430 protein-coding genes, 6 tRNA genes, 4 pseudogenes and 2 riboswitches (2 of these 442 cut by a window edge) are annotated in these 449,818 nt (G+C 65.0%); of the genes and pseudogenes, 200 read left to right on the plus strand and 240 right to left on the minus strand.

Annotated elements, in window-relative coordinates:
• Both G7079_RS04075 and G7079_RS04080 read left to right on the plus strand, forming a co-directional pair.
• On the plus strand, positions 1–432 hold the 3' end of the coding sequence (locus G7079_RS04075) for an MFS transporter (RefSeq protein WP_166055808.1). It extends 924 nt beyond the left edge of the window; the window shows 432 of its 1,356 coding nt (coding positions 925–1,356); the start codon falls outside the window, past its left edge; it ends in the stop codon at positions 430–432.
• An 8-nt stretch (positions 433–440) separates the two neighbouring features.
• Positions 441–1,313 carry a metallophosphoesterase gene (locus tag G7079_RS04080; protein WP_166055809.1) on the plus strand — a complete coding sequence of 291 codons (873 nt, stop codon included), beginning with the start codon at positions 441–443 and terminating at the stop codon, positions 1,311–1,313.
• 22 nt (positions 1,314–1,335) lie between these two features.
• Here G7079_RS04080 and G7079_RS04085 read toward each other — a convergent pair whose 3' ends face one another.
• From G7079_RS04085 to G7079_RS04095, 3 genes are read right to left on the minus strand one after another with little or no spacing between them, the layout of a single operon-like run.
• Positions 1,336–1,731: a hypothetical protein gene (locus G7079_RS04085; RefSeq protein WP_166055810.1), complete on the minus strand. Its 396-nt coding sequence runs from the start codon at positions 1,729–1,731 to the stop codon at positions 1,336–1,338.
• 48 nt (positions 1,732–1,779) lie between these two features.
• Positions 1,780–3,936, minus strand: a complete 2,157-nt coding sequence (locus G7079_RS04090) for a toll/interleukin-1 receptor domain-containing protein (RefSeq protein WP_166055812.1) — start codon at positions 3,934–3,936, stop codon at positions 1,780–1,782.
• A 21-nt stretch (positions 3,937–3,957) separates the two neighbouring features.
• Positions 3,958–5,730, minus strand: coding sequence for a hypothetical protein (locus G7079_RS04095; protein ID WP_166055814.1), 1,773 nt, complete (start codon positions 5,728–5,730; stop codon positions 3,958–3,960).
• A gap of 91 nt (positions 5,731–5,821) precedes the next feature.
• Here G7079_RS04095 and G7079_RS04100 point away from each other — a divergent pair, with 91 nt between their 5' ends.
• Entirely contained in the window at positions 5,822–6,172 is a 351-nt protein-coding gene (locus G7079_RS04100; RefSeq protein WP_166055816.1) for a DUF1304 domain-containing protein, read from the plus strand.
• Between the two features lie 13 nt (positions 6,173–6,185).
• Here G7079_RS04100 and G7079_RS04105 read toward each other — a convergent pair whose 3' ends face one another.
• Both G7079_RS04105 and G7079_RS04110 read right to left on the minus strand, forming a co-directional pair.
• Positions 6,186–6,659: a hotdog fold domain-containing protein gene (locus tag G7079_RS04105; protein WP_166055817.1), complete on the minus strand. Its 474-nt coding sequence runs from the start codon at positions 6,657–6,659 to the stop codon at positions 6,186–6,188.
• Positions 6,660–6,662: 3 nt separating this feature from the next.
• Complete coding sequence (locus G7079_RS04110) at positions 6,663–9,140, minus strand: acyl-CoA dehydrogenase (protein WP_166055819.1); 2,478 nt, start codon at positions 9,138–9,140, stop codon at positions 6,663–6,665.
• A 167-nt stretch (positions 9,141–9,307) separates the two neighbouring features.
• On the opposite strand from G7079_RS04110, the gene G7079_RS04115 reads away from it, so the two are divergent.
• From G7079_RS04115 to G7079_RS04150, 8 genes are all read left to right on the plus strand, one after another.
• Positions 9,308–9,883 (plus strand): TetR/AcrR family transcriptional regulator, encoded by a 576-nt coding sequence (locus G7079_RS04115; protein ID WP_166055821.1) that lies wholly within the window; start codon positions 9,308–9,310, stop codon positions 9,881–9,883.
• A 68-nt stretch (positions 9,884–9,951) separates the two neighbouring features.
• Positions 9,952–11,733 carry a phosphoenolpyruvate carboxykinase (GTP) gene (locus tag G7079_RS04120; protein ID WP_166055822.1) on the plus strand — a complete coding sequence of 594 codons (1,782 nt, stop codon included), beginning with the start codon at positions 9,952–9,954 and terminating at the stop codon, positions 11,731–11,733.
• A gap of 53 nt (positions 11,734–11,786) precedes the next feature.
• Positions 11,787–14,891, plus strand: a complete 3,105-nt coding sequence (locus G7079_RS04125; RefSeq protein ID WP_166055827.1) for a carboxypeptidase regulatory-like domain-containing protein — start codon at positions 11,787–11,789, stop codon at positions 14,889–14,891.
• Positions 14,892–15,017: 126 nt separating this feature from the next.
• Positions 15,018–16,493, plus strand: coding sequence for a sulfotransferase (locus G7079_RS04130; protein ID WP_166055829.1), 1,476 nt, complete (start codon positions 15,018–15,020; stop codon positions 16,491–16,493).
• A gap of 293 nt (positions 16,494–16,786) precedes the next feature.
• Entirely contained in the window at positions 16,787–19,834 is a 3,048-nt protein-coding gene (locus G7079_RS04135; protein WP_240906236.1) for a TonB-dependent receptor, read from the plus strand.
• 133 nt (positions 19,835–19,967) lie between these two features.
• Complete coding sequence (locus tag G7079_RS04140) at positions 19,968–20,540, plus strand: sigma-70 family RNA polymerase sigma factor (protein ID WP_240906237.1); 573 nt, start codon at positions 19,968–19,970, stop codon at positions 20,538–20,540.
• On the plus strand, positions 20,537–21,082 hold the full coding sequence (locus tag G7079_RS04145) for a hypothetical protein (RefSeq protein ID WP_166055835.1): 546 nt from the start codon (positions 20,537–20,539) through the stop codon (positions 21,080–21,082). Before G7079_RS04140 ends, G7079_RS04145 begins: the two co-directional genes overlap by 4 nt.
• Positions 21,083–21,107: 25 nt before the next feature.
• Entirely contained in the window at positions 21,108–21,986 is an 879-nt protein-coding gene (locus tag G7079_RS04150; RefSeq protein WP_166055836.1) for a DUF4097 family beta strand repeat-containing protein, read from the plus strand.
• 85 nt (positions 21,987–22,071) lie between these two features.
• Here G7079_RS04150 and G7079_RS04155 read toward each other — a convergent pair whose 3' ends face one another.
• Both G7079_RS04155 and G7079_RS04160 read right to left on the minus strand, forming a co-directional pair.
• The gene (locus G7079_RS04155; protein ID WP_166055838.1) at positions 22,072–22,929 is read right to left on the minus strand and encodes a hypothetical protein; all 858 of its coding nucleotides are present in this window, start codon (positions 22,927–22,929) and stop codon (positions 22,072–22,074) included.
• Between the two features lie 168 nt (positions 22,930–23,097).
• Complete coding sequence (locus tag G7079_RS04160; protein WP_166055840.1) at positions 23,098–23,997, minus strand: Hsp33 family molecular chaperone HslO; 900 nt, start codon at positions 23,995–23,997, stop codon at positions 23,098–23,100.
• A gap of 108 nt (positions 23,998–24,105) precedes the next feature.
• Here G7079_RS04160 and mtgA point away from each other — a divergent pair, with 108 nt between their 5' ends.
• Genes mtgA through G7079_RS04175 form a run of 3 tightly spaced genes read left to right on the plus strand, consistent with a single transcriptional unit; the run spans position 24,106 to position 26,318 of the window.
• Positions 24,106–24,870, plus strand: coding sequence for a monofunctional biosynthetic peptidoglycan transglycosylase (gene mtgA / locus G7079_RS04165; protein ID WP_166055842.1), 765 nt, complete (start codon positions 24,106–24,108; stop codon positions 24,868–24,870).
• A 19-nt stretch (positions 24,871–24,889) separates the two neighbouring features.
• Entirely contained in the window at positions 24,890–25,930 is a 1,041-nt protein-coding gene (locus G7079_RS04170) for a glycosyltransferase family 2 protein (protein ID WP_166055844.1), read from the plus strand.
• Complete coding sequence (locus G7079_RS04175) at positions 25,890–26,318, plus strand: CBS domain-containing protein (protein WP_166055846.1); 429 nt, start codon at positions 25,890–25,892, stop codon at positions 26,316–26,318. The genes G7079_RS04170 and G7079_RS04175 overlap by 41 nt, the downstream gene beginning before the upstream one ends.
• Positions 26,319–26,335: 17 nt before the next feature.
• On the opposite strand, the gene G7079_RS04180 is transcribed toward G7079_RS04175, so the two are convergent.
• The 3 genes from G7079_RS04180 to G7079_RS04190 all read right to left on the minus strand — a co-directional run bounded on the left by G7079_RS04180 (position 26,336) and on the right by G7079_RS04190 (position 29,485).
• Positions 26,336–26,995, minus strand: a complete 660-nt coding sequence (locus G7079_RS04180) for a hemolysin III family protein (protein ID WP_166055848.1) — start codon at positions 26,993–26,995, stop codon at positions 26,336–26,338.
• Between the two features lie 51 nt (positions 26,996–27,046).
• On the minus strand, positions 27,047–28,666 hold the full coding sequence (locus G7079_RS04185) for a peptide chain release factor 3 (protein ID WP_166055850.1): 1,620 nt from the start codon (positions 28,664–28,666) through the stop codon (positions 27,047–27,049).
• Between the two features lie 81 nt (positions 28,667–28,747).
• Positions 28,748–29,485 (minus strand): M23 family metallopeptidase, encoded by a 738-nt coding sequence (locus tag G7079_RS04190; RefSeq protein WP_166055852.1) that lies wholly within the window; start codon positions 29,483–29,485, stop codon positions 28,748–28,750.
• 184 nt (positions 29,486–29,669) lie between these two features.
• Positions 29,670–29,801, plus strand: a riboswitch (SAM riboswitch).
• A gap of 160 nt (positions 29,802–29,961) precedes the next feature.
• On the opposite strand from G7079_RS04190, the gene G7079_RS04195 reads away from it, so the two are divergent.
• The 3 genes from G7079_RS04195 to G7079_RS04205 are packed head-to-tail and all read left to right on the plus strand — an operon-like array spanning position 29,962 to position 33,292.
• Positions 29,962–30,996, plus strand: coding sequence for a homoserine O-succinyltransferase (locus tag G7079_RS04195; protein ID WP_166057829.1), 1,035 nt, complete (start codon positions 29,962–29,964; stop codon positions 30,994–30,996).
• A complete protein-coding gene (locus G7079_RS04200) occupies positions 30,993–32,207 on the plus strand; it encodes an O-succinylhomoserine (thiol)-lyase (protein WP_166055854.1) in 1,215 nt (404 codons plus the stop codon). Before G7079_RS04195 ends, G7079_RS04200 begins: the two co-directional genes overlap by 4 nt.
• A complete protein-coding gene (locus tag G7079_RS04205) occupies positions 32,204–33,292 on the plus strand; it encodes a homoserine dehydrogenase (RefSeq protein ID WP_166055856.1) in 1,089 nt (362 codons plus the stop codon). The genes G7079_RS04200 and G7079_RS04205 overlap by 4 nt, the downstream gene beginning before the upstream one ends.
• A 9-nt stretch (positions 33,293–33,301) precedes the next feature.
• Here G7079_RS04205 and G7079_RS04210 read toward each other — a convergent pair whose 3' ends face one another.
• Together G7079_RS04210 and G7079_RS04215 are read right to left on the minus strand one after the other, a co-directional pair.
• On the minus strand, positions 33,302–35,410 hold the full coding sequence (locus tag G7079_RS04210) for an EAL domain-containing protein (RefSeq protein ID WP_166055857.1): 2,109 nt from the start codon (positions 35,408–35,410) through the stop codon (positions 33,302–33,304).
• 158 nt (positions 35,411–35,568) lie between these two features.
• Entirely contained in the window at positions 35,569–36,951 is a 1,383-nt protein-coding gene (locus tag G7079_RS04215; protein ID WP_166055859.1) for an L-serine ammonia-lyase, read from the minus strand.
• A gap of 69 nt (positions 36,952–37,020) precedes the next feature.
• Between G7079_RS04215 and G7079_RS04220 the strand changes: the two genes are divergently transcribed.
• Positions 37,021–37,248 carry a glutaredoxin family protein gene (locus tag G7079_RS04220; protein ID WP_166055861.1) on the plus strand — a complete coding sequence of 76 codons (228 nt, stop codon included), beginning with the start codon at positions 37,021–37,023 and terminating at the stop codon, positions 37,246–37,248.
• A gap of 7 nt (positions 37,249–37,255) precedes the next feature.
• Here G7079_RS04220 and G7079_RS04225 read toward each other — a convergent pair whose 3' ends face one another.
• The 3 genes from G7079_RS04225 to G7079_RS04235 are packed head-to-tail and all read right to left on the minus strand — an operon-like array spanning position 37,256 to position 39,051.
• Positions 37,256–37,816 (minus strand): YceI family protein, encoded by a 561-nt coding sequence (locus G7079_RS04225; RefSeq protein ID WP_166055863.1) that lies wholly within the window; start codon positions 37,814–37,816, stop codon positions 37,256–37,258.
• The gene (locus G7079_RS04230) at positions 37,806–38,390 is read right to left on the minus strand and encodes a cytochrome b (RefSeq protein WP_166055865.1); all 585 of its coding nucleotides are present in this window, start codon (positions 38,388–38,390) and stop codon (positions 37,806–37,808) included. The genes G7079_RS04225 and G7079_RS04230 overlap by 11 nt, the downstream gene beginning before the upstream one ends.
• Positions 38,391–38,412: 22 nt before the next feature.
• On the minus strand, positions 38,413–39,051 hold the full coding sequence (locus tag G7079_RS04235; protein ID WP_166055867.1) for a YceI family protein: 639 nt from the start codon (positions 39,049–39,051) through the stop codon (positions 38,413–38,415).
• A gap of 82 nt (positions 39,052–39,133) precedes the next feature.
• Between G7079_RS04235 and G7079_RS04240 the strand changes: the two genes are divergently transcribed.
• Positions 39,134–42,640: a hybrid sensor histidine kinase/response regulator gene (locus tag G7079_RS04240; RefSeq protein ID WP_240906238.1), complete on the plus strand. Its 3,507-nt coding sequence runs from the start codon at positions 39,134–39,136 to the stop codon at positions 42,638–42,640.
• A 9-nt stretch (positions 42,641–42,649) separates the two neighbouring features.
• Here the strand turns inward: G7079_RS04240 and hemE are convergent, their stop codons facing one another.
• Genes hemE through G7079_RS04260 form a run of 4 tightly spaced genes read right to left on the minus strand, consistent with a single transcriptional unit; the run spans position 42,650 to position 45,638 of the window.
• Positions 42,650–43,699 carry a uroporphyrinogen decarboxylase gene (hemE, locus tag G7079_RS04245; RefSeq protein ID WP_166057830.1) on the minus strand — a complete coding sequence of 350 codons (1,050 nt, stop codon included), beginning with the start codon at positions 43,697–43,699 and terminating at the stop codon, positions 42,650–42,652.
• Positions 43,700–43,718: 19 nt separating this feature from the next.
• Complete coding sequence (locus G7079_RS04250; RefSeq protein WP_166055872.1) at positions 43,719–43,973, minus strand: WGR domain-containing protein; 255 nt, start codon at positions 43,971–43,973, stop codon at positions 43,719–43,721.
• A 34-nt stretch (positions 43,974–44,007) separates the two neighbouring features.
• Positions 44,008–45,096: a 3-dehydroquinate synthase gene (gene aroB, locus G7079_RS04255; protein ID WP_166055874.1), complete on the minus strand. Its 1,089-nt coding sequence runs from the start codon at positions 45,094–45,096 to the stop codon at positions 44,008–44,010.
• Positions 45,093–45,638 (minus strand): shikimate kinase, encoded by a 546-nt coding sequence (locus G7079_RS04260; RefSeq protein ID WP_166055876.1) that lies wholly within the window; start codon positions 45,636–45,638, stop codon positions 45,093–45,095. The genes aroB and G7079_RS04260 overlap by 4 nt, the downstream gene beginning before the upstream one ends.
• A 117-nt stretch (positions 45,639–45,755) precedes the next feature.
• On the opposite strand from G7079_RS04260, the gene G7079_RS04265 reads away from it, so the two are divergent.
• The 4 genes from G7079_RS04265 to G7079_RS04280 are packed head-to-tail and all read left to right on the plus strand — an operon-like array spanning position 45,756 to position 47,834.
• Positions 45,756–45,959, plus strand: coding sequence for a dodecin family protein (locus G7079_RS04265; protein WP_166055878.1), 204 nt, complete (start codon positions 45,756–45,758; stop codon positions 45,957–45,959).
• Between the two features lie 48 nt (positions 45,960–46,007).
• Entirely contained in the window at positions 46,008–46,601 is a 594-nt protein-coding gene (gene pdxH, locus G7079_RS04270; protein WP_166055880.1) for a pyridoxamine 5'-phosphate oxidase, read from the plus strand.
• A gap of 8 nt (positions 46,602–46,609) precedes the next feature.
• On the plus strand, positions 46,610–47,410 hold the full coding sequence (locus G7079_RS04275; protein ID WP_166057831.1) for a cobalamin-binding protein: 801 nt from the start codon (positions 46,610–46,612) through the stop codon (positions 47,408–47,410).
• Positions 47,411–47,438: 28 nt separating this feature from the next.
• Positions 47,439–47,834 (plus strand): DoxX family protein, encoded by a 396-nt coding sequence (locus G7079_RS04280; protein ID WP_166055882.1) that lies wholly within the window; start codon positions 47,439–47,441, stop codon positions 47,832–47,834.
• A 12-nt stretch (positions 47,835–47,846) separates the two neighbouring features.
• Here the strand turns inward: G7079_RS04280 and G7079_RS04285 are convergent, their stop codons facing one another.
• From G7079_RS04285 to G7079_RS04295, 3 genes are read right to left on the minus strand one after another with little or no spacing between them, the layout of a single operon-like run.
• The gene (locus tag G7079_RS04285) at positions 47,847–48,338 is read right to left on the minus strand and encodes a DUF4426 domain-containing protein (protein WP_166055885.1); all 492 of its coding nucleotides are present in this window, start codon (positions 48,336–48,338) and stop codon (positions 47,847–47,849) included.
• A 10-nt stretch (positions 48,339–48,348) separates the two neighbouring features.
• Positions 48,349–49,182: a pyrroline-5-carboxylate reductase gene (proC, locus tag G7079_RS04290; RefSeq protein ID WP_166055887.1), complete on the minus strand. Its 834-nt coding sequence runs from the start codon at positions 49,180–49,182 to the stop codon at positions 48,349–48,351.
• Between the two features lie 34 nt (positions 49,183–49,216).
• Positions 49,217–49,912, minus strand: a complete 696-nt coding sequence (locus G7079_RS04295; protein WP_166055889.1) for a YggS family pyridoxal phosphate-dependent enzyme — start codon at positions 49,910–49,912, stop codon at positions 49,217–49,219.
• A gap of 264 nt (positions 49,913–50,176) precedes the next feature.
• Between G7079_RS04295 and G7079_RS04300 the strand changes: the two genes are divergently transcribed.
• The 5 genes from G7079_RS04300 (at position 50,177) to G7079_RS04320 (ending at position 54,436) form a co-directional block, all read left to right on the plus strand.
• Positions 50,177–51,214, plus strand: a complete 1,038-nt coding sequence (locus G7079_RS04300; protein ID WP_166055891.1) for a type IV pilus twitching motility protein PilT — start codon at positions 50,177–50,179, stop codon at positions 51,212–51,214.
• A 46-nt stretch (positions 51,215–51,260) separates the two neighbouring features.
• Positions 51,261–52,391 carry a PilT/PilU family type 4a pilus ATPase gene (locus G7079_RS04305; RefSeq protein WP_166055893.1) on the plus strand — a complete coding sequence of 377 codons (1,131 nt, stop codon included), beginning with the start codon at positions 51,261–51,263 and terminating at the stop codon, positions 52,389–52,391.
• A gap of 61 nt (positions 52,392–52,452) precedes the next feature.
• Positions 52,453–53,019, plus strand: a complete 567-nt coding sequence (locus G7079_RS04310; protein WP_166055895.1) for a YqgE/AlgH family protein — start codon at positions 52,453–52,455, stop codon at positions 53,017–53,019.
• Entirely contained in the window at positions 53,016–53,495 is a 480-nt protein-coding gene (ruvX, locus tag G7079_RS04315) for a Holliday junction resolvase RuvX (RefSeq protein ID WP_166055897.1), read from the plus strand. Before G7079_RS04310 ends, ruvX begins: the two co-directional genes overlap by 4 nt.
• Positions 53,492–54,436, plus strand: coding sequence for an aspartate carbamoyltransferase catalytic subunit (locus tag G7079_RS04320; RefSeq protein WP_166055899.1), 945 nt, complete (start codon positions 53,492–53,494; stop codon positions 54,434–54,436). Before ruvX ends, G7079_RS04320 begins: the two co-directional genes overlap by 4 nt.
• Here G7079_RS04320 and mgtE read toward each other — a convergent pair.
• The 13 genes from mgtE to G7079_RS04385 all read right to left on the minus strand — a co-directional run bounded on the left by mgtE (position 54,433) and on the right by G7079_RS04385 (position 65,661).
• Complete coding sequence (gene mgtE / locus G7079_RS04325) at positions 54,433–55,794, minus strand: magnesium transporter (RefSeq protein ID WP_166055901.1); 1,362 nt, start codon at positions 55,792–55,794, stop codon at positions 54,433–54,435. The genes G7079_RS04320 and mgtE overlap by 4 nt on opposite strands.
• Before the next feature lie 110 nt (positions 55,795–55,904).
• On the minus strand, positions 55,905–57,635 hold the full coding sequence (gene ptsP, locus G7079_RS04330) for a phosphoenolpyruvate--protein phosphotransferase (RefSeq protein WP_166055903.1): 1,731 nt from the start codon (positions 57,633–57,635) through the stop codon (positions 55,905–55,907).
• On the minus strand, positions 57,635–57,904 hold the full coding sequence (locus tag G7079_RS04335; protein ID WP_166055905.1) for an HPr family phosphocarrier protein: 270 nt from the start codon (positions 57,902–57,904) through the stop codon (positions 57,635–57,637). Before G7079_RS04335 ends, ptsP begins: the two co-directional genes overlap by 1 nt.
• Before the next feature lie 39 nt (positions 57,905–57,943).
• A complete protein-coding gene (locus tag G7079_RS04340; RefSeq protein ID WP_166055907.1) occupies positions 57,944–58,336 on the minus strand; it encodes a PTS fructose IIA subunit family protein in 393 nt (130 codons plus the stop codon).
• 154 nt (positions 58,337–58,490) lie between these two features.
• Positions 58,491–59,366: an RNase adapter RapZ gene (gene rapZ / locus G7079_RS04345; protein ID WP_166055909.1), complete on the minus strand. Its 876-nt coding sequence runs from the start codon at positions 59,364–59,366 to the stop codon at positions 58,491–58,493.
• The gene (gene hprK, locus G7079_RS04350; protein WP_166055911.1) at positions 59,363–60,316 is read right to left on the minus strand and encodes an HPr(Ser) kinase/phosphatase; all 954 of its coding nucleotides are present in this window, start codon (positions 60,314–60,316) and stop codon (positions 59,363–59,365) included. The genes rapZ and hprK overlap by 4 nt, the downstream gene beginning before the upstream one ends.
• Before the next feature lie 30 nt (positions 60,317–60,346).
• Positions 60,347–60,673 carry a ribosome-associated translation inhibitor RaiA gene (gene raiA, locus G7079_RS04355; RefSeq protein ID WP_166055913.1) on the minus strand — a complete coding sequence of 109 codons (327 nt, stop codon included), beginning with the start codon at positions 60,671–60,673 and terminating at the stop codon, positions 60,347–60,349.
• A gap of 62 nt (positions 60,674–60,735) precedes the next feature.
• Complete coding sequence (locus G7079_RS04360; protein ID WP_166055915.1) at positions 60,736–62,172, minus strand: RNA polymerase factor sigma-54; 1,437 nt, start codon at positions 62,170–62,172, stop codon at positions 60,736–60,738.
• 167 nt (positions 62,173–62,339) lie between these two features.
• A complete protein-coding gene (gene lptB / locus G7079_RS04365) occupies positions 62,340–63,059 on the minus strand; it encodes an LPS export ABC transporter ATP-binding protein (protein WP_166055917.1) in 720 nt (239 codons plus the stop codon).
• Positions 63,059–63,586 (minus strand): lipopolysaccharide transport periplasmic protein LptA, encoded by a 528-nt coding sequence (lptA, locus tag G7079_RS04370; RefSeq protein WP_166055920.1) that lies wholly within the window; start codon positions 63,584–63,586, stop codon positions 63,059–63,061. Before lptA ends, lptB begins: the two co-directional genes overlap by 1 nt.
• A complete protein-coding gene (gene lptC, locus G7079_RS04375) occupies positions 63,567–64,121 on the minus strand; it encodes an LPS export ABC transporter periplasmic protein LptC (protein WP_166055922.1) in 555 nt (184 codons plus the stop codon). The genes lptA and lptC overlap by 20 nt, the downstream gene beginning before the upstream one ends.
• Complete coding sequence (locus G7079_RS04380) at positions 64,118–64,663, minus strand: HAD hydrolase family protein (RefSeq protein WP_166055924.1); 546 nt, start codon at positions 64,661–64,663, stop codon at positions 64,118–64,120. The genes lptC and G7079_RS04380 overlap by 4 nt, the downstream gene beginning before the upstream one ends.
• A complete protein-coding gene (locus G7079_RS04385) occupies positions 64,663–65,661 on the minus strand; it encodes a KpsF/GutQ family sugar-phosphate isomerase (protein WP_304940799.1) in 999 nt (332 codons plus the stop codon). Before G7079_RS04385 ends, G7079_RS04380 begins: the two co-directional genes overlap by 1 nt.
• 68 nt (positions 65,662–65,729) lie before the next feature.
• On the opposite strand from G7079_RS04385, the gene G7079_RS04390 reads away from it, so the two are divergent.
• The 3 genes from G7079_RS04390 to murA are packed head-to-tail and all read left to right on the plus strand — an operon-like array spanning position 65,730 to position 68,925.
• The gene (locus G7079_RS04390) at positions 65,730–65,963 is read left to right on the plus strand and encodes a BolA/IbaG family iron-sulfur metabolism protein (RefSeq protein ID WP_166055928.1); all 234 of its coding nucleotides are present in this window, start codon (positions 65,730–65,732) and stop codon (positions 65,961–65,963) included.
• 24 nt (positions 65,964–65,987) lie between these two features.
• A complete protein-coding gene (locus G7079_RS04395; protein ID WP_166055930.1) occupies positions 65,988–67,649 on the plus strand; it encodes a hypothetical protein in 1,662 nt (553 codons plus the stop codon).
• A gap of 19 nt (positions 67,650–67,668) precedes the next feature.
• Entirely contained in the window at positions 67,669–68,925 is a 1,257-nt protein-coding gene (gene murA, locus G7079_RS04400; RefSeq protein ID WP_166055932.1) for a UDP-N-acetylglucosamine 1-carboxyvinyltransferase, read from the plus strand.
• A 64-nt stretch (positions 68,926–68,989) separates the two neighbouring features.
• Here the strand turns inward: murA and G7079_RS04405 are convergent, their stop codons facing one another.
• Genes G7079_RS04405 through purM form a run of 3 tightly spaced genes read right to left on the minus strand, consistent with a single transcriptional unit; the run spans position 68,990 to position 71,387 of the window.
• A complete protein-coding gene (locus G7079_RS04405; RefSeq protein WP_166055934.1) occupies positions 68,990–69,664 on the minus strand; it encodes a DUF3108 domain-containing protein in 675 nt (224 codons plus the stop codon).
• Positions 69,665–69,707: 43 nt separating this feature from the next.
• Complete coding sequence (gene purN, locus G7079_RS04410; RefSeq protein WP_166055936.1) at positions 69,708–70,346, minus strand: phosphoribosylglycinamide formyltransferase; 639 nt, start codon at positions 70,344–70,346, stop codon at positions 69,708–69,710.
• 6 nt (positions 70,347–70,352) lie between these two features.
• Positions 70,353–71,387, minus strand: a complete 1,035-nt coding sequence (gene purM / locus G7079_RS04415; RefSeq protein ID WP_240906239.1) for a phosphoribosylformylglycinamidine cyclo-ligase — start codon at positions 71,385–71,387, stop codon at positions 70,353–70,355.
• A gap of 152 nt (positions 71,388–71,539) precedes the next feature.
• Here purM and G7079_RS04420 point away from each other — a divergent pair, with 152 nt between their 5' ends.
• From G7079_RS04420 to hda, 3 genes are read left to right on the plus strand one after another with little or no spacing between them, the layout of a single operon-like run.
• On the plus strand, positions 71,540–72,658 hold the full coding sequence (locus tag G7079_RS04420; protein ID WP_206203242.1) for a DUF2066 domain-containing protein: 1,119 nt from the start codon (positions 71,540–71,542) through the stop codon (positions 72,656–72,658).
• Between the two features lie 6 nt (positions 72,659–72,664).
• Positions 72,665–73,837, plus strand: a complete 1,173-nt coding sequence (locus G7079_RS04425; RefSeq protein ID WP_166055942.1) for an AI-2E family transporter — start codon at positions 72,665–72,667, stop codon at positions 73,835–73,837.
• Between the two features lie 2 nt (positions 73,838–73,839).
• Positions 73,840–74,547: a DnaA regulatory inactivator Hda gene (gene hda / locus G7079_RS04430; RefSeq protein WP_166055944.1), complete on the plus strand. Its 708-nt coding sequence runs from the start codon at positions 73,840–73,842 to the stop codon at positions 74,545–74,547.
• Here hda and murU read toward each other — a convergent pair.
• Positions 74,526–75,242 (minus strand): N-acetylmuramate alpha-1-phosphate uridylyltransferase MurU, encoded by a 717-nt coding sequence (gene murU / locus G7079_RS04435; RefSeq protein WP_166055947.1) that lies wholly within the window; start codon positions 75,240–75,242, stop codon positions 74,526–74,528. The genes hda and murU overlap by 22 nt on opposite strands.
• Positions 75,239–76,159 (minus strand): phosphotransferase, encoded by a 921-nt coding sequence (locus tag G7079_RS04440; protein ID WP_240906266.1) that lies wholly within the window; start codon positions 76,157–76,159, stop codon positions 75,239–75,241. The genes murU and G7079_RS04440 overlap by 4 nt, the downstream gene beginning before the upstream one ends.
• A gap of 141 nt (positions 76,160–76,300) precedes the next feature.
• On the opposite strand from G7079_RS04440, the gene G7079_RS04445 reads away from it, so the two are divergent.
• Positions 76,301–77,719, plus strand: coding sequence for a mannose-1-phosphate guanylyltransferase/mannose-6-phosphate isomerase (locus tag G7079_RS04445; RefSeq protein WP_166055950.1), 1,419 nt, complete (start codon positions 76,301–76,303; stop codon positions 77,717–77,719).
• A 131-nt stretch (positions 77,720–77,850) separates the two neighbouring features.
• On the opposite strand, the gene cysK is transcribed toward G7079_RS04445, so the two are convergent.
• Together cysK and cysG are read right to left on the minus strand one after the other, a co-directional pair.
• Entirely contained in the window at positions 77,851–78,810 is a 960-nt protein-coding gene (cysK, locus tag G7079_RS04450; RefSeq protein ID WP_166055952.1) for a cysteine synthase A, read from the minus strand.
• A 25-nt stretch (positions 78,811–78,835) separates the two neighbouring features.
• Complete coding sequence (cysG, locus tag G7079_RS04455) at positions 78,836–80,287, minus strand: siroheme synthase CysG (RefSeq protein ID WP_166055954.1); 1,452 nt, start codon at positions 80,285–80,287, stop codon at positions 78,836–78,838.
• Between the two features lie 152 nt (positions 80,288–80,439).
• Here cysG and G7079_RS04460 point away from each other — a divergent pair, with 152 nt between their 5' ends.
• The gene (locus G7079_RS04460; RefSeq protein WP_166057832.1) at positions 80,440–81,420 is read left to right on the plus strand and encodes a LysR family transcriptional regulator; all 981 of its coding nucleotides are present in this window, start codon (positions 80,440–80,442) and stop codon (positions 81,418–81,420) included.
• Positions 81,421–81,447: 27 nt separating this feature from the next.
• Here the strand turns inward: G7079_RS04460 and G7079_RS04465 are convergent, their stop codons facing one another.
• The 5 genes from G7079_RS04465 to G7079_RS04485 all read right to left on the minus strand — a co-directional run bounded on the left by G7079_RS04465 (position 81,448) and on the right by G7079_RS04485 (position 87,682).
• Complete coding sequence (locus G7079_RS04465; RefSeq protein ID WP_166055956.1) at positions 81,448–82,185, minus strand: phosphoadenylyl-sulfate reductase; 738 nt, start codon at positions 82,183–82,185, stop codon at positions 81,448–81,450.
• A complete protein-coding gene (cysI, locus tag G7079_RS04470; protein ID WP_166055958.1) occupies positions 82,182–83,885 on the minus strand; it encodes an assimilatory sulfite reductase (NADPH) hemoprotein subunit in 1,704 nt (567 codons plus the stop codon). The genes G7079_RS04465 and cysI overlap by 4 nt, the downstream gene beginning before the upstream one ends.
• 8 nt (positions 83,886–83,893) lie before the next feature.
• Positions 83,894–85,720 (minus strand): assimilatory sulfite reductase (NADPH) flavoprotein subunit, encoded by a 1,827-nt coding sequence (locus G7079_RS04475; RefSeq protein ID WP_166055960.1) that lies wholly within the window; start codon positions 85,718–85,720, stop codon positions 83,894–83,896.
• 141 nt (positions 85,721–85,861) lie between these two features.
• On the minus strand, positions 85,862–86,113 hold the full coding sequence (locus G7079_RS04480; RefSeq protein ID WP_166055961.1) for a GlsB/YeaQ/YmgE family stress response membrane protein: 252 nt from the start codon (positions 86,111–86,113) through the stop codon (positions 85,862–85,864).
• Between the two features lie 78 nt (positions 86,114–86,191).
• The gene (locus G7079_RS04485) at positions 86,192–87,682 is read right to left on the minus strand and encodes a M20 family metallopeptidase (protein ID WP_166055963.1); all 1,491 of its coding nucleotides are present in this window, start codon (positions 87,680–87,682) and stop codon (positions 86,192–86,194) included.
• Positions 87,683–87,879: 197 nt separating this feature from the next.
• Between G7079_RS04485 and G7079_RS04490 the strand changes: the two genes are divergently transcribed.
• Together G7079_RS04490 and G7079_RS04495 are read left to right on the plus strand one after the other, a co-directional pair.
• The gene (locus G7079_RS04490) at positions 87,880–88,218 is read left to right on the plus strand and encodes a helix-hairpin-helix domain-containing protein (protein WP_166055964.1); all 339 of its coding nucleotides are present in this window, start codon (positions 87,880–87,882) and stop codon (positions 88,216–88,218) included.
• A 31-nt stretch (positions 88,219–88,249) separates the two neighbouring features.
• A complete protein-coding gene (locus tag G7079_RS04495) occupies positions 88,250–88,867 on the plus strand; it encodes a HutD family protein (RefSeq protein WP_166055966.1) in 618 nt (205 codons plus the stop codon).
• Positions 88,868–88,879: 12 nt separating this feature from the next.
• Here G7079_RS04495 and G7079_RS04500 read toward each other — a convergent pair whose 3' ends face one another.
• From G7079_RS04500 to G7079_RS04545, 10 genes are all read right to left on the minus strand, one after another.
• Complete coding sequence (locus tag G7079_RS04500; RefSeq protein WP_166055968.1) at positions 88,880–89,512, minus strand: PepSY-associated TM helix domain-containing protein; 633 nt, start codon at positions 89,510–89,512, stop codon at positions 88,880–88,882.
• A gap of 7 nt (positions 89,513–89,519) precedes the next feature.
• Positions 89,520–91,673: a TonB-dependent siderophore receptor gene (locus G7079_RS04505; protein ID WP_166055970.1), complete on the minus strand. Its 2,154-nt coding sequence runs from the start codon at positions 91,671–91,673 to the stop codon at positions 89,520–89,522.
• A gap of 98 nt (positions 91,674–91,771) precedes the next feature.
• On the minus strand, positions 91,772–92,095 hold the full coding sequence (locus tag G7079_RS04510) for a non-heme iron oxygenase ferredoxin subunit (RefSeq protein ID WP_166055972.1): 324 nt from the start codon (positions 92,093–92,095) through the stop codon (positions 91,772–91,774).
• The gene (locus G7079_RS04515) at positions 92,088–92,624 is read right to left on the minus strand and encodes a GNAT family N-acetyltransferase (protein ID WP_166055974.1); all 537 of its coding nucleotides are present in this window, start codon (positions 92,622–92,624) and stop codon (positions 92,088–92,090) included. Before G7079_RS04515 ends, G7079_RS04510 begins: the two co-directional genes overlap by 8 nt.
• A complete protein-coding gene (locus G7079_RS04520; protein WP_166055976.1) occupies positions 92,621–93,847 on the minus strand; it encodes a cysteine desulfurase in 1,227 nt (408 codons plus the stop codon). The genes G7079_RS04515 and G7079_RS04520 overlap by 4 nt, the downstream gene beginning before the upstream one ends.
• A complete protein-coding gene (sufD, locus tag G7079_RS04525) occupies positions 93,844–95,100 on the minus strand; it encodes a Fe-S cluster assembly protein SufD (RefSeq protein ID WP_166055977.1) in 1,257 nt (418 codons plus the stop codon). Before sufD ends, G7079_RS04520 begins: the two co-directional genes overlap by 4 nt.
• A complete protein-coding gene (sufC, locus tag G7079_RS04530; protein WP_166057833.1) occupies positions 95,100–95,864 on the minus strand; it encodes a Fe-S cluster assembly ATPase SufC in 765 nt (254 codons plus the stop codon). Before sufC ends, sufD begins: the two co-directional genes overlap by 1 nt.
• 27 nt (positions 95,865–95,891) lie before the next feature.
• The gene (gene sufB, locus G7079_RS04535; RefSeq protein WP_166055979.1) at positions 95,892–97,349 is read right to left on the minus strand and encodes a Fe-S cluster assembly protein SufB; all 1,458 of its coding nucleotides are present in this window, start codon (positions 97,347–97,349) and stop codon (positions 95,892–95,894) included.
• 10 nt (positions 97,350–97,359) lie between these two features.
• Positions 97,360–97,809: an SUF system Fe-S cluster assembly regulator gene (locus tag G7079_RS04540; protein ID WP_166055981.1), complete on the minus strand. Its 450-nt coding sequence runs from the start codon at positions 97,807–97,809 to the stop codon at positions 97,360–97,362.
• Positions 97,810–97,895: 86 nt separating this feature from the next.
• Positions 97,896–98,795, minus strand: a complete 900-nt coding sequence (locus G7079_RS04545; protein ID WP_166055983.1) for an alpha/beta hydrolase — start codon at positions 98,793–98,795, stop codon at positions 97,896–97,898.
• Positions 98,796–98,936: 141 nt separating this feature from the next.
• On the opposite strand from G7079_RS04545, the gene G7079_RS04550 reads away from it, so the two are divergent.
• The gene (locus G7079_RS04550) at positions 98,937–99,401 is read left to right on the plus strand and encodes an SET domain-containing protein-lysine N-methyltransferase (protein WP_166057834.1); all 465 of its coding nucleotides are present in this window, start codon (positions 98,937–98,939) and stop codon (positions 99,399–99,401) included.
• Positions 99,402–99,549: 148 nt separating this feature from the next.
• Positions 99,550–101,817, plus strand: coding sequence for a DUF5916 domain-containing protein (locus G7079_RS04555; protein ID WP_166055985.1), 2,268 nt, complete (start codon positions 99,550–99,552; stop codon positions 101,815–101,817).
• 3 nt (positions 101,818–101,820) lie between these two features.
• On the opposite strand, the gene G7079_RS04560 is transcribed toward G7079_RS04555, so the two are convergent.
• The 5 genes from G7079_RS04560 to fusA form a co-directional block, all read right to left on the minus strand.
• Positions 101,821–102,543, minus strand: a complete 723-nt coding sequence (locus G7079_RS04560; protein WP_166055987.1) for a hypothetical protein — start codon at positions 102,541–102,543, stop codon at positions 101,821–101,823.
• Positions 102,540–103,181 (minus strand): hypothetical protein, encoded by a 642-nt coding sequence (locus G7079_RS04565; protein ID WP_166055989.1) that lies wholly within the window; start codon positions 103,179–103,181, stop codon positions 102,540–102,542. Before G7079_RS04565 ends, G7079_RS04560 begins: the two co-directional genes overlap by 4 nt.
• A 2-nt stretch (positions 103,182–103,183) precedes the next feature.
• A complete protein-coding gene (locus tag G7079_RS04570; RefSeq protein ID WP_166055991.1) occupies positions 103,184–103,741 on the minus strand; it encodes a DUF1439 domain-containing protein in 558 nt (185 codons plus the stop codon).
• 73 nt (positions 103,742–103,814) lie between these two features.
• Positions 103,815–104,366 (minus strand): M23 family metallopeptidase, encoded by a 552-nt coding sequence (locus tag G7079_RS04575; protein WP_206203243.1) that lies wholly within the window; start codon positions 104,364–104,366, stop codon positions 103,815–103,817.
• Positions 104,367–104,436: 70 nt separating this feature from the next.
• A complete protein-coding gene (fusA, locus tag G7079_RS04580) occupies positions 104,437–106,485 on the minus strand; it encodes an elongation factor G (protein WP_166055993.1) in 2,049 nt (682 codons plus the stop codon).
• Positions 106,486–106,696: 211 nt separating this feature from the next.
• On the opposite strand from fusA, the gene G7079_RS04585 reads away from it, so the two are divergent.
• Together G7079_RS04585 and G7079_RS04590 are read left to right on the plus strand one after the other, a co-directional pair.
• Complete coding sequence (locus G7079_RS04585) at positions 106,697–107,134, plus strand: OsmC family protein (RefSeq protein WP_166055995.1); 438 nt, start codon at positions 106,697–106,699, stop codon at positions 107,132–107,134.
• Between the two features lie 129 nt (positions 107,135–107,263).
• Positions 107,264–107,962: a glycine zipper 2TM domain-containing protein gene (locus G7079_RS04590; RefSeq protein WP_166055997.1), complete on the plus strand. Its 699-nt coding sequence runs from the start codon at positions 107,264–107,266 to the stop codon at positions 107,960–107,962.
• Between the two features lie 152 nt (positions 107,963–108,114).
• Here the strand turns inward: G7079_RS04590 and G7079_RS04595 are convergent, their stop codons facing one another.
• Positions 108,115–108,999 (minus strand): PhzF family phenazine biosynthesis protein, encoded by an 885-nt coding sequence (locus G7079_RS04595; RefSeq protein ID WP_166055999.1) that lies wholly within the window; start codon positions 108,997–108,999, stop codon positions 108,115–108,117.
• Between the two features lie 28 nt (positions 109,000–109,027).
• Positions 109,028–109,894, minus strand: coding sequence for a PhzF family phenazine biosynthesis protein (locus G7079_RS04600; RefSeq protein ID WP_166056001.1), 867 nt, complete (start codon positions 109,892–109,894; stop codon positions 109,028–109,030).
• A 95-nt stretch (positions 109,895–109,989) separates the two neighbouring features.
• On the opposite strand from G7079_RS04600, the gene G7079_RS04605 reads away from it, so the two are divergent.
• The 4 genes from G7079_RS04605 (at position 109,990) to G7079_RS04620 (ending at position 116,230) form a co-directional block, all read left to right on the plus strand.
• A complete protein-coding gene (locus tag G7079_RS04605; RefSeq protein WP_166056003.1) occupies positions 109,990–112,638 on the plus strand; it encodes a bifunctional aspartate kinase/diaminopimelate decarboxylase in 2,649 nt (882 codons plus the stop codon).
• The gene (gene murL / locus G7079_RS04610; protein ID WP_166056005.1) at positions 112,635–113,996 is read left to right on the plus strand and encodes a UDP-N-acetyl-alpha-D-muramoyl-L-alanyl-L-glutamate epimerase; all 1,362 of its coding nucleotides are present in this window, start codon (positions 112,635–112,637) and stop codon (positions 113,994–113,996) included. Before G7079_RS04605 ends, murL begins: the two co-directional genes overlap by 4 nt.
• The gene (gene murD, locus G7079_RS04615; protein ID WP_240906240.1) at positions 113,977–115,386 is read left to right on the plus strand and encodes a UDP-N-acetylmuramoyl-L-alanine--D-glutamate ligase; all 1,410 of its coding nucleotides are present in this window, start codon (positions 113,977–113,979) and stop codon (positions 115,384–115,386) included. Before murL ends, murD begins: the two co-directional genes overlap by 20 nt.
• A gap of 61 nt (positions 115,387–115,447) precedes the next feature.
• A complete protein-coding gene (locus G7079_RS04620) occupies positions 115,448–116,230 on the plus strand; it encodes a dienelactone hydrolase family protein (protein WP_166056009.1) in 783 nt (260 codons plus the stop codon).
• Positions 116,231–116,237: 7 nt separating this feature from the next.
• Here G7079_RS04620 and G7079_RS04625 read toward each other — a convergent pair whose 3' ends face one another.
• Positions 116,238–117,239, minus strand: coding sequence for a polyprenyl synthetase family protein (locus tag G7079_RS04625; RefSeq protein WP_166056011.1), 1,002 nt, complete (start codon positions 117,237–117,239; stop codon positions 116,238–116,240).
• Positions 117,240–117,409: 170 nt separating this feature from the next.
• Between G7079_RS04625 and ssb the strand changes: the two genes are divergently transcribed.
• The 5 genes from ssb to rfbD are packed head-to-tail and all read left to right on the plus strand — an operon-like array spanning position 117,410 to position 121,352.
• Positions 117,410–117,919 carry a single-stranded DNA-binding protein gene (gene ssb, locus G7079_RS04630; protein ID WP_166056013.1) on the plus strand — a complete coding sequence of 170 codons (510 nt, stop codon included), beginning with the start codon at positions 117,410–117,412 and terminating at the stop codon, positions 117,917–117,919.
• Positions 117,920–117,944: 25 nt separating this feature from the next.
• The gene (gene rfbB / locus G7079_RS04635) at positions 117,945–119,000 is read left to right on the plus strand and encodes a dTDP-glucose 4,6-dehydratase (protein WP_166056015.1); all 1,056 of its coding nucleotides are present in this window, start codon (positions 117,945–117,947) and stop codon (positions 118,998–119,000) included.
• Complete coding sequence (gene rfbA, locus G7079_RS04640; protein ID WP_166056017.1) at positions 118,997–119,890, plus strand: glucose-1-phosphate thymidylyltransferase RfbA; 894 nt, start codon at positions 118,997–118,999, stop codon at positions 119,888–119,890. The genes rfbB and rfbA overlap by 4 nt, the downstream gene beginning before the upstream one ends.
• Positions 119,887–120,450 (plus strand): dTDP-4-dehydrorhamnose 3,5-epimerase, encoded by a 564-nt coding sequence (gene rfbC / locus G7079_RS04645; RefSeq protein WP_166056019.1) that lies wholly within the window; start codon positions 119,887–119,889, stop codon positions 120,448–120,450. The genes rfbA and rfbC overlap by 4 nt, the downstream gene beginning before the upstream one ends.
• Complete coding sequence (gene rfbD, locus G7079_RS04650; protein ID WP_166056022.1) at positions 120,450–121,352, plus strand: dTDP-4-dehydrorhamnose reductase; 903 nt, start codon at positions 120,450–120,452, stop codon at positions 121,350–121,352. The genes rfbC and rfbD overlap by 1 nt, the downstream gene beginning before the upstream one ends.
• Before the next feature lie 52 nt (positions 121,353–121,404).
• Here the strand turns inward: rfbD and G7079_RS04655 are convergent, their stop codons facing one another.
• The 8 genes from G7079_RS04655 to G7079_RS04690 all read right to left on the minus strand — a co-directional run bounded on the left by G7079_RS04655 (position 121,405) and on the right by G7079_RS04690 (position 126,644).
• A complete protein-coding gene (locus G7079_RS04655) occupies positions 121,405–122,211 on the minus strand; it encodes a M15 family metallopeptidase (protein WP_166057836.1) in 807 nt (268 codons plus the stop codon).
• A gap of 34 nt (positions 122,212–122,245) precedes the next feature.
• Positions 122,246–122,431 carry a hypothetical protein gene (locus G7079_RS04660; protein ID WP_166056024.1) on the minus strand — a complete coding sequence of 62 codons (186 nt, stop codon included), beginning with the start codon at positions 122,429–122,431 and terminating at the stop codon, positions 122,246–122,248.
• Between the two features lie 24 nt (positions 122,432–122,455).
• Positions 122,456–122,992 (minus strand): hypothetical protein, encoded by a 537-nt coding sequence (locus tag G7079_RS04665; protein WP_166056025.1) that lies wholly within the window; start codon positions 122,990–122,992, stop codon positions 122,456–122,458.
• A gap of 3 nt (positions 122,993–122,995) precedes the next feature.
• The gene (locus G7079_RS04670) at positions 122,996–124,387 is read right to left on the minus strand and encodes an alpha/beta fold hydrolase (protein ID WP_240906241.1); all 1,392 of its coding nucleotides are present in this window, start codon (positions 124,385–124,387) and stop codon (positions 122,996–122,998) included.
• Position 124,388: 1 nt separating this feature from the next.
• The gene (locus G7079_RS04675) at positions 124,389–124,571 is read right to left on the minus strand and encodes a DUF4177 domain-containing protein (protein ID WP_166056027.1); all 183 of its coding nucleotides are present in this window, start codon (positions 124,569–124,571) and stop codon (positions 124,389–124,391) included.
• A complete protein-coding gene (locus G7079_RS04680) occupies positions 124,568–124,753 on the minus strand; it encodes an Arc family DNA binding domain-containing protein (RefSeq protein ID WP_166056029.1) in 186 nt (61 codons plus the stop codon). Before G7079_RS04680 ends, G7079_RS04675 begins: the two co-directional genes overlap by 4 nt.
• Positions 124,754–124,767: 14 nt before the next feature.
• Complete coding sequence (locus tag G7079_RS04685; protein ID WP_166056030.1) at positions 124,768–125,631, minus strand: SPFH domain-containing protein; 864 nt, start codon at positions 125,629–125,631, stop codon at positions 124,768–124,770.
• A gap of 101 nt (positions 125,632–125,732) precedes the next feature.
• Positions 125,733–126,644, minus strand: a complete 912-nt coding sequence (locus G7079_RS04690) for an SdiA-regulated domain-containing protein (protein WP_166056032.1) — start codon at positions 126,642–126,644, stop codon at positions 125,733–125,735.
• Positions 126,645–126,734: 90 nt separating this feature from the next.
• Between G7079_RS04690 and purT the strand changes: the two genes are divergently transcribed.
• Positions 126,735–127,925, plus strand: coding sequence for a formate-dependent phosphoribosylglycinamide formyltransferase (gene purT / locus G7079_RS04695; protein ID WP_166056034.1), 1,191 nt, complete (start codon positions 126,735–126,737; stop codon positions 127,923–127,925).
• A gap of 13 nt (positions 127,926–127,938) precedes the next feature.
• Positions 127,939–128,301, plus strand: a complete 363-nt coding sequence (locus G7079_RS04700; RefSeq protein WP_166056036.1) for a hypothetical protein — start codon at positions 127,939–127,941, stop codon at positions 128,299–128,301.
• Positions 128,302–128,303: 2 nt separating this feature from the next.
• Here the strand turns inward: G7079_RS04700 and G7079_RS04705 are convergent, their stop codons facing one another.
• A complete protein-coding gene (locus G7079_RS04705) occupies positions 128,304–129,023 on the minus strand; it encodes an arginyltransferase (protein ID WP_166056038.1) in 720 nt (239 codons plus the stop codon).
• Positions 129,024–129,141: 118 nt separating this feature from the next.
• On the opposite strand from G7079_RS04705, the gene G7079_RS04710 reads away from it, so the two are divergent.
• Entirely contained in the window at positions 129,142–129,762 is a 621-nt protein-coding gene (locus G7079_RS04710; RefSeq protein ID WP_166056040.1) for an EF-hand domain-containing protein, read from the plus strand.
• Between the two features lie 59 nt (positions 129,763–129,821).
• On the opposite strand, the gene G7079_RS04715 is transcribed toward G7079_RS04710, so the two are convergent.
• From G7079_RS04715 to G7079_RS04725, 3 genes are read right to left on the minus strand one after another with little or no spacing between them, the layout of a single operon-like run.
• The gene (locus G7079_RS04715; RefSeq protein WP_166056042.1) at positions 129,822–130,640 is read right to left on the minus strand and encodes a hypothetical protein; all 819 of its coding nucleotides are present in this window, start codon (positions 130,638–130,640) and stop codon (positions 129,822–129,824) included.
• A 1-nt stretch (position 130,641) separates the two neighbouring features.
• Entirely contained in the window at positions 130,642–131,547 is a 906-nt protein-coding gene (tesB, locus tag G7079_RS04720) for an acyl-CoA thioesterase II (protein ID WP_166056044.1), read from the minus strand.
• Between the two features lie 7 nt (positions 131,548–131,554).
• Positions 131,555–132,127, minus strand: coding sequence for an N-acetylmuramoyl-L-alanine amidase (locus tag G7079_RS04725; RefSeq protein WP_166056046.1), 573 nt, complete (start codon positions 132,125–132,127; stop codon positions 131,555–131,557).
• Between the two features lie 61 nt (positions 132,128–132,188).
• Between G7079_RS04725 and G7079_RS04730 the strand changes: the two genes are divergently transcribed.
• Genes G7079_RS04730 through G7079_RS04740 form a run of 3 tightly spaced genes read left to right on the plus strand, consistent with a single transcriptional unit; the run spans position 132,189 to position 135,508 of the window.
• On the plus strand, positions 132,189–132,713 hold the full coding sequence (locus tag G7079_RS04730) for an alpha/beta family hydrolase (protein ID WP_166056048.1): 525 nt from the start codon (positions 132,189–132,191) through the stop codon (positions 132,711–132,713).
• Between the two features lie 50 nt (positions 132,714–132,763).
• Positions 132,764–134,896 carry a bifunctional 23S rRNA (guanine(2069)-N(7))-methyltransferase RlmK/23S rRNA (guanine(2445)-N(2))-methyltransferase RlmL gene (gene rlmKL / locus G7079_RS04735; protein ID WP_166056050.1) on the plus strand — a complete coding sequence of 711 codons (2,133 nt, stop codon included), beginning with the start codon at positions 132,764–132,766 and terminating at the stop codon, positions 134,894–134,896.
• 18 nt (positions 134,897–134,914) lie between these two features.
• Positions 134,915–135,508, plus strand: coding sequence for a methyltransferase domain-containing protein (locus tag G7079_RS04740; RefSeq protein WP_166056052.1), 594 nt, complete (start codon positions 134,915–134,917; stop codon positions 135,506–135,508).
• A 72-nt stretch (positions 135,509–135,580) separates the two neighbouring features.
• On the opposite strand, the gene aqpZ is transcribed toward G7079_RS04740, so the two are convergent.
• The 7 genes from aqpZ to G7079_RS04775 form a co-directional block, all read right to left on the minus strand.
• Positions 135,581–136,315, minus strand: a complete 735-nt coding sequence (gene aqpZ / locus G7079_RS04745) for an aquaporin Z (protein WP_166056054.1) — start codon at positions 136,313–136,315, stop codon at positions 135,581–135,583.
• Positions 136,316–136,417: 102 nt separating this feature from the next.
• Complete coding sequence (locus G7079_RS04750) at positions 136,418–137,497, minus strand: hypothetical protein (RefSeq protein WP_166056056.1); 1,080 nt, start codon at positions 137,495–137,497, stop codon at positions 136,418–136,420.
• A 142-nt stretch (positions 137,498–137,639) separates the two neighbouring features.
• Positions 137,640–138,308, minus strand: coding sequence for an HNH endonuclease (locus tag G7079_RS04755; RefSeq protein WP_166056058.1), 669 nt, complete (start codon positions 138,306–138,308; stop codon positions 137,640–137,642).
• 76 nt (positions 138,309–138,384) lie between these two features.
• A complete protein-coding gene (locus tag G7079_RS04760; RefSeq protein WP_166056060.1) occupies positions 138,385–140,175 on the minus strand; it encodes an acyl-CoA dehydrogenase C-terminal domain-containing protein in 1,791 nt (596 codons plus the stop codon).
• Between the two features lie 99 nt (positions 140,176–140,274).
• Entirely contained in the window at positions 140,275–140,760 is a 486-nt protein-coding gene (locus G7079_RS04765) for a hypothetical protein (RefSeq protein ID WP_166056062.1), read from the minus strand.
• Between the two features lie 60 nt (positions 140,761–140,820).
• Positions 140,821–141,009 carry a hypothetical protein gene (locus G7079_RS04770; protein ID WP_166056064.1) on the minus strand — a complete coding sequence of 63 codons (189 nt, stop codon included), beginning with the start codon at positions 141,007–141,009 and terminating at the stop codon, positions 140,821–140,823.
• A gap of 116 nt (positions 141,010–141,125) precedes the next feature.
• Positions 141,126–141,201: transfer RNA gene (locus G7079_RS04775), tRNA-Phe, on the minus strand.
• 145 nt (positions 141,202–141,346) lie between these two features.
• On the opposite strand from G7079_RS04775, the gene G7079_RS04780 reads away from it, so the two are divergent.
• On the plus strand, positions 141,347–141,763 hold the full coding sequence (locus G7079_RS04780) for a DUF6491 family protein (RefSeq protein ID WP_166056066.1): 417 nt from the start codon (positions 141,347–141,349) through the stop codon (positions 141,761–141,763).
• On the opposite strand, the gene G7079_RS04785 is transcribed toward G7079_RS04780, so the two are convergent.
• The 4 genes from G7079_RS04785 to ftsY are packed head-to-tail and all read right to left on the minus strand — an operon-like array spanning position 141,742 to position 145,479.
• Positions 141,742–142,014 carry an oxidative damage protection protein gene (locus G7079_RS04785; protein WP_166056068.1) on the minus strand — a complete coding sequence of 91 codons (273 nt, stop codon included), beginning with the start codon at positions 142,012–142,014 and terminating at the stop codon, positions 141,742–141,744. The two genes, G7079_RS04780 and G7079_RS04785, sit on opposite strands and share 22 nt — an antisense overlap.
• A 2-nt stretch (positions 142,015–142,016) precedes the next feature.
• The gene (gene mutY / locus G7079_RS04790) at positions 142,017–143,063 is read right to left on the minus strand and encodes an A/G-specific adenine glycosylase (RefSeq protein WP_240906242.1); all 1,047 of its coding nucleotides are present in this window, start codon (positions 143,061–143,063) and stop codon (positions 142,017–142,019) included.
• Positions 143,060–144,346, minus strand: a complete 1,287-nt coding sequence (locus G7079_RS04795) for a hypothetical protein (RefSeq protein WP_166056070.1) — start codon at positions 144,344–144,346, stop codon at positions 143,060–143,062. The genes mutY and G7079_RS04795 overlap by 4 nt, the downstream gene beginning before the upstream one ends.
• Positions 144,343–145,479 (minus strand): signal recognition particle-docking protein FtsY, encoded by a 1,137-nt coding sequence (ftsY, locus tag G7079_RS04800; RefSeq protein ID WP_166056072.1) that lies wholly within the window; start codon positions 145,477–145,479, stop codon positions 144,343–144,345. The genes G7079_RS04795 and ftsY overlap by 4 nt, the downstream gene beginning before the upstream one ends.
• Positions 145,480–145,557: 78 nt before the next feature.
• Between ftsY and rsmD the strand changes: the two genes are divergently transcribed.
• The 6 genes and pseudogenes from rsmD (at position 145,558) to G7079_RS04830 (ending at position 150,201) form a co-directional block, all read left to right on the plus strand.
• The gene (rsmD, locus tag G7079_RS04805) at positions 145,558–146,205 is read left to right on the plus strand and encodes a 16S rRNA (guanine(966)-N(2))-methyltransferase RsmD (protein WP_166056074.1); all 648 of its coding nucleotides are present in this window, start codon (positions 145,558–145,560) and stop codon (positions 146,203–146,205) included.
• Positions 146,202–146,699 carry a pantetheine-phosphate adenylyltransferase gene (gene coaD, locus G7079_RS04810; protein WP_166056076.1) on the plus strand — a complete coding sequence of 166 codons (498 nt, stop codon included), beginning with the start codon at positions 146,202–146,204 and terminating at the stop codon, positions 146,697–146,699. Before rsmD ends, coaD begins: the two co-directional genes overlap by 4 nt.
• 51 nt (positions 146,700–146,750) lie before the next feature.
• Complete coding sequence (locus tag G7079_RS04815; protein ID WP_166056078.1) at positions 146,751–147,242, plus strand: hypothetical protein; 492 nt, start codon at positions 146,751–146,753, stop codon at positions 147,240–147,242.
• Between the two features lie 56 nt (positions 147,243–147,298).
• Entirely contained in the window at positions 147,299–147,553 is a 255-nt protein-coding gene (locus G7079_RS04820; RefSeq protein WP_166056080.1) for a YfhL family 4Fe-4S dicluster ferredoxin, read from the plus strand.
• 95 nt (positions 147,554–147,648) lie between these two features.
• A pseudogene (gene ggt, locus G7079_RS04825) lies at positions 147,649–149,286 on the plus strand (gamma-glutamyltransferase); the annotation flags it as partial.
• A gap of 24 nt (positions 149,287–149,310) precedes the next feature.
• Positions 149,311–150,201, plus strand: coding sequence for an MBL fold metallo-hydrolase (locus tag G7079_RS04830; protein WP_166056082.1), 891 nt, complete (start codon positions 149,311–149,313; stop codon positions 150,199–150,201).
• 123 nt (positions 150,202–150,324) lie between these two features.
• On the opposite strand, the gene upp is transcribed toward G7079_RS04830, so the two are convergent.
• Together upp and G7079_RS04840 are read right to left on the minus strand one after the other, a co-directional pair.
• Complete coding sequence (gene upp, locus G7079_RS04835; protein WP_166056084.1) at positions 150,325–150,957, minus strand: uracil phosphoribosyltransferase; 633 nt, start codon at positions 150,955–150,957, stop codon at positions 150,325–150,327.
• An 83-nt stretch (positions 150,958–151,040) separates the two neighbouring features.
• On the minus strand, positions 151,041–152,534 hold the full coding sequence (locus tag G7079_RS04840; RefSeq protein ID WP_166056086.1) for an aminotransferase class III-fold pyridoxal phosphate-dependent enzyme: 1,494 nt from the start codon (positions 152,532–152,534) through the stop codon (positions 151,041–151,043).
• A 126-nt stretch (positions 152,535–152,660) separates the two neighbouring features.
• Between G7079_RS04840 and G7079_RS04845 the strand changes: the two genes are divergently transcribed.
• From G7079_RS04845 to secF, 6 genes are all read left to right on the plus strand, one after another.
• Positions 152,661–153,092 (plus strand): Lrp/AsnC family transcriptional regulator, encoded by a 432-nt coding sequence (locus G7079_RS04845; protein ID WP_166056088.1) that lies wholly within the window; start codon positions 152,661–152,663, stop codon positions 153,090–153,092.
• Between the two features lie 43 nt (positions 153,093–153,135).
• Positions 153,136–154,188: a tRNA preQ1(34) S-adenosylmethionine ribosyltransferase-isomerase QueA gene (gene queA, locus G7079_RS04850; RefSeq protein WP_240906243.1), complete on the plus strand. Its 1,053-nt coding sequence runs from the start codon at positions 153,136–153,138 to the stop codon at positions 154,186–154,188.
• The gene (gene tgt, locus G7079_RS04855) at positions 154,185–155,309 is read left to right on the plus strand and encodes a tRNA guanosine(34) transglycosylase Tgt (protein WP_166056091.1); all 1,125 of its coding nucleotides are present in this window, start codon (positions 154,185–154,187) and stop codon (positions 155,307–155,309) included. Before queA ends, tgt begins: the two co-directional genes overlap by 4 nt.
• 65 nt (positions 155,310–155,374) lie before the next feature.
• The gene (gene yajC, locus G7079_RS04860) at positions 155,375–155,716 is read left to right on the plus strand and encodes a preprotein translocase subunit YajC (RefSeq protein WP_166056093.1); all 342 of its coding nucleotides are present in this window, start codon (positions 155,375–155,377) and stop codon (positions 155,714–155,716) included.
• A 54-nt stretch (positions 155,717–155,770) separates the two neighbouring features.
• Entirely contained in the window at positions 155,771–157,639 is a 1,869-nt protein-coding gene (secD, locus tag G7079_RS04865; protein WP_166056094.1) for a protein translocase subunit SecD, read from the plus strand.
• A gap of 12 nt (positions 157,640–157,651) precedes the next feature.
• Positions 157,652–158,614: a protein translocase subunit SecF gene (gene secF / locus G7079_RS04870; protein ID WP_166056096.1), complete on the plus strand. Its 963-nt coding sequence runs from the start codon at positions 157,652–157,654 to the stop codon at positions 158,612–158,614.
• Positions 158,615–158,683: 69 nt separating this feature from the next.
• Here the strand turns inward: secF and G7079_RS04875 are convergent, their stop codons facing one another.
• Positions 158,684–159,502, minus strand: coding sequence for an inositol monophosphatase family protein (locus G7079_RS04875; protein ID WP_166056098.1), 819 nt, complete (start codon positions 159,500–159,502; stop codon positions 158,684–158,686).
• A gap of 109 nt (positions 159,503–159,611) precedes the next feature.
• Between G7079_RS04875 and G7079_RS04880 the strand changes: the two genes are divergently transcribed.
• The 3 genes from G7079_RS04880 (at position 159,612) to G7079_RS04890 (ending at position 163,530) form a co-directional block, all read left to right on the plus strand.
• On the plus strand, positions 159,612–160,397 hold the full coding sequence (locus tag G7079_RS04880) for an RNA methyltransferase (protein ID WP_166056099.1): 786 nt from the start codon (positions 159,612–159,614) through the stop codon (positions 160,395–160,397).
• A 74-nt stretch (positions 160,398–160,471) separates the two neighbouring features.
• Positions 160,472–161,395 (plus strand): phosphate/phosphite/phosphonate ABC transporter substrate-binding protein, encoded by a 924-nt coding sequence (locus G7079_RS04885; protein WP_166056101.1) that lies wholly within the window; start codon positions 160,472–160,474, stop codon positions 161,393–161,395.
• Positions 161,392–163,530, plus strand: a complete 2,139-nt coding sequence (locus G7079_RS04890; protein ID WP_166056103.1) for an EAL domain-containing protein — start codon at positions 161,392–161,394, stop codon at positions 163,528–163,530. The genes G7079_RS04885 and G7079_RS04890 overlap by 4 nt, the downstream gene beginning before the upstream one ends.
• Positions 163,531–163,557: 27 nt before the next feature.
• Here the strand turns inward: G7079_RS04890 and G7079_RS04895 are convergent, their stop codons facing one another.
• Together G7079_RS04895 and G7079_RS04900 are read right to left on the minus strand one after the other, a co-directional pair.
• Positions 163,558–164,205 carry an exopolysaccharide biosynthesis protein gene (locus G7079_RS04895; protein WP_166056106.1) on the minus strand — a complete coding sequence of 216 codons (648 nt, stop codon included), beginning with the start codon at positions 164,203–164,205 and terminating at the stop codon, positions 163,558–163,560.
• Positions 164,189–165,517: a hemolysin family protein gene (locus G7079_RS04900; RefSeq protein ID WP_166056107.1), complete on the minus strand. Its 1,329-nt coding sequence runs from the start codon at positions 165,515–165,517 to the stop codon at positions 164,189–164,191. Before G7079_RS04900 ends, G7079_RS04895 begins: the two co-directional genes overlap by 17 nt.
• Positions 165,518–165,734: 217 nt before the next feature.
• On the opposite strand from G7079_RS04900, the gene G7079_RS04905 reads away from it, so the two are divergent.
• Together G7079_RS04905 and G7079_RS04910 are read left to right on the plus strand one after the other, a co-directional pair.
• Complete coding sequence (locus G7079_RS04905) at positions 165,735–166,361, plus strand: pit accessory protein (protein ID WP_166056109.1); 627 nt, start codon at positions 165,735–165,737, stop codon at positions 166,359–166,361.
• Between the two features lie 21 nt (positions 166,362–166,382).
• Positions 166,383–167,504, plus strand: a complete 1,122-nt coding sequence (locus G7079_RS04910) for an inorganic phosphate transporter (protein WP_166056112.1) — start codon at positions 166,383–166,385, stop codon at positions 167,502–167,504.
• 73 nt (positions 167,505–167,577) lie between these two features.
• Here the strand turns inward: G7079_RS04910 and G7079_RS04915 are convergent, their stop codons facing one another.
• Positions 167,578–167,988: a hypothetical protein gene (locus G7079_RS04915; protein WP_166056114.1), complete on the minus strand. Its 411-nt coding sequence runs from the start codon at positions 167,986–167,988 to the stop codon at positions 167,578–167,580.
• Between the two features lie 46 nt (positions 167,989–168,034).
• Between G7079_RS04915 and G7079_RS04920 the strand changes: the two genes are divergently transcribed.
• Together G7079_RS04920 and G7079_RS04925 are read left to right on the plus strand one after the other, a co-directional pair.
• Positions 168,035–168,379: an MGMT family protein gene (locus G7079_RS04920; protein ID WP_166056116.1), complete on the plus strand. Its 345-nt coding sequence runs from the start codon at positions 168,035–168,037 to the stop codon at positions 168,377–168,379.
• Between the two features lie 45 nt (positions 168,380–168,424).
• Positions 168,425–169,096, plus strand: a complete 672-nt coding sequence (locus G7079_RS04925; RefSeq protein ID WP_166056118.1) for a rhomboid family intramembrane serine protease — start codon at positions 168,425–168,427, stop codon at positions 169,094–169,096.
• Positions 169,097–169,126: 30 nt separating this feature from the next.
• On the opposite strand, the gene G7079_RS04930 is transcribed toward G7079_RS04925, so the two are convergent.
• Together G7079_RS04930 and G7079_RS04935 are read right to left on the minus strand one after the other, a co-directional pair.
• The gene (locus G7079_RS04930) at positions 169,127–171,139 is read right to left on the minus strand and encodes a M13 family metallopeptidase (protein ID WP_166056120.1); all 2,013 of its coding nucleotides are present in this window, start codon (positions 171,137–171,139) and stop codon (positions 169,127–169,129) included.
• Between the two features lie 85 nt (positions 171,140–171,224).
• Positions 171,225–172,952: a peptide MFS transporter gene (locus G7079_RS04935; protein WP_240906244.1), complete on the minus strand. Its 1,728-nt coding sequence runs from the start codon at positions 172,950–172,952 to the stop codon at positions 171,225–171,227.
• Positions 172,953–173,062: 110 nt separating this feature from the next.
• On the opposite strand from G7079_RS04935, the gene G7079_RS04940 reads away from it, so the two are divergent.
• From G7079_RS04940 to G7079_RS04950, 3 genes are read left to right on the plus strand one after another with little or no spacing between them, the layout of a single operon-like run.
• A complete protein-coding gene (locus G7079_RS04940) occupies positions 173,063–175,039 on the plus strand; it encodes an oligopeptide transporter, OPT family (RefSeq protein ID WP_166056124.1) in 1,977 nt (658 codons plus the stop codon).
• A 59-nt stretch (positions 175,040–175,098) separates the two neighbouring features.
• Positions 175,099–177,177: a S9 family peptidase gene (locus G7079_RS04945; protein ID WP_166056126.1), complete on the plus strand. Its 2,079-nt coding sequence runs from the start codon at positions 175,099–175,101 to the stop codon at positions 177,175–177,177.
• Positions 177,177–178,433, plus strand: coding sequence for a DUF819 family protein (locus G7079_RS04950; RefSeq protein WP_166056128.1), 1,257 nt, complete (start codon positions 177,177–177,179; stop codon positions 178,431–178,433). The genes G7079_RS04945 and G7079_RS04950 overlap by 1 nt, the downstream gene beginning before the upstream one ends.
• A 6-nt stretch (positions 178,434–178,439) precedes the next feature.
• Here G7079_RS04950 and corA read toward each other — a convergent pair whose 3' ends face one another.
• The 5 genes from corA to G7079_RS04975 all read right to left on the minus strand — a co-directional run bounded on the left by corA (position 178,440) and on the right by G7079_RS04975 (position 183,089).
• Positions 178,440–179,438, minus strand: a complete 999-nt coding sequence (gene corA, locus G7079_RS04955) for a magnesium/cobalt transporter CorA (RefSeq protein WP_166056131.1) — start codon at positions 179,436–179,438, stop codon at positions 178,440–178,442.
• A gap of 31 nt (positions 179,439–179,469) precedes the next feature.
• Positions 179,470–180,666 carry a DUF4105 domain-containing protein gene (locus tag G7079_RS04960; RefSeq protein ID WP_240906245.1) on the minus strand — a complete coding sequence of 399 codons (1,197 nt, stop codon included), beginning with the start codon at positions 180,664–180,666 and terminating at the stop codon, positions 179,470–179,472.
• A complete protein-coding gene (locus tag G7079_RS04965) occupies positions 180,653–181,534 on the minus strand; it encodes a transporter associated domain-containing protein (protein ID WP_166056135.1) in 882 nt (293 codons plus the stop codon). Before G7079_RS04965 ends, G7079_RS04960 begins: the two co-directional genes overlap by 14 nt.
• Before the next feature lie 73 nt (positions 181,535–181,607).
• On the minus strand, positions 181,608–182,090 hold the full coding sequence (gene ybeY / locus G7079_RS04970; protein ID WP_166056137.1) for an rRNA maturation RNase YbeY: 483 nt from the start codon (positions 182,088–182,090) through the stop codon (positions 181,608–181,610).
• A gap of 9 nt (positions 182,091–182,099) precedes the next feature.
• On the minus strand, positions 182,100–183,089 hold the full coding sequence (locus G7079_RS04975; protein WP_166056139.1) for a PhoH family protein: 990 nt from the start codon (positions 183,087–183,089) through the stop codon (positions 182,100–182,102).
• Between the two features lie 85 nt (positions 183,090–183,174).
• On the opposite strand from G7079_RS04975, the gene G7079_RS04980 reads away from it, so the two are divergent.
• Genes G7079_RS04980 through G7079_RS04995 form a run of 4 tightly spaced genes read left to right on the plus strand, consistent with a single transcriptional unit; the run spans position 183,175 to position 186,848 of the window.
• Positions 183,175–183,858: a TetR/AcrR family transcriptional regulator gene (locus G7079_RS04980; protein ID WP_166056141.1), complete on the plus strand. Its 684-nt coding sequence runs from the start codon at positions 183,175–183,177 to the stop codon at positions 183,856–183,858.
• On the plus strand, positions 183,855–184,820 hold the full coding sequence (locus G7079_RS04985) for an HlyD family efflux transporter periplasmic adaptor subunit (RefSeq protein ID WP_166056143.1): 966 nt from the start codon (positions 183,855–183,857) through the stop codon (positions 184,818–184,820). Before G7079_RS04980 ends, G7079_RS04985 begins: the two co-directional genes overlap by 4 nt.
• 19 nt (positions 184,821–184,839) lie before the next feature.
• On the plus strand, positions 184,840–185,757 hold the full coding sequence (locus tag G7079_RS04990) for an ABC transporter ATP-binding protein (RefSeq protein WP_166057840.1): 918 nt from the start codon (positions 184,840–184,842) through the stop codon (positions 185,755–185,757).
• Positions 185,754–186,848 (plus strand): ABC transporter permease, encoded by a 1,095-nt coding sequence (locus tag G7079_RS04995; RefSeq protein ID WP_166056145.1) that lies wholly within the window; start codon positions 185,754–185,756, stop codon positions 186,846–186,848. Before G7079_RS04990 ends, G7079_RS04995 begins: the two co-directional genes overlap by 4 nt.
• A gap of 7 nt (positions 186,849–186,855) precedes the next feature.
• Here the strand turns inward: G7079_RS04995 and G7079_RS05000 are convergent, their stop codons facing one another.
• Both G7079_RS05000 and miaB read right to left on the minus strand, forming a co-directional pair.
• A complete protein-coding gene (locus G7079_RS05000; protein ID WP_166056147.1) occupies positions 186,856–187,050 on the minus strand; it encodes a hypothetical protein in 195 nt (64 codons plus the stop codon).
• A 4-nt stretch (positions 187,051–187,054) separates the two neighbouring features.
• Positions 187,055–188,515, minus strand: a complete 1,461-nt coding sequence (miaB, locus tag G7079_RS05005; RefSeq protein ID WP_166056149.1) for a tRNA (N6-isopentenyl adenosine(37)-C2)-methylthiotransferase MiaB — start codon at positions 188,513–188,515, stop codon at positions 187,055–187,057.
• A gap of 87 nt (positions 188,516–188,602) precedes the next feature.
• Here miaB and G7079_RS05010 point away from each other — a divergent pair, with 87 nt between their 5' ends.
• From G7079_RS05010 to G7079_RS05035, 6 genes are all read left to right on the plus strand, one after another.
• Positions 188,603–189,514, plus strand: a complete 912-nt coding sequence (locus G7079_RS05010; RefSeq protein ID WP_166056151.1) for a lytic transglycosylase domain-containing protein — start codon at positions 188,603–188,605, stop codon at positions 189,512–189,514.
• A gap of 131 nt (positions 189,515–189,645) precedes the next feature.
• Positions 189,646–190,245 (plus strand): ubiquinol-cytochrome c reductase iron-sulfur subunit, encoded by a 600-nt coding sequence (petA, locus tag G7079_RS05015; RefSeq protein WP_166056153.1) that lies wholly within the window; start codon positions 189,646–189,648, stop codon positions 190,243–190,245.
• Positions 190,246–190,248: 3 nt separating this feature from the next.
• Complete coding sequence (locus G7079_RS05020) at positions 190,249–191,520, plus strand: cytochrome bc complex cytochrome b subunit (protein WP_166056155.1); 1,272 nt, start codon at positions 190,249–190,251, stop codon at positions 191,518–191,520.
• On the plus strand, positions 191,513–192,256 hold the full coding sequence (locus tag G7079_RS05025) for a cytochrome c1 (protein ID WP_166056157.1): 744 nt from the start codon (positions 191,513–191,515) through the stop codon (positions 192,254–192,256). The genes G7079_RS05020 and G7079_RS05025 overlap by 8 nt, the downstream gene beginning before the upstream one ends.
• A 109-nt stretch (positions 192,257–192,365) precedes the next feature.
• A complete protein-coding gene (locus G7079_RS05030) occupies positions 192,366–193,001 on the plus strand; it encodes a glutathione S-transferase N-terminal domain-containing protein (RefSeq protein WP_166056159.1) in 636 nt (211 codons plus the stop codon).
• Between the two features lie 51 nt (positions 193,002–193,052).
• Positions 193,053–193,496, plus strand: coding sequence for a ClpXP protease specificity-enhancing factor (locus G7079_RS05035; RefSeq protein WP_240906267.1), 444 nt, complete (start codon positions 193,053–193,055; stop codon positions 193,494–193,496).
• A gap of 17 nt (positions 193,497–193,513) precedes the next feature.
• Here the strand turns inward: G7079_RS05035 and G7079_RS05040 are convergent, their stop codons facing one another.
• Positions 193,514–193,852 (minus strand): DUF3301 domain-containing protein, encoded by a 339-nt coding sequence (locus tag G7079_RS05040; protein WP_166056163.1) that lies wholly within the window; start codon positions 193,850–193,852, stop codon positions 193,514–193,516.
• A 74-nt stretch (positions 193,853–193,926) separates the two neighbouring features.
• Between G7079_RS05040 and G7079_RS05045 the strand changes: the two genes are divergently transcribed.
• Positions 193,927–194,691, plus strand: a complete 765-nt coding sequence (locus G7079_RS05045) for an FHA domain-containing protein (RefSeq protein WP_166056165.1) — start codon at positions 193,927–193,929, stop codon at positions 194,689–194,691.
• 4 nt (positions 194,692–194,695) lie between these two features.
• On the opposite strand, the gene nadC is transcribed toward G7079_RS05045, so the two are convergent.
• Together nadC and G7079_RS05055 are read right to left on the minus strand one after the other, a co-directional pair.
• Entirely contained in the window at positions 194,696–195,571 is an 876-nt protein-coding gene (gene nadC / locus G7079_RS05050; protein ID WP_166056167.1) for a carboxylating nicotinate-nucleotide diphosphorylase, read from the minus strand.
• Positions 195,568–195,837 (minus strand): Trm112 family protein, encoded by a 270-nt coding sequence (locus G7079_RS05055; protein ID WP_166056169.1) that lies wholly within the window; start codon positions 195,835–195,837, stop codon positions 195,568–195,570. Before G7079_RS05055 ends, nadC begins: the two co-directional genes overlap by 4 nt.
• A gap of 71 nt (positions 195,838–195,908) precedes the next feature.
• Here G7079_RS05055 and purE point away from each other — a divergent pair, with 71 nt between their 5' ends.
• Positions 195,909–196,412, plus strand: a complete 504-nt coding sequence (purE, locus tag G7079_RS05060; protein ID WP_166056171.1) for a 5-(carboxyamino)imidazole ribonucleotide mutase — start codon at positions 195,909–195,911, stop codon at positions 196,410–196,412.
• The gene (locus tag G7079_RS05065) at positions 196,413–197,558 is read left to right on the plus strand and encodes a 5-(carboxyamino)imidazole ribonucleotide synthase (protein WP_166056173.1); all 1,146 of its coding nucleotides are present in this window, start codon (positions 196,413–196,415) and stop codon (positions 197,556–197,558) included.
• Here the strand turns inward: G7079_RS05065 and G7079_RS05070 are convergent.
• Both G7079_RS05070 and G7079_RS05075 read right to left on the minus strand, forming a co-directional pair.
• Positions 197,555–198,073, minus strand: coding sequence for a hypothetical protein (locus G7079_RS05070; protein WP_166056175.1), 519 nt, complete (start codon positions 198,071–198,073; stop codon positions 197,555–197,557). The genes G7079_RS05065 and G7079_RS05070 overlap by 4 nt on opposite strands.
• Before the next feature lie 138 nt (positions 198,074–198,211).
• Complete coding sequence (locus G7079_RS05075) at positions 198,212–198,790, minus strand: Fe-Mn family superoxide dismutase (RefSeq protein WP_166056177.1); 579 nt, start codon at positions 198,788–198,790, stop codon at positions 198,212–198,214.
• 151 nt (positions 198,791–198,941) lie between these two features.
• On the opposite strand from G7079_RS05075, the gene grxD reads away from it, so the two are divergent.
• The 5 genes from grxD to ppnN all read left to right on the plus strand — a co-directional run bounded on the left by grxD (position 198,942) and on the right by ppnN (position 205,591).
• Positions 198,942–199,265, plus strand: a complete 324-nt coding sequence (grxD, locus tag G7079_RS05080) for a Grx4 family monothiol glutaredoxin (protein ID WP_166056179.1) — start codon at positions 198,942–198,944, stop codon at positions 199,263–199,265.
• Positions 199,262–199,993, plus strand: a complete 732-nt coding sequence (locus G7079_RS05085) for an SDR family NAD(P)-dependent oxidoreductase (protein WP_240906246.1) — start codon at positions 199,262–199,264, stop codon at positions 199,991–199,993. The genes grxD and G7079_RS05085 overlap by 4 nt, the downstream gene beginning before the upstream one ends.
• Positions 199,994–200,003: 10 nt before the next feature.
• A complete protein-coding gene (locus tag G7079_RS05090) occupies positions 200,004–200,597 on the plus strand; it encodes a YhgN family NAAT transporter (protein WP_166056181.1) in 594 nt (197 codons plus the stop codon).
• 222 nt (positions 200,598–200,819) lie between these two features.
• On the plus strand, positions 200,820–204,080 hold the full coding sequence (locus tag G7079_RS05095; protein ID WP_166056183.1) for a TonB-dependent receptor: 3,261 nt from the start codon (positions 200,820–200,822) through the stop codon (positions 204,078–204,080).
• Positions 204,081–204,187: 107 nt separating this feature from the next.
• Positions 204,188–205,591 (plus strand): nucleotide 5'-monophosphate nucleosidase PpnN, encoded by a 1,404-nt coding sequence (gene ppnN / locus G7079_RS05100; RefSeq protein ID WP_166056185.1) that lies wholly within the window; start codon positions 204,188–204,190, stop codon positions 205,589–205,591.
• Here ppnN and G7079_RS05105 read toward each other — a convergent pair.
• Positions 205,573–206,619, minus strand: coding sequence for a histidine kinase (locus G7079_RS05105; protein WP_240906247.1), 1,047 nt, complete (start codon positions 206,617–206,619; stop codon positions 205,573–205,575). The two genes, ppnN and G7079_RS05105, sit on opposite strands and share 19 nt — an antisense overlap.
• A 150-nt stretch (positions 206,620–206,769) precedes the next feature.
• On the opposite strand from G7079_RS05105, the gene G7079_RS05110 reads away from it, so the two are divergent.
• From G7079_RS05110 to G7079_RS05135, 6 genes are read left to right on the plus strand one after another with little or no spacing between them, the layout of a single operon-like run.
• Positions 206,770–207,324: a GspH/FimT family pseudopilin gene (locus tag G7079_RS05110; protein WP_166056189.1), complete on the plus strand. Its 555-nt coding sequence runs from the start codon at positions 206,770–206,772 to the stop codon at positions 207,322–207,324.
• Between the two features lie 7 nt (positions 207,325–207,331).
• Positions 207,332–207,778 carry a type IV pilus modification protein PilV gene (pilV, locus tag G7079_RS05115; protein WP_166056190.1) on the plus strand — a complete coding sequence of 149 codons (447 nt, stop codon included), beginning with the start codon at positions 207,332–207,334 and terminating at the stop codon, positions 207,776–207,778.
• A gap of 17 nt (positions 207,779–207,795) precedes the next feature.
• Positions 207,796–208,827: a PilW family protein gene (locus G7079_RS05120; RefSeq protein WP_206203246.1), complete on the plus strand. Its 1,032-nt coding sequence runs from the start codon at positions 207,796–207,798 to the stop codon at positions 208,825–208,827.
• Positions 208,824–209,357, plus strand: a complete 534-nt coding sequence (locus tag G7079_RS05125; RefSeq protein ID WP_166056194.1) for a PilX N-terminal domain-containing pilus assembly protein — start codon at positions 208,824–208,826, stop codon at positions 209,355–209,357. The genes G7079_RS05120 and G7079_RS05125 overlap by 4 nt, the downstream gene beginning before the upstream one ends.
• An 11-nt stretch (positions 209,358–209,368) precedes the next feature.
• A complete protein-coding gene (locus G7079_RS05130) occupies positions 209,369–212,929 on the plus strand; it encodes a PilC/PilY family type IV pilus protein (protein ID WP_166056196.1) in 3,561 nt (1,186 codons plus the stop codon).
• Positions 212,926–213,336, plus strand: coding sequence for a type IV pilin protein (locus tag G7079_RS05135; protein ID WP_304940800.1), 411 nt, complete (start codon positions 212,926–212,928; stop codon positions 213,334–213,336). Before G7079_RS05130 ends, G7079_RS05135 begins: the two co-directional genes overlap by 4 nt.
• Positions 213,337–213,496: 160 nt before the next feature.
• Here G7079_RS05135 and G7079_RS05140 read toward each other — a convergent pair whose 3' ends face one another.
• Positions 213,497–213,868 (minus strand): PDZ domain-containing protein, encoded by a 372-nt coding sequence (locus G7079_RS05140; RefSeq protein WP_166056198.1) that lies wholly within the window; start codon positions 213,866–213,868, stop codon positions 213,497–213,499.
• Positions 213,869–213,926: 58 nt separating this feature from the next.
• Positions 213,927–214,697 carry a sel1 repeat family protein gene (locus G7079_RS05145; protein ID WP_166056200.1) on the minus strand — a complete coding sequence of 257 codons (771 nt, stop codon included), beginning with the start codon at positions 214,695–214,697 and terminating at the stop codon, positions 213,927–213,929.
• Positions 214,698–214,799: 102 nt separating this feature from the next.
• Here G7079_RS05145 and G7079_RS05150 point away from each other — a divergent pair, with 102 nt between their 5' ends.
• Positions 214,800–215,108, plus strand: a complete 309-nt coding sequence (locus G7079_RS05150) for a helix-turn-helix transcriptional regulator (protein ID WP_166056202.1) — start codon at positions 214,800–214,802, stop codon at positions 215,106–215,108.
• Here G7079_RS05150 and G7079_RS05155 read toward each other — a convergent pair.
• Both G7079_RS05155 and G7079_RS05160 read right to left on the minus strand, forming a co-directional pair.
• Positions 215,103–215,372, minus strand: a complete 270-nt coding sequence (locus G7079_RS05155; protein WP_166056204.1) for a hypothetical protein — start codon at positions 215,370–215,372, stop codon at positions 215,103–215,105. The genes G7079_RS05150 and G7079_RS05155 overlap by 6 nt on opposite strands.
• Before the next feature lie 97 nt (positions 215,373–215,469).
• Entirely contained in the window at positions 215,470–215,997 is a 528-nt protein-coding gene (locus tag G7079_RS05160) for a hypothetical protein (protein ID WP_166056206.1), read from the minus strand.
• Between the two features lie 303 nt (positions 215,998–216,300).
• Between G7079_RS05160 and G7079_RS05165 the strand changes: the two genes are divergently transcribed.
• Complete coding sequence (locus tag G7079_RS05165; RefSeq protein ID WP_166056208.1) at positions 216,301–217,719, plus strand: site-specific integrase; 1,419 nt, start codon at positions 216,301–216,303, stop codon at positions 217,717–217,719.
• Positions 217,720–217,742: 23 nt separating this feature from the next.
• Here the strand turns inward: G7079_RS05165 and G7079_RS05170 are convergent, their stop codons facing one another.
• Positions 217,743–218,171, minus strand: a complete 429-nt coding sequence (locus tag G7079_RS05170) for a helix-turn-helix domain-containing protein (protein WP_166056210.1) — start codon at positions 218,169–218,171, stop codon at positions 217,743–217,745.
• Between the two features lie 514 nt (positions 218,172–218,685).
• Between G7079_RS05170 and G7079_RS05175 the strand changes: the two genes are divergently transcribed.
• From G7079_RS05175 to G7079_RS05185, 3 genes are all read left to right on the plus strand, one after another.
• Positions 218,686–219,504 carry an AraC family transcriptional regulator gene (locus G7079_RS05175; RefSeq protein ID WP_166056212.1) on the plus strand — a complete coding sequence of 273 codons (819 nt, stop codon included), beginning with the start codon at positions 218,686–218,688 and terminating at the stop codon, positions 219,502–219,504.
• Between the two features lie 36 nt (positions 219,505–219,540).
• Entirely contained in the window at positions 219,541–220,584 is a 1,044-nt protein-coding gene (locus G7079_RS05180; RefSeq protein ID WP_166056214.1) for a serine hydrolase, read from the plus strand.
• Between the two features lie 177 nt (positions 220,585–220,761).
• Complete coding sequence (locus G7079_RS05185) at positions 220,762–221,538, plus strand: pirin family protein (RefSeq protein WP_166056216.1); 777 nt, start codon at positions 220,762–220,764, stop codon at positions 221,536–221,538.
• Positions 221,539–221,562: 24 nt separating this feature from the next.
• On the opposite strand, the gene G7079_RS05190 is transcribed toward G7079_RS05185, so the two are convergent.
• Positions 221,563–221,955, minus strand: coding sequence for a DoxX family protein (locus tag G7079_RS05190; RefSeq protein ID WP_166056218.1), 393 nt, complete (start codon positions 221,953–221,955; stop codon positions 221,563–221,565).
• A 45-nt stretch (positions 221,956–222,000) separates the two neighbouring features.
• Positions 222,001–224,265, minus strand: coding sequence for an FdhF/YdeP family oxidoreductase (locus G7079_RS05195; RefSeq protein WP_166056221.1), 2,265 nt, complete (start codon positions 224,263–224,265; stop codon positions 222,001–222,003).
• Between the two features lie 120 nt (positions 224,266–224,385).
• On the opposite strand from G7079_RS05195, the gene G7079_RS05200 reads away from it, so the two are divergent.
• Complete coding sequence (locus G7079_RS05200; RefSeq protein WP_166056223.1) at positions 224,386–225,282, plus strand: bestrophin family protein; 897 nt, start codon at positions 224,386–224,388, stop codon at positions 225,280–225,282.
• A gap of 94 nt (positions 225,283–225,376) precedes the next feature.
• Here the strand turns inward: G7079_RS05200 and G7079_RS05205 are convergent, their stop codons facing one another.
• Positions 225,377–226,363, minus strand: a complete 987-nt coding sequence (locus G7079_RS05205) for a cation diffusion facilitator family transporter (protein ID WP_166056225.1) — start codon at positions 226,361–226,363, stop codon at positions 225,377–225,379.
• A gap of 60 nt (positions 226,364–226,423) precedes the next feature.
• On the opposite strand from G7079_RS05205, the gene G7079_RS05210 reads away from it, so the two are divergent.
• The 4 genes from G7079_RS05210 to G7079_RS05225 are packed head-to-tail and all read left to right on the plus strand — an operon-like array spanning position 226,424 to position 229,156.
• Positions 226,424–226,975 carry a mechanosensitive ion channel domain-containing protein gene (locus G7079_RS05210; protein WP_166056227.1) on the plus strand — a complete coding sequence of 184 codons (552 nt, stop codon included), beginning with the start codon at positions 226,424–226,426 and terminating at the stop codon, positions 226,973–226,975.
• A complete protein-coding gene (locus tag G7079_RS05215) occupies positions 226,972–227,952 on the plus strand; it encodes a Dyp-type peroxidase (protein ID WP_166056229.1) in 981 nt (326 codons plus the stop codon). The genes G7079_RS05210 and G7079_RS05215 overlap by 4 nt, the downstream gene beginning before the upstream one ends.
• The gene (locus tag G7079_RS05220) at positions 227,949–228,854 is read left to right on the plus strand and encodes a DnaJ C-terminal domain-containing protein (RefSeq protein ID WP_166056231.1); all 906 of its coding nucleotides are present in this window, start codon (positions 227,949–227,951) and stop codon (positions 228,852–228,854) included. The genes G7079_RS05215 and G7079_RS05220 overlap by 4 nt, the downstream gene beginning before the upstream one ends.
• Positions 228,851–229,156, plus strand: coding sequence for a chaperone modulator CbpM (locus G7079_RS05225; RefSeq protein ID WP_166056232.1), 306 nt, complete (start codon positions 228,851–228,853; stop codon positions 229,154–229,156). Before G7079_RS05220 ends, G7079_RS05225 begins: the two co-directional genes overlap by 4 nt.
• 291 nt (positions 229,157–229,447) lie before the next feature.
• Here the strand turns inward: G7079_RS05225 and G7079_RS05230 are convergent, their stop codons facing one another.
• The 5 genes from G7079_RS05230 to G7079_RS05250 all read right to left on the minus strand — a co-directional run bounded on the left by G7079_RS05230 (position 229,448) and on the right by G7079_RS05250 (position 236,358).
• Positions 229,448–230,377, minus strand: coding sequence for a hypothetical protein (locus G7079_RS05230; protein WP_166056234.1), 930 nt, complete (start codon positions 230,375–230,377; stop codon positions 229,448–229,450).
• Positions 230,378–230,444: 67 nt separating this feature from the next.
• The gene (locus G7079_RS05235) at positions 230,445–231,035 is read right to left on the minus strand and encodes a hypothetical protein (RefSeq protein ID WP_166056236.1); all 591 of its coding nucleotides are present in this window, start codon (positions 231,033–231,035) and stop codon (positions 230,445–230,447) included.
• Positions 231,036–231,165: 130 nt separating this feature from the next.
• Positions 231,166–233,130: a tetratricopeptide repeat protein gene (locus G7079_RS05240; protein ID WP_166056238.1), complete on the minus strand. Its 1,965-nt coding sequence runs from the start codon at positions 233,128–233,130 to the stop codon at positions 231,166–231,168.
• A gap of 1,077 nt (positions 233,131–234,207) precedes the next feature.
• Entirely contained in the window at positions 234,208–235,368 is a 1,161-nt protein-coding gene (locus G7079_RS05245) for an IS30 family transposase (protein WP_166054920.1), read from the minus strand.
• A 72-nt stretch (positions 235,369–235,440) separates the two neighbouring features.
• Positions 235,441–236,358 carry an AraC family transcriptional regulator gene (locus tag G7079_RS05250; protein ID WP_166056240.1) on the minus strand — a complete coding sequence of 306 codons (918 nt, stop codon included), beginning with the start codon at positions 236,356–236,358 and terminating at the stop codon, positions 235,441–235,443.
• A 117-nt stretch (positions 236,359–236,475) separates the two neighbouring features.
• Here G7079_RS05250 and G7079_RS05255 point away from each other — a divergent pair, with 117 nt between their 5' ends.
• The 8 genes from G7079_RS05255 (at position 236,476) to G7079_RS05290 (ending at position 246,440) form a co-directional block, all read left to right on the plus strand.
• Positions 236,476–237,168 (plus strand): alpha/beta hydrolase, encoded by a 693-nt coding sequence (locus G7079_RS05255; RefSeq protein WP_166056242.1) that lies wholly within the window; start codon positions 236,476–236,478, stop codon positions 237,166–237,168.
• Between the two features lie 599 nt (positions 237,169–237,767).
• Positions 237,768–238,130, plus strand: a complete 363-nt coding sequence (locus G7079_RS05260) for a hypothetical protein (RefSeq protein WP_166056244.1) — start codon at positions 237,768–237,770, stop codon at positions 238,128–238,130.
• Positions 238,131–238,197: 67 nt separating this feature from the next.
• Positions 238,198–239,466 carry a TolC family protein gene (locus tag G7079_RS05265; RefSeq protein ID WP_166056246.1) on the plus strand — a complete coding sequence of 423 codons (1,269 nt, stop codon included), beginning with the start codon at positions 238,198–238,200 and terminating at the stop codon, positions 239,464–239,466.
• The gene (locus G7079_RS05270) at positions 239,463–240,701 is read left to right on the plus strand and encodes an efflux RND transporter periplasmic adaptor subunit (RefSeq protein ID WP_166056248.1); all 1,239 of its coding nucleotides are present in this window, start codon (positions 239,463–239,465) and stop codon (positions 240,699–240,701) included. Before G7079_RS05265 ends, G7079_RS05270 begins: the two co-directional genes overlap by 4 nt.
• Before the next feature lie 30 nt (positions 240,702–240,731).
• On the plus strand, positions 240,732–243,845 hold the full coding sequence (locus tag G7079_RS05275) for a CusA/CzcA family heavy metal efflux RND transporter (RefSeq protein ID WP_166056250.1): 3,114 nt from the start codon (positions 240,732–240,734) through the stop codon (positions 243,843–243,845).
• Positions 243,842–244,162 (plus strand): P-II family nitrogen regulator, encoded by a 321-nt coding sequence (locus G7079_RS05280; RefSeq protein WP_166056252.1) that lies wholly within the window; start codon positions 243,842–243,844, stop codon positions 244,160–244,162. Before G7079_RS05275 ends, G7079_RS05280 begins: the two co-directional genes overlap by 4 nt.
• 90 nt (positions 244,163–244,252) lie before the next feature.
• Positions 244,253–245,149 carry a cation diffusion facilitator family transporter gene (locus tag G7079_RS05285; RefSeq protein WP_166056253.1) on the plus strand — a complete coding sequence of 299 codons (897 nt, stop codon included), beginning with the start codon at positions 244,253–244,255 and terminating at the stop codon, positions 245,147–245,149.
• Between the two features lie 130 nt (positions 245,150–245,279).
• Positions 245,280–246,440 (plus strand): IS30 family transposase, encoded by a 1,161-nt coding sequence (locus tag G7079_RS05290; RefSeq protein ID WP_166054920.1) that lies wholly within the window; start codon positions 245,280–245,282, stop codon positions 246,438–246,440.
• A gap of 501 nt (positions 246,441–246,941) precedes the next feature.
• Here the strand turns inward: G7079_RS05290 and G7079_RS05300 are convergent.
• Both G7079_RS05300 and G7079_RS05305 read right to left on the minus strand, forming a co-directional pair.
• Complete coding sequence (locus tag G7079_RS05300) at positions 246,942–247,583, minus strand: DNA-binding protein (RefSeq protein ID WP_166056257.1); 642 nt, start codon at positions 247,581–247,583, stop codon at positions 246,942–246,944.
• A 49-nt stretch (positions 247,584–247,632) separates the two neighbouring features.
• Positions 247,633–247,947 (minus strand): hypothetical protein, encoded by a 315-nt coding sequence (locus tag G7079_RS05305; RefSeq protein ID WP_206203248.1) that lies wholly within the window; start codon positions 247,945–247,947, stop codon positions 247,633–247,635.
• A gap of 212 nt (positions 247,948–248,159) precedes the next feature.
• On the opposite strand from G7079_RS05305, the gene G7079_RS05310 reads away from it, so the two are divergent.
• Both G7079_RS05310 and G7079_RS05315 read left to right on the plus strand, forming a co-directional pair.
• A complete protein-coding gene (locus tag G7079_RS05310; protein ID WP_166056261.1) occupies positions 248,160–249,242 on the plus strand; it encodes an FRG domain-containing protein in 1,083 nt (360 codons plus the stop codon).
• 210 nt (positions 249,243–249,452) lie between these two features.
• Positions 249,453–251,177 (plus strand): reverse transcriptase family protein, encoded by a 1,725-nt coding sequence (locus G7079_RS05315; RefSeq protein ID WP_166056263.1) that lies wholly within the window; start codon positions 249,453–249,455, stop codon positions 251,175–251,177.
• 50 nt (positions 251,178–251,227) lie between these two features.
• Here G7079_RS05315 and G7079_RS05320 read toward each other — a convergent pair whose 3' ends face one another.
• The 3 genes from G7079_RS05320 to G7079_RS05330 all read right to left on the minus strand — a co-directional run bounded on the left by G7079_RS05320 (position 251,228) and on the right by G7079_RS05330 (position 253,367).
• The gene (locus tag G7079_RS05320; RefSeq protein WP_166056265.1) at positions 251,228–252,442 is read right to left on the minus strand and encodes an integrase arm-type DNA-binding domain-containing protein; all 1,215 of its coding nucleotides are present in this window, start codon (positions 252,440–252,442) and stop codon (positions 251,228–251,230) included.
• Between the two features lie 263 nt (positions 252,443–252,705).
• Positions 252,706–252,782: transfer RNA gene (locus G7079_RS05325), tRNA-Asn, on the minus strand.
• A gap of 54 nt (positions 252,783–252,836) precedes the next feature.
• Positions 252,837–253,367 (minus strand): GspH/FimT family pseudopilin, encoded by a 531-nt coding sequence (locus tag G7079_RS05330; RefSeq protein WP_166057843.1) that lies wholly within the window; start codon positions 253,365–253,367, stop codon positions 252,837–252,839.
• 158 nt (positions 253,368–253,525) lie between these two features.
• On the opposite strand from G7079_RS05330, the gene uvrB reads away from it, so the two are divergent.
• From uvrB to G7079_RS05345, 3 genes are all read left to right on the plus strand, one after another.
• Positions 253,526–255,568 (plus strand): excinuclease ABC subunit UvrB, encoded by a 2,043-nt coding sequence (uvrB, locus tag G7079_RS05335; RefSeq protein WP_166056267.1) that lies wholly within the window; start codon positions 253,526–253,528, stop codon positions 255,566–255,568.
• Between the two features lie 96 nt (positions 255,569–255,664).
• Positions 255,665–256,207, plus strand: coding sequence for a LysM and BON domain-containing protein (locus G7079_RS05340; protein WP_166056268.1), 543 nt, complete (start codon positions 255,665–255,667; stop codon positions 256,205–256,207).
• Between the two features lie 46 nt (positions 256,208–256,253).
• A tRNA-Val gene (locus G7079_RS05345) sits at positions 256,254–256,328 on the plus strand.
• A 66-nt stretch (positions 256,329–256,394) separates the two neighbouring features.
• Here the strand turns inward: G7079_RS05345 and G7079_RS05350 are convergent.
• The 3 genes from G7079_RS05350 to G7079_RS05360 all read right to left on the minus strand — a co-directional run bounded on the left by G7079_RS05350 (position 256,395) and on the right by G7079_RS05360 (position 258,501).
• The gene (locus tag G7079_RS05350) at positions 256,395–256,997 is read right to left on the minus strand and encodes a redoxin domain-containing protein (protein ID WP_240906249.1); all 603 of its coding nucleotides are present in this window, start codon (positions 256,995–256,997) and stop codon (positions 256,395–256,397) included.
• A gap of 12 nt (positions 256,998–257,009) precedes the next feature.
• Positions 257,010–257,768, minus strand: coding sequence for a hypothetical protein (locus tag G7079_RS05355; RefSeq protein ID WP_166056269.1), 759 nt, complete (start codon positions 257,766–257,768; stop codon positions 257,010–257,012).
• Positions 257,769–257,856: 88 nt separating this feature from the next.
• Positions 257,857–258,501, minus strand: a complete 645-nt coding sequence (locus G7079_RS05360; protein ID WP_166056270.1) for a MarR family transcriptional regulator — start codon at positions 258,499–258,501, stop codon at positions 257,857–257,859.
• Positions 258,502–258,832: 331 nt separating this feature from the next.
• Between G7079_RS05360 and thrS the strand changes: the two genes are divergently transcribed.
• The 10 genes from thrS (at position 258,833) to G7079_RS05410 (ending at position 267,646) form a co-directional block, all read left to right on the plus strand.
• A complete protein-coding gene (thrS, locus tag G7079_RS05365) occupies positions 258,833–260,734 on the plus strand; it encodes a threonine--tRNA ligase (RefSeq protein WP_166056271.1) in 1,902 nt (633 codons plus the stop codon).
• Positions 260,735–260,820: 86 nt separating this feature from the next.
• Positions 260,821–261,345 (plus strand): translation initiation factor IF-3, encoded by a 525-nt coding sequence (gene infC / locus G7079_RS05370; protein ID WP_166057845.1) that lies wholly within the window; start codon positions 260,821–260,823, stop codon positions 261,343–261,345.
• A gap of 279 nt (positions 261,346–261,624) precedes the next feature.
• A complete protein-coding gene (gene rpmI / locus G7079_RS05375) occupies positions 261,625–261,822 on the plus strand; it encodes a 50S ribosomal protein L35 (protein ID WP_027083463.1) in 198 nt (65 codons plus the stop codon).
• An 11-nt stretch (positions 261,823–261,833) separates the two neighbouring features.
• Positions 261,834–262,193: a 50S ribosomal protein L20 gene (rplT, locus tag G7079_RS05380; RefSeq protein WP_166056272.1), complete on the plus strand. Its 360-nt coding sequence runs from the start codon at positions 261,834–261,836 to the stop codon at positions 262,191–262,193.
• 115 nt (positions 262,194–262,308) lie between these two features.
• Positions 262,309–263,304, plus strand: a complete 996-nt coding sequence (gene pheS / locus G7079_RS05385) for a phenylalanine--tRNA ligase subunit alpha (RefSeq protein WP_166056273.1) — start codon at positions 262,309–262,311, stop codon at positions 263,302–263,304.
• Positions 263,301–265,670, plus strand: a complete 2,370-nt coding sequence (gene pheT / locus G7079_RS05390) for a phenylalanine--tRNA ligase subunit beta (protein ID WP_166056274.1) — start codon at positions 263,301–263,303, stop codon at positions 265,668–265,670. Before pheS ends, pheT begins: the two co-directional genes overlap by 4 nt.
• An 11-nt stretch (positions 265,671–265,681) precedes the next feature.
• Positions 265,682–265,984, plus strand: a complete 303-nt coding sequence (locus G7079_RS05395) for an integration host factor subunit alpha (protein WP_166056275.1) — start codon at positions 265,682–265,684, stop codon at positions 265,982–265,984.
• Positions 265,977–266,333, plus strand: coding sequence for a MerR family transcriptional regulator (locus tag G7079_RS05400; RefSeq protein WP_166056276.1), 357 nt, complete (start codon positions 265,977–265,979; stop codon positions 266,331–266,333). Before G7079_RS05395 ends, G7079_RS05400 begins: the two co-directional genes overlap by 8 nt.
• Before the next feature lie 48 nt (positions 266,334–266,381).
• A tRNA-Pro gene (locus tag G7079_RS05405) sits at positions 266,382–266,458 on the plus strand.
• 141 nt (positions 266,459–266,599) lie between these two features.
• The gene (locus tag G7079_RS05410; protein ID WP_166056277.1) at positions 266,600–267,646 is read left to right on the plus strand and encodes a TraB/GumN family protein; all 1,047 of its coding nucleotides are present in this window, start codon (positions 266,600–266,602) and stop codon (positions 267,644–267,646) included.
• A gap of 15 nt (positions 267,647–267,661) precedes the next feature.
• On the opposite strand, the gene dxs is transcribed toward G7079_RS05410, so the two are convergent.
• From dxs to G7079_RS05430, 4 genes are all read right to left on the minus strand, one after another.
• A complete protein-coding gene (gene dxs, locus G7079_RS05415; RefSeq protein WP_166056278.1) occupies positions 267,662–269,572 on the minus strand; it encodes a 1-deoxy-D-xylulose-5-phosphate synthase in 1,911 nt (636 codons plus the stop codon).
• 127 nt (positions 269,573–269,699) lie between these two features.
• The gene (locus tag G7079_RS05420; protein ID WP_166057846.1) at positions 269,700–271,775 is read right to left on the minus strand and encodes a M13-type metalloendopeptidase; all 2,076 of its coding nucleotides are present in this window, start codon (positions 271,773–271,775) and stop codon (positions 269,700–269,702) included.
• 150 nt (positions 271,776–271,925) lie between these two features.
• Positions 271,926–273,320, minus strand: coding sequence for a pitrilysin family protein (locus tag G7079_RS05425; RefSeq protein WP_166056279.1), 1,395 nt, complete (start codon positions 273,318–273,320; stop codon positions 271,926–271,928).
• Positions 273,317–274,705 (minus strand): pitrilysin family protein, encoded by a 1,389-nt coding sequence (locus tag G7079_RS05430; RefSeq protein ID WP_166056281.1) that lies wholly within the window; start codon positions 274,703–274,705, stop codon positions 273,317–273,319. Before G7079_RS05430 ends, G7079_RS05425 begins: the two co-directional genes overlap by 4 nt.
• A 113-nt stretch (positions 274,706–274,818) precedes the next feature.
• Between G7079_RS05430 and G7079_RS05435 the strand changes: the two genes are divergently transcribed.
• The gene (locus G7079_RS05435) at positions 274,819–276,204 is read left to right on the plus strand and encodes an MBL fold metallo-hydrolase (RefSeq protein WP_166056283.1); all 1,386 of its coding nucleotides are present in this window, start codon (positions 274,819–274,821) and stop codon (positions 276,202–276,204) included.
• A 10-nt stretch (positions 276,205–276,214) separates the two neighbouring features.
• Positions 276,215–276,634, plus strand: a complete 420-nt coding sequence (locus tag G7079_RS05440; protein ID WP_166056285.1) for a DUF1801 domain-containing protein — start codon at positions 276,215–276,217, stop codon at positions 276,632–276,634.
• 3 nt (positions 276,635–276,637) lie between these two features.
• On the opposite strand, the gene G7079_RS05445 is transcribed toward G7079_RS05440, so the two are convergent.
• On the minus strand, positions 276,638–277,816 hold the full coding sequence (locus tag G7079_RS05445) for a low temperature requirement protein A (RefSeq protein ID WP_206203249.1): 1,179 nt from the start codon (positions 277,814–277,816) through the stop codon (positions 276,638–276,640).
• A gap of 1 nt (position 277,817) precedes the next feature.
• Positions 277,818–278,165 (minus strand): hypothetical protein, encoded by a 348-nt coding sequence (locus G7079_RS05450; RefSeq protein ID WP_166056287.1) that lies wholly within the window; start codon positions 278,163–278,165, stop codon positions 277,818–277,820.
• Positions 278,166–278,527: 362 nt separating this feature from the next.
• Here G7079_RS05450 and G7079_RS05455 point away from each other — a divergent pair, with 362 nt between their 5' ends.
• A complete protein-coding gene (locus G7079_RS05455; RefSeq protein ID WP_166056290.1) occupies positions 278,528–279,859 on the plus strand; it encodes a DEAD/DEAH box helicase in 1,332 nt (443 codons plus the stop codon).
• Between the two features lie 61 nt (positions 279,860–279,920).
• Here the strand turns inward: G7079_RS05455 and G7079_RS05460 are convergent, their stop codons facing one another.
• Genes G7079_RS05460 through trxA form a run of 5 tightly spaced genes read right to left on the minus strand, consistent with a single transcriptional unit; the run spans position 279,921 to position 284,833 of the window.
• Complete coding sequence (locus G7079_RS05460; protein WP_166054341.1) at positions 279,921–280,691, minus strand: queuosine precursor transporter; 771 nt, start codon at positions 280,689–280,691, stop codon at positions 279,921–279,923.
• Complete coding sequence (locus tag G7079_RS05465; protein WP_166056292.1) at positions 280,688–281,392, minus strand: DUF502 domain-containing protein; 705 nt, start codon at positions 281,390–281,392, stop codon at positions 280,688–280,690. The genes G7079_RS05460 and G7079_RS05465 overlap by 4 nt, the downstream gene beginning before the upstream one ends.
• 25 nt (positions 281,393–281,417) lie before the next feature.
• Positions 281,418–283,391 (minus strand): bifunctional serine/threonine-protein kinase/formylglycine-generating enzyme family protein, encoded by a 1,974-nt coding sequence (locus tag G7079_RS05470; RefSeq protein WP_166056294.1) that lies wholly within the window; start codon positions 283,389–283,391, stop codon positions 281,418–281,420.
• Positions 283,392–283,451: 60 nt separating this feature from the next.
• The gene (locus tag G7079_RS05475) at positions 283,452–283,901 is read right to left on the minus strand and encodes a DUF4442 domain-containing protein (RefSeq protein WP_166056296.1); all 450 of its coding nucleotides are present in this window, start codon (positions 283,899–283,901) and stop codon (positions 283,452–283,454) included.
• A gap of 56 nt (positions 283,902–283,957) precedes the next feature.
• Positions 283,958–284,833: a thioredoxin gene (gene trxA, locus G7079_RS05480; RefSeq protein ID WP_166056298.1), complete on the minus strand. Its 876-nt coding sequence runs from the start codon at positions 284,831–284,833 to the stop codon at positions 283,958–283,960.
• Positions 284,834–284,968: 135 nt separating this feature from the next.
• Between trxA and G7079_RS05485 the strand changes: the two genes are divergently transcribed.
• From G7079_RS05485 to G7079_RS05505, 5 genes are read left to right on the plus strand one after another with little or no spacing between them, the layout of a single operon-like run.
• Positions 284,969–285,622 (plus strand): hypothetical protein, encoded by a 654-nt coding sequence (locus G7079_RS05485; protein ID WP_166056300.1) that lies wholly within the window; start codon positions 284,969–284,971, stop codon positions 285,620–285,622.
• Positions 285,623–285,648: 26 nt separating this feature from the next.
• The gene (locus G7079_RS05490; RefSeq protein WP_166056302.1) at positions 285,649–286,329 is read left to right on the plus strand and encodes a hypothetical protein; all 681 of its coding nucleotides are present in this window, start codon (positions 285,649–285,651) and stop codon (positions 286,327–286,329) included.
• Positions 286,326–286,544 (plus strand): helix-turn-helix transcriptional regulator, encoded by a 219-nt coding sequence (locus tag G7079_RS05495; RefSeq protein WP_166056305.1) that lies wholly within the window; start codon positions 286,326–286,328, stop codon positions 286,542–286,544. The genes G7079_RS05490 and G7079_RS05495 overlap by 4 nt, the downstream gene beginning before the upstream one ends.
• Complete coding sequence (locus G7079_RS05500) at positions 286,541–287,446, plus strand: alpha/beta fold hydrolase (RefSeq protein WP_166056307.1); 906 nt, start codon at positions 286,541–286,543, stop codon at positions 287,444–287,446. The genes G7079_RS05495 and G7079_RS05500 overlap by 4 nt, the downstream gene beginning before the upstream one ends.
• Complete coding sequence (locus tag G7079_RS05505; protein ID WP_166056309.1) at positions 287,443–288,066, plus strand: DUF998 domain-containing protein; 624 nt, start codon at positions 287,443–287,445, stop codon at positions 288,064–288,066. The genes G7079_RS05500 and G7079_RS05505 overlap by 4 nt, the downstream gene beginning before the upstream one ends.
• Here the strand turns inward: G7079_RS05505 and G7079_RS05510 are convergent.
• Positions 288,014–288,265 (minus strand): SemiSWEET transporter, encoded by a 252-nt coding sequence (locus G7079_RS05510; RefSeq protein WP_166056311.1) that lies wholly within the window; start codon positions 288,263–288,265, stop codon positions 288,014–288,016. The two genes, G7079_RS05505 and G7079_RS05510, sit on opposite strands and share 53 nt — an antisense overlap.
• Positions 288,262–289,554, minus strand: a complete 1,293-nt coding sequence (locus G7079_RS05515) for an amidohydrolase family protein (protein ID WP_166056313.1) — start codon at positions 289,552–289,554, stop codon at positions 288,262–288,264. The genes G7079_RS05510 and G7079_RS05515 overlap by 4 nt, the downstream gene beginning before the upstream one ends.
• A 106-nt stretch (positions 289,555–289,660) precedes the next feature.
• Between G7079_RS05515 and leuS the strand changes: the two genes are divergently transcribed.
• The 6 genes from leuS to rlmH are packed head-to-tail and all read left to right on the plus strand — an operon-like array spanning position 289,661 to position 295,608.
• Positions 289,661–292,402 carry a leucine--tRNA ligase gene (gene leuS / locus G7079_RS05520; protein WP_240906250.1) on the plus strand — a complete coding sequence of 914 codons (2,742 nt, stop codon included), beginning with the start codon at positions 289,661–289,663 and terminating at the stop codon, positions 292,400–292,402.
• A 17-nt stretch (positions 292,403–292,419) separates the two neighbouring features.
• Positions 292,420–292,932 (plus strand): LPS assembly lipoprotein LptE, encoded by a 513-nt coding sequence (gene lptE / locus G7079_RS05525; RefSeq protein WP_166056315.1) that lies wholly within the window; start codon positions 292,420–292,422, stop codon positions 292,930–292,932.
• A 21-nt stretch (positions 292,933–292,953) separates the two neighbouring features.
• Positions 292,954–294,003 carry a DNA polymerase III subunit delta gene (gene holA, locus G7079_RS05530; protein WP_166056317.1) on the plus strand — a complete coding sequence of 350 codons (1,050 nt, stop codon included), beginning with the start codon at positions 292,954–292,956 and terminating at the stop codon, positions 294,001–294,003.
• Entirely contained in the window at positions 294,000–294,704 is a 705-nt protein-coding gene (gene nadD, locus G7079_RS05535; protein ID WP_166056319.1) for a nicotinate-nucleotide adenylyltransferase, read from the plus strand. The genes holA and nadD overlap by 4 nt, the downstream gene beginning before the upstream one ends.
• Positions 294,705–294,713: 9 nt before the next feature.
• Positions 294,714–295,133, plus strand: coding sequence for a ribosome silencing factor (rsfS, locus tag G7079_RS05540; RefSeq protein ID WP_166056321.1), 420 nt, complete (start codon positions 294,714–294,716; stop codon positions 295,131–295,133).
• 4 nt (positions 295,134–295,137) lie between these two features.
• Entirely contained in the window at positions 295,138–295,608 is a 471-nt protein-coding gene (gene rlmH / locus G7079_RS05545; RefSeq protein WP_166056323.1) for a 23S rRNA (pseudouridine(1915)-N(3))-methyltransferase RlmH, read from the plus strand.
• A gap of 50 nt (positions 295,609–295,658) precedes the next feature.
• Here the strand turns inward: rlmH and G7079_RS05550 are convergent, their stop codons facing one another.
• Together G7079_RS05550 and G7079_RS05555 are read right to left on the minus strand one after the other, a co-directional pair.
• Entirely contained in the window at positions 295,659–296,363 is a 705-nt protein-coding gene (locus G7079_RS05550; RefSeq protein WP_166056325.1) for an energy transducer TonB, read from the minus strand.
• Positions 296,364–296,613: 250 nt separating this feature from the next.
• The gene (locus G7079_RS05555; protein WP_166056327.1) at positions 296,614–297,348 is read right to left on the minus strand and encodes an SIMPL domain-containing protein; all 735 of its coding nucleotides are present in this window, start codon (positions 297,346–297,348) and stop codon (positions 296,614–296,616) included.
• 152 nt (positions 297,349–297,500) lie between these two features.
• On the opposite strand from G7079_RS05555, the gene G7079_RS05560 reads away from it, so the two are divergent.
• Genes G7079_RS05560 through tldD form a run of 4 tightly spaced genes read left to right on the plus strand, consistent with a single transcriptional unit; the run spans position 297,501 to position 304,935 of the window.
• The gene (locus tag G7079_RS05560) at positions 297,501–298,070 is read left to right on the plus strand and encodes a Maf family nucleotide pyrophosphatase (protein WP_166056329.1); all 570 of its coding nucleotides are present in this window, start codon (positions 297,501–297,503) and stop codon (positions 298,068–298,070) included.
• Positions 298,067–299,560, plus strand: coding sequence for a ribonuclease G (gene rng / locus G7079_RS05565; protein WP_166056331.1), 1,494 nt, complete (start codon positions 298,067–298,069; stop codon positions 299,558–299,560). Before G7079_RS05560 ends, rng begins: the two co-directional genes overlap by 4 nt.
• 48 nt (positions 299,561–299,608) lie before the next feature.
• On the plus strand, positions 299,609–303,442 hold the full coding sequence (locus tag G7079_RS05570; protein ID WP_166056333.1) for a YhdP family protein: 3,834 nt from the start codon (positions 299,609–299,611) through the stop codon (positions 303,440–303,442).
• Between the two features lie 50 nt (positions 303,443–303,492).
• Positions 303,493–304,935, plus strand: coding sequence for a metalloprotease TldD (tldD, locus tag G7079_RS05575; protein ID WP_166056335.1), 1,443 nt, complete (start codon positions 303,493–303,495; stop codon positions 304,933–304,935).
• On the opposite strand, the gene yjgA is transcribed toward tldD, so the two are convergent.
• A complete protein-coding gene (gene yjgA, locus G7079_RS05580; protein ID WP_166056337.1) occupies positions 304,936–305,520 on the minus strand; it encodes a ribosome biogenesis factor YjgA in 585 nt (194 codons plus the stop codon). It lies immediately after the preceding gene.
• A gap of 17 nt (positions 305,521–305,537) precedes the next feature.
• Here yjgA and pmbA point away from each other — a divergent pair, with 17 nt between their 5' ends.
• The 3 genes from pmbA (at position 305,538) to G7079_RS05595 (ending at position 308,013) form a co-directional block, all read left to right on the plus strand.
• Positions 305,538–306,908: a metalloprotease PmbA gene (gene pmbA / locus G7079_RS05585; RefSeq protein ID WP_166056339.1), complete on the plus strand. Its 1,371-nt coding sequence runs from the start codon at positions 305,538–305,540 to the stop codon at positions 306,906–306,908.
• Positions 306,909–306,990: 82 nt separating this feature from the next.
• Positions 306,991–307,425 carry a DUF4870 domain-containing protein gene (locus G7079_RS05590; RefSeq protein ID WP_255453187.1) on the plus strand — a complete coding sequence of 145 codons (435 nt, stop codon included), beginning with the start codon at positions 306,991–306,993 and terminating at the stop codon, positions 307,423–307,425.
• A gap of 144 nt (positions 307,426–307,569) precedes the next feature.
• The gene (locus G7079_RS05595; RefSeq protein WP_166056341.1) at positions 307,570–308,013 is read left to right on the plus strand and encodes a DUF4870 domain-containing protein; all 444 of its coding nucleotides are present in this window, start codon (positions 307,570–307,572) and stop codon (positions 308,011–308,013) included.
• A 7-nt stretch (positions 308,014–308,020) separates the two neighbouring features.
• On the opposite strand, the gene G7079_RS05600 is transcribed toward G7079_RS05595, so the two are convergent.
• The 21 genes from G7079_RS05600 to rpsB form a co-directional block, all read right to left on the minus strand.
• Complete coding sequence (locus G7079_RS05600) at positions 308,021–308,974, minus strand: polyprenyl synthetase family protein (RefSeq protein ID WP_166056343.1); 954 nt, start codon at positions 308,972–308,974, stop codon at positions 308,021–308,023.
• A complete protein-coding gene (locus G7079_RS05605) occupies positions 308,967–309,221 on the minus strand; it encodes an exodeoxyribonuclease VII small subunit (protein WP_166056345.1) in 255 nt (84 codons plus the stop codon). The genes G7079_RS05600 and G7079_RS05605 overlap by 8 nt, the downstream gene beginning before the upstream one ends.
• Positions 309,222–309,230: 9 nt before the next feature.
• A complete protein-coding gene (gene tilS / locus G7079_RS05610) occupies positions 309,231–310,526 on the minus strand; it encodes a tRNA lysidine(34) synthetase TilS (RefSeq protein ID WP_166056347.1) in 1,296 nt (431 codons plus the stop codon).
• A 3-nt stretch (positions 310,527–310,529) separates the two neighbouring features.
• Complete coding sequence (locus G7079_RS05615) at positions 310,530–311,492, minus strand: acetyl-CoA carboxylase carboxyltransferase subunit alpha (protein WP_166056349.1); 963 nt, start codon at positions 311,490–311,492, stop codon at positions 310,530–310,532.
• Positions 311,493–311,540: 48 nt separating this feature from the next.
• Positions 311,541–315,062 (minus strand): DNA polymerase III subunit alpha, encoded by a 3,522-nt coding sequence (dnaE, locus tag G7079_RS05620; RefSeq protein WP_166056351.1) that lies wholly within the window; start codon positions 315,060–315,062, stop codon positions 311,541–311,543.
• Positions 315,063–315,168: 106 nt separating this feature from the next.
• On the minus strand, positions 315,169–315,798 hold the full coding sequence (locus G7079_RS05625) for a YkvA family protein (protein WP_166056352.1): 630 nt from the start codon (positions 315,796–315,798) through the stop codon (positions 315,169–315,171).
• 115 nt (positions 315,799–315,913) lie between these two features.
• Positions 315,914–316,525, minus strand: coding sequence for a ribonuclease HII (rnhB, locus tag G7079_RS05630; protein WP_166056355.1), 612 nt, complete (start codon positions 316,523–316,525; stop codon positions 315,914–315,916).
• Positions 316,522–317,664 carry a lipid-A-disaccharide synthase gene (gene lpxB / locus G7079_RS05635; RefSeq protein ID WP_166056357.1) on the minus strand — a complete coding sequence of 381 codons (1,143 nt, stop codon included), beginning with the start codon at positions 317,662–317,664 and terminating at the stop codon, positions 316,522–316,524. Before lpxB ends, rnhB begins: the two co-directional genes overlap by 4 nt.
• A 115-nt stretch (positions 317,665–317,779) precedes the next feature.
• On the minus strand, positions 317,780–318,574 hold the full coding sequence (gene lpxA / locus G7079_RS05640) for an acyl-ACP--UDP-N-acetylglucosamine O-acyltransferase (protein WP_166056359.1): 795 nt from the start codon (positions 318,572–318,574) through the stop codon (positions 317,780–317,782).
• Positions 318,575–318,578: 4 nt separating this feature from the next.
• Positions 318,579–319,046, minus strand: coding sequence for a 3-hydroxyacyl-ACP dehydratase FabZ (gene fabZ, locus G7079_RS05645; RefSeq protein ID WP_166056361.1), 468 nt, complete (start codon positions 319,044–319,046; stop codon positions 318,579–318,581).
• Positions 319,043–320,062 (minus strand): UDP-3-O-(3-hydroxymyristoyl)glucosamine N-acyltransferase, encoded by a 1,020-nt coding sequence (gene lpxD, locus G7079_RS05650; RefSeq protein ID WP_166056363.1) that lies wholly within the window; start codon positions 320,060–320,062, stop codon positions 319,043–319,045. The genes fabZ and lpxD overlap by 4 nt, the downstream gene beginning before the upstream one ends.
• 15 nt (positions 320,063–320,077) lie before the next feature.
• On the minus strand, positions 320,078–322,543 hold the full coding sequence (gene bamA / locus G7079_RS05655) for an outer membrane protein assembly factor BamA (RefSeq protein WP_166056365.1): 2,466 nt from the start codon (positions 322,541–322,543) through the stop codon (positions 320,078–320,080).
• A 67-nt stretch (positions 322,544–322,610) separates the two neighbouring features.
• Positions 322,611–323,984, minus strand: a complete 1,374-nt coding sequence (gene rseP / locus G7079_RS05660; RefSeq protein WP_166056367.1) for an RIP metalloprotease RseP — start codon at positions 323,982–323,984, stop codon at positions 322,611–322,613.
• A 9-nt stretch (positions 323,985–323,993) separates the two neighbouring features.
• Positions 323,994–325,175, minus strand: a complete 1,182-nt coding sequence (gene dxr, locus G7079_RS05665; protein ID WP_166056369.1) for a 1-deoxy-D-xylulose-5-phosphate reductoisomerase — start codon at positions 325,173–325,175, stop codon at positions 323,994–323,996.
• Positions 325,176–325,182: 7 nt separating this feature from the next.
• Positions 325,183–326,031, minus strand: coding sequence for a phosphatidate cytidylyltransferase (locus G7079_RS05670; protein ID WP_166056371.1), 849 nt, complete (start codon positions 326,029–326,031; stop codon positions 325,183–325,185).
• The gene (uppS, locus tag G7079_RS05675; protein ID WP_255453188.1) at positions 326,028–326,780 is read right to left on the minus strand and encodes a polyprenyl diphosphate synthase; all 753 of its coding nucleotides are present in this window, start codon (positions 326,778–326,780) and stop codon (positions 326,028–326,030) included. Before uppS ends, G7079_RS05670 begins: the two co-directional genes overlap by 4 nt.
• A gap of 22 nt (positions 326,781–326,802) precedes the next feature.
• Positions 326,803–327,360: a ribosome recycling factor gene (gene frr / locus G7079_RS05680; RefSeq protein ID WP_166056375.1), complete on the minus strand. Its 558-nt coding sequence runs from the start codon at positions 327,358–327,360 to the stop codon at positions 326,803–326,805.
• Between the two features lie 56 nt (positions 327,361–327,416).
• Complete coding sequence (locus tag G7079_RS05685) at positions 327,417–328,397, minus strand: cation diffusion facilitator family transporter (protein ID WP_166056377.1); 981 nt, start codon at positions 328,395–328,397, stop codon at positions 327,417–327,419.
• A gap of 49 nt (positions 328,398–328,446) precedes the next feature.
• Positions 328,447–329,169: a UMP kinase gene (gene pyrH, locus G7079_RS05690; RefSeq protein ID WP_166056379.1), complete on the minus strand. Its 723-nt coding sequence runs from the start codon at positions 329,167–329,169 to the stop codon at positions 328,447–328,449.
• A gap of 120 nt (positions 329,170–329,289) precedes the next feature.
• The gene (gene tsf / locus G7079_RS05695; RefSeq protein ID WP_166056381.1) at positions 329,290–330,168 is read right to left on the minus strand and encodes a translation elongation factor Ts; all 879 of its coding nucleotides are present in this window, start codon (positions 330,166–330,168) and stop codon (positions 329,290–329,292) included.
• A 109-nt stretch (positions 330,169–330,277) separates the two neighbouring features.
• On the minus strand, positions 330,278–331,072 hold the full coding sequence (rpsB, locus tag G7079_RS05700; protein WP_166056383.1) for a 30S ribosomal protein S2: 795 nt from the start codon (positions 331,070–331,072) through the stop codon (positions 330,278–330,280).
• A 249-nt stretch (positions 331,073–331,321) separates the two neighbouring features.
• Here rpsB and map point away from each other — a divergent pair, with 249 nt between their 5' ends.
• From map to asnB, 6 genes are all read left to right on the plus strand, one after another.
• Positions 331,322–332,098, plus strand: coding sequence for a type I methionyl aminopeptidase (gene map / locus G7079_RS05705; protein WP_166056385.1), 777 nt, complete (start codon positions 331,322–331,324; stop codon positions 332,096–332,098).
• Positions 332,099–332,139: 41 nt separating this feature from the next.
• On the plus strand, positions 332,140–334,743 hold the full coding sequence (gene glnD / locus G7079_RS05710) for a [protein-PII] uridylyltransferase (protein WP_240906268.1): 2,604 nt from the start codon (positions 332,140–332,142) through the stop codon (positions 334,741–334,743).
• A complete protein-coding gene (dapD, locus tag G7079_RS05715; protein WP_166056389.1) occupies positions 334,740–335,651 on the plus strand; it encodes a 2,3,4,5-tetrahydropyridine-2,6-dicarboxylate N-succinyltransferase in 912 nt (303 codons plus the stop codon). The genes glnD and dapD overlap by 4 nt, the downstream gene beginning before the upstream one ends.
• Entirely contained in the window at positions 335,651–336,013 is a 363-nt protein-coding gene (locus G7079_RS05720; protein WP_166056391.1) for a Spx/MgsR family RNA polymerase-binding regulatory protein, read from the plus strand. Before dapD ends, G7079_RS05720 begins: the two co-directional genes overlap by 1 nt.
• On the plus strand, positions 336,010–337,170 hold the full coding sequence (gene dapE / locus G7079_RS05725; RefSeq protein WP_166056393.1) for a succinyl-diaminopimelate desuccinylase: 1,161 nt from the start codon (positions 336,010–336,012) through the stop codon (positions 337,168–337,170). Before G7079_RS05720 ends, dapE begins: the two co-directional genes overlap by 4 nt.
• Before the next feature lie 167 nt (positions 337,171–337,337).
• On the plus strand, positions 337,338–339,023 hold the full coding sequence (asnB, locus tag G7079_RS05730) for an asparagine synthase B (protein WP_166056395.1): 1,686 nt from the start codon (positions 337,338–337,340) through the stop codon (positions 339,021–339,023).
• Here asnB and G7079_RS05735 read toward each other — a convergent pair.
• Entirely contained in the window at positions 339,020–339,673 is a 654-nt protein-coding gene (locus tag G7079_RS05735) for a thiopurine S-methyltransferase (protein ID WP_166056397.1), read from the minus strand. The two genes, asnB and G7079_RS05735, sit on opposite strands and share 4 nt — an antisense overlap.
• Positions 339,674–339,842: 169 nt before the next feature.
• On the minus strand, positions 339,843–342,092 hold the full coding sequence (gene parC / locus G7079_RS05740; protein ID WP_166056399.1) for a DNA topoisomerase IV subunit A: 2,250 nt from the start codon (positions 342,090–342,092) through the stop codon (positions 339,843–339,845).
• Between the two features lie 82 nt (positions 342,093–342,174).
• On the opposite strand from parC, the gene G7079_RS05745 reads away from it, so the two are divergent.
• Entirely contained in the window at positions 342,175–342,543 is a 369-nt protein-coding gene (locus tag G7079_RS05745; RefSeq protein WP_240906251.1) for a nuclear transport factor 2 family protein, read from the plus strand.
• 4 nt (positions 342,544–342,547) lie between these two features.
• On the opposite strand, the gene G7079_RS05750 is transcribed toward G7079_RS05745, so the two are convergent.
• The 10 genes from G7079_RS05750 to ccoN form a co-directional block, all read right to left on the minus strand.
• The gene (locus G7079_RS05750) at positions 342,548–343,273 is read right to left on the minus strand and encodes a sulfite exporter TauE/SafE family protein (protein ID WP_166056402.1); all 726 of its coding nucleotides are present in this window, start codon (positions 343,271–343,273) and stop codon (positions 342,548–342,550) included.
• A complete protein-coding gene (ccoS, locus tag G7079_RS05755) occupies positions 343,263–343,451 on the minus strand; it encodes a cbb3-type cytochrome oxidase assembly protein CcoS (protein WP_166056403.1) in 189 nt (62 codons plus the stop codon). Before ccoS ends, G7079_RS05750 begins: the two co-directional genes overlap by 11 nt.
• A complete protein-coding gene (locus G7079_RS05760; RefSeq protein WP_166056404.1) occupies positions 343,448–345,811 on the minus strand; it encodes a heavy metal translocating P-type ATPase in 2,364 nt (787 codons plus the stop codon). Before G7079_RS05760 ends, ccoS begins: the two co-directional genes overlap by 4 nt.
• Positions 345,812–345,824: 13 nt before the next feature.
• Positions 345,825–346,340: a FixH family protein gene (locus G7079_RS05765; RefSeq protein ID WP_166056405.1), complete on the minus strand. Its 516-nt coding sequence runs from the start codon at positions 346,338–346,340 to the stop codon at positions 345,825–345,827.
• A 66-nt stretch (positions 346,341–346,406) separates the two neighbouring features.
• Positions 346,407–347,957, minus strand: coding sequence for a 4Fe-4S dicluster domain-containing protein (locus G7079_RS05770; protein ID WP_166056406.1), 1,551 nt, complete (start codon positions 347,955–347,957; stop codon positions 346,407–346,409).
• 11 nt (positions 347,958–347,968) lie between these two features.
• The gene (locus G7079_RS05775; RefSeq protein WP_166056407.1) at positions 347,969–348,262 is read right to left on the minus strand and encodes a hypothetical protein; all 294 of its coding nucleotides are present in this window, start codon (positions 348,260–348,262) and stop codon (positions 347,969–347,971) included.
• Positions 348,259–349,194, minus strand: coding sequence for a cytochrome-c oxidase, cbb3-type subunit III (gene ccoP, locus G7079_RS05780; RefSeq protein ID WP_166056408.1), 936 nt, complete (start codon positions 349,192–349,194; stop codon positions 348,259–348,261). The genes G7079_RS05775 and ccoP overlap by 4 nt, the downstream gene beginning before the upstream one ends.
• The gene (locus tag G7079_RS05785; RefSeq protein WP_166056409.1) at positions 349,191–349,379 is read right to left on the minus strand and encodes a cbb3-type cytochrome c oxidase subunit 3; all 189 of its coding nucleotides are present in this window, start codon (positions 349,377–349,379) and stop codon (positions 349,191–349,193) included. Before G7079_RS05785 ends, ccoP begins: the two co-directional genes overlap by 4 nt.
• A gap of 4 nt (positions 349,380–349,383) precedes the next feature.
• Complete coding sequence (ccoO, locus tag G7079_RS05790) at positions 349,384–349,998, minus strand: cytochrome-c oxidase, cbb3-type subunit II (protein WP_166056410.1); 615 nt, start codon at positions 349,996–349,998, stop codon at positions 349,384–349,386.
• A 9-nt stretch (positions 349,999–350,007) separates the two neighbouring features.
• Positions 350,008–351,447 carry a cytochrome-c oxidase, cbb3-type subunit I gene (ccoN, locus tag G7079_RS05795; protein ID WP_166056411.1) on the minus strand — a complete coding sequence of 480 codons (1,440 nt, stop codon included), beginning with the start codon at positions 351,445–351,447 and terminating at the stop codon, positions 350,008–350,010.
• 126 nt (positions 351,448–351,573) lie between these two features.
• On the opposite strand from ccoN, the gene G7079_RS05800 reads away from it, so the two are divergent.
• Positions 351,574–352,356: a helix-turn-helix domain-containing protein gene (locus G7079_RS05800; protein WP_166056412.1), complete on the plus strand. Its 783-nt coding sequence runs from the start codon at positions 351,574–351,576 to the stop codon at positions 352,354–352,356.
• Between the two features lie 9 nt (positions 352,357–352,365).
• Here G7079_RS05800 and G7079_RS05805 read toward each other — a convergent pair whose 3' ends face one another.
• From G7079_RS05805 to nirK, 3 genes are read right to left on the minus strand one after another with little or no spacing between them, the layout of a single operon-like run.
• Complete coding sequence (locus tag G7079_RS05805) at positions 352,366–352,953, minus strand: SCO family protein (protein WP_166056413.1); 588 nt, start codon at positions 352,951–352,953, stop codon at positions 352,366–352,368.
• Complete coding sequence (locus tag G7079_RS05810; RefSeq protein WP_166056414.1) at positions 352,950–353,729, minus strand: formylglycine-generating enzyme family protein; 780 nt, start codon at positions 353,727–353,729, stop codon at positions 352,950–352,952. Before G7079_RS05810 ends, G7079_RS05805 begins: the two co-directional genes overlap by 4 nt.
• A 1-nt stretch (position 353,730) precedes the next feature.
• On the minus strand, positions 353,731–355,251 hold the full coding sequence (gene nirK, locus G7079_RS05815; RefSeq protein ID WP_166056415.1) for a copper-containing nitrite reductase: 1,521 nt from the start codon (positions 355,249–355,251) through the stop codon (positions 353,731–353,733).
• 200 nt (positions 355,252–355,451) lie between these two features.
• Between nirK and G7079_RS05820 the strand changes: the two genes are divergently transcribed.
• Complete coding sequence (locus G7079_RS05820; protein WP_166056416.1) at positions 355,452–356,666, plus strand: alginate export family protein; 1,215 nt, start codon at positions 355,452–355,454, stop codon at positions 356,664–356,666.
• A complete protein-coding gene (locus tag G7079_RS05825) occupies positions 356,663–357,022 on the plus strand; it encodes a DUF2249 domain-containing protein (RefSeq protein ID WP_240906252.1) in 360 nt (119 codons plus the stop codon). The genes G7079_RS05820 and G7079_RS05825 overlap by 4 nt, the downstream gene beginning before the upstream one ends.
• Before the next feature lie 31 nt (positions 357,023–357,053).
• Here G7079_RS05825 and G7079_RS05830 read toward each other — a convergent pair whose 3' ends face one another.
• The 8 genes from G7079_RS05830 to G7079_RS05865 all read right to left on the minus strand — a co-directional run bounded on the left by G7079_RS05830 (position 357,054) and on the right by G7079_RS05865 (position 366,685).
• Positions 357,054–358,145: a PLP-dependent cysteine synthase family protein gene (locus tag G7079_RS05830; RefSeq protein ID WP_166056417.1), complete on the minus strand. Its 1,092-nt coding sequence runs from the start codon at positions 358,143–358,145 to the stop codon at positions 357,054–357,056.
• Complete coding sequence (locus G7079_RS05835; RefSeq protein ID WP_166056418.1) at positions 358,142–360,067, minus strand: pyridoxal-dependent decarboxylase; 1,926 nt, start codon at positions 360,065–360,067, stop codon at positions 358,142–358,144. Before G7079_RS05835 ends, G7079_RS05830 begins: the two co-directional genes overlap by 4 nt.
• A complete protein-coding gene (locus tag G7079_RS05840) occupies positions 360,064–360,462 on the minus strand; it encodes a SirB2 family protein (protein ID WP_166056419.1) in 399 nt (132 codons plus the stop codon). Before G7079_RS05840 ends, G7079_RS05835 begins: the two co-directional genes overlap by 4 nt.
• Before the next feature lie 7 nt (positions 360,463–360,469).
• Positions 360,470–361,696, minus strand: coding sequence for an NnrS family protein (locus tag G7079_RS05845; RefSeq protein WP_166056420.1), 1,227 nt, complete (start codon positions 361,694–361,696; stop codon positions 360,470–360,472).
• 111 nt (positions 361,697–361,807) lie between these two features.
• On the minus strand, positions 361,808–364,096 hold the full coding sequence (locus G7079_RS05850; protein ID WP_166056421.1) for a nitric-oxide reductase large subunit: 2,289 nt from the start codon (positions 364,094–364,096) through the stop codon (positions 361,808–361,810).
• A 102-nt stretch (positions 364,097–364,198) separates the two neighbouring features.
• Positions 364,199–364,954, minus strand: a complete 756-nt coding sequence (locus G7079_RS05855) for a cyclic nucleotide-binding domain-containing protein (RefSeq protein ID WP_240906253.1) — start codon at positions 364,952–364,954, stop codon at positions 364,199–364,201.
• Between the two features lie 19 nt (positions 364,955–364,973).
• Complete coding sequence (gene hemN / locus G7079_RS05860) at positions 364,974–366,365, minus strand: oxygen-independent coproporphyrinogen III oxidase (protein WP_166056422.1); 1,392 nt, start codon at positions 366,363–366,365, stop codon at positions 364,974–364,976.
• A gap of 98 nt (positions 366,366–366,463) precedes the next feature.
• Positions 366,464–366,685, minus strand: coding sequence for a hypothetical protein (locus G7079_RS05865; protein WP_166056423.1), 222 nt, complete (start codon positions 366,683–366,685; stop codon positions 366,464–366,466).
• Positions 366,686–366,820: 135 nt separating this feature from the next.
• Between G7079_RS05865 and G7079_RS05870 the strand changes: the two genes are divergently transcribed.
• Entirely contained in the window at positions 366,821–367,225 is a 405-nt protein-coding gene (locus tag G7079_RS05870) for a ribonucleotide reductase subunit alpha (protein WP_166056424.1), read from the plus strand.
• A 59-nt stretch (positions 367,226–367,284) separates the two neighbouring features.
• Positions 367,285–368,091, plus strand: coding sequence for a TOBE domain-containing protein (locus tag G7079_RS05875; protein WP_166056425.1), 807 nt, complete (start codon positions 367,285–367,287; stop codon positions 368,089–368,091).
• Positions 368,092–368,112: 21 nt separating this feature from the next.
• On the opposite strand, the gene G7079_RS05880 is transcribed toward G7079_RS05875, so the two are convergent.
• The 22 genes from G7079_RS05880 to G7079_RS05985 form a co-directional block, all read right to left on the minus strand.
• Positions 368,113–370,176 (minus strand): TonB-dependent receptor, encoded by a 2,064-nt coding sequence (locus G7079_RS05880; RefSeq protein ID WP_166056426.1) that lies wholly within the window; start codon positions 370,174–370,176, stop codon positions 368,113–368,115.
• Between the two features lie 80 nt (positions 370,177–370,256).
• Complete coding sequence (locus G7079_RS05885) at positions 370,257–370,784, minus strand: molybdopterin-dependent oxidoreductase (protein WP_166056427.1); 528 nt, start codon at positions 370,782–370,784, stop codon at positions 370,257–370,259.
• A 175-nt stretch (positions 370,785–370,959) separates the two neighbouring features.
• Positions 370,960–372,033 carry a molybdenum ABC transporter ATP-binding protein gene (modC, locus tag G7079_RS05890; protein WP_166056428.1) on the minus strand — a complete coding sequence of 358 codons (1,074 nt, stop codon included), beginning with the start codon at positions 372,031–372,033 and terminating at the stop codon, positions 370,960–370,962.
• Positions 372,026–372,718 (minus strand): molybdate ABC transporter permease subunit, encoded by a 693-nt coding sequence (modB, locus tag G7079_RS05895; protein WP_166056429.1) that lies wholly within the window; start codon positions 372,716–372,718, stop codon positions 372,026–372,028. The genes modC and modB overlap by 8 nt, the downstream gene beginning before the upstream one ends.
• Positions 372,719–372,725: 7 nt before the next feature.
• Entirely contained in the window at positions 372,726–373,493 is a 768-nt protein-coding gene (modA, locus tag G7079_RS05900) for a molybdate ABC transporter substrate-binding protein (protein WP_166056430.1), read from the minus strand.
• 70 nt (positions 373,494–373,563) lie between these two features.
• Entirely contained in the window at positions 373,564–374,211 is a 648-nt protein-coding gene (locus G7079_RS05905; RefSeq protein WP_166056431.1) for a carbonic anhydrase, read from the minus strand.
• A 7-nt stretch (positions 374,212–374,218) separates the two neighbouring features.
• Positions 374,219–375,538 carry a nitrate/nitrite transporter gene (locus tag G7079_RS05910; RefSeq protein ID WP_166056432.1) on the minus strand — a complete coding sequence of 440 codons (1,320 nt, stop codon included), beginning with the start codon at positions 375,536–375,538 and terminating at the stop codon, positions 374,219–374,221.
• 28 nt (positions 375,539–375,566) lie between these two features.
• The gene (locus G7079_RS05915) at positions 375,567–376,928 is read right to left on the minus strand and encodes an MFS transporter (protein ID WP_166056433.1); all 1,362 of its coding nucleotides are present in this window, start codon (positions 376,926–376,928) and stop codon (positions 375,567–375,569) included.
• Between the two features lie 144 nt (positions 376,929–377,072).
• Positions 377,073–378,485: an FAD-binding oxidoreductase gene (locus G7079_RS05920; RefSeq protein ID WP_166056434.1), complete on the minus strand. Its 1,413-nt coding sequence runs from the start codon at positions 378,483–378,485 to the stop codon at positions 377,073–377,075.
• 58 nt (positions 378,486–378,543) lie between these two features.
• A complete protein-coding gene (locus G7079_RS05925; protein ID WP_166056435.1) occupies positions 378,544–379,419 on the minus strand; it encodes a peptidylprolyl isomerase in 876 nt (291 codons plus the stop codon).
• Positions 379,420–379,421: 2 nt separating this feature from the next.
• A complete protein-coding gene (gene narI / locus G7079_RS05930) occupies positions 379,422–380,123 on the minus strand; it encodes a respiratory nitrate reductase subunit gamma (protein ID WP_166056436.1) in 702 nt (233 codons plus the stop codon).
• Positions 380,120–380,806 (minus strand): nitrate reductase molybdenum cofactor assembly chaperone, encoded by a 687-nt coding sequence (gene narJ / locus G7079_RS05935; protein ID WP_166056437.1) that lies wholly within the window; start codon positions 380,804–380,806, stop codon positions 380,120–380,122. Before narJ ends, narI begins: the two co-directional genes overlap by 4 nt.
• Entirely contained in the window at positions 380,803–382,350 is a 1,548-nt protein-coding gene (gene narH / locus G7079_RS05940; protein WP_166056438.1) for a nitrate reductase subunit beta, read from the minus strand. The genes narJ and narH overlap by 4 nt, the downstream gene beginning before the upstream one ends.
• Positions 382,350–386,093, minus strand: a complete 3,744-nt coding sequence (locus tag G7079_RS05945; RefSeq protein ID WP_166056440.1) for a nitrate reductase subunit alpha — start codon at positions 386,091–386,093, stop codon at positions 382,350–382,352. Before G7079_RS05945 ends, narH begins: the two co-directional genes overlap by 1 nt.
• 68 nt (positions 386,094–386,161) lie before the next feature.
• The gene (locus G7079_RS05950; RefSeq protein WP_166056441.1) at positions 386,162–386,509 is read right to left on the minus strand and encodes a hypothetical protein; all 348 of its coding nucleotides are present in this window, start codon (positions 386,507–386,509) and stop codon (positions 386,162–386,164) included.
• Positions 386,506–387,024 carry a molybdenum cofactor biosynthesis protein MoaE gene (locus G7079_RS05955; RefSeq protein WP_166056442.1) on the minus strand — a complete coding sequence of 173 codons (519 nt, stop codon included), beginning with the start codon at positions 387,022–387,024 and terminating at the stop codon, positions 386,506–386,508. The genes G7079_RS05950 and G7079_RS05955 overlap by 4 nt, the downstream gene beginning before the upstream one ends.
• Position 387,025: 1 nt before the next feature.
• Positions 387,026–387,286, minus strand: coding sequence for a MoaD/ThiS family protein (locus G7079_RS05960; protein ID WP_166056443.1), 261 nt, complete (start codon positions 387,284–387,286; stop codon positions 387,026–387,028).
• Positions 387,283–388,542, minus strand: a complete 1,260-nt coding sequence (gene glp / locus G7079_RS05965) for a gephyrin-like molybdotransferase Glp (protein ID WP_166056444.1) — start codon at positions 388,540–388,542, stop codon at positions 387,283–387,285. Before glp ends, G7079_RS05960 begins: the two co-directional genes overlap by 4 nt.
• The gene (gene moaCB, locus G7079_RS05970; RefSeq protein ID WP_166056445.1) at positions 388,539–389,540 is read right to left on the minus strand and encodes a bifunctional molybdenum cofactor biosynthesis protein MoaC/MoaB; all 1,002 of its coding nucleotides are present in this window, start codon (positions 389,538–389,540) and stop codon (positions 388,539–388,541) included. Before moaCB ends, glp begins: the two co-directional genes overlap by 4 nt.
• Complete coding sequence (gene moaA, locus G7079_RS05975; RefSeq protein WP_166056446.1) at positions 389,541–390,524, minus strand: GTP 3',8-cyclase MoaA; 984 nt, start codon at positions 390,522–390,524, stop codon at positions 389,541–389,543.
• Positions 390,525–390,532: 8 nt separating this feature from the next.
• A riboswitch (molybdenum cofactor riboswitch) is annotated at positions 390,533–390,637 on the minus strand.
• 184 nt (positions 390,638–390,821) lie between these two features.
• Positions 390,822–391,163 carry a hypothetical protein gene (locus G7079_RS05980; protein ID WP_166056447.1) on the minus strand — a complete coding sequence of 114 codons (342 nt, stop codon included), beginning with the start codon at positions 391,161–391,163 and terminating at the stop codon, positions 390,822–390,824.
• A gap of 149 nt (positions 391,164–391,312) precedes the next feature.
• Positions 391,313–391,399: transfer RNA gene (locus G7079_RS05985), tRNA-Leu, on the minus strand.
• Between the two features lie 98 nt (positions 391,400–391,497).
• Between G7079_RS05985 and rnr the strand changes: the two genes are divergently transcribed.
• The 3 genes from rnr to G7079_RS06000 are packed head-to-tail and all read left to right on the plus strand — an operon-like array spanning position 391,498 to position 395,018.
• Positions 391,498–393,966, plus strand: a complete 2,469-nt coding sequence (gene rnr / locus G7079_RS05990) for a ribonuclease R (protein ID WP_343160885.1) — start codon at positions 391,498–391,500, stop codon at positions 393,964–393,966.
• A 24-nt stretch (positions 393,967–393,990) separates the two neighbouring features.
• Positions 393,991–394,734 (plus strand): 23S rRNA (guanosine(2251)-2'-O)-methyltransferase RlmB, encoded by a 744-nt coding sequence (gene rlmB / locus G7079_RS05995; RefSeq protein WP_166056449.1) that lies wholly within the window; start codon positions 393,991–393,993, stop codon positions 394,732–394,734.
• 17 nt (positions 394,735–394,751) lie between these two features.
• On the plus strand, positions 394,752–395,018 hold the full coding sequence (locus G7079_RS06000) for a hypothetical protein (protein ID WP_166056450.1): 267 nt from the start codon (positions 394,752–394,754) through the stop codon (positions 395,016–395,018).
• On the opposite strand, the gene rnt is transcribed toward G7079_RS06000, so the two are convergent.
• The 14 genes and pseudogenes from rnt to G7079_RS06065 all read right to left on the minus strand — a co-directional run bounded on the left by rnt (position 394,990) and on the right by G7079_RS06065 (position 406,986).
• Positions 394,990–395,631, minus strand: coding sequence for a ribonuclease T (gene rnt, locus G7079_RS13340; RefSeq protein WP_206203250.1), 642 nt, complete (start codon positions 395,629–395,631; stop codon positions 394,990–394,992). The two genes, G7079_RS06000 and rnt, sit on opposite strands and share 29 nt — an antisense overlap.
• Before the next feature lie 9 nt (positions 395,632–395,640).
• Positions 395,641–396,384 (minus strand): putative DNA-binding domain-containing protein, encoded by a 744-nt coding sequence (locus G7079_RS13345; protein ID WP_206203251.1) that lies wholly within the window; start codon positions 396,382–396,384, stop codon positions 395,641–395,643.
• Complete coding sequence (locus tag G7079_RS06010; protein WP_166056451.1) at positions 396,381–397,205, minus strand: DUF692 domain-containing protein; 825 nt, start codon at positions 397,203–397,205, stop codon at positions 396,381–396,383. The genes G7079_RS13345 and G7079_RS06010 overlap by 4 nt, the downstream gene beginning before the upstream one ends.
• A gap of 162 nt (positions 397,206–397,367) precedes the next feature.
• Positions 397,368–397,811: pseudogene (locus G7079_RS06015) on the minus strand (hypothetical protein); the annotation flags it as partial.
• Positions 397,812–397,927: 116 nt separating this feature from the next.
• Complete coding sequence (gene phoU, locus G7079_RS06020) at positions 397,928–398,629, minus strand: phosphate signaling complex protein PhoU (RefSeq protein WP_166056453.1); 702 nt, start codon at positions 398,627–398,629, stop codon at positions 397,928–397,930.
• Positions 398,629–399,441: a phosphate ABC transporter ATP-binding protein PstB gene (gene pstB, locus G7079_RS06025; RefSeq protein ID WP_166056454.1), complete on the minus strand. Its 813-nt coding sequence runs from the start codon at positions 399,439–399,441 to the stop codon at positions 398,629–398,631. The genes phoU and pstB overlap by 1 nt, the downstream gene beginning before the upstream one ends.
• A gap of 19 nt (positions 399,442–399,460) precedes the next feature.
• Positions 399,461–400,348 carry a phosphate ABC transporter permease PstA gene (pstA, locus tag G7079_RS06030; RefSeq protein WP_166056455.1) on the minus strand — a complete coding sequence of 296 codons (888 nt, stop codon included), beginning with the start codon at positions 400,346–400,348 and terminating at the stop codon, positions 399,461–399,463.
• A complete protein-coding gene (pstC, locus tag G7079_RS06035; protein ID WP_166056456.1) occupies positions 400,345–401,307 on the minus strand; it encodes a phosphate ABC transporter permease subunit PstC in 963 nt (320 codons plus the stop codon). The genes pstA and pstC overlap by 4 nt, the downstream gene beginning before the upstream one ends.
• 33 nt (positions 401,308–401,340) lie before the next feature.
• A complete protein-coding gene (pstS, locus tag G7079_RS06040; RefSeq protein WP_240906269.1) occupies positions 401,341–402,480 on the minus strand; it encodes a phosphate ABC transporter substrate-binding protein PstS in 1,140 nt (379 codons plus the stop codon).
• A 133-nt stretch (positions 402,481–402,613) separates the two neighbouring features.
• On the minus strand, positions 402,614–403,633 hold the full coding sequence (gene pstS / locus G7079_RS06045) for a phosphate ABC transporter substrate-binding protein PstS (protein WP_166056457.1): 1,020 nt from the start codon (positions 403,631–403,633) through the stop codon (positions 402,614–402,616).
• A gap of 188 nt (positions 403,634–403,821) precedes the next feature.
• Complete coding sequence (locus G7079_RS06050; protein WP_166056458.1) at positions 403,822–405,048, minus strand: OprO/OprP family phosphate-selective porin; 1,227 nt, start codon at positions 405,046–405,048, stop codon at positions 403,822–403,824.
• Positions 405,049–405,155: 107 nt separating this feature from the next.
• Positions 405,156–405,857 (minus strand): endonuclease III, encoded by a 702-nt coding sequence (gene nth / locus G7079_RS06055; RefSeq protein WP_166056459.1) that lies wholly within the window; start codon positions 405,855–405,857, stop codon positions 405,156–405,158.
• Positions 405,854–406,138, minus strand: coding sequence for a hypothetical protein (locus G7079_RS06060; protein ID WP_166057854.1), 285 nt, complete (start codon positions 406,136–406,138; stop codon positions 405,854–405,856). The genes nth and G7079_RS06060 overlap by 4 nt, the downstream gene beginning before the upstream one ends.
• Before the next feature lie 65 nt (positions 406,139–406,203).
• On the minus strand, positions 406,204–406,986 hold the full coding sequence (locus G7079_RS06065) for an enoyl-CoA hydratase-related protein (RefSeq protein WP_166056460.1): 783 nt from the start codon (positions 406,984–406,986) through the stop codon (positions 406,204–406,206).
• 221 nt (positions 406,987–407,207) lie between these two features.
• Between G7079_RS06065 and G7079_RS06070 the strand changes: the two genes are divergently transcribed.
• From G7079_RS06070 to arsC, 4 genes and pseudogenes are all read left to right on the plus strand, one after another.
• The gene (locus tag G7079_RS06070) at positions 407,208–407,933 is read left to right on the plus strand and encodes an FKBP-type peptidyl-prolyl cis-trans isomerase N-terminal domain-containing protein (protein ID WP_166056461.1); all 726 of its coding nucleotides are present in this window, start codon (positions 407,208–407,210) and stop codon (positions 407,931–407,933) included.
• Positions 407,934–408,002: 69 nt separating this feature from the next.
• Positions 408,003–408,820: pseudogene (locus G7079_RS06075) on the plus strand (CoA pyrophosphatase).
• A pseudogene (locus G7079_RS06080) lies at positions 408,820–409,682 on the plus strand (sulfurtransferase). Before G7079_RS06075 ends, G7079_RS06080 begins: the two co-directional pseudogenes overlap by 1 nt.
• An 8-nt stretch (positions 409,683–409,690) precedes the next feature.
• A complete protein-coding gene (arsC, locus tag G7079_RS06085) occupies positions 409,691–410,113 on the plus strand; it encodes an arsenate reductase (glutaredoxin) (protein WP_166057855.1) in 423 nt (140 codons plus the stop codon).
• Between the two features lie 14 nt (positions 410,114–410,127).
• On the opposite strand, the gene G7079_RS06090 is transcribed toward arsC, so the two are convergent.
• Positions 410,128–410,886 (minus strand): enoyl-CoA hydratase/isomerase family protein, encoded by a 759-nt coding sequence (locus G7079_RS06090; RefSeq protein ID WP_166056462.1) that lies wholly within the window; start codon positions 410,884–410,886, stop codon positions 410,128–410,130.
• Between the two features lie 38 nt (positions 410,887–410,924).
• On the opposite strand from G7079_RS06090, the gene G7079_RS06095 reads away from it, so the two are divergent.
• Positions 410,925–411,353, plus strand: a complete 429-nt coding sequence (locus G7079_RS06095) for a copper chaperone PCu(A)C (RefSeq protein WP_166056463.1) — start codon at positions 410,925–410,927, stop codon at positions 411,351–411,353.
• Between the two features lie 23 nt (positions 411,354–411,376).
• Here G7079_RS06095 and G7079_RS06100 read toward each other — a convergent pair whose 3' ends face one another.
• Both G7079_RS06100 and uvrA read right to left on the minus strand, forming a co-directional pair.
• Positions 411,377–411,805, minus strand: a complete 429-nt coding sequence (locus G7079_RS06100) for a thioesterase family protein (RefSeq protein ID WP_166056464.1) — start codon at positions 411,803–411,805, stop codon at positions 411,377–411,379.
• On the minus strand, positions 411,802–414,696 hold the full coding sequence (uvrA, locus tag G7079_RS06105) for an excinuclease ABC subunit UvrA (RefSeq protein WP_166056465.1): 2,895 nt from the start codon (positions 414,694–414,696) through the stop codon (positions 411,802–411,804). Before uvrA ends, G7079_RS06100 begins: the two co-directional genes overlap by 4 nt.
• 377 nt (positions 414,697–415,073) lie before the next feature.
• On the opposite strand from uvrA, the gene rplU reads away from it, so the two are divergent.
• The 3 genes from rplU (at position 415,074) to obgE (ending at position 416,861) form a co-directional block, all read left to right on the plus strand.
• Complete coding sequence (gene rplU / locus G7079_RS06110) at positions 415,074–415,391, plus strand: 50S ribosomal protein L21 (RefSeq protein WP_166056466.1); 318 nt, start codon at positions 415,074–415,076, stop codon at positions 415,389–415,391.
• A 12-nt stretch (positions 415,392–415,403) separates the two neighbouring features.
• Positions 415,404–415,664 (plus strand): 50S ribosomal protein L27, encoded by a 261-nt coding sequence (gene rpmA, locus G7079_RS06115; protein ID WP_166056467.1) that lies wholly within the window; start codon positions 415,404–415,406, stop codon positions 415,662–415,664.
• A gap of 102 nt (positions 415,665–415,766) precedes the next feature.
• Positions 415,767–416,861, plus strand: coding sequence for a GTPase ObgE (gene obgE / locus G7079_RS06120; RefSeq protein WP_166056468.1), 1,095 nt, complete (start codon positions 415,767–415,769; stop codon positions 416,859–416,861).
• 100 nt (positions 416,862–416,961) lie between these two features.
• Here the strand turns inward: obgE and rpsT are convergent, their stop codons facing one another.
• A complete protein-coding gene (rpsT, locus tag G7079_RS06125; protein ID WP_139717516.1) occupies positions 416,962–417,231 on the minus strand; it encodes a 30S ribosomal protein S20 in 270 nt (89 codons plus the stop codon).
• A gap of 194 nt (positions 417,232–417,425) precedes the next feature.
• On the opposite strand from rpsT, the gene murJ reads away from it, so the two are divergent.
• From murJ to radA, 9 genes are all read left to right on the plus strand, one after another.
• Positions 417,426–419,015 (plus strand): murein biosynthesis integral membrane protein MurJ, encoded by a 1,590-nt coding sequence (gene murJ, locus G7079_RS06130; RefSeq protein ID WP_166057856.1) that lies wholly within the window; start codon positions 417,426–417,428, stop codon positions 419,013–419,015.
• Positions 419,016–419,058: 43 nt separating this feature from the next.
• On the plus strand, positions 419,059–420,012 hold the full coding sequence (locus G7079_RS06135; protein WP_166056469.1) for a bifunctional riboflavin kinase/FAD synthetase: 954 nt from the start codon (positions 419,059–419,061) through the stop codon (positions 420,010–420,012).
• Positions 420,013–420,071: 59 nt separating this feature from the next.
• Entirely contained in the window at positions 420,072–422,861 is a 2,790-nt protein-coding gene (gene ileS / locus G7079_RS06140; protein ID WP_240906270.1) for an isoleucine--tRNA ligase, read from the plus strand.
• Positions 422,861–423,364, plus strand: coding sequence for a signal peptidase II (gene lspA / locus G7079_RS06145; protein WP_166056471.1), 504 nt, complete (start codon positions 422,861–422,863; stop codon positions 423,362–423,364). The genes ileS and lspA overlap by 1 nt, the downstream gene beginning before the upstream one ends.
• A gap of 7 nt (positions 423,365–423,371) precedes the next feature.
• Positions 423,372–424,325 carry a 4-hydroxy-3-methylbut-2-enyl diphosphate reductase gene (gene ispH / locus G7079_RS06150; protein ID WP_166056472.1) on the plus strand — a complete coding sequence of 318 codons (954 nt, stop codon included), beginning with the start codon at positions 423,372–423,374 and terminating at the stop codon, positions 424,323–424,325.
• A 302-nt stretch (positions 424,326–424,627) separates the two neighbouring features.
• Entirely contained in the window at positions 424,628–425,005 is a 378-nt protein-coding gene (locus G7079_RS06155) for a helix-turn-helix transcriptional regulator (RefSeq protein WP_255453194.1), read from the plus strand.
• 58 nt (positions 425,006–425,063) lie between these two features.
• A tRNA-Thr gene (locus G7079_RS06160) sits at positions 425,064–425,139 on the plus strand.
• A 6-nt stretch (positions 425,140–425,145) separates the two neighbouring features.
• A complete protein-coding gene (locus tag G7079_RS06165; RefSeq protein WP_206203254.1) occupies positions 425,146–426,552 on the plus strand; it encodes a PQQ-dependent sugar dehydrogenase in 1,407 nt (468 codons plus the stop codon).
• Between the two features lie 66 nt (positions 426,553–426,618).
• Positions 426,619–428,007, plus strand: a complete 1,389-nt coding sequence (gene radA / locus G7079_RS06170; protein ID WP_166056474.1) for a DNA repair protein RadA — start codon at positions 426,619–426,621, stop codon at positions 428,005–428,007.
• A 9-nt stretch (positions 428,008–428,016) separates the two neighbouring features.
• Here the strand turns inward: radA and G7079_RS06175 are convergent, their stop codons facing one another.
• The 6 genes from G7079_RS06175 to ccsA all read right to left on the minus strand — a co-directional run bounded on the left by G7079_RS06175 (position 428,017) and on the right by ccsA (position 434,753).
• On the minus strand, positions 428,017–428,994 hold the full coding sequence (locus tag G7079_RS06175; RefSeq protein ID WP_166056475.1) for a zinc-binding dehydrogenase: 978 nt from the start codon (positions 428,992–428,994) through the stop codon (positions 428,017–428,019).
• Positions 428,995–429,022: 28 nt separating this feature from the next.
• The gene (locus G7079_RS06180) at positions 429,023–430,615 is read right to left on the minus strand and encodes a DHA2 family efflux MFS transporter permease subunit (RefSeq protein ID WP_166056476.1); all 1,593 of its coding nucleotides are present in this window, start codon (positions 430,613–430,615) and stop codon (positions 429,023–429,025) included.
• A gap of 125 nt (positions 430,616–430,740) precedes the next feature.
• The gene (locus G7079_RS06185) at positions 430,741–431,961 is read right to left on the minus strand and encodes an efflux RND transporter periplasmic adaptor subunit (RefSeq protein ID WP_166056477.1); all 1,221 of its coding nucleotides are present in this window, start codon (positions 431,959–431,961) and stop codon (positions 430,741–430,743) included.
• 8 nt (positions 431,962–431,969) lie between these two features.
• Positions 431,970–433,421, minus strand: a complete 1,452-nt coding sequence (locus G7079_RS06190; protein WP_166056478.1) for an efflux transporter outer membrane subunit — start codon at positions 433,419–433,421, stop codon at positions 431,970–431,972.
• A 3-nt stretch (positions 433,422–433,424) separates the two neighbouring features.
• Complete coding sequence (locus tag G7079_RS06195; protein ID WP_166056479.1) at positions 433,425–433,883, minus strand: MarR family transcriptional regulator; 459 nt, start codon at positions 433,881–433,883, stop codon at positions 433,425–433,427.
• 78 nt (positions 433,884–433,961) lie between these two features.
• On the minus strand, positions 433,962–434,753 hold the full coding sequence (gene ccsA, locus G7079_RS06200; protein WP_166056480.1) for a cytochrome c biogenesis protein CcsA: 792 nt from the start codon (positions 434,751–434,753) through the stop codon (positions 433,962–433,964).
• An 82-nt stretch (positions 434,754–434,835) separates the two neighbouring features.
• Between ccsA and ffh the strand changes: the two genes are divergently transcribed.
• The 7 genes from ffh (at position 434,836) to G7079_RS13470 (ending at position 439,725) form a co-directional block, all read left to right on the plus strand.
• Entirely contained in the window at positions 434,836–436,206 is a 1,371-nt protein-coding gene (gene ffh, locus G7079_RS06205) for a signal recognition particle protein (protein ID WP_166057858.1), read from the plus strand.
• A 92-nt stretch (positions 436,207–436,298) separates the two neighbouring features.
• Positions 436,299–436,547, plus strand: a complete 249-nt coding sequence (rpsP, locus tag G7079_RS06210) for a 30S ribosomal protein S16 (RefSeq protein ID WP_166056481.1) — start codon at positions 436,299–436,301, stop codon at positions 436,545–436,547.
• Between the two features lie 37 nt (positions 436,548–436,584).
• Positions 436,585–437,106 carry a ribosome maturation factor RimM gene (gene rimM, locus G7079_RS06215; protein ID WP_166056482.1) on the plus strand — a complete coding sequence of 174 codons (522 nt, stop codon included), beginning with the start codon at positions 436,585–436,587 and terminating at the stop codon, positions 437,104–437,106.
• Between the two features lie 11 nt (positions 437,107–437,117).
• Complete coding sequence (gene trmD / locus G7079_RS06220; protein ID WP_166057859.1) at positions 437,118–437,888, plus strand: tRNA (guanosine(37)-N1)-methyltransferase TrmD; 771 nt, start codon at positions 437,118–437,120, stop codon at positions 437,886–437,888.
• 144 nt (positions 437,889–438,032) lie between these two features.
• A complete protein-coding gene (gene rplS / locus G7079_RS06225; RefSeq protein ID WP_166056484.1) occupies positions 438,033–438,458 on the plus strand; it encodes a 50S ribosomal protein L19 in 426 nt (141 codons plus the stop codon).
• Positions 438,459–438,532: 74 nt separating this feature from the next.
• Entirely contained in the window at positions 438,533–438,937 is a 405-nt protein-coding gene (locus G7079_RS06230; RefSeq protein WP_166057860.1) for a S4 domain-containing protein, read from the plus strand.
• A gap of 98 nt (positions 438,938–439,035) precedes the next feature.
• Positions 439,036–439,725 carry a peptidoglycan-binding protein gene (locus tag G7079_RS13470; protein ID WP_166056485.1) on the plus strand — a complete coding sequence of 230 codons (690 nt, stop codon included), beginning with the start codon at positions 439,036–439,038 and terminating at the stop codon, positions 439,723–439,725.
• 67 nt (positions 439,726–439,792) lie between these two features.
• Here G7079_RS13470 and katG read toward each other — a convergent pair whose 3' ends face one another.
• Together katG and G7079_RS06245 are read right to left on the minus strand one after the other, a co-directional pair.
• Positions 439,793–442,039 (minus strand): catalase/peroxidase HPI, encoded by a 2,247-nt coding sequence (katG, locus tag G7079_RS06240; protein ID WP_166056486.1) that lies wholly within the window; start codon positions 442,037–442,039, stop codon positions 439,793–439,795.
• Positions 442,040–442,220: 181 nt separating this feature from the next.
• The gene (locus G7079_RS06245) at positions 442,221–442,850 is read right to left on the minus strand and encodes a DUF937 domain-containing protein (RefSeq protein ID WP_166056487.1); all 630 of its coding nucleotides are present in this window, start codon (positions 442,848–442,850) and stop codon (positions 442,221–442,223) included.
• 148 nt (positions 442,851–442,998) lie between these two features.
• Here G7079_RS06245 and G7079_RS06250 point away from each other — a divergent pair, with 148 nt between their 5' ends.
• Both G7079_RS06250 and G7079_RS06255 read left to right on the plus strand, forming a co-directional pair.
• Positions 442,999–443,691, plus strand: coding sequence for a YafY family protein (locus G7079_RS06250; protein ID WP_166056488.1), 693 nt, complete (start codon positions 442,999–443,001; stop codon positions 443,689–443,691).
• Between the two features lie 65 nt (positions 443,692–443,756).
• Positions 443,757–444,374, plus strand: coding sequence for a glutathione S-transferase family protein (locus G7079_RS06255; RefSeq protein WP_166056489.1), 618 nt, complete (start codon positions 443,757–443,759; stop codon positions 444,372–444,374).
• Positions 444,375–444,512: 138 nt separating this feature from the next.
• Here G7079_RS06255 and G7079_RS06260 read toward each other — a convergent pair whose 3' ends face one another.
• Together G7079_RS06260 and mutS are read right to left on the minus strand one after the other, a co-directional pair.
• Positions 444,513–445,595, minus strand: a complete 1,083-nt coding sequence (locus G7079_RS06260) for a hypothetical protein (RefSeq protein ID WP_166056490.1) — start codon at positions 445,593–445,595, stop codon at positions 444,513–444,515.
• Positions 445,596–445,720: 125 nt separating this feature from the next.
• Positions 445,721–448,282: a DNA mismatch repair protein MutS gene (gene mutS, locus G7079_RS06265; RefSeq protein WP_166056491.1), complete on the minus strand. Its 2,562-nt coding sequence runs from the start codon at positions 448,280–448,282 to the stop codon at positions 445,721–445,723.
• A gap of 223 nt (positions 448,283–448,505) precedes the next feature.
• Between mutS and G7079_RS06270 the strand changes: the two genes are divergently transcribed.
• Positions 448,506–449,818 carry the 5' end (the start) of a TonB-dependent receptor gene (locus G7079_RS06270; RefSeq protein ID WP_240906257.1) on the plus strand. Its footprint extends 1,339 nt past the window's final position, so 1,313 of the gene's 2,652 nt are visible here — the first part of the coding sequence; it begins with the start codon at positions 448,506–448,508; the stop codon falls past the right edge of the window.

Genomic DNA, 449,818 nt, shown 5'->3' on the forward strand with positions numbered 1-449,818 from the left:
CAGATTTTCGTCACCCGCGCACTGCTGTCGCGCTTCGGCATCGGCCCCGCGCTGCTGATTCCGGGCGGCGCGATCATTCTGGGTTATGCCGCGCTGGCGGCATCGCCGCTGCCGCTGCTGGTGGCGGTGGTGCAGGTGGTGACCCGCGCCAGCGAGTTCTCGCTGGCCAAGCCCGCGCGCGAGACGATCTACACCCGCGTGCCGCGCGAATGGCGTTACAAGGCCGGCGCGGCCATCGATACGGTGATCTATCGCGGCGGCGACCTCACCTTCGTCTGGGTGCACAAATTCTTGGCCGCGTTCGGCTCGCAGGCGGTGTTCGGCGCTGGCCTGCTTGTCGCATGCGGCATGACCATGGGTGCATTCGGCGTGCTGCGCGAGGCGAAGAAATTGCCCGAGGCGCGCGCGCGCGGAGATGGCGCATCGGACTGATCAAGCATGTGTTGCGTTCGCGCCGGCAGCGCTGGGCGTGGGCGCTGTTCCTTGCCGTGCTGATGGTCGCGGTGTACGGCTTCGTCATCGAGCCCGGGCGATTGATACAGCGCGATTACATGCTGGCCTTGCGCGGCTGGCCGGCCGCCTGCGATGGCCTGCGCATCGACGTGGTGGCCGATACCCATACTGGCTCACCGCGCAACGGCGTCGAGCATCTGGATCGCTGGGTACAGGCACTGATCGACAGCGACGCGCCCATCGTGTTGATGGGCGGCGACTACGTGATCCTCAGCGTGCTGGCTGGTACCTACGTACCCGCAGACGTCATCGCCGAGCACTTGAAGCCGCTGACCGCGCGCAAGCAGGTGTATGGCGTGCTGGGCAACCACGATTGGTGGAAGAACGGCAAGGAAATTTCGCGCGCGTTCTCCGCGGCGGGCGTGAAGATGATCGACAACCGGGCACTGCCGGTGCAGGTTGGGGCCTGTCGCTTCTGGCTGGCCGGCCTGGGCGACAAGCTGGAAGGCCGGCCGGATGTGCCGGGCACGTTCGCGCGCATTCCTGCTGGCGCGCCGGTGATCGCGCTGACCCACGAGCCATCGCTATGGCCGCGATTGCCGTCGACAGCGGCGCTGACCGTGGCCGGGCATACCCATGGCGGGCAGATCAATCCGTTTGGCGTGTTCACGCCGCGTCGGTTTCGCGCGGACTCGCACGCATTGCGTGGTGTCTATGCCGAAGGCGGACACACGCTGTTCGTCACACCTGGTATCGGCACCAGCATCCTGCCGATGCGGTTGGGGGTGCCACCGGAGGTTTCGCGGTTGAGGTTGCGGGGGGATGCGGCCAGCGCGGCGACAAGGATACCGCCGCGCTGAATCTTGATGCGTCCACGGAAAATCAGTGGTTGATGATGATTGGATCCTTGACAGTGGCGGCGATGCTCGTTTCGGTGCAGTAGACCTTGTGGTTGTAGAGGACGCAGAGCCTGTAGACCCATCTTCCATCGCTGTCGCCATTGGAATGGGTGTCGGTGATCGACATGGAATTTCCATTCGAACCCCGTGCCGGTTCGCCGAATATCTCGCTGGATGGAGGCGGATCGGTGACCCATTGAAACCCCGGCTCCGGGTCGGACATGGGCACGAATTCGCCTCCGGTCAGCACGCCGTTCAGGTTCCAGGTGATGGTTTGCGGCTTGGTTTTCTTGTCGATGTGGATGTGTCCGTGGTCGTGCACGTCCAGGACGTTCGGGGTGACCGATGTATCCAGCGAGACATTGATGTTGTTGCTCATGGCGATCCTCGGGTTGTCGCATCCTGCGATGGCGCCGAACATCCGGGTTCAGCGTTTGGGGGAGGTCGTGGCCGCTGGGTACGCGGGCGTTGATGGAGGCGGCTTAAAGTCGTGATAACCGGCCGCTGACAGTGCCGTGGTGATCGGCTTCGCTTCATGCTTTCGGCCTAGTTGCGTCAACGCATCGGCCTTGAGTGCCAACAACCTGGGATCCTGGCGCGCGGAGGTCTGTACATCGATCGTTGCGAGCGCGCGTTCGGCCAGCGCTTTTCGCCGGCTTTCGGGGGACACGGAGGCCAAGCGCAGCCATGCATTAGCCGTGGCGAGCACGATGCCGCGATCCTGCTGGTTCTCTTTGAGCTGCGGTTCGAGGGTTTCGAGGGCGGAAGTCAGCTGGTTGTTCACCAGATCGGAATGCTTGCCCGAGGCGATGATCTGCTCGGCGCTTTCGGTCAGTGCGGCCGCATGTTCGCGTTGCCAAGCCGTTTGTTCAGGACTCGCCTTGATCATGGCTTCAAGCATTTCAAGCGACTGCCCAACTAGTTGCTTCGCGACCTCCGCTTGGCCACGTTGCCGTTCGATCTTGGCGAGCTGATAGGCATACAGTCCGATGTCGAATTGGTAGTTGGTACTGCCGGGTTCCATGACATTGAGTCGTTCGGCATCGTCCAGCGTTTGTCGAAGCAAGGCAGCGCCTTCGTCCAGCTGGCCGCCGAGCGCGAGCGTCCGTCCCAAGGTCGCTCGCGAAATCAGCAGTCGCTCGTGTTGCGCGTTGTTGCGCCGATCCCTGTCCAAGGAATGCTGCTGGATGACAAGATCGGCACGATAGCCGTTGATTGCCTTGGCAAGGTTTCCGCTCATCAGGGCCATCTTCGCCAAATTGTTGTGCGCCAGACCAAGCTGTCCCTGCCAGTCAAGGTTGTCCGGATCAAGAACCGCCAAGGGTTCCGCGGCAGCCAACATGCGCTCGTAGTTTTCCGCGGCTTCCTCGAAATGCCCGGTGGCTTCGAGGACGTGCCCATTGTTGTTGTCGACGTTCGTCAGTTGGTACAGCAGCCGTGGGTTGCCGGGGGCGTGCCGACGTGCCGCGGCAAGCACATTGTGGGTTGCATCGAAACCTTGTTGCGCGCCTTTCATGTCGCCCTGATACCAATGGGTCACCCCGATATAGGAAAGGATGTCGGCATAGGCGAGTTGTCGCGCCAGATCGGCGGGTCTTGCCCGGGCAAGCGGACCGGACAAGGCCGCTGCTGCCTTGAAGCTTTCCATCGCCTTCGGCAAGGCTCCCTGTTCGGAACGGACGATGCCGATCTTGACCAGCGCCTTGGCGCGCTGTTCCAGTGCCTCATCGGTGACATCTGTCTTCGGCAGCGACTGGAAGTACGCCATCGCCTTGTCGTTGACGGACGACAGGATGTCCAGGCGCCCCACTTCCGACAATTTGTCGTTGAGGTCGCCCAGCATGAAATCCACCAGCGTTTCCGCTTGCTTCTGCCGGCGCTCGGCGGCTTTTTTCGCCACCATCGCCTGCACCGCCAGCACGCTGGTCACCAGCATCACCACTACCGCCAACGCGGTGATCGCGGTCATGCGCAGGTGGCGGCGGCGCGCCTCGCGCTGGCGCAGGGTGTCCAGCGGCAGGCCGAACAGGCCAGCCAGCAGTTTCAACAGCGCGAGCGGTTTTCCGTCCTTGCCCGGGCGGGCATCGGCGGCGACGGGATTGGCCGGGGTGCTGTCGAGGTTGCCATCGGCATCCAGTTCATAGCGCAGGGCAGGCGGGAAGCATTCGTTCGCATCGCCGGAGTTCGGTTCGCCATCGACGATGAAGGCATAGATGCGATCGCCGCGACCCAGTCGCTTGAAGGTCAGGATTTCGGCATCGACATAAGTGGACTGCGCCGCGTTGGGCGAACACACCACCACCAGCGCTTCGGAATTTTCCAGTGCAGCCTGGATCTGCGGGCCCAGTTGGCCTGCGCTTGGCAGGTCATCACGGTCGCGGAAGATCGGACTCAGTCGTTCGGGCAACGGGCCATGCGTGCCCGTTGCGCCGCGCAGTCGCGACGGCAGGCGATACGCTTCCAGCCGGCGATGCAGCCAAGTGGCGTGGCGTGCGTCGGCGTGGCTGTAGCTGATGAAGGCGCGATAACGCAGACCCCACCTCCCGGGATCGCGCCGACGCCCCTGTTTCGCCGGCCAACCCAAGATGCAACGCGGTTGCTGCCGTTAACCGGACAATCCGCCGGCTTCCAGTGGGCGTTCGCGGTGGAGCAAAATCCATTCGGCGTGTTCTTCGAGGCAAGCGCAGCCGAGCGCGCGCAGCAGGTGGCGCGATTCGGCATCGTCGCGGGCGTTGTCCAGGCGCGCGCGGCAACTGTCGAACAATCGGCTCATGAAGCGGAATTGCTTGATCAGTTCCTTGTCCGCGTTCTTGTGGGAATACGCTTCGTGGATACCGGCCAACAGCGGCAACAGGCCCATCGAAACCAGCAATGTCTTCTGCCAGGCAGGGTTGATGTGTCCGCCTGCCAGCAGCAGCGCCACCGCACCCAGCACGCCGCCGGCCAACGCGATGTTGCCGAGCAATGCGGTGGTGCGATAGGCGCGCTCACGGCTTTGGCTGCCTGCATTGAAGTAGGCAAGTTGCCCACTGGAATCATTGTCGATTGCCGATCGCTCGCCGACCCAACGGCTGATCACCCAGCGCAGCCAATCCTGGTCTGGCCGGAAGTCCTCGCTGCGCAACAGTCCCGAGCTGCGCATCGCGTGCCGGATCCAGCTCAGGTCCACGTCCTGCTTCTGCAGGAAGCTGTCGTAGCCCAGGCTGCTGTTCGGAGGTGTTTCAACACCCGCCAGGCGCCAGTACAGCTGCACGCGCAGGCCTTCGGCCAGACCACGGTAATCCAGGTACTTGCGATGCCACTCGCGCCGTTCGCCGATCAAGCTGACCAACCACCCCAGCGCGAACAACACCAGGAAGGCCGCCACGTAACGGCGATCGCTGTCCACGTCGGAATACAGGATGAAGGACAGACCCATCGCCGCGGCCATGGCATGGGTGAGCAGCATGTTGCGCCGCACGCGGCGGCGGAAATGCACGGCCAGCCAATCCGCCGCGCCGAACAGTTTGTCCACTTCGCGCACCGGTGCTGGGGCCGGCGTTGGCATGCCGGCATCGAGCAACGAGCGCACTTCGCTTGCCATCGCGTTCGCGTGGCGTTGCGTGTCGCGATTGAAGGCCTGCATCTGGCCGAACACATGGCAGTACTGTGCGGGCACCTTCGAACTGCCGGGCAGGTGGCCTTCGACCGTCACCCAGCGCGGATCGCGCAGGTGCTCGATCGGCTCGCCGGGGCCGTCCTCCGGGTGCGGAAGACGGCGCGGGCAGTACAGGTGGTAGACGAGGTCGCTTTCGTCATCGGCCAGCAGGTTCGGCGCCACGTCTTCAGCACTGAAGCCCGGCATTGCATTGCGCAGGTGGTAATCGACGACCTGCGCGGTGCCGCCAGTCGCTTCGCTGGCCTTGCCATCCCACAGCGCCAGCAGGATCTGGCAATGCGAGGACACGAACATCCCGAGCTGCGCGTACTGGCGGTTGCGCGCCGGGCCGCGTTGCTGGATCTCTTCCGGCGTGTTGCCGGGCGCCATCGGCAGCGTGCGCACCTGCGCCTGCGCAAGCAACCCGCGGAAGCGTTCGAGCGAGCCTTCGCGTTCGAAATCGCGTTCGTATTCCGCCTGCGGCATCGGCAGTGGCACGACCAGTTCGATGCCGAGCGCCAATGCTTCCTCGGCCACCAACTGGTCGCCGCCTTCGGCGAGCGCGGAGATCAGCCGCAACGGCAGGTCTGGGAATTCGCCGCGCACGCGCAGGAAGAAATCGCGCACTTCACTGCGCAGCCGCGGGGTCTCTTCGGTGATGAGGTCGCGGTGCGCGGTCAGCCCGATGTTCAGGCGGATTCGCGCCGGCGTGGTGCTGGCGTTTGCGAGGCTGTCCGGCATCGAAACTGTCCCCTTGCCCATGGCGTCGTCGCCCCCGGTTGCGCCATGGTGGCACGCATGCGAACGTCACCCCATCAAACGGAGTCTGGCGATGTCGACGGTCGCATTGTTGTTGCTGGTCGTGGTGGCCCTGCTGCACCTGTATTTCCTGGTGCTGGAAATGTTCCTGTGGACCAAGCCGCTGGGGCTGAAGACCTTCCGCAACACGCCGGAGAGGGCCGAAACCACCCGCGTATTGGCCGCCAACCAGGGCCTGTACAACGGCTTCCTGGCCGCCGGCCTGCTGTATGCGGCGGTCACCGGCTCGCGCGAGTTCGCGGTGTTCTTCCTGCTGTGCGTGGTCGTGGCCGGTGCCTACGGGGCGTACAGCGTCAACAAGCGGATCTTCTTCGTGCAGGCGTTGCCGGCCCTGCTGGCGCTGGCCGCGGTGTGCTGCTTCTGATCGAACGCTTGGTTCAGCGCGTCGTTTTCGGCGAGATCCACATGGCGATCGTCGCGGTCAGCACGGCGTCGCCCTGCGGATCCTGGATGGTCACGTCGAACGGCAATTCGTAGCCTTCATCCGCGACATGCGCCGGGAATGCCGGCACCGCGGTGGCACGCATCCGCCCGACTGCCTTCTTCAGGTACTTCACGTCCATGCCCTTGGGGATCCAGCGCATGCCGTGCGGGATGCTGACTTCGCAGGTCAGGCCGCCGACGAACTCGGCCAGGTTGCACAGCGCGATCGCATGCACGGTGCCGATGTGGTTGCTGACCTTGCGCCGGTGCGCGATGGACGCGATCCCGCGCCCCGGCTCCAGCGATTCGATGCGCGGCACGATGCTGGCGAAGTAGGGCGCTTTCCAGCACACCAGTTTCGAGAACAACCAACGTCCGCCCGGCCAGCGGGTCAGGCGTCGGTACACATCCAGCATCGGCGTTGCCATGGGTCAGGCCGCCTCGCGTCCAGTGGCTCCCGGCGCATCGAACACGGCATAGCCGGCCGAACGCAGTTCCCAGGATTCGAAGTCATCGACCATGATCGCGTCCAGGGTCATCGCGCGCAGTTCTTCCAACTGCTTGCGCTCGTCCGCGGTGATCCAGCCTTCGCGCACGCCTTCGTCGAGCTGCGCAACGAACTCCAGCGCTTCGATGTCGCTGTTCTTCAGCGCCTTGAGGAACTTGCGTTCCACCGGTTCGGCCATCACCACCTTCGGCAGGTAGCTGATGATGCGGCCAGCCGGGTTGTTTTCGCACGGCGTGGTGAACACGCCGTTGGCCATGCGCTCGCGTGCATCGCAGGGCGTCATCAGCAGGCTGGCGACCTTGTGGCCCAGGCGGTCGCTCGGCGCCTGCGCGCGGCGGCCCCAGGGGAAGATCACCAACCACAGCAACCAGCCGACCGGACGGATCGGGAAGTTGCGCAGCGCGCCGGACAGCGCGGTCTCGATCTTGTTGACGGCATCGTGGAAGGCATAGGCCAGCAGCGGCTGGTCGCCGGCCGGGCTGCCCGCATCCTGGTGGCGCTTGAGCATGGCGCTGGTGATGTACAGCTGGCTGAGCACGTCGCCCAGGCGGCCGCTCAGTGATTCCTTGAACTTCAGCTTGCCGCCGAGCAGCAGCATCGAGGTATCCGCCATCACCGCCAGCGCGGCGGAATAGCGATTGAGCTTGCGGAAGTAACGGCGGGTGTCGTCATCGCCCGGGGCGACGCCGATCTTGCTGCCGGTCAGGCCATACCACCAGCTGCGCACCGCATTGGAAATCGCGAAACCGATGTGGCCGAACAATGCGGCATCGAACTTGTCGATGCGCTCGACCGGATCGGCCAGTTGCGCCGCCTTCATTTCCTTCATCACCCACGGATGGCAGAGGATCGCGCCTTGGCCGAAGATCATCAGGCTGCGGGTCATGATGTTCGCGCCTTCCACCGTGATGGCGATCGGCGATGCCTGCCACGCGCGGCCGGCGAAATTGCGCGGCCCCAGGATGATGCCCTTGCCGCCGAGGATGTCCATGCTGTCCATGGCCGCCTTGCGGCCCATCTCGGTGCAGTGGTACTTGGCAATGGTGGACGGCACGGCGGGGTTTTCGCCGCGCGCCACCGCCGCTGCCGTCGCTTCGCTCAACGCACTGCAGGCATAGGCATTGCCGGCGATGCGGGCGAGGGCTTCTTCCACGCCTTCGAAGCGGCCGACCGACAGGCCGAACTGCTTGCGGATGCGTGCATAGCTGCCCACCGCGACCGCGCCCATCTTCGAGCCGCCGCTGGCGGTCGAGGGCAGGGTGATCGAACGGCCGATCGACAGGCATTCCATCAGCATGCGCCAGCCCTGGCCGGCATAGTCTTCACCACCAATCAGCTGCGACAGCGGCACGAACAGGTCCTTGCCGTGGATCGGGCCGTTCTGGAACGGCGAGTTGAGCGGGAAGTGGCGGCGGCCGATGTCCAGACCGGGTGTGTCGCGCGGCACCAGCGCCAGGCTGATGCCGATGTCGCGCTTGTCGCCCAGCAGGCCGTCCGGGTCGTACATGCGGAACGCGACGCCGATCAGCGTGGCCACCGGCGCCAACGTGATGTAGCGCTTGTCCATGGTCAGGCGGATGCCCAGCACCTTGGCGCCGTTCCATTCGCCTTCGCAGACGATGCCGTAGTCCGGGATCGAGGTGGCGTCGGAGCCGGCGAACGGGCCGGTCAGTGCGAAGCAGGGCACTTCACGGCCGTCGGCCAGACGCGGTAGGTAGTCGCGCTTCTGCTCGTCGGTACCGTAGTGCATCAGCAGTTCGGCCGGGCCCAGCGAGTTCGGCACGCCCACGGTGGAGCTGAGTACGGTGCTGATCGAGGCCAGCTTCTGGATGACCTTGTGGTTCATCAGCGCGGAGAAGCCCAGACCGCCGTATTCCTTCGGAATGTTCAGGCCGAAGAACTTGTTGCGCTTGACGTACTCCCAGATCTCCGGCGGCAGGTCGGCGCGGACGTGGCAGATGTCCCAGTCGTCAGCCATCCGGCACAGTTCTTCGCAGGGGCCATCCAGGAAGGCCTGTTCCTCGGCGGTCAGTTCCGGCTTCGGCAGCTTCAACAGCTGATCCCAGTCCGGCTTGCCGGAGAACAGCTGGCCTTCGAAACCGACCGTGCCGGATTCAAGCGCAGTGCGCTCGGTATCGGACAGTGGCGGCAGCAGCTTGGTGTAGAACTTCAGCAGCGGCGCGGTGATGAACGGCTTGCGTATCTGCGGGATCAGCAGCGGCACCGCGATCAAGGCCACGATGACCGCGGCGGTGATGGTTGCCGCCAGGTTCGCGCCCAGCAGCCAGCAGGCCACCAGTAAGGTGCCGGTCAACGCGGCCCAGACCGCCAGGCGCAGGCGGTGATAGGCGGCGAACGCGCCGGCGACGAGGAAGGCAAGGAAGGGAAGCAGGACGCTCATGACGGGGCTCCGGATACCGCGGATCTCAACGAACAGCGTTGCATACGTTTGCAGCGCCGCTTACCATACGGATAAGTATGGCGCTCGTGCTTTCGCTGTCAATCGGCAAAAGCGAGTAAAAACTCAGCATACTCTGCAAAACGCAAGCGTATGGAAGCCCCGACACAATGACCGAAGCATCACCCCGTAGCGGGCGCCTTAGCGCCGATGATTGGGCCCGCGAAGCGCTTGAGCAGATCGCGGATGCCGGCGTTTCCTCCGTGGCGGTGGAGCCATTGGCGCGCCGGCTTGGCGTGACCAAAGGCAGCTTCTACTGGCATTTTCCCTCCCGCGATGCCCTCTTGCAGGCTGCGCTGGAGCGCTGGGAGCGCGATGAACAAAACGCCTACGGCGCGCTGGAATCGATCACCGATGCCACCGAACGGCTGCGCGCGCTGTTCCACCTGATCGCGCACCACAACAAGACCCACATCATTTATTCCGAACTATTGAAGGCAAGCGACCACGCTGCAGTGCAGGCGGTGCTGGCGCATGTGCTGGAACGCCGGGTCGGCTTCCTGTTCGGTTCCTTCCGGCAAGCTGGCCTGAGCCAGAAAGATGCATTGAACCGCGCGCGTATGACCTATGCGGTGTACGTCGGCTTCCTGCAGCTTGAACTGCCGAAATTCCAGGCACGCCAGCCCATCGACGGTTTCGACGGCTACATCGAACACATGATGGCGACCCTGATCCCGAAACCCTGATTCGACAATCCTGATCGCGGAGCGCGCGCTCCCTTTCCACCGGTGCCCGTCCGGGCCGAAGGCCATGCATGAACGCACATTTGAAAGACATCGCATCCACCGCCAGCAAACTGGCTGCGCTGAATGACTGGGTTGCCGGCATCGCCCTGCTCACCAAGCCCGCCGCGATCCACTGGTGCGACGGCAGCGACGGCGAGAACGCCGCCCTCATCGCGCAGATGCAGGCCGATGGCACCCTGATCAAGCTCAACGAGCAGACCCATCCGGACAGCTGGCTGCATCGTTCGCATCCCGACGATGTTGCGCGCGTCGAACACCTGACCTTTGTCTGCACGCCCGAGCAGGACGAAGCCGGCCCGAACAACCACTGGATGTCGCCTGCCGATGGCCACGCCAAGATGGACGCGCTGTTCGACGGCTGCATGGAAGGGCGCACCATGTACGTGATCCCGTACTGCATGGGGCCGATCGATTCGCCGCTGTCGCGTTGCGGCGTGGAGATCACCGATTCGCCTTACGTGGTCGCCAACATGCGGATCATGACCCGCATGGGTGCCGCCGCGCTGGCGCGCATCGAACGCGAAGGCACGTTCGTGAAAGGCCTGCACTCCACCGGCGAGCTCGATCCGAACCGCCGCTACATCATGCATTTCCCGGAAGAACTGACGATCAAGTCGTACGGCTCCGGTTATGGCGGTAACGCGCTGCTCGGCAAGAAATGCCATGCGCTGCGCATCGCATCGCACCAGGCGCGCAAGGAAGGCTGGCTGGCCGAACACATGCTGATCCTGGGACTGGAGAACCCGCAAGGCGAAACGCACTACATCGCCGCCGCGTTCCCCAGCGCCTGTGGCAAGACGAACCTTGCGATGCTGATTCCGCCGGAAGGCTATCGCCGCGACGGCTGGAAGGTATGGACCATCGGTGACGACATCTGCTGGATGCGCCCCGGTGCCGACGGCCGCCTGTACGCGATCAACCCCGAAGCAGGCTTCTTCGGCGTGGCGCCGGGCACCTCGGAGAAATCCAACCCCAATGCGCTGGCTTCGATCCAGTCCGACACCATCTTCACCAATGTCGGCACCACTGCCGACAACCAGCCGTGGTGGGAAGGCATCGACAACGGCCAGCAGCCCGCCACCGACTGGCGCGGTGAAGCCTATGATCCGGCCAAACGGCCTGCCGCCCATCCGAACTCGCGCTTCACCGTCAGCGCCAAGCAGTGTCCGAGCTATTCGCCGATGGCCGAAGACGCGCAAGGCGTGCCGATCAGCGCCATCGTGTTCGGTGGCCGCCGCGCGTCACTGGTGCCGCTGGTATTCGAGGCCCGCGACTGGACGCATGGCGTGCTGGTCGGTGCCGCAATGGGTTCTGAGACCACGGCGGCGGCCACCGGTGCGGTCGGCGTGATGCGCCGCGACCCGATGGCGATGAAACCGTTCTGCGGCTACAACTTCGCCGACTACTTCGCCCACTGGCTGTCGTTCGATCAGCCCAGTGCGAAGCTGCCGAAAATCTTCCACGTCAATTGGTTCCGCAAAGGCGACGACGGCAAGTTCCTGTGGCCCGGCTTCGGCGACAACCTGCGCGTGCTGGAGTGGATGATCAAGCGCGTCGAGGACAAGGCGGATGCGGTGGAGACCCCGATCGGGCATCTGCCTTCGCAAACCGATCTCAACCTCGATGGCATCGAGCTGTCCGATGAAGCACGAACCAGGCTGTTCGGCTACGACAAGGCGGGGTGGCAAGCCGAGTTCGCCAGCATCGGCGAGTATCTAGATGAATACGGGCCGCGGATGCCCGAAGCGTTGAAAGTGGAGCAGAGACGCGTCGCAGATGCGCTTCGATAAAAAATTCGCAGCTTTAGTGAACTAGGCGCCGGCGAGTGCATAAGGAACTATGAATGCGAGGACTCTGGCGAATAGGCACAAAGTCACTTGTTAATGATTCGTTCGCCGTTCTATATTTGAGGGGGTCAGGCCGCTTGAGGCCGGATATGCATTCCCCAAAACCCCATGGGAGTTTCCAAAAAATGGCTTCAAATAATTTCATTGCCAATGGCCTGAAGCGGAGCGCGTTGACCGTTGCTCTGGGTCTGTGCTTCATCGGCGGCGTCCAGGCTCAGACCAATACCGCAGGCGCGGTCACGGGCCACGCTGCATCCGGTGACACCATTACCATCGCCAATCCGTCGACCGGCTTCAGCCGCACGGTGACCGTTGGTGCGGATGGCAACTATCGCTTCTCGCAGTTGCCGACCGGTCAATACCAGATCACTCACAATGGCTCTGCACCGCGTAACGTGACGGTTAATGTCGGTACTTCCGCGAATATCGACTTTGTGACCTCTGGCGGTAATGCCACCACGCTCGATACCGTCACCGTTGTGGGTAGCGGCGCGGTCAACCCGATCGATGTCTCGTCCGTCGAATCGAGCACCATCCTGACTGAAGCGCAGATCGACCGGCTGCCGGTGCAGCGCAACACGACCGCGGTTGCTTTGCTGGCGCCGGGTACCGTGCGCGGCGACAGCCGTTTCGGCAACCTCGCATCGTTCGGTGGCGCTTCAGTTGCCGAGAACGTGTACTACATCAATGGTTTCAACGTCACCAACATCGTGACGGGCACTGCATTCAGCCAGTTGCCCTTCGAGGCGTTGGCAGAGCAGCAGGTCAAGACGGGCGGTTACGGCGCCGAGTTCGGCCGTTCGCTGGGTGGCGTGGTGAACATGATCACCAAGCGCGGCACCAATGACTGGAAGTTCGGCGGCAACATCATCTGGTCGCCGGACAGCCTCAATGAAGGTGCCCGTTTTACCTATGACCCGGATCGCGATGGAAACTACACGGTCGAGCGTGGCGCAAAGGAAGATTCGCTGGTCTATAACTTGTACGCCAGTGGCCCGCTGATCAAGGATCGCCTGTTCATTTTCGGCTTGTACCAGGGCGAAAAACTCCAGACTGATGATCGTTTCGAGAGCGGCAGCAGCGCTGCCGAGCGCAAGTCGCCGCAAGGCTTGATCAAGCTGGACTGGAACATCACGGACAACCATCTGCTTGAATTCACCGCGTTCCGCGACCGCCGCGAAGAACACACCCAGTTTTACCAGCGTACCCCTGGCGACTTGACCATTGGCGGCGGTACTCCGCTTGGCACGCTTGACACGACGAGGGGTGGCGACAACTACGTCCTGCGCTGGACGGGCTATCTGACCGACAGCTTCACTCTGTCCGCGCTGTATGGCCGCGGCGAGTACTCACGCGGCAGCGAGGATTCCAATTCGCTGAGCTGCCCGATCGTTCAGGACGCTCGTACCACTGCAACCGTAGGTCCGCTTGGCGTCCAGGGTTGCTGGGTGACCGGTGTGGTCGGCATTCCCGATGCTGGCGATGTCCGCAAGTCTTGGCGCGTGGATGGCGAGTGGGCGCTGGGCGATCACGTGATCCGCTTCGGTCTTGACCGCGAGGAGTTCGATACCCACGACGGTTCGTCCTATTCCGGCAACGGTCGTTGGAACTATGCCAACACCACGCCGGGCACCGAGTTGACGAATGGTGCGATCGTCCCCGCTGGCGTGACGGAAATGGTGCGTTTCCGCCATTTCGACAACGGTGGCGACTTCCTCACCAAGAATTCCGCTTGGTACCTCGAGGACACCTGGCAGATCACCGACAACTTCATGTTGTACGGCGGCATTCGAAACGAGGCGTTCCAGAATTACAATTCGCTGGGCGGCGTTTTCATCGACGTGAAGAACACCTGGGCGCCGCGCTTCGGCTTCTCGTGGGACGTCAAGGGTGATTCCACGATGAAGGTGTTCGGCAACATCGGCCGTTACTACATTCCGGTGTACGCCAATACCAACGTCCGCCTTGCTGGCGCGGAGAGCGACTACTTCGACTGGTACACCTTTACCTCGATCGACCCTGTCACCGGCATTCCGGGCGGCTTGGTCAAGGTGGGCGATACCCATGTCACCAGTGGTGGCGGCGTGCCCGACCCGAAGACCGTTGTCGACAACAACATCTCGCCGCTGTACCAGGACGAATACATCCTCGGTATGCAGGTTCAGCTGAACGAAAAGTGGTCGCTGGGTGTGCGTGGCATCCATCGTGACCTGAAGTCGGGCATGGACGATATTTGCCCGTACGACGAGCCGTACAACTGGGCGATCAGCGAGGGTTACTCGGAAGATGAGGCCGATGCCATCGGCTCGGCCGTGAATCACTGCTTCCTGACCAACCCGGGCAAGGATCTGTCGATGAACGTCGATTTGGACGGCAGCGGCAACTTGACCACCATCGTCATCCCGGCCGAGGCGCTTGGGATGCCGCTGGCGAAGCGCAAGTATCAGGCGTTGGAAGTGTTCTTCGAGCGCGCTTGGGACGACAAGTGGTTCCTGCAGGGTTCCTACACCTTCGCCAAGAGCATCGGCAACACCGAAGGCTATGTGAAGTCGGACAATGGCCAGGACGACGCCGGCATCACCCAGGACTTTGACTACCCGGGTTTGATGGACGGAGCATACGGCTATCTGCCGAATGATCGTCGCCACAGCCTGAAACTGTTCGGCGCATACCAGATCAACGACGAATGGCGCGTAGGTGCCAATTTGTTGATGCAGAGCGGCCGTCCGTACAACTGCTTCGGCGTTTACCCGGCGGATGGTCCTGACACTGGCGCACCGGGGTATGGTGCGGCGTCGTTCTATTGCGGTACGAACGTAACGCAGGCCTATCCGGGCACACTGCATCCGCGTGGAACAAGCGGGCGCATTCCATGGGCGCAAACTGTCGACCTGAACCTGACCTATGAACCGCAATGGGCGAAGGGACTTCTGTTGGGCGTCAATGTGAACAATCTGCTCGACAGCGGTGACTACTACCGCGTGCAGGATGTTTACGAGGACGATTCCCGCGAACCGCTTTCCACCTATCGCCAACCACGCGGTTTTGTCGCTCCTCGTTCCGTGCAGTTCACCGTGCAGTACGATTTCGGCACCAAGTAATCCCTAAATCGATGTTGTAACGTAGAACCGCCGGTGGAGACTCCGGCGGTTCTTTTTTTGGCGTCGAGAATCGCCGCGAATTCTTGACAGACTTGGTCGTACAGAGAGGGTGTTTCGGGGTTGCCGATGACTGTCTTGATCAATCAATCGGAGCTCCTGCGCCTCTCATCGGTCGAGTCGTCGGCGGGTAACTACCGTGCGGCGCGTGAATATGTCTTGCGTGCCAGCGCTCACACGATCCGTAATCCGGTCGTTGCTAGGCAAATCATCGAACGTCTTCGCGTGTTCAATGAAGTCGAAGCGCTCAAGCGCTATCTCCACTTGCTTGGCCCCATCGAATGCATGCCGATTCCTCTGCTGCTGTCGTGCGCGGCTCAATTTGTCTATCTTGGCGAGTTGGACAATGCGTTGCGGTATATCGATGAAGCCAGGCGCGGTGATCCCGAATTCCCTCCGACGTTACTCGCACGTGGCCAGACGCTCATGTATCACGGGCGATTTGACGAGGCCAGGGCGGAGGTAATGCATTGCCTGAAACGCGCACCGGAACTTGCGCATGGTTGGTGGCTGCTTTCTCGGATCGACCGGCAAACCGAGCAATCAAATCATGTCGCAGGGATCAGGGCGCAATTGCATAGACCGGGCCGTCGCAACGACGAGATCGCACTGCTGCAATACGCCCTGCACAAGGAACTTGATGACCTCGGCGACTATGACGGGGCTTGGCGTGCGCTGGAGCAGGCCTGTCGCAGGAAGCGCGAAACAGCGCAGTATGACGTGGAGGACAACCGTAGGCTGTTCGATGACTTGATCGCATTCCCAGTGGCGCAATCGATCGCTGGCCATCCTCGCGGCGCAGGGGCAACACCGCTGTTCATTGTCGGCATGCATCGTTCCGGTACCACCCTGCTGGAACAGTTGTTGGATGGCAGTCCGAACGTGAAGGGTATTGGCGAGGTGTACGACTTCGCCAGTGCGATGCGTTACGCAACAAATCGATTCAGCAGGGGGGTAACCGATCGCGCCATTGTAGAAAGGGCGAAGGGGATTGACTTCACTGAAGTCGGCAAGCGCTATCAAGACAGTATGGCGTGGCGATTGGGCGACGAGCAGTTCTTCACCGACAAGCTACCCTCGAATTTCCTCAACATCGGCTTCATTTGCCGTGCGCTGCCGCACGCCAAGATGCTGCATATGGTGCGCGATCCGGTCGAGACCTGTTTCTCCAATCTACGCGAGCTGTTCTCCGATGCGAATCCATACTCATACAGCCAGATGGAGTTGGCGGAGTATTACCTGCAATACCATCGTCTGATGGCGCATTGGCATGGCGCATATCCAGGGCGGATATTGGATGTGCAGTACGCCGATCTCGCCCGCGATCCTGAAACCGTGATGCGTAAGGTGGCGGATTTCTGCGGGGTGGACTTTGTCCCGGAGATGGCCGACTCCCGCAGTAGCACGCGAGCGGTCGCCACGGCCAGCTCGGTGCAGGTGCGTCAGAGCGTGACACGGCGTGACACGCCCCGCTACGTGCCCTATCTGCATCAGATGCAGCCGCTAATCGAGGCCCTTCGAGGAGGTCTGTCGGGCGACGCCTAGTTTCAGGCGCAGGGCGGCACCGAATGTGCCCTAGATGCCAATTACCGGCCAATTCGAACAATTGCCGCCCAATTTGAAACTGAATACGGGGATGTTGACTTGAATGCGTGCTGACTGGCTTGTTAAAGATTCGTTTCTTGTTTTATAGTCGGGAGGTCAGGCCACTTCAGGCCAGACGTACATCTTGGTCACTTTGTCCCAATGGGGGTTTCACAATGGCTTCTAAATACATTACTAAAGGCCTGAAGCGGAGCGCGCTTACCGTCGCTCTGGGTCTTTGCTTTGCTGGCGGCGTGCAAGCGCAGAGCACCAGCGGCTCGATTTTCGGCAAGGCCGACGCCGGCCAGACCGTCACCATCGTCAGCGAAACGGGGCTGACCCGCAACGTGACCGTGGATGCGAGTGGTTCCTACAATGTCGTGTCGCTGCCGGCAGGCAGTTACAAGGTCACGTCGGGCGGAAGCACCCGTGACGTGGTCGTCAGGGTCGGCAGCGGTGCGCAGGTCGATTTCGGCGGCGCGACCAATCTGGATGCCGTTGTCGTGGTCGGTTCCCAGACCATGGACGTCGACGTTTCCCAGACCGATACACGTACCGTGTTCACGGCCGAGGATCTGAAAAAATTCGCGTTGCCGCGTGATGTCAACGCCGTGGCCTTGCTGGCCCCGGGCGTCATCAACAGTACGAGTTACAACTTCGCCCAGTCCAACATCGGCAGCTTTGGCGGCTCGGCGGCTTCTGAGAATGCCTACTACATCAACGGCTTCCCGGTCACCAATCCGCTGACCAATCTGGGTGCGACCACATTGGGCTTCGACTCCATTGCCCAGCAGCAGGTGCTGACCGGCGGTTATGGCGCCGAGTACGGTCGTTCCACGGGTGGCGTGGTCAGCCTGATCACCAAGAGGGGCACCAACGAATGGCATGGTGGCGTTTACGCCATCTACTCGCCGGATTCGCTGCGATCCTCGGCGAAGGACATCTTTTACCCGGATACCGGCCATTACAGCGCGGCTAGCCACTATGCCGCTGACAATACCCGGCCGCAGGCTTGGACGGACAACAAGTTGTTCGACTACAACCGCGGCAACAAGTCGGAAAGCCTGACCTACGGTCTGTGGGCGGCCGGTCCGATCTGGAAGGATCGCCTGTTCGTGTATGCGAACGTCGAGCGCACCGAAATCGACCAGGAAACGTCTCGCGTCACGGGCAACCTGCAAGGCAAGACTTCGACGGGCGCGTCGGCAATCTCCGCGACCAACCGCGCCCAGGCTTATGGTGTGTACAACTACACCTATCCGCGCTGGACAGCGAAGGCCGACTGGAACATCACCGATGACCACATCCTGGAATTGACCGCTGTTCAAGACAACGGCAAGACCGACTACGAATACTTCGGTTTCGACTACGACACCTTCACGCGCAATGACGTGAGTTACAACGGTCCGCATTCCACCGAAGACAACTCGCGCCTGTACATTGGCAAGTACACCGGCTACCTGACGGACAACCTGACCATCTCTGCCCAGTACGGCGAGCAGACAGTCGACCACGTTCCGGATGCATTGAGTGGCTATGACGCGAGCAAGACGTACATCAACGCGCTCAGCGCCACCACCGTGCCGACACAGTTCGCCGGCATCACCAATCCGCAGCCGTACCTGACGGTTGTCGACCCGAGCCAGGACAAGACCAAGGGTTATCGTTTCGACGTCACCTATCAGCTCGGCGACCATGAACTCCGCGCGGGTCTGGATCAGTTCGAAGCCGTGTCCTACATCGGCGACCGTTACACCGGTCCCGGCTACATCTGGTCGTACGGCAAGCTCGCCAATCCGAACGAAGCCATCAGCGGCAGTGACGGCGTGGGCTCCCCGGCCAGCGGTGGCGGCTACGGCACCGATGGTTACTACGTGTCGAAGAATTATTCGTCGCATGGTGGCTCGGTATCCACCAAGCAAAAGGCTTGGTACATCGAAGACCGTTGGCAGGTGACCGACAACCTGTTGCTGTCGTTGGGCTTGCGCAATGACAGCTTCACCAACTACAACGGCGACCATCTGGCCTACGTCGAGCAGAAGAACAACTGGGCGCCGCGCCTGGGCTTCAGCTGGGACGTGAACGGTGATTCCTCGTTCAAGGTATTCGGTAACGCGGGCCGTTACCACTTGGCCCTGCCAAACAACGTGGCCATCCGTGGCGCCAACGCATCGACGAACACGCAGCAGTACTTCACCTATACCGGCATCGCGGCTGATGGCACGCCGATCGGTACGAATGCGATTCCGTTGTTGAATACCAGCAAGCAATGCGCCAACGGCGGCGTTTCGACCAATCTGGAATGCGGTACCGCGCCGGATCCGGCCACCGTTGCCATCAAGGACCTGAAGGCGCACTACCAGGATGAGTTCATCCTCGGCATGCAGCGTGTTGAAAGCGATGTGCTCTCGTGGGGCGCCAAGTTGACCTATCGTGACCTCAAGAGCGCGATTGACGATACCTGCCCGAGCGAGTGCCGAATCTTCAACCCGGGTGAGGCAGCGACCTTCCTGATCCCGAACGGCGATGGCACCTACACCGAACAAAGCTACACCGCCGAAGAGTTGGGCTTCCCGAAACTGAAGCGCAAGTACTTCGCTCTGGATCTGTACGCGCAGTACGTGCAGGACGACTTGTTCGCCAAGATCGAATACACCCTGTCGAAGAACTGGGGTAACGCCGAAGGCCAGTTGAACTCCTCGCTCGATACCGGTAACGGTGGCCAGGCCGACGTCTCCGTGACCTCGGACTGGGATTTGCCTGAACTGGCGTTTGGTGCCGATGGTCTGCTGCCGAACCACCGCAAGCATCAGGTGAAGCTGTTTGGCTCGGTGAAGCTGAGCGACCAGTTCCGCGTGGGTGGTTCTGCCATCGTTCAGAGCGGCCGTCCGAAGGACTGCAAGAGCTACTGGCCGTATGCGAAGACCGGTCTGTACAACAACGGCTTCTACTACTTCTACTGCGGCGTGCCGGGCAACAACCCGCCTCCGGGTGCTGTGGCAGGTGTGGACTACTCGGGTGCCATCCTTCCGGCTTCCCCGGACTACAGGTTCTCCCCGCGTGGCAGCGCAGGTACGGGTCCGTTGACCGCTACCTTCAACGTGAACTTCACTTATACCCCGAACTGGCTGGAAGGCTTGACGGCTTCGGTGGACGTGCTCAACCTGTTCGACACGCAGACGGCGACCGCGTTCAACCCGCGCTCGGCCAACTCGCGTAGTACGGTTGATCCGACCTTCAACAAGGTGTCGTACTACACAGCTCCGCGCACTGTCCGCTTCACCGTTCGCTACGATTTCTAATCGTTGAGCAACGTCTTGTAGTCGGCCGGCCCCAGTGATGGGGCCGGTTTTTTTTTGTGCAAGATACGGTGCCTGGTTAAACCCATTGTCTTGACGCCGCATCGTACTGAGTATGCTGATGCAGACCATGCCGATGCCATCCACTGCCGATAGCGAGATCGCCCCGTTCGATGCGGGCGAGGACGTGGTGCTGGCGCGTCGTGCGGCGGCTGCGGACATGGCTGCGTTCGAATTGCTGTACCGGCGCCACCACCGGCGGGTGCACGGGGTGATCGTGCGGCTGGTCGGGCAGGCCGGGGCACGCGCAGAGGACCTGACCCAGGAAGCATTCGTGCGCGCCTGGCAGGCGCTGCCTGGCTTCCGCTTCGAAAGCGCGATCTCGACTTGGCTGCATCGGCTGGCGGTGAATACCGCGCTGATGGAGTTGCGCGCGCGCCGCAGCCGGCCACTGGCGGACGATGACGAGGACGCGCTGGAATCCCTGTCGACGCCGGATACCGCCGGTCGCGCCGCGCTCGGTCGCGATCTTGCGCGTGCGGTGGCGACCCTACCGCCGCGGGCGCGGGCGGTGCTGGTGCTGCATGACGTCGAAGGCTGGAAGCACGAGGAGATCGCCGAGGAACTAGGCATGGCGGTCGGCAGTTCCAAGGCGCAGTTGCACCGCGCACGCGGCTTGCTGCGTACGCGGATCGGAGAAATGGCATGAACGAACGCATCGACGAAAAGCGATCTTCCATCGGCGAAGCCGAGCTTCGCCTGGCACTGCGTGGCCTGCGCCAGGGAACAGAACCCGCCGCCGATTTGTGGCCCGGCATCGCGGCTCGCATCGCCGCCTTGCCGCAACACGCACCGACCACGAGTCCGCGACCGCACCAGCGGTGGCTGTGGCCATTGGCCACGGCGGCTTCGCTGCTCCTCGTGGTCGGGGTGACTTGGAAGATGCAGCCTGTCGGCCCGGTGTCCGTCATGTCCGCTACGCCGATTGCAAACGGCCCGCAAACGGCGAGGATGCCGCTCGTGCAGCGCGAAGCCGAAACCCTGACCGTGCAATATCAGGCCGCGCTACGTGAACTCGATGCGCATGCCACCCCCGCCGGGTGGCAGCCGGGCCTGGATGCGCTGGATCGCAGTGCTGCTGAAATCCGCGATGCGTTGCAACGCGATCCGAACTCGCGCCTGTTGCTGCAGCGCTTGCGCGATACCTATACCCGCCGGCTCGCGCTGTCGCGCCGTGCGCTCTACGCCTGAGGAGTCGAAGACGATGTCACTGTCCATGAAAGCCGCGATCTTGACGATCGCCTGCGTCGCCGCATTCCCGGCGCTGGCCGCCACTCCGATCAACCAATCCCATCCGCTGGATCCCCGCGGCCGCGTCGAGATCGACAACCTGAAGGGGCGCGTGGAAGTACGCGCCTGGGATCGGTCGGAAGTGAAGATCACCGGCAGCCTGGGTGCCGGCGTGCAGAAATTCTCGGTAGAAGGCGACAAGGGCGCGCTGCATATCGAAGTGAAGTACCCGAACCGCGCCAACAACACCGAGCCGACCATTTTGATCGTGCAGGTGCCGCTGCAGGCCGAGCTCGAGGTGAACACCGTCTCGGCGGATATCGATGTGCACGGCGTGGCCCCACGCGAATTGTCGCTGGAGTCGGTAAGCGGCGATATCGTCGCCAACGGCGCGCCGCGCCGCGCTTCGGTGGAGTCGGTGAGTGGCGATGTGACGCTGACCTTCAACAGCGGCGACGTGAGCGCCAGTGCGGTCAGCGGTGACCTGACCCTCAACGGTCGCCTCAATGGTGAGGTCTCGGTGGAAACCGTGTCCGGCAACCTGCACGTGGACAACCGTGGCGAACGCCTGCGCAAACTGTCGGCCAGCACGGTGTCCGGCGATGTCGAAGTGACGCTGGCATTGGCCGCCGATGGCGAGATCAGCATGGAAAGCGTGAGCGGCGACTTGACCCTGATCGCGCCACGCGACTTGTCGGCGGAAGTCTCCGGCGAAAGTTTCAGCGGTGATCTAAGCGCCCCCGGTGCGAAGATCCAGCGCGAGGAATTCGGCCCCGGTTCCAGCTTCCGTACCCGCTATGGCGCGGGCAAGGGCGAGGTGCGGATGGAGACGTTCTCCGGCGACGCCAGCTTGCGCCTGCAATAGTCCGGCGATTCGATTCCCGGAAACGCGAAGGCCGCATCCATGATGCGGCCTTTCGTTGTTGCGCGCGTCACCGAACCGATCCCGGTTACAGATCCTGCTGGTAGCGCACGTAGGGTACCGTGCCTTCGTCGCCCTGGTTGCCGGCCGAGAACGGGTTCTTGCCGCGCGTCACCACGTTGTCGGCGCCAACACTGAGCTGGCCGCTCCACGGCGTGTGCCAGGTCAGGCCCAGGCCCAGGCCCTTCCAGACGTTGCTTTCGCCGGGGACATTGACCACGCGGCCGACGATATTGGCGGTGAATGCGCCGAAGCCGCCGCCGACGCTCAGGCTGCGGGTGTTCCATTGGTCTGCGTACTGCGGGACATCGGCCACAGGCACCAAGGTGGCGCGGGCGACGGTACCGCCAACGCTGACCACGCCTTTGCGGCCGATCTGTTTTTCGGCCATCAGCGAGAAATCGCTGGACTCGACTTTGCCAGACGACTGGTTCGGCGACAGCCATGCGGGCAGGATGTCGCGACCATTGCCAATCGACACGCCCAACTTGCTGCCACCGCGGCTGATGTTGGCGCCGACGCTGCTGTGGCGGCTGGCATTGCCGGCCATGTTGCCGTTCAAGGTTGCCATCACGCAGTTGTCCGCGAGTTGGCCGATGGCGGAGGCGATGCCGCTCTGGCGATCGCAGACCAACGCCAGCGAATCGCCGGCCTGAACGCCGTAAGTCGCTTCCAGGGTCGTGCTGCCGAAGCGCCAGCGCGCACCCGCGCCGGTGCCGGTGGTGGCCGGTTCCAGCAGCAGCACGGCTTCCAGCTTGCCGCTGTCCTTGTTCAACACCGGCACCACGGCGGAATCGCGCTTGGCTTTGGATTGCGCGTGCACGGCACCGCTGGCGAAGGCCAGAGCGAGTGCGGCAGCGGCAATGGGCGTCAGGCGCGTAAGCATGTGTTTGATGGACAAACCGTTAGCGACGAAGTTCCTTCTCCACGTCACCCGAGTCTAGTCGATTTATGATTCCTTAACAATACGCCGCAAGGGGTGGATGAATACGCCGCAAGGGGTGGATGCATCTCTGGGGGTGCGTACAGAAGGCAACGTCCGTCTGCCTGGTGGTCACTGGATGCCCGGTGCGGCCGGCAATTGGGCCGCGGCTTCGCGGAACAGGCTGGCGATCTCGTCCTCGCCGAAGCGGTAGTCCTGCCCGCAGAATTCGCAGCGCACTTGCGCCTCACCACCGCCGGATTCGACGGCCGCCGCGGCTTCGTCGGTGCCGAGCGAGACCAGCATCGCCGCCACCCGCTCGCGCGAGCAGGAACAGGCGAATCGCAAAGGCTTCTCGCCCATCGCTTCGGGTGATTCCTCGTGGAACAGGCGGTGGATGAGCTCGGCCGGCGGCAGCGCCAGCAATTCCTCGCTGCCCAGGGTTTCGAACAAGGCGCTCGCTCGGTTCCAGCCGTCATCGTCGCCACCATCGCCCGGCAGCTTCTGCAGCATCAACCCGGCCGAGCGCTTGCCATCGCAGGCCAGCAGCAGGCGGGTAGGCAATTGCTCGGACTGGCGGAAATAGCCTTCGAAGGCTTCGCCGAGGTTGTCGGCATCCAGTTCGACCAGGCCCTGGTAGCGGATCGGGTCGCGGCCGCCTAGCGATGGGTTTTCGATGGTGATGGCCAGCATGGCGTCCGCGCCGAGTGCGCGCAGGTCGCGTGATGGCGCCGGCGCGTCTTCGTCGAACTGGGCGATGCCACGCAGCGTCCCGACAGCGGTGCATTCGGCGAACAAAGTGCGCAGGGCACCTTGGCTGCGCAGTTGCACCGACAGGCGGCCATCGATCTTGGCGTGGCCAGTGAACAGCGCGGCGGCGGCGGTGGCTTCGCCCAGTAGTTCGGCCACCGCCGGCGGATAGAGCGCGCGCGCGGCCATGGTTTGCCAGGTGTCGTCCAATCGCACCGCAACGCCGCGCACGCCGGCGGTGGGCAACAGGAATCGAAGCTGGGTGTCGTGGGTCTGGGTCATATCGAATACCGTAAGTCGCCCGGCCTGCGGATAATGTGCTGCGAGGGCTGAGATGGGGATGATCGACGATATGGGGCGTAACGGGATGGTTCGCAAGGCGATGCACGCATGAACGAAGTCGTGGCGCCGCCACGCCGCCGGCGCTGGCGCACGTGGCTGTGGAAGGTGCCGCTGGCCTTCGTTGTTTTCAGCGTGTTGCAGGTGTTGGTGTTGCGTTTCATCGACCCGCCCTTTTCGATGTTCATGGCCGCGCGCCAGCTGGACGCGGCGATGGATGGCGACTTCAAGTTCCGGATTGCCCACGATTGGCGCGACCTCGACAAGATCTCACCGAATCTGCCGTTGGCGCTGGTGGCGTCCGAAGACCAGAACTTCGCGAAACACAACGGCTTCGATTTCGCCGCCATCGAGAAGGCGCAGGCGCATAACGAGAAGATGATCGAGCGCGCCGAAAAGCGCGGCAAGCCGGTCCGCCGGCTGCGCGGGGCCAGCACCATCAGCCAGCAGACCGCCAAGAACCTGTTCCTGTGGCAGGGTAGCGGCGTCACCCGTTGGGCGCGCAAGGGGCTGGAGGTCTGGTACACCGCGCTGATCGAAGTGCTGTGGCCGAAACGACGCATCATCGAGGTGTACGCCAACATCGCCGAGTTCGGCGATGGTATCTACGGTGCGCAGGCGGCGGCACGCAGCTTCTTCCGCAAGGATGCATCGAACCTCTCGGCTGTCGAAGCGGCGCGATTGGCGGCGGTGCTGCCCAGTCCGAAACGCTACAACGCGGCACGCCCCGGTCCGTACGTGCAACGCCGCACCAATGCGATCCAGCGACAGATGCGCTACATGGGTGGCGACGCCTACCTGCGCAGCCTGGACTAAGCTGGCTTACCATCCCCACATGCATCGCACCGCGCCGGAACACGACTGCCTGACCCTGGTGATCGCCGCCTACAACGAGGCAGACGCGTTGCCGGCCCTGCAGCCACGCATCACGGCCGCGCTGGACCTTGCCGAGGGCGAAGGTCTGCAAGCGCGCGTGCTCTATGTCGATGATGGCAGCCGCGACGGGACTTGGGATGTGTTGCGTGGACTCGCCGCGCGCGATCCACGCATTGGTCTGCTGCGCTTGTCGCGCAATTTCGGCAAGGAGGCCGCGCTCACCGCCGGGCTGGATCGCATCGAGCGTGGCGCGGCCTTGATCCTGGATGCCGATGGCCAGGACCCGCCGGAGCTGCTGCCGCAGTTCATCGCCAAGTGGCGCGAGGGTTTCGATGACGTGCATGGCACCCGCCTCGAACGCGATGGCGAGGGCTGGCTCAAGCGCGCTACCGCGCACGGCTTCTATCGGGTGATGGGCCGCTTGTCGAAGACGCCGATCCCGCGCGATACCGGTGATTTCCGCCTGCTTTCGCCGCGCGCACTGGCGGCATTGCGCGAGCTGCGCGAACGCCACCGTTTCATGAAGGGGCTGTTTGGCTGGATCGGTTTCAACCAGGTGGCGATCCCTTATCACCGCGAACCGCGCCTGGCCGGGCGCAGCAAGTTCGGTTTCTGGAAGTTGTGGAACTTCGCGCTGGAAGGCGTGACCAGCTTCAGTACCGCGCCGCTGCGTGCGGCGACTTACCTCGGCGTGCTCACCGCCTTCGTCGCCTTCCTCTATGGCGCGTGGATCATCACCAAGGCCTTGCTGTGGGGCGATCCGGTGGCCGGCTGGCCCACCATGATGGCGGTGATCCTGTTCCTGGGCGGCACGCAACTGGTTGCGCTGGGCCTGATCGGCGAATACCTCGGCCGGCTCTACGAGGAATCCAAGCAGCGGCCGCTGTACCTCGTCGACAGCTGGCAGCCCGCGACCGGAGTATCCTCGGCACAGCAATCGAACCTGCAAGGAGCAAGCCATGCGCACGGTGCGGCAACTGCTGGAAACCAAGTCCGCTGACGTTTTCTCGATCGTGCCCGACGCGCCGGTGATCGACGCGATCCGGCTGATGGCGGAGCGCCGCATCGGCGCATTGCTGGTGATGGAAGGCCCGCGTCTGGCCGGCATCCTGTCCGAACGGGATTACGCGCGGAAGGTCGTGCTGCAGGGGCGTTCGTCGAAGGACACGCCGGTGCGCGACATCATGACCGCGGAGGTCATCAGCGTCGGCCCGCAGGATTCCACCGAACACTGTATGCAACTGGTCACCGATGGACGTATCCGCCATTTGCCGGTGGTCGAAGGCGGGCAGGTAATCGGCGTGGTGTCGATCGGCGACCTGGTGAAGGCGGTGATCGCGGAGCAGAAGCAGGAACTCGACCACCTGCAGCGCTATATCGCGTCCTGACTGGTTGCGTCGCGGGCTCAGTGCCGCGGCAACACCTGCGCCATCACCGCGATGTAGTGGCAGAGGCTGCCGCCGAGCACGAACAGATGCCAGACCGCGTGCGAGTAGCGCATCTGCGGGCGGTGGTAGAACACGGTGCCCAGCGTGTAGAACAGGCCGCCGGCCAGCAGCCAACCTAGCGTCCACGCGTCGAGTGCGGCCAGCATCGGCTTGGCCGCGACCACGATCAGCCAACCCATCGCCACGTAGATCAGCGTCGACAGGCGCTTGAATCGCCCGGTGTAGAACAGCTTGAACACCACGCCACCCAGCGCCAGCACCCAGATCGCGGCGAACAGCCACCAGCCCACCGGCCCGCGCAGGCCGACCAGGGTGAAGGGCGTATAGGTGCCGGCGATCAAGACGTAGATCGCGCAATGATCGAAGACCTTGAGCCGGCCCTTGGCGACCGGATGCTGGATCGAGTGGTACAGGGTGGATGCGACGTAGAGCATCAAGAGGGCGATGCCGAACACGATCGCCCCGGCCAATTGCCAGCCGTCGCCATACAACGCCGCCAGCGTGATCAGCACCGCGCCCCCGGCCAGCGCCGCGGTCGCGCCCAGCCCATGGGTCAATGCGCTGGCGAGTTCTTCGCGCAGGTCGATGACTGGTGCTGCGGGCGCGGGGTCAGGCATGCCCGCAGCATCGCCGTGGCGGGTGGAGCAAATGCTCTCGATCCGGCCTGGTCAAGAAATGTCCACCGCCTGCGCATGCTCGCGGGTGGCAAGGAACTCCACACCCGGCGAACGCTCCTGCGCCAGCTGCAGGTTGACGCGGGTGGGCGCCAGGTAGACCAGGTGGCCGGCGGCATCCAGCGCCAGGTTCATCGCGTTCTTTTCGCGGAACTCTTCCAGCTTCTTGGCGTCGTCGCACTTGATCCAGCGCGCGGTGGCCACGGCGACTTGTTCGAACGTGGCTTCCACGCCGTATTCGTCCTTCAGGCGGTAGGCGACCACGTCGAACTGCAGCACGCCGACCGCGCCCAGGATCAGGTCGTTGCTCATCAGCGGGCGGAAGAACTGCGTGGCGCCTTCTTCGCTGAGCTGCGCCAGGCCCTTCTGCAATTGCTTGAGCTTGAGCGGATCGCGCAGGCGCGCGCGGCGGAACAGTTCCGGGGCGAAGTTGGGGATGCCGGTGAAGCTGATCTTCTCGCCTTCGGTGAAGGTGTCGCCGATCGAAATGGTGCCGTGGTTGTGGATGCCAATGACGTCGCCGGGATACGCGGACTCCGCAATCTCGCGGTCGCTGGCCATGAAGGTCAGCGCGTTCGCCAGCTTCAATTCCTTGCCGGTGCGCGGGTGGTAGGCCTTCATGCCGGCCTCGAACTTGCCGGAGCACACGCGCATGAACGCCACGCGGTCGCGGTGCATCGGATCCATGTTGGCCTGGATCTTGAACACGAAGCCGGTGAGCTTGGCTTCGTCGGCTTCCACTTCGCGCGTGGTGGTCGCATGCGCGCGCGGCGGGGGCGCGTGCTCGACGAAGAAATCCAGCAGTGGCTGTACGCCGAAGTTGTTGACGCCGGAGCCGAAGAACACCGGCGACTGCTGGCCGGCGAGGTAGGCCTCGCGATCGAACGGATGGCTGGCGCCCTGCACCAGTTCCAGCTGGTCGCGCAGTTCGGCCAGCATGTCCGCGCCGATGCGTTCCTCCACGCCGGGGGCATCCAGCGAGGGGAAGATCGTCGAATCCTGGCGGGTGAAGTTGCGGCCGGGTTCGTACAGGTGCACTTCACCGGTGACGAGGTGGACGACGCCCTTCAATCGCTGGCCCATGCCGATCGGCCAGGTCACCGGCGCGCACTGGATATTCAGCACGGACTCGATTTCGTCCAGCAGTTCGATCGGATCCTTGCCTTCGCGATCCAGCTTGTTGATGAAGGTCATGATCGGCGTGTCGCGCAGGCGGCACACTTCCATCAGCTTGATCGTGCGTTCCTCGACGCCCTTGGCGACGTCGATCACCATCAGTGCGCTATCCACCGCGGTCAGCACGCGGTAGGTGTCCTCGCCGAAGTCGGCGTGGCCGGGCGTATCCAGCAGGTTGACGATGCGGTCCTCGTACGGGAACTGCATCACCGAGGACGTGACCGAGATGCCGCGTTCCTTTTCCAGCGCCATCCAGTCGGAGGTGGCGTGTCGCGCGGCCTTGCGTCCCTTCACCGAACCGGCCATCTGGATCGCGCCACCGAACAGCAGAAGCTTTTCGGTCAGCGTGGTCTTGCCGGCGTCGGGGTGGGAAATGATGGCGAAGGTGCGGCGGCGCGCGGCTTCGAGGGAAACGTCTTGGCTGGGAGCAACGGACATGGGGGCGCCGCGCTGATGCGCGTCATCGGGTCGAAGGGAAGGGGGAATTATACCGGCGCGCCGGCGCCGCCGCGTCCCGGGCTACCGCTTCGGCATCGCCACACCGCGCATGCGGAACGGAATCGAAACCAGGTGCATGCCGCGGTTCACCTGCACGGAAAAATGCAGGTGCGGGCCGGTGCTGAAGCCGGTGTTGCCGGACAGGCCGATCTGTTGGCCGGCCTCGACCTGCTGGCCGCTGCGCACTTGCACGCCATCAGTCTTGAGGTGCGCATAAACCGCCATGCTGCCGTCGTCGTGCAGGATGCGCACGAAGTTGGCGCGGTGGCCAAAGCCATCGCGTTGCTGCCCGGAACCGAGGAACCCGGATTCGGTCTGCATGATGATGCCGGCCCGTGCCGCCAGTACTGGCGTGTCGACGTCCGCCGCGAAATCCAGCGCGTACCGGTTCTCTTCATCGTCATGGCTGAAAGCGCCGGTGAACCCTTGGTCGATGCGGACACCAGGCTGGCGCAGCGGCAGTTGGTATTCCACGTCCCGCGGGCGGGCGCCCGGGTGCCCCGGGATCACGGTCAGGCTCAATTGCATGGTGCCGATACCGCCGCTAGGTGGGCGCAAACGTGCGACCAGGGTGCTGTCGTACGCAAGCACCGTGGCCCGGGCCGGCAGCGGTGGATCGCTGGCGATGCCGGGTTGCCGCGCGCGCAACAGCACTTCGATGGGGCCGGCAAGGCGGTTGTCGGCATAGGCCAGGTACTCGCCGTCGGCGGGCTCGATCCGCAGTCGCGCGCCGTCATGGCTTGCCTCCGAGGCGGTCAAGGCGCTGGTGGCCAGGAGAAGTGTGAGCAGGGTTGCCCTGCAAAGCCAATGACGGACAGCGGATGCGTGCATCGCAGGAGTATCACCGAAGCGGGCCGTTGCCAGCCTCATGACGATTGGTTATTTAATCGCTTCATCCGGATAAAGCGATTGACATAACGGGGACGCATGCGCAGACTCGCTGCATCCATCGAGACCGGCTGAGGGACAGGCCCGAAGACGCCGGGGCAACCTGATGGAGCGCGCTGCGAACGCAGCCTGCTCCCTCGCGGTGCCAAATCCTGCGGGGACCTGGGCGTCCACCGGAAGATGGTTGCGATCCTGCGCGGCGTGCAGGCTTCGCATCCGCCGACGCGAGTCGGCCTTTCCGGCATCCCCGCAAGAACCGATGGCACTGCCCCCATCGGAGCCCTGCCGTGAGCCTTGCCGAACGCACCGAAGCCGCCTTTCCATTCCCTCCCCATGCCGGGAAGGCGATGCGTGGTGGGCAAACGGTCGGCTCCGATGCGGATCATGCACGTCGCGGCAGTATCGATGCCGTGCTCGCCACCCGCCACGCCGGCACCCGCAAGCTGCGCCTGAACTACGAACTGGTCGGTTCCCCCGATGCGCCGGTGGTGTTCGTCGCCGGCGGGATTTCGGCGCACAAGCACCTCGCCGCGAATGCGCTTGATGGCGGCAATGGCTGGGCCGAAGGCCTGATCGGCGACGCGCGCACGCTGGATCCATCTAAGCTGCGCATCCTCGCCTTCGATTACGTCGGCGCTTGTGGCGGCATCGATGCGCCGATCGACACCGCAGACCAGGCCGATGCGGTGGCACTGCTGCTGGATGCGCTCGGCATCGACGCGCTGGAAGCCTTCGTCGGCTATTCGTACGGCGCGCTGGTCGGCTTGCAATTGGCCGCGCGGCATCCGCAGCGTTTGCGCAAATTGGTTGCGGTGAGTGGCGTGCATCGCCCGCATCCGTATGCGTCCGCGTGGCGCGCGCTGCAGCGCAAGGCGGTTGCGCTGGGCCAGCTGCAATGCGCGGACGAACAGGGGCTGTCGCTAGCGCGCCAGTTCGCGATGCTGAGCTACCGAACGCCGGAGGAATTCGGCGAGCGCTTCGCCACCGCGCCGACCTTGAACAACGGTCACGTACGCGTTGCCGCCGAAGACTACCTCGACGCCGCCGGCGCCAAGTTCGTCGCCCGCATTCCCGCCACCGCCTGGTTGCGCCTGTCCGAATCGATCGACCTGCACGAAGTCGATCCGGTGCATGTCGCGGTGCCGACGCTGGTGATCGCAGTCGAAGGCGACCGCCTGGTGCCGCTGTCCGATGCGGTCTCGCTGGTCGAAGGGCTTGGCCTCAACGGCCGCCTGCGCGTGTTGCGTTCGCAGTACGGCCACGACGCCTTCCTCAAGGAAACCGACCGCATCGATGCCTTCCTCGCCGCCGAGCTTCGCCCGAAGGCAGCACCCGAATTTCCTCTCAATTTCAGCACCGACACTATTGGAGTTTCCGTATGAGCCTGGCCCCGAACGAATCCGCCGTCAGCCACCGCGCGACGCGCGCCGTCAGGGCCGGCATCGACCGCGATACCGCCTTCGGTGCGGTGACGCCACCACTGGTGCTGTCGAGCAACTTCAGCTTCACCGGGTTTGCCGAGAAGCGCCAATACGACTACACGCGAAGCGGCAATCCCACCCGCGACCTGCTTGGCGAAGCGCTGGCAGATCTGGAAGGCGGTGCCGGCGGCGTGATCACCTCCACCGGCATGGCCGCGATCACCCTGGTGTTGAACGCGCTGCTGCAGCCCGGCGACAAGCTGGTGGTGCCGCACGATTGCTATGGCGGCAGCTGGCGGTTGTTCAACGCATTGGCGAAGAAGAACGCCTTCGACCTGATCACTTGCGACCTCACCGATCCGCGTGCGCTGGCGGAGGCGCTGGAGCATGCGCCGACGCTGGTGTGGATCGAGACCCCTTCGAATCCGCTGCTGCGCATCACCGACCTGCGCTTCGTGATCGAGGCTGCGCACAAGGCCGGCGCGCTGGCGCTGGTCGACAACACCTTCCTGTCGCCGGCGCTGCAGCGCCCGATCGCCGATTTCGATGCCGATATCGTGGTGCATTCCACCACCAAGTACATCAACGGCCACAGCGACGTGGTCGGCGGCGCGGTGATCGCCAAGGACGCGGTGCAGCACGAGCTGCTGGCGTGGTGGGCGAATTGCCTGGGCATCACCGGTTCGCCGTTCGACAGCTTCCTCACCTTGCGCGGCCTGCGCACGCTGGACGCGCGCCTGCGCGTGCACCAGGAAAACACGCAGGCGCTGGTCGAGCTGCTCGACGGTCATCCGGCGGTGCGCGCATTGCACTACCCGGGGTTGGCGTCGCATCCGGGCCACGCGCTGGCTGCGCGCCAGCAGCATGGCTTCGGCGCGATGCTCAGCGTGGAGCTGGAAGGCGGCGAAGCGGAAGTTCGCGCCTTCGTCGAAGGCCTGCAGTACTTCACCCTGGCCGAATCGCTGGGTGGCGTGGAAAGCCTGGTGGCGCATCCGGCAACCATGACCCATGCAGCGATGAGCCCCGAGGCGCGCGCCGCCGCCGGCATCTCCGACGGCCTGCTGCGGCTGTCGGTGGGTATCGAACATGCCGACGACCTGGTCGCCGACCTGCGCGCTGCGTTGCAACGTGCGCAGGATGTTGAAAGCTGTCCGCGCAAGGTCGTGCGATGAGTGCGTGCATTACTCCGCTGCGAGGCTACGGCCAGCGCCAGGCACGGGTGGCGCTGCTCGGCACCGGCACCGTCGGCAGCGCCGTTTGGGCGCGGCTGGCATCTTGGGCAGACACGCCGCTCCACGGCCGATTGTCGCTGGTGCACGTGGCGAATTCGCGCTTCGCGATCAGCAACCACAATGGTATTCCGGCTGATACGCGCGATCTGCTGCTATGGAATTCGCCAGACGAGAGCTCGCTGGATGCGGTGGATGACGTCCTGTCTGGCGCGGGTACGCGTATCGTGATCGATGCCACTGCCTCCGAAGTGGTGGCGGAGCGTCATGCGCAGTGGCTAGCCGGCGGGATCCACGTGGTGACTGCCTGCAAGCTGGGGCAGGGCGAATCCCTTGCGCGTTGGCGCGGGATCCAGTTTTCGCGCGTGCGCGGCAATACGCACTATGGCGATAGTGCCACTGTTGGTGCGGGATTGCCGTTACTGCGCACCCTGCACGAATTGCAAGCGGGTGGAGATCGCATCCATGCCATCGCTGGCGTGCTCTCCGGTTCATTGGCGTGGTTGTTCAACCACTACGATGGCAAGCGCCGGTTTTCCACGTTCGTTCGTGCCGCGCGCGATGCCGGCTACACCGAGCCGGATCCGCGCGACGATCTTTCCGGTGCAGATGTCCGCCGCAAACTGTTGATCCTGTCGCGCGCGGCTGGTCATATGCTGGAAACCGATTCCGTGCAGGTCGATTCGCTGGTGCCGCCCGCGCTCGCCGCGCTTGCACAGGACGACGTCGACGAGGCGCTGCCATCGCTGGACGCACCGCTGCGGGAGCGCTATGCGGCGGCATACAAGAATGGCGAGAAGTTGCGCTTCATTGCGCGATTACAAGCTGGAGGACTGGCTACGGTGGGGCTTGAATCGTTGGCCGCCGATCACCCGTTGGCCGGTGGTACCGGCACCGACAATCGGGTGGCAATCTGGTCGGATCGCTACAGCGTACAGCCTTTGGTGATCCAGGGGCCTGGTGCAGGGGCTGGCGTCACCGCAGCCGCGCTGCTGGACGATGCCTTGCGCATCACGCGTGGGGCCTGAGGATTTTCTTCAGGAGAAGAAATCCTCGATCGGCCGCGGCCGCTGGAAGACGTAGCCCTGTGCGTAGTCCACGCCGATATCGCGCAGCTGGCGCAGCTGCAACTCGGTTTCGGCCTGCTCGGCGACGGCGCGCTTGCCCAGCACGTGCGCGATCTCGGTAATCGAACGCACCACCGATTCCGACAGCCCGGCATTGTCTAGGTCGCGCACGAAGCTGCCGTCGATCTTCAGGTAGTCCACGTCGAGGTCGCGCAGGTAGCCGAACGAACAGAAACCGGTGCCGAAGTCGTCCAGCGCGAAGCGGCAACCAAGATCGCGCATGCGGCCGATGAAGCCGCGCGCGCGGGTCATGTCGCGCACTACGCTGGTTTCGGTGATTTCCAGGCACAGCTGCTCGGCGCGCAACGGGCTGCGGCGCAGGCGTGCGGAGACGTAATCGCCGAAGTCCTCGTCGACCAGTGTGGTGCCGCCGACGTTGATACTGCATTGCTCGACCCGCGCGGCGGCTTCCGGGTGCTGTTCCAGCCATTCCAGCGTGGCATCCAGCACGTAGCGATCCAGCCGCGGGCCGAGCCGGTAGCGTTCGGCGGCGGCGACCAGTTCCGCGGGCGGACGCAGCTTTCCGTCGGTATCGAACCAGCGTACCAGCACTTCGAAATGCGACTGTCGCGGCCCGGGGTCGCGCAGGTCGACGATCGGTTGGCACCACAGCGCGAAGCGGCGCTGGTCCAGGGCCTCGCGCGCGGCGTTGGCGGTATGCATCGCGCGCGTGCGCTGGCGGATTTCGTCCGGATTGGATGCAGCAGCGAACGAGCGATTGCCGCCGAGTTCCTTTGCCGCGAAGCAGGCGGCGTCGGTCTGCGACAGCAATTCGTCGAAAGCCTGGTGCGGTGGCTGGCTGGTCGCCATGCCGATGCTCGCCGTGGTTCCCAAATTCTGCCCCTGCCAGGCCACGCGCAGTTTTTCGATGGCTGCCAGCAAGCGTCGTGCGCGGGTACTGGCGGCGCGTTCGTCGAGCGTCGCCAGCACCGCGAATTCGTCGCCGCCGGTGCGCGCGATCAAGGCGCCGCCGCCGAACTCCTCGCGGAACAGTGCCGCCACGCCGCGGATCATTTCGTCGCCGGCCACGTGGCTGGCGGAGTCGTTGACCAGCTTGAAGTGGTCGAGATCGACGTAGAGTAGGGTCAGCGTGGCTTTGCCCTCGGCCAGCAGCGTGCGCGCCTGTTCCTCGAAGGCGTCGCGGTTGAGCAGTCCGGTCAGGGTGTCCTGGGTCGCGCGCTGGTGCAGCGCCGCAGTGGCGTACTCGTGCTCGTGCCTGGAAGCCAGCAGCAACACGGGGATGATCGAATACATCACCAGCATCGCCATCAGCAGCACGCCGTCATGCACGGTTTGCGGGCGATCCAGGCCGCCGACGCCCAGTCCCGTCATTGCGCTGACGCAGATGATCACGAGCGACGTGCCGACCAGGGTGATCAGCGGCGGATATCGCACCGCAGACCACAGCAGCAGACCCAGCGGCAGGCTGGCCAGGGCGAGCGGATACTGGCTGCCCAGTTTGCCGGTCAGGTAGACCAGCCCCAGCATCAACACCACCAACACGCACCAGGCGAGCAGTTCGAGACGGTTGACGATCCTGGTCGTGGGAATGTCCTGCTTCTGGTAGAGCAGGTAGATCAGCAGCGGTTCAAGACAGGTCACGCCCAGCAGGTCGCCCAGCGCCCATTGCACGAACACCCGCGGGATGTCGGCAGACGGGGTCATCCCGGAATGAAGCATGCCGACGCTGCCGAGCGTTGCGCTGACCAGGCTCAGCAGCACGCCACCGCGCAGCAGCATGAAGCCGTCGCTGGTACGCAAGTGGATGCGGCGCTCGTGCTGGCGGCTGCGACGCACGTACCAGCCAGCCACCAGCGTAGCCAGGGTGTTGCTGACCAGCGAATAGGCCAGGAAGAGCGGTGGTACCGGCAGCACGAACAGGTGCAGCAGCAATAACGCCGCCGGGATGATCAGCACCTCCACCAGTCCGTAGCGGATGACTGCAGCGAAGCCGATGCCGGCGGCTGGCCAGAACAGGGTGACGTCGGTCGGGGTACGCAGGTAAAACACCGCGATCACCTAAAACACCGCGATCACCGCCCCGGCGAAATACAGGCCGGTCAGCAGTGCCCCCCGTAGCACGCTCGCCAAGACGGCTTGCATGCCCGCAGTCTAAGCGCAGAACCGTATCGGGTGAAACCGTTCGGCTGCTCGGAGGCACCGCCCGCCGGCGACCGTCAACATTCGATGACGTTCACTGCCAGCCCGCCTCGGCTGGTTTCCTTGTACTTGTCCTGCATGTCGCGGCCGGTATCGCGCATGGTCTTGATCACCTTGTCCAGGCTGACCTTGTGCTTGCCGTCGCCACGCAGGGCCATCCGACTGGCGTTGATCGCCTTGACCGCGCCCATCGCGTTGCGCTCGATGCACGGAATCTGCACCAGTCCGCCGATCGGATCGCAGGTCAGGCCCAGGTTGTGCTCCATGCCGATCTCGGCGGCATTCTCGATCTGCCCGGGGCTGCCGCCAAGCGCGGCGGTCAGGCCGGCCGCCGCCATCGAACAGGCCACGCCAACTTCGCCCTGGCACCCGACTTCCGCGCCACTGATGCTGGCGTTTTCCTTGTAGAGGATGCCGACCGCCGCCGCGGTGAGCAGGAAATCGAACACGCCCTGTTCGCTGGCGCCGGGGCAGAAGCGGTCGTAGTAATGCAACACCGCCGGGATGATGCCGGCCGCGCCGTTGGTTGGCGCCGTGACCACGCGGCCGCCGGCGGCGTTTTCCTCGTTCACCGCGAGCGCGTACAGATTGACCCAGTCGAGGACGGTCAGCGGATCGCGCATCGCCGCTTCCGGCTTGGCCGACAATTCTGCGTGCAGCGATGGTGCGCGCCGTGTCACGTGCAAGCCGCCGGGCAGGGTGCCGTGCTCGCGGATGCCGCGCGCCATGCAATCCTGCATCGCCTGCCACAGCTCGCGCAGGCCGGCGTGGATCTCGGTTTCGCTGCGCCAGGCCTTCTCGTTCGCGAACATCAGCCGGGCGATCGACAAGCCACTGCGCTCGCATTGCTCCAGCAATTCGTTGCCGGTATGGAACGGCCACGCCAGTTCGGTGGTGTCGGCGACGATGCGATCCTCGGCCGCTTCGTCCTGGTTGACCACGAAGCCGCCGCCCACCGAGTAATAGTCGCGGGAGGCGATCTCGCCGCCGTCCGCGTCGAAGGCGATGAAGCGCATGCCGTTGGTGTGGAACGGTAACTTCTGCCGCTTGTTCATCACCAGGTCGCTTTTTTCGTTGAAGGCGATCTCATGCTGGCCGTGCAGGCGGAGTTTTTTCTCGCCGCGGATGCGCTCCAGCGCGGTAGGGATGATGTCCGGATCGATCTGGTTCGGCCAATGGCCCTCCAGTCCCATCAATACCGCCTTGTCGGTGCCATGGCCGCGTCCGGTCAGTGCCAGCGAGCCGAACACCTCGGCACGGATGCGTGCCACGTCCTGCAGCCGGCCGGCTTCCGTGAGGTGGTGTTCGACGAAGCGCGCGGCGGCGCGCATCGGCCCGACCGTATGCGAGGAGCTCGGGCCGATGCCGATCTTGTAGAGGTCGAACGTGGAAACGGCCATGCGGCGAAGCCCGGATACTCGATGACGATTATTCTAGGCCGACTACGAACATCAGGCGCACGCAGGCGTATGGCCCTTATCCTCTACCAGCGCGACACCTGCCACCTGTGCGACCTGGCGCTGGAGGTGCTGGCACAGGTGCGTGCACCGGAGTTCGAAAGCGTGTTCATCGACGACGACGACACGCTGGAGGAGCGCTACGGCGTGCGCGTGCCGGTGCTGCGCGACGACTCGCGTGGCATCGAACTGGATTGGCCGTTCGATGCCGCGCAGTTGCAGGCGCTGTTCGCGCGCTGAACCGAAGTCACTTCGCCGGGGCGAATACCACCTTGGTGCTGATCGCGATGGCGTCCGGAATCAGCGTGGTGTCGGCCCAGTCGCCGCCGCCCACGCCGAAGTCCAGCCGCTTCACCGTGGCCTTGCCGCTGAGCACGGGCTTGGCGCCGGGCGTCCAGGTGAACTCGAGCGTCACCGGCTTGTTCACGCCACGCAGCGACAACGTGCCGTCCGCGGCGTATCGACCGCCACCCAGGGCACGGAATTTCGTGGCGACGTACTTTGCATGCGGGAATGCCGCGCTGTTGAAGAACGCATTGCCGCGCAGCTCGCCGTCGTAGTCGGCGTTGCCGGTGCTGGCGGTGGCCAACGGGATCGCCACCTCCAGCTTCGAGCCTGCCAGTTGCTTCGGATCGAATGAAAACCGGGTATTGAAGCCGGGGAATTTCCCGATGAAGACCTCGCCTTGGTACCTGCCGGCGAAGGCCAGGCTGGAGCCGGGCGCTTGTGCGTAGTCCGCGGCGAAGACCGGGGCCGACAGCAAGACCGACAGCAAGGCCGGTACGATCAGGCGGCTTTCATGCGGCATCGTGGTTCTCCGTTGCATCGGTGCGCGGCCGGCCGGCCGGCAGCATGCGGGCGAGGGTGGCGTCGCGCTGGAACAGGTGGTGGTAGAAGGCCGCCGCTGCATGCAGCACGGCCACGGTCGCCATTGCCCAGAACAGCAGTTCGTGCATTTCTTCGGTCAGTTCGTGCAGGTCGTGATCCTTGCCTGCGATGGCGGGCAGGTTGAACAGCCCGAACCACTGCAGGGGGAAACCCGCCGCTGAATTCATCACCCAGCCGCTGACCGGGACCGCGAACAGCAAGGCGTACAGCGCCCAGTGCGTGAGCGTGGCAATGCGTTCCTGCCAGCGCGGTGTGCCAGGCACTGGATCCGGCGCACCCGCGTAAAGGCGCCACAGCAGGCGTAAGGCCATCAGTGCGAGGATGCTGATGCCGATCGACTTGTGCAGCGCGTACCGGGCGATCTTGTCCGGACCATTCGGCATGTCGCCCATGGTCAGGCCCAGCCACGCCATCGCCAGGATCAGTGCCACGACCAGCCAATGCAGCGTCTTGCTGACCGTGCCCCATTGATCCCTGGTGTTTTTCAGCGGCATGTCGTGCGTCCTGGTTGTTTGGTCAATGGGCGTTGGGTTCGACGGCGATGGCGGGCGCGTCGCCGGCTTGCCGCGTCAGCTCGGCTTCGATGCGCAGCTCGACGCTATCGCCGACCAGCGACTGCCAGGAGGTCATCCCGAAGTCGCTGCGCTTGAGCGTGGCGGTGGCGGAGAAGCCTGCGGTGCGCCGGAACGGCGGCAAGGGATAGCGCGCGATGCGATTGAGGGTCAGCGCCATGCACAGCGGGCGGGTCACGCCATGCAGCGTCAGCTCGCCGCAGACCGAGCCGCGGTTGCCCTCCAGCTGTTTCACTTCGGAAGAGACGAAACGCGCTTGTGGGTAATGCTTCACGTCGAGGAAACGTGGCGCGAACACCGCCATGGCCCAGTTCGCGTCGCCCATGTCCAGACGCTGCATCGGTACCGCCACGTCCAGCTTTGCGGTGCTCCAGTCTTCGGCATCGAACAGCAGGCTGCCCTCGCTGCCCGACACGGTACCGATCGCCTTGGAAAAACCGGCGTGGTCGATCTCGAACATGACCCGCGTATGCACCGGGTCGATGGCGTAACGCACCGGTTCGCCTGCCCTGGCCGCGGTGCAGGCGCACAGCACCGCGATGAAGGTGGTGGCGTAAGTGCGCGGGCTCGGTGCGTCGTGCATGGCGCGATTCTAGGCCTGACCGGGGCGCATGCGGCGCTTGCATCCGCAACGTTGCGTTGCCAGCATGGCCCAAGGGGGAGTCATGTTGCTAAGGATCGGCACCATCCTGTGGTTGTGGCTGGCCTGCGCCTGTGCGTTCGCGGCGGTGCCGGAGCGGCCGAGGTTCCGCATCGTCGGCGCCGAACAGGGATTGCCTTCGACCGACATCAAGGCGCTGGCGCGCGACCGCGACGGCTACCTGTGGATCGCCACGGCCGACGGTCTGGCGCGCTACGACGGCGTCGGTATCCGAGTCTGGCAGCACCAGCCCGGCAACCTGCAAGGCCTGCCGGGCAACAACGTGCAGGCATTGATGGTGGATGCCGGCAACCGCGTGTGGGCGGCGACCGAAGGCGGCGGAATCAGCGTGCTGGACGCGCAGCGGCAGGCGTTCGTCCATTACCGCAAGGCCACGCATCCGCAGATGGGCAGCGACGATGTCTGGGCCTTCGCGAATCAGGGCGATACGGTGTGGTTCGGCACCTATGACGGCGGCCTGCACCGGATGGATGCGCAAGGCCGCATCCGTCGCTACACCGCCAAGCGCGACGGCCTACCGTCCGACACGGTGCTGGCGTTGGCGGTACAGGCCGATGGCAGCGTATGGATCGGTACCGATCATGGGCTGGCGCGCATGCGCGACGGCCGCATCGAAGGCGTGCGCCTGACCGGAACCGACGAGGTGCCGCTGGTGTTTTCACTGACCCAACAGGCCGATGGCCTGTGGGTGGGTACCTCGGCCGGCGTGTGGCGATTGGATGCGCAAGGCAAATGGTCGCAACCGGCATGGTCGCCGATGTTCCATCGCCCGAACGCAATGAACGTCATCGTCCGCGACGGCGATGGCGGTCTCTGGATCGCCAGCCAGCGCGGCCTGTGGCGGCAAGCCGGCGACGAACCGCCGGTGCCGGTGCGACTGGCCGGGCCGGACATGCCGCGCGGCATCAATGCGCTGCTGCTCGATCCGGAAGGCGGCCTGTGGGTGCCGGTTGCGGGCCTGGGCCTGGGGTACTTGCGCGCCGACTGGCGGCAGCTGGCGCAATACGCCGGCGCTGCCGACGGTCTGCAGGGCGCGATGTACCGCGCATTGGCGCCATCGCGCGACGGCGGGTTCTTGCTGGGCGGTTTCAACGGCATGGTCGAGCAGCTGTCCGCGGACGGCAGCCTTCGCACGCTGGACGAAGACGGCATCGCCCGCCTGCGCGGGATCAAGGTGTTGTCCATCGCGGAGGACCGCGGCGGGCGTCTGTGGCTGGGGCATCGCAACGGGCTGATACGCGTGGGCAGTGATGGCGCCATCGATGAATGGCGCGTCGGCGACGGACTCGATGCAACGCCGCGCGGGCAAATCGACCAGCTGCAGGTCACGGCCGATGGCAGCCTCTGGCTGTCCGCACCCGGCGGCGGCGTGCAGCAGCGCGACCCCGCGAGCGGCCATGTGCTGCGCGATATTCCCGCGGACGCCGCGCATGGCTTGGCGACTGGCGATATCGAGGCGTTGGCGCTGTCGCCGCATGGCGAGGTCTGGGTGGCCGGTGCGGACGGCATGGCGATGCTGGATGCTGTCGGCAACGAATTCCACCCATTGCCCGAGTTTGGTGCCGAGCGCGTGTACGCACTGGCATTCGATGGCGATGCCACGCTGTGGTTGCAGCGCCAGTCCGGACTCGTGCAATACCGCCGCGATGGCGGTGCATGGCGCATCGGCGAGCAAGCCGATACCGCCCACGGCGTGCCGGCAGTGGGCGCATCCGGCGTGCAGGTGGACCGCCACCACCGGGTCTGGTTGTCGACGTCGCGCGGGCTTTACCGCTACGACCCGGCCAACCGCAACCTGCGCCGCCATGGCGTGCGCGATGGCACCACCAGCCAGGAATACCTGGATCGTGCGCTGGCGATGAGCACGCAAGGCGTGCTGGCGGCCGCCACTGCCGATGGCGGCATCGTGCTGGTGGATACCAATGCGGCCGATCCCGTGTCGTCGCGCCCATCGCTGCGCTTCGACCAGCTCTCGGTACGCCGCAACGGCGAATGGCGGGACATGCCGATGCCGGTGGGATTGCTGCGGCTCGCGAGCGGCGAACGCGAGTTCCGCATCCGTGCGCGCCTGCTGGCATATGCGGATCCCGAATCCAACCGCTACTGGTCGAAGCTGGACGGGTTCGACCACGATTGGGTGGCGCTTGGCGCGAACGGCGAGCGCGTGTTCACCGGACTTGCGCCCGGCCGTTACACGTTGCGTATCCGCGCGCGAGATGCCGCCGGAAACGCGGCGAAGGAGCAGCAGCTGGTATTCGATGTGCCCCCGCCGTGGTGGCGCAGTTGGTGGGCGATGGGGTTGTACGCGCTGTTGGCGTTGCTTGCGATGCTCGCCGCGGCCGCGTCCTACCGTGCCAGGCTGAAGCGCCGCCATGCGATGCAACTCAACGAGGAAAAGCGCGCATTGGCCGAACAGGCCTCCGATGCGAAATCGCGTTTCCTCGCCACGCTCGGCCACGAGGTGCGCACGCCGATGACCGGCGTACTGGGCATGAGCGAGCTGTTGCGCGGCAGCCGGCTGGACGAGAAGCAGCGCAGCCAGGTGGATGCGATCCATCGCGCCGGCGAGCACCTGTTGCGGCTGGTCAACGATGCATTGGATCTTGCCCGTATCGAAGCCGGTAAGTTGGAACTCGCGAATGCGGATTTCGCACTGCGCCCGCTGCTGGATGAAGTGGCCGGGCTGATGGCGCCGGTGGCCGAGCGCAAGGGACTGGCGTTCCTCGACGCGATGGCGGGAGACGTACCGGCTGCCGTGCATGGCGACCGTACCCGCATCCAGCAGATCCTGCTCAACCTGCTCGGCAATGCGATCAAGTTCACCGAAACCGGTCACGTGGCGTTGGAAACCACCGCGCTGTCGCCGCAAGGCGTGCGCTTCAAGGTGACCGACAGTGGCCCGGGGCTCAGCATCGAGCAACAATCGCGGCTGTTCCGCCGTTTCGAACAGGCCGAAGGCGCGCGCACTGCATCGCGTTATGGCGGCAGTGGGCTGGGGCTCGCAATCAGCCAGGAGCTCGCCGCGGCGATGGGCGGCCGCATCGCGGTGGGCAGCGAACCGGGGCGTGGCACCCGCTTCATCGTCGAGTTGCCGCTGGCATCCACCGGGACCGTGCCGCAGGCAACATCGCCGGCGCCGCTTGCAGACAGCGGCGCGTTGCATCTATTGCTGGTCGAAGACGATCCGATCGTCGTCGAGGTAATGCTGGAGCTGTTGCGCGAACAGGGCCATGCAGTGGTGCATGCCGCGCACGGATTGGCGGCGTTGTCGGAAGCCGCCACGCGCCGTTTCGATGCGGCCCTGCTCGATCTCGACCTGCCGGGGCTGGATGGCCTTGCGCTGGCGCGGATGTTGCGCGCGCAGGGTTTCGCGGCGCCGCTGCTGGCGGTGACCGCGCGTTCCGATGCGGAGGCGGAAACCCAGGCACGTGCGGCCGGTTTCGACGATTTCCTGCGCAAGCCGGTCAGCGGTGCGGTGCTCGCGCAGGCGCTGGGTGCGGCCCTGCGCTGAGTCGTTGCCTCAGCGCGCGCTGAGCGTGTGTACCGCCTCGACCAGCACCGCCACGTGGTCGGGGTTCATGTCCGGCGACATGCCGTGGCCGAGGTTGAACACATGGCCTTCGCGCGAGCCGCCATTGCCGGCGGCATAGCTGTCTAGCGTGGATTGCACCTGCCCGCGGATGGCGGCCGGGCTGCCGTACAGGATCGCCGGATCGAGGTTGCCCTGCAGTGCCACACGGCCGTTGGCGCGGCGTGCCGCGTCCTCCAGCGTCACCGTCCAGTCCACGCCGATGGCATCGGCGCCGCTGGTGAACAGGTCGTCCAGGTGCGGCGCATTGCCCTTGCCGAACAGGATCACCGGCGCGCCGATATCCTTCAGCTCACGTGCGATGCGGGTCAGGTACGGCAACGAGAATTCGCGGTACATCGCCGGGCCAAGCGTGCCGCCCCAGGTATCGAATACCTGCAGCGCCTGCGCGCCGGCCGCATGCTGCGCGGATAGATAGGCGATGACGGAATCGGTCACCACGCCCAGCAGCTTGTGCATCGCTGCCGGTTCGTTCAGCGCCAGCGCCTTGACCTTGCCCCAGTCCTTGCTGCCGCCGCCTTCGACCATGTAGCAGGCCAGCGTCCACGGGCTGCCGGAGAAGCCGATCAGCGGCACCGAGCCGTCGAGTTCGCGTCGGATCGTGCGCACCGCGTCCATCACGTAGCGCAGTTCGGTTTCCATGTCCGGCACGGCGAGTTTTTCGATGTCGGCCGGCGTGCGCAGCGGACGTTCGAACTTCGGGCCTTCGCCTTCGACGAAATACAGGCCCAGGCCCATCGCGTCCGGCACGGTGAGGATGTCGGAGAACAGGATCGCAGCGTCCAGCGGGAAGCGGCGCAGCGGCTGCAGGGTGACCTCGCAGGCCAGCTCCGGGTTCTTGGCCATTGCCAGGAAGCTGCCGGCCGCCTTGCGGGTGGCGCGGTATTCCGGCAGGTAACGGCCGGCCTGGCGCATCAGCCAGACAGGCGTGTAGTCCACGGGCTCGCGGCGCAGCGCGCGAAGGAAGCGATCGTTCTTCAAGGTCACAGGTGAATTCCGGTTAGCGGGGTGCGTCCGCGCCCTGCGCGAACATCAACTGGAAGCCGCGCTTGAGCTGCGCATCGCGCGCAGATTCCAGCGCGGCCAACGCGCTGGCCTGGTCGACGTACAGCTCGCGCCTGAGCGTGCTGCGGCCGCCGATCTGCCCGGTTTCGCGCAGCAGTGTCCAACCGCCCAGCAGGTCGGGCTGGAGCTGGAGCTGGACGAAACGCGGGGCTTCGCGGCCGTCGGGGCGTTGTTGCAGCAGCAGGCGCATCTGCGAATTGTAAGGCCTGCGCCCGTTTTCGGGCTCAGCCGCGCAGCGCGTCCAGCACCTGCGGCTCGCCGACATCGGCCACCACCCGCGCCTTGCCCGCGCCGTCCCACAGCACGAAGCGCAAGCCGGAGCCCTGCGCCTTCTTGTCCAGCCGCATCCGTGCGACCAGTGCCGCCGGATCGAGTCCCGCCGGCACTTCGGTCGGCAGTCCGTAGCGTTGCAGCAGGTCGCGCAGACGCTGCCCGTCGGCGGCATCGGCCAGGCCGAGTGCGGTCGACAGCCGCGCCGCCAGCACCATGCCGACTGCCACCGCCTCGCCGTGGTTGAGGCCACCGTAGCCTTGCTCGGTCTCGATGGCGTGGCCGAAGGTGTGGCCGAAGTTGAGCAGGGCGCGCTCGCCGCGTTCGAACGGGTCGCGTTCGGTGATCGCCGCCTTGTGCCGGCAGCTGCGGGCGATCGCCTCGGCCAGCAGTGCGTCGCCGGCCAGCAGGTCTTCGGCATTCGCGTCCATCCAGTCGAGGAAGGGGGCATCGACGATCGCGCCGTACTTGATCACCTCGGCGAAGCCCGCGCGCAGTTCGCGCGGCGGCAGCGTGCGCAAGGTCGCGGTGTCGGCGATCACCGCGCGTGGCGGATGGAACGCGCCGACCAGGTTCTTGCCCTGCGCGATGTCGACCGCAGTCTTGCCGCCGACCGAGGAATCCACCATCGCCAGCAACGTCGTCGGCAGCTGCACGCAGTCGATGCCGCGCATCCAGCAGGCCGCGGCGAAGCCGGCCAGGTCGCCGACCACGCCGCCGCCGAGTGCATAGATGCAGGCATCGCGCGTGGCGCCGAGTGCGGCCAGCGCGTCGATCACGCCGGAAAAATTCGCCAACGTCTTGCTGGCTTCGCCGGCCTCGAACACGTGCAGCGCGATCTTTGCCTCGGGTCGCGCGGTGGCCAGCGCTGCCTGCACGCGTTGCGCATAAAGCGGCGCGACCTGCGAATCGCTGACGATCAGCGCATGCCGACCGCGCAGGTGCGAGGCGAGTAGAGCGCCGTCGTCGAGCAAGTTCGGGGCGATGTCGATGCGATAGGGCAGGGCACCGCCGACCTCGACCTGCTGCAGCGATGCGCTCATGCGTGGATTTCCTCGTCGCGTGCGATCAGCGCCGCGAGAGCCTCGGCGACGCGCTCGGGAGATTGGTGGGCGGTGTCGAACAGCAGGTTGGCCACCTCGCGATACAGCGGTTCGCGCAAGGCCTGCAGTTCGGCCAGGCGTTGCGCGCGGTCGGCGACGTCGAGCAACGGGCGGCCGGTGTCGCCGGCCAATCGACGTAGTTGTTCTTGAAGTTCGACCTGCAGGTAGACCACCTTCGATGCGGTGCGCATCGCCGTGCGATTGCCGGCATCGAGAACCGCGCCGCCGCCAGTGGCGATGACCTGGCCCGCCTGCGCCAGCGTGCCCGCCAGCATCCGCGATTCGCGTACGCGGAACCCGGCTTCGCCTTCGGAAGCGAAGATCGCCGGGATCGGCATGCCGGCATCGGCTTCGATTCGCGCATCGACATCGACGAACGCCAGCCCCAGCCGCGTCGCCAGCAGGCGGCCGACATGGCTCTTGCCCGAGCCCATCGGGCCGACCAGGACGATGTTCCTGCGGTTGGCGGCGGTATTGCGCATCGCAACATGCTAGCAGTGGCGGATGGCGTGAACGCCATGACTGCGCGGAATTAACGCATGACCGGCAAGGCTGCGGGTTCGGCAATCCCGCCGGCCACCCCGCTAAGGAGCAAATCCATGTCCGTCGCCAAGATCATCGAACTCAATGCCGCCTCCAAGACCAGCATGGAAGATGCGGTCAAGCATGGCCTGAAGAAGTGTTCCGAGTCGGTCAAGAACATCAAGGGCGCCTGGGTCAACGAAATCAAGGTCGTCACCGACGACGACGGCAACGTGCAGGAGTGGCGGGTCAACCTGCGGGTCAGCTTCATCGTCAACTGACGCCCCCTCGAGGGTGCGCCGATCCGGCATGCGCGCGACAATGCGCGCATGACCACCATTGCCCCCGAGATGCTCGATACCTTCGACACCCTGTTCGCCGAGGCCCTGGCCGCTGGCGAACCCGACCGCACCGCGATGACGGTGGCCACGGCCGTCGATGGCCGGCCGTCGGCGCGGGTCGTGCTGCTGAAGGCGCACGACACGCGCGGGTTCGTGTTCTACACGCACCTGGACGGACGCAAGGGCCGCGAGTTGCAGGCCAACCCGCAGGCCGCGCTGCTGTTCCATTGGCCGAAAGTGCGCGAGGGCGTGCAGGTACGGATCGAGGGCGATGTCGAAATCGTGGCCGATGGCGAAGCCGACGCCTATTTCGCCAGCCGCCCGCGCGGCAGCCAGGTCGGTGCCTGGGCCTCGCACCAGTCCGAGACGCTGGACGGCCGCGAAACCTTCGAGGCACGCATCGCCCGTTTCGAGGCTGAATTCGAAGGCCGCGATGTACCGCGCCCGCCGCGCTGGGGTGGTTTCCGCGTCGTGCCGCGCAACGTGGAGTTCTGGTACGGCGCGCAATACCGCCTGCACGAACGCTGGCTGTACGAGTGCAGCACCTCCGGCACATGGTCGAAGCGGATGCTGTATCCGTGAGCAGTCCGATGATCGGCCCGCGCCGGATCGTCTGCCTGACCGAAGAACCCACCGAAGTCCTGTATGCGCTGGGTGAGCAGGATCGCATCGTCGGCATCAGCGGCTTCACCGTGCGCCCGGCCATCGCGCGCAAGCAGAAACCCAAGGTCAGCGCGTTCACCAGTGCCAAGATCGACGAGATCCTCAAGCTGCGTCCCGACTTCGTGGTCGGCTTCTCCGACATCCAGGCCGATATCGCCGCCGCGCTGATCCGCCATGGCGTGGAGGTGTGGATCAGCAACCATCGCAGCGTTGCGGAGATCCTGGACTACATCCGCCGGCTGGGCGCCTTGGTCGGTGCCGTCGGCAAGGCGAACGCGTATGCCGATGGACTGCAACGCGGCCTTGAAGCCATCGAGCGTGAAGCGGCATCGCTGTCGCAGCGACCGAAGGTGTATTTCGAGGAATGGGATGAACCACCGATCACCGGCATCCGGTGGGTCGCCGAGTTGATCCGCATCGCCGGCGGCGACGACATCTTCCCCGAACGCGCGCTGGAGCCGTTGGCGAAGGCGCGCATCCTTGAGGATTCGGATGAAGTGATACGACGCGCACCGGACATCATCATCGGCAGCTGGTGTGGCAAGAAGTTCCGCCCGGAGAAAGTGGCGGCGCGCCCGGGTTGGGATGCGATTCCCGCCGTACGCGATGGCCAATTGCACGAGATCAAGTCGCCGCTGATCCTGCAGCCGGGCCCGGCGGCGTTGAGCGATGGCGTGGCCGAGCTTGCAAGGATCGTGCGCGAATGGGCGGCCCGCAGGACGCTATGATCGCAGCCAATCCAGGGGGAGCGAAGCGATGAAACAAACGACGATGGACGACCTGGCCAAGCTGGTGCTACGTGTCGCACTGGGACTGTTGATCCTGCTGCACGGCATCGCCAAGTTGCGGCACGGGCTTGGACCGATCGAACAGATGGTGGTCACCCATGGCATGCCGTCGTTCCTCGCCTACGGCGTGTTGGTTGGCGAGGTGCTGGCACCGATCATGCTGTTGCTGGGCGTGTATGCGCGCATCGGCGCGGCGCTGATCGCAATCAACATGCTGTTCGCCTTCGCGTTGGTGCACATGGGCCAACTCGGGCAGCTCAACGACCAGGGCGGCTGGGCGCTGGAACTGCAGGGCATGTACCTGGTGACGGCATTGGCGATCACCTTGCTGGGCCCGGGGCGTTACGCCATCAACCAGCGCTGAGCAGGGTGTGACTCAGCGCGGATAAAGTTCGGCCGTGGTGGCGATGTCCGCGCGCGCGCCGCTGCGCGTGGCGGTCATCCTGAACTGCACGCTGGCCGGTGGCGTTGCATGCAGCACGCCGATGTAGTCGGTCATGCCTTCGGTGTGGATCGCGCGCAGTTCCAGCGGCTTCGGTGGCTCCGGCAAAACGCTGACGGTTGCGCTCAACTGCAGGTCGCCGGGATCGGCGGCGTCGCCGACGGCATCACGCACGGTGACCAGCAGCAACAAGCCTTCCTGCATGCGGTCGATGCCGTAACGCGCGGCAACCGTTTCGTTGATGTCGGCGACGGCGACGGTCGAGGTCTGCAGGGTGACGCCGCCGACCGTGGTGGCGGCGATGGCGGATTGGCCTGCCGTGTCGGATGCGGGGACGGGCTGGGCCGCACCTGTGGTCTCGTTGCGACTGCAGGCGGTGATGGCGGCGAGGGATAGCAGTGCAAGGGCGATGATGGCGTTGCGCATGGCGGAGCCTCTAATCGTTGGCGGCGGATAATTCCTGTCCGCGGACGCGTGCGGCATGGATGGCGCTGCCGACAAGTGCGCGCAGGCCACCGGCTTCGAAGGCCTCGACTGCAGCCTGGGTGGTGCCATTCGGCGAAGTCACCCGTCGCCGCAATTCGGCCGCGTCGACATCGGATTCGGTCAGCATGCGCGCCGCCCCGAGAACAGTCTGCAGCGCCAGCGTGCGAGCGGCGTCGGGTGGCAGGCCTTCGGCGATGCCGGCCTCGATCATCGCTTCGGCCAGCAGGAAGATGTAGGCCGGGCCGCTGCCGGAAACTGCGGTCACCGCATCCATCTGCGCTTCATCGTCGATCCACACGGTCTTGCCGGCGGCCGAGAGCAGGTCTTGCGCGAAGCCCCGTCCCGCAGCATCGACCTGTTCGCTGGCATACAGACCGGTCATGCCGGCGCCGAGCAGCGCGGGCGTGTTCGGCATGGTGCGCACGACCGCGAGATCGCCGCCCAGCCAACGCTCGATCTGGGTGGCGGTGATGCCCGCTGCGATGGAGACCACCAGCGGGCGTTCGCCTTGCGCTTGCTCCGCCAATCCTTCGCAAACGGCACGCAGTACCTGCGGCTTGGTCGCCAGTACCCAGGTGCCTGCGCCGATGACGGCCTGCGCGGCTTGTTCGAATACCGCCACGCCGAAATCTTCGCGCAGCGCGTCGCCCAGTGGCGGTACCGGTTCGGCGACGCGGATGCCGGCCGGGTTTCGGCCCTGTGCCACCAGTCCGCCGATCAGGCTGCGTGCCATGTTACCGCCGCCGATGAAGGCAATGCTTTGATGGGTGATGTCGTCGTTCATCGAGAAACATCCGTCTTGGGTGGGCGCGCGCTGGTCATCCGGTTTCTTTTTTGGCGCGAGCGCCAAAGAGTGCGCTGCCGATACGCACCATGGTCGCACCTTCCTCGATCGCGGGCACGAAATCCTCGCTCATGCCCATCGACAGCGTGTCGATGCCGGGGTGTCGCACCTGCAAGCCATCGAAGAGTTTTCGCATCGCATGGAACGCGTCTCGGCGACGCGCCATGTCCGCGTGCGGTGCGGGTATCGCCATCAGTCCGCGCAGGTGCAGCCGGGATTCCGCTGCGACGGCATCGGCCAACGCATCGAGGTCTTGCGGTCGGCAGCCGTGCTTGCTGGTTTCATCGTCGATGTTCACTTGCAGCAACACGTTGAGAGGCGGCAGCCCCGCAGGGCGATGACGGGCGAGGGTCGCGACCAGCTTGGGACGGTCGACCGATTGCACCCAGTCGAAGGCACGCGCGGCGGCATCGGCCTTGTTCGATTGCAGGTGACCGATCAGGTGCCACTCCAGCCCCCGGTCGCGCAGGGCTTCGATCTTGGGCAGGGCTTCCTGCACGTAGTTCTCGCCGAACGCATCCTGACCGGCCCCCGCCAATGCGGCGATTTCTTCCGGGGTGCGGGTTTTCGAGACCGCTAGCAAGCGGCCGGCATTTGGCCGGCCGGCCGCACGGCTTGCGTTATCCACTGCAAGCAGGATGCCGGCGAACGCTTCACGGTACGGGTTCATGGGGCCATTGTCGGTCACTGCGGGAGGCATATACTGCCCACGGCCCCCTGTCTTGGGACAGCGGGTTCAAGGGCGCTGCAGGGAAGCTGCGCCCGCCGGGCTCTGCCGCTACGGCGTCGGGGTGCTGGCACGCGAGGACGGGACTGCTCCTGAACGGGGCAGGCCCGGAACTCGAAGCGTCGCGGCAGGGCTGGAACGCCCTGATGCGGTTACGACGACTTGCGCGGCAGGGGAGTGCCGCGCACCACGGGGAGTAGTGCCAACATGGATATCGCTGAACTGCTGGCGTTTTCGGTCAAGAACAAGGCTTCCGACTTGCACCTGTCGGCGGGATTGCCGCCGATGATCCGCGTCGACGGTGACGTACGCCGTATCAACATCCCGGCCTTCGACCACAAGCAGGTGCATGCGCTGGTCTACGACATCATGTCGGACAAGCAGCGCCGCGACTACGAGGAATTCCTCGAGGTCGACTTCAGCTTCGAGATTCCCGGCTTGGCGCGTTTCCGCGTCAATGCGTTCAACCAGAACCGCGGTGCTGGCGCGGTGTTCCGCACGATTCCATCGCAAGTGTTGACCCTGGAAGACCTGGGTTGCCCGCGCATCTTCAAGGAACTGATCGAGCAGCCGCAGGGGTTGATCCTGGTCACCGGCCCGACCGGCTCCGGCAAGTCGACCACGCTGGCGGCGATGATCGACCACATCAACAAGAACGAATACGGCCACATCCTCTCGGTCGAGGATCCGATCGAATTCGTGCACACCTCGCAGAAGTGCCTGATCAACCAGCGCGAGGTGCATCGTGATACCCACGGCTTCAACGAAGCCCTGCGAAGCGCGCTACGCGAAGATCCGGACATCATCCTGGTGGGCGAGTTGCGCGACCTGGAGACCATCCGCCTGGCGTTGACCGCGGCGGAAACGGGCCACCTGGTGTTCGCGACCTTGCATACATCGAGTGCGGCCAAGACCATCGACCGCATCATCGACGTGTTCCCCGCCGGCGAGAAGCCGATGGTGCGTTCGATGCTGTCCGAATCACTCCGTGCGGTGATTTCCCAGGCGTTGCTGAAGAAAACCGGCGGTGGCCGCACCGCGGCGTGGGAGATCATGGTCGGCACCCCGGCGATCCGCAACCTGATCCGCGAGGACAAGGTGGCGCAGATGTATTCGGCGATCCAGACCGGGCAGAACGCCGGCATGATGACCCTCGACCAGCATCTGCAGGATCTGGTCAAGCGCGGCATGGTGCCCAGGCAGCAGGCGCGCGAATACGCCAAGGACAAGCGCCTGTTCGAATGAACGGGATCATGACGAACGGATACGTCGCCGAACAGGAGTCGCACGGATGAGCAGCATCGATTTCACCTCGTTCCTCAAGCTGATGGCGCACCAGAAGGCATCGGACCTGTTCATCACCGCCGGCATGCCGCCGTCGATGAAAGTGCATGGCAAGCTGAGTCCGGTCACCCAGGCGCCATTAACACCGCAGCAGTCCAAGGACCTGGTGCTGAACGTGATGACGCCGCAGCAGCGCGAGGAGTTCGAGAAGACCCACGAATGCAATTTCGCGATCGGCGTGTCCGGCGTCGGCCGCTTCCGCGTCAGCTGCTTCTACCAGCGCAACCAGGTAGGCATGGTGTTGCGCCGGATCGAAACGCGCATCCCGACCGTGGAAGAACTGAACCTGCCGCCGATCATCAAGACGTTGGCGATGACCAAGCGCGGCATCATCATCTTCGTGGGCGCCACCGGTACCGGTAAATCGACCTCGCTGGCGGCGATGATCGGTTATCGGAACCAGAACTCGACCGGGCACATCATCACCATCGAGGATCCGATCGAATTCGTGCACAAGCACGATGGCTGCATCATCACCCAGCGTGAGGTCGGCATCGACACCGACAGCTGGGAAAACGCGCTGAAGAACACCTTGCGCCAGGCCCCGGACGTGATCATGATCGGCGAGGTGCGCACCCGCGAGGGCATGGATCACGCCATCGCCTTCGCCGAGACCGGCCACTTGGTGCTGTGCACGCTGCATGCGAACAACGCCAACCAGGCGATGGATCGCATCATCAACTTCTTCCCGGAAGATCGCCGCAACCAGCTGCTGATGGACTTGTCGTTGAACCTGAAGGGTGTGGTCGCCCAGCAGTTGATTCCAACGCCGGACGGCAAGGCGCGACGTGTGGCGATGGAGATCCTACTGGGCACGCCGTTGGTGCAGGACTACATCCGCGACGGTGAGATCCACAAGATCAAGGAAGTGATGAAGGAATCCGTCCAACTGGGCATGAAGACCTTCGACCAGAGCCTGTTCGAGCTGTACCAGGCCGGCGAGATCAGCTACGAGGATGCGCTGCGCTTCGCCGATTCCTCCAACGAGGTGCGGCTGCGCATCAAGCTGGCACAGGGCGGCGATGCGTCCACGCTGGCCCAGGGCCTGGATGGCGTCGAGGTTGCGGAAGCGCGCTGACCTTCGCGTGCCGCGGCGGTGCCGACGTGCGCCGCCGCACATGGCTCGCTAGAATTGCGGCATGTCGATCGAGTCTTCGCCGCTGTCCAACAACCTGCTGGTGGCGTTGCCGTCGCTGCATGATCCACATTTTTCGCGCAGCGTGGCGCTGGTCTGCCAGCATGACGGTGACGGCGCCATGGGTGTGGTGGTCAATCGCGCGTCCGAATACACCCTGGGCGAGGTGTTGCAGCAGATGGGCATCGCCAGCGACAGCGATGCGCTGCAGTCGCGGGTCGTGCTGGCCGGCGGCCCGGTGCATCCGGAACGCGGCTTCGTCCTGCACGATGGCGATCGCGAATGGGATTCCACGCTGGCGGTCGGCGACGGCCTGTACCTGACCACCTCACGAGACGTGCTGGAAGCGTTGGCGCGTGGCGATGGTCCGGCGCAGGCGGTGGTCGCGCTGGGTTGCGCCGGCTGGGGCGCGGGCCAGCTTGAGCAGGAATTGGTCGAGGACAGCTGGTTGATGGTGCCGAACCGTCGCGAGGTGTTGTTCGAACTGCCGCTGGAACAGCGCTGGCAGGCCGCTGCCGGCAGCATTGGCGTCGACCTGGTCAATTTCGCCAGCCATAGCGGCCACGCATGAACGAGGCCGCCGACGCGCAACCCGCGATCCGTCGCGACGGCACCGTACTCGGCTTCGATGTCGGTGCGCGCCGGATCGGCGTAGCGGTGGGCAGCGCGTTCGGTAGCGGTGCGCGCGCGGTAGCGGTAGTCGATGTGCATGCCGGCGGCCCTGACTGGAGCCGGATCGAAGCGTTGCGCCGCGAATGGCGCCCGGACGGCATGGTGGTCGGCGACCCGATGCGCCTGGACGGCGGCGACCAACCGATCCGCAAGTTCGCGCAAGCCTTCGCCCGCGAGCTGCGACAACGCACGCGGCTGCCGGTGGTGATGGTCGACGAACGCAACAGCTCGCAGGAGGCGGCGCGCCGCTTCGCCGAGGATCGCGCCGACGGCAAGCGCAAGCGGCGTGACGCCGAATTGCTGGATGCAGTGGCGGCGGCGATCATCGTCGAACGCTGGCTGGCCTCGCCACAGGATGCAACGGTGATTCCATGACGCTCCAACTCGACGGCGACGGCACACTGCGTCACCTGCTCACCCTCGACGGGTTGCCGCGCGAGACGATCGAGAACCTGTTGGTGCGTGCGCAATCGATGACCGCGGACGCCTATGGCGGCACCGCATTGCGCGGCGTGCTGGCCGGCAAGGCGGTATGCACGCTGTTCTTCGAGCCGTCCACGCGCACCCGTTCCAGCTTTTCGCTGGCCGCGCAGCGGCTCGGTGCCGACCTGCTGAATTTCGATGCCTCCACCGCCTCCACCACCAAGGGCGAGGCCGACCTCGACACGCTGAAGACGCTGGAAGCGATGGGCGTGCACGCCTTCGTGATGCGCCACAAGCGCGATGGCGCAGTCGCCGAGCTGGCTGCGGCCGCGCAGCCGGGCACCGTGCTGCTCAATGCCGGCGACGGCCGCAGCAACCATCCTACCCAGGGGCTGCTGGACATGCTCACCCTGCGCCAGGCCAAGGGCGAGGATTTCTCGAAACTGAAGGTTGTGATCGTCGGCGACGTGAAGCACTCGCGCGTGGCGCGCAGCGACCTGCACGCGTTGCGCGCGCTGGGCTGCGGCGAGATCCGCGTATGCGGTCCAGCCTCGCTGTTGCCGGACGACGGCACGCTGGATGGCTGCATCGTCGGCGACGATTTCGACGCGATGATCGAAGGCGTGGATGCGGCGATGATGCTGCGCCTGCAGCGCGAACGCATGGCCGAAGGTCTGGTCGATTCGTTGGAGGACTACCACCGCGACTATGGCCTCGACGCCGTGCGCCTGCGCCATGCCAAGGCGGACGCCATCGTCATGCATCCCGGGCCGATGAATCGCGGCGTCGAGATCGCCAGCGACGTCGCCGACGGTCCGCAATCGCGCGTGTTGCGCCAGGTGGCTAACGGCGTAGCGGTACGGATGGCGGTGCTGGAAGCGTTGCTGGCTTAGCGCAACAGCACCAGCGTCGCCAACCCAAGGAAGGTCAGGAACCCCATCACATCGGTGATGGTGGTGAGGATCACGCCGCCGGCCAGCGCGGGGTCGAAGCCCATGCGTTTCAGCGTCACCGGCACGAACACGCCGCCCAACGCGGCGAAGCACAGGTTCGCGGTCAGCGCGATGGCGATCACCGCCGCCAGCGCCGGGTTGCGGAACCACAACAGCACCACGATGCCGAGCAGGGTGCCCAGCACCAGGCCGTTGATCATCGCCACTCGCACTTCCTTCCACACCAGCGTCGGTACGTTGGACGCGCCGATCTGGCCCAGCGCCAGGCCGCGTACCATCAGCGCCAATACCTGGGTGCCGGCGTTGCCGCCCATGCCGGCGACGATCGGCATCAGCACGGCGAGCGCGGCGAGTTTCTCGATCGAGCCGGCGAAGCGGTCCACCACGGATGCGGCCAGGAACGCGGTGCACAGGTTCACGCTGAGCCAGATCAGGCGGTTGCGGAATGCGCGGCGCACCGGCGAGAACAGGTCCTCGTCCTCGTCCAGGCCGGCGGCGCCGAGGGCCTGGTGCTCGGCCTGCTCGCGGATGATGTCGACCACGTCGTCGATGGTGATGCGGCCGAGCAGCACGTTGCCTTCATCGACCACGGGTGCGGACACCCAGTCGTGGTCGGAGAACTGGCGGGCCACCGCGTCGGCGGAATCGTTGACGTGGATCGAGGTCAGCGTGTCGTCGATGAGGCGGTTGATCGGCGTGCCCGGGTCGTGGGTGACCAGATCCTGCAGGGCGACCCAGCCGATCAGGTGATGGCGGCGATTGACCACGTACAGATGGTCGGTGTGGTCTGGCAGTTCGCCGCGCAGGCGCAGGTAGCGCAGCACCACGTCCACTGTGGTATCGGCGCGCACGGTCACCACGTCCGGGTTCATCAGGCGGCCGGCGCTGTCTTCCTCATAGGACAGCACCTGCTCCAGGCGTTCGCGGTTCTCGCGGTCCATCGACTTCAGCACTTCGTCGATGACGGTGTCCGGCAGGTCTTCGACCAGGTCGGCGAGATCGTCGATGTCGAGGTCTTCGACCGCGGCGACCAGTTCGTCCGGATCCATGTCCGCGATCAGGCCTTCGCGCACCTCGTCGCCGACGTGGACCAGCACCTCGCCATCGTCCTCCGGATCGACCAGGCCCCAGACCACGGTGCGCTTACCTGGCGGCAGCGATTCCAGCAGGTTGCCGATCTCCGCCGGTGACAGCGTGTTGACCAGCCGCCGCACCGGCCCCAAACGACCGCTGTCGAGCGCATCTGAAAGCAGACGCAGCTGACGCGCAGTCTTGTCGTGGCGGACGGCTTCGGCCATTGCGGCTTCCGGTGGGCGGCGTCGCGGCACGAGGTGCGCGACAGGATCAGGCGTTCATAGTGCGCGCATTATCGCCCGCGGACTCGCGGATGCCCACCCCATGCAATGATTCAGTGCATGGCCCGTGTATTCGACGCCAGCCATTGTTCGATACCGGCGCGATCGCGTGCGCGCATCAATGCGGCGGCTTCGTTGCGCAAGGCCGAGAGGTCGCTGGCGCGGATCGCGCGGCGGACTTCAAGCAGTGTCGCCGGGTGCAGGCTGAGTTCGGTCAGGCCAAGCGCAAGCAGCAGTGGCACGAAGGCGGCATCGCCGGCAATTTCGCCACACACCGCCACTGGCCGCCCGCGCCTGTGCGCGGTGCGCACCACGTCTCGCAGCAAGCGGATCAGTGCTGGGTGCAATGGCGTGTACAAATCGCCTAGTGCCTCGTTGTTGCGGTCGGCGGCGAGCAAGTACTGCACCAGGTCGTTGGTGCCGATCGACAGGAAATCGCAGGCACCGATGAAACCGGTCAGCGACAAGGCCGCGGACGGCACCTCGATCATCGCGCCGAGCGGCAACTGCGCGGCGGTCTCGTGGCCTTCGCGATGCACTTCGGCCAGCGCCTTGTGCAGCATCGCCCGCACGGTGCGCATTTCTTCGGCGCCACTGATCATCGGCACCAGCACGCGAACCGGCCCGTAGCCGGATGCGCGGGCAATCGCCCGTAGCTGCGTGTGCAACAGGCCATCGCGGGCCAACGACAGGCGGACGCCGCGCAGGCCCAGTGCGGGATTGGGTTCGTCGCGCAGCGCCAGCCCGGTCTTGTCGGCCTTGTCGGCGCCAAGGTCGAGGGTGCGGATGGTCACCGTGCGCCCGGTCATGCCCAGCACGGCATCGCGATAGGCGCGGAACTGCGTGTCTTCGTCCGGGATCTCGCGGCTGCCCATGAACAGGAATTCGGTGCGGTACAGGCCCACACCGGCCGCACCCAATGCATGCGCCTCGGCCACGTCTTCGCGCGATTCGGCGTTCGCCCACAGCTTGATGTCGATGCCGTCCAGGGTACGGCTCGGTTCCCGGCGCAGGCGGTTGAGCTGCTTGCGCTCGCGCTTGACTTCCTCCACGCGCTTGCGATGTTCGCGCAGATCCTCGGCGTCCGGTTCAAGCACCACCAGGCCAGTGCCGCCATCCATCACCAGCACGTCACCGTCATTGACCTTCTGCAATGCCTGCGCCGCTCCCACCACCAGCGGCAAATGCAGGCTGCGGGCAAGGATGGCGCTGTGCGAGAGCGCGCTGCCGCCAGCGGTGATCACGCCCATCACGCCTTGCGCCTGCAGCTGCGCGAGTTCGGTGGGCGCGATGTTGTCGGTGACCAGGATCTCGCCGGCCACGCCTTGCAGATCGGCCTCGCGACGGTGCAGCGCGGCATGCAGGCGGCCGATCACCTGGTCGATGTCGTCGATGCGGCTGCGCAGGTAGGGGTCGTCGATCCCGTCGAACACCGCGGCGATGCGGTCGCGCTGCAGGCGCAGGGCATAGTCGGCGGTGTACAGGCCGGTGCGGATCAGCGCATCGATGCCCTGCAGCAATTCTGGGTCGTCCAGCAGCAATGCGTGCAGGTCGAGGAATTCGCCGACTTCGTGCGCAAGCGCGCCGTGCAGGCGTTCGCGCAGGGCGTGCATCTCGGCGCGCACGGTGTCGACCGCGGCGTGGATGCGTTCGAGTTCGGCATCGACCTCGTCCGCGGCGATGCGGGCCTCGTCGACGTCAAGCGCGTGCGGCAGGCGCACGCGTGCCCGTCCAAGCGCGCTGCCACGTGCGGCGGCGGTGCCGGACAGGACGTGCCGCGTCATCAGCTGTCCTCGTCGAAGCGGCGTTCGAATAGCGCGGCGACTGCGTCGGCGGCTGCCTGTTCGTCTTCGCCGTCCACCCGCAGCACCACGGTGGATCCCGTTCCGGCGGCCAACAGCATCACGCCCATGATGCTCTTGGCGTTGACCTCGCGACCGCGCGCTTCGAGGGTGGCCTGGCAGCGGAAGGTGGACAGCAGTTGCACCAGCTTGGCGGTGGCGCGCGCATGCAGGCCTAGGCGGTTGACGATGATCAGGTCGCGTTGGATCACGGCATCGCCCTCGTGGCTGTCGGTTGCGTGGTGGTCATGTCATGCGTCATCAATGATGGCACCGTTGCGTGCGCCAGCGGCGGCGACCGCCGGCAATTCGTCCAGGTCCAGGTCGGCATAGTTCATCACCCGCAGCAGCATCGGCAGGCTCAGCGCGGAGACGCGGCGTACCGGTGTGCCGAGGCGGGCGAGCTTCGTGGCGATATTGCTGGGGGTCGCGCCGTACAGGTCGGTCAGCACCAACACGCCCTGGCCGCCATCGACGCGACGCAGCGCAGCGCTGGCCTGCGGCAGCAGCGCGTCGACATCGCCATCGAACGGGACTTCGAACGCTGCGGTCGTCAGCGGCAACTGGCGCAGAAGGCGCGTGGCCACCGCGATCAGCGCGTTGCCAATGCCTTCATGGGTGATGAGCAGGATGCCGACGGACATGCATGCAAGTTAACAGACGGGAATGACAGTGCGAAAGCGATTCCGAGTTCGATGGGGCCTGCGGGCGGGGTTCGCTACGTGACTCGATATGTCGCTGTGCAGGCTTCGCACCGCAGGTGCCATCGAACTGTTCCGCGTGCCGAGGATGGTTGGATCAATCCAGCTCGCGATGGTGCACCGCGACTTCCGCCCAGCCGGCTTCGCGGCAATGCCGGGCCAGGCGTTCGGCCAGGTAGACCGAACGATGGCGGCCGCCGCTGCAGCCGAAGGCGACGGTAACGTAGCTACGGGTTTCCGAACGCAGCTTGGGCAACCAGGTATCAAGGAAGCCTTCCACCTGCGCAACGTAGGTCGCCACTTCCGGTTGTTCTTCCAGGTAGTCGCGTACATCGGCATCGCGGCCGGACAGCGGGCGCAGGCGTGCGTCCCAATGCGGGTTGGGCAGTACCCGCGCATCCAGCACGAAATCGGCCTCCGGCGGCAGGCCGCGCCGGTAGGCGAAGGATTCGAACAGCAACGACAAGCCGGCGCCGCTGAGGCCGTACTCGGTCAGGATGTGGCGGCGCATCTGGTGGATGTTGAGGTCGCTGGTGTCCAGCACGCTGTCGGCGATCCGGCGCAGCGGTTTCAGCGCCTGCCGTTCCAGCGAGATCGCATCCGCCAGCACCAGCCCGAGATGACTGAGCGGATGCCGGCGGCGGGTATCCGCGTAGCGGCGCACCAGCACGTCATCGCGAGTGTCGAAGAACAGCAGCTTGGGGTCGAGGCCCAGTGCGCCGACTTGCGACAGCGCCTCCGGCACGTCGGCCAGGTCGCCCAAGCTGCGTGCATCGATGCCGACCGCGATCTTTTCCGGCGCGTTGTCGCCAGCCAGCATGCGGCGCACGAATTCGGGCAGCAGTTCAGCGGGTAGGTTGTCGACGCAGTAGTAGCCGAGGTCCTCGAAGGTGTTCAGTGCCACCGACTTGCCGGAGCCGGACATGCCGCTGACGATGACGAGCGGCGGCGTTGGATGGTTTTGCGCGGTCACTGCGAACGCTCCAGGAAATGGCTGTGGCGGGCCATGAACGCGGCCGCCGGATCTACGCCCTTGCTGCGCAACAGGTGCATGCGGGTGGCGGCTTCGGTGAGCACTGCCAGGTTGCGGCCGGCCATCACCGGCAGGGTGATCATCGGCACGTCGAGATCGAGCAGGCGGCGGCTGCCGATGTCGCCGGTCAATCGTTCCATGCCGCCCGGCTTGGCGTCGAGCGAGGGCTTGCTGAGGTGCACGATCATGCGCAGGTATTTGTTCCGCTTGACCGCGGTGTCGCCGAACATCTGGCGGATGTTGAGCACGCCCAGGCCGCGCAGTTCCAGCATGTCTTGCAGCAGTTCCGGGCAGGCACCGTCGAGCACGTCCGGCGCGATCTGGGTGAATTCGGGCGCGTCGTCCGCGACCAGGCGATGCCCGCGCGTCACCAGTTCCAGCGCGAGTTCGCTCTTGCCGGAACCGGATTCGCCGGTGATCAGCACGCCGATCGAATAGATCTCCATGAACACGCCGTGCAAGGTGACCCGCGGCGCCAGCGTGCGGGCAAGTTTGTACTGCAGATGGTTGAGCAGTTCATGCCCGCGGCGCGGCGAACTCCACAGGGGCGTTTCGCTTTCCTCGGCGGCGATGCGCAGGTCTTCCGGGCAGGATTGGTTCTTGCTGATGACCAGCGCCAGCGGGCGGAAACCGATGATCTTCTGGATCGTTTCCCAACGCTGGCGCGAATCCAGCCCGTCCATCCAGGCCAGTTCCTCGGTGCCGAGGATCTGCACCTTGTTCGGATAGATGATGTTGAGGTAGCCGGCCAGCGATGGGCGCCGCGCCACGGTTTCCACGGCTTCCAGGACGCGCGTATCGGAACCACGCTGGCCGGCGAGCCAGCGTAGCTCCATGCGTTCGGCCTGTTGCTCGAACAGTTCCGCGGCGGTGATGCGGGCGGCGTTCAAGTGTGTGCTCTCCGCCGCGGGATGGACGGATCAGCCAAGCGCGCCGCTTTGCGCGAGGCTCTCGCCGCGGTGGTGGTCGACCATGCGTTCCTTCTGCTTCATCAGCAGGCGATCGAGCTTGTCCGACAGCAGGTCGATCGCGGCGTACATGTCCTGACCGTTGGCATCGGCGTGCAAGGTGCGACCGGACAGGTTGATCGTTGCTTCGGCCTTGTGCTCGGGTTTGTCCAGGCCAAGTTGCACGCGGATCTGGCAAGGGTGTTCGAAGTGTCGTGCGAGTCGTTCGAAGCGTGTTTCCACGTAGTCGCGCAGGGCCGGGGTGACTTCCATCTGATGGCCATGGGTTTCGATTTGCATCTGAACCTCCTTCGACTGTGGATACTGCGGGGTGGAACGATTTTTGGCTTGCACGCGCCGCGTCAACCGATGCGCACGCGCTCGTGCGATGCGGGAATCTGCAGGGCCTCACGATACTTGGCGACGGTACGCCGCGCCACCGGCACGCCGCCCGATTTCAGGGTGTCGGCGAGGCGCGCGTCGGATAGCGGCTTGCGCGGATCCTCGGCCTCGACCAGCTTGCGGATCATGTCCTGGATGGCGGTGCTGGAAGCGCTGCCGCCGCCTTCGGTTTCGATCCCGGAGGCGAAGAAATCGCGCAGCGGGATGGTGCCGCGCGGGGTGCGCACGTACTTGCGGGCGATCGCGCGGGAGACCGTGGATTCGTGCAAGCCGAGTTCGGCGGCCACGCTGCGCAGGGTCAATGGGTGCAGCGCCTGGTCGCCGAATTCGAGGAAGCCGGCCTGCTCGCGCACCAGGCAGCGCACCACGCGCAACAGGGTGTCGGCACGCGATTCCAGGCCCTTCAACAGCCAACGCGCTTCCTGCAGCCGGCCACGCAGGTATTCGGCATCGGCCGCGCCGGCGTGGCGGATCATCTGTTCGTAGTCGCGCTGGATGGTGATGCGCGGGGTGGCGCCGGCGGCCAGCGCCACTCGCCACAGGCCCTGCTGGCGCCAGATAACGCAATCCGGAGTGACATAGGTTCCGGCTGGCAGGTCGCCGTGCTGGGTGCCAGGACGCGGATCCAGGCTGCGCAGCAGGTGCACCGCTTCCTCGGCCTCGGCGCGCTTGCAGTCCAGTTCGCGGCACAATCCGTCGATGCCGATCTTCGGCAGCCGCGCCAATGCGCCGGCAGCCACCGCCATCGCCAGGTCGCGGCCAGGGCTGTCTTCGGCCAACGTACGCAATTGCAGACGCAGGCATTCACCGAGGTCGCGTGCGCCCACGCCGACCGGGTCGAACTGCTGGATGCGGTGCAGGACTTGCAGCACCTCGTCGTGTTCTGCGTCGATTTCCGGCTTGAGGCCGTCGGCGATGGCATCGAGCTCTTCGCGCAGGTAGCCGTCGTCGTCGATGGCGTCGATCAGCGCCACGCCGATGCCGAGGTCGCGTTGGCTGAAGTGGCCGAGGTGCAATTGCCAGAGCAGGTGGTCGCGCAGGGTTTCCGCACTGGCCGCGCGGTCACCGGCGAAGTCCTCGCCGCCATCCGATGCCGGGCCGATCCGCTCCTGCCAGGGCTCGCTTTCGCGATCCCAGTGCTCGTCCACGCGTTCGTCCACATGTTCGTGTCCCTGCGTCGCCGCGTCGTGCGCGCCATCGGCATCGCGCACCTCGTGCGCATCCGCTGGGCCTGCTTCGCCCGCTTCGGCCCAGTCGAGCAGCGGGTTGCTGGCCACCGCCTCGGCGATTTCCGCTTCGAGTTCGATCGTGGACAGCTGCAACAGGCGGATCGCCTGGCGCAGCTGCGGCGTCAGGATCAATTGCTGGTGCAGCCCGGGGGAAAGGCGCGGTTTCATCCGCACTCAGGATATATCCGACTGCGGATAAAAAAACGTTATCGGTGCGCAAATGGATTCGTCATTCCGGCGAAAGCCGGCCGTGTCTGACAGGCGCATGTCTGTTTTCAGGCGCGCGATCCAGGGCGGATCCCGGTTTGCGCCGGAACGGCAACCCTGGAAGTGGTTCAGAGCCGGAACGTATCGCCCAGGTACACCCGACGCACGTCCGGGCTCTCCAGCAGGGCTTCGGGCGCGCCCTGTGCCAGCACGGCGCCATCGGCCAGGATGTAGGCGCGGTCGCAGATGCCCAGGGTCTCGCGGACGTTGTGGTCGGTGATCAGCACGCCGATCCCGCGATCCTTGAGGTGGGTAACGATGCGTTGGATCTCGTTGACCGAGATCGGATCGACGCCGGCGAATGGCTCGTCCAGCAGGATCAGGCGCGGCTTGCCGGCCAACGCGCGGGCGATTTCCACCCGCCGCCGTTCACCGCCGGACAGGCTGGCGCCCATCTGTTCGGCGACATGGCCGATCTGCAACTCGTCCAGCAGGCCTTCCAGCTCGCGTTCGCGGCCGTCCTCGTCGAGGTCTTGGCGCAATTCCAGAACCAGGCGAAGGTTGTCCGCCACGCTGAGCTTGCGGAACACCGAGGGTTCCTGCGGCAGGTAGCCGACGCCGCGCTTGGCGCGTTCGTACATCGGATCAAGAGTGATGTCGATGCCGTCGAGCACGATGCTGCCGGCATCGGCCGGTACCAGGCCCACGATCATGTAGAAGCAGGTGGTCTTGCCGGCACCATTCGGGCCGAGCAGGCCGACCACTTCGCCCGCCTCGAGGGTCAGGCTGAAGTCGCGCACGACCTCGCGCGATTTGTAGCGCTTGCGTAGTCCCTTGGCGACCAACATCAGTTCGAGGCCTTCGCCGGTGCCGGCTGCGCGCCCTTGGGCAGGATGCGCATCTTGACCCGGCCGTTGCCAGCGCCGCCGCTGTCCACCTGCCCGGTCTTCATGTTGTAGACCACGCGCTGGCCGTTGAGGGTGCCGCGTTGTTGGGTGATGGTCACGTTGCCGGTGAACACTACCACCTCGGTCTTGAGGTTGTAGTCCACGTTGCTGGCAGTGGCATTGATCGGGTTGCCGTCGTCGAGGGTCTGGCGCAGGGTCACGCCACCGCTAAGCAGGGCGCGGCTGGGATCGCCGTTGCTTTGCTCGATGATCGCCTTGGCCGCCACCACGTTCAGGCTGCCCTGGGTCATGGTCACGTTGCCGGTCAGGGTACAACTGTCGTTGGCGCCGAGGCTGCAGGTGCTGTGCGCGGCCTCGATGTCCATCGGCTGGGTGCGGTCCGAACTGCGCGCATTCGCACCGGCCGCGAAAACGGCGGCGAACAGGGCAAGCGCGGCAGCCGCGAGGTCAGCGGTTCGTCGGGACATAGTGGTATCGCACATCCGAGAGAAGTGAGACCTGCCGATCGAAATCCGCCTGCAGGCCGCGACCGCGCATTGTAAGGCCGGGGCGGGTGAGGGTCACGATCGCCGCCGAGGTCGCGCGATTCTCGTTGGGGAAGATGTTCAGTTCCTCGGTCTCGATCCGGGTCGGCGGCGGTACCTGCGTGGGACTGGTGGCGACGACCTGTCCGCGTAATTGCAACTGCTGGCCATCGTCTGGTACCCGTCCGAGCTGTGCTTTCACGTCCCAGTAAGCGCCGTTGCGGTCGGGCACCAGGAACTTCGGGGTATCCAGTGTCATCGACTTCGCGCCTGGGTCGCGTTGCAGGCGCGGGCCGCGCAGGGTGAACGACTCCTTGCCCTGCGAATCCAGCGAGACCAGTTCGTAATCGTGCAGCACGTATTCCGAACGGACGGCTGCCATGGTTTCGGCATTGCCGCCGGATTGGTGCCACACCGACCAGCCGCTGGCGATTGCGGCGAGCAGCAGGACGATGGTCAGGCCGGCACGCCAGCTCACGGGTGTTCCCCATGGGCCAGGATGGCCTCGACCTTGCCCTGTGCCTGCAGCAGCAGGTCGCATGCGTCGCGTGCCGCACCGTTGCCACCATAGCGCGGGGTCACCCAATGCACGGCCGGCAATACCCAGTGGTGCGCATCGGCGGGTGCGATGGCAAGGCCTACGCCGCGCAGGGTGGCGAGATCCGGGAGGTCGTCGCCCATGAAGGCCACCTCGTCCATGCCGATGCCCATTTCAGCCGCGACGCGTTGCATGCAGGCCAGCTTGCTGCGTTCGCCGATGTGGACATGCGCGATCTTCAGCTCCTTGCCGCGCGCCGCGGCGACCGGGCTGTTGCGCGCGGTCACCAGCGCGGTTTCGATCCCGGCATGGCGCAGCAGGGTGATGCCCATGCCGTCCTGCACGTAAAAGGCCTTGGCGTCGGCGTCGTTGCTGGCGTACAGCAGGCGGCCATCGGTCAGGGTGCCGTCCACGTCGAAGCCGATCAGCTTGATCTTCGCGGCGCGCGCAAGCACATCGGCGGGGTAGTTGATCGTTGTCATCACACCACCCGTGCACGCAGCAAGTCGTGGATGTTCAGCGCGCCGACCACGCGTCGATCCGCGTCGATGACCAGCAGCGCGTTGATCTTGTGCGTTTCCATCAGCTGCGCGGCTTCCACCGCCAGCGCGTCGGCACCGATGGTGCGCGGTGCGCGGGTCATCACCGCATCGATGCGGGTGTTGCGTAGGTCGATTGCGTCGTCGTCCAGGCTGCGGCGCAGGTCGCCGTCGGTGTACAGGCCGAGCAGGCGGCCGTCGTCATCGACGATCGCGGTCATGCCCAGACGCTTGCGGCTCATCTCCACCAGCGCTTCGCTGATGCTGGCATCGGGGCCGATCCGCGGCACGTCGTCGCCCGCGTGCATCACGTCGGTGATGTGCAGCAACAGGCGTCGGCCCAGCGCGCCAGCCGGGTGCGAGCGGGCGAAATCGTCGGCGGTGAAGCCGCGCGCTTCCAGCAGGGCGACGGCCAGCGCATCGCCCATCGCCAGGCTGGCGGTGGTGCTTGCGGTCGGCGCCAGCGCCAGCGGGCAGGCTTCGGCCGGCACGCTGATGTCGAGGTGGATATCGGCTTCACGGGCCAAGGTGGATGCCTCGCGGCCGGTCATCGCGATCACCGCGTTGCCCTGCCGCTTGAGCGCCGGCAACAGCAGCAGGATCTCGTCGCTCTCGCCGGAATAGGACAGCGCCAGCACGATGTCGGCATCGGTGACCATGCCCAGGTCGCCGTGGGCGGCCTCGCCCGGGTGCACGTAGAAGGCCGGGGTGCCGGTGCTGGCCAAGGTGGCGGCAATCTTGCGCGCGACGTGCCCGGACTTGCCCATGCCGGTGCAGACCACCCGGCCGCGGCTGGCTAGGATCGCGCGGCAGGCGGCGCTAAACGCGCCGTCGATCCGCGCGGCGACTGCGGACAGGCCGTCGCGTTCGATGTCGAACACACGCTGTCCGCTGGCGGCGAAGTCGAAGCTGTCCGTGCTGGCGGGCGGGGTTGGGGGCACGCGCATCTTCCCTGAGGGTGTTCCGTTAGACTTACTCGTTCAGTTTACGCGAGTCCACCTGCCAGCCCATGAACGCCGACACCATCCGCCAGATGATCGAAACCGGCCTGCCCGGCGCCCGCGCCACCGTGCAGGGGGAGGACGGCGTGCATTTCGAGGCGACCGTGGTCTGCGCCGCGTTCGCCGGCAAGCTGCCGCTGGCCCGGCACCGAATGGTCTACGCCACGCTTGGCGAAAAAATGGGCGGTGAGATTCATGCCCTGCAACTGAAGACCTTGACGCCGGAAGAGGCTGGCACCTGACCAGCCATTCCGAGGGGAAGCGAGATGCGCAAATGGAAATTCGCGGCTGTTGCCGCTTGGATGGCGTCGCTGGCATTGCCGGTGTTGGCGGTTGAGGCGCCGCCGATTCCCGAACTGCGGAACCCGAAGGCCTACGAATCCGTTCCGTTGCCATGGCGCGACTACCTGATCCAGGCGCGCGCCGCCGAACGCATTGCCGACCCACTGCAGCGCTGCTTGGCCTTCCCGGACCTGCCGGGCAACAAATGGCCGAAAGGGCATTCGGCGGCGCATTGCCTACTCCATCATGAAAAGGGCATTCCCACCGTGGCCGAGATCGGTGGGATGCTGGATCGCGGTGAAATGACGCAGTTGGAAGCGGCGATGCAGAAGCTGCTCGACCGGCATTTTTCCGAAATCGATTACAGCGAAGGGATCCATGAGCTTTTCAACTATAGATTCACGGACCATAGCCAGCTGGAGCTGATCGATCGCGTCACATCGGAATGGTTGCGGAAGGCACCGGAGAGCGCTTTCGCGAGCATGGCCAGGGGCTCCTATTACAGCGGCGCAGCGGGGAAAGCGCGTGGCGAGGACTATGCGTCCAAGACGCCCCGGGAAGACATGCGCTACATGAGCGAACTTGTCGGGAAGGCGATCCCGTATCTCGAGAAAGCCATTTCGATCAATCCGAGGTTGATGCCTGCATACACCGGCATGATCGCCCTGGGGCGAATGGATTCCAGATCCGAGCTCGAATCGGCCGAGATGCACGGGGCGCAGAAGATCGACCCCGCGTGTCCTGAACTGGCACTCCAGGTGCTCTACTCGCTGCAGCCCCGCTGGGGCGGCGATTATGACCAGATGTTGGCCTACACCAATACTCTGTCCGCTTACGTAGCGCGCAGGCCGCAACTGGCCGTGGAAATGGCAATGCCGTACAGCGATCGCGGTCATATGCTGCTTGTCGACGAGCAATACACGCGTGAAGCGCTTGATGTGCTCGAAATCGCCATCGGTATTGGTAGTGACGAGAGCGCGTTCCAGGACGCTGCGGATGTTGCATTGGAGGTTCTGGGTGAAGGGCTCGGCGAAGGACGTGGTGGGATCAAGCGGCTTGCATATCTGCTGCAGGAATCCCGTTTCAAGGAGTTGAATGCGTGGGGAAATTCAGTGATCGCGGGCTACCTCAACGGCCTCGATCCCCTCGCAGAACCGGAGTGGAGCTTGAAATATGCCTTGCGTGCGGCTGATCTGAACCTTGACGACATGTCTGTGCGTTACAACGTCGGCGCTGCGTACCAGAACATGAATAGGTTTGATGACGCCGAGCGGGAATTTCTTGTCGTCATGGAAGGTCCGGACGCGCGCCTACGGCGAGGTGCGTTGCGCTCCGTTGCGGAGTTCAGGCTGTGGGGCGGTGATACCCGAAAACCTGAAGTACGCAAGGCAAAGGCTTCCAAGGCTAAGCCCTACATCGACCGACTGGTCGAAGAGTATCCGGATGACGGGCGCGGTTGGATCATGAGGGTGTTTCAACATGGGTTCATGGATTCGCGCATGGACGCGGCGGTCATTGGCGAAATTCGTGCCGCCGTGAAGAAGGCTGATCGCTCCGATCCGTGGCAAGTGAGTAAAGTGGAGTGGCTCGAGACGATGCTGAAAAAGATCGAGGATTCCAAGCCACAACCACGGTCACGCAAGTAAGCATATTCCAGGAAACCATATGCAGAAAATCATCGTCACCGGCGGTGCCCGCCTTGAAGGCGAGGTCCGCATTTCCGGCGCCAAGAACGCGGTGCTGCCGATTTTGTGCGCAACCTTGCTCGCCGATGAGCCTGTGCGCATCACCAATGTGCCGCGCCTGCACGACGTGCTGACCACCGCCAAGCTGCTGGCCGGGCTGGGTGCGGGCGTTCAGCATGAAGGCGATGCGATGACAGTGGATCCGCGCAGCGTCAACAGCCATGTCGCGCCGTATGAACTGGTCAAGACCATGCGCGCCTCGGTGCTGGTACTGGGCCCGTTGCTGGCGAAATACGGTGATGCCGAAGTCTCGCTACCGGGCGGCTGCGCGATCGGTTCGCGCCCGGTCGACCTGCACATCAAGGGCCTGCAGGCGCTGGGTGCGGAGATCACCGTCGACCACGGCTTCATCAAGGCGCGCAGCAATGGCCGGCTGAAAGGCGCACGACATGTATTCGAGTTGGTCAGCGTGGGCGCTACCGAGAACGTGTTGATGGCCGCCGCTCTGGCCGAAGGCATCACTGTGCTCGAGAATGCGGCGATGGAGCCGGAGATCGTCGACCTGGCCGAATGCCTGATCGCGATGGGCGCGAAGATCGACGGCGCCGGCACCCACAAGATCACCATCGAGGGCGTGGAGAAGCTGCACGGCTGCGAACACGCCGTGGTGGCCGACCGCATCGAGGCCGGTACTTTCCTGGTCGCCGCGGCGCTGACCGGTGGCCGCGTCACTGCGACGCATGCACGCCCGGACACGATGGATGCGGTCCTGGACAAACTGCGCGAAGCCGGCGCGGACATCGCCATCGACGGCGATCGCATCACCTTGGACATGCATGGCAAGCGCCCGCGTGCGGTGAACATCACCACCGCGCCGCATCCCGCGTTCCCGACCGACATGCAGGCGCAATTCATGGCGATGAACTGCATCGCCGACGGCGTGGGCGTGATCAACGAAACGATCTTCGAGAACCGCTTCATGCACGTCAACGAATTGCTGCGCCTGGGCGCGGACATTCGCGTGGACGGGCATACGGCTGTCGTGCGCGGCGTCGAGGCGCTCAGCGGTGCGCCGGTGATGGCGACCGACCTGCGTGCCTCGGCATCGCTGATCTTGGCCGGGTTGGTGGCCGATGGCGACACCCTGATCGACCGCATCTACCACCTCGATCGCGGCTACGAGAACATCGAGGCCAAGCTGTCGGCGCTGGGCGCGAGTATCCGCAGGGTTGACTGAGCTGGATCGACAATCCAACAAAAAGCCCCGCGATGCGGGGCTTTTTCATTGCGGGGGGAACCGTTCAGTGCACCGATTTCAGCACCAGATCCAATTCGTCCTTGCCATCCTTTTTTTGCAGGATGCGCGCCGGTACCGGCAGTCCGTCGACCACCCACACGATCACCTGCTTGTTGTCGCTGCTGCGGCTGACTTTGGTCGCGCTGCGCGGCTTGCCGGCCACGGTGACCGTGTCCTTGCCCAGGTTCTGGTAGGACTGTTCGCGCACCACGCCGTTGTCGACCATGCGGTAGTTGAGCGGCTTGCCGGCGGCCACGTCGCGGACGAGCGCCAGGTTGAGCAGCATCGCGTCCAGGTCGCCGTTCTGCAGCTTCACCGGGCCCATCCGGTCGTCCTTGACGTCGCCGCTCCAGCGCGCTTCACCCTTGCTCCAGTCGTAACTGGCGTTCTTCTGCGATTTCTTGAACACCATCTTGCTGAAGTCGTTGCCGGAGATCGGGCGCCAGTTGCCGTCGCGATCCTCGAACACGGTGGTCTGGCGCAGGGTGGCGATCGGGCTGTTCACGCTGAGCACGTAATTCCAACGGTCCCCACCCGCGGAGGCCAACGTCATCTGCGCGTCGGCCGAGACGCTGCCCATCACGTTGGCCTGGTAGTCGGCCGTGAATGGCTTGACCGCCCAGGCGGGGGCGGTGGTGAGCAGGATGCTGAGCAAGACGGTGGTGCGCAGGGATTTCATCGGCAACTGCTTGAATATAAAGGGAGAAATGACCGGTTTCCGGTTACGTCGTGGCGAACTCTAGCCGCAGTGGCGTAAACAGGGGCTGACCATCCACTATGGCCCGGCCGCTTTGTTCATCTATGCGGCCGGCAGCGGTCATTTGCAACACGGCCAGCAGCAAGGGATGTTCCACCTGCAGGACGCGCGCGGCCAGCGATTCCGCCGTATCGTCGGTCAGCACCGGCACCGGTGCGTATGCGATCACCGCACCGGCATCCAGTTCCGGGATCACGAAATGCACGCTAGCCCCGTGCTCGGCATCACTAGCCGCGAGCGCGCGTGCATGGGTGTGCAGGCCGCGATATTTCGGCAGCAACGACGGATGGATGTTCAGGATCCGTCCGCGAAAGCGCTGGACGAAGGCATCACCCAGGATGCGCATGTAGCCGGCGCAGACCACCCAGTCCGGTTGCGATGCCGCGACGGCATCGGCCAGTTCGGTACCGAATGCGCCACGATCTGCGTAGTCCTTCGCCTTGCGTGACCAACGCAGCGGTTCCGGTACGCGTTGCAAGGCTGGTGCGGTGGGTTTGTCGGAAAACACACCGACGACCCGCGCTTCCAGTGCGCCGGTCGCGATGGCATCGAGGATCGCCTGCAGGTTGCTGCCGCGGCCGGAGGCAAGGACGGCAAGGCGCATGGCGGGTCAGCGGATGTGCAGGCGCTCGCCGTCACCGGCGGGCGTCACCTGGCCGATCTGCCAATGGGCAAGGCCGAGGCGATCAAGGTGTGCACTGATTGTGGCGGCATCGCCAGGGGCGACCATCAGCACGTAGCCGATGCCGCAGTTGAAGGTGCGCCACATTTCCTCGCGGGCGACATTGCCTTCGCGCTGTAGCCAGTCGAACACGGCCGGCAGCGGCCATGACGAGGTGTCGATCTCCAGGCCGAAGTCCTTCGGCACCACGCGGATGATCTTCTCCACCAGTGCGCCGCCGGTGACATGCGCCATCGCGTGGATGTCGTGCTTGGCCAGCAGTTCCAGCACCGGCTTGACGTAGATGCGGGTGGGTTCCATCAGCGCATCGGCCAGCGTAACGCCGCCGATATCGAGGTCGAGTGGGTTGCCGGCACGCGCCAGGATCTTGCGCACCAGCGAGTAGCCATTCGAATGGGGGCCGCTGGAGGCGATGCCGATCAGCACGTCGCCGGCGCGCACCTTGCTGCTGTCGATCAGCCTGGATTTTTCCACCGCGCCGACGGTGAAGCCGGCCAGGTCGTATTCGCCCGGCGGATACATGTCCGGCATTTCCGCGGTCTCGCCGCCGATCAGCGCGCAGCCGGCGATCTCGCAGCCTTTGGCAATCCCGGCGACTACGTCCACCGTGGTCTGCACATCGAGCTTGCCGGTGGCGAAATAGTCGAGGAAGAACAGCGGTTCGGCGCCCTGCACCAGCACGTCGTTCACGCACATCGCCACCAGATCCTGGCCGATGCTGTCGTGGCGGTTCAGCTGTTTGGCCAGGATCAACTTGGTGCCGACGCCATCGGTGCCGGAGACCAGCACCGGTTCCTTGTAGCGGTTCGAGAGGTCGAACAGACCGCCGAACAGGCCCACGCCGCCCAGCACTTCCGGCCGCATCGTGCGCCGTACCAAGGGTTTGATGCGTTCGACGACTTCGTTGCCCGCGTCGATGTCGACGCCGGCATCGCGGTAGGTGAGGGGGGTGGACTGCGTCACGGGAGGCCTCGGCGCGCTGGCGCGAACGCGCCTGGGAGGTCGCCATTTTAACGTGACGGCCGCCTTCACGTGGACGCGCCCGCGCTGCTGCGGCACCATTTCACCTAGGCCGGGCGCATTGCCGGGCAAGGATGGGCGTGCTGATGCAAGGGATGCAGCGGAAATCCTGGGTGTGGATGCTGGCGAGCGCGCTGCTCATCTTCGGCGGCCATGCCCATGCGCAACGCACCGAAGGCGACCGTGCCGCGGCCAGCGGCCCGTACGAGGCTGAAGTGGCGGTGCGCAACCAGGCCGACAGCGAACGCAACGCCGCGTTCGGTCGCGCACTGGCGGTGGTGCTGGGCAAGGTCACCGGCGACCGCGGTGCGGCGCAGCGTCCCGGTGTGCGTGACGAGCTCGGCAAAGCCAAGGATTACGTGGCGGGTTACGACTACCGCCAGGATGAAGGCGTTTCCTCCAGCGGCGCGCCGAGCTTCCAGACCACACTGGTGACGCGCTTCAAGCGCGATGACGTCGACCAGCTGATCCAGATGCTGGGTTTGCCGAACTGGCCGCAGCCGCGCCCGAAGCCGGTGCTGTGGCTGGCGATCAATGACGGCAGTGGCCCGCGCCTGGTCGGGTTGGGCCAGGTCAATGCCGCACGCGCCATTCTCGACCAGGCCAAGGCGCGCGGCTACGCGCTGGGCCTGCCGGGCGGCAATGCGGCGGAACAGGCCGCGGTGGGTGCCATCTGGCGCGGCGATACCGCTGCCATCGCCGGCCTGTCGCGCAAGTACAGCCCGCCGATGCAACTGATCGGCAAGTTGCAACGCGGCGCCGGCGGCTGGGTCGCGGACTGGATCTTCGTCGACAAGGGCAAGGCCCTGTCCACCTGGCAGACCAAACATGCCGATGCGCGACGGGCGATGGCGGGCGGCGCCGATGGCGCGGCCGACGCCTTGTTCAAGCGTTACGCCAAGGCAGGCAGTGGCGGGCCAGCGGGTACCTATCGCGTGCGCATCCTCGGCGTGGACAGCGCCGACAGCTACATGCAGTTGATCGGCTATCTTGGCGATGTGTCCATCGTGAAGCGGATCAGCCCGGTCGCGGCCATGCCGGGCGAACTGCAGCTCGACCTGGACCTTGCCACGGGCATATCCGGCTTCGCACGCCTGGTTGATCGCGGCGGCGTGCTGTCCACGGTTTCGGTTGGCGGCAACGATACCGGTGACGACAAGGATGGCGATGCCGAATCCACGTCGCGCGTCGCTACCTTCCGCCTGGGTGGCTGACCGACGATGAGCGACGACCGCGACCTGGCTACCATCGCCATGTTCTACCGCCGCGTGCAGTGGGCGGCACTATCGCTTGGCGTGCTGTGGATCGTGTGGCTGCTGGCACCGATCCTCAGTCCCTTCGTGTTCGCCGCCTTGCTGGGCTGGCTGGGCGATCCGCTGGTGGATCGACTCGAGCGCAGCGGTCGTTCGCGCAACACCGCCGTGATACTGGTGTTCAGCGTGATGAGCCTGATCCTGCTGCTGGCGCTGATCCTGCTGGTGCCGCTGCTGGAGAAGCAGGTGATCACCTTGGTCGAATCCCTGCCGCATTACCGAGACTGGTTCGTCGGTACCGCGTTGCCGTGGATCGAACAGCGCACAGGCCTGCAGATCCTGTCCTGGCTGGATCCGGAGCGCTTGTTCAACCTGATCCGCGAACATTGGGAACGTGCCGGTGGCATCGCGGCGACGGTGCTGGGCTATGTGTCGCGTTCCGGCTTCGCCTTGCTGGGCATGATCGCCAACCTGGTGCTGTTGCCGGTGCTGGCCTTCTTCTTCCTGCGCGACTGGGATCTGCTGGTCGATCGTGTTGGCGCGCTGGTTCCGCGCGACCAGTACCAGACCGTCAACAAGCTGGCCAGGGAATCGGATGCGGTGCTTGGCGGCTTCCTGCGCGGGCAACTGCTGGTGATGCTGATCTTGGGTGTGCTGTACGCCATCGGGCTGTGGGCAGTGGGACTGGATCTCGGCATCCTGATCGGCATCGTCGCAGGCCTGTTGACCTTCGTGCCCTACCTTGGGCCAGCCTCGATCGTGGTGTTCGGCGGTATCGCCGCGCTGGTGCAGTTCGGCGATTGGCAGCATTTGATCGGGGTGGCAGTGGTGTTCGGCGTCGGCCAGGTCATCGAAAGCTACTGGCTGACCCCGAAACTGGTCGGCGATCGCATCGGCCTGCATCCGATGGCGGTGATCTTCTCGGTAATGGCGGGTGGCACGCTGTTCGGATTCCTCGGCATGCTGCTGGCCTTGCCGGTGGCCGCCGTCATCAATGTGCTGTTGCGCTATGCGCATGAGCGCTACACGCACAGCCGCCTGTACGCGGGCGAGCACCCCGCCATCGTGCTCGACGGATACGTGGGCGATGCAAGCGCGCCGCCAGCGCCGCCGTCTGACGGCACGCCGCCGACGGCCTGAGCATGACGCAGCAGGATCGCCTGGGGCCGCAGCTGCCGTTGGCGCTGCGCTACCCGCCCGAACAACGCTTTGAAGCCTGGGTGGGCGCACCACTGGCACTGGCCCGGTTGCAGGCGTTTGCCAACGGCGAAAGCCTCGACGCGTTGTACCTGCAAGGTGGCAATGGCAGCGGCAAGACCCATCTGTTGCTTGCGGCCTGCGCGGCAGCGGAAGCCGCAGGTCGTCGTGCCAACTACTTGTCGTTGGCACGCGCCCACGGCCATGCACGGGATGCCTTGCAGGGCGTTGAACAGACCGATCTGGTGGCGTTGGACGATCTCGATGCGATCGCTGGTCATCGCGAAGACGAAGTCGCGCTGTTCGACCTGCACAACCGCGTGCGCGATGCCGGCGTTGGCCTGGTCTATGCCGCACGCGACGTGCCGGCGGCGCTGCCGTTGGTGTTGCCTGACCTTCGTTCGCGCCTCGCGCAATGCAGCCTGGTCGCCTTGCGCGCGCTGGACGATGACGGCCGCGCCGAGGTCCTGCGGCAACGCGCGGCCTCGCGCGGATTGGTGTTCGACGAGGCGGCACTGGAGTGGCTGCTGCGCCGCCACAGTCGCGACCTGTCCGATCTCGGCGCGCTGTTCGAGCGCCTGGATCGCGCCTCGCTGGCTGCGCAACGTCGACTGACTGTGCCGTTCCTGCGTCAGGTGCTGGGCGCGGATTGAGCCGTCAGTTCGGCGTCCAGCTGCGCCAATCGCTGCGGCGTGCCGACATCCGTCCAGCGGCCACGATGGTGTTCGCCGCGGATCAGGCCTTCGCCCATGTGCGCGCGCAGGATCGGTGCCAGCTGGAATTTCGGTTTGCCGTCGACGGCGTGTCTGGCGTCAACCGCGTGTTGCCAGCCATCCAGCAGTTGCGGGCGATACACGCCGAGTCCCGAGTAGGTCAGGCGATCCTCGCCGTCCGCGCGGACAGAGCCATCGCCGTCGAGCGCGAAATCGCCATGGGTCGCTTGCGGCGGGCGATCGACCATCACCAGGTGCGCCAACCCCTCCGGTTCGCGCGGCAGGCGGGCGAAATCGAAATCCGTCCACACGTCGCCATTGACCAGCAAGAAGGGGGCATCGCCCAGTAGTGGCAGTGCGTTCCACATGCCGCCGCCGGTTTCCAGCGGCGTATCGCCTTCGTAGGAATAGGCGATACGCAGGCCCCAACGCGCGCCGTCGCCCAGTGTGGCCGGGAACTGCTCGGCCAGCCAGGAGGTGTTGATCACCACGTCCTCGATGCCGAGCACCGCCAGTTTTTCCAGATGCCATTCGATCAAGCGCTTGCCGCCGACGGCGAGTAGCGGCTTGGGCGTGGTGTCGGTGAGCGGGCGCATGCGCTCGCCCAGCCCGGCGGCGAAGATGAGTGCCTTCATTCGCGGACGATGGCGGCGAGCCGTGCGATGGCCGGCTTCACCTTGTGCTCGATGAAACCCTGCAGGCCGGCGAGTTCCGGGTATTTCGGCAACACCGCGTCTAGATAGACGAAGAAGCGCGGCACGTCGGCCAAGTATTTCGGCTTGCCGTCGCGATGGTTGAGGCGGGCGAAGATGCCGATGATCTTCAGGTGCCGCTGCACGCCGATCATGTCCGCATCGCGGCGGAAACGTGTGAGTTCCGGTACCGGCAAGCTGGCTTCGATGGCGCGTGCGTGATAGCGATCCAGCCACGCGGCCACGCGCTCTTGCGGCCAGCTCAAGAAGGCATCCTTGAACAGGCTGAGCGCGTCGTAGGCGATGGGGCCACGCACCGCATCCTGGAAATCCAGCACCGCCGGGCCATCGGCCGCAGGCATCAGGTTGCGCGGCATGAAGTCGCGATGCACCAGTACTTGCGGTTGCGCCAACGCGGCATCGATCAGCACGCGATAGGCGCCGTCCAATGTGTCCATGTCGCCGCAGTCCAGCGTCATGCCCAGGTGGTGGCCGCAGAACCATTCGTCGAACAGGCGCAGCTCGCGCGCCAGCAGTTCCTCGTCGAACACCGGCAGTTCGGCGGGCGGCGCGATCGCCTGGATCTTCAGCAGTTGCGTCACTGCATCGTCGAACAGCGCATCGGCGTTATCGCCATTGATGACATGCAGATAAGTGTCGGCGCCCAGGTCTTCCAGCAGCAGGAAGCCGGCATCGACATCCTGTGCCAGTACCCGCGGCACGCGCACCCCGCCAGCCTCAAGCAGGTCGCGCACCTGCAACCAAGGCCGCACGTCTTCCTTGTCCGGCGGCGAATCCATCACGATGCGGCTGCCATTGGCAGACTGCACGCGCCAATAGCTGCGGAAGCCGGCATCCATCGAAGCGCGTACGGGCTCGGCGTTGTCATCGCGCAATATCGCGCGCGTCCAGGCGGTGCGCGCGGTGGCGCGGGGATCGGAATGGTCGGGTTGGGTCATGCGCACAGGGTAAACTGCCGCATCGATTCCAGCGAGACGCGCATGGCACCGACCTCAAAAGCGAAGCTGCAGCCAGTCCTGTTGTCCGGCGGTTCCGGCACGCGCTTGTGGCCGCTCTCGCGCGAGGCCTATCCCAAGCAATTCCTGGCCCTGGCCGGCGAGGACACCATGCTGCAGGCGACCTGGCTGCGCGTGGCAGAGATTGCCGATGCCGCGCCGATCATTGTTGCGGGCGAAGAACACCGGTTTCTGGTGGCCGAGCAGCTGCGCCAGATCGGTGCCCCAACCCCGGCGATCCTGCTGGAGCCGGTGGGCCGTAATACTGCGCCGGCGATTGCCGCAGCCGCGATGCAGGCGCTGCGCGATGGCGACGATCCGTTGCTGCTGGTGCTGCCCTCCGACCACGTGGTGCGCGATGCCGAGGCCTTCCGCGCCGCAGTGCGGAAGGCGATGCCGGCGGCGGAGCAGGGTGCATTGGTCACGTTCGGCATCGTCCCCGATGCGCCGGAAATCGGTTTTGGCTACATCCAGGCAGCAGGCGGCGATGGCGTGCAGCGCGTGCTGCGTTTCGTCGAGAAACCCGATGCCGCCACCGCACAGGCCTACCTCAATGCCGGCGGCTATTACTGGAACAGCGGCATGTTCCTGCTACGCGCCTCACGCTATCTGGAAGAACTGCGCAAGTTCCGCCCGGACATCGTGGCCGGCACGCAGGCCGCGTTCGATGCCGCCCAACGCGACGGCGATTTCATCCGCCTCGACAAGGCCGCGTTCGCGACGTGTCCGTCCGATTCCATCGACTATGCGGTGATGGAGAAGACCGATGCGGCGATGGTGCTGCCGGTGGACATCGGCTGGAACGATGTCGGCTCATGGTCGGCGCTGTGGGAGGTGAGCGAACAGGATGCCGATGGCAATGCGCACCATGGCGACGTGATTTCCATCGGTAGTCGCAACAGCTATGCCTATGCGCGGCGGCTGGTGGCGTTGGTGGGCGTCGAGGATCTGGTCGTCGTCGAAACCGACGACGCGGTGCTGGTGGCGCGTAAAGACCGCGTGCAACAAGTCAAGGATGTGGTGGCGCAGCTGAAGGCGGAACAGCGCACGCAGGCGGCGCTGCACCGCGAAGTGCACCGCCCTTGGGGCAGCTACGATTCCATCGACATGGCCGAAGGTTTCCAGGTCAAGCGGATCAAGGTGAAGCCGGGCGCGCGATTGTCATTGCAGTCGCATACGCGCCGCGCCGAGCACTGGATCGTGGTGCGCGGCATCGCCCGGGTCACCCGCGACAACGACGTGTTCGAGCTGTTCGCCAACCAGAGTGCCTACATCCCGATCAGCGCCAAGCACCGGCTGGAAAATCCCGGCAGCGAGATGCTGGAACTGATCGAAGTGCAGTCCGGCGATTATCTCGGCGAGGACGATATCGTCCGCTACGAGGACGTGTACGGGCGATCGTGAGCGCTTGCGATTAGCCGGGGGCTGATCGCGCTCACGAGAGCGCCCGGCCATGGAAGGCCGGGCAGGGGTTGGTCGAAGCGATGATCCAGCGCCATGGATGGCGACGACTCACCTGACGAAGTTGGAGCCGCTCACCCCAAACTCGCCAACCACTCGTCGTCCGAACCTTCGTTGATATCGGCGAACAGCGGCGTCGAGAAATAGCGTTCGCCGGTATCCGGCAACATCGCCAACAGCACCGAGCCTTGTGGCGCGGTTTCCGCCACCTTCAGTGCCGTGGCGACGGTTGCGCCTGCAGAGATGCCGACGAAGATGCCTTCCTCCGCCGCAAGTTTGCGCGAGGTGGCGATGGCTTCGTCGTCGGTGATCGACAACAGCTCGTCGTAGGCCTTGCGGTCCAGCACTTCCGGCACGAAGTCCGGGGTCCAGCCCTGGATCTTGTGCGGCTTCCACTCATCGCCCTTGAGCAGGGCGGCGCCGGCCGGTTCGGTGGCGATGATCTTGATCTCCGGGCGCGCCACGCGGAGCACGTCGCTGACGCCGGTCAGGGTGCCGCCGGTGCCCCAGCCGGTGACGAAGTAATCCAGCCGCTTGCCGGCGAAATCGCGCAGGATTTCCGGTGCGGTGGTGTTGCGGTGGTAGGCGGGATTGGCCGGATTGGCGAACTGGCTGGCAAGGAACCAGCCGTGCTTGTCCGCGAGTTCCTTGGCCTTGCGCACCATGCCGCTACCGCGTTCTGCGGCGGGGGTCAGGATCACCTTCGCGCCATACGCGCGCATCAGCTTGCGGCGTTCGATCGAGAAGGTTTCCGCCATCGTCGCCACGAACTTGTAGCCACGCGCGGCGGCGACCATCGCCAGCGCCACGCCGGTGTTGCCGGAGGTGGCTTCGACAATGGTGTCGCCGGGCTTCAGCAGGCCCTTGGCTTCGGCATCGAGGACGATGGCCAGCGCCAACCGATCCTTGACCGAGCCGCCGGGATTGAAGGATTCGACCTTCGCGTACAGGCTCACGTGCTTCGGTGCGATGCGCTGCAGTTTGACGATGGGCGTGTTGCCGATGGTGTCGAGGATGTTGTCGTAGAGGGCCATGAGGGGATCCGGAAGGGGAAAGGATTCAGGCGGCGGCAGCCAGCGAGGGCGATGCTGCATCCGTGCGTGTTAAGGGCTCGCGACCGAACCAGTGCAGGCTATTCGCGAAGGCGGCGACCTCGCCGACCACCAGCAGGGCGGGCGCGCGTACCTCGTGCAAACGGGCTAGTGCGGGCAGGTCGGCCAAGCTGCCGGTCACCACCCGCTGTTCGGGACGGCTGCCGTTTTCGACCAGGGCGAATGGCGTGGTCGCTGCCAATCCATGCGAGGTCAGGCGTTCGCGGATGCGCTCCAGCCCGGCCACGCCCATGTAGAACGCCAGCGTCTGCCGGCCGCGCGCCAGTGAGGTCCAGTCGAGCGTGTCCAGATCCTCTTTTCCGTGCGCAGTGACGATGCGCAGCGATTGCGCATGTTCGCGATGGGTGAGCGGAATGCCGGCGTAGGCGCCACAGGCCACCGCTGCGGTGATGCCGGGCACGACTTCGTAATCGATGCCGTGCGTGCGCAGCGCTTGCAGTTCCTCGCCACCACGGCCGAACACGAAGGGATCGCCGCCCTTCAGCCGCACCACGCGTTTGCCGGTTTGCGCGAGTTTGACCAGCAAGGCGTTGATGTCGGCCTGCGAATGCCCGCCATCGCCGGCCAGCTTGCCGACGCTGATCCGCTCCGCATCGCGGCGCGCGAGTTGCAGGATCTCGTCGCTGACCAGACGGTCGTGCAGGATCACGTCGGCTTCGTTCAAGACGCGTAGCGCGCGCAGGGTGAGCAGGCCGGGATCGCCGGGACCGGCGCCGACCAGCGCGACCGAACCCGTCGTCGAATCCGTTTCGTGTTCGCGCAGCGCTGCATCGAACGCGCGTTCCGCTGCCAGATGCTGGCGCTTGCGCAGCAGTCCTTGCAACGGGCTGGACAGCAATTTGGCGAAACCGTGCCGGCGTGCGCCGATGTCGGGCCAGCGCGTACGGATGCGTTCGCGATGGCGTGTCAGCAGTTCGGCCAATGCACCAATGCTTTCATCGAAGCGGGTTTCCAGTTCCTCGCGCACCAGCCGCGCCAGCATCGGCGCGCCGCCGCCGCTGGAAATCGCGATCTGCAGCGGGCCACGTTCGACCCGCGCGGGCACGTGGAAGCGCGACAGTTCGGCATCGTCCACCGCATTGGCGAAGATGCGCCGCGCATCGGCGGCTTCGACCACCGCGCGATTGATCGTGGCCTCGTCGGTGGCAGCGATCACCAGCCAGGCGTCATCGAGCCAATGTGCCGCGAACGGGCCGTCGATGAATTCGATGCGCGCCTGCGTGTTCCATTCCGCCAGTGCGGGTTCCAGCGCGGGAGCGCCGACCACCACATCAGCACCGGCACTGAGCAGGGCTTCGACCTTGCGGCGCGCGACCGCGCCGCCGCCGACCACCAGCACGCGGCGGCCGCGCAGGTCGGCGAACAGGGGAAAAAGCTTGGGGGCGGCATCGGAGGACATGCGGTCACGCTAGGGTTCCGGCCGTGCGTCGAAAAATGGTGGCACTGCCTATGCTTATGCCCTGATGGCATAAAGTGCGTCTGGACAGGCGTGCAGCCTGTCGATATATTCATCGCTCAATACGTATATAGCGATAAATGATCGCTACCGCCATGACCCTGACCCAGCTGCGCTACCTCGTCGCCATCGCCGATTCCGGCCTGAACATCACCCAGGCGGCCGAGCGCGTGCATGCCACCCAGCCCGGGCTATCCAAGCAGCTCAAGCAGCTGGAGGACGAACTCGGCTTCCAGCTGTTCACCCGCAAGGGCCGCAGCCTGGAGAGCATCGCGCCGGCTGGCGTGCGGGTGATCGAGCATGCGCGCAAGGTGTTGGCAGAAGTGGCCAATATCCGCAGCTACGCGGCCAATGAACGCGGTGAGTACAGCGGCCGCCTGCTGCTGGCGACCACCCATACCCAGGCGCGCTACGTGCTGCCGCCCGCCATCGCCGCGATCAAACGCGAATTCCCGCAGGTCAGCGTGGATCTGCTCGCGGCGGGCGATTCGGAAGTGCTGGGGCGACTGGACGAGGCCGACCTGGCCCTGATCAGCACCGCCGGCAGCGTGCCGCAGGGTGGGCTGGCGATACCGCTGTTCCGCTGGCGGCGCGTGTTATTGGTGCAGAACGCGCATCCGCTGGTGGCCTTGCAGCGTGCACCGACGCTGGCCGAGCTGGCCCAGCACGCATTGATCAGTTACGAAAGTTCGACGCGCGCGGATTCCTCGCTGCAGCGCGCGTTCGCCGGTGCGGGGGTGACGCCGCAGATCGCGATGACCGCGCGTGATGCCAACCTGATCAAGACCTATGTGCGCGCCGGGCTCGGCACCGGCCTGCTGGCGGAAATGGCGATCGGCACCCGCGAAGATGCCGACCTGCGCATCATCAAGGCACCCGCGGAAATCCCGGAATGCATTACCTGGGCGGTGATCCCGCGTGGCCGCGTGCTGCGCGATTACGCGCTGAGCCTGTTGCACTGGCTGGCCCCGCAGCTCGACCGCCGCGACTTGCGGCGGGTGCTGGAAGGCAACCAGGAGTCGAACTGGCCGCAGCCGCCGGAATGGGCCGAATTGATCCAGTCGGCCGCGCTGTGAAAACCGCGGAGTGAAGCAGGTCGCGGCTCAGGCCGCGACGCTATTCGGGGTGTCGAAATGCAGCCCGCATTCGCGAGTCAGTCCGAAGAAGCGCGTCTTCGCCACGTCACCATCGCGCAGCGGTGCGGTCGTGTGCACGTCGCCCACCGAGACATAGCCCTGCTGCGACAGCGGGTGTTCCGGCAGATCGTGCTGCAGCGCGTACGAAGCGATATCCAGATCGTCCCAGTCGGCGATCGGGTGCAGCTTCCAGCGGCCGTCGCGCAGTTCCAGGAATTCGATATTGGCGCGGGTGACGGATTGCGCGCGGCGCAGCCCGGCGAACCAGCTGCGGATGCCGAGTTCCTTCATCGCGCGCTGCATCGGTTCCACCTTGCGCAGGTGGTTGTAGCGCTGCAGGCCGTCGCTGCCGTTTTCCCACAACTTGCCGAAGCGCGCTTCCATCCACGCGATGCCGATCTGCGGGCGGTATACCTTGAGGTTCAGGCCGAAGCGCTGGGTCAGTTCGTCGGCGTAGCGATAGGTTTCCGGGAACAGGTAGCCGGTATCGACCAGGATCACCGGGATGTCCGGCTTCGCCTGCGTGAGCAGGTGCAGCGATATCGCCGATTGCACGCCGAAGCTGGTGGACAGCGCATGCGGGCCGGCCAGGCTTTCGAACGCCCAGGCGATGCGTTCCTGCGCCGACATCCCGGCCAGCCAGCGGTTCAACGCGGACAGCGCCTGCGGCGATTCGGCAGCGGTGATGGGATCGGGCGGGCTCATGGAATCACCTCGATGGCGATGCCGGACTTCGGCGTAACGGGAGGGGGCGAAATGATGTTAGCGGCGACCAGGAAGTCGCCGAAATGTTGGTTCGTCATGCGCTCATGCGCATAGCGCGCGAACAGCGCGTCGAGTTCGGACAGGATCGTGGTTTCGTCGATGTTCTCGCGATGCAGCGTGTTCAAGCGCTGGCCGCGGTGGTCGGCGCCGAGCATCAGGTTGTAGCGGCCGGGCGCCTTGCCGACCAAGGCGATCTCGCCGAGGTAGGGCCGCGAGCAGCCGTTCGGGCAGCCGCTGATGCGCAGGTGGATTGGTGCATCGAGCAGGTCGTGCTTCGCCTGCAGCACTTCCACCTTGTCGAGCAGGTCGGGCAGATAGCGTTCGGCTTCGGCCATCGCCAATGCGCAAGTGGGCAGGGCCACGCAGGCGATGGCGTTCAGGCGCAGGCCGCTGGCGCGTGCGTGCGTGTCCAGCGCGTACTCGCGCACCAGTGCATCGATGCGTTCGCGCTGCCCGGCGGGAACGCCCGCGATGATCAAGTTCTGGTTGCAGGTCAGGCGGAACTCACCAACGTGCACCTTTGCGATTTCGCGCAGGCCGCTGAGTTGCGGCGCGGCTTCGGTGTCGGTGATGCGGCCCGCGGGAATGCGCAGAGTCAGGTGCGTGCGCCCGTCTTCGCCCTCGCTCCAGCCGAAGCGGTCACCGTTGTGGTCGAAACGGAACTCGCGCGCGGGTTGCAGCTTGAAGCCGGCGCGTTCCTCCATCTTCGCGACGACGACGTCGAGCCCCAGGTCATCGATGGTGTATTTGAATCGCGCATGCTTGCGTTCCTCCCGGTCGCCGAAATCACGCTGAACGGTGATCGCGGCTTCGGTGATCGCGAGCACCTGTTCCGGCGCGACGAAACCGATCACGTTGCCGATGCGCGGATAGGTCTTGGCATCGCCATGCGTCGCACCCATGCCGCCGCCAATGGCCACATTGAAGCCGGCAAGATGGCCACCGTCGTCGATGATGGCGATCAGCCCGAAGTCGTTGGCGAACACGTCCACGTCGTTCAGTGGCGGCACCGCCACCGCCATCTTGAACTTGCGCGGCAGGTACGCCTTGCCGTACAGCGGATCGGCTTCCTCGCCACTGTCGGCAAGCTTTTCTCCGTCCAGCCAGATCTCATGGTAGGCGCGCGTCTTCGGCAGGAACGCTTCGGATAGGCGTTGCGCCCAGTCGTGCACTTGCGCGTGCAGGCGCGATTGCAGCGGGTTGCTGCTGCCCAGCACATTGCGGTTGACGTCGCCGCAGGCGGAAATGGTGTCCAGCGCGGCGGCGTTGATGGCCTGCATGGTCGCCTTCAGTTCGCGCTTGATCACGCCGTGGAACTGGAAGGTCTGGCGGGTGGTGATGCGCAGCGAATGGTTCGTGTAGGTCGTCGCGATGGCGTCAAGTTGCAGCCACTGCTGCGGTGTGAAAACGCCACCCGGCGCGCGGATGCGGATCATGAACTGGTGCGCGGGTTCCAGTTTCTGCCGGCGGCGCTCGTCGCGGAGGTCGCGGTCGTCCTGCTGGTAGCTGCCGTGGAACTTGATCAGGCGCTGGTCTTCGAAACTCAGTGAACCGGTGATCGCATCGGCAAGGCCCGGCAGCAAGGTGCCACGCAGGTTGCGGCTGTCCAGTTTGATTTTTTCGACGGAAGGGTGGCTCATGGCGTGGCTCAATACACATCGCGTGCATAGCGGCCTTCGCGTTGCAGCGAAGACAGGTAATCGGAAGCGGCATCGGCCTCACCGCCGTTGTGCGCGGCGACGATGTCCAGCAGCGCGGCATGCACGTCCTTGCCCATCGCGATGGCGCCGCAGACATACAAGTGCGCGCCGTTCTGCAGCCAGTCGAAGACCTCGCGGCCGGCTTCGCGCAGGCGCTGCTGCACGTGGATCCGTTCGGCTTGGTCGCGCGAGAACGCAAGGTCGAGCCGGTGCAGTTCGCCCTTCTTCAGCGCGTCCTGCCATTCGGCCTGGTAGAGGAAGCCGGTGTTGAAATGGCGTGCGCCGAAGAACAGCCAGTTGCGGCCCGGTGCGCCGGTTTCCGCGCGTTCCTGCACGAAGCCGCGGAACGGTGCGATGCCGGTGCCGGGGCCGATCATCAGGATGTCGCGCGCGGCATCCGCCGGCACGCGGAAGCGCTCGTTCGGTTCGATGTAGACCGGGACGCTGTCGCCTTCCTCCAGCGTGGCGAGGAAACCGCTGGCCGCGCCGAAGTGGTCGAATCCGTGCGCGTGGTAGCGCAGCGCATCCACGGCCAGGTGCGCTTCCTCGCCCACGCGCTTGCGGCTGGACGCGATGGAATACAGGCGTTGTGCCTGCGGGCGCAGCGCAGCGACCAGTGTCTCCGCATCCCACTCCGCGGGCCAGCGGCGCAGCACGTCGATCAGTTGGTATGTATCGAACAGCGCGGCAAGTTCGGTCTTGCTGTCCGACTCAAGCAAGCTGGCAAGGTCGGCATGCGCACCGCGTTCGACCACGCGGGCTAGCAACGGGCGACCGATGCGGGTCAGTTCGCGCTTGTCGCGCAGCCACGTCGCAAGCGTGAAAGCTTCCTCACCATGCGCGACGTCGGCATCGCCATCCAGTCCCGTCGTGGCGAGCACCGCATCGACCAGCGCATCGGGATTGCGATGGCGGATGCCCAGCGCGTCGCCGGGTTCGTAGGCCAGACCGCTGCCTTGCAGCGACAGTTCAAGGTGGCGCACGTCCTTGTCGATGCCGCCGTACTTGCGGAAGCCGGTATTGCGGAACTCGCGCCCGGTGATGCGCTGGTTCGCCAGTACTTCGGCCGCAAATGGCTTGCCTTGCGACCACGTGGGTAGTGCATGCGGGCGCAGCGGAGTGACCGTGGCCAAGTGCGTGGCGGGCGCAGGCTTCAGCAACTCGCGGGCGTGGCCGAGCGCCTGTTCGCGCCACGGCACGGCGATGGTGTCGATGTCGAGGTCGGCCTCGCCGAGCGCCTGCACGCGGCTGCCGCCCAGTTCGGCCAGGCGTGTGTCCAGCTTGCGGGCGATGCCGCAGAACTCCGCGTAGCTGGTATCACCCAGCCCCAACACGGCGAACTTCAATTGCGGCAGCTTCGGCGCGCGCTTGCCCAGCAGGAATTCGGTGAAGCCGATGGCATCGTCCGGGGGATCGCCTTCGCCCTGGGTACTGATGACGAGATAGAGCAGCCGCTCGTTCGCCAGTTCGCGGGTGGGGTAGGCATCGGCGCGCAACAGGCGTGCTGGCAGGCCGGCGGTTTCCAGCGTGGCGTGCAGGGCTTCGGCGGCGCGTCGGGCGTTGCCGGTCTGGCTGCCGTAGAGCACGGTCGCGGGGGTGGCCGTGATGGCAGGAGTCGGCACGTAGGCCGGCGCTTGGAGCGAGCGCGCGAGTCCGGCCAGATAGCCGGAAGCCCAGAGCAGGCCGGTCGTGTCGGTGCTCGCGGCGAACTGCGCCAGCAGGGCGCTGTGTTCGCTGGAAAGCGGGGTGGGCAGGGCAAGCGCGGCGGTGGACATGGCGGCACGGGGAAGGAACCTGCATGCAGGCTAGGCCCGCACCGCTGCGTGGAGAAAGGAAGGCTGGTTATGCGCTTATGCAAGGGCCAGAACGACGACGCCCCGCGCGTGGCGGGGCGTCGGGTGCCGCATTCGGAAAGATCAGGCCTTCTTCTTGCGCACCGCTTCATACACGAACAACAGGACGATGGCGGAGATGATCGCGATCGCCCATTGCACCAGCGTGTTGCTGACGTTGAGCATGGTCGACAGCTGGCCGCCGATCACCGCACCGACGATGCCGAGCACGATGGTGAGGATCCAGCCCATCGGATCCGCGCCGGGCTTCAGGAAACGCGCCAGCACGCCGATGATCGCACCGCCGATGATGTAGCCGATGATTCCACTGAACATGAACCCCTCCCGGGTTGTTGTGGGTAACGCCGGGGCATCCTAGCAGCAGTTGCCGGTCCGTCGCGTTGCAGTGCAGCGTTAGCAGCAGCCGTGGTCGCCGTGCGCTTCGCCGCCGGCCACCGCGGCCACGCCGGCGGTCTCCCCGCGCTGGCTGGCCAGGTTGTGTTCGGCGATGACCCGCGCCACGCAGGCGGTCACGCCCTTGCCCATCGGGATGTGCAGGAACTCGTTGGGGCCGTGCGCGTTGGAATGCGGGCCCAGCACGCCGGTGATCATGAATTGCGCGCCGGGGAATTTTTCGCCCAGCATGCCCATGAACGGGATGGTGCCGCCTTCGCCCATGTACATCGCCGGCTTGCCGAAGAACTCCTGGCTGGACTGGTCGATGGCGTTTTCCAGCCACGGCGACAGTGCCGGTGCGTTCCAGCCGGTGCTGGCCTTCTCCAGCTTCAGGCTGACTTGCGCGCCGTTCGGCGGATCTTTCAGCAACACGTCCTGCAGCAGTTCGCCGCCGCGCTTGCCGTCCAGGGTCGGAGGCAGGCGCAGGCTGAGCTTGAGCGAGGTGTACGGGCGCAGCACGTTGCCGGCCGAGGCCAGTGGCGGAATGCCGTCTTCGCCGGTGATCGACAACGCCGGCCGCCAGGTGCGGTTGAGCACCAGTTCGGTGAGGTCACTGTTCATCGGGGTCATGCCCGGCAGGAACGGGAATTTGTCCCAGACCTCGGTGCCCAGTACGCCGGCCACCTTGGCTGCCTGCGCCTTACGTTCTTCGGGAATCTCGACATGCAGTTCATCGACCAGCACGCGGCCGGTCTTCTCGTCCTCCAGCCGCGACAGCAGTTGGCGGATGATGCGGAAGCTGGACGGCACGATGCCGGACGCATCGCCCGAGTGCACGCCTTCCTCCAGCACCTTCACCGTGAGGTTGCCGCCGGCCAGGCCGCGCAGCGAGGTGGTGCACCACAGCTGGTCGTAATTGCCGCAGCCCGAATCCAGGCAGACCACCAGCGAGGGCTTGCCGATGCGATCCGCAAGATGATCGACATAGGCGGGGAGGTCGTAGCTGCCGGATTCCTCGCAGGCTTCGATCAGCACCACGCAGCGCGCATGCGCCACGCCCTGCGCCTGCAGCGCCATGATCGCGGTCAGCGAGCCGAAGATCGCATAGCCGTCGTCCGCGCCGCCGCGGCCGTAAAGGCGGTCGCCTTCCAGCACCGGCACCCATGGGCCCTTGTCGTCGTCCCAGCCGGTCATCTCCGGCTGCTTGTCCAGGTGGCCGTACAGCAGCACGCAATCCTCGTCGCTGCCGCCGTTGGCGGCCGGGATGTCGAGGAAGATCAGTGGCGTGCGGCCTTCAAGCTGCACCACTTCCAGCTGCATGCCCGGGATGGACTGCGCGCGAGCCCAAGCTTCCATCAACGCCACCGCGCGGTCCATGTGGCCGTTCTTCACCCAGTCGGCGTCGAACATCGGCGACTTGTTGGGGATGCGGATGTACTCGACGAGCTGCGGGACGATCTCGCTGTCCCATTTGGCATCGACGAAGGCTTTGATCTTGCTGGCATCCATGGGGGTACGGCCTTGCGGGTGAAAACGCAATTCTACCGCCGGTGCGTGATGGCGGACTTCTCCTACCGACGGATGGGGGGAAGCTGGGGGCTGTCATGCGGCGGCGGCCGATACAGGCCAGGAAGGCGCGCCGGCAACCTGTGTCTACCGGATCGCAGCCTGCGGTCGCGGATCAAAACCACCCTCAGGAGCCTGCCATGAAGACCTTCAAGACCCTGTTCTCCTCGTTGATCCTTTCGCTGGCGCTGGCCGGCGCCGCCATCGCCGGCGAGACCGTCAACATCAACACTGCCGATGCCGCCACCATCGATCGCGTACTGGTCAACGTGGGTCCAGCCAAGGCCGATGCCATCGTCGCCTACCGCAAGGCCAACGGCGCGTTCCGCAGCGCCGAACAACTGGCCCTGGTCAAGGGCATTGGCCTGAAGACCGTGGAAAAGAACCGCGACCGCATCGCACTCGGCGGCGCACGTCCGGCTGCGGCGGGTGCCAAGGTCGCGGCCAAGCCGATCCCGAAGCAGGTTGCCCGCCGCTGATCGGCAGGCATCACGGCGATACACTGCGGCGATGGATCGATCATCGCCGCAGTCGTCGTTTGTCCTGCGCGCCAGCGGCTATGCGCGCATGCGCTGGAAGAACGGCGCCGGCTGGACATCGGAAATCCTTAAAGTCCACGGCAGCGGCGAGCGCGACACCAATGACTGGCTGTGGCGCCTGTCGATCGCCGAGATCGATGCCGACGCGCCGTTCTCCGCCTTTCCCGGCGTGGAACGCGAACTGGTGTTGTTGAGCGGCAACGGCCTGCGCCTGCGTTTCGACGATGGCGAAACCCACGAACTGTTGCCGCCGCACGACAAGCTGCGCTTCGCCGGCGAACGCACGGCCTTCGGCGAATTGCTCGATGGGCCCACCCGCGACTTCAACCTGATGTGGAAGCGCGATGCGGTCGACGCACAGCTATGGCATCGGCCGCTGGTGGGGACGATGGTGCTGTTCGTCGAGCCCGGCGACACTTGGGCCGTGCACATGCTGGCCGGTCACGCGCGCTTTGCGGATGGCTCCGAACTTGGCGAGATCGCGATCGGCGACACCGCCGTGCTGGAGGCCGGAAACGCGCGCCGCCGTCACGTATTGGACGGCGGCGGCGAGGTGTTGCTGATTCGCGTCATCCCACGAGGAGCTTGAACGCTTGGGGTTCTAGAGCAATGCCAGCCCGACCACGGCGCAGAAGACCAGGGTCGATAACCCCATCACGCTGAGCAGCATCTCCTTCGCGCTGCGGCCGCGCGCCCACATCCAGATTCCGGACAGGCCGAGCAGGATCATGCCGATCGCGAAACTGTCGGCCAGCAGGATCCACCAGCCGCCACCGCCCACCGCCTTGTGCAGGCGGTTCAACGCGGCCAGCGTGCTGTGACTGCTGCGCTTGAGGTCGGCGGTGTCGCTGCCCGGCGCGTATTCCAGCGACCAGGAGTCGCTGGCGGTGCCGCCGCTGAGGGTCCACTTCGGCGGTTGCTTGGCATCGCCACCGCGGCCGCCCGGTGCGCCCTTGCGGATCACCTGCGCATCGAGCTGCTGGGCATCGCGCAGCCACAGCGAGAGCTGCTCGGGGGTGGTGCGCACTTCGGCGGGGATGGCCAGCGAGGTCTTGCCGATCTCATTGCTGTCGCCCTGTGGCCACGCACCATCGCCGAAGCGGTGGTTCATCACCAGTCCGGTGATGCCGTACAGGATCGCGGCAAGCGCGCCCCAGGCACCGATCCACAGGTGGAACTGACGGATCCAGCGATAGGTGGTGGCGGAGCGGCGTGCGGCGGAAGCGGTCTGCATCGTGGCCTCAGAAACGGTAGTTAAGGCTGACCCAGGCGCTGCGCGGTGCGCCGGGGCTGATGTTGTTGTTGCTGTGGGCGCTGGCGAAGTAACGCTTGTCGCCCAGGTTCTCGATATTGACCTGCAACTGCATCGCCGGGTTGAGTGTCCAGTACACGGCGGCGTCGAAGCGGGTGAACGCAGGCAGGGTCACGGCATTGTCCACGTTGGCGAAGATCGCGCCGCGATGGATGATGCCCAGGCCAACGCCAACCGTCTGGTTGAAATCGTAACGGTTCCACAGCGAAGCCGAATGCTTCGGCAACTGGGCCAGTCGGTTGCCGGCCACCGTGCTCGACGACTGCGTGGTGGTGATTTCGCCGGTCTGGTAGGCATAGCCACCCATCAGCTGCCAAGCCTCGGTGATGCGCCCGGCAACACCCAGTTCAACGCCCTTGGCGGTCTGGCCGTCGACCAGGATCATGCGGGTGGCATCGGCCGGATCGGTGACCGCCACGTTGCCGCGATCCAGCTGGTATACGGCGATGCTCGCCTGCAGCTCGGGGCGGATATCCCACTTCGCGCCGATCTCGCGATTGCGGAAGGTTTCCGGGTCCAGCGCGGCATTGCTGGCGCTGAGCGAGGCAAGCTGGTCGCCGGCACGCGGCTGGTAGGCCTTGCTGTAGCTGGCGTACAGCGAGACATCGTCGATCGGCTTGAACACCAGCCCGGCGCGCGGGGAGAGCAGGCCATCGTCGCTGCGGAAGTCCGTGCCGTTGCGGTTGTTGTGCAGATCCACGCGGAAATCGTCGTAGCGCAATCCAAGGATCGCCTGCCAGCGCGGCGAGAGCTCGATCTGGTCCTGCAGGTAGACCGCCGCGACCTTCGCCACGCCGTGGTTGCTTGCATCAGTCGCGCTGGGACGGAATTCAACTGGCGTGGTAGTGGTTGGATTCGCCAGCGGCACGTTGACGCTGGTGGTGGTGCTGCCGGGCGCGCCGAAGTAGCCGGTCATGCGCAGGTTGTCGGTTTCCTGGCGGCCGAACTCGGCGCCGGCCAACACGGTGTGTTGCATGCCGCCGGCAGTCGTCTTCCACACCAGGTCGGTCTGGTTGAACAGGTTCTTGCGCGTGGTGACGTTGTTGTAAGCGGCGATCGACACCGTTTGCGCGGTGGCGTTGACCGCGCCCGGGAACACGTTCTGGTAGAACTTGTCGTAATCCGCCCAGCGCAGGTGGTTGCGCAGCTGCAGGCCGTTGCCGAAGTCGTGTTCGAGCACCGCATCGAACGCATCCACGGTCGCCTCGACCGGGCTCTGCGCGGCGTTGCCGAAGAAGGTGGACGGATCGACATCGAGCGGACGCCCGTTGAGCGAGGGCACGCCGCGATCGGCCACGCGCTCGTCGTGGAAACGCTCGTAGGACAGGTTGAGGCGGGTGTTGGCGCCCAGGTCCGTGCCGAAGGTCGGGTTGATGCCGTAGCGCTTCAGTTCGAAGCCGTCGCGGAAGCTTTCGGAATCTTCGTAGAGGGCATTGACGCGGAAGCCGGCGTTGTTGCCGCCATCGCCGATGCCGGTGCCGAAATCCAGGGTGCCGCGCTTGCGGCTGTCCGAGCCGAACTGCACGCTGCCGCTGCGGTGGCTCGCGCCATCGGCTTGGCGGGTGACGCGATTGATCACGCCGCCGGTGCCGCCGCGACCGAAGATCATCGCGTTCGGGCCCTTCAGCGCCTCGACGCGCTCCACGTTGTAAGTGTCGCGGATGTACTGAACGTCGTCGCGCACGCCATCGACGAAGAAATCGCCGGTGGTGCTGTTGCCGCGCATCACCGGGGTGTCGCGGTTGCCTTCACCCTGGGCGACGCCGACACCGGGCATGTAGCGCAAGGTATCGGTCAGGCCGGTCATGGCCTGGTCCGCGATCAGCTTGTCGGTCACCACGGTCACCGCCTGCGGCACGTCCAGCAGCGGGGTATCGGTCTTGGTAGCGCTGCGGGTCTTGCGCGCGCTGTAGTCGGGCAGGTAGCGCTGGCCGACCACGGTGACGCCGTCCAGGTTCTTGGCCTGGTCTTTCGCCGCCTCGCCGTCGTCGGCGGCGAATGCGGGCGTGGAGAGCGCGACCAGCAGCGCAATGGTCAGGGGGGATTGCGCCAGGACGCGCGGGGTGGGGAGGGCAGAGTGCATTGGATCCTCATCGACAGGGCACGCGGCGCTTGTTGGCCGCTTCAGGTAGCCATGTTAATGAGAACTATTCGCAAACGCAATCGATTCTCGAGAGAGAATCACTCTCGGTCGTCGCGGGTCCAGATGCCGGTGTCGTTGATCTTGACCGGGAACTTCGCGACCGGCTCATAGGCGGGTGCACACAGGGCGCGGCCATCGCGCACGTCGAAACGCGCGCCGTGCAGCACACATTCGATGCTGGCGGTCGCCGGGTCGAACGTACCGGCGGAAAGCTCGAAGTCCTCGTGGGAGCATCGATCCTCCAGCGCGTAAATCTCGCCGTCGTAATTGAACACGGCGATGGCGGTATCGCCGTCCCAGGCGGTAGTCATTTCGCCGGGCAGCAGTTGCGACGTCGCGCAGACGAACACCCATTCACCCATGGTGCAATTCCTTTTCCAACACTTCGAAGCGCAGGTCGTCGCGCGTGGGCAGGCCGAAGCGCGCGTCTCCGTAAGGGAATGGCTTGGTGATGCCGGTGCGCCGGTAGCCGCGGCGCTCATAGAAGGCGATCAGCTCGTCGCGGATATCGATCACTGTCATCCGCATCGCCGGCAGCTGCCATTCGTCGCGGGCGATGCGTTCGCATTCGGCCAGCACGTGCTTGCCAATGCCGCCGCCTTGCAAATCCGGCTTGACCGAGAACATGCCGAAATAACCGGCGCCGTCTTCTTCCGCGACATGTGCGCAGGCGAGCAGTTGCCCATCGCGTTCGGCCAGCACGATGCGGCTGTGCTCGCGTTCGAGGCAGGCGATCACGTCGTCGGCGCCGGTGCGGCGGCCGTCGAGGAAATCGGCTTCGGTGGTCCAGCCCTGTCTGCTGACATCGCCGCGATAGGCGGATTCGACCAGTGCCACGATGGCATCGATATCCGCCGCGTTGGCGGCGCGGAACTGCAGTGCTTGGTTCATGCGAGCAACGTCCTCACCTTGCGTAGCGCAGCCACGAAGGCATCGACTTCCTCGTGCGTGTTGTAGAACGCGAACGAGGCGCGGCAGGTCGCCGGCACGCCGTAGAACTGCATCAGCGGATGCGCACAATGATGGCCGGAGCGCACCGCCACGCCTTCCAGATCAAGCAGGGTGGCGAGGTCATGCGCATGCGCGCCATCGACCAGGAAGCTGATCACCGCCGCCTTGTGCGGGGCGGTGCCGATGATGCGCAGGCCGTCGATCTTCAGCAGTTCTTCGGTGGCGTGCCGCAACAGTTCGGTTTCGCGCGCGGCGATCTGCGGCATGCCGATGCCGCGCAGGTAATCCGTTGCCGTGCCCAGCCCGACATGGCCGGCGATGTTCGGCGTACCGGCTTCGAAGCGATGCGGCGGATCGTTGAAGATCGTGCCGGTGAAGCGCACTTCCTTGATCATCTCGCCGCCGCCCAGGAACGGCGGCATCGCCTGCAGGTGCTCGCGCCGCGCCCACAGCGCGCCGGTGCCGGTCGGTCCGCACATCTTGTGGCCGGTGACCGCGTAGAAATCGCAGCCCAGCGACGGGATGTCCAGTTGCAGGTGCGGCGCGGCCTGCGAGCCATCGACCACGCTGACGATGCCGCGCTTGCGCGCTTCACGGCAGATTTCGGCGATCGGGTTGATCGTGCCCAGCACGTTGCTGACATGGGTGATGCCGAGCAGTTTCACTTCCGGCGTCATCGCTGCGCGCAGCGCGTCCATGTCCAGCGTGCCGTCTTCGTGGATCTCGGCGACCTTGATCACCGCGCCGCTGCGCTGGGCGACCAACTGCCAGGGCACGATGTTGGCGTGGTGCTCCATCCGCGAGAGCAGGATCGCGTCGCCCGGCTTGAGCTGCGGCAGTGCCCACGAATACGCCACCAGGTTGATCGCGAAGGTGGTGCCGCTGCACAGCACCAGTTCGTCGTGATGCACGCCCAGGAACTGCGCGAGTTTTCGGCGCGATGCCTCGTAGGCTTCGGTGGCCTCGCTGCCCAGCGCATGCACGGCGCGGCTGACGTTGGCGTTGTGCTGGCGATAGAAATCGTCCACCGCCGCGATCACCGCTTCCGGCTTCTGGCTGGTATTGGCCGAATCCAGGTAGATCAGCGGCTTGCCGTGGACTTCGCGGCGCAACAGTGGAAAGTCGGCACGCACCGCGCTCCAGTCGATGGCAGCCTGGCTCATGCGCCCAGCCTCGCCAGTGCGCGATCCAGCGCCGCATCGCACAGCGTGCGGGTCGCATCGTCGTCGATGCCGGCGACCACTTCGCGGCAGAACGCCGCGGTCAGCAGGCGTCGCGCATCCGCTTCGGTCAGCCCGCGCGAACGCAGGTAGAACAGCGCGGTCGGGTCGAGCTGGCCGACGGTCGCGCCATGCGCGGCCTTCACTTCGTCGGCATGGATCTCCAGCACCGGCTGGGTGTCGATTTCGGCGTCGCTCGACAGCAACAGGTTCTTGTTCGAGAGATTCGCTTCGCTGCCGTCGGCGCCGGCGGCAATCGTGATGCCGCCATGGAACACCGCCTTGCCGCGTTGGCCGGCAAGACCACGCCAGGTCAAAGAGCACGACGTGTCACGGGCGAGGTGATCGATACCGAGGCGGGTATCGACATGCCGGCGGCCATCGGCCAGCAGCACGCCGTCGGCGCGCAGCGTGGCGCCTTCGCCTTCGAGGCGGACATTCAATTCATGTCGCGACAGCGCTGCGCCGAGTTCGAGGTCGACGCGCTCGTACACGGCCTCGCGGGCCAGCACTGCATCGGTGCGCGCGAACTGGGTGGCGCGTGCTGCCTCGTCCTGCAGGCGTACATGGCGCAGGCGTGCGCCTGCGGCGACATGCACATGGGCGATGCCGTTGCCGAGGTGGGCGTGTTCGCCGGCGGCGAGGTGGTGTTCGACCACGGTCGCGTTCGCGCCGCGACGCAGTTCGATGAACTGGCGCAGGTGCCAGGCGGCATCAGGCGCGGCTGCGCCGACGAAGACCAGGTGAATCGGCGCGACAACCTGCACGCCATCCTCGATCCGCAGTACCGCGCCCTCGCGGGCGAGGGCGGCATTGAGGCGCGCGAAGGGTTCATCGCTGCGCTCGTAGCGGCGCTGCAGGAAGTTGGTGGCGCGGGTTTCGCCTTCGACCAGCAACTGCGAAAGCGGCTGCAGCGAGACTCCCTCGGGCAAATCGTGCAGCGCGCTCAGCGCGGCATCGAAACGGCCATTGACGAAGACGATTCGCGGTGACGGAATCGCGGCCAGCACTTCGGGGTCAATCGTGGTGGCTTCGGCTGTCGCGAAACTGCGCCGCTCAAGCGCACGTAGCGGCGTGTACTTCCACGCTTCCGCGCGTGCATGCGGCAGGCCGTCGCGCAGCAACGCGTCCAGCATGTCGCGTCGTTCGGCATCGCCATCGAATGGCGCCGCCAGCGAGTCGAGCAATGCGCTCATCAGGCGATCGCTTCGGGCGCGACCCGATCCTTGAGCCAGGCATACCCGTGCGCTTCCAGCTCGAGCGCCAGTTCCGGGCCGCCGCTTTCGACGATGCGACCATCGGCCAGCACGTGCACGAAATCCGGCTGGATGTAATCGAGCAGGCGCTGGTAGTGGGTGATGACCAGGAAGCTGCGCCCGGCATCGCGCAGCGCGTTGACGCCGTCGGCGACCGACTTCAGTGCATCGATGTCGAGGCCGGAATCGGTTTCGTCGAGGATCGCCAGCTTCGGCTCGAGCAGGGCGAGCTGGAAGATCTCGTTGCGCTTCTTCTCGCCGCCGGAAAACCCTTCATTCACGCCGCGATGCAGCAGTTCGTCCTTCAGGTGCAGCACGGCGAGTTTCTCGCGCACGCGCTTGAGGAACTGCATCGAATCCAGTTCCGGCTCACCGCGTGCCTTGCGTTGCGCATTGAGCGCGGTGCGCAGGAAGTAGGTGTTGTTCACGCCCGGGATTTCCACCGGGTACTGGAAGGCCAGGAACACGCCGGCAGCGGCACGTTGTTCGGGCTCCAATGCCAGCAAGTCGAGTCCTTCGAATTCGACCGAGCCTTCGGTGACCTCATAGCCGTCACGCCCGGCCAGGATGTTGCCCAGGGTGGATTTGCCGGCGCCGTTGGGGCCCATGATGGCGTGCACTTCGCCGGACTTCACGTCCAGAGAAAGGCCCTTGAGGATTTCGCGACCGGCGACGGTGGCGTGGAGGTTGTCGATCTTCAACATTGATGCGTTTTCCATGATGCGGCGCCGTCAGCCGACGGAGCCTTCAAGCGAGACATCCAGCAATTTCTTGGCTTCCACCGCGAATTCCATCGGCAGTTCGCGGAACACCGACTTGCAGAAACCGTCCACGATCAGCGAAACCGCGTCTTCCTGGCCGATGCCGCGCGAACGGCAATAGAACAGCTGGTCGTCGCTGATCTTGCTGGTGGTGGCTTCGTGCTCGACGGTGGCGCTGGGGTTCTTCACCTCGATGTAGGGGAAGGTATGCGCGCCGCATTTCTTGCCGATCAGCAGCGAGTCGCATTGAGTGTGGTTGCGCGCGCCTTCGGCGCTTGCGGCCACTTTCACCAGCCCGCGATAGCTGTTCTGGCCATGGCCGGCGCTGATGCCCTTGCTCACGATCTTGCTCTTGGTGCGCTTGCCGACGTGGATCATCTTGGTGCCGGTATCGGCCTGCTGGCGGTGGTGGGTGAGCGCCACGCTGTGGAATTCGCCCACGCTGTCGTCGCCCAGCAGCACGCAGCTCGGGTATTTCCAGGTGATCGCCGAACCGGTTTCCACCTGCGTCCAGGTCACCTTGCTGCGCGCGCCACGGCATTCGGCGCGCTTGGTGACGAAGTTGTAGATACCGCCCACGCCGTTCTCGTCACCGGGGTACCAGTTCTGTACGGTCGAATACTTGATCTCGGCATCGTCCAGCGCGACCAGCTCCACCACAGCGGCATGCAGCTGGTTCTCGTCGCGCATCGGCGCGGTGCAGCCCTCGAGGTACGACACGTAGGCCGATTCCTCGCACACGATCAGGGTGCGTTCGAACTGGCCGGTATGGCCGGCATTGATGCGGAAGTAGGTGCTCAGTTCCATCGGGCAACGCACGCCCTTGGGGATGAACACGAAACTGCCGTCGGAAAACACCGCCGAATTCAACGCGGCGAAATAGTTGTCGCCGGTCGGCACCACGGTGCCCAGGTATTTCTGCACCAGTTCGGGATGCTCGCGCACGGCTTCCGACATCGAGCAGAAGATCACGCCCTTTTCGGCGAGTTCCTTGCGATAGGTCGTTCCCACGCTGACCGAATCGAACACTGCATCCACTGCCACGCCGGCCAGCTTGGCACGTTCGTGCAGCGGCACGCCGAGCTTGTCGTAGGTGTCCAGCAATTCCTGCGGCACTTCATCGAGCGAGGCGTACTTGGCCTTCGGCGCGCTGTAGTAACTCAGCGTCTGCAGGTCGATCGGGCCGATCTTCAGCTTCGCCCAATCCGGCATCGGCATGGTCAGGAAGTGCCGGTAGGCGGCCAGCCGCCAGTCGGTCATCCATTCCGGCTCGTCCTTCTTCGCCGACAGCGCGCGGATGATGTCCTCGGACAGTCCGGGCGGCAGCGAATCGGATTCGATCTCGGTGATGAAGCCGGCCTCGTACTTGCGGCCGAGCTGGGCGTGGATTTGCTCGTTTTGAATCGGTGCGTTCTGTTGTTCGCTCATGGCTGCGTCCTCACGCATTCGCCAGCTGCACGGGAATGCCTTTGCGCGGTGCGGGCGGCAGCGGACCCAGCATCTGCGCCAGGGAGACGCCGCGCAGCGCGTCGGCGACCACGTCGTTGATCCGCCGCCAGTTGGCGCGGACACCACAGGAATCCTCGATGCCGCATTGGCCGGCATGCACGCTGCATTCGGTCATGCCCAGCGGGCCTTCCATCGCTTCGACGATCTCGACCAGCGAAATCTCGGCGGCGTCGCGCGCCAGCCGGTAGCCGCCGTTGGCACCGCGGAAGCCGTCCACCAGGCCGGCCTGGGCCAGCGGTTTCAACACCTTGGCCACGGTGGGCACTTCCAGTCCGGCCAGTTCGGCCAGATCGGGGGCGCTGAGCACATCGCCCGGGCGCGCGGCGAGCGCGGTCAGGACGACGGTGGCGTAGTCGGTGAGTTTGGTGACGCGGAGCATGGCTTGCGATGGCTGGCCAGGAGGAAAGGATTAAAACGTACCGGAATTGTACGATTTAAGGCGGTCGCAGCCAAGCAAGGCCGGCATCAATCTGCCAAACGGTCGATCCAGGCCGTCACGGCGCGGGTATGGGCCGATGGTGCGCCGAGGCTGCTGTTGACCTCGCCATGGCTGAGGTCTTCCGGCAGCACTTGCATCGGCACGCCCAGGTTGCGCGCCTTGTCCGCCAGCGTGCGGCCCTGCGGGCAGGAATCCGACCGCTGGCTGGAACAGACGATCAGCATCGGCAGGCTACGCCGGGTCAACTGGTCGTAGGGGGAGGCGGCGGCCCAGAATCGTGGATCGGTGCCGAATGCGTTGCGATAGAGTTCCGGCAGCCTCGGTTTGTCCATCAGCTCCGGCACATTCATGGCCGCGCTGTCCAGCGAGACTACGCCCAGCGGACGCGATGCGCCGGCTTGCAGCAGCAACGATGGTGACGCGCCGAGCAGGGCGACCAGGTGCGCGCCAGCCGAGTGCCCCATCAACACCAGCCGCTGCGGGTCTGCGCGCCACTGTCGCGCGCGCTTCTGCACGGATGCCACGGCGGCCGCGACATCGTGCGCCTGCTGCAGCGGATCGGCATCCGGCAACAGGCGGTAGTCGACCGACACGAACACGTAGCCCTTCGCCAGCCAGTGCGCAGCCTTCCCGCCCACCACGCCCGGACTGGCCTTGTCGCCGCGGCGCCACCCGCCGCCATGCACCATCAACAGGATCGGCGCGCCCGGTTTCGCGTTCGTGGGCAGGTAGACGTCGTAGCGTTGCTCGGGGTGCGTGCCGTAGGCGATGTCGTGCTCGACGCGGGTGCCGGCGGGCAATGCCGTGGTCGCGCGTGCTTCGCGGCGTTGTTCAAGCAATTGACGCAAGCGCTGCTGCGCATGGCCGGGGGTCGAGAGCGTGGCGAACGCCACGAGGGCGGCGATCGCGATGGTCGGCAGGCGCATGTCGGGACTCCGTCGGGCTTGTCGAGTCAACGTGCCGATCAGGCCGGGGTTGACCGATGACGAAGTGCCGCTTCAGGTAACTGCATGGCGCGCGGCGCTCCGGCTCGGCACAATGGCGGCCCCGCCGTGCAACGCAAGCCCATGCCGAAGAAGATCGAGACCCGCAAATCCGCCATCCACGGCAACGGCATGTTCGCCATCGCCCCGATCAAGAAAGGCGAGCGCCTGATCGAATACAAGGGCCGCCGCCGCACCCACGAAGAAGTGGACGAGGGCGAGAGCGGCGATGTCGACAGCGGCCATACCTTCCTGTTCACCCTCAATGACGAGTGGGTGATCGATGCGAATTTCGAAGGCAACGATGCGCGCTGGATCAACCACAGCTGCGATCCGAACTGCGAGGCGATCCTCGACGAGAACGAGGACGACCCGAAGCAGTCGCGGGTGTTCATCGAATCGATCCGCGCGATCAAGCCGGGCGAAGAGCTGACCTACGATTACGGCATCACCCTGGCCGAGCGCCATACCCCGCGCTTGAAGAAGATATGGGCCTGCCGTTGTGGCGCGAAGAACTGCACCGGGACGATGTTGCGGCCGAAGCGCTAACGCGGGTTCGTGCTGGTTCCGGCCAGCATCAAGGGCCGGGATGCCGGATCCCTGTCGAAGGTTTACATGACTTGTGCCAGTCGGTAACGGTTAACGGAATCGTTACCGTACACGTCATCGCAGCAATGGCTGCCCTTCGACGACGCCCATGCGCCTGTCCCCGAAATTCTCGTTGTTGACCCTTGCCGTCCTGTCCGCCTTGTCGGTGCCCGCGTTCGCGCAGGTGAAGGTGGATGGCGTGATCGATCCCGCCGAATGGCAGGGCGCGCGCCACGTCACCGATTTCAGGATGGTGCAGCCGTTTACCCAGGCGGCGAGCCGCCACCCGACCGAAGCCTGGATCCTGGCCACGCCGGATGGCCTGGCGGTGGCGTTCCGCAACACCAAGCTCGCCGGTGTCGAAACCCCGCGCCAACGCAGTGCGCGCGACCAGGACGTGGCGATCGATCGCGTCAACCTGATGCTGGATTTCGATGGCGATGGCCGCAGCGGCTACGACTTCACCCTGAGCGCCAGCGATGGCGTGCAGGACTCCACCATCACCAGCGGCGGCAACTTCAGCACCGATTGGGATGGCAGCTGGCAGCACGCGGTGGTCGATGGCGAGGGCGAATGGACGGCCGAGCTGCTGATCCCCTGGCATACCGCGCCGATGAAGAAAGCCGCTGGCGACAAGCGCACGGTGGCGGTGTACCTGGATCGCGTGATCGGCAGCATCAACGAGCGCATGGCCTGGCCGGCGGTGAGCTTCGAGCGGCCGCAGTTCCTCAACCAGTTCGAGAAGATCGAGATCCCGGCGTATTCGCAATCGCTGCTGGCAGTCACGCCCTACGTGGTGGGCCTGCACGACCTGGTGGCGAAGGACAACAGCTTCGATGCCGGCGCCGACGTGTTCTGGAAGCCGAACAGCCAGTTCCAGCTCAGCGCGACCATCAATCCCGACTTCGGCCAGGTCGAAAGCGATTCGCTGGTGGTGAATTTCAGTGCGCAGGAAAGCTTCTTCGGCGACAAGCGCCCGTTCTTCACCGAGAACCAGGGCTTCTTCGACTTCGGCATGTTGCTGGACAACAGCCAGCTGCTGTACACCCGCCGCGTCGGTGCTATGGCGGACGACGGCAGCGGCGCGGGCGACATCCTGGGCGCGGCCAAATTCAACGGCAGTATCGGCGGTACCCAATACGGCGCGTTTCTCGCCGACGAACGCGGCGATGCCGGTCGTCGTTTCAGCGCGTTGCGCCTGCAGCGTTCGTTCGGTACGCAGAACCTGGGGGTGATGCTGACCAATGTGGATCGCCCCTTCCTGGATCGCAGCGCGACCGTGCTGGGCTTCGACCATCGCTGGCAGCCCGACCCAAGTTTGACCGTGTCCAGCACATTGGTTGGCAGCGATGTGGACGTGGCCGGCCAACACACCCGCGATTTCGGTTTCACCAGCATCGCGCAGAAGACCCTGGACAAGGGCTGGACGCTGACCGGTCTGCTGATCCATTACGGCGAGGATTTCCAGATCAACGATGCCGGTTATCTGGGCCGTAATGACCTCAACTACGGTCAGTTCGAAGTGGGCAAGCGCATCACTGCACTCCCCGAAGGTTCTGCGTATTCCTCGCACAACATCCGCTCGCGCATCGAAGGCCTGCAGAACAACGATGGCCTGTGGCTGCAGCGGCAGTTCCGCTTCTACGTCAACAGCCAACGCAAGGACGGTGGTTTCCTGGGCTGGAATTTCCAGCTGCGCACCGCCGCGTACGACGACGAAATCACTCGCGGCCACAACCCGATGCATGTGCGCAACGGCGGCAGCGCCTACATCGAGCGCAACCTGCCGCGGATCGGCAACTGGAAATTCGGGGCGGATGCCAGCATCGGCGTGGCCGGTGGCCTGCGCGAGGACACGCCGTACTCGTGGAGCGTGTCGGCCAACGGCACCTACTACATCAGCGATGCGCTCAACATCGAACTGTGGGTCGGGCACGTGATGGATCAGGAGATGCTGATCTGGCAGGGCGGCGACCTGGGACCTGGCTACGAGAACGTGGTCGCCGGTTTCCACATGAACCGCTATGACATGAGCGCCAGCCTGAACTGGAACATCGGCACGAAACAGGAACTGCGGGTGAAGCTGGAGGCGTTGGGCTTCGATGCCGCTGATCCGACCGCATGGCGAATCCGCGCGGATGGCCGCGGCCTGCGCAGCAATGATCCGGTGCAAGGATTCAGCCTGCGCAACATGGGCTTCCAGGTGCGCTATCGCTACGAACTGGCACCGTTGTCGAACCTGTACGTGGTGTACGGCCGCGGCGGCTTCGGTTACGACGCTTTCGCCGATGGTGCGTTCAATCAGTTCAACAATGCCTTCAGCCTGCGCAACGACGAGCAGCTGGTGGTCAAGTTGGCCTACCGCTTCGAACTGTAGTGGTCATTCGTCGCCGTCGTTGGGCCAGCTGATGCCGAGCTCGGCGACGACCAAATCCTTGCCGATACCGGGCCACTTGCCATCGTCGCTGCGGAAAACGGTGTCGCCCGATGGCAAGGCGGCATCCCCTGCGCCTGCGCGCGCCGACAGGGTGACCCGGTGAAACAGCGGGTTGTCGACGGCGTTCGCGAGTTTGCCGCCATGCCAGTCCTGCACAGTGCCGCCGTAGTCCCAGTCCAGTCCGTAGAAGCTGACGGGTGCGTCGTTGAGCGCCGCCAGCTCCGCCAGCGTCATCCCCGTGCGCAGGCCCGATGCGTCATGCCAGAGCGAATCGGCGGAGGCCACGCGCAATTCGCGGATCGGCGCGTCGGGATCGTTCGCGTCCAGCACCAGTTCCAGCCGCTTGCGTGGATCGTCCGGGAATACGACCAGCGCGGGATAGCTGCCGATGCCTTCGGCACCATCGAAGGTTTCCTCGCGCATATTCGCCTTGCCGAAACGCGTCTCAAGTTGCAGTCGCGTAGTCAGCGGCCCGATGTCGCCGGGTAGCAGCCAGGTTTCTGCTGGGGTGGCGGGGACTTCAATCGGCGTCGGCGATGCTGCCGGCGGTGGTACGGGGCTCGATGTCGTGTCGTCATGCTTCGCCGCCGTTGACGGCGACTGCGGCGTCGGTGTGCAGGCGCCAAGCGCGGCGGCCAGTCCAACGGCCAGCACCCACCGATTCATTGCACGATGGCGCGCAGGTCGGCCGACGCGATGTGCCAGCTCTGTTGCGCTGGTGTGGCGCCGTCGACCACGCTGCGGCGAAGGGTGTAAGTGCCGGCGTAGCGGCGCAGGCTGCCGTCGGCCTGGCGGGTCTCCAACGTGAGCGGAATCTCGATATAGCGCGAGCCGGCGGCGCCTTCGATACGGCCGGGCGTGCCCAGCTCCATCGATACGCCGCTCGTGGCGGAGAAGCCGGCCGCGAACTGTTGCGGTGTTTGTCCGCTGGCGCGCCCACCGTCGCCCCAGAGCGCATAGGCGGTGGCAAGATCGCGTGCGTTGATCGCCGCGTAATAGTTTCGCAGCACGGACATCGCTTGTTGCGCGTCGTCGGCTTGGTCGATTGGCGCGGTGGCATCGCTGTTTTCTATCGGTGACTCGTTCGTTGCCGGGGGTTGTTCGGCAACAGGTACCTGTGCGGAATCGGCGGCGGGATGGGCAACCGCCACACCCGGGTTCGGCATGCCGGTCACCGAGCCACTGGCGGCGGCGGGTTTCGGCAGGCCATCTTCGCCCGATGCGCCGCCGGCAGCGGACTTGTCGCCGCCGCAGGCGGCAAGCAGGCAGCAGCAAAGCAGGAATGCGGAACGGTATGCGCGCATGGTCAATCCAGTTGCAGGGTGATGATGCCGCTGTCGATGTTCACCCGCTCGATCCGGCGCGAGGCGATGCGGCCGAAGGTGGTGTCGTCGAGGCGATAGACCGGTTCTTCGCGCGCATAGTCCAGCAGCCAGCTGTTGAGCATGGAACGCGCGGAATCGTTCATCACCCCACCGAGTGCGGGCACGTCGACCGACACGATCTCGGGATTGTCCAGGTGCAGGCCGCGGGTGCCGGCATCGAAGCGCAACCCGCTTTCCAGCGCGAAATGCCCGGATGGACTGCGTGCAGTGTTGCCCATGCCGGCCAAGCCGATGTCGAAATCCAGTTTCAGCCGGCCGCCACCGGGCAGGCTGAGGCGTGGATTGAGTAGGCTGACGCTGACCAGTCCGCCAAGCTTCCTGTAGTCGCGCGGGAACTTGCGATCCAGCTGCGATTGCAGCTGCGGCGCGGTGAAACTGATGTCGCGGCCGAACAGGGCCGCCGCGCCATCCAGCGTGGAGCACGCCGCGACCAGCAGCGTGGCGGCGGCAAGGACGAAGATCGCGGCAATTCGGCGCATGACGGCATCCATCCGGAAACTGCGCGCACATTAACCCGTCGCGATGAATCCCGCATGGCTGCATGGGCGATGTTCAGCGTGCCGGGGCATCGTGAAGGCGAGGGTATGGATTCGTCGCGCCGCGCGTACCGTAGATGCCGTAATGCAGATGCGGAGGGGTGCCACGGGCGTTGCCGGTATCGCCGACGAAGCCCAGAAAATCCCCTGCACGAACGACTCGGTATTGGCGCAGGCCCGGTGCCCATCCATCCAGGTGCGCGTAGTAGTGGCGTTCTCCACCAGGGCCGAGCACCCAGACATGCTTGCCGCCGATCCCGTAATCGCCAATGCGTACCACGATGCCGCGGGTGGCGCTGGTCACCGGCGTACCGCGCTTGGCGAAGATGTCGGTACCCTCGTGCCGGCGACCGCCGCTGCGCGCGCCGCCCCAAGTATCGGCAATACGCTTGGCGCGCACGCCTTGTACGGGAACGGGCAACTCCATGACTGCCGGCATCCGCCAGATGCGCACTGCTTCGGGCAGGGCGCGCAGCATGGCCGAACCGTTCGCCAGCCAAAGCGAAACCGCCAGCAATGCAAGCAGGCACAACGACATCGCGATGGTGCGTTGTGCGCGATGGGTCATGGCGTGGCGGCATCGCAGGCGTGGTGCCCACGATGCCGCATCCGGGTGAAGCCGATGTGTCGCGCCGGCTTCAGTCTTCTTCGTGGTGCGGCTTGTACGACTCGACCAGCTTCTGCTGCACCTGCGCCGGCACCGGTTCGTAGTGCGAGAAGTCCAGCGCGTAACGGCCACGGCCAGCGGTCACCGACTTCAGTTCCGCCGCATAGCCCTCCAGTTCCGACAACGGCACCTGCGCCTTGACCACGATCTCGCCGCCGCGCACGGAATCGGTACCGCTGATCCGTGCGCGTTTCGATGACAGTCCGCCGCTGATATCGCCCATGTGCTGCTCGGGCGCGGTCACTTCAAGCTCCGCGATCGGTTCCAGCACCTGCGGCCGCGCCTTGCCGATGGCATCGAGGAAGGCCTTCTTGCCGGCGGCAACGAAGGCGACTTCCTTGGAATCCACCGGATGGTGCTTGCCGTCGTACACGATCACCCGCACGTCCTGCATCGGATAGCCGGCCACCGCGCCGCCGGACAGCACTTGGCGCACGCCTTTTTCCACTGCCGGCAGGAATTGGCCGGGGATGGTGCCGCCCTTCACTTCGTCGACGAACTCGAAGCCGCCGCCGCGCGGCAGCGGCTCGATGCGCAGGAACACTTCGCCGAACTGGCCGGCGCCGCCGGTCTGCTTCTTGTGGCGATGGTGGCCTTCGGCCTTGGCGCCGATGGTTTCCCGATAGGCGATGCGTGGCGGGCGCGCGTCGACTTCGACTCCATAGCGATCCTTCAGTCGCTCGAGGTTCACCCGCAGGTGCAGGTCGGACAGGCCACGGATCACGGTTTCGTTGGTTTCCAGTTCGTGTTCGACGTGGAAGCAGGGATCTTCCTCGGCCAACCGATGCAGGGCGATGGCCAGCTTCTGTTCCTGGCCCTTGCGGGTGACATCCAGGGCCAGGCCGAACATCGGCTTGGGGAAGGCCAGCGGCGCCAGGTGGATGTGATCCTCGTCGTGGCTGTCGTGCAGCACCGCATCGAAATGCAGTTCGTCGATCTTGGCGACCGCAGCGATATCGCCCGGGATCGCCTGCGCGACTTCCACGTGATCCTTGCCCTTGAGCTTGAACAGGTGAGCGACCTTGAACGGTTTCTTGCCGTCGTCGACGAACAGCTGGGTGTCCTTCTTCACCGTGCCCTGGTAGACGCGGAAGATGCCGAGCTTGCCGACGAAGGGGTCGTTGACGATCTTGAACACGTCGGCGATCACATGCGCATTCGGATCGGGATTGGCGATGATCGGCTGCGCGTCCTCGCCACTGCCTTTCACGAACGGCGGCGGGTTGGCTTCACCTGGATGCGGGAACAGTTTTTCGGCGATATCCAGCAGCTCGCGCACGCCGGCGCCGCTGCGCGCGGATACGAAGCACACCGGCACCAGGTGGCCCTCGCGCAAGCATTGTTCGAAGGCGTCGTGCAGTTCCTGTCCGGACAGGCCGTCCTCGCCGACATCCAAGTAGTGATCCATCACCGTTTCGTTGATCTCGACCACCTGGTCGATGATCTTCTGGTGCCAGTCGGCAACCGGGCCCAGGTTGCTGGTGCCGGTGGATTGCCAGAAGCAATTGACCACCGATTTGCCGCCTTCTGCGGGCAGGTTGAGCGGCAGCACTTCGGGGCCGAAGGTCTCGCGCAGATTGTCGAGTAGTGCGCCGAGCTTGGCGCCCGGATGATCGATCTTGTTGACCACGATCACCCGGCACAGACCGCGCGCCTTGGCGTGCTCCAACATCCGCTGGGTGCCGTAGCTGATGCCGGTGTCGGCATCGACCACCACCGCCACGGTTTCCACCGCGGCCAGCGCGGACAGTGTGGGGCCACGGAAATCCGGATAGCCGGGCGTGTCGATCAGGTTGAGATGGATGCCGGCATGGTCGGTGCTGCCGATGGCGGCATCGATCGAGTGGCCGCGTTGTTTTTCCATCGGATCGAAATCGGAGACCGTGCTGCCGCGTTCGATGGTGCCTGCCGTCTGTATCGCGCCACCGGCATGCAGCAGGGCTTCGAACAAGGTGGTTTTGCCGGCGCCGGGGTGGCCCGCCAGGGCCACGTTGCGGATCTGCTGTGTGCTGTAGGACATGAGTCCGTCTCTCCCTTGGTGGGTTGAAAGGACGTCATGGCTGTCCGCGCTTCGCGCCGGAGCGGGTGCGCTCGGCGGGCGGTCATGGCGGACATGCACCTTAGCGCGGAACCCCGCTGCGCGGAATCGCGGGCTGTCTTGCAGTGCAACATGCACGTGGCGGTAACGAGCAAGCAGTAAGCTCGGCAGTCCAAATTCGCGGAGAACGACCATGGCTTTCAAGCGCTATGCCGATGCGGTGTGGAATGGCGACCTGCAGTACGGCAAGGGCAGCATGAGCACGCCGCAAAGCGGGCTGTTCGCGGAACAGAACTACTCATTCAAGACTCGTTTCGGAGACGATAAGGGCACCAATCCCGAGGAGTTGCTGGCTGCTGCGCATGCAGGATGTTTCTCGATGGCGTTGTCGGCGGTGCTTGGCAAGGAAGGCTTCGTCCCGGACAACATCGAAACCCGCGCCGAGGCGACGATGGAGCCGGGCATGGATCCCGGCCCGACCATCACCGGCGTGAACCTGATCGTCAAGGCGAAGGTGCCGGGCATCGACGCCGCGCAGTTCCAGCAGATCGCCGAAGCGGCCAAGGCTGGTTGCGTGATCTCGCGTGCGTTGGCAGTGCCGGTGAGCTTGCAGGCCACCCTGGAAAGCTAAGGCAGGGCAAGCTGTCGCCGCGCTAAATGGTTTTGGCGAAGCCGGTGGCATTCAGCTTCGCGTCAACCGCGTGGCCGCAGTGTTGGCATCGCGCCGGACAACCCACTTTCCCGGCGACGGGGATTCACCATGAAGCGCCTTTCCGCAGCACTGCTTGCCATCGGCCTTGTTTCCAGCAGCGCCGCTTTCGCGCAGTCGGGTTACGACCCGTCGCGCAGCGGCTATGGCAATGGCTATGAGCAGGGTGATAGCTATACCGACTACGCGCGTGTGATCCGCGTGGATCCGGTGCTCGATGGTCGGTATTCCTCGACTTCGAGCTACAACCGGAACGGCCAACGCTGCTACCAGAACACCACGGCGGGCAGTTACGAGCGCGATGGCGACTACGGCAACAACGGCTATCGCAACGATGGGTATCGTGATGATGGCTACTACCGCGACCAGTACGGCAACCCGCAGTACGGCAGCGGTGCCGGTCGCAACATCGCCACCGTGGTCGGCGGCATCGCCGGCGCGGTGCTGGGCAGCAAGGTCGGCAGCGGTACCGGCAGCTATGTCGGCACCGCGGTTGGCTCGATGGTGGGTGGCATGGCCGGCCGCCAGATCTACGACCAGACCCAGCGCAACCGCTACGTGCGCCCGAGCACCGTGCGTGTCTGCGATCCGGAACCGGTACGCGATGGTTACGACAGCTATCGCACCAACGATAGCCGTGCCAATGCCTACGACGTGACCTACGAATACAACGGTCGCCGTTATACCCGCCGCATGGATCACCACCCGGGTGATCGCGTGCGTGTGCGCGTGGATGTGTCGCCGCAGTAAGCGGATAGCGTCATGCAATGAACGAAGGGGCCGCATGGCCCCTTCGTTGTTTGTGCGATATCGATTGCGGATTCGGCAGGCGTGGCGGCCATTCGCTTCGCGACTCGAAATGTCGCTGCGCGAATGGCCGCCACGCCTGCCGAATCATCTCGTCATCCAGGCCAATCCAACATGCCGGTCACCACAGCGACCGCACGTCCACCCGACCACACATCGCCATCGGCATCGATGCTGAGTTCGATGATCGCGTCATGCCCGACTTCGCGGCCCTGGCTGACCCGGTAGAAGCTGCCCGGAAGATCGGGCAGGGCATCGCGTTCGGCCAGCCAGGCGGCCAGCGTCGCATTGGCCGCGCCGGAGGCCGCGTCTTCGAACTGCGCCGGCGCACCGACGAAGGCGCGTACCGCGTAGTAATAGACCGGATCGTCGCTGCGCGCGTAGGCGAACAGGCCCATGCTTTCGGTGGCATTGGCCAACGCGACGATGGCGTTCCAGTTCGGGGTCGCCTCGCGAAGTTCGGTTTCGTTGGCCAGTTCGGCCAACCACCAGCGGCGGCCGCCGTCCATCAACACCGGCGGCAGTGCGCCCAGTTTCAATCCGGCCAGGGCATCACGCAATCGCGGATCGTCTGGCGTCGCGATCTCCTGCACTCGTGCACGCGGCGTGCGCACGGCGATGGTGCGTTCGCTGCCTTCGCCACTCACTTTCAACGGCAACTTGCCGGCGATGCCGTCCTGCACCAGGAACCCGTCGCGCGGCGCGACCAGCCCCGCATCGAGCACGGCATGTGCGGTGCCCACGCTGGGATGGCCGGCGAACGGCACTTCGCGTCGCGGGCTGAAAATGCGGATGCGGTAGCTGGCATCGTCGGACACGGCCGGGAACACGAAGGTGGTTTCCGGCAGCCGCGTCCACTTGGCGATGGCCTGCATCTGCGCATCGTCCAGGCCTTCGGCATCCAGCACCACCGCCAGCGGATTGCCGGCACCGGCGCGCGAGGCGAACACATCGAGTTGCACGTAGCGGCGCTGGTTCATGGGCATGCCGGTGTGAGGGGCGGGCAGCTTACCAATCCAGTGTGCCTTCGATGACCTGTTGCACCTCGCCGCCGATCCACACCTCGCCGTCGGCATCGACCTGCAGCGTGACCTTGCCGTCGCGGCCGAGTTCGCGGCCTTGGCTCGCGATATAGCCACCGTCGGAGCCGGGTAGTCGCCCTTCGCGATGCAGGCGTGCTGCGATCAGCGCATTGGCGCTGCCGGTCACCGGATCTTCCGGCACGTTCACCGCATCGCCCGGGCAGAACGCACGCACGGCCAGCTGGTGATCCTGCGATGGCTCGAAGGCGAACACGGCGACGCCCGTCGCTGCAGTCGCATTCGTCCACGCCGTGATCGCACCGAAATCGGGCTGCAGGCGGCGCAGATCTTCGGCGGAAGCGGCTTCGAGCAGCCACCACGATGGGCCGTTGTTCCACAGTTCGATGGGCTGGTCGCTGTGCGCGATGGCGGTCAGTCCGGCAGGAACCGAACCCGGCGCGGCATCGAGCAAACGCCCGCGCGGACTGCGCAGACTGATGTTTGGTCGCTGCGGGTCGCCGTGCACGTCGGCCGGCAACAGGCCGGCTTCGCACTGCTGGATCAGGCGGCCATCGCGCGGCGTGGCCAGCCCATGGGTCGCCGCCAGCCACGCGGCACCCACGCTGGGATGGCCGGCGAAGGGCAGCTCGGTACCGGGGGTGAAGATGCGGATGCGGTAATCAGCACCGGCATCGGGCGGCAGGAAGAAGATGGTTTCCGAGAGGTTGAGCCAGGCGGCCAGCGCCTGCATCGCGGCGCTGTCCATGCCTTCGGCATCGAGCACCGCCCCGAGCGGATTGCCGGTGCCGGGCCGGGATGCGAAGACATCCAGTTGCACATAACGTCTTGGCATTGAAGTGGCGCCCGGCGTGGCCCTGTGGCCCGCTAGAATGCACCACTGTCCGCGCAGCGGGCATTCCCCACCTCATTCCCATTCCGAAAGGGCTTATGTCCATCGCCACCGCGTCCGACGCCTCCGCTTCCGCCCAGCCCACGCCTGCCGAGCGCTGGCTGGTGCTGAAATTCGGCGGAACCTCGGTGTCCAAACGCGAGCGTTGGGACACCATCGGTCGCCTGGCCGACGAACGCGCGAGCATCGAGAACGCCCGCGTCCTGGTGGTGGTGTCGGCGCTGTCCGGCGTCACCAACGAATTGCAGGCGATCGCCAATGGCGAGGACATCGGCGGCCGTATCGCCGCGCTGGTTGCGCGTCATCGCAGTTTTTGCGCGGATGAACTCGGCGTCGATCCGGATGCCGCCCTCGGCGAACGCCTGCGCGCGCTGGAAGCGCTGCGCGACGATCCACGTGCCGCGACACGTGCGCTGGACTGGCAGGCCGAGGTGCTGGGGCAGGGCGAGCTGCTGTCGTCCTCGCTTGGTGCCGCTTACCTGCGTGCGCAGGGACTGGATTTCGGCTGGTGCGATGCGCGCGAATGGCTGGATGCTGTCTCGCTGCCCAATGCCAGCGAGTGGGCGCAGCGCCTCTCGGTCAATTGCCGCTTCGATGCCGATGCCGCGATGCGTGCACGTTTTGCCGCGCAACCCGCGCGCCTGCTGCTGACCCAGGGCTTCATCGCACGGCATGCCGATGGCGGCACCGCGATCCTCGGTCGCGGCGGTTCGGATACCTCTGCGGCGTATTTCGGCGCCTTGCTCGGTGCGCAACGCGTCGAAATCTGGACGGATGTGCCCGGCATGTTCAGCGCCAATCCGCGCGAGGTGCCGGATGCACGCCTGCTGACCCGGCTGGACTATGCCGAAGCACAGGAAATCGCCACCACCGGCGCCAAGGTGCTGCACCCGCGTTCGATCAAGCCCTGCCGCGATGTCGGCGTGCCGATGCGCATCCTCGACACCAGCCGTCCGCAACTGCCGGGCACGCGAATCGAAGGCAGCGTGGCCGCAGTGCCGGGCGTCAAGGCGATCAGCCGCCGCAACGGCATCGTGCTGGTGTCGATGGAAAGCATCGGCATGTGGCAGGAGGTCGGCTTCCTGGCCGATGTGTTCGAGCGCTTCAAGCGTCACGGCCTGTCGGTCGACTTGATCGGTTCCTCGGAAACCAACGTCACCGTCTCGCTGGATCCGTCGGAAAACCTGGTGAGCACCGACGTGCTCGGCCGCCTCTCCGAAGACCTGGCGCAGGTCTGCCGGGTCAAGGTGATCGTGCCCTGCGCGGCGATCACCCTGGTCGGGCGCGGCATGCGTTCGCTGCTGCACAAATTGTCCGAAGTCTGGGAGATGTTCGGGCGCGAACGCGTGCACCTGATCTCGCAGTCGTCCAACGACCTCAACCTGACCTTCGTGGTGGACGAGGCGGTGGCCGATGGCATGCTGCACAAGCTGCACGCCGAACTGATCGACAGCGGGGCGATGCCGGTCTACGAGACCCAGGTATTCGGCCCACGCTGGCGCGAGATCAACGGCAGCATTCGTCCACGTCCGCCCGCATGGTGGCGCGAGCCGCACGAACGCACGCGCTTGCTCGAACTCGCCCGCCACGGCACGCCGCGTTACGTCTACCACCTGCCCACCGTGCGCGAACGCGCCCGCCAATTGCAGGCGATCGACGCCATCGACCGCCGCTACTACGCGATCAAGGCGAACTCGCATCCGGCGATCCTGCGTGCGCTGGCGGCCGAAGGCTTCGGCCTGGAATGCGTGTCGTCGGGCGAAGTCGAGCGCGTGTTCGAAACGCTGCCCGATTTCGATCCGGCACGCGTGCTGTTCACCCCGAGCTTCGCACCCATCCACGAGTACGAAGCCGCATTGGCACGCGGCATCACCGTGACCGTGGACAGCGTGGAGCTGCTGCAGCGTTGGCCTGAGACGTTCCGCGGCCGCTCGTTATGGCTGCGCATCGACCTGGGCCACGGCGATGGTCATCACGCCAAGGTCAATACCGGCGGCAAGGAATCGAAGTTCGGCCTGTCGGCGCAGCGGGTGGAGGAGTTCGTCGAAGTCGCGCGTGCGCTGGACGTGCGCATTACCGGCGTGCACGCGCACCTGGGCAGCGGCATCGACAACAGCGCGCATTGGAAAGTGATGGTGGACGAGCTGGCCGGCTTCGCGCGGCGGATCGGCAGCGTGGAAGTGATCGACATCGGCGGCGGCCTGCCGATTGCCTACAGCGATGACGATGAACCCTTCGATCTCGATGCCTGGGCGATTGGCCTGTCTGCGATCAAGGCCCTGCATCCGGCGTTCAAGCTGGCGATCGAGCCCGGCCGTTTCCTGGTCGCCGAAGCCGGCGTGCTGCTGGCGCATGCGACGCAAGTGATCGAGAAGGACGGCGTGCAGCGGGTGGGTCTGGATGCCGGCATGAACGCGCTGATCCGGCCCGCGCTGTACGACGCCTGGCACGACATCGTGAACCTGTCGCAGTTGGAGGCCGCCTGCGATGTCGACTTCGACGTGGTCGGCCCGATCTGCGAATCCAGCGACGTGTTCGGCCAACGGGTCAAACTGCCCGCGCAGACCGCGCCGGGCGACGTGATGCTTGTGGCCGATGCCGGCGCGTATGGCTACAGCATGTCCAACGAATACAACCTGCGCGCGTTGCCCGCGGAGGACCTGCTTGAACAAGGTGTGTCTGAATGAATGATTGGGTGTTCCAGCGCGATGCGATCCGCACGTTCCGTTTCGTGCGCTGCGGTTTCGATGCGCAGACCGGTATCGCGCAATTGGTGTATGCCTTCGATGACAGCCCGGAGCTGATCGAAACCGTCAGCGTGCCCGGTGCGCCGTTCGAATTGGACGATGTGCGCGCGGCGGCGGCGGAGCAGGCATTGCGCCTGCTGCACCTGATCGCGGGCGTGAGTTACTACAAGGCGGCGGTGCCGGAAGAGATCCGCATCGAGTGGTATGCCATCGATGCCGATACCGCGGCCTTCCTTGAAACCGTTTATCTCAATGGACTCGGCGAATTCGCCTATCGCAACGGACTCAACCTGCACGGCCGGATCAAGTTCCCTGTTGGCGCGGCTGAACGTGCACCAGCACCTGCCTTGGGCCTGCGCGAACATGCGCTGGTCGCCATCGGCGGCGGCAAGGATTCACTGGTCAGCATCGAGGCGCTGCGCAGTGCGGGTGTCGAACAGACGGTGACCTGGATCGGCGGCTCGCAATTGATCGCCGCCTGCGCGGCGCATACCGGCTTGCCCACGCTCAACCTCGGCCGCCAGTTGTCGTCGCTGTTGTTCGAGTACAACCGCCAGGGCGCGTGGAACGGCCACATCCCGGTGACTGCGGTGAACTCCGCGATCATGGCGTTCGCGGCGGTGCTTCTGGGCGTGGATCAGGTGGTGTTCTCCAACGAGCGCTCCGCAAGCTATGGCTCGATCATCCCGGGCACCGGCGAAGTGAACCACCAGTGGTCGAAGGGCTGGGCATTCGAATCCGCGCTGGGCAATTGGTTGCAGATGCATGTCGCCGCCGACCTGCATTACTACTCGCTGCTGCGGCCGATGAGCGAGTTGGCGGTGGCGCGGCAGTTCGCCAAGGTCAGCCGCTACGACGCGCATTTCTCCAGCTGCAACCGCAACTTCCACATCCTCGGCGAACGCCCGACCAGTCGCTGGTGCGGGGTCTGCCCGAAGTGCCATTTCGTGTTCCTGGCGCTGGCACCGTTCATGCCGAAGACCCGCCTGGTCGGCATCATCGGCCGCAACCTGCTGGACGATATCGACCAGACCGCGGGCTTCGACGCCTTGCTGGAATACCAGGATCACAAGCCGTTCGAGTGCGTGGGCGAGGGCCGCGAATCGCGCGCAGCGATGGCCGCATTGGCCGAACGCCCCGAGTGGCGCGAAGACGCATTGGTCGAACGCTTCCGTCGCGAGATCGCGCCGCAGCTCGATACTTCCGAATTGCGCGTCGAACCCTTGCTGGTGATCGATGACGAGCACCGCATCCCGCCTGCGCTGTGGCAGAAGTTGCGTGCCCAGTTTGCCGCTTGATTTTGCATCGCTTGCTGACAAGCGCATCGCCCTGTGGGGTTGGGGCCGCGAAGGCCGTGCTGCCTACAACGCATTGCGCACGCGCATGCCGCAGCAAGCACTGACCCTGTTTTGCAGCGACGCCGAAGCCGCCGATGCGGCGGCCTTCGGCGATGCGCTGCTCGCCATCGAACACGAGGTCAGCGGCGAGCACCTCGCGGCCTTCGACATCGTGGTGAAGTCGCCCGGCATCAGCCCCAACAAGCCGGAAGCGTTGTTCGCTACGGAGCGTGGCACGCGCTTCATCGGCGGCACCGCGCTGTGGTTCGGCGAACATGCGAACGACGGCACCATGGCGCGCACGCTGTGCGTGACCGGTACCAAGGGCAAGAGCACCACCTCATCGCTACTCGCGCATCTGCTGCGTGCGGCGGGGCTGCGCACCGCGCTGGCCGGCAATATCGGCTTGCCGTTGCTGGAACTGATCGATGAAACAGCGGACGCGTGGGCGGTCGAACTGTCGAGCTACCAAACGCGCGATGTAGCGGTGTCCAGTGCGCGACCCGCCGTCGCCATCGTCACCAATCTGTTCCCGGAACACCTGGACTGGCACGGCAGCGAAGCGCGTTACATCGAGGACAAACTGGCGCTGGTGACCGAAGCCAGGCCGCATATCGCCGTGCTCAATGCCGCCGATCCACGCTTGGCTGCGCTGCAATTGCCGGATAGCGAAATCCGCTGGTACGGCGATGCGCGTGGCTGGCATTTGCGCGGTGATGCGCTGCATCGCGGCGATGCCTTCGTGATGGATACGGCTTCGCTACCGCTGCCGGGCCGGCACAACCGCAGCAACCTGTGCGCGGTGCTGACCGCGCTGGAAGCGTTCGGGTTGGACGCGATGGTATTGGCACCGCACGCAGCGACGTTCCAGCCATTGCCGAATCGCCTACAGCCGATGGGCACCCGCGACGGATACCTGTACGTCAACGATTCGATCAGCACCACGCCGCATGCGACGTTGGCGGCACTGGAGCTTTATCGTGATCGGCCGGTGGCGGTGCTGGTTGGTGGTCATGATCGCGGCCTGCCGTGGGACGAGTTCACCGAAGCGATGCGTACGCAGGCGCCGCGCGCGATCGTGACCATGGGCCAGAACGGGCCGCGCATCCATGCGTTGCTGGAACCCATCGCCGCGGCTGCGGGTTTCTCGCTGCAACCGGCGGACGATCTTGCCGAGGCTATGGACAAGGCGCGCGCGGCGCTGCCCGAAGGCGGCGTGATCCTGTTGTCGCCTGGCGCGCCAAGCTTCGGTTCCTACAAGGATTACGTAGCGCGTGGCCGGCATTTCGCGCAGCTGGCCGGCTTCGATCCCGAAGCGATTTCGGGTATCGCAGGCATGGGAATTGCCTGAAGTTCACGCCCATTCAACCTGCGCTGCGTAGCGTAGGGGCATTGCTTCTGAGGAGATCGTCATGCGCCGCATCGTGTTCGCCATTGGATTGCTGCTCGCCACCACGCCCGCCTTCGCGAAGATGCAGGCGAAGCCCGTCGAATGGAGCGCGGGCAAGGATCGTTTCAGCGGCTACGTGGTCTATGACGATGCCTCCGAACTGAAGCGTCCGGGTTTGCTGATGGTGCCGGACTGGTATGGGGTGACGCCCGCAGCGCTGGACAAGGCGAAACAGCAGGCCGGTGACGACTACGTGGTGTTCGTGGTCGACATGTATGGCAAGGGCATCCGTCCGGCCGATGACGCCCAGGCCCTGTTGCAGGTGAAGACGCTGTACCCGAAGCCGGCGTTGATGCGCGCGCGGATGCAGGCGGCGCTGGATGCATTCAAGGTGCAAGCGAAGGACGTGCCGCTGGATGCGACCCGGATCGGCGCATTCGGATTCTGCTTCGGCGGTTCATCGGTGCTGGAACTGGCCCGCACCGGCGTGAAACTGGCCGGCATCGTCACCTTCCATGGCGGCTTGCACTCCGAGATGCCCGCCGCCGCGGATTCGATCAAGTCCCCAGTCCTGGTGTTGAACGGCGCGGCCGACGAAAGCCAGAAAGCGGCGATCGTGCCGTTCGAAGAGGAAATGGACCGCGCCGGCGCCGACTGGCAGTTCGTCAACTTCGGTGGCGCGGTGCACTGCTTTGCGCTGGAAACCGCCGACAAGCCCGGCTGCAAATACGATCCGCGCGCGGCACGGCGCGCCTACGCGATGATGCATGCATTTTTTGCCGGGCGATTCGCGATCCGCGAGTGAGCCGCGCTCAGTGGTCGCGGTTGACCGAATACTGGGCAAGGCCGCGCAACGCGGCGACGAACTCGTTGTCGCCAAGACCGGATAGAGAGGCTTCCGCATCCCGCGCGTACTGCAACGCGCGTTCGCGGCTGTAGTCCAGGCTGCCGCAGGCGTGGATCGCGGCCAGCACTTGCGGCAGCGCATCGGTATCGCCCTGTTCGATTGCGTTGCGCAGCACTTCCTGGGTGGCCGCGTCGCTGTGCTGCATGGCGTGGATCAGTGGCAGCGTGGCCTTGCCCTCGGCTAGGTCGTCGCCCAGGTTCTTGCCCAGCGTGGCGGCATCGGACGCATAGTCGAGCACGTCATCGGCGATCTGGAAGGCGTAGCCCAGCGCCATGCCGTAACGGTGCAGCGCATCGCAAGTGGTTGCGTCCGCACCCGCCAGCAGCGCGCCGAGGCGGGTGGCGGCAGCGAACAGCACCGCCGTCTTGCGTTCGATGACGCGCAGGTAGGCGGCTTCGTCGGTGTCCGGATTGCGCACGTGCAGCAGTTGCAGCACCTCGCCTTCGGCAATCGTGTTGGTGGTATCGGCAAGGATGCGCATGACTTCCAAGCGGTCGAGTTCGACCATCAGCTGGAAGCTGCGCGAGTACAGGAAATCGCCGACCAGCACGCTGGCGGCATTGCCCCAGACCGCGTTGGCGGTCTTGCGGCCGCGGCGCAGGTCGGATTCGTCGACCACGTCGTCGTGCAGCAGGGTTGCGGTGTGGATGAATTCGACCACTGCAGCCAGCTGGTGCGCATCCGGCCCGCGATGGCCCAGCGCGCCTGCGGTCAGCAGCAGCAGCATGGGGCGCAGCCGCTTGCCGCCGGCGCCGATGATGTATTCGGCCACCTGGTTGATCAGCACCACGTCGGAGGCCAGCCGCCGGCGGATCAGGGCGTCCATTGCCGCCATCTCGGGCGCGGCCAGGGCCTGGATCGCGGGCAGATCGAGCCCGGGGGCGAGGGAAACGGCGGTCTCTGGCATGGGGCAGGCGGTCAGGGGAATGCCGAATTATAGGCTGTGCGCGATTTCCGGCCCGGGGCGGGGAGTCCCCCGACCTTGCCGTCCGGTGCAATCCGGCTGCCCGCAGGGGCGCTGGTATCATCTACTGCTGGTCGTCCGCTCCGGACGATGCGAAAGAAACGAGGAACGACATGGCACGCGGCGTGAACAAGGTGATCCTGCTCGGCAACCTGGGCAATGACCCGGACGTGAAGTACACCCAGGGCGGCATGGCCATCGCCACGCTCAGCGTGGCCACGACGTACTCGCGCAAGGACAAGGACGGCCAGTTCCAGGAAAAGACCGAGTGGCACCGGGTCAAACTGTTCGGCAAGACCGCGGAAGTCGCCGGCGAATACCTGAAGAAGGGTCGCCAGGTCTATATCGAGGGTCGCATCGAGTACGGCTCCTACGAGAAGGACGGCATCAAGCACTACACCACCGACATCATCGGCGAAGACATGCAGATGCTCGGCGGCGGTGACGGCCAGCGTGGTGGCGGCGAGGGTGGCGGTTACCAGCAGCGCAGCAGCGGCGGTGGTGGCAACTACGGCAGCGGCGGCGATCGCCAGCAGCGCGCTCCGGCGCAGCGCCGAGATCCGGCCCCGGCCAAGCCGGCCAATTTCGACGACGTGCCGTTCGACGACGACATCCCTTTTTGATCGCTCCATGCAAGGAAGCTCAAATATGACGACCTGGTTGGTCACTGGCGGCGCCGGCTTTATTGGCGGTAATTTCGTGCTGCGTGCGGTGGACGACGGCATCAAGGTGGTGAACCTGGATGCGTTGACCTATGCCGGCAACCGCGACACCTTGGCCTCGCTGGAGGGCGATGCGAACCATGCGTTCGTGCATGGCGATATCGGCGACCGTGCGCTGGTCGCGCAGTTGCTGGCCGAGCACCGCCCGGATGCGGTGATCAATTTCGCTGCCGAAAGCCATGTGGATCGTTCCATCGATGGGCCTGCAGCCTTCGTGCAGACGAATGTCGTTGGCACCCTAGGCTTGCTGGAAGCGGTGCGCGACCACTGGAAGTCGCTGGAAGGCGCGGCGAAGGACGCATTCCGCTTCCTGCACGTCTCCACCGACGAGGTGTACGGCACGCTGGGCGAGACCGGCAAGTTCAGCGAGACCACACCTTACGCGCCGAACTCGCCGTATTCGGCATCGAAAGCCGCCTCCGATCACCTGGTGCGCGCGTTCCATCACACCTATGGGCTGCCGGTGCTGACCACCAATTGCAGCAACAACTACGGCCCGTACCACTTTCCGGAAAAGCTCATCCCGCTGGTGATCGCCAAGGCACTGGCCGGCGAACCGTTGCCGGTGTACGGCGACGGCAAGCAGGTGCGCGACTGGCTGTTCGTCAGTGACCACTGCAACGCGATCCGCGCCGTGTTGGCGAAGGGACGCGTGGGCGAGACCTACAACGTTGGCGGTAATGCCGAGATGCAGAACATCGAGGTAGTGCACGCGATTTGCGCGCTGCTTGATCAACGCCGCCCACGCGAAGACGGACGGCCGCGCGCATCGCAGATCAGTTACGTGGCAGATCGCCCCGGACACGACCGTCGTTACGCGATCGACGCCTCGAAACTGCGCGATGAGCTGGGCTGGGAGCCGGAGTACACCTTCGAGCGCGGCATCGCGGAAACCATCGACTGGTATCTCGACAATCAGGCCTGGGTGCAGCGCGTGCTGGATGGCAGCTATCGCCTCGAACGGATCGGGGCCGGCGCATGAGCACGACGCAACGCAAGGGCATCATCCTCGCCGGTGGCTCCGGCACCCGGCTGTATCCGATCACCCAGGCGATCAGCAAGCAGCTGCTGCCGGTGTACGACAAGCCGATGATCTATTACCCGCTCAGCGTGTTGATGCTGGCGGGCATTCGCGAAGTCCTCATCATCAACACCCCGCACGAACAGGCGCTGTTCAAGCATTTGTTGGGTGATGGTTCGCAGTGGGGCATGAAGATCGAATATGCCGCGCAGCCCAGTCCGGACGGCTTGGCACAGGCCTTCCTAATCGGTCGTGACTTCCTTGCCGGCGGCCCGAGTTGCCTAGTGCTTGGCGACAACATCTTCTACGGCCACGGCTTGACCGAACTGCTGCAACGCGCGAACGCGCGCGAGCAGGGCGCCACCGTATTCGGCTACTGGGTGCGCGATCCGGAGCGCTACGGCGTGGCGGAATTCGATGCGTCCGGCAAGGTGGTCGGCCTCGAGGAAAAGCCATCGAAGCCGAAGTCGAACTACGCGGTCACCGGCCTGTATTTCTACGATGGCCGAGCCAGCGATTTTGCTGCGTCACTGAAGCCATCGCCGCGCGGCGAGCTAGAGATCACCGACCTCAACCGCTGCTACCTAGCTGATGGTTCGCTGCAGCTCGAGAAGATGGGTCGCGGCTACGCGTGGCTGGACACCGGTACGCACGAATCGCTGGTCGAGGCATCGACCTACATCGAGACCATCGAGAAGCGGCAGGGGTTGCGCGTGTGCTGCCCGGAGGAGATTGCCTTTCACAACGGCTGGATCGATGCAGGCCGGTTGCGTTCTCTGGCGGCGCCGCTGGCCAAGAACGGTTACGGCCAATATCTGCTAAGCCTGCTGGAGCACGGCCGGGTCGAATGAAGATCATCGAGACAAAACTGTCGGGCTGCGTCGTCATCGAGCCCGCCGTGTTCGGCGACGAGCGCGGCTATTTCTACGAAGGCTGGAATGCCGCGCGCTTCGCGGAGCATCATGGCCTGCCCACCCAATTCGTGCAGCACAACGTCTCACGCTCGCAGCACGGCGTGCTGCGCGGCCTGCATTACCAGTGGCCGGGCAATGTGCAGGGCAAGCTGGTCAGTGTGCTGGAGGGCGAGGTGTACGACGTGGCTGTCGATATCCGCCGCGGCTCGCCGACCTTCGGCCGGCATGCGGCGGCAATCCTGAGTGCGGACAACAAGCGCCATTTCTGGATCCCGGAAGGCTTCGCCCACGGCTTCCTGGTGCTGAGCGACACAGCCACTTTCACCTACCTGTGCACCGCGCCCTACGACCGCGACAGCGACAACTCGTTGCGCTGGGACGACCCGCAGTTGGCCGTCGACTGGCCGCTGGCGGAAGTCTCGTTGTCGCCGAAGGATGCCACTGCGCCGTTGCTGGCAGACATGCCCGCCGAACGCCTGCCGCTCTACGTCGCGTAGTGAAGATCCTGTTGCTCGGCGGCAATGGGCAGGTCGGCCGCGAGTTGCGGTGCAGCCTCGCGCCGCTCGGCGAGTTGGTTGTCGCCACGCGTGAAGGCAGCAATGCGGATGCAATCGCGGATTTCGATGCGCCGGAATCGCTGGTCGCATTGATCGCGCAGTTCGCACCGGATGTGGTGGTGAATGCCGCGGCCTATACGGCTGTCGACAAGGCCGAAACCGACGCCGAAGCCGCGTTCCGCATCAATACCGAAGCGCCTGCGGCAATTGCCAATGCATGCGCAGCATCCGGCGCATTGCTGGTGCATTACTCGACCGATTATGTGTTCGATGGCAGCGCCACGCGACCGTATCGCGAGGACGATGCCACCGCACCGCTTGGCGTATATGGCGCAAGCAAATTGGCGGGCGAAGATGCCATTCGTGCCAGCGGTGCACGCCATGCCATCCTGCGCACGGCTTGGGTGTACGCGGCACACAGCAGGAATTTCCTGCTGACGATGCTCAGGCTGGCGGCGGAGCGCGACGAACTTCGCGTGGTCGCCGACCAGACCGGCGCGCCAACCCCGGCGGTATGGATCGCCGATGCCACGGCGGCGCTGATCCATCATGGTGTCGATCGATCCGGCATCTGGCACCTGACCGCCGGAGGCGAGACCAGTTGGCATTGCTTCGCCGAAGCGATCGTCGATGGCGCGCAGGCGCTCGCGCTGGTTGCGAACAAACCGCGCGTCGTTGCCCTTTCGACAGCGGACTATCCGACGCAGGCGCGGCGCCCCGCGTATTCAGTGCTGGACACGACGCGTTTGCGTCACGATTTCGGCATCGTGCCGCCGGATTGGCGCGAGGGGCTGCAACGCACGTTGGACGAACTGGTGGTTTCCCGTGAGGGGCGCTCCTAGCCGTAGCGCTGGTTGCCGGCCCTTTTTTGTGTGGGCTTTCGTCTCTAGGACATCATGCGGCGGAAAATCGCCAATGCCACGGTTCGTAGACGATGCCGTGCGGGTTGTCGCGCGGGTAGCTCATTTCGAAGCCGAATTCGTCGGCATGCGTGCGCAACCAGGCGAATGCAGGCGTGTCCTCGAAGTTTTCCTCGGCTGGCGGTTCTTCCGGGGTGCCGATATCCAGTGCCAGCCCCGAATGGTGTTCGCTGAAGCCGGGTGCGGCGTTGACCGCAAGGATCTCCGCGACCGATAGACCGCGGGCGCGCTTCCTGTCGAAGATGCCCAGCTGGTAGTCGTGGCTGCGATAGCCGGAGATCGCTTCCAGCACCACGTCATCGTGCATCGCGTGGTCGCGCATGCGCAGCCAGGCACGTGCGGCATCCACCTGCAGCCAGAGTGGCCGTCGATAGCGGTCGAAGCCGGCGAATGCCAGCCAGTCCGGTTCCGCGACCAGCTGCAGCCCGGTACGTTCGGCATAGGCGGCTTCGTCGAGTCCGAGCGTATCCAGGCGTTCATGCAGACGATGCAGCGGCAGTTCGCCGACGTGCTCAAGCCCGCTGCGTGCGTGCAACGGCCATGCGTCGAGCGTATCCAGCGCGGCGTCCAGGCCAGGCTCCCTGCGCAGGTTCGGCACCAGCGGCAGCAAACCCTCGGTCAGGTCGGCGGCCAGGTAGGCGCCATCGCGCTTGCGTCGCAGCACGCGCCGGGCGCGCGACAGGGCACGGGCATCGTGGTTGCCGCGCGCGCGCAGCAGACCGGCCGGCCAGAGTTCGATCTCCGGGGTGTTGAGTAGCGCAAGCTTCAGCGGAATCGGCAGTGGCATGCGTGCAGCTTAGCGCAGGTGCATCGGCTCACATCCGCCCTTCGCGCCACAACATGACGGCAAGCAGGCCGGCCAGCACGGCGAACACTGCGCTGGTCCAGGTCGGCACGGAATAACCGTCGATGTTCACCGGCCAGCCGGACAGGACGCGGACTGCCTGCAGTACGGCGACCGCGGCGAGTAGCAGGGCGGCGATCCTGGTGAATGGTTTCATCGCGGCACCTTACTCGTTGCGCGGTCAGTCGGCACGCAATGCGTCCAGCATGGCTTGCGGTTGCGCGAGGCTGAGCAGCAATTGCGACGTTCCGTTGCGTTCCGGCAACCACAGCACGCGGTGGCGGTCGGTGAGCAGGCAGAACGCCTTGCCGAATTTATGGCGAAGTCGGAAGTTGCCGGCATCGAAGCCGATGATCGACATGCCGCCGGTCTTGAGCACGGGGCGCAACTCGGTACGTTCGCGGAGGTCGACGACACGCGCGTTTGCCAGATCCAGTTCGGATACGGCGACCCGATGGCGGAACAAGGCGGCGCGCACGTCCAGCACGCCATCGCGCAACTCCACCGAGCGGCGCTTCATCGCCAACAGGAGCAGGGCCAGCACCAGTGGGACGATCACCAGCGCCGTGGCCACGCCTGACAACTGCGCCTGTTGGCCGGAAAACCAGAGCGCACCAATGATGCCAAGCGGCAGCACACCGCCCAGCGCGACCAACAGCATCCACGCATGCGCCGGCGGCGGACTGACGGCGAAGCTTTGCGATGCCCGTGTCTTCATGACTCAGTGCGCCTTGATCCAGACGGCCACGTCGTCGATCAATTGCGGATCGACATGGCCCGGTGCGTTGTATTCGGCCAGGTTGCCGTCGCCTTCACCGGCGATGCCGAGGTGGTTGAGCTTGTCGTACAGCTTGAACGCGACCTTGGGATTGTCGTGGAACGCACCGCGCCAGCGGCCCCAGTCGGCATCGACCACCTGGATGTCGCGTGCGCCCTGCAGCACCAGCATCGGCAGCGCCACCGACTGCGACTCGGCAACCGCATCCACCGCGTCGATGCTGCGCCAGTAGCCAACTGCCTGGCCCAGCACGGTCTTGGTGGCGGGATCGGTGAGTGGATCACGGGTGATGCGTACCTGGTCGATGATCTGGTTGATCGCGTCGCGTTCCACGTCGCTAGTCTTGCCGTCGTCCAGCACCGCCATCCGCCGGTTCTGTTCGATCACGATGTCCAGCAATGGTCGCGCTGGTGCCGCCAGCAACACGAGGCCGGCGACATGCCCGGACACCGCGGCGATGCGCGGCGCCATCATCCCACCCTGGCTGTGGCCGAGCACGAACACGCGCTTGCCGTCGATGCCTTCGGCCTTGCGCAGCGCATCCACCGCGAGCACCGCATCGTTGGTGGTTTCGTCGTCGATGCCGAACGCACCACCGGAGAAATCCTGCGGGCGTGCCTTGCTGCGCTTCTCGTAGCGCAGCACCGCGATGCCCTGCGCGGCCAGGCCACGGGCGATGTCGAGGAAGGGCTTGTTCGGGCCGATGGTTTCGTCGCGATCATGCGGGCCGGAGCCGTGCACCAGCACGACTGCAGGGAATGGTCCGCCGCCCTTGGGCATTGCCAGCGTGCCGGGCAGGGCGCGTTCGCCTTCACCAACGCTGAAATCGCGTTCGCTGAAATTCGCGTCATCGGCAACCGGCGCAACGGCCGCAGGCGTTTCCGCCGGCTGGATCAGGAAGCCAACGATCTTGCCATCCGCGTTGATCGCCAGCTTCGCCACCAGTTCGGCCTTGGCGTAGTGAAGCGGCGTTTTCACCAGCGTCGCTTCGCCCTGCTGCATCGTTGCGGCTTCGCCGCGGCCCTTCGCTTCGCCTGCTTGCGCGGGCAGCGATTCCCATACTGCTTTCAGCTTGTCGGCGGGAACGGCCTTTGCCATCTCGGCACCGAACATCGCCTCGGCCTGCGCGTATTCGCCGGCATCCAGATGATCAAGCAGGCGGGTGGCGATGCGTGCACCGTCGATGGATGCGTCCTGCGCGGCAACGCGGCCGGACAGCAGCAGTCCCATGCCAAGCATCAGCAGCAAAGCGGAGGCCAGTAGCACGCGCAGGCCGTTATGCGAAGCGTGTTGCGTGCTGAAGCGGCGTTCAAGCAAGTGGATGAGGTGCAACATCTCAGGCCTCCTTCTTGAAGATCAGCGTGGGCGAAGACACGGTGGGCGTAGCATGCAGGATATTGACCAACTCCCAGCCAGCGCGGCCCTGCTTGTCAAGTTCTTCCTGCAGGGCTTCGAGCTTGAAGCCGCCCATCAGGCCGGTCTTCAGCTCCACCACCAGATAGTTCCAACGGTTGCTCATTTCGATTCCTCGTTGTCTTTTCCTGCGGCTATCTTCGGCAGCCGCCCGGCCTTGCGCAGCGACTCGCGCAGCACATACTCGATCTGCGCGTTGAGGCTGCGGAGTTCATCGTCGGCCCAGCGCTGCGCTGCCGCCAGGACTTCGGCGTTGATGCGCAGCGGATAGGCCTTCTTCTCGCTCACGGTCGGCGCCGGGCTCAGTACAGCGTGCCGGCGTTGACGATCGGCTGGGTGCTGCGCTCGCCGCAGAGCACGACCAGCAGGTTGCTGACCATCTGCGCCTTGCGCTCTTCATCCAGTTGGACGACGCCGTTTTTCTGCAGTTCGGCCAGTGCCATCTCGACCATGCCGACCGCGCCGGCGACGATGCGGGTGCGCGCGGCGATGATCGCGTTCGCCTGCTGGCGCTGCAGCATGGCCTGGGCGATTTCCGGCGCGTAGGCGAGATGGGTGATGCGCGCGTCGAGGATGCTGACACCGGCGTCTGCCAGGCGCTCGGCTAATTCGTCCTTGAGGTGCTGGCTGATCTCGGAAGCGTGGCTGCGCAGTGCGACCTGGCCGTCCTCATGCTGGTCGTAGGGATAGCTGGTGGCCATCGTGCGCAGCGCGGATTCGGACTGGATATGGACGAAGCTCTCGTAGTCGTCGACGTTGTAGACGGCTTCGGCCGAGTCCACCACTTGCCACACGATCACCGCGGCGATCTCGATCGGGCTGCCGTCCAGTTCGTTGACCTTGAGCTTGCTGCTCTCGAAATTGCGTACGCGCTGGCTGACCTTTTTCTTGGCGAAGAAGGGGTTGTTCCAGCGCAGGCCGTTGTCCTTGACCGTGCCCACATACTTGCCGAACAAGCTGATCACCGCAGACTGGTTGGGTTCGATCATGTACAGACCCAGCAGGCAGAACGCGGCGATGGCACCCAGCACGATGCCGGCGACGACCTGCGTCGGCGATCCGATCTTCACGCCGGAAATCGTCATCCACCCGCAGATGGCGATTGCGGCGAACAAGGCCAACAACATGGGGATGCCGGGAAGGGAGCGGATGGGGGTTTCTTTCATGGCGATTCTCGGAACTGCCCGGAATGGGCGTGCGAGATATTGATATCAAAATGATATCGATTTGCCAAGCGTGATCCGACGGGCGGCCGACATATCGCCTGTCAGCGATTGGGGCTGAGATAGAAGATCGGCGCTGGGGAGAACTCCCCGCTCGCATACAGGCCACCCCCGCCCTTGCTCCAAGCCAGGGCTTCGGCTTGGGGGATCAGTGGTACGTCATGCGCCTCCGGTGGTCGCGCCACGGCTTCGCCCCAGTCTTCCCCGGGCTTGCGGCGATAGAACAGGACGCTGCCATAGGTCAGCACGGCCAGCGTCTGCCCGTCGGGCGACAAGTCGGCGGCGGTGACCATCGGCGAGAGCCTGGCCAGCTTCGGGTCGCTGCGCTGCAGGTCGGCATCGGCCTCGGGCACGCCTTCGAGACGGCCGATCCGTCGCGCTTCCTGCCATTCCCCATGCGTATCGGCCAGCGGCAGGGCGAACAGCTCCGGCGGTTTGCGCTTCTTCGAGATCAGGAACACCTTGCCGGCGGTGGCATCCACCGCCACCGCCTCGCAATCGCGCGGGCCATCGGCCCAGCGCGCGCGAATTGACCACGCGGGCTTCAACGTACCGTTCTGCAGCGTCTTCGGTTCTTCGAACACATGCAGGACGAAGTCGCGGCGCTGGCCGCCGTTGTCGCCGGTATCGGCCACCATCAGGTAGTGCTTGCCGTCCAGGTCGAAGCTGGCCAGGTCTTCCCAGTCGGTGTTCTTCGCGCCTTCGACCTTGTAGCGGGCGATGACCCGGCCGCGTCGCGACAGCGCATACAGGCGCGCGGGGTTGCCGCTGTCCTCGATCGCCCACAGCACGTCCTCATGCACATGCGATGCGGCCAGACCGCTGACTTCGTCCAGGTCGCCGTTGGTGATCAGGCCTGCCAGCCGCGCGAACGGCAGCGACGGCGGCGCGCAAGCCGTCGCGCACAGGAGCAGCGCGGCCAATGCGGACAGCCGCAGTCGGGGATGGATCGGCATGCATGGGAGGATGGCATGGACGCACGTCGCGGCACAGTCCCGCTTGCCGCCTCCGTTAAAATCGCGGTTTTCTTGCGCCCGGATGTCCAGATGACCCGTATCGGTACGCCGCTTTCGCCCCACGCCCTGCGCGTGCTCCTGCTGGGTTCCGGCGAACTGGGCAAGGAAGTCGCCATCGAGCTGCAGCGTTTCGGGGTGGAAGTGATCGCCGCCGACCGCTACGCGAACGCGCCGGCGATGCAGGTCGCGCATCGCAGCCATGTGCTGGACATGCTCGATGGCGCAGCGATCCGCGCGCTAGTCGCGCTTGAGAAACCGCACCTGGTCGTGCCGGAGATCGAGGCGATCAGCACCCAGACGCTGGTGGAACTGGAGGCGGAGCAGGGCCAGCGCGTGATCCCGACTGCGCGCGCCGCGCGCCTGACCATGGATCGCGAAGGCATCCGTCGCCTCGCCGCGGAAACATTGGGGCTGCCGACCTCGCCGTATCACTTCGTCGATACCGTGGAGGATTACCGCGCTGCCGTCATCGCGCTCGGCATTCCCTGCGTGGTGAAGCCGGTGATGTCATCCTCCGGACATGGCCAGTCGCTGGTGCGCAGCGAAGCCGACCTCGATGCCGCATGGGACTACGCGCAGACCGGCGGTCGCGCCGGCGCTGGGCGCGTGATCGTCGAGGGCTTCATCGACTTCGATTACGAAATCACCCTCCTCACCGTGCGCCATGCCGGCGGCACCAGTTTCTGTGAGCCGATCGGCCATCTGCAGGAGGACGGCGACTACCGCGAGAGCTGGCAGCCGCAGCCGATGTCGGCGCTCGCCCTGCAGCGTTCGCGGGACATTGCACGTGCGATCACCGACGATCTGGGCGGTTGGGGCGTGTTCGGCGTGGAGCTCTTCATCAAGGGCGACGAAGTCTGGTTCAGCGAAGTCAGCCCGCGCCCGCACGACACCGGCCTGGTCACCCTGGTTTCGCAGGAGCTCAGTCAGTTCGCCCTGCATGCTCGCGCGATCCTCGGCCTGCCGATTCCGGTCATCCGCCAGCTCGGTGCGTCGTCATCTTGTGCGGTGTTGGCGCATGGCCATGGCGTGCCGGTCTTCGGCGATGTCGATGGCGCACTTGCGCAGCCGGACACGCAGTTGCGATTGTTCGGCAAGCCGAGGGTCGCGGGGCATCGCCGGGTGGCGGTGACGCTGGCGCGTGGTAGCGACATCGAACAGGCCCGCGCCATCGCCCGTGATGCCGCCGCGGCATTGACGCTGGACTTGCTGCAGGAATGAGAGACTAGGCCACATGAACGATTCCGCCGGTTACGCCGTGTTCTTCTTCCCGCCCGCGTTGGAAGCCTTGGGCGATGCGATCAAACCCTACCTGCAGGACGGCCCCGCCGGTCCGCACGTGCCCTGTCGTGAAATCGACACCGCCGGCGCTTTCATCGAGCTGACGCTCGAAGGCCGCGCGCCTGATGGCCGCGAAGTGGCGCTGGAATTGATGGTGCCCGGCAACATGGTGCGCATGATCGTGTCCGCGCACAGCGATGGGGAATTCGGTTTCTACGACCGCAGCAAGCCGATGGCGGCGCCCGTATTGCCCGCGTCGCCGGCCGAACCTGCCGTTGCCGACGCCCCCCCGCAGGATGCCAAGCCCGCCACTTGAACTCAGCCCTGCAATCGCGCCCAACCCCGCCCGTTGAAGCCTTCCAGCGGCTGGAACCGGCGTTTGTAGTCCATCTTGGCATGGCCTGAGATCCAGTAACCCAGGTACAGGTGCTGGTGGCCGTCGCGCGCAGCCCATTCCAGTTGTTTGAGCACCGCCAGCGTGCCCAGTCCGCGCGCGGATTCGCACGGATCGTAGAAAGTGTAGACCGCAGACAGCGCGGCATCGATCAGGTCGGTCACCGCCACCGCCAGCAGCCGATGCGTACCGCGCTCACGCAACTCCAGGAAGCGGCCTTCGTTCCACGAGCCGATCAGGAACTGTTCGAATTCCGGCGCGCCGTGCTCGTCCATGCCACCGCCGCGATGCCGCGTGTGCAGGTATTTGCGATACAGCGCCAGATGCTCCTCGGTTCGTACGGATGCGACGATGCGCGCATCGACATCCGCATTGCGCTTCAGGCAGCGGCGCTGACTGCGGTCGGGCCGGAACGTCGCCACCGGCACCCGTACCGCCACGCAGGCGTGGCAGCCGATGCAGCTTGGCCGGTACACGATGTCACCGGAGCGGCGAAAACCCCAGTCCAGCGCCATCGGATACAGCTGCGGCAGGCGCGGGTCGCGCGGATCCAGCACCAGGTCGCGCGCCTCGCGGTCGGCCCAGTAGCCGCACGGATGCGTGCCGGTACGGAACATGCGCACGTTGTCGGCATCGGTGCCCATGCGCGGAGCATAACGCCGCCGTCATTCAGCTGCGCGCAGGGTTTTGCTGTCAACCGTCGTCGCGGCAGGGCGTTTTCTTTTCCAAGTCCGGCCGCTGCCGGTTCAACAGAGGAATCCCATGAAGCACACGAAGTTCCTGGTTGTCGCAGTGACGGTCGCGCTGGCGTCCGCCACGGCATACGCGCAGACCGCGACCATCGCACCGGCCGCCGGCAACGCGCGGATGCAACTCGATACCAACAAGGACGGTGCCATCGATCGCGCCGAAGCCGCCAAAGCACCGAAGCTGGCCGAGAAGTTCGACCAGTTGGACACGAACAAGGATGGCAAGCTCAGCGCCGACGAACGCATGCAAATGCGCGGCATGCGTCATCGCGGCGGTGACCGTGGCGGTCGCGGCGATGCAGGCGGCCTGCGTGCGGCGGACACCGACAAGGACGGCCGCATCAGCCGCGCCGAAGCGGATGCGGCGAATGCCAAAGCGGGCGAGCGCTTCGCACAGATGGACGTCAACAAGGACGGCTACCTGGACCGCAGCGACATGCAGGCACGGATGGCCCAGCGCCGCGGCGAATGCTTCGCCAAGGCCGATGTCGACAAGAACGGCCAGCTAAGCCGTGCCGAGTTCGACAAGATGCACGAGGCCTGTGGGCCGATGCGTGGCGGGATGCAAGGCGGCGTTGCCAAGCGCTTGCCGCAGAACAATCCGAACCCGGGGCCATTCCCGCCGAAGAAGTAATCGCAGTACCCGCCCGAAAAAAACGGCCCGCATCGCCGCGGGCCGTTTTTTTTCATGGTTCATCGCATCCGCAACACGCGCCAGGCTTCGCCGTTGCGTTCCACCTCGACAGCCTGCGCAGCGTCGGCATCGCGCGCCAGCTGCACCGTGCCTCGCCCGGAACCATCGGTCATGTATTCGTGCACGTCGATGTCCAATGCGCCGTCGCCGGGGCATGCCGATGCCGGGGACAGCGCGGTCTTCGCGGCGTGCTGCAACCCTTGCATGAACGCCGCGGGCGGATCCTTGCCGTCGATGGCGATGCAGGCCTGTGCCGGCGTGCGTTCGGCGAGTTCGCGTTCGACCAACAGTTTGGCCAGGGCGGTCGGCACCTTGGCGCGATAGACCGGGACGTCCTCGACCGACTGGGGGGTGATCGTCGGTACGGGATTCTGCGGCGGCGCGGTGGCTCGAGTCGGCGCGGGCAATGCCGGTTCATGCTTGCGCAAGCCGAACACCATCAGCCCGATCACCGCCAGGATCGCCACCAGCAGGCCCAGCTTGATCCGCATCGCGCGGCCGGCCTTGCTTGAAGCCTGCGTGTCCTTGTCGTGATCCAGCACGCTCAACGGAAGATAGCTGCTCTCGCCGATGCGGGAACTGTCCAACAGGCCGGCTTCGCGCAGCAGTTGCCGGCCACGCGGCTGGTCATCGGCGCGGACGATCCACACGGCAGGCTGCGGCCCGGATTCCTCGCCTGCGCGATAGCTGAAGTTGCCGCGCCGATTGCCGCGATAGGAACGCCCTTCGGTGATCTTCACCTCGATGTCGGCTTCGCGCAGCAGGGCGGCGACCGCTTCGACATTTTCAAGGCGCGGGCTGGTGAAGACTTGCCTCATCTCAACCCTTGGCGTGCAGTGGCGTGCCGGCCTTGTCGGCCGGCACCACCCGGATCAGGCCTTCCTGCGCGGTGCTGGCCACCAGCCGGCCGTTGCGGTCGAATACTTGGCCACGTGCCAGCCCGCGCCCACCTTGCGCACTGGGGCTGTCGATCGAATACAGCAGCCAGTCGTCGGCGCGGAACGGGCGGTGGAACCACAGCGCATGGTCGAGCGAGGCCATCTGCACGTTCGGCTGGTAGTAGCTGATGCCGTGCGGGAAGGTGGCAGTGCCGAGCAAGTGGAAATCGCTGGCGTAGGCGAGCAGGGCACGGTGCAGTTCCGGCGCATCGCCCACTTTCTCGCTGAGGCGGAACCACACCTGCTGGAACGGCGGGCGTTTTGGCGGGTTCAGTTCGTCGCGCGGATACACGTGGCGGAACTCGAATGGCCCGCGCCGTGCCAGCCAGCGCTGCACTTTGCTTGGCAACTTGGCCAGTTCTTCCGGCGGCAGCGAGGGCGCTTCATGCAAGTCCTCGGGCTTGGGCACTTCGGGCATCGACAGCTGGTGCTCGGCGCCGGCTTCGTATTGCTGGAAGGATGCGGCCAGGAAGAAGATCGGCTGGCCGTGCTGGATCGCGGTCACCCGGCGCACCGAGAAGCTGCCACCGTCGCGCGTGCGGTCGACGTTGTAGACGATCGGCGCCTCGATGTCGCCGGCGCGCAGGAAATAGGCGTGCAGCGAGTGCGCGTCGCGAGGTTCGCCTGCCGAATCCATGGTCGCTTGCGCGGCGGACAGCGCCTGCCCCAGCACCTGCCCGCCGAAGACGTACTTGGTGCCGATGTCGCGGCTCTGGCCGCGGAAGAGGTTGTCTTCGAGCCGCTCCAGCGAGAGCAGTTCGATCAGTTCGGAGACGGCGGAATTCATCCGTGGATTATAGGGGGCCGTGCGCGCCGATCCGCTGCAGTGGCACTTCGGCCAGCAGCCGCCGCCACGGGAAATGCGGGCCGGGATCACGCTTGCGGCGCACCTTGATCGCGGGGTCGTCGCTGGCTTCGACCTCGTCCAGATCCAGGTCTTCGTGGCCGGCGATCAGCGCGAGCGAGGGAATCTGCGCCCGCAGCCCATCCAGCAAGGCGACCAGCGCATCGATCTGCGCCTCGGTATAGGGCTCGTCCATCGCCTGGTGGCGCGAATCGAGCCAGTCGGGATAGCGGCCGGTATTGACCAGCTCGATGCCGATGCTGCGCGGGTTGTAGCCCCGCGTGTGATGGGCGACGCGCGCCGGCTCGACGTATTCGACGATGCGGCCATCGCGGTCGATGTAGTAATGCCCGCTGTTGCCGGTGCCGCTGGCGTACAACACGCGCTCGCCGTACTCGCGGGCCATTGCCAGGTCGGGTAGCTCGGTGCAGTGGATCACCACCAGGTTGATGTCGACCAAATCGCGCGCGGTCAACGCCTCGGCGTACGGCAATGGCTTGCACTGGGTCAGGGGCTCTGGCATGCGGCGATGCTAGCATTCGCACCCGGGCGCATTTCCTGCGCGGCATCAAGGACCCAGCAGCATGCGCGGCCACTGCATTCTCTCGCACGGCTTCGAAAGCGGGCCGGACGCAACCAAGGTCACTGCGTTGGCGGATGCTGCCGAGCGACTGGGCTGGAGCCACGAACGCCCGGACTACAGCGACCTCGATGCGAAGCGCGAGGTCAGCCCGCTGGGCGATGTGATGGCGCGCCTGCAGCGCCTGCAGCAGATCGCGCACGCGGCCTCGACTCATGGCCCGCTGGTGCTGGCCGGTTCCAGCCTGGGCGCATGGATTTCGGCACGGGTTTCACTGGAGGTGCCGGTACATGGCCTCTTCCTGATGGCGCCACCGATCGAGATGCGGCCAGCACCGATGATGGAAGCGGCCAGCGTGCCGGTCTCGATCATCCACGGCTGGCACGACGAGCTGATCCCTGCACAACAGGTGGTCGACTGGGCTTCCTCCCGCAATGCGCGCCTGCTGCTGGTGGACGACTCGCACCGGCTGTCCGATCACGTGCAGGCGAGTGCGGACGCATTCGCCCAACTGCTGGCAACGCTATGACCGCTCTCCCGGCATTCGCCGGGATGAGCGCAAAAAACGATGAGGTCTCTTTGAAATTCTTCGCTTCCTGCGGCAAGGGCCTGGAATACCTGCTGGCCGACGAACTCGTCGCGCTGGGCTGTACGCGAGCGACTGCGGCGATCGCCGGTGCCAACGCCGAAGGCGAGCTGGTCGACGCGCAGCGTGCGGTGCTGTGGTCGCGGCTGGCCAGCCGCGTGCTGTGGCCGATCGCCGAATTCCCCTGCGCCGACGAACACGCGCTGTATGCCGGCGTGGCGGCCATTGACTGGACCCAGCATCTCGATGCGTCGCACACCATCGCGGTCGACGCGCACGTGTCCGGTGACGCGCTCACCCATGCGCGCTATGCCGCGCAGCGGGTGAAGGACGGCATCGTCGATACCTTGCGCGCAAAGACCGGCGCGCGGCCGGACGTGGATGTCGAATCGCCCGACGTGCGCATCAACCTCGTCGTGCGCAAGGGCCAGGCGACGCTGTCCATCGACCTTGGCGGCGGTTCGCTGCATCGTCGCGGCTGGCGGCGGGCGCAGGGCGAGGCACCGTTGAAGGAAAACCTGGCCGCGGCGGTGTTGCTGCGCGGCGGTTGGCCGCAGGCGTATGCCGATGGCGGCGACCTGCTCGATCCGATGTGCGGCAGCGGCACCCTGCTGATCGAAGGTGCGCTGATGGCGGCTGATGTCGCGCCTGGCCTGATGCGGCTGGGCGATACCTTGCCGACGCGCTGGGCCGGCTTCGATGTCGAAACCTGGAAGGCGCTGCACATCGATGCCATCGAACGCGAAGCGAAGGGGCGCGCGTCGTTGCGGCCAAGCTTCACCGGCAGCGACCTCGATCCGCATGCGATCCGCTCCGCGCGCGAAAACGCGCAGGCTGCGGGCGTGGACGATGCGATTTCATTCGCCGTGCGCGATGTCGTGGACTTGCCGGTGCAGGACAACCCACGCGGCGTGGTCGCCTGCAATCCACCCTACGATGCGCGGCTTGCCGCGGATCCGGCGCTGTACCGCGCGCTGGGCGATGCATTGAAACGGGCCACGCCGAACTGGTGCGCAAGTCTGTTGTGCGGTGATTTCGAACTTGCCCGCGCCACCGGCCTGCGCGCACAGAAGCGCTACCAGGTCTTCAATGGCCCGATCGAATGCAGCCTGATCGTCTGCGATCCGATTGCGTTGCCAGCCCGCGATGAAACGCAGAAGCGCGAACTCGGCGAAGGCGCGCAGATGGTCGCGAACCGTCTGCGCAAGAACCTGAAGGCGTTGCGCGGATGGCGCGAACGCGATGGCGTGAGCTGCTTCCGCGCGTACGATGCCGACATTCCCGAATACGCCTGCGCAGTGGACGTGTACACCACCACCGGCGATGAAACCTGGCTGCACGTGCAGGAATACGCCGCGCCCGCGGATATCCCCGAAGCCACCACGCGCAAGCGGCTCAACGAGCTGCTGGCTGGCGTACGCGACGTGTTCGAGGTGCCGAAAGAGCGGGTGGCGGTGAAGACCCGCAGCACCGGCAAGGGTGGCTCCAAATACGGACGTTTCGACCAGCGCAGCGAATTCCTGCACGTCACCGAAGGCGCGGCGACCTTGCTGGTCAACCTGTTCGATTACCTCGATACCGGCCTGTTCCTCGACCATCGCCCGCTGCGCGCGCGGATGGCGCTGGAAGCACGCGGCAAGCATTTCCTCAACCTGTTCTGCTACACCGGCGTGGCCACGGTGCAGGCGGCGGTGCAGGGCGCGGTACAGACTACCAGCGTGGATCTGTCGGCCACGTATCTGGAATGGCTGGCCGACAACCTGCGCGAAAACGGCATCGGCGGCACGCGCCACCGTATCGCCCAGGCGGACGCGCTCAAGTGGCTAGAGGCCGACACCGGCGCGTACGACGTGATCTTCTGCGATCCGCCCACCTTCTCCAATTCCAAGCGCGCCGACGATTTCGACGTGCAGCGCGACCAGGTACGCCTGCTGCGCGCGGCGGTCGAGCGCCTAGCCGAGGGCGGCGTGCTGTACTTCAGCAACAACTTCCGGCGATTCAAGTTGGACGAAGCCGCGTTGGGCGAATTCGCCCACGTCGAGGACATCAGCGCATCCACCATCCCGCCGGACTTCGCGCGCAACCCGCGCATCCATCGCGCATGGCGGCTGACCCGCCGCAGTTGAACCAAGGCAAGGAGTCCCATGCGCCATCGTCGTTCGGACAAACTGCGTTTCATCGGACAGTGGTTGCGCAACCCGCGCCAAACCGCGGCCGTCGCGCCGTCCAGTCCCGAGCTTGCGTCAGCGATGCTGGGCGAATTGCCGGCGAATGCGCGGCGGGTGGTCGAACTCGGCGGCGGTACCGGTGCGATCACCCGCGCGCTGGTGGATGGCGGCATATCCGGCGAGGCGCTGCTGGTGCTGGAATTGAACGAGGAACTGCATGCGCACTTACGCCGTCGTTTCCCGGACGAGGTGCTGGTGCTGGGCGATGCCGTGGAGCTGCCGCGGCTCGCATCCGAAGCGGGCTTCCTGGATGCTGGGCCTGCGGATGCGGTGATCTCCGGCTTGGGCCTGCTGGCGATGGATCGCGAACTGGTGACGAACATCCTGCGCAGTGCGTTCGCCTGCCTGCGCCCGGATGGACGCTTCATCCAGTTCACCTACGGGCCGGTTTCGCCCGTGCACGAATCGGTACTGGACGCGCTGGGCTTGCGCATGCGTCGCGGGGCATTCGTGCTGCGCAACGTGCCGCCGGCGACGGTGTACGTCTACGAGCGCGCGACCGACAACTGATCCGCGCTTTCCGATGCAAAAGAAAAAGGCCGCGGATCACCGCGGCCTTTTCGTTGGAACGTGTCGATGCGATCAGCCGTTGCCGACCACGTCCGGGCGATCCGGGCCCAGCCAGCGATAGACCGCGCCGCCCAGCATCGCACCCAGGATCGGTGCCACCCAGAACAGCCACAGCTGCGACAGCGGGGTGCCGCCGACCAGCAGCGCCACGCCGGTGGAACGCGCCGGGTTCACCGAGGTATTGGTGACCGGGATGCTGATCAGGTGGATCAGGGTCAGGCCCAGGCCGATCGCGATCGGCGCGAAGCCGGCCGGCGCATTGCGATGGGTTGCGCCCATGATGATCACCAGGAACATCGCGGTCATCACCACTTCGCACAGGAAGGCCGCGGCCATGCTGTAGCCGCCGGGCGAATGATCGCCAAAGCCATTGGTGGCGAATGCGCCGGCGGCATTGGGATCGACGGCGAAGCTCGCGGTGCCGCTGGCGATCTGGAACAGGATCCACGCCGCGAAGATCGCGCCGAGCACCTGGGCGACGACATAGGGCAGCAGATCCTTGGCCGGGAAGCGGCCGCCGGCCCACAGGCCGAAGCTCACTGCTGGATTGAAATGGCCGCCCGAGATGTGCCCAAGCGCATACGCGCCGGTCAGCACGGTCAGGCCGAAGGCCAGCGCCACGCCGACGAAACCAATCCCCAGCGGATTGCCGTCACCGCCGAAGTTCGCCGCCAACACCGCGCTGCCGCAACCACCCAACACCAGCCAGAACGTGCCGATGAACTCGGCACCAAGTCGTTTGATCATTGCTAGCTCCCCATGCGAATTAGTTGTGCGTGGCATGCGCGCCCACGCACCGTAATGGATCGGCGTTAAGCCGGCGTGGTTATGCGTTGAATCGCCGCGTGATCAACGGCCACGGATGCGCCCGAACAGGCCGCCGGTTGGCTTGGGTGTCATCGTTTCCGGCTCAGGTGCATGGGGTGGCACGAATTCGGCATAGCCGGTAGCCAGGTTCGCATTGACGAAATCGGCCACTTCCTCTCGTGCCACGCCGCTGGCTTCCGCCACTTCGGCAATGGTTGCCGGCCCCTTCATCATCGCGGTCGCGATGCGGAAATGCTTGGGATATTCGCGCTCGGTCTGCGGCCACTTGGTCAGCCGGTAGTTGCCGTCCACGTCATTGCCGGGCAGCAGGTGGCCGTGTCCGCTCAACAAGCCGCCCAGCCATTGCAGGCGCGCAAGTGGCTGCGCCGCGCCGAGCGAAGCGGCTTCGCTTTCCCATGCCACGGCATCCGGCGTTTCGAAATCTTCGATCAACAAGGTACCGCCGAAATATCCGGTCAGTGGCTTGAGCGTGGCCGGGCCATGCCAGACCGCGCTGCGCGGATCGATCAACAGCACCGGATCGCTGCCGCGCTGCAGGCGTACCCGGCGTTCCAAGCCATTGCGGCCCAGCCAACTGGCCAGTGATCGATCCGGTGCCAATTCGACCACGGGTTCCGGTTCTGGTTCCGGCGCTGGTGGCTCGGGTTCGACCACGACTGCCGTCGCCCTCGCAACGGGTTCCGCCGGTGTTTGCACGATCTCGTCGACCGTGGCTGCTGCTTGTGCGGGCGGCAATTGGCCTGAAGGTGCAGGGGTGGATGCCACGGGTGGCGGTTCAGGCGCGGTTGCACGCGGCGCGTCGCCGGCGATCTCGCTCAGCAGCACGGCGAAGTCATTGGCGGTGACTGGCCGCGGCAGGCGGTAATCGGTCTGGTTGCGATCCACCGAAGTCAGGCCGATCACCTTGCGGCCGGCAGCGTGCAGGCGCAGCCAGCTCATCGGCCCGTACAGGCTGTCCATGTCGATGACCACATAGTCGGCGCTTTCGTCGCCGGCCAACGCCCATGTATTGCCGAGTTCGGCGTTCGCAGCCCTGAAGGCCGCCTGCACTTCGGCTTCCGTGGTGCTGTCCATGCCGGTGATGCCGAGGGTCAGAGCCATGAGCGATGCCTGCTGCGGAAACCCCAAGTGTTGCCAACCCGGCATGCCCCGTCAACGCGCGCTGTTCGTCACATTGCGGCAGTTCACGCTTGCGGGTATCCGTACGCTAGCGCATTGCGCGAGCCGGTCGTCAGGGCGATCTTCACGCGAAGATGCGTGTTTTCTTCGGCAACTGAGCCTTCAGGAAGGCCATTTGGTCGGCAAGAATATTGCGGTTGGACAGGATCAAATGTTCGATCCAACTGGGTCGGAACGGCACCGCCAACAACGGCATGCCGGCCTGCTGCGGGGTACGGTTGCCCTTGCGCGAATTGCAGTGGAAGCAGGCGGACACCACGTTTTCCCAGATGTCGCGGCCGCCCTTGGAGACGGGTTGGACGTGGTCACGGGTCAGCGAGCCACGATGGAATTCGCGGCCGCAATACAGGCACAGGCCTTGGTCGCGTGCGAACAGCGCGGGATTGGTCAGCGCGGGCGTTGGATCCAGCGCATGCGGGCGGGCGTGGCCGCGTGCGGCGATGATCGGATGCAGCTGGACGATGCTCTGTTCGCCACTGGCGCGGCAGATGCCGCCATGGATTTCCAGGCAAGGCTCGCCCAGCGTCCAGGCGACGGCACCGCGTGCGTACAGGCAGGTGGCGTCCTGCCAACTCATCCAGTCCAGCGCGCGGCCGTGCGCATCAAGCCCCAGTAGGCGCAGGCCGGGGAAGCGGACAACAGAAGAAGCGGAGGGCAGGAACCCGTCCGCATCAGCTACCGCGGTTCGGGTTCCGGCAAGGACCGGGCGTAGCGTTGCGCTATCGGTCTCCATCGGAAACCGAGCTTATACCCATTCGGTGACGATTTGTGTACAGCCGGCGGATTGGCCGCCGGCTGGAGACGAGCCGTCAGTCGCCGAACAACTCCGCCGGCATCGTCATCAACGGAGCTGCGCCGCTATCGATGGCCGCCTTGTGCGACAGCGTGCGCGGCAACAGGCGGGCGAAGTAGAAACGTGCGGTTTCGCGCTTGGCGTCCTTGAATGCCTGCGAGCGATCCGAAGCATCGGCGGCAGCCACGCTGCGTGCCCACCAGTACGCCAGCACCACGTAGCCCGAGTAGAACAGGTAGTCGTAACTGGCCGCACCGAGTTCTTCCGGGTTGGAAGCGGCGCGCTGCAGGATCTCGAGGGTCAGCTTGCCCCATTCGCCGGCCTTGGCGCGCAGCGGGCCGATGAACTCGGCCAGTGCCTCGTCGCCTTCGTGTTGCTTGGCGAATTCTTCGATCATCGCCAGGAACAGCTTCAGGCCGGCGCCTTGCGATGCGGCCGTCTTGCGGCCGATCAGGTCCAGCGCCTGGATGCCGGTGGTGCCTTCGTACAGGGTGGTGATGCGCGCATCGCGGGCGTACTGCTCCATGCCGTGCTCATGGATATAGCCGTGGCCACCGAAGCATTGGATGGCGTTGTAGGTGTTCTCGATGCTCCATTCGGTCTGGCAGGCCTTGGAGATCGGGGTGAGGAAGCTCACCAGCGTGTGCGCATGTTCGCGTGCAACCGCGTCGGCTTCGCGCTCGGCGGCATCCAGCAGCGAATAGGCGTGCAGCGACAACAGGCGGCCGCCTTCGACGAGTGCCTTCTGCGACAACAGCATGCGGCGCACGTCCGGCTGCACGATGATCGGATCGGCTGGCTTGTCCGGGGATTTCGGGCCAGACAGCGAACGCGACTGCAGGCGCTCGCGCGAGTAGCGCAGCGCGTTCTGGTAGGCGCGTTCGGACAGGCCCAGGCCCTGCACACCGACGCCCAGGCGCGCGGAGTTCATCATCACGAACATTGCCTGCAGGCCCTTGTGCGGCTCGCCGACCAGGTAGCCCTGCGCGCCGTCGAAGTTCATCACGCAGGTGGCCGAGCCGTGGATGCCCATCTTGTGTTCGATCGAGCCGCAGCGCAGCGCGTTGCGTTCGCCGATGGTGCCGTCCTGCGCGACCTTGAACTTCGGGGTCACGAACAGCGAAATGCCCTTGGCGCCGGGCGGTGCGTCCGGCAGCTTGGCCAGCACCAGGTGCACGATGTTGCCGGACATGTCGTGCTCGCCGGCGGTGATGAAGATCTTGGTGCCGGTGATCGCGTAGCTGCCGTCGTCGTTCGGGATCGCCTTGGTCTTCAGCAGGCCGAGGTCGGTGCCGCAATGCGGTTCGGTCAGGCACATGGTGCCGGTCCAGGTGCCGGCCACCAGCGGCTTCAGGAACACTTCCTTCTGCCAGTCCTCACCATAAGTCTCCAGCGCCTGCACCGCGCCGTGCGACAGCATCGGGAAGTTGCCCCAGGCCAGGTTGGCGCTATCGACCATTTCAGTCAGTACGCCACCGAGGGCCGCGGGCATGCCCTGGCCGCCGTGTTCCGGCTGGTTGGTCAGGCCGGTCCAGCCGCCTTCGACGAATTGGTCGAAGGCCTGCTTGAAGCCCGGTGGTACCGCCACATCGCCAGTGGCGGCGTCGAACTTGCAGCCGATCTCGTCGCCGACCTTGTTCAGCGGCGCCAGCACGGTTTCGGTGAAGCGCGCGGCTTCATCGATCACCGCATCGACCAATTCGCGGTTGGCGTCGGCGAAACCGAGCCTGGCGAACGTGGCCTCGCTGTCCAGCACATCGAACAGGGCGAAGCGGATGTCTTCAAGCGGTGCCTTGTAGCTGCTCATGGGGCGTTCCCGTGCGATCGTGCGGTCCGCCGTCCGGCCCGCGGAACACAAAGCATACTACGGCGTATGGTCAGCGCATGTTGCGACGCGTCGCCTGCTTCAGCGCAGTACGCCCGGCAGCCCCGGGACCGGAGTCAGCGCGCTGCTGAGCTTGATCTTGTAGCTGCGCGACTTGCCGTCTTCGGGGCCGGCGTCCACCGTGCCGCCCAGCGTGTAGTTGAGGCTGCGGCCGTCGGCCAATGTGGTGGCGATGCGTGCACGACCTTCCGGCAGCGGTACCGTCGTGGTGGTGAACACGTCGGCGGATTCCGGGCCGATGGCGATCTGCGGCTGCGCCTGGAGTGTGGCCGCGGCGCCGTTGTCGAACGCAACCTGGATATTGGTGGCGGTGAAGCGCATCGGCACGCTGCTGAAATTGTTCAGCCGTACTTGCACGTCCCAGTTTCCATCCGCGCGAACCGTCAATTGCTGGATGCTGGCAGCAGGTTCGGAGATGCGGCGCACCGGACCGCTACTGCAACCGGCCAGCAGCAGGAGCAGGGCGCCGATCCAGGTGGCATTCCGATGGAAGCGGGTTGCGGTCATGGCGGCGTCCTGATGCGGGAAAGCCCGAGCATAGCCCGCACGCCGCACCTGGCGCATCGCTCAGAAGCCGGTGTCGACTTCGGGTACCGGTTGTTCGCGAATCCAGGCGTCCTTGGCCGCGATGAAGGCCTCGGCACAGCGGTAGGCTTCGCGGCCCAACGCCATCCTGCTTTCGTCGCTGGTTCCGGCAAGGTCCTGCCTGCCCACCAACTGGGTGTAGAGGTTCAGGGCGATATCGTGGATGTCCATGTTCGCGGCTCCGTGGCGTAGGGCGCGAACATACACCGGCTATGCGATCTGCGTGCAGCGGAAAGCAAAAACCCCGCAATGCTGGGCATGCGGGGTTTCCTGTCTCGCCATTCCGATGGTGGCCGGGGAGGGAATCGAACCCCCGACACGGGGATTTTCAATCCCCTGCTCTACCAACTGAGCTACCCGGCCGATCGACCGGAATAGCGAGCCGCGCATGATACGGATCGAGCGCGGACAGGGCAAGCAGGGCGATGGCTGGACGCATCCGGGTGCGTAAAGCACCGGTTACGAGAGCGGGGAGCAAGATGATTCGAAACCACCGCCGGAGAGCGCCATGAAAGCCCTGATGATTCCGTTGCTCGTGACCCTTGGACTGGCTGCCTGCGCGACCAACCGCCCAAGCGATGCCGACCGGTTGGCGATGTACCAGGCGCATGCCGGTGCGCCCGTGAAGCAAATCCGGAACGATGACCCGATCAGCTGGGATCGCATCGACGACCAACATGTCCTGCTCACCACGCGCCCCAGCGAAGCCTGGTTGCTGACGGTGTCCGGTTCGTGCCTGGATTGGGGCAGTGCATCACCCGTCATGGTGTTGAGTTCGACCGGTCCGTACGTGACCAAATTCGATCACATCACCATCCCAGGTTCACCGATGAGTTGCCAAATCCGGGAAATGCAGCCGATCGACGTAAAGGCGGTGCGCGCCGCCGAAGCCGAACTGCGCGCTCAGGCATCCGCCGGCACGTAACCCGCGGGCTTTACCGCGCCGCCGCCGAACAGGAACTTCAGCATCTCGCCTTCCAGGTAGGCGCGGTGCTCCGGGTTCAGCGGCGACAGTCGGTTCTCGTTGATCAGCATGGTCTGGTGCGCCAGCCAGCGCTGCCAGGCGGGCTTGCCCACACCCGCGAACACGCGCTTGCCAGCCTCGCCGGGCCAAGGGGAGAAATCCAGGCCTTCGGTTTCGACCTGGTCCACTTCGCAGAACACCATTCGCGCCATCGTCATTCCTTTTCGATCAATCGCCGCACCGGCGCGGGCAGGCCGATGGCCTGCAGGTCCGCGCGCGCTGCCCAGCGCAAGCCATCATTATCGCCGACCACGTCGCGCGGTCGCACATTGGCGATGTGGTGCGGATGAATTCGTAGCCGGTAATGACTGAAACCGTGAGTGATCGCGTCGCCGCTTCGCGCGGCATCGAAATCGCCATGCGCATGCTGTTCGAACCATGTGCGGGAAGCGGCGATATCCGCATGTTCCGGCAAAGACCATAGCGATGCCCACACGCCGGTTGGTGGCCGGCGTTGCAGCAGCAGGCGGCCGGAATCGTCTTCGATGACCAGCATGTGCGCGATGCGTTCCGGTAGCGGCTTGCCCGGTTTCGGCGAAGGCAGCTCAGCAACGCGCTCCTCGCGCAGGGCGATGCATGCGTCCTGCAAAGGGCAGGTCGCGCAGGCGGGATCCGCGCGCGAGCACAAGGTGGCACCGAAATCCATTTGCGCCTGGGTGTAATCGGCGAGCCTTGCCTGCGGAAGCAGTGTTGCAGCGATGCCCCACAATTTCTTCTCGACCGCAGGTGTGCCCGGCCAGCCTTCGATGCCGAACAGTCGGCACAGCACGCGCTTCACGTTGCCGTCCAGGATCGGTGCCGCATCGCCCCAGGCTTGCGACAGGATCGCGCCTGCGGTGCTGCGACCGATGCCGGGCAGCGCGATCAGCGCGTCTAGATCGCGCGGCAGGTCGCCGCCATGGAATTCCATGCAGCGTTTCGCCGCGGCATGCAGGTTGCGCGCACGGGCGTAGTAGCCCAGGCCCGACCACAGCGCCAGCACTTCATCCTGCGATGCGTTCGCGAGCGAGGGTAGGTTGGGCAACGCGTTGATGAAGCGCTCGAAATACGGGATGACGACCGCGACCTGGGTTTGCTGCAGCATGATCTCGCTGAGCCAGACCCGGTACGGCGTGCGCGGATGCTGCCAAGGCAGGTCGTGGCGGCCATGCCGATCGAACCAGGCCAGCAGGCGCGTGGCGTATTCGGTTTCGATGTTCACGGCGTGGCTGGCGATGGCGCGGTGCCGGGGTCGTCGAATTCGACCTCAACGCCCTCCAGCCGCGCGCCGGCGATCTCCACGCGCGGCGTGCGTAACCTGCCTTGCAGCGGCGGTAGTGGCGATCCACCCGCGTCCGCATTGATCCAGTCGAGCACGACCGGCAACTGGAAGCGCGCATCGAACAAGGTCTGGTCGCGGCGTACCTGCAGCGCGGCGATGTCGCTGAAATCCACGCGGCCGGCATAGTCCAGCGCGAACGGCATGGAGGATTTCGATGAAGACAACGGTGGCGGCAACACCGGCCAAGCTTGTGGCCATGCGGCAATGATGCCGTTCAAACGCAACACCAGCCTGCGTCCGAGTGCGATGGCGCCACGCGCGCTCGCATCCGGAATACTGCCTTCGCCGCGCAGCACCAGCGATGCCGGGTCAAGCGACCACACGCCTTCATCGAACAGCAGCGGGCCGTATGCGCCAAGCACGAACGGCATTTGCGAGGTGCCCGAGACATAGCGCGCGGACATGCCGATCTTCGCGGGGGACATGCGCACCTGGTCGTCGCCGAGGTGCAATGGCCCGGACAGGCGCACCTGCGCCGGCAGCGTCCAGCCATCGCCTTCGATGGTCATGCCGCCGATGGCCGCGATGCCGGCATCGTTCTCGGGTTTGGTGAGGGCGATGTCGAGGTCGAACGGAATCCGCGTCGGCGGGTCGAGATAACGGCCGCGCAACTTCGCGTTGACTGGTGTGGTCGGTGATAGCGAAGGCAGTTCGACATCGATGCCGTCGATGCGCCAGTCGTCGTTGTCGATGCGCCCACGCACGATGTGCAGGCCGTCGCGCAGTGTGGGGATGCGGGTTTCGCTGGGCGGACGCGTGGCCTGCCAACGCTGCAGTGCCGGCACGTCCAGCACTGGCGCATCCAGTTCCACGCGCTGCACGGTCAGGTCGTCGCCGCGCGCGCGGATCGTGCTCCAAGGCAACGAGACGAGCACGCGCTCGGCGCGCAGCAGTGCGCTGGCATCGCCCGGGCGTTGCGCGAGCACGTCGTGCAATACCAGTTGCGGCGTGCCACGCAGTCGGTACTCGACCATGCCCGATGCGGTGATGCGCAAACCCAGCGCATCGCCGATTCGGTTCAGCAGGAATCCGGTCGCGCGCGGCGGCTGCATCAACCACGCAAGCAGGGCGACCAGCAGTACCAGCACGATGCCGGCGACAGCAGTGATCCGCAGCAGGCGGCGAGGGGCCGGGGTTGTCGGCGCCGTCGCGTTGGTATTCACCCGCCCAGGTTCTCCGGGAGCATGGCATCCACGAAAGCCTCGGCATCGAACACGCGCAGGTCTTCCGGGCGTTCGCCGATGCCGGCGTAGCGGATCGGGATGCCGAATTCGCGGGCCAGCGCGAACACCACGCCGCCCTTGGCAGTGCCATCCAGCTTGGTGACCACCAGGCCCGTCACCTTCACCGCGGCATTGAACTGGCGCACTTGCGAGATGGCGTTCTGGCCGGTGGTGCCGTCGATCACCATCAACACTTCGTGCGGCGCGTCCGCATCCAGCTTGCCGAGCACCCGGCGGATCTTGCCGAGTTCCGCCATCAGCCCTTGTTGGGTGTGCAGGCGGCCGGCGGTGTCGGCGATCAGGATTTCGGTGCCGCGCGCTTTTGCAGCCTGCAGCGCATCGAAGGCGACCGAAGCAGGATCCGCGTCTTGCCCCTGCGCAACCACGGCCACGCCATTGCGCTCGCCCCAGGCCTGCAACTGCGCGACTGCGGCGGCACGGAAGGTGTCGCCGGCGGCCAGCATCAGGCTGCGGCCTTCATCCTTGTAGCGGCGCGCCAGCTTGCCGATGGTGGTGGTCTTGCCGACGCCGTTGACGCCGACGGTGAGGATCACGAAAGGTTTGCGGCTTGCGTCGATCTGCAGCGGCTTAGCGACAGGCGCCAGCATCGCGATCAATTCGGCACGCAATGCACGCAGCATGGCGTGGGCATCGGCGAACTCGCGCGCCTTCATCCGCTTGCGCAGGTTTTCGACCAGTTGCGTGCTGGCGGTGACGCCGACATCGGCGGTGATCAGCGCGGTCTCGACCTCGTCCAGCAGGTCGTCGTCGAGGACAGGATTGCGTCCGAACAGTTCGGCGATGTCGCGGGTCAGGATGCTGCCGATCCGCTGGCGCCAGCCGAGCTTGCCGGCCGGTGCGGCCGCGGTTTGCGGTTCGGGCTGTTGCGCCACTTCGGACGGGACGAGCGAGGGGCTGTCCTCCATCGCCGCGGCAATCACTTCATCGGGGATTGGCGGTTCGGCGCGCGCCGGAGCGGCTTCCGGCGGCGGGAAAGCGGCCGCAAGGTCTTCGGTGCTGAGGCGGCGCTCGGGTTCGGCGTCGGGTTTCTTGCGGCGGAACCAGCTGACCATGCGGGGGAGCGCGCTCGGCGGCGCCGATGAATGAGCGAGAATGGCGCGCATGGTAGCACTCGCCCTGTATCGCCCCGGATGAACAAACCGCCCCGTTCCGGTCGCAAACCGTCCACCGCTGCGGCGGCTTCCGGCAGTGTGCGCATCATCGGCGGGCGCTGGCGCGGCACCCGCCTGCAGGTACCGCTCAAGCCGGGATTGCGGCCTACTTCGGACCGCGTGCGCGAAACCTTGTTCAACTGGCTGATGCCGGCCTTGTCGGGCGCGAGGGTGCTGGATCTGTTCGCGGGGAGTGGGGCGCTAGGGCTGGAGGCGGTATCGCGCGGGGCGGCATCGGCGACGCTGGTGGAAACCGATCCACAGCTGGCGCAGGCGCTGGAGGCCACGGCCACTCGCCTGGATGCCACCGGACAGGTGCGCGTGCATCGCGGCGATGCGCTGGCCTGGCTGCGCGATGGCGCGAGGCGTGACGATGGAGCTTTCGACATCGCCTTCATCGATCCGCCGTTCGACGCCGATTTGTGGGCCGCGGTGCTCGAATGGTTGCCGTCGATGCTGGCTGCGGACGCTTGGCTGTACCTCGAAAGCCCGGCCGACCATACGCCCGCCGTGTCTGCGGAATGGGTGCTGCATCGCGAAAGCGCCACCCGCGAGGTGCGCTATGCCCTGTACCGGCGCGTTACACTTGCGGGAGTCCTTCACGGCGGCGATCCAGCCACGACATGAGCGCCACGCGCATTGCGGTCTACCCGGGCACCTTCGACCCGATCACCAATGGCCATGTGGACCTTGTCGAACGCGCATCGCCGCTGTTCGAGAAATTGATCGTCGGCGTGGCGGTCAGCCCGTCCAAGGGGCCGTCGTTGCCGCTCGACTTGCGCGTGCAGCTGGCGCGCGAAGCCTTGGTGCGCTGCCCGAACGTGGAAGTGCTCGGCTTCGATTCGCTGCTGGCGCATTTCGTGCGCGAATGCGGTGCCGGCGTGTTGCTGCGCGGCCTGCGCGCGGTCTCCGACTTCGAATACGAATTCCAGATGGCGAGCATGAACCGCCACCTGATCCCGGAGGTCGAGACCCTGTTCCTGACCCCGGCCGAGCAGTACGGCTTCATTTCGTCGTCGCTGGTGCGCGAGATCTCGCGCCTCGGCGGCGACGTGTCCGGCTTCGTGCCTGCCGCGGTCGCGGCGGCGCTCGAGGCGCAATGGCGTGGCAGGGAAAGCTGACCGCGCATCCACCGCAACACCGCACACCACCGTAGAACGAGGGGAAAGCCCATGAACACGATGTCCCGATTGCTTGTGATCGCCTGCCTGGCCCTGCCGTTCGCCGCGTGCAAGAAGGAGGAAGCGCCGAAGGTCGAAGCCGTGGCGGCGCCGCTGACCGCGCCCACCTCCGACGACGTCAGCGCCTGGCGCACCTACGTCACCGACGTGGCCAAGCGCAACATGGACGGCGTCAACAACAGCCCGTACGTCTACTTCCTGCCCAGCGAGGGCAGCGAAGGCTTCGGCGGCCAGTACGAGCGCCTGTTGGAAAAGGTCGAGGGCGACCTGAGCCGCGGCATTATCGAAGGCAACATGCTGGTCTTCGCATCGCCGGCCTCGACCAAGATCGCCGAGCTGGCGGTGACCGGCTTCGGCCAGGTCGGCACGGGCACGATGAAGGGCGTCAAGGTCGTCTTCATCGGCAAGCCGGAAGACGGCGAGAAGGTCAAGGCCGCGGCTGAGCCCGCCGGCGTCAAGTACGTCTTCGTCGAAGCGAAGTAAGCGCGACAACGCCCGTCCTTCGCCATGAAGGACGGGCGGCGCGACGCATCCCCACGATGTCGCTGAAAATCAACGAACTATGCGTCAATTGCGACGTCTGCGAGCCGGTCTGCCCGAACAAGGCGATCTCGATGGGCGCGGACATCTACGTGATCGATCCGGCGCTGTGCACCGAATGCGTCGGCCACTACGACGAACCGCAATGCGTGGTCGTCTGCCCGGTGGAATGCATCGATCCCGATCCGGAGCATCCGGAAACGGAAGCGCAATTGCTGGCGAAGCTGGCCGACCTGCAAGGGAGCACGGCATGAATGCCTGTAGCACGAAATCCGCAGCATCCTGCCTGTTCGCCATGTTGCTTGCGCCGTTGCTGGCCTTCGCGCAGTCGCAGCAGGTTTCGCCGCAGCACCCGCCGGGCGCGGCAGTCGCATCGGCGCATGCGCTGGCCACGGATGCCGGCATCGAAACCCTAAAGCAGGGCGGCAATGCGTTCGACGCCGCGGTGACGGTCTCGTCCGTGCTGTCGGTGGTGGAGCCGATCAGTTCCGGCCTCGGCGGCGGCGGCTTCTTCCTGTTGCACGACGCGAAAACCGGGCGCGACGTGTTCATCGATGCGCGCGAGACCGCGCCGGCCGCCGCTACGTCGCAAGCCTACCTCGACAAGAACGGCGATCTCGACCGCGACCGCGCCGAGAACGGGCCGTGGTCGGCCGGCATTCCCGGCTTGCCGGCTGCGCTGGTGCATGTGGCCGAACGCTACGGCCGATTGCCGCTGTCGAAGACGCTGCAACCTGCGATCCGCATCGCCCGCGACGGCTTTCCGGTCTACGGTCGTTTCGCGCGCGGTTATGCCGAACGCCGCGAGGTGATGGAGCGCTACCCCGGCACCCGCGAAGTTTTCCTGCGCAATGGCGAGGCGCCGATGGAAGGCGATCTGTTCCGTCAGCCGGAGCTGGCCGTCACGCTGGAGCGGTTGGCTGCGAAGGGTTTCGACGGGTTCTATCGTGGCGTCACTGCCAAGCGCTTGATCGCCGGCGTGAACCGCGAAGGCGGGCGCTGGACGGCGGCAGAACTGGCCGGCTACCGGGTCAAGGAACGCGAACCGCTGCGTTTCGAATACGACGGCTGGGAGATCGTGACCGCGCCGCCGCCATCATCGGGCGGCATTGCGCTGGCGGAAATGCTGCAGATCCTCGAGCCGTGGGACTTGCAGAAGCTGCCGCAGGCGCAGCGCGTGCACCTGGTTGTCGAGGCCATGCGTCGCGCCTTCCGCGACCGCACCTTCTACCTGGGCGATCCGGACTTCGTGAAGATCCCGGTCAAGACCCTGATGGATCCCGATTATGCCGCCGGCTTGCGCGCGACTATCCATCCGTCCAAGGCCACGCCAAGTGCCCTGCTGTCCGGCGATCCAACCCCGCTTGAGGACGAGGAAACCACGCATTTCTCGATCATCGACGGCGAAGGCAACCGCGCGGCGGTGACGCAGACGGTGAACCTGCTGTTCGGTTCAGGGCTGATCCCGCCCGGTACCGGCGTGCTGTTGAACAACGAGATGGACGATTTCGCGCTCAAGCCGGGTACGCCGAACGCGTTCGGCGTCATGGGTTACGAAGCGAACGCGCCGAAGCCCGGCAAGCGCATGCTCAGCTCGATGACGCCCAGCTTCATGTCGAATGCAGACAAGGATGTGGTGATCGGTACGCCAGGCGGCACCCGCATCATCACCATGGTCCTGCTGGGCATGCTGGGCTATGCGGATGGCCTCGATGCGCCACAGGTCGCCGCGCTACCGCGTTACCATCATCAATGGTGGCCGGACACGATCGGCATCGAGCGCGATGCGCTGCCGAAGGATGTGATCGCCGCGTTGCGGGCCATGGGTCATCAGCTGACGGTGCCGGGCGAGGAAAACGACGGGCGCCGTTCCAGCGATGCCTGGGGCAATATGAATACCGTGCTCTGGGACAAGCGCAGCAACACGCTCAGCGCCGGCAACGACCCGCGCAATCCCGTCGGCAAGGCCGAGGTCGCCTCGCCATAACGCAACGAAACATGGACTCGCCTCATGAAACTCTGGTCGATCCTAGGCAACTCGCAGAAACTCGATGGCGGCGCGATGTTCGGCAATGCGCCGAAGGCGTTGTGGGAGCGATGGGCCAGCGTGGATGATGAAAACCGCATCGACCTGGCCTGCCGTGCCTTGTTGGCCAGCCCGCTGAATGGCAAGACCGTGTTGTTCGAGACCGGGATCGGCGCGTTCTTCGAACCCAAGCTTCGCGAACGTTACGGCGTGCAGGAGCCGCAGCACGTGCTACTCGAGTCGCTGCGCGCGGCGGGTTTCGAGCATGAAGACATCGACGTGGTAGTGCTCTCGCATCTGCACTTCGACCATGCCGGCGGCTTGCTCGCGGCATGGGAAGAAGGCGCGGCGGCACGATTGCTCTTCCCGAATGCCACTTTCGTCGTCGGTGCGCAGCATTGGCAGCGGGCGCGCGATCCGCATCCGCGCGATCGCGCCAGCTTTATCGCCGAACTACCCGGTTTGCTGGAGGCCAGTGGGCGACTGGAGTTGGTCGATGGCGATTGGTCGCAGGCCTTGGGCAACAGTGTGCGTTTTCACCATAGCGATGGGCACACGCCGGGACTGATGTTGGCAGAGATCGTCGGCCCCGAAATTGTCGATGGCGAGGCGCATGGCGGCGTGGTGTTCTGCGCGGACCTGATCCCGGGTCGACCATGGGTGCATGTGCCGATCACCATGGGTTACGACCGCAACGCGGAACTGCTGATCGACGAGAAACGCGTGTTCCTGGACGACAAGCTGGCGCGCAACGTGCATCTGTTCTTTACCCACGATCCGGGCTGTGCGCTGGCGCAGGTCACCCGCGATGAGAAAGGCAGGTTCGGCACCACTCACGAGCACGCGGAGTTGCATGCGCGCGCATTGGTGGCTTGATGTTTCCTGGCAAGGACGGCCAGGCAGCGATGGGTCGAAAGGCGAGTGTGGCGGGTGTTCGCGCAGCGGCATTTCGAGCCGCGTAGCGAATGCCCGCCACGCTCGCCTTGAGCATGCTGCGAATCAGTCCACCGGCGTGCCGAACAGCCGGTCGCCGGCATCTCCCAGACCGGGCAGGATGTAGGCGTCTTCGTTGAGGCGCTCGTCGATCGCGGCCACGTAGACCTCGATGTCCGGATGCGCGGCTTCAAGCGCGGCCAGGCCTTCCGGCGCGGCGACCAGGAACAGGCATTTGACCTGCTTGCAGCCGGCAGCCTTGAGCATGTCGATCGCCGCGAGTGCGCTGCCGCCGGTGGCCAGCATCGGGTCGATCAGCATCGCTGTGCGTTCGCCCATGTTGTCGGCCAGCCGCTCGTAATAGGTTTCCGGTTGGTGCGTGGTCTCGTTGCGGCGCAGGCCGATCACGCTGACCGCGGCGGACGGCAGCATTGCCTGCACGCCGGGCAGGAAGCCGAGGCCCGCGCGCAGGATCGGCACCAGCGTGACTTTCTCGCCGCGCACGTGTGCCACATCCAATGGCCCGGCCCAGGTCTGCACGCTGCGGGTTTCCACCGGCATGTCGCGGGTAGCCTCGTAGGCGAGCATCGCGGCGATTTCGCCGGCCAGTTGGCGGAACAGCACCGGATCGGTGCCGATATCGCGCAGCTTGCCGAGCTTGTGCCGGATGAGGGGATGCTGGACTTCGACGGTCTTCATCCGTGCAGGCTAGCGCAGCCGGGCCCCAAAACAGAACAGGGCAGCCGATTGCCGCCCTGTTCGTTGCAACCCGATGGAGGAAATCAGGCCGCGGCGGCTTGCTCCACGCGCGGGCCTTCCAGCAGGGCGCGCTTGACCATCGCCACCACCAGCTTCAGCTCGTCTTCGTTCACCGCGAAATGCGGGGTGAAGCGCAGCGAGTTCTCGCCACCGTGGATCACGCCGATGCCCTGTTCGCGCATCCATTCCTCGGTGGAGCCGGTGCCGTAGCCCTTGTAGCCGGCGGCCAGTTCGCAGGAGAACAGCAGGCCGGTGCCCTGTACCTTGGTAATGCGGCCGCCGAGTTCGCCCTTCAGCGTCTCCAGCAGCTCCAGAACCTGCGTGCCACGCTGCTGGATGTTGTTGCGCAGTTCCGGGGTGATCGCGCCCAGTACCGCGCAGGCCACGTCGAGCGCGCGCGGGTTGGCGGTCATGGTGTTGCCGTACAGGCCGCGCTTGTAGATGGCGGCAGTCGGCTCGGTTACCGCCAGTACCGACAGTGGGTACTGGCCGGCGTTGAGCGCCTTGGAATAGGTTTCCATGTCCGGCGCTTCGGCCTGTTCGAAGCCGGGGTAATCGACGATCGACAGATAGCCGGTGGCACGCAGGCCGGCCTGGATCGAATCGACCAACAGCAGGCTGCCGTGGCCGCGGGTGAGCTCGCGCGCCAGGTTGTAGAAGTCCACCGGTACGCTGCGACCCGGGTCGCCTTCGCCCATCACCGGCTCCAGGAACATCGCCTCGATGAACCAGTCGTTGGCGTCGGCATCGGCGAACACTTTGCGCAGGGCGTCGGCATCGTACGGCGGGATCGTGATCACGGACGTTTCGCCGCGATAGCTGGCCAGGTACTGCACATAGGTCTTGCGGGTGGAGTCCGAATACAGCGCCGGCTTGTCGGTGCGGCCGTGGAAGCTGCCCTTCACCACCACGCGCTTGATGGTCTTGCCGGCGTGGCGGGCGCCGTCGTCGGTCATGGTCTTGGCGTTGGCATCGACGATGCGCGCCGCAAGCGAGACCGATTCCGAACCCGAGTTCAGGCACAGGAACGCGGCGTAGGGCGAGCCGCCGCGGGTCTGGCCGATCTCCTTGCGCATCGCGTTGGCGAAGCGCAGCTGGGAGACGTTCGGGGTCATGATGTTGGCCATCGACTGCGGCTTGGCCATCGCCTCGATCACGGCGGCCGGCGCATGGCCCAGGCCGAGCATGCCGTAGCCGCCGGTGTCGTAGATCACCGCGCCCTTCAGAGTGACGATCCACGGGCCGCGCGCGGTCAGCGCCACGTACGGGTTGGCGTTGTCCTGCGAATAGAAATTGACGAAGCCGGCCTGCACGTCCGCGCGCTGCGCGTCTTCGTCCAGTTCCAGCAGGTAGGGGAATTCGGCGCGGATCTGCGCGTACTCGGCGGCGGCGGCATTGATGGCCTCGACCAGTTGCGCGTCGCGCGCGGCGAATTCGAGGATGGTCGCATCGTCCAGGCCGGTGGTGCGGATCTTGCCGTGGGCGCGCAGCGGGGCGAGGGTGTCGAGCAGGGTCATGGCGGCCTCCTGATTGCAGGCACAAATGCGGAAACAAGCATTATCGCCGGATCTGCGCCATTCGATAGGCCCGATCCGGCCGAATAACGGGGTAATCCGGGCGAATCGACGGTATGATTCGTCGATATGCGAATTACCCCTGCCGACGAACTGCTGCTGGCCGTGCTCCGCGAGGACGCGCGCGCCTCCACCGCCGATATCGCCCGCAAGCTGGGGCTGTCGCGCACCACCGTGCAGAACCGCATCGCCCGGCTGGAAGCGCAGGGGGTGATCCAGGGCTACACCGTGCGCGTGCACGACGACTACGCGCGCAGCCGCATCCATGCGCACATCCTGATCACCTTGAGGCCCAAGCAGATGCCGTCGGTGGTCAAGTCGCTGCAGGCGATGCCGGAAGTGCGGGTGCTGTATTCGATCAGCGGCGGCTTCGACCTGATCGCGCTGGCGGTAGCTGGCTCGGTGGGGGAGATGGACGTGCTGACCGATGCCATCGGTGCGATCGACGGCGTGGAGCGCACCACCACCTCGATCATCCTGTCCACCAAGTTCGAGCGCTGAGGCGGGCCGCTACAATGCGCGCCCCGCTTGCGTTCCGTCTCTCTTGAAGAAGTCCGATTTCCATTTCGAGTTGCCGGCCGAACTGATCGCGCAGGCGCCGCTGCCAGAACGCTCCGCCAGCCGCCTGCTGCTGGTGCCGTCGGGCGATGCCGCCTTCGCGGATCTCGGCGTACGCGACCTGCCGTCGCTGTTGCAGCCCGGCGACCTGCTGGTGTTCAACGACACCCGGGTGATCCCGGCAAGGTTGTTTGGCAACAAGGCGACCGGCGGACGGGTGGAATTCCTGATCGAACGCCTGCTGCCAGGCAACGAAGCGCGCGCGCAACTGGGCGTTAGCAAGCCGCCGCAGATCGGCAGCCGCATCGCGCTGGATGCCGGCGGCGAAGCGGAAGTGCTGGCGCGCGACGCGGCCGGCTTCTGGCACCTGCGCTTCCACGTCTCGGAACCGCTGGAAAACTGGCTGCTGCATGCCGGTCGCCTGCCGTTGCCGCCGTATATCCAGCGTGAGCCGGGTGCAGACGACGTCGAGCGCTACCAGACGGTGTTCGCGCGTGAAATCGGTGCGGTTGCCGCGCCGACCGCCGGCCTGCATTTCGACGATGCGCTGCTGGCGGCCTTGCGCGAACGTGGCATCGAATTCGGCCACGTCACCCTGCACGTCGGTGCCGGCACCTTCCAGCCGATGCGGGTGGACGATATCCGCGAGCACCGCATGCACAGCGAGTGGATCAATGTCGGCGCCGAGCTGGTGCAGCAGGTGCGACGCACGCGCGAGGCGGGCGGACGGGTGATCGCGGTCGGCACCACCGTGCTGCGCGCGCTGGAAAGCGCGACACATTTGAATGAAGCAGGCGATGGTGAACTGCACCCGTTCGCCGGCGAAACCAATATCTTCATTTTCCCCGGCTACCGCATCCGCAGCATCGATGCGCTGCTGACAAACTTCCATCTGCCGGAAAGCACGCTGCTGATGCTGGTCTCCGCGTTTGCCGGCAGGGAGCGCGTGTTTGCCGCCTACGAACATGCGGTGCGCGAACGCTATCGCTTCTTCAGTTATGGCGATGCGATGTTGCTGTTCCCGCAGGAGCACGCATGAGTCGCATGGACTTCGAATTGCTGGGAACCGACGGTGCCGCCCGCCGCGGCCGCATCACCTTCCCGCGCGGCACCATCGAAACCCCGGCATTCATGCCGGTCGGCACCTATGGTTCGGTCAAGGGCGTGCTGCCGGAGCAGGTCGAGGACTTGGGTGCGGAGATCATCCTCGGCAACACCTTCCATCTGTTCCTGCGCCCCGGTCTCGATGTCATCGAAGCCCACGGCGGCCTGCATGGCTTCGCTCGCTGGGACAAGCCGATCCTTACCGACTCTGGTGGTTTCCAGGTGTTCTCGCTGGCGCATCGCCGCAAGATCACCGAGGAAGGCGTGACCTTCGCCGCGCCCACCGATGGCAGCAAAGTGTTCCTCGGACCCGAGGAATCCATGCACATCCAGAAGGTGCTGGGCAGCGACATCGTGATGATCTTCGACGAGTGCCCGCCGGTGACGGTGGACGGCAAGCCGGTCGACAAGCGCGTGATCGAACGTTCGATGGAGCTGTCGTTGCGCTGGGCGGCGCGTTCGAAGAAAGCGCATGAGGGCAACGACGCGGCGCTGTTCGGCATCGTCCAGGGCGGCGTGCACCATGACCTGCGCTCGCGTTCGGCCGAAGGACTGCGCGGGATCGGTTTCGACGGCTATGCCATCGGCGGCCTCGCGGTGGGCGAGACCGAGGCCGAGCGCAACGCCATGCTCGACCACACCGCGCCGCAGTTGCCGGAAGACCGCCCGCGCTACCTGATGGGCGTGGGCCGGCCCGAGGACCTGGTGGAGGCGGTGGCGCGCGGGGTGGACATGTTCGATTGCGTGATGCCGACCCGCAATGCCCGCAACGGCCACTTCTTCACCTCGACCGGCACCATCCGCATCCGCAACGCCCAGTACGAGCGCGACCTGCGCCCGATCGAGGAAGGTTGCGACTGCTATTCCTGCGCCAATGGCTTCAGCCGCAGCTACCTGCGCCACCTGGACCGCTGCAATGAAATGCTGGCGCCGATGCTGGGCACCCTGCACAACCTGCGCTACTACCAGCGGCTGATGGCACAAATGCGCCAAGCCATCGAAACGGGAACCTTTTCGGTCTTCCGCGAGTCTTTCTACGCGGCCCGCAAGGCTTGAAAGGCCGGATTCCGGCCTACATGGCATAATTCCCGGCTACCTCGCCAGATCTCAACGGATTCCCGATGAACCCGCTCGACTTCCTGATCCCCGTCGCCCATGCCCAGGCCGCCGGCGCTGCCGCCGCCCCCAGCATGATGTCCACCCTGCTGTTCCCGATCATCCTGATCGCGATCATGTACTTCCTGATGATCCGTCCGCAGATGAAGCGCCAGAAGGAACACCGGGCCATGCTGGACAAGCTCGGCAAGGGCGACGAAGTGATCACCAATGGCGGCATCGCCGGCACCGTGACCGACATCGGCGACAGCTTCATCACCGTCGAGATCGCCGCTGGCGTGCAGGTGCGCCTGCAGAAGGGCGCCATTGCCAACGTGTTGCCGAAAGGCACGTTGAAGTCGGCCTGATCCATCCATTGACGTAAGCAAGCGCCGGCCAGTGGCCGTGCGCGGGGTTTTGCGATGCTTGAATATTCCCGCTGGAAATACCTGATCATCCTGCTGGTGCTGGCACTGAGCGTGCTGTACGCCGTACCCAACGCATTCCCGCAGGATCCCGCCGTGCAGGTCACCGCAAACCGCGGCGCCAAGGTCGATGCCGTCCTGCAGCAACGGGTGGATGCGGCGCTGAAGAAGGCCGCGGTGCCGTTCAAGTCCAGCGCTATCGAGAAGGACGGCAACCTGCTGGTGCGCACCAGCAGCGACGACGCCCAGTCGAAGGCCGCGGAAGTGATCCGCGACGAGCTTGGCAGCAGTTACGTAACCGCACTCAATCAGGCGTCCACCGTACCGGGCTGGATGCAGGCGGTCGGCGCCAAGTCGATGTCGCTGGGCCTCGATTTGCGCGGCGGCGTGTATTTCCTGATGCAGGTGGATCGGCAGGCGGCGCTGTCCAAGCAATTCGAGGCCACCGCCGAAGACATCCGCAGCACGCTGCGCGATAACCGCATCCGCTATACCTCGGTGGAGTCGATGGGCGGCGGCAGCGTGGTGGCCAAGCTTGGCATCGGGCAGGACAACGCCAAGGCGCGCCAATTGATCAGCCGCGACATGCCGACCTACCAGGTCGATGCGGTCGGCGAGACCATCACGGTACGCATCCCGCAGGCCGAGCTGGACAAGATCCTGACCGATGCGGTGCAGCAGAACATCGGCACCCTGAGCAACCGCATCAACGAACTCGGCGTGGCCGAGCCGATCATCCAGCGCCAGGGCGCGGATCGGGTGGCGGTGCAGCTGCCGGGCGTACAGGACACCGCGCAGGCCAAGCGCATCCTGGGCGCCACCGCGACCCTGGAATATCGCGGCGTGATCGATGGCAATGCCATCGAGGCGCGCGACTCCGGCAACATCCCGCCGGAAGCGAAGCTATACGACAGCAAGGACATCGGCCCGGATGGCAAGCCGCTGCCGGTGCTGCTCAACAAGCGCGTGATCACCTCGGGTGAGCAATTGCAGACCGCGTCCGCGTTCTTCGACTCGCAGAGCGGCACACCGGCGGTGCGCGTGCGCTTGAACAACATCGGCGGCCAGCGCATGTTCGATTATTCCAGCGAACACGTCGGCAAGCGGATGGCGGTGGTCTACATCGAGCGCGTCCCCGAAGTGAAGATGGTCGATGGCAAGGAAGTGCGGAGCACCCGCACCAGCGAGCAGGTGATCTCGGTCGCCGTTATCCAGAGCACGTTGGGCAAGGAATTCCAGACCACCGGCCTGGACAGCATGAAGGAAGCCTCCGACCTGGCACTGCTGCTGCGTGCCGGTGCGCTGGCGGCGCCGATGGATTTCATCGACGAACGCACCATCGGCCCGAGCCTGGGCAAAGAAAATATCCAGCGCGGCCTGACCGCAGTCGCAGCGTCGTTCGGGTTCGCCCTGCTGTTCTTCCTGGTCTACTACCGGATGTTCGGCCTGATCACCTGCCTTGCGCTGCTGATCAACCTGTTGATGGTGTTCGCGCTGATGTCGGTGCTGGGGGCGACCATGAGCCTGCCCGGCCTTGCCGGCATCGCGCTGACCGTGGGTATGTCGGTGGACGCCAACGTGCTGATCAACGAACGAATACGCGAGGAGTTGCGGTTGGGACTGCCGCCGCAGAAGGCCATCGCCGAAGGCTACGACCGTGCCTCGGGCACGATCTTGGACGCCAACGTCACCGCGTTCCTGGCTGGCCTTGCGATGGCGGCGTTCGGTACCGGCCCGCTGCGTGGCTTCGGCATCACCACGATGCTCGGCATCGCGACCTCGGCCTATACCGCGGTCTCGGTTTCGCGCGGCATCGCCACGCTGATCTATGGCGGCAAGCGCAAGCTGAAGTCGGTTGCGATCTAAGGAGCACGCAAGATGAAACCGTTCAATGTGTTCCCGTACGACAGCAATATCGATTTCATGCGCTTGCGCTGGATCTCGCTGTCGGTGGCTTTCCTGCTGATGGTGGTGGCGTTGGGAGGCATGGCCGTCCGCGGCTTCAACTTCTCGCTGGACTTCACCGGCGGCATCGGCGTGGAGTTGCGTTACGACAAGACGCCGGACGTGGACAGGGTGCGCGAGCAGCTCGACGCCGCCGGTTTCCACGGCGCGCAGGTGCAGAACTTCGGCGCTGGCAACGACTTGCTGGTACGCCTGCAGGCCGAGGGCAAGCAGGAAGGCGACGCTGACAAGGCGAGCAGCATCGGCGATGCGGTGGCGAAGGCGGCGTCGCTGGCAGGCAACCCGGCCGAGAAGCGCAGCAGCTCGGTGATCAGCGCGCAGGTCGGCAAGGACCTGGCGTTGAAGGGCGTCTACGCGGTGCTATTCGTGATCATCGGCTTCCTGGGCTATATCTCGCTGCGCTTCGAGAAGAAGTTCGCGGTGGCGGCGATCATCACCACCTTGCACGACGTGTTGATCTGCGCCGGCTGGTTCGCACTCAGCGGGCACGAGTTCGACCTCAACGTGCTGGCGGGCATCCTGTCGGTGATGGGCTTCTCGATCAACGACACCATCGTGGTGTTCGACCGCGTCCGCGAGAATTTCCGCGGCATGCGCGCCGACCCGGTGACGGTGCTGAACAAGTCGGTCAACCAGACGCTGTCGCGTACGGTGATCACCTCGTTCGTGGCCTTCCTGACCGTGCTGGCGCTGTACATCTACGGCGGCGATTCGCTGCGCGGCATGGCCGAATCGCAGATGATCGGCATCGTGATCGGTACGGTGTCCTCGATCTTCGTGGCCTGCCCGTTGCTGACCATGGGCTTCCTGAAGGTCACCAAGCAGGACCTGATGCCGAAGGCGCGCGACGAGGAAGCGCTGGCGCGTCGTCCCTGACGGCGGAGCATGCCGGCCAACAAAAAACCCGCGCATCGCGCGGGTTTTTTGTTGGCCGGCAGTCGCGGTTTACTTGAACGCCGCAGCGTAACCGGACTGCACGATGCTTTTCTGCAGGGCATCGCTGAGCTTGAGGTTGCCGGCGACCAGTTGACGGCCCACCAGGCCACGTGCATCCAGCGGGCCGGTGGCGGCACCACGGAAATCGCAGACGCGACCGCCGGCTTCGCGCACCAGCAGCACGCCGGCGGCGATGTCCCAAGGCTTCACCCCGGCTTCGAAATAACCGTCGGCGCGTCCGCAGGCCACGTAAGCCAGGTCGAGCGCGGCGGAGCCGGTGCGGCGGATGTCCTCGGCATCGCGCAGCAGTTCGCGGATACATTCCAGTTGCGCCGGTGCGCGTTCGCGCTCGCGCGGCGGGAAGCCGGTGGCCAGCACCGCGCCGGCCAGCTCCTTGCGCTCGGAGACGCGGATGCGCTTGTCGTTGAGCACCGCGCCGCTGCCGCGGCTGGCGGTGAACAGCTCGTTGCGCAGCGGATCGAAGATCACCCCGTGCTGCACTTCGCCGCCCTCGACCAGGGCGATCGACACGCACCAGTGGGGGAAACCGCGCAAGTAGTTGCTGGTGCCGTCCAGCGGATCGATCACGAAGACCGAATGGCCCTTGCCCTGCACGCCGCTTTCTTCGCCGAGGATGGCGAAATCCGGGTGGGCGCGGCGAAGTTCCTTGATCGCGGCTTTCTCCGCCTCTTCGTCCATGTCGCTGGCGAAGTCCATGCGGTCTTTCTCGACCACGTTGATCGCATCAAGCTTGTGCATGCCGCGCAGGAGCACGTTACCGGCCGCGCGGGCTGCCTTGACCATGACATTGACCACGGGTTTCTGCATGGCGGAGCGCCTCGTAAGTGATGAGGTGTGCTGTTCTGGAGCACGACGGCAACGGGGGTAAAGAGCGAACCCGGCGCGGGGGCCGGGGCGCGCAGTTTACCATTCGCGGATGGAGACTCGGCTCGAATCCGCTGCAAACAACCTGCGCATCGTCCTGGTGGGCACCCAGCACCCCGGCAATATTGGCTCGGCGGCGCGGGCGATGAAGACCATGGGTTTGTCCCGATTGGTGCTGGTGGCGCCGGAAAAGGCGCCGGATCGCGATACCCATGCGATGGCCGCAGGCGCCGACGACCTGGTGGAGACCGCGCCGGTGTTCGCCACACTGGCCGAAGCGGTGGCCGATTGCCGCTGGGTATTGGGCGCCACCGCGCGCAATCGCCGCATCCAGCTCGAGCCCCTGCACCCGCGGGATGCGGCGCAACGGGCCGTCGCTGCTACCACTAGCGGTCCGGTGGCCTTGGTGTTCGGGCGCGAACGGACGGGCCTGACCAATGAGGAGCTGCAGCTCTGCCATGCAGCAGTGCACATTCCGTCCGATCCGGCGTTCAGTTCCTTGAACCTGGCCGCCGCAGTGCAGGTGCTCAGCTACGAACTGCGTTGCTCACTGCTGGGCGATGCAGTGGCAGAGGCGTCTGCTGCGGTGCGTACCGCTCCCCCGGTTGAAGGCGTGGCCAGCCATGCGGAACTGGAGGGGTTCTTCGCCCAGTTGGGCGAGGCACTGGAGCAGATCGATTTCCACAAGGGCCGCGCGCCGGAATCCGCCATGCGCAAGTTGCGCCGGTTGTACCTGCGCGCCAATCTGGATAGCGCCGACGTGCGTCTGTTGCGCGGCGTCCTAGCGGATACCCAACGCATGGCGCGATTGGCCGGGCAGGCGGGTTCCGCAACGTGAAAAATCGGGTAGGCTCCGCACGGGGATCTGGGAAGTCCATCACATTGTCCTTCTTCTCGAAGCGAAGCCTGCGGATGCTGTTGGCCTGTCTGTTGGCGGGGTGGCTGCCATCGGCTCCGGCGCAGGACACCCTGCCGGCACAATCGGTAGAAGACGATGCCAGCGTGCTGGTGCTTGGCCGGGTCAGCGATGATCCGAAATCCCATTACGACCAGCTCAAGCCGCTGCTCGAATACGTCGTGCCGCGCATGGCCAATGTGGGCATCCGCAGCGGCCGCATCCTGATGGCCAAGGACCTGCAGCAGATGACCAGTTACCTGCGCCGCGGCCAGGTCGACTGGATCAACGAAACCGCCGGCAATGCCGCCCTGCTCGAACGTCGCGGCGTGGCCCGTTCCTTCCTTGTCACCGAACGCGACGGCGCCACCCGCTACCACAGCGTGTTTTTCGTCCGCCGCGACAGCCCGGTGCGCACGCTGGCCGACCTGGCCGGGCGCAGCGTCGCCTTCCAGAATCCGTATTCGACCAGTGCCTACTACCTGCCGGCGGCGAAGTTGCTCGATGCGGGCATGAAGCTGGAAGTGTTGCTGTCGCCGATGGACAAGCCGGCGCCGGGCGCGGTGGGTTACTTGTTCGCGCGTACCGAACTCAACATCACCACCTGGGTGCACAAGCGCCTGGTCGATGCCGGCGTCTTCAGCAACCTCGATTGGGCCAATCCGCAGCGCATGCCGCCCTCGTTCGCGCAGGACTTCCGCATCGTGGCGGCGACCGACGACGTGCCGCGCGCGCTGATGCTGATGCGCAACGGCATGGACCCGAAGGTCGAGGCACGCCTGCGCGAAGTGCTGATGGAGGCCTCCACGGATCCCGACGCGGGCGAAGTGCTGCGCCGTTTCATCGGCACCTCGCGCTTCGTCCCGGTCAGCAGTGAAGACCGCATCGCGCTCGACAAGCTGGGCAACGGCGTGGCGCGCGTGCGTCTGGAGGTCGAGTGAAGCGGCCACGGCTTGGCCTGCAATCGCGGTTCATCGCCGCGATCATCGGCCTGCTCGCGATCGTGGTGATGGTGATGCTGCTGCTGTGGCAGCGCCAGCAGGCCAGCCAGCATGAAGTCAGCGACGTGACCCGGCAAGCGATGCACGGCCTGTTGTCGGAACAGGTACGCGTGGACGGCGAGGCGGAAGTGCGCCAACTCGCCGAGGCGTTGACCAACCCCTTGTATTACTTCGACCTGGACGCGATCGGCACGCTGGCGCGCGCGGCGTTGCGCGAATCCGACGTCGAATATGTGCTGGTCTACGACCCGCAGGGCCGCATCCTGCACGACGGCTCCGGCGACATCGCCGCCTACGGGCAGCCGATGGGCGATGCGCTGGCGAAGGAAGTGATTGCCGCCAACGGCCCGCATACGCGTGCGGTCGGACAGGTGCTGGACGTGTCCAGCCCGATCCTGGTTGGCGACCAGCGGCTCGGCGGCGTGCGCATCGGCTATTCGATGGCGGGCATGGCGCGCGCCGAAGACCTGGCCATGCGCGGCCTGCGCGGACGCATCGACGAGGTTGGGCGCCGCAATTTCGTCTGGTTGCTGCTGCTTTGCGTGGCGCTGGGCGGGGTGGGCCTGGCGGCGGCGGTGCTGGTGCAGCGGGTGCTTGTGCGGCCGATCAAGCAGCTCGGCGATGCCGCGCGCGAGATCGAAGTGGGCAACTTCTCGCTACCGGTGCCGCAGACCGAGCGCGACGACGAACTCGGCGATCTGGTACGCACCTTCGACCGCATGCGCGAAAGCGTGGCCAAGCACGACCGCGACATCCGCCGCGTGGCCTACAGCGATGCGCTGACCGGCTTGTCGAACCGACTGGCGTTCCGCGAATCGCTCGACCAGCGTTTGCGTTCGTTGCAGGGCGCGGGCCGGCAGCTGGCCTTGCTGTTCGCCGACCTCGACGATTTCAAACGGGTCAACGACACGCTCGGACATGAGGCGGGCGATGAAGTGCTGCTGCAGGTCGCGGGGCGCATCGACCGTGCGGTGAAGTCGATCGAAGGCGCCGATGCGATGGTGGCGCGTTTCGGTGGCGACGAATTCGTGATCCTGCTGCAGTCCAGCGACGACGAGCCGAATGGCGACGTGCGCGACATGGTCACCCAACTGGCGAAGGTGCTGGTGGCCGATCTCGGTGAGCCATTGATCCTGCATGGCCGCCAGGTGTTCCTGGGCTCGTCGGTCGGCGTGGCGCTGTTCCCGGACGACGCGGAGAGCGCTTCGCTGCTGATGAAGAACGGCGACATCGCGATGTACCAGGCCAAGGTGGCCGGCAAGAACTGCTACCGCTTCTACAGCCGCACCATGGATCAGGCGGTGGAACGGCGGATGCGGATGGAACACGAACTGCGCGGCGCCTGGGGTCGTGGTGAACTCAGCCTGGCCTACCAGCCGATTTACCGCACCCGCGACCGCGTGCTGGTCGGCGCCGAAGCATTGCTGCGCTGGAACCATCCGGAGGATGGCGCGATCTCGCCGGCGGTGTTCATCGAGGTGGCGGAGCAGAGCGGCCTGATCGAATCGATCGGCCCGGAAGTCATGCGTGCCGCCTGCCAGGAAGCTGCGCGCTGGCGCACGCCAGACGGCGCCGGCGAGCCGCCGTTCGTATCGGTCAATGTCTCCTCGCGGCAGTTGCGCAGTACCGACCTGGTGCAGCAGATCGGCAGCGCGCTGCAGGAGGCGGCATTGGCACCGGAACGCCTGCACGTGGAACTCACCGAGACGGCGGTGATCAGCGACGAAGCCAACGCCACCGCCTTGCTGGCCCGCCTGCGCGATGCCGGTGTACGGGTCTGGCTGGACGATTTCGGCACCGGCTATTCCAGCCTGAGCCACTTGCGCCGCGTGCAGGTCGACGGCCTGAAGATCGACCGCAGCTTCATCACCGACCTGTTGCGTGATCCGGACGACCTTGCGTTGACCAGCGCGATCATCGCGATGGCGCATTCGATGGGAATCGTTGTTGTCGCCGAGGGCGTGGAAAAGCAGGGCCAGTACGACCTGCTGCGCGAGCGCGATTGCGACCTGGTGCAGGGTTACTGGCTGGGCCACCCGGTTCCGGCCGCCGAGTTCGTCAAACTGCTCGGCTGAGCGGGTGCCGGCGCGCTTGCGTCCTGCCTAGAAAAGTCGGTCGATCCAGGGCTGGACCAGCGCGATCAATCCGCCCGACAGCGCGCCGGTGGTGGTCAACGCAACCAGGCCGATACCCCAGGCCGCCAGCATCAGCAGGCCATCGCGTTCCAGCAACGCCAGCGCATAGACCAGGATGATCGCGCCGAGCAGGTAGTTGGTGAACGGGATCGGCAGCGACAGCAATATGCCGAGCAACAGCAGGAGCAACCCGGTGAACGCCGAGGCGATGCGGTAATCGAGGATCGCGGGGAGGCGCGGGCGCACCACGCGTTCCAGCCGTCGCAACCACGGATCGACGATGCGCTCGAAACGCGCCAGTGCCTGCCGCTTCGGACCACGGGTGGCGATGAACCGCGGCAGCCACGGCCGGCGCAGGCCGACCAGCAATTGCGCGGCGATCAACACCACCAGTGGGCCGCTGAGCGCGCCGCCGATCGGTATCGGGATGAATGCCGGCAGCGTGGCGACGAACAGCAACATGCCGAACGCGCGCCGGCCCAGCCCGGCCATCAATGCATTGAAGTCGAGTGTCTGCTCGCGGTCGCCATCGAGCAATGCGTCCAGGATCGCGCGGGTGCCGGCTTCGCGCGACTTGCGTGCGCCGTTGCCGGCCGGCTCAGGCGTCGTCGTCATCGGCGCCGCCCCGGGCGTCGGGCATGCGCTGCAGCAGCAGCTTGTCGATCCGGGGCCCGTCCAGGTCCACTACTTCCACCCGCCACAGGCCCAGCTGAAAATGCTCGCCGACATGCGGAATACGACCGAAATGGGCAATCACCAGTCCGGCGGCGGTGTGATAGTCGTGCTCTTCGCTGTCCGGCAGGCGCTCGCCGGTGAGTTCGCGCAATTCGTCGATGTGCAGGCCGCCATCGACCAGCAGCGAACCGTCGTGGCGTTCGACCACCAATGCTTCCTCGTCGTGCTCTTCGCCCGCCTGCAGGCGGCCGAGCACCACGCCCATCACGTCGCTGATGGTGACCAGGCCCTGGATATCGCCGTATTCGTCGACCACCAACGCCAGCGATTGCTGTTCCTCGCGGAGGATTTCCAGCAGTTTCAGCGCGTGGGTGGAATCCGACACGAACAGCGGCTTGCGCAGTTCGCGGAACAGGTCGGGCTGGCGCAGTTCGAGCTGGTCGAGCAGGTGCTTGACCTCCAGGATGCCCATCACGTCGCTGTCGTCGCCGCGATAGACCGGATAGCGCGAGAACGGGGTTTCGCGCATCGCGTCCATGTTCTCCTGGAAGCCGGCGGCCGCGTCCAGCCAGGTGATGTCGGTGCGCGGGGTCATCATGCTGGCCGCGGTGCGGTCGCCCAGGCGCATCACCCGGTTCATCATGTTGCGCTCGTCCAGGTCGATCACGCCCTGCTCGTGGCTTTCGCTCACCAGCAGGTGGATCTCCTCTTCGGTGATCGCGCTGCGCGCATCGTTGCGGATGCCCAGCATGCGCAGCACGCCGCGGTTGATCGCGCCCAGCACGAACACGATGGGTTTCGCCGCCCGCGACAACGCATCCAGCGGGATCGCCACCCGGCTGGCGATCGCCTCCGGGTTGGTCAGCGCCAGCCGCTTGGGGATGAGTTCGCCGAAGATCACCGAACAGGCGGTGATCAGCGCCACCGCGGTGCCGATGCCGATCGGATGCGCGTATTGGCCCAGGGCGGACCAGGTGCGTTCCAGCCAGGTCGCGATCTTGTCGCCCAGGGCATCGCCGCCCAGCACACCGGTCAGGATGGTGATCAGGGTGATGCCGACTTGCACGGTCGACAGCAGGTTGTCCGGGTGCTCGGCCAGCGCCAGCGCCTTGCGCGCGCCGCGGCTGGGGTTGTCCGGGTCTTCGGCCAGCTGCTTCAGGCGCAGCTTGCGCGAGGTCATCAGCGCCATTTCCGAGATCGCGAAAAAGGCGTTGAGCACGATCAGGGCGGCAACCACCAGCAACTCAGCCATGGAAGCGGGCGGCCTTCTGGGCAAGGGGGTTGGCGTGCCAAGCCGGCGCGGCCCGGTGGCGGGAACGGTGGGTCAACGGCGGTGGTCGGGGGGATTCGTCCATGGCATGCGCCGAGGCGCGTCAGGATGATAGCAGGGCGGAAATGCGCGCCAGCTGCGCAAATGGTCATCGAGCGGTCATAATTCCGCCCCTACGTCACCCGACCGGCAGGCCGCCATGTTTTCGTTGCAGACCATTTTCGGCCAGGGCAAGCAGTTCTATGCCCTGTTCAACGAAGCGGCCGATGCCGCCTACGACAGCACCAAGGCCCTGCACGCGATGCTGAGGGATCGCGAGCGGCAGCCGTCGATGGAGCCGTTCAAGCACGCCCGCCAGCGCGAACGCGTGGCCAGCGACAAGATCAGCCAGGCGTTGCTGGACAGCTTCATCACGCCGTTCGAACGCGAGGACATTGAGGCGTTGGGTTCCGCGTTGTACAAGATCCCAAAGCAGGTCGAACGCTTCGCCGATCGCTACGCGCTGGCCCAGCACCGGCTGACCGGCATCGATTTCGCCCCGCGCGCGGCCATGCTGGAGCAGGCCGCCGGCGTGGTGGTGGAGATGGTGCGCGAGCTGCACAGCCTGCGCCTGGAGCCGATGAAGGCGCTGAACGACCGCTTGCGGGTGATCGAGATGGAAGCCGACCGGCTGATCCTGGAACTGCACCGCGAGATCTATTCCGGCAATCTCGATGCCGGCGAGATGTTCCTCCTCAAGGAGTTCTTCGAGATCATGGAAAAGGCCATCGACCGCTGCCGCGAGGCGGGCGTGGTGGCCTACGAGATCGTGCTGAAGAATTCCTGATCCGGCGACCGGAGACGCAAGATGCTGACCCTGTTGCTGCTGGTGATCCTGTTCGCGCTCATCTTCGAGTTCATCAACGGGTTCCACGACACCGCCAACTCCATCGCCACCGTGGTCGCGACCAAGGTGCTGTCGCCCGGGCAAGCGGTGATGCTGGCGGCCTCGATGAACCTGGTCGGTGCCTTTGCCGGCACCGCGGTGGCCAAGACCATTTCGTCCGGCCTGATCGACACCGAAGTGGTCACGGTGACTTCGCAGGTGCTGATCTGCGCGCTGGCCGGCGGCATCACCTGGAACCTGATCACCTGGTGGCTGGGCCTGCCGTCCTCATCCTCGCACGCGCTGATTGGCGGCCTGTGCGGCGCGGCGCTGGCCGCCTCGCACAACAACTGGCATGCATTGATCTGGTCGAAGCTGGGCGATGCCGGCTGGACGACCAACAAGGGCCTGTTGTGGAAGGTGGCGGTGCCGATGGTCAGTTCACCGATCGCCGGTTTCACCCTGGGCGTGCTGATCCTGGGGTTGCTGTACGCGATCATCTGGGCGATGGGCAAGGCCGGGGGCACGCTGGCGCGGATGGCGCGGCCGCGCTGGGTCAACGCCTTCTTCGGCAAGGCGCAGATCTTCTCCGCCGGTTACATGGGGTTCGCCCACGGCAAGCAGGATGCGCAGAAGACCATGGGCATCATCGCCCTGGCGATCTTCACTGCGCAGGAAGCTGGCACCCTGGACAACCTGCCGACGTGGCTGCAGTTCATCCACCCGGGCGGCGGCAAGGACGATATCGATGCCTGGATCATCGCCACCTGCGCGCTGGTGATGGCGGCCGGTACCGCGATGGGTGGTTGGCGGATCATCAAGACGTTGGGACACAAGATGGTCAAGCTGCAGCCGATCGACGGTTTCGCCGCCGAAACTGCGTCAGCCACCATCCTGGTCACCGCGTCCAGCTTCGGCATGCCGGTCTCGACCACCCACAGCATCTCCACCGCGATCATGGGCGTGGGCTTCGGCAAGAACCCGCGCAAGCTCAAGTTCACCGTGATCGAGCGCATCGTCTGGGCATGGATCCTCACCATCCCGGCTGCGGGCGGGATCGCCTACGGCTTGTTGCGGCTGGCCGAGGCACTGGGCTGGAGCTGAGTGGTTGGATCGTTGCGAAACGAAAAGGCCCGCGTCAGCGGGCCTTTTCGTTTCGGGGAATATCCGGCTGCGTTCAGAGCAAATCGCCGCCTGCTGACATGCGTCGTTCCATCTCGTCGCCGGTTCCGCCGATTTCGAGCACCAAGCGGTCGATCTCGGCGGCGTCCAGGCAGTCGTAGGGGCGGTTCTCGCACAATTGCAGGTAGGGCACGCCGTCGAGTTCGCCGATCGCCAGGTAGCCCACCCGGCTTCCCCAGTTGAAGGCCAGTGCACGACGTGCGTCCAAGCCGGTGGTCGGCGCGATCGCGGTGCTGACGCGCAGGAAATTGCGATTGTCGTCGTCCTGCATTTCCGACAGGAAGATCGCCTGGTGGCGCTTGCCTTGCGCCAGCGACAGTTCCACGCACAGCACGAAGGGCTCCAGCAGGGTCAACTTGTAGCCGGAGGCGAGCAGGTGGCTGCGGATCTGTTCGAAGTTGTTCATAAGCTGCGCGGCGGACATGTCGGGGGAAGCGACTATGCTAACCCGGATGCCGAAACCTCCCGCGCCCAAGCCCTCCGCTGCCGATGCGATCCTGGCCGCGATCCGCGCGGTGCCACGCGGGCAGGTGGCCGGCTACGGAATGATCGCGCAACGCGCCGGCTTGCCCGGACGCGCGCGGTTGGTGGCGCGGGTGCTGAGCCAGAACGACGACCGCAGCTTGCCGTGGCACCGCATCCTGCGTTCGGACGGGCGCATCGCGATGCCGGCGGATTCGCCCGGCTTCGCCGAGCAGAGCCAGCGCTTGCGTGCCGAAGGCGTGGACGTGCGCAACGGTCGCGTGCGCATGCCACGCGAGGACTCGCTGGACGCGGCGATCTGGTCGCCGCGCTGAAAGCCTGCGTATGATGCGCTGCAACGAAACACGGGTCGCGCACGGATGCCGTTCAACCTGCCACGCATCACCAAATTCCTGCTGATCGCCAACATCGTCGGTTTCGTTTTGCAGTGGTTGCTGGGCGATGGACGCCTGCTGGCGTTCATGCTGTGGCCGTTGGGTGGAGGCGTCTACGATCCAACGGGTGCGGTGCCGTCGTTCATGCCGTGGCAGTTGCTGACGTACGGCTTCATGCACGATTCGGGCAACATCTTCCATATCGCCTTCAACATGTTGGCACTGGTGATGTTCGGTGCGCCGCTGGAATACACCTGGGGCGAGCGTCGTTACCTCACCTACTACCTGGTTTGCGTGGTCGGCGCCGGGTTGTGCCAGTTGCTGGTCGGTTCTTACGCAGTGTCGCAAGGGGCGATGCCATATCCGACCATCGGTGCTTCCGGCGGCGTGTTCGGCTTGTTGTTGGCCTACGGCATGCTGTTCCCGAACCAGCGGGTGATGCTGTTGTTTCCGCCGATCCCGATGAAGGCGCGAACGCTGGTGATCGTCTATGGCCTGTTCGAACTGAGCATGGGATTGACCGGCCGGCAACCGGGCGTGGCCCATTTCGCCCATCTTGGCGGGATGCTGTTCGGCTGGCTGCTGATCCGCTACTGGCGCGGGCAGCCGCCGTTCGGCGGCGGCAAGCCGAAACCGCGGATGCGGATCGTTCCGTAGCACGGACGGATAGGCGCCCGCCGCATCGGATCAGTGGGCGATGCTCACCCGGTCCGCCGGCTTGGGTTGCATCGGCGTGCCGGCCTTGCAGCCGAATGCGGTGCCGAATTCGCCCTGCTGCATGATCGGCGCATTGCTGCGCCACAGCCCCGGTGCGCGCACGTCCTGCAGGTTACGGCGCTGCGCTTCGTCCGCGGTCACCTGCTGCGCCCAGACCTGCGCCCAACCACGGTAGAAGGTCTTGCCTGCCTCGCTGCCGCCGTTGGGTTGCGTGGCGAACAATGCGGCACGGGCCAACTCCAACCCGGCGATATCGGCGATGTTCTCGTCGCGGGTGATGCGGCCGTTGACCTTGACGCCCTTCAGTTGCGGATAGGGGAACCCGTCGTACAGGACGACCACGCGCTGCGCCATCGCATCCCAGGCGGCCGCTTCGGTGCTGCTCCACCAGTCGCGCAGGTTGCCGCCGGCATCGACCATGCGGCCACGAGAATCCACTGCGTGGCTGAGTTCATGCCCGACCAGCGCACCGTAGGCACCGTATTGCGCAGCCAGCGGCATCGCGGCATCGAGCACCGGCGCCTGCAACATCGCCGCAGTCACGATCAGGCGGTTCTGCGCCAGGTCGTAGGCCAGCGCCGGCTGCTGCGGTAGCACGTCCCAGCGGCGGTCGGCGTTGCCGCGCCCGATCCGCTTCATTTCCTCGCGATGCCGCCATGTCGAGGCGATCAGCATGTTGCCGCCGAAGCTGCCGCGGCCCATCGGCTGCACGCTGTAGTCCAGGTCGCGGCGCGGCGTGCCGACTTCGATGCGCAGCTTGCCGAGCTTGGCGCGCGCTTCCGCCTTCGCCGCTTCGTTCATCCAGGTGCTGTTGTCGATGTTGCGCAGCAACGCGTCTCGCACCTGGTCGGCGATGTTCGCGGCTTGTTGCTTGGTCGCCCCGGGCAGGTAGCGTGCCGCATATTCGCGGCCCAGCATCGGGCCGGCGGCCAGGTTGATCGCATCCAGCACCTGCTGCCAGCGCGGTGCGGGCGCGGTCTCGCCGCCCAGCACCTTGCCGCGGAAGTCGAACGACGCATCCCGCCATGGCTTGGCCAGGTAGGGCGCCATCGCATCGCCCACCCGCCAGCGCAGGTAGGTCTTCCACTGTGCGGGCTTGAGGCCGCCGACCAGCGCATCGAGTTGGGCGAACATCGCAGGATTGGCGATCGACACGGTGTCGTCGTTGACGCCCTGCACTTTCAGGAACGCATCCAGCTGCAGGTTCTTGTACTGCTTGCCCAGGCCGGCGGTCGCCACCGGTGCGAAGTTGGCGCGCGGATCGCGCAGTTCGACCAGCGGACGTGCGCTGGTGGCGATGCGCTTTTCAAGATCGAGCACCAATGCGGTCTCGCGCTCCAGATCCTTGGCCTGCACGCCGGTCAGGGTCAGGATCTTGCGGATGTAGTCGGCATAGCGCGCCACCAGTGCCCGGGTGTCGGCGTCGCTGCGTGTGTAATAGGCGGGGTCGGGCAGGCCCAGGCCGCCCTGTGCGAAGTAGCCGAGGTGGCGGTCAAGCTCGCGCAGGTCGACATCGGCGCTGAAGTTGAACAAGGCGGGGATGCCGACCTGGTGCAGTGCGGCGATTGCTGGGGCCACGTCGCCGGTCTTGCGGATGCCGTCGATGCGCTTCAGTAGCGGCGCGACCGGATTGGCGCCGTCGCGCTCCACCGCGGCCTCGTCCAGGCCGCTGGCCCAGAAATCGCCCAGCAGCTTCTGCACATTGCCCTGCGGCGAGGCCATCGATGCATCCAACAGGTCGCGCTGCTGTTGCTGCGCGCGCGCGGTCAGCTGGCCGAGTGAGGAGATCGCGCCGCTTTCCGGCATCGGGTTGGCCTTCAGCCAGTCCGCGTTCGCAACCGCATAGAAATCCGAACATGTCGCCGAAACCGCAGGCGCCTTGGCCTTTTTCGCCGGCTTCTTTGCGGCAGACGCATCAGGCGCGGCAATGCCAGCGGCGAGGGCGAGAATCAGGGCAAGGGCGAGCGGGCGCGGCGTCGGCATGCGTCGTTTCCGGAATGATCGAGCGGCCGAGTGTAGCAGCGGTGCGAACGCCGTCATTCGGCGTGAATTCAGCTGCCGGCGGGGCTTATTTCACCCCATGCATCATCCGTCGCAGCAGCGGTGCCAGCAGCAGGAACAACAGCGCCGAACCCAGCCCGATCCACATCAGCAGCTGGAACAAGTCGCCGTATTTGGCAGCGGCTTCGGCAACGTTGATCGTGCCGCCTTCCGGGATATCCAGCGAGGCCAGCTTGCCGAATTGCGCAGCGAGCATTTCCGAGTAGGCCGTCGCCAGCCAGAAGCCGCCCATCATCAGCCCGACCACGCGCGCGACCGACAGTTGCGTGACCGCCGACAGGCCGATCGGCGACAGGCACATCTCGCCGATTTCGAGGATGAAATAGGCCAGTACCAGCCACCACACGCTGGCCATCGTGCCAGCTCCGGCAATCTTCGCCGCAGCGATGAGTGGCAGGAACGAGAGCGCGGCGAACAACAGGCCGATCGCGCTTTTCATCGGTTTGCCGGGATTGCGCCCGCGCGCCTCCAGCCACGGCCACAGCCAGGCGAACAGTGGCGACAGCAGCACGATGAAGAACGAACCGAGGAAGGTCAGCGAGCCCGCGGTCTGCGGCACCAGCACCACGTCGCGGAAGCAGGCGACGGCCATGCCCGCGACCAGCAACACGATCAGCCAGCGCGCCAACGCACGATTGCCGTGGTCGCTCGCCCGCAAGGCCAGGACCATCAGCGGCACGCTGGCAAACATCACGAACAGCGACCAGGGCAGGGTGCCGCTGGCATCGCTGACCAGCGACGGGAACATGTCCTTGGTCATCAGGCGGTCGGTGAAGGTCAACCATGAGCCGTAGGTCTGCTCGTACAAGGTGAAGAACACCAGCACGCCGAGGATCGTGACCAGCAGCGCGATCATCTGCTCGCGTTCGACCTTGTTGCACTGGCGCAGCAGGAACCACACGAACCAGCTGACGAAGGCCAGCGCAACCAGGTGCATCGCGCCTTGCACCGTCCAGGTGCGTTGGATCAGCTGCCAGACGATGGCGACGCCGCCGAATGCGCACAGGTAGATCCACCATTCGCGCGACAACGGCCCGATGCGTTGTCGCAGTGCGGCGGGATCGCGTGGTTCGGCGTGGCCTTGCAGGTATTTCTGACCCCACAGGAACATGCCAAGGCCGGCCAGCATGCCGATGCCGGCGGCACCGAAGCCGTATTTCCAGCCGTAGGTTTCGCCGAGGAAGGCACAGATCAAGCCGGCGAACAGGCCACCGACATTGATGCCGGCATAGAACAGAGTGAAGCCGGAATCGCGGCGTGGGTCGTCCTGCGCGTACAGCTTGCCGACGATGGTGGAGATGTTCGGCTTCAGGAAACCCACGCCCATGATGATCAGCGCCAGCGACAGGTAGAACACCTGCAGCGCGCCTTCATCGCGCACCACCACGCCATTCACCACGCGCGCATCCGCGCCTTCCACCGCCATGCCCAGATGCCCGAGGCACAACAATATGCCGCCCAGCACCACCGCCTTGCGCATGCCCAACCAACGATCCGCGACCAGTCCGCCGATCACGGGCACGGCGTACACCAGCCCGCCATACGCGCCGATCAGGTCGTAGCCCATGTCGTCGCTGAAACGATGGTGCTTCAGTAGGTACAGCAGCAGCAACGCCTTCATCCCGTAGAACGAGAAGCGCTCCCACATCTCGGTGAAGAAGCAGACGAACAGGCCCTTGGGCTGGCCCAGGAAGTCGTCGCGCGCGGCATCGCCGGCATGGGGCATAGTGTTCATGGATGGCATCCGCGCGAGGTCGGCGAAGTATAGCCAGCGGCTTTTCGCACTGGACTTGGCTTGCCGCAGCCGCTAGGTTTCGTCGATTGCATGCCTTGGGAGTGGGGACGATGTCGAATTCAGGTTCGGGGACGCCGCAGCTGACGTTCCGCGCGGTGGTGTTGGCGGTGATACTGGCGATGATCCTGTCCGCCGCGAACGCATACCTGGGCCTGTTCGCCGGCCTGACCATCGCCACCGCGATTCCTGCGGCAGTGGTGTCGATGGGCGTGCTGCGCCTGCTGGGCGGCGGCACCATCCTCGAAAACAACATCGTGCAGACCGGCGCGTCGGCCGGTTCATCGATCGCGGCCGGCGTGATCTTCACGATTCCCGCATTGATCATCCTGGGCTATTGGCAGGACTTCAAATATTCCTGGGTGCTCGCCATTGCCGGCCTCGGTGGCCTGCTTGGCGTGTTGTTCTCGGTGCCGCTGCGGCGCTCGATGATCGTCGAAGACCCGCTGCCGTTCCCGGAAGGCAAGGCGGCGGCGGAAGTGCTGAAGGCGGGCGAAAATCCCGGCCCGGGCCTGAAGATCCTGGCGTTCTCTGCCGCATTGGGTGCGTTGATCAAGGCCGCTGCCGCCAGCGGCATGCGCCTGATCCCGGATACGGCGGCTGGCGCCGGCTTCTTCGGCAAATACCTGGGCTATATGGGCACCAACCTGTCGCCGGCATTGCTGGGCGTGGGTTACATCGTCGGCCTCAATATCGGGATAGTCGTTGTATCCGGCTCGATCTTGTCCTGGCATATCGCGATCCCGATCTACCACGCGTTCTTCATGGGCACCGATCCTGCGTTGGCACAGAGCATCGCCGGTGCGGATGCGGAAAACATCGCCGGGGCGATCTGGTCGGCCAAGATCCGTTACCTCGGCGTGGGCGCGATGTTGATCGGCGGCGCCTGGACCTTGTTCTCGTTGCGCAACTCCTTGCTGTCCGGCGTGAAGAGCGGCATCGCCGCCGCGCGCAAGGGCAACGATGAAACCGTCGCCGAAACCGAACGCGACCTGCCGATGAAGTGGATGCTGGTCGCGCTGGTGGCGTTCGTGATCCCGCTGCTGCTGCTGTACCAGGCCATCGTCGGCATGTGGCACGTCAGCATTCCGATGGCGATCATCATGATCGTGGCCGGCTTCCTGTTCGTGTCGGTGTCGGCCTACCTGGCGGGCCTGGTCGGTTCCTCCAACAACCCGGTCTCCGGCATCACCATCGCCACCATCCTGTTCGCCTCGGTGGTGTTGCTGGTGCTGCTGGGCGAAAGCGGACGCACGGCAGTGGGCGCGGGCGGCGCGCCGTTGGGTGCGGTCGCCGCGATCATGATCGGCGCGGTGGTGTGCTGCGCGGCGGCCGTGGGCGGCGACAACCTGCAGGATTTGAAAGCGGGCTACATCGTCGGCGCCACGCCGTGGAAACAGCAGTTGATGCTCGGCATCGGCGCGTTCTCCTGTGCGCTGATCATGGCGCCGGTGCTGAACCTGCTGGCGCAGGCGTATGGCATCGGCGCGCCCACCGCGGAACATCCGAACTCGTTGTCCGCGCCGCAGGCTACCTTGATGGCTTCGGTCGCTGGCGGCATGTTTGGCGGCAAGGATTTGCCCTGGGGCATCATCGCCATCGGTGCCGGCGTCGGCGCGGTGATCATCGCCCTCGACGAATGGCTGAAGTCGCGCAAATCCAGCTTCCGCGTGCCGGTGCTGGCCGCGGCCATCGGCATCTACCTGCCGTTGGAACTGATGGTGCCGATCTTCCTCGGCGGCCTGATCGCCTACCTGGTGGAGAAGCGCCACGGCATGGTCGGCAGCCACGACGAATCGGCGCGCGATCGCCTGCATCGTCCGGGCACGCTGTTCGCCGCGGGCCTGATCACCGGCGAGGCGCTGATGGGCATCCTGATCGCGATCCCGATCGTGGTTTCCGGCCGCGCCGACGTGATTGCCGTGCCTGAGCAGTTCCAGTTCGGCAAGTACGTCGGCCTGCTGGTGCTGGCGGTCGTGGCTTGGCTGCTGTACCGCACCGGCGCGAAGGCCAATCCGAACGCCGTCTGATCCACCCACGCCCGCGCGCTGTCGCGGGCGTTTCTTTCTTCGAAATACGGAACACCGCCATGAAACTTCGCCACGCCATCCTTCCGCTCGCCCTTGCGCTGTCGCTGCCTGCCGTCGCCGATGCGGCGCGCGGCTTCACCGTGCAGGACATGGCCTACCTCGACCGCTATTCCTCGCCGACGCTGTCCCCGGAAGGCCGCGTGCTGGTGTTCGCCAAGCGGGTGGTGGACAAGCAGACCAACAAGTCCAGCACCTCGCTGTGGACGCGCAACCTGGTGGCGCGCGACATGCGCCCGCCGCAGCGGCTCACGCCGGAAGGCTGGAACGTGAATTCGCCGGCGTTCTCGGCGGATGGCAAGAGTGTGTATTTCATGAGCGCGAAGTCGGGCTCGATGCAGCTGTATTCGATCGCGGCCAGCGGCGGTGAACCGAAGCAGCTCACCGATACAGTGCTCGATGTCGACGGCTACAAGCTGTCACCGGATGGCAGCAATGTCGCGCTGGCGTTCGCGGTGTTCCCGGACTGCAAGGGCGACCTCGACTGCACCAAGAAGAAGCTGGACGACGCCGAAGCGGCGAAGGCCAGCGGCAAGATCTTCGACCGCATGTTCATCCGCCACTGGGACACCTGGGCCGATGGCCGACTGAATCGCGTGTTCGCGGCGAAGTTGGGCGGCGAGGGCATGATCAAGGTGGCGACCTTGCTGAGTGGCGATGTCACGGGTGACATTCCGTCGAAACCCTTTGGCGATCTGTCCGATTTCGCGTGGTCGGCCGATGGCAAGCAGGTCGCGATGAGCGTGCGCCAGGCCAATCGCGAAGAACCGTGGAGCACCAATTTTGACCTCTGGCTGGTCAATGCGGACGGCAGCGGCGCGCGCAACCTCACTGCAAGCAATCCTGCGTGGGACGCCGGCCCGGTGTTCAGCGCCGATGGCAAGACCCTGTACTACCGCGCGATGAAGCGCCCCGGTTTCGAGGCCGACCGCTTCGCGCTGATGGCGATGGATCTTGCTTCCGGCAAGTCGCATGAGATCGCGCCGAACTGGGACAGCAGCGCCGACGGCATCACCCTGTCCGCCGACGGCAAGTCGATCTACACCACCGCACAGGACATGGGTCAGCATCCGCTGTTCGTGGTCGATATCACCAGCGGCAAGGCCAGCAAGCTGATCGGTGGCGGCAGCATTTCCAGCTTCGATATCGCCGGCGACACGCTGGCGTTCTCGCGTAATTCTCTGAAGAGCGGCGACGTGATCGCCACCACCAGCGCGGATGGCAAGGCACCGCTGCGCGCGATCACGCCAAGTGCCGGCGAGATGGTGAAAGACGCGGCGTTCGGCGACTTCGAACAGTTCAACTTCAAGGGCTGGAACAAGGAGACCGTGCACGGTTACGTGGTCAAGCCGTGGAACTATGAGCCGGGCAAGAAGTATCCGGTCGCGTTCCTGATCCACGGCGGTCCGCAGGGTAGCTTCGGCGATGGCTGGAGCTACCGCTGGAACCCGCAGACGTACGCGGGCCAGGGCTATGCGGTGGTGATGATCGACTTCCACGGCAGCACCGGTTACGGACAGAAATTCACCGATTCGATCAGCGGCGACTGGGGCGGCAAGCCGCTGGAAGACCTGCAGAAGGGCTGGGCTGCGGCGCAGCAGAAGTACGCCTTCCTCGACGGCGACAAGGCCTGCGCATTGGGCGCGAGCTACGGCGGCTTCATGGTCAACTGGATCGAAGGCAACTGGTACGACAAGGACGGCAAGTCGCCGTTCAAGTGCCTGGTGTCGCATGATGGCGTGTTTGAGAACAACGCGATGGGCTACGCCACCGAAGAGCTGTGGTTCAGCGAGTGGGAAAACGGCGGCACGCCGTACGACAACCCGCAGGGCTACCAGAAGTTCAACCCGGCCAACCACGTCGCCAACTTCAAAGTGCCGATGCTGGTGATCCACGGCCAGCTGGATTACCGCATCCCGGTGGAGCAGGGCATCGCCTTGTTCAGCGCGTTGCAGCGCAAGGGCGTGGAGTCGAAGTTCCTGTACTTCCCGGACGAGAACCACTGGGTACTGAAGCCGCAGAACAGCGTGCTCTGGCACGACACGGTGAACGGCTGGCTCAAGCAGCACATCGGGCAGTAATGGTGGAGCCCGTCGCGCGTACCGCATTGATCGGCAACGATGCCGCCGTCCTCGGGCTGCTGGCCATCATCCTGGGCTTCGTGTTCTGGGGCGCTGCGCGCGAGCAAGGCTTCTGGAAGAAGTTCTACGCGGTGGTACCAGCGATCCTGCCGTGCTACTTGCTGCCGGCGATCGCCAACAGCACCGGCTTGATCGACGGTGCAGGTTCTGGCCTGTACCCGATGGCGCGCGATTACCTGTTGCCGGCTTCGCTGGTGCTGTTCTGCGTGTCGATGGACGTCGGTGCAGTGTTGCGGCTTGGGCCGAAGGCGTTGGTGATGTTCCTGGCCGGCACGGTAGGCGTCATGGTCGGTGCGCTGGTGGCGTTCGAGGCGATGAAGGTCATCCATCCGGAGACGGTGGCCGGCGACACCTGGCGCGGGATGACCACGATTACCGGTAGCTGGATCGGCGGTGGTGCGAACCAGGCGGCGATGAAGGAAGTGTTTAGCGTCGATGCCACGCTGTTCGGGCAGTTCGCCGCGGTGGACGTGATCGTGGCCTATGTGTGGATGGCCACCCTGCTGTTCATGGCTGCACGTGCGCCGGCGATCGACCGCTGGTTGCGCGCCGATACGCGCGCGATCGTCGACCTGCAGGAGCGCATGGCGAGTTTCCAGGCGCAGCATGCGCGGATCGCCACCACCACCGACCTGATGCTGATCTTCGCGTTGGCCTTCGGCGCGGTAGGCCTGTCGCACTTCCTGGCCGATCCGATGGTGGCGTGGATCAAGTCGCTACCGGCGGCCTGGCGGCTGCAGGATTACAGCCTGGATTCGCGGTTCTTCTGGCTGGTGATCTTCGCGACCACCTTCGGCGTGTTGATCAGTTTCACCCGCGCACGCAGTCTTGAGGGTGCCGGCGCGTCGAAGATCGGTTCGGTACTGCTGTACATCCTGATCGCCACCATCGGCATGCAGATGGACTTGGGCGAGTTGGCCAACCGGCCGATGCTGTTGCTGCTCGGCTTCATCTGGATGGCGGTGCATGCCAGCTTGATGCTGGTCGTCGCACGTGCGATCCGTGCGCCACTGTTCTTCATGGCGGTGGGATCGCAGGCCAATATCGGTGGCGCGGCTTCCGCGCCGGTGGTCGCCAGCGCGTTCCATCCGGCGTTGGCGCCGGTCGGCGTGCTGTTGTCCGTGCTTGGCTATGCCTTGGGCACTTATTGCGCCTACATCACCGGGTTGGCGCTCAGGGCATTGGCGGGCGGTTGATTGCGACTACAGCCAGCGCACCTTGCGCAGGTAGCGGTGCAACAACAGGCAGAACAGGATCACCAGGCCGATCAGCACGAAATAGCTGTGGCGCCCGTGAAGCTCCGGCATGTGCTCGAAGTTCATGCCGTACCAGCTGGCGATCAGGGTGGGCGCGGCCAGCAAGCCGGCCCAGCCGGCCAGTTTCTTGACGATCTCGCCCTGCGCCACGGTGACCAGCGACAGATTCACGTTCATCGCGGCGGAGACCATCTCGCGCAGGGTGTCGATGGTGTCGCCAACGCGCGCGGCATGGTCGAGCACGTCGCGGAAATAGGGTTTGACCTCTTCCGGGAAGTTCAGCGCTGGCGTGCGCATCAGTTGCGACAGGATGTCTTGCATCGGTGCCACCGCAAGCCGCATCCGGGTCAGTTCCTTGCGCAGCTCATATAGGCGCTTGATCGTGCCGCGTTTGTAGGCCTCGGCGAACACATCCTGCTCCAGCGCGTCCAGCTCCTCCTCGAAATCGGAGACGATGGGCTGGTAGTTGTCGACCACGAAATCGAGCACGGCATGCAGGGCGACGCTGGGGCCATAGGCCAGGATTTCCGGTTCGCGTTCCAGGCGTTGCCTGACCGAGGCATAGCTGAGCGAGGCGCCGTGGCGCACGGTGACCAGGAAGCGCGGGCCGGCGAACAGGTGGGTCTCGCCGAAGCGCACGTGGTCGTCGATCTTCTGCGCGGTGTGCACGGCGATGAACAGGCTGTTGCCGTAGGCCTCGATCTTCGGTCGCTGGTGCGCGTTCTGTGCGTCCTCGACGGCCAGGTCATGCAGGCCGAACTCTTCCTGCAATTTGTCGAGCAGGGCGTCCTCGGGTTCGTACAGGCCGACCCAGACGAAGCTGCCGTCGTCCACGGAGAGGGCATCGCTGATCGCGTCCAGGCTGATGTCGCGGCGCTGGCCGGCGCGGTCATAGACCGCGCAGTTCACGACGCAGGCAGGTGTGGCGGTGCCGGGTGCATTCATTGCCGCATCCTGCATCGGTGGGGCATCGTCATCAAGCCTTGCGTTTGGCCCAGGCCAAGGCGAATGCGGCATGGGCAGACAGCAGCAGTGCGATCCAGTTGCCATTGCGTTGCGGCAGCGCCTGTAGCCACAGGGGCAGCAAGGCCAGTGCAGCGAGCGCCGCGACCACGACAAGCAATATCCTGAAACGTGCGGATGGGTCGCGCCCGCGCAGCAGGGCCCATGCGCCGGGCAACAGCAGCAGGCAAAGCGGGTTGAACAGCAGCAGGTTACGGTTTGCCCACAGTGCGCGGTGATCGGTGAACCCCCAGGCGAAGGCGAGTACCAGGCCAAGCACGCTGCACAGCAACCAGAATCCGAGTGCGAAGCCGGCTGTCGCTCGTGGCGCACGACGGGCGAACGCCAGTATCGACACGGCGAGTACCAGCCCGGCCAACAACCACGGCCACAGGCGGCGCGGCAGCTCAGTGGGCTCCGCGGCTTGCCGTTGCGGTAGCAATGGTTCCTCGGTGATGACCAGCGGGCGGCCATCGGCGAGTGTCACCTCGCGCAGGTCGTCGGCCAATCGGCGCGGCAGGAAGGCCTGTTCCCAGCGCGACAGCGGACGGTCGCCGTACGGTCCCAGGGCGATGTCGAAGCCCAGCCGCATCCACGCGGCCGGCGAGGCCAGGCGTACTGATTCGCTGCGGTAGGTATCGCCAGTGGAACGCCCGTTCATTTGCCGCTGCAATGCCCCGCCAAGCACGCGATTCAGCGCATCGCGCACGCGGGTGCTGCAGTTGTCGGTGTAGTAGTCGTAGTGGTAACGCGCGTTCTCGGGTTTCGCGTTTTCCGCCAGTGCGTCGGCGAGTTGCCGTGCCTGCACGGGCGTCAGGTCAAGCCATTGCAGGGTCGCGCCGCGCCCGACCTCGCGGTAGTACTGCATGTCCTGTTCGAGCGGCAGCGCCACCAGCATGTACTGCATTTCGCCGCGCACGAAGCGGCCGATGAAGCCGTCTTCGGCCAGGTCGAAGAAGCCGAAGTTGTAGGAGATCGGCTCGCCGCGCGCCGGATCGTCGACCACGATGGCGTCATGGCCGAAGCGTTCCCAGAAGATCTCGCCCGGGCCCATGGTGACCACGCCGATGCGCGGTTCCGGGACCGGGCTTGTTGACTGCGCCTGTGCAAAGCCCGCAACCAGTGCGAGCAACAGCGCAATGGCGAAGCGCACCGTCTCAGTGATCCGCATGCACGCCCACGTGCAGGGCCAGCAGGCGACGCGCATCGGCGCGGGCGACGCGGAACACGAAGCGGCCGAGCGTGAGTTCCTCGCCGGCTTCCGGCAGATGGCCGATCGCATTGGTGACCAGGCCGCCGATGGTGTCGTATTCGTCGTCGTTGAAATCGGCGCCGAAGCGTTCGTTGAAGTCCGCAATCGGGGTCAGCGCATCGACCACGTACTGGCCGTCGGCTTGTGCGGCGATATGCCCGGGATCGCCTTCGTCCTCGTCGTGCTCGTCGTCGATCTCGCCGACGATTTCCTCCAGCACGTCCTCGATGGTGACCAGCCCGGCCACGCCGCCGTATTCGTCGATCACGATCGCCATGTGGTTGCGCGATTGGCGGAACTCGCGCAGCAACACGTTGAGTTTCTTCGATTCGGGGATCAGCACCGCCGGGCGCAGAAGTTCGCGCACGCTGCCCGGGCCACCATCGGCGACCACACCGCGCAGCAGGTCCTTGGCCAGCAGGATGCCGAGGATCTCGTCCTTGTCCTCGCCATGCACGGGGAAGCGCGAATGGCCGGATTCCACCACCGCCTTCATCAGGTCCAGGAATTTGGCATCGACGGGCAAGGCCACCATTTGCGCACGCGACACCATCACGTCGCCCACGGTCATGTCTGACACGGCGATCGCGCCTTCCATCATGCGCAGGGTGTCGGGGCCGATCAGGCCGTCGACCTGTACGTCGCGCAACAGTTCGATCAGGTCTTCGCGGGTAGTGGGCTCGCCGGACAGCGCGGAACTGATGCGATCCAGCCACGAACGGCGCGGTTTCTCCGCGGGGCGATCCGTCGAATCGGCGGTGTCGTGACGACTGTCGTCCTCTGACATGGTCTTGCGGGGGCCTGTGGCGCGTGAAGAAGGGAAGTCTAGCGAAGTCGCGTGGCGAAGCGGTGAAACAGCGTTATCGCTCTGTATACGGATCCGGCAGGCCCAGACCGGCCAGGATCTCGCGCTCCAACTGCTCCATGCATTCCGCTTCGCGGGTATCTTCGTGATCCCAGCCGAGCAGGTGCAGGGCGCCGTGCACGGTGAGGTGCGCGTAATGCGCGGCCAGCGGCTTGCCTTGTTCCTTGGCTTCGCGGGCGATCACCGGCGCGCACAGCACCAGGTCGCCCAGCAGTGGCAGCTTCACGCCCTTCGGCAGGCCTTCCGGCAATTCCGCCGGGAAGCTGAGCACATTGGTGGCGTAGTCCTTGCCGCGGTAGTGCTTGTTCAGCGCTCGGCCTTCCTTGCTGCCGACGATGCGGATGGCGAGGTCGGCCTCGCGGATTCGGCCTTCCAGCGCCGCCGTCACCCACTTGCGGAAACTCACCGCAGCCGGAATACCGGCGCGCGGCACGGCGTAACCGACGGCAACATCGAGGCGAACAGGGCCCTTGGTCATGCGCGCAGTTTACGCCGTTCCGGTCTGCGCATCGTTGGCATCGCGCGCCTCGTAGGCGTTGACGATGCGCGCCACCAGCGGGTGGCGGACCACGTCGCGCGACTCGAAGAAAGTGAAGCTCACGCCTTCCACCCCGCGCAGCACCTCCACTGCATCCTTCAGGCCGGATTTCACGTGGCGCGGCAGGTCGATCTGGGTCATGTCGCCGGTGATCACTGCGGTGCTGCCGAAGCCCAGCCGGGTCAGGAACATCTTCATCTGTTCGATGGTGGTGTTCTGCGCCTCGTCCAGGATCACGAAGGCGTCGTTGAGCGTGCGTCCGCGCATGTAGGCCAGCGGTGCGATTTCGATGACGCTTTTCTCCAGCAGTCGTGCAACTTTTTCCACGCCCAGCATTTCGTACAGCGCGTCGTACAACGGACGCAGGTACGGATCGACCTTCTGGCTGAGGTCGCCGGGAAGGAAGCCGAGTTTCTCGCCGGCTTCCACCGCCGGACGCACCAGGATCACCCGCTGCACGCGCGACTGGTTCAGCGCATCCACCGCCATCGCCACCGCGAGGAACGTCTTGCCGGTGCCGGCCGGCCCCACGCCGAAATTGATGTCGTGGGTGGCGATCTCGTGCAGGTATTTACGCTGGTTGTCGCCGCGTCCGCGCAGGGTGCCGCGCTTGACCCGCACCGCGATCTCCTGTGGCACGTAATCGTTGTTGGTCGATGTCGCTGCGTCATCGCCAGCGAACGCGCCCAGCCGCAGGTGGATGGCGTGCTCGTCCAGGGTTTCCGCTGTGGCATCGTCATATAGCTCGCGCAAGACGCGCTCGGTGCGCGCGACCGCGTCGGCATCGCGTCCGCTGACGCGGAACACGTTGCCGCGATTGGCGATCTGCACGCCCATCCGAAGTTCGATCATGCGCAGATGGGCATCGAACGGGCCGGACAGGTTGGCCAGGCGCTCGATGTCGTCGGGTTCGAGGGTGAAATCACGTTGGGTTTGCATGGCGCAAAGGGTAGCGCGGCAGGATGACAGCGACGAGCGCGGGGTCCTATTGACTTTTAATTAAACATTGAATTAAATATTGCGCATGAACACGATCAAGCCTCCCCGCAAGAAAAAGCCCGTCGCCACCAAGCCGCGCAAACGCGCACCTGGCCGCCCAGGTGCCGACGCACCGGACCAGCGCGCCAGCCTGCTGGACGCAGCCTTGGCCTGCTTCGTGCGGCAGGGCATCGCCGCCACGTCCTTGCGCGACATCGCGAAGGAAGCGGTGGTGACCCCGGCGCTGCTGCATTACTACTTCGGCGACAAGGCGCAGCTGGTGGAGGCGGTGGTGGCCGAACGCGCGATGCCGGCCTTCGACATCGTGCGCGAACGGGTGGCGCAGTCGGGCGACGACATTGCCGACATCGTCGCCGGCTTCGTCGGCGGAGTGATGGATGTGGTCACCCGCTACCCGTGGTGGCCGCAGCTGTGGGTGCGCGAGGTGTTGTGCGAAGGCGGTGCGCTGCGCGACCTGCTGCTGGCCAAGGCGGCGCCGGAGGTCACGCGCCTGCTGCTTGCGCGCTTCGAGCGGGCGCAGGCCGATGGCCAGCTGAATCCCGACCTGGATCCGCGCCTGCTGCTGCCGACCTTGGTCGGGCTGACCCTGCTGCCCGCCGCCGGCGCGCCGATCTGGCGGGAGGTCTTCAAGGCAGACGATATGGGGATGGACGATGTGCGCCGGCATGCGCTGGTGTTACTGGATCGTGGATTGGAGTTGAATCGATGAACGTCTCGATATTGCGCGCATTCGCGCTGCTGTCCTTGTTGTCGCTGGCCGGCTGCAGCGAGGCACCGCCGCAGGTGCTGGGCACGCTGGAATGGGACCGGATCACGTTGCCGGCGCCGGTGGCGGAGAAGATCGTCCGCATCGATGTGCGCGAGGGCCAACAGGTCGCAGCCGGCGCGCCGCTGCTGCAGCTGGAACTGACCCGCAGCAAGTCGCAGCTGGATGCCGCGCAGGCGCAGGCGCAGCAGAGCCGCGACGCACTGGCCGAACTGCAGGCCGGGCCGCGCCGCGAACAGATCGCCCAGGCCCGTGCCACGCTGTCCTCCGCGCAAGCGCAGGCCGCCGATGCGCGCGCCTACTACAACCGCCTGAGCCCACTGGGCCAACGCAAGCTGATCGCCGCCGCCGATGTCGACCGCGCCCGCGCCGCCGCCGGCAATGCCGATGGCCAGGTGCGTGCCGCGCAGGCGGCCTTGGCGGAACTGCTCAACGGGACGCGGTCGGAGCGCATCGCGCAGGGACAGGCCGCCGCCGCCGCTGCGCAGGCGCAGGCGGCAGTGCAGTCGGTCTCGCTGGACAAACTCAACGTGGTCGCGCCGCGTGCGGGCAGGGTGGACAGCCTGCCGTACAAACTCGGCGACCAGGCACCGGTCGGCGCGGCGCTGGCGATCCTGCTGGTGGGCGAGGCACCGCATGCGCGCGTCTACGTGCCGGAGCGCCTGCGTGCGAACGTGAAACCCGGGATGGCGGCGCAGGTGTTCGTCGATGGCCGCGAAGGCAGCCTGGCCGGGCATGTGCGGATGGTGCGCAGTGAGCCCAGCTTCACCCCGTATTACGCATTGGCGGGCGACGACGCCGAGCGCTTGAGCTACCTTGCCGAGATCGTGCTGGATCAGCCGGCCGACCTGCCGGCGGGCATCCCGGTGCGGGTGGAATTCGTGGGCGCGGCCAATGGCAAGTGAGATCGCCAACGACATCGCCATTTGCGCGCGCGGCCTGAGCAAGCGTTTCGGCCAACTGCTGGCGGTGGATCATGTCGACCTCACCGTGCCGCGCGCCAGCGTGTACGGCTTCCTGGGGCCGAACGGTTCCGGCAAGTCGACGACCATCCGCATGTTGTGCGGCTTGTTACTGCCGAGTGCAGGCCAGATCGAAGTGCTGGGCCTGCGCATTCCCGAACAGGCCGAGGCCCTGCGCAAGCGGATCGGCTACATGACCCAGAAATTCTCCCTGTACGAAGACCTCAGTGTGCGCGAGAACCTGGAGTTCCTGGCCAGCGTGCAGGGCTTGCCACGGCAGTTGCGCCGCGCGCGCGTCGACGAATTGCTGCAGACCTACAACCTGGCCGATCGCGCGGACCAGCTGGCCGGCACCATGAGCGGCGGGCAGAAGCAGCGGCTGGCGCTAGCCGGCGCGGTGGTACACAAGCCCGAATTGCTGTTCCTGGACGAGCCCACCAGTGCGGTGGACCCGGAATCCCGCCGCGACTTCTGGGAAAAGCTCTTCGATCTCGCCGATGCCGGCACCACCATCCTGGTCTCCACCCACTACATGGACGAAGCCGAGCGTTGCCATCGTATCGCCATCCTTGACAGCGGACGGTTGGTGGCAGATGGCACCCCGGGCCAGCTCACCGGCGAACTCGCGGGCCGCACGCTGGGCGTGCGGTCGCGCACGCCGCGTCGCGCGCAGGCAGCGTTGCATGCGGTGCCCGGCGTGCTCAGCGTGGCCCAGGTGGGCAACGAGCTGCGCGTGCTGTGCGCGGCCAATGGCGATGCCACCGCGCGACTGCGCGGCGCATTGCAAGCAGGCGGCATCGACGCTGAAGTGACCGCCATTGAACCCAACCTGGAGGACGTGTTCGTCGCGGCTACCCAAGGCAGGGAGGATGCCGCATGAAACCTGCGCAGATCTTCGCGGTGATGCTGAAGGAAATCCGCCAGATGGGGCGCGACCGGATGACGGTGGCGATGATGATCGGCATCCCCGCCCTGCAGTTGCTGCTGTTCGGTTACGCGATCAATACCGATGTACGCAACCTGCCGGCGGCCGTGGCCGACATGGCCGATACCGCCGGCTCGCGCGCGTTGGTGCAGGACATGTTCGCCACCGGCATTGTGCAGCCGGTGGCCGGAGCGCGCACGCCGCAGGAACTGCAGGTGCTGCTGCGCGAAGGCAGGATCAAGATCGGTGTGCTGGTGCCTCCGGACTTCGAGCGTCGTCGCATCGATGGGCGCGAGGCAGTGCAGGTGCTGGTCGACGGCAGCGATACCGCAGTGCAGGCCACCGCGCGGCAACTGGCGCAGCTGCCGCTGGATGGCGGCAGCGGCTGGACGGCCAAGGCGGCGCAAACGCCGATCGCGGTGCTGCCGCTGTACAACCCGCAGCGAGTGTCGTCGACCAACGTGGTGCCCGGCCTGATCGGCGTCATCCTCACGATGACGATGGTGATGTTCACCGCGATGGCGATCGTGCGCGAACGCGAACGCGGCAACCTGGAATTGCTGATCACCACGCCGGTGTCCAGCGGCGAACTGATGGTTGGCAAGGTGCTGCCCTACGTCGTGGTGGGGCTGGTGCAAGTGACCTTGGTGCTGCTGCTCGGTGCCTGGCTGTTCGCGGTGCCGATCCGTGGCACGCTCGCCGCGGTGTATGGCGCGTCGCTGCTGCTGATCGTCGCCAACCTGGCGCTGGGGCTGCTGGTCTCCACGCTGTCGAAGAGCCAGTTCCAGGCCATGCAGATGGCGTTCTTCCTGTTCCTGCCGTCGATCCTGCTGTCCGGCTTCATGTTCCCGTTCGACGGCATGCCGAAGGCCGCACAGTGGATCGCCGAAGCGCTGCCGATGACCCATTTCGTGCGCCTGATCCGCGGGGTAATGCTGCGTGGGGCGGCACTGACCGACATGTGGCCCAGCGTGCTGGCGCTGGCTGCGTTCACCGTGGCGATGATGACGCTGGCGATGCTGCGGTTCCGCAAGCGGCTGGATTGATGCGGAGCTAGTCGCGCGGCGCGTGCATCGTTCGCAAGAAGACGGCCAGTGCGACCACGGCGCAGGCCAGGCTGCCGGCAAGCCAGAGCCACACGCTGATGGGCGCGTCTTGCCCGGCCAGCTCGTGCCATGCCCGCCAGAAGCGCAGCAGGCCCAGTGCGGCCAGCCCGGCGAACCACAGCGCAAGCGCGTGACGCGACATTGCGTCAGGCGTCGCTTGCATCCGAGTCGCTCATCGCCATTCGCCCGCGCAGCGAATTTGGTAATGCCTCGGTGATCACCACGTCAACGAACTGGCCGATCAATCGCGCAGGTCCGGCGAAATTCACCTGGCGCATGTTCTCGGTCTTGCCGGTGAGTTCGTTGTCGTCCTTGCGCGAGGTGCCGGTGACCAGCACGCGCTGGGTGCTGCCCACCATCGCCTTCGACAGTTCGAAGCTGTGGGCGTTGATATGCGTCTGCAGGCGCGACAGACGCGCGTGTTTTTCGGCATCGCTGACGTCATCGGGCAGGTCGGCGGCCGGCGTGCCCGGGCGACGCGAGTAGATGAAGCTGAAGCTTTGGTCGAATCCCACGTCTTCGATCAGCTTCATGGTCTTCTCGAAGTCGGCCTCGGTCTCGCCGGGGAAGCCGACGATGAAGTCCGAGCTGATCGAGATATCCGACCGCACCGCGCGCAGCTTGCGGATCTTCTGCTTGAACTCGATGGCGGTGTAACCGCGCTTCATCGCAGCAAGGATGCGGTCGCTGCCGGCCTGCACCGGCAGGTGCAGGTAGTTGGCGAGCTTTGGCACGTCGCGGTAGGCCTCGATCAGCGAGTCGGAAAACTCCAGCGGATGCGAGGTGGTGAAGCGGATGCGGCCGATGCCGTCGATTTCGGCGATGGCGCGGATCAGCAGGCCGAGGTCGGCGATTTCGCCCTCGCCGAACGGTCCACGATAAGCATTGACGTTCTGGCCCAGTAGGTTGATCTCGCGCACGCCCTGTGCGGCGAGGTCGGCCACTTCGACCAGCACGTCTTCGAACGGGCGGCTGATCTCGGTGCCGCGGGTGTAGGGCACCACGCAGAAACTGCAGTACTTGCTGCAGCCTTCCATGATCGAGACGAAGGCGCTGGGGCCGTCCGCGCGCGGCTCGGGCAGGCGGTCGAACTTCTCGATCTCGGGGAAGCTGATGTCCACCTGTGGCTGGCCGGAGCTGCGGCGCTCGCGGATCAGTTCCGGCAGGCGGTGCAGGGTCTGCGGGCCGAACACCAGGTCCACGTAGGGCGCGCGTTTGACGATGTTCTCGCCTTCCTGCGACGCCACGCAGCCGCCCACGCCGATCAGCACCGGCTTGCCGTCCTTTTTCAGCTTGTTCCAGCGGCCCAGTCGGCTGAACACTTTCTCCTGGGCTTTTTCGCGGATCGAGCAGGTATTGACCAGGATCACGTCGGCATCTTCGACGTTCGTGGTCAGCTCAAGGCCTTCCTCGGCGGCCAGTACATCGGCCATCTTGGCCGAGTCGTACTCGTTCATCTGGCAGCCGTGGGTTTCGATGAAGAGCTTGCCACGCGGGGTGGCACCAGCGTCGGCAGCGGTGTCGGCCCGAGTGGCAGCGGGTAGGGGATGCAGGTCACTCAATGTCGTCTCCGGGGGCGCGGTGGGTAATCCGGGCCGGGCGCGCATTCTAGCGGCGATGGCCCGTTCCAGGTGCATCCCCCGTTCCCAATCAATGACTTGTAATGATTGCGTGAAGGGGAGAGACTGCCGGTCATGAAGGCGAGCGCCGCATTCCTGTTGCTGTTGTCCGCGCTGGCGCTGCCGGTGGTGGCCGGCAATGTCTATCGCTGCGACGCCGGCGATGGCGTTACGTCCTATACGAACAAGCGGGTTGCTGGTGCGAACTGCAAGCTGGTCGGCAGTTACAAGCCGCAGCGGGCAGCGAGGCCCAAGGCCAGTCCGGTGTCGCCCGTTGTTACGGCCGATGCGGCTCCGTCGAAGCGCGTGGTCGTGAGCAGTGGGGGCGTTCCGCCCGCCACCATCGTCAGCCAGCCGGTCGCGGCCAGCGCGCCGCCGCCCAAGGCCGGCTACAACGCACCACGGCTGGTGCGTGGTCAGGTCTATGCCTACGTCGGCAAGGACGGCGTGCGCAACTACACCAGCGTGCGTCCGCGCGGGGTGTCCGCCAGCGCGATGCGCACGATCAAGTACAGCTACATGGAAACCTGTTACGCCTGCGGGGCCAAGCCTGGGCTCAATTTCGGCACATTGCGCCTGAATACGGTGGCCTACCAGGCCGAAATTGCCGCTGCAGCGCGCGAGCATGGGGTAGACGAGGCCATTGTCCGCGCCATCATCCATGCGGAATCGGCCTATAACCCGCTGGCGCTGTCGCGCGTCGGTGCACAGGGCCTGATGCAGCTGATGCCGGCTACCGCGCGCCGGTTCGGGGTGAGTGACTCCTTCAACGCCCAGCAAAACATCCAGGGCGGGGTGAAATACCTGGCCTGGCTGCTCAAACGCTTCAATGGCAACCTGACCCTGGCTGCGGCCGGTTACAACGCCGGCGAGGGCGCCGTGGACAAGTACAAGGGCGTCCCGCCGTACAGTGAGACCCGCCGTTACGTGGACCGGGTGGGCGTGCTGGCCGAGCGTTACCGCGGCAATCTGGCCGCCTCGCGCTGACCGAATCCACAGACGGATTGTCGGTTCGTTAAGCGTTCCGTTACACTTCCCCGTCTTTTGCGGCAGGCCAGCGCGCGCCAGCGCGCCGCGAGTCACCGCAACCGTTGTTTTGATATTTTTCGGAGTGCGGGATGACCAACGAAGAGGTCAACACTGGCCGGCGCAGGTTTCTGACCGCGACCACGGCTGTGGTCGGGGCGGTTGGAGCCGGGTTCGCGGCGGTGCCTTTCATCAAGTCCTGGAGCCCCAGTGCGCGGGCCCGTTTCGCCGGTGCGCCGGTGACCCAGGACATCAGTGCCTTGACGGAAGGTGCGCAGATCGTGATCAACTGGCGCGGCCAGCCGATCTACATCGCGCGCCGCTCCAAGGCGATGCTGGACGTCATGAAGTCGCTGGACGGGATCTTGGCCGATCCGAATTCGACCAATGCCGACCAGCAGCCGAAGTACGCGCAGAACGCCACCCGCTCGATCAAGCCGGAAATCGCCGTGCTGGTCGGTGTGTGCACCCACCTGGGTTGTGCGCCGGAGCACCTCCCGGAGGTCAAGCCCGAGCCGTTCGATCCCGACTGGAAGGGTGGCTATTTCTGCCCCTGCCACAAGTCGCGATACGACCTGGCTGGCCGCGTGTTGAAGGCGCAGCCGGCCCCGGCCAACCTGCCGGTGCCGCCTTACCACTTCATCGACGACAACACGATCGAGATCGGCGTCGATCCGAAGGGAGCCGCGTAAGCCATGGCGAACATCCTCACCCGTACCGCCGACACCGTGATGGACTGGGTCAACGAGCGTGCGCCCGGCATGATGCCGTTCTACCGCAAGCACATGACCGAGTACTTCGCGCCGAAGAACTTCAACATCTGGTACATCTTCGGCGTGCTGTCGATGGTAGTGCTGGTCAACCAGATCCTGACCGGCATCTTCCTGACCATGCACTTCAAGCCGAGCGCGGCGGAAGCCTTCGCCTCGGTCGAATACATCATGCGCGACGTAGAGTGGGGCTGGCTGATCCGCTACATGCACAGCACCGGCGCCTCGCTGTTCTTCATCGTGATCTACCTGCACATGTTCCGCGGCCTGATGTACGGCTCGTACAAGAAGCCGCGAGAACTGGTCTGGCTGCTGGGCATGGTGATCTACCTGGTGCTGATGGCCGAGGCGTTCCTGGGCTACGTGCTGCCCTGGGGCCAGATGTCCTACTGGGGTGCCAAGGTGATCATCTCGCTGTTCGGCGCGATCCCGGTGGTCGGCACCGGCCTGACCGAATGGATCATGGGCGATTTCAACCCAGGCGATGCCACGTTGAACCGCTTCTTCGCCCTGCACGTGATCGCGCTGCCGCTGGTGCTGCTGTTGCTGGTGGTGCTGCATATCGGTGCGCTGCACGAAGTGGGTTCCAACAACCCGGATGGCGTGGAGATCAAGAAGGGGCCGAAGGGCAATCGCTGGTCAGAGGCCGCGCCGGCCGACGGCATCCCGTTCCACCCGTACTACACGGTGAAGGACACCTTCTACGTCGGCTGCTTCCTGATCATCGCGGCGTTCATCATCTTCTTCGCCCCCGCCTTCGGCGGCCTGTTCCTGGAGCATGACAACTTCACCCAGGCCAATCCGCTGGTGACCCCGGAGCACATCAAGCCGGTGTGGTACTTCACCCCGTATTACGCGATGTTGCGCGTGATTCCCTCGTTCTTCGGCATCAAGCTGTGGGGCGTGCTGGTGATGTTCGGCGCGATCGTGATGCTGTTCCTGGTGCCGTGGCTGGACAAGTCGAAGGTCAAGTCGTACCGCTATCGCGGCTTGCTCAGCTGGACGATGCTGCTGATGTTCGTGGTGTGCTTCGTGTGGCTGGCCAAGATCGGCGGCGGCCCGGGTACCGACCCGACGGAAGCCATCATCGGCCGCGTGCTGACCTTCCTGTATTTCGCCTTCTTCATCACCATGCCGGTGTGGACGAAGCTCGACAAGACCAAGCCGGTGCCGGAACGGGTGACGATGCATGACTAAGAATTTTGCCTCCCGCGCCGCGGTGTTCGCGGCAGGCCTGCTGATTTCCGTGACCGCGTTCGCCAGCGGCGGCGGCAACCTGCAGCAGTCGGGCACCGACCTCGACGACAAGGCTTCGCTGCAGCGCGGCGCGGCGTTGTACATGAACTATTGCAGCGGCTGCCATTCGCTGCAGTACCTGCGCTATGCCCGCATCGGCGAGGATCTTGGTTTGACCGAGGACGAGGTGCAGCAGAACCTCAACCTCAACGGCGGCAAGATCGGCGACCACGTGATCTCGCCGATGAACGCCGACATGGGCAAGGCTGCGTTTGGCAAGGCGCCGCCGGATCTGTCGCTGATCGCGCGCGTGCGCGGCAGCGACTGGATCTACACCTACCTGAAGTCGTTCTACCTGGACGAGTCGCGTCCGGTCGGTTGGAACAACAAGCTGTTCGCGAATGCCTCGATGCCGAACCCGTTGTGGGAACTGCAGGGCTTGCAGCAGCCGGTGTACGGCAAGAAGACGGCGACCGGCGAAATGCCGGTCGAGGGTTTCACCATCAGCCAGCCGGGTTCGCAGAACGCGCAGCAGTACGACCAGACCGTGCGCGATATCACCGCCTTCCTGGAATACGCAGGCGAGCCGGCGGCGATCAAGCGGCAAGGCATGGGTGTTTGGGTGATCCTGTTCCTGGTGTTCTTCACCTTCCTGGCATGGATGCTGAAGACGGAATACTGGCGGGACGTTCACTGACGCAGCGGCAGCACGCGCAGCACGGCGAACGACGCTTGGCGGCCGCCCGCATCGTGCGGGCGGCGCGTGTGCGACCGGCAGGGTCCGGTCGCGGGGGGTGGTTCTGATGATGGCTGTGAGTCCGCGCATGCGTAATGCCCTGACCTTGTTTTCCTCGGTCGACGATGTCCTCTGCCACCGCGTGCGCCTTGTGCTGGCGGCGAAAGGCGTCACCTACGACCTGATCCCGGTCGATCCGCAGAACCCGCCGGAAGACCTGATCGACCTAAACCCGTACCACTCGGTGCCGACCCTGGTCGAACGCGACCTGGTGCTGTACGCCGCGAGCGTGGTCAGCGAATACCTGGACGAACGCTATCCGCACCCGCCGCTGATGCCGGTCGATCCGCTCTCCCGCGCACGCCTGCGCCTGGCCATGCTGCGCATCGAGCACGATTGGGTGCCGCAGGTTCAGGCCATCCAGCTGGGCAATAAGCAGCAGGCCGATGCCGGCCGCAAGCGCCTCAAGGAACTGCTGACCGCCTCGGTGCCGCTGTTCAAGGCCAGCAAGTTCTTCCTCAATCCGGAAATGAGCCTGGCCGATTGCGCGATGGCGCCGATCATCTGGCGCCTGCCGTCGCTGGACATTCCGCTGCCGAAGGACGGCAAGGCGATCGAGGATTACGGCAACCGCATCTTCCGCAACCCAGGGTTCGTGCGCAGCCTGACCGAGAAGGAAAAGAACCTTCGCGACATGCCGCTGTGACGAACGCCGCCCTGACGACCAAAGCCTGAGATGGGCGACGACGCCACGCAAATGACCAGCCACCGCCCGTACCTGTTGCGGGCGCTGTACGAGTGGATCGTCGACAACGGCATGACCCCGCACGTGCTGGTCGATGCCGGCTTGCCCGGCGTGCGCGTGCCCATGCAGTCGGTGAAGGATGGTCGCATCGTGCTCAACATCGCCGAGCGCGCCGTGGGCGGCTTGCGCATGGACAATGACGCGCTGCGTTTTTCCGCGCGTTTTGGCGGTGTCAGCCAGTCGGTGCTGGTGCCGCTGGAAGCAGTGATCGCGGTTTACGCACGCGAAACCGGGCAGGGCATGGCATTGCCGGACGATCCACGTGGCGCGGCGGCACCAATGGCGGCCGAGCCCGCCGCCACGCCGGAAACAGACGTTCCGACCACCGACGATGGTGATCCGGATGGCCCGGGCGGGCCGCCCAAGCGCGGCGCGCACCTGCGCATCGTCAAGTAATGTTCCGCAAACGCGGTTCAGTGCAGGGGAAAGCTCCGCACCACCGCCTGCGCTGCGCGGCTCGGACCGCTGAAGCCGACCAGTTTTTCGCCCAGCAGTACGACGCGGCCGATATGGCGATCCTGCCCGTCTTCGGAATATTCGAAACGGAAGCTGCGCTCAACCCCCAGCCAGCCGTCGTCGCGGCGACGCAGGCGCATGCCGGTGGCGTGCACCGACTGATCCAGCCATTGCACGCCCGCCGCCTGGCAGGCATCGCGACCGATTTCGGCCGCGCGTTCGGCCGCTGCGCGCGCGGCGGTGAAGATGAACAACGCCGCGACGCCCGCGACCATTAGAATCAGCAAGGTTGGCATCGCCCTAATGTGGTGGTGCCGGGTCGGAAGCGCAAGCGCGCGATCAAAACGAACAAGGGCGACACAAAACGCGCATGATGATGAAACTGGTATTCCCGGCCGGCGACCGCCCGCAGATGCTGCTCGATCAGGGCGTTTACCGGATCGGTTCCGCCGCGGATGCGGACGTGGCCCTGGCCGCGGACGGGATCGAGCCCCTGCATTGCGAATTGCAGGTCGGCACGCAGGGCGTGCAAGTGCGGGTGCCGAACGGCATCCGGGTGCTGGTCAACGAGCGCCCGGTCGCCGGCCTGATCGCACTGCGCACGGACGATACCCTGGGCCTCGCCTCCACCCGGATTCGGCTGCTCGATGCTGCCGCCGAGGCGGTACCTGCCGCGCAGCCCTCGCGCAATGCGAATGCCGGCGACGTCAATGCCACGATGGTGCGACCGGTAATGCCCAGGTTCGCCTTGCGCGGATTATCCGGCGAACAGTTCGGCCGCAGTTTTCCGCTGCACGCCAGCCTCAATGTCGGCCGCGCCGACGATGCCGGATTGCGCATCCCACTGGACAGCATTTCGCGGCTGCATGCGCGGCTGACCCCAGCTGGCGATGAAGTGCTGCTCGAGGACATGGGGTCGGCCAACGGCACCTGGCTCAACGGCAAGCGCATCACCCGCGCGCAGGCGGTGCATGGCGACGAGATCCGTTTCGACACCCAGCGTTTCCAGTTGCTGATGCCGGGGCAGCCTTTACAGACACAGGTCTCCGCCACGTCGTCGCGTCGTCGTTGGCCGTGGCTGGCGGCACTCGCGCTGGCCGTTGCGGCGGGCGTGGCATTCTGGCTGTCGCGCTGAACGATCAACCGCCCGGCGGCGGCCCCAGCTTCAGCGAAAAATCGATGGCGTGCACATGCTTGGTCAGGCCGCCGATCGAGATGCAGTCCACGCCATCCTCGGCGATGCCGCGCAGCGTGCTCATGTCCACGCCACCCGACACTTCCAGCGGGATGCGCCCGTCGTAGGGTGCGGACTTGGCGATGCGCACCGCTTCGCGGCGGGTGGCGGCATCGAAATCGTCTACCAGGATGCGCGTGCAACCGGTGTCCAGCGCTTCGCCCAGTTGCGCCAGGGTTTCCACTTCCACGATCAGCGGTAGTTCCGGATGCAAGGCGCGCGCGCGTTCGATGGCCGCCGCGACCGAACCGAAGGCGCGGATATGGTTTTCCTTCAGCATCACCGCGTCGTAGAGCGCGATCCGGTGGTTGACGCCGCCACCCACGCGTACCGCGTATTTCTGCGCCTGGCGCAGGCCTGGGATGGTCTTGCGGGTGTCCAGGATCTGCGTGCCGGTACCGCGTACGGCGTCGACGTACTGCGCGGTGACGGTAGCGGTGCCGCTCAGCGTCTGCAGGAAATTCAGCGAAGTGCGTTCCGCCGTGACCAGCGCGCGGTTATGGCCTTGCAGGGTGGCGATGACCGTGCCCTTGGCGATGCGGTCGCCTTCGTTGCAGCGCCAGTCGATGCGTACATCCGGATCCAGCGTCCGGTGGGTGGCATCGAACCACGGCCGCCCGGCGACCACGCAGTCTTCCTTGCACAGCAGGTACGCGCTGTCCGGCGCGTCATCCAGCAGGGACGCGGTGGCATCACCGGGGCCGATGTCCTCGGCCAATGCAGCGACGACATTGGCCTCGACGATCTCCGCGGCCGGTGGATCGAAGCGCGCGCTGTTCACTGTTTCGGGAAACCTTCGACCTGCGCGGTCGCGATGCCGTCTTCGACCAGCAATACCGGGATGCCGTCGTCGACGCGATAGACGGTCTTGCGGTCGCGGGTCACCAGGGCTTCGCGCAGCGCGTCGGCCTGCACGCCGTCGTCGTTGCGCTTGATGCCACCAGCGGCGATCGCGCGGTTCAGCGCCTCCAGGCCAGCCGCTTCCAGCAGCGCCAGTGGCTGGCGGGTGGCGGGGCAGACCAATATGTCGAGGAGTTTGCGATCCATGCCGATGCCGTGTTCTTGCGGGATCGGTAGAATACCGTTTTGCAGCAGGCGTTATGCCGCAGGACACCGAGATGGCAGCAGCAGGCGACGCACCCCTGGTCGGCATCGTGATGGGCTCCCGCTCCGATTGGGAGACCATGCAGCACGCCGCCGCCAAACTCGAGGCGCTGGGCGTGCCGCACGAAGTGCGCGTGGTCTCCGCGCACCGCACGCCGGACGTCTTGTTCGAATACGCGGATTCGGCGCAAGCGCGCGGATTGCGCGCGATCATCGCCGGCGCTGGTGGCGCGGCGCACTTGCCGGGCATGCTGGCGGCCAAGACCGCGGTGCCGGTGCTCGGCGTGCCGGTGCAGAGCAAGGCGCTGAACGGAATGGATTCGCTGCTGTCGATCGTGCAGATGCCGGCCGGCATTCCCGTGGCCACGTTCGCCATCGGCAATGCCGGTGCCGCCAATGCCGGGTTGTTCGCTGCCGCGCTGCTCGCGCATGAATATCCGGCGATTGCAGAAGCGTTGTCCGCGTTCCGCAGCAAGCAGACGGACGACGTCGCCAACAATGACGATCCGCGCAAGTAGATGACCACCGTCGGCATCCTCGGTGGCGGGCAGCTGGCCCGCATGATGGCTCTTTCCGGCGCGCCGCTGGGCCTGCGTTTCCGCGTGCTCGACAACGTGGCCGACGCCTGCGCCGGCCAGTTCGCGCCGATGATCGTTGGCGATTACACCGATCAAGCGGCGCTGGCCGAATTCGCTTCACAGGTGGACGTCGCCACCTTCGATTTCGAGAACGTGCCAGCCGAATCCGCGCAGTGGTTGGCCGAGCGCGTGCCGGTGTTTCCAAAACCTCGCGCGCTGGCGGTGGCGCAGGATCGACTGGCCGAGAAAACCCTGTTCCGCGAACTCGGCATCCCGGTGCCGGACTTCGCCGACATCACCTCGCGTGCTGCGCTGGAAGCCGCCGTTACGCAACTCGGCATGCCCTGCATCCTGAAGACGCGGCGGCTGGGCTACGACGGCAAGGGCCAGTTCCGGATCAAGACGGCGGCGGATATCGATGCGGCTTGGGAGTCGCTGGGCGCGCAGGCGGAAACCGTCGGCCTGATCCTGGAAGGCTTCGTGCATTTCCAGCGTGAATTGAGTGTGGTTGCGGTACGTGGTCGCGATGGCGAATTTCGCGCCTGGCCGCTGACCGAAAACTGGCATGTCGATGGCGTGCTGTCGGCAAGCTTGGCGCCTGCATCGGTCGATGACGCGACGCAAGCCACCGCGCTGTCGCATGCGCGCAAGCTGGCGGAAGCGCTGGATTACGTGGGCGTGTTCGCGCTGGAGTTGTTCTGCCGTGATGGCGAGCTACTTGCGAATGAGCTTGCGCCGCGCGTGCACAACTCCGGCCATTGGACGATCGAAGGCAGCGAGACCTCGCAGTTCCAGAACCACCTGCGCGCGGTGCTCGGATTGCCGTTGGGCGATACGCGGATGGTCGGCATCGCCTGCATGCTCAACTGGATCGGCGCGATGCCGGACGCGGATGCCGTGCTGCGCGAAGCCGGCGGCCATTGGCACGATTACGGCAAGGAGCCGCGTGCCGGCCGCAAGGTCGGGCATGCCACGTTGCGTGCGGATTCCGCATCGGAATTGGCAGCCACCTTGCAGCGCGTCGGCGATGCGTTGCGGCGCGAGGCGCAAGTCGCGCCGGTCGTGGCGGCCCTCGGCGTCGCCTAGCTGGCGTTCGACGGCGCGCGTGCCAACTGGCGCATGCGGCCCATCAGCAGGAACGAATACGACAGGTAGTAGCCGACCAGGGTGGCGGCGATGCCGAGCGTCAGCGGCGTGGCCTGCACCTGGCCCGCGCCCTGGGCGATGAATCCCGAGTGCAGCATCCGCCACGCCAGCCGGCCGACCAGCAACACGGCCAGCGCGCCGCCGATCCAGGGATTCGGCGTATACCAGCGCGCGTGTTGGTCGCCATCGATCGTGGTCAACGAGAGGCCGAGGAAACCGAGCACGACACCGGCGATCAGGCCCATGCCGATGGCGATGCGGATGCCGGTGCCAGGCAGGAAAACGGCAGCCGCCAGCAAGCCGGTGACGGCGAGGCAAAGGAAGCCCATGCGCAGCATCGTGCGTCGCGGCTGCCATGATTGCCGGCCGATATGGCGGCGGATGCGCCGGTAGTAGAGCCAGCCAAGGCCAAGGGTCATGGCGTACGGCATTGCGGCGGGCGAGATCAGGCTCATGGTGTTGGGTCGACCGGTGGGCGATGGAACATAGCCTAGCCCGAATGGGCGGTGGCGGCAGGTGCCGGAGGTCAGTTCCCTTAGATGCGAAAACGGCCGGATCGCCCGGCCGTTTTCGGTGTCGCGAACGTGCGCGGCTTACTTCATGTTGCTGGCCACGAAGTCCCAGTTCACCAGGCTCCAGAAGCCTTCCACGTACTTCGGCCGCAGGTTGCGGTAGTCGATGTAATAGGCGTGCTCCCACACGTCGCAGGTCAGCAGCGGGGTGTCTTCGCCGGTCAGCGGGGTGGCGGCGTTGGAGGTACTGGCCAGCGCCAGCGAGCCGTCGGGACGCTGCACCAGCCAGCCCCAACCGGAACCGAAGGTGCCGACCGAGGTCTTGGTGAACTCTTCCTTGAACTTCTCGAAGCTGCCGAATGCGGCGTTGATGGCATCGGCCAGCTTGCCGGTGGGTTCGCCACCGCCGTTCGGCGACATGCAGTTCCAGTAGAACGTGTGGTTCCACACCTGCGCGGCGTTGTTGAACATGCCGCCCTGCGACTTGCGGATGATGTCCTCCAGCGACATGTCGGCGAACTCGGTGCCGGCGATCATGTTGTTGAGGTTGGTCACGTAGGCCTGGTGGTGCTTGCCGTAGTGGAAGTCGATGGTCTCGCCGGAGATATGCGGTTCCAGGGCGGTGCGGTCGTAGGGCAGGGCGGGCAGTTCGATGGCCACGGCGTGACTCCTGTCAGGGCGGTGAGGGTGCGGCCAGGGCCGCGCGAAGACTTACAATAGGCAATTCTATCCCCACCGCCCGTTGCCGCACCGTCGACGCGCCATCAACTGCCGCCGGCGCAGCGGGCCACACTGTTCCAGGAGTTGCCATATGTCTTCCATCGAAGACCGCATCCGGGCCGAGATCGAAGGCCATCCCGTCGTCCTCTTCATGAAGGGCACCCAGCAATTCCCGATGTGCGGTTTTTCCAGTCGCGCGGTGCAGGCGTTGAAGGCTGCTGGCGCCGCCCAGTTGCATACCGTCAACGTGCTGGAGGAGCCGGAGATCCGCGCCAACCTGCCGCGTTATTCGGATTGGCCGACCTTCCCGCAGCTCTTCATCAATGGCGAGCTGATCGGCGGCTGCGACATCACCGTCGAACTGTCCGAATCTGGCGAGCTGGCGCGCATCGTCGCGGACGCGCAAAAGGCGTGAGCGGGACCAAGCTGCTACAGGATCGCGTGATCTTGGTCGCCGGCGCCGCCGGCGGTCTCGGCTCGGCCGCGTCTGTCGCCTGTGCGCAGGCCGGCGCCACGGTCGTGCTGCTCGGTCGCAAAGTCGCGCAACTCAATCGCGTCTACGATGCGGTGAAAGCCGTTGGTCCGGAGCCGTTGCTGTATCCGCTGGATCTGATCGGGGCATCGCCGGACGATTTCGATGAGCTCGCCCAGCGCATCGAGGCCGAGCTCGGCCATCTCGACGGCCTGCTGCACTGTGCCGCCGAGTTCAAAGGCCTGACCCCGTTGCTGCATACCGACCCGGCCGACTTCGCCCGGGCGATCCATGTCGACCTGACCGCGCGCTGGTGGCTCACCCAGGCCTGCCTGCCTTTGATCGCGAAGTCCGATGCCGGCGCAGTGGTGTTCACCATCGACGATCCCGAGCGCGCTGGCAGTAGCGCCTTCTGGGGCGGCTATGGCCTTGCCCAATCGGCGCAAGCGACATTGATTCCGATGCTGCAGGCGGAGCTCGGTGAACATGGCCCGCGTGTCAGTGGCCTGCGCCCGGGGCCGATGCGCACCGCGTTGCGCGGCAAGGCGTTCCAGCCGAATACCGACCTGAAGGCGAAGCCGCCGGCCGAATATGCCGCGGCTTGCGTCGAGCTGCTGTCGGTTGCCGGTGCTGGCCAACGCGGCAACATCGTGGACGCCATGCCGGCGTAACGGGATTCCCATGACCATCGCCTCGGCTGCCCTGTTGTTGTTCCTGATCCTGGATCCGCTGGGTAACATTCCGGTGTTCCTGAGCCTGCTCAAGGGCTTGCCGCCGGCACGCCAGCGGGTGGTGATCATGCGCGAGCTGCTGATTGCGCTGGCTGTGCTGATGCTGTTCCTGTGGGCCGGCCGCTACCTCTTGGAACTGATGCACCTGCGGCAGGAATCGGTCTCGATCGCCGGCGGCATCATCCTGTTCCTGATCGGCCTGCGGATGATCTTCCCGCCCGCCGAGGGGATCATGGGCGAACAGCCGGATGGCGAGCCCTTCATCGTGCCGATGGCGATCCCGATGATCGCCGGCCCCTCCGGGATGGCGGCGGTGATGCTGCTGGGCAGCCAGGAGCCCGGCCGAATGGGAGCGTGGAGCCTGGCACTTGCGATCGCATGGGCCGCCACCGCGATCATCCTGTTCTCCGCCACCTATCTCCAGAAGTGGCTCGGTACCCGCGTGCTGACTGCGATCGAGCGCCTGATGGGCATGGTCATCGTGGCCATTTCCGTGCAGATGCTGCTCGACGGTATCGCCAGCTATCTGCATGCAGGAAGCTGAACAGGGGCGGGCACTTATCGTGAAGTGACGACTGCCTTGCGGCTGTCATGATGCGGTCATCGAGCGCGCATACCGTGTTAAACTTTGGTAAACCCATGCGGCTTCGTATGGGCAGGGGTTCCGAAAATTCGCCGACAGCTGTCGCAAGACGGACGTGTCGGCTTGTGCCGTCAGTCGTCCGTCGTTGTTTCCAATCTAATTCGCTCATTTGAGGTTATCGATATGACTCACCCGAACCGCGTCCGGCTGTCGAAGCTGTCGCTGGGCCTGATGGTCGCGCTTGCCGCGGCTCCTGTTTTCGCGCAGAGCACCTCCGCCGGCGTTGGCGGCCAGGTCGTTGGTGCCGACGGCCAGCCGATTGCGGGCGCCGAAGTCACCATCACCCACGTCGATTCGGGTACGGTCAGCCGCGCCACCACCGATGCCGCCGGTCGCTACACCTCGCGCGGCCTGCGCGTCGGCGGCCCGTACACGATCACCGTCAACAAGGCCGGTGTCGGCACAGATACGGAAGAAAACGTTTACCTCGAGCTCAACAAGGTCAGCACCGTCGATGCCAACCTGGCGTCCGGTGGCGCTACTACCCTGGGCACCGTGACCGTCGTCGGTTCGGGTTCCACGAGCGTCTTCAGCTCGGACAACAAGGGCGTCGGTACCTCAGTGAGTGGCCGGCAGTTGGAGCTGGCCCCGCAGTCAAGTCGCTCGCTTGATGACGTTGCCCGCCTCGATCCGCGCATCAGCGTCACCGATCAGGCCACTGGCCGTATCTCGATGGCAGGTCTGAACAACCGTTACAACAACATCACCGTGGATGGCCTGGGACAGAACGATCCGTTTGGCCTGAACTCCAACGGCATGCCTTATACCGGCTCGCCGATCTCGACCGACACGATCGATGCCTACGACATCAAGGCTACCGATTATGACGTCGCCCAAGACACCATTGGTGCCAGCATCAATGCCGTCACCAAGTCCGGCACCAACGAGTTCCACGGGTCCGTGTACTACGCATTCAAGAATGCCAGCAACATGGTCGGCAAGCATCCGACGACCGATGCTGATTACAACCTGTTCGACAAGGACGAAACCAAGGGTTTGACCCTCGGCGGCCCCATCATCAAGGACAAGCTCTTCTTCTTCGGTTCTTATGAGAAGCAGGACGTTACGGAATTTGGTGGTGCGACCGCTGACGACGCCTTCGCGCGCGGCATCATCACCCAGGCCGATATCGATCGGGTTATCGCTGCTGCAAAGGGTTATGGCATCGATCCAGGCACCTACGGCGGCGCTTCTGGCGTCAACCTCAGCTTGAAGCGCTATTTGGGCAAAATCGATTGGAACATCAACGATTCGCACCGCGCCAGCTTGACCTATCAGCAGACCGAGGAGTCCCTGCCCCAGCCATATGATGGCGGCGCGGCAACGGTGATCCTGACCTCGCGCTGGTACCAGAAGAACAGCACCACCAAAAATACTTCGCTGCAACTGTTCAGTGACTGGACTGACAACTTCAGCACCGAAGCGAAGTTCAGTGTGCAGAAGTTCGACCAGATCGCCGGCAATCCCTTCAATGAGGGGCCGACCATCAACATCAGTGCCGGTGTCGGCAACTCGGCCACCAGTGGTCAGGGTATCCGCCTCGGCGAAGACCGTAACCGCCATGAAAACCAGATCAACACCAAGAAGTACACGGCGTCCATCTTCGGTACTTATTACCTGGGCGACCACGCCTTCAAGTTCGGTTTTGATTGGCTGAAGACTGATGCGCTGAACCTGTACGGCCGCGACCTGCATGGTGTTTACACCTTCGGCAGCATCGCGGATTTCGAGGCGGGCAAGTACAACTCGTACACCGTGCGTCGTCCGGCCGCTGGCTTCACCGAGGCCGACACCGCCGCTGCCGTCGGGATGAGTCAGTTCAGCCCATTTATCCAGGATACCTGGCAGGCGACGGACAATCTTTCGCTGGTCTACGGTGTGCGCGTCAATATCCCGAAGGGGGATAGCGAGGCACCGGTGAAGCCCGGCTTCGAGCAGGTGTTCGGCTATCCGAACAACTACAAGCTGGGATCGGACAACAAGGTTGTCATGCCGCGTTTTGCCTTCAACTACACGTTCAATACGGAACGTTATTCGCAATTGCGCGGCGGCATCGGCTTGTTCCAGACGGTTCCGCCCTACGTGTGGTTGGCGAATCCGTTCCAGAACAATGGCGTCAATGCCGTGTCGTTCAATTCCAACAATCCCGTGGCCTATCCGTTCAGCCCGGATCCCTACAACCAGCCGGTGCCGCCGAACCTGAGCACGACGGGTAGGGCACAAGTGGACAGCATCGATCCCAACTTCAAGATGCCTACCGCGTGGAAGCTGAGCTTGGGTTATGACGTGGAATTGCCGTGGGCAGGGCTGATCGGTACCGCAGAAATCCAGCATGTGCGGCACAAGGATGCGGTGTTCTACAAGGCGATCAACATTGGCGCGTACAACCCGACGACCGGTTTGTATGACGCGCCGACCGCGCGATTGCTGGACGGCCGCAACAGCTATTGGTGCACGCTCGGCTCGCTGTCCAGCTCGAACAAGAACTGCGGCAACAATCCGGGCTATACCAGCAGTGCTGCCAACGGCAGCGGTGGTTCGACGATGTTGAGTAACATCGATGCTGGTCGGTCGACTTCGTTCACCGTCAGCCTGAACAAGCCGCTGTCCAACGGCTGGTACGGCAACGTCAGCTACACCTTTACGGATGCAACGGAAGTCGGTTCCGATACCAGCTCGCAGGCTTGGTCCAGCTATCAGTTCGTCTCGCGTCTGAACCCGAATGATCGTGACGCCAAGACTGCGACTCAAGAGATCCGCAATGTGTTCAAGGCCACGCTGGGCTGGGAACATGCTTTCTTCGGCGACTACAAGACGAGCGTGTCCGCTTACTACAGCGGGCATAACGGGCTGCCCTACACTTGGATCATGAACGGCGACCAGAATGGCGACGGCATCTTCCAGGATCCGGCCTATATCCCGCTGATCAACGACCCGAAGGTCAGTTATGGCACGGCGACCGCTGCGCAGATTGCGGCATTCAATGACTTCATCGATAGCGACTCTTACCTGAGCCAGCATCGTGGCTCCATCGCGGAACGCAACGACAGTCGCCTTCCCTGGGTCAACCAGTTGGATGTGGGTATCCAGCAAGAGCTGCCGGGCTTCTTCAAGAGTCACAAGGCGGTGGTTCGCCTGGACTTCTACAATTTCTTGAATTTGCTGAACAAGGATTGGGGCATCACCAAGAGTGTGGGTGGCTTCGACACCCGCTATCTGGCGAGCTTGGGCGGTATCCGGCCAGACGGTGGTTATGTCTATAACCTCGGCAGTGCCACCACGCCGACCTGGCAGCAACTCTCGAACTATGACGCCAACAGCGCTTTCCCCTCGCGCGTGGTCTCCCGCTGGTCGGTGTTGATGACAGTGAAGTACGAGTTCTGATTCACCCGATTCACCCGCAACATCGAAACGGCCGGAGCAATCCGGCCGTTTCTTTTTTGCGACACGGGAACACCATGCGAGGCGGACTGCGCTAAAGTTCGTGGTCTATGACCGACAATCATCCCTCGCCGCAGGCAGCGGCCGTCCCTGCCCATAAACTCCCCACCGTCGATGCCCGCATCCACCCGCGCGGTGCGCTCGACGTGCTGTCCCGCGCCGAAGTCGCACGCCTGCGCGATGCTTCCGGCGGCGGCATGCACGACCTGCTGCGCCGCTGCGCGCTGGCGGTGCTGACCAGCGGCAGCGCTTCGGACGATCCGCGTGCCGCGCAGGAGCTGTATCCCGATTTCGACATCCAGGTACTGCAGCAGGATCGTGGCGTGCGCATCGACCTGCACAATGCGCCGGCCATGGCTTTCGTCGATGGGCAGATCATCCGCGGCGTCGCCGAACTGCTGTTCGCGGTGGTGCGTGACCTGGCCTGGACCGCGATCGAACTCGCGGAAGACGCCGACCTTGCCAGCAGCGATGGCATCACCGACGCCGTGTTCGGCCTGCTGCGCAACGCACGCGTGCTGCACCCGGCCGATCCCAACCTGGTGGTGTGCTGGGGTGGCCATTCGATCGGTCGCGAGGAGTACGTCTATACCAAGCAGGTCGGCTACGAGCTGGGTCTGCGTGGGCTGGACATCTGCACGGGTTGTGGCCCGGGCGCAATGAAGGGGCCGATGAAGGGCGCCACCATCGCCCATGCCAAGCAGCGCCGCCGCCGCACGCGTTACATCGGCATCACCGAGCCCGGCATCATCGCCGCCGAATCGCCGAACCCGATCGTCAACCACCTGGTGATCATGCCGGACATCGAGAAACGCCTCGAAGCCTTCGTCCGCATGGCCCACGGCATCATCGTGTTCCCCGGCGGTGTCGGCACCGCGGAGGAAATCCTCTACCTGCTCGGTATTCTCCTGCGCGAGGAAAATGCGGATCGCCGTTTCCCGGTGATCCTGACTGGCCCGACCGGCGCGGCGCCGTATTTCGAGCAGATCGACAAGTTCATCCGCCTCACCTTGGGCGATGAGGCCGCATCCCGCTACGAAATCATCGTCAACGATCCCGAAACCGTGGCCCGGCACATGGAAGCCGGCATTCGCAAGGTGCGCGAACAGCGCATCGAGCAAAAGGATTCCTTCTTCTTCAATTGGGCACTGCATGTGCCGCTGGAATTCCAGCAGCCGTTTTCACCCACGCATGAACTGATGGCCAGCCTGGATCTGCACCACGGCCGCAAGCCACACGAACTGGCTGCCGACCTGCGGCGCGCGTTCTCCGGCATCGTCGCCGGCAACGTCAAGGAAGACGGCATGCGCCGGATCGAGGCCCACGGCCCGTTCGAGATCCACGGTGATGCGGACATCATGCAGGCGCTTGATGCCCTGCTGCGCGCGTTCGTGGAGCAGCGTCGGATGAAGATCGCCGGGGATTACCGACCTTGTTACCGGGTGGTGGCCTGACCCGGGTTAGCCTGAGGGGGCTTGTTCGGGATCCGCAACACAGCCAGGTGTTTGCCTTCCGCAGCGTGTGTTTCGACATCGCCATGGCCATCGCTGAGTGCCCGGACGCGTTCGCGCGCGGAGTTCAGGCCGATGTTGTGGCCTTCGGCAGCACGGCTGCCATCGGTGGGCATGTCGTTCTCGACTTCGATGCTGATCCAACCCCCATCCTGCCGCAGGCGAATGTCGATATTGCCTCCCCCGGGCAGGCGTTCGATTCCGTGGCGGATCGCGTTTTCCGCAAGCGGTTGCAAGGACAAGGCGGGGATGTCCACGTCCGGCAGCAGGTCGGGCAATGACCACGACACTCGCAGGCGAGGGCCGAAACGAAGGGCTTCGATTTCGAGGTAACGCGTGGTGAGTTCGATTTCCCTCGACAGGGGAACCTGTTCCGGCTCGCGCAGGGCGGCGCGGAATAGATCCGCCAAGTCGAGCAAAACCCGCTCGGCCTCGTCCGGTTGGGCATGTACCAGTGCCGCGCCTGTATTCAAGGTGTTGAACAGGAAGTGCGGGCGGATCCTCGCGCGCAGGGATTCCAGTTCCAATTGCTTGGCGCGGACGGCAAGCTGGCGCGCGCGCCAGTAGTTGCCGTACGTCAGCAATGCAAGCAGGCCGACCACGAAGGCGATCGCGAGTATCCGCATCAGGAAGTCCGTCCGCGATCGTAGCTCGCCGATGGGTGCGAACAATTCCCAGCCCGCCAGGCCCACCAGCAGGCTCATTGTCAGCAATAGGCCAAGGCAGCACCACGCCAGCGCGGTTCGCGACAGCCCTATCAGCATGTGACGCAGCAGGTACAACGCGCATAGCGTGCCGATGGCGATCCATTGGATGCCAAGTGACGCCAGGCCGAACAGCGCAAGTCGCGCTGCCGGCGGCTCCGGTGCCAGTGCAAGCACCAGTGCCAGCGCTTCACCTGCCAGCAGCACGGCAATCAGGGCGGGGGGGCGGAACAGTGCATCCAGCGGGCGGTAGCTTGGGATGTCCACGCGATCGGAACCTGCAGGATTGGCTCCAGCCAGTGGAGCGATAATAACCACGGTACCGCCCATTCCGGGGAATGGGCCGCCTATCGGACATCGATAGCGCGCCCGGTGGGTGCTGCCTTAGGGTACGTGTGCCGAATTCCGGGGAGAGTCATGCTGCAACGCAGCCAAAAATACGCGGGTTGGAATGCCGTTCGGGGCTTCACCCTCATCGAGGTGGTGGTCACCGTGGCGATCATGGCCATTGTCGCGGCAATCGCCGTACCGAGTTTCACCAACCTGATCCGCGGCAGCCGGCTGACATCCTCAGCCAACGAGATGGTGACGATGTTGCAGACGGCACGCGTTTCCGCCATTAGCAAGCGTACCAGCGTCTCCGTATGCCCCAGTTCGAACGGTAGTAGCTGCGCTGCAGCAGTCGGTAGTCGTTGGATCGTCTTGTCGGTGAAGGAAGGTGTGCTTCGCGACAGCACCTTGAATTCCGACATCACGGTCAAGGCCAGTGCGAACCTTTCGGCGGCAAGCAACAAATTCACGTTCACGCCAAATGGGCTGTCGGCCGTCGGGGCGAGTGTCAGTGGGACGATTGGTCTGTGCTCGGCAAGCATGAGCGGCAAGAACGGTGCAGACGTCAGCGCAAGCACCGGCCGGATCAGTACCGCCCGGCGTTCAGCGGGGGGCGGTTGTTCCAGCCCTGCGGACAACTGAGGTCATCATGAAACCTGCATCGAAACTCGGACATTGGCGTTCGCAGAAGGGCATAGGCCTGATCGAGGTCATGGTCGCCGTACTGATCTTGGCGATCGGCATGCTCGGGATCGCGGCACTGCAGGCGGTGACCTTGAAGAACTCGGGTAGCTCGGCCAGCCGCACGCAGGCGGCGATCCAGATCTACTCGATGATGGACATCATCCGGGCGGATCGCGCCAACCTTGGTACTTACAACACCAATATCTATACCGCGGGCGACGGCAGCGGCCAGCCAGGCAACATGATGGGCTGGCTGGATGGCCTGAAGACTTCGGTCGCACCGGATGCAAAGGGCATCGTCGTCTGTGATGGAAACGCCATGCAGTGCAGCGTGGGCGTGCAATGGAGCGACGAGCGCGCCACTGGTGGCGAGGCCGAGCCGGTCGAAATCAACATCACGAGCCAACTATGATGCTTACGCCCTCCACGATGAAGTCCGCACAACGTGGTTTCACGCTGATCGAGCTGATGGTATCGCTTGTGCTGGGGCTGCTGGTGGTGGGGGCCGCCGGCAGTTTGTTTCTGTCGAACCGCAAGGTGTACGGCAATACCGAGAGCGTCAATCGCATTCAGGAGAATCAGCGGAGCGCGTACGAGATGCTGGCGCGCGATGTGCGCGAGGCAGGGGGAAATCCCTGCACACGCAATGTCGTCAACATGCTGGACACGTCCAAGCCTGGAGGCAGTTATTACACCGGCTGGCTTGATGGGATTTCGGGAGCGGACGGAACGGGCGCGAACGGTTCCGATGAGATCACCCTGAGCCAGGCGAATGGCGCTGCCATCAATGTGACGGGCAATGACACGCCGAGTGCGAATATTGACGTCACAAGTACCACGGGCTTGGCCGACAACGACATTGTCATGGTCTGCAATTCCGAAGTTGCGGCCATCTTCCAGGCCACGTCGCTCCCCTCTGGTTCGTCGATTCAACACAACAGCGGGTCAGGTACCCCCGGGAATTTGGCGAAACCTTTCCAGATCGACCAGAAGGCCTTCGATAACTCTGTGGGCGGTACGAATGCACCGGGCTATTGTTTCTTGCCTCCCGCAACCGGGGCCAATCCGAATTGTCTGAATCCACCCAGCGGTTCACCTGCGCAGGTCGTCAAGCCTTATGCCGTGCGCTGGTACTTGGCGGCGAACACGCGTGGTGGCACGTCGTTATACCGACAGGTTGTCACCAATGGCGGTGCCTCGGTGCAGACCGCCGGTGAAATCGCGGAAGGTGTCACCGGCATGCAGATTTCCTACAAGGTGGGCACTACGGCGAATTATGTTGATGCATCCGCCGTGACCGCCGCGCAGTGGAAGCTGGTGACGGCGGTGCGGGCGCAGTTGAGATTCCAGGCAGTGCAAGGCGCGTTGTCGAGCAACGATATCAAGGGTACTGACAACGCAAACCTGACCCGTACATTGGACGATTACATCGTCTTGCGAAACCACATGGATATCCAATGAAGTCCATTTCATTCATCGGCGGTGCGCGTGGGCATCAGTCGGGTGCGGCGTTGATCGTCGTCCTTCTGTTGCTGGTGATCGTGACCTTGCTGGGTATCGCGTCCCTGCGTGGTGCCATCATGCAGGAACGCATGGCCGCAAATACCATGGCGCGCAGCATGGCGTTCCAGGTGGCGGAAGCCGGTCTTCGGCAAGCGGAGATCATTGCGCGTGATGGCACCATCACGTTCCCGGCATCCGGTTGTAGCGCGGGGCGCTGCAAGGATGCAACGTGGATGGCGAACACCAGCTTTTGGAGCAGTGGCGGCTTCCAGCTGGGTTCTGCTGTCCCGATTTCGGACAGCGTCAACGTGTCTCCGAAATTCATCATTGAAGACTATGGCCGTACATCCGTGCTGGGCACGTCCAACTGCATCGACTTGTCAAAATCCTGCATGGCGGGTACATCGCAAAGCGTTTACCGCATCACTTCCTACGCCACGACGCCACTAGGCGCCGAGGTGATTCTCCAGTCCGTGTATCGGCGCTGATGAGGCACATCATGAAGACCAAGAACATCCAGCCCAGCAAGCCTGGCCGGCTCCAAACCGTGGGTGTTGCCGGTGTTGCCGCTCTGGCAACACTGCTGGGACTGCCGGTCAATGCGGCTACTACTTCGTTTCCGCAGAATCCGTTGTTGACGGGTGGCAATGCGATCCCGCCTAACATCCTGATGATTCTCGATGACTCGGGATCGATGGACGGTGCTTGGATGACGGCGGACAAGGATGGCACGGTCGATAAGGACAATTTGTCGGATAACGTTACCGATCGTTCGTACGTGAATAACACGTTGTATTACAACCCGCTGACGGTGTATCTGCCATGGCGCACGTCAAGCACGAATCTGAACGACCGCATGGCCAACGCGAATTTCAAGTCGGTAGCCAGCAGTGCCACGAGTCCCACTAACAACAATATCAATCTGACCAGTAGTTCGAATGAGGGCGAGACATATTTCTATGTCCCCAATACGACTAACCCGGGTACGACTGCAAGCAATTACGACAAATACCGGATTTCCAGCTCCAGCTCGGCTACCAATTACAACGGCGGCGCCGTCCAGAAGCGGAGTATCGGCGATATTCTCTCCGGCACGTTTTCCAGAATTAATGACGGCAATTGGTCGACATGTGTTGCTGTGCCTGTATCCGGCTACAGCCCAGTGACGATCACGGTAAGCGGGAGCTCTCGTGCTGAGTTGTATGTCTATAGTGCAAGTAATTGCTCATCAGGGACTTATGACCGTTACACCGGACGCGACGATCCCAAGAGTCTGACAATCACCCCGAATAGTGGGGCGACACATGTGTATTTCGACGTTTACGCAAATGGTCGAAATGTCAGTAACCTTAATTACGCTGCGGTTGGGACGAGTTGGGCCGACATGACTCCCAGTGGCAACACCAGCGCGCTGCAACAGGCGGAGCTACAGAACTTCGCCAACTGGTATCAATACCACCGTACCCGTAACAAGATGGCCAAAGCCGGCGCTTCTGAAGCGTTTGGGCGGTTGGGCAAGAACTACCGTGTGGGCTTCGACACGATCTGGAACCGCGGAGGGAGTTTCGCAAACACGAGCGGCTCCACCCCGGCATACCCGATCCCAGTAACAACCAATGGCGGGCTGTTCGAAGGAACGAACCGCACCGGGTTCTATTCCCGTCTGCAAGGCGCGGGTGCGAGTGATCGTACTCCGCTCAAAGGTGCCTTGCAGCGTGCTGCCCGGTACTACACGACGGACGATCCGTGGAAGGATTCCAACGGCAATCTGCTGACCTGCCGGCAGAACTACGCCATCCTTACAACGGATGGCTACTGGAACAGCGATTCCGGCTACAACGATGTAGGTAATGCAGACAATGTGTCCACTTGGGCCTATCGGGATGGGTACACCGACACGCTGGCCGATGTTGCCTACAAATACTGGAGCGAAGATATGCGCACCAGTATGGCCAACAATGTGCTGACCAGCGCGGCGGACTCGGCCAACTGGCAGCATATGGTGACCTTTGGCGTCTCCATCGGTCTGCAGGGTACGTTGAATCCGAATAATCCCCCGCCTTCTCCATGGAATGTGGATCCAACATCCGGCGGGGAAAGCGCCAAGCGCATCGATGATCTTTGGCATGCCGCCTTGAACGGGCATGGCAGTTTCGTGGTTGCGTCCAATAGCGACAAGTTTGCAAATGCATTGATCTCCGCGCTGGCTGCCATCGACTCGCGTAGTGCGTCGGGTTCCAATATCGCGTCGAGTTCCACCAAGACGGACACCAGCACGCTGACCTTCGTGGCCGGCTTCACGTCCAGCACCTGGTTGGGCGACCTGATCGCCAGCCCGTTCAACGCCGCGTTGACGGGAGTGTCCACCACGCCGGACTGGATCCTGTCCAAGACTTTCGGTACTGGCGGCGTGAATGCCAATTTCAAGAATCGCACCGTGTTGACCAGCAAGGGCGGCACGGCTGCGCTCTTCAATGCATCCGTTGCCAATGCCGGCGATTTCGGCGTGCGTACCGGGCAGGCGGACGAAGTCAGTGCTGCCGACAATATTGCCTATCTGAAGGGCGACCAGAGCAAGGAACTTGGTCAGACAACCGGCACCCTGCGCAAGCGCGCATATCCGATCGGCGACATCGTGGATTCGTCACCTGCCTACGTGGAGGATTCCAAGACGGTGTACATCGGGGCCAATGACGGCATGCTGCACGCCATCAATGCGGATAGCGCCAGTTCAACCCGCGGCAAGGTGTTGTTCTCCTATGTGCCGAAGGGTATCGACTTCGCGGCCATGGCCAACCTGAGTTCCACTGCTTACGACCATCGTTATTTCGTCGATGGGCAGATCGATGTCATCAGCAAGGCCAACCAGGGCAACAACAAGAACATCCTTGTCGGAGCCTTGGGGCGCGGTGGCCGCGGAGTGTTCGCACTGGATGTGACCAATCCATCCTCGATGGCCGCAAGCAACGTCGTATGGGACAACACGATCAACGGTAACGACATCACAACGGAGCCGAACATGGGCTACGTGCTGGGTGCGGTGCGTATTCGCAAGGGTAACGGAGGCAAGACCTTCGCCTTTGTCCCTAACGGCATCGACAGTCCAAACGGATCCGCGACGTTGTTCGTGTACCAGCTGGGCGCGAACGGAAACGTCGTCAGCACTTCAAGGCTGGTTGCAGATACCGGCGGGAATGGCCTGATGTCGCTGGGCATGGCCGACCTGAATGCCGATGGCACGGTGGACACGGTTTATGGTGGCGACTTGAAGGGCAATGTGTGGCGTTGGGACTTCAGCGATGCAACCGGGCTCGTGCCGACAAGCGCCGTCAAGCTGTTCCAGGCGGTGGATTCCATTGGTACGCCGCAACCCATCACGGGCGGTTTGGCCGTAAGTCGTGATGCTGGCGGCAGCATCTTCATCGGCTTCGGCACCGGGCGCTTCATCTCGAGCAATGACGTTCCTGGTGTGGCCACCCAACTGACGCAGAGCATCTACGGCATCAAGGACATCGGTAGCCTGATCAGCAGTCGTGCAAACCTGCAGGCGCGCACCATCCCGTACTCCGGGACGACCGCCTCGGGGGCGCAGGCTCGCGGATTCGAGGCGCATTCGGCATTGCCCGGAGGCAAGCAAGGTTGGTACATCGATCTGGCAACGCCAGAACGCGTGACATCCGCGCCGACGGTGTATGGAGCGGCAATGTTCGTGTCCTCCGTCATTCCTGCAACTGGCAGTGATTGCCAGGGTGCGACAGGCAGCGGATTCCTGAATGCCATCGATATCTTTACTGGCACAAGTGGCGAGTCGGGTAGTTATTTCAACACCACGGGCACTGTTACCAATGCAGGTGGGACCACCGGCATCCTGGGTAGCATCGCGATCACGGGTGGCATGCCGACTGAAGCGAATATCACCAGCTTGCTTGCAACCGTTGGCACCGGCGCCTTCAGCAGCGAGAACGGTGGCGCTGGCAACACCAACAGCACGCAGATCAAGCCACCCAGTGGCGGCGCCCCTAGTCGCGTCAAATGGCGCGAAATCGTGCCGCAGCAATGAGCATCGGAGGCGCAATGAAATCACGGAATACCGGGTTTACCTTGATCGAGCTGATGGTTGTAGTGGCCATCATCGCGATCCTTGCCAGCATTGCTTTTCCGGCTTACACAAACTACGTGGTGAAAACCCGGCGGGCTGCGGGTGCCGCCTGTTTGCTTGAGCAAGCGCAATTCATGGAGCGCTACTACAGCACCAACATGGGGTATTCCGGAGCCGTGCTCCCTGGCACCGCATGCACGACGGATCTAACCGCCCACTACACGATCGCCCTTGGAGCGTCCACAGCCTCCACATTCAGTTTGACCGCAACACCGAAGGGTGCCCAGGCAGCCAAGGACACATTGTGCGGCACGCTGGGTATCAACGAGAAAGGCGTGAAATCGCCGACGACGTCAGGGTGTTGGTAAGCATCGGTGCAAAGGCAATGACGCCTCACCAAGGAAAAACCCGCCGAAAGGCGGGTTTTTCTTGTCTGGCGCCCGAAGTTGACCTCGGAAGAATCGCCTAACCCTTGGATGTATCGAGAAATTCCGCCGTTGGAAAATTTTCCTCTACTCACACTTCTACTCACTCGCTAGGTGACTTTGCTGCAGCTGCGATCAGCTCTATGGAATGCAGTCCAGAACCGCTCCTTTGCACCTGCATCTTAAGGTGATCGCCCGGGCTAAAACTGCTCATCAACTCGCCGAGCGCCTTGGCAGAGCCACCAGGCACCTTGCGGCCATTGACCGCCATGACGATGTCGCCGACGCGGAGACCCGCTGCTTCCGCGGGCGATTTTGGATGAACCGCAGTGACCTTCACCAGCTTGACCTTCGGGCTCATGAAGAAGCCTTCCGTCTCGATCGAGGTGGCAAATCCAAAACTGGCCTTTCCTGCCAAGGCGGGTATGGCGATCAGGGTCAACGCAATCACAATCCAACGAAGGGTTGATTTCATCTTGGTTGTTATTTTGATGGCTATGAGGAATATCTCAGGGGACGAGAGAATTTCGGATCTAGTCCCCGGTAGGCGCTGCCCTGGCCTTCTTTAAATCGATTGTCTCTACGAATCCGACAACGCAACCTTCAGGCAAATAGACTGCGGTCCACCCATCATTGTAGTCGGCGACTTCCCAAGCCTCCTGGCCAACGCGAAGGTATGTGATCCCGCCTGCTTTTTTGTCTGCTCTCACACGAAACAGCACCGGCTCTTGCAGCGAAATTCTGGCGAATTCCGCATGTTCACCAGCTGTGCTGAATTCGAGATTCCTGCGAGCCGACTCATTGCCAGCTCGCTTTGCAACGCACTGGTGGTAAGCATACATTCCTGGATCTCGAGCGACTCCCTGACCAAAGCCGTACGCGAGTCCCAAACCGACGTTGGCATCGACATTGCCAAGTTCAACCGCGCGCTTTAGAAGGCGGAACCGGTATGCATATTGCTCGGGTTTATCCGGCCAAAGATCAGGCCAATTGAAGTAAAGAGCCCAATCCTCTAGACCCTCTGGATCTTCAAGTTCGGCGCTGCGTTTGAGTGCGCGAAGTGCCTTTTCCATGTTTGGCGGCTTGCTGTCCGTTTTCTTCGCATATTCCCTTTCCCAGATCTCGAACTGGCGACGCCCCTCCGAGGCCTGCAAGTTCTTGGATTTCCCACCATCGTCAGGTGCTGTCACAGCTTGTGTTTGCAAAGCGCTCAACCCCAGCACGACGGCAAGGCCAAGTTTCCCGGCTGAGGTCATCAAATTCTTTGCGGAGGGATTCCCGATCTGATTGGCCGAGTTAGGCATTGCCACTTCTCCCTTGATGGCGGCATGGTAGGTCGAATATCGGAACATCCGATATAGGAATATCACATATAGGGTTTCGGTCGCACTTGCCGATCGCGACCAATGCCGAAGACCCTCTACAGCGAGGAAGCCAAGCTCCTGCAGCGCCAATTGCGCGACGCCCGGGAGCAGGCAGGCATTACCCAGGCGTCCCTCTCCGAAGCAATGGGCCGGGGCCAGAGCTTCATCAGCGATATCGAGCGCGGTGTCCGCCGACTGGATGTCGTCGAGCTGTGGTTTCTGTGCAATGCGCTTGGCCTGGATCTGACCTCGTTTGTGGGCGAGTTCCAGAAGGCCGTGGAGAGCCGGCCAGGCAAGCGCATCAAGCGACTTCGACGCAATGACGAAAGCCTGCCGCGCAAGCGGTCATGATTCATTGCTGGCTGGGCCCGATGCGCCGATTAAGCGTGCCGCAACGCGGCACAGCACCGCTCGATGCGTGAGTGCGTCCTGGTCTTCACCCTGCTGCAGGCCTCTTGCGATTTCCAGGGTCAGATTGACGTCTCGACCTGCGAACCGCTGCGTAACATCGATGGTGACCAACAGATCTTGATCCTTGGTGGGCCATCCAGTCGCATTGGCCCATGCGATAGCCTCAAAAAGCGCCTGCCGAAACCTGGGGTCGATGCTGGTCATGGCGGTTCCTCACGGTGATGCCAGGTCAACCTGGCCCATTTGGAATACCTATTCGGTCCGTTGCGCTAATGGAGGAGGTATTTCGACTGTCTCATCGTCAGGACTTCAGGCTCCGCAGCAGCCAATGCTCTCCAAACACCAGCGCTGTCCAGCCACCAAACAGCAGCCAAATCGTGAGGACAGGCCACTGGGAGAAATACATCTCTAATGGTTGGCCGCTCCAAGTCAGCAGGATGGAAAGCGACAGAAGGTTGTAAGCGCCGACCACGCACCAAAGGCCCAGGCACGAAACGACATATCCGGATGCGACGCGTTTGAACCTCCGACCTTGCACATCTAGATATTGGGCAGGTCCGGCGCGCAGTCGCAATGCCGCGTGCGCGCAGATCGATTGGCCGATGCGAGGTGCAAGGCTGGTGGCTACAGCAGCAAGCACCAAGATCGCGACCATCAGAGACCGAATCGGGCCCACGTGCGCGATTCGCAGGCAAAAGAATACGGCGCAGCCCAGAAGCAGTGTGTCAGCCCAGGCTCGCATGGCGACGAGGAGCGGAATTGCGTTTGCCAGCCATCGCTGCTGCTCCGAAGTCGGTCGATGAACGAGGTCCTTTGTCAGAAAGATCATGGAAGCTCCGCGTCAGTGAATGAGCCTCCATCACACACGGGGATTTCAAAAACCTAAGGCAACGGGAAAACGGTCTTTTCGAGCCGTCCGCACATCACGGCTCCGGCGCCGAGTGCCGAGCCCGGGATGCCTTGGCCGATCGAGGTGTGTCTTCAAGGACCTGGTCCATGCTGGACGGACGAAGTCACTGCGTGACGTCGGGGACGGTGGTACCTGTGCCAAATCCCTCGGCGATTCGGCAGATGCGTTCAATCGGCAGTTTGGGAGCGCCGGACATTCCCGGTGCTTTCAAGGAACCATGCCATGAACCCCTTCACCACGAATGCCGCTTTGCAGGTCATGGGCCTGCCGCGGTTGTGCGTCGCGCAATACACCGCACTGGCCGAGCGGCCCGGCGAGCAGGCGTTCCTCGCCGCACTGCTTGACCTGGCCTTTCAAGGGCGCGTCCGCGAGGCGCAACACAGCCAGGCCATGCAGGCAGCCCATGAGTGTGGGCACGACTGGACCGGCGAGGACGAGGCGCATTGGCGTCAGCCGCTGCCGGCCGTGACGCTTCCTGAGCCTGACCTGTTGCGGGAGGCGGCGATCGAAGAAATCCGCCATGCCCGTAGTCCGGTGACGGCCCATCGCTGGCTCGCTGCGACCCTGGATGGGATCGCGCTTCGCACGCCGTGCACCGATCCGGTGATCGAGCGCGAGCAGCAGGGCGGCGCCCGCTGCTTCACCCTGCGGGTCGCGCAGCCCCAAGCGCGCATGAACGCGGTCATCGCTTTCCCGCCCCGGTCGGACAGCCTCGCGCTGTCCGACTTTGCCTGGGAGTGGTTCGAGGCGATGGCCGTTGCCTGGCGCCCCACCACCCGGGAAGCCGTGCAGGTCATCCTTCGGGCCCACCTGCTGCCTGTTTTCGCCGGCCGGCCCGTCGAGGCGTTCGGCCGCGTCGATGTCCTGAAGCTGCGTAAGGAGTTGGCGACGCAGCCGGGCCCGGCTGGCAAGGTGCGTGGGCCGCGGCGCATCAATCGGATTCTCGATGTGCTGGGGCAACTGCTGGACGAACGGGAACGGCAGTTGGGTACCGCCAATCCCTGTCGCGGCTTACGTCGCCTGCCGCAGCGTCGCACCACGATCCACCCGTTCGCCCTTCCGGAATTGTTGCGGCTGGCGAGTGCCGCGCCGGATCACTTGGGTGACTACGTCCTCGTTCGAGGCCTGACCGGGTTGCGCAGCGGCGAGGCGAACGGACTGCTGTGGGATCAGGTCGACTGGGAGGCCGGCACAATCACTATCTCGGCGGCGCGGGTGCGCGGGCAGCAGGTGCTGCCCAAGAACGAGTACTCCGAGCGGACGATTGCAATGCTGCCGTCGGTCGAGGCGGGGATGCGTCGGCAATCGGAGCGGACGGGCAGCGGCGGTGGGTTCGTGTTTCAGACCCGGCGCGGGTGCCCGATCGATACGTGCAATTTCGCGCAGCGCGATTGGCCCCGACTTCTGGAGGCGACCGGATTGGCGAGCCGTGCCCCCGAACACCTGCGCCACACGGCGGCTTCACTGATGCTGGCCGCGGGCGAAGCGCCAATGTTCGTGGCGGCGACGCTCGGCCATAGCGACTCCCGCATGCTCATGAGTACCTACGCGCGGTTCGTTCCCAATGCACTCGGCCAGAGAGATGGTACGGCGCTTGAGAAGATAGTTGCTTCGTCGCAAGCAATGGCCATTGCGGAATAGCGGCTCTAGTGGCGGCCGCTACGTTACTTGATCGCGGCAAGGCGTTTAGCTGCCTCGCGCTTCCCGATGCCACGGACAGCCGCCAAGGATGCCCGTTGTGATGCACGCGGCACTGCCTTACCTGTCTCCCACTTGTAGATCGATTGCCCACTGGCGCCTGCCAGGAGTCCGAACTCAGCGGCTGATAGGCCTAGCTTTGCTCGTAGGGACTTCAGACCCTTAGCCGAGAAACGAGTGCTATTGGAAGATGCCTCGTCAATTTCTGCCCGAGCCTTTGCCGGCTTCGAGGCCGCTTTCAGATCACGCCGTAGCGATACGACCAGCCGCTTTAGCTCTGCGACCTCCTTGCGATGAGCGGCGCTCGCCTTCCGAATCGGATCGATTGCCGCCTTGATCTCTTTGCGAGCGAGGCGGGTGATCTCGCCTTTGAGAATCGTGCTGAGGTTCGGCATGGTGCGCTCCATAACAACGTAAATATTTCACATCCTAACAGCGCAGGATGCCGGGGCGCCGGATATAGGTTTCGTGTTGCCACGTGCTCGCTTGCGTGTGAACGCTATGGGCCGCTTTCGGCCGAGGCTGTGTGAAAACTCTTGAGCAACTCTGCACTGATCAAAGAATGATCGTTTTGCGTCCCTCTCCGTGGATTCTGAGCATCCAACGTCTTGTCGAACCGCAGAATTCAAGCTCGTCGTGCGACCCGGGAGTTTTTACACAGCCTCGGCCAAAAGCAGTCAATGGGATTCATGCTAGGGGCTGAGCCAGCCTAACTTTTGGCACCGTCTTTTGCCGTTTCGTCGGCTGCCCATGGCTTTCATCTTCCAGCTCACTCGGTACAAATAGCGCGTCGCTAAGCTCCATCGCACCAGACCCATTGCCGGAAGGTTCCGTGCAGAACTGTCCTGTCCGCGCCCGGCAATCGCCATGACGGCCCTCGCAACTCCCCCCGTGACCGGAATCGGGGTGATGGGCTTCGCGCTGCACCAGCAGGCGACCCCCGACCTCGCCATCGCCTATCTGCGCCCGACGATTCCGGAACACGACATTCATCGCCACCAGCATGCCGACATGCACCTGGTGGTGGTGCTGGCCGGGCATTACGTCAGCGATGCCGCCGGCATGCCTTCGGTTTGCGCCGAACCTGCGGTCATCCTCAATCCCCCGGGCACCGAGCATCGGGACCGGTTCCGCTCGCGCGATGGCCTGTTCCTGACCCTGACGATGCCGTCGATCTCGCTCGAGCGCCTGTGCGACGGCCACGCGATCGGCGATCAACCCCGCCGCCTTCCGCGACGATCGCTGGCGCGCGCCATGCACTTGCTGTCCGAAGTCCGGCACTGGGAGCACGCGTCCCCGCTGGCAATCGAATCGATCTTCACGGAACTGATGGCGGATGCCCTGCTCCAGCCGATGCCCACCAACGGCGACAAGCTCCAGCGCGTGCTGGATCGCCTCGAGGCCGACCACGCACCGCCGCCCTCGCTCGGGGAACTCGCATCGATTGCAGACCTGCATCCTGTGTACCTCGCGCGGGCATTCCGAAAGCGCCATGGCATTGCGCCCAGCGAATACCTGCGCAAGCGCCGGCTGCACAAGGCGGTTTCGCTGATCGCCAGGCGGCGCACGCTGGCATGCGCCGCGTCGGAACTCGGCTTCGTCGACGAGAGCCACCTGCACCGCGCCTTCGTCGCGGAATTCGGCATGACGCCCGGGGCGTTCCGTCGACTGGCACTGAGCCGCGCCGAGGTTTCCCGGATACAAGATGCCCGCCTGCGCGGGCGCTAACGTCATCGGACACGAGAGCATCCACAAGGAACTTCCATGCACCGCGCATTACTCTGCTTCACGCTTGCCACGGCGTCCTTCGCTGCGACGGCACAGACCGGCCGATTCGACCAGGCCGAGAAGGCCGTCGAGCGAGGCGACTACAAGGCGATTACCAGCATCCTGGTCGCCCAGGACGGCAAGGTGGTGTACGAACACTACTTCGATGCTGCAGGCCTGGATGCGCGCCGCAACACCCGCTCGGCAACCAAGACGGTGGCCGGCATGCTGGCGGGACTGGCGGTTGCCGATGGGCGCATGTCGCGTGACTCCCGCATCTTCGACCTGCTGCCGCCGCAGCGTCGCGCGCGCATGCTCAACCCGGATCCGCGCAAGGACGCGATCACCGTCGAGGACTTGCTGACGATGTCCTCTCAGGTCGAATGCAACGACGAAAGCGAATTCTCACGCGGCAACGAAGAGCGCATGTACCTCATCGAAGACTGGGTGCAGTTCTATGCGGACCTGCCGGTGCAGGGATTCCCCGCATGGATGCCGAAGCCCGCCGACTCGCCGCACGGACGCAGCTTCCGCTATTGCACGGCGGGCGTGACCACGCTGGGCGAAGTCATCCAGAGCGCCGTGCACGAACCCTTGCAGGCCTATGCGCAACGCCGACTGTTCGATCCCCTGGGCATCCAGGCTCCCGAGTGGCAGTTTTCCCCGCTGGGGCTCGCCCAAGCCGGAGGCGGCCTGGGGCTGCGAACCCGCGACTTGTGGAAACTCGGCCAGTTGTACCTGGACGGCGGTCGTTACGGCGGCAAGCAACTCATTCCGGCCGAGTGGGTCCACCGTTCGATTACCGCACAGGCGATGGCGCGCGACGACGCCGACTATGGGTATCTATGGTGGCTAATGAAGATTCCGTCCGGCGACTCGACCATCACCAGCCCCATGATGGCCGGTACGGGAGGGAACGCGGTGTTCCTGCTGCCCGAAAAACGAGCCGTGGTCGTGATTACCACCGCCAACTACAACGAGCGGCAACCGCACCTGATGACGTTCAAACTCCTGACCCGCAACCTACTACCAGCGCTCTAAGTACGTCCCCAATGGGTCGAACCGAGCCGAACTGAAACTGCTGTGGTACCAACGATCATGCAAGACCAAAGCGACAGTGCTAGTTTCAAGACTGCAATGCACAACCCGGGGATTGCCGTGACTCTGCGCAGAATCCAAACCGCCTTACCTGAGGACCGCGTCATCGACGACGGCGACATGCTGCTGCGGCGTGCCCTGCCGGTGGAAGGCCAGCCCTCGCTCGGGCCGTTCGTGTTCCTCGACCATTACCGCCACCAAAGCCGGCGCGGGATCGGCGACAAGCCGCATCCGCATGCGGGCATCGAGGTGATCAGCTACTTGCTCGACGGCAGCGTGGAGCATCGCGACAGCGTCGGCTTCAGCGACCGCCTCGGCCCCGGCGACGCGCAATGGATCCGCGCTGGGCGCGGCATGCTGCATGCGGAGCAGCCGGCCGGCGGCCGCCACGGCCTGCAGTTGTGGACCAGCCTGCCGCCGTCGATGAAATTCGCCGAGCCGGACTACGCCTCGTTCCGCGCTGCCGACATTCCCGAGCTGAACCTGCCAGGCGCCCGCGTCCGCGTCATCGCCGGCAAGGTGGACGGCGTGGCCGGGCCGATGCGCAACGCGACACCGACGGTGTTCGTGCATGTGCAACTGGAGCCGGGCGCCGCGGTCGAGCTGGACGTCGATGCCGAGGAGCTCGGCTGCTACGTGCTGGAAGGCGCGCTCGCGGGGCCGGACGGCGAAACGCTGGCGCCGGGAACGCTGGTCGTGTTCGGCCCCGGCGCGCGGGTCGGATTGCAGGCCGCGGCCGGGCTGCCGGCCAATGTCGCCCTGCTCGGCGGCGCTCCGGTCGAAGGCGAGCTGATTTTCGACGGACCCTTCGTGATGGACACGCCGGAGCGCATCGTGCAGGCGAAGCGCGACTTCCTCGCCGGCAAGATGGGCAGGCTCGACGGCGTGCCGTTCTGACCGGCGGCCCGACCGTGAATTGAGCTACGGCAGGTAGGCGAACACGCCCGTCGGCGCTCCGCCGAACAGGGACATCGCCCCCGCGCCCACGATCGCCAGGACGAAGAAGCCGCCGGCCATGCCCACGTGCGCCAGCAACTGGTTGATGTCGTTCTTGTGGGCCGTGTAACCCGTCACCAGACACCACAGACCTAGCAGGACGCTGAACGTACGCGCGGGATAGCCAAGGCACACGCCCACGCCGCCGATGAGTTCGCAGAAACCCACCAGATAGGCCAGGGCCTTGGCATCCGGCAGGCCCATCGACGCAAGCACGGGCACCAGCTTGGCTTCGCCGCCACGCAGTTTCATCGTTCCCCAGAGGATGAATGGGACGCCCAGGAAAAGTCGGGCAACCAGTAGTGCTTCGTCATGCATCGGTGTTCTCCCCAGTGTGGAACCACCAGTTCGATAACGCAGGCCTCAGGCCACCACTCGCACCGGGATCGACTTCGCCGCGGGTGTGCCGCTCATGCGGTCGTAGTAATCCAGCGGGATCAGTGGGTTGAGTTCCGGGTAATAGCCGGCGATGGCGCCGCGCGGCATCGGGTAATCGAGCACGGTCAGGCCGTCGATGCGTCGCGGGATGCCGTCGTCGCTGAAGGCTTCCAGCGCGACCTTGTCGTATTCCTTCAGACCACGGTCGGCGATGTCCTGCGCGTTCATGAACAACACCATGCGGTCGTTGTACACGCCCCGGTAGCGATCGTTGTAACTGTAGATCGTGGTGTTGAATTGATCGTGCGAACGCACCGTGGCCAGGCGCAGCATGGCCGGATCGTCGATGGGGTCGTCGGGATACAGGCCGGGCATGACCAGGAAATTCGCCTTGCCGTTGGGCGTGGGCCACACGCGCCGGCGCGGCGGCACGTCCAGCAAGAAGCCCGCAGGATTGCGGATCTTCGTGTTGAAGTCGGTGTAGATCTGCGGATACACCTTGGCGATGAGGTCGCGGATCGCATCGTAGTCGTCGACATAGCGACCCCAATCGAGCTTGCTGTCGGGCAGCGCGGCCATCGCCATGCGGCAGACGATCTCCACTTCCGGTTTCGCGTCCGGACTGGCCGGATCCAGCACCCCGCGCGAGGCGGTGACCGTCGACATCGAATCCTCGATGGTCACGAACTGCTCGCCGTTGGCGGTTTCGATCCGTTCCGAGCGCGCCACCACCGGCAGGATCAACGCCTCCTTGCCGTGCACGAGGTGCCCGCGGTTGAGCTTGGTGGCAATGCCGACGGTGAGCTCGAGCTTGCGCATCGCCGCGTAGGCCTGCTCGGTGTCCGGCACCGCGCGCACGAAATTCCCGCCCATGCCGATGAACACCTTGGCCGTGCCCGCCTGCATCGCCATCACGCTCTCGATGGCGTGGTGGCCGTGTTCGCGCGGCGGCTCGAAGCCGAACACGTCGCGCACGCGATCCAAGTAGGCCTGCGAGGGCTTTTCGTCGATGCCGACGGTGCGGTCGCCCTGCACGTTGGAATGGCCGCGGATCGGGCTGATGCCGGCGCCCGGCTTGCCGTAGTTGCCCTTGAGCAGCAGCAGGTTCGACAGCTGCTGCAGCAGCTGCGATCCGTACTGGTGCTGGGTCAGTCCCATGCCGTAGCAGATGACGGTGGCATTGGAGCGGATGTAGATCTCCGCGCAGCGGCGGATCTGTTCCTCGGTGAGCCCGGAAATGGCCACGATCTGCGCCCAGTCCTGCGCCAGTGCGTCCTCGCGTACCGCGTCGATGCCGACGGTGTGTTCGCGGATGAAGTCGTGATCGAGCACCGTTTCGCCGGCGGCCTCGCGCTCGAACATCACCCGCATGATGCCCTTGAAGAAGGCCAGGTCGCCGCCGATCCTGATGTGCGCGAACTCGCTGCTGATCGGGGTGGAACCGAAGGTCGCCATCTGCACGATGTCCTGCGGCTCGGTGAAGCGGATCAGCGCGCGCTCCGGCATCGGGTTGACCGCGACGATGGGGATGCCGCGTTTCCGCGCCTCCACCAGGTTGGTCATCATCCGCGGCGAATTGGTACCGGTGTTCTGGCCGATCACGAAGATCGCCTCGGCGCGGTCGAAGTCCTCCAGGGTGACGGTGCCCTTGCCGACGCCGATCACCGGCGGCAGCCCGCGGCTGGTCGGCTCGTGGCACATGTTCGAGCAGTCGGGGAAATTGTTGGTGCCGAACTCGCGCACGAAGATCGAGTACAGGAACGCGGCCTCGTTCGGCGTGCGCCCCGAGGTGTAGAACTCCGCGTGGTGCGGGCTGTCCAGCGCACGCAGGTGGCGGCCGATCACCTCGAACGCTTCTTCCCAGCTGCATGGCACGTAGTGGTCGGTCGCCGCGTCGTAGCGCATCGGCTCGGTCAGGCGGCCCTGCATCTCCAGCCAATAGTCCGACTGCTCCATCAGCTCGGTGACGCTGTGCTGCGCGAAGAAATCGCGGGTGACGCGGAACTTGGTGGCCTCGTGCGCCAGCGCCTTGGCCCCGTTCTCGCAGAAATCGAAGATCTTCTCGCAGGCCTGGTCCGGGAAGGCGCAGCTCGGGCACTTGAAGCCGCCCGGTTTGTTCATCTTCAGCAGCGCTTCGGATCCCTTCACGATCACGCTCTGTTGCAGCAGCACTTTGGCGGTCGCCGCCGCGGCGCCCCAGCCGCCAGCCGGCGCGTTGTAGGTCTTGTAGCGGGGTTTGTGCTCGGCCATGGGGGCGTGCTCCAGCGCGTGGTTGCCATGGACGACTTTACGCCCATTCCCCACGCGTGGAAGATCAGGGCGCCGCCGGCATTTTCTCGCCGGACCCACCGCACCAGAGGCCCATCGAGAATGTTCGTCAGGCAACAACCCACGCTCCAGGACATCCTGTTCGCGATCAACGGCTCGATCCTGCCGCGGATCGCATTGCGGCTGGGGTTGATCGCCTTCGTCAGCGTGGTCGCGGTGTATGCGGCCGCGCACCATCCCGGCATCTTCGCGCGGATCAGCGCGGTACCGTTCACCCTGATCGGCATCGCGCTGTCGGTGTTCATGAGCTTCCGCAACAACGCCTGCTATGCGCGCTGGTGGGAAGGACGCCAGTTGTGGGGTGAATTGATCATCGCCTGTCGTTCGTTCGCGCGCGAGACGGCGACGCTGGACGAGCCCGAACGCCGCCGGCTCTTGCATGGCCTGTGCGGCTTTACCGCGGGTCTGGCGGCGCACCTGCGCCGCGAAGACGAAACAGCGGCGATCGCGAGTTGGCATGACCTCGGCAAGGCCGCGACCGGTCCAAATCCCACCGACGCTGTATTGCATGCGCTCGGCAAGGACTGCCTGGAACTGAAGCGGCATCAGCGCATCGATGCAATCCACTACTCGGTACTGGAAGCACAGCTGTCCCAACTCTCGCATGTGCAGGGTGGCTGCGAGCGCATCCTCAACACGCCGCTGCCCTTCGCCTATTCGCTGCTGCTGCACCGCACGGCGCTGGTGTTCTGCATCACCCTGCCGTTCGCGCTGGCCGGTTCGCTGGGCGGGTGGACGCTGCTGCCGGTGCTGTTGATTGCCTACACCTTCTTCGGTCTGGATGCACTGGGCCACCAGCTCGAGGATCCGTTCGCGCTGCAGCCGAACTCCCTGCCACTGCATGCGATGCAGCGCACCATCGAGCGTGAGATGCTGGCATCGCTCGGGGAAACTGAGCTACCGCCGCCACTCGCGCCGCAAAAATGGGTGCTGAACTGAGGCTGCCGTGAGGCGAGAAAAGCATGGCTCAGACGCATGAACTCGTCCGGCTCATGCATCCTCGGCTGCGCAGAAGAACCCGTGACGATCCTTTCTACAGCGGTGCGCCTGCGCCTTCACCACCGAAACGCTGTTCCACGGCTTCGCGGAACTGGGCCTCCGACTGTGGCTTCACGAACAACGCCACCACGGTCGGGAACGTCGCGCGCACGTCATGTTCGATCCCGGCCACGCAGTCCTCGATCTCACCGGTACACAAGGTATCGTCGAACTCGATGCTCAACGCCACCAGCGACTGGTCTGGTGCCAGCTGCGCGGTCAACGCGCTGTTCACCGCGCGCACGCCGGCATGCGCGGCGGCGATCCCGTGGATCGACTGCACCAAGGCCGGCGGGGCGCGTTCGCCGATCAGCAAGCTCTTGCTCTCGATCGCCAGCAGCACCGCAGTGGTGGCCAGCACCAGGCCGATCAGGATCGAGGCGATGCCGTCGAACACCGGCATGCCGGTGAGCTGGGAGGCGAGGATGCCGCCAATGGCCAGGATGATGCCGATCAACGCCGCACTGTCCTCGAACAGCACCATGAAGGTGGGCGGATCCTTGCTCTGCCGGAACGCGATCCAGAACGGGGTACTGCCGCGCGCCTCTGCGAAACTGCGCCAGGCCACCCGCCACGACACAGCCTCGAACAGGAATGACAGCCCCAACACGATGTAGCTAACGTAGGCGTGCTGAACCGGATGCGGATCCTGTACATGGCGCACGCCCTCGTACAGCGAGACGCCTGCGCCCAGACCGAATAACAGCAGGGCGACGATGAAGCTCCAGAAATACAGCTCGCGCCCGTAGCCAAATGGATGCACTGCATTCGGCCGCTGCCGTGAACGCCGCATGCCGTACAGCAGCAGCACTTCGTTGCCGCTGTCCACCACCGAATGCACCGCCTCACTGAACATTGCAGAGCTGCCGGTCGCCACAGCGGCGACCAGCTTGGTCGTCGCCACTGCAAGGTTGCCGGCCAGCGCGGCATGCACCACATGCCCGGCCTTGCGCTCGCCCTTCGCCGTCGTCGTGCCGTCCATTTGCGCCCCTCTGTGCCGGGTTGTCGCCATCATGCCGGTTTCCGTTAACCTTCCACGGACATGTTGCTCACCGCCATCATCCAGCACGACTTGTTCGATCCCGGCACGCCTGTCGGCGCGGCCTTCTACGCCGCGCTCGCCTTGGTCGTGGCCTCGATCGTCGCCGTGCTGATCCGTCGCTTCAGTCGCCGGTTGGAGAAGCGCCTGAGCGACGTCACTGTGTTGCGCTTCGTTACATTGTTCGCGCAGATGCTGGTTTACCTGGCCGCCCTTGTGCTGTATGCGCACCTTGTGCCGGCGCTGCGAACCGTCGGCACCGCCTTGCTAGCGGGCGCTGGCGTGCTTTCGGTAGTGGCGGGCTTGGCCGCGCAGGACACGCTGGGAAACCTGATCGCCGGTTTCTCGCTGGTGCTGTCCGGCACGATCCACGAAGGTGACACCATCCGGCTGTACACCCCCGTCGGCCTTATCACCGCGCGCGTGCATGCCATTTCGCTGGGTTTCACCGTGCTCATGGACGACGACAACAACGAGGTCGTGGTGCCCAACAGCGTGATCATGACGAGCGCCATCCTGCGCGTGTCGCACCCTCCATCGCCCCCATCGCTATGACCGACAGCCCTGTCCCGCAAGCCGTTGCCAGCCCACTGACCCGCGCGGCGATCTTCCTCGTCCTCACGGTGAAACCCGATGCCGTCAGCGAAGCTGCGGTGCGCGCCTTCCTGCCGGACCTATCCGGCTTCGTGCGCTCGGTCTGCTTCCGCGACCCCGAGCGCAGCCTGTCCTGCGTGCTCGGTATCGGCGCGACGGCGTGGGACCGGCTCACCGGGCTGCCGCGCCCACCCGGTCTGCACCTCTTCGTGGAGCTGCAGGCGGGCACGCGCCACGCGGTTTCCACACCCGGCGACCTGCTGCTGCACATCCGCGCCGACCATATCGACCTGTGCTTCGAACTGGCCCGGCAAATCCGCGCGCGCCTAGGCGATGCGGTCGCCGTGGTCGACGAGGTCCACGGCTTCCGTTACTTCGACGCGCGTGATCTTCTTGGCTTCGTCGACGGCACCGAGAATCCGTCCGGCAACGAGGCGGAACAGGCCGTGCTGGTCGGCGATGAAGACCGCGCACGCGCCGGATCGAGTTACGTGATCGTGCAGAAATACCTGCACGACCTGGCCAAGTGGGAAGCGATCCCGGTCGAAGTGCAGGAGAAGATCATCGGCCGCCGCAAGCTGGACGACATCGAATTCCCGGACTCCGCCAAGGCCAGCTACGCGCACAACGTGCTGACCAGCATCCAGGACGAGGACGGCCGCGACCTGAAGATCTTGCGCGACAACATGCCGTTCGGCCGCATCGACGGCGATGAATTCGGCACTTACTTCATCGGCTACGCACGCGCACCGTCCACCATCGAGCGGATGCTACGCAACATGTTCATCGGCCTGCCCGAAGGCAACTATGACCGCCTGCTGGACGTCAGCCACCCGGTCACCGGCAATCTGTTCTTCGTGCCGACCGCGACTTTCCTGGACGATTTCCCGATGCCGGCGGGCGCCGGCGACGCAAGCAGGGAGGCCAGCACGCCATGAGCGATCCCTATGCCGTGCTGGGTGTCTCCCGCGACGCCGGCCCCGACGAGATCAAGCAGGCCTATCGCCGACTCGCTCGCAAGCTGCATCCCGATCTCAACCCGGGCGACAAGTCCGGCGAGGAGCGCTTCAAGGACGTCAACAACGCCTACCAGTTGCTGGGCGACCCGGAAAAGCGCAAGCGCTTCGACGCCGGTGAGATCGACGAGACCGGCGCCGAGCGCCCGCGCCAGCAGTACTACCGCGACTACGCCGGCTCGCCGCAGGCTGAGCGCTATGCCAGCGATGCCGGCTACGCGGACTTCGACGACGGCGAGGATCCCTTCGCCGACCTGCTGCGCCAGGCGGCGCATGCGCGCGCCAACCGCCGGGGGCAGAACCTGCACTACCGCCTGCCGGTCACGCTGGCAGATGCGATCGAAGGCGGCACGCGACGGCTGACGTTGCCGACGGGTGGCACGCTGGACGTGGCCATCCCGGCGGGCGTGGTGGACGGCCAGGTATTGCGCTTGCGCGGCAAGGGCGCGCCCGGCGCCAGCGAAGGTGGCCCGGGCGATGCCCTGATCGAGATCGAGGTGCTGCCGGATCCGCGCTTCCAGCGCGACGGGGACGACATCGCCCTGGAATTGCCGGTGTCGCTGCACGAGGCCGTGCTCGGCGGCCGCATCCGCGTACCGACACCCACCGGCGCGGTGGAGATGGGCGTGCCTGCGGGCTCGAATAGCGGCACCACGCTGCGGCTGCGCGGCAAGGGTGCGCCGCGTCGCGGCGGCGGCCGTGGCGACCAGCTGGTCCGACTCAAGATCGTCCTGCCCAAGGCGCCCGACCCCGAACTCGAACGCTTCATTTCGGGATGGGAGGCCGGCAAGGTCTTCGACCCGCGCGCGGAGGCCACGCCATGAAGACCATCGACCTGCAGGCATTTCTGCTGGATTCGCGCATCGAGCGTGTGGTGCTGGAGCGCTGGATCGCGCGTCGCTGGGTCCTATCCATCGACGACGATGGACAACCCGTCCTGACCGATGCCGACGCGGCGCGCGCATGCTTCATCCGTGACCTCACCCGTGACTTCGGCGTCAACGACGAGGGCATCGACTTGGTACTGCACCTCGTGGACCAACTGCATGGCTTGCGCAGGATGCTGGCCGATGTGCGCGTGCAACTGGATACCGTCTCGCCGGGGCAGCGCGATTCGACCGGCTGACGCCACCTCGCTGCCTGGATCAAATTCGCGAGTTGCTAGGCAGAAACCGAATCTCCTCACTCTCGCGTCATGATTTCTGGGAATAGCGGCTGGATCGAGAGCCAGCGTGGGGTGTCCGCTTTGGGTCGAGGCTGTGTAAAAACTCCCGGGTCGCACGACGAGCTTGAATTCTGCGGTTCGAGCAAGACGTTGGATGCTCAGAATCCACGGAGAGGGACGCAAAACGATCATTCTTTGATCAGTGCAGAGTTGCTCAAGAGTTTTCACACAGCCTCGGTCGAAAGCGGTCTCTCAGTCCAATAGCAGACTGATACTCCCTGCTGTCTGGACAGGTCGGCGTTCGACCGTCTCGGTCACTGTCTGGCTTTCAGTCCTGCCATCCGACCTCTTGGTCGCCACTTTGGTCACCTTGGTCCGCCTCCATATGTTTCCGGCGGGGTCCGTCTCGAGAGTGACCGAAATGGTTCCAGATACATCCTCCTTCGCCCGCTCTTGCAGGGCCGCATCCAGCGTTACCGGCTTCTGCATTATTTCGCCGACAGCGACGTCGGATTCGGCGCGAGCGCGACGGACTGTGTCAGGATTGATCTCCAATACGACAGCAAACGTCGCGCCGTCTGGTCCAGTCGATTTCCTTGCCAGGATTCCGGGGCCACTTGCCTCAGCTTCCTGGTAAGAGGCTCCCTCCCGGATACCAGCGGACCTCAGATCGAACGGTTCAATTGCTTTGATCACCGATTCCGGGTCGCATTCGATACGAAACGCATTCCACGTGAAAATCCAGTGCCCACAGGTGGCACGAGTCCATCCGGCAGCCTTGAGCCAGCCGTCGATCCGCGCTTCGAGTTCGGGGCGGTTGAGCAACTGCATCGGTCCTTTTGTCGGACGGAAAACACGCGCAGGAAATTGCCAGTTGCGCGCTCTTTCTTCTGCCGTGGCTTCCTTCGGGAGGTCGAATTCCAGCTCCAAACCATCTTCGCGCACTCCGATCACGCGCTCGAAAATGGTGTCTCGACCGCTAGAACTTCCCGATGAGCCATCGCTGGTCTCTTCGATGGTCTTGTACCTCTTGCTGATTTCGTGTTCCTCTCCGACTCTCGGCGTCCCGCGCAGCGATTCGCTGCGTGCAGCGTTGGCCGGAAAGAGCAGTGCCGCAATCGTGATCGTGAACAGCACTAGCTGCAAAATGACGTGTACCTGGCGCTTGCTTGATGTGTCCATTTATCGAGATCGGTTGCTCTAGCAAGATTGAATATTCGCAATGGTCGGACGTGGCCACCTCACGCCGTTAGGCGGGGTCATTCGTTAACCGCCCTCTAAGGAACTTCCCGGCTGCACCCTTCAGTTCGCTCCTGTCAAAAAGCTTGCCTTGGAACTGGAAGTTCCGGTCAATGCGAACGATGAGTAGTTGTTCGAAGTCCCCCTGGTTTTTGACTAGTACATGATCGCTAGTCTTCTCGGGCGAGATGGTTTTCACCTCAACAAGCTTGCCCGCAATTGTCCCGTCTGACCCTGCCGTATGAGTCTCGTGACGCCGAAGTCCGAACTTGATCTCGGCGTAGATTTCCCCGAGTTCGCCCCAGACCTGTAAATACCTGCCCGTGTTCTCGAAATGACGTGCCGCGCAGTCAATCAGATCCTGGAAGATTTCCGTCTGTTCCAAGACGCTATAGGGATAACCATCCCGACTCTGAAACGGCGCCTGTGCTTCGATCGAATCGGCATTGTCTTCCTGGGTGCCTTCAAGTTGCGAGTCCACCCACTCTCGATCGATGTATTTCATCTGCCAAGGCGCCACTCCGCAACCGGCGGCGTCTGCAATCTCGTCCGCGCTGTAGCCGAGTTCGTGCATCTCGTACAGAAAATCCCAATCGCCCATGGCCCCTCCATGTCCGACCACTGGATGGCCGGATTCCGCGGCCGGTTATACGACGTAATCCACAACTCACCAAGGGCAGCACCCTAGGGCGCTCGCAAGGGGTATCCGGATTGCCAATGACCGGGGCGGCTCAGGCTTCGACGCGGTCGAGCCATGCAAGGCGCCGCGCGTCGCTCGTGCTTTTCCTGACGGCAGTCAGTCCTTCGGGTCGCCCATACGCATGCAGCAGCAGCGGTCCGAGATCAGCCAAGGGTGACTTGGCTGCCATCAGGTCGCGGAGCAAGGCGAATGACCGTTCTTCGAATTCTCCCAACACGGTCGATCGGTAGCGTGCCGCATGGCTCATGCCGGACAGATACATCGCCCTCGGCACGGCGTAGTTCGGCCAGTGCAGCGCCATACGCAACGGCCACTCGAGCATATTGCGCTCGCCCCACATGCCTTCCCTTGACACGACTTCGTTCGCCACCAGTCCAAGCATCAGGGACTGCCCCAGTGCATCGAGGTAGGGCGGCATCTGTTCCAGCGTCGGACGTGTGTAGATCCGGTCATGGGGTTTCGTCTGGGGGGCGCCGAACTGCGGCAGAAGTCTGCCTTCAAGATCGAGCACCGCCGCCGCGAGTCCGGCTCGGTCAGTCGAGGTCACTTCTGTGGCAACAAGATCGCCCTTGGTGGTATCCCGTACACGGAGAGTTACGGTCCAGGTGTCGTCCACAACGGCGATCGAGCCCAGCACGACCATGTCGGCGAGTTCGGCAACCCGGAGGGCCGTTTCCCGCTCACCCGCATCGTCGTGCGCGCCGAACACCACCGGGCCGCCACCCATCACGACGGTCACAAGGGACTGGGCATGGGCGGTCGTCCACTCATAGGCGCTTTCGGCCAGGTAGAGCGGAATGGCGCGGGTCATGCGTCCGATGTCGTCTTCACGCTGCTCCTCGGCTTGCAGAGTGCCGTCCATCGCCTTGCCGAGCATGAGGAAGATCACCTTTCGAGCATCCGCCGGTTTGTTCGGAAACAGCCAGTCGGGATCGCGAAGCCCATACATCCAGATCGGACGATCGAAGGGCACTTGACCAATTTCGAGAGCCTGCTCGCCGATCGGTCGGGGTGGCGTCGATGCGCGCCGACGCTCCTGGTATTGGCCGGCCATCTGGTCGAGGTATTGCTTGAATGGCGGCATATTCAGGGCGTAGAGCCGATCGAGCAGTGCTTCGCCTTGATCCAGCTGTCCGATCTGCAGGTAAGCCTGCAACAGGTTGAGGCCCGCTTGCGGCGCATGGACAGCCGGATCGTAGTGTGGTGCCACCAGCTCGACGAACTCTTCGACCCGCCCGGCGTTGCCCAAGTCGCCGGAGATGGTGATCAACGTATCTCGGTCGAAAGTACCCTGTTCAAGCACCCCTCGGAACAGGGCGATTGCACCGTTCGCATCCCCGGCTGCGAGCTTGTGCCGACCCAGCATCAAATTTGCCCGCCAGCTACCCGGCAAGCTGGCGGCCCGCTGTAGTGCGGCAACGTAGGCCGCATCGCCACCTCGTTCGCGCTCGCGTGCGGCCCACCAGCCCAAACCGTTTTCCTGGTTGGGATCGAGCGTGATTGCTTTCCAGAGGGTGGCATCGGCCAGCGCGGAGTCGCCGCGCGACTCCTGGACCTTCGCCAGATTGGTCAGAATCGTGCCGGTCTCGCCGACTTTTGCAATTGCATCCCGCAGGACGCGTTCCGCCTCATCGAGCCGCTCGAGCTTCATCAGGACGATCGCGCGGATAACGTGACCACGTTCCACGAGGGGATCAATGCCCGCCAACTGTGCGGACGCCGGCTCGATCTCCTGATCGAAGCCGTCATTGAGTCCATTGAGGATGAGCTGGTACAGCGCATCGGGTTCGTTCCACTGCGCCTTGAGTTGCGGCAGCAAGACGCTGTCACGCCAGTCGGCGCGCGCGATCTGCATCTCCCGACCGTGCACGTCGTAAGCCGTAATGGTGTCGGAAGGCGGTGCGCCGGCTGGTGGGGTCACCGTGTTCCGCGTGATCTTGGTGGACTCGCTGGTCGAGGTCTTGCCGGTCAGGCTCTGAATCAGGCGTTTGAACACAACACGTCCTTATGCGCGCAATGGATTGGATTGGCGAAGTCCGCTGCCTTGGAACACATGGATGTTCGTGATTCGCATCCAACGGCGCCAGTGCGCATGGCCAGCGCGCTGGCGCGGATCAGGATCACGTCTGTCCCTGTGCAACGACTTCCTCCTGCAAGCCCACACATTCTGCCTTGCAGGATGTGCCCTGAGCGCATCTGGGCATTAGCGAAAGGGAGAACGAGTGCAGACGGGCCCATCCCGAGGTCGTTCCTTGCCAGCGCCCGCGAGGGTCGGAACGCGGGAGCAGACGCTCGTGCACGTTCGGATCGCTTTTCCAGGTACATGTACCCGGAAAATCCATCTTTCCGGTATTTATTGGGAAAGTTGAAAATTCCTGTACTAATTACCCGGATTCTTGGCGAGAACGCCAATTTTCGCGAACTTTCCCAATAAATACCGGAAAGTTCAACTTTCCGGGTTAGATAGGTTTACATGGGTGAACCGCACAGAAGGCATGGCTATAGTTGAGTGGGAATACGTATCAACCGGCAAATTTCGATTCCGCTTCCAATGTAGTAGAACGTCGGGCCATGAAGGAGCGTTTGTCGGCGCCAGGAATGCGGTGTCCAACAGGCCTTGTCAAAAAAGTCGGCCATTGGGCTATCCAAAACCGGAAAAGACTCGTTGTACGAGCCTTTTCCGCGTTCAAAAAGTCGGCCATTGAGGCAGAAAAACAGCCATTTCTGCACATGCAAATGGACACGAACGATCACCCTGTCTTATTCGCCGAAAAAAGTCGGCCATTGGTGTTCAGGAATAGCGGAAAAGACTCGTTGTACGAGCACTTTTGCGATTTCTAAAAAGTCGGCCATTGCCATGCAGAGAGCGCTCGAGAGACGACCTCCACCATCAGGCCATGGGTGTGGTCGAACTGCACCCTTCCAGTAGCCTTCCAGGTTGTCGCGCTTGGCGTTGTTGGCGTCCCGAGTATTTCGCATCGTAGGTAGAAGGCTGGCTTCCTCTCACGCCCGTACTGGAACGAGTCGATAGCCTGCAGCAACGCTCCAGGGCCGTCTGTTTCCGACGGCGGTTTCAACCGGTCAACGCAACAGCCTGTCGGTAACGCTCAATTGGCGTCTCAAAGTTCAGCGTCTTGCGTGGCCGTTCGTTCAAGCGCCTAGCCACTTCATCGAGCTGGGTCTGGGTGAAGCCTGACACGTCGATTCCCTTCGGGAAGTACTGCCGCAGCAGGCCGTTGGTGTTCTCGTTCGACCCGCGCTGCCAAGGGCTCTGCGGATCGCAGAAGTAGACCTGGATGTCCGTGGCCAAGGTGAAGCGACGATGGTCGGCCAGCTCCTTGCCGCGATCCCACGTGAGCGACTGGTACAGCTGGTTCGGCAGCTGGCGCGCATGTTCGATCAGCGCGTCAACCACCGTCCTCGTGTCCTTACGATCGACCTTCACCAGCATCACGTAGCGCGTGCTGCGCTCAACCAGCGTGGCGATCTGGCTGTTGCCGCTGCCGAACAGCAAGTCGCCTTCCCAGTGCCCGGGAACGGCCCGATCCTCGACGTCGGCGGGCCGCTCGCGGATCGACACGGTGTCGCAGATTCGGCCGTGGTCTGCCGTCTTCTGGGTGTGGTGGCGGGAACGACGCATCGCCCGCGTCCGCCGCAGGTGCTCCAGGAGCTCTTTCTTCAGCGCGCCGCGCGACTGGATGAAGAGCGTGCGGTAGATCGTCTCGTGGGACACCTGGCAGGCCGCATCATTGGGGTAGGTGCGCATCAGCCAACCGGCGATCTGCTGGGGTGACCACTGCTGTTGCAGCTTGTCAGCCACCCGTTTCGCCAGCGCAGGATGCAGCGCCAGCTTACAAGTCTTCGGACGATGCGCCCGGTCCCACGCCGCCTGATCGGCGTGGCTGGCGCGGTACCGCTCGGCGCCGCCATTACGCAGGATCTCGCGGCTGATCGTCGACGGAGCCCGGCCAAGCGTCGTTGCAATCGAGCGGATCGAATGCCCAGCCACCAGCGCCCGCGACACATCTTCGCGCTCGGCTAGGGTTAAGGCGCGGACCGACCGGCAGCGAGCCGGCGGGCGGATACCACCAGTCGCAGCAAGAATCCCGCGCACCGACGTGTGGTGTCTGTCGAACAGCCTAGCGATCTGGTGGAGTGACTCGCCCTTCTGCCAGCGGTCCCACATCAGGCCCTTCTGGGTATCGGTGTATTGAATCCGGGTTCTTCGCTTCAACCGCAACACTCCCGCTGCCTGGGCAGCTAGCCATGTGTTGCATTGATCGTATGAAACCGCCACCCAAAGCGGTCATTTCAACCTTCCGGATCCGACGAGCTGCTTCGAGTTTCTACCTGTTTTTGCGATGCGGTAGTCGGTTGGTGTGGTTCCAAATTGCCTCTTGAAGGCACGGCTGAAGGCTGGTTCGGACCCATACCCCACGCGTTCCGCGACTAGGGAGATGCGCAGCTTCGATGAAACCAGCATCTCGGCCGCCAATTGCATGCGCCAGCGGGTGAGATAGCGCATGGGTGGCTCGCCCAGTGTTTCGACGAAACGTTGGGAAAGGTTTGAGCGCGACTGGTTCAACTCGGACGCCAAGCCATCGACGCTCCAATTCCTCGCCGGCTGCGCATGCAGTAGTACGAGCGCGTGGCTTAGAACGGAGTCGTCTAATGCGCGGGCTAGACTGGTGGCCTCCGGAGATGAGGTCATCAGCCAGTGTCGCAATGACCATACGAATAATAGATCGATCAGTCGCGATAGCATCACGACGCTTCCCAGCGATGGACGATCGGCCTCCTTCCGAATCGCCGCCAGTGTTACTGACAGCCATTCCCGTGGGCTATCCGGAAAAGAGGCGGATGGCTGTCCGGCGCCCGTTACGTGTAACAAAGCGGGTAATGCGCTGACCAATAATTTGCCTGCAGGACCCTCTAATCGAAAATCGCACGTCGTCACCTTTGCCTCTGCGGCGCCGTCACCCGTGTATTCAAGCTTATGCGAGCCTCCATGCGGTAGTACGACCAAGTCGCCGGTCTGCAAAAATAGACCTTGGCGATAGCCAGATATATGCAGGCGGCAGGGAGCGCCTTCAATGAAGTGGAAACAAGCGGATACTTGTGAGAACTCCAGCGGTTGACCCACTTGCAAGGTTTGGATGGCGGCGCCTCCACCCTTGACCCGCGCGGACTCGAAGACTTCGAAGAAGGCATCGGCATTGTGCATGGGTGACCTTATGGTCGAGCTCTGGCGTTTCAGCATGGCGTTCAGGTGTTTGGGTCAGTTAAGGGCAATTGGTTGGTGATAAGTTTCATGCTGCATTCCTCAATCAGGAGAATACCGATGAGCAAGCCCGCAGTGGTTCTGGTCCATGGTTTCTGGGGCGGAGCCGCCCACTGGACCAACGTCATCCTCGAACTGAACAAGCTCGGCTATAGCGACCTCCACGCCGTCGAAAACCCGCTGACGTCGCTTGCCGACGACGCCGAACGTACGCGCAAGATGGTCGCACAAGTACAGGGCCCGGTCGTGCTGGTCGGTCACTCCTACGGCGGCGCGGTGATCAGTGAAGCCGGCAACCTGCCCAACGTTGCTGCGCTGGTGTTCATCGCTGCATTCGCACCTGATGCAGGCGAGAGCCCGGGTGCGATTACGCAGCAGCATCTGCCAGTGGCCGCAGCCAACCTAGCGCCGGACAGCGACGGCTACTTATGGCTCAAGGTCGACAAGTTCCACGAAAGTTTCTGCCAAGATCTGACGGCAGACGAAGGCTACGTCATGGCAGTTACACAGAAGGCGCCGTTGGCATCAACGTTCGGTGATAACGTCATCGAACCGGCATGGAAACACAAGCCATGCTGGTATCAAATCTCCAGCCAGGACCGGATGATCGCCCCCGAGAACCAGACGCGGATGTCCGCGCGTATGAACCCGCGTAAAGCCATCACACTCGATGCAAGCCATGCCTCGCTCGCATCGCGAGCGAAGGAGGTCGCTGCATTAATCGATGAGGCAGCCAAAGCGACAGCAGCCTAAATCCACTGAAAGAGCGGAGCTCGATGAGAGCTTCGCTCTGCGTGGGCGGAGCGTCGCCTCTTTCGCATCCGCACGGGCCAAAGCGGATATCGAGGCGGCCAGCACAGCTACAGCATTTACACCAGAGCAATCGTTTCTGGCTTCTCAACGCCGCTCTGATCGAGCAGCGCAACAAGGTCGCCTAGGGGGGCGAGCATCAATACGGACCTGCTTTACAACGTGCTGTTCCCTCTCAGTTGCAACGCGTTCAATTACATCCTCGACCAAGACGCCGATAGCGCAAGCGAAGCTCAACCCTAATCGCGCGATAAAGCGTGATCCAGGCAGGGTGCAGCGCCGCTGAAGCCCACGCAGGTCCCACACCCGCATGCTAGGGGCGAACCGCCTCGTAAGCCCATCGAATGCGACACTTTGTAGGATTCCATGTCCGCTTCTGGCCGATAGCGCCAAGTCGGAATCCGACCCGAAGCAGACACTGGGGTGGTCCGCCGCATCGCAGCCTTGAAATTGTGTAACGGTCCAGGGCGCCGGTATCTTGGCGTCTCATGTTACGCCGCCCGACATTCCCGCACGCATTCGCGCGTATGGCTCTCCTGGCCATGCTGGCGCTGAGCTTTGTGCTGCAGCCTGTGTTGGCGGCCATTGGCGAGACACACGAACTGAGCCATGCCGCTGCGATGCAGGCCGACGGTCACGTTGTCGACCAGCATGACCATGACGAGCAGGTCTCGGGCTCGGAAGATCCGGGTTATCCGGGTGCGCCCACTGACCCCGGTGAAGGCGATTCTTCATGGCATGCCGCACTCCATTTCGCGCACTGCTGTGGCCAAGTGCCGTCCACGCTGACCTCCGCGCACCTGACTGTGTCCATGCAGTTCGGTGCTGCGGCTGTACCCCAGGCTTACTCCACTCTAAGGGTGGCCAGTAGCGCCTTCGAGCCACAACGCCCACCCATCCTCTGAGCATCCGCTTCCAGCGAGTTGCATCGCGCTTTGGCGCGATGTCCGACGTTCATTCGAGGATTTTCCAATGTCTATTCCCGACATCGCGCGGCGCGCATGCGCCGTTGCGTTGCTGTTGCCTCTTGCGGCCATTGCGCAGAGTGGGCCAACAGAGCCTTCCGGCCGTGCGCCGGAACCGCTGCGCGCTGCTGTTATATCCGCGTGGACGCAGCATCCAGCCCTCCGTGCCGCCGATGCACGGCGTGCCGCCGCCAGCGCCCGGCTCGATGCGGCGCGCCGGCCGCTCTACAACCCTTCGCTTGATCTCGCGTACGACCGTGAAGGGAGTGATCGAACCGATACCTTTGGCCTGAGCATGCCGGTGGACATCAACGGCAAGCGTCGTGCGCGTTCAGATGCCGCCACCAGCCGCGTAGTGCAGTCCAATGCCGAAGCCCACGTCACCCGGCGCAATTTCGTTAGAAGTTGGCTAGGGAACTGGGCCGAGTGGCAAACCGCTGACGCGCGGGTTCGTGTCGGCGAGCGTCGTCTACAACTGCTCGGACGCTTCCAGGATCTCGCCAAGACCCAGTTTGCGGCTGGTGACATCTCCGGACTCGAGCGAGACCTTGCACAGCTGTCGAGGGCCGAGGCTCAGGCGGAACAGGCCGGCCTGCTGGCTGAGCGCGCGCAGGCTGAGGCTGGCTTACGCGCCCTTGGAAGTAATCCGGAAGCCGTTGCAACCTTGGATGTCGCGGATATGGCTCTGCCTGCTGCCAAGCTCACTGATGCCGATGTCGACCGGCTACCGGATGTCCAAGCAGCTTATGCGGCAGCAGATGCGGCCGCTCGCGACATCGAGGTCGCCAAGCGGAACCGTCTCGGGGATCCGGTCGTCGGCTTCAACACCGGCCGACTTCGCCTGCCTGGCGGTGTGAGCGACACCGTGCTCGGTGTCTCGATCAGCATTCCGCTCAACATTCGCAATGGCTATCGCGCCGAAGTCCGCGCGGCTCAGGCCGAGGCTAACGTCGCTCGTGCCGAGGCCGATCAACTACGCCTTGCCGTCGTATCCAACCAGACACGTGCGGTCGAGAGCTATCGGGCAGCGAAGGCGGCGTGGGAGGCGTGGCAGGCGAGCCGAGGCACTGATGTCGAACGTCGTGCATTCCTTCTGGAACGCTCTTGGCGGGAAGGTGAGCTGTCGACGACGGACTACTTGCTGCAACTCAATCAGACCCTCGACACACAACAGGCCGGGGCTGCGCTGCAGGCGCAGGTCTGGAAGACGTACGTCGACTACTTGGATGCCGCCGGCCAGCTCGAGCGCTGGGTCGGCCTGGAGGCCAACCCGTGAACACAGATACGAATAAAGAAATTGGCACGACTGCAGCCGAACGACCTCTGGTCACAACCCCGCGGTCGATTGCCTTAGCGCTTGCGTTGTCCCTCGGGCTGTCCGCCTGCGGCAAGCAAGAAACGGGGAGCGAGCAAGGTACGGGCGGTTCGTCTGAGGCGGTTGCCAAGGTAGCTGGAGCAGAGGAACCAGAAGGTCGGCCCGAGGGAAGTGAGGAAGCGGCTGGGGAGCTGAAGCTCGACGCCGCGACCCTGACGCAGATGGGTGTCGAAGTGCAGCCAATCGGTTCGGGCTCGATCAGCGAAGAGCTGCGTGCACCTGGCGAGGTGATCGATAGTGCCTACGGCACCACGCTCGTGACGCCCCGCGTGGTATCGCTGGTGGTCCGCCGCCACGCGAAGTTGGGCGACGAAGTTCGCCGGGGCGCGCCCCTTGTCACTCTGTCGAGCGTCGACGTCGCCAACGCTCAGGCTGATTTGCGCATTGCCGAACAGGAATCGCGGCGTGTCTCCGCGCTCGGGCGCGAAGCCGTCTCGGGTCGTCGGATCAGCGAGGCCCAAGTTGCAGTTGACCGCGCCCGTGCCGTCGCGCGTGCCTACGGACTTCCCGGCACGGCGCCCGGTGGCGCGAATGGCGAGTTCACCCTGACGGCGCCGCACGCCGGACGCATTACCGAGGACGAGTTCGTAGTGGGCGAGCGCATCGAGCCGGGCAAGGCTCTGTTCCGTTTGGTCGACGAGTCGACCGTCTGGATCGACGCCAAGTTACCTGCAGGGAGCGTGTCCCGCATCAACCCCGGCAGCAATGCCACGGTGGTCTTCAATGGGCAGCGGTTGGACGCGAAGGTCCTGCGGTCGGCGCACCGCACCTCGGATGCGACCCGCAATGCATCGGTTCGGCTCGAGGTTCGCAACCGGGACGACGTGCTGCATGGCGGCGACTTCGTCGAAATCTTGTTCGATGCGCCAGCAGGGTCGCGAGACGCAAGTCCGGCAGCGACCCGCCTGTCCGTTCCCAGCGAAGCCCTAGTGCAGTTGCAGGGCGACACAATCGTCTTCCGTCGCGATGCCGATGGTGGCCTCGTGTCGGTGCCGGTGCGGACCGGCGAGGTCGTAGGGGGCCGCACGCAGATCCTAGACGGCTTGAAGCCGGGCGACCAGGTGGTGGTCAAAGGTGCCTTCGCCCTGAAGTCCCAACTCCTGAAGGAAGAGATGGGAGGCGGCCATGGGCATTGATCGCCCCGTAAGTCATGGGGGAGATATCCCATGTTGAATCGCCTCGTTGAAGTCTCACTACGCTACAAGTTCCTTGTCCTGATCGTGTTTCTGGTCATCGCGTTCCTCGGGATCAGCGCGGTTCGCTCGGTGCCCATCGACGCCTTTCCGGATGTCACGCCCGCCCAGGTCAACGTCTACACCGAATCCCCCGGTCTCGCGGCGGAGGACGTCGAGCAGTTGCTGACCACGCCGGTGGAGTCGGCGCTGGCCGGTTTGCCGAAGGTGCAGGAAATCCGTTCGGTCAGTCTGTTCGGCCTGTCCTACGTCTCGGTGTACTTCGAAGACGACATGGACATCTACTTCGCTCGACAACTCGTCAATGAACGCCTGCAGGAAATCGGCGATCGCCTGCCAGAGGGCTACGGCACCCCGAGCATGGGGCCCAATGCCTCGGGTCTCGGGCAGGTCTATTGGTACACCGTCGAACGCGCACCAGGCGTCAGCAAGGAGCAGGTTAGCGACATGGACCTGCGGACATGGCAGGAGTGGACTGTCCGGCTGATCCTGCGCACGGGCCAGGGCGTCGACGACGTCACATCCTGGGGTGGTGGCGAGCGCCAGTACCAAGTGCAGATCGATCCGCAGAAGCTCTACGCGCGCGGCCTCGGGTTCAAGGACGTCATCGAGGCATTGCCCGCGAACAACGGCCAGGTCGGTGGCAACACCATGGACGTGGGACGCGAGCAGTTCCTTGTCCGTGGTCTTGGATTGCTGAAGTCGACTGATGACATCGGTGAGATCGTGCTTAAGGCCGAGGATGGGGTGCCGGTCTACCTACGCGACGTCGCGACGGTGACAGAGGCCGCCGCGCCGCGTTTCGGAGCAGTGACGCATGATGGCGAGGAGGTCGTTCTCGGCATGGCACTCGCGCGCATCGGCGAGAACGCCAAGAACGTGGTTGAGGCGGTCAAGGCCAAGGTCGACACAGCGCGCGCGGCCTTGCCGGAGGGCATGGTGCTGAAGCCGGTCTACGAGCGCACCGACCTGGTCAATAAGGCGGTCGGCACCGCGACCCGCGCGCTGGTCGAGGGTTCAATCCTCGTGGCCATCGTCCTGTTCCTGTTCCTCGGCGAACTGCGCTCGGCGATCGTCGTGATCGTCACCTTGCCACTGGCGATGCTCATCGCGTTCATCGGCATGGGCCAGGCGGGGCTGTCAGCCAACCTCATGTCACTCGCGGGGCTGGCGATCGGTATCGGGATGATGGTGGACGGCGCGGTGGTGATGGTCGAGAACGCGTTCCGGATCATGGCCGAGCGCCTGGAGCATGGCGAGAAAGTCGACCGCACCAGCGCGGTGCTGGCCGCGGCCAAGGAAGTCGCGAACCCGATTGCCTTCGCGATCATCATCATCATCGTGGTGTTCCTGCCGCTGTTCTCGTTGGAAGGGCTCGAAGGCAAGATGTTCAAGCCGATGGCCTTCAACATCGCCTTCGCGATGGCGGGCTCGCTGATCCTGAGCTTGACGCTAATCCCGGTGCTCGCTTCGCTGATCCTGAAGCCGAAGCCGGAACGAGACACATGGCTCGTGGCGCGGGTGAAGCGCGTCTATCAGTCGTTGCTGCAAAAGGCCTTGGCGAGGAAGAAGGTCGTGGTGGTCACCGCCGTGACCGCGCTGGTGGCTGGCCTCGCCATCTTTCCATTCCTGGGCAAGGAGTTCATGCCGCAGTTGCAGGAAGGGTCGATTATGTGGCGCGTCACCGGGATTCCCTCTACTTCGCTCGACGAATCCATTCGCACCAGCAAGATCATCGCCGATGCCTTCAAGAAGTTCCCGGAGGTGGACAGCACGCTCGCGATGATCGGTCGCGCGGAGAAGGGCGAGACTGCTGACGTCAACTACATGGAGATTTATACCGCGCTCAAGCCGCAGGACGAGTGGTCGGGCGACCGCGACATCAAGCAGCTCGAGGAAGCCATGCAGGAGACGCTCGAAAAAGTCGTTCCGAACGTGGTCCCAGCCTACACCCAGCCGATCCAGATGCGGGTGGAGGAGCTGATCTCCGGTGTGCGGGCCACCCTGGCGCTCAAGTTGTATGGCACCGATCTTGGAGAACTGGATCGCCTCAGCACGGCATTGAAGGACGTACTCGGAAGCGTGCAGGGCGTGGCAGACCTGTCGCTGGAAGCCAACATCGGCAAGCCGCAGATCCGCATCTCGGTCAATCGCGACGAGATGGCCCGGCATGGGATGAATGCCGAGGACGTGCTGACCATCGTGCGCAACGGATTGGGCGGAGAGCCCGTGAGCGTCCTACTCGATGGCGTGCGGCGCTTCGACATCGCGGTGCGGCTGGATGACCAGGTGCGCACCAATGTCGAATCGCTGCGACGCATCCCGCTCAGGACCGCGACCGGTGCGATCGTGCCCTTGTCGGAGGTCGCCACCATCGAAGTGGGCGAAGGCTATTCATTCGTCCGACGCGAACAGTTGCAGCGCTATGCAGTGATCCAGATGGACGTTCGCGGACGCGACATCGACGGCTTCGTCCGCGATGCCAACGCTGCGATCGCCCAGAAGGTGAAGCTTCCGGCCGGCTACTGGATCGAATGGGGTGGCGCGTTCGAGAACCAGCAGCGCGCTCTCGCCAAGCTCGCGGTAATCGTCCCCATCACGATCTTCTTCATCTTCGTGCTGCTCTACACCGCCTTCAACTCGATCAAGTACGCGGCGCTGATCCTCGCCAATGTGCCCTTCGCCACGATTGGGGGCCTTGTCGCACTTGCCCTCACCGGGCAATACCTGTCGGTGCCGTCCGCCATCGGGTTCATCGCGGTGTTCGGTGTAGCGATGCTCAACGGCATCGTGCTGGTCAGCGTCCTCAACGAGCTGCGGGACAAGGGGCTGTCGGTGCGAGACGCCGTGGTGCAGGGGACGGCGCTGCGATTACGCCCGGTACTGATGACCGCGAGCGTAGCGATCCTGGGCCTGGTGCCGATGCTGCTGTCGAGCGGCGTGGGTGCTGAGACTCAGCGACCGCTTGCCACCGTCGTGGTGGGTGGCCTGATCAGCTCCACGCTGTTGACGCTGATCCTGCTGCCTGTTCTGTATGAGTGGCTCGAACTGCGGGCCGAACGCCAATCCAAGGAGTCGACACCATGAAGCAGATCAAGGCATTCGTGCACCGCACCCGAGTCGCCGACCTCATCCATGCCCTCGACGCCGCGGGCTTCGGTCGCGTCAGTCTGTTCGACGTCAAGGCCACGCTGCGCGCGCTCAGCGCGCGGGAGCAGGAGTATTCGGTCGAACTTGGCGACAAGGTGTTCAGCGAAGTTCAAGTGGAGGTGTTCTGCGACGCCGCCGACGTCAGCCGCGCCACCGACGTGATCCGCAAGGCCGGACGCTCAGGTCATCGCGATGATGGCTGGATCTACGTCAGTCCGATCGAACAAGCGATTCCGCTCACCCCAAGGCTGTAAGCGGAAGCCCCGGTCCGGCGCGCACTGGCGTCGCCGGGTCTGGAATCGAAACCACGCCGCGTCAATCGACGCGGCCACGAGGAGAGCAGCATGGGTGCGGGACACGATCACGGCACGAGCGAAATCCAGCACGAACGCCCGCTCTGGTGGGCACTCGGGCTGACGGCCACCTTCCTGGTCGCCGAAGTCATCGGCGGGTTGGTCACCAACAGCCTGGCATTGCTGTCCGATGCCGCACATATGATGACGGACGTCATCGCGCTCGGGGTTTCGCTGTTCGCCGTGAGGCTCAGCCGCCGGCCTGCCGATGCACGGCGGACCTACGGGTACGCACGAATGGAGGCCATTGGCGCGATCATAAACGGCGGCCTGCTGTTCCTGGTCGCCGGCTACATCCTCTGGGAGGCAGTCGGCCGGTTCCGCGAACCGCCGGAGGTCGCGTCGACCGGCATGTTGGTTGTAGCGGTCATCGGTCTGGTGGTGAACCTGATCTCCATGAAGCTGCTGAAGGCGGGAAGCGGAACGAGCCTCAACGTCAAGGGCGCATACCTCGAAGTGTGGGCCGATATGCTCGGGTCCATCGGCGTCATCGTCGGCGCGCTTGTGATCGGTTTCACCGGCTGGACCATCGCCGACCCGATCATTGCCGTGTTGATCGGGCTTTGGGTGCTGCCCCGCACGTGGACACTACTCCGGCAAGCGGGACACGTCCTGATGCAGGGTGTGCCGGATGGAATCGATCTCGATGAGATACGCAGCGCATTCCTGGGCCACGAGGGAGTGAAGGACGTGCATCACCTCCACGTCTGGGCACTTGCATCCAAGGAGGCGGTGCTCACAACCCATGTCGTGACCGGCGACGGCACGGCCGCGAATGGCGACTCGCTGCGCGCTGGGCTCGTTGCGATGCTGGACGAGCGCTTCGGGATCGAGCACTCAACGATCCAGGTGGAAGCTGAAGCGTGTCACGACCGTGAGCATAGGTAGCACCTATCTAGAGGCCGTAACCCGCTGGGTGGGCACGACGCTTCAGATACTCGAACGACCGCTTCTGGCGGCGGTTTCATACGATCAATGCAACACATGGCTAGCTGCCCAGGCAGCGGGAGTGTTGCGGTTGAAGCGAAGAACCCGGATTCAATACACCGATACCCAGAAGGGCCTGATGTGGGACCGCTGGCAGAAGGGCGAGTCACTCCACCAGATCGCTAGGCTGTTCGACAGACACCACACGTCGGTGCGCGGGATTCTTGCTGCGACTGGTGGTATCCGCCCGCCGGCTCGCTGCCGGTCGGTCCGCGCCTTAACCCTAGCCGAGCGCGAAGATGTGTCGCGGGCGCTGGTGGCTGGGCATTCGATCCGCTCGATTGCAACGACGCTTGGCCGGGCTCCGTCGACGATCAGCCGCGAGATCCTGCGTAATGGCGGCGCCGAGCGGTACCGCGCCAGCCACGCCGATCAGGCGGCGTGGGACCGGGCGCATCGTCCGAAGACTTGTAAGCTGGCGCTGCATCCTGCGCTGGCGAAACGGGTGGCTGACAAGCTGCAACAGCAGTGGTCACCCCAGCAGATCGCCGGTTGGCTGATGCGCACCTACCCCAATGATGCGGCCTGCCAGGTGTCCCACGAGACGATCTACCGCACGCTCTTCATCCAGTCGCGCGGCGCGCTGAAGAAAGAGCTCCTGGAGCACCTGCGGCGGACGCGGGCGATGCGTCGTTCCCGCCACCACACCCAGAAGACGGCAGACCACGGCCGAATCTGCGACACCGTGTCGATCCGCGAGCGGCCCGCCGACGTCGAGGATCGGGCCGTTCCCGGGCACTGGGAAGGCGACTTGCTGTTCGGCAGCGGCAACAGCCAGATCGCCACGCTGGTTGAGCGCAGCACGCGCTACGTGATGCTGGTGAAGGTCGATCGTAAGGACACGAGGACGGTGGTTGACGCGCTGATCGAACATGCGCGCCAGCTGCCGAACCAGCTGTACCAGTCGCTCACGTGGGATCGCGGCAAGGAGCTGGCCGACCATCGTCGCTTCACCTTGGCCACGGACATCCAGGTCTACTTCTGCGATCCGCAGAGCCCTTGGCAGCGCGGGTCGAACGAGAACACCAACGGCCTGCTGCGGCAGTACTTCCCGAAGGGAATCGACGTGTCAGGCTTCACCCAGACCCAGCTCGATGAAGTGGCTAGGCGCTTGAACGAACGGCCACGCAAGACGCTGAACTTTGAGACGCCAATTGAGCGTTACCGACAGGCTGTTGCGTTGACCGGTTGAAACCGCCGCCGTTAGCGGCCTTTATGGTTTGGTCGACGTGTGCGGGCTATGAGATTTCAGCCCTTGCACGAATGCTTCGATTTCATGCGAGTGCCAGCCAGACGCCCTCCCAGTCAATTTAACTGGGGGCGGGAAGTCGCCGCTTCTCACCATCTTATAGATGGTCGATCGCGCCAAACCCAGTTGCGCAGTGAGATCGTTCATCCGAAGGATCGTTGGCGATGTCATTGGATTACCTCCCTCATCTGTGACAACGAGCTTAGCTAAGTCTGACCGAACGAAATGCCGTATCGGTCGTCGAAAATCCCCATCGATCAGGGGTAAACACGGGGTAGCACGTTACGGGGAAGTCTCGTCCTTGCGGGACGATGCGCTATCGGCCGGAGGTTCAAAATGAGTGCAGATCAGCCATGTCTTCACTCAAATTTCTGCTCAGTATTCTCAACCCTGTCCAGTTCGGACGCGGGCATTCTGCCTAGAAACAGTTTTGATTGCGTTCTCTCAATTCCTTGTGGGCGCACATGATTTTCCAATTCGAGAAATCAACTCCGCATTCTGAGTCTCGAGTGTCTCCCGTCTCGCTATTAGATCCGCGACTTTTTCCATGGCCTGCTGCGTCGTTGTTCTGAGGGCATGCACCTCGTCCTTCAGTGCCATCATCCGCTGCTCGTTCTCAGCGCGTAGCGCCGTCTCGACCGCCAACTGTTTCTCAAGCTCGCCAGCCATCGATTGCCAACGCTGTTCATTCATCTTTAAGGTCGAGATCTCGCCGATGGAGCGCGCCAATTCTTGGTCCAGCCGGTCTGCCAGCGCCATGGCCTCAGCGACATCCGTCTCCAGATCGCGGCGAGCTTCAGCCAGTGCTTCGCGTTCCACAGCAATGCGTGCTTCCGCAGCGGACGACGCCGACGCCCATACTTCATTTCCGATTCGCGTAAGCGCCTGCACGACGACATCTGGCACCGGAGTCTTTGAACTAGTCGCGCTAACCGCTTTGTGATCCCGCCACTCCACAAGCCACTTCTGAATGGTGGAAAAGGATCCTTGGCCGATCTCACTTCGGATCGCTTCGTGTGTTGGCTTTCTGTCCTCCGCAACAAGCGAGTCAGCAGCCTGCCAAACCTGCTCTTTGGAAATGGCCACAGTCAAACTCCATTACGTAATTACGTAGGGCGCCATGCCAGGTCCGCGCTTAGGATCGTTCGAGAGCGCGGCGCGCGCGATTCAGCTGATTTGCGACCTTGCGGATCGCATCCTTCACGTCGATGCAAACGTGTGCATATTCAATCGAACGCACGGTGTGAAGGTGGGCCGCGTCAGACAGCCTTTCGCGGAAAATGGTGTACATCAGCCGGATAAAGATTTGTTCCTCGGCTTCTGATATGTCTTTCAAGGGGATCTCGAATACGCCGCCCCCGGATTCGACGGCACCTTCAATGAATACGACCTCGAAGCTGTCGTTGAAAGCATTGTTTCCCATTCGGTGGACAATCACTGCGGTCGACATTGCGCGCATGCATCGGTGTTGAGGTAGAGCTATTTTTCCAGCTTGCAACCGAAGCAACACACCCGAACCCTCGCTAAAATCGCTACCGATAGGGGGTAAAGCAGGGACTTCAAGCGGTGCGGCTCGAAATTAAAAGACAGGGCCGATTTGCAAGTGGACATCTTGGTCTGATTCTCCGCACTATTGGACGCAAGGGGCATCCCTAGACGCATTTGGCGATTGGCGAATCGATGGGAAACGGCGAAGCGATCAATTCGGTACAGCACTTCGACTCAATCGAAGACGTTTTGGTCGTACTTCAACGGGAAGTCGTTGCGGATGAGATGCGCAACCTCTTTAGGCTGGATGGTATTGAATATCTCTGGACATCGGACGGAACCATGATTCCGTCGATCACGTCTGATTTTGTCTCCCCTTATCTGTATCGAGGGCAGACGGCGCGCCATCGCCCGTGTCTGCCAAGCGTCTTTCGTGGCCTAAGCGCGGTTGACCATCCCCAAAAGCTGACGCCCGCGGAACGAGCCCGCTGCTTCGTGGATCGCGTCAAACTGGAGGAGTTCACGCTAGCGCTGGAAATGCATCCGGCCAGTCGCTATGCGCGTGAAATCGGCCTGCGGGTGCATCCGTATGCCTTGGCACAGCACTATGAGTTGCCGACGGACAGAATTGATCTCACGCAGGATCATGCCGTGGCCGCGTTTTTCGCCACGAACTCATGCAAGAACGGTGTCTGGCTCCCGGAGCGCGACGGCATAGGGATCGTGTATCGGCTCCATAGGAATTCATTCTCCGAACACTACCCGGACAATCTGGTGTGCATTGGAAAGCAGGCGCTGCCTAGGCCAGGCGAGCAGAAGGCATACGCCTTCACGTTGCCACTAGGCTTCGATTTCGAACGCTTTCCTATGGATATCTATACGTTCCAGCAGGTCGAATCCTGCGGACAACGCCTGAACGACCATTTCAAGGGCGGCGACTCATTGTTCCCTCCAGACGTAATGGCGGAGGTAGCAAATACGATTAAAGCGGCGACCACGCTTTCACGCCAGGTCGTAACTCGCATCCTAGGGCTCGATAAATCGCCACCCCTGCCTGCGACTAAGGCCCTTGAAATGAACGAGACATTCCTGAGGATGCATTCGTCCGTGCATGTGTCGGACAGAGAGCCCATTGCGATGAATTCCTCGCAGCGGAAGCGAGCGCAGGCCTCGGTCAAAAGGATGCGCAGAACCTTCCTGAAAGGTGTCGGGGCTCTCGCCGTGCGGAAGGTTAAGCCCGGCGAATTCGCCAGATAGCGAGCGGGCTAGCGATCCAGAGCGGACGCCTCCAAAGTGGGCGCCTAGGGTTGCTATTCCGTGTCAGTTTTCTTCAATTCCTTTTGCGGTCAGGTCTGATCTAGTATTGGGGTTGGGAGGGCGGCATCCGTTCATGGTGTTGGGGCGTGATTTCGCGTCCGCTGTAAAGTGACCACTCGCTTTCTGGACTGGGCTGCCCTCCCGCTTTCTATGACTACTGTGTCCATGCAGCCTTGCGCGCATTTTCGTCTTGCTGACGTCAGGACAGTTGACCAACTTGCACGTGCACTGGGCGTGCCCTTGCAGGTGTTTCACGAGGTCATTGCGTGCCAAGATCCGGGCTTGATCTATGCCATGCATAGCATCCCAAAGCGAAGTCAGAGAAACCCGGATGGCTTCCGCGTCGTGTGGGAAAGTCGCACCGAAGCTGTAGCAAGGTCTCATAAGGCAGCCGCTAGACGGCTCGACGATTTTGCAAGGCGCCAAGAAATTGGGTACCCCAATCCTGCTGTTCATGGCTATGTGCGCGGGGGATCCACGAGAAGCAATGCCTTACCGCACTGCGGTGCCCGTGTCGTGGTGCGGGCAGACATCGAGGACTTCTTTCAAACCATTACGTTGGAAAGGGTGGAGAGCGCGTTTCGCGCAATCGGAATTGCGCCAGAAACTGCGCACTCGCTGGCACTGTTCTCAACCATTAACGGGAAGTTGCCACTTGGTCTGCCGGAAAGCCCCGTTGTATCCAATCTTGTCTGCCTAGATCTCGATAGAGACCTGAAGGCACTAGCTGATCGGCACGGCGTCAAATACACGCGATACGCCGATGACATGACCTTTTCCGGCAATGAGAATCTGCCAAGTAGAGAGGAAATTCGCACTGTCCTGCTTCGACATGGATTCCGGTTGTCAGATCGAAAATTCAAGAAGTCAAAGCGCGGCCAAGCCCATTTCGTAACCGGACTCAGTGTGTCCGAGCGCGACTACCCTCATGTTCCAAGGAAGTTGAAGCGCATGCTTCGTTTGGAGCTTCATTTTTGCGAGAAGTATGGCCTAGCGACTCATGCGGAAAATAGGCGGGAAAGCGAGAGGAAGACATACCTGCGAATTGATGGGATGGTCAACTACGTATCCTTCATTGAACGTAGAAAATCAGCGGCCATAAAGGGACAATGGGATCGCATACGAAAAAAGCACCTCGGGTCGACTTTGTACGCCAGACTTGCCGGGAAGGAGATTGGTGATCGTTTTGTAGTAGCAGATGAAACAGAATTCGAAGTGGATGGCATTGGCTATCTTGCGATTTGTTTTGTTCGGCTCTCAAATCTTGAGGATGTTGAGAAGTCGCTCGATCTATTGTTGGGGGACTACCTCACCAAGCCAGGGGCAAAAGGCAATCTCGATGTGCTGAAAAAGGTCGGGATCCACTATGCCGATGCGCATTTTGATTTGCGAACGATGACTCTAGACCTGATGACGGAGTACCTGCAGTGGAGTGCATCGATCTGCTTTTCGCGGTTGCGGACATCTGACGACTACAAGGAAGCCTATCTCAGGATGTTTGCAGAGCTGGTCAAGCAGGAGTTCGTAACTTCAGATGGACTTCGTGTGGAGATGCTTGTCGAGAACAACGACAAGATCAAGCTTCCGGCATTGACGCAAGTTTGCGAGGCCGAGTATCGACGGTCTGAATCCGAAGATGGCCGCAGACCGATATCACTTCCTAGCATCCGGAGCGTGAAGAAGTCTGAGATTAGGTCGCTTACGCTTGCCGATTTCGTATTAGCCGCGTTTCGCGCATACGTTCTGCGTGCGCATGATGATCGAGTGTTGGACTTTGAGCGAATTCGCGACCGAGTTAGGTACGTGAGAGATTCGGATAGCGACAACTTCTACACCCGCAAGAAGCCCTTCCTTGGCATCGGCGACGTGACTTGAAGTGAAATCATTCCAAGCCTAAGTGTCTCCAGTCAGGAAGCAGCCTGCTACTAACAGTCTGACCGATCTTTACTCTGTGCGCCGACAAGTGCGTCAAGGTAGTCCGCCCACCTCTGCATGATTTCAATTCGCTTTCTCAGTTGCTTTGCTCGGTTATATGCCTTTTGCGTAGCGTCTCCCACGCTGTGTGCCAGCTGAGCTTCGAGCGCGTCAATGTCCACATCGAACTCCTCCCGCGCCCTGGTCCGAAAGCTCGCCCGAAACCCATGCGGGACGTGTATCCCGCGCAGACCGCTGTCACGCAACGCCTTGCTCAGCGTGTCCCGACTCATGTGAGGCGTGCCCCGTTCCGCGATTGCGGGGAACACCCAGTCCTTCTTGCTGCCGCCCCTACGCCAGCCCAACGCTTCTCGCAGGAGTTCGAGTGCCTGCTTGGGCAAGGGAACGTCGTGATCGACCTTGGTCTTCATTTCTGCGCCCGGAATCTTCCAGATTGCGCGCTCCAGATCGATTGCCGACCAGCGCGCCGAAACGACATTTATCGGTCGCAGCGCTGTATATGCGGCCAGCCGCAATGCCGCCCCGATCATCCGCTCGGGATACTTGGATACGACCCCCATCACTCGCTTGAGGGCTTCCTCTTCCACCGCGGCCGGCACGCTCTTGGCTTTCGGCAGCCGGACGGTTCCCTTCAACGTGAGCTTGCGCCCGTCCTCCCGGTGGCCCTTCCTGATCGCGAAATCGATGATTTGGTTGAGGTAGCTCTTGGCCTTCTGGGCCGTGTGCGGTGTGCGGGCGGCGATCTTCTCGATGGCAGCCGCAGCCTCCGGCGTTCCTAGCGTGCGGATATCTACCTTTCCGAGGGACGGGATCAGGTCCCCGTCCAGAATTGCTGTGATCTTGTCGACTGTCTTCTGGGCGAGCCCTTCCTGCTTCTCGATCCGCCACGCGCTAGCGACCGCCTCGAACAGGGCGGCATCGGCTGTCGCTTGGGCCTCCCTGGCGCTCCGACGGCTCGACCGGGGATCCGTGCCGGTCGACACCTTCCCACGGGCTTCCTGGGCCTTTTGGCGCGCCTCGGCGAGTCCGATGGCCGGATAGGGGCCCAAGGACATCATGGTGGCCTTTCCGGCCCACCTGAAGCGGTAGCGCCAGAGCTTTGACCCCGCCGGGGAGACCTCCAGGGCCAAGCCATCCCGATCGGCAACCCGATAGAGCTTGTCCTTGGGCTTGAAGGCCCGAATGCGGGTATCAGAGAGGGACATCTCCGACCTTCTACCGACCCGAAAAGGCTGGCAAAAGTGGACATGCGCAGGCGGTGCTTCGTTTGAGGAAGTTGTGCGCGGAAATTCGATCGTTGCAGCCCCGCCGGGGCGGCCGATTTCTACTCACAAATCTACTCACACCAAACGAAGATGCCCGCGGACGTCGGTGGACGTTCGCGGGCATCGAAAAGCGTGTAACTGCTTGTTTTACTGGATCTTTCGATCCGTCTATGGTCTCTAGGAGACGACCAGAGACACAACGGTGGCGCCCGAAGTTGGACTCGAACCAACGACCCCCTGATTAACAGTCAAGTGCTCTAACCGGCTGAGCTATTCGGGCGGGGAGCGCATTGTAGTCGGGCCGTTGGTGGTGAGCAAGCTACCCCGAGGCTGGTTAGCCCGGACATAGCGCGGGCGCTTTCGGCCGCTCGCTACGCGGCCGTCCCATATTGTTCACGATGACGGCGGCAAGCAGTTCGTTTTGTTGATTGCAAATAGACACGGTCAGGTTGGCGCCAGCGCTGCGCCCGTCCGGCAGGTAGCGCAGTTGCTGCCTGCCGACCGTACTGATGACGCGCAAATGGCGGCTGGTAGGCTCCAAGTCGGTACGGAGGATTTCCTCGCTGGTGTCCGGGATGCGGTTGCCGTCTTCGTCCAGGAACAGCATCCAGCCCCGGCTCCAGTCTGTCCCGGCAAGACAGGTGTTGCCATCCGCCGAGGGGCAGAGTATTGCTCGCCGGTTGTGGCTAATCGCAGCCATGCGTGCCAGGGCCATATGCGACATGAGTGAGCCAACGGCTGTCGATGCACGTTGCCGTTCAATCAACGCCGCCATCGAGGGGAGGGCGATCCCGGCACAGATCGCAACGACGGACAGGGTCGTGGCCAGTTCGATCAAGGTGAAACCGGCAGTGCGATGACGCATGGCGAGGCTCCTGATGGACTGGGCACAGTCTTCGCTGGCTTCGTGTCGCGCGTTATCGGTGAGGCGCCGGTTCGCGGGTAGGGAAACGCCGCGGGGAGTCATGGCCGGTTTTGCGGGGCGGCGTACACTCAACGGTTGGCCTTTGCACGTCTCCCCCCATGACCGAGCCTTCCGACCTCGACCTCACCACCAGCTCTGCCGGCTTCCAGCTGGTCTCGTCCTATCAGCCCGCCGGCGACCAGCCGCAGGCCATCGAAAAGCTGGTGGCCGGCTTCCAGAATGGCATCGCCAAGCAGGTGCTGTTGGGCGTGACCGGCTCGGGCAAGACCTACACTATCGCCAACATGATCCAGCAGGTGCAGAAGCCCACGCTGGTGATGGCGCACAACAAGACCCTGGCGGCGCAGCTGTACGGCGAGTTCAAGTCGTTCTTCCCGCGCAACGCGGTGGAGTACTTCGTCAGCTATTACGACTACTACCAGCCGGAAGCCTACGTCCCGTCCAGCGATACCTATATCGAGAAGGACAGCTCGATCAACGACCACATCGAGCAGATGCGTTTGGCGGCGACCAAGTCACTGCTATCGCGTCGGGACACGATCGTCGTCGCCACGGTCTCCGCGATCTACGGCCTTGGTGCGCCGGAAGATTACCTGTCGATGCGACTGATCCTGTCGCGCGGCGAACGCATCGACCAGCGCGAATTGCTGAGGCACCTGACCACGTTGCAATACACCCGCAACGAGCTGGTGCTGGATCGCGGCACGTTCCGCGTGCGCGGCGAAACCATCGACGTGTTCCCGGCCGAATCGGACTTGGAGGCCCTGCGCATCGAATTGTTCGATGGCGAAGTCGAGCAACTTTCGATGTTCGATCCGCTGACCGGCGAAATCCTGCGCAAGATGCCGCGTTATGTCGTGTATCCGAAGACGCATTACGCCACCCCGCGCGAACGTGTACTGACGGCAGTGGAGACGATCAAGGCAGAATTGCGCGAGCGTCAGGAACAGCTGTATGCGGCAAACAAGCTGGTGGAAGTGCAGCGACTATCGCAGCGCACCCAGTTCGACCTGGAGATGATGGCCGAGGTCGGTTACTGCAATGGCATCGAAAACTATTCGCGGCACCTGACCGGCAGCGCGCCCGGCGATCCGCCTCCGACCTTGTTCGACTACCTGCCGGCGGATTCGCTGCTGGTGGTCGACGAATCGCACGTCACCGTCCCTCAGATCGGCGCGATGTACAAGGGTGACCGCTCGCGCAAGGAGACCCTGGTCGAATTCGGCTTCCGCCTGCCGTCGGCGCTGGACAACCGTCCGCTGCGTTTCGAGGAGTGGGAAGAACGCGCGCCGCGTAGCGTGTTCGTATCGGCTACGCCGGGCCCGTACGAATTGCGCGAAGCGGGCGACGAAGTTGTCGAGCTGGTGGTGCGCCCGACCGGCCTGGTCGACCCGCCGGTGGAAATCCGCCCGGTTGCCACGCAAGTCGACGACCTGCTGGGCGAAATCCACGAACGCGTGGCGATGGGTGACCGCGTGCTGGTTACCACCCTGACCAAACGCATGGCCGAGAACCTGACCGAGTACCTGTCCGAGCACGGCGTGCGCGTCCGCTATCTGCACTCCGACGTGGACACGGTGGAGCGCGTGGAAATCATCCGCGACCTGCGACTGGGCATGTTCGACGTGCTGGTCGGCATCAACCTATTGCGCGAGGGCCTCGACATGCCGGAGGTCTCGCTGGTGGCGATCCTGGATGCCGACAAGGAAGGCTTCCTGCGTTCGACCAGTTCGCTGATACAGACCATCGGCCGCGCCGCGCGCAACCTGCGCGGCAAGGCGATCCTGTACGCCGACCGCATCACCAACTCGATGCAGAAGGCGCTGGACGAAACCGATCGTCGCCGCGCCAAGCAGGTGGAATACAACATCGCCCACGGCATCACCCCGCAATCCATCGTCCGCGCGGTGACGGACGTGATGGAAGGCGCGCGGCCGGAGCCGGGCGAGCTGAAGGGGCGGGGCAAGACGCGCCGCGTGGCTGAACCAGTGCAGGAGTATCTGCGCCTGAGTCCCGCGCAGCAGGCGGCGAAGGTCAAGGCGCTGGAACAGCAGATGCACCAGCATGCGCGCGACCTGGAGTTCGAGGATGCCGCCCGCGTGCGCGACCAGATCCGCAGGCTGCGGGAGGCGGCGCTGTAGGGCGGAAATCGTTAATCGGATCGTCACGCAAGGCGTGACACCCTGTGCGTCTGTATCGCAACGCAATCCAACTGCAACCAAGGAGAGGCAAGGCCCATGGGTATGTTCGATTTCATCAAGAACGCCGGCGAGAAGATCTTCAAGCCAGGCGAAGCGAAGAAAGAAGCCGCGATCAAGGAACACATGGACAGCTTCGGCGGCGACTATGCCGGCGTGAGCGTCGAAGTCGATGGCGACGTCGCCACCCTCAGCGGCAGCGTGTCCAGCACCACTGCGCGCGAGAAGGCCGTGCTGATCGCCGGCAACATCGAAGGCATCGACAAGGTCGACGACAAGCTGGTGGTGAATGCCCCGGCCGCGCCGGCTCCGGATTTCTCCAACGTCAGCGGCGGCGTGGCTAGCACCGAAGCGATTGCAGGTGCCGGTGCAGCGACCGGTGGGCTGGCTTCGGCTGGCGGTGGCGAAGCCGATTCGCAGTTCTACACCGTGAAGAAGGGCGACACCCTGTCCAAGATCGCCAAGGAGTTCTACGGCGAGGCCAGCAAGTACCCGCAGATCTTCGAGGCCAATAAGCCGATGCTGACGCATCCGGACAAGATCTACCCGGGCCAGATGCTGCGCATCCCGCCGGAAGCCTGATCAGTTGTAGCGAGGCCGCCGCCGGGCTAGAATGCGCGTCCCTTCGGGGCGGTTAGCTCAGCGGTAGAGCACTACCTTGACATGGTAGGGGTCACAGGTTCGAACCCTGTACCGCCCACCACTTTAAGTGGCGATACGGCGCACCTTCATCGGGTGCGCCGTTTTCGTTTGTGGCGGTCGGGTTGCGTCACCGAGCGGCGCTGCTGCCTGGAGCAGGCGCGGCGGAATCAATGGCGCAGCCTTCAGCCGTGCAGCTGGACGTAGCCGCATCGGAATACGGTTCGGCCAGCAACTCGGCAATTTGCGCCCCCAGGGCGAGATCGCCGACCTGGCCAAAGTGTTGATGGCGCAGGCGTCCGTTGCGGTCGATGAGTATCAGCGTGGGTGTGCCGCGCATCGCATAGGCGCGCATGGTCTGCGGAATCGGATCGAGTTCACCCGGTTGGTCGACGCCGACCGGAAACGGCACGCGATACTCGTGCAGGAAGGCTTGCAATGCGACCGGCGTCATCGCCGCATGATGCTCGAACACGGTATGCAGGCCGATCACGGTCACCTGTTCGTGCGCGAAGCTTGCGTGGATCCGCGTCGCCTGCGGCAACCCGTGCGAGACGCAGCCGGGGCAGAGCATCTGGAAGGCTTCCAGCACGACGACTTTTCCGCGCAACGCGTCGAGCGTGATCGGCGTGGTCGTGTTGAACCAGCGTTCCACCTGCAGGGCGGGCGCCATTGGATGCGGTGTATCGGTCATGGGGTCTCCCGCAACGCCCGCATCGGTGGATGCGGGCATTGGTATCGGTGGTCAGTGGTTGGGTTTGCCGGGCAGGCTGAGGTCGCCGGAGGCCACCTTGAACACGTTCAGCACGCACAGCAGTGGTGCGTGCACGGAGGCGTTGACTCGCAGGCCGGCGGTGACGCCGTCGAAGCTGCCGGCAGTGACGATGCCGATATCGTCGAACGGCACTTTCACCTCCACCGTTCCGGCATCCAGCGTCGGGCTCCAGCCCGGGCTGTCGAGCAGCAGCGGCAGGCCCGGCCAGGTCTTGGGCAGGCGCGGCTTCTGGCCTTCAGGAATATCGACCACGCCCAGCGCGCCGGGGCCGCAGGTTTCGGTTGGTTTCAGCACCACCCAATGGCTGTGCCACAGGTTGCCGTCGTTGTCGCGGCGGCCGTCGCCGTTTTCGTCGTACAGCGGGGTGTCGTCGAAATCCGGATGCGCGGTCACCGCCAGCGCCAGGATGCCGGCGCCATGCTCAAAGCCCACTTCGTAGGGATCGATAGTGGTCGGCCATACATAGGAAAACACCTCGCTGCCGGCCAGCTTGCCGGTGGCGGCGGGTTTGCTGTTGCCGGCCTTGCCGGACACCGCCATGTGGAAGGTGGCGACGTTGCCGTCGGTGCTGACCTTGGTGTGGACGATGTCGAAATCCGCGCGCACGGCGGGGTTGGTTTTGCTCTGGATGCCGTCCGCGTGTTTGGCGGCATCGTGCGCGTAGGCCATGCCTGTGCCGAGGCTGCAGGCGAGCGCGAGCGCGCTGATCGCTATGAGTTTCTGACGCATACTGGAATCTCCTCTTGCTTGCTCTTTCCGGGTGGGTGGAGGAACCGGGCGGCGGCCGATTGCAGTCGGTCGCCGCCCATCTTTTTCGCTAGGGTGGGGGGCGCCGCCGGAAGCGTTCGCGGTTGGCGGCCAGCAGGGCTTCATCGGCTGGAGCTTGTTCGGCGCAGTCGGCGCGCAGTTCGGCATCACCGAAGGCCTGGTCCAGAAAACCGCAGATATGCGGCTGGCGTGCATCGCTACTGGCGAACGGCTGGAAGTAGCGACAGCCCTGGCAAGTACGCAGGCCGGTGGCCATGCCCTGTTGCTGCGCTTGGCCGACCAGCAGTTGGGTAACCCGCAGCAGGGCGCCCACGTCGGCGGCATCCAGCCCCTGCAGCAGGGCAGCCATGCCACGTTCGGGATGATTGAGCCGCGCCGCCAGCGTGCGCCCCTGCTTGCTCAGGTGGAGCAGGGATGCGCGGCGGTCGTCAGCATCCACGCTGCGCAGGAGCCAGCCCTTGGCCTGCATCGCCTTCAGCGTATCGCTGAGACTGGCCGCCGAGACATCCAGCCGCGCGGCGATCTGCCCCGCGCGCAGGCCTTCATTCGATGCCGCCAGCATGCGCAGCACGGCCGCCTGGGTCGGCGGCAGGGCAGGCAGGCCGTCGCTGCGCCAGGCCTGCGCACGCACCAGTGCGGCCAACTGTTCCAGCCCGGCGGCAGCCTGTTCGCGGTGGTTTGGATCGTTGGGCATGCGATAATATAGGAGTCCTAATCATTAACGTCAATGCCGTCCGTCGGCGCGCGGCAAGTCCTTGAAGCACTTGGGCCTGCTCAGTAGACTGGCGGCATCGACAAGTGGCCTGCTGCTGAAGGTCGCCAAGCAATCCGGAAGAGGAAGGTGGCCTGCGGAAACGCCGGCCGAGCGTGCGACATGAGCACTACCAAGGCCCATCGCTGACCCGCCGACGCATTCGACCGCGCTCCCCGTGAGCCATCGAAAGGCGCTTCGGCGCCTTTTCCGTTTTCGACACTCCATGCAAATGCCCGGCCATCGCGGCCCGGCCTTCCAAGAAGCCATCCCCATGATCAACATCACCCTTCCCGACGGCTCCGTCCGCCAGTTCGATGCGCCAGTGACAGTGGGCGAAGTCGCCGCCTCCATCGGCGCGGGCCTGGCCAAGGCCACCCTGGCCGGCAAGGTCGACGACAAATTGGTCGATGCCGGCTTCCGCATCGACCACGACGCTGCGCTGTCCATCGTCACCGACAAATCGCCGGAGGCCTTGGACATCCTGCGCCACTCCACCGCGCACTTGCTGGCGCAGGCCGTGCAGCGCCTGTTCCCGGGCGCGCAGGTCACCATCGGCCCGGTCATCGACAACGGCTTCTATTACGACTTCGCCTACGAGCGCCCGTTCACCCCGGAAGACCTGCCGGCGATCGAGGCGGAGATGCAGAAGATCGTCAAGGAAGCGCATCCGGTCAGCCGCAGCGTGAAGTCGCGTGACGAGGCCGTGGCGTTCTTCAAGGACATGGGCGAGGCCTACAAGGCCGAGATCATCGAAAGCATTCCGGCCAACGAGGACCTGTCGCTGTATTCGCAGGGCGAGTTCACCGACCTGTGCCGTGGCCCGCACGTGCCCGGCACCGACAAGCTGCGCAGCTTCAAGCTGATGAAAGTCGCTGGCGCGTACTGGCGTGGCGACCACAACAACCAGATGCTCAGCCGCATCTACGGCACCGCCTGGTTGAACGACAAGGACCTCAAGGCCTACCTCACCCAGATCGAGGAAGCCGAGAAGCGCGACCATCGCAAGATCGGCAAGGCGCTGGACTTGTTCCATCTGCAGGAAGAAGGCCCGGGCCTGGTGTTCTGGCATCCGAAGGGCTGGAGCATCTGGCAGGTGGTCGAGCAGTACATGCGGAATGTCTATCGCAAGACCGGCTATGGCGAAGTGCGCTGCCCGCAGATCCTCGACGTGTCGCTGTGGCAGAAGTCCGGCCACTGGGACAACTACAAGGACAACATGTTCTTCACCGAGTCGGAGAAGCGCACCTATGCGCTGAAGCCGATGAACTGCCCGGGCCACGTGCAGGTGTTCAACCAGGGCCTGCACAGCTACCGCGACCTGCCGATCCGCTACGGCGAGTTCGGCGCCTGCCACCGCAACGAGCCCTCCGGCGCGCTGCACGGCATCCTGCGCGTGCGCGGCTTCACCCAGGACGATGGCCACATCTTCTGCACCGAAAACCAGATCGAGTCCGAAGTTCGCGATTTCCACGAGCAGGCGCTGAAGGTCTACGAAGACTTCGGCTTTTCCGACATCCAGATCAAGATCGCGCTGCGTCCGGACAGCCGCCTGGGCGATGACGCCACCTGGGACAAGGCCGAAGACGCCCTGCGCAATGCCCTGCGCGCCTCCGGCGTGCAATGGGAGGAGCTGCCGGGCGAGGGCGCGTTCTACGGCCCGAAGATCGAGTACCACCTGAAGGACGCCATCGGCCGCACCTGGCAGCTGGGCACCATGCAGGTCGATTTCATGATGCCGGGCCGCCTGGGCGCCGAATATGTCGATGAACACAGCCAGCGCAAGCATCCGGTGATGCTGCACCGGGCCATCGTGGGCTCGATGGAGCGCTTCATCGGCATCCTGATCGAGCACCACGCCGGCCAGTTCCCGGCTTGGCTGGCCCCGGTCCAGGCGATGGTCATGAACATCACCGATGCCCAGGCGGATTACGTCGAGGAGGTTCGGAAAACCCTTGCAAATCAAGGCTTCCGGGTCGACGCCGATTTGCGGAACGAGAAGATCGGCTATAAGATTCGCGAGCACACGCTGCAGCGCGTGCCGTACCTGCTGGTGGTCGGTGACCGCGAGAAGGAAAACGGCATGCTCTCGGTGCGCACGCGGGGTGGGGAAGACCTCGGTAACATGTCCGTCGCCGACTTCGCCTCGCGTTTGCGTCAGGAGCAGGCCGGCTAACGCTTGTTTGCTCGAAAAAACCGGCGGACGATTCCGGAATCGTCCGCCCATCGGCCCAACCCGGGCCTTCTTCTGGAGATTGCAATATCAGTACCACCGACTCGAAGCAGAACCGCAGGAATCAGGAAATCCGCGTCCCGCGCGTGCGCGTGATTGGCAGCGACGGCGAGATGATCGGCGTGCTTTCCCGCGATGAAGCCCTGCGCATGGCCGAGGACGAAGCCCTCGACCTGGTGGAAATCCAGCCGAACGCCGATCCGCCGGTCTGCAAGATCATGGACTTCGGCAAGTTCAAGTTCGAGCTGCAGAAGAAGGCCAACGAGGCCAAGAAGAAGACCAAGCAGGTCGAGATCAAGGAAGTGAAGTTCCGTCCGGTCACGGACGAGGGCGACTACCAGATCAAGCTGCGCAAGATGCGCGAGTTCCTCGAGGAAGGCGACAAGATCAAGGTCAACATCCGCTTCCGTGGCCGCGAAATGAGCCACCAGGAACTGGGCCGGCAGATGGCGGCGCGGATCGAGACCGACCTCGGCGAGGACATCGTCATCGAATCGCGCCCGCGCCTGGAAGGCCGGCAGATGGTGATGATGATCGCTCCGAAGAAGAAATAAATTCCCGCAAGGGGCTGATTTCGCAAGGAAAGATTGCAAACCCGGCAGGCGGCCGCCATAATGTGCGGCCCGGTTCGCCGGGTTTGTTGTTGAGTGGCACCCAGGACCCGCCTTGATCCCTTGAGGATCAAAGGCTTATCACCGGCTCAGGCAGGATGGAAAGCCCTGATTTTTGGGCTTCGCGACGTAGGAGCAAAGGCCGTAAGGCCTTGCTACGTAGTCGCAAAGACCAAAAAGAAGGCGCCTCGACCAGTTCAGTAGATTTCGCAAGGATTCCCAATGCCCAAGATCAAGACCAATCGGGCGGCGGCCAAGCGCTTCCGGAAGACCGCTTCCGGCAAGTACAAGTGCGGCCACGCCAACAAGAGCCACATCCTCACCAAGAAAGCGACCAAGCGGAAGCGCAACCTGCGGCAGACGAACCACGTTCGTGCCGAGGACGCGGGCCGTCTGGACCGCATGCTTCCGTATTTGTGAGGAGATAAAACATGGCACGAGTTAAACGTGGTGTTACGGCGCGAGCCCGTCACAAGAAAATCCTGAAGCAGGCGAAGGGCTACTACAACGCCCGTCGCAAGGTCTTCCGCGTCGCCAAGCAGGCCGTCACCAAGGCCCTGCAGTACGCGTACATCGGCCGCAAGCAGAAGAAGCGCCATTTCCGCACCCTGTGGATCGCGCGTATCAATGCTGCTTCGCGCGCCAACGGCATGAGCTACAGCCGCTTCATGAACGGCCTCCTGAAGGCCGGGATCACCCTGGACCGCAAGGTGCTGGCGGACATCGCCGTGCACGACGCGGCGGGCTTTACCGCCCTGACCGAAAAGGCCAAGGGCGCTTTGGCGGCGTAAGCCGTCACTCCACAGCAGTTGTAGCGGCGGCCTCGGTCGCCATCACGTGGGGAAGGGCGCAAGTCCTTCCCCACGTCTGTTTTACGGCATGCGGTTTATGGGATCCCAAAACGACATGAGCGACATCGATTCGTTGTCCACGCAGGCGCTGGCCGATATTGCCGCCGCTGCGACACCCGACGCGCTGGAAGCGTTGCGCGTGGGCCTGCTCGGCAAGAGCGGCAGCATCACCGCGCAGTTGAAGGCGCTGGGCGCGCTGCCGGGCGATCAGCGCAAGGCTGCGGGCGAAGCGATCAACCGCGCGCGCGACGCCATCGGCGAAGCGTTGTCCGCACGCAAGACCGCGCTGGACGATGCTGCGCTGGACGCGCGTCTGGCCGGCGAAGCCATCGACGTCACCCTGCCGGGCCGCGATGCCGCGCGCGGTGGTGTGCATCCGGTCAGCCGCACGCTGGAACGCATCACCGAAATCTTTGGCCGCCTTGGTTACGAGCTTGCCGATGGCCCGGAAATCGAGGACGACTGGCACAACTTCGAAGCGCTGAACTTCCCGCCGCACCATCCGGCGCGCGCGATGCACGACACCTTCTACTTCGGCGATGGCCGCCTGCTGCGCACGCACACTTCGGGTGTGCAGGTGCGCTACATGAAAGACCACCAGCCGCCGTTGCGCATGATCGCCGCCGGCAAGGTCTATCGCAGCGACAGCGACCAGACTCACACCCCGATGTTCCATCAGGTCGAAGGCCTGCTGGTCGACGAGCATGCGAGCTTCGCCGATCTGAAGGGCACGCTGGCCGAATTCGTGCGCGCGTTCTTCGAGCGCGATTTTCAGATGCGCTTCCGCCCGAGCTATTTCCCGTTCACCGAGCCATCCGCGGAAGTCGACATCGCCTGGCAGCAGGCCGATGGCAGCACGCGCTGGCTGGAAGTGCTGGGCTGCGGGATGGTGCATCCGAACGTGCTGCGCAATATCGGCATCGATCCCGAGAAATACACCGGCTTCGCCTTCGGCCTCGGCGTCGAGCGCTTCGCGATGCTGCGTTACGGCGTGGACGACCTGCGTTCCTTCTTCGACAACGATGTGCGCTTCCTGAGGCAGTTCGCATGAAGTTCTCCGAAAACTGGCTGCGCCAGCACGTCAAGACCAACGCAACGCGCGAGGAACTCGCCGCCACGCTGACTGCGATCGGTCTTGAAGTGGAAGAAATGACCGTAGTCGGCGATGCACTGAACGGCGTGGTCGTCGCCCGCATCGTGTCCGCCGAAAAACATCCGGAAGCCGACAAGCTGCAGGTCTGCCAGATCGATGCCGGCAATGGTTCGATGCTGCCGATCGTCTGCGGCGCGCCGAATGCGCGCCCGGGTTTGCTGGCACCGCTTGCGACCATCGGCACCAAGATCGGCGATCTCACCATCAAGGCCGCGAAGCTGCGTGGCGTCGAATCCAACGGCATGCTGTGCTCGGCGAAGGAGCTGGGCCTCGATGCCGATGCATCGGGTTTGTTGGAGTTGCCAGGCGATGCACCAGTCGGCATGCCGCTGGCCGAATACCTCGGCCTGCCGGATGCCAGCATCGAACTGAAGCTGACCCCGAACCGCGCCGACTGCTTCGGTGTGCGCGGCATCGCGTTCGATGTGGCCGCTGCGACTGGCAGCGAAGTCGAGCCGCTGGACGCGGTGCCGATGCCCGCACTGCACGATGCTGCCGTGCCGGTCGAATTGAACGCCGGTGCGGATGCGCCGCGCTTCCTCGGTCGCGTGATCGAAGGCGTGGATGCCTCCGTGACCACGCCGATCTGGATGGCCGAGCGCCTGCGTCGCAGCGGCGTGCGTCCGCTGAGCTTGCTGGTCGATGTCACCCAGTATGTGATGCTGGAACTCGGCCAGCCGATGCATGCCTATGATCGCGACTTGCTGAAGGGCCCGCTTGGCGTGCGCTTGGCGCGCGCTGGCGAAACGTTGAAACTGCTCAACGGTGACGAGGCCAAGCTGGATGCACAGTTTCTCGTCATCACCGACGCGGACCGCGTGGTCGGACTGGCCGGGATCATGGGCGGCAACGACACCAAGGTCGGCGATGCCACCCGCAACGTGTTGCTGGAAGCCGCGCATTTCGCCCCCGCTGCAATCATCGGCCGCAGCCGCAAGCTGGGCCTGCATACCGATGCCGGCCATCGCTTCGAGCGCGGCGTGGATCCGGAACTGCCGCGTATCGCCATCGAACACGCCACGCGCCTGATCGTGGAGATTGCTGGCGGTGCGCCGGGCCCGGTGGTCGAAGCCGTGTTGCCCGAATTCCTGCCGCAGCCGCAGGCCATCCCGCTGCGTCGTGCGCGTCTTGCACGCGTGCTGGGCACGCAGGTGGGCGACGCCGAAGTGGCGCGCATCCTCAATGCACTCGGCCTTGCCGTCGAAGTCATGGCCGATGGCTGGAGTGTCACCCCACCGGCACGTCGCTTCGACATCGCCATCGAGGAAGACTTGATCGAGGAAATCGCGCGCATCCACGGCTACGACGCGATCCCGACCACGCTGCCCGGCGGCGCCACCCGCCTGGTCAATCCCAGCGAAACCCGCAGCAGCGAGCACGATGCGCGCCGCCAGTTGGTCGCGCGCGATTATCTGGAAGCGATCAACTACGCCTTCGTCGATGCCGACCTGCTGGCCAAATGGCAGCTCGCCGATGGCGGCGTGGCGTTGGCCAATCCGCTCAGTGCGGAACTCGGCGTGATGCGTACGCGCCTGCTGCCGGGGCTGACGGCTGCACTCGCGCGCAATGCCGCGCGCCAGCAGTCGCGCGTGCGACTGTTCGAGATCGGCAAGACCTTCGCGGCATCGGGCGATGCGCCCATCGAGACCCGCCGCATCGCCGCCGTCGCCATGGGCGATGCAGCGGCGGAACAATGGGGCATTGCGGCGCGCAAGCTCGACTTCCATGATCTCAAGGGCGACCTCGACAGCCTGGCTGCGTTGTCCGGTGCCGAACTGGAATATCGCGCTTCGGCAGAGCCGTTCGCGCATCCGGGACGATCTGCCGATATCTATCGCGATGGCGTGCGCCTCGGTTGGATCGGCCAGCTGCATCCGCGCCTGCAGCAAGCACTCGACATCGACGCCGAGGTCTATGGCTTCGAGTTGGAACTCGATCCGCTGCTGGCGCGTTCATTGCCGCGTGCGCAGGCGCTGTCGAAGTATCCGTCCGTCCGCCGGGATCTTGCGTTCGTCGTGCCGGAAGCGGTGTCCTGGGATGCCATGCAGGCGACCGCAAAACAGGCCGCAGGCCCGTCGCTGCGCCAGCTGCGGCTGTTCGACCGCTATGCCGGCAAGGGTGTGGAAACCGGATTCAAGAGTCTCGCCATGGCCTTGATTTTGCAGGACGAAACGCGCACCCTGACCGACCGCGATGTGGAAGCGGTGGTGACCGAGGTGGTCGCCGCGCTGGAGCAAGACCACGGCGCGGTCATCCGGAGCTGAAGGGGACAGCAATGGCGTTGACCAAGGCGGAAATGGCCGAGCGTCTGTACGAAGACGTGGGCCTGAACAAGCGCGAGGCGAAGGAATTCGTCGATGCGTTCTTCGATGCATTGCGCGAAGCGCTGGAGCAGGGCCGCCAGGTCAAGCTGTCCGGCTTCGGCAATTTCGACCTGCGCCGCAAGAACCAGCGGCCCGGCCGCAACCCGAAGACCGGCGAGGAGATCCCGATCTCCGCGCGCACAGTGGTGACCTTCCGCCCCGGCCAGAAGCTGAAGGAACGCGTGGAAGCCTACGTCGGAGCCGCGCATGCTTGATCCGGGCAGTAACCGCGAACTTCCGCCGATCCCGGCCAAGCGCTACTTCACCATCGGCGAAGTCAGCGAGCTGTGCGACGTCAAGCCGCACGTGCTGCGCTACTGGGAAACCGAATTCCCCAGTCTCGAACCGGCCAAGCGCCGTGGCAACCGCCGCTACTACCAGCGCCACGACGTGCTGATGGTGCGCCAGATCCGCAGCCTGTTGTACGAACAGGGCTACACCATCGGCGGCGCGCGCCTGCGCCTGGAAGGCGAGGGCGCGAAGCAGGAATCCGCGCTCAGCAACCAGATTGCCAAGCAGGTGCGGGTAGAACTGGAAGAAGTCCTGCAATTGCTGCGCCGCTGAGCGCTACGAAGCAGCGACTCGACAGGTTACAATTCGTGTTCGCGAAGTCGGGGCGTAGCGCAGCCTGGTAGCGCATCTGCCTGGGGGGCAGAGGGTCGTCGGTTCGAATCCGGCCGTCCCGACCAATTCGCGGAACCTGAAGTGACAAGACACGCTCGAACGCCCGGCATCGTCCGGGCGTTTCGCTTTTCGCGGTTCACCCGGCAGTTGAACTTCAGGCGATGCGCTCGGTCACACTGCGCCGAATGGATCGATGGAGCGTACGGATGCGGATGACGATGCTGGCGGTTGCGTTGAGCTCGATGTTGCTGATGCCGCTGCAGGCGCAACAGGCGGCCCCGGTGCCCGTGAACGCGAACCCGTCTGCCCCCACCACGCAACAGGCCATGTCCGCCGATGGCATCCGCACAGAAGCCACTGTGGTGGTCACCGGCGAGCAACCGGGGCCTGGCTTGTGGCTGGTGCGCAATGGCAATCACGACCTGTGGATACTCGGCACGTTGAGTCCGTTGCCTGCGGGCATGCAGTGGCAGTCGAAGCAGTTGGATGAGATCGTCGCGAATGCGCAGGAAGTGATCTACGAGCCATCGTTGAACGTGAACTCCGACATCAGCAAGTTCCGTGCGTTGCTGTTGCTCCCTTCACTCATCGGGATCAAGAACAACCCGGATGGCAAGCGGCTGTCGGAGGTGTTGCCGCCGGTGACTTACGTGCGATGGAGCGCCTACCGCGATCGATTCCTCGATCGCGATGCCGACAAGTTGCGCCCCGCATTTGCTGCGGAAGCGCTGTGGAAGGCGGCGATCAAGCGCAGCGGCATGAGCGACAAGAACGTGGCGAAGACGACGGTCGCAGCGGCGGTCGAGCGCTACCACCCCAAGGTCACGCTGGTGCGGCAGACCATCACGGTGAAGGATCCGAAAGCCGTCCTCAAGCAGTTCAAGGCCTCGGAACTGGAAGATCGGATTTGCCTGGAACGCACCCTCGACCGACTGGGACAGGACATGGAAACTCTGCGCGCGCGCGCCAACGCATGGGCGATGGGGAACGTGGCGGCGATTCGCGCGCTGCCGCAGAACGACCAGTACCAAGCATGTATGGAAGCCATCACCGAAAGCGGCATCGGCCGCAAGCTGGGCATGGGCGATGTCGCTGCCCGCTTGCAGGCCGAATGGCTGGCGAAAGCAGAAGCGGCGCTTGCGACCAATACCACGACCCTGGCGATCCTGCCGATGCAGGAATTGTTGCGCGCAGGCGATGTGATGGATCAGCTCAAGGCCAAGGGCTACACCGTACTCGCGCCGGACGAATGAACCGGCGCGTATCGGTCAGGCGCTGCGCACCGCGCTGGTGGCTGGTTGCGCAAGTTGCGGCCAGCGCTTGATGATCGATGCGCGAATGCCGTCGGCATCCAGCCCAGCTTCGGCCAACAGATCCTCGCGGCTGGCGTGGTGCTGGAATTCATCCGGCAGGCCCAGGTGCAGGATCGGCATGGCGATGCCCTCCGCCGCCAGCAGTTCGGCTACGCCGCTGCCGGCACCACCGGCGACCACATTGTCTTCCAGCGTGACGAAACCTTCGTGCGTACTGGCCAGTTCCAGGATCAACGCGCGATCCAGCGGCTTCACGAAACGCATATTGACCACGGTGAGGCCGAGTCCTTCCCCGACTTTTTCTGCCGCCGGCACGAGTGCGCCGAAGGCGAGCAGGGCGATGCGTGATCCGCTGTGTCGCAGCTGCGCCTTGCCGATGGGGAGCGTGTCCAGCGATTGCGAAACCGCAACGCCAGGGCCGGTGCCGCGCGGATAGCGGACGGCGGCCGGGCCTTCGAATTCAAAGCCGGTGCTAAGCATCTGCCGGCATTCGTTTTCGTCGGCAGGCGCCATCACCACCATGTTCGGCACGCAGCGCAGGTAGCTGAGGTCCAGGTTGCCGGCGTGCGTCGCGCCGTCCGGGCCGACCACGCCGCCGCGGTCGATGGCGAACAGCACGTCGAGCTTCTGGATCGCCACGTCGTGCACCAGCTGGTCGTAGCCGCGTTGCAGGAAGGTCGAGTAGATCGCAACGACGGGCTTGGCACCTTCGCAAGCCATGCCGGCGGCCAACGTCACCGCGTGCTGCTCGGCGATGGCGACATCGAAATAGCGTTCCGGATATTCCTTGCTGAAACGCACCAGGCCGGAGCCTTCGCGCATCGCCGGGGTGATGGCAAGCAGCTTGTCATCGGCCGCCGCCATGTCGCATAGCCAGTCGCCGAACACGTCCGTGTAGGTGGGCTTCTTCGCGCCGCCGGCCTTCGCCACCACGCCTTGCGCGGGGTCGAACGGGCTGACCGCGTGGTAGCCGATCTGGTCGCCTTCGGCGAGTTCGTAGCCCTTGCCCTTGACCGTCATCACATGCAGTAGTTGCGGACCCTTCAGGCCTTGCAGGGTCTTGAGCACGCCGAGCAAGGCATCGGTGTCGTGGCCGTCGATCGGGCCGGTGTAGTGGAAGCCCATTTCCTCGAACAGGGTGGAGGGCACGAACATGCCCTTCCAGTGTTCTTCCCAGCGGCGCACGAATTTCGCCGGGCCGGCGTGTTTGTCGCCAAGCAGCTTCTTGCCGCCTTCGCGCAGCGCATTGAGCGTCTTGCTGCCGGTCATGCGGCCGAGCATCTTGGTCAGCCCGCCGACCGCTTCGCTGATCGACATCCGGTTGTCGTTGAGGATGACCAGCAGGTTGGGTTCCTGGTCCATGCCGCCGGCGTGGTTCAGTGCTTCATAGACCATGCCCGCGGTCATCGCGCCGTCGCCGATCACCGCGACGACTTTGCGGTCGTTGCCGGCACGCGCATTGGCGATCGCCATGCCCAACGCGGCGGAGATCGAGGTAGACGAATGGCCCACGCCAAAGGTGTCGTAGTCGGATTCCTCGCGCTTCGGGAATGGCGCCACGCCGTCCTTCTGCTTGACCGTGTGGATCTGGTCGCGGCGGCCGGTCAGGATCTTGTGCGGGTAGCACTGATGGCCCACGTCCCAGACGATGCGATCGTCCGGCGTGTTGTACAGGTAGTGCAGCACCGTGGTCAGTTCCACCACGCCGAGGCCGGCGCCGAAATGCCCGCCGGATTTGCCCACGGATTCGATCAGGTAGGCGCGCAGCTCGTCGGCGACGGCGCGCACATCGGATTCGGGAAGCTGGCGCAGCTCGGCCGGGCTGTCGATCTTCGACAGCAGGGGGTAGCGGGTGGCGTCGATCATGTGGGTATTGTCGCGCCGCAATGATGTGGGGGCAATGAAGTGCGCCTGTCCGTGACGAAGTGTGAACCCCAAAGACAAAGGCCCGGACTAGCCGGGCCTTTGCTGACGTCCCGCGGGGAGGTGCGGGTTACCAGATCACCACTTGCTTGTCGCCGGTGCGCACCATCGGGTCGCCGGCCTTGCAGCCGAACGCCGTGGCGAAGGCCGGCATGTTGGACGGGGCACCGATGGCGCGGTATTCGGCCAGGGCGTGTTCGTCGGTCTGCAGGCGCTTGTCCAGTTCCTGCGGGGTGAAGTTGCGACGCCACACCGTGGCCCAGCCGTAGAAGAAGCGCTGGTCGCGGGTCAGGCCGTCGATCATCGGATCGGGCTGGCCGGCAGTGGCCTTGAGCAGGGCGTCGTGGGCGGTGTTCAGGCCGCCCAGGTCGGCGATGTTCTCGCCCAGGGTGTGGTTGCCGTTGAGGTTCTTGCCGTTGCTGGCCTTGTAGCCGTCGAACTGGGCGACCAGCTTGCCGGTGCGGGCCTTGAAGCCTTCTGCGTCGGCCGGGGTCCACCAGTTCTCCATGTTGCCGCCGGGGCCGAACTTGCTGCCCTGGTCGTCGTAACCGTGGGTCATCTCGTGGCCGATCACCGCGACGATGCCGCCGTAGTTGAGCGCGTCGTCTGCCTTCGGGTCGAAGAACGGCGGCTGCAGGATCGCGGCCGGGAAGGTGATCTGGTTGGCCAGCGGGTTGTACTGCGCGTTGACCGTCTGCGGGCGCATGCCCCATTCGGTCTTGTCGACCGGCTTGCCGATCTTGCCGATGTCCCACTGGTAGTTGAACTTGCGCGCGGCCATCACGTTGCCGATATAGCTGTCGCGGCTGGTGGCCAGGCCATTCCATTCACGCCACTTGTCCGGATACCCCACGCGCGGCTGGAATGCAGCCCACTTCTCCAGCGCCTTCTTCTTGGTGTCCGCGCTCATCCAGGCGAGGTTCTCGATGCGGGCCTTCAACGCGTCGCCGAGGTTCTTGATCAACTCCTGCATCTTGGCCTTGGATTCGGCCGGGAACGCGACCTTCACGTACATCTGGCCCAGCGCCTCGCCGACCTGGCTGTCGATGGTGCCGAGCACGCGCTTGCCGCGCTCCTTCAACTCCTTCTGGCCGCCCAGGGTCTTGCCGTAGAACTCGAAGTTGGCCTGCACGAAGTCGCTCGACAGGTACGGGGCCGCGCCATCCAGCAGGTGGAAGCGCAGGTAGCTCTTCCACTGCGCCGCCGGCACGTCGGCCAGCATCTTGCTGACTTCGGCGTGGTAGGCCGGCACCGACAGCGAGAACATGGTCGGAACGGCGACGCCCTGCGACTCGAACAACTTGGAGAACGGGAAGTTCGGCGACAGCTTGTCGGCTTCGGCCGGGCTGACCGGGTTGTAGTACAGGCCGACGTCGCGCGAGAACTCCTCGCTCGACTTGCTGACCTTGGCCAGGCGGGTTTCGAAGGCCAGCACGTCCTTGGCCTGGGTCGCGGCATCGGCGGCCGGTACGCCGGACAGCTCCAGCAGCTTGGTGGCGTAGGCGACGTACGCGTCGCGGATCTTCTGGTATTCCGGCTTGCTGTAGTACGGCACGTCCGGCAGGCCCAGGCCGCCCTGTCCGGTGGCGGCGATGTTGATGTCGGAGTTCTTGAAGTCCGGCATCGAACCGATGCCGATCAGGTAGCCATTGCCCTCGGCGGCCGAGGCGCGCAGGAAGTCGGCGATGCTGGCGGTGTCGGTCAGCGCGTCGATCTTCGCGAGTTCGGGCTTCAGCGGTTCGATGCCCTGTGCGTTGACCTTCGCTTCGTCCATGCCGGTGGACCAGAAGTCGCCGACGATCTTGTCCACGCCGGTGCCATTGGCCTTGGCCGCGGCCTGGTCGGCCAGCTGGCGCTGCACGGCCTGCGAACGTTCGTCCAGCATCTCGAACGCGCCCCAGCTGCTGCGGTCGCCCGGGATCGGGTTGGCGGCCAGCCACTTGCCATTGACGTAGCCGGCGAAGTCCGTGCAGGCGTTCTTGGCGGCATCCAGGTCGGCCAGGGTGAACTGGTTGAACGGCGGCAGCTTGGATTCGTCCAATGTGTATGCAGCGGCCGCATCGGCCTTGGCGGCATCGCCCGTGGCCTTGTCAGCCGGCTTCTGGCAGCCGGCGAGCGCGGCCGCAATGGAGAGGGACAACAGCAGGGTCTTGGGCATTTTCACTGGAAGGCGGCTCCGTCGTGCGGAAGGGGTGGAAGGCGCGATGCGGCTTGGCGCAACGTCGCGCGACTGTAGCCGCTGGCGCGTGCGCCAGCGGGTGCCACAGGTCATGCCGGGGCGAACCCGGTTTGAGGGTCAGGGCGTGAAGCGCGGGTCGGTCAACTTCATTTCGGTCAGCGGGCCGTAGCCCTTCATGGTGTCGCGGATCTTGGCGGCATCGCCAATGGCGACGATCACCAGGTCCTTGCTGTCCGGGAACACCGCGCCGGCTTCCGCGATCTGCGCCGGGGTGGCGGCGGCGATCCTGCCGAGGTAGCCATCGATGGCATCGCGCGTATCGCCGTACAGCGTCATCTGCACCAGTTGCGCGGCCAGTTGCGGGGCGGTTTCAAGATCGGGTGCGAACTGGCCGGCGACGTAGTGCTTGGCGGAATCGATGGTGGTCGCGTCCAGGCCGTCCTTGTGCAGGCGGTCGAGGGTGGCGATGGCCAGGTCGATCGCCTGTTTGGTCGAATCGGTCTTGGTAAAGCTGCTGATCACCGATGCGCCCGGCTGCTGCGGCCGCTGCACTTGTGCGCTGGCGCCGTAGGTCAGGCCCGTCTTGATGCGCAGCTCGGTGTTGAGCATCGAGGTGAAGCGGCCACCGAACGCGGTCTGCACCAGGTCCTGCGCGGCTTCCGCCGGATCGCCGTGCTTGCTGCCGATGTTGGCCAGCGCGAAGTAGGTCTGGGTCGCACCCGGCTTGTCCACCAGCAACACGCGGCGGCCGCTTTCGCGCACCTTCGCTTCGACCTGCGGCAGCGTGCCGCTGGCCTTGGCCCAGCCGCCGAACGCCTGCTTCACCTGCGCGGTCACCGCCTTGGCATCGAAGTCGCCGGCGATGGCGATGACCAGGCGATCGCCGCCCATCTGCTGCTGGCGGAAGGCCTGCAGGTCGGCCAGCGAAATGGTGGCGAGGCTGGTTTCGTCGCCGCCGGTCGAACGCCCGTAAGGATGCCCGCGGAACAGCCAGCCACCGGAATACAGGCCGATCAGCTGGCGCGGGTCGGAGTCCTTGGCGTTGGCGATGCCGTCGATGGCGCGCTTGCGCAACTTGTCGAATTCCGCGGCCTCCATCTTCGGTCGCAGCAAGGCATCGGCGAGCAGCGACAGCATCAGCCCGCTGTCCTTGGACAGGAACTGCGCATTGGCGACGATCGCCTCGCGCGAGCTGCCGAAGCCGATGTTGCCGCCGGCACCATCCACGGTCTGCGCGAACTGCAGCGCGTCGCGTGAACCCGCGCCCTTCGACAACATTTCGCCCAGCAGGTCGGCGGTGCCTTCCTTGCCGGGCGCATCGGCCAATGCACCGCCGCGCACGGCGATATTGGCGGCGATCAACGGCACGTCCTTGCGCGGCATCAGCAGCACCGTTGCGCCGTTGTCGAGCGTCACAGTCTGGTAGTCGGGCAACTTGATGTCGGCTGCAGTGGCGGCGTTGAAAGCGAATGCCGCGACCAGCGCGATGGAAATAGTGCGGAAGTACTTCATTTCGCGGCCTCCTTGTTGTCCGCGCTGGGTGCGGCGGCGACCGGTTTGAGCAAGCCGGTGGTGCGGTTCTGCACGCGCAGGATCTTTTTCGCCAGCGCCTGGATATCGGCGGCGGTGACGGCGTCGTACGCGGCCGCGGTATCGAACAGCTTGTGGTAATCGCCCTTGAACACCTCGGTTGCGCCCAGTGCGCGCGCCTTGCCATTGATCGTGGCCATGCCACGCCAGAACGAGGCCGCTTTCAAGTTGCGCGCCTTGTCGAGTTCAGCGGCGGTCACGCCATTGCGCGCGACCTTCGCCAACTCGTCGTCCAGCAAGGTTTCGACCTTCGCCATGTCGCCGGCAACATCCTTGCTGGGCGGCAGCATCGCGTAGACAGTCAGCAACCCCGGATCGAAGCCCTGGTCGGCGAACGCGCCGGCCTGCACCGCGGCCTGCTCCTGTTCGACCAGGCGCTGGTTGAGGCGCGAGGAATCGCCCTGTGACAGGATCGTGGTCAACAGTTCCAGCGTCGGATAGTCCTTGCTGCCTGCGCCCAGTCCGGTATGGAAGGCGTAGGCGACGATCGGCGATTGCGCGTCGGCGCGCTCCACCACGATCCGGCGTTCGCCTTGCTGTTCGGGTTCGACGGTGGTGATCGGCGTCGGTTCCGGCTGTTTCTGCAGCGGTGCCAGGTATTTGTCGGCCAGCGCGAACACCTGCGCCGGGTCGACGTCGCCGGCGATCACCAGCACCGCATTGTTCGGCGCGTAATAGGTCTTGAAGAACTTCTTCAGGTCATCGGACTTCCAGTGCTCGATGTCGCTGGGCCAGCCGATGGTCGGGAACTGGTAGGGATGCGCGGTGAACGCAGTGGCTTGCATCTGCTCCAGCAGGGTGCCGAAGCTGTCGTTGTCCACGCTGGAGCGGCGCTCGCTGTAGACCACGCCGCGCTCGCTTTCCACCACCTTCGGGTCGAACGACAGGTTGGCCATGCGGTCGCCTTCCAGGTCGAAGATCGTTTCCAGCGCGCTGCTCGGGAACCAGTCGGTATAGATGGTCAGGTCGTTGCTGGTGCTGGCGTTGTTGCTGCCGCCGGCGGCTTCCATGGTGCGGTCGAATTCGCCGGGCGCGCGCCTGGTAGTGCCGTTGAACATCATGTGCTCGAAGAAATGCGCGAGCCCGGTGATGCCCGGATATTCGTTGCGGCTGCCGACCTTGTAGAAGGTGTAGTAGTTGGCGTTGGGGATGTCGTGGTCGGGCCAGACGATGATCTTCAGGCCGTTGGTCAGGGTCTTGCTGACAATGGCCTCGCTGCCGGGCACCTTGGCGGCGGGCGTGGCGGCGACGGCGGCGACGGAACTCAGGCCCAGCGCGATCGCGCAGGCCAGGGACAACAGGCGCATGGGGAATCCCCTGGGTGACGAATCCCGGCACCATGCCCGAAGTGGCTGGGGTCGTCACCTGCCGGAAGTCGTGGCACTGGTACGCTCGGGACTTTCGTGAACGGAGCGAATCGATGCGCGTGAAATTCCACGGCGCGGCCGGCGAGGTCACCGGCTCGTTGCACCTGGTCGAGGCCGGCAAACCCGGCGCCATCAAGCATGTCCTGCTGGATTGCGGGATGTCGCAGGGCAGCGCGGAAATGGAGGCCAGCAATGCCGATCCGTTTCCGTTCGACGTGGACAGCATCGATGCCTTGGTGGTCAGCCACGCGCACATCGACCATATCGGCCGCGTGCCGTTGTTGGTCAAGCGTGGTTTCCGCGGCGCGATCTGGGCGCAGGAGGCGACCGCAGAGCTGATGTCGATCATGCTGCTGGATTCGGCATCGCTCGCCGAAAGCGATGCGGAGCGTTTCAATCGTCGGCGCGAGCATGGCGAGGCGGAAATGCAACCGCTGTACACCAAGGACGATGTCGCCGATGCGATGGCGCAGGTGCGCACGCTGCCGTACGACACGCGCGAGGCGATCTTCGACGGCATCGAGATCGCCTTCCGCGATGCCGGCCACATCCTGGGTTCCAGCATCGTCGAGCTATGGGCCGATGGAAAGAAGCTGGTGTTCTCCGGCGACCTCGGCCCGAAGGGCACGCCGATCCTGCGCGATCCGACGCCGATCCGCGAAGCCGACCTCGTGCTGATGGAATCGACCTACGGCGACCGCAACCACAAGGATCGCGCCGAAACCATCGTCGAACTCGGCAACATCCTCGACGAAGCCTGGCGCGATGGCGGCAACGTGCTGATCCCGGCATTCGCGGTGGGGCGTTCGCAGGAACTGCTGTACTGGTTTGCCAAGCATTGGGACGAGTGGAACTTGTCGCGTTGGCAGGTCTTCCTGGATAGCCCGATGGCCGGCAAGGTGGTGCAGGTCTATGGCCATCACCATGAGCTGTTCGACGAGGAAGCGCAGGCGGTGTGGCGCGGAAAGCCGAATCCGTTCGCGTTGCCCAACCTGCACATCACCCAAGGTGCCGAGGAGTCGATGGCGATCAACCAGGTCGAACGCGGCGCGATCATCATCGCCGGCAGTGGCATGGCCAATGGCGGGCGAATCCTGCACCACCTCAAGCAGAACCTCGGACGGCGCGAGGCGCACCTGGTGTTCGTCGGTTACCAGGGCGCGGGAACGCTGGGACGCCGGCTGGTCGATGGCGCAAAATGGGTGCGCGTCCACGGCCGCGACTATCGGGTCAACCTGCAGGTACACACGGTGGGCGGGCTGTCGGCGCATGCCGACCAGCACGGGTTGCTGGAGTGGTACGGCCACTTCGAACCCAAGCCGGCGCTGGCGCTGGTGCATGGCGAAGACAAGGCGCGCGAGGCGCTGGCGGGCGAGATCGGCGAGCGCGACGGCATCGAGGCAGTATTGGTACGGCCCGGCATGACATTACAGGTGTGAGGAGCGGCGGATGAGCGAATCGAAGACACGCCCGACCACGGTGTCGGTTTCGGAATTCCTGGCGCAACAGACCGACGAGCGTCGCGTTGATTGCGAAGCCGTGGTGCAGATGATGGAAGCGTCCACCGGCGAGCGCGCCGAGATGTGGGGCGCGGCCATCGTCGGTTTCGGCCGCTATGCCTATACCAACAGCACGAAGAAGCCGCAGGAATGGCCGCTGGTCGGTTTCTCGCCGCGCAAGAACGACCTGACGCTGTACATCATGCCGGGCTTCGACGGCTTTACCGAGCTGATGGCGCAGTTGGGCAAGCACAAGACCGGCAAGAGCTGCCTGTACCTGAAGAAGCTTGCCGACGTGGATGCGAAAGTGCTGCACAAGCTGATCGACGGCTCGGTCAAGGCGATGGAGCCGCAGCGAATCCGGCGTTGAGCGCTATGCCTGCTTCCTGTGCAGCGAGAACCATTCCCATAGCGCCACCAGTACCAAGGTTGTGGTGGTGAGCCAGCCCAGCGCCAGCGCGCTGAACATGTGACCGAATGCCGGCACGGAAAGCGCAACCAATATGGCCAGGCCGGCCATGTGCGAAAACGGCGGGAAGCGGCGCGGGTTGGTCGCCCATTTGAACAGCATGTTGCCGAGCAGGTACAGGAATGGGCCGCCCAGGATGATGGCGATGCCCATGTTGTCTGCATGGTCCGGGTGCACCAGTACCAGTTCATCCGCAACCGCGCACAGGATGATGCCGGCGATGATCGGGATGTGCAGGTAGGTATAAGCCAGGCGCGCAACGGAGCCACGGTCCGCGGCATTTTCGAAGTGGTGCACGGCGCGCCCGGAGCCGGAATCGAAATAGAGCCACCACATCGCCACCGTGCCGAAGAATGCGGCCAGGAAACCCAGCATATGTGGCTGATCCCATTCCAGGCCGGAAAAGGTGGCGCCTGTGATCAGCAACGATTCGCCCAGCGCGATGATCACGAACAGGCCGCAGCGCTCGCCCATGTGATGCGGATCCACGTCCCAGTCGGCAGTCGTCGATGCGCCCAGGCCTGGCGCGCGGAAGAAGGCGATGGGGCCGAGGTATTCGATGCCGATCGCGATCGCCCACCACGCCAGCCGGGCCTCGGTGTCGGCCAGGCCGCCGAGTACCCAGAACACGCCGGAGGCCAGTAGCCAAAGGAAGACGCGGACGAAGTTGCGGCCGTGGCTGGTACGCGGGCTGAAGGCGCGGATCATGTACAGCGTGCGCACCAGGTGTTGTGCGACATAGGCCAGCGCGAATACCAGGCCACGATCGGCGAATGCACGCGGCAATGCCGCGGACATCAGGATTCCCAACAGCATCAATGCGAACAGCAGTTGCCTGACCGCGGTGGACGACGGGTTGAGCCAGTTGGTGCACCAGGTGGTGAAGATCCAGATCCACCACACGCCGAGGAACATCAGGCCGGTCTGCAGCGCGCCCTGCGGGGTCAAATGCTCGAGTAGCCCGTGCGAGAGCTGGGTGATCGCGAACACGAAGACCAGGTCGTAGAACAGCTCGACCATGCCGACATGGCTGCGTTGCTCGCCGGCCTGGCGCAGGACCGGCTCGCGCGACCAATTGATCATCTCAGCGCCTCTTGCCAGTGGCGACGCTGGCAAGCAGCAACAGGCCGCCGACGAAACCGATGTTCTTCATGAAATGCAGCAGCTGCGCGCCTTGTTCGGCACCTTTCAGTAGCCAGAATTTGTGCGACATGCCAGCGTCCACCAGCATCAGTGCGGCGGCGAGCAAGGCCATCAGCCGCAACCGCCAGCCGGCGGCGATCAGCACGCCCAGCACGAATTCCGCGGCACTGAAGCCCAGGGTGGCATTCGATGTGGGGGCGCCTTGCAAGGCCTGCCACAGGCGATAACCGCCCATCACGATGAACACACTGGCCATCAGCCATTGGGCAAGGCGGGTTTCGGGCTTCATGTCGTCACCATCCTGAAGATGGTGGCAAGAGTGTCACGCGGGCCGATTTGGCGGAAGAGCCTGAACGCCAGGCATTGGGTGTTGTTGCGTTGCAGCAGTCGGGCCGGTTTTCGCGTACTATGCGCGCTGTTCTGCGCACGGCTGATCTCCCCTGTTCCTTGATGGGGCGCGTTTTTCCTGATCAAGCCGGCCGCTCACGCGGCTTTCTTCCCGTACGCCTTTCGTCGCGCAGACACGGCCCGGATGTTCCGGCGTCGTGCCATCGTCGACTCGTTGCGCGGATTGGACTTGCTTGCAGGTCCAGCAGGAACGCTCGGGTTCGCCCACGCCTTGCGCGTGGGTTTGCAAAACCGGAGTTCCAAATGACGTTCGAAACCCTTGGCCTTGCGCCTGCTTTGCTGCGCGCGCTTGCCGACAACAACTACACCACCCCGACCCCGATCCAGGAACAGGCGATCCCGCTGATCCTGGCCGGCCACGACGTGCTGGGCGGCGCCCAGACCGGTACCGGCAAGACCGCCGCGTTCGCGCTGCCGGTGCTCAACCACCTGTCCAAGCTGACCCCGCCGGCCGGCCCGCGCAAGCCGCGCGCGCTGGTGCTGGTGCCCACCCGCGAACTGGCAGTGCAGGTGGCCGACAGCTTCAAGACCTACGGCCGCCACCTCAAGCTCAATGTCACCACCTTGTTCGGTGGCGTGGGCATGCAGCCGCAGATCGACCAGCTGCGTCGCGGCGTGGACGTGCTGGTGGCCTGCCCGGGTCGCCTGATCGACCACCTGGATCGCGGCAGCGTGAAGCTGGACGCTGTCGAAGTGCTGATCCTGGACGAAGCCGACCGCATGCTGGACATGGGCTTCCTGCCGGCGATCAAGCGAATCCTCAATCGCCTGCCGAAGCAGCGCCAGACCCTGCTGTTCTCGGCCACGTTCGAGGCGCAGATCAAGGCACTCGCGCTCGAGTTCATGAACAACCCGCAGCAGGTGCAGGTGGCGGCGCAGAACACGATTGCGCAAACCATCACCCACCGTGCGCATCCGGTCGACGGCTCGCGCAAGCGCGACCTGCTGATCCAGATCCTGTCGCAGCGCCACACCGACCAAGTGCTGGTGTTCGGCAAGACCAAGCACGGTTGCAACCGCCTGGCCGAGCAGCTGGAAGAAGCGGGCCTGCCGTCGGTCGCGATCCACGGCAACAAGAGCCAGGCCGCACGCCAGAAAGCGCTGAAGGACTTCAAGTCCGGCAAGGCGCGGATCCTGGTGGCGACCGATGTGGCCGCGCGTGGCTTGGATATCCCCGACCTGCCGCTGGTGATCAACCACGACCTGCCGATGGTCGCCGAAGACTATGTGCACCGCATCGGCCGCACCGGTCGCAACGGCGCGCAGGGCGAAGCGCTGTCGCTGGTGTCGCCGGAAGAGGGCGGCCTGCTGCGGCAGATCCAGCGCCTGCTGAAGGTCGATTTGACGATGGACGTGGTGCCCGGTTTCGCGCCGAGCAAGCCGATCCGCCTGGATACGCCGATCCCGAAGAACGGCGGTGGCGGTGGCCAGCGCCCGCCGGGTCGCCCGGCCGCGCGTCCGCACGCGCGTCCCGCAGCGCGTCCGACCACCCACGCCGGTCCGAAGCAGCACCGTGCGGGCGGGCAGGCCGCGTATGCCGGCAAGCGCAACGCGCCGCGTGGCACGCGCGCCTGATCGGCGAGTCACACTCGATGTGCAGAAGGGTCGGCATTGCCGGCCCTTTTGTTTCGCGGGATCAATCTTCGGACGCGTGCCGGCGCAGCTCCGCCGCGCGTTCCTTGCCGAGGTAGCGATGGATGCCGGCACGCGCCAGGTACAGCAGCGGGATCAGCGCGATCGCCGCCAGCATCTTGTATGCGTAGTTGAGCGTGCCGACCGCGAGGAACAGCGAGGTCGGCCAGTGCTGCGGGCCGATCACGAAGGCGATGTACAGCACCACGAAGCTGTCGACCAGTTGCGAGACCGCGGTGGAGCCGGTTGCACGTAGCCAGACATGGCGTTCGCCGGTAGCGCGCCGAATGCGGTGGAACACGTGCACGTCGATCAGCTGGCCGATGAGGAACGCGATCAACGACCCCCAGATCGTCCACAGGCCTTGCCCGAACACCGCGGCGAATGCCGCCTGGTAATCCGGCACGCCCTGGTCCTTGGCCACGCCGACCCACCAGGATGCGGGCGCAAGATGGATCGCCACGAAGGCGAACACGAAGCCGTACACGATGAGTGCCGCGGCCAACCAGCTGATCATGCGCACGCCGCGCTTGCCGAAATACTCGTTGACCGTGTCGGTCATGATGAACACGATCGGCCACAGCAGCGTGCCGGCGGTGAAGTTCAGCGAACCGCTCTGGCCGAACAGGTTCCACTGCAGCGGCGCGATGCCCAGCGTGTCTTCCAGCGCGAAGATCTTGACCCCGATGAACTCCGCCAGCACCGCGTTGACGCAGAAGAACGCGGCCAAGCCGATGAACAGCCGGGTGGCGCGGTCCTCGAGCAGCTTGATCACGGCTTGGCCGGTTCCGATGGTGGTGCCGGCGGCCGGTATGCCGGCGGCGAGAACGGAATGGCATCCGGCGCTACTGCGCCACCGCTGATGATGAAGCTCATCGCCTGGTCCACCGTCCATTCCGTGGGCGTGATCTTCTCCATCGGCACGATTTCAAGGTAGCCGGAGGTCGGGTTCGGCGTGGTCGGCACGTACACCGCCGCCAGTTCGCGCCCGGTGCCTTGTTCGCGCATCACGCGAGTGACGAAACCCAGCGTCTTCATCTCCGCATGCGGGAAGTCGATCAGCACCACGCGCTGGGTGCCATCGGGTTTGGTCTGCAGGATGTCGAGCAATTTACGCGCGCTGCCGTAGATCGTGTTCGCAAGCGGGATGCGCGCCACCAGCGCCTCGAACCACTTGAGCAGGCGCTGGCCGATGACCCGTCGCGCCAGCCAGCCGACCAGCAGGATGGTGAGTACCGTTGCGACCAGGCCGATTGCGCCCAGCACCCAAGGCTCCACCAACCAACCGAACGATTGCGGATTACGCGCGGCGATGCCTTGCAGCGAAGGCTCGATCAATGGCCGGCTGACATCGCTCAGCAGCATGAACACGAACTTCACCACCACCCACGTGAGCCACAGTGGCAGCAGGGTCAGCAGGCCGGTGAGGAACAGGCGTTGCAGGCGTTGGGCGAGTGGAGCGGGAGGTGTCGACATGCGCGCATTGTAGGCGCGATGGGGCTCAGCCCTCGCGTACCAGGCGGATGCCGATGTCGGCGTAGCCACGATTGGCGTCGAGCGCGCGCGGCTTGCCGCTGGCGATGCGTTTGCCACAGGTGCTGTCGCCGCACAGGGTGGTCCAGCCCGACACCGGCGTGGTTGCACTCGCCTTCATCTCACCGGGGCTAGGCAGTCGATAACGGCGTTTCTCGCGCTTGCCCAGCCAGACGGCATAGGCTTCCGCATCGACGGCAGAAACGCAGACCACTGGGGCTCCATCGCTGCCGACCTTGCTCCAGTCGCGCTTGGGGCCGAAAAAGCCGTTACGCCGTCCGCAATCGGCGGGTGTTCGGCCCGTGGCATTGGCGAAGGCCGCATAGTCGGCGCGGCTAACCACGCGGACACTGGTGTCCGTCGCTTGCGAGCCATTGCGTGCCGGAAGGGTTGCCGTTGCCGAGGCAGTCGAGGCAGGCAAGCGGGCGGCCTTGGCCTGCAGTGCCTGGCTGCGCGCAGCATCCAGGCCCAGCCAGCGCATGCCGGCGAGCAAAGCTTCGGTGCCGTTGCGATCCTGCTTCGTGACCAGCATGTCGACGCGCTCACCCAATGCGACATCCAGCCGCTTGCGTAGCAACACCATCGCGCTACCGCTGCCGCCACGGCGCACGTCGAGCTGGCGCGCGCGTTCGTAGGCGAGATGCGATGCGCCGGTGTCGCCATCGCGCAGGCCTTGTTCGGCCAATTCGCTCAATGCGTCGAACAGGCGTGCGGTCAGTACCTGGGTTTGCGGATGGGTCGCGTCGACCCGCCATGCGGCATCCAGGCTGTCCCAGGCGTTGCCGTTCGGTGGGGCGATGATGTGGCCTTCGCGCAATTGCTGCTCGGCGTTGGCGAGATAGGCGCCGATGCCGCCGGCATCCGCCCCCGGCGTCGTTTCGAACAGGCCAGTTTGCGCGTCCGAGGCGGGGGTGGGCAGGGCTTCGCCTGTGGTTGGCGCATCCGTGCCGACGATCTCTTGCGTGGCCGCAGGGCCGCCTCGACCGTCCATGAATTGGACGATGCCGAACGCCAGCGCCGCCACTGCGGCGGCGCCGAGGGTCCACGGTTTCCAGCCGGTGAAGCGTATGATTGGCGCATGTGCGGTGTCGTCTGCCGGCAGCGGGACTTCGACGACCCCGAAATTGCGGCCTGCGCGTTTTTCCAGTTCACCCAGCGCATCCAGCATGTCCTGCGCACTGGCGAAGCGATCGCCGGGTTGCTTGGCCAGTGACTTGTCGATGAAGCCCTGCCAATGCTTCAGCGCCGCGGGCATTCGCGGCACCGGATCCTGAACGTGCTTGAGCGCCATCGACAATGCATCGCCGGCGTTGTACGGCAGGCGTCCGTTGAGCATCTCCCACGTCAACACGCCGATGCTGTAGAGGTCTGCGCGGCGATCGACCTCGCCACCGCGCGCCTGTTCCGGCGGCATATAGGCGGTGCTGCCAACCGCAAGCCCGGTCGTGGTCAGGCGCGGATTGCTGCCGCGGCGCAAGGCGATGCCGAAGTCGGCCAGTTGCGGGCGGTCGGCATCGTCGAACAGCACGTTTTCCGCCTTGACGTCGCGATGCACCACGCCGCGTACATGCGCGTAGTCCAGTGCGGGCAGCAATGCACGCAGCACGGCCGCGACTTTCTGCTGGTCGCCGCGCAGGTTGCGCTGGGCTAGGTGGCCGCGCGCCAGGTAAGGCATCGAATAGAACGGCAGGCCGTCGGCGGTGCGCCCCACGTCGAAGATGCCGACGATGTTGGGGTGCTCCATCCGCGCGATGATGCGCGCCTCGTTCTCGAAGCGGCCGCGGCTGACTTCATCCGCCAGCGCCTCCGGCAGCATCACCTTCAGCGCGACCTTGCGGCCCAGCGAGGCCTGTTCGGCGAGGTACACGGTGGACATGCCGCCATGACCGATCACGCGCAGGATGCGATAACCGTCGATCTGCGGGTATTCGTTGCTGGACAAGGCGTCTTCCCCGGACGTTTCGGCCGAAGGATACGCCGCGTTCGTGTCACGAAGGAATGATCAGCGTCCCGGTTTGCGACGCACGTACAACTGCTTGCGCGTGCGCGCGACGACCTCGCCCCGTTCATCCACCACGTCGGCATCGAACCAACGCAGCACTTTTTCGCCGTCGGCAGTTGCGGCGCGCAGTTCGTCCAGCACGGCATCGTCCAGTTCGAACACGGCGTGCACGGTGCCGCGCCCGGGCTTCACGAATTCGATCTCGCCGGCCTTGTCCCAGACCATGTAGTCGCGGCCCAGGCACTGCAGCACCGGGATCATCCGGAACGGATCGGTCATCGCGAACAGGCTGCCGCCGAAGTGGGTCTTCACGTAGTTGCGATTCCACGGGCGCATGCGCAATTCGACGCGGACGCGACGCCAGTCCGGGGAAATCTCGGTGACGTGGATGCCGGAAAACAGGAAGGGTGGCCACAGGTTCATGCCGTGGCGAAGGACAGCTGGCTTCATGCGTTCAAGTGGGCTGCGATGTTGATGCAGCCTACCATACGCATGCGTACTGTATGTCAAACCAGAAGTAGCGACGACATCCTGCGCCGGTAGCGTCCGACCAGGTCTTCGTCCTCGACCACGCGGAAGGCGTCGATCAGCGATTTCTTCGCCAGTCCGTCGCCATAGGCACGGTCGCGTTGCAGCATTTCGATGAACTGCGAAAGTCCGGCTTCGGCATCGCCACCCACCAGCTTGCGTACGCCCAGCAGGTGGCGGGCGCGCAGGTCGGCCGGGTCGCTGGCGATGGCGGCTTCCAACACTTCGGCTGGCGGCGCGTCCTTCAGCAGGGCGGCAAAATCCAATCGCGCGCGTGCCTTGACCGTGCGTTCGTCCGTGGCCAGGTTGGCGGGCAGGGCGTCGAGCAGGTGTTCTGCTTCGGTCGCGGCGCCGGTTTGCAACAGGGCCAGGGCCAGGTCCAGCTTGAGTTCGGACTTGTCGGGTTCGGCTTCGATGGCCTTGCGCAGGCGCATCACTTCCTCGTGCGGATCGACCGGCGGCGCGGCGGTTTCTTCCGCGGCCTGTTCTTCCACCGCAGCTGCAGGTTCGATGCCGTGGTGCTTGAGGAATTCGCGCAGTTGGCCTTCCGGTAGCGCGCCGGGGAAGCCATCGAGCAACTGCCCGTCCTTGACCAGCATCACCGTGGGAACCGAACGGATCTGGAAGGCGGCGGCCAGCTCCTGTTCGGCATCGACGTCGACCTTGGCCAATTCGAAGGCGCCGTTGTAGTCGGCTGCGAGTTTTTCCAGCACCGGGCCAAGCGTCTTGCACGGGCCGCACCAGGTCGCCCAGAAATCCACCAGCACCGGGGTGTCCAGCGATTTGCGGATCACTGTGTCCTCGAAGGTCGCGGCGGTGGCGTCGAATACGTGCGGCTGGATGGCGTCGGTCATGGCGGGTCTGTTCTTTGCGATGGCATGAACATGGCGGCGTTGGGACGTGTTCACAAGGCGATGTAAAAAATACTTGACATCGGAAATATCGAATGTAAATTACACATTACATTACGTCTGGTGTGAGTTACATCGATGAAGGGCCTGTCCCCGCGCAATCAATTGACCATCTGCCTGCTGCTGGCAGGTGTCGGCTTGGCGTTGTTCTTCGGTGGCCAACATCGCGACATGGGCCTGCCGCTGGGCTGGGTGGGCACCCTGCTGTTCGTGGTGGCGGTGTGGTTCTGCGTGGATGCCGTGTACCGCGTCCCGCACAGCGAAGGCGAGGCCGTCATCGCCTATGGCGAATGGCAGGCGTGGATCGGGGTGGTCTTCGTCGGCGCGGTGATCGTGACCATGGTGCTGAGGTTGCATGTGTTCATGCCACACATTCCGATTGGCCAGAATCCGGACATCGACAGGGACGGCGGCGACAGCGGCAGCGGCAGCTTGTTCATCGCCTGGCTGGTGCTGGCCTACGTGTTGAAACGGCGCTGGGCCGGCAAGGTGCTGACGGACGAACGCGATACCCAGATCGACCTCATCGCCAGCCGCTGGGGGCGTGGCGCTACCACGATTTGCGTGATCGTCATTGCGGTGTTGCTGGGCTTTAGCGACACCGAACGCCTGCGCGAATTCAGCTATCCCCTCATCGCGCAGACGCTGATGCTGACCCTGCTGTGCGGGCTGTGGTTCGACCAGCTGGTGGCGGCGCTGTTGTATTGGCGGGATCGCCGGGCGGCGGCATGACGGACTGTGCTTTCGAAGGACAAGCCATGACCCGCATCCATCCAAGCAAACCAATCGAAAAGCAGGACGACGCTATGCAAGGCTCGATCAACAACAGACAGGCATGGTTTTGGGTGGCGTTCGCGCTGCTTGCCGTGATCGGCGTCATGGTGATGGCGGTGGGCGCGACGGAACCTGCGCTGCATCTGGTCTTTGGTGGCGCGATGCTGTTGCTGATCGCGGTGTCAGGCGCAGTGCAGATGCGTGCGCAGCGCCCGGGGCTGGACGGCGCGACGCCGTCGAATGCGGAAAAGGCCGCCTGGGCGCAGATCGGCATGGGCCTGGCCGCGATCATGGTGCTGGGCGGCGTGTCGCTGGGTTCGATGCGCGGCAGTTGGGCTGCCTACCTGTGGTTCGCGATGTACGCGGTGATCGTGGCCTTCTTCCCGCTGTTCCGCCGCCGCTTCATCGAAAGCAGCCGTGGTTACCGGGAAGTGGCGGAAGACGAGCGCGATCTCGCGATCCGTGCACAAGGCGATTACCTGGCCAAGCGTCTGCTGGAACTGGCGCTGGTGGCGCTTGGCCTCGTCTGGGTATTCCTGCCGGGTCTGATCCAGTCCGTGCGTGCGCCGCTGCAGGTGGCCTGTTTGCTGCTGTTGCCGATATTGGCGGCCAATGTGGCGGGCGAGGCGCGGGTGGCCTGGCTGCACTGGCGCGACAGGCAATGACTGGCACCACGATCAGCAACGACATCCGCCGCTTGCGCTTTGCGCGTGGCGAGATGACCCAGCAGGCGCTGGCCGACGCCTGCGGGGTGACCCGGCAAACCATCATCGCGCTGGAAGCGGGGCGTTACGCGCCGTCGCTGGAATTAGGGTTCCGCATCGCCGATGCACTGGGCGTGCGTATCGAAGACGTCTTCCACTGGAGCAAACCGGCATGAGCAAGGGGCCTGGCAAGGGGCTGCGTTTGGTCAAATGGACGCTGGGCGTGGTGGCCGCATTGATCCTGCTGCTGGCTGCGTACATGTGGTGGGTGGTCGAGCGCTTCGATACCGTGACGCTGCCGCAACGGCACGGACAGGTGGACGTGGAACTGTTCGCGCGCGAGGGCGACAAGCGTCCGTTGCTGGTCGGGTTTGGCGGCAGCGAGGGCGGCAATCCGTGGGCCAGCGAACGCTGGAAGAAGCAGCGCGAGCGTTTCCTCGACCAGGGCTACGCGATGCTCGCACTCGGCTATTTCGGCACGCCGAATTCGCCCGAACACCTGGATCGCATCTCGCTGGACGGCATACACGCGGCGATCATGAAAGCCGCGCAGGACCCGCGCGTGGACGGTCGCTGCATCGCGGTGATCGGCGGTTCGCGCGGCGGCGAACTCGCCTTGCTGCTGGCCAGTCACTATCCCGACATCAAGGCGGTAGTGGCGATCGTGCCCGGCAGCGCGGTGTTCCCGGCGCTGACCGATGCCATGACCACGCCTGGCTTCTCCTTCCACGACAAGCCGCTGCCGTTCGTGCCGATGACCTGGAGCGCCACGCCCGACCTGCTGGTGGGCAACCTGCGCGGCGCGTTCGAAACGATCATGCAGGACGACGCGGCGATGCAACGCGCGGCGATCGCGGTGGAGAACATCAACGGCCCGGTCTACTTCGTGTCCGCTTCGCAGGACGAGGGATGGCCGTCGAAGGAAATGAGCGATGCGATGATGCAGCGGCTGAAGGCGCATGGTTTCCGCCACACCGCCGAGCACCTGGTGGTGCAGGGCGGGCACAGCGAACCGCTGGACGAATTCCCGAAGATGGAAGCGTTCCTCGATACGCAGTTCAAGCAGACCTGTCGATGATCGCCATCGTCCGCCGCCCCGAATGGATCGCCGCCGCGCTGCTCGCGCTGGCCCTGGTGACCGCCAATCTCGGCGTGCCGGAGTATTCGCACCTGATCCACCCGTTGGCATTGCGCGGCAGCGCCGGCCTGCCTTGGGCGTTGGCCTTCAATGTATTGGCGTTCGTGCTGCCGGGTGCGCTACTGGTCTGCGCAGGTTTTCGCTTGCGCAGTGGGCTGGGCGATGCCGGCTGGTTGGCGCGCATCGGTATCGTGCTGGTGCAGTTGTCGGCGTTGGCATTCGCGGCGCAGGGGTTGCTTCCGCTGGATCCGATGGACACGGATTCAAGCGCAAGCCGCTTGCACGCGCTTGCGTGGATGCTGTGGTGGATCGCGTTCGTGCCCGGTGCGCTGCTGTTGGCAATTGGCGCCAGGGGCGGCATCGCCTTCGCGTTGGCCTGCGTGGCCGCCGCCGCGCTGGTGCCGCTGCTGGCAGTGCTCGCGCCGATCGGCCTGTGGGTCGGCATCGCCCAGCGCCTGGCCTTCGCGTTGTGGTTCGGCTGGTGGTTGCTGGCTTGCAGCAGCGTGGCTAGCCGTGTTTCAACTTCAAGCCGAGGATCGTCGAAGACAGCAGGAAGGTGATCGCGTTCGAGACGATCATTGGCCACGACTCCAGGAAGATGCCGTAACCGAACCAGCAGGCGATGCCGAAGGTGAACACCACGTACATCCACAGCGAGATGCCGGAGGTGTCGCGGCTGCGGATGGTCTTCACCGCCTGCGGCACGAAGGACAGGGTGGTACAGGTGGCGGCCACGTAGCCCATCCACTCAAGGCTCATCGCGCGAGCTCCTTGTAGACCACGCCGTCCTTCATCACGAAATCCACTTTCATGACGTTCTCGATGTCGGCCAGCGGGTCGCCCGGCATGGCGATGATATCGGCGCGCTTGCCGGCCTCGACCACGCCCTGGTCATCGACACCCAGCACTTCCGCCGCGAGCATCGTTGCCGATTGCAGCGCATACGCAGGCGGGATGCCGGCTTCGACCATGTAGAGGAATTCGCGCGCGTTGTCGCCGTGCGGGCCCACGCCCATGTCGGTGCCGAAGGCGATCTTCACCCCGTTTTTGTAGGCCTTTGCCGCAGTGCCCTGCAGCTGTGCCCCGATCCGCGCGGCCTTCGGCCGCACGATCTCCGGGTAGTAACCGTCGATCTTGGCTTTTTCGGCCACGAACCGGCCCGCATACAACGTCGGCACGTACCAGGTGCCTTTTTGTTTCATCAGCGCCATTACCCGGTCGCTCATGTAGCTGCCGTGCTCGATGCTGGTCACCCCGCCGGCCACCGCGCGATACATGCCTTCCTCGCCGTGTGCATGCGCGGCCACCTTGTAGCCGTAGTCGTTGGCGGTATCGACGATCGCCTTCACCTCATCCACGGTGAACTGCGGCGCATCGCCGGATTTGGCGTAGCTCAGGACGCCGCCGGTCGCGGTAATCTTCACCACGTCGCTGCCGTCCTTGTAGCGCTGGCGCACGGCCTGGCGGGCATCGTCGATGGAATTGATCACGCCCTCGGTGGGTCCGGGCGGGCCGAGCAGGTGCGATAGCTCGGAGTTCAGCCCATTGGTCGGGTCTGCGTGGCCGCCGGTGGTGGCGATGGATTTGCCCGCCGCCCAGATGCGAGGTCCTTTCACCAGTCCCTGGTTGATCGCATCGCGCAGGTGCGGCGTCACGTCGCCGCCCAGGTCTCGCACGCTGGTGAAGCCGGCCAGCAGGGTTTTTTCGGCATAGCCCACGCTGCGGAAGGCGAAGTCGACATCATCCAGGCGGAAGCCTTCGGAATAGCTCTGCGGACTGGACTGGCTGCCCAGGTGCACATGCAGGTCGGTCCAGCCGGCCATGCAGGTGCGATCGGTCAGGTCGATCGCGGTCGCATTGGCCACCGCTTCCGCGCGGCCGGCCAGCACCTCGGCCACCTTGCCGTTGCGGACCACCACGGTATGCGCGCCCAGCAGCTTGCCGCTGCGGCTGTCGAACAGCTTGCCGCAGTGCAGGGCGGTGTCTGCACCGAACGCGGGCAGGGCCAACGTGGACAGCAGGGCGGCAGCGAGCAGGCGATGGCGCATGGCGGTTCCCCCGGGGTGATTCCGGATGGTGCCACGCAACGCGCGCGCATGGCGGCGGATGCTGCGCTGCGGTAGGCTGTCCGGCCCGTTTCCAGCGTTGTTTGCCGTGTCCGCCGAACCCGTCGCCTACGATCCCCGCACCGTCGAATCCGCCGCCCAGTCGTTCTGGGCGAACACCCGCGCGTTCGAGGTGAACGAGCAGTCCGACAAGCCGAAGTACTACTGCCTGTCGATGCTGCCGTACCCGTCCGGCGCGTTGCATGTCGGCCACGTGCGCAACTACACCATCGGCGACGTGATCAGCCGCCACAAGCGGATGACCGGCCACAACGTGCTGCAGCCGATGGGTTGGGATGCCTTCGGCCTGCCGGCCGAGAACGCCGCGATCAAGAACAAGACCGCGCCGGCGAAGTGGACCTACGCCAACATCGAGCACATGCGCGGCCAGCTGAAGTCGCTGGGTTACGCGATCGACTGGAGCCGCGAGTTCGCCACCTGCAAGCCGGATTACTACATGCACGAGCAGCGCATGTTCGTGCGCTTGCTGAAGAAGGGCATCGCCTACCGCAAGAACTCGGTGGTCAATTGGGATCCGGTCGACCAGACCGTGCTGGCCAACGAACAGGTGATCGACGGCCGCGGCTGGCGCACCGGTGCGCTGGTGGAAAAGCGCGAGATCCCGCAGTGGTTCCTGCGCATCACCGATTACGCGCAGGCGTTGCTGGACGATCTCAACACGCTGGAGGGCTGGCCGGATTCGGTCAAGACCATGCAGCGCAACTGGATCGGCCGCAGCGAAGGCCTGGAAATCCAGTTCCGCGTCGATGGCGAAGCCGAACCGCTGACCGTGTTCACCACCCGCCCTGACACGCTCATGGGCGTGACCTTCATCAGCATCGCCGGCGAACATCCGCTGGCGCTGAAGGCCGCCGCCAACAATCCGGAACTGGCCGCATTCCTGGCCGACCTCAAGCAGGGCGGCGTGTCCGAAGCCGAGCTGGAGACGCAAGAAAAGCGCGGCATGGCCACCGGCCTGTGGGCGATCCACCCGGTTACAGGTGAAGACGTGCCGGTGTACGTCGCCAACTTCGTGCTGATGGGCTACGGCACCGGCGCAGTGATGGCGGTGCCGGCGCACGACCAACGCGACTGGGAATTCGCCAAGGCCTATGGCTTGCCGGTGCATCCGGTGATCGCGCCGTTGCAGGTGCGCGATGCGCTGGGCGAGATCACCGTCGACGTGCGCGACCACGCCGACCCGATGCAGGCCGCGCTGGGTGCGCATGCCGCCTTGGATGTGTACGACACCGATGCCGCCGTCGAAGTGGTGCGCGAGTACCTGCGCGGCATCGAGGAAGACGGCGCCTATACCGAGCGCGGTTTCCTGATCAATTCCGGCGACTACAACGGCATGGATTTCGATGCCGCGTTCAATGCGCTGGCGGCGAAGTTCGAAGCCGACGGCACCGGCGCACGCCGCGTCAATTTCCGCCTGCGCGACTGGGGCGTCAGCCGCCAGCGCTACTGGGGCTGCCCGATCCCGGTGATCTATTGCGCCAGTTGCGGTGCGGTGCCTGTGCCGGAAGACCAGTTGCCGGTGCTGTTGCCGGAAGACGTGGCCGATGCGTTCGCCTCCGGCGACGTGCATTCGCCGATCAAGTCCGATCCCGAATGGCGCAAGACCACCTGCCCGAGCTGCGGCGGCCCGGCCGAACGCGAAACCGACACCTTCGACACCTTCATGGAGTCGAGTTGGTACTACGCGCGGTACACCTCGCCGGGTGCGGCGGACATGGTGGACGGGCGCGCCAACTACTGGCTGCCGGTCGACCAGTACATCGGCGGCATCGAGCACGCGATCCTGCACCTGATGTACTTCCGTTTCTATCACAAGCTCCTGCGCGACGCGGGGCTGGTGGACAGCGACGAACCGGCCACGCGCCTGCTCACGCAGGGCATGGTGATCGCCGACACGTTCTATCGCGAAGACGAGCACGGCGCGAAGGAATGGATCAATCCGGCCGACGTCGAACTCGAACATGACGAGCGCATGCGCGTCACCGGCGCGAAGTCGCTCATCGACGGCTTGCCGGTGCTGATCGGCGGTACCGAGAAGATGTCGAAGTCGAAGAACAATGGCGTCGACCCGCAACTGCTGGTCGACAAGTACGGCGCCGACACCGTGCGCCTGTTCTCGATGTTCGCCGCGCCGCCGGAGCAGTCGCTGGAATGGAACGAATCCGGCGTGGAAGGCATGGCGCGCTTCCTGCGCCGGCTGTGGCGCGACGTGCATGCGCACGTGGCCCAGCCCGATCATCCGGAAGTGGATGCGAATGCGCTGGATGCCGCGCAGAAAACCCTGCGTCGCCATATCCACGAAGCCATCCAGAAGGTCAGTGACGATTACGCCCGCCGCCACAGCTTCAACACCGCGATCGCCGCGCTGATGGAACTGCTGAACCACGTCGGCAAGTTCAACGACATGTCCGACATGGGTCGCGCGGTGCGCCATGAGGCATTCGAGGCCATCGTCCTGTTGCTGAACCCGATCACTCCGCATATCAGCCACGCGCTGTGGCAGGCGCTGGGTCATCCGGAAACCCTGCTGGAAGATCTGCCGTTCCCACGGCACGATCCGGCCGCGCTGGTACGCGATGCGCTGACCCTGGCGGTACAAGTCAACGGCAAGCTGCGCGGCACGATTGAAGTCGCACCGGATACCGCGCGCGAAGCCGTCGAAGCCGCGGCACTGGCCGATGCGAACGTGGCGAGCTTCGTGGCGGGCAAGGAGATCAAGAAAGTGATCGTGGTGCCGGGCAAGATCGTGAATATCGTCGTGGCAGGTTGATGGCTTAGACTGCAGCCATGAAGAAATCTGCTTTCGTCCTCGTGCTTGCCGCCGCACTGCTCACCGGTTGCGGTTTCCACCTGCGCAACGCCCTGAACCTGCCGGCCAACCTGGGCCCGGTGCGGGTGCTGGCGGCGGATCCGTACAGCGCGCTGGCGGAAAACCTGGCCGATGGCCTGAAGCGTGCAGGTGCACAGGCCGCACCCGTCGACGCCACCGAAGGCGTCGCGACCTTGCAGGTGATTTCCGAACAATGGGCGGATACCCCGATCAGCCACGACCAGTTCGGCCGCGCGCAGGAATTCACCCTGCGCTATGCGGTGACTTTCAGCATGCGACGCGCCGACGACAGCGTGGTGGTGCCGCAACAGGCGGTGGAACTGGGTCGCGACTACCTCGCACCGGCGGTCGACTCGATCGGCAAGGCCAGCGAGCGCGAATTGCTGGTGCGCGAATTGCGCCGCGACATGGCGGCGGCGATCCTGCGCCGCGTCGATGCGGCCTCGAAGCCATCCGCTGCCGCACAGTGACGGCCGCGCGCGCTTGACGCGATGGAACTGAGCGTCGATCGCATCGCCTCGCAACTGGCCGGCGAACCGCTGCGCCCGGCCTACCTGGTTGCGGGGCCGGAAACATTGCTCGTCCTCGAAGCCGCCGATGCCGTACGCGCAGCGGCGCGCGCGCAGGGCATCGAAGAGCGCGAAGTACACGACATGGAAGGCCGCGATGCCGACTGGGATGGCCTGGCCGCTTCCATCCATGCGCCCAGCCTGTTCGCCAGCCGTCGCCTGATCGAAGTGCGCCTGCCCACCGGCAAGCCCGGCAATGACGGCAGCAAGCTGATCTGCGAGTTCTGCGCGGAGCCGCCGCAGGACGTGGTGTTGTTGGTGATCGCCGGCGACTGGTCGCGTTCGCATGCGGGCAAATGGAGTGAAGCCATCGGCCGCGTCGGCCATTCCTGCATCGCCTGGCAGGTCAAGCCGCATGAGCTCGGCGGCTGGATCGACCGTCGCCTGCGTAGCCGCGGGGTCAAGGCCACGCCGGATGCCGTGGCGCGGTTGACCCAGCGCATCGAAGGCAACCTGCTGGCCGCCGCGCAGGAAATCGACAAGCTCGCATTGCTGACCCGGAACAACGAGGGTGCCAGTACCTTGCTGGATGCGGAGGCGATGGACGCACTCGTCGCCGATTCCGCCCGCTTCGACGTGTTCCGTCTGGTCGATGCCTCGCTCAACGGCAATGCGCCGCAGGTCTCGCGCATGCTGGCCGGCCTGCGCGCGGAAGGCGAGGCTGTGCCGGCGCTGATGGGCATGGTGGTCAAGGAACTGCAGACCGTCGCCGCGCTGGCGCGGGCGCGCAATTTCGCCGCCGAGTGCAAGGCGCTGCGTATCTGGGATTCGAAGCAGGCGGTGTACAAACGCGCCATCTCAAAGCATCCGCCGGAACGCTGGCAGCGCTTCCTGGTCGAGGCCGGCCGGGTGGATCGCATCGCCAAGGGCCGCGTGCGCATCGGCGAGGAATCGCCGGATGCGTGGCTGCAGCTGGAACGCCTGCTGCTGGCGATGGCCGACAAGGGCGCGGCACGGCTGCTGGCCTCGTGAGCGCAGGTAAGTTGCTGGTCTGTTATGGCGGCACCTTCGACCCGGTGCATAACGGGCATCTGGCCGTCGCGCGCACGGCGCGCGATGCGCTGGACGCCGATGTCGCGCTGATCCCCGCGCACGATCCGCCGCACAAGGGCCCGACTCGCGCCGATGCCGAACAACGTGCAGAAATGCTCGATCTCGCGGTTGCGGGCGAAGCCGGCCTGTCAGTGGATCGGCGTGAGTTGCTGCGCGAAGGGCCGTCCTACACCTTCGACACACTCGGGGAGTTGCGTGCAGAACATGGCGATGCCGCGCCCATCGCCTGGCTGGTCGGTGCCGATTCCCTGCTGCAGCTGCACACCTGGCATCGCTGGCGCGAACTGTTCGGCCGCGCCCACATCGTGGCCGTGCAGCGGCCGGGTTCCGAAGTGGATGCCAGCCGCCTGCGCGAACATGCGCCGGAGGTGCTGGCCGAGATCGCCGACCGCTGGTTGCCGCCGGCCGATCTGGCCGCCACCGCAAGCGGCGGCTTCGCCCTGTTGCCGATGCCGACGCTGCGCCCGGAATCCTCCACCGAGCTGCGCCGCCGCATCCGCGAAGGCGGCGATTGGCAGGAATGGGTGCCGACGGCGGTGGCGGCCTATATCGCCAGTCAGGGGCTGTACCGCGACCCGGGCGCTATACTGACTGCGTCTCCACCATCCGCTCACCGCTGAGCCGCGCCCTTGACCACTACTGCCCACGTCATCAAGACCAGCCTGCCCAATCCGCCGCCGTCGGTGGAATCGCTCCTCAAGACCGTGCAGGCCGCGGTGGAAGAACTGAAAGCCAAGGACGTGATCGAGATCGACGTGCGCGGCAAGAGCAGCGTCTGCGATTACATGGTGATCGCCTCCGGCACCTCGACCCGCCACGTCAAGTCGATCGCCGACGAAGTGGTGAAGTTCGCCAAGAAGCTCGACGTGATGCCGCTGGGCGTGGAAGGCGAGCGCGAGGCCGAATGGGTGCTGGTCGACCTGGGCGATGTCATCGTGCACGTCATGCTGCCGCGCGTGCGCGAGTTCTACGCGCTGGAGCGCCTGTGGACGGTGGGCGACCAACCGCCGGAATACTTCGGCGAAACCGGCGCCGAATCGCAGCTCTGAGGCCTTGAAGGCCAGGCTGATCGCAGTCGGCGAACACGCACCCGCGTGGGTGGCGCAGGGCTTCTCCGAATACCAGAAGCGCCTGTCGCACTGGCTGCCGCTCGACCTCGTCGAAGTGGAGCCCGGCGTGCGCGGCAAGGGCCGCGACACGCAGCGCGCAATGTCCGACGAAGGCGCGCGCGTACTCGCCGCCTTGCCGAAGAACGCGCATGTGGTCGCGCTGGACGGGCGCGGCAAGATGCATTCGTCCGAACAACTCGCTGTTCGCCTGGAACACTGGCGTAGTCAGGGCCGCGACCTGGCGTTCCTGATCGGTGGCCCCGAAGGCCATGCACCCGACGTGCTGCAACATGCCGATGAAACCTGGTCGCTAGGCCCGCTGACATTGCCGCATATGCTGGTGCGGCTGGTGCTGGCCGAGCAGGTGTATCGCGCTGCTGCGCTGTTGGCGAATCATCCGTATCACCGTGCCTAAAAAAACGCCCGCATCGTTGATGCGGGCGTTTTGATCGACGCAGGGACGGCTCAGTTCTTCAGCGCGAACTCGATCGGCACCATGCCGATCGCCTGCACCGCCAGCCCGTTCTTCGTCGCCGGCTGGAAGCTCCAGCGCTTCAGCACCTGCGCGCGTGCGGCTTCGTCCAGCTCGCGATAGCCGCTGCTCTGCGCGACCTTGACCTCAAGCGGACGACCGTCGATGCCGACCAGTACTTCAAGCAGCACGGTGCCGGTCAGGTGCTGCAGCAGGGCGCGGCGTGGATATGTCGGTGCCGGTGCCATGCGGTATTGCAGTTGCATCGGTGATGGCGCGGCTTCGATCGCGCTGATCGATTCGGCCGGGCCGGCGGTGTCCGTCGCCGTCTCGGCGACGAACTCGGTGCCGCTGCTGGCGATGATTTCAGAGTTCGTCGTTTCCGCCGGCTTTTGAGTGGCTGCGCGTTGCTGGATGGGGTGCGTGACGGACGGCTTCGGCTTGTCCTTCACAATTTCGACGGTCTCCGGCTTGGGTTGTTCGCGCGGGATCCAGCGCGTCTGGTCACGGGGTTTTTCATCCGGCAAGGTGATCGGCGACGGCATCGACAGCGGCATCATCAGCAGTCCCATCGCCAGTACGTTGAGCGCGATGGTGCCGCTCAGGGTAAGGATCCGGGCGGAGTCGAGTTGCGGCTTGGAGGCGGGCTTCAGCAGGGCGAAGCCGGACGAATGGGGTAGGGCGTGGGCGCGAACCATGGTCAACCTCCTGTCAGGGTGCGATGTCGGGTGTGCGACTTCGAAAGAAGCACGAACCATGCAACGGACGGGTGGCGGCAATGGGGTTGATGGCCCGTCTACTGCACACCCCAACGCTGCTCCATGCGGCAGCGTATGGCAATCGTCAGGCGATAGTCGGCAAGCAGGCGCCGATCAGTGGTAATGAGTCGCATTCACATGAAACGACGCCCGCGCGAAGCGGGCGTCGTCGTAACCGACAGGGGCGGGTTCAGCGGCCGAGTTCGAACACCACTTCGATGTTCGCCGACAGCGTGCTCTCGCCCGGCGACACCGATGTTTCCTTGGCGAAACCGGCGTCCGCGGCCATCGCGCGCATCATCGGCATCGGCCGCGGGAAGCTCGCGCCGCCCTCGCTGATGCTGACGATCCGGCGCACCTTCAGGCCCAGCGCATCGGCATAGGTCTGCGCGCGCGCCTGCGCTTTCTTGATCGCGGCGATGCGCGCCTCGTCATAGGCCTCGTCCGGCTTGTCGACCTCGAAGCTAGGGCCGTTGATCTGGTTGGCGCCCTGTTCGACGAAGGTATCCAGCACCTTGCCGAGCTTGGACAGGTCGCGCACCTTCACGTTGACGTTGTTGCTGGCCTGGTAGCCAACGATGGCTGGCGGTGCGTTCTCCACGTATTTGTAGTTCGGGTTGAGGTTGATCCCGCTGGTCTGGATGTCGCGTTCGGCGATGCCGGCCTTGCGGATCGCGGCCATCACCTTGTCCATCTGCGCGGCATTGGCGCGCATCGCCGCATTGGCGTCGGCGGCCTGGGTGACCACGCCGGTGGAAATGGTGGCGACGTCCGGCACGCGCTTGGCGTCTGCGGATGCGGACACGGAGAGCAGGGTGCCGTCGGCGGGCATCGCGTAACCGGCAGGGGATTGGGGCTGGGCGCAGGCGGTCATGGGAATCCCGAGGGCAAGGACGGTGGCGAGGACGAGCGGGCGGAACATCATGGTGGACTCCTTGTCGATGCGGGGGATGGTAGCGGGCTGCCGAGTAGGCGGCAGGTGAACGCCACTGCGCGAGTGAACGCATGGTGAGTTGCAACGGGGTTGCATGCGGCCACCTGCACGGACTGCAGTCAGCCGCGGGTTAAACTTCGGGCATGCTGCATCTTGCCTCGCGCTCGCCGCGCCGCGCCGAACTGCTGGCCCGCCTGGGCCTCGATTTCGGCGTCATCGACCTCGACATCCCCGAACAACAGGGCGCGTCCGAAGCCGCCTTCGAATACGTGCGCCGAGTGGCGCGCGAAAAAGCCGGCGCCGGCCTGCTGGAGGTCGTCGCCGTGCCCGATGCCGCGGTGCTCGGGGCGGATACCGAAGTGATCCTCGACGGTCGCGTGTTCGGCAAGCCGGCCGATGCCGCCGCTGCGGTCGAGATGCTGCGCGCGCTGTCCGGCCGCACGCACGAAGTGATCACCGCGGTCTCGCTGGTCTCGGCCGGTCGTGAAGCCCAGGCGGTCTCCACCTCGCAGGTGAAAGTGACGTTACTGTCCGATGCCGAGATCGCCGCCTACATCGACAGTGGCGAGTGGGAGGGCAAGGCCGGCGCGTATGCGATCCAGGGCCGCTTCCAGGCCTATATCGAATACCTGTCCGGCAGCTACAGCGGAGTGATGGGCCTGCCGTTGTTCGAGACCTCGCGATTGTTGAAGCAGTTCGGGTTGCTCGCATGAGTGAGGAACTGCTGGTCAACGTGACCCCGCGCGAAACCCGCGTGGCGGTGGTCGAGAACGGCATGCTGCAGGAGCTGCACATCGAGCGCGGCAGCCAACGCGGCGTGGTCGGCAATATTTACAAGGGCAAGGTGCAGCGGGTGATGCCCGGCATGCAGGCGGCGTTCGTGGACATCGGCTTGGAACGTGCGGCCTTCCTGCATGCCAACGACATCTTCCGCAGTACCCAGCTGGATGCCGGCGAAAGCGACGACGCGCCGACCAGCGCACCGATGCAGGTACAGATCCCGATCACCGAATTGCTTCGCGATGGCGCCGAGATCGTGGTGCAGGTGGTCAAGGATCCGATCGGCAGCAAGGGCGCGCGGCTGACCACCCAGATCAGCATTCCCTCGCGCTACATGGTGCTGCTGCCGCGTTCGAAGGTGTTGGGTATTTCCGCGCGTATCGAGGACGAGGACGAACGCGCGCGGCTGAAGGCGCTGATGACCGAATTGGCACCGTCCGGCGGTACCCACGGCTACATCGTGCGCACCAACGCGGAAGGCCAGGCGGCCGAGGCCTTGGCCGAGGACATCGCCTACCTCGGTCGTGCGTGGAAGCTGGTCGAGGAAAATTCCGCCACGGCGAACGTCGGCAGCTGCGTGTACGAAGACCTGAGCCTGCCGCTGCGCGCGGTGCGCGACCTGATCCGCCGCGACGTGGAGAAGGTCAAGGTCGATTCGCGCGAAACCTGCGAGCGGTTGCGCGATTTCGCCGCGCAATACATGCCGGAACTGGCCGAGAAGATCGAGCATTACAGCGGCGCGCGCCCGATCTTCGACCTGTACGGGGTCGAGGACGAAATCGGCCGCGCGCTGGAAAAGGAAGTGCCGCTGAAATCCGGCGGCTACCTGGTGATCGACCAGACCGAGGCGATGACCACTGTCGACGTGAACACCGGCAGCTTCCTCGGCCAGCGCAACCTCGAGGAGACGGTATATCGCACCAACCTCGAGGCCGCGCAGGCGGTGGCGCGCCAGCTGCGGCTGCGCAACCTGGGCGGCATCATCATCATCGACTTCATCGACATGGTCGATGCCGAGCACCGCCGGCAGGTGCTGCGCACGCTGGAAAAACAACTTGCGCGCGACCACGCCAAGACCACGGTGTACGACTTCTCGCCGCTGGGCCTTGTCGAGATGACCCGCAAGCGCACGGTCGAATCGTTGCAACGCCAGCTCAGCGAGCCCTGCCACGAATGCAGCGGGCGCGGCACGGTCAAGACCGCGGAAACCGTCACCTACGAAATCTTCCGCGAGATCGTCCGCGCGGTGCGCCAGTTCGACGCGGCGCGGCTGCTGGTGATCGCCTCGCCGAAGGTGGTCGGGCGCATCACCGACGAAGAGTCGAACGCGGTCGCGGAGCTGGAGGAGTTCCTCGGCAAGTCGATCCGCTTCCAGGCGGACGCGCAATACATGCAGGAGCAGTTCGATGTCGTGCTGCTCTGACGTGATCGCGATGGACGCTGATCCGCTGGTGCCGGTGCGGCGAGAACCATGACCACCCCGCTGCGCCGTCGCCTGCGCCTGTGTCGCCGTGGTGCGTGGTACGCACTCGCCGCGTTGCTGGTGCTGCTTGCCATCGGCAACGGCATCGGCAGCCAGTTGCTGCCGATGGTGGAACGCAACCCGGACAAGATCGCAGACTGGCTGAGCCAGCGTGCGCAGCGCAAGGTCGCGTTCGACCATCTGGACACCGAATGGACGCGGCGCGGCCCGTTGCTGCGTCTGGACAACCTGCGCATCGGCGACGCCGCCAACCCGCTGCGCATCGGCGATGCGGAGATCCTGGTGGCGCAGTACGCCGGTCTGTTGCCTGGGCGCTCGTTCACCGAGCTGCGCGTGCGCGGCTTGGATCTCACCTTGCAGCGCGATGCGGCAGGTCGCTGGAATGTGCGCGGCCTGCCGGGGCAGCAACAAGCGGTAGGCGATCCATTCGCCACGCTGGAGCGGTTGGGCGAATTGCAGGTGTCGGAGGCCCGGCTGCATGTGCTGGCGCCCGAGCTGCGGATCGACATGACCTTGCCGCGCATCGACCTGCGCATGCGCGTGGACGGCCCGCGCATCCGCGGCGGCGCGCGTGCCTGGTTGCGCAAGGACACGACCCCGTTCGAGATGGCATTGGATTTCGACCGCGGCAGCGGCAACGGCCGCATGTATGCGGGGACACGCCGGGCGGATCTCGGTGAACTCGTGCAGACCGTGCGCGTTGCCGGCATTTCGCCCGTGTCCGGGCGCGGGCGCGTGCAGGCCTGGGCCGGACTGGAGGCGAACCGCGTGGTCAGCCTGCATGCCGACACGGCACTCGATGGCGTGGTGCTGCGTGGCACGGCATTGCCTGGCGATGCGGCGGCGCCAACATTGGATCTGGGCATCGTCAACATGGACGCGCGTTGGGCCGGCAACACCCGCCAATGGCAGGCCAGTGCTGGCCGCCTGCGCATCGGCAACGGCAAGCACGGACAAGTCCTCGATGGCATCGCCGTGGCCGGTGGCGAGCGTTACGGCCTGCGTGTGAAGCGCATCGATGCCTCGCCGTTGCTCGCGTTGCTTGCGTTGAGCGATCGCGTGTCGCCGCAGTTGCGTCACTGGCTGCATGCATCGTCCGCCGGCGTCGTGCTTGAGGACGTGGACGTGGCCGGTGCCCGCGGCGGCCGCTTGCGCGTCGGTGCTGGCCTGCGCGGCCTGCATTTCGCGCCGGTCGGCAACAGCCCCGGCTTGCGCGGCGTGGATGCGCAGCTGCAAGGCGATGCAGACGGCATGCGCCTGAAGTTCGATCCGCGTGCGACGGCGGCCTTCGACTGGCCGGCCGGCTTCGGCGTGGTGCACGAGGTCGCGCTGGATGGTGAGGTCGCGCTGTGGCGCGACGGCGCGGGCTGGAGCGTGCAGACGCCGGGCCTGTCCATCGTCGGCAAGCAGTTGGACGTGCAGGCGCGCGGCGGCATCGGTTTTTCGGATGATGGCGGTCGCCCGCGGCTCGATCTCGCCGCCGACATCGGCGAGGCGCCGGTCTCGCTCGCTCGGCAATTCTGGGTGCACCACCTGATGTCGAAAACCACGGTGGATTGGCTCAACGCGGCCTTGCAGGGTGGCCGCCTGCGCGATGTGCATGCGGTGGTGGCGGGCGATCTGGACGATTGGCCGTTCCGCACGGAGAACGGCCATGCCGGCGCCGGCAAGTTCAGGGTCGATGCGAAGATCGTCGATGGCCTGTTGAAATTCCAGCCCGACTGGCCACCGATGGCGGCAGTGGATGCCGATGTCCGCTTCGAAGCGGATGGTTTCACCATCGCCGGCAAGGGGCGTCTTGCTGGCGTGCCGGTCGCCATGTTCAAGGCCGGCATCCCGCGTTTCGGGCGCGCGGAATTGAGCGTGGATGCGGAGGCCGTCGGTAACGCCAAGGACTTCCTGGCGATGCTGCGCCAGAGTCCGTTGCACAAGGACTATGGCGAGACGCTGGACAACCTGCAGGTGGCGGGGCCTGCCAGCGCCGACTTCCATATGTTGTTGCCGTTCCATCACGATGCCGGCGCGCAGATGCACATGCACGGCAAGGTCGACCTGGCCGGCGCCAGCATGCGCGAGGAGCGCTGGAAGCTGGCGTTCGACAACGTGCGCGGGCAGGCGCGATATGACAACGGCGGATTCAGTGCCGACGGCCTGCAAGTGCAGCATGACGGCGCCCCAGGCGTGCTCTCGTTGCGCGCAGGGCCGCATGTGCGCGATCCGAAGCAGGCGTTCGAGGCCGAATTGCAGGCCAACATCGGCATCGATGCCTTGCTCGACAAGGCCGGCAACCTGGGCTGGCTGAAGCCATACCTGGGCGGGCGCTCGGCATGGACGGTGGCAGTGGCGATTCCGCGCGGTGCGGCGCAAACCACGCCACCCACGCGCCTGCGATTGCGCTCGAACCTGGCGGGCACGGCGATCGACTTGCCGGAGCCGGTACGCAAGCCGGCGGCGCAGGCGATGGCGGCAACGGTGGACGTGGACCTGCCGATGGATCGCGGCGAAGTGTCGGTGGAACTTGGCAACCTGCTCTCGCTGCGCAGTCGCAGCAATGGGCAACAGACCGGTGTCCGCGTGCAACTGGGCGGCGACACCGCGGCTGCGCCACCAGCCAGCGGACTGACGGTCGGCGGGCGAGTTGATCGGCTGGATGCGCTGGACTGGATCGGCGTGGTATCCGGCGGACATGGCGATACGTCGCTGCCGCTGCGCCGGATCGAGGTCGATGCGAAGCGGCTGCGCCTGCTCGGTTCCGATTTCGCCGATGCCAGGCTGGTCCTTGCGCCCGCCGCGCGCGGCACTGCGGTACAGGTGCAGGGTGCGGGTATCGCCGGTTCGCTGCTGGTGCCCAACCAGGACGGCGCCACCGTCGCAGGCCGCTTCGATCGGTTGTATTGGAAGTTCCCGGCCACATCGCCTGCCAGCGCGCAGCCGCAGGTGGCGAATGCGGGTGCAGCCGCATTCGATCCGGCCAACATTCCGCCAATGCTGTTCGAAGTTGGCGAGTTGCGCATCGGCGATGCGGTGCTCGGCAGCGCGCGCTTCCGCAGCACCCCCATCGCCGGTGGCATGCGCATGGATGAATTTGCGTCGAATGGGGCCAAGCAGCGGTTGAATGCCAGTGGCACATGGATCGGCAGCGGCAACGCCTCGCGCACCCAGTTGCGATTGGACGTGGATAGCGACGCATTCGGTGCGCTGCTCAGCGGACTGGGCTTTGGCGGGCAACTTGCCGGTGGCAAGGGCCGGCTCGACATGGATGCGACCTGGCGCGGCGGCCCGGAAGCGTTCGATCCGGTCGCAATGGAGGCCAGCGTGGTGCTGGATGCGCGTGATGGCCGCCTGCTGGAAATCGAGCCCGGTGCTGGCCGCGTACTCGGCTTGCTTGGCGTTGCCCAGCTGCCGCGCCGGCTGACGCTGGATTTCCGCGACATCTTCGACAAGGGTTTCGCTTTCGACAGCATCAAGGGCGATGTGAAGTTGGCGCAGGGCGTGGCGCGCACCGACAACCTGGCGATCAAGGGGCCGGCCGCCGACATCAAGGTGCGGGGCAGCGCCGACCTGCGCACCCAGCGCTTCGACCAGACCGTGGACGTGCTGCCGAAATCCGGTGGACTGCTGACCGCGGTCGGCGCGATTGCTGGTGGACCCGTCGGTGCCGCAGTCGGCGCGGTCGCCAATGCGGTGCTGGACAAGCCGCTGCAGGGCCTTGGTGCGAAGACCTACCGCGTCACCGGGCCATGGAGTTCACCCAAGGTCGAAGTCACCACCCGCAACCCGGCGACGCGGGACACGCCCGCGGATCCGCCACCACAGGGTTGATCCGCGCCGCTTCGCCGCCATCTCATCATCGAGCCGAACGAAACGACCCCATGACTGCACTCGCTATCGCCGAATCCCGCCTGCTGGCGCCTACCGGACTCGACCTGGACAGCCTGCAGCGCGCCTTCGGCAGCCTGCTGGGCCCCGGCATCGACTTCGGCGACCTGTATTTCCAGCATTCGCGCCGCGAGAGCTGGAGCATGGAGGACGGCATCGTCAAGGACGGCGCGCATGCCATCGAGCAAGGCGTGGGCGTGCGCGCAATCTCCGGCGAGAAGACCGGCTTCGCCTATTCGGATGACCTGGACGCGCAAGCGTTGATCGCTTCCGCGCACTCGGCGCGAGCGATTGCCCGCGATGGCCGCGAACATGGCGCACAAGCCCTGCAGCGCCGTGGCGGACGCCAGTTGTATCCGGCGCTGGATCCGGTCGATGCGCTTGGCAACGAAGCCAAGGTCGCGGTGCTGCGTCGCGTCGACGGGTTGCTGCGCGCACTGGATCCGCGCGTACAGCAGGTGATGGTGAGCTTGTCCGGTGCGGTGGACACAGTGCTGGTGGCGCGCACGGATGGCGTGCTGGCCGGCGACGTGCGCCCGCTGGTGCGGATGAACGTGCAGGTGATCGTGGAGCAGAACGGCCGCCGCGAATCCGGTTACGCGGGTTTTGGCGGACGCTATTCGTACGAAGAATTGCTGGCCGAAGACAAGCCGGAAAAATTCGCGCGCGAGGCGCTGCGCCAGGCGCTGGTGAACCTCGAGGCCATCGACGCGCCCGCAGGGGTAATGCCGGTGGTGCTGGGCGCGGGTTGGCCGGGCGTGCTGCTGCACGAGGCCGTCGGCCACGGGCTGGAAGGCGACTTCAACCGCAAGGGCACCAGCACCTATGCCGGCCGCATCGGCCAGCGGGTGGCGGCCAAGGGCGTGACGATTGTGGATGACGGCACGCTGGACGGCCGTCGCGGCTCGCTCAATATCGATGACGAAGGCACGCCGACCAACTGCACCACGTTGATCGAGGACGGCGTGCTGGTCGGCTACATGCAGGACACGCTCAACGCGCGGCTGATGGGGATGGCGCCGACTGGCAACGGCCGCCGTGAATCGTTCGCGCACCTGGTGATGCCGCGCATGACCAATACCTACATGCGCGCCGGCACGCACGATCCGCAGGAGATGATCCGTTCGGTGAAGCGCGGCCTATACGCGGTGAACTTCGGCGGCGGCCAGGTCGACATCACCAGCGGCAAGTACGTATTCAGCGCCACCGAGGCCTACCTGATCGAAGATGGCAAGATCACCGCGCCGGTGAAGGGCGCCACGTTGATCGGCAATGGCCCGGAGACCATGCAGAAGGTGGCGATGATCGGCTTTGATATGGCGCTGGACGATGGCGTGGGCGTCTGCGGCAAGGACGGGCAGTCGGTGCCGGTGGGCGTCGGGCAGCCTTCGCTGCTGATCTCGGAACTGACGGTCGGCGGAACGAAGGCGGGCTGATCAGCCGTGGTCTTCGTCGCCGTCGTCGAGACTGTCGTCTGCATCGTCGCCCGATGCGTCTTCGCCCTGCGCCATCAGTTCGCGCAGCTCGCGGAACAACTCGCGGAACGCGCGCGGCGGTTTGTTGCGCTTGCGTTCCTCGTGCACGTTGCGCACCAGCTGGCGCAGCTTCTGGCGGTCGGCGTCCGGATGCGCGGCCAGCAGGTCGGTCATCGCCGCGTCGCCGTCCTCGCCCAACAGGGTGTCGCGCAGCGCCTCGACGCGGTGCATCGCGGCGGTCTCGCGGCGGGTGGCGTCGCCGTCCTTGCTCATCGCATCGCGGATCGCGTCCAGCGCTTCGTCGTCCTGGCGACGCATCTGCTTGGCCAGGAACGCCAGCTGCCGCTTGCGCGCGCCGTAGGAAGTGATGCGCTGGGTCTCGCGGATATGCGGCATCAATTCGTCCGGAATCGGCAGCTTCGCCAGCTGCGCCGCACTCAGTGCCGCCAATTGTTCGCCCAGTTCCAGCACATCCAAGGCCGCGCGCCGTTGCTGGCTGCGGCTGGGGCTGAAGAATTCACCGGTTTCGTCGTCACGTCCTCGCATCGCTACAGGATAATCCATTGAACAGCTCCGCCATCGATATCGCCCCCGTTGCCGACGACAGCCAGGCCCGTCTGCAGCGCCTGTCCGGGATCGCCGAGCAACTGCTGGCACAGGCGCGTGCCGCCGGCGCCAGCCAGGCCGAAGTCAGCTGCAACGAGGACGCCGGTCTTGCGATCAACGTGCGCATGGGCGAGGTGGAGACGGTGGAAGCCACCCGCGACCGCGGGATCGCGGTGACCGTGTATTTCGGCCAGCGCAAGGGCAGTGCCAGCACCGCCGACCTGCGCGAGTCCAGCCTCGAAGCCACGGTGGCCCAAGCCTGCGCTATCGCAAAATTCACCGAGGATGATGCCGCCGCTGGTCTGGCCGATGCCGATTTGATGGCGACCACCCAGCGCGAATTCGACGGCTGGCATCCGTGGGATATCGATGCGCAGCAGGCCATCGACCTGGCCCTGGCCTGCGAGCAGGCCGGGCGCGACAGCGATGCGCGCATCGCCAATTCCGATGGCGCTTCAGTCAATACCAATGCTTCGATCAGCGTGTACGCCAATTCGCACGGCTTCCTCGGCGGCGAGCGCGGCACTTCGCACAGCATCGGTTGCGCGCTGATCGCCGGCGAAGGCGATGCCATGCAGCGCGACAGCTGGTACAGCGTGGCGCTTGCGCAGTCCGACCTGGAGCGGGCGGAAGCGATCGGTCGCAAAGCCGCGCAGCGCACGCTGGAACGGCTGGAGCCGCGCCAGCTGCCGACCGGCGAAGTGCCAGTGCTTTTCGCCGCGGAAATGGCGCGTTCGCTGGTCGGGCATTACCTCGGCGCGGTGTCCGGCGGTGCGTTGTATCGCAAGGCCAGCTTCCTGCTCGACAGTGCCGGCACTCGGGTGTTCCCGGAATGGTTCGGCATCGACGAGCTGCCGTTCCTGCCGCGCGGCTTCCGTTCCGCCGCGTTCGATGGCGAAGGCGTGGCCACCCGCGAATCGCCACTGGTGCGCGACGGTATCGTCCAGCGCTATGTGCTGGGTAGCTACTCGGCGCGCAAACTCGGGTTGCAGACCACCGCAAATGCGGGCGGTGTCCACAACCTGCAGGTGCATGCGAATGCGGGTGATCTTGAATCGATGCTGCGCGGCATGGGTCGCGGCCTGCTGGTCACCGAGTTGATGGGGCAGGGCGTGAATGCGATCACCGGCGATTATTCGCGCGGTGCCGCCGGGTTCTGGATCGAGGATGGGCGCATCGCCTATCCGGTGGACGGCATCACCATCGCCGGCAACCTGAAGCAGGTGTTCGGCGCTATTGAAGCCGTTGGCACCGATGTGGATCCGCGTTCGCATATCCGCACCGGTTCGATCCTGGTCGGCAGGATGACGGTGGCCGGCAGCGGTTGATCCCATCCTGCTGACCGCATGCGTCGTGGGTTGGCGTTATGCTCGGTAATACGGCGTCGCGCCGTCATACCGGGGAAACAGCATGGAACAGAACGAGACCACCACGCCACCGCCCGTGCCGCCGTCGGCACCCTCGTCTGGAATCCCGCAGGACGAGCGGCAATGGGCGATGTTCGCGCACCTGTCGGCCTTGCTGGGCGGCTTGTTGACATCAGGTTGGGCGGGCAGCGTCGGCTGCTTCATCGGCCCGCTGATCATCTGGCTGGTCAAGAAGGACACGATGCCCTTCGTCGACGACCAAGGCAAGGAAGCGCTGAATTTCAACATCACCGTCGGCATCGTGTTCCTGGTGTTGTTCCTGCTGTCAATCATGACGCTTGGTCTTGGCCTGATCATCACCGTGCCATTGATGGTCATCGTCGGCCTGGCATGGCTGGTCTTGACCATCATCGCCGCGGTGAAGGCGAACGAAGGCGTTGCGTATCGTTATCCGTTCACCCTGCGCTTGATCAAGTAAGGGTTCGTCGCCCGGGCCGACGTTTGGTCGCCGCTAGCGGCCATTCGTCGTCGCCAGCCTGTGCCAGGTCGGCTGCTGCCTTGCATGCCGGGCGTGCGCCCCCATCATCTGTGCAAGCCGGAATGCATCCGGTTGGAGCCGACGATGGAAGCCACCAACGTACAAATCCTGTCTCCCAGCCAGAGCGAACGCTTGTGGGCGGCGAGTGCGCATGTCGCGGCCTTGTTGGCCGCGTTGATGACCAGTTGGATCGCCGGCGTGGCCGGTGCGCTGGCCGCATTTGGCGTGTGGATGCTGGTGCGCGACAAGTCCGCATTTGCCGCCGAACACGCGAAGGAAGCGGTGAATTTCAACCTCAGCATGCTGATCTACGCCTGCATCGCGGCGCTGATCGGCGTCCTGCTGCTGGGCGCCACCGTGCTGACCCTGGGCATCGGCCTGCTGGTCACCGCGCCCGCCGGGTTGGTGCTGCTGCTCGTGGTCGCCGCGATCGCGGTCACCTGGTTCGTGTGCAGCGTCGTCGCCGCGTTCAAGGCCTATGACGGCCAGGCGTATCGCTACCCGCTGACGATCCGCCTGTTCAACTGAAGTGACATCAACGGTCGCGCTCGATGACCTTGCGTCCGAGCGCGGTCAGCGCGGTGGTGTCTGCCGGCAGTTGTTCCAATGCGGCGTCCATCACCGCCGCGAGTTCGGCCAGTCGCGCGCGACTGGCTTCGATGCCGAGCAGCGCCGGGAAGGTGACCTTGCCCTGTTCGATGTCCTTGCCTGCTGTCTTGCCGAGGGTGGCGGCATCGCCTTCGATGTCGAGCAGGTCGTCGCGGATCTGGAAGGCCAGGCCCAGCGCATCGGCGTAGCGGTCCAGTGCGATGCGATCGGCAGCACTCGCACCTGCGGCGATCGCGCCCAGACGCACCGCCGCGCGCAGCAATGCGCCGGTCTTCAGTGCGTGCAGGCGTTCGAGGTCGGCGAGCGAAACGGGGTCAGAGTCATGTTTTCGGTCGGGATGTGTCGCTTGATGACTCTGTTCGACCGAAAAATGACTCTGACCCCGTTTCGCTTTCCCGGTCGCATCGATGTCGAGTGCTTGACCACCGCACATGCCGCCGGCCCCCGAGGCGCGGGCCAGTTCGGCCAGCATCGCCACGCGGCGTTCTGCAGGTAGCGGCGCTTCGGCCAGCACCTCGAATGCCAGCGACTGCAGCGCATCGCCGGCCAGGATCGCGGTGGCTTCGTCGAAGGCGACATGCACGGTCGGCTGGCCGCGGCGCAGGGCGTCGTCGTCCATCGCCGGCAGGTCGTCGTGGATCAGCGAATAGCAGTGGATCAGTTCGACGGCGGTTGCCGCTGCATCCAATGCCTCGTCAGTCGCGCCGAACGCGTTGCCTGCGGCATAGGCCAGCAGTGGACGCATGCGCTTGCCGCCATTGAGCACGCCATGGCGCATCGCCGCATGCAGGCGTTGCGATGCGACATTGGTCGAGGGCAGCACACCGTCGAGCGCGGCTTCGACGCGTGCGCGCCAGGCCGCGAAGCCTGCGTCAGGCATCGTCGGTGGCAAAGGCTTGGGCGTCATCCGGCTTGGCCGGATCGCTGAGTTGGCGCACGCGCAGTTCGGCCTGCTCCAGCGCACTCTGGCAGCGGCGATACAGGCCGACGCCGCGTTCGTAGGCGGCCAGCGATTCCTCCAGCGTCATTTCGCCGGCTTCCATCTTGCCGACCAACTCTTCGAGCGACTGCATCGAGGTCTCGAAGTCGGCAACGGGCGAGGTCTCGGGAGCGGGTTTCTTTGCCATGCGCGCAGTTTACGCCAGCCGCGTCCAGCGCAGGCGCCCGTTGCGTGCCCGCAGCCAGGCATCCATGCGCGCGGAAAGCACGGCATCGCCCGCAGCCAGCAGGGTGCCGTCGGCATCCGACAACAACGGCAAGCGTTCGCGCCGCCACGGCGGCATCCGTGCTTCTTGCAGCACGTGCTTGAGCGCATGCGAGTGCCTGCGCTTCGGCAGCACGATGCGTTCGCCGCCTTGGCGCGTGTGCATTAGCACGGGCGCATCGAAGCCTTTCACGCCGACCAGTTCCAACGTGTCGCCCGTGGGCAAGACCAGCGGCGCGCGGCCGTCCCAATGCTGGCGCCAATCCGCAGGCAATGGGGCGAGGATGAAGCCCGCATGTAGCGTATTTCGCCAACATTGCACGCGCGCGCCAGCCCAGTCGAAGCGGGCCTCGGTATCTTCGCGTGCAGGAAGCAGTTCGCTTTCGATGCGTTCGATGCCGTTGCCTGGCAGCGGCGGCAGGCCCAGTCCTTCGATCCAGCGGCGCAGCACGCGTGCGCGGCGTTCGCGCGGGATCGCGCGCATTGCATCGATGTCGAGCGCATCGTCTTCGCGACGTACGACGGCCAATGCCTGTGCGTCTTCGGCCTCCAGCAGAACCGAGGCTTGCGCACTGAGCGCGGCGCTGCGGGCGAAATTATCCGAAGCATGCGGCCAACGCTCGCGCAGCAACGGCATCACCCGATTGCGCAGGAAGTTGCGATCGAAGTCCGAATCCGCATTGCTGGGGTCGTCGATCCAGCGCAGCGCGTTTTCCTGCGCGTACACCAGCAAGTCATCGCGCCGAACATCGAGCAATGGCCGCCATAGCCAACCACGCGCGTAGTTGCGCCACGGCTGCATCGCCGCCAATCCGTCCACGCCGGAGCCGCGCAAGGCGCGCAGCAGGAAGGTCTCGGCTTGGTCGTCGCGATGGTGGGCGAGGGCGAGGATTTCGTCATCGCCCAATGCTTCGGCGAATGCCCGATGGCGTGCCGTACGCGCCGCACCTTCAGGGCCCAATCCGGCATCGGTCTCGACATCGACGCGCACGACCTGCAAGGGAATCCCCAACGCCGCACACTCGCGTGCGCAATGCGCGGCCCAAGCATCCGCATCGGCATGCAGGCCGTGATGGACATGGATCGCGCGCAAGCCGTTGCGGCGTGCAGTGGCATCGTTCGCCAGCAGGTGCAGCAAGACGCTGGAATCCAGCCCGCCGCTGTAGCCGACCAACAGTGGCCGGCCATCGTCGCGTTTCACCGCCTCGCGCAGCGCGGCAGCAGGCATGACTCAGTTGGCGGTTTCGTAGGCGCCGTAGCCGCGCAGGCGCTGGTAGCGGCGTTCCAGCAGGGTATCGACCGGCACGTTGTCCAGTGCGTCGAGTTCGTTGAGCAGCACGGCCTTCAGGCGCTTGGCCATCTGCACCGGGTTGCGATGCGCGCCGCCGGTGGGCTCGCGCACGATCTTGTCGATCAGACCCAGGCCGTACAGGCGCTTGGCGGTGAGGCCAAGTTGCTCCGCCGCGTCCTTGGCCTTGCCGGCATCGCGCCACAGGATCGAGGCGCAGCCTTCCGGGGTGATCACCGAATAGGTGCTGTATTCCAGCATCAGGGTGCGGTCGCCGACGCCGATGGCGAGTGCGCCGCCGCTGCCGCCTTCGCCGATCACCGTGCAGATGATCGGCACCTTCAGCTCGGCCATTTCCATCAGGTTGCGGGCGATGGCTTCCGACTGACCGCGCTCCTCCGCATCGATGCCCGGCCAGGCGCCGGCGGTGTCGATGAAGGTCAGCAGCGGCAGGCCGAAGCGCTCGGCCATCTTCATCAGGCGCAGCGCCTTGCGGTAGCCCTCGGGCTTGGGCATACCGAAATTGCGGCGCACCTTGGCCTTGGTGTCGCGGCCTTTTTCATGGCCGATGACCATGACCGGGCGGCCGTCGATGCGGGCCAGGCCGCCGACGATGGCGTTGTCGTCGGCAAAGGCGCGGTCGCCGGCGAGTTCCTGGAATTCGTCGCAGATCACCCGGATGTAGTCGAGGGTGTACGGCCGCGACGGATGCCGTGCCAGTTGCGAAACCTGCCACGGGGTGAGGTCGCGGAAGATGGTGGCGGTGCGCTTGCGCAGCTTGTCCTGCAGCGCATGCACTTCGGCATCGATATTGACCGCCGGGCCGTTGCTGGCATGCCGCAGTTCCTGGATCTTGGCTTCCAGGTCGGCGATCGGCTGCTCGAAGTCGAGGTAGTTCGGATTCATCCGGACAGTCTAGCCCAGCAGGCCCGCCATACCGAGCCGTAGGTAGCCCTACTGCACCCAGGGCTTGCCCAGGTGCACGTTCACCGCCTGCACGCCGGGCAGGCTGCGCAGCAGGCCGGGTAGGGCCGCATCCATGCGCAGGCCGCGGCCGCCGTTGATGGTGAGCCGGCCTATACCTGACTCGGTGGTGGCTTCGATCAGCACGGGCGTGCTGCCGGTGTGGGTTTTCAGCACCTGCTCGAACTGCTGCAGCGCGCCGGGTGCGCGCAGGTCGAGGCGGATCGACAGCCGTTGCGCTTGCTGCCCGCAAAGTTGCGTGTAGTCCCAGGCGCGCTTGGCGCGCAGGGCGAAGCCGCCGCTGAATTCGTCCTCGCGCAGGTCGCCTTCGACTACCAGGATACGGTCGCGGGTCAGCAGCGGTGCGTATTCCTGCCATTCGTCGCCGAAGAAGGCGCATTCGATGCGGCCGCGGCCGTCCTCGAGTTGCACGAAGGCCTGTGAATCGCCGCGCTTGCGCATGCCGATCACTTGCCCCGCGACCACCGCTTGCATCTGCTGGCGCCAGCCCTTGCGTGCTTCCGCCGGTCGCGATTCCCACAGCGCATCCAGCGAGGCCAGGTCGTGGCCGACCAGCCGTTTCAGTTCCTCGCGATGCGGATCCAGCGGATGTCCGCTGAGGTAATGGCCCAGTGTCTCGCGTTCGCCCTGCAGCTTCTGCGCCAGCGGCCATTCGTCGCATTCGGGCAGGTCGATATGGATGTCCGGCGCACCGGTCGCATTGCCGAACATGTCGACCATGCCGGCCTCGCGGTTCTTGGCGATCTGGTCGGTGGCCTTCAGTACTTCCGGCAGCTGCAGCATCAGCGAAGCGCGGTTCTTCGCCAACGCGTCCATCGCGCCTGCATGGATCAGCGCTTCCAGCGTGCGCTTGTTGAGGCCGGACGCATCCACGCGCTTGCTGAAGTCGAGCAGGTCGGTGAACACGCCGCCTTCTTCGCGTGCGGCGACGATGGCTTCGCAGGCGCCACGGCCCACGCCCTTCACCGCGCCCAGGCCATAGCGAATGGTCTTCGGATCGGTGGCCTCGAACATGTAGGTCGAAGCGTTCACGTCAGGAGGTAGCACGGTCAGGCCGAGCGCACGCGCCTCGTCGAGGAAGCCGACCACCTTGTCGGTGTTGTCCATGTCGCTGGACAGCACCGCGGCCATGAATTCGGCCGGGTAATGCACCTTCAGCCACGCAGTCTGGTAGGCGACCAGCGCGTAGGCGGCGGAGTGCGACTTGTTGAAGCCGTACTCCGCGAATTTTTCCATCAGGTCGAAGATCTGCGTTGCCGTGCGCGGATCCACGCCGCGTTCGGCGGCACCGGCCTCGAACTTGGCGCGCTCCTTCGCCATTTCCTCGGCTTTCTTCTTGCCCATCGCGCGACGCAGCAGGTCGGCGCCGCCCAGCGAATAGCCGGCCAGCACCTGGGCGATCTGCATCACCTGTTCCTGGTACACAATCACGCCATAGGTCGGCGCCAGCACCGGCTCCAGCGCCGGATGCGGATAGCTGACCTCGGCGATACCGTGCTTGCGGTCGCACCATTCCTTGTCCATCCCGCTGCCCAGCGGGCCGGGGCGGAACAGCGCGGCCAGCGCGATGATGTCCTCGAAGGTGTCCGGTTTCGCCCGCTTCAGCAGCTCGCGCATGCCGCGCGATTCGAACTGGAACACCGCGACCGAATCGCCGCGTGCGAACAGCTCGTAGGCGGCCTTGTCGGTGAGCTCCAGTGCAGTGATGTCGAGCGCGTCCTGGCCTTCGCGCGCGCGCCGCACATTGATCGCCTTGACCGCCCAATCGATGATCGTGAGCGTGCGCAGGCCGAGGAAGTCGAACTTCACCAGGCCGATCGATTCGACGTCGTCCTTGTCGAACTGGGTGACCGGGTTGCGGCCAGCGCCATGGCCGTCGTGTTCGGCGAACAGCGGGCAGAAATCCTGCAACGGGCTGGGCGCGATTACCACGCCGCCGGCGTGCTTGCCGGCGTTGCGGGTCAGGTCTTCCAGCTGCAGCGCAAGATCGACCAGATCGCGAACATCGTCTTCGCTTTCGTAGCGTTCCTTGAACTCGGTGACGATGCGATCCGGCTGCTTCTGCGCGCGTTGACCGATGCCGATCGCGTCTTCCAGCGTCATCGGATCGGCGGGTTGCAGCGGAATGAGTTTCGCCAGGCCATCGACGAAGCCATACGGGAAGCCGAGCACGCGGCCGGCATCGCGCAGCACTGCTTTGGCCGCCATCGTGCCGTAAGTGATGATCTGCGATACGCGGTCGCGACCATATTTGCGCGCGACGTAATCGATCACCTCGTCGCGGCGATCCATGCAGAAGTCGATGTCGAAGTCCGGCATCGACACGCGTTCCGGATTCAGGAAGCGCTCGAACAGCAGGTCGTAGGGCAGCGGATCGAGGTCGGTGATGCCCAGCGCCCACGCGACCAGCGAGCCGGCGCCGGAACCGCGGCCGGGGCCGACCGGGATGCCGTGCTGCTTGGCCCAATTGATGAAGTCGGCCACGATCAGGAAGTAGCCGGGGAAGCCCATCTCGACGATGACGTCGAGCTCAAGCTCGAGGCGCGCGTCGTAGTCGGCGCGGGTCTTGCCGTCGGCCAGCGGGGCTTTCTGCAGGCGCTGCGCAAGGCCATCGCGCGATTGGCTGCGGATCCAGCTGTCCAGCGTCTCGTCGCTGGGTACCGGGAAGGCGGGCAGGTAGTAGGTGCCCAGCCGCAGTGCCAGGTTGCAGCGCTGCGCCAGCGCGACGCTGTTGTCCAGCGCGTCCGGCACATCGGAGAACAGCGCCGCCATTTCCTCGGGCGATTTCAGGTATTGCTGCGCGGTGTAGTCGTGCGGGCGGCGGGCGTCGTCGAGCACGCGACCGCTGGCGATGCACACGCGCGCCTCGTGCGCGTCGAAACCGTCGGCATCGAGGAAGCGCACATCATTGCTGGCGAGCACCGGAATGCCGCGCCGCGCCGACATGTCCAGCGCGAACGCATTGAAGGCGTCTTCGCCGGTGCGACCGGTGCGCAGCAGTTCCAGGTGCAGGCGTTCGCCGAACTTCGCTTGCAGGTCGGCCAGTGCCTGTTCGGCAAGATCATGACGGCCGGAAGCGAACAGCAGCCCGGGTTCCGACTGCGGCCCGGCGATGGCGAACAGCCCGGCGTTCTCCGCCAGCCACGCGGGGCGCGCGACCACGCCATCGACGCGATGGCCTTCCATCCATGCGCGGGTCAGCAGCTGCGACAGGCTGAGGTAGCCGTCGTTGTCGCGGCACAGCAGGGTCAGGCGCGATGGCGTGGCGGTGCCGTCGGCGACCAGCACGTCGGCACCGGCGATCGGTTTGATGCCGGCCTTTTCCGCTTCCTTGTAGAACTTGACCAGGGCGAACAGATTGTTCTGGTCGGTAACCGCGACTGCCGGTAAACCACGCGCCGCGCAGGCCGCGACGAGCTCCGGGATACGGATCGTCGAATCGACCAGCGAGTATTCGCTGTGCAGGTGCAAGGGGACGAAACGGGCGGACATCGCATTACCGCGTAACCAGCATGCAGGGTAGGCCGCGACCGCCGCCCGGGCAAGGCTTGACAGGCCGGTGAACCGGCCTGTTTCAGCCCGCCGCGGTCATTTGGCCTCAGGCCACCCGGAACGGGCGATTCGGGTGGCCGCCGTTCGCGTAGTGGCCGTCGTTCACCCGGTGATGGTGCTGGTACAGCGCCAGCGCATCCAGCCGATCACGGATCCATGCATCGCGGCGTTGCGCACCATCCCCATCAGGCGCTGTCGATGCGCGGTAGTCGCAGAAATCCGCATAGTCCTCGGCTTCGGTGGCTACTGCGGGCCAGGCCAGTTCCAGCAGGATCACGTCATCCAGCAGGCCGAGCAGAGGAATTTCGTCCGGTATCAGGTCGTGATCCTGGTCGAGATAGGCCAGTAGCTTGCGCACGCGTCGGCAGGCGCCTTCGCGGCGATCCCAATCGGCATCGTCGAGCATCGCGCGCAGTTGCTCGATGCGGGTCAGGCGCTCGTCCAGTACCGCGCGTGCGCGTGCAGCGGGCAGATCCTGCAACCAGCGCCCGAGCGTGGCGATGCGGTCGGCATCGACATGGCGCGCCTCGGGATGAATGTCGTGCAACAGGCGGTCGAAACGTGCCACGGCCGTGGCGTCAAGTTGGAAACCGCCGATGCTGTCGCGGTTGGCGTGACTGGGACGATCTTCCCAGGGCAGCGGTGTTTCGGCGGGAGCTGCGGTTCGCATGAGCATGGCGCACCTCGCGAAGCCGACGGCGGGGGATGGCTGCGTGCGAGCGTCGGCTTGCAGGCGCAAACAGCCGCATCGATGCGATGCAAGCGCACCTTGCGCCAGCGCATTCAATGCGTCATGTGCCGGAAGCGAGGTGCCTCAAGTCATGTTGCGCGCCTGCAGCCAGCGCGCGCTGAACGGGAGCGAAACTGCGGCGATGTTGTGGGCACGGTCCATGCTTCTGCAACGCATCCCGGTGCATCGCGCTGGGATAACCCTTGTGCCGATCGAAGCCGTATTGCGGATATTGCGCATGCAGTTCACGCATGCGCGCATCGCGCGCGACCTTGGCCAGGATCGATGCGGCCATGATCGAAGGTTCCGACGCATCGCCATCGATGATCGCGGTAGCAGCACAAGGCATGCCGTCGGGAATGCGGTTGCCGTCGATCAGTGCGTGTCCTGCCGCGGGCGAAAGCGCGCAGACGGCGCGGCGCATGCCGGTCATCGTGGCCTGCAGGATGTTGAGCGCGTCGATTTCGTCGGCTTCGACGAATTCGATGCGCCATGCCAGCGCATGTTCGATGATCAGCGGATACAGCGCCTCACGCTTGCGCTCGCTGAGTTGCTTGGAATCGTTCAATCCACCGATCGGGTGAGCTGGATCGAGGATCACTGCGGCCACGCACACCGGCCCGGCCAGCGGGCCGCGCCCGGCTTCGTCCACGCCGGCAACCAGCAGGCTCATGCGTGCGATGACAGTAGCGAAGCAACCGCGTCGGCCGCGCGTGCCGACGCGTCGCGGCGCAGGGTTTCATGGATGGCCAGGAATTGCGGTTGCAGCGCGGCGACGGCATCGGCATCGCGGAACCAGTGCAGCAGGGCCGCGTGCAGGTTTTGCGTGGTGCACTGATCCTGCAGCAGTTCGGGAACCAGCTGCTTGCCGGCCAGGATGTTGGGCAGGCTGACATGCGCGGATTTCAGCAGCCCGAACGCCTTGACGATGGCATAGGTCAGGCCGGAGATGCGATGGCCGATCACCATCGGCCGCTTGCACAGCATCGCTTCCAGCGCGGCGGTGCCGGAAGCAAGCAGCACGCAATCGCTGGCGATCATCGCGCGCTGCGCATCGCCGTCGAGGATGCGGATACCGGGTACATCGCGGGCGATGCGTTCGATCGCGCTACGGCACTGCGCATTGGCGGCGGGCACCAGCACGCGCAGGCCGGGAATGTCGCGTTGCAGGGTGGTTGCGGCTTCGACGAACACCGGCAGCATGCGTTCGATCTCGCCGAGCCGGCTGCCCGGCAAGAGCGCCAGGATCGGCACATCGGGCGATTCGCCGAATGCGTTGCGTGCGGCGGTGCGGTCGGGCTGCAGCGGGATCGCATCGGCCAGCGGGTGGCCGACGAATACCGCATCGACGCCATGTTTCGCGTAGATCGGTGGTTCCATCGGGAACAGGCAGAGCACGCGATCCGCGCTGGCGCCAATCTTCGCCGCACGGTTCTCGCGCCAGGCCCAGACCGACGGGCTCACGTAATGCACGGTGCGCACGCCGCGCTGCTTGAGCCAGCGCTCGACGCCGAGGTTGAAGTCAGGCGCGTCGATGCCGATGTACACGTCCGGCTTCCAGTCGAGAACGCGCTGGCGGAACGCCTTGCGCAGCTTGAGCAGGCGCGGCAGGTGGGCCAGCACTTCGGCCAAGCCCATCACCGCCAGTTCGCTGGCATCGAACCAGATATCCAGGCCGGCAGCGCGCATGCCATCACCGCCGATGCCGGCGAATTGCGCATCGGGGAAACGCTTGCGCAGTTCTGCGATCAGGCCTGCGCCGAGCTGGTCGCCGGAAGTTTCACCTGCGCAGAGGGCGATGCGAAGGCTCATTCCACCGCCCAATGAAAGCCTGCGTCGGGTCCGGCAGGGGGGTGTTTCCCAACAAAGCGAGTATCGGGTAGCGACTTGGGGAATACCCCCCTGCCGGGCCCGACATGCGAGATGCTCACCGCAGCAGCGGCCGCTCGCCGGCCTCGATGAAGTCGAGCATCTCGCGCACGTCGTTGCTGTTCGCGGCGATCTCGCCGAGTTCGGTCTTGGCCTCGTCCAGCTTTGCATCGCCCATGTACAGCGCACGATAAGCGCGCTTGATTGCGGCGATGCGCGTGGCATCGAAGCCGCGCCGCTTCAGGCCTTCGGCATTGATGCCGCGCGGCCGTGCGTATTTTTCCTGCGCCACCATCAGGAACGGCGGCACGTCGCCATTGACGAAGGCACCCATGCCGATGAAGGCGTGGTCACCGATCCGGCAGAACTGGTGCACGCCGGTGAAGCCGCTGAGGATGACCTGGTTGCCGACGCTGACATGGCCGGCGAGGGTGGTGTTGTTGGAGAACACGCAGTCGTCGCCGACGATGCAGTCGTGCGCGATATGCGAATAGGCGAGGATCCAGTTGCGGTTGCCGAGGCGGGTGATGCCGCCGCCATCGCCGGTGCCGCGATTGATGGTGACGAACTCGCGGATCACGTTGCCGTCGCCGATCACCAGTTCAACGCGCTCGCCACGGTACTTCTTGTCCTGCGGCTCGCCGCCGATCGCGGCCTGGCCGTGGAACACGTTGTCGCGGCCGATGCGGGTCGGGCCTTCGATCACGCAGTGCGGGCCGATGCGGGTGTTGTCGCCGATTTCGACTTCAGCGCCAATCACCACATAAGCGCCGACATGCACGCCCACGCCGAGCTTCGCGGATGGAGCGATGACCGCCGTCGTGTGGACTAGCGATGTGGAATCGCCGCGCATCGAATCAGTCCCGCGCCGCCGCGCAAAGGATCTCGGCGCACGCGACCTGCTCGCCGTCGACGCGGGCGATGCCCACGTATTGCGCCATGTTGCGGATGCGCCGCCGCAGCTCGACATCGAGTTCCAGCTTGTCGCCCGGCACCACCATGCGGCTGAATTTCGCGTTGTCCACCTTGACCAGGTAGAAGGTGTCCTTGCCGAGTTCGGCCGGATCGCGCGAGAGCTGGGTCAGCAGGCCGCCGGCCTGGGCCAGCGCTTCCACCACCAGCACGCCGGGCATCACCGGATGGCCGGGGAAATGGCCGGTGAAGAACGGCTCGTTGTTGGTGACGTTCTTGTAGGCCAGCACGCGCTTGTCCTTCTCGAACTCGACCACGCGGTCGACCAGCAGGAAGGGATAGCGGTGCGGCAGCAGGCGCTCGATCTCGGCGCTGTTCACCGGCAGGGTCACGCTGGAAGTGGCATCGGTCATTCGGTGTCCTTGTCGCCGGCCTTCGTGCGGCGGGCGATGTCGTCGAGTTGCTTGAAGCGCGCGGCACTCTTGCGCCAGCTGCGATTGTCCATCAATGGCGTGCCCGATGAATACTCGCCTGGCTCACGGATGGAGTGGGTGACCAGCGACATCGCGGTGATCACCACGCGGTCGCAGACCTCCAGGTGGCCGAGCACGCCGGCACCGCCGCCAACCAGGCAGTGGCGGCCGATGACTGCGCTGCCGGCCACCGCCGAGCAGCCCGCCATCGCGGTATGCGCACCGATCCGCACGTTGTGGCCGACCTGGATCTGGTTGTCCAGGCGCACGTCTTCTTCGAGCACAGTGTCGCCCAGCGCGCCGCGGTCGATGGTGGTGTTGGCACCGATCTCGCAATCGTCGCCGATGACCACGCCGCCGAGCTGCGGCACCTTGATCCAGTGGCCATGGTCCATCGCGATGCCGAAGCCCTCCGCACCGAGCACGGCGCCAGGATGCACGAGTACCCGTTTGCCCAGTCGCACTCGCGTCACCAGCGTGACCCGCGCGATCAATTCGCAATCGTCACCGACCTCGCAATCGTCGCCGATCACGCAACCGGGGCCGACAATTGCGCCGGCTTCGATCCGGCTACGCGCGCCGATGAAGGCATGTGGACCGATGCTGGCGGCGGGATCGACCGAAGCGGAAATGTCGACGACAGCGCTCGGATGGATGCCAGCAGCACGCACGGGTTTGCGTTCGAACAGGGCAGCGATCTTTGCGAACGCCGTGTACGGATCGCGAGCGACCAATGCCGTGCCGCTGCGGGCCTCGATGTCGTCCGCGCGCAAGACCACGACGCCAGCGGCGCTCTCCGCCAGCTGGCCGCGGTAACGTGGATTGGCGAGGAAGCTCAGCTGCTCCGGCGTGGCGCCCGAGAGCGTGCCGACGCCATGCACTTCGCGATCCTCGCCGTGCAGCTCAAGCTCGAAGCGGCGCGCCAGTTCCGAGGCGGCGAACACTGGCGCGTTCATGCCCGGGGGCGGCCGTTACAGCTGGCCGCCGAAGGTGAACTGCAACCGTTCGATCTGGTCGCCGTCCTTCTTGCGCAGGGGAATGGCGTAGCTGATCGACAGCGGACCCATCGGTGAACGCCAGAGCAGGGCGATACCGGTGGATGCGCGCAGTTCGCTGGCGCTGAAGTTGCCCCAGCCGTCGTAGACGTTGCCGAAGTCGAGGAATGCGGAAACGCGTGCGGCGGGGCTGTCGAACAGCTTGGGGAAGATCGCCTCGACGGAGCCGGCCAGCAGGAACGAACCACCCAGCGGCTGCCGATAGCCAAAACCGGACGTATAGGACGGGCCAAGGGTGTTGTCGGTGAAACCACGCACCTTGCCCTGCGCGGCGATGCCGCCGGCATAGAAATTTTCAAAGAACGGCAAGCCGCTGGCAGTCACCGTCTTGTCAAAATCAGAGGAAGTCGGCAGGCAGGGATCACTCGGCGCAATGCCAGGTACCTCAGTGTCGAGGATGCCATCACCGTTGGTATCGATATAGGTCGGCGCGGTGTAACAAAGATTCCGTCTGAAGTTCTTGCCGTAGGAATCGCCATAACCCACGTTGATGCCGGTACGTACCACCAGCGCCTGGTTCAGTGGCCAATATTTGCCGAAATCGTAGGACAGTTTGTAGTACTCGACGGTAGAGCCGGGCAAGGCGATTTCCGCCGATAGGTTCTGCGTGCTGCCGACAACGGGCATGAAATAGTCGTTGCGGGTATCGCGGCCCCAGCCAATCTGTCCACGCCACGCGTGGAAAGTACGGTTGCCCACGGCGCTGATATAGTCCAGCAGCGGTGGCGGCGTCGATCCCGGGTACGCAAGAATTTCATTGGTATCCACGCCGAACATGAGCGATACCGAGTCGTTTTCACTCAGCGGCAGGCTCATGAAGACCTGCGCTGCGCCGCTATTGGTCGAATACTGGGCGACGTTGTAGCTGGAGTAGTCGAACTCGCGCCACCACAGGTTGTAGCCGAGCGACAGCCCATCATCCGTGAAGTACGGATTCATGAAAGAGAAGTCGTAACGTTTCTGGTAGGCGCTGCGGGTAACGGCCATCGAGACTCGGTTGCCGCTACCGAGGAAGTTGTTCTCGGACAGCTGCAAGGAGAGGTTAACGCCGGAGAGTTGTGAATAACCGACGCCGGCCGCGATGCTGCCGGAAGTGGTTTCCTTTACGGTATAGGTCACATCGACTTGATCGTCAGTGCCCGCAACCGGCTCGTTCTCGACGTCCACTTCTTCGAAATAACCCAAGCGCTGCAGGCGTACCTTGCCTCGGTCGATCGCTGCCTGCGAATACCAACTGCCTTCGAATTGGCGCATTTCACGGCGGAGCACCGCATCGGCGGTGCGTGTGTTGCCCTTGAACACGATCCGGCGCACGTTGATGCGAGGCCCGGGTTGCACCTGAAAGTCGATAGCGACCGTGCGCTTGTCACGGTCGATCGCGGGAATCGGATTGACCTGGGCGAAGGCATAGCCGATGTTGGACAGGCGCGCCGTGATTGCATTGGTGGCCAGCTCAAGCAGGCCGCGAGAGAACGTACTGCCGGGACGGATGAAGGCAACAATCTGTTCGATTTCTGTCTTCGGCAGGATCGTGTCACCGGATACGGTGGCATTGGAGATGGTGTAGACCTCGCCCTCGCTGATGCCGGCAGTGAGGAACATGTCCTTCTTGTCCGAGCTGATCGCGACCTGAGTCGAATCCAGGCTGAAGTCGACATAGCCGCGGTTGAGGTACCAGGCATTGAGTTTTTCGATGTCGCCGGACAGCTTTTCGCGCGAATACTGGTCGTCGCGCTTGTACCAGCTCAGCCAATTGCTGGTATGCGATTCCCAGTCTTTGGTGATCTCCTCATCGGTGTACTTTTCGTTGCCGACCAGGTTGATATGGCGGATCTTGGCAGCCTTGCCTTCCTTGATGTTGATGGTCAGGTTGACGCGATTGCGATCCAGCCGTTCGACGCTTGGGGAGATTTCGACGCTGTACTTGCCACGATTGTTGTACTGACGGTTGAGTTCCTGGGTGACCTGGTCCAGGTTCAGCCGGTTGAAGGTCTCGCCTTCGGCCAGACCGATGTCCTTCAGGCCCTTGAGCAAATCTTCGGACTTCAGATCCTTGTTGCCGACCAGGGCCAGCTTGTTGATTGCCGGGCGTTCGACCACGGTGATCACCAGGATGCTGCCCTGGTGGTCCAGGCGCACGTCTTCGAAAAATCCGGTCTTGTACAGCGCGCGCAGGGCTTCGGCGGCCTTGGCGGCATCGAGGGTGTCGCCGCGCTCGACCGGGAGATAGGTGAACACGGTACCGGCGCCGATGCGCTGCAGGCCGTCGATGCGGATGTCGCTGACCGTGAACGGTGCGATCGCCGTCTGCGCCCATGCCGGCAGCGCGAGCGCCGAGGCCAGGGCAAGGGTGAGCAGGCGGCGGGACAAGGGTCGGGTCATTCGGGACATCCTGTTGCGGGGCATGTTGCTGGGCGCGTGTGGTGCGCCAGCGGCGGGGAGCGAAGCGTCACGACACCAGGCGCAGGATGTCGTTGTAGAACGCCAGTCCCGTCAGCCCCGCGATCAACGCGAGGCCGAGGTACTGGCCAACGGCCATCGCGCGATCGCCCAACGGGCGGCCCGTGACCAGCTCGATAAGGTAATACAGCAGGTGTCCACCGTCCAAGACGGGAATCGGCAGCAAGTTGAGGATGGCAAGGCTGACCGACAACAGGGCGAGGAAGTTCAGGAACCATGCGGTGCCACCGCTGGCATAGGCATTTGCGGCCTGGGCAATGGCGATCGGGCCCGAGACGGTGTTCTCCACCGAGACTCGGCCGCTGAACGCGCGCCCAATCATGGCGAACAATTGCTTCACCTGGTAGCTGGTTTCGTTGATGGCGGCCGGGATCGCCGCGATCGGGTTCAACCGCAGCACGGCGTCCGGGAGAGGCCTTGCTGATGCGGCATTGCCCACGCCGAGCAGCCAGGAACTGCTGCCGTCCGGATTGTTGCGCCGCATCGGAGCCAGTTCCAGCGCCAGCCGTTCACCATCGCGCTCGACTTCGATCATGCCGGGGCCGCCACGCTTGCCCAGCGCCTCCACCAACGGAGCGATGTCGTCGAAGCTGGCGATGGGCGAGGCGTCGATCGCGGTGATGCGATCGCCTTCGGCCAGCACGCCCCAGGCCGGCATGCCTTCGCTGACCGTGCCCACCACGGCCGGCACCAGTTCATGGCGGGCGGTTAGGCCCACCGCCCGCATCGCCCGCGATTCGTCGAAGGCGGCCGGCAGCTTGTCCAGCGGCAGGGTGTGTGTGCTGTCGCCGCCATCGGCCCGTGCGACGTCTACCTGCACAGGCTGTCGATCCAGCGCCGCCACGGTCAGGGCCATCAACGCCTCGCTCCAGGTCGGGGTGGCGCGGCCATCGACTGCGCGGATGGCATCGCCTTGCTGCAGGCCGGCTTGCGCGGCAATGCCTTCGCTCTTGCCCACGACCGGAGCGTAGTCCGGGCGGCCGATCACCAGCATCGCCCACAGCAGGGCGACCGCCAGCAACAGGTTGGCCAGTGGTCCGGCGATCACGATCGCGATGCGTTTCCACACGTTCTGGCGATTGAAGGCGCGGGCCAGGTCGGCGGCGGGGATGTCGCCCTCACGTTCGTCCAGCCTGGTTTCGTCAAGCATGCTGACGTAGCCGCCCAGCGGGATCATCGCGATCCGGTATTCGGTGCCGTCCTTGCCGATCCGCGACCACAGCGCACGGCCGAACCCCACCGAGAAGCGCAGCACCTTCACTCCGCAGCGGCGCGCGACCCAGAAATGGCCGAATTCGTGGAAGGTGACCAGCACGCCGATCGCGACCAGCATCCACCACAACGATCCGAAGAAGGTGCCCATGGAATGCGATCAGTTCTGGTTGGCGAGGTGGTCGATGCGCGTATGGGCCGCCGCGCGCGCGCGCGTATCCGCATCAAGCAACATGTCCAGTGAATCGGCGGGCTGGGGCGGCATGGCATCCATTGTCGCAGCGACAGTGTCGGGAATGGACAGGAAACCGATCCGGCCCTGAAGAAAGGCTGAAACCGCCTCCTCGTTGGCTGCATTCAGCACGGCGGGCGCGGTGCCGCCGGACTCCAATGCGCGCCAGGCCAACGCAAGGCAAGGGAAGGCGTCGAGGTCTGGGGCTTCGAATTCCAGCTTGCCGCCCTGCGTGAGCAAGTCCAGCGCGCCGACGCCGGAAGCGATCCTGCGCGGCGATCCCAAGCCCACGGCAAGCGCGGTGCGCATGTCCGGCAGGCCGAGCTGCGCCAGTGAGCTGCCGTCGACGAAATCGACGATGGCATGCACCAGCGACTGCGGATGCACCAGCACGCGGATGCGATCCGGGGCGAGGGCGAACAGGTGGTGGGCCTCGATGACCTCCAGCCCCTTGTTCATCAGCGTGGCCGAATCCACCGAGATCTTCGGGCCCATCGACCACTTTGGATGGGCGATGGCTTGCGCCGGCGTGACCGCCGCCAGGTCGGCGCGGCTGCGTCCACGGAATGGGCCGCCGGATGCGGTGAGCGTGACCCGAGTGATCGCCGCGGGGTCGTCGCAACCGGCGATGCACTGGAACACCGCGTTGTGTTCGCTGTCGATCGGCACGATGGTCGCGCCACCATCGCGCGCCGCCTGCATCAGCAGTTCGCCGGCCAGCACCAGCGATTCCTTGTTGGCCAGCAACAGGCGCTTGCCGGCGCGTGCGGCGGCGAGGGTGGACGAAAGGCCGGCTGCGCCAACGATGGCGGCAACCACACTGTCGCAGGCATCGCCCGCGGCCAAGGCATCCAGCGCGGCGGGCCCCGCGTGCGCCAGTGTCGGCAAGCCGGCCTCGCGCAGCCCATCGCGCAGCGCCAGGAAGCGGTTTTCATCGGCGATGACAGCGTGTTCCGGACGATGCCTGCGGCAGAGTGCGACGAGCTCGTTGACCTTGCTACCCGCGGCCAGCACGCTGGCACGCGTTCGTTCCGGGTGACGCGCGATCACGTCCAGCGCGGAGGTGCCGATCGAACCGGTGGCACCGAAGATTGCAACCCTGTGCATCATCGACGCCCTAGAAGCCCAGCCACAACTTTCCGAGTGCGAACACCGGCAGTGCGGCCAGCACGCTGTCCACGCGATCCAGCACGCCGCCGTGGCCGGGGATCAGGTCGCCCGAATCCTTCGCGCCCACGTGGCGCTTGAGCAGGCTTTCGAACAGGTCGCCGACGACCGAGAACATTGCAGTCGCCAGCGCCACCAGCGCGATGCCCGGCAGTTGGCCTGCGCGCACGCCGATCATTTCCGCGCCAACGATCGCTACCACCATCGCCAACACCAGGCCGCCAAGCAGTCCCTCGATGGTCTTGTTCGGGCTGATCCGCGGTGCCAGCTTGCGCTTGAAGAACCTGCCGCCGAAATGGCGGCCGGCGAAGTAGGCGCCGGTATCTGCTGCCCAGACCAGGAACAGCGCCAGCAGCAACCACTTGTGGCCGTTCGGCTGGCTGGCGTGGATCAGGCCCAGCGCGCACCAGGCCGGGATCACCGCCAGCGTGCCGGCCAGCAGCTTGAACGCGCGTGCATGCGAATCATGGTCTGAGGCGAAGTGGTAGTGGCGCATCCACAACAGCGCCAGCAACCACCAGCCCACGCCGATCACCACCACCAATTGCAGTAGCGCGAAGGATCCACCTTGTGCGGAACGCGAACCCCACACCAGCGCCACCATCACCGCCACGTTGCACAGCAGCAGCACCGTGCGGGCCAGGGTGTCGTCGACTTCGGCCAGCTTCAGCCATTCCCATAGCGCGATGAGGAACAGCACGGCGCTGAGTGCGGCCAGTACCGGCGTGGAGACGAACAGCACGCTGAGGATGGCGATCGGCGCCATGATCAGCGCGGCCAGCAGGCGTGTTTTGGTCACGAAGTTTCCCCGGTTGCGTGGCCGGCCACCTGCGCGCTGGTCAGCCCGAAGCGGCGTTCGCGCCCGGCGTAATCGTCCAGGGCGCGCCGCAGTGTGGCGGCATCCACGTCCGGCCACAACGTGTCGGTGAACCACAATTCGGTGTAGGCCAGCTGCCACAGCAGGAAATTGCTGATCCGCAGCTCGCCGCCGGTACGGATGAACAGGTCGGGCGCGGGCAGCTCCGCCAGCGCGACGCGCGTGGAGATCGCCTCTTCGTCGATCTGCTCCGGGCGCAGCCGGCCTGCGGCCACGTCCTCCGCCAGTGCGCGCGCGGCCTGGGCGATGTCCTGGCGGCCGCCGTAGCTGGCGGCGATGCTCAGTTGCAGTTTGGTGTTGCCGGCGGTCAGCGTTTCCGCCGCCTGCATGCGGGCCAGGATCTCCGGCGCGAAACGCGAGCGTTCGCCGATGAAGCGCAACCGCGCGCCAAGCCGGTGCAGCTCGTCGACTTCGCGTTCAAGCGCGCCCAGGAACAGCTTCATCAAGCCGCCGACCTCGTCCGTCGGCCGGTTCCAGTTCTCGCTGGAGAACGCGAACAGCGTGAGCGCTCCGACCCCATTGTCCAGGCAGAACTCAACGCAAGTCTTGACCGCGCGCGCGCCGGCGCGGTGGCCGATGATGCGCGGGCGATGGCGCTGCTGTGCCCAGCGGCCATTGCCATCCATGATGATGGCGATGTGGCGCGGAACGCGCGCTGCGGGAGCTATCACGTGGAAGCGTCGCGATGCCGGCTCAGACCGACATCAGCTCCGTTTCCTTGGTCTTGATCACTTCGTCCACGTCCTTGATCGCCGAGTCGGTGAGCTTCTGGATGTCCTGCTCGGTGCGCGCGCTGTCGTCCTCGGTGATCTGCTTGTCCTTCAGCAGTTCCTTGACTTGGTGGTTGGCGTCGCGGCGGATGTTGCGGATCGCCACCTTCGCGTCCTCGCCTTCGCTGTGCACGACCTTGGTCAGTTCCTTGCGGCGTTCCTCGGTCAGCGCCGGGATGTTCAGGCGGATCACGGTGCCGGCGGTATTCGGGGTCAGGCCCAGGTCGGAGGCCAGGATCGCCTTTTCGACCGCACCCACCATCTGTTTTTCCCACGGGGTGATGATGATCGAGCGCGCATCGCCCACCGCCACGCTGGCCACCTGCGACAGCGGCATGTCGGAGCCGTAGTAGTTCACCTTGATGCTGTCCACCAGACCGGTATTCGCGCGGCCCGTACGGACCTTGACCAGGTTGTGGCGCAGCGACTCGATGCTCTTGGCCATGCGGGCTTGGGCATCTTTCTTGATTTCGTTCAGCATCGCGTCGCTCCGGGGTCCTTGGGTAACCGCGGGATTATAAGCGAGGCCGCCGTTCTCTACGGATGATCGAACTCATCCCCGCCCGCATGCGCGCTGCGGGCGTGATCGTGACCATGCGTGTGTCCATGGTGCGTATCGACGACGTGGCCATGCGGTGCGCGGTCGTTGCAGTCGTGGCCGCTGCCGGTGCCGCGTTCGATCTGCAGGGTCGGGTGGTTGATGCCGAAGCGTTCGTCCAACCCGTCGTTGAGATGATCGATGAAGGCGTCGTGGTCGGCATCGTCCGCGCGGACCAGATGCGCGGTCATCGCGATCTCGCCAGCGCCCAGCGACCAGATATGCAGGTGGTGCACCGCGGACACACCCGATTGCTGCAGCAACCAGTCGCGCACGGCGGCCTGGTCGATGCCGCGCGGCACCGCGTCCATCGCGGCATTGAAGGCATCGCGCAGCAGGCCGAACGAACCCACGGCGACCACCACCGCTACCAGCAGGGCAGTGGCCGGATCCAGCCAGGCCCAGCCCAGCCACCAGATGCCGGCGCCGGCCAGCACCGCCACCAGCGATACCGCGGCATCCGCGATCAAATGGAGGAAGGCGCCGCGGCGGTTGAGGTCGTGGTCGTGGCCATCGCGCACGAACCAGGCCGCGCCGAGGTTGATGACGATGCCGATCGCCGCTACCACCATTACCGGCAGGCCCGGTACCTCCGGCGGCGCGTTGAAGCGGCGGATCGCCTCCCACGCGAGCGCGCCGGAGAACGCGACCAGCAACAGCGCGTTGGCCAACGGCGAGAGCAGGGTGGCGCGGCGCCAGCCGTAGGTATGGCGCTCGGTGGGCGGGCGTTTGGCGATGACGGCCGCGCCCCAGGCCAGGCCCAGGCCGAGCACGTCGCCGAAGTTGTGCAGCGCGTCCGACAGCAGCGCCAGCGAATTGGTGGCGAAGCCGTAACCGGCTTCCAGCACGGTATAGGCGAGGTTGATCAGGGTCACCCACGCGAATGCGCGGGTGCCGTTGTCGTGGGAATGGGCGTGCATCGGCAAAGCGTGACCGCGCGCTGGCGCGGACACAATTACGCGCGGGCGATCAGCTGCGACCCTGCACCAGGGTGCCGATCTTCTCGCCGCGCAGGATGCGCAGCAGCACGCCGGGCTGGGCCATGTCGAAGATGCGCAGCGGCAGGTCGGCGTCGCGGCACAGCGCGAACGCGGCGGTATCCATCACCTGCAGGTTGCGGGCGATCACCTCGTCGTAGCTCAGCGTGTCCAGCTTCACCGCGTCAGCGTGCTTCTTCGGATCCTTGTCGTACACGCCATCGACCTTGGTCGCCTTCAGCAGCAGGTCGGCGCCGATCTCGATCGCGCGCAACGCGGCGCCGGAATCGGTGGTGAAGAACGGGTTGCCGGTACCGGCGGCGAAGATCGCGATGCGGCCCTTTTCCAGGTGGCGCACGGCGCGGCGGCGGATGTAGTCCTCGCAGACGTCATTGATCTTGATCGCGCTCATCACCCGCGATTTGCCGCCGAGTTTTTCCAGCGCGTCCTGCATGGCGAGTGCGTTGATCACGGTGGCCAGCATGCCCATCTGGTCGCCGGTGACGCGGTCCATGCCGCCGGCGGCCAGGCCTGCGCCGCGGAAGATGTTGCCGCCGCCGATCACCAGCGCGATCTCCGCGCCGGCTTCGCGCACTTCCATCACTTCGCGCGCCAGTCGCCCGATCACCTTCGGGTCGATGCCGTAATCCTCGTCGCCCATCAGGGCTTCGCCGGAGAGCTTGAGCAGGACACGGCGATAGGCGAGGTTCGACATGTGCAGGCTCCGGTTGGGTAAACGGCGGAATTCTAGCCGATGCAGCAGGCGGTCTTTCGCGTGGCAACAAAAAACCCGCCGTTGCCGGCGGGTTTCTCGGTATTGCAATGGCGCGGTCGATCAGACCTGCATGGCCTTCGCCACTTCCGCGGCGTAGTCCTCGACCACCTTCTCGATGCCTTCGCCCACCGCCAGGCGGGTGAAGGACACAACGTCCGCGCCAGCGGCCTTGGCGGCCTGCTCGACGGTCTGGTCGGTGTTCAGCACGTAGGGCTGGCCGTACAGGCTGACTTCGTTGACGATCTTGGCGATCTTGCCGCCGATGATCTTCTCGAGGATTTCGGCCGGCTTCTGCTTGTCCTTCTCGGACATCTTGGCCAGTTCGATTTCCTTTTCCTTCGCCACGAACTCGGCCGGCACGTCGGCGGCCTTGTTGTGCGGCGGGTTCATCGCGGCCACGTGCATGGCCACGCCACGCGCGAAATCGGCGTCGCCACCGGCCACTTCGACCAGCACGCCGATCTTGCCGCCGTGCGAGTAGGCAGCCACGTTGTTGCTGCTGTTGATGGCGGACATGCGGCGCACCAGGATGTTCTCGCCCAGCTTGGCGATGGCGGCGGCGCGGGCTTCCTCGACGGTCTCGCCGTTCGGCAGCTTGGCGGACTTCAGCGCTTCCACGTCGGCGGCGCCGGAGGCCAGGGCGGCCTGGGCGACGGCGTCGGTGAAGGCGACGAAGTTCTCGTCCTTGGCGACGAAGTCGGTTTCGGAATTGATTTCGACCAGCACGGCCTTGCCGTTGGCCTGGGCGACCGCGATGCGGCCTTCGGCGGCCACGCGGCTGGCCTTCTTGTCGGCCTTGGCCAGGCCGGACTTGCGCAGGGCTTCGGCGGCGGCGTCGATGTCGCCGTTGCTTTCGGTGAGTGCCTTCTTGCACTCCATCATGCCGGCGCCAGTGCGCTCGCGCAGTTCCTTGACCAGGGAAGCGGTGATTTCAGCCATTGGATTGCTACCTCAAAAAAGGGCGTTGGGCGGGCCGTGGCCCGCCGATGTGATGCGGAATTCCATGCGACGCAGCCGCGCACTGTGGCGCGGCCACGTGACCGCAGGATTACTCGGCCTTCGGCGCGGCCTTCTTGGCCGGGGCGCGGCGGGCCGGCTTCTTGTCCTCGCCTTCGACGGCGGCGGCGAAGTCTTCCTCGCGAACGCTGGCGGCCGACGGCGCGGCAGCCTTGCCTTCCAGCACGGCGTCGGCGGCGGCACCGGCGTACAGCTGCACGGCACGGATGGCGTCGTCGTTGCCCGGGATGGCGTAATCGACCAGGTTGGGGTCGTAGTTGGTGTCGACCACCGCGATCACCGGGATGCCGAGCTTCTTGGCTTCCTTGATGGCGATGTCTTCATGGCCGATGTCGATCACGAACAGCGCGTCCGGCAGGCGGTTCATGTCCTTGATGCCGCCCAGGCTGGCTTCCAGCTTGTCGCGCTCGCGGCGCAGGCCCATCACTTCGTGCTTGACCAGCTTCTGGAAGGTGCCGTCGGTTTCCGCGGCTTCCAGTTCCTTCAGGCGGGCGACCGACTTCTTCACGGTGGCGAAGTTGGTCAGCGAGCCGCCCAGCCAGCGCTGGGTCATGTACGGCATGCCGCAACGGGTCGCTTCTTCCTTGATCGGGTCGCGCGCGCTGCGCTTGGTGCCCACGAACAGGATGGTGCCGCGCTTCTGCGCCACGCCGCTGATGAAGTTCATCGCGTCGTTGAACAGCGGGACGGTCTTCTCGAGGTTGATGATGTGGATCTTGCCGCGGGCGCCGAAGATGTACGGGCCCATCTTGGGGTTCCAGTAGCGGGTCTGGTGGCCGAAATGGACGCCGGCTTCCAGCATCTGGCGCATGGTGATCTGGGGCATTGCAGTAACTCCGATGGTTGGAACCCGCGCCGGAAATGGAGGCGCTGCGCCATTGAAGACGCTGGATCCCGGGGTTGGGCCTCCCTGCCGTCACTGCGTCCGAACTCCTTGCGGAGCACCCCGGCGCAGGGGTTGTCGACAGGTGTGGATTTGTCGGTGTCGCCCGACATGGCGGCGATAAAGCCTTGAAATTATGGCTGAATCCCGGGGCTAGCGCAATCCGGGGGGCGGATCGGCGATAATCCGGCCATGAGCATCGACCTGAAAACCGCCGCCGACCTCGAAAAGATGCGCGAAGCGGGCCGCCTGGCCGCCGAAGTGCTGCAGGTCGTCGCCCCGTTCGTGAAGCCGGGCGTGACCACCGAGGAACTGGACCGCATCTGCCACGACCATATCGTGAACGTGCAAAAGGCGATCCCGGCCAACGTCGGCTACCGCGGCTTCCCCAAGACCGTGTGCACCTCGGTCAACAACGTGATCTGCCACGGCATCCCCAGCGAGGCCAAGGTCCTCAAGGACGGCGACATCGTCAATATCGACGTCACCGTGATCAAGGATGGCTGGCACGGCGATACCAGCCGCATGTACTTCGTCGGCACGCCGTCGGTGATGGCCAAGCGCCTGGTCGACGTGACCCGCGAGGCCATGTTCCGTGGCATCCGCGCGGTCAAGCCCGGCGCAACCTTGGGCGATGTCGGCCATGCGATCCAGCAATACGCCGAGGCCGAACGCTTCAGCGTGGTGCGCGAGTACTGCGGCCACGGCATCGGCAAGGTCTACCACGACGATCCGCAGGTGCTGCATTACGGGCGCCCGGGCGAGGGCGTGGTGCTGAAGGAAGGCATGACCTTCACCATCGAGCCGATGATCAATGAAGGCGCGCGCCACACCAAGGTGTTGCCGGACGGTTGGACCGTGGTCACCAAGGACCGCAAGCTGTCCGCGCAGTGGGAGCACACGGTGGCAGTGACCGCCGATGGCGTGGAGATCCTGACCCGCCTGCCGGGCGACGACAACGATCTGTGAGCACGCAGGCGGCAGCCGATCCGCACGCGGTTCCGGCTGAGCTGCCCGCCGGCCCCGAAGGCGATGCCGACTGGGCCGCCGCAAGCCGCGCCTCTCTCGCACAGACCGATGCAAGGCTTGCGAGCCGTTTCGATGGCGGCGAAGCCGTCGACAAGCTCGTGGCCCTGCGCACGCGCGCGGCCGATGCACTGATCCTCGAGGCCTGGCAGCGCTGCATCACCACCGACGAAGGCGGGCCCGATGCCGGACTCGCCTTGTTCGCGGTGGGCGGTTACGGCCGTGGCGAATTGTTCCCGCATTCCGACATCGACCTGCTGGTACTGGCCGAAAGCGATGTGCAGCAGGCGCAGCAGCCCGCGTTGGCGCGCTTCCTTGCAGTGCTTTGGGATGCAGGCTTGCAGGCCAGCCAGGCGGTGCGTTCAGTCGCGCAATGCACGGAAGCCGCCGCCGACCAGACCGTGTTGACCGCGTTGATGGAAGCGCGTGCCCTGGTCGCGGATGAGGCCGCGCAAGGGCGGTTGCGCGATGCGATCTCGCCCGAACGCATCTGGTCGGCGCGCGCCTACTTCGAGGCGAAAGTGCAGGAGCAGGCGCAGCGCCACGCGCGCTTCGGCGATACCAGCGACAACCTGGAACCCAACCTCAAGGACGGCCCCGGCGGCCTGCGCGACCTGCAGATGCTGGGCTGGATGGCGCTGCGCAGTTTCGGCGTGCGCGAGCTGGATCCGTTGGTGGGTCTCGATCACCTCGGTGCCGATGAAGCCGTGGCGCTGGATCGCGAACGCCGCGCGCTTGGCCGCCTGCGCTTCGGCCTGCACCTGGTCGCCGGGCGGCGCGAAGAGCGGCTGCGTTTCGATTACCAGAAGCTGCTGGCCGAACGCCTCGGTTACCTCGACGATGCCGATTCGCTCGGCGTCGAGAAAATGATGCAGGGCTTCTACCGCAGCGCGGCGATCGTGCGGCGGGTCAACGATCGCTTGCTGCAGCGTTTCGAGGAGCATTTCGATGGCGCCGCCGAGCCGCAACTGCTCGACGGCAATCTGGAATTGCGCCGCGGCTATCTCTCCATCCGCAAGCCGGGTTGGTTGATCGAGGACGCCGCGCATGTGTTCGCGCTGTTCGCCGCCTGGGCGGCCGATCCCGGTTTGCGCGGCCTGCATTCGCAGACGGCGCGGGAACTCGCGCGCGCGTTGCCGGGTATCCCGCGCTACGCGAAGGCTACGCCGCAGTTGCGCGCGGACTTCATGCAATTGTTGCGCGGCCCGCAACCGGTGAAGACGCTGGAGCGGATGGCCCGGCTTGGCGTGCTTGGGCATTGGATTCCGGCCTTCGCGCAGGTCTCCGGGCGCATGCAATTCGACCTGTTCCACGTCTACACCGTCGACCAGCACACGCTGGCGGTGCTGCGCAACCTGGCGGCGTTCGCGTCCGGCGAGCCGAACGAACGATTCTCGGTCGCACACACCGTGTGGCCGTCGCTGCGCAAGCCGGAGTTGTTGCTGCTCGCCGGCCTGTTCCACGACATCGGCAAGGGTCGCGGCGGCGATCATTCGGAACTCGGTGCAGTGGATGCGCGCGAATTCTGCACGGCGATGGGCCTGTCCGAGGCCGATACCGCGTTGGTCGAATGGCTGGTGCGCAAGCACCTGCTGATGTCGGTGACCGCGCAGAAGCAGGACATCACCGATCCCGAGGTGATCCATCGCTTCGCGGCCATCGTCGAGGATCGTCAGCGCCTCGATTACCTCTACCTGCTGACTTGCGCGGACATCGCCGGCACCTCGCCAAAGCTGTGGAATGCGTGGAAGGATCGCCTGCTGGCCGATCTGCACACAGCCACGCGCCTCGCGTTGCGTCGCGGCCTAGAACATCCGGTCGCCGCCGATGAACGCATCGACGAGAACCGCGCCGCGGCACGCGCATTGCTGGTCGCCGAAGGCCACGACGACGATAGCGCCATCGACGCGATCTTCGCGCGCATGCCACGCGACAACTTCCTGCGCAGCCGGCCGGAGCAGATCGTCTGGCAGGCGAATGCCTTGCGCGATGCCGCTCACGGTGCGGTCGTCACCCATGCGCGGCAACTGCCCGGCGGTGGCCATGAAGTGCTGGTGCATGCGCCGGATCGCGATGGCCTGTTTGCGGCGATCGTGATTGCGCTCGACCGCGCCGGCCTGGCGATCCTGCAGGCGCGCGCGCTGGACGGTCCCGACGCGACGATTTTCGATACCTTCCACGTGTTGCCGAACGATCCGCGGCAAGCGCCGACGCCGGCGCAGATCGGAGCTGGCCTGCAGCGCATGCTTGCTGGCGACCTGCGTCGCATGCAGCCCACGCGGCGCAGCCAGCCGCGCCACCTGCGTCATTTCCGCATCGCGCCGCAGGTAGCATTCGCTGTTGCCGAAAACGGACGCACCCTGGTCAGCATCGTCGGCAACGACCGCCCCGGCTTGCTGGCCGACGTGGCGCGCGCATTGCGCGAACAACGCCTGCGCGTGCACGACGCGCGCATCGCCACCTTCGGCGAGCGTGCCGAGGACATGTTCCAGATCAGCGACGAGCACAATCGCCCGTTGCAAGACGACCACCAACGGCAAGCACTGCGCGACGCGCTGCTGGCCGCACTCGACGGAGATTCAAGATGAGCCCCGCCAAGCCAAAGAAGAAAGCCGCCGCCGAAGCGCCGGCAAAGCCGTCGCGCGACGCCGCGCGCGCGGCAGAGATGGAGACGCTGCGTTTCGAGATCGAAAGCGCGTGGGAGCGGCGTGCGACGTTGACGCCGGAAGAACTTGAAGGTGCAACGCGCCCGGCCGTCGAACGCGCCATCGAAGGGCTGGAGAAAGGCCAGCTGCGCGTTGCCGAACCGGATGGCAACGGCGGCTGGCAGGTCAACGAATGGCTGAAGAAGGCGGTGCTGCTGTATTTCCGCACCCAGGAAATGGAGCTGGTCGAAAGCTACCCGGCGCCGTTCTGGGACAAGGTGCCGGCGCGCTTTGCCGAGTTCGACGAGGCGGATTTCCGCAAGCTCGGCGTGCGCGTGGTGCCGGGTGCGATCGTCCGTGCGGGTAGCCATATCGGCAAGGACGTTGTGCTGATGCCGAGCTTCGTGAACATCGGTGCACATGTCGGCGAAGGCACCATGGTCGATACCTGGGCCACGGTCGGCAGTTGCGCGCAGATCGGCAAGCACTGCCATCTGTCCGGTGGCGCCGGCATCGGTGGCGTGCTGGAACCACTGCAGGCATCGCCGACGATCATCGAAGACCACTGCTTCATCGGCGCGCGTTCGGAAGTGGTGGAAGGTTTCGTGGTCGGCCATCACAGCGTGATCGGCATGGGCGTTTTCCTCGGCCAGAGCACGCGCGTCTACAACCGAGCCACTGGCGAGATCAGCTACGGCCGCGTGCCGCCATACAGCGTGGTCGTCTCCGGCCAGCTGCCCGCCGCCGATGGCAGTCATTCGCTGTACTGCGCGGTGATCGTCAAGCAAGTGGATGCAAAGACGCGCAGCAAGACCAGCATCAACGACCTGTTGCGTGGGTTGGCGGACTGATGGCGACAACCCTGTACGGCCTGAAGAACTGCGACACCTGCAAGAAGGCGCAGAACTGGCTGAAGCGTTTCGGTATCGAATACGCCTTCGTCGACTACCGCGACGAACGGCAATCGCCGGAGACGCTGGTGGCATGGAAGGACGCGGCCGGTGGTTGGGATGCGCTGATCAACAAATCGTCCACCACCTGGCGCCAGTTGCCGCCCAACCGCAAGACGCCGGGCAGCGATGCCGAATGGAAGCTGCTGCTCAAGGAATATCCGCAGCTGATCCGCCGGCCGGTGGTGGTGCTGGACGATGGCAGCGTGTCGCAGGGTTTCAGCGACAACGGCTTCAAGAAGCTTTTCGGGGTCGACAAGTGAGCGAAGTTCTCGCATTGACGAAGGAGTTGATCCTGCGCCCATCGGTGACGCCGGACGACGCCGGTTGTCAGGCGCTGATCGCCGATCGCCTGCAGCGCGCGGGCTTCAGCATCGAACAGCTGCGCTTCGGCGAGGTCGACAACCTGTGGGCAACGCACGGTAGCGGCGATGGCCCGGTGTTGGTGCTGCTCGGGCACACCGACGTGGTGCCGTCCGGCCCGCGAGAGGCCTGGGCCAGCGATCCGTTCGTGCCCGAGGTGCGCGATGGCGTGCTCTACGGGCGCGGCGCGGCGGACATGAAGGGCAGCGTGGCGGCGTTCGTCATCGCGCTGGAACGCTTCGTGGCCGCGCATCCACAACATGCGGGCACGGTGGCGTTGCTGCTGACGTCGGACGAAGAGGGCGATGCCATTGATGGCGTGCGCAAGGTCGCGGAGTTGTTCCGCGAGCGCGGCCAGCGCATCGACTGGTGCATCACCGGTGAACCGTCATCGAAGGTGAAACTAGGCGATCTGCTGCGCGTCGGTCGGCGTGGCACCTTGTCCGCCACGCTGACGGTGAAGGGTATCCAGGGCCATGTGGCGTATCCGGACAAGGCGCGCAACCCGATCCATCAGGCGCTGCCGGCATTGGCCGAGCTCGCATGGAAGCAGTGGGATGCGGGTTACGAAAGCTTCCCGCCAACCAGTCTGCAAATCAGTAATTTCAATGCCGGCACCGGCGCCAACAACGTGATCCCCGGCGAAGCGACGCTGCTGTTCAACCTGCGCTACAACCCGAATTGGACTGCCGCGCAGCTGGAAGCGGAGTGCGAAACCCTGCTGCGCGATTACGGGCTTGAATTCGACATCCGCTGGCATCGCGGCGGTGAACCGTTCTACACGCCGGAAGGCCCGCTGCGCGAGGCTGCACGCGAGGTGCTGACGCAGTTCTCCGGTGCGCCGCCGGAAGAAAGCACCGGCGGCGGCACCTCGGATGCGCGCTTCATCGCGCCGCTGGGCGCGCAATGCGTGGAGATCGGGCCGGTCAATGCCAGCATCCACAAGGTCGATGAGAACGTGAGCGTGGCTGATCTGGATGCCCTGCCGGATCTGTACCTGGCCCTGCTCGAACGGTTGCTGGCGCAACCGTTGCGCGATGCCGATGCGGCGGGTTAAGGTCGAGCCATGAGCTTCCAGCGTGCCAACAATAATCGCAACAACGCCAGCCCCCCGCGGGTCGGCGATTAGCGCGCGCGTCACACGCTGATCTTCCCGAGGCCCGCACTGCAAAGTGCGGGCCTTTTCGTTTTTCCCTCCGAAACATCCCCTCAAGGACTTCCACGATGTGCTCGATCCTCGGCGTCTTCGACCTCCGCCCCGGCGCGGACCTGCAACCCCTGCGGCCGCTGGCCTTGTCGCTGTCCGCGCGCCAGCGCCATCGCGGCCCGGACTGGAGCGGGGTGCACGTGGATGCGAATGCGCTGCTGGTGCACGAGCGCCTGGCCATCGTCGATCCCGCCGGCGGCGCGCAGCCGATCCATTCCGCCGACGGCACGCTGGCGCTGGCGGTGAACGGCGAGATCTACAACCATCGCGAGCTCGAACGTCGCCTGGCCAAGCCCTACGCGTTTCAGACCGGCTCCGATTGCGAGGTGGTCAACGCGCTGTACCGTGATGGCGAAGCCCCCGAAACCTGGCTGGGCCGGCTCAACGGCATCTTCGCTTTCGCCCTGTGGGATGCCGACGCCAAGCGCGTGCTGATCGCGCGCGACCACATGGGCATCTGCCCGCTGTACTGGGGCCACGATGCCGACGGCCGGCTGTGGGTGGCGTCGGAAATGAAGTCACTGGTGCGCGTCTGCGACGACGTGGCCGCATTCCCGCCCGGCCATGTCTATGACAGCGCGACAGGCGAGCTGATCCATTGGTACAAACGCGCCTGGCGCGATTACGACGCGGTGCAGGGTGTCTCTGCCGACAAGGCCGAACTGCGTGAGGCCTTCGAGCGCGCCGTGCATCGGCAGATGATGAGCGACGTGCCGTATGGCGTGCTGCTCTCGGGCGGGCTGGATTCCTCGCTGGTCGCCGCGTGCGCGGCCAAATTTGCGCGCAAGCGGGTAGAGGACGATGACAAGGGCGAAGCCTGGTGGCCGCGCCTGCACAGCTTCGCCATCGGACTGGACGGTTCGCCGGATCTTGCCGCCGCGCAGATCGCTGCGGATGCGCTGGGCACGGTGCATCACGGCTTCACCTACAGCTTCGCCGAGGGGTTGGACGCGCTACCGGAAGTGATTCGCCATATCGAGACCTACGACGTCACCACGATTCGCGCATCCACGCCGATGTTCCTGCTGGCGCGGCGGATCAAGGCGATGGGGGTGAAGATGGTGCTCAGCGGCGAGGGCAGCGACGAGCTGTTCGGCGGCTACCTCTACTTCCACAAGGCGCCGAACGCGCGTGAATTCCACGATGAGCTGGTGCGCAAGCTGGATGCGCTGCACAGCTACGATTGCCTGCGCGCCAACAAGTCGATGATGGCCTGGGGCGTGGAGCCGCGCGTGCCGTTCCTGGATGTCGAGTTCATGGACGTGGCGATGCGCATGGACGCCAAGCACAAGATGAGCGGCGGCGGGAAAATCGAAAAATCGGTGCTGCGCGAGGCCTTCGAGGGTTATCTGCCGCAGGAAATCCTGTGGCGGCAGAAGGAGCAGTTCAGCGATGGCGTGGGCTATGGCTGGATCGATGGCTTGAAGGCGCAGGCCGAAGCGCAGGTGAGCGATGCGGATTTCGCTGCAGCCAGTCAGCGTTTCCCGATCAACGCGCCGCAGACCAAGGAAGCGTATTTCTATCGCCGCATCTTCGAGGAGATTTTCCCCGGCGAGGCCTGCGCGAACACGGTGCCGGGCGGCAAGTCGATCGCGTGTTCTTCGCCCGCTGCGATTGCGTGGGATGCGGCTTTCGCGACGATGGCCGATCCATCCGGGCGTGCGGTGGCCGGTGTGCACAACGCGGCGGTGATGGCGCTCTAGCGCCGGCGCAGCACGTAGACCGCCGTGTCCAGCTGCGATACCCCGGCCACGTAGCCGGGGTGTTCCGGCGGAATCGGCCGGCGTTCCAGTAGCTCGATGTCCCAGTCGGCGGAATACAGCGACAACACTTCGTCCTGCAGCACCGAGAACGGCGGGCCGGCGCGTTCGGCCTGCGGGTATTCCAGGGTGATCAGCAGACCACGGCAGCCGGTGGGCAACTTCGCGTAGACCTCGCGGGCATAGCGCTGGCGCAGTTCCGGTGGCAGCGCTATCAGCGCGGCACGGTCGAACACCGCCGCGCAATCGCGCAAGGCCTGCGCATCCAGTGCGAAGGCGTCGCCGCAGATGAGTTCGATGCCATTCGCCGAGTAATGGCGGCCGTACTTCGATTCACGGATGTCCGGTTGCAGCCCGTGTTCAACGAAGAATTGTTCGATGGCGAGTTGCGAAAGTTCCACGCCCAGCACGCGATAGCCCTGTGCCGCGAACCAGACCATGTCCAGCGACTTGCCGGCCAGCGGCACGAACACTTGAGCACCGGCGGGGATGTCCAGCGCGGGCCAATGCTTGAGCAGTAGTGGCGTGGGCGTGTCTTGGTGGAAGCCGATCTGGTTGTCGGCCCAGCGCTGGTGCCAAAACTCGGGGTGCATGCGTGTCTCCTCGTTCGACGGCGCCTACCATCGGGGTAAGTGGGGCTTTCGAGCAGCGTACGCTGCGAGCCCACGAACGCCAGTCGGCATGCAGGCCGACTGGCAGGGGCTCCGCGGCTCAAAATGCCGCTACGCGAAACACCCGATGGTCTCGCCGTCGATGTGGCGGTTACGCCTCGACGGCCAAGGCATCGACCTTCTGCCAGCCACGCGGCAACAGCCCGCCACGCGAACCGCGCGCACCGACGTAATCGTCAAGTTCCTTGAACGAAAGCGTCATCGTGCGCGCACCGGATTTCACCTGCAGCTTGCCGGCAGGCGGCACCACGGCGACGGCGACGACCTTCTCGGTGCCGCGCTTGGCCTTGGGGATCTCGATGATCTTGTTGCCCTTGCCCTTGTCGAGTTCCGGCAGTTCGCTCAACGGGAAGACGAGCACATGGCCGGCGCTGGTGACCGCGACGATGCGATCCGCCGCGACATCGGCCACCGCGGCGGGTTGCAACACCAGCCCGCCTTCGGACAAGGAGAGCAGCGCCTTGCCGGCCTTGTTGCGGCTGGTGAGATTCTCGAAGCGGGTGACGAAGCCGTAGCCGTGGCTGGAGGCGATCACGAAGCGTGCATCGTTGTCGCCGCTGGCCAGCGCCTGGAAGCTCGCGCCTGGTGCGGGAGTGAAGCGGCCGGTCAGCGGCTCGCCGTTGCCACGCGCCGAGGGCAGTGTGTGCACGGCAGTCGAATAGCTGCGCCCCGCCGAATCGAGGAAGGCGACCTGCTGGTTGCTGCGTGCCTTCACTGCGGCGAGCAAGCCATCGCCTTCGCGATAGCTGAGTGCGGCGGCATCGATATCGTGGCCCTTGGCCGCGCGCACCCAGCCCTTGTCGCTGACCACCACGGTCATCGGTTCGCTGGCGACCAGTTCGGTTTCGTCCAGCGCCTGCGCGGCTACGCGCGCGACCAGCGGGCTGCGGCGTGCATCGCCGAATTTCTTGGCATCGGCCAGCAACTCATCCTTGATCAGCTTCTTCAGCTTGGCCTTGCTTTCCAACGTCGAGATCAGGCGATCGCGTTCTGCATCGAGTTCGTCCTGCTCGCCGCGAATCTTCATCTCTTCCAGCCGCGCCAGCTGGCGCAGCTTGGTATCGAGGATGTAATCCGTCTGGTCTTCGGACAGCGCAAAGCGTGCGATCAGCGCGGCCTTCGGTTCGTCCTCGGTGCGGATGATGCGGATGACTTCGTCGAGATTCAGGAACGCGACCAGCAAGCCTTCCAACAGGTGCAGGCGGCGCTCGACTTTCTCGAGTCGATGCTTGAGGCGACGGGTGACGGTATCGCTGCGGAATGCCAGCCACTCGCTGAGCAGCATCTTCAGGTTCTTGACCTGCGGACGGCCGTCCAGGCCGATCACGTTCATGTTGACTCGGTAACTCTTCTCGAGATCCGTGGTCGCGAACAGATGGCCCATCAGTTGTTCGGCATCGACGCGGTTGCTGCGCGGCACCAGCACGATGCGGGTGGGATTGGCGTGGTCGGATTCGTCGCGAATGTCTTCCAGCCACGGCAGTTTCTTTGCGCGCATTTGCGTCGCGATCTGCTCGATCACCTTGCTCGGGCTGACCTGATAGGGCAGCTCGGTGATGACGATATTGGTGTTCTCTTTCACGAACACGCCGCGTGCGCGCACCGAACCGTTGCCGGTTTCGTACATCGCCTGCAGGTCGGCGGTGGGGGTGATGATTTCCGCCGCAGTCGGGTAATCCGGGCCGCGCACGTGTTCGCACAGATCGCGCACGGTCGCGTCGGGATCGTCCAGCAGGCGTACGCAGGCGCTGACCACTTCGTTGAGGTTATGCGGCGGTACGTCGGTTGCCATGCCGACGGCGATGCCGGTGGTGCCGTTGAGCAGCAGGTGCGGCAGGCGCGCCGGCATCCACGTGGGTTCTTCCAGGGTGCCGTCGAAATTCGGGTCCCAGTCGACGGTGCCCTGGCCGAGTTCGCCCAGCAGCACTTCGGCGATGGGCGACAGCTTGGATTCGGTGTAACGCATCGCCGCAAACGACTTCGGATCGTCGGTGGAACCGAAATTGCCCTGTCCTTCGACCAGCGGATAGCGGTAGCTGAACGGCTGCGCCATCAGCACCATCGCTTCGTAGCAGGCGGAATCGCCGTGCGGGTGGTACTTGCCGATCACGTCGCCCACGGTACGCGCGGATTTCTTCGGCTTGGCCCCGGCATTGAGGCCGAGCTCGCTCATCGCATAGATGATCCGGCGCTGCACCGGTTTCAGGCCGTCGCCGATGAAGGGCAGGGCGCGGTCGAGCACCACGTACATCGAGTAGTCGAGGTAGGCGCGCTCGGCGTACTCGCGCAGGGGGATCTGTTCGAAGCCGTGGAAGGCGGTGCGGATGCTGTCGTCGGTCATGGGGCAATTCTACTGCCGCGGTGGATTCGGCAGTGCTTTGATAGTCTGCAGGCGTGGATTTTCATCAACCAGGATGTCTGCCATGAATCATGTCGAGATCGCCACCACCTTCCTGCGCATGTGCGCCCGTGGCGAGGTACGCGAAGCCTACGCACGCTTCGTGGCTGCGGATTTCGTCCATCACAACGCGTGGTTCCCCGGTGACCGGGAATCCTTGCTGCTGGCGATGGAACAGAGCGCGGCGGCCGAGCCGAACAAATCGTTCGAGCCGAAGCAGGTGATCGAAGGTGGCGATCGCGTGGCGGTGCTGTCGCACCTGCGCCGCGCGCAGGCGGAGTTGGAATATGCCGTCGTCCACATCGTGCGCTTCGCCGATGGCAGGATCGTCGAATTGTGGGATCTGGGGCAGGAGATCCCGAAGGATTCACCGAACGCGCTGGGGATGTTCTAGCGCATCATCTCGCTAGGCTGCGGCAGCCCAGCGCTTCCAGTACGCCGTGCAAGACCGGCACATGCATCAACCACGGCCCGGCAAGCGTGAGCAAGCCGGCAACGATCACCAGCCCGCCCGCCATGGTGCGCAAACCGCCACGCTGCAGGCGTTGGCCGATGCGCGCGCCGGCCCAGGTCAGCGGGATCATCAGCGGCAGGGTGCCTAGGCCGAATGCGGCCATGGTCAGTGCGCCATGCACGGCGCTGGCCTGCAGCCATGCCGCAGCGAGCAGGGTGGTGCTGAGGCCGCAGGGCATCCAGCCCCAGACCATGCCAAGCACCAGCCGTTTGCCGGCGGTGTCCGCCGGCCAGACGCGCGCGCGCAGCGGCGCCAGCCACTGCCACAGGCGGGAGCCGGCACCGCCACCGAAGTTCCGCAGGCGATGCCTGCGATCCAGCAGCCGCAGGCCGGCGATGACCAGCACGATGCCGACCATCGCGCGCATCGCGATCCCGAGTCCGGGCATGCGCGCGATGCCCAGCAGGCCTCCACCGAGTCCGCCGACGATGGCACCGGCCAACGCGTAGCCCAGCACGCGGCCGAGGTTGGGCAATGCCGCCATCCACACGCTGTCGCGTTGTCCGACGGAGAGGCTGGTGGCGATGCCGCCGCACATCGCCGCGCAATGCACGGTGCCGAGCAGGCCGCTGGCGAACGCGGCCAGCAGCACCAGTCCGTCAATCGGCATCGTCGCCTGCCTTCTCGCGTGGCGGCTGTGGAGCGGGTACGTCGTCGTCGCGGAGGATGTCGATGGCGGGCGTGTCGAGGTCGTCGAACTGGCCGTGTTTCACCGCCCATGCGAACAGTAGGGCGGCCGCGCCGATCATCACCAGGCTGATGGGGATCAGGAACAGCAGGATGTTCATCGCGAAGGAACCCTTGTCAGCCGCAGCGCGTTGGCGGTGACCGCCAGCGAAGACAATGCCATGCCCAGCGCCGCCAGCCACGGCGTCACCACGCCTGCGGCGGCCAGCGGCAGGGCGAGCAGGTTGTAGCCGACCGCCCAGGCCAGGTTTTGGCGGACGATGCGGCGAGTGCGGCGGGCGATGGCGATGGCGGCGGGTACATTGCCCAGCGCGCTGCCGGACAGCACCAGGTCGGCGGCGCGCTGGGCCAGTGCCGCGCCGTCGCCGATCGCCAGCGACACGTCGGCCCCGGCCAGCACCGGCGCATCGTTGAGGCCGTCGCCGACCATCGCCACGCTGCGGCCGTCGGCCTGCAGCGCACGCACCCGCGCCAATTTGTCTTCCGGCGACTGGCGCGCATACGCATCGCTGATGCCTACCGCCTCGGCGAAGCGCGCCACCGGTGCGGCGGCATCGCCGCTGGCCAGATGCAGCGCCAGTCCCTGTTCGCGCAAGCGCGCGACCGCGCGCGCGGCATCCGGCCGTTCGCGTTCGGCGAAGGCGAAGCGCGCGCGTGCCCCGGCAGCGTTGCCCAACCAGATCGCGCCATCGTCGTCCTGGCCGATGGCGAACGGCGCGGTGCCGATCCGCCAGCGCTGGCCATCGATCATGCCTTCCACGCCCTGTCCGGCCACTGCACGCAGGTTGGCGGCGGTGGGAACACCTGCAACGTGCGCGAAGGCGGCGGCCAGCGGGTGGCTGCTGTCGCGTTCCAGCGCGGCGGCGATGCACAGGGCTTTGTCGGCATCGATGCCGATGCAGGCATCCACGCCCTGCAGGTGCGGCTTGCCGTCGCCGAGGGTGCCGGTTTTGTCGAACACCACGTCGGTGACTCGCGCCAGTCGATCCAGTGCGTCCGGGCGTACCGACAGCACGCCGATCTTGGCGAGTGCGCCGTGCGCGGCGGCCAGTGCGGCGGGTACCGCGAGCGACAATGCGCAGGGGCAGCTGATCACCAGTAGCGCCAGCGTCACTTCGAAGGCGCGCGCCGGGTCGTGGGCGCGCCACCACAGGTAGACCGCGGTGGCCGCCAGCAGCAGGCCGGCCACGAACCAGCCGGCGATGCGTTCGGCGCCGCGCGCCAGCGCCGGGCGGTGCGCCTGCGCGGTTTCCACCAGCCGCGCCAGTTCGGCGAGGCGGGTGCCGGCGCCGACTTCGGTGATGCGCATCCTGGCGGCGTGTTCGCGGCAGGCGGTGCCGGCGTACACGGCATCGCCGGCATGTTTGCTGACCGGCGTGGATTCGCCGGTCAGCAGGGATTCCTCGAAGCGGGCGTCGTCGTCCAGCAGCACGCCGTCGGCCGGCACCGGTTCGCCCACTGCAACGCGCACGATGTCGTCCACCGCCAACGCATCCAGCGGCACCGATTCGCGGCTGCCGTCGGCCAGTTCGCGGGTGGCGAACGCGGGCCGTGCGCGCGCCAACGCATCGACCTGCGCGCTGGCGATGCCGCGCGCGCGCTGTTCCAGCTGACGCGCGACCAGCAGCAGGAACACGAACATCACCGCTGCGTCGTACCAGACGTGGACGCCGCCACGCACCGTTTCGATCGTGCTGGCCGCCCATGCCAGCAGGGTGGAGCCCGCGATCAGCACATCCATGCCCAGCCGTCGCCCGCGCAGTTCGTGCCAGGCGCCGACCAGGAACGGCCAGCCGGCCCAGAACACCACCGGCGTGGACACCATGAAGGTGATCCAGCGGAAGAAATCGCGGGTGGGCAGCGGCATTTCGCCGCGGGTATCCAGGTACAGCGCCTCGGCGAACATCATCGCCTGCATCGCGCCGATGCCGGCCAGACCGATCCGCAACAGGTCGCGGTTGCGTTCGCTGCGGCGGGCGCGCTCGCGTGCCTCGCCGGTGGCCAGGTACGGCCGGTAGCCGAGCGACGCCAACCGCGCCAACGGCTGCGACAGCGTGGTGAGCGCCGGGTTCCAGGCGATGCGGATGCGCCCTGTGATGGCGTTGGCAGTGGAATCCAGTACGCCCGATTCGCGCGCCAGCGCGCGGTCGATCAGCCAGGCGCAGGCGGCACAGCGCATGCCGTCGGTGAGCACGGTGATCTCGCGGCCACCTTCGACCGCGCGGGCGTGGCCGGCCAGCAGTTCCTCGCGATCCCAGGCCGCCAACGCGGGCGCGTCGGCGTCCACGCGGCCGGCCGGCACGCTGCGCAGGCGGTAGTAGTCGTCGAGGCGTGCATCCAGGATCCAGCGTGCGGCTGCCGCGCAGCCCTCGCAGCAGAAGCCGCGCGCGGCGCCATCGACATCGGCGCGCACCGCCGGCTGCAGCAGCGGTTCGCCGCAGTGGTGGCAGACCTCGGCCATCGCATCCACTGCGTCAGGGCTGGGCGTCGTCGCCCACGGATGGACGTAACTGTGCAGCGAGCTGGCCGCGCGGCATCCGCCCGCGCAGGCGCCACGCTTCGCCGTCGGCGGGCTTCAGCTGGAGCAGCCAGTCGTGGTCGATGGCGGGCTTGGCGTCGACACGCCAGCCGGTGTCGGTGGCGGCCAGTTCCAGCACCACGTCCTGTTCGGCGCGAGTCGGATGGTGCAGGCTCAATTTGAGCGGGGCCGCGCGGTCGAGTTCGCCGCTGACCGGCAAGACTTCGACGAAGCCGTGTTCGTCGTCGATGCGCACGATCGCGCCCAGCTTGCGCTGCGCGGCCACTGCATCTGGGCCGAGATCGGTCTGCTGGGTCTGCCCGGTGCGCTGCACCTTGTCCGGCACTGCGTCGATGCTGTCGCCGTTGGCGGCGACCTTGAGCAGCCAGACGCTGCCGATGACGGCGGCGCCGACCAACGCCACCATCAGCCAGACGATGGGCTGCCGCCAGGGCGACGATTCGCGTTCCATTCCGTATCTCCTGGGAGCCTGTCCGCGATCCGCCGCGGACGAGCGCGGAGGATCGCGATGTGGGGGTTAAGTGGGGCCGAAGAAGGTGCTGTCGACGCGCGCCTTCGCGCTGCCGTCGTCGGCCTCGATCACGAAGATCAGCGCATGGCGGCCGCGTAAATCGGCGGGCGCGCCGACTTCGATCGCCTGCGAGACCACCGCGCCGGCCTGCACCTGTACATCCAGCGGTGTGTCTTTCAGCACCAGTGGCGCATTGTCGGCCGGTTCGATGCGGATGCGATAGCGATGGTCGGCGTCGGTCTTGTTGATCAGCTTGAGCGTGTAGCCGTTGACGGTGCGGTCGCCCTGCTGCTGGTACAGCGCGTTGCGGTCGCGCAGCACGTCGGCGATCAGCGGGCTGCGGTGGAGCACGCCCCAGATCCAGCCGGCCACCAGCACGGCAAGCAGTGCGCCATACACGAAGATGCGCGGGCGCAGCACCCGCGATGGCTTGCCGTCAAGCGCCTGCTGGGTGGTGTAGCGGATCAGCCCGTGCGGCATGCCCATCTTGTCCATCACGTCGTCGCAGGCGTCGATGCAGGCGCCGCAGGCGATGCATTCGTACTGCAGGCCGTTGCGGATGTCGATGCCGACCGGGCAGACCTGCACGCACATCGTGCAGTCGATGCAGTCGCCCAGTTCCTCCTGCTGGAACTTCGGCAGCGGTGCGGCTTCTGCGCCGATATCGCCCAGCATCACCGTGCCAGCCGCCTGCAGACGCGCTTGCGCGGCGCTGGGGTGGCGGCTGGCGCGGAACACGTAGTCATAGGCGGCGGACACATCGAGCAGCCCACGCGCGCGTTGCAGCACGCTGGACAGGCCGCGCTTGCGCGGGCCGCGCGGTTCACCGCGCATCGGGTCGTAGGCGATGATCAGGGTATCGCGGTCGAACATCGCGCTCTGGAAGCGCGCGTAGGGGCACATGTACTTGCACACTTGCTCGCGCAGGATGCCGGCATTGCCCCAGGTGGCCAGCGCGTAGAACAGCACCCAGAAGGTTTCCCAGCCGTTCCAGTCGAACGGCCACAGGCGCGCGCCGAGGCTGGCGATCGGGGTGAAGAAGCCGACGAAGGTGAACCCGGTCCACAGCGCGAACAGCAGCCACAGGACATGCTTGGAGCCCTTGCGCAGGAGCTTCTCGCGGTTCCACGGGCCGGCGTCGAGCTTCATCCGCTTCTGGCGGTCGCCCTCGGTCCAGCGCTCCATCCACAGGAAGGTTTCGGTCCACACCGTCTGCGGGCAGGCGTAACCGCACCACAGCCGGCCGGCCAGCGCGGTAACGAAGAACAGGGTCAGCGCCAGAACGATCAGCAGGATCGCCAGCAGGCTGAAGTCCTGCGGCCAGAAGGTCAGCCCGAACACGTGGAACTTGCGCGCGGGCAGGTCGAACAGCACCGCCTGGCGGCCGTCCCATTTCAGCCACGGGAACAGGTAGTACATGCCCAGCAGCCAGAACACCGCCAGCTTGCGCAGGCGATCGAAGCGCCCGGACACGTCGCGCGGATAGACCTTGCGTTCGCTCACGTAGACGGAGTCGCCGCCGGAATCCAGCACGTCGATGTCGATGCGTTTGCTCACGGCCTTGCTTGCTACCTGATCCTGGGCCCGTTGAAGCGGCTGGAAGGCCGCAGCAGGATCCAGGTGAACAGGCTGGACGATGCGGTTGCCAGCCAGAAGGTGAAGAAACCGAGGGTGTAGCCCAGCCCGCGCGAGATCGACAGGTTCGGGAAGGTCAGGTCGCGCAGTTCCAGCGGGTCGATGAAGGCGAAGAACACCATCGTCGCCACCCCGGCCGCGAAGAAACTGGGCCACAGGATCGCCCCGATCCGCTGCGCCATCGGGCGCGGCGGATGGTCGAAGTCCGGGGTTGTGAAATCGGTCATCGCGGGGCGGGGGTGCCTGGCTTGGCCTGGTGCGAGAGCGACCAGACATAGGCCGCGACCAAGCGAGAACGGGTATCGCCCAGTATGTTACCCCACGCGGGCATCACGCCATGGCGTCCGTTGCCGATGGTTTCGCGCAGCGATTCGCGACCGTCGCCGTACAGCCAATAGCCGTCGGTGAGATCCGGTGCGCCGACGTTCGGATCGCCCTTGCCATCCTTGCCGTGGCAGGCCACGCACACGCCTTCGTACAGCGTCTTGCCGCGCGCCGCCGCGTAGTCGCTGCGATTGCCGCCGTCCGTCTCGCCAAGCTGGTGCAGATAGGCGATCACGTAGTCCACCGCATCCGGGCCGCCCATGCCTTCCAGTACCTTGCCCCATGGCGGCATCACGCCCTCGCGTCCGTCCTGCACGGTGTGCAGGATCTGGTCGGGGGTGCCGCCCCAGTGCCAGATGTCATCGGTCAGGTTGGGGTAGCCGACCGCGCCCTTCGCCGACGAGCCGTGGCAGGTGGCACAGGTGTTGGCGAAGATCGACTTGCCCAGCTTGACTGCCTGCGGGTCGCGCGCGAGTGCGTCGATGGCCTGGCCCTTGTACGGGGCAAAGGTTTCCTCCAGCTTCGCGTTCGCCACCTCGGCCTCGCGGTCGTGCTCGCCCTGCGAGCTCCACTTGCCGAGGCCCTGGTAGGTGCCGAAGCCGCCGTACCAGAACAGGTAGCCGAAGGCGAACACGATCGCGATGTAGAAGCCGTTGATCCACCAGCGCGGCATCGGCTTGTTGTACTCGGTGATGTCGCCGTCCCAGTAGTGGCTGATCTCTTCCGGCTTCGGGTCGCCGGGGCGGCGCTTGGCCGTCCACCACAGCAGCCAGGCAACACCCAGCAGGTTGAACAGCACCAGCGCGATGACGTACCAGTTCCAGGCAGTGGTCATGCGTTCGTCCTCGCGTTGTGGTTGGTGTCGCCGTCGCTGGCGATGGCCTCGCCGGCGGGCACGTCGTCGTCTACCGCCAGTCGCGCGGTGGCCTCGAAGCCGCTGCGCAGGCGGGGTTGCCAGGCCCAGGCCCACAGGCCGACGAACAGCAGCAACAGCAGCGTGGTCACGATTCCGGAAATCATCGGTTCAATTCCCCCGCGGTGCGTGCTTGCCCAGCCCTTGCAGGTAGGCCACCAGCGCATCCAGTTCGGTCTTGCCTTCGACGGCGGCGGGCGCGCCCGCGATGTCGGCGTCGGTGTAGGGATCGCCCAGGCGCTTGATCGCGCGCATGTGCGCTTGCACGGTGGCGCCGTCCAGCGTGTTCTTGGCCAGCCACGGGAAGGACGGCATGTTCGATTCCGGCACCACGTCGCGCGGATTGATCATGTGCACGCGGTGCCAGTCATCCGAGTAGCGGCCGCCGACGCGGGCCAGATCCGGGCCGGTGCGCTTGCTGCCCCACTGGAACGGGCGGTCGTAGACCGATTCGCCGGCCAGCGAATAGTGGCCGTAGCGCTCGGTTTCGAAGCGCAGGGTACGCACCATCTGCGAGTGGCAGTTGTAGCAGCCCTCGCGGATGTAGACGTCGCGTCCGGCCAGCTCCAGCGCCGGATAGGGCTTGACCCCCGGCAGTGGCTTGATCGCCTCGGCCTGGAACATCAGTGGGACGATCTCGGCCAGGCCGCCGAGGGACACGGCCACAGCCACCAGCACGGCCATCAGGCCGATGTTCTTTTCGAGTTTCTCGTGTGCGATTCCCATGTCTCGTCCTCAGGCCTGCGCTTCGGCGGCATCGGGTGCCATGACGGGGTGCTCGGCGACACCGCGTGCCTGTTTCCAGGTGCGCCACATGTTCCAGGCCATCAGGCACATGCCGGCCAGGATCAGCAGGCCGCCCATCAAGCGTCCCAGGTAGTACGGATAGGTGGCGACCAGCGATTCGACGAAGCTGTAGGTCAACGTGCCGTCGGCGTTGGTCGCGCGCCACATCAGGCCCTGGGTGATGCCGGCGATCCACATCGAGACGATGTAGAACACCACGCCGATGGTGTGCATCCAGAAGTGGGTGTCGATCAGTTTCGTCGAGTACATCGCCGGCAAGCCCAGCAGGCGCGGGTACAGCGAGTACAGCGAGCCGATCGAGATCATCGCCACCCAGCCCAGGGTGCCGGCGTGCACGTGGCCCACCGTCCAGTCGGTGTAGTGCGACAGCGAGTTGACCGTCTTGATCGACAGCATCGGGCCCTCGAAGGTGGCGATCATGTAGAAGCTGATCGCGACGATGAGGAACTTCAGGATCGGGTCGGTGCGCAGCTTGTACCACACGCCGGAGAGCGTGAGGATGCCGTTCATCGCGCCGCCCCAGCTCGGGGCCAGCAGGATCACCGAGAACACCATGCCCACCGATTGCGCCCAGTCGGGCAGCGCGGTGTAGTGCAGGTGGTGCGGGCCGGCCCACATGTAGATCGAGATCAGCGCCCAGAAGTGGACGATGGACAGGCGGTAGGAGTAGATCGGGCGCTGCGCCTGCTTGGGTACGAAGTAGTACATCATCGCCAGGTAGCCGACGGTCAGCAGGAACGCCACGCCGTTGTGGCCGTACCACCATTGCGCCATCGCATCGACCGAGCCGCTGTAGACCGAGTACGACTTCCACAGCCCGGCCGGCATCACCAGGTTGTTGACGATGTGCAGCAGCGCCACCGCGATCACGTAGGCGCCGTAGAACCAGTTGGCGACGTAGATGTGCTTGACCCGGCGCTTGACGATGGTGCCGAAGAACAGCCAGCCGTAAGCCACCCAGACGACCGCGATCAGCAGGTCCAGCGGCCATTCGAGTTCCGCGTATTCCTTGCTCTGGGTGATGCCCAGCGGCAGGGTGATGACTGCGCCCAGCATCGCCGCCTGCCAGCCCCAGAACACGAAGCTGGCGAGCTTGTCGGAGATCAGCCGCACATGGCAGGTACGTTGCACCACGTACAGCGAGGTGGCGAACAGCACCGAGCCGCCAAACGCAAAGATCATGCCGTTGGTGTGCAGCGGCCGGATCCGGCTGTAGGTCAGGTACGGGATGTCGAAATTGAGCGCCGGCCAGTAGAGTTGCGCGGCGCAGAGCACGCCGACGGCCATGCCGACGATGCCCCAGAACACGGTCGCAACCGCGAATTGGTGCACTACTTTGTCGTTATAGGTGCCGGTGATGGCTTGCATACGGGTCTCCGGAGGTTCCTGAATATGCTACCGGCTGCGGCATGAGGCCGCTTGATCTAGATCAAACCGATGTCGCGAGCGTCGTGGTTGCGGTATCTGCCGTGCGTATCGTCGATAATCGACGGCATGGCCGCCGAACCCTGCGCAGCGATCCCCCTGGACCTGGCCCGGCTGCGCCGCAGCTGCGCCGAATGCTCGTTGCACAGCCTGTGCCTGCCGGCGGGTGTCGATGGCATTGACCTTGGTCGGTTGGAGGCCGTGGTGCAGCGGCGCAAACCCCTGCGGCCCGGTGAATCGTTGTTCCGCTTGGGCGATCCGTTGGGGTCGGTCTACGTCGTCAACGAGGGTGCGTTCAAGACCATCGGCAACAACGAAGCCGGCGAGGAACACGTGCTGGGCTTCCACCTGCCGGGCGAACTGTTCGGGCTGGACGCAATCGGCAGCGGCCGCCATCGCTGCGCGGCGGTTGCGCTGACAGAGGCCCGCGTCTGCGAATTGCCCTTCGGCAGTTTGGCGATGGTGGCCAGCGAATTGCCCAGCCTGCAGCAGCAGTTGCTGCGGGTGATGGGGCAGAGCGCGGATCGCGACCACGATCATGTCGATGTGCTGTCCCGCCGCCAGGCCAGCGAGCGCATCGCCCTGTTCCTGCACAGCCTGGGCGAGCGTTACCGGCGGATCGGGCGTCCTGCCGATGCCTTCCAGTTGCCGATGAGCCGCCACGAGATCGCCCTCTACCTGGGATTGGCGCTGGAGACGGTGAGCCGCAGCTTCAGCCGTCTGCACGAGGATGGCGTGATCGATGTGCGGGGCCGCCAGATACGGGTGCTGGATACGAAACGGTTGCACGCAGCGGCCAGTGGTTGCGAGGCCGACAATGCGCGCGAGGCCATGCGCCGTTCGCGCGCCTGACCCCGGCGGCTATTCCACTGCCGTCGCACGCCTGACGGTGGCAACGAATTCCGGATCGGGCTGGGTGCCCATCTTCTCGCTGCGCGCAAGTACCCGGCCATCCGCGTCCAGCAGGATCATCGCGCTGCTGTGGTTGAACTCGCCATCGGCCAGCGCGCGGTAGCGCACGCCGAGCACGCCGGCGATGTCGCGCACGTCGTCCTTGCGTGGGGCCAACAGGCTCCAGTGCCGGGTATCGAGTTTGCGCTTGTCGACCACGGCCCGCAGCGCCTTCGGCGTATCGCGTGCGGGATCCATGCTGACCAGGGTGATGCCGAGGCGGTTGCGTTCGGCTGGGGTGAGCTGGTGTTCGACCGCCTTGCCGCTGTCCACGATCAATGGGCAGATGTATTGGCAGGAGGTATAGAACATCGCCACCAGTCGTGGCTTGCCGCGTAGTGCGCGCCACGCTTGCGAACGGCCATCCTGGTCGACCAGCTGCGCCTGCAATTGGTAGACCGAATCGGTGGGCAGTGGCGTGTCGCGCGCAGCGGCCGGAATCGTGCTCGATAGCAGTGCCGTCAGCAGAACCGTCTTCATCACCAGCGTTGTCTTCATGGTGCACTCCTCGCGCAACGGAATCCCAGGTTGGGGGTGACATCGGCGCCTTCCACCGAGGACAGCATCGCCACCCGCATCATCACCGCGTAGTTCTCGCGGTCGTCCATCGACAGTGCGCCTGCACCGCAGAACTTGGCCTTGTCCGGATCGCCCTGTGTGCGGTTGTCGCTTTCCATCAACAGGGACGAGGCGTCCTCGGTCCATTCCCATACCAGTCCGTGCAAGTCCTGCACGCCGTACGCATTCGGGGCCTGCAGGCCTGCCCGCGGCAATGCCGCATTGGACGGACGCGCATACCAGCCCAGGATGCGTTCCCGCCAGGCAGGATCCTTGCGTGCGTCGCGCCGTGTTTCATCGGCGGCGGCGGCGTACTCCCATTCGTTCCAGGTGGGCAGGCGCGCACCCAGCGATTCGCAATACGCACTGGCGGCGAACCAGCTGACCTGCACCACCGGCCGGTCGGGTAATGCGCTCGCGCCGAGCTGGGTGACGCTTGCCCAGTGCGAGAGATAGCGCTTTTCCGCGAATACCGCGGGGACTCGATCGCGGCGCCATTGCGGGTGGGTGTTCACGAAGTCCAGGAAGTCGGCATTGGTCACCGGCTTGCGCATCAGTGCGAACGGGGCGATGCGGACGCCGGACTTCGCATCCTCATAGCGCAGTACCGATTTGAACGTGCCGCCCGGCAAGCCGGCGTAACGCCCCACCACTGCACCGGCCGCAAGGCCGGTGAGTGGCAGGACGATGGCGAGCAGGGCGGCGAGGCGACGCATCTCAATGCCCGTCGGAGGCATTGCCGGGCTTGGCGGCGCGTGCGGCGGCGGCGTCAGCCTTGCTTACCTGGCCTCCGGGGTTGCCCCAGCTGTTGAGCACGTAGGTGCCGATGTTGGCCACTTCGTCGTCGGTCAGCTGGCTCATCGGCGGCATGTTGGAGTTGTAGTCCTTGCCGTTGACCTTCACCGGGCCGACCAGACCATGCAGGATGATTTCCGGCACGCGCTTCGGATTGGCCTTGATGTAGTCGGAACCCGCCAGCGGTGGGAACACGCCCTCCATGCCCTTGCCGTCCGGCTGGTGGCAGGTCGAGCAGGTGCCGGCGAACAACACCTTGCCGGCGGCGATCTGTTCTTCCTTGGTCAGGTTGCCGGTCTTGGCCGATGCCGCAGCCGCGGCGATCGGGGCGCGGCTGGTGCCGGCGGCCTGGTCGCCTAGGTACACCGCATCGACTTCCTTGCCCGAATAGATCGCCTTGTCCTCGGGGCCGTCGGCCTTGAGGATCGCCAGTGCGCCCTTGTTGAAGGCGCGGAAGATGCTGTGGTCGACCAGCACGTAGCTGCCCGGGACTTCCATGTGGAATTCCATCATTGCCGCGCCGCCGGCCGGGATCAGCGTGGTCTGTACGTTCTCCTGGAACTTGGTGCCGCCTTCGTACCAGACCTTGTCGAAGATCTCGCCGATCACGTGGAAGCTGGAGATCAGGTTGGGGCCGCCATTGCCGACGTACAGGCGTACCTTCTCGCCGGTTTTCGCGGTCAGCGCCTTGTCACCGGTCATCGAGCCTTCCATGCCGTTGAACAGCACGTAGGTCGGGTGCTCGTCGATCGCCTTCTCCATGGCGAAGCCCTGGTGACCTTTCTCGCGATACTTGCCGGTGGTGTAGAAGTCGCCCTGCATCACGTAGTACTCGCGGTCGACCTTCGGCAAACCCTCCGGCGGCTCGACCAGGATCAGCCCGTACATCCCGTTGGCGATATGCATGCCCACCGGCGCAGTCGCGCAGTGATAGACGTACAGGCCGGCGTTGAGCGCCTTGAAGCTGAAACGGCTGACGTGGCCGGGCGCGGTGAAACTGGACGCCGCGCCGCCGCCCGGGCCGGTCACGCCGTGCAGGTCGATGTTGTGCGGCATCTTGCTCTCGGGCATGTTGCGCAGGTGGAACTCCACCGTGTCACCCTGGCGCACGCGGATGAAGCTGCCGGGCACGGTGCCGCCGAACGTCCAGAAGGTGTAGCTCACGCCTTCGGAAATCTCCATGTCCTTTTCGATCACGTCCAGCGACACGATCACCTTGGCCGGTGCGGTGCGCCCGGTGGCCGGTGGCACATGCGGCGGTGAGGTCAGTACGGCTTCGATCGGAGCGCCCTGCGGCGGGCCGAAATCGCCTTTGGCAGAGCCGCCGGTGTCAGCTTCGGTCGTGGTGGCCGGTTTGGCATCGCCGGTGGCTTCCTGCTTGCACGCGGGAAGCGCCATGGCGATGGCGAGGCTGAGTGCGAGAAGCGGGAGTGCGCGTTTCATCGAGATTCCCCTTGCAGCAATGGATGCGCCATCGGCGCGTTTGAAGGCTCGATGCCAGCTTGAATTCGCCACCTCCTGCGCGCGTTGATTTAAATCAACCGTACGCAGGTTGGTGCATGGATGGCGGTGGCGATTGACTTGGATCAACGCGCAGCAGCCGGATGCTGCGGAGGCTGTGCGCATCGCCCCCGGAGCCGCTCATGTCCAAGCCATTCGATACCCGAATTCCGCTGTTGCTGCTGTGCGTGGCCGCGCTGCCGGCGCAGGCCCAGGCGCCCTCCGGGCTTTCACTGGAATGGGATCTGCGCGCCCGCCACGAGCAGGTCGATGACGATGCATTCGCCAACGCCGCGCGTGCGGACACGCTGCGCCTGCGCGCGGGCCTGCGCTTCGCGTTCGACAACGGCTGGAACGGCCTGCTGGAAGGCGAGGGCGTGGCCGGCAACAACCACTACAACAGCGGCGCCAATGGCCGCACCGACCTGCCGGCAGTGATCGATCCGCGCGGTGCCGAGCTCAACCAGGCCTGGCTGGGCTGGAAGGGCGCGCGCGGCAACGGCAGCCTTGGTCGGCAGCGGCTCTTGTTCGACAACCAGCGCTGGATCGGCAACGTGGGTTGGCGGCAGAACGAGCAGACCTTCGATGCATTGGCGCTGGAATTCGCTCCGGGCAAGGACATCGTGTTGCGCTATGCGTTCCTGGATCGGGTGCATCGGGTCAATGGCGACGATGCGATCGATCCGCTGGCGCGCGAACGCAAGCTGTCCACCCACCTGCTGCACGGCGCGTACAAACGCGGTGCGCAGCAGTGGAGCGGTTATGCCTGGCTGCACAAGGATCGCGATGCCGCCACGGCATCGGCTTCGACCTATGGCCTGCGCTGGACGGGCAGCATGCCGATGGCGAAGACAAAATTCGGCTGGACGCTGGAAGCCGCCCAGCAGCGTGACCATGCCAACAACCCGCTGCATTTCTCGCACACGTACTGGTTGCTGGAACCGGCGCTGACCGTGCGCGACATCACCGCGCGCGCCGGTTGGGAACACCTGGGCGGCAACGGCCGACATGCGCTGCAGACGCCGCTGGCCACTTTGCATGCGTTCAACGGCTGGGCCGACAAGTTCCTGGTCACCCCGGTCAACGGCTTGGAGGATCGCTATCTGGGCGTCGGCGGCGCGTTTGGCCGCGAACGCGCCGGTAGCCGGCAGGCCTGGCAACTCACCTGGCACGACTACCGCGCCGATCATGGCAGCAGCCGCTATGGCCGCGAATGGGATGCCTCGTGGAGCGTGCCGCTGGCCAAGGGGCTGAGCGGCATGCTGAAGTACGCCGACTACCGCGCCGATCGCTACGCGCGCGACACCCGCAAGTTGTGGCTGCAGATCGAATACAAGGGCAGCCATCGCATCGAGTGATCTACGTCAAGGCGCCGCCACGGTGCCAACGCCATCCTGTGGATCACTCTTATGGATCACACCACATGACCACCACTTTGCAAGTTCATCCGTTCGATGCGCGCGGTATTTCCCGCCGTTTTCGTCACGCCGCGATTTTCGGTGCGCTGGACGCGCTGGAACCGGGCGAGGCGATGCGCTTCATCAACGACCATGATCCGGTGCCGCTGCTTGGACAACTCCAGCAGCGCTATGGCGAAGGTCTCGAAATCGCTTACCGTGCGCGCGAAACGGGCAATGTTGTCATCGATTTCGTGCGGATGGATGCACAGGCGGCCGAGAAGCAGGGCAGCGATTGCTGCGGCGGTTGCAGCTGACACGCTTGATGCGTCGCCTTTGCGAGGAGGTCTAGTTCGCCGCGTCGGGCACGACCAGCGTGCCAGCGGCCAGGGCATCGGTGAGCGCCTGTTGCCACGGCGCCACGTCCAGCCCGCGCGCCGCGCGCCAGTCCGCGTCGTACAGCGTGCCGGCATAGCGTTCGCCGCGGTCGCACAGCAGGGTGACGATGCTGCCTTCGGTGCCGGCTTCGCGCATCCGCGTTGCCAGTTCCAGGCAGGCGACCAGATTGGTGCCGGAGGAACCGCCGTGGCGCACGCCCAGCCGCTGTTCCAGCAGCAGCATGGCGGCGATGGACGCGGCATCGTCGACTTCGATCACCTCATCGACCACGTCGAACTGGAAACTGGGTTCCACGCAGCGACGGCCAATGCCTTCGATCACGCTGTCGGCGCGGCTGCAGGCATCGCGGTCGCGCCGTCGCCAGGCATCGGCGAACACCATGTCTGCCGGCTCCGCCACGCATAGCTGGGTCTGCAGGCCGCGATAGCGCAGGTAACGGCCCAGCGTGGCCGAAGTGCCGCCGGTACCCGCGCCGCACACGATCCACGCCGGCTGCGGATGCGCTTCGCTCTCGAGTTGGCCGAGGATCGATTCGGCGATGTTGTTGTTGCCGCGCCAGTCGGTGGCGCGTTCGGCCAGGCCGAACTGATCGAGGAAACACGCGCCGTCTGCGGCGATGCTGCGCGCGCGCGCCTGTGTGCATTCGCCGGGCGGCGTGAGCACACAGTGTGCGCCGAGCGCGCGCAACGCCTCGATCTTGCCGGGCGAAGTGCCTTCCGGCATCACCGCAGTGAACGGCAGGCCGAGCAGGCGCGCGAACCAGGCTTCGGAGATCGCGGTGCTGCCGGACGACGCATCGACCACTGCCTGTCCTTCGCGCAGCCGTCCGTTGCACAGCGCATACAGGAACAGCGAGCGCGCCAGCCGGTGCTTGAGGCTGCCGGACGGATGCGCGGCCTCGTCCTTGAAATAGAAATCGATGCCGGGAAATCCGGCGAAGCGCATGTGCAGCAGGTGGGTGTCGGCGGAGCGTGCGGCTTCTCGGTGCAGCGTGGCCACTGCATCGCCCACCCAGCGACGGTCGTCGGCGTGCGCGCTCATGCCAACAGGGCGCCGATGCGTTTTTCCAGATATTGGAAATACATGTCGATGTAGCTGATGCCGTTGTGGCGGTCGATGAGCCATGGGTTCATCAGTGTATGCCGCAGGATCACCAGGTGGTCTTCCTCATCGCCGTCGGCGGCGGCATCCAGATCCAGTGCGTCGAGGATGCGCTGCATGCCGGCTTCGCCCAGCACTTGCGGGCGAAGCGTGGTGGCCGAGCCGAAGAAACTGCGGTCCTGCAGCGGCACACTGGGATCCACGCGCAGCTCGTCGTGCAGCCGCCGCGCGAAATCGTTGGCGATGCCGATGACGCGATTGCCGACGGGATTGAAGGCCACGCAGACCAGGTTGCTGTCCGGCGGGAAGGGCACGGTGACCCGCACCTTGTCCTGCACGCGCGCGGCGAAGGCCTGCGCCGCCGCGTGGAAGGCTTCCGCCGAGCGCACGGTCTGCGCCGGCAGCTGGCCGAAGTTCGCGTGATCCAGTGGCATCACCTTGTGGGTGACGTACACCGCCGCCACGTTCGCGCCGGATTTGGAACCCTCCGGAATGAACTGGCCGAGGTTGCGGTAGCGGGCGCGATAGCCGCGCAGCGCGTGGTCGTGGAACACGTAGTCGGCGGATTCGGCCAGCAGAGCCATCGCCCGATGATCGCGGCAGAGGAAGGCGCCGGCGCCGTAGGGCAGGTAGCCCAGCTTGTGCGGGTCGATGGTGATCGAGTCGGTGCGTGCAAGCGCCGCGGCAGCTGCGTACACACCCGCGCGCGGGAAGTGCGTGTAATCCTGCGCGACGTCCTCCTGCGTGCGCAGGCTGCCGTCCTGGTTGCGGAACAAGGTAGCGAGGTAGCCGCCCCAGGCGGCATCGACATGCGCCGAGAATCCGAACCCGCGTGCCAGCGCCGCATCGCGCGCATCGACCAGGCCATCGATCGGATCGACCGTGCCGTATTCGGTGGTGCCGAACACGCCCACTGCCATCAGCACCGGCTGGCGTTCGCGTTCGCAGCGCATCAGCGTGTCATTGACCGCATCGATGTCCAGGCGCATGTCGCGCTCCGGCACCAGCCGCAGCTGCGCGCGGCCCAGACCAAGCAGCTTCATGCCCTTCGACCACGAGTAATGCGCGGTGATCGGCGCCAGCACCCACGGCGTCTTCAGCGTGTCGTGGGTGGCGAAGAACTCACACAGGCCGCGCTGTTCGATGCGCTCGGCCTGCACCTTCGCCTTCCACGCGCGATGTTCGCGCGGCGGTAGTGCGGCCAACCACGCCTTCCAGCGCGCCACCAGTTCGGTGCCAGCCGTCGGGCCCAGGTTGAACGCGGCCCAGTCGTCGTCGGGTACGCCGATTTCCGGCACGCCGGCCGTACGCAGCGCCACCGGAAAGGCCTTGAGCGACAGCGCCAGCCGCAGTGCCTGGTAATTGGCTAGGGTGCCACCGGAGGTTAGATGGCCGAACGCGCAGGGATCGCGATCCGGATCGTGCGGATAGCCCACCATCCGCGCCAGCTGCAGGCCGACTTCGACCTCCATGTCCACGGTCACCGGCGCGGCGTCTTCGCTGACGTTGTTGGGGTTGTAGGGCAGGGTGAGGATCTGCGCGATCAACCCCGGCAGCAGCAGATCGCTGGCCATGTGGCCGATGTAGCGCGGGCTGTGGAATGGCACCGATTTCTTCAACGCAGCGGACAGCGCATGCAGCTCGCGGCGCAGGCGTGCCTCGAACGCGCGGTAGCCCGGCTCGAACGCGGCGTGGGTGGAGATCGCCGGCGGGTCCTCGGGATGGAAATTGCGGCGCCAGTACACGTGGTCGCGCAGGAACTCGACCACGAGTTTTTCCAGCAGGGTGTCGTTCTCGCCGTAGGGGCCGAGGAAGCAGGCGTCCAGCGCGCCGCGCGTGGTGTCCGGGTTGGCGTCGGTCATTGCAGCAGCCAGAACCAGCCCAGCGGATTGTGCGTACGGGCGATGCCGTAGATCTGCGCGAACACCAGCAACGCCGCGATGTAGCAGATCGCGCGGGTGCGGCGGGTGCGCCCGCGTCGCAAGGCGAACACGCCCAGCACCACATAGACCACGATCAGCACGATCTTCATCGTCAGCCAGCCGTTGGCGAACATCGCGCCGGGCAGGATGGTGAGCAGCATCATCGCGGCGGTGAGCAGGGCGGTATCCACCGTCCAGCTCAGCCAGCGCACCGGCAATGCGTGCGGCCAGCGCATGTCGGCCAGTGCGAAGGCGCCGCGCAGCGCGAACAGCGACCCGCTGAGCAGGGCGCAGAAGATGTGGAAGTGCTTGATCTGCGGATAGAACTCGATCATGTCGCGTTCAACCCGGCTTGCCGTCGCTGCGCGGCGACAGATAGATGCGGCCGATGCGCAGCACCCACGGCGTGAAGGCGAGCAGCCAGCCGAACGCCGCATACGCCATCCATGCGCCGGTATCGGGCATGAGTTCGCCGACGATGCGCATCACCGCCACCACCTGCACCATTACGAATGCCCACCACGCCACCTTCGGCATGTACAGCATCTGCCCGGAATGTCCCTGGGTGACGCGGGTGACCATCGCCACCAACACGCTGCCGAAGAACCCGATGTACAGCGCGTGTGCCGGCGCGCGGCCGAGGAAATAGATCCCGGTCAACGCATAGGCCACGCTCTGTCCGGCATACAGGGCGAAGGTCAGCGGCAACCACGACAGGCCGATGAACAGCACCGCCAGTAGGCCGGGCATGCGCCCACGCGGCCAGAATTTCCAGTTCATCAGCAGCGCCAGACCCAGCAGCGGCACGTCCGCCAGCCATAGCCAGGCATAGGCATGGAACAGCTCCAGCACCAAGTGCACGAGCAGCAGCACCCAGAACGCCGCCAGCACCCACAGCGGCCGCCACGGCTTGTAACCCGCCACCACGTTGCCGGCGAAGAACGGGAACATCCGATGGGCCACGGTCAGGTACAGCGGCAGCAGGAAACCGAAGGTGCCGATCTTGATGCTGGCGAAGGCATACAGCGGGTTCTCACCGATCAGGAAGGCGAACCACAGCAGCAGGCCGCCCAATCCGAACAGCAGCGCCGCCATGCACGAACGCGCATGCCAGGTGGTGCCACGCTCGCGCCACAGCATCGGCAGCAATTGGCCGATGCCGCCCAGCCAGCCACCCAATGTCAGAAGCGCGCCCACGATGATGCCGGCCTGCCAGCCCAGTGCGCCCAGCAACGTGGCCAGTTGCCCGCCGAACAGGCCGAGCCCGACCGGCACGTAGCGCCAGCGCTCCAGTTCCGGCAGGCCCATCCAGCGCGGGAACACGGTGAGCAGGAAGCCGAAGATGAAGCTGGGCAGCATCTGGTACTGCATCACGAAGGCGTGCAGCCAGCCCGCGTACGGCGCGGGTTGCGGCATCGTCCAAAGTTGCCAGCGGCCGGCGGCGAGCCACGCAGTCCACCACAGCATCGCCAGCAGCAGGTTGCCGGCACCGATGAAGAACATCAGCCGATGCGGCGCGGCCCCCAGCAGGCGCGGCGAGGGATGCGGTGCAGGCGGTCGCGTATTCATGCCGGCATTGTCCGGCGCGCGCCCATGCGTCGCATTGATCCATGTCAGTTACCACCGCCGCCACAAATGACAAGGGCGGCCCGAAGGCCGCCCCTGCCGCTCCCCAAACGCTCAGTACTCGGTGTCGGCCTGGCCTTCGGCCAGTGCGCGGTCGTATTCCGGATCGCGTACCGGCTTGATCCACTGGCGGAACACGAACCAGGCCAGCAGTGCCGCGCCGACGCTGAAGATCGTGTCGCCGGGTACGCGCATCCACACCAGCATGTCGATCAGCGGGCGGTTCATGAACTCCGCCGAACGCGCGAACCAGTAGCCGTGCTCCAGCGCCGCCTGCAGCTGCAGCACGCCCATCGGCAGCAGGGTGAGCAACGCCATCAGCGCCAGGCCGATGTTGAAGCACCAGAACGCGCCGCGCAGCAAGCCGGTGTGCCACTGCACATGCGGTTTCAGGCCGCGCAGGCAGAACAGCATCAGGCCGATGCCGAGCATGCCGTACACGCCGAACAGCGCGGTGTGGCCGTGCAACGGAGTCAGGTTCAGGCCCTGCATGTAGTACAGCGCGATCGGCGTGTTGATCAGGAAGCCGAACAGGCCAGCACCGATCAGGTTCCAGAAACTCACCGCCAGGAAGAACATGATCGGCCACTTGTAGCGCGCCATCCACGGCGTTGCACGGCTATGGCTCCAGGTTTCGTAGGCTTCCAGCCCGATGATCGCCAGCGGCACCACTTCCAGCGCGGAGAACGCCGCACCGAGTGCCACGCCCGCAGTGGTCGTGCCGACGAAGTACAGGTGATGGAACATGCCCAGTACGCCGCCGGTGAGATACACGATGGTGGCGAACAGCACCGCCTCGGTCGCGGTTTTGCCGCGCAGCAGGCCCAGCTTGACGAACAGGAAGCTGATCACCGCCACTGCGAACACCTCGAAGAAGCCTTCCACCCACAGGTGCACCACCCACCAGCGCCAGTACTCCACCATCGAGATGTGGGTGTGTTCGCCCCACATCAGGCCGGCGCCGTAGAACAGGCCGATCGCAACCGTGGAGAGGAACAGCAGGCCGACGATGGAACTCATCTCGTCCTTGCGCTTGATCGCCGGCCACAGCGCACGGCCCACCAGGAACAGCCACAGCAACAGTCCGATGAACAGGAAGGCCTGCCAGAAGCGGCCGATGTCCACGTATTCCCAGCCCTGGTGGCCGAACCAGAAGTTGTGCTCCAGGCCCAGCTTCTGCATCACCGCGAACCACTGCCCGGCGAACGCACCGATCACGATGATGAGCAAGCACGCGAACAGGAAATTGACGCCGGCTCGCTGGTACTTCGGCTCATGCCCGGAGATCGCCGGCCCGATGTACAGGCCGGTGCCCAGCCACGCGGTGGCGATCCACAGCACTGCCAGTTGCGTATGCCAGCTGCGGGTCAGCGAGTAAGGCAGGATCTCGGCGATCTGCAGGCCATAGGCTTCCTGGCCTTCCACCTGGTAGTGCGCGGTGGTCGCGCCCAGCAGGATCTGCACCAGGAACAGCGCGATCACCACCCAGAAATACTTGGCGGTGGCCTTCATCGACGGCGTCGGCTTCAGGCCCAGCAACGGATCGCGCTTGGGCGGTACCGGCAGCGGTTCCTTGCCGTGGTAGGCCGCGTAGTGCCAGCTCATCAGGCCGATGCCGCCCAGCAGGAACAGCAGCGAGAACATCGACCACATGAAGGAACTGGACGTCGGCGCGTTGCCGACCAGCGTTTCGTACGGCCAGTTGTTGGTGTACGTGATCGTGCCATCGGGCCGGTTGGTGGTGGCCGCCCACGCCGTCCAGAAGAAGAACGAGGTCATCGCGCGGCGGTGCTCCTGGTCGGGCACCGTGTCTTCCTTCATCGCATAGGCTTCGCGCAGTTCGCGCGTGGCCGGATCGTTGGAGAACAGGCTGCTGTAGTGCGCCGCCACCTGGCTGATCGCCTGCGCGCGCGCATCGCTGATCACGATGTCGCCGGTCGCTGCGTCATAGGTATTGGCGCGCATCTCCGCCTGCAGCGCGGCCTGCAGCTGTGCCTTGGCCGGTGCGTCGAGCATCGAGTACGGCTCGGCGGTGTTCTTGCGCGCATCCAACTCCAGCATCGCCTCGGCTTCGCGATGCAGCCAATCGGCCGACCAGTCGGGTGCAACCAATGCGCCATGGCCCCAGATCGAGCCCAGCTGTTGCCCGCCGGTGCTCTGCCAGACCTGGCGGCCCTTTTCGATGTCGGCGCGGGTGTAGACGACTTGCCCATTGCGCGTGATCACGCGTTCGGGCATCGGTGGTGCAGTCTGGTGCAGCTCGAATCCAAGCCACAGCATGACGCCGAAGCTGGCGATGAGCAGGGCGGCAAGCCCCAGCCAAAGCCGTTTGGTGGTCGACATGGGAAAACCCCGTTGATTAGGACGTGCGCATGCTGCGCGGGTGTCCGTGGCGCGTCCCTGACCCAAGTCAATCGCACGCCATACGGCGTGCGGAAAATCCGATCAGGCGCGCAGCACCGGGGCGGCGCGTGCTTCCAGCGTGGCGGAGTCCAGCAGCTGGAGTTCGCGGCGATCCACCCGCAGCAGGCCGTCTTCCTGGAACCGACGCAGCACGCGGCTGACGGTTTCCGGTGCCAGCCGCAGATAGTTGGCGATGTCGGTACGCGCCATCGTCAGCTGGAAGCGGGTGGGCGAGAACCCGCGCGCGGCGAGGCGCCGCGAAATGCCGACCAGGAACGCCGCCATGCGTTCGTCCGCCGACCAGTCGCCGGCCAGCAATGCGGCGCGGCCGATGTCGCGGCTGAGCAGGCGGAACAGCTGGCGCTGCAGTCCTGGCACACGCGTGGCCAGCACGGAAATCTTCGGGAACGAGAACCGGCACAGCATCACCGTGTCCAGCGCCACCGCATTGCAGGGATAGCGATCGCCGTCGATGGCGTTCAGCCCGATCACCTCGCCCGGCAGGTGGAAGCCGTGCACATGCTCGCGGCCTTCCTGGTCCACCACATAGGTCTTGACCGTGCCGGCACGCACTGCCGCGATGGCCTCGAACGGATCGCCTTCGCGGAAGATGTGTTCGCCGGCGTGGAACGGGCCGATGTGCTCCACCAGCACGTGCAGGTCGCCCAGCGAACTCTTGTCCATGCCCTCGTCGAGGCAGGCCTGCGAGAACGCGCAAGTCGAGCAGAAATGCAGCTCGTTGCCGTCATCGGCAAGGGTGCGCGCATCGTTGCGCGGGAAGGCGACGCCTCCGCTCACATGGATCTCCGGGACGCGATCAGATCGCGCGCGAGAAACGCGGCGTGGCTGGTTGGTCGAGGTATCGGTCGAAGCACATCGCAATGTTACGCAACAGCAGCCGCCCGCGCGAGGTGACCGCGATCCTGGCGTTCTCGATCCGCACCAATCCGTCCTCGACCAATGGCCGCAGCTTGTCCAGCGAGTCGGCGAAATACTGGGCGAAATCGATGTCGTAACGGCGTTCCAGCGCGGCGAAGGAGACTTCGCCCGAGCACATCAGCTGCTGGATCAGGTCGGCGCGCAGCTGGTCGTCGGTGTCCAGGCGCATGCCGCGGAACACCGGCAGCCGGCCTTCGTCCAGCGCCGCCTGCCAGCTGGGCAGGTCGCGCGGGTTCTGGCTGAAGCTGTCGCCGATATGACTGATCGCGGACACGCCCAGGCCGACCAGGTCGCTGTCGGCGTGGGTGGTATAGCCCATGAAGTTGCGGTGCAGGCTGCCGCGTTCGCGCGCCAGCGCGAGTTCGTCGTCGGGCAGCGCGAAATGGTCCATGCCGATGTAGACGTAGCCGGCATCGCCCAGCCGCTCGATCGCGCGCTGCAGCAGCGCCAGCCGGGTTTCCGCATCCGGCAGGTCTGCTTCGACGATCTGCTTCTGCGGCTTGAACAGGTGCGGCATGTGCGCATAGCCGTAGACCGCGATGCGATCCGGGCGCATCGCCACCACCGTATCCAAGGTGCGGCTGAAACCGTCGATGTTCTGCTTCGGCAGGCCGTAGATTAGGTCCACGTTGACCGAGCGGAAACCGTGGGTGCGGCAGGCGTCCACCACCACGCGGGTTTCTTCCACGCTCTGGATGCGGTTGACCGCTTCCTGCACCAGCGGATCGAAATCCTGCACGCCGAAACTGGCGCGGTTGAAGCCGATCCGGGCCAGCGCGGCGATGCCGTCGGCATCGACGAAGCGCGGATCCAGTTCGATGGAAATGTCGCGGTCGCGTGCGTCGGAGAAGCGGAAATGGCTGCGAAGGGTATCGACCACTTCGCGCAACTGCACCGGCGACAGGAAGTTCGGCGTGCCGCCGCCGAAATGCAGCTGGATCACTTCGCGGTCTCGGTCGAACAGCGGCGCGGTCAGCGCGATCTCGCGGAACAGGCGCACCAGGTAGGCCTCGCCGCGCGCGGTGTCGCGGGTGATGATCCGGTTGCAGCCGCAATAGAAGCAGGGGCTGGCGCAGAACGGCACGTGCACGTACAGCGAGAGCCGGCGCGGGATCGGCTCCTCGTTGCTGGCGGCGGCCACCGCACGCAGTTCGGTCTCGCCGAAGCCGTTCTGGAACTGCGGCGCGGTGGGGTATGAGGTGTAGCGCGGGCCCGGCCGGTCGTAGCGGCGCAGCAGGTCGGCGTTGAAGGCGAGGGTAGTCGTGTCCACGTTTGCAGGTTAGCCGGCTGCGCGCACGGCACATTGATCTGCGTCAACCTGCATGGAGGCGACGGCGGGCATCGGGCGTGCTGCGCGGCGGGGCGGGCTCAGCCGCAGCCGCCGCAACAGGTGCTGCCGGCGTGTGCGTTGTGCGTGCCCAGGCCCGATTGCTGGATCGCGTCCTCGACCTGGGTGGCGTCCAGGTCGCCGAACACCAGGAGCTCGCCGCTGTCGTCGTCGATCGATACTTCGCAGCCGGGATCGATCTCCGTGAGCAGGTTGCGCAGAGTCTGCAGCGCGTCTGCGTCGAGTGCGGGTGCTGCGGACATGAGGTGGCCTCGATGGGTGGTGCGAAGGGAGCCGGCAGTATTCGGCCGTGCCCGCTCGGACGCCCTGATTCAGATCAAGTCGCCACTGCGGCGGACACCCTAGACTGCGCTTCTTTCCTGCAATTCGCCCCGCCCATGGATCACTTCGACGATCTGCTTGCCGCTGCCCGCAACCAACCCCAACCGCAGCGCCTGTTGCTGGTATTCGCCCGCGCCGAGTGCCCACCGGATGCCACGCCGGATGAGCGTGCGGCATTCGCGCGTGGCGACGGCGGCGCGCTGGCACCAGCAGTGTGCGTGGACAAGTTGCCCGAGGAGGTCGCCTCGTTCGATGCCTTGCTGGCGGAGTCACAGGCGGCCACGCCCGACTGGCGGATCCTGTTCGTGGCAGCGATGGACGGGCGCGGCGGTTTCGCGCCGAATACCGACGAAGCGGTGCAGCCGCTGCGGATGATGGTGGAGCAGATCAAGGGCGGGCGCATCGCCAGTTTCCTCGCGGTGGATCGCGATGGCCGGCTGGTGTCGGTGGCGCGGGGCTGAGCCAACTCGGCGAAAGCGCGGGTTACCCTGCAGTCGCAACCGCCGGGCGCGAGCGATCCATGTCCAGATCTGCACACTCCGAACTCGAACCGATGATCGATCTGCGCGGATCAGGCGTCAGCCTGACCCCGGCGCGGGCGCGCTTGCTGCAGGCGATACACGGCCATGGCTCGATCAGCGCCGCCGCGCGCGCGGTCGGCATGAGCTACAAGGGCGCCTGGGATGCGGTGGCGGCGCTCAACAAGCTGGTCGGCGAACCGCTGGTGACGACGGAAACCGGCGGCAGCGGCGGCGGCGGCGCGCGCCTGACCCCGATGGGCCAGCGCGTGCTGGCCTTCCACGGTGCGCTGACGGCGTTGCAGCAAAGGCTGCTGGCGAACAGTGCGGACGCCGGCGATGGCGATCTCGAACACATGCTCAGGAGGCTCGACAATCTCATGCTCAAGACCAGCGCACGCAATCAGTACGAAGGCACGGTGCAGTCGATCCAGCGCGGTGCGGTGAACAGCGAAGTGATCCTGGCGCTCGACGGCGGCGAACGGCTGGTGGCGATCGTCACCAACGGCAGCGTGGACGAACTCGGCCTGGCTGAAGGCAGCAGCGCGATCGCGCTGGTCAAGGCTTCGTTCGTGCTCTTGGCAGAGGCCGACGGCCTGCGTACCAGCGCGCGTAACGCGCTGGCGGGTACGGTGAGCGCCTGCCGCGAAGGTGCAGTGAATGCCGAAGTGGAACTGGCGCTGGCCGCCGGCAAGCGGCTGGTGGCTACGGTTACCAACGAAAGCCTGCGCGAGCTGGACATCCAAGTAGGCAAGCCTCTGCTGGCGCTGGTCAAGGCTTCGCACGTGATCCTGGCTGTCGCGGTGTAAGCGAGAACGGCGTGCATCGGATCAGAACCGATAGATGACATTGGCGAACCAGCTGCGCCCCGGCATCGGGAAGCCTTCGGACAGTTCGTACCAGCGGTCGCCCAGGTTGCGGCCGCCCACTTCGATCGCCAGTCCTGCGTGCGGCGTCCACACGCCCTTCAAGCCGATGCTGGCGTAGCCGTCCAACGGGATGAACGCGGAGCGCCCGGAGCCGGAATACGGGACGGTCCTGCCACGTTCCGCTTCCACGGTGGCGACCGCCTCCCACTGCGGCGATGGCGCCCAGCTGGCGTGCAGGAACAGCCGCTGGCGCGGGACGTGGGTGATCGGGATGGCGGGATTGCTGCGGTTGTCCGCATCCAGCCAGGTGTAGTTGCCGCCGAGTTGCACGCGTTCGCCGATGCGCTGCTGCAGCGCCAGCTCCACGCCGCGATGGCGCGCCTCACCGATGTTCTGCGCCTGGTCGCAAAGCATGCCGCCGCATGCGGTCGAGGCGACCTGCGTGTCCTGGATCATTTCGTCGATGCTGCTGCGGAACAGCGTGGCTTCCACGCGCGCGCCGGTCCATGCCTGCCCACGCCAACCCAGTTCGAGATGACGGGCGGTTTCCGGTTTCAGGTTCGGGTTGGGCAGGGCACGGCCCATGCGCGCGGAGTAGCGATCCTTGATGGTCGGGAAGCGGGTCTTGCGGGAGATGCCCGCGAACAGCTGCCCGTCTTCGCCGACATCGCGGGTCAGTTCGGCCAGTGCGTTGTTGGCGCTGGTGGAACCGGTGGGCCAGAAATACACCTCGCGCGCCTTGCGTTGTTCGTGGCTGGCGCCCAATCGCAGACGGTAGCGGTCGTTCAGGGTGATGCCGTCCTCCAGCGCGATGGAGGTGGTGACATCGCGATAGCGCTTGTCCGGCGAGCGCGGATTGCGATCTTCGTGGCGGTCTTCCTTGTAGTGCAGGGCCAGGCGCAGGTCGTGGCGTTCGAACGTGTTGAACGCCAGCTCCGCACTGGCGCCGCGGGTGCGGTCTTCGTACACGCTGGGGAAGGACGTGCTGAGGATCGGCGTGCTGTAGCTGGCGTCGGTATAGGCGTCCAGACCGTTGCCGTAGCGATCTTCATAGAGGCGCAGCTTGAGCGCGCTGGTCGCGCCCAGACCGATGTTGCCGATGAAGTACAGGCTTTCCTTGTCCCAGTACGGCCAGCGCCAGTAGCGGATGCCCTGGTTGGCGGTGCCGGTGTAGACCGGGTTGCCTTTCTCGCCATCCTGGCGCACATAGCCGATCGCGTATTCGTCGCGGTCGTTCGGCATCAGGCCGATCTTGATCGAGGCGCGGCGGTCGCTGCGGTCGGCGTTTTCGCGTTCGTCGCCGGTATCGGTGGGGACGCGTTTGTAGTCCTGGAAACCGTCGGGCAGTGGGAAGCTGTTGGCATCGCGCCAGGACAGGCCGGCCTGCAGATACCACATGCCCTTGCGCGCGCCGATGTTGGCGGCGGCCATGCGTTCGCCGCCGCTGCCGGCGCCGACCCGCAGATCGCCCTGGAACGGTTCGCTGGGCTTGCGGGTCACCAGGTTGATCGCGCCGCCCAGGGTGTTGGGCCCGTACAGCAGTGAGGCCGTGCCCTTGGCGACATGGATTTCGGCCAGGTCGAAGGTGGTGAAGCGGCCGAAGTCGATGTAGCCGTCATACGGCACGTACTGCGGGATGCCGTCCAGGAACACCGGCACCTGGCGCGGATCGAAGCCGCGCACGAACACCAGATCCTCGTTGCGTGCATTGCGCGACAGGTTGACGCCGGGCAGGACGGCGACCGCTTCGCCCACGGTCTCGCGGTTGAGTGCGTCGAGCTGTTCGCGGGTCAGCACGACCTCACCGTTGGGCGGCAGCTGGCTGCGCTTGCCGCGCACGACCACGCTGCCGAGTTCGAAGACGCTGTCGTCGTTGCGCTTGTCCCGACCAGTGGGTGGGTTGTCGCTGGCTGAGGCCGGGGCCGCCAGCGCAACGGCGAGCGCAAGCCCCAGACCATGGTGCAGCGGGGCGCGGTACCGGGAGCGAGGTGGATCTGGCAAGGCGATGGGGGAAAACGCAGGCATTGGTGTTCCTTGCAGGCACGCGCGATTCACGCGCGCCGGGGTGGTGAAATGGTCTGGACGGCGGAGCGTGACTGCGGGCGCTACTTCATCCGCACGATTTCGATTTCGCTGAGCTGGCGCACGTGGCGCGGGCCGGTCTTGATGTCCTTGCCGGAGATCAGCAACAGCTGGCCTTCGCGCGGTGTCAGTGCGGCGCCGTCTTTTTCCCAGGCCACCAGCACCTCATCGCCGATCGGCGTGTTGTACAGCTCGTTCCAGGAGAAGGTGACCAGGTAGCCGTCGGTGGCGCGAGCCACCACCACCATCCGCCGTGCGTCCTTGTGGCCTTCCAGGGCAAGGCCGGTGGCGTCGATGACCTCGCGCAGGCGCACGCCGCGGTAGTTGTCCGCCTTGCCGACGGTGGCGCCGGAGGCGCAGACCACGTCCACCGGCCCGCTGTCGCGGCCCGCCAGTTGCTTGATGGCAGCCAGGTCGAACTCGCGTGGTGCGGTGACGGCGCCGCTGACGCGGACGGCGTGGCTGGGCGTGCCGACGTCGGCATGATCGGACTGCGCCAGGCCGATGGCCGGCAACAGCAACAGGGCAAGCAGAAGGGAGCGGGATTTCATCGGGGTCGCCTTCGATATATAGAAATGTATATAGCGAAGCATACGCGCCTGCGTGCGTGGCGGATCTGATCTGGATCAATCCGCTGTCCGATGTCCGTCCCGGTTGCGCCAGGCCTGCAGCAGTTGCCGCAGACGACAGCGGTTCTGCGCTTGACCGGGATCAGCTGCGCTGCGATCAGACCAGCAGCGCCACCGCCTTGATCTGTGCCCACAGTGGCATGCCCGGCTGCAGGTCCAGGCGTTCGACCGAGCGATGCGAGATCCGCGCCAGCAGCGGTGCGCCGGAGGCATCCAGCCGCGCCTGCACCTGTCCGCCGGGCAGGTCGGCCAGCGTGGTGAGGGTGGCCGGCAGCAGGTTGAGCAGGCTGGAATCGTCGTGGCGCTGCAGGGCCAGGCTGACGTCGCGCGCCTGGATGCGCACGCGCAGTTGCGTGCCCGCCGGATGCGCGGGGCCGTGCGCGTGCAGCGGACCAGCCTGGGTGCGCAATGTCAGCAGTCCGTGCGCATCGCGGCTTTCCACCTGCGCTTCCAGCACCACGCTGGCGTCATCGCGCAGGGCCAGCGGCAGGTCGTCGCGGTTGAGGACGTCCAGCGCCGGGCCGGAGGCAGCCACCTTGCCGTCCTCCAGCAGCACCAGGTGATCCGCCAGTCGCGCCACTTCCTCCACCGCGTGGGTCACGTACAGCAGCGGGATGCCGGCATCGCACCGCACCGCTTCCAGATACGGGAGGATCTCGGCGCGGCGTTCGGCATCCAGCGCGCTCAGCGGTTCGTCGAGCAGCAGCCAGCGTGGCCGGCAGACCAGGGCACGTGCCAGCGCGGCACGCTGGCGTTCGCCGCCGGAAAGCGTGTCCGGCCGTCGCGACAGCAGAGGCGCCAACGCCAGTCGTTCGATCCAGCGATCCAGCACATCGGCCGTCGCGCCGGCGCGGCGCCAGCCGTAGCGCAGGTTGTCCAGCACCGACAGATGCGGCAGCAGGGCGGCATGCTGGAACACCACGCCTACTTCGCGCCGATGCGCCGGCAAACGGGTGTGTGCGTCCTGCCACGTCGCGCCGGCGACTCGCACGGTGCCGGTCGCGGCGGGTTCCAACCCGGCGATGGCGCGCAGCAGGGTGCTCTTGCCGCTGCCGGACGGGCCGAATACGGCGGTGGTGCCACGACCAGGCAGGGTCAGGTCAACATCCAGCCGGAAGTCCGCGCGCGGCAGCTGCAGGCGAATGCGGAGTTCGTCGGCGACCTCAGACATCCGCCACCGCCGTGCGCCGGCCCAGCCGCTGCATCAGCAACAGCAGGGCGAAGGAGAAGACCAGCAAGCCCGCGGCCAACAGGTGCGCGTCGCGATAGGCCATGGCTTCGACCTGGTCGTACAGCAGCACCGACAGCACCCGGGTTTCGCCTTCGATATTGCCGCCGACCATCAGCACCACGCCGAATTCGCCCACGGTGTGCGCGAAGCCGAGCAAGGCCGCGGTAGTCAGCGCCGGTCGCGATAGCGGCAGCACCACGCTGACGAAGCGATCCAGCGGCGAGGCACGCAACGTAGCGGCCGCATCCAGCACCGCCGGCGGAATGGCGGCGAAACCGGCCTGCAGCGGGTGCACCACGAACGGCAGCGAATACAGCAGCGAGGCCAGCAGCACACCCTTGAAGGTGAACGCCAGCGTGCCCAGTCCAAGCGCATTGGTCAGCTGGCCCAGCGGGCCGTCGGGTGCCAATCCGATCAGCAGGTAGAAGCCCAGCACGGTGGGCGGCAACACCATCGGCAGCGCCACTACCGCGCCCACCGGCATCCGCCAGGCGGAGCGCGTATGCGCCAGCCACCATGCCAGCGGCATGCCGACGATCAGCAGGATCACGGTGGTCAGGCTGGCCAGCTTCAGGGTGACCCAGACGGCGGCGATCCAGGCGGGAGCGGCGGGGTCGGGCAGCATCGCGCGGTCAGTCGTAGCCGAAGGCGCGGATTTTCTTCTGCGCGGCGGGGCTGCGCAGGTACAGCAGGAAGCCGCGCGCGGCGGCATTGCTGCGGCCGCGTTCCAGCAGCACCGCACTCTGCACGATCGGCGCATGCCACGCAGCCGGCACGTCCCAGCCGGAGCCCGGCGTGGTCTTGCGCGCCACCTGCACCAGCGAGCGCGGCAGCAGGCCCAGCGGCGCCGCGCCACTGGCCACGAACTGCGCGGCCTGGCCGACGTTTTCGCCCATCACCAGGCGTGGCTTGAGTTCGTCCCAGCGCCGCACGTGGATCAATGCTTCGCGCGCGGCCTCGCCGTAGGGGGCCAGCTCCGGATTGGCGATGGACAGGCGGGTGATCGTTCCCTTGCGCAGCAGCGCCTCGCCGTCCTTGACCAGTGCCGGATCGCGGCTCCAGAGCACTAGCCGGCCGGTAGCGTAGTCGTGCAGGGTGTCGGCGTCGGCCAAGCCTTCGGCGACCAGCTTGCGCGGCGTGTCGGCATCGGCGGACAGCATCGCGTCGAACGGGGCGCCGTTGCGGATCTGCGCGTAAAGCTTGCCTGTGGACGCGGCGCTGATCTCGATCCGGTGCCCGCTCTGCCGCGCATAGTCGTTGGCGAGCTGGCGGGCGGCGTCGGCGAAGTTCGATGCCACCGCCACCCGCGCCTGCACTTGCGGTTTCTTCTGCGCGCAAGCGATGCCCGGCAGCAGGCCCGCGAGCAGCGCGATGGTCGCCAACAACGGCTTGTACGTCATGCGGAAATCATTCGTGGTTCGGCTTCGTCGAGTCTAGCCCATGTGCCGGGTGCGCCCGGTAACCGGGCGCTTACGATGCCGCCGGCCAGAGCACCGGTTCGCTGGCGAAGAAATCCACCGCGCCGCTGCCCAGGTCGTAGTCCGCGCCGACGATGCGCAGGCCGCCCTGCAGCTCGGCATAACGCAAGTAGTCCGATTGCGCGCGCAGGTTGCGGATCGTCGCTTCGACATTGGCGCGGATCGCGCGTGGCATGCAACTGTTCGAATCGCCGCCGCAATCGGCCAGCGTCGGCTGCACGCCGGGCGCGATGCGATCGACGATCGCGCGCAGCGCCGGGCTGGTGTCGGCCGGTGCCTGCAGGTGGGTGAGGGTGGCGCGTACCGCACCGCAGTTGGAATGGCCCAGCACCACCACCAGCCGGGTCTGGAACTGCTCCACCGCGAATTCGATGCTGCCCACCTGCGACGGCGCGGCGATGTTGCCGGCCACGCGGATCACGAACAGGTCGCCCAAGCCCTGGTCGAATACGAACTCCGCGGGCGCGCGCGAATCCGAACAACCCAGCACCACCGCGAACGGCCGCTGCGCGCGTGCGTGATCCTCGCGGCGGGCATGGCTGAGCAGCGCCTCCAGGCTGATCACGTGATCGACGAAACGGCGGTTGCCCTCGCGCAGCCGCGCCAGCGCCTGTTCCGCATCCAGTTGCGGTCCCTGCATCGTCGCTTCAGCGCTTGCCGGCCGTCGCCGACATGATTTCGGGCAGGTCGGTTTCCGCCGCCATCTGCGGATGCCGCGCCAGCTCCACGCGGCGGATGGTGAAGTGCATCCAGGTCAACGCGGTGGCCACCAGCACGAACAGCAGCATGAAGCAGCTGGTCCACACGCCGATCAGGTCGTTCATCGCGCCGAACGCGATCGGCAGCAGGAAGCCGCCCAGCCCACCGATCATGCCGACCACGCCGCCGACCGCGCCCACGTTGTTGGGGTAATAGACCGGGATGTGCTTGTACACCGCGGCCTTGCCAAGCGACATGAAGAAGCCCAGCACGAACACCAGCACGGTGAACGGCAGCACGCCGACGGCGAGGCGGAATTCGATCGGGCCCTGGATGCCATCGACCACGTAGGTCGTCGATGGATACGACAGCAGGAAGGTGCAGATGGTGGAAACGCCCAGCGTCCAGTACATCACCCGGCGCGCGCCGATCTTGTCCGAGAGCCAGCCGCCGACGATGCGGAACAGGCTGGCCGGAATCGAATAGCAGGCTGCGATCATGCCGGCGGTGCGCACGTCCAGTCCGTAGGCGCCGGTCAGGTAGCGCGGCAGCCACAGCGCCAGTGCCACGAAGGCGCCGAACACGAAGAAGTAGTACAGCGAGAAGCGCCACACCTGCAGGTTGCGCAGTGGGCGCATCTGCTCGGCGAACGGCACCGGTTCGATGCCTTCGGCCTTGCGCCGGGCCAGGCCCGGATCGTCGCGGGTGAACAGGAAAAAGACCACGGCGGTGATGGCCAGTCCGATCGACCAGTAGCGCGCCACCGCGTCCCAGCCGTAGGCGACCATCACCATCGGCGCCAGCAGCTTGGTCACCGCCGAACCGATATTGCCGGCGCCGAAGATGCCCAGCGCAGTGCCCTGTTTCTCCGGCGGGAACCACTTGGAGACATAGGACACGCCCACCGCGAACGAACCACCGGCAATGCCCACCGCCAGCGCCGCCAGCAGGAACTGCGGATAGGTCTGTGCATAGGTCAGCATCCAGGTGGCGACGGCGGCCGCCAGCATCACTAGGCTGAACACGATTCGCCCGCCGTACTGTTCGGCCCACACGCCCAGGAACAGCCGGCTCAGTGATCCGGTGAGGATCGGGGTGGCCGCGAGCAGGCCGAACTGGGTGTCGCTCAGGCCCAGGTCTTTCTTGATCTGGATGCCGATGATCGAAAAGATCGTCCACACCGCGAAGCACACGGTGAAGGCGAAGGTGCTGGTCCACAGGGCGCTGTTCTGCTGGCCCTTGGTGATGGAAACAGGAGGCGCGTTCATGCGGAAGCTCTCGTGAGGTTGCGTTGGATTAGCAGGGATTGGCGGCGCCGCGACGGGCGTACATCCACCAGTTCAGCAGCACGTTGAAGGCGAAGAACACGGACAGCCCGTAGAACACCGGCGTGGCGGATTCGAACGCACCGAACGACCAGGCGAACAGCATCCCGAACAGGAACGGGCCGTAGGCCGCGATCGCCGCGGTGAAACCGATCACCCCGGCCGCCTGGCGCGGCGCGAACAGCATCGGCATCTGCTTGAAGGTGGAGGCATTGCCGATACCGGCGAAGAAGAACAGCGCCAGCATCGATGCCACGAATTTCGGGAATTCATCCAGCGAATCCGGCGACACGTTCATCGCCACCAGCACCGTGCACACCACCATGCCGATGCCGGCCCACTGGGTGACCCGCGCACCGCCCAGCTTGTCCGACAGCGGGCCGGCGGCGACACGCGCAAGCGAACCGACCAGCGGGCCCCAGAACGCCCACTTCAGCGGATCGGGTGCGCCCTCGAAGCCGCCGAAGCCTTCCTTGATCAGCAGCGGGAAGGTGGCCGCAAGCCCGGAAAAGCCGCCGAAGGTCATGATGTACAGCGAGGTCATCGACCAGGTGTGGCGCGACTTGAAGATGTCGAACTGCTCGGCGAAGTTGGCCTTGACCGGCACCGACTTCAGCAACAGCCAGGCGGTGATGCCGAACACCAGCACGAACGGCACGAACACCGCAGGCGCGTTCTGCAGATACACCTGGCTTTCCACGCCGCCCTTGAGCAGGGTCTGGCTGTCGCCCATGAGCGCGGTGCTGCCGAGCAGGGCGAAGCCGATGATCCACGGCGTCACGAACTGCACGATCGACACGCCCAGGTTGCCGATACCGGCCTGGATCGCCAGTGCGGTGCCCAGCAGCCGCTTCGGGAAGAACAGGCTGGTGGACGGCATGAACGAGGAGAAGTTGCCGCCGCCGAGGCCAGCCAGGAAGGAGAGCAGCAGCAACACCCAGTACGGGACGTTCGGATCCTGCACGGCGAAGAACCAGCCCAGCAGCGGGATCAACAGCGACAGCGTGGACAGAGTGACCACATGGCGGGTGCCGAACATCGGGGTCAGGAACATGTGGATCAGGCGCAGGGTGCCGCCGGCAAGGCCGGGCATCGCGGTCAGCCAGAACAGCTGGCTGGGCGAGAAGGTGTAGCCGACCTGCGGCAGGCGTACCACCAATGCCGACACCAGGAACCAGGCGGCGAACGCCAGGGTCAGGTTGACGGTGGTGATGGCCAGGGTGCGCCAGGCGATGGTGGAGCCGGCGGTGTTCCAGAAGGCATCGTTCTCCGGATCCCAGTGCGGGAGCCAGGTGCTGGATGCCTTGGCGATACTGCGGTCGGGTGCGGACATCGTGTCTCCAGGGGGCGGTTCCAATCTGCTGGATCGCATCATGGCAACGCCACGCGCGGCACGAATTGATTGCCATCAATTCGCACCGCCGTCGTGCTTGATTTGCGTCAACTTGGTCGCGTGTTCGTCGCCATGACGACGTTGTCAGGCGTCCTGCCCGGCGTCTTGCAGGACGCGCCCGGGGTTCATCAGGTTGTGCGGATCCAGCGCCTGCTTGATCGAGCGCATCATCGCCAACGCCACCGGCGATTTTCGTCGCGCCAGTTCACTGCGCCTGAGGCGTCCGATGCCGTGTTCGGCGGCGAAGGAGCCGCCGCGCGTCATCACCGCATCGTGCACGCAGGCATTGCAGTTCGCTTCATGCCGCAGCAGGAATTCCGCCGGCGAAACGCCTTCCGGCGCCTGCAGGTTGAAGTGGAGGTTGCCGTCTCCCAGGTGCCCGAAGACCACCGTGCGCACGTCCGGCACCAGCGCAGGCAGAGCCGTGTCCATTTCCCGCAGGAATCCGCCGATTTGCGAGACGGGCAGGGCGATGTCGTGCTTGATGTTGAGGCCTTCGCGTGCCTGCGCCAGCGGGATGGCATCGCGCAGGCGCCAGAGCGCATCCGCTTGCGTTTGGTTTGACGCGGTCACGGCATCGCAATCGGTCTCCACGAGCCGCGCGTGCAGCCAGTCACGTGCGCGCTCTTCGTCGTCCGCGGCGAACTCGACCAGGATCGTCCACGGCGCCGGCTTCAGCGGCTGCGGGATTTGCGGGAAGTGGCTGGCCACCAGCTGCATGGCATGTCGCGCCATCACTTCGAAGCCGGTGAGCTGCGCCGTGGTGCCCGTGCGCAGGCGCGCCAGCAGGGTGATGGCGGTATCGATGTCGGCGCATGCCAGCAGCGCGGTGAGCGTGGCGGCAGGTGGTGCGAACAGTTTCAGCGAGGCGGCGGTGATGATGCCCAGCGTGCCTTCGCTGCCGATGAACAGGTCGCGCAGGTCGTAGCCGCTGTTGTCCTTGCGCAGGCCGGATAGTCCGTTCCAGATCTCGCCCGCGGCCGTCACGACTTCAAGCCCCAGGCAGAGTTCGCGCGCGTTGCCGTAGTGGACCACCTGGCTGCCGCCGGCATTGGTGGCCATGTTGCCGCCGATGGTGCAGCTGCCCTGCGAGCCGATGCTCAACGGGAACAGCAGGCCGTGCGTGCGCGCATGTTCGCGCACCTGTTGCAGCACGCAGCCGGCATCCACGGTCATGCTGAGGTTGTCGGGGTCGATGCTGCGGATGGATTGCATGCGCCCCAGCTGCAGCACGACCTCGCGTCCGCTGTCGTTGGGCACGCCGCCACCAACCAGGCCGGTATTGCCGCCCTGGGGCACGATGGGCACGCCATGCGCCGCGCAGGTGCGCACGACGGCCGCTGCTTCCGCAGTGTTGCCGGGCCGAACGACGGCCAGTGCGCGTCCGAAGTAACGCTTGCGCGCGTCGACCAGATAGCCATCATCCAGTTCGCCTTCGCAGGCGACATGCGCGGCGCCCACGCAGGCACGCAATTCGTCCAGCAATCCCTGGTTCATGCCGGCCGCTCCTCGGGCGTGCGTGGACGTGCTTGCATGGGTTGCGGGCGAAGGGCGCTCAGGCCGACAGTTCGATCCCTTCGACGCGATAACGCTCTGCAAGGATGTGCAGGTATTGGTGCACCGCGTTCTGCCGGGTCTGGGTTTCCAGATAGGCCGCGATGCGCGGACGTGCGTCGTCGTATTCGAGGGCTTCGCCATCGATGCGTTCCAGCACTTCCACCACGTGGTGGCCGTAGCGGGTTTCCACGGTCAGGCCGGCCATGCCGGGCTTGAGCATGAACAGCTGGCGGTCGAATTCGGGCACGGTGTCGCCGCGTTCGATCCAGCCGAGCTCGCCGCCCGCATCGCGCGAGGGGCAGGCGGAATGGCGCATCGCGAATTCGATGAAGCGATCCGGTTCCTGCTTGAGCGCGCCGATCAGTTCTTCGCCGAGCAGTTGCGCGCGCTGGCGCGCGGCGATGTCGGCCGGCGCGGCGGCCAGCAGGATATGGCGGACGCGCAGGCAGTCGGGCTGGTGCAGGCGGGCGCGGTTGGTGTCGTAGTACTGGCGGATCGCGGCATCGTCGGCATCCGGCACCGTCACCGCCTCGGCGAACAGCAGGCGCACGCGCGCTTCGTCTTCGGTCTCGCCTTCGACCGCGTCGATGGCCAATCCCAGGCGCTCGCATTCGCGGCGCACCAATTCGCGGATGACCAAGGTCGTCGCCGCTGCCTGGCGGGCATCGTGCGGATTGTCGGCGCGATGGAACTGCATTTCGCGGGCGATCTCCGCTTCGTCCACCGGCGTGCCGCCGACCTGCACGTAGACCGGCGCCGACCCGGGCAGGGGACTGCCGGGGTCGACATCGTGGTCATGCGTATCGGCGGCGGCCTTGGCCGCATCCGACAAGGCGCCGGCGTCCATGACGATGGGGATGATGCGTTTGGACATGGTCAGTTGCCCGGATAGCGCAGCGGACGCTGGCGGGCGCGCACGACCTGGTAGGGACGCGTGAGGTAGCCCAGCGGGATCGACCACACGTGCACCAGGCGGGTGAACGGGGTCAGCAGGATCAGGGTCATGCCCAGGAACACATGCGCCTTGTAGATCCAGTGCGCATCGACGATGTAGTCTGCCGCGCCGGCGCGGAAGGTGACGATGTGTTGCGCCCATTCGCCCAACTTGACCATCTGCTCGCCATCCATGTGGCCGGACGAGATGTAGATCGAGCACAGGCCCAGGATCAGCTGCAGGTACAGCAGCACCAGGATCAGGATGTCGCGTCCGCTCGACGTTGCGCGGATGCGCGGGTTGAGCAGCCGGCGCGCCAGCAGGATGCTCAGCCCGATGAAGCACATCACGCCGAAGATGCCGCCCACCACCATCGCCATCAGCTGTTTCTGGCCGGAGGTCATGAAGTGCTCATACACCGCATGCGGGGTGAGCAGGCCGACCAGGTGGCCGCCCAGGATCGCCAGCACGCCGATGTGGAACCAGTTGCTGCCCAGCCGCATCCATTTGCTGGAGAGCAATTGGCTTGAACCGGTGCGCCAGGTGTAGGAGGCGAAGTCGAAGCGCGCCCAGCAGCCGATCGCGAAGATCGCCAGCGCGACATAGGGATAGATCTGGAACGCAAGGAAATTCAGAGTGTTCATGGCGTCACCGTGGGTTCGACCCGCTTTGCACCCGACGGCAGCCGGGTAGGTGGATTGCAGTCATCGGCCGGGGCTTCCGCGCCGAAGCGCACCGCTTCTTCTTCCCAGACACGATCCATGGCTTCCGGGGTGTCATCGCGCGCTTCGCTGGCCACGCGCTTGCGCAGCAGGTCCAGTTCGACCCGGCCGATGGCGGTTTCCACCAGCACTTCCAGCACCGCCGCGTACTCGCTGTTGCGCTCCTGCGCGCGCGCGGCCAGCAGTTCCAGGATGTGCGCGACATGGGCCAGCCAGTCGCGGATTTCTTCGGTCGGGCGCAGCGACAGATATTCCAGCACCACCGGCAGGTAGTCCGGCAGTTGCTTGGCGCCGAGTTCGAAGCCGTGGCCGCGATAGGTCGAGAGCAGGTCGACCATCGCCTGGCCGCGGTCGCGGGATTCGCCGTGGATGTGTTCGAACAGCAGCAGGCTCATCGCCCGGCCACGGTCGAACAAGCCCAGCCAGCGTTCCTGCGCTTCCAGCGGGTCGCTGGCCAGCAGGTTGTCGACGAATCCGCGCAATTGCGCCTGCCGCTTCGGCGACAGCGCCGGATCGTCCAGCGCGGCGCGCAGTTCGTCGCCGTGCTGCCACAGTTCGTCTCCGGGGTAATCCAGCAGAACCGACATCAGCTTGAGGAGTTTCATGCCTTCTCCCTGACGTTCAACTGGCGTGCCGGTGGCACTTCGTAGGTCTGGGTCGAACGACCGCCGAACAGTGCCTCGGCCGGGGTGGAAGGCGAGCAGCCGTTGCCGAAGGTGAAGCCGCAGCCGCCGCGCTCGCCGAAGGCGTCGTTGGCGTATTCGCGATGGGCAGTGGGGATGACGAAACGATCTTCGTAATTGGCGATGGCAAGGTAGCGGTACATTTCCTCCGCCTGTCCAAGGGTCAGGCCGGCCTGGTGCAGGACCTCAAGATCCTCCACGCCGTCCACGTGCATGGCACGACGCCAGGCGCGCATCGCCAGCATGCGTTCCATCGCGCGGATTACCGGGCCCTCGTCGCCTGCGGTCAGCAGGTTGGCCAGGTAGCGGACCGGAATGCGCAGCGATTTCACGTCCGGGATCTCGCCGTTCTTGCCGATGCGCCCCGAATCAGCAGCCGACTGGATCGGCGACAGCGGCGGCACGTACCAGACCATCGGCAGGGTGCGGTATTCCGGATGCAGTGGCAGCGCCAGCTTCCAGTCGATCGCCAGCTTGTACACCGGCGATGCCTTGGCCGCGTCGAGCCAGTTGTCGGGAATGCCTTCTGCACGCGCGGCTTCGATCACCTTCGGATCGTTCGGATCCAGGAAGATGCCCAGGTGCGCTTCGTACAGGTCTTTTTCCGACGGTACCGATGCGGCTTCCTGGATGCGGTCGGCGTCGTACAGCATCACCCCCAGGTAGCGGATGCGGCCCACGCAGGTTTCCGAGCACACCGTGGGTTCGCCCATCTCGATGCGCGGATAGCAGAAGATGCACTTCTCCGATTTGCCGCTCTTCCAGTTGTAGTAGATCTTCTTGTACGGGCAGGCGGACACGCACATGCGCCAGCCGCGGCACTTGTCCTGGTCGATCAGCACGATGCCGTCTTCCTCGCGCTTGTAGATCGCGCCGGACGGGCAGGAGGCGACGCAGGCCGGGTTGAGGCAGTGCTCGCACAGGCGCGGCAGGTACATCATGAAGGTCTTCTCGAACGCGCCGTAGATCTCGCGCTGCACGCCTTCGAAGTTGCTGTCCTTGCTGCGCTTGGCGAACTCGGTGCCCAGGATTTCTTCCCAGTTCGGGCCCCATTCGATCTTCTGCATGCGCTGCCCGGTGAGCAGCGAACGTGGGCGCGCGGTGGGCTGGTGCTTGCCTTCCGGCGCCTGGTGCAGGTGCTGGTAGTCGAAATCGAACGGCTCGTAGTAGTCGTCGATCTGCGGCAGGTCGGGGTTGGCGAAGATCTTGGCCAGCAGGCGCAGGCGACCGCCGGCCTTCAGGGTGATCTTGCCGTCGCGGCTGCGCGTCCAGCCGCCGTTCCACTTGCGCTGGTTCTCCCATTCCTTGGGATAGCCGATGCCGGGCTTGGTTTCCACGTTGTTGAACCAGGCGTACTCGACGCCTTCGCGGCTGGTCCAGACGTTCTTGCAGGTGATCGAGCAGGTATGGCAGCCGATGCACTTGTCCAGGTTCAGGACCATCGCGATCTGGGCACGGACCTTCATCACACCACCTCCTTGGCGGCTGCAGGCACGGGCTCACCGTCCAGCCAATCGACCTTGTCCATCTTGCGCACGATCACCAGTTCGTCGCGGTTGGTGCCCACCGTGCCGTAGTAATTGAAGCCGTAGGACAGCTGCGCATAGCCGCCGATCATGTGGGTGGGCTTGACCACCACGCGGGTCACCGAGTTGTGGATGCCGCCGCGGGTGCCGGTGACTTCGGAGCCGGGCGTGTTGATGATGCGTTCCTGTGCGTGATACATCATGGCGATGCCGTTCATCACGCGCTGGCTGACCACCGCGCGCGCGGCGATGGCGCCGTTGACGTTGAACAGTTCGATCCAGTCGTTGTCCTCGATCCCGGCATCGCGCGCGTCGTCCTCGCTCAGCCAGACGATGGGCCCGCCGCGCGACAGCGTCTGCATGATCAGATTGTCGCTGTAGGTGCTGTGGATGCCCCACTTCTGGTGCGGGGTGATCCAGTTCAGCACGATCTCCTTGTGGCCGTTCGGCTTCTTGCCGTGCAGCGGTTTGATCGTCTTGGTCTCGATCGGCGGGCGATAGCCCATGAAGCCTTCGCCGAAATCGCGCATCCACTGGTGGTCCTGGTAGAACTGCTGGCGACCGGTCAGGGTGCGCCACGGGATCAGTTCGTGGACGTTGGTGTAGCCAGCGTTGTAGCTGACGTTCTCGTCCTCGAGGCCAGACCAGATCGGCGAGCTGATGATCTTGCGCGGCTGCGCCTGAATGTCGCGGAAGCGGATCGCTTCGTGTTCCTTGCCCTCGGCCAGGTGCGTGTGGTGACGGCCGGTGAAACCCTCCAGCGATTCCCATGCCTTCACCGCGACATGGCCATTGGTCTCGGGCGCCAGGTGCATGATCGCTTCGGCGGCATCGATCGCGGTTTCCAACTGCGGGCGGCCGTGGCTGATGCCGGCATCGGTCACTTCATGGTTGAGCTTGCCCAGGAATTCCACTTCGTGGGTGGTGTCCCATTGCATGCCCTTGCCGCCATTGCCCTGGGTGTCCAGCAGCGGGCCCAGCGAGGTGAATTTCTTGTACAGGTTCGGGTAGTCGCGTTCGACCACCACCATGCTCGGCGCGGTCTTGCCGGGGATCAGCTCGCACTCGCCCTTCTTCCAGTCGGTCACGCCGTAGGGCATGGCGATTTCGTTCGGGGTGTCGTGCAGGGTGGGTACCAGCACCAGGTCCTTTTCCACGCCCAGCACGCCGGGCGCCATGTCGCTGACGGTGCGGGCGATGCCCTTGAAGATGTCCCAGTCGCTGCGCGCTTCCCAGGCCGGATCCACTGCCTTCGACAGCGGGTGGATGAAGGGATGCATGTCCGAGGTATTGAGGTCGTTCTTCTCGTACCAGGTCGCGGTGGGCAGCACGATGTCGCTGTACAGCGCGGTGGTGCACATCCGGAAGTCCAGGGTCACCAGCAGGTCGAGCTTGCCTTCGGGCGCTTCGTCGCGCCATTTCACTTCTTCAGGCGTGGTCGCGCCGCGTTCGCCAAGATCCTTGCCCTGCACGCCGTGACGGGTGCCCAGCAGGTGCTTGAGCATGTATTCGTGGCCCTTGCCCGAACTGCCCAGCAGGTTGGAGCGCCAGATGAACAAGTTGCGCGGGAAGTTTTCCGGCGCATCCGGATCGGCATAGGCGAAGTCCAGGCTGCCGTCCTTGAGCTTGCCCACCGCGTAGTCGACCGGCGCGATGCCGGCTTGCTCCGCGTCGTGGACCAGTTGCAGCGGGTTGGTGTTGAGCTGCGGGATCGACGGCAGCCAGCCCATCCGGATCGCGCGCAGGTTGAAATCGGCCAGCGAACCGCTGTACTTCGATTTGTCGGCCAGCGGCGAGAGGATTTCCTCGACGTCGAGTTTTTCGTAGCGGTACTGGCCCGAGGTGAAATAGAAGAACGAGGTGCCGTTCATCTGCCGCGGCGGTTTGCTCCAGTCGGTGGCGAACGCGATCGGCGCCCAGCCCGATTGCGGACGCAGTTTTTCCTGGCCCACGTAATGCGCCCAGCCGCCGCCAGTCTGGCCCACGCAGCCGCACATCACGAGCATGTTGATCAGCCCGCGATAGTTCATGTCGTTGTGGAACCAGTGGTTCATCGCCGCGCCGACGATGATCATGCTGCGCCCGCGGGTCTTGTCCGCCGTGCGCGCGAATTCGTGGGCGATGCGGATGACCTCGGCGCGCGGCACGCCGGTGATGGTTTCCTGCCAGGCCGGTGTGCCGGGGATGTTGTCGTCGAAGCTTGCGGCCACGTTGCCGCCGCCGAAGCCGCGATCGACGCCGTATTGCGCCAGCAACAGGTCGTACACGCTGGCCACGGCCCATTCCTGGCCATCGGCCAGGGTCAGGCGCTTGACCGGGATGTTGCGCTCCAGCACATCATCGAACTTGGACTCGGTCCAGTAGTCGTTGGTGATGCCGCCGAAGTAGGGGAAGCTGACCGCCTCGATGCCGTCGGCGCTGTCCTTGAGCGACAGCCGCAGGCGGGTTTCGTGACCGGCGCTGTTTTTCTCCTCGATGTTCCATTTGCCCTTTTCGCCCCAGCGGAAACCGACCGAGCCGTTCGGCACGGTGAGTTCGCCGCTGGTCTCGTCGTAGGCCAGGGTTTTCCACTCGGGGTTGTTGGTCTCGTTCATGCCGCCGAGGTCAGCGGCACGCAGGAAACGTTCCGGAACCAGCCGGCCGTCGGCGCGCTTCTCCAGCCGCACCAGCAGCGGCATGTCGCTGTACTGGCGGCAGTAGTCGGTGAAGTACTGCGACGGGTTGTCGACGTGGAACTGCTTGAGGATCACGTGGCCGAAGGCGAACGCCAGTGCGGCGTCGGTGCCTTGCTTGGGATGCAGCCAGTGATCGGTGAGCTTGGCGACTTCCGAATAGTCCGGGGTGATCGCCACCGTCTTGGTGCCGTTGTAGCGGGCCTCGGTGAAGAAGTGGGCGTCCGGCGTGCGCGTCTGCGGCACGTTGGAACCCCAGGCGATGATGTAGCGGCTGTTGTACCAGTCGGCCGATTCCGGCACGTCGGTCTGTTCGCCCCAGACCTGCGGGCTGGACGGCGGCAGGTCGCAGTACCAGTCGTAGAAGCTAAGGCAGGCGCCGCCGAGCAGCGACAGATAACGCGCGCCGGCGGCATAGCTGACCATCGACATCGCCGGGATCGGCGAGAAGCCGACCACGCGGTCCGGGCCCCATTTTTTCACGGTGTAGAGATTGGAAGCGGCGATCACTTCGTTCGCCTCGTCCCACGCCACGCGCACGAAACCGCCCATGCCGCGCTTGCTCTTGTAGCTCTTCGCCTTGTCCTGGTCGCTGACGATGCTGGCCCAGGCGTCGACCGGCGATTTGTTCTTGCGCGCTTCGCGCCACAGCTTGAGCAGCGCGCTGCGCATCAACGGGTATTTCACCCGGTTGGCGCTGTACAGATACCAGGAATAGCTGGCACCGCGCGGGCAGCCGCGCGGCTCGTGGTTGGGCAGGTCGGGACGGGTGCGCGGGTAGTCGGTCTGCTGGGTTTCCCAGGTGACCAGGCCGTTCTTGACGTAGACCTTCCAGCTGCAGGAGCCGGTGCAGTTCACGCCATGGGTGGAGCGCACGATCTTGTCGTACTGCCAGCGCTGGCGGTAACCGTCTTCCCAACTCCTGTCGTCCGCACGAGTGGCGCCATGGCCGTCGGAAAAAGATTCGGGTGCGGGCTTGAGGAAGTTCAGCCGGTCGAGGAAATAACTCATGGTGGGGGTGTCCCGTACAGTGGCTGCGCCAGTGTCGGTTCAGCGACCAGAGCTGTCTTTGACGTGCGTCAATCCGGCATCGCTTGTGCGGCTTGCTTGCGTTGGCGATGGCTGTCGCGCACGTCCACCTCCACCGAGACACGGATCATTTTCTGTGCGAATGAGAACCCGTCTCGTCTTGGCCGTTCGTCGGCAAACGCCAGGAAATCGTTGCGCGACAAGACCACGCGCAACGCCATCAGATCGCCCTCGCAGCGGCCTTGCGATGCATCGTCGTGTAGTTCAAGCGTGCAATGCGCCTCACTGCGATTGGGGCAGGGCCAGCGCTGCTGGAGTTCGCCATCCTCGCCCAGCTGCGCCAGCTCCTCTTCGGAGATGCGCAGGCGCAGCAGATCGCCATCGAGCTGCAGTTTCATGCGTGCGCGCCCGTGTGTTGCGCGTGGTCGTGCGCGGTGGTGGTCGATGCCGGCTCATGGCCGCACAGCGAGCAGCCTTCGCTCCATTCGCTGTGGCCGTCGATGAAGTGTTCCTGCTTCCAGATCGGCGCCTGGTGCTTGACCGCTTCGATCACCTCGCGGCAGCCGCGAAACGCTTCATCGCGATGTGGGGTGGCGAAGGCGATCACCACCGCCAGGTCGCCAACCGCCAGCTTGCCCTTGGCATGCGCCACGTAGCATTTCGCGTTCGGGCCGAAGCGGGCGATGGCCGCATCGGCGGTCTCGCGGAACACGTTGAGTGCCAGCGGATCGAACATGTCGTAGTGGACGGCGACGCATTCGCGGCCGTGGCTGGCGGCGCGCACGCGGCCGATGAAGATGTCGATGCCGCCGAAGGCGTTGTCGCTGACGAATTCGATGGCGGCCTGCGGATCTAGCCGGCCGTTGGCGATGTCCAGCACATCGCAGGCGATGCGGGTGTGGTCTGCGCTCATCTCAACCTCCGCTGACCGGTGGCAGCACGGCCAATCGGCCATCGCTCGGCAGCGTGCTGTCGGCGCGCAGCAGCGCGGATTCGGTGGCGATGGCCGAGGCCTTCAGCAGGGCCGGCGCATAAGCCGGCCAGTGCGCCTGCGCCCAGGCATCGAATGCTGCACGGAAATCGGCGACGGTGGCGATGCCGGGCAGGTCGAGGTCGAGTTCGGGCGCCGCGCTGAATTCGCGGAAGCGGCCGAACAGTTGCAGGGTGATTTTCATTGGGTGAGTCCATCGAACGAAGCGCCATGGGGGCGCAGCGGAAAGATCGGAACACGGGTTCCGGCGGGCAGCGTGCTGGCGTCTTCGGGCAACAGCGCCCAGACGCGCGCGCGCAGCAGCGGTGCGGTCTTGAAACTTTCCTGACCCTTGAGCAGTTGCACCTGCAGCTGTCCCTGCGCGTTCAACACCAGCGCGGCCTTCTGGATCATGGTGAAGCCGGGTTTCTTGCTGGCGTCGGCCGCCAGTGGCAGCCGCAGCGCGGTTTCCGGCGGCTGTCCGGCCAACGCACGCAGGGCGGCATCCACATGGAAGCGCGCGCCGACCGCACTGGACACCGGATTGCCGGGCAGGCCGAACACCAGCGTGCCGCGACCTGCAGTGGCGAACAGCAGCGGCTTGCCCGGGCGCATCTTCAATTTGTGGAATCGCAGTTCGGCGCCGGCTGCGCGCAGCACGTACGGCACGAAGTCGTAGCGGCCCATCGACACCGCGCCGGTGGTGACCACCAACTCGATGCCGGCGTCCAGCCAGCGCGCCAGCAGGGTCGCCAGCGCCTCCGGCTCGTCGGGCACGGTGACGCGCTCCACCACCTCGGCGCCGGCGTCGGTGAACAGCTGCGCCAGATAGGGGCCGTTGGTATTGGCGATTTGCCCCGGCGCCAATGCGGCGCCGTCGGTATCGACCAGTTCGCGGCCGGTGCAGGCCAATGCCAGGCGCGGGCGGCGGCGCACGTCGACTTCGCCGATGCCGATCCCGCGCAGCACCATCACCGCTTCCTGGTTGAGGCGGGTGCCGGCGTCCAGCACGCGTTCGCCAGTGGCCACGTCCTCGCCTGCGTGGCGTACGTGCTGGCCGCTGCGTGGAGTGATCGAGAGACGGATCGATAACGCTGCACCGGCAGGATCGCGCGCGGTGACCGTGCAGTCTTCCACCGGCACCACCGTGTCCAGCCCGTCGGGCAGGCGCGCGCCGGTCATGATGCTGCAGGCGCCATCGGACTGGCCGGCGATACCATCGCCTGCGGCCTGTTCGGCCAGCACGGCCAGTTCGCTGCCTTCCGCCAGGTCTTCGCGCCAGCGCAGGGCGAAACCGTCCATCGCCGAGTTGTCGAATGGCGGTAGTGCGCGCGGGGCATCGATGGCTTCGGCGAGTACCCGCTCGCCGGCCTGCGCCAGCGCGATGCGCTCACTCGGCAGCGGCGTGCAGCAGGCGCGGATCATCGCCAGCGCTTCGTCCACGGCAATCATGGTCTTCATGCGTGCGGTGCTCCGCGCATCATCGCCAGCGCATGCGGCAGCAGCGGGCCCAGGATATCCATGCCCTGCGCCACGGCCTTGGGGCTGCCGGGCAGGCAGATCACCAGGGTGCCGTCGCCGACCAGCGCGCAGGCGCTGCGGCTCAGCCAGGCCAGCGGGGTATGCGCGCTGCTGGCGCTGCGGAACAGTTCGGCCAGGCCGGGCACATCGCGAGTCGCCACGCTGGCCATCGCTTCCGGCGCCAGGTCGCGCGGGCCGAAGCCGGTGCCGCCGGTGCACAGTACCAATGGTGTGCCGAGTGCGGCTTCTTCGCGCAGGGCGGCGGCCAGCGGTTCGATGCCGTCGGCCAGCAGGCGCCGGCGTACGTCGGCCCCCATCGACCGCAATGCATCTTCCAGCAGCGCGCCGCTTTGATCCTCGTACACGCCGGCGACGGCGCGGTCGCTAAGGGTGATCGCCGCCACCGTTTCGCCATCCAGGCGTGGGCCGCTCTTCGGCCGGTAGTAGCGGCGTTCGTCCTCGCTCATGCCGGCCGGATGGATCCACAGACCTTTCTTGCCGCCTTCCTTGAACAACAGGCGCACCGCTTCGATGCCCAGTGCCGGTTCCACCGGCTTGGTCAGGTCGTACAGGGTGAGCAAGGCTGCGCTGGCACCGGCCAGGGCTTCCATTTCGACGCCGGTTTTCGCGGTCAGCGCGGTCTCGCAATAGACCCGGATCGCGTGGCGTTCCGGCACCGGCACGCAGCGCACATCGACGTATTCCAGCGACAGCGGATGGCATAGCGGCATCAGCTGCGCGGCGTTCTTCGCGCCCTGCAGGCCGGCCACTTCAGCCATCGCCAGCGCATCGCCCTTGGGCAGGGTCTTGCCGGCCAGCGCGGCATAACCCACTGGGCCTGCGTGCAGTTCGCCCACCGCCACCGCGCGGCGTTCGGCGGGGCGCTTGCGGCGCACGTCGGCCATGTGGAAACCGGAAGCGGGGATCGGTGCGTCCATTCAACCGCCGATGGTGGAGAGGTTGGGGACCAGGCCGGTTTCGCCCTCGTGCAGACGGTGGCCGATCGCCTTCAGGCCCAGCTGTGCCTGCAGCGCGGCGGCAAGCCGGTCGCAATCGGCATCGTCCTGCAGCCACGGCCGCAACGGGATGCCCACGTTGCCGAACAGGCATAGCCGCAGATCGCCGGTATGGGTGACGCGCAGGCGGTTGCAGCCGGCGCAGAAGTCGTTGGAGTAGGGCGCGATCACGCCGATCCGTCCGGCAAAATCCGGATGCGCGTACTCGCGCGCCGGGCCGGCATCGGGCGCGCGCTGCAACAGCTGCCAGCCGGTGGCTTGCAGGTTGGCCTCCAGCGTTTCGGCGCGCAGGTGGTGGCGTTCGAAATAGGCCAGGTTGTCGCCGGTGCGCATCAGTTCGATGAAGCGCACGGTGACGTCGCGTTCGCGCAGGTAGTCGAACCACTGCGGCAGCAGGTCGTCGTTCAGGCCCTTCAGCAGCACGGCGTTGAGCTTGATCGCCTTGAAGCCCAGTCCCTGCGCCAGCTCGATCCCGCGCAGGATTTCGTCCAGCCGGTCGTGGCCGGTGATGGCGTGGAAGCGCTCGCGTTCCAGCGCGTCCACGCTGATGTTGAGGTTGGTCAGGCCGGCCTGACGCCAGCGCGCCACCCGGCGGTCCAGCAGAGTGCCGTTAGTGGTGAGGGCGATGCTGTCGATGCTGCCCACGGCTGCTGCCGAAGCGATGATTTCCGGCAGGTCGCGGCGCAGGCTGGGCTCGCCGCCGGTCAGCCGCAGCTTGCGCAGGCCCACGCTGGCGAAGCCGCGCAGCAGGCGGGCGATTTCCTCGCGGGTGAGCGGCATCGGGCGCCCGGCGCGGGCATGGAAACCGTCCGGCAGGCAGTAGCTGCAGTGGAAGTTGCAGGCTTCGATCACCGACAGCCGCAAATACGGGAAGGCCCGGCCAAACCGGTCCTGCAAAACCGACATCTGTTGTGCTCCTTTCCAAACGCGGGCGGCAACACCGTTTCCAGCGGTGCCGGGTGGCGGAAACCGCCACGGTCGGCGGCCATGCCCGAAAGCGAAGGCCGTGCGACTCGGAGTGCAGCCTGGGCTGCGCGGGCACTTTAGGCGGCGCGGCCGCATCCGGCATTGATCGGGATCAATCGCGTCGGCGTTTGCAGGCCCGCATTGCGTTGCGCACACGAAAACGCCCGGGTGGGTGCCCGGGCGAGTGATTCGGCATCAGGCGATCCGGCCGGCTTTGCGGCCGCCGGATCGACGAACTCAGTGCAGGATCTGCAGCGGTTGGTGCCCCAGCTTGGCCAGCATCAGGAACACGCAGACCGTAACCGAGTTGATGGTCCAGCCGATGGTCAGCACCCGCGCCATGGAGGCCAGTTCGGGGCGATCCACGTTGGGTGCGTTCAGCCAGATCTTGCGCATGATCCAGGCGGTGTACACCAGGAAGCACACGACGCCGGCAACCAGCGCGGCGGCGGGGCCGTATTGGTAGATCGCGAGCAAGGCCAGGAACAGCACATTGCTGGCCAGCACGCCTTCGATCCAGAACACGCGGGAGAGCCGGAGTTTGCCCGGAACGCTGTCGTCGAAAAACGCCTGCATCATGGGATCACTCCTTCGCTTGCCGGGTGGAAACGCCTGAATCTACGGTAGTCCTTCGCGCAGGTAGCGGCAAGCGCGCGCGCGGGGCACAAGTGCGGGATGCGGCGGGGCAAAAAAAAACCCCCGCTTGCGCGAGGGTTTTTGGTTGTACCTGGTGCCCGGGAGAGGACTCGAACCTCCACGAAGTTGCCCCCGCTAGCACCTGAAGCTAGTGCGTCTACCAATTCCGCCACCCGGGCAGGGTGCAGGGGGCGCATGATGCAGTGCGATTTCGATGATGTCAACGGATCTTTGCGATGCGAACGAAGCATGCACGGACGCGATGTACCATCGCTGCATGACCAAGCCTCCCAGCAAGCGCGGCACCGGCCGCGGCAAGGCGCCCACGGGCAAATCCGGAAAGCCGTCGAGCAAGCAAGCCAAGCCGGGGGGCACGCACGGCGGCAAGCCTGCAGCCGGCAAGCGTCCACCATGGATGCCGGAGCTACCGGCATCGCCCCCTTCCAGGGCATCCGGGTTGCAACAGTCCCCGCCCCGTCGCGAAGCACCTCCGCCGCGTGCGCCGAGCTTCGATCCGCATGCCGAACGCGAAGCCCAGCGCTACGCGCAACCCATCGCCAGCCGCGAGATGATCCTGCAGGTGCTGGCCGCCAGCGACGGGCCGCTGGATGCCGATGCACTGGCGCAGAAACTCGCGCTGACCGCGCCGGATCGCTTTGAGGCGCTGGAAAAGCGCCTGCAGGCGATGTTGCGCGATGGCCAGTTGCTGCAGAACCGGCGCGGTGGTTATGCGCCGGCCGCGCAGATGGACCTGGTGCCGGGCGTGGTGATCGCCAACGAAAACGGCTTCGGCTTCCTGCGTCCCGATGCCGGCGGTGGCGATGACCTGTTCCTGCCGCCATTCGAGATGCGCAAGGTCATGCATGGCGACCGCGTGCTGGCCAGTGTGACCGGCATGGATCGGCGCGGGCGCCGCGAAGGCACGATCGTCGAGGTATTGGAACGCCGCCTCACGCGCTTGATTGGCCGCTACACGGAAGAGGCGGGTATCGGCTACGTGGTGCCGGACGACAAGCGCGTACAGCGCAACGTGATGATTCCTGCCGACGGCCGCAATGAAGCGCGCAACGGTCAGTTGGTCGTTGCGGAAATCACCACGCCGGCCAATTCGCACCGCCCGCCGATCGGCAAGGTGCTGGCGGTGCTGGGCGACAAGCTCACCGCATCGCAAGCGGTCGAAGCGGCGATCCACGGCCACGACATCCCGCACGAATTTCCGCCCGAAGTGTTGGCGCAGGCCACCGCCGTGCCGCTGGAGGTGCAGGCCGGCGAGATCCCCAAGCGCGTGGATCTGCGCGGCGTGCCGCTGGTCACCATCGATGGCGAGGACGCCAAGGATTTCGATGATGCGGTGTGGTGCGAACCCACCCGCGACGGTTTCCGCCTGATCGTCGCGATTGCCGATGTGTCGCATTACGTGCGCCCGGGCACGCCGCTGGACGACGAGGCGCAGCTGCGCGCGACCTCGGTGTATTTCCCCGGCTTCGTGGTGCCGATGCTGCCGGAGACGCTGAGCAACGGTATCTGCTCGCTGATGCCGAAGGTGGATCGCCTGTGCTTCGTCTGCGACATGCAGGTGGGCCGTGACGGCATCGTCACCGAATCCAGCTTCTACGAAGCGGTGATGCACTCGCACGCGCGCCTGACCTATACCGATGTGTGGAACGCGGTGGGCGAGGGCATTCCGGAAGACGATCACGCCGCGGCATTGGCCAAGATCGGCCCGCTGTTGCCGCAGATCCAGCGCCTGCACCAGCTGTACAAGGTGCTGGACAAGGCGCGGTCCAAGCGCGGTGCCATCGAATTCGAGAGCAGCGAAGTGCGTTTCGTGCTGGACGCCAAGGGCGCAGTGACCCAGGCCGGCATGCTCCAGCGCAACGACGCGCACAAGCTGATCGAGGAATGCATGATCGCGGCCAATGTGCAGGCCGCGCTGTTCCTGCTGGAAAGTCGCGTGCCTGCGCCGTATCGCGATCATGACCGCCCGCCGGAATCCAAGTACGCGGACCTGGAGGAATTCCTCAAAGAGTTCCAGCTGCGCATGCCGCCGTGGGCCAAGGTCAAGCCCAAGGATTTCCGCAACTTGCTGGAGAAGATCCGCGAGCGGCCCGATGCGGCGTTGCTAGAATCGGTGATCCTGCGTAGCCAGTCGCTGGCGGTGTACGCGCCGGAGAACATCGGGCATTTTGGTTTGGCGCTGGAAGCGTATGCGCACTTCACCTCGCCGATCCGTCGCTATCCGGATTTGCTGGTGCATCGCGGGATCAAGCATGCATTGGCTGGCGGCAGGCCGGATACCTACACTTATTCACCACACGAAATGGCGGCGCTGTCGTTGCAATGCTCCGAGCGTTCGCGTCGCGCCGACGAGGCCCAGCGCGAGGTGGACGAGCGCTATCGCGCGGCGTGGATGGAAGGCCACGTCGGCAAGGAATTCGACGGCACCATCAGCGGCGTGACCAGCTTCGGCCTGTTCATCGAGCTGGACGAATCCAAGGTCAATGGGCTGGTCCACGTCACCCAATTGCCGCGCGATTTCTACCACTTCGATGCGGTGCGCAAGACGCTCACCGGCGAACGTCGCGGCCACGAATACCGCTTGGGCGATCGCGTGCGGATCGTGGTGCTGAAGGCCAGCGTGGAAGACCGCAAGATCGATTTCCGGCTGGTCGATGAGGAAGGCGGGGGCGTGAAGCCATTGCCGGAGCGTGGCAAACCGGCGAAAAGGCAGAAGCAGAAGTACTGATGCGGTTTCCGCGATAATTGCCGAATGAGCAAACAAGCCCAATGGATCGTCGGCCTCAACGCGGTGGCTTCCGCGCTGGAACATGACGCCGAACACGTGCGCGAGGTGCTGCTGGAAGCCGGCGGCAAGAATCCGCGCATCGTCGAGATCGAAGGCAATGCGCGCCGGCTCGGCATCGACGTGCGCCGCGTGTCTGGCCAGGCGCTGGACGGCGTGGCCGGCGGCGTACGCCACCAGGGTGCGGCCGCTCGCTATGCGGCGGCCAAGACCTGGGATGAGCATGAGCTCGAAGGTTTGATCGAAGCTGCCGAGGGCAAGGCGTTGTTGCTGGTGCTCGACGGCGTGCAGGACCCGCACAACCTGGGCGCCTGCCTGCGCAGCGCGGCGGCGGCGGGCGCGACGGCAGTGGTGTTCCCGAAGGACAAAGCGGTGCAGGTCAACGCCACCGTGCGCAAGACCTCGGCCGGCGCGGCGGACACGCTGCCGATCTTCAGTGTCACCAATCTCTCGCGCACGCTGCGCGATCTGCAGAAGGCGGGCGTGTGGATCTACGGCTTCGCCGGTGAGGCGGAGGCTTCGCTGTACACGCTGGACCTCAAGGGCAATGTGGCACTGGTGATGGGCGGCGAGGGCGATGGCCTGCGCCGCCTCACTCGCGAAAATTGCGACCAGTTGGTGAAGATCCCAATGCCGGGTGAATTCGAGAGCCTGAATGTCTCCGTGGCCACCGGCGTGGCATTGTTCGAAGCGGTCAGGCAGCGGCAATAAACGAAAGGGGAAGGATGATGGCGTTGGAGTTGGCTTGGTACGACTGGGTGGGCCTGCTGGGCACCGTGATGATCCTGGGCGGTTTTGCCTTGCTGCAGGCGGGCAAATTGTCCGGTACTGGACTGGTCTACCAATTGCTCAATTTGTTCGGTGCGGCCGGCATCCTGGCCTCGCTGATCGGTAAGTTCAATTTGCCGGTATTCCTGCTGGAAGCCGCGTGGATGGCGGTCAGCCTGTACGGGATCGTGCGGTCGTTCAAACAGAAGGCGAAAGCGCCGGCATAGGCCACGCGTTGGCGATGATGCAGAACAGCTGCGCGGTGCGTTCGGCATCGTAGATGGCTGAGTGCGCTTCGCGCTGGTCCCATTCCAGTCCTGCGGCATAGACCGCCCGCGCTAACACGGTTTGGCCATAGGCCATGCCCGCCATCGTGACCGTGTCGAACACGCTGAACGGGTGGAACGGATTGCGCTTGTGCTGCACGCGGTTGACGGCAGCGTTGAGGAAGTTGAGGTCGAAGTGGGCGTTGTGGCCGACCAGGATCGCGCGTTGGCAGCCGTGCTTCTTCGCGGCGGCGCGAATCGGCGCGAAGATCTTGTCCAGGCCTTCGCGTTCCGGCAGCGCGCCGCGCAGCGGGTGGTCGACCTTGATGCCGGTGACTTCCAATGACTTTGGGTCGATGCTGGTGCCCGGTGCGGGCTCGATATGCGCGCTCACCACCTCGCCGGGCACGTAGCGGCCGTGTTCGTCCAGCTCGATCGGCACCGCCGCGATTTCCAGCAGCGCGTGCTTGTTCCAGTCGAAGCCGCCGGTTTCCACGTCCACCACCACCGGCAGGTAGCCGCGGAAGCGCTCGGCCATCGGCTTGAAGGCCGGCGTGTCTTGCAGTTCGCTCATCGCAACAGGTTAATCGATGCGCGTGCCCAGCAGTACGCCTTCGGCCTGCAGGCGCTGCAGCATCGGCGTGGCCTCGCGCAGGAAACCGTCGAAATCGGCCTGTCCCGCTTCGTCCGCCAGCTGCTGCATCAGAGCACTACCGCTGCGTTCGGTATTCGCGCCGATCAGTTCCAGCAGGCGGAACAGCAGCGGCGAGAGCTGCGAGAAATGGATGCGGCCGTCCGGTTCGCGCCGAAGCAGCACCAGCGTGGGCTCTACGGGCGGCTGAGTGGGTTGGAAATCCGGACCGATGCGGTTCACCGGCCAGCGATAAGCCAACGGCCAGGCGAGTGGCGACAGCACGGGCACGCCAGCGAGCAGATCGCCGTTTATATCGTGCGACGGCAGCGCGGCATCGCTGAGCTGCAGGCCGAGTTCGGCCCATTCGTAGTGCGCGAGTTCCGCGAGCCATGGATGCCGTGGATCCGGTTCGGCTTCGATAAAGGCGATCAGTTCGCGCCCAAGCTCGGTGAACAGCGGCGTGTGGCTGTGGTGGCGGGCGAGGAAGCCGCGCAGCAACGCCTGCCAATCGGCATCGCCCAGGGTCTTGCGGATCACCGGGAAGCCGCCGGCCAGCAGGCCATCCAGATTGTTGTAGACGAGGTCGCTGTAGATCTTCAGGCGGCGCGCTTCGATGCCGGGCGGGCCGGGATGCGCGGCGGGATCGCGCACGTGTTGCGCCATCGCGTCGAACTGTTCGCGCAGGCTGCTCATGCGAAGGGTGCCTGCACGTCGCGGATGCGCAGCACTTCCGAAAGCAGTTCGGGCAGCGGCGGGAAATTGAAATCGCGTTCCAGCAGGGTGGGGCGCACGCCATGCACGCGATACGCATACGCAAGCAGGTCCCACACATCGTCCTTCACCGGCGCACCGTGGGTGTCGACCTTGAGGTCTTCGGCTTCGTCGTAGTGGCCGGCGGTGTGATAGCTGACGATGCGCGATGACGGCATCGCATCGATGAAGGCGCGTGCGTCGTAACCGTGGTTGATGGCGTTGACATGGACATTGTTGACGTCGAGTAGCAGGTCGCAGTCGGCTTCGCGCAGCACTTCGCCGATGAAGTCGATCTCGCTGAGTGCTTGATACGGTGCGGCGTAGTAGCTGACGTTCTCGATGGCGATGCGCCGGCCCAACGCATCCTGCACCTGTGCGATGCGGCTGGCGACGTGATGCACGGCCTCGTCGGTGAACGGGATCGGCAGCAGGTCGTAGAGGTGACCGTCCGCGCTGCAGTAACTCAGGTGCTCGCTGTAGAGCGCGGCATCATGGCGGTCGAGGAAATCGCGGGTTTGGCGCAGGAATTCGACATCCAGCGGATCCGGGCCGCCCAGCGACAGCGACAGGCCATGCGCGCTCAGTGGATGGCGCGATGACAGCGCGGCGAGCTTCTCGCCCAGCACGCCGCCCACGCCGATCCAGTTGTCCGGCGCGCACTCCAGAAAATCGAAGGCGCCCGCAGGCGCCTCGATCAGTTCATCCAGCAGAGCGCGCCGCAGGCCAAGGCCTGCACTGCGCCGTGGCAATGCCTCAGCCATGCCGGCTTACATGCTGCCGCACTTGCCTTCACCGCATTTGCCTTCGGCAGCCTTGCCGTCTTTCGCGGCATCGGCCTTCTTGCTGCCGCACTTGCCCTCGCCACACTTGCCTTCGCCGCATTTGCCTTCGGCATTGCCCTTCATGTCGGCGTGGTGCTTGTCCATCTCGGCCTGGGTGATGAAGCCGTCGCCGTCCAAGTCGTGGTCGCGGAACTGCTTGGCGACGAGTGTCTCCCAGTCATCGACGGAAGTGACATTGCCCGGCTTGTGCGCGGCAACGAACTCCGCGCGCGACATGCGGCCGTCCTTGTCGGTGTCCATGTCGGCCATGGTGTGGTGCTTGCCGGGATTGGGCTTGCCAACCGACGCGCCGCTGCCCTTGGCCGCAGTTTGGCTACTGCCACATTTGCCCTCGCCGCATTTGCCTTCACCGCACTTGCCCTCGGCGGCCTTGGCTTCGCCGGCTTTTGCAGGACTCGTCGCGGCGTCCTGCATGTAGCCATGCGCCATCGCCTGCATCGAGAACAGGGAGCCGGCGACCAGGGTGCCGGTGGCGACAGCGGCGCCGATCACCAGTGCGATCGGCTTGTTGTTGGACTGCGACATCGGAACTCCTCGGCGCGGTTCGCGCGTGATATGTGGCGCGATCCTACCGTGATGCCCGGGGCGGAACCACTTCGCGAATGCCTGCGTTCAGGTCTGGAGTACGTCCAAGGTACGGTTCAGACCACCGTGGTACTGCTCTCGTCGCGTTTGTCGCGCGGCGGCATCAGTTCCTCGCCGTGGATCAGGAACCACACGTTTTCGGCGATGTTGGTGGCGTGATCGCCGATCCGCTCGAGGTTCTTGGCCATGAACAGCAGGTGCGTGCAGGGAGTGATCGCGCGCGCGTCTTCCATCATGTAGGTCAACAACTCGCGGAACAGGCCGGTGTACAGGGTGTCCAGTTCGGCATCGCTGGCCCGCACGCGCAGTGCGGCTTCGCCATCGCGAGCGACGTAGGCCTCCAGCACGTCACGCACCTGGCGTGCGGCCATCCGTCCCAGCGCGTCCAGGCCACGGGTATGCGGCAGCGGCGGGCTGAGGTTCAAGGCCATCGAACGCTTGGCGATGTTCGCGGCCAGGTCGCCGATACGCTCGATGTCCGAGGCCACCCGCAGCGCGGCCAGGATGACACGCAAGTCGCCGGCCATCGGGCCGCGCCGGATCAGCCGGATCACGTCGTGGTTGACCTGCTGTTCCAGCGCGTCGATCGCGTCGTCGTTGCCGATTACGCGTTCGGCCGCCTTGTCGTCGCGGCGCTCGACCACGTCCAGCGCGGCTTCCAGCTGCGCCACCGACATCTGGCCCATGCGGATCAGTTCGTCGAGCAGGGCTTGTTGCTCCTGGTCGTAGCTCTTGACGATGTGGTTGTGCTCGTTCATCAGCCGAAACGCCCCGTGATGTAGTCCTCGGTCTGCTGCTTCGAGGGATTGGAGAAGATCTGCTCGGTGGCGCCGTGCTCGATCAGGTCGCCCAGGTACATGAAGGCGGTGTAGTCGGAGACGCGCGCGGCTTGCTGCATGTTGTGGGTCACGATCATGATCGTGAAGTCCTGCTTGAGTTCCTCGACCAGTTGCTCGATGCGGCTGGTGGAGATCGGGTCCAGCGCCGAGGTCGGCTCGTCGAGCAGCAGCACGTCAGGCTTGAGCGCTACCGCGCGGGCGATGCACAGGCGTTGCTGCTGGCCGCCGGACAGGCCCAGGCCGCTGGTCTTCAGCTTGTCCTTGACCTCGTCCCACAGCGCGGCCTGGCGCAGCGCCTGTTCGACGCGCACGTCCATTTCCGCCTTCGACAGTTTTTCGTGGTGGCGGATGCCGTAGGCCACGTTTTCGAAGATGGTCATCGGGAACGGCACCGGCTTCTGGAACACCATGCCCACCTTGCTGCGCAGGCGATTCATCGGGTACTTCGGGTCGAGGATGTTCTCGCCGTCGAGCAGCACTTCGCCTTTGGCTTCCAGCTTCGGATAAAGCGCATAGATGCGGTTGAACACACGCAACAGCGTGGACTTGCCGCAGCCGGACGGGCCGATCAGTGCGGTCACGCGCTTCTCCGGCACTTCCAGATTGATGTGCTTGACCGCGTGGAACTTGTCGTACCAGAAGTTCAGGTCGCGCGCGGCGATCTTCACTGGTGGCGGCAGCGGCAGGGAAGCGTCGCGCACGGAGGCGACAGCAAGGTGTGCATCGTTCATGGGATCGATCCGATGAAAATTAGTCATTGGCAACTTTGTTGCGCAGGAGCAAGGTGCGTGCGACCAGGCTGATCGCCAGTACGAACAGGGTGATCAACAACGCGCCGGCCCAGGCCAGGTGCTCCCAGTTCTCGAAGCCGGAACCGGCGAACTTGTACATGACCAGCGGCACCGCGCTCATTGCGCCGGTGATGTCCAGGCTGAAGAACTCGTTGCCGAAGGCGGTGAACAGCAGCGGCGCGGTTTCGCCGGAAATGCGCGCAAGGGCGAGCAGCACGCCGGTGACGATGCCGGGCAGGGCGCTGCGGTACAGCACCTGCATGGTGACCTTCCACTGCGGCACGCCCAGCGAGAGCGCGGCTTCGCGCATCTGCACCGGCACCAGCCGCAGCATCTCGTCGGTGGTGCGTACCACCACCGGCAGCACGATGAAGGCCAGCGCGAGTGCGCCGCCGATGGCGGAGAAATTGCCACCGGTCTGCATCACGAAGGCCGCGTACACGAAGAGGCCCAGCACGATGGACGGCGCCGACAACAGGATGTCGTTGACGAAGCGCACCACGGTGCCGAGTTTGCGATGGTTGCCGACTTCGGCCAGCCAGGTGCCGGCGGCGATGCCGAGCGGCGTGCCGATCGCCACGCCCATGCCGCACATCAGCAAGGAACCGACGATGGCGTTGCGCAGGCCGCCGGCTTCCATCGGCGGCGGCTGGTCCTGGGTGAACAGGGCCAGGTTGAGATGCGAGAACCCCTTGGCCAACAGCGTCCACAGGATCCAGCCGAGGAAGGCCAGGCCGAACAAGGCAGCGGCGCAGGCCAGGGTGATCGCGACGATATTGATGATGCTGCGGCGGCGATAGATCGCGGCATTTCCGCGTGGCACGGACGGCGAGGCAACGGCATTCATCGGTTGCCCTCCTTGCGTGCCAGCTGCATCAACATCAGGCGGGCGATGGCCAGCACCACGAAGGTCACGATGAACAGCACGAAGCCGAGCAGCAACAATGCGGCGCGATATTCCTCGGTGGCTTCACCGAAGTCGTTGGCGATCAGCGCGGCAATCGTGGTCGAGGGTTCCAGCAACGAGGCGGTGAAATTCACGCTGTTGCCGATCACGAACGCCACCGCCATGGTCTCGCCCAGTGCACGGCCAAGGCCGAGGAACACGCCGCCGATCACCGCCGAACGCGTGTACGGCAGCACGATGTCCCAGCTCACTTCCCACTTGGTCGCGCCCAGTGCATAGGCCGATTCCTTCAACCGCGAGGGCACGGTCAGGAACACATCGCGCATCACCGAGGAAATGAACGGGATCACCATGATCGACAGCACGATGCCGGAGGTCAGCATGCCGGCACCGATCGGTGGGCCCTGGAACAGTGCACCGATCAGTGGCAGCGGGCCGACGTGGTCGTTGAGCCACGGAATCAGGTGTTCGCGCATTACCGGCATCAGCACGAAGAAGCCCCACATGCCGTAGATGATCGAGGGCACGCCGGCCAGCAGTTCGATGGCGGTACCCACCGGCGTGCGCAGCCAGCGCGGGGCGACTTCGGTCAGGAAAAACGCGATGCCGAAGCTCACCGGTACCGCGATCAACATGGCGATGACCGCAGTGACCACGGTGCCGTAGATCGGCACCAGCGCGCCGTACTTGTTCTCCACAGGATTCCAGTCGGTGGAGAAGAAGAAGTTCAGGCCTTCACTGGCCAGCACGCTGCGGCCGCCCCACAGCATCGACAGCGCGGCGCCGGCCAGGGTGACCAGCACGAACACCGCGGTGGCGGTCAGCAGCCAGCGGAACAGCTTGTCATTGCGCGCGTCGGCGGCATCGCGTGTCGACGCGGGGAGGGCAACGGAATTCATGCGTGGGTTCGCAGGCTCGTCGATGATGGCGGGTTACTTCAGCTGCTCGGCCCAATACGCCTCGACCTGCTGCACCAGCTCCGCCGGCAGCGGCACGTAGTCCAGCGACTTGGCCTGTTCGGTGCCGTTGGCGTAGGCCCAGCGGAAGAATTCCAGTGCGGCCTTGGCATCGGCCGCATCGCGCGGCTGCTTGCGCATCAGGATGAAGTTGGTGGCGGTGATCGGCCATGCCTCTGCGCCCGGCGCGTTGGTGATCACCAGGTTGAAGTCCTGCGCGTTCTTCCAGTCCGCGCTCGCCGCAGCGGCGGCGAAGGAATCCGCACTCGGCTGCACCCAACTGCCGGCTGCGTTCTGCATCGACGCATGGCTCATCTTGTTCTGCAGCGCATAGGACAGCTCGACGTAGCCGATAGCCCCCTTCAGCTGCTTGACGTAGGAGGCCACGCCCTCGTTGCCCTTGCCGCCAACGCTGCTGCCGGCCCAGTTGACCGTGGTGCCTTCGCCGATCTTGGCCTGCCAGTCCGGGCTGACTTTGGACAGGTAATTGGTGAAGTTGAAGGTGGTGCCGGAGCCATCGGAGCGGCGCACCACGCTGATCTTCTGCGTCGGCAGCGCCGTGCCCGGGTTGATCGCGGCAATCGCCGCGTCGTTCCACATCGTGACCTTGCCGAGGTAAATGTCCGCCAGCAGCGCACCAGTCAGGCGCAACTTGCCGGCTTCGATACCGGGCAGGTTCACCACCGGCACCACGCCGCCGATGGTGGAGGGAAACTGCACCAGGCCGTCCTTCGCCAGTTCATCCGATGCCAGCGGCTTGTCGGAGGAACCGAAGTCCACGGTGCCGGCCTTGATCTGGGCGATGCCGCCACCGGAACCGATCGACTGGTAATTGACCTTGTTGCCGCTGGCCTTGGCGTAGTCGGACGACCACTTGGAAATCAGCGGGTACACGAAGGAAGCGCCGGCGCCGGTGATTTCGGCGGCGACCTTGTCACCGGCCGGGGCCGAGGCTGCGGCAGTCGACGCGGCGTCACCAGCGGCGGCGGCCGGGGCGGACTCGTTCTTGCAGGCGGTCAGGCCGGCCAGCAGGCACAGGCTGAGGGCGGCAACGCGGGCAGGGTGCGGTTCATGCGGGTCTCGTGGGGTCGCTTTCTTGGGATGGCGACATGAAATGATGTTTTTGTGACACGTCGATGACAGGGCTGTCGTTTTCGTTCAGAAGCGGGCGCCGGCCACAAAAAAGCGGGCCCGAAGGCCCGCCCGAACGTACACCCTGGTCAGGGGTTGGCTTGTTTGCTTGTTGCGATCAGTACTTCATCTCGGCCGCCCAGTAGGCGTCGATCTGCTTCACCAGCGCGTCCGGCAGCGGCACGTAGTCCAGCGCCTTGGCCTGCGCGTCGCCATTGGCGTACACCCACTTGAAGAAGTCCTTGGCGTTCTTCGCGCCGGCGGCGTTCTTGGGAGTCTTGTACATCAGGATGAAATTGGTGGCGGTGATCGGCCAGCTGTTCTCGCCCGGCGCATTGGTCATCACCAGGTAGAAGTCCTTGGACTTGCCCCACTCGGCGCTGGCGGCGGCGGCGGAGAAGGTATCGTCGCTGGGGTTCACGAAGTTGCCATCGGCATTCTTCAGGCGGCTGTAGGTCAGCTTCTGCTGCAGCGCGTAGGACAATTCGACATAGCCGATCGAGCCATTGATCTGCTTCACGTAGGCGGTCACGCCCTCGTTGCCCTTGCCGCCGATGCCGACCGGCCACTTCACCGCGGTGCCTTCGCCGACTTCGGACTTCCACTGCGCGTTCACCTTCGACAGGTAGTTGACGAAGTTGAAGGTGGTGCCGGAGCCGTCCGAACGGTGCACGACGGTGATCTTCAGGTCGGGCAGCTTGAGGCCGCCGTTGAGGGCGACGATGCGCGGGTCGTTCCACTTGCTGACTTTGCCCAGGAAGATGTCGGCCAGCAGCTCGCCGTCCAGCTTCATCGCGCCTGCGGCCACGCCCGGCACCTTCAGCACCGGCACCACGCCGCCGATCACCGACGGGAACTGGGCCAGGCCGAACTTGTCCAGGTCTTCCGGTTTCATCGGGGCGTCGGAGGAACCGAAGTCCACGGTGCCGGCCTTGATCTGGGCGATGCCGCCGCCGGAACCGATCGACTGGTAGTTGACCTTCTTGCCGGTGGCCTTGGCGTAGTCGGACGACCACTTCGACATGACCGGGTACACGAACGACGCGCCGGCGCCGGTGACGTCGGCGGCCATGGCGCCTGCGGCGAAGCTGGTCGCCAGCGCGAGTGCAGCGACGCGGAATTGGATGGACTTGAACACGTGATGCTCCAGGAGGTGGTGGGTGCGGGCAGCGCCCGGCTGCGTGCATTTCATAACGGTTCGATGACAACGCGATGGAACTGCGATGACAACTTCGTGACAGCGGGGTCGGGCCGGCAAGCACGCGCAGGCAAACGAAAAGGGCGCGACTCGCGTCGCGCCCTTTCGGTGGTGCATCCGGCTCGCGCTTACCAGAAGAACTGCGCGCGGAATTCGACGATGCTGGGGTCGTCGTGGACGGTGGCCCTGGCCGTGGTGTTGTACTTGCTGCTGCTGACCTTGACGTAGTTCGCCGCCAACTTGAAGTTGGAGCGCAGGTACCAATTGGCACCCAGCGTCCAGGTGTCCATCTTGCCGCCCAGTACGCCGGTGACCACCGGGGTGGCGCCACTGGTATTCACGCTGCCGTCGTTGAGGTCGATGGTGTCGTAGCGCAAGCCCACTTGCCACATGCCGCTTTCCGGTTCGTTCGGCAGCGGAGTGGTCGGGGTGCCGGCCTTGTAGCCCCAGGTCTCGCCGGTCACGTTCCACACGGCGCTGACATAGCCGCCCTTGCCGGTGAAATCACCGAACGTGCCGCCACGGCTGGTGGTGCTGCGCATGTACTCGCCCTGCAGCTTGAGCGGGCCATGCACGAAGAAGGATTCCAGGCCGGTGGTGGCGACCTTGTCGGCCAACGTCAAGGTGCCGGTATCGACCAGGCGCACGCCGGACAGGTCGGCGTCCGGGCGGGCACGCCAGCGCTGGCTATCCTGCACATTGGCGCCCACGGCACCGAGTTCGGCGTTGTAGTTCGCGTAAGACAGGCCGAAGTGGAGGATGTTGCCGGTCTCGTTGATCGGCGCCCAGGTGCCGCGCAGGCCGTAACCATTGCCGGCACCCAGGTTGCGGGTAAGTTCACGGCCGAACACGCTGCCGGTGACGCTCCAGTTGGCGTCGCCCATGCCGTAAGCAACGCCCAAGCGACGCGCGACCGCCCACGTGTTGGTGATCATCGCCTTGGAGTTGAAGTCGTTGTTCTTGGTCGAGCTGAGCTCTTCCAGGCTGTTCGGCTGCTTGAACTGGCCGAACTGGACGAAGTGGCTGCTGTTGCCGCCGATCTTGTACTTCAGGTTGGTGTCCAGCCACTTGTCGGCCTTGGCGTCATAGCCCAGGGCCCATTCGATGTTGCCCGGGCCCTTGCCCTTCAGCACCAGCTCGGCGCGGCGCAGTTCGAAGTCGTTCTTGCTGCCATCCGTCGCCGAGCCGTTCAGGTTGGCGACATCGTTGTTGAACCAGTTGCCATCGGCCTGCAGCAGGCCTTCGAAGCTGACATCTGAGCCGGCGATCACGTCGATCGGCACTTCCGCGTGCACGGCCGGGGCGGCAAGGGCGGCCAGCAGGGCCACGGACAGGGTACGGCGGGAGAGTTTCATGGGAATGCCCTGGTGAGGTTGGGAGGCGGCACGACAGGTGCCGATGGCGCGCAGCCTAGGGCGTGAATCTTTCGTTATTGTGACAGCGCTGTCTTTTTATCGAAATATCAGCGCCATGCGCTGTCGGCACTGGCCAGCGGCGCTTTTTCCGGCCAGCGGCACAGGTCGTGGATCGGGCAATGCGCGCAGTCCGGCGTGCGTGCCTTGCAGGTGTAACGTCCGTGCAGGATCAGCCAGTGGTGGGCGTCCAGCCGGAATTCCTCCGGCACCACCTTCACCAGCTTGTCTTCCACGGTGCGCACGGTCTTTCCAGGCGCCAACCCGGTGCGATTGGACACCCGGAAGATGTGGGTATCGACGGCGATCGTCGGTTCGCCGAAGGCGGTGTTGAGGATCACATTGGCGGTCTTGCGACCCACGCCGGGTAGGGCTTCCAGTTCGATGCGCGTGCGCGGCACCTCGCCATCATGCAGGTCCAGCAATTGGCGGCACATCGCGATCACGTTCGTGGCCTTGGTGTTGAACAGGCCGATGGTGGCGATGTACGGCTTCAGGCCGTCTTCGCCTAATGCGAAGATCGACTGCGGCGTATTCGCCACCGGAAATAGTTTCCGCATGGCCTTGTTGACGCCGACATCGGTGGCCTGCGCGGACAGGATCACCGCCACCAGCAATTCGAACGCGCTGGTGTATTCGAGTTCGGTGGTCGGTTTCGGGTTGAGTTCGCGCAGGCGCGAAAACAACTCGACGATTTCCTCGCGCGTCAGCTTGCTGCCGCGCACGGGGCGCGGCTTGGCGATCGTGCTCATTGGCGGCGTTCCTTCGCCTTCGCCAAGGCGCGCGCAAGCGCATCGGCAGCGGCCGTGGCCGCGATCGATTGCGGCTGTCGCACCGCATCGCGTTCGGCCTTGCGGCGCTGCAGGCGCGCCTCGCGGGCGCGATGGCGTGTGCGTGCGGCCAGTGCGAAGCGTCGTTCCTCGCGCGCTGCGGTCAGTCGTGCATTGCAGTCGGCAGTGCAACCCGGGCAAGGCTGCGCATCGAGCAGGCCTTGCGCGAGGGCGGCATCGAGATCGTCCGCATCCAGCAGCATCAGCAAGGCATGCGAGCCGCCATCATCGGTGCACGCACAGGCGCAATGCGGGCAGGGCGCCGACATCAACGTCCGTTGAACGCCGGCTTGCGTTTTTCGAGGAAGGCGGAGGTGCCTTCGCGCATGTCCTCGGTGGAGAACACCAGGCCGAACTGCGCGGATTCGTATTCCAGGCCTTCCTCGACCCCGCATTCGCCGCCGATGTTCACGCAATCCAGCGCGCCGCGCAGGGCCAGCGGTGCGGAGGAGGCGAGTTGCTGCGCAAGCTTCATGGTCTCGGCCTCGAGGTCAGCGACCGGTACGACGCGGTTGACGATGCCCAGCTGCAAGGCACGCTCGGCAGTGATCGGCGCGCCGGTCAGGCACAGTTCCAGCGTGGCCGCGCGCCCGCACAGGCGCAGCAGCCGTTGGGTGCCGCCGAAGCCGGGGATCAGGCCCAGGTTGATTTCCGGCTGGCCGACCTTCGCGGTATCCGCGGCGATGCGCAGGTGGCAACACATCGCCAGTTCCAGCCCGCCGCCAAGCGCAAAGCCATTGACCATCGCGATCACCGGCTTCGGCAGCTTTTCCACACGCCGCATCATGCGGGTGCCGCGCAGGGAGAAGTCGCGGCCCTGCACAGGGGTGAGGGTGTTCATCTCGGCGATGTCGGCACCGGCCACGAAGGCCTTGTGGCCGCTGCCGGTCAGCACCACCACACGGACGTTTGCGTCGCGGGCGGCATCGGTGAAGGCGGCATCCAGCGCATCCAGGGTGGCGGCGTTCAGGGCGTTCAGCTTGTCGGGGCGGTTCACGCGGATCGTGCGGATGCCGTCGGCATCGTCGATCAGCAGCAGGGAGTCGGTCATGCGGCCTCGCGGTAGGGCAGATGAAAAAGGGGCGGTCGGCGTTGAACTTCCATCGCGACCACGGGTCGGACGGGGTGCCTCAGTGGCGGTTAAGCGCTGCGGTCGTTATCCTAACGTGTCAATCCGGGTGGTTCGACCGGGGCGATGAAAGCGCCACGCGGCTCCGGTCGCGGCGGACTCCAGGGCGGCGCAGCCGCCCCAAATTTTGAGCGAGGTTGTAGATGAAGTTGCGAGTGCTTGCTGCCAGTGTGGCGGCCCTGACCCTGACCGCCGGCATCGCCTCGGCGCAGACCAAGCCGGCCGCGCCGGCGCCGGCCAAGCCCGCTGCCTCGACGGCTGCCTCGGCCTCGGTCGACAAGACCCATGCGAGCTACGCCTTCGGCTGGTCGCTGGGCCAGGAACTGGTCAATTCCGGCGAACCGGTCGATATCGCCTCCGTGGTGCGCGGCGTGCAGGATGCCTATGCCAAGAAGCAGCCGGCCTACACCGAGCAGCAGCTGGGCACGGCCTATTCCGGCTTCCAGCAGCACGTGCAGAAGAAGATGGAAGACGCCTTCAAGAAGGCGCTGACCGACAACCAGGCGCAGTCCGCCAAGTTCATCACCGACTACAAGGCCCAGCAGGGCGTGGTGACGTTGCCGAGCGGGATCATGTACCGCATCGCCAAGCCCGGTACCGGCGCCAAGGTCACCGCCAACAGCCAGGTGCAGATCGCCCTGCGCAGCTTCCTGGCGGCGGTCGGTGTGCCGCTCAGCGGCGTGCAGACGCCGGCGGCGTTCAAGGTCTCTGATGCACCGATCCCCGCGTTGAAGGAAACCCTGCCGCTGATGCAGCAGGGCGCGGTGTGGGAAGTGGTGGTGCCGCCAGGCAAGGGCGTCGGCGACCAGAACCAGCAGTTCGCGCAACAGGCCGTCGCCATTCAGATCGAACTGGGCAGCGTCAAGTAATCGCCCCATTGTGTTCGCGTTTCCACGATGCGCCGGTTTTGCCGGCGCATCGCGTTTTACGGTAATGACATGACTTACCCGTTTCGTGCCGTGCTGAGTCCCTGCATCGGCATTTGTACTGTCGACGATGACGGCTTGTGCGCCGGCTGCCATCGTACCGGCGACGAGATCGCGGCTTGGCCGTTGATGAACGACGATGTCCGCCTGCGGCTGATGGAAGAGGTGTTGCCAGGCCGACAGGCGCAGCGGGGTGTTGCCTGATGCCGGTGACGGCGCTTGCCGACTCGTTGCGCCGGGCGACGCATCCGCTGGACGTGCCGCCCGCCGGCGAACCGTGGAACCTGGGCGAGCTTGAAGGCCTGCTGTCGCCTGGCGAGCCCAAATCCGCCGCAGTGCTGGTGGGGGTGGTGGCCCATCCCGAAACGCCCAGCGTGCTGTTGACCCGCCGCCACGACGGTTTGCGCCACCATGCGGGCCAGGTGAGCTTCCCCGGTGGCAGGATCGAGGCTTACGACCGCAGTCCGGCCGCCGCCGCCCTGCGCGAGGCGCACGAGGAAGTCGGGCTTGCGGCCGCGCAGGTCATGCCGCTGGGTTACCTAGACCCAATGCTGACCATCACCGGTTTTCGGGTCCAGCCGGTACTCGCGCTGATCGATTCCGGTTTCGTGCCGATACCGGAACCAGGTGAGGTGGCCGAAACATTCGAAGTCCCGCTCGACCTGTTGCTGGATCCGGCCAGGCTGGAGAGGATCGAGATTCAATTCGGCGGACGGCCGCGTCACGTGCTCCAATACCGTTATGACCAGCAGCGGATCTGGGGTGTGACTGCCTCGATCCTGTTCAATCTCCGCGAGCGTCTCGCGTTCGCCACCCACGGGAGGAACTGATGGCTGGATGGACAACCTTGGTGCAGGCCGAAACGCTTGCGATCGGCTTGAATCGACCGGACCTGGTGATCATCGATTGCCGGTTCTCGCTGCTCGACCCGAGTGCAGGCGAGCATGCCTACCTCACCTCGCATTTGCCGGGCGCGGTTTATGCACACCTCGAACGTGACCTGTCCGAAATGTCGCCGCATGGCGAGGGCCGACACCCTTGGCCGCCTGTGGACGTCTTCATCACCAAAGTGGCGCGATGGGGTATTGGGCCAACGACGCAAGTGATCGTCTACGACGATGGCGATGGTGCATATGCCGCGCGCCTGTGGTTCCTGCTGCGCATGCTGGGGCATGAAAAGGTTGCGGTGCTCGATGGTGGCTGGGCGCGCTGGACATCACTCGGATTGCCGGTTTCGTCGTCCCCCCCACGACGGCAGCGCAGTTCCGTGCACAGTACGACGCAACGCAGCTGAGGTTCGATGCCTCGCGCCTGCTTGGGGGCGAAGCAGTCGAAGCGCATTTGCAACAGGGTGGGATGCTGGTCGATGCCCGCAGTGCAGCCCGCTTCCGTGGTGACGAAGAGCCGCTTGACCGCATCGCTGGCCACGTGCCGGGCGCGGTCAACTGGCCGTACTCCGAAAACCTCATCGCCGGCCGCTTCAAGGCACCGATGCAGTTGGCCGACGAATATCGAGCCTTGCTCGGCGAACGCGCCCCGGATCAAGTGGTAGTGATGTGCGGTTCCGGCGTGACGGCCTGCCACAATCTGCTGGCGATGGAGCGCGCCGGCCTGAAGGGTGCCAGGCTTTACACAGGCTCATGGAGTGGCTGGATCAGCGATCCGTCGCGACCGGTGGCGGTGGGCGCATGAGCGAAGACATGCGCGTCGAGATCTGGCACAACCCGGCCTGCGGCACATCTCGCAATGCACTGGCGCTGATTCGCCATGCCGGCATCGAACCGGACATTGTCGAATACCTGCAGGCAACGCCGGACAAGGCGCGGTTGCGAGAGGCGATCAGCGCGGCCGGCCTGTCCGTGCGCGAAGCGATCCGCAGCAAGCAGCCGGAATACCTGGCGCTGGGTCTGGACGATGAATCGTTGTCGGACGAGGCCTTGCTCGATGCGATGGTTGCCACCCCGATCCTGATCAACCGTCCGTTCGTGTTCAGTCCGTTGGGCGTGCGCCTGTGCCGGCCGGATTCCTCGATGGTGCTGGACATCCTGCCGCCCTGCGACAAACCGTTCACCAAGGAAGACGGCGGCGTGGTGATCGACGAACGCGGCAACCGCGTTCGCTGATTCGACTCGCTGGATTACTTGCCGATGCGCGCCAGCATCGCGCGCAATCCTGCCTGCGTATCCGGTTCCATCCACGCGGCCACGAAGCGGGGCAGGTCGATGCGTTCCGCGCGCAGGCAATCGACTGCGTCCGCGCGCGCGATGCGACGGGTCTCCAGCATCGGCTTGCGCGGCAGTTGCAGCAGTTCCTCCACCCACACGCGGGCGCGGGTGGCGACATCGTCGATGCCGGTGAGTTCGTCCACCAGGCCGATGCGCAATGCCTCGGACGCATCCGGCATCGCGCCGGCGACCAGCAGGCGTTCCGAGCGATGCCGGCCGACCACGCGCGCCATCAGCGACTGGATGCCTTCCGGCGCCGCCAACCCGACCTGGGTTTCATTGAGGCCGATCCGGTACGGGCCTTCGGCCATCACCCGGTAATCGCAGCACAGCGCCAGCACGCAGCCGCCGGCAGGCGCGTGCCCGGCCAACGCTGCGGCCACCGGTACCGGGCAATTCAACAGTGCGCGCGCGGCATCGAAGAATGCCGTCCAGGCCTCCTGCAAGGCGGCCTGGTCATCGCCCAGCGACAGCAGATGGGGCACGTCGAGACCGGCGGAAAACACCTTGGGGCCGCCCGACAGGACGATGCCCTGCGCGCCGTTGGCCAGTGCGGCCGCCAAGGCCGCCGCGAGTTCGTTGCACAGCGCCGGGTTCAGCGCATTGACCGGCGCGCGCGCCAGTCGCAACTCGGTGACATGGCCGTGGACGATGGTTTCGATCAGAGACATGGGCGCTTCCAATGCGGGGCAGCCGGTATCATAGGCGCATGAACATCCGCATCGCCTTGTTGCTGTTATGCCTGCCGCTGTCCGCCTGCGCCCGCGACTGCGCGCCGCAGGTCAAGGATGGCTGGATCCGCTTGCTGCCGGGCGGCATGCCGATGCAGGCCGGCTTCGCCCGCATCGACAACCATTGCGCGATGCCGGCCACGATCGTCTCGGCCAGCAGCCCCGCTTACGGCAGCGTCGAATTGCACGAATCCAGGCTGGTCGATGGCATCAATCGCATGCGCGAGGTGCCCGAACTGCGCATCGCGCCGGATGGCGCGGCCGTGCTGAAGCCGGGTGGCCTGCACCTGATGCTGATGCAGCCGAAGGCCACGTTGAAGCCGGGCAGCCGTGTCGCCATCGAATTCGGGTTGAAGGACGGCCGCAAGTTGCTTGGCGAGTTCGAGGTGCGAAAGCCTGCGCCTTGAGTCGCTTCGCGCGCTTGGCGTCGTCAGGCCGCGGGTGTTTCCAGCAGCAATTCGGATGCGCGGCGTACGCCGGCCGGTAGCGGCGTCGGCTTGCTGCTGTGGCGGTCGATCCACACCGCCACCACGCTGCCGTCGCAGTGCAGCCCACCGTCGGCATCGACGATGCGATGGCCGATCACCACGCTGCTGTTGCCCAGCTTCTCGGTGAACAGTTCGACGAACACCTCGGCCGGGTATTCGATCGGGCGCTTGAAGTTCAGCGTGGCCGAGGCGACCACCGGTGCGGAATCCTCGGTCACCCATGGCTCGCCGATGGTCTCGAACCACTCGATGCGCGCCTGTTCCAGGAAGGTCAGGTAGCGCGAATTGTTGACGTGGTTGAACGCATCCATGTCGCTCCAGCGCAACGGGATGGGCGTGCGAAACACGCCGATTGAAGCGGGCTTGCTCATGCGGTTTTCTTCCGGCTCTTCTTGGCAGGTGCCGAGCGTGCCGCGTTTTTTTCGAGCAAAGGCGCAAGGAAGCGGCCGGTATGCGAGGCGGGGTTCGCGGCCACGTCTTCCGGCGTGCCCTGGGCGATGATCATGCCGCCGCGATGGCCGCCTTCGGGGCCGAGGTCTACCACCCAGTCCGCGGTCTTGATCACGTCCAGGTTGTGTTCGATCACGACGATGGTGTTGCCGTCGTCGCGCAGCTTGTGCAGTACGGCCAGCAGGTGCTCGATGTCGTGGAAGTGCAGGCCGGTGGTCGGTTCGTCGAGGATGTACAGCGTGCGTCCGGTATCGCGGCGCGACAGTTCCTTCGACAGCTTCACGCGCTGCGCCTCGCCGCCGGACAGCGTAGTCGCGCTCTGGCCCAGCTTGATGTAGCTCAGGCCCACGTCCATCAGCGTTTCCAGCTTGCGGGCGATGCTCGGCACCGGCTGGAACAGTTCCAGCGCGTCTTCCACGGTCATTTCAAGCACGTCGCGGATGCTATGGCCCTTGTAGAGGATCTCCAGCGTCTCGCGGTTGTAGCGCTTGCCGCCGCAGACGTCGCAGGGCACGTACACGTCCGGCAGGAAGTGCATCTCGACCTTGATAAGGCCATCGCCCTGGCAGGCTTCGCAACGGCCGCCGCGCACGTTGAAACTGAAGCGTCCCGGCGCATAGCCGCGTGCGCGCGATTCCGGCACCTGCGCGAACAGTTCGCGCAGCGGCGTGAACAAGCCGGTGTAGGTTGCGGGATTCGAACGCGGCGTGCGCCCGATCGGCGATTGGTCGATATCGACCACCTTGTCGAACAGGTCGATGCCGGTGACTTCGCGATAGGGCGATGGCGTATGCGAAGCGCCGTTGATCTCGTTCGCGGCCAGCGAATACAAGGTGTCGTTGATCAGGGTCGACTTGCCGGAACCGGACACGCCGGTGATCGCGGTGAACAGGCCCGAGGGGATGTCGAGGTCGACGTCCTTCAGGTTGTTGCCGCTCGCGCCCTTGAGCTTGAGCATCAGCTTGCGATTGGGCGGGTTGCGATGCACCGGCACATCGATCTTCTTCTTGCCGGACAGGTAATGGCCGGTGACCGAGCGCGGTGCCTTCAGCACGTCCGCAAGCGTGCCCTGCGCGACCACTTCGCCGCCGTGCACGCCGGCACCGGGGCCGATGTCGACGATGTAGTCGGCCAGGCGGATCGCGTCTTCGTCGTGTTCGACCACGATCACCGTATTGCCGAGGTCGCGCAGGCGGGTGAGGGTGCCGAGCAGGCGTTCGTTGTCGCGCTGGTGCAGGCCGATGCTGGGTTCGTCCAGCACGTACATCACGCCGACCAGCCCCGCGCCGATTTGCGATGCAAGCCTGATGCGTTGCGCTTCGCCGCCGGACAGCGAGTCCGCCTTGCGTTCCAAAGTGAGGTAATCGAGGCCGACATCGACCAGGAAGCCCAGCCGTTCGCGGATTTCCTTGACGATCTTGATCGCGATCTCGCCGCGCCAGCCCGGCAGCGCCAGCTTGTCGAAGAACGCCAGCGAGGCATCGATCGGCAACATCGCGATCTCGGGCAGCGGCTTGTCGGCCACGAACACGTTGCGCGCGGCGCGGTTCAGGCGTGCGCCACCGCATTCGGTGCAGGGGCGTTCGCTGATGTACTTGGTCAGTTCCTCGCGCACCGCGGCGGATTCGGTTTCGCGGTAGCGGCGTTCCAGGTTCGGCAGGATGCCTTCGAAGGTGTGCTTGCGCTGGTACTTGTTGCCGTTCTCGCCGACATAGACCAGGTTGATGATTTCCTTGCCGCTGCCGTGCAGGACGATGTCGCGGATCTTCTCCGGCAGGGTTTGCCAGACCGCATCCACGTCGAACTTGTAGTGCTTCGCCAGCGACGTGATCATCGAGAAGTAATAGGCGTTGCGCCGATCCCAGCCGCGCATCGCGCCCGCGGACAGCGACAGTTCCGGATGCGCTACCACCCGCGCAGGATCGAAGAACTGCGACACGCCCAGGCCGTCGCAGGTCGGGCAGGCGCCTGCCGGGGAGTTGAACGAGAACAGCCGCGGCTCCAGCTCCGGCAGCGAGTAGTCGCAGACCGGGCAGGAGTATTTCGACGAGAACAGCAGCGGCTCGCGTTCGGCATCGTCCATCGATTGCACGATGGCCATGCCATCACCCAGCTTGAGCGCGGTTTCGAAGGATTCGGCCAGGCGCTGCTTGATCTCCGCGCGCGGCTTGAAGCGGTCGATGACGGCTTCGATGGTGTGCTTCTGGCGCAGCGCCAGCGTCGGCAGCGCATCGATCTCGTAGACGTGGCCATCGACGCGCAGGCGCGTGTAACCCTGTGCGCGCAATTGCTCGAATACCTGCTGGTGCTCGCCCTTGCGCTCGCGCACGACCGGCGACAGCAGCATCCAGCGTTGTTCGCCAAGGACGGCATCGCCTTCCATCGCCAGCACCGCATCGACCATCTGGCTGACGGTCTGCGCCTCCAGCGGGAAGTGGTGGTCCGGGCAGCGCGGGCTGCCCACGCGCGCGTACAACAGGCGCAGGTAGTCGTGGATCTCGGTGATGGTGCCGACGGTGGAGCGGGGGTTGTGGCTGGTCGATTTTTGTTCGATGGAGATCGCCGGCGACAGGCCTTCGATATGGTCCACATCGGGCTTGTCCATCACGCTCAGGAACTGGCGCGCGTAAGCGGACAGCGATTCGACGTAGCGGCGCTGGCCCTCGGCGTAGATCGTGTCGAACGCCAGCGAGGACTTGCCGGACCCGGACAGGCCGGTGATCACGATCAGCTTCTCGCGCGGAAGGTCGAGGTCGATGTTCTTGAGGTTGTGCGTCCGTGCGCCGCGAATGCGGATGTAGTCCAGCGCCATCGTGGGTCTGTCCTGCGTGTGGGGGATGGCCGCCGCGGAACGAAGGCCAATCGGGAAGCGTAACGAGCCACTGATTTGGGGGCAAATCGGTGGATTGCCAGTTTTCGATAAGAGCGTCTCCCGGAATGCGACGCATGGGCGCCGTGCGTCTGGGGAGGGCTTCGCCGCCTTGGTCCAGTCGTCCAGGACTGATGCGGCGGGAGCGGCGGGGTCACCCCCATCGCCCAAGGCGCGATCCGAGACCCCCCAGTTGACCGTAACCCGCTGAATCCCCTACAATTCCGCTTCTGTCCGCCCTCGATGGCAGGCAGCGTGTCGGAATTAACGACCGACATGACCAAGAAGAACTACAGAAACCACAGTTAGGAATCGCAACCATGTACGCAGTTTTGGTCACTGGCGGTAAGCAATACCGCGTGATGCAGGGCGAAAAGCTCCGCGTCGAGAAGCTCGAAGTCGAAGTCGACAGCGAGATCAAGTTCGACAACATCCTGATGCTCGGCGACGCCGACGGCATCAAGCTGGGCGACGCGCTGAAGGGCGCAACCGTTGCCGCCAAGGTCGTGAGCCACGGCCGTGCCGACAAGGTCCGCATCGTCAAGTTCCGCCGCCGCAAGCACCATCGCAAGCAGATGGGCCACCGGCAGTACTACACCGAAATCGAGATCACCGGCATCGCCGGTGGCAGCAAGTAAGGAGACGCAGTCATGGCACATAAAAAGGGCGTAGGCTCCTCGCGCAACGGCCGCGACTCCAACCCGAAGTATCTGGGCGTCAAGATCTACGGCGGCCAGGCCATCGAGGCCGGCAACATCATCATTCGCCAGCGTGGCACCCAGTTCCACCCGGGCATGGGCGTCGGCCTCGGCCGCGACCACACCCTGTTCGCGCTGGTCGACGGCAAGGTCGAGTTCTCGACCAAGGGCCCGAAAAAGCGCCGCACGGTCAGCATCGTCGCCGCGGAGTAATTCGCACGCGATGCACCGCGAAGGGCCCCGCTTCGGCGGGGTTTTTCGTTTCTGCAACACACGCTTCGCACACACTTCACCGAACACGGCACAATCACAAGCATGAAACTCGTCGACGAAGCTGAAATCACCGTCACCGCCGGCAATGGCGGCAATGGCTGCATCGCGTTCCGACGCGAGAAATTCATCCCGCTTGGCGGCCCCAATGGTGGCGACGGCGGCAACGGCGGCGACGTCTGGCTGCAGGCCGACGAAAACCTCAACACCCTGGTCGATTTCCGCCACGAGACGCGCTTCAAGGCGCAGCGTGGCGAGAACGGCATGGGCAGCCAGATGTACGGCAAGGCCGGCGACGACAAGATCATCCTGGTGCCGGTCGGTACCGTGATCCACAACGTCGATACCGACGAAATCATCGGCGATATGACCGAGCACGGCCAACGCCTGTTGGTGGCCAAGGGCGGGCAGGGCGGCCTTGGCAACATGCATTTCAAGAGTTCGATCAACCGCACGCCGCGCCGGGCCACGCCTGGCACCGAGGGCGAGACCCGCGTGCTGCGGCTGGAATTGAAGTTGCTGGCCGATGTCGGCTTGCTCGGTTTCCCCAACGCGGGCAAATCCACTTTTATTCGTGCGGTCTCGGCGGCAACGCCCAAGGTCGCCGACTATCCGTTCACCACCCTGTATCCGAACCTGGGCGTGGTCAGCGTCGAAGTCGGCCGCAGCTTCGTGATCGCCGACATCCCGGGCCTGATCGAAGGCGCTGCGGACGGTGCGGGCCTCGGCAGCCTGTTCTTGCGCCACGTGCAGCGCACCCGCCTGCTGCTGCACCTGGTGGACATCGCGCCGATGGATTACGAAGGTTCCGGCCTGCTGTCGCCGGCCGAGCAGGTGCGCGCGATCGAGAACGAACTGCGCAAGTACGATCCCGCGATGCTGGAGAAGCCGCGCTGGCTGGTGCTGAACAAGGCCGACCTGATGTTCGAGGACGAGGCGAAGGCCGCTGCCGAGGCCATCGTTGCCGAACTGGATTGGAAAGAGCCCTGGTACATCACCTCGGCGATCAGTCGCGAAGGCACCCGCCCGATCATGCTGGCGGTGCAGACCTTCTTCGACCGCCTGCGCGAGGATGAGCTCGAAGCTGCTGCAGATCAGGCTGCCGCGAATGAAGCGGCGAGCGTGCGCAACGATGCCTGAGGTTTTCTCGCGGGCAACAAAAAACCCGGCCGCGGCCGGGTTCGGACGCCCAACAAAAAACCCGGCCTGCGCCGGGTTTTTCGCGAAAGGTGCGGAAGGCTTAAGCGGCCTTCAGCGCCTTGATGCGCGCGGTCAGGCGAGCCTTGTGACGGGCAGCCTTGTTCTTGTGGATCAGGCCGCGGGCGGCGAAGCGATCCAGCAGCGGCTGCGCGGTGACGAATGCGGCAGTAGCGGCTTCGGCATCGTTGGCGTCGAGCGCCTTGATCACCTTCTTGACGGCGGTACGCAGCATGGAGCGCTGGGCGACGTTGCGTTCGTTGCGCACGACGGTCTGCTTGGCGCGCTTCTTGGCGGACTTGATATTGGCCACGAGGAAAATCCTGGAAAGTCTGTTGGGGCTGAAAGAATCGGCCGCCGGCAGAATTGCCCACGGACGAAAGGATCGGGAAGACTCAAAATTATGGACGATTCAATGGCTTGGGTCAACAAGCCCCGGTTTTCGGCGTCCGGCTGGGCGGGGCTGGCATGAGCGGCGGTCCGATGCCGGCCAAGCCCGGCCGCAGCATGACCCGCGGAGTGCTGTCCTTTGGCGGCATGACCATGGTCAGCCGGGTGTTCGGCTTGGTGCGCGACCAGGTGTTCAACACCACTTTCGGCACCAACTGGATGACCGACGCCTTCTGGGTGGCGTTCCGCATCCCCAATTTCATGCGCCGGCTGTTCGCCGAAGGGTCGTTCTCCACCGCCTTCGTGCCGGTGTTCACCGAGATCAAGGAAAAGCGCGGCCACGACGACCTCAAGGCACTGATGGGCCGTACCGCCGGTACCCTGGGCGGGGTGCTGTTGCTGGTCAGCGCGCTGGGCATGATCTTCGCGCCGCAGCTGGCCGCCGCCTTCACCCAGGCGGATCCCGCGCCCGGCCAGAACCAGCTGATCACGGACCTGCTGCGGCTGACCTTCCCGTTCCTGATGTGTGTTTCGCTGACCGCATTGGCGGCCGGGGCGCTGAACAGTTTCCAGCGTTTCGGCTGGCCGGCATTCACCCCGATCATCCTCAACCTGTGCATGATCGCCGGCGCCCTGTGGGGCTCGAAATTCACCGATCCGCCGATCCTGGCGATGGGCTGGGCGATCTTCGCCGCCGGCATCCTGCAACTGCTGTTCCAGCTGCCGCAGCTGGCCCGGCTCGACCTGCTGGCGCTGCCACGCTGGGGCTGGAACCACCCGGACGTGCGCAAGGTGATGCGGCTGATGGTGCCGACCCTGCTCGGCTCCTCGGTGGCACAGGTCAACCTGCTGTTCGACACGTTCATCGCCGCCATGCTGGTACATGGCTCGCAGAGCTGGCTGTCCACCGCGGATCGTTTCCTGGAGTTCCCGCTGGGCGTGTTCGGCATCGCGCTGGGCACAGTGATCCTGCCCACGCTGGCCAAGCACCACGTCAATACCGACCGCGCCGGCTTCTCGAAATCGCTGGACTGGGGCCTGCGCACCACGCTGGTCATCATCGTCCCGGCGATGCTGGGCTTGATGCTGCTGGCACTGCCGCTGGTCTCGACCATCTTCCAGTACGGCAAGTTCACCGCCGAAGCCGCGAAGATGACCGCCTTGTCCGTGTTCGGCCTCAGTTTTGGCCTGCCTGCCTTCGCCCTGGTCAAGACCGTGCTGCCGGCGTTCTATGCACGCCAGGACACCAGGACACCGGTGCGCGCCGGGCTGGTGGCGATGGTCGCCAACATGGTGTTCAACGTCGGCCTGCTGGCGCTGCTGTACATGCTGTGGGTGCCCGATGCGGCCAAGGCCGATGGCGTGATGGCGACCCTGGCGCGGGTGCCGGGTCTGCATTTCGCCCTCGGCATCGCCAGCGCCTTGTCGAGTTATCTCAATCTGGTGCTGCTGTGGCGCTGGCTGCGCAAGGCGAACGTGTTCGACCTGCAGCCGGGCTGGACGCGTTTCCTGATGCGGATGCTGGTGGCGAACGCGGTGATGGCGGCGGCGTTGCTGGCCGGCCTGCAGCTGGCACCGGATTTCACCGTGGTCGACAAATGGCAGCGCATCGGCTGGCTGGCCACGCTGGTCTTCGGCGGTGCGGCGGTCTACGGGATTTCGATGCTGCTGCTTGGCTTCCGCCCGCGCGACTTCCGCGAGCACTGATGACGGCCCGGATGCTGCACCGCAGCTATACTGCGGATTCGTTATGAAGCACCTGTTCCGCGACGCCGAAGGCCGGGCCCTGAGCCCGCAGGGCAGCGTGGTCTGCATCGGCGCCTTCGACGGCCTGCACCTGGGTCATCGCGCGCTGGTCGGCCGCGCCGTGTCGCGTGCGCGTGCGTCGGGTCTGCCGGCGGTGGCGCTGAGTTTCGAGCCGCTGCCGCGCGAGTTCTTTGCGCGCGATGCCAAGCCGCCGCGGCTGATGCTGCCGCGCGCCAAGCTGGAAGGCCTCTACGACCTCGGTTGCGACAGCGTCGGCCTGCTGCGTTTCAACGCCAGGCTCGCGTCGATGCCAGCCGAGGACTTCGTGCGCGACGTGCTGGTCAAGCGCCTGTCCGCGCGCGAGGTTTGGGTGGGCCCGGAGTTCCACTTCGGCAAGGGCCGTACCGGCGATCTCGCACTGCTGAAGAAAATGGGCGCGGAGCTGGGCTTTACGGCGCACGAAATCGAGCCCGTGCAGCTGGACGGCGAGCGCGTCTCCAGCACCCGCATCCGAACCGCGTTGACCGCTGGTGATTTCGAAACCGCGTCACGCCTGCTCGGCAGGCCTTACGCCATCGGTGGGCATGTGGTTCACGGCAAACAACTCGGCCGCACCCTCGGCTTCCCGACTGCGAACCTGCGCTATGGCGGCAAGACGCCGGCCCTGCGCGGCATCTATGCCACCTGGGTGCATGGCGTGGCCGCGCATCCGTGGCCCTCGGTGTCCAGCTTCGGTACGCGTCCCACGGTGGACGGCATCGAACCATTGCTGGAAGCGCATCTGTTCGATTTCGAAGGCGACCTGTACGGCCGCCGCATCGAAGTCGAATTCGTCGCGCACCTGCGCGACGAAGAAAAATTCCCCGACTTGCCATCCCTGGTTGCGCAGATGCAGCGCGACGATGAGCAAGCGCGGGCCATCCTCAATATCCAAGCACCGCAGCGAGCCTCCGCGTGACCGACAAGCAAGAAAACCCGTACAAGGCGACCATCCTGCTGCCGGAGACCGCGTTCCCGATGCGCGGCGACCTGCCCAAGCGCGAGCCCGCCACACTGGAACGCTGGGAAAGCGAAGGCCTGTACGCGCAGATTCGTGGTGTCGCCAAGGGCCGCCCGCAGTTCGTGCTGCACGATGGCCCGCCGTACGCCAACGGCGCGATCCACCTGGGCCATGCGGTCAACAAGATCCTCAAGGACATCATCGTCAAGTCGAAGACGCTGGCCGGTTTCGACGCGCCGTACATCCCGGGTTGGGACTGCCATGGCCTGCCGATCGAGATCGCCATCGAGAAGAAGTGGGGCAAGGTCGGCGTCAAGCTGGATGCGGTCGAATTCCGGCAAAAGTGCCGTGAATACGCCAACGAGCAGATCGATGTGCAGCGTCGCGATTTCAAGCGCCTTGGCGTGCTCGGCGATTGGGACAACCCGTACCGCACGCTGGATTTCAAGTTCGAAGCCGACGAGATCCGCGCGCTGGCGAAGGTGGTCGAGAACGGCCACCTGCTGCGTGGCGTGAAGCCGGTGTACTGGTGCTTCGATTGCGGTTCCGCGTTGGCCGAGGCGGAGATCGAATACCAGGACAAGACCTCGCCGGCGGTGGACGTGGCCTATGCCGCGCGCAACCCGCAGGCATTGAGCCGCGCATTCGGCAGCGAGCTGCCCGAGGGCGTGGAAGTGGCGGTGCCGATCTGGACCACCACGCCATGGACGCTGCCTGCATCCTTGGCGATCTCGCTGGGCCCGCAACTGGATTACGTGCTGGCCGAAGGCCCGACCAAGGCCGACGGCACCCGCCGCTGGCTGGTGCTGGCCGAGGCATTGGCCGAGAAAGCGCTCAAGCGTTATGGCGTGGACGAAGTCGTCATCCTCGGCCACGTGCAGGGCGAAAAACTCGAGGGCATGCAGTTCGCGCATCCGTTCTACGACGAGCGCGACATCCCGATCCTGCTGGGCGACCATGTCAGCGCCGAAGACGGCACCGGCGCCGTGCACACCGCGCCCGGCCACGGCCAGGAAGACTTCGCGGTGTCGCAGAAGTACGGCCTGATCGACAAGTATTCCGCAGCGCAGCTCAACCCGGTCGATGGCCGCGGCGTGTACCTGCCTTCGACGCCGCCTGCGGGCGACACCGAACTCGCCGGCATGCATGTGTGGAAAGCCAACGAGGCGATCCCGGAAGTGCTGCGCGGCAGGGACGCATTGCTCGCATTTTCCAAGCTCAGCCACAGCTACCCGCATTGCTGGCGACACAAGACACCGGTGGCGTTCCGCGCCACGCCGCAGTGGTTCATCTCGATGGAGCAGGCGCACCTGCGCCGTGACGCATTGGCCGCCATCGAAACCGTGACGTGGTATCCCGGCTGGGGCCAGGCGCGCATCGCCGGCATGGTCGCCGATCGCCCGGACTGGACGATCTCGCGCCAGCGCACCTGGGGCGTGCCGATCGCCTTGTTCGTGCATCGCGAAACCGGTGAGCCGCATCCGCGCAGTGTCGAGCTGATGCGCCAGGTCGCCGACCGCGTCGAGCAGGGCGGCGTGGACGTCTGGTATTCGCTGGATGCCGCCGAGCTGCTGGGCGATGAGGCTGCGCAGTACGACAAGATCACCGACATCCTCGATGTCTGGTTCGATTCCGGCGTGACCCACGAAGCGGTGTTGCTGCCGCGCGGTCTCGGCAAGCCGGCCGACCTGTACCTGGAAGGTTCCGACCAGCATCGCGGCTGGTTCCAGAGTTCGCTGCTCACCGGCGTGGCCATCGACAAGGCCGCGCCGTACCGGCAATGCCTGACCCACGGCTTCACCGTGGACGAGCACGGCCGCAAGATGTCGAAGTCGCTGGGTAACGGCATCGAGCCGCAGGACATCATGAAGACGCTGGGCGCGGACATCCTGCGCCTGTGGATCGCCAGTGCCGACTACAGCAACGAGATGTCGCTGTCGCAGGAGATCCTCAAGCGTAATGCGGACGCCTACCGTCGCATCCGCAACACCGCGCGCTTCCTGCTCGGCAACCTGCACGGCTTCGATCCCGCCCGCGACCTGCTGCCGCTGGACGAGATGGTGGCGCTGGATCGGTGGATCGTGCATCGCGCCTGGCAGGTGCAGGAAGAGATCGCCAAGGCTTATGCGGATTACGATTTCGCCGCGGTGGTGCAGGCGCTGATGAATTTCTGCAGCGTGGATCTTGGTTCGTTGTATCTCGATGTCACCAAGGATCGCCTGTACACCATGCGCGAGGATTCGCGCGGCCGTCGCAGCGCGCAATCGGCGATGTATCGCATCGCCGAGGCTTTCGTACGCTGGATCGCGCCGGTGCTGAGCTTCACCGCCGATGAAATGTGGCAGCAGTTGCCGGGTGAGCGTGCAGCCAATGTGCTGTTCGCGACCTGGTACGAGGGCCTGGCGCCGTTGGCGGACGATGCCGCGTTGTCGGCAACCGACATGGACGGTTTGCTCGCGCTGCGCGAGCAGGTGTCCAAGGTGCTGGAGCCGATGCGCGCCGCCGGCGAGATCGGTGCCGCACTCGATGCGGAGATCGAACTGCGTTGCGGCGTTGCCGAGCAGAACCGGCTGGCTCCGTTGGCCGACGAATTGCGCTTCCTGTTCATCAGCGGCGACGTGAGCGTGGTCCCGGATGCGGCTGCGAAGGGTGTGGTCGGGGTGTTTGCGCAGCCGACGACGAAGGTGAAGTGCGTGCGTTGCTGGCAGCGCCGCGAAGATGTCGGTAGCGATGCGCGCCATCCGGACTTGTGCATGCGCTGCGTGTCCAATATCGAAGGACCGGGCGAAGACCGGAAGTGGTTCTGATGACGGCATCCGTAAAACCCAATGCACTGCCCTGGTTGCTGGTTTCGCTGCTGGTGCTGGTGCTGGATCAGTGGACCAAGGCCTGGGTGTTGTCGGCCTTGCCGGAATACACCGCCGTGCCGGTGATCGACGGCTTCTGGAACTGGTACCGCACCTACAACACCGGCGCGGCCTTCAGCTTCCTGGCCGATGCCGGCGGCTGGCAGAAGTATTTCTTCATGCTGCTGGCATTCGGCATCAGCGGCTTGATGGCATGGATGCTGTCGCGCACCGCGCGCCGCGACTGGAAGCAGGCGCTGCCGCTGGCGCTGGTGATCGGCGGCGCGATCGGCAACGTCATCGACCGTTTCGCGCATGGACACGTGGTCGACTTCATCCAGTGGCATGTCGGTGACCATTACTGGCCGGCGTTCAACATCGCCGATTGCGCGGTGGTCGGTGGCGCCATCGGTATTGCCTTGTTCGGTCTGCTCACCGGCAAGTCGAAAACGAAGGGCGGATAATCAGGCCATGGATGTCTTGCTCGCCAATCCGCGTGGTTTCTGTGCCGGCGTCGACCGCGCCATCGAGATCGTCAAGCGCGCCATCGAAACCCTGGGTGCGCCGATCTACGTGCGCCACGAAGTCGTGCACAACAAATTCGTAGTCGACGACCTGAAGGCGCGCGGCGCGATCTTCGTCGAGGAACTGGACGAAGTGCCCGATGGCAACACGGTGATCTTCAGCGCGCATGGTGTCTCGCAGGCCGTGCGCCGCGAAGCTGAACGGCGTGGCCTGAAGGTATTCGATGCGACCTGCCCGTTGGTGACCAAGGTGCATCTGGAAGTGGCGCGGCAATGCCGCAACGGCCGCGACATGGTGTTGATCGGCCACGCCGGGCATCCGGAAGTCGAAGGCACGATGGGCCAATGGAGCCGCGAGGGTGGGGTGGGCACGATCCATCTGGTCGAAGACATCGACGACGTTGCCACAATCGAGATCGCACAGCCCGAAAACTGCACGTTCACCACCCAGACCACGCTGAGCGTGGACGATACTCGCGACATCATCGCGGCGCTCAAGGCGAAATTTCCGGCGATCCAGGGGCCGAAAAACGACGACATCTGCTACGCCACCCAGAACCGTCAGGACGCCGTGCGTGAGCTGGTGGGCGAGGGCTGCGACGCGGTGCTGGTGGTCGGTTCACCCAATTCCTCCAACTCCAACCGCCTGCGCGAGCTGGCCGAACGCGAAGGTGCAGCGGCCTGGCTGATCGATGGCGCCGAGGAGATCGATCCGGCCTGGATCGCGGGCAAATCGCGGATTGGCGTGACGGCAGGTGCTTCAGCGCCGGACGTGCTGGTGCGCGGGGTGCTGGAGCGTCTGCAGGAGCTCGGGGCTGCCAGCGTGCGCGAACTGCATGGCGAGCCGGAGTCCATGGTGTTCGCCTTGCCCAAGGAACTGCGCCTGCGGCTGGTCGATTGATGCGCGAACGCCACGCATCGGTGTGGCGTTCGGTTCAGCAGAGAGCGGGGCGACCAGGAAGAGCGGCGCATGGCGCCATCGACGAGGTATTCCGGCGCCCCGGGGGAGGAGCGGGCAACGTCCATGTCGCCCGTGTCTTGAATGCTGCCAGATCGGATCTTTTTTGCGATGACAGGATTGCTGTCGTAGCCTCATATTCTTCTTATTTCTATTGGATTTCAGGTGAAAATGACAGCTGCCAAGTGCATAATGATGCCAGTTTTAATGGCCGCCAGTGATTTTGTCGCGGGGGTCTTATGAAGATGCAGGAACGGATCAGGCGAGCACGTCGCAAGGCCGGCTTGTCGCAGGCGGCATTGGCTGAGCTGGTGAAAGTCCAACGCAGCGCGGTCTCCAACTGGGAGTCCGCGACCCAGGTGCTGCCCACCATGCAGAACTTGGTGGCGATCGCCCGTACTTGTCGAGTGTCGATCGAATGGCTGGGTACCGGCCGCGGAGGCATGGCGCTTGATCCGGAGGCGCAGGCCGATATCCCCGCAGCGGATGCAGAACTTGTTGATGCGCATGAGGAGCGCGAGCTGCTGGCGGCCTATCGCAATCTGCCGCGCCGCTCCCAGCACCTTGTCATGGAATTGACCCAAGCGCTGCAAGCCGGCCGGCGCAAAACGAAGTCCGCATAAACCGCTCCCCAAGCATTTGCTGGAACACGGGCCCTGCAGCGGCTAGAATTGCGCCCACGCCGGAATAGCTCAGTTGGTAGAGCACGTCATTCGTAATGATGGGGTCGTAGGTTCGATTCCTATTTCCGGCACCAATTGCAATGCCGCAAAACCCCGCGTTCTACGCGGGGTTTTGCTTTTTTGCGGCGGTTGGCTCTGGCATTCTGCGGTGCATGCAGATACGTAGCCTCGGTCGGTCGAAGTTCATCGTTGCCTCCTTGGTTGCATTCTTGCTGGCCTGGCATTGTCTGTCTGCGTCTGCAACTGGGCAGAGGCCAGCGCAACAGGTGCCCAATACCTGCGATGGTTATCCGCGCCTGCAGATCGGCATGGCGGAGGGTTTTTGCGCGGGGCTGGTGGTCGCGCCTGTCGGAGGCAAGCGTCGATTGCAACTGCCGCGTTCGTTGGTGCAGCTCGATGACGACACATGGTTGATCGCCGATCTTGGCGGCTGGGGCACCGCGAGAGGCGCGATTTGGAAATTGCGGGTCAAGTCCGATGCTGGCGTGGAGATTGCGCGGCTGATTGCTGGCCTGAATGTGCCCCACGCCTTGGCGATCGGTGCCGACGGCAAGGCATATGTGGGTGAAATGAGCCGTATCTTCCGCTTCGATCCGCGTGCCCGGATTCCGGCCGACACCATCGAGACCATGGTTTCCGGCTTGCCGGACAACCGCTTGCATGAGAACCGGCATCCATTGTCCAAGTTCGTATTCATGCCGGACGGTGCACTGCTGGTGAACATCGGTGCACCTTCCGATCAGTGCCTGGATACCTCCGGCAATGCCAGGGAAAACTCGTGTCCTGAAAGTGAAGCCGGCGAATACACCGCCAGCCTGCGTCGCTATGCGCCGGATGGCGGTGGCGGCTGGAGCCGCGATTACACGGTGCTTGCGAAGGGGTTGCGGAATTCCGTTGCACTGGCGGTACATCGCTCTGGTACGGTGTTGCAAGGCGAGAACAGCTACGACTTCACGACACGCTGGTTCCCGTTTGACGAGGTCAACCTGATTCGCGCTGGGCGTCACTATGGCTGGCCGTATTGCGCCGGTGTCGCCACGCCGACGCCAGGCTGGAAAGGGCGCCGCGCAATGGCCTGCGGTTCCCGAGCGCATACGGCGCCCGTATTGCTGTTGCCGCCACACGCCGCGCCGCTGGACATGTTGTGGTACGAGGGCGTGATGTTCCCGCAGCTGCAAGGGACGTTGCTGATGAGCTGGCACGGTTATCGCTCCGTGGGAGGTCGCGTTGTTGCCTTTGCCACCGATGAAATGGGTGTTCCCGTTGCGGGGCGTGATGCGCGCTATCCGATATACGGCGGGCAACCTCGACGTTACGGAGCTTCGCCGTCCGCTGATGCTTTTATATTGACGCCAGGATGGGGCAGGGCGGCGGGCAAACGTCCGCAAGGCTCGCCGGTCGGTCTTGCCGTGGCGAATGACGGGGCGATATGGGTGACGGACGATCGGGCTGGCCAGGTCATCCGGATAGCGGTGGATCGGCCCTGATGCCCGATCTTACGAGTCGAGACGCAGCGCAAGTACAGTAGCCGCTCGCGACTATCGAACATCTCCATGGCCAAGCCTCCATCCAAGACCAAGACCGCCTACGTCTGCACCGAATGCGGTGCCGATTACCCCAAGTGGCAGGGGCAGTGCGATGCCTGCGGGGGATGGAACACATTGTCGGAAATCGTGCTTGAGTCCGCGGCGCAAGCGGCATCGCCGGCATCCCGCCGCAGCGGTTGGGCGGGCAAGGTCGATGCGCCGAAGGTGACCGCGCTGACCGACGTGCGCATAGATGCACAGGCGCGCGTGTCCACCGGCATCGGTGAGTTCGACCGCGTGCTCGGCGGTGGCCTCGCGGAAGGCGCGGTGGTGCTGGTCGGCGGCGATCCCGGCATCGGCAAATCGACGTTGTTGCTGCAGGCGCTTGCCTTGATGGCGACGAAACTGCCCGGCCTGTACGTGACTGGCGAGGAGTCCCTCGCTCAGGTCGCCGGGCGCGGGCAGCGCCTTGGGTTGCCACTTGCGGGCGTGCAGGCGCTGGCGGAAACCTGCGTCGAGCGCATCCTCGAGCATGCGGTGGCGGTGAAGCCGAAAATCATCGTCGCCGATTCGATCCAGACGCTGTGGACGGACACGCTGAGCGCTGCGCCAGGTTCGGTCAGCCAGGTGCGCGAGGCCGCCGCGCGATTGGTGCGCTATGCCAAGGAAACCGGCACCGCCGTATTCCTGGTCGGTCATGTCACGAAAGAGGGTGGCATCGCCGGCCCGCGCGTGCTCGAACACATGGTGGATGCCGTGCTGTATTTCGAGGGCGATTCCGGCAGCCGTTTCCGCGTGCTGCGCGCGTTCAAGAACCGCTTCGGCGCGGTCAACGAATTGGGCGTGTTCGCGATGGGCGACAAGGGCCTGCGCGAAGTGCCGAATCCTTCCGCGATCTTCCTGTCCGGCGCCAGCGCGCCGCAGCCCGGCAGCTGCGTGATGGTCACGCGCGAAGGTACGCGGCCGCTGCTGGTGGAAGTGCAGGCGCTGGTGGATGCCTCGCCGTTGTCGAATCCGCGCCGGGTGGCCGTGGGCATGGAAGGCAACCGGTTGGCGATGCTGTTGGCGGTGCTGCATCGGCATGGCGGGATCATGACCGGCGATCAGGACGTGTTCGTCAACGTGGTCGGCGGCATTCGCGTGCAGGAAACCGCTGCGGACTTGCCGGTGCTGCTGGCCGTGTTGTCCTCGCTGCGCGATGCGCCGTTGCCGGAAAAAACCATCGCGTTCGGCGAAGTCGGCCTAAGCGGCGAAATCCGCCCCGTGCCGAATGGCGAAGAGCGCTTGAACGAAGCCGCCACGCACGGCTTCAAGCGCGCCATCGTGGCCAAGGCGAATGCGCCGAAGGCCGGCAGTTACAAGGGTATGGAAGTGATCGCGGTCGAGCGCCTGTCCGAGGCGCTCGAGTACACGTAACCCACCGGCTCAGACGCGCAACAGCACCTTGCCCTTGCGCGCGGGCTGCAGGCTGGCTGCCGCCGCTTGCGCGACATCGGCCAGGTCGTAGATGCCGTCCACCGGCAATTGCAGTTGGCCGGCCAGCGTGCGCTGCAACAGTTCGCCGACCAGACGGCGCTTGTCTTCGACCGACATCGCCTGGCTGACCTTGCTGCCCCAGAAGCCTTTCACCGTGATCTGCCGGAAGATCAGGTCGCCCGGCGACAGCTGCATCGCCTCGCCGCTGAGCGCGCCGAACGACACCAGCGTGCCGCCGTCGCCGACCAGCGACAGCAGTTCGCCGCTGGGCTTGCCGCCGATCGAATCGATCGCCGCATGCACGGATGCGCTGCCGATGATCGCTCGCACCTGTTGCTTCCAGTCCGCCTGCGCAGTGGACACGGTATTGGCGATGCCGAGCGCGGCCAATTCGTCCACGCCGGAGTCGCGCCGCACCAGGTTGACGATATGCACACCGCGCGCTGCCGCCAGCATCGCCAGTGCCTTGCCGACCGCACCATTGGCGCTGTTCTGCAGGATCCACTGGCCGGGTTCGACTTGCAGGAATTCCAGCAGCATCAGCGCGCTGAGCGGCATCGCGATCAATTGCGCGGCGGCTTCATCGGCGATGCCATCCGGCATCGGGATCACCATCCGCGCTGGCGCGGTGAAATATTCGGCCCAGGTGCCGTGGCCGGAAGCAGCGGCCACGCGCTGGCCGATGGCGAAGCCTTCCACGCCTTCGCCCAGCGCATCGATGATGCCGACCGCTTCGCTGCCGCCGATCGCCGGCAGTTCCGGCTTGTAGCCGTACTGGCCGCTGACGGTCAGCAAGTCGTGGTTGTGGATCGGCGCCAGCAGCGTCTTGATCCGCACATGGCCGGGCTTGGGTTGCGGCACCGGGCCGTCGCCGGCAACAAGCACCTCGGCGGGGTTGCCGAACGTGTGGTGGATGGCGCTACGCATCGCAGGACTCCGTCGAATGGATTGGATGTCAGTGGCCGCCGGCAGCGGCGCCACCGACCTTGGCCCCGAATGGTGGCTTGGCGATCCAGACGAAGGCGATCACGCACAGGAACAGGATGCCGAGCAGGTGGAAGATTTCGTTGAAGCCGATCTGCGCGGCCTGGTTGGAAATCATCCGCTCCAGCATCGCCGCACCGCGCTGCAGGTCGCCGCCGCCGAGTTGGGCGACGGTCTGCATCGTGCTTGGATCGTAGGCGGAGACCTTTTCGGTGAGATGTGCGTGGTGCACCGCACCGCGTTCCGTCCACGCATAGGTGGTCAGCGAGGCGGCGAAGCTGCCGCCCAACGTGCGCACGAAGGTGGCCAGGCCGGAACCTGCGGCGATCTCGTGCGGTTCCAGGTCGGACAGCAGGATCTGCAGCACCGGCATGAAGAATAGCGCCACGCCCAGGCCCTGGAACAGCTGCACCAGCGCAACGTGCCGGAAGTCCACGTCCAGGTTGAAGTACGAACGCGCGAAGCTGGTGAACGCCATCGCGACGAAGGCGAAGCTGGCCAGGATGCGCAGGTCGAATTTGTTGGCGTACTTGCCCACCAGTGGCGTGAGCAGCACTGGCAGGATGCCGATCGGCGCGGTGGCGAAGCCGGCCCAGATCGCGGTGTAGCCCAGGTTGCGTTGCAGCCACAGCGGCACCAGGATGCCGACACTGAAGAACGCCGAGTAGGCCAGCACCATCGCCACGGTACCAGCGGCGAAATTGCGGTGGCGGAACAGGCGCAGGTCGACGATGGGATCCTTGTCGGTCAATTCCCAGATCACGAACACCGCCAGTGCAATCGCCGAAACGATGGCCAGCATCACGATCAGCTGCGAGTGGAACCAGTCCTCGTCATTGCCCAGGTCAAGCAGGATCTGCAACGCGCCCACGCCGATCACCAGCGTGGCCAGGCCGATGTAATCCATCTTCGGCTTTTCCAGCCGTTCCGGCCGGCCCTTCAGCTGCGAGCCCACCACCAGGCTGGCGAAGATGCCGATGGGGATATTGACGAAGAAGATCCATTCCCAGCTGTAGTTGTCGGTGATCCAGCCGCCCAGGATCGGGCCGGCGATGGGCGCGACCACGGTGACCATCGCCAGCAATGCGATGGCTTGCCCGCGTCGTGCAGGCGGATAGATCGACAGCAGCAACGCTTGCGTGATCGGATACATCGGTCCGGCCACGAAGCCTTGCAGCGCGCGCGCCAGCACCAGCAAGCCCATGCTGTTGGCGATGCCGCACAGGAACGAGGCGATCACGAAGGCCAGCGTCGACCACACGAACAATTTGCGCTCGCCGAAACGCCGCGCCAGCCAGCCGGTCAGCGGCAGCGCGATCGCCGTGCTCACCGCGAACGAAGTGATCACCCAGGTCGCCTGGTTGGCGCTGCCGCCCAGGTTGCCGGAGATGGTCGGCAGCGAGACGTTGGCGATGGTGGTGTCGAGCACCTGCATGAAGCTGGCCAGCGCCAGCCCCAGCGTGGTCAGGGCGACATTCGGCGGACGGAAGTCGGCCGGATTCGCGGCAGCCTGCGGGGCAGGCGGCAGGCCGGGGGCGTCCTCGGTGTTCGCGGTGGTGGACATCGGGCTGCGGTCTCAGGAAAGGTGCAGGAGCGGCAGCGCGGTGGCTGCCGGCGACAGTGGGAGCGTTCCGGACGAGGGGAGGGATCGGGAACGCTGCGCCGCCTGCGCGACTCCTGCGTAAAGGGTCAGGCCTTGCGGCCCTGCGGCAGGTTGCTTTCGATGACGTCGTGGATCAGCGCGTCGGCATCTTTCAACTGCTTGGCGTAGGCCTGGGTAGCGAGCACCGGCTCGCGCGCGCTGGCGGCGGGCAGGACCGGGCCGTCCTGGTCGCGCACGCTGACATCGACCGACATGCTCATGCCGAGGCGCAGCGGATGCTCGACAAGCTGCTTCGGGTCCAGTTCCACGCGCACCGGGATGCGCTGCACGATCTTGATCCAGTTGCCGCTGGCGTTCTGCGCCGGGAGCAGGGCGAACGCACTGCCGGTGCCCAAGCCAAGGCTGCTCAGCTTGCCGTTGTAGACCACCTTGTCGCCGTACACGTCGGCAGTGAGTTCCACCGGCTGGCCCAGGCGCAGGTTGCGCAGCTGGGTTTCCTTGAAGTTGGCATCCACCCACACCTGCTCCAGCGGCACCACGGTCAGCAGGCCGGTGCCCGGCTGCACGCGCTGGCCGAGCTGCACGGTGCGCTTGCCAACGTAGCCGTCGATCGGCGCCACGATGGCCGCGCGCTGCAGGTTGAGGTAGGCCTGGCGCAGCTGCGCGGCGGCGGCCTGCACCTGCGGCTGGTTGGAGACGGTGGTGGCATCGACCAGTGCGCGGTTGCGCGACAGGCTGCCGCGCGAGGCGCTCAGCGCCGCTTCGGCCGCCTTCAATTGCGTCTGTGCATGCGCCAGTTCCTCGGCGGAGACCGCGCCGCTTGCGACCAGGCCACTGCGGCGGGCCACGTCGGCGCGTGCCTGCGACACGGCGACTTCGCGCGCGGCGATATCGGCCTGCGCCGAATCCACGCTGCTGTACAGGCCACGCACCTGGCGCACGGTGCCGGCGAGATTCGCCTTCGCCTGTTCGTAGGCGACTTGCGCGTCGTTCGGGTCGAGTTGCACCAGCACCTGGCCCGCCTGCACGCGCATGCCGTCCTCGGCGTGGATCTCGACCACCGTGCCCATGGTTTGCGGAGTGATGGTGACGATATTGCCCTGCACGTAGGCGTCGTCCGTGTCCTGGTGCCAACGCGCGACCAGCAGGTAGTACGCCAGCCAGCCGATGCCGGCCAGAAGCACCACGGCCAGCAGGATCAGCAACGCGCGCTTGCGCTTGCCATTGGCCGGCTTGAGCGAGCTCTGCGAGACCGGCAGCGGCGCGCCTTGACCGGTGGAAGTGTTCGGAGTGGTTTCAGTAGTCATGTTCGCGCTCAGTTCGATGCGGTGTTGTTTTTTGACGAGAGCTGCGGCGCTTCGATGGCGATGCCGCCGCCGAGCGCCTGGTCGAGGTCGATGGTGGAGGTGCGCCGCTTGGCGTTCAGCGTGGCCAGTTGCTGGTCGAGCTGCAGCAGCGGTTTCTGTGCGGCCAGCACGTCCAACTGGTTGGTCAGGCCGGCGCGATGCCGCTGCGCCACCATGGCGTAGGCCTTGGCGGCGGTGTCGCGCGCGATGCGCGTGCTGGCGATCTGCGCATCGAGTGCGCGCGCGCCTTGCACGGCGTCGGTCACTTCGCGCACCGCGCCCAGCAGGGTCTGGTTGTAGTTGGCAACGGCCAGGTCGTAATCGGCATTGCTGCCCATCAGCTGGTTGCGCAGGCGGCCGCCTTCGAAGATCGGCAGGGTCAGCGCCGGGCCGCCATTGAGCAGCAGCGCGTCGCTGCCGAACAGGTCGCCCAGGTTGCCGGCACCCAGGCCGACCATCGCGCTGAGGTTGATGGTCGGATAGAACGCGGCCTTGCTGGCGTCGATGCCGTGTTGCGCGGCTTCGACACGCCAACGCGCGGCGACGATATCGGCGCGGCGGGCGAGCAGGTCGCTGGGCAACAAGGCAGGCGCCGATGCATCAGGCGTTGCGAGTTTGGGGCGGGCGATGTCGAGGCCGCGATCCGGGCCGGCACCGACCAATGCGGCCAGCGCATTGCGCAGCGCATCGATCTGCTGCTGCGCGGCCTGCGCCTGCTGGCGTGCAGCGGCGGACGCACTCTGGTTCTGGTTGAAGGCGATGGTGTTGTCCAGGCCCGCCTTGATCCGTTGCTGGTTGAGCTTGACCAACCCATCGGAACGCGCGGCCTCGGCCTTCGCCGCGTCCTGCAATTCGAACGCCTGCGCCAGCGCGACGTAAGTGCGGGCGATGTTCGACGCCAGCTGCAGGCGCGCCGCCTGCGCATCGACTTCGGTCGCCCGCGCACTGCCCAACGCGGCCTGCCACTTGGCCTTGTCCAAGCCCCAGAAATCCGGGTTGTACTTCAGGCTCAGGGTGAGCAGGTTGGCGACGTTGAAATCGCCGCCGATCTCGGGGCCGGCCAATGTTTCCGGAATCTGCAGACCGGCCACTTGCGCACCGGCGCCCAGCGTCGGCTTGCGCGCGGCATCGGCCAGGCCCGCTTGTGCAATGGCTTTGCGGGTGCGTGCGTCGGCGGCGTCGAGTGCCGGCGAGGTGGCCAGCGCTTCATCGATCAGTGCATCGAGCTGCGCATCGCCGAAGCTTGACCACCAGCGTTCGGACGGCCACGCGGCGGTGGAGAGTTGCGAGCGCGCAAGCGACTTGCCGACAGCGAGTGAATCGGCATCGCGCAGCTGGCCTTGGGTGGCCAGCCCTTCGGTGCTGGCGCAGCCGGCGAGCAGCAGCGCGCAGGCTGCGGCGAGGGGGAGGAGTTTGGTCATGGCTCAGTCTTCGGCAACGAGGTTGTCGCGCACCTGCTCCAGCAGGCGGGTGAGTTGGGTGCGGGTGGCGTCGTCCATGCCCTGCAGGGCACGTTCGCGCACGCGCTGGCCGCATTGGTCGATGTCGCGCCACATCGCCACGCCGGTTTCGGTCAGGTGGATGTGCAGGGCGCGGCGGTCGGCGGGATCGGCCACGCGCACCAGCAGGCCGCGGGCTTCCAGCTTGTCCAGCAGGCGGGTCATCGCGCCGGGGTTGAGATCGGCGGCGCGTGCCAGGTCGGTGACGCTGGCGGTACCGGTGGCCAGCTTCTTGATCGCGATGAACTGGCTGAAGGTCAGGTCATGGCCGGCGTCGGCCAGTTCCTTGGCCATCCGCGCCCACATCGCATCGCGGGTCTGGCGGAACAGCAGGCCCAGGGCGGAACCGGTGCAGGCCTCGGTCGGGGTGGCGTGTGCGTTCATGGGGCGGCATATTGCTCGCCCGTGCAATAGTTGTCAATGCAAATATTATCGTTGCAAACGTATTCGCAACGAGCGCATTCAGCTTGCCCGGTGCAGCACCAGTTCCAGCACGAACTGGCTGCCGAAGAAGGCCAGGAACAGCAAGACCATCGCCGCCAGTGTCCAGCGCACGGCGGTTGCGCCGCGCCAACCGCGCCGCCAACGGCCCAGCAGCAGGATGCCGAAGGCCAGCCACGACAGCACCGAGAACACGGTCTTGTGGGCCAGGTGCTGGGTCAGCAGGTTGTCGACGAACAGCACGCCGGTGAGCAGGGCGGCGGTCAGCAGCACGAAGCCGACGCTGATCGTGCGGAACAGCAGGGTTTCCAGTTCGGTCAGCGGCGGCAGCGCGCGCAGCCAGCGATGGAATTCGCGGCGGCGCAGGGCGCGTTCTTGCGCCCACAGGAAGATCGCCAGCAAAGCAGCAATCGCCAGCGTGGCGTAGGCCAGAAGGGCGAGCCACGCATGCAGCAGCAACCGCCAGTCCAGCGGCTCGGGCTTGCTGGCGTGGCCGTACAGCGCGTAACCGAGCAAGGTGAGCGCCGCCAGCGGGAACACCACCACGCCCAGCGCACGCATGCGCCCGGACGCGCCGACGATCGCGGTCAGGATCGCCATGCCCAGTCCAGCCAGCGACAGTGCGGCGAAGAAATGCAGGTCGGTGATGCCGCTGCTGCGCCAGGCCAGGAAATGGGTCGCGCCGTGCAGCAGCAGGGCCAGGTTGGCCGGCAGCAACCAGCCACGCGCGGCCTCGTCGCCACGTTGCACGGAAACCACCAGCCAACCGGCGGCGACCAGGTACAGCGCGATGGCGATGAGAACGATTGTCATCGCCGCAGTGTCGCACAAAGGTTGGTCGCCGGATCGCCCCTATATAATCGCCAACCGTTTCTTTTCGATGGCGCTGCCGACGATGTTCGAATCACTGACCCAACGCCTGTCCGGCACCATCGAACGCATTCGCGGTCGCGGCCGGCTGACCGAATCCAACATCAACGAGGCCGTGCGCGAAGTGCGCATCGCCCTGCTGGAAGCGGACGTGGCGTTGCCGGTGGTGCAGGCACTGGTGCAGCGGATCAAGGTGCGCGCGGTCGGCCAGGAAGTGATGCGCTCGTTGACCCCGGGCCAGGTGCTGGTGCGCATCGTGCGCGATGAGCTCACCGCAGTGATGGGTTCGCAGGCGCAGGACTTGAACCTCAACGTGCCGGCGCCGGCGGTGATCCTGATGGCCGGCCTGCAGGGCGCGGGCAAGACCACCACCGTGGCCAAGCTTGCCAAGCACCTGAAGGAAAAGCGCAAGAAGAAGGTGATGGTGGTCAGCGCCGACGTCTACCGTCCGGCCGCGATCGAGCAATTGCAGACGCTGGCCGGGCAGGTCGGCGCGCTGTTCTTCCCGTCGGATGCCTCGCAGAAGCCGGAAGCGATCGTCAAGGCCGCCATCGAAGATGCACGCAAGTCGTTCGCCGACGTGCTGATCGTCGATACCGCCGGCCGCACCAGCATCGACGACGCGATGATGACGGAGATCAAGGCGCTGCACGCCGCCGTCGCGCCGGTCGAAACCCTGTTCGTGGTCGACTCGATGACCGGCCAGGACGCCGCAGTGACGGCGAAGCATTTCGGCGAGGCATTGCCGCTCACCGGCGTGGTGCTGACCAAGACCGATGGCGATGCACGCGGCGGTGCTGCACTGAGCGTGCGCTACATCACCGGCAAGCCGATCAAGTTCATCGGCGTCGGCGAGAAGCCCGATGGACTCGACGTGTTCCACCCGGACCGCGTGGCCAGCCGCATCCTCGACATGGGCGACGTGCTGTCGCTGGTCGAGCAGGTCGAGGCGCAGGTCGACCAGGACAAGGCCAAGAAGCTGGCGGAGAAGGTCGCCAAGGGCAAGAAGTTCGACCTCAACGACATGCGCGACCAGCTCGAGCAGATGCAGAACATGGGCGGCCTGAGCGGCCTGATGGACAAGCTGCCCGGTGTCGGTCAGTTGCCGGAATCGGTCAAGCAGCAGGTCACCGGCAAGGAAGTGCCGCGGATGATCGCGATCATCAATTCGATGACCAAGAAAGAGCGCCGCAACCCCGACCTGCTCAACGGTTCGCGCCGTGCCCGCGTGGCACGCGGCTCCGGCCTGACCCCGGCCGACGTCAACAAGGTGCTGAAGCAGTACCAGCAGATGGAAAAGATGATGGGCAAGCTGGGCCGCGGCGGCATGAAGGGCATGATGCGCGGCCTCAGCGGGATGATGGGCGGGCGCGGCGGCATGCCGCCGATGCGTTGAAGCCGGCGGCGGGTTTCCCTCGCCGATTCAAGACGTTATACTTACCGGCTTACCCGGCCATTCCGGCCGCTGGGCAACACCGAGAAACTGCAATGGTCAAGATTCGCCTTACCCGTGGCGGCGCCAAGAAGCGTCCCTTCTACCACATCATCGTCACCGACAGCCGCAGCGCGCGCGACGGCCGCAACATCGAGCGCGTGGGTTTCTACAACCCGGTCGCGCAGGGTGCCGAGAAGCGCATCGAGCTGAACCTCGAGCGCGTCAAGCACTGGGTCGACAACGGCGCGCAGCTGACCGACAAGGTCGCCGACCTGTACAAGCAGGCCGCCAAGGCCGCCTGATGCCGCTGCCGCCCGTGATGCGGGCGGCACTGCTTCCATGAACGCACCGGACAGCCGCCAGCGGATGCTCACCGTGGGCCGGTTGCACGGTGCGTTTGGCGTGCGCGGCGAAGTGAAACTGGAAAGCTTCACCGATCCGCTGCGCGCGATCGCCAAATACCAGCCGTGGACGCTGCGCGATGCGCGCGGCAACGAGCGCGCCTGCGAGGATGTGCGCGTCCGTGAGGGCGGCAAGGGCCTGATCGCCACGATGCCCGGCATCGAGGACAAGGACGCCGCCGATGCGTTGCGTGGCGTTGATGTGCTGGTGCCGCGTTCCGCATTGCCGCCACCGGCCGCCGGCGAGTACTACTGGGTCGATCTCGAAGGCCTGCGCGTGGTGAATGTTGAAGGCGCGGATTTCGGCACCGTCTCCCACCTGTTTTCGACCGGCGCCAACGACGTGCTGGTGGCGCAGGGCGAGCGCGAGCGGATGATTCCGTTCGTGCAGCCGGACTACATTCGCAGTGTCGATTTTGATACCGGCATCGTCACCGTCGACTGGGACGCGGATTTCTGAGGTCGATGCCGATGCGCTTCGACATCGTCAGCCTGTTCCCCGAATTCGTCGCCCAGCTGGCCGCGCACGGCGTGGTCGGGCGCGCCGGCGAGCGCGGATTGCTGTCGATCCACGGCTGGAACCCACGCGACCATGCCGAGGGCAATTACCGCCGGGTCGATGATCGTCCGTTCGGCGGCGGCCCGGGCATGGTGATGCTGATCGATCCGTTGCGCGCCACGCTGCACGCCGTGTGCGAGGCCGATCCGGCGCCGGCCAAGGTCATTTACCTGAGTCCGCAGGGGCAACGCCTGACCCAGGCCAAAGTCCGCGAACTGGCGGCTGCGCCGCGCCTGATCCTGCTCTGCGGCCGCTACGAGGGCGTCGACGAGCGCCTGTTGCAGGCCGAGGTGGACGAGGAAATCTCGATCGGCGACTACGTGCTGTCCGGCGGCGAGCTGGCCGCTGCGGTGCTGATCGATGCCGTGGCCCGGCTGCAGGACGGCGCGCTGAACGATGCCGAATCCGCCGTGCAGGACAGTTTCGAGGGCGATGGCCTGCTGGATTGCCCGCATTACACCCGCCCGGTCGAGCATGAATTCGGCTCGGTGCCGGAGGTGTTGTTGTCCGGCAACCACGCGGCCATCGCGCGTTGGCGCCGGCAGCAGTCGCTGGGCCGCACCTGGCTGCGCCGGCCCGACCTGCTGGACGAGGCCGCTCTGTCCAAGGCGGACCGAGGCTTGCTGGAGGAGTTCCGGACCCAGTATGCGGTCGCCCTGCAGGACGCCGGCGAAGATGCCTAAGCCCCTAGCGCACAAGGGAAAAAGCCAGCTATAATGCACGGCTTCGCTTTACCCCGGCTCCACGAAGAACACGTTTCACCCCCGTGCCATGACGCAGCGTCCACGTGCACCTGCGCATTACAACTAATCCAACAGGCTCAGACCATGAACAAGCCCTCGATCCACACCCTCCTGCAGGACTTCGAAACCGCGCAGATCGCGCGCAAGCTTCCCGACTTCGGCCCCGGCGATACCGTCATCGTCAACGTCAAGGTCAAGGAAGGCAACCGCGAGCGCGTGCAGGCCTACGAAGGCGTGGTCATCGGCAAGAAGAACGCCGGCCTGAACTCCGCGTTCACCGTGCGCAAGATCTCCCACGGCTTCGGCGTGGAGCGCGTGTTCCAGACCCACAGCGCCGCCATCGATTCGGTGACGGTGAAGCGTCGCGGCGACGTGCGCGCCAGCAAGCTGTATTACCTGCGTGGCCTGGAAGGCAAGAAGGCGCGCATCAAGGAAGATCTGGCCGGCAACGCCAAGGCCAAGGCTGCAGCGCTGGCCGCAGCGGCTGCCGAAGCCGCCGCCGCCGAGTAAGGCGCGCGTCAGCTGCTTCCTGCAACGGCCACCTCCGGGTGGCCGTTTGCATTTACGACGTTCATTCTTCGATGATGATGCAGATCGAAACCGTTGCCAGCGTTCGCCTCGACTTGTGGCTGTGGGCGGCACGCTTCTACAAGACACGCGCGCTGGCCAAGCACGCCATCGAGACAGGCAAGGTCGATGTGGGCGGACAACGCGCCAAGCCCTCACGCAGCGTGCGCATCGGCGATGTGCTGGTCGTTGTGCGGCTCGATGAGCGTTTCGAAATCGAAGTCACCGCGCTTAGCGACGTGCGTGGCCCGGCTAGCATCGCGCAGACCCTTTACCGTGAATCCGACGCATCGAAAGCCGCGCGCGAGCAGGCGCGGGCATTGCGCAACGCCGAGCGCGCTGGCTTCAAGCCTCCTGAAACCAAGCCCGACAAGCGGGCGCGCCGGTTGATCCGCGCGCTGGGCGATATCGACGCGCTCTGATCGGAAGCGCGTGCCGCGTGGCCTATCCCGGAAGACGGATTGTCGGTACACGGGCCATTGCCGACACTGCCGCGAACAGTCCCGCCCGGGAGGCAGGCATGCGCACGATGCGTCGCGGCAGCCACGGTTTCGATGTCGAATTCATGCAGCGCCTGCTGGTGCGCGCGGATACGCGGGAGCATGCGGATTACCCGTTTTACGGCAGCGACGGCCGTTTCGACGGCGAAACTGATCGCGCGGTGCGCGCTTTCCAGCGCCGGCACCCAGGATTGGTGGTCGATGGCGTGGTCGGGCCACAGACCTGGTCTGCGCTCGGCCTGCGCACCCAGCGCGAACACAACATCACGCGGCGTGGCCAGCCCGACGGCAATAGCTGCTGGGCGACTGCGGCGGGCATGATCGAGGCACGCAACATGGCGACGCCGGGCAGCGTGGCCTTGACCGAAACCGGGCGTTTGCGCGACGAAATCGGGAATATCGAAACGTTTGCACGCACGCTAGGCTGGCGCATGCCGAATCATTCGCCTCCGGTGCCGGAGCTGGTGTCGATGCTTGCGCGAACACCGCTGTGGATTGGCGTGACCAATGAAGTAGGTGGGCATGCGGTCGTGCTGAGCGGCGTGTACAGCGATGGCGATCCGTCGGGGCACGGGACGATGGTGCGCGTGCATGATCCCTGGCCGCCCGGACACGGTTCCGTTTACGGGAGTTTCGTCAGCCCGTTGATCCTGCACGATGGGAATGCACGTATTCCGGTGTCGCTGATCTATCTGCTGATCCCGTCCTGACCGATTCGCGAAATGCAAACGCCGGCGCGGATGCCGGCGTTTGCGCTTCTTACGGGGAAGCGTGGGATCAGCGCAAGTCGAAGCGATCCAGCTCCATGACCTTGGCCCAGGCCGCAGCGAAGTCTTGCGCGAACTTCTGCTTGCCATCGCTGCTGGCATAGACCTCGGCCAATGCGCGCAGCACCGAGTTGGAACCGAACACCAGGTCCACCCGGCTGCCGGTCCATTTCGCAGCACCGGTCTTGCGGTCGCGGCCTTCGAAGGTGTCGCGCGCGTCGGAGGCAGGCTTCCACTCGGTCCCCATGTCGAGCAGGTTGACGAAGAAATCGTTGCTCAGCACGCCGGGGCGGTCGGTGAACACGCCGGTCGAGGAGCCATCCGCATTCGCACCCAGCACGCGCAGACCGCCGACCAGCACGGTCATCTCCGGCGCGGTCAGGGTGAGTAGCTGCGCGCGATCGACCAGCAGGTGTTCGGCCGGCACCGCCGAGCGGCCCTTGAGGTAGTTGCGGAAGCCATCGGCGAACGGTTCCAGGGGTTTGAACGAATCGACATCGGTCTGCTTCTGGCTGGCGTCGCTGCGGCCGGGCGAGAACGCCACGTTGATCTCGGTGCCGCCATCCTTCGCGGCTTTCTCGATCGCCGCCGCGCCGCCCAGCACGATCAGATCGGCCAGCGACACTTTCTTGCCGCCGCCGGCGTCGAGGTTGAATTCCATCTGGATGCGTTCCAGCGCCTTCAACACCTTGCCCAGTTGTTCCGGCCGGTTCACCGCCCAATCCTTCTGCGGGGCAAGCCGCACGCGCGCGCCGTTGGCACCGCCGCGCTTGTCGCCGCCACGGAAGGTGGATGCCGAGGCCCACGCGGTGGAAACGAGTTCGGAAACGGTGAGGCCACTGGCGAGGATCTTCGCCTTCAACGCGGCGATATCGCCGGCATCGACCAGCGGATGGTCGACCTCGGGGATCGGGTCCTGCCAGATCAGCTCTTCCTTCGGCACTTCCGGGCCGAGGTAGCGCGCGCGTGGGCCCATGTCGCGATGGGTCAGCTTGAACCAGGCGCGGGCGAAGGCTTCGGCGAAGGCCTGCGGATTCTCCAGGAAGCGTTTGGAGATCGCGCCGTAGATCGGATCGAAGCGCAGCGACAGGTCGGTGGTCAGCATCTTCGGGCGTTGCTTCTTCGCCGCATCGTGGGCAAACGGAACATCTTCAGGCGCGTCCTTGGCGACCCATTGATGCGCACCGGCCGGGGATTTCTCCAGCTCCCATTCGAAGCCGAACAGGTTCTCGAAGAATTTGTTGCTCCACAGCGCCGGCGTCTGCGTCCAGGTGATTTCGATGCCGGAACTGATGGTGTCGCCGCCCTTGCCGCTGCCGTATTTGTTGTGCCAGCCGAAGCCTTGCTGCTCCAGGTCGCCGGCTTCCGGTTCGCTGCCCACGTTGTCCGCCGAGGCCGCGCCATGGGTCTTGCCGAAGGTATGGCCACCGGCGATCAGGGCCACGGTTTCCTCGTCGTCCATCGCCATGCGGGCGAAGGTCTCGCGGATATCGACCGCCGCCAGCAGTGGATCGGGGTTGCCGTCCGGGCCTTCGGGATTCACGTAAATCAGGCCCATCTGCACTGCGGCCAACGGGTTTTCCAGATCGCGCGAATGGCCGCTGTCGGTCTTGTCGTCGGCGATCACCACGCCTTCGCCGTGCTGCTTGGTCACGCCGGCATCGCCATGTGCGTAGCGCACGTCGCCGCCCAGCCACTTGGTCTCGCGGCCCCAGTACACATCGAGATCGGGTTCCCAGGTGTCCTCGCGACCGCCGGCGAAACCGAAGGTGCGGAAGCCCATGGTTTCCAGCGCCACATTGCCGGCCAGGATCATCAGGTCGGCCCAGGACACCTGTTGGCCGTATTTCTGCTTGATCGGCCACAGCAGGCGTCGCGCCTTGTCCAGGCTGACGTTGTCCGGCCAGCTGTTGAGCGGGGCGAAGCGCTGCTGGCCACGACCGCCGCCGCCGCGCCCGTCGCCGATGCGGTAGGTGCCGGCGCTGTGCCAGGCCATGCGGATGAAGAACGGACCGTAATGGCCGAAGTCGGCCGGCCACCAGTCCTGCGAATCCGTCATCAGCTCGCGCAGGTCTTTCTTCAGGCCGTGGTAGTCGAGCTTGGCGAAGGCCTTGGCGTAATCGAAATCGCCGTCCAAGGGATCGGATTTCGGCGAATGCTGGTTAAGCAGGTCCAGCCGCAATTGGTTCGGCCACCAGTCGCGGTTGGTGGTGCCCGCGGTCTTGCTGTGGAAGGGGCACTTCGATTCGGTCGACATGGCGGCTCCAGGCGAGGGTGGATGGTCAGGTCTACCTTAGTCCCCGTTATGCGACAGTTGAAATCGAATGATCGAACGGTTTCGATATGCACCGACTATCGAAATGCCAGCATGGCATTGACTGTGACTGAAACGACAACGGCCGCTTGCGCGGCCGTTGCGTGAAGCACGAGCGGGGCGCTCAGGTACGGCCGCGCATCGCGCCCATGCCAACCTTGATCAGGTCGCCGATGCCCAACTGTCCGTCGCCATCCTGATCCAGTACCGCGCCGAGCAAGCCGCCACCCAAGCCGCCCTGTTGCTGCTGCACCTGGCGTTCCTGGCCGAGGATGTCGCCGAGTACCTGTGGCGATGCCTGTTGTTGCGCGCCATTGCCGTCCTGTCCACCGAACATCCGCTTGGCGAGGTAGGCCATCACGATCGGGGCGAGGATCTTCATCAGCATCTGCGCCTTGTCGCTGCCAAGGCCTGTGGCCTGGCCCAGGCCGGTTTCGGCCTGTTGCTGCTGGCCGCCGAAGATGTGCCCCAACTGACCCAGGCCGTCGGTCTGCCGGCTCTGCTGGCCACCGAGTACGGCGCCGAGGATGTCGCCGATGCCACCGCCACTGTTGTGGTCGCGGCCCAGCGCACCGAACAGCGCATCCGCGCCATCGGCCTGGCTGGTGTTGCGGCCCATCGCACCCAGGATCATGGGCAACGCAGCAGCAATCGCGCCTGCGGTCTGCGCCTGTCCAGTACCAAGTTGCGCGCCGATCTGCTGCACATCGGCGCGGGACAACTGCGAGAAAATTTCATCGGTCAAGGACGACATTGCGACATTCCCTTGTACATGCGGAGCGGGATGCCCCGGGAGCGCCACAGTAGCAAAACGTCCCGCCGTGCAAGGGGTGTTTGCAGGTTTTTTTTCATCCCCCTGCGGAAGCTGGCTATCCTGCGGATACATTCGCAAAGATCCTTCCATGAGCACTCGCGCCGCCCGTTTGCTGCAATTGCTCGATGAATTGCACCGCCGCCGCACGCCCGTGCGCGGCGCGTTTCTGGCAGAACGCATGGGCGTGAGCCTGCGCACGCTGTATCGCGATATCGAGACATTGCGCGGGCAGGGCGCGGAGATCGCCGGCGACCCGGGCGTGGGTTACCAGATGCGTCCTGGTTTCATGCTGCCGGCGATGATGTTCTCCGCCGAGGAACTGGAAGCAGTGGCATTGGGGACGCGCTGGGTGGCCGCGCATGGCGATCCGGAATTCGCCGAAGCCGCCGGCCGGGCGATGGATCGCATCGCGAGCGCATTGCCGGAGCCGTTGCGATTGCAGGTGGAAACCAGCGGGTTGTTCGCACCTGATTGGCGGCCCGTGCCGCAGGAGCCTTGGGTGCCCACGCTGCGTCATGCCATCCGCGATGAGCATTCGGTGCGCATGCGCTATTCGGATGTCGAAGGGCGCATCAGTGAACGTATCGTCTGGCCGTTCGCGATGGCCTTCCTGGCCGACATGCGTTTGCTTGCGGCATGGTGCGAATTGCGTGGCGATTTTCGTCATTTTCGCGCCAACCGCGTGATCGAACTGGAAGACACCGGCAAGCGCTATCCGCAGCGGCGACACACTCTGTTGAAGCGTTGGCGCGCGGAGCATCTTCGCCACCACGAGGCATGACTGCTGACAGGATCTGGCAGCAGGGCAGGACACACTGATCGCCCAACCCGATCAGGAACCGCGCCATGACCGACACGCTGACCCTCTACACCCACCCGATGTCCCGTGGTCGCGTGGCGCGCTGGATGCTGGAGGAAACCGGCCTGCAGTACGAGACCGTGCTGCTGGAATACGGCACCACCATGAAAGCGTCGGAGTACCTGGCGATCAATCCGATGGGCAAGGTGCCGGCGCTGCGCCACGGCGATGCAGTGGTGACCGAGAATTCAGCGATCGCGCTGTACCTGGGCGACCTGGCGCCGGACAAACAGCTTGCGCCCGCACCGGGCAGTGCCGAACGCGCCGCGTACTACCGTTGGATCAGCTTCATGGGCCCGCTGGAAGAACTCATGATGGCGAAGCAGACCGGCAAGCTCGCCGATCCGATGACCGCCGGCTACGGCACCGAGGCGGATGTGGTCAGCACGCTGGAACACGCCATCGGCGGCCGTGATTTCCTGGCTGGCGATTGCTTCACCATGGCCGACTTGCTGGTCTCCGCGTATATCGGCTGGTACCTCCAGTTCAAGCTACTCGAGCCGCGCGAGAACTTCATTCGTTTCGTGGAATTGCATCGCCAACGCCCGGCTGGGCTGCGCGCCGGTGCACTCGACGACGCGCTGATGCCGAAGCCCGTCAGCTGACGGGCGTAAGCCGAGCGACTTCAACCGATACAAGGCTTCCAGCGTCCGCTTCAGGGCGAGGTCATCGGGATCGATGGGGTCCAATGCCTCCACCGACGTCGAACTGCTGCCGCGAATCCGGCACCGACGCCCATCGACTTACTGCACGGTGGCCGTGACCCAGGCTTTGCGTATCAACCGGCCGCACTGGGTCGAACGATAACCCTCTCCGAGATTCTGGTCGGTATCCTGGCCCGCCGTTGCCTGCTTGCGGGCGACGATGCCGTACCACGTCTTGCTTGCGTCGATCCACGGATAGAAGCCGAACGCTCCTGCGCTGCTGAACGCCCCGTCGCCTACAAGCGGATCGACTTCGACCCAGTGGCCCAGCGAGTAGTTCCAGCTCTCCGTCGCGGGCACGGGCGTGTTGCGCGCTTGCGCGCAGGTGCCGGGGTTGGTGCATACCGCGTTGGCGCCGAGCATTGCACCAAGCCGCAGCTGGTTGCCGAGTAACCTGCGCAGGAACAGCGCGTAATCGCTCGCGGTGGTGAACAGTCCACCGGCCAGTTGTGGTTGCGTGTAGAGCAGTGCGATGTCGTTGCCGATCTTCGCGCGCACCTCGGCGGCGAGACCGTCGTTGCGCAGCGGGCCCAGGCCGATCAAGCTCGCGTGCTTCTGCATGTGGCCGCCGCCATAGGAGAACATCCCGTCGTTGGCCGGGTGGTACAGGCCGTTGTCCGCGAAGGCGACGCACTCATCCACGCTTTGTCCCTGCAAGCACCCATTGAAGCTGGTGTAACCGCTGCGGAATGTCAGGAACTTGATGTCCTCGGTGGTGAGTGGGCCAGGCCGCATCTGCGCGACATACGCGGCATACACCCATTTCGATGCCGAGGCGATCGCCATCGGTGTGTCCGCCTTGTACACCGTGGGATCGGTCGCCGAATCCACCGAGCCCGAGGCGAGTCCCGAGGACTTGTCGCCGACCTCCCAATAGAACGGCCGGATCGATGCGCATGCGTTGGTGTCACCCTGCGCGGTCGTGGTGGCGGCCGCTATGCGTTGGGGATTCGATGGCTGCGACGGCGGCGGGGGAAGAGGAGGCCGCGGCGGCGGCGCGGGCAAAGTCGCACCTCCTGAATTGCCGCCACCGCCACCACCGCACCCTTGCAGCAACAGCAGGACGCACGCGATCAGGGCAGTGCGATTGGCGAACGGCCGTGCTTGGCGAATCTGGATCATGGCGGACCTCCGTTGTCCGGTGCGTTGCGACAGGCAACACCCTCAACAGGGATCAACTTTTTTCCGCGTGATCGGTTGACAGGCCACCACCACATTCGAAATCGGCGCAAGCGGATGCGTCGCTGTCAGCCCAGCGACTTCAACCGATAGAGCGCCTCCAGCGCCTGCTTCGGCGTGAGGTCGTCCGGATCGATGGAGGCCAGCGCTTCCATCGCCGCTGATGGCGGTGCGAACAGGCCGATCTGCTGCGGCGAATCCAGTGCCGGCGCGCTCAGCGGCAAGGTCGGTGCATCGCGGCCCTGCGCTTCCAGTTCGGCCAGCCGTGCGCGTGCCTGTTGCAGCGCGGCTTTCGGCAAACCGGCCAGCGCCGCTACCTGCAAGCCGAAACTGCGGTTGGCTGGGCCGGGCCGCACCGCGTGCATGAACACCAGCGCATCGCCGTGCTCGACCGCATCCAGGTGCAGGTTGGCGATGCCGCTGCCCGGTTCGGCCAGCGCGGTCAGCTCGAAGTAGTGGGTGGCGAACAGCGTGTAACTGCGATTGCTCGCGGCGAGTTGCCGCGCGACGGCATCGGCCAAGGCGAGTCCGTCGTACGTTGAAGTGCCGCGGCCGATCTCGTCCATCAGCACCAGCGATTGTTCGGTGGCGTGGTGCAGGATGTAGGCGGTTTCGCTCATCTCGACCATGAAGGTCGACTGCCCGCGTGCGAGGTCGTCGCCGGCACCGATGCGGGTGAGGATGCGGTCGATCGGGCCGATCACGGCTTTCGATGCCGGCACGAAGCTGCCGATGCAGGCCAGCAACACGATCAGCGCGTTCTGGCGCATGAAGGTGCTCTTGCCGCCCATGTTGGGGCCGGTGATCACGTACATGCGCGCGGCGTCATCGAACACCAGGTCGTTCGGCTCGAACGGCGCGTCGCGCAGCGCCTCCACCACCGGATGGCGGCCACGTTCGATGGCGATGCCGGGTGCGTCTTGCAACTGCGGCATCGTCCAGTCCAGCGTCTGCGCGCGTTCGGCGAAGCCGGCAAACACGTCGAGTTCGCTCAATGCGGCGGCGCAATGGCGCAGCGGTTCCAGTTCTTCGTTGAGCAGGTCGAGCAGGCCTTCGTACAACAGCTTTTCGCGGGCCAGCGAACGCTCGCGCGCGGACAGCACCTTGTCCTCGAAGCCTTTCAGTTCCTCGGTGATGTAGCGCTCGGCGCCGGTCAATGTCTGCCGTCGCGTGTAATGCACCGGTGCCTTGTCGACCTGGCCCTTGCTGATCTCGATGAAGTAGCCGTGCACGCGGTTGTAGCCGACCTTGAGGTTGGCGATGCCGGTGGCCTCGCGCTCGCGTGCTTCCAGGTCGATGAGGAATTGGTCGGCATTCGTGGACAGCGTGCGCAACTCGTCCAGCTCGAAATCGTAGCCCTCCAGGATCACGCCGCCGTCGCGGGCCAGCAGCGGCGGCTGCGGGACGATGGCCGAACGCAACAGATGCGCGGTGGCATCGTGTTCGCCGAGTTCGTCATGCAGGGCGCGCAGGCGCGGCGAATCGAGGTTGGCGAGGATCTCGCGCACGGCGGGCAGCAGCGACAGGCCATCGCGCAGGGTCGACAGGTCGCGCGGGCGCGCGCTACGCAGGGCTACGCGCGAGAGGATGCGTTCCAGGTCGCCAAGCGCGCGGAAGGCTTCGCGCAGCAGGTCGTCTGCGCGTGCCTCGATCAATGTGGCGACGGCATGGTGGCGTTCGCCGACCACCTTGCGATCACGCAACGGGCGATGCAGCCAGCGTCGCAGCAGGCGACCGCCCATCGGCGAGACGGTGGAATCCAGCACGCCGAGCAAGGTTGCCCTCGCATCGCCATCGACGCGCGAATCCAACTCCAAGTGCCGGCGCGTTGCGGCATTCATCGCTACGGCTTCATCGCTGGTTTCAAGCGCGATGGCGCGCAGGTGGGGCAGGCGCTGCTTCTGGGTTTCCTCGATATAGCCGAGCAGGGCGCCTGCGGCAGCAATCGCGCGTGGTTTGTCCTCGATGCCGAAGGCGGTGAGATCGTGCACGCCGAAGAACTGCAGCAATTGGCGGCGGCCGGAGTCGGCATCGAACAACCACGGCGCGCGCCGGCGCAGGCCGCGTGTCTCCAGCACGGCGGCCGGCCATCCGTCCTCATCGGCGATCAAGGTTTCCGCCGGTTGCAGGCGGGCGAGTTCCGCTTCCAGTGCGTCGTCGCTATCGACTTCATTGGCCCGCAGGCGGCCACTGGACAGGTCGGCCCACGCAAGCCCGTAGCCTTGCTTGCCGCGGCTGATCGCCAGCAGCAGGATGTCGCGGCGTTCGTCGAGCAGGGCTTCGTCGGTGACCGTGCCGGGGGTGACGATGCGCACTACCTTGCGTTCGACCAAGCCCTTTGATGTCGCCGGGTCGCCGATCTGCTCGCAGATCGCAACAGATTCGCCCAAGGCCACCAGCCGCGCCAGGTAGCCTTCGTAGGCGTGGTGGGGTACGCCTGCCATCGGGATCGGCTGGCCGGCGGAACTGCCGCGCTGGGTCAAGGTGATGTCCAGCAGGCGCGCGGCTTTGCGGGCATCGTCGTAGAAAAGTTCGTAGAAATCGCCCATCCGGAAGAACAGCAGCACGTCCGGGTGCTCCGCCTTGGCGGCGAAGAATTGGCGCATCAGGGGGGTGTGTTCGGCAGACATCGACGCAGGCTATGCAACAAGGCCCATAGTGTGCCCGATCCCCTTGTTTCATCGGCAACTGACACTGGACACGTGGGCGTACGGATGTGTTAGTTTTCCGTCAAGGCGGCCTTCACGCTGCCCGCGCGTCATACCCCCACGTGGTCGCGCCGATGATGATGACGATGACGCCACCGCCGACGTGGCGGCACGAATTCCGGCGTATTCAACCAAGGGGGAATCCATGTACAGCAAGCAACCGCAACCCAAGCCGTTGGCCGTCGCCGTGTTTGCGGCACTGGCCGCGATGTCCGCGTTCCCGGCATTCGCCCAGGACGCCGCCGCACTTGCACAGCAGAAACAGGAAGCAGCCAAGACGCTCGACACCCTGGTGGTGACCGCACAGAAGCGCGAGGAAGCGTTGCAGGACGTGCCGATCGTGGTCACCGCGCTGTCGCAGGAGGCATTGCAGGATGCCGGTGTGCGTGACATCAAGGATTTACAGACGCTGGTGCCGGGCCTGACCGTGACCAGCACCCAGAGCGAGGCGATCACCACCGCGCGCATCCGCGGCATCGGCACGGTGGGCGACAACGTCGGCCTGGAATCGTCCGTCGGCGTGGTCATCGACGGCGTGTACCGTCCGCGCAACAGCGTGGGCTTCGGCGACCTGGGCGAGCTGGAACGGATCGAGGTGTTGAAAGGGCCGCAGGGCACGGTGTTCGGCAAGAACACCTCGGCGGGCGTGATCAATGTGGTCACAAAGCGCCCGGATTTCGTTCGCAGCGGCGACGTTGAACTCACCTTCGGCACGCCCGGCGCGATGGGCTTCTCCGCATCCTTCAACACGCCGGTGGGCGAGAAGAACGCGTTCCGCATCTATGCCACCCAGCGTTCGCGCGACGGTTTCATGAAGGTGCATACCGGCGCCGGCCCGCGCAATAACCGCGACGACTACGATCAGGATTACGACTCGGTGCGCGCGCAGTGGCGGATCACGCCGAACGACGACCTCGACATCAACTTCGTCGCCGATGCCACCAATCGCAACGAAAACTGTTGCACCGCAGTCACCACGGTGCGTGGGCTGACCGGGGATATCGTCAATCGCCTCGCGGTGGACTCGGGCGTGGCGCTGACGGCCGATCCGGAAGCGCGCCAGGCCTGGAGCAATCGCGGCACCGAACAGCGGATCCGCGACAAGGGCCTGAGCGCCGAGGTCAACTGGAACACGCCGTGGTTCGGTGGCGCCACGCTCACCTCCATCACCGCCGCACGCGACTGGAAGACGGTGAACGGCCTGGACTTCGATTTTTCCACCGCCGACATCCTATACCGCAACGGCATCGGCGACGAATCGTTCTCCGGCTTCAAGCAGTTCAGCCAGGAATTCCGCCTGACCGGCGCCACCGACCGGGTGGACTGGATGGTGGGCCTGTTCTATGCGAATGAAGACATCGCCCGAAACGAGTCCTACCGCATCGGCAGCGATTACGGCGCCTACCTGTCGTCGGCGATCCTGACCTCGATCAATCCGGCGTTCCGTAACGCGCCCTC

The sequence above is a fragment of the Thermomonas sp. HDW16 genome (genome assembly GCF_011302915.1).
In the GTDB taxonomy this organism is placed as follows: domain Bacteria; phylum Pseudomonadota; class Gammaproteobacteria; order Xanthomonadales; family Xanthomonadaceae; genus Thermomonas.

Bases quoted from the DNA above. Each gene is read 5' to 3' on its own strand.
- cysI (WP_166055958.1), bottom strand. From the start codon at position 83,885: ATGAGCCACCCTTCCGTCGAAAAAATCAAACTGGACAGCCGCAACCTG.
- uvrB (WP_166056267.1), top strand. From the start codon at position 253,526: ATGACCGAGCCTTCCGACCTCGACCTCACCACCAGCTCTGCCGGCTTC.
- katG (WP_166056486.1), bottom strand. From the start codon at position 442,039: ATGTCGACCGAATCGAAGTGCCCCTTCCACAGCAAGACCGCGGGCACC.
- tgt (WP_166056091.1), top strand. From the start codon at position 154,185: ATGAGTCGCATGGACTTCGAATTGCTGGGAACCGACGGTGCCGCCCGC.
- murJ (WP_166057856.1), top strand. From the start codon at position 417,426: ATGACCCGCGGAGTGCTGTCCTTTGGCGGCATGACCATGGTCAGCCGG.
- rfbA (WP_166056017.1), top strand. From the start codon at position 118,997: ATGAGCACGACGCAACGCAAGGGCATCATCCTCGCCGGTGGCTCCGGC.
- G7079_RS06195 (WP_166056479.1), bottom strand. From the start codon at position 433,883: ATGAACGCACACGCCACCCCGACCGAGGCCTGCACCGGTTCCGCCCTG.
- G7079_RS05555 (WP_166056327.1), bottom strand. From the start codon at position 297,348: ATGATGTTCCGCCCGCTCGTCCTCGCCACCGTCCTTGCCCTCGGGATT.
- G7079_RS04940 (WP_166056124.1), top strand. From the start codon at position 173,063: ATGTCGAATTCAGGTTCGGGGACGCCGCAGCTGACGTTCCGCGCGGTG.
- yjgA (WP_166056337.1), bottom strand. From the start codon at position 305,520: ATGCGAGGACGTGACGACGAAACCGGTGAATTCTTCAGCCCCAGCCGC.
- narI (WP_166056436.1), bottom strand. From the start codon at position 380,123: ATGAACACTCTGAATTTCCTTGCGTTCCAGATCTATCCCTATGTCGCG.
- ileS (WP_240906270.1), top strand. From the start codon at position 420,072: ATGCGCGGCGACCTGCCCAAGCGCGAGCCCGCCACACTGGAACGCTGG.
- G7079_RS04395 (WP_166055930.1), top strand. From the start codon at position 65,988: ATGCGCAAATGGAAATTCGCGGCTGTTGCCGCTTGGATGGCGTCGCTG.
- mgtE (WP_166055901.1), bottom strand. From the start codon at position 55,794: ATGGCCGAAGCCGTCCGCCACGACAAGACTGCGCGTCAGCTGCGTCTG.
- G7079_RS05165 (WP_166056208.1), top strand. From the start codon at position 216,301: ATGAACCCCTTCACCACGAATGCCGCTTTGCAGGTCATGGGCCTGCCG.
- G7079_RS06165 (WP_206203254.1), top strand. From the start codon at position 425,146: ATGCCGCAAAACCCCGCGTTCTACGCGGGGTTTTGCTTTTTTGCGGCG.
- fabZ (WP_166056361.1), bottom strand. From the start codon at position 319,046: ATGACCGATGCCACTTCCAGCGTGACCCTGCCGGTGAACAGCGCCGAG.
- G7079_RS05090 (WP_166056181.1), top strand. From the start codon at position 200,004: ATGACCATCGCCTCGGCTGCCCTGTTGTTGTTCCTGATCCTGGATCCG.
- G7079_RS04420 (WP_206203242.1), top strand. From the start codon at position 71,540: ATGCAGCGGAAATCCTGGGTGTGGATGCTGGCGAGCGCGCTGCTCATC.
- G7079_RS04900 (WP_166056107.1), bottom strand. From the start codon at position 165,517: ATGGCTGAGTTGCTGGTGGTTGCCGCCCTGATCGTGCTCAACGCCTTT.
- G7079_RS04150 (WP_166055836.1), top strand. From the start codon at position 21,108: ATGAAAGCCGCGATCTTGACGATCGCCTGCGTCGCCGCATTCCCGGCG.
- G7079_RS05255 (WP_166056242.1), top strand. From the start codon at position 236,476: ATGAGCAAGCCCGCAGTGGTTCTGGTCCATGGTTTCTGGGGCGGAGCC.
- G7079_RS04905 (WP_166056109.1), top strand. From the start codon at position 165,735: ATGTTTTCGTTGCAGACCATTTTCGGCCAGGGCAAGCAGTTCTATGCC.
- murL (WP_166056005.1), top strand. From the start codon at position 112,635: ATGAATGATTGGGTGTTCCAGCGCGATGCGATCCGCACGTTCCGTTTC.
- G7079_RS04200 (WP_166055854.1), top strand. From the start codon at position 30,993: ATGAGCCTGGCCCCGAACGAATCCGCCGTCAGCCACCGCGCGACGCGC.
- G7079_RS05025 (WP_166056157.1), top strand. From the start codon at position 191,513: ATGACTAAGAATTTTGCCTCCCGCGCCGCGGTGTTCGCGGCAGGCCTG.
- G7079_RS05170 (WP_166056210.1), bottom strand. From the start codon at position 218,171: ATGCCGAACCTCAGCACGATTCTCAAAGGCGAGATCACCCGCCTCGCT.
- rpsB (WP_166056383.1), bottom strand. From the start codon at position 331,072: ATGCCCCAGATCACCATGCGCCAGATGCTGGAAGCCGGCGTCCATTTC.
- lpxD (WP_166056363.1), bottom strand. From the start codon at position 320,062: ATGAACGCGCCAGTGTTCGCCGCCTCGGAACTGGCGCGCCGCTTCGAG.
- G7079_RS04880 (WP_166056099.1), top strand. From the start codon at position 159,612: ATGGAGACTCGGCTCGAATCCGCTGCAAACAACCTGCGCATCGTCCTG.
- G7079_RS04875 (WP_166056098.1), bottom strand. From the start codon at position 159,502: ATGCAGAAACCCGTGGTCAATGTCATGGTCAAGGCAGCCCGCGCGGCC.
- G7079_RS05065 (WP_166056173.1), top strand. From the start codon at position 196,413: ATGACCACCGTCGGCATCCTCGGTGGCGGGCAGCTGGCCCGCATGATG.
- G7079_RS05350 (WP_240906249.1), bottom strand. From the start codon at position 256,997: ATGCCCGCATCCACCGATGCGGGCGTTGCGGGAGACCCCATGACCGAT.
- G7079_RS05945 (WP_166056440.1), bottom strand. From the start codon at position 386,093: ATGAGTTATTTCCTCGACCGGCTGAACTTCCTCAAGCCCGCACCCGAA.
- G7079_RS06250 (WP_166056488.1), top strand. From the start codon at position 442,999: ATGAGCACTCGCGCCGCCCGTTTGCTGCAATTGCTCGATGAATTGCAC.
- G7079_RS04780 (WP_166056066.1), top strand. From the start codon at position 141,347: ATGAAAGCCCTGATGATTCCGTTGCTCGTGACCCTTGGACTGGCTGCC.
- rnr (WP_343160885.1), top strand. From the start codon at position 391,498: ATGACCAAGCCTCCCAGCAAGCGCGGCACCGGCCGCGGCAAGGCGCCC.
- G7079_RS04300 (WP_166055891.1), top strand. From the start codon at position 50,177: ATGGATATCGCTGAACTGCTGGCGTTTTCGGTCAAGAACAAGGCTTCC.
- rplT (WP_166056272.1), top strand. From the start codon at position 261,834: ATGGCACGAGTTAAACGTGGTGTTACGGCGCGAGCCCGTCACAAGAAA.
- ccsA (WP_166056480.1), bottom strand. From the start codon at position 434,753: ATGACAATCGTTCTCATCGCCATCGCGCTGTACCTGGTCGCCGCCGGT.
- narJ (WP_166056437.1), bottom strand. From the start codon at position 380,806: ATGAAACTCCTCAAGCTGATGTCGGTTCTGCTGGATTACCCCGGAGAC.
- G7079_RS05515 (WP_166056313.1), bottom strand. From the start codon at position 289,554: ATGCGCCATCGCCTGCTCGCTGCCGCCCTGCTGTCCACGTTGGCCCTG.
- G7079_RS05155 (WP_166056204.1), bottom strand. From the start codon at position 215,372: ATGACCAGCATCGACCCCAGGTTTCGGCAGGCGCTTTTTGAGGCTATC.
- holA (WP_166056317.1), top strand. From the start codon at position 292,954: ATGGAACTGAGCGTCGATCGCATCGCCTCGCAACTGGCCGGCGAACCG.
- G7079_RS05805 (WP_166056413.1), bottom strand. From the start codon at position 352,953: ATGAAGACAACGCTGGTGATGAAGACGGTTCTGCTGACGGCACTGCTA.
- pstA (WP_166056455.1), bottom strand. From the start codon at position 400,348: ATGAATGCCGTTGCCTCGCCGTCCGTGCCACGCGGAAATGCCGCGATC.
- sufC (WP_166057833.1), bottom strand. From the start codon at position 95,864: ATGTTGAAGATCGACAACCTCCACGCCACCGTCGCCGGTCGCGAAATC.
- secD (WP_166056094.1), top strand. From the start codon at position 155,771: ATGCTTGAATATTCCCGCTGGAAATACCTGATCATCCTGCTGGTGCTG.
- G7079_RS04555 (WP_166055985.1), top strand. From the start codon at position 99,550: ATGCGCCTGTCCCCGAAATTCTCGTTGTTGACCCTTGCCGTCCTGTCC.
- G7079_RS05430 (WP_166056281.1), bottom strand. From the start codon at position 274,705: ATGCGCCTGTTGTCCCTGGCCTGCGCGATCGCGCTGGGCCTGAGTTCC.
- parC (WP_166056399.1), bottom strand. From the start codon at position 342,092: ATGACCGACGACAGCATCCGCACCGCCTTCCACGGCTTCGAACAGATC.
- modC (WP_166056428.1), bottom strand. From the start codon at position 372,033: ATGTCTGAGGTCGCCGACGAACTCCGCATTCGCCTGCAGCTGCCGCGC.
- pstC (WP_166056456.1), bottom strand. From the start codon at position 401,307: ATGAATTCCGTTGCCCTCCCCGCGTCGACACGCGATGCCGCCGACGCG.
- G7079_RS05495 (WP_166056305.1), top strand. From the start codon at position 286,326: ATGACTGGCACCACGATCAGCAACGACATCCGCCGCTTGCGCTTTGCG.
- G7079_RS06190 (WP_166056478.1), bottom strand. From the start codon at position 433,421: ATGACCAAACTCCTCCCCCTCGCCGCAGCCTGCGCGCTGCTGCTCGCC.
- G7079_RS05250 (WP_166056240.1), bottom strand. From the start codon at position 236,358: ATGCACAATGCCGATGCCTTCTTCGAAGTCTTCGAGTCCGCGCGGGTC.
- G7079_RS05200 (WP_166056223.1), top strand. From the start codon at position 224,386: ATGTTCGTCAGGCAACAACCCACGCTCCAGGACATCCTGTTCGCGATC.
- G7079_RS04425 (WP_166055942.1), top strand. From the start codon at position 72,665: ATGAGCGACGACCGCGACCTGGCTACCATCGCCATGTTCTACCGCCGC.
- lpxB (WP_166056357.1), bottom strand. From the start codon at position 317,664: ATGAGCCTTCGCATCGCCCTCTGCGCAGGTGAAACTTCCGGCGACCAG.
- rpmI (WP_027083463.1), top strand. From the start codon at position 261,625: ATGCCCAAGATCAAGACCAATCGGGCGGCGGCCAAGCGCTTCCGGAAG.
- G7079_RS04675 (WP_166056027.1), bottom strand. From the start codon at position 124,571: ATGAGCAACCGTTGGAACTATCTGGTGGTGGAGCTGAAGACCGGCCTG.
- G7079_RS04500 (WP_166055968.1), bottom strand. From the start codon at position 89,512: ATGCAGACCGCTTCCGCCGCACGCCGCTCCGCCACCACCTATCGCTGG.
- ruvX (WP_166055897.1), top strand. From the start codon at position 53,016: ATGAACGAGGCCGCCGACGCGCAACCCGCGATCCGTCGCGACGGCACC.
- G7079_RS04740 (WP_166056052.1), top strand. From the start codon at position 134,915: ATGCGCCATCGTCGTTCGGACAAACTGCGTTTCATCGGACAGTGGTTG.
- ccoS (WP_166056403.1), bottom strand. From the start codon at position 343,451: ATGAACATCCTGCTGTTCCTGATCCCCATCAGCCTGGTGATGATCGGC.
- lptE (WP_166056315.1), top strand. From the start codon at position 292,420: ATGAAGAAATCTGCTTTCGTCCTCGTGCTTGCCGCCGCACTGCTCACC.
- G7079_RS05960 (WP_166056443.1), bottom strand. From the start codon at position 387,286: ATGAAAATCACCCTGCAACTGTTCGGCCGCTTCCGCGAATTCAGCGCG.
- ybeY (WP_166056137.1), bottom strand. From the start codon at position 182,090: ATGACCAAGGGCCCTGTTCGCCTCGATGTTGCCGTCGGTTACGCCGTG.
- G7079_RS04105 (WP_166055817.1), bottom strand. From the start codon at position 6,659: ATGGCAACGCCGATGCTGGATGTGTACCGACGCCTGACCCGCTGGCCG.
- G7079_RS04310 (WP_166055895.1), top strand. From the start codon at position 52,453: ATGTCGATCGAGTCTTCGCCGCTGTCCAACAACCTGCTGGTGGCGTTG.
- G7079_RS06065 (WP_166056460.1), bottom strand. From the start codon at position 406,986: ATGACCGACTCCCTGCTGCTGATCGACGATGCCGACGGCATCCGCACG.
- bamA (WP_166056365.1), bottom strand. From the start codon at position 322,543: ATGACCCGACCCTTGTCCCGCCGCCTGCTCACCCTTGCCCTGGCCTCG.
- G7079_RS04340 (WP_166055907.1), bottom strand. From the start codon at position 58,336: ATGTCCGTCGGCATCCTGCTCATCACCCATGAAGGCATTGGCAACGCG.
- G7079_RS04665 (WP_166056025.1), bottom strand. From the start codon at position 122,992: ATGAAGACACGGGCATCGCAAAGCTTCGCCGTCAGTCCGCCGCCGGCG.
- G7079_RS04550 (WP_166057834.1), top strand. From the start codon at position 98,937: ATGCCGAAGAAGATCGAGACCCGCAAATCCGCCATCCACGGCAACGGC.
- G7079_RS05840 (WP_166056419.1), bottom strand. From the start codon at position 360,462: ATGATCGAGTTCTATCCGCAGATCAAGCACTTCCACATCTTCTGCGCC.
- G7079_RS04155 (WP_166055838.1), bottom strand. From the start codon at position 22,929: ATGCTTACGCGCCTGACGCCCATTGCCGCTGCCGCACTCGCTCTGGCC.
- G7079_RS05955 (WP_166056442.1), bottom strand. From the start codon at position 387,024: ATGAGCGCAGACCACACCCGCATCGCCTGCGATGTGCTGGACATCGCC.
- G7079_RS04115 (WP_166055821.1), top strand. From the start codon at position 9,308: ATGACCGAAGCATCACCCCGTAGCGGGCGCCTTAGCGCCGATGATTGG.
- mutS (WP_166056491.1), bottom strand. From the start codon at position 448,282: ATGTCTGCCGAACACACCCCCCTGATGCGCCAATTCTTCGCCGCCAAG.
- G7079_RS04465 (WP_166055956.1), bottom strand. From the start codon at position 82,185: ATGAGCCCGCCCGATCCCATCACCGCTGCCGAATCGCCGCAGGCGCTG.
- ispH (WP_166056472.1), top strand. From the start codon at position 423,372: ATGGATGTCTTGCTCGCCAATCCGCGTGGTTTCTGTGCCGGCGTCGAC.
- G7079_RS04280 (WP_166055882.1), top strand. From the start codon at position 47,439: ATGAAACAAACGACGATGGACGACCTGGCCAAGCTGGTGCTACGTGTC.
- G7079_RS04960 (WP_240906245.1), bottom strand. From the start codon at position 180,666: ATGCGGATCACTGAGACGGTGCGCTTCGCCATTGCGCTGTTGCTCGCA.
- G7079_RS05320 (WP_166056265.1), bottom strand. From the start codon at position 252,442: ATGTCCCTCTCTGATACCCGCATTCGGGCCTTCAAGCCCAAGGACAAG.
- G7079_RS05030 (WP_166056159.1), top strand. From the start codon at position 192,366: ATGGCTGTGAGTCCGCGCATGCGTAATGCCCTGACCTTGTTTTCCTCG.
- G7079_RS05590 (WP_255453187.1), top strand. From the start codon at position 306,991: ATGGAACAGAACGAGACCACCACGCCACCGCCCGTGCCGCCGTCGGCA.
- G7079_RS05835 (WP_166056418.1), bottom strand. From the start codon at position 360,067: ATGACCGACGCCAACCCGGACACCACGCGCGGCGCGCTGGACGCCTGC.
- frr (WP_166056375.1), bottom strand. From the start codon at position 327,360: ATGCTGAACGAAATCAAGAAAGATGCCCAAGCCCGCATGGCCAAGAGC.
- nirK (WP_166056415.1), bottom strand. From the start codon at position 355,251: ATGAAACGCGCACTCCCGCTTCTCGCACTCAGCCTCGCCATCGCCATG.
- obgE (WP_166056468.1), top strand. From the start codon at position 415,767: ATGAAACTCGTCGACGAAGCTGAAATCACCGTCACCGCCGGCAATGGC.
- G7079_RS06185 (WP_166056477.1), bottom strand. From the start codon at position 431,961: ATGACTACTGAAACCACTCCGAACACTTCCACCGGTCAAGGCGCGCCG.
- G7079_RS04950 (WP_166056128.1), top strand. From the start codon at position 177,177: ATGGTGGAGCCCGTCGCGCGTACCGCATTGATCGGCAACGATGCCGCC.
- G7079_RS05280 (WP_166056252.1), top strand. From the start codon at position 243,842: ATGAAGCAGATCAAGGCATTCGTGCACCGCACCCGAGTCGCCGACCTC.
- G7079_RS05095 (WP_166056183.1), top strand. From the start codon at position 200,820: ATGACTCACCCGAACCGCGTCCGGCTGTCGAAGCTGTCGCTGGGCCTG.
- G7079_RS05125 (WP_166056194.1), top strand. From the start codon at position 208,824: ATGAAGTCCATTTCATTCATCGGCGGTGCGCGTGGGCATCAGTCGGGT.
- G7079_RS04570 (WP_166055991.1), bottom strand. From the start codon at position 103,741: ATGCGCCGAATTGCCGCGATCTTCGTCCTTGCCGCCGCCACGCTGCTG.
- G7079_RS05865 (WP_166056423.1), bottom strand. From the start codon at position 366,685: ATGTCCGCAGCACCCGCACTCGACGCAGACGCGCTGCAGACTCTGCGC.
- G7079_RS13470 (WP_166056485.1), top strand. From the start codon at position 439,036: ATGCGCACGATGCGTCGCGGCAGCCACGGTTTCGATGTCGAATTCATG.
- G7079_RS04130 (WP_166055829.1), top strand. From the start codon at position 15,018: ATGACTGTCTTGATCAATCAATCGGAGCTCCTGCGCCTCTCATCGGTC.
- purN (WP_166055936.1), bottom strand. From the start codon at position 70,346: ATGCGCCTTGCCGTCCTTGCCTCCGGCCGCGGCAGCAACCTGCAGGCG.
- pheS (WP_166056273.1), top strand. From the start codon at position 262,309: ATGAGCGACATCGATTCGTTGTCCACGCAGGCGCTGGCCGATATTGCC.
- coaD (WP_166056076.1), top strand. From the start codon at position 146,202: ATGAGCGCCACGCGCATTGCGGTCTACCCGGGCACCTTCGACCCGATC.
- G7079_RS05845 (WP_166056420.1), bottom strand. From the start codon at position 361,696: ATGAATACGCGACCGCCTGCACCGCATCCCTCGCCGCGCCTGCTGGGG.
- G7079_RS05315 (WP_166056263.1), top strand. From the start codon at position 249,453: ATGACTACTGTGTCCATGCAGCCTTGCGCGCATTTTCGTCTTGCTGAC.
- G7079_RS04170 (WP_166055844.1), top strand. From the start codon at position 24,890: ATGCATCGCACCGCGCCGGAACACGACTGCCTGACCCTGGTGATCGCC.
- G7079_RS05435 (WP_166056283.1), top strand. From the start codon at position 274,819: ATGCGCGTGAAATTCCACGGCGCGGCCGGCGAGGTCACCGGCTCGTTG.
- G7079_RS04750 (WP_166056056.1), bottom strand. From the start codon at position 137,497: ATGGCTCTGACCCTCGGCATCACCGGCATGGACAGCACCACGGAAGCC.
- G7079_RS04405 (WP_166055934.1), bottom strand. From the start codon at position 69,664: ATGAAATCCCTGCGCACCACCGTCTTGCTCAGCATCCTGCTCACCACC.
- trxA (WP_166056298.1), bottom strand. From the start codon at position 284,833: ATGACCGACGCCATCCAGCCGCACGTATTCGACGCCACCGCCGCGACC.
- G7079_RS04240 (WP_240906238.1), top strand. From the start codon at position 39,134: ATGTTGCTAAGGATCGGCACCATCCTGTGGTTGTGGCTGGCCTGCGCC.
- rseP (WP_166056367.1), bottom strand. From the start codon at position 323,984: ATGGGCACCTTCTTCGGATCGTTGTGGTGGATGCTGGTCGCGATCGGC.
- G7079_RS04380 (WP_166055924.1), bottom strand. From the start codon at position 64,663: ATGACAACGATCAACTACCCCGCCGATGTGCTTGCGCGCGCCGCGAAG.
- G7079_RS04125 (WP_166055827.1), top strand. From the start codon at position 11,787: ATGCGAGGACTCTGGCGAATAGGCACAAAGTCACTTGTTAATGATTCG.
- G7079_RS05220 (WP_166056231.1), top strand. From the start codon at position 227,949: ATGAGCGATCCCTATGCCGTGCTGGGTGTCTCCCGCGACGCCGGCCCC.
- rnhB (WP_166056355.1), bottom strand. From the start codon at position 316,525: ATGAGCCTGCTGGTTGCCGGCGTGGACGAAGCCGGGCGCGGCCCGCTG.
- dapD (WP_166056389.1), top strand. From the start codon at position 334,740: ATGAGCCCCGCCAAGCCAAAGAAGAAAGCCGCCGCCGAAGCGCCGGCA.
- G7079_RS05750 (WP_166056402.1), bottom strand. From the start codon at position 343,273: ATGCCGATTGACGGACTGGTGCTGCTGGCCGCGTTCGCCAGCGGCCTG.
- G7079_RS04480 (WP_166055961.1), bottom strand. From the start codon at position 86,113: ATGTTCAGTGGAATCATCGGCTACATCATCGGCGGTGCGATCATCGGC.
- arsC (WP_166057855.1), top strand. From the start codon at position 409,691: ATGCGCGTCGAGATCTGGCACAACCCGGCCTGCGGCACATCTCGCAAT.
- raiA (WP_166055913.1), bottom strand. From the start codon at position 60,673: ATGCAAATCGAAACCCATGGCCATCAGATGGAAGTCACCCCGGCCCTG.
- G7079_RS05685 (WP_166056377.1), bottom strand. From the start codon at position 328,397: ATGCACGCCCATTCCCACGACAACGGCACCCGCGCATTCGCGTGGGTG.
- G7079_RS13345 (WP_206203251.1), bottom strand. From the start codon at position 396,384: ATGAGCAGCCTGCGCGAACAGTTCGACGCGATGGCGCAACACGTGCGC.
- G7079_RS04440 (WP_240906266.1), bottom strand. From the start codon at position 76,159: ATGGATGCCGGCTTCCGCAGCTATTGGCGCGTGCAGTCTGCCAATGGC.
- G7079_RS05130 (WP_166056196.1), top strand. From the start codon at position 209,369: ATGAAGACCAAGAACATCCAGCCCAGCAAGCCTGGCCGGCTCCAAACC.
- G7079_RS04935 (WP_240906244.1), bottom strand. From the start codon at position 172,952: ATGAACACTATGCCCCATGCCGGCGATGCCGCGCGCGACGACTTCCTG.
- petA (WP_166056153.1), top strand. From the start codon at position 189,646: ATGACCAACGAAGAGGTCAACACTGGCCGGCGCAGGTTTCTGACCGCG.
- G7079_RS04895 (WP_166056106.1), bottom strand. From the start codon at position 164,205: ATGACGACGACGCCTGAGCCGGCCGGCAACGGCGCACGCAAGTCGCGC.
- G7079_RS05190 (WP_166056218.1), bottom strand. From the start codon at position 221,955: ATGCATGACGAAGCACTACTGGTTGCCCGACTTTTCCTGGGCGTCCCA.
- G7079_RS04830 (WP_166056082.1), top strand. From the start codon at position 149,311: ATGAAACTCTGGTCGATCCTAGGCAACTCGCAGAAACTCGATGGCGGC.
- G7079_RS05560 (WP_166056329.1), top strand. From the start codon at position 297,501: ATGCTGCATCTTGCCTCGCGCTCGCCGCGCCGCGCCGAACTGCTGGCC.
- cysK (WP_166055952.1), bottom strand. From the start codon at position 78,810: ATGGCCCTCTACGACAACATCCTCGACACCATCGGCAACACGCCCATC.
- tilS (WP_166056347.1), bottom strand. From the start codon at position 310,526: ATGCCTGCTGCCGCGCTGCGCGAGGCGGTGAAACGCGACGATGGCCGG.
- dxr (WP_166056369.1), bottom strand. From the start codon at position 325,175: ATGATGCACAGGGTTGCAATCTTCGGTGCCACCGGTTCGATCGGCACC.
- G7079_RS05875 (WP_166056425.1), top strand. From the start codon at position 367,285: ATGTCCAGATCTGCACACTCCGAACTCGAACCGATGATCGATCTGCGC.
- G7079_RS05440 (WP_166056285.1), top strand. From the start codon at position 276,215: ATGAGCGAATCGAAGACACGCCCGACCACGGTGTCGGTTTCGGAATTC.
- G7079_RS04965 (WP_166056135.1), bottom strand. From the start codon at position 181,534: ATGTCAGAGGACGACAGTCGTCACGACACCGCCGATTCGACGGATCGC.
- G7079_RS05040 (WP_166056163.1), bottom strand. From the start codon at position 193,852: ATGCCAACCTTGCTGATTCTAATGGTCGCGGGCGTCGCGGCGTTGTTC.
- G7079_RS05210 (WP_166056227.1), top strand. From the start codon at position 226,424: ATGTTGCTCACCGCCATCATCCAGCACGACTTGTTCGATCCCGGCACG.
- G7079_RS04670 (WP_240906241.1), bottom strand. From the start codon at position 124,387: ATGTTGCACCTCATCCACTTGCTTGAACGCCGCTTCAGCACGCAACAC.
- G7079_RS05400 (WP_166056276.1), top strand. From the start codon at position 265,977: ATGCTTGATCCGGGCAGTAACCGCGAACTTCCGCCGATCCCGGCCAAG.
- G7079_RS05550 (WP_166056325.1), bottom strand. From the start codon at position 296,363: ATGGTTCGCGCCCACGCCCTACCCCATTCGTCCGGCTTCGCCCTGCTG.
- G7079_RS04600 (WP_166056001.1), bottom strand. From the start codon at position 109,894: ATGCCAAGACGTTATGTGCAACTGGATGTCTTCGCATCCCGGCCCGGC.
- G7079_RS04460 (WP_166057832.1), top strand. From the start codon at position 80,440: ATGACCCTGACCCAGCTGCGCTACCTCGTCGCCATCGCCGATTCCGGC.
- G7079_RS05485 (WP_166056300.1), top strand. From the start codon at position 284,969: ATGAAGGGCCTGTCCCCGCGCAATCAATTGACCATCTGCCTGCTGCTG.
- rfbC (WP_166056019.1), top strand. From the start codon at position 119,887: ATGAAGATCATCGAGACAAAACTGTCGGGCTGCGTCGTCATCGAGCCC.
- G7079_RS04915 (WP_166056114.1), bottom strand. From the start codon at position 167,988: ATGAACAACTTCGAACAGATCCGCAGCCACCTGCTCGCCTCCGGCTAC.
- G7079_RS04710 (WP_166056040.1), top strand. From the start codon at position 129,142: ATGAAGCACACGAAGTTCCTGGTTGTCGCAGTGACGGTCGCGCTGGCG.
- G7079_RS04305 (WP_166055893.1), top strand. From the start codon at position 51,261: ATGAGCAGCATCGATTTCACCTCGTTCCTCAAGCTGATGGCGCACCAG.
- narH (WP_166056438.1), bottom strand. From the start codon at position 382,350: ATGAAGGTCCGTGCCCAGATCGCGATGGTCCTGAACCTGGACAAGTGC.
- miaB (WP_166056149.1), bottom strand. From the start codon at position 188,515: ATGCGCGCCCGGCCCGGATTACCCACCGCGCCCCCGGAGACGACATTG.
- G7079_RS04185 (WP_166055850.1), bottom strand. From the start codon at position 28,666: ATGTCCGTTGCTCCCAGCCAAGACGTTTCCCTCGAAGCCGCGCGCCGC.
- pdxH (WP_166055880.1), top strand. From the start codon at position 46,008: ATGACCACCATTGCCCCCGAGATGCTCGATACCTTCGACACCCTGTTC.
- G7079_RS05850 (WP_166056421.1), bottom strand. From the start codon at position 364,096: ATGTCGACCACCAAACGGCTTTGGCTGGGGCTTGCCGCCCTGCTCATC.
- G7079_RS05785 (WP_166056409.1), bottom strand. From the start codon at position 349,379: ATGATTTCCGGAATCGTGACCACGCTGCTGTTGCTGCTGTTCGTCGGC.
- G7079_RS04275 (WP_166057831.1), top strand. From the start codon at position 46,610: ATGATCGGCCCGCGCCGGATCGTCTGCCTGACCGAAGAACCCACCGAA.
- rplU (WP_166056466.1), top strand. From the start codon at position 415,074: ATGTACGCAGTTTTGGTCACTGGCGGTAAGCAATACCGCGTGATGCAG.
- moaCB (WP_166056445.1), bottom strand. From the start codon at position 389,540: ATGGACGCACCGATCCCCGCTTCCGGTTTCCACATGGCCGACGTGCGC.
- G7079_RS05455 (WP_166056290.1), top strand. From the start codon at position 278,528: ATGACGTTCGAAACCCTTGGCCTTGCGCCTGCTTTGCTGCGCGCGCTT.
- G7079_RS05505 (WP_166056309.1), top strand. From the start codon at position 287,443: ATGATCGCCATCGTCCGCCGCCCCGAATGGATCGCCGCCGCGCTGCTC.
- G7079_RS04815 (WP_166056078.1), top strand. From the start codon at position 146,751: ATGAACACGATGTCCCGATTGCTTGTGATCGCCTGCCTGGCCCTGCCG.
- rplS (WP_166056484.1), top strand. From the start codon at position 438,033: ATGAACAAGCCCTCGATCCACACCCTCCTGCAGGACTTCGAAACCGCG.
- murA (WP_166055932.1), top strand. From the start codon at position 67,669: ATGCAGAAAATCATCGTCACCGGCGGTGCCCGCCTTGAAGGCGAGGTC.
- G7079_RS06000 (WP_166056450.1), top strand. From the start codon at position 394,752: ATGGCGTTGGAGTTGGCTTGGTACGACTGGGTGGGCCTGCTGGGCACC.
- G7079_RS05010 (WP_166056151.1), top strand. From the start codon at position 188,603: ATGAAGGCGAGCGCCGCATTCCTGTTGCTGTTGTCCGCGCTGGCGCTG.
- G7079_RS04145 (WP_166055835.1), top strand. From the start codon at position 20,537: ATGAACGAACGCATCGACGAAAAGCGATCTTCCATCGGCGAAGCCGAG.
- G7079_RS05185 (WP_166056216.1), top strand. From the start codon at position 220,762: ATGCTGCTGCGGCGTGCCCTGCCGGTGGAAGGCCAGCCCTCGCTCGGG.
- G7079_RS04690 (WP_166056032.1), bottom strand. From the start codon at position 126,644: ATGCCGATCCATCCCCGACTGCGGCTGTCCGCATTGGCCGCGCTGCTC.
- G7079_RS05045 (WP_166056165.1), top strand. From the start codon at position 193,927: ATGATGATGAAACTGGTATTCCCGGCCGGCGACCGCCCGCAGATGCTG.
- G7079_RS05205 (WP_166056225.1), bottom strand. From the start codon at position 226,363: ATGGACGGCACGACGACGGCGAAGGGCGAGCGCAAGGCCGGGCATGTG.
- G7079_RS04590 (WP_166055997.1), top strand. From the start codon at position 107,264: ATGAAGCGCCTTTCCGCAGCACTGCTTGCCATCGGCCTTGTTTCCAGC.
- G7079_RS05765 (WP_166056405.1), bottom strand. From the start codon at position 346,340: ATGGAACGCGAATCGTCGCCCTGGCGGCAGCCCATCGTCTGGCTGATG.
- G7079_RS05500 (WP_166056307.1), top strand. From the start codon at position 286,541: ATGAGCAAGGGGCCTGGCAAGGGGCTGCGTTTGGTCAAATGGACGCTG.
- G7079_RS04250 (WP_166055872.1), bottom strand. From the start codon at position 43,973: ATGCGCCTGCTGCTGCAACAACGCCCCGACGGCCGCGAAGCCCCGCGT.
- hda (WP_166055944.1), top strand. From the start codon at position 73,840: ATGACGCAGCAGGATCGCCTGGGGCCGCAGCTGCCGTTGGCGCTGCGC.
- G7079_RS05360 (WP_166056270.1), bottom strand. From the start codon at position 258,501: ATGCCCAACGATCCAAACCACCGCGAACAGGCTGCCGCCGGGCTGGAA.
- rng (WP_166056331.1), top strand. From the start codon at position 298,067: ATGAGTGAGGAACTGCTGGTCAACGTGACCCCGCGCGAAACCCGCGTG.
- G7079_RS05920 (WP_166056434.1), bottom strand. From the start codon at position 378,485: ATGAACCAGGGATTGCTGGACGAATTGCGTGCCTGCGTGGGCGCCGCG.
- G7079_RS05820 (WP_166056416.1), top strand. From the start codon at position 355,452: ATGTCCAAGCCATTCGATACCCGAATTCCGCTGTTGCTGCTGTGCGTG.
- G7079_RS04215 (WP_166055859.1), bottom strand. From the start codon at position 36,951: ATGGCCGTTTCCACGTTCGACCTCTACAAGATCGGCATCGGCCCGAGC.
- G7079_RS05615 (WP_166056349.1), bottom strand. From the start codon at position 311,492: ATGAATCCGAACTACCTCGACTTCGAGCAGCCGATCGCCGACCTGGAA.
- trmD (WP_166057859.1), top strand. From the start codon at position 437,118: ATGCGCTTCGACATCGTCAGCCTGTTCCCCGAATTCGTCGCCCAGCTG.
- G7079_RS05020 (WP_166056155.1), top strand. From the start codon at position 190,249: ATGGCGAACATCCTCACCCGTACCGCCGACACCGTGATGGACTGGGTC.
- map (WP_166056385.1), top strand. From the start codon at position 331,322: ATGAGCATCGACCTGAAAACCGCCGCCGACCTCGAAAAGATGCGCGAA.
- rfbB (WP_166056015.1), top strand. From the start codon at position 117,945: ATGACGACCTGGTTGGTCACTGGCGGCGCCGGCTTTATTGGCGGTAAT.
- G7079_RS05465 (WP_166056292.1), bottom strand. From the start codon at position 281,392: ATGTCGACACCTCCCGCTCCACTCGCCCAACGCCTGCAACGCCTGTTC.
- G7079_RS05490 (WP_166056302.1), top strand. From the start codon at position 285,649: ATGACCCGCATCCATCCAAGCAAACCAATCGAAAAGCAGGACGACGCT.
- G7079_RS05340 (WP_166056268.1), top strand. From the start codon at position 255,665: ATGGGTATGTTCGATTTCATCAAGAACGCCGGCGAGAAGATCTTCAAG.
- sufB (WP_166055979.1), bottom strand. From the start codon at position 97,349: ATGAGCGAACAACAGAACGCACCGATTCAAAACGAGCAAATCCACGCC.
- G7079_RS04085 (WP_166055810.1), bottom strand. From the start codon at position 1,731: ATGAGCAACAACATCAATGTCTCGCTGGATACATCGGTCACCCCGAAC.
- uvrA (WP_166056465.1), bottom strand. From the start codon at position 414,696: ATGGCGCTGGACTACATCCGCATTCGCGGCGCACGGACGCACAACCTC.
- G7079_RS04095 (WP_166055814.1), bottom strand. From the start codon at position 5,730: ATGCCGGACAGCCTCGCAAACGCCAGCACCACGCCGGCGCGAATCCGC.
- G7079_RS05160 (WP_166056206.1), bottom strand. From the start codon at position 215,997: ATGATCTTTCTGACAAAGGACCTCGTTCATCGACCGACTTCGGAGCAG.
- G7079_RS04545 (WP_166055983.1), bottom strand. From the start codon at position 98,795: ATGCGCCTGCCGACCATCGCGATCGCCGCCCTCGTGGCGTTCGCCACG.
- rpmA (WP_166056467.1), top strand. From the start codon at position 415,404: ATGGCACATAAAAAGGGCGTAGGCTCCTCGCGCAACGGCCGCGACTCC.
- G7079_RS05600 (WP_166056343.1), bottom strand. From the start codon at position 308,974: ATGCCTGACGCAGGCTTCGCGGCCTGGCGCGCACGCGTCGAAGCCGCG.
- G7079_RS04620 (WP_166056009.1), top strand. From the start codon at position 115,448: ATGCGCCGCATCGTGTTCGCCATTGGATTGCTGCTCGCCACCACGCCC.
- G7079_RS05450 (WP_166056287.1), bottom strand. From the start codon at position 278,165: ATGAAGCCCGAAACCCGCCTTGCCCAATGGCTGATGGCCAGTGTGTTC.
- G7079_RS05625 (WP_166056352.1), bottom strand. From the start codon at position 315,798: ATGCTCATGCGAACCGCAGCTCCCGCCGAAACACCGCTGCCCTGGGAA.
- G7079_RS04515 (WP_166055974.1), bottom strand. From the start codon at position 92,624: ATGAACCAAGCACTGCAGTTCCGCGCCGCCAACGCGGCGGATATCGAT.
- rnt (WP_206203250.1), bottom strand. From the start codon at position 395,631: ATGAGCGAACTGCAAGACACGCCGGCCTTCAAGCCGATGGCCGAGCGC.
- pstB (WP_166056454.1), bottom strand. From the start codon at position 399,441: ATGAACGATGCACACCTTGCTGTCGCCTCCGTGCGCGACGCTTCCCTG.
- G7079_RS05720 (WP_166056391.1), top strand. From the start codon at position 335,651: ATGGCGACAACCCTGTACGGCCTGAAGAACTGCGACACCTGCAAGAAG.
- purE (WP_166056171.1), top strand. From the start codon at position 195,909: ATGGCAGCAGCAGGCGACGCACCCCTGGTCGGCATCGTGATGGGCTCC.
- G7079_RS04660 (WP_166056024.1), bottom strand. From the start codon at position 122,431: ATGAAACCATTCACCAGGATCGCCGCCCTGCTACTCGCCGCGGTCGCC.
- G7079_RS04985 (WP_166056143.1), top strand. From the start codon at position 183,855: ATGAACGTCTCGATATTGCGCGCATTCGCGCTGCTGTCCTTGTTGTCG.
- G7079_RS05760 (WP_166056404.1), bottom strand. From the start codon at position 345,811: ATGGCCGAGGTCTGCCACCACTGCGGCGAACCGCTGCTGCAGCCGGCG.
- asnB (WP_166056395.1), top strand. From the start codon at position 337,338: ATGTGCTCGATCCTCGGCGTCTTCGACCTCCGCCCCGGCGCGGACCTG.
- G7079_RS04225 (WP_166055863.1), bottom strand. From the start codon at position 37,816: ATGCCGCATGAAAGCCGCCTGATCGTACCGGCCTTGCTGTCGGTCTTG.
- G7079_RS05905 (WP_166056431.1), bottom strand. From the start codon at position 374,211: ATGCAGGGACCGCAACTGGATGCGGAACAGGCGCTGGCGCGGCTGCGC.
- G7079_RS05275 (WP_166056250.1), top strand. From the start codon at position 240,732: ATGTTGAATCGCCTCGTTGAAGTCTCACTACGCTACAAGTTCCTTGTC.
- G7079_RS05870 (WP_166056424.1), top strand. From the start codon at position 366,821: ATGGATCACTTCGACGATCTGCTTGCCGCTGCCCGCAACCAACCCCAA.
- G7079_RS04285 (WP_166055885.1), bottom strand. From the start codon at position 48,338: ATGCGCAACGCCATCATCGCCCTTGCACTGCTATCCCTCGCCGCCATC.
- G7079_RS05120 (WP_206203246.1), top strand. From the start codon at position 207,796: ATGAAGTCCGCACAACGTGGTTTCACGCTGATCGAGCTGATGGTATCG.
- G7079_RS04295 (WP_166055889.1), bottom strand. From the start codon at position 49,912: ATGAACCCGTACCGTGAAGCGTTCGCCGGCATCCTGCTTGCAGTGGAT.
- dnaE (WP_166056351.1), bottom strand. From the start codon at position 315,062: ATGTCCGCCCGTTTCGTCCCCTTGCACCTGCACAGCGAATACTCGCTG.
- G7079_RS05425 (WP_166056279.1), bottom strand. From the start codon at position 273,320: ATGAAGTACTTCCGCACTATTTCCATCGCGCTGGTCGCGGCATTCGCT.
- G7079_RS05145 (WP_166056200.1), bottom strand. From the start codon at position 214,697: ATGCCTAACTCGGCCAATCAGATCGGGAATCCCTCCGCAAAGAATTTG.
- G7079_RS05150 (WP_166056202.1), top strand. From the start codon at position 214,800: ATGCCGAAGACCCTCTACAGCGAGGAAGCCAAGCTCCTGCAGCGCCAA.
- ftsY (WP_166056072.1), bottom strand. From the start codon at position 145,479: ATGGTCAGCTGGTTCCGCCGCAAGAAACCCGACGCCGAACCCGAGCGC.
- sufD (WP_166055977.1), bottom strand. From the start codon at position 95,100: ATGAGCGCATTGCTCGACTCGCTGGCGGCGCCATTCGATGGCGATGCC.
- G7079_RS05265 (WP_166056246.1), top strand. From the start codon at position 238,198: ATGTCTATTCCCGACATCGCGCGGCGCGCATGCGCCGTTGCGTTGCTG.
- purT (WP_166056034.1), top strand. From the start codon at position 126,735: ATGACCCGTATCGGTACGCCGCTTTCGCCCCACGCCCTGCGCGTGCTC.
- G7079_RS04265 (WP_166055878.1), top strand. From the start codon at position 45,756: ATGTCCGTCGCCAAGATCATCGAACTCAATGCCGCCTCCAAGACCAGC.
- phoU (WP_166056453.1), bottom strand. From the start codon at position 398,629: ATGAACGAGCACAACCACATCGTCAAGAGCTACGACCAGGAGCAACAA.
- yajC (WP_166056093.1), top strand. From the start codon at position 155,375: ATGAACCCGCTCGACTTCCTGATCCCCGTCGCCCATGCCCAGGCCGCC.
- G7079_RS04595 (WP_166055999.1), bottom strand. From the start codon at position 108,999: ATGAACCAGCGCCGCTACGTGCAACTCGATGTGTTCGCCTCGCGCGCC.
- dxs (WP_166056278.1), bottom strand. From the start codon at position 269,572: ATGATCGACGCCACCCGCTACCCCCTGCTGTCGAAGATCGACAGCCCG.
- G7079_RS05235 (WP_166056236.1), bottom strand. From the start codon at position 231,035: ATGGGCGATTGGGATTTTCTGTACGAGATGCACGAACTCGGCTACAGC.
- G7079_RS05195 (WP_166056221.1), bottom strand. From the start codon at position 224,265: ATGGCCGAGCACAAACCCCGCTACAAGACCTACAACGCGCCGGCTGGC.
- G7079_RS05830 (WP_166056417.1), bottom strand. From the start codon at position 358,145: ATGAGCGCGCACGCCGACGACCGTCGCTGGGTGGGCGATGCAGTGGCC.
- rimM (WP_166056482.1), top strand. From the start codon at position 436,585: ATGAACGCACCGGACAGCCGCCAGCGGATGCTCACCGTGGGCCGGTTG.
- G7079_RS04845 (WP_166056088.1), top strand. From the start codon at position 152,661: ATGCGAATTACCCCTGCCGACGAACTGCTGCTGGCCGTGCTCCGCGAG.
- G7079_RS06010 (WP_166056451.1), bottom strand. From the start codon at position 397,205: ATGGCTGAGGCATTGCCACGGCGCAGTGCAGGCCTTGGCCTGCGGCGC.
- G7079_RS06180 (WP_166056476.1), bottom strand. From the start codon at position 430,615: ATGTCCACCACCGCGAACACCGAGGACGCCCCCGGCCTGCCGCCTGCC.
- G7079_RS06230 (WP_166057860.1), top strand. From the start codon at position 438,533: ATGATGCAGATCGAAACCGTTGCCAGCGTTCGCCTCGACTTGTGGCTG.
- G7079_RS05175 (WP_166056212.1), top strand. From the start codon at position 218,686: ATGGGCTTCGCGCTGCACCAGCAGGCGACCCCCGACCTCGCCATCGCC.
- G7079_RS06175 (WP_166056475.1), bottom strand. From the start codon at position 428,994: ATGCGTAGCGCCATCCACCACACGTTCGGCAACCCCGCCGAGGTGCTT.
- G7079_RS05110 (WP_166056189.1), top strand. From the start codon at position 206,770: ATGCTGCAACGCAGCCAAAAATACGCGGGTTGGAATGCCGTTCGGGGC.
- G7079_RS05035 (WP_240906267.1), top strand. From the start codon at position 193,053: ATGACCAGCCACCGCCCGTACCTGTTGCGGGCGCTGTACGAGTGGATC.
- G7079_RS06100 (WP_166056464.1), bottom strand. From the start codon at position 411,805: ATGAGCAAGCCCGCTTCAATCGGCGTGTTTCGCACGCCCATCCCGTTG.
- rsmD (WP_166056074.1), top strand. From the start codon at position 145,558: ATGAACAAACCGCCCCGTTCCGGTCGCAAACCGTCCACCGCTGCGGCG.
- G7079_RS06050 (WP_166056458.1), bottom strand. From the start codon at position 405,048: ATGAAACTCTCCCGCCGTACCCTGTCCGTGGCCCTGCTGGCCGCCCTT.
- pheT (WP_166056274.1), top strand. From the start codon at position 263,301: ATGAAGTTCTCCGAAAACTGGCTGCGCCAGCACGTCAAGACCAACGCA.
- G7079_RS04930 (WP_166056120.1), bottom strand. From the start codon at position 171,139: ATGCCGACGCCGCGCCCGCTCGCCCTTGCCCTGATTCTCGCCCTCGCC.
- G7079_RS05355 (WP_166056269.1), bottom strand. From the start codon at position 257,768: ATGCGTCAGAAACTCATAGCGATCAGCGCGCTCGCGCTCGCCTGCAGC.
- G7079_RS04560 (WP_166055987.1), bottom strand. From the start codon at position 102,543: ATGAATCGGTGGGTGCTGGCCGTTGGACTGGCCGCCGCGCTTGGCGCC.
- G7079_RS04770 (WP_166056064.1), bottom strand. From the start codon at position 141,009: ATGGACATCCACGATATCGCCCTGAACCTCTACACCCAGTTGGTGGGC.
- G7079_RS04685 (WP_166056030.1), bottom strand. From the start codon at position 125,631: ATGAAAGAAACCCCCATCCGCTCCCTTCCCGGCATCCCCATGTTGTTG.
- G7079_RS04730 (WP_166056048.1), top strand. From the start codon at position 132,189: ATGCGCGGCCACTGCATTCTCTCGCACGGCTTCGAAAGCGGGCCGGAC.
- ccoN (WP_166056411.1), bottom strand. From the start codon at position 351,447: ATGCAAGCCATCACCGGCACCTATAACGACAAAGTAGTGCACCAATTC.
- rpsP (WP_166056481.1), top strand. From the start codon at position 436,299: ATGGTCAAGATTCGCCTTACCCGTGGCGGCGCCAAGAAGCGTCCCTTC.
- G7079_RS04100 (WP_166055816.1), top strand. From the start codon at position 5,822: ATGTCGACGGTCGCATTGTTGTTGCTGGTCGTGGTGGCCCTGCTGCAC.
- G7079_RS06095 (WP_166056463.1), top strand. From the start codon at position 410,925: ATGAACATCCGCATCGCCTTGTTGCTGTTATGCCTGCCGCTGTCCGCC.
- G7079_RS04755 (WP_166056058.1), bottom strand. From the start codon at position 138,308: ATGGAGACCGATAGCGCAACGCTACGCCCGGTCCTTGCCGGAACCCGA.
- G7079_RS06245 (WP_166056487.1), bottom strand. From the start codon at position 442,850: ATGTCGTCCTTGACCGATGAAATTTTCTCGCAGTTGTCCCGCGCCGAT.
- modB (WP_166056429.1), bottom strand. From the start codon at position 372,718: ATGCTGCCCGACCCCGCCGCTCCCGCCTGGATCGCCGCCGTCTGGGTC.
- G7079_RS05950 (WP_166056441.1), bottom strand. From the start codon at position 386,509: ATGAAACTGCAGCTCGATGGCGATCTGCTGCGCCTGCGCATCTCCGAA.
- tldD (WP_166056335.1), top strand. From the start codon at position 303,493: ATGACTGCACTCGCTATCGCCGAATCCCGCCTGCTGGCGCCTACCGGA.
- lspA (WP_166056471.1), top strand. From the start codon at position 422,861: ATGACGGCATCCGTAAAACCCAATGCACTGCCCTGGTTGCTGGTTTCG.
- G7079_RS05445 (WP_206203249.1), bottom strand. From the start codon at position 277,816: ATGATCAATTGGTCGCGCGAGCCGGTCCTGCGCCAGGCCGGCGAGCAA.
- tesB (WP_166056044.1), bottom strand. From the start codon at position 131,547: ATGAATTCCGCCGTCTCCGAACTGATCGAACTGCTCTCGCTGGAGCGG.
- ffh (WP_166057858.1), top strand. From the start codon at position 434,836: ATGTTCGAATCACTGACCCAACGCCTGTCCGGCACCATCGAACGCATT.
- G7079_RS04205 (WP_166055856.1), top strand. From the start codon at position 32,204: ATGAGTGCGTGCATTACTCCGCTGCGAGGCTACGGCCAGCGCCAGGCA.
- G7079_RS04565 (WP_166055989.1), bottom strand. From the start codon at position 103,181: ATGCGCGCATACCGTTCCGCATTCCTGCTTTGCTGCTGCCTGCTTGCC.
- G7079_RS04220 (WP_166055861.1), top strand. From the start codon at position 37,021: ATGGCCCTTATCCTCTACCAGCGCGACACCTGCCACCTGTGCGACCTG.
- ssb (WP_166056013.1), top strand. From the start codon at position 117,410: ATGGCACGCGGCGTGAACAAGGTGATCCTGCTCGGCAACCTGGGCAAT.
- G7079_RS04760 (WP_166056060.1), bottom strand. From the start codon at position 140,175: ATGAGCAGCTACAAGGCACCGCTTGAAGACATCCGCTTCGCCCTGTTC.
- G7079_RS04390 (WP_166055928.1), top strand. From the start codon at position 65,730: ATGAACGCCGACACCATCCGCCAGATGATCGAAACCGGCCTGCCCGGC.
- G7079_RS05135 (WP_304940800.1), top strand. From the start codon at position 212,926: ATGAGCATCGGAGGCGCAATGAAATCACGGAATACCGGGTTTACCTTG.
- G7079_RS04995 (WP_166056145.1), top strand. From the start codon at position 185,754: ATGAAACCTGCGCAGATCTTCGCGGTGATGCTGAAGGAAATCCGCCAG.
- nth (WP_166056459.1), bottom strand. From the start codon at position 405,857: ATGAGCACGATCGCCAAGCCGCGCCCCGTGCGCGGCAGCAAGCTGACG.
- G7079_RS04910 (WP_166056112.1), top strand. From the start codon at position 166,383: ATGCTGACCCTGTTGCTGCTGGTGATCCTGTTCGCGCTCATCTTCGAG.
- G7079_RS04120 (WP_166055822.1), top strand. From the start codon at position 9,952: ATGAACGCACATTTGAAAGACATCGCATCCACCGCCAGCAAACTGGCT.
- G7079_RS05880 (WP_166056426.1), bottom strand. From the start codon at position 370,176: ATGCCTGCGTTTTCCCCCATCGCCTTGCCAGATCCACCTCGCTCCCGG.
- cysG (WP_166055954.1), bottom strand. From the start codon at position 80,287: ATGTCCTCCGATGCCGCCCCCAAGCTTTTTCCCCTGTTCGCCGACCTG.
- G7079_RS06155 (WP_255453194.1), top strand. From the start codon at position 424,628: ATGCAGGAACGGATCAGGCGAGCACGTCGCAAGGCCGGCTTGTCGCAG.
- upp (WP_166056084.1), bottom strand. From the start codon at position 150,957: ATGAAGACCGTCGAAGTCCAGCATCCCCTCATCCGGCACAAGCTCGGC.
- G7079_RS06090 (WP_166056462.1), bottom strand. From the start codon at position 410,886: ATGTCTCTGATCGAAACCATCGTCCACGGCCATGTCACCGAGTTGCGA.
- G7079_RS05285 (WP_166056253.1), top strand. From the start codon at position 244,253: ATGGGTGCGGGACACGATCACGGCACGAGCGAAATCCAGCACGAACGC.
- G7079_RS04140 (WP_240906237.1), top strand. From the start codon at position 19,968: ATGCCATCCACTGCCGATAGCGAGATCGCCCCGTTCGATGCGGGCGAG.
- aroB (WP_166055874.1), bottom strand. From the start codon at position 45,096: ATGAGCGCATCGCTGCAGCAGGTCGAGGTCGGCGGTGCCCTGCCCTAT.
- moaA (WP_166056446.1), bottom strand. From the start codon at position 390,524: ATGTCGGTTTTGCAGGACCGGTTTGGCCGGGCCTTCCCGTATTTGCGG.
- thrS (WP_166056271.1), top strand. From the start codon at position 258,833: ATGATCAACATCACCCTTCCCGACGGCTCCGTCCGCCAGTTCGATGCG.
- ccoP (WP_166056408.1), bottom strand. From the start codon at position 349,194: ATGACCACTGCCTGGAACTGGTACGTCATCGCGCTGGTGCTGTTCAAC.
- G7079_RS04820 (WP_166056080.1), top strand. From the start codon at position 147,299: ATGTCGCTGAAAATCAACGAACTATGCGTCAATTGCGACGTCTGCGAG.
- G7079_RS04475 (WP_166055960.1), bottom strand. From the start codon at position 85,720: ATGTCCACCGCCGCGCTTGCCCTGCCCACCCCGCTTTCCAGCGAACAC.
- pyrH (WP_166056379.1), bottom strand. From the start codon at position 329,169: ATGTCGAACCTCGCCTATCGCCGTGTCCTGCTCAAGCTCTCCGGCGAA.
- G7079_RS04885 (WP_166056101.1), top strand. From the start codon at position 160,472: ATGCTGTTGGCCTGTCTGTTGGCGGGGTGGCTGCCATCGGCTCCGGCG.
- G7079_RS04360 (WP_166055915.1), bottom strand. From the start codon at position 62,172: ATGAAACCGCGCCTTTCCCCCGGGCTGCACCAGCAATTGATCCTGACG.
- G7079_RS06255 (WP_166056489.1), top strand. From the start codon at position 443,757: ATGACCGACACGCTGACCCTCTACACCCACCCGATGTCCCGTGGTCGC.
- G7079_RS04975 (WP_166056139.1), bottom strand. From the start codon at position 183,089: ATGCAAACCCAACGTGATTTCACCCTCGAACCCGACGACATCGAGCGC.
- rlmB (WP_166056449.1), top strand. From the start codon at position 393,991: ATGAGCAAACAAGCCCAATGGATCGTCGGCCTCAACGCGGTGGCTTCC.
- G7079_RS04445 (WP_166055950.1), top strand. From the start codon at position 76,301: ATGGCACCGACCTCAAAAGCGAAGCTGCAGCCAGTCCTGTTGTCCGGC.
- glp (WP_166056444.1), bottom strand. From the start codon at position 388,542: ATGAAGACCATGATTGCCGTGGACGAAGCGCTGGCGATGATCCGCGCC.
- G7079_RS05885 (WP_166056427.1), bottom strand. From the start codon at position 370,784: ATGAAATCCCGCTCCCTTCTGCTTGCCCTGTTGCTGTTGCCGGCCATC.
- G7079_RS05800 (WP_166056412.1), top strand. From the start codon at position 351,574: ATGGCCGCCGAACCCTGCGCAGCGATCCCCCTGGACCTGGCCCGGCTG.
- G7079_RS05230 (WP_166056234.1), bottom strand. From the start codon at position 230,377: ATGGACACATCAAGCAAGCGCCAGGTACACGTCATTTTGCAGCTAGTG.
- G7079_RS04980 (WP_166056141.1), top strand. From the start codon at position 183,175: ATGAACACGATCAAGCCTCCCCGCAAGAAAAAGCCCGTCGCCACCAAG.
- lpxA (WP_166056359.1), bottom strand. From the start codon at position 318,574: ATGCGCGGCGATTCCACATCGCTAGTCCACACGACGGCGGTCATCGCT.
- G7079_RS06070 (WP_166056461.1), top strand. From the start codon at position 407,208: ATGAAGTTGCGAGTGCTTGCTGCCAGTGTGGCGGCCCTGACCCTGACC.
- G7079_RS04925 (WP_166056118.1), top strand. From the start codon at position 168,425: ATGCCGTTCAACCTGCCACGCATCACCAAATTCCTGCTGATCGCCAAC.
- G7079_RS05395 (WP_166056275.1), top strand. From the start codon at position 265,682: ATGGCGTTGACCAAGGCGGAAATGGCCGAGCGTCTGTACGAAGACGTG.
- G7079_RS05910 (WP_166056432.1), bottom strand. From the start codon at position 375,538: ATGAACGCGCCTCCTGTTTCCATCACCAAGGGCCAGCAGAACAGCGCC.
- murU (WP_166055947.1), bottom strand. From the start codon at position 75,242: ATGAAGGCACTCATCTTCGCCGCCGGGCTGGGCGAGCGCATGCGCCCG.
- G7079_RS04510 (WP_166055972.1), bottom strand. From the start codon at position 92,095: ATGGGTGAATGGGTGTTCGTCTGCGCGACGTCGCAACTGCTGCCCGGC.
- G7079_RS05775 (WP_166056407.1), bottom strand. From the start codon at position 348,262: ATGACCGATTTCACAACCCCGGACTTCGACCATCCGCCGCGCCCGATG.
- G7079_RS05475 (WP_166056296.1), bottom strand. From the start codon at position 283,901: ATGAAGCCAGCTGTCCTTCGCCACGGCATGAACCTGTGGCCACCCTTC.
- G7079_RS04235 (WP_166055867.1), bottom strand. From the start codon at position 39,051: ATGCACGACGCACCGAGCCCGCGCACTTACGCCACCACCTTCATCGCG.
- G7079_RS05605 (WP_166056345.1), bottom strand. From the start codon at position 309,221: ATGGCAAAGAAACCCGCTCCCGAGACCTCGCCCGTTGCCGACTTCGAG.
- G7079_RS05330 (WP_166057843.1), bottom strand. From the start codon at position 253,367: ATGCGTCATCGCACTGCCGGTTTCACCTTGATCGAACTGGCCACGACC.
- G7079_RS05225 (WP_166056232.1), top strand. From the start codon at position 228,851: ATGAAGACCATCGACCTGCAGGCATTTCTGCTGGATTCGCGCATCGAG.
- ppnN (WP_166056185.1), top strand. From the start codon at position 204,188: ATGACCGACAATCATCCCTCGCCGCAGGCAGCGGCCGTCCCTGCCCAT.
- G7079_RS05735 (WP_166056397.1), bottom strand. From the start codon at position 339,673: ATGCACCCCGAGTTTTGGCACCAGCGCTGGGCCGACAACCAGATCGGC.
- G7079_RS04725 (WP_166056046.1), bottom strand. From the start codon at position 132,127: ATGCCAGAGCCCCTGACCCAGTGCAAGCCATTGCCGTACGCCGAGGCG.
- G7079_RS04180 (WP_166055848.1), bottom strand. From the start codon at position 26,995: ATGCCTGACCCCGCGCCCGCAGCACCAGTCATCGACCTGCGCGAAGAA.
- G7079_RS04705 (WP_166056038.1), bottom strand. From the start codon at position 129,023: ATGGGCACCGATGCCGACAACGTGCGCATGTTCCGTACCGGCACGCAT.
- G7079_RS04785 (WP_166056068.1), bottom strand. From the start codon at position 142,014: ATGGCGCGAATGGTGTTCTGCGAAGTGGACCAGGTCGAAACCGAAGGC.
- G7079_RS05915 (WP_166056433.1), bottom strand. From the start codon at position 376,928: ATGTCCGCACCCGACCGCAGTATCGCCAAGGCATCCAGCACCTGGCTC.
- G7079_RS04505 (WP_166055970.1), bottom strand. From the start codon at position 91,673: ATGCACTCTGCCCTCCCCACCCCGCGCGTCCTGGCGCAATCCCCCCTG.
- secF (WP_166056096.1), top strand. From the start codon at position 157,652: ATGAAACCGTTCAATGTGTTCCCGTACGACAGCAATATCGATTTCATG.
- grxD (WP_166056179.1), top strand. From the start codon at position 198,942: ATGTCTTCCATCGAAGACCGCATCCGGGCCGAGATCGAAGGCCATCCC.
- G7079_RS05925 (WP_166056435.1), bottom strand. From the start codon at position 379,419: ATGTCCAAACGCATCATCCCCATCGTCATGGACGCCGGCGCCTTGTCG.
- G7079_RS04160 (WP_166055840.1), bottom strand. From the start codon at position 23,997: ATGACCCAGACCCACGACACCCAGCTTCGATTCCTGTTGCCCACCGCC.
- G7079_RS05745 (WP_240906251.1), top strand. From the start codon at position 342,175: ATGAATCATGTCGAGATCGCCACCACCTTCCTGCGCATGTGCGCCCGT.
- radA (WP_166056474.1), top strand. From the start codon at position 426,619: ATGGCCAAGCCTCCATCCAAGACCAAGACCGCCTACGTCTGCACCGAA.
- G7079_RS05000 (WP_166056147.1), bottom strand. From the start codon at position 187,050: ATGTCGCGTCACGCGCTTGCGCTGTGGTTCGCCGGGCTGGCCGCACTG.
- G7079_RS05510 (WP_166056311.1), bottom strand. From the start codon at position 288,265: ATGAGCCTTGAGTGGATGGGCTACGTGGCCGCCACCTGTACCACCCTG.
- G7079_RS05305 (WP_206203248.1), bottom strand. From the start codon at position 247,947: ATGTCGACCGCAGTGATTGTCCACCGAATGGGAAACAATGCTTTCAAC.
- G7079_RS05980 (WP_166056447.1), bottom strand. From the start codon at position 391,163: ATGATGCAGGCGTTTTTCGACGACAGCGTTCCGGGCAAACTCCGGCTC.
- G7079_RS05410 (WP_166056277.1), top strand. From the start codon at position 266,600: ATGCGGATGACGATGCTGGCGGTTGCGTTGAGCTCGATGTTGCTGATG.
- G7079_RS04320 (WP_166055899.1), top strand. From the start codon at position 53,492: ATGACGCTCCAACTCGACGGCGACGGCACACTGCGTCACCTGCTCACC.
- G7079_RS04920 (WP_166056116.1), top strand. From the start codon at position 168,035: ATGCCGAAACCTCCCGCGCCCAAGCCCTCCGCTGCCGATGCGATCCTG.
- proC (WP_166055887.1), bottom strand. From the start codon at position 49,182: ATGAACGACGACATCACCCATCAAAGCATTGCCTTCATCGGCGGCGGT.
- G7079_RS04540 (WP_166055981.1), bottom strand. From the start codon at position 97,809: ATGCTCCGCGTCACCAAACTCACCGACTACGCCACCGTCGTCCTGACC.
- G7079_RS05595 (WP_166056341.1), top strand. From the start codon at position 307,570: ATGGAAGCCACCAACGTACAAATCCTGTCTCCCAGCCAGAGCGAACGC.
- corA (WP_166056131.1), bottom strand. From the start codon at position 179,438: ATGAATGCACCCGGCACCGCCACACCTGCCTGCGTCGTGAACTGCGCG.
- G7079_RS04715 (WP_166056042.1), bottom strand. From the start codon at position 130,640: ATGAGGCAAGTCTTCACCAGCCCGCGCCTTGAAAATGTCGAAGCGGTC.
- G7079_RS05070 (WP_166056175.1), bottom strand. From the start codon at position 198,073: ATGAGCCTGATCTCGCCCGCCGCAATGCCGTACGCCATGACCCTTGGC.
- G7079_RS04260 (WP_166055876.1), bottom strand. From the start codon at position 45,638: ATGCGCAATACCGCCGCCAACCGCAGGAACATCGTCCTGGTCGGCCCG.
- G7079_RS04520 (WP_166055976.1), bottom strand. From the start codon at position 93,847: ATGAGCCAGGCTGCCATCGACTGGAGCGCGGTGCGTGCCGACTTTCCA.
- G7079_RS05140 (WP_166056198.1), bottom strand. From the start codon at position 213,868: ATGAAATCAACCCTTCGTTGGATTGTGATTGCGTTGACCCTGATCGCC.
- lptB (WP_166055917.1), bottom strand. From the start codon at position 63,059: ATGTTGGTCGCCAAGGGACTACGCAAGCGCTACAAATCGCGCGAGGTC.
- G7079_RS04490 (WP_166055964.1), top strand. From the start codon at position 87,880: ATGAAGACCTTCAAGACCCTGTTCTCCTCGTTGATCCTTTCGCTGGCG.
- G7079_RS06135 (WP_166056469.1), top strand. From the start codon at position 419,059: ATGAAGCACCTGTTCCGCGACGCCGAAGGCCGGGCCCTGAGCCCGCAG.
- G7079_RS04625 (WP_166056011.1), bottom strand. From the start codon at position 117,239: ATGCCAGAGACCGCCGTTTCCCTCGCCCCCGGGCTCGATCTGCCCGCG.
- lptA (WP_166055920.1), bottom strand. From the start codon at position 63,586: ATGTCCCGACGAACCGCTGACCTCGCGGCTGCCGCGCTTGCCCTGTTC.
- G7079_RS05570 (WP_166056333.1), top strand. From the start codon at position 299,609: ATGACCACCCCGCTGCGCCGTCGCCTGCGCCTGTGTCGCCGTGGTGCG.
- ccoO (WP_166056410.1), bottom strand. From the start codon at position 349,998: ATGGGAATCGCACACGAGAAACTCGAAAAGAACATCGGCCTGATGGCC.
- G7079_RS04110 (WP_166055819.1), bottom strand. From the start codon at position 9,140: ATGAGCGTCCTGCTTCCCTTCCTTGCCTTCCTCGTCGCCGGCGCGTTC.
- pilV (WP_166056190.1), top strand. From the start codon at position 207,332: ATGAAACCTGCATCGAAACTCGGACATTGGCGTTCGCAGAAGGGCATA.
- fusA (WP_166055993.1), bottom strand. From the start codon at position 106,485: ATGTCCTACAGCACACAGCAGATCCGCAACGTGGCCCTGGCGGGCCAC.
- G7079_RS06060 (WP_166057854.1), bottom strand. From the start codon at position 406,138: ATGCTGCTGGATGCGGACGATCTCGATGCCGCCCTCGCGCAAGGCCTG.
- tsf (WP_166056381.1), bottom strand. From the start codon at position 330,168: ATGGCTGAAATCACCGCTTCCCTGGTCAAGGAACTGCGCGAGCGCACT.
- ptsP (WP_166055903.1), bottom strand. From the start codon at position 57,635: ATGACGCGGCACGTCCTGTCCGGCACCGCCGCCGCACGTGGCAGCGCG.
- mtgA (WP_166055842.1), top strand. From the start codon at position 24,106: ATGAACGAAGTCGTGGCGCCGCCACGCCGCCGGCGCTGGCGCACGTGG.
- G7079_RS05180 (WP_166056214.1), top strand. From the start codon at position 219,541: ATGCACCGCGCATTACTCTGCTTCACGCTTGCCACGGCGTCCTTCGCT.
- G7079_RS05215 (WP_166056229.1), top strand. From the start codon at position 226,972: ATGACCGACAGCCCTGTCCCGCAAGCCGTTGCCAGCCCACTGACCCGC.
- G7079_RS04175 (WP_166055846.1), top strand. From the start codon at position 25,890: ATGCGCACGGTGCGGCAACTGCTGGAAACCAAGTCCGCTGACGTTTTC.
- G7079_RS04485 (WP_166055963.1), bottom strand. From the start codon at position 87,682: ATGGATGCCAGCAAGATCAAAGCCTTCGTCGATGCCAAATGGGACAGC.
- aqpZ (WP_166056054.1), bottom strand. From the start codon at position 136,315: ATGATCAAACGACTTGGTGCCGAGTTCATCGGCACGTTCTGGCTGGTG.
- G7079_RS06260 (WP_166056490.1), bottom strand. From the start codon at position 445,595: ATGATCCAGATTCGCCAAGCACGGCCGTTCGCCAATCGCACTGCCCTG.
- G7079_RS04840 (WP_166056086.1), bottom strand. From the start codon at position 152,534: ATGACCCTGCTCGACACCCTCGCCCCGCTGCGCGCCCACGGCAAGATC.
- modA (WP_166056430.1), bottom strand. From the start codon at position 373,493: ATGACGTACAAGCCGTTGTTGGCGACCATCGCGCTGCTCGCGGGCCTG.
- G7079_RS04945 (WP_166056126.1), top strand. From the start codon at position 175,099: ATGAAACTTCGCCACGCCATCCTTCCGCTCGCCCTTGCGCTGTCGCTG.
- G7079_RS04765 (WP_166056062.1), bottom strand. From the start codon at position 140,760: ATGACCGCAACCCGCTTCCATCGGAATGCCACCTGGATCGGCGCCCTG.
- G7079_RS05055 (WP_166056169.1), bottom strand. From the start codon at position 195,837: ATGGATCGCAAACTCCTCGACATATTGGTCTGCCCCGCCACCCGCCAG.
- G7079_RS04585 (WP_166055995.1), top strand. From the start codon at position 106,697: ATGGCTTTCAAGCGCTATGCCGATGCGGTGTGGAATGGCGACCTGCAG.
- G7079_RS05260 (WP_166056244.1), top strand. From the start codon at position 237,768: ATGCTGGCGCTGAGCTTTGTGCTGCAGCCTGTGTTGGCGGCCATTGGC.
- G7079_RS05810 (WP_166056414.1), bottom strand. From the start codon at position 353,729: ATGCGTCGCCTCGCCGCCCTGCTCGCCATCGTCCTGCCACTCACCGGC.
- G7079_RS04230 (WP_166055865.1), bottom strand. From the start codon at position 38,390: ATGCCGCTGAAAAACACCAGGGATCAATGGGGCACGGTCAGCAAGACG.
- G7079_RS04575 (WP_206203243.1), bottom strand. From the start codon at position 104,366: ATGACCCATCGCGCACAACGCACCATCGCGATGTCGTTGTGCCTGCTT.
- G7079_RS04195 (WP_166057829.1), top strand. From the start codon at position 29,962: ATGCGTGGTGGGCAAACGGTCGGCTCCGATGCGGATCATGCACGTCGC.
- G7079_RS04700 (WP_166056036.1), top strand. From the start codon at position 127,939: ATGAACGATTCCGCCGGTTACGCCGTGTTCTTCTTCCCGCCCGCGTTG.
- G7079_RS04495 (WP_166055966.1), top strand. From the start codon at position 88,250: ATGGATCGATCATCGCCGCAGTCGTCGTTTGTCCTGCGCGCCAGCGGC.
- G7079_RS04605 (WP_166056003.1), top strand. From the start codon at position 109,990: ATGTCCATCGCCACCGCGTCCGACGCCTCCGCTTCCGCCCAGCCCACG.